The 448283-nt window shown below is 66.2% G+C and carries 416 protein-coding genes, 3 tRNA genes, 3 pseudogenes and 1 riboswitch (1 of these 423 running past the window's edge); of the genes and pseudogenes, 232 read left to right on the top strand and 190 right to left on the bottom strand.

Annotated features, from left to right (window positions below):
- Positions 1–363 (top strand): c-type cytochrome, encoded by a 363-nt coding sequence (locus FOC84_RS06955; RefSeq protein ID WP_042796602.1) that lies wholly within the window; start codon positions 1–3, stop codon positions 361–363.
- Between the two features lie 69 nt (positions 364–432).
- Here FOC84_RS06955 and FOC84_RS06950 read toward each other — a convergent pair whose 3' ends face one another.
- Entirely contained in the window at positions 433–858 is a 426-nt protein-coding gene (locus FOC84_RS06950) for a DUF1841 family protein (protein WP_173143783.1), read from the bottom strand.
- A gap of 202 nt (positions 859–1060) precedes the next feature.
- On the opposite strand from FOC84_RS06950, the gene icd reads away from it, so the two are divergent.
- From icd to FOC84_RS06935, 3 genes are all read left to right on the top strand, one after another.
- Positions 1061–2317 carry an NADP-dependent isocitrate dehydrogenase gene (gene icd, locus FOC84_RS06945; protein WP_173143782.1) on the top strand — a complete coding sequence of 419 codons (1257 nt, stop codon included), beginning with the start codon at positions 1061–1063 and terminating at the stop codon, positions 2315–2317.
- 131 nt (positions 2318–2448) lie between these two features.
- Positions 2449–3708, top strand: a complete 1260-nt coding sequence (locus FOC84_RS06940) for an O-antigen ligase family protein (protein WP_173143781.1) — start codon at positions 2449–2451, stop codon at positions 3706–3708.
- A 218-nt stretch (positions 3709–3926) separates the two neighbouring features.
- The gene (locus FOC84_RS06935; RefSeq protein ID WP_173143780.1) at positions 3927–5468 is read left to right on the top strand and encodes a methyl-accepting chemotaxis protein; all 1542 of its coding nucleotides are present in this window, start codon (positions 3927–3929) and stop codon (positions 5466–5468) included.
- On the opposite strand, the gene FOC84_RS06930 is transcribed toward FOC84_RS06935, so the two are convergent.
- From FOC84_RS06930 to kdpF, 9 genes are all read right to left on the bottom strand, one after another.
- Positions 5446–6345 (bottom strand): dihydrodipicolinate synthase family protein, encoded by a 900-nt coding sequence (locus FOC84_RS06930; protein ID WP_173143779.1) that lies wholly within the window; start codon positions 6343–6345, stop codon positions 5446–5448. The two genes, FOC84_RS06935 and FOC84_RS06930, sit on opposite strands and share 23 nt — an antisense overlap.
- Before the next feature lie 3 nt (positions 6346–6348).
- Positions 6349–6672 carry a hypothetical protein gene (locus FOC84_RS06925; protein WP_254241927.1) on the bottom strand — a complete coding sequence of 108 codons (324 nt, stop codon included), beginning with the start codon at positions 6670–6672 and terminating at the stop codon, positions 6349–6351.
- 144 nt (positions 6673–6816) lie between these two features.
- A complete protein-coding gene (locus FOC84_RS06920) occupies positions 6817–7593 on the bottom strand; it encodes a TorF family putative porin (protein ID WP_173143778.1) in 777 nt (258 codons plus the stop codon).
- 117 nt (positions 7594–7710) lie between these two features.
- Positions 7711–8403 carry a two-component system response regulator KdpE gene (gene kdpE, locus FOC84_RS06915; RefSeq protein WP_173143777.1) on the bottom strand — a complete coding sequence of 231 codons (693 nt, stop codon included), beginning with the start codon at positions 8401–8403 and terminating at the stop codon, positions 7711–7713.
- Between the two features lie 12 nt (positions 8404–8415).
- A complete protein-coding gene (locus tag FOC84_RS06910; RefSeq protein WP_173143776.1) occupies positions 8416–11202 on the bottom strand; it encodes a sensor histidine kinase in 2787 nt (928 codons plus the stop codon).
- A gap of 51 nt (positions 11203–11253) precedes the next feature.
- Positions 11254–11862: a potassium-transporting ATPase subunit KdpC gene (kdpC, locus tag FOC84_RS06905; protein ID WP_173143775.1), complete on the bottom strand. Its 609-nt coding sequence runs from the start codon at positions 11860–11862 to the stop codon at positions 11254–11256.
- Positions 11863–11887: 25 nt separating this feature from the next.
- Positions 11888–14047 (bottom strand): potassium-transporting ATPase subunit KdpB, encoded by a 2160-nt coding sequence (gene kdpB / locus FOC84_RS06900; protein WP_173143774.1) that lies wholly within the window; start codon positions 14045–14047, stop codon positions 11888–11890.
- 8 nt (positions 14048–14055) lie between these two features.
- The gene (gene kdpA / locus FOC84_RS06895; protein WP_173143773.1) at positions 14056–15858 is read right to left on the bottom strand and encodes a potassium-transporting ATPase subunit KdpA; all 1803 of its coding nucleotides are present in this window, start codon (positions 15856–15858) and stop codon (positions 14056–14058) included.
- Complete coding sequence (gene kdpF / locus FOC84_RS06890; RefSeq protein ID WP_013391886.1) at positions 15858–15947, bottom strand: K(+)-transporting ATPase subunit F; 90 nt, start codon at positions 15945–15947, stop codon at positions 15858–15860. Before kdpF ends, kdpA begins: the two co-directional genes overlap by 1 nt.
- A gap of 721 nt (positions 15948–16668) precedes the next feature.
- Between kdpF and FOC84_RS06885 the strand changes: the two genes are divergently transcribed.
- Together FOC84_RS06885 and FOC84_RS06880 are read left to right on the top strand one after the other, a co-directional pair.
- Positions 16669–16947 carry a DUF4212 domain-containing protein gene (locus tag FOC84_RS06885; protein ID WP_173143772.1) on the top strand — a complete coding sequence of 93 codons (279 nt, stop codon included), beginning with the start codon at positions 16669–16671 and terminating at the stop codon, positions 16945–16947.
- Complete coding sequence (locus tag FOC84_RS06880) at positions 16947–19037, top strand: sodium:solute symporter family protein (RefSeq protein ID WP_173143771.1); 2091 nt, start codon at positions 16947–16949, stop codon at positions 19035–19037. The genes FOC84_RS06885 and FOC84_RS06880 overlap by 1 nt, the downstream gene beginning before the upstream one ends.
- On the opposite strand, the gene FOC84_RS06875 is transcribed toward FOC84_RS06880, so the two are convergent.
- Genes FOC84_RS06875 through trxB form a run of 5 tightly spaced genes read right to left on the bottom strand, consistent with a single transcriptional unit; the run spans position 19034 to position 22747 of the window.
- Entirely contained in the window at positions 19034–20176 is a 1143-nt protein-coding gene (locus FOC84_RS06875; RefSeq protein WP_173143770.1) for a hypothetical protein, read from the bottom strand. The genes FOC84_RS06880 and FOC84_RS06875 overlap by 4 nt on opposite strands.
- Positions 20163–20810: a hypothetical protein gene (locus FOC84_RS06870; RefSeq protein ID WP_173143769.1), complete on the bottom strand. Its 648-nt coding sequence runs from the start codon at positions 20808–20810 to the stop codon at positions 20163–20165. Before FOC84_RS06870 ends, FOC84_RS06875 begins: the two co-directional genes overlap by 14 nt.
- Entirely contained in the window at positions 20807–21136 is a 330-nt protein-coding gene (locus FOC84_RS06865) for a DMT family transporter (protein ID WP_013391892.1), read from the bottom strand. The genes FOC84_RS06870 and FOC84_RS06865 overlap by 4 nt, the downstream gene beginning before the upstream one ends.
- The gene (locus FOC84_RS06860; protein WP_173143768.1) at positions 21133–21801 is read right to left on the bottom strand and encodes a Smr/MutS family protein; all 669 of its coding nucleotides are present in this window, start codon (positions 21799–21801) and stop codon (positions 21133–21135) included. The genes FOC84_RS06865 and FOC84_RS06860 overlap by 4 nt, the downstream gene beginning before the upstream one ends.
- On the bottom strand, positions 21788–22747 hold the full coding sequence (gene trxB / locus FOC84_RS06855; RefSeq protein WP_173143767.1) for a thioredoxin-disulfide reductase: 960 nt from the start codon (positions 22745–22747) through the stop codon (positions 21788–21790). The genes FOC84_RS06860 and trxB overlap by 14 nt, the downstream gene beginning before the upstream one ends.
- A gap of 42 nt (positions 22748–22789) precedes the next feature.
- On the opposite strand from trxB, the gene FOC84_RS06850 reads away from it, so the two are divergent.
- Positions 22790–25174, top strand: a complete 2385-nt coding sequence (locus FOC84_RS06850; protein ID WP_173143766.1) for a DNA translocase FtsK — start codon at positions 22790–22792, stop codon at positions 25172–25174.
- The gene (lolA, locus tag FOC84_RS06845; protein WP_173143765.1) at positions 25174–25797 is read left to right on the top strand and encodes an outer membrane lipoprotein chaperone LolA; all 624 of its coding nucleotides are present in this window, start codon (positions 25174–25176) and stop codon (positions 25795–25797) included. The genes FOC84_RS06850 and lolA overlap by 1 nt, the downstream gene beginning before the upstream one ends.
- A 106-nt stretch (positions 25798–25903) precedes the next feature.
- Here lolA and FOC84_RS06840 read toward each other — a convergent pair whose 3' ends face one another.
- From FOC84_RS06840 to FOC84_RS06800, 9 genes are all read right to left on the bottom strand, one after another.
- Entirely contained in the window at positions 25904–26341 is a 438-nt protein-coding gene (locus FOC84_RS06840; protein ID WP_173143764.1) for a RidA family protein, read from the bottom strand.
- Positions 26342–26382: 41 nt separating this feature from the next.
- Positions 26383–27837, bottom strand: a complete 1455-nt coding sequence (locus FOC84_RS06835; RefSeq protein WP_173143763.1) for an N-acyl-D-amino-acid deacylase family protein — start codon at positions 27835–27837, stop codon at positions 26383–26385.
- 13 nt (positions 27838–27850) lie between these two features.
- Positions 27851–28723: a MurR/RpiR family transcriptional regulator gene (locus FOC84_RS06830; protein ID WP_088138733.1), complete on the bottom strand. Its 873-nt coding sequence runs from the start codon at positions 28721–28723 to the stop codon at positions 27851–27853.
- Positions 28724–28759: 36 nt separating this feature from the next.
- Positions 28760–29761 (bottom strand): ABC transporter ATP-binding protein, encoded by a 1002-nt coding sequence (locus tag FOC84_RS06825; protein WP_173143762.1) that lies wholly within the window; start codon positions 29759–29761, stop codon positions 28760–28762.
- Positions 29758–30765 (bottom strand): ABC transporter ATP-binding protein, encoded by a 1008-nt coding sequence (locus FOC84_RS06820; RefSeq protein ID WP_173143761.1) that lies wholly within the window; start codon positions 30763–30765, stop codon positions 29758–29760. Before FOC84_RS06820 ends, FOC84_RS06825 begins: the two co-directional genes overlap by 4 nt.
- 2 nt (positions 30766–30767) lie before the next feature.
- Positions 30768–31643 (bottom strand): ABC transporter permease, encoded by an 876-nt coding sequence (locus tag FOC84_RS06815; protein ID WP_173143760.1) that lies wholly within the window; start codon positions 31641–31643, stop codon positions 30768–30770.
- Position 31644: 1 nt separating this feature from the next.
- Positions 31645–32586, bottom strand: a complete 942-nt coding sequence (locus tag FOC84_RS06810; protein WP_173143759.1) for an ABC transporter permease — start codon at positions 32584–32586, stop codon at positions 31645–31647.
- 143 nt (positions 32587–32729) lie between these two features.
- The gene (locus tag FOC84_RS06805; protein WP_173143758.1) at positions 32730–34286 is read right to left on the bottom strand and encodes an ABC transporter substrate-binding protein; all 1557 of its coding nucleotides are present in this window, start codon (positions 34284–34286) and stop codon (positions 32730–32732) included.
- A gap of 107 nt (positions 34287–34393) precedes the next feature.
- Positions 34394–35665 (bottom strand): amino acid deaminase, encoded by a 1272-nt coding sequence (locus tag FOC84_RS06800; RefSeq protein ID WP_173143757.1) that lies wholly within the window; start codon positions 35663–35665, stop codon positions 34394–34396.
- A gap of 153 nt (positions 35666–35818) precedes the next feature.
- Between FOC84_RS06800 and FOC84_RS06795 the strand changes: the two genes are divergently transcribed.
- The 4 genes from FOC84_RS06795 to FOC84_RS06780 all read left to right on the top strand — a co-directional run bounded on the left by FOC84_RS06795 (position 35819) and on the right by FOC84_RS06780 (position 39917).
- Entirely contained in the window at positions 35819–36610 is a 792-nt protein-coding gene (locus FOC84_RS06795) for a deaminated glutathione amidase (protein WP_173143756.1), read from the top strand.
- 82 nt (positions 36611–36692) lie between these two features.
- Positions 36693–38033 carry a replication-associated recombination protein A gene (locus tag FOC84_RS06790; RefSeq protein WP_173143755.1) on the top strand — a complete coding sequence of 447 codons (1341 nt, stop codon included), beginning with the start codon at positions 36693–36695 and terminating at the stop codon, positions 38031–38033.
- Between the two features lie 42 nt (positions 38034–38075).
- Positions 38076–39434 carry a serine--tRNA ligase gene (serS, locus tag FOC84_RS06785; protein WP_173143754.1) on the top strand — a complete coding sequence of 453 codons (1359 nt, stop codon included), beginning with the start codon at positions 38076–38078 and terminating at the stop codon, positions 39432–39434.
- A 234-nt stretch (positions 39435–39668) separates the two neighbouring features.
- Positions 39669–39917: a hypothetical protein gene (locus tag FOC84_RS06780; protein ID WP_088138742.1), complete on the top strand. Its 249-nt coding sequence runs from the start codon at positions 39669–39671 to the stop codon at positions 39915–39917.
- A gap of 259 nt (positions 39918–40176) precedes the next feature.
- Here the strand turns inward: FOC84_RS06780 and FOC84_RS06775 are convergent, their stop codons facing one another.
- Together FOC84_RS06775 and FOC84_RS06770 are read right to left on the bottom strand one after the other, a co-directional pair.
- Positions 40177–40509 (bottom strand): virulence factor, encoded by a 333-nt coding sequence (locus FOC84_RS06775; RefSeq protein ID WP_173143753.1) that lies wholly within the window; start codon positions 40507–40509, stop codon positions 40177–40179.
- Between the two features lie 319 nt (positions 40510–40828).
- Positions 40829–41341 (bottom strand): hypothetical protein, encoded by a 513-nt coding sequence (locus FOC84_RS06770; RefSeq protein WP_173143752.1) that lies wholly within the window; start codon positions 41339–41341, stop codon positions 40829–40831.
- Between the two features lie 191 nt (positions 41342–41532).
- On the opposite strand from FOC84_RS06770, the gene FOC84_RS06765 reads away from it, so the two are divergent.
- On the top strand, positions 41533–41730 hold the full coding sequence (locus FOC84_RS06765) for a hypothetical protein (protein ID WP_013391913.1): 198 nt from the start codon (positions 41533–41535) through the stop codon (positions 41728–41730).
- Between the two features lie 67 nt (positions 41731–41797).
- On the top strand, positions 41798–42994 hold the full coding sequence (locus tag FOC84_RS06760) for an amidohydrolase family protein (protein ID WP_173143751.1): 1197 nt from the start codon (positions 41798–41800) through the stop codon (positions 42992–42994).
- A 10-nt stretch (positions 42995–43004) separates the two neighbouring features.
- On the opposite strand, the gene FOC84_RS06755 is transcribed toward FOC84_RS06760, so the two are convergent.
- A complete protein-coding gene (locus FOC84_RS06755; protein WP_173143750.1) occupies positions 43005–43883 on the bottom strand; it encodes a LysR family transcriptional regulator in 879 nt (292 codons plus the stop codon).
- Positions 43884–44041: 158 nt separating this feature from the next.
- Here FOC84_RS06755 and FOC84_RS06750 point away from each other — a divergent pair, with 158 nt between their 5' ends.
- The 4 genes from FOC84_RS06750 (at position 44042) to FOC84_RS06735 (ending at position 49349) form a co-directional block, all read left to right on the top strand.
- Positions 44042–45169 carry a mandelate racemase/muconate lactonizing enzyme family protein gene (locus FOC84_RS06750; RefSeq protein ID WP_173143749.1) on the top strand — a complete coding sequence of 376 codons (1128 nt, stop codon included), beginning with the start codon at positions 44042–44044 and terminating at the stop codon, positions 45167–45169.
- Positions 45170–45286: 117 nt separating this feature from the next.
- A complete protein-coding gene (locus FOC84_RS06745; RefSeq protein WP_173143748.1) occupies positions 45287–46267 on the top strand; it encodes a Bug family tripartite tricarboxylate transporter substrate binding protein in 981 nt (326 codons plus the stop codon).
- A gap of 98 nt (positions 46268–46365) precedes the next feature.
- Positions 46366–47952, top strand: coding sequence for an EAL domain-containing protein (locus FOC84_RS06740; RefSeq protein WP_173143747.1), 1587 nt, complete (start codon positions 46366–46368; stop codon positions 47950–47952).
- Between the two features lie 230 nt (positions 47953–48182).
- Positions 48183–49349 (top strand): porin, encoded by a 1167-nt coding sequence (locus FOC84_RS06735; protein WP_173143746.1) that lies wholly within the window; start codon positions 48183–48185, stop codon positions 49347–49349.
- A 42-nt stretch (positions 49350–49391) separates the two neighbouring features.
- Here FOC84_RS06735 and FOC84_RS06730 read toward each other — a convergent pair whose 3' ends face one another.
- A complete protein-coding gene (locus FOC84_RS06730; RefSeq protein ID WP_254241926.1) occupies positions 49392–49805 on the bottom strand; it encodes an IclR family transcriptional regulator domain-containing protein in 414 nt (137 codons plus the stop codon).
- Between the two features lie 579 nt (positions 49806–50384).
- Between FOC84_RS06730 and FOC84_RS06725 the strand changes: the two genes are divergently transcribed.
- Entirely contained in the window at positions 50385–51404 is a 1020-nt protein-coding gene (locus FOC84_RS06725) for a porin (RefSeq protein WP_173143745.1), read from the top strand.
- Between the two features lie 42 nt (positions 51405–51446).
- On the opposite strand, the gene FOC84_RS06720 is transcribed toward FOC84_RS06725, so the two are convergent.
- Positions 51447–52286, bottom strand: a complete 840-nt coding sequence (locus tag FOC84_RS06720) for an IclR family transcriptional regulator (protein ID WP_173143744.1) — start codon at positions 52284–52286, stop codon at positions 51447–51449.
- A 172-nt stretch (positions 52287–52458) separates the two neighbouring features.
- Here FOC84_RS06720 and FOC84_RS06715 point away from each other — a divergent pair, with 172 nt between their 5' ends.
- Genes FOC84_RS06715 through FOC84_RS06705 form a run of 3 tightly spaced genes read left to right on the top strand, consistent with a single transcriptional unit; the run spans position 52459 to position 55698 of the window.
- Positions 52459–54111: an MFS transporter gene (locus tag FOC84_RS06715; protein WP_173143743.1), complete on the top strand. Its 1653-nt coding sequence runs from the start codon at positions 52459–52461 to the stop codon at positions 54109–54111.
- 15 nt (positions 54112–54126) lie between these two features.
- Complete coding sequence (locus tag FOC84_RS06710) at positions 54127–55077, top strand: carbon-nitrogen hydrolase family protein (protein WP_088138752.1); 951 nt, start codon at positions 54127–54129, stop codon at positions 55075–55077.
- Positions 55078–55080: 3 nt separating this feature from the next.
- Complete coding sequence (locus tag FOC84_RS06705) at positions 55081–55698, top strand: flavin reductase family protein (protein ID WP_173143742.1); 618 nt, start codon at positions 55081–55083, stop codon at positions 55696–55698.
- A gap of 80 nt (positions 55699–55778) precedes the next feature.
- Here the strand turns inward: FOC84_RS06705 and FOC84_RS06700 are convergent, their stop codons facing one another.
- A complete protein-coding gene (locus FOC84_RS06700; RefSeq protein ID WP_173143741.1) occupies positions 55779–56555 on the bottom strand; it encodes a putative bifunctional diguanylate cyclase/phosphodiesterase in 777 nt (258 codons plus the stop codon).
- Positions 56556–56855: 300 nt separating this feature from the next.
- On the opposite strand from FOC84_RS06700, the gene FOC84_RS06695 reads away from it, so the two are divergent.
- The 7 genes from FOC84_RS06695 (at position 56856) to FOC84_RS06665 (ending at position 63352) form a co-directional block, all read left to right on the top strand.
- Positions 56856–57377: a YSC84-related protein gene (locus FOC84_RS06695; protein WP_254241925.1), complete on the top strand. Its 522-nt coding sequence runs from the start codon at positions 56856–56858 to the stop codon at positions 57375–57377.
- Positions 57378–57592: 215 nt separating this feature from the next.
- Entirely contained in the window at positions 57593–58603 is a 1011-nt protein-coding gene (locus FOC84_RS06690) for an AraC family transcriptional regulator (RefSeq protein WP_173143739.1), read from the top strand.
- Between the two features lie 66 nt (positions 58604–58669).
- On the top strand, positions 58670–59332 hold the full coding sequence (locus tag FOC84_RS06685; protein WP_254241924.1) for a paraquat-inducible protein A: 663 nt from the start codon (positions 58670–58672) through the stop codon (positions 59330–59332).
- Entirely contained in the window at positions 59329–59958 is a 630-nt protein-coding gene (locus tag FOC84_RS06680; protein WP_173143738.1) for a paraquat-inducible protein A, read from the top strand. Before FOC84_RS06685 ends, FOC84_RS06680 begins: the two co-directional genes overlap by 4 nt.
- Positions 59955–61619, top strand: coding sequence for an intermembrane transport protein PqiB (locus FOC84_RS06675; RefSeq protein WP_173143737.1), 1665 nt, complete (start codon positions 59955–59957; stop codon positions 61617–61619). The genes FOC84_RS06680 and FOC84_RS06675 overlap by 4 nt, the downstream gene beginning before the upstream one ends.
- Positions 61616–62242, top strand: coding sequence for a PqiC family protein (locus tag FOC84_RS06670; protein ID WP_173143736.1), 627 nt, complete (start codon positions 61616–61618; stop codon positions 62240–62242). Before FOC84_RS06675 ends, FOC84_RS06670 begins: the two co-directional genes overlap by 4 nt.
- An 81-nt stretch (positions 62243–62323) precedes the next feature.
- Positions 62324–63352, top strand: coding sequence for a helix-turn-helix domain-containing protein (locus FOC84_RS06665; protein WP_173143735.1), 1029 nt, complete (start codon positions 62324–62326; stop codon positions 63350–63352).
- On the opposite strand, the gene FOC84_RS06660 is transcribed toward FOC84_RS06665, so the two are convergent.
- The 4 genes from FOC84_RS06660 to FOC84_RS06645 form a co-directional block, all read right to left on the bottom strand.
- On the bottom strand, positions 63336–64232 hold the full coding sequence (locus FOC84_RS06660; RefSeq protein ID WP_173143734.1) for a hypothetical protein: 897 nt from the start codon (positions 64230–64232) through the stop codon (positions 63336–63338). The genes FOC84_RS06665 and FOC84_RS06660 overlap by 17 nt on opposite strands.
- On the bottom strand, positions 64229–65062 hold the full coding sequence (locus FOC84_RS06655) for an acid phosphatase (RefSeq protein ID WP_254241923.1): 834 nt from the start codon (positions 65060–65062) through the stop codon (positions 64229–64231). Before FOC84_RS06655 ends, FOC84_RS06660 begins: the two co-directional genes overlap by 4 nt.
- A 15-nt stretch (positions 65063–65077) precedes the next feature.
- A complete protein-coding gene (locus tag FOC84_RS06650) occupies positions 65078–66058 on the bottom strand; it encodes a DUF1214 domain-containing protein (protein ID WP_254241922.1) in 981 nt (326 codons plus the stop codon).
- A 542-nt stretch (positions 66059–66600) separates the two neighbouring features.
- Positions 66601–66852: an acyl-homoserine-lactone synthase gene (locus tag FOC84_RS06645; RefSeq protein ID WP_173143733.1), complete on the bottom strand. Its 252-nt coding sequence runs from the start codon at positions 66850–66852 to the stop codon at positions 66601–66603.
- Between the two features lie 364 nt (positions 66853–67216).
- On the opposite strand from FOC84_RS06645, the gene FOC84_RS33540 reads away from it, so the two are divergent.
- The 3 genes and pseudogenes from FOC84_RS33540 to FOC84_RS06630 form a co-directional block, all read left to right on the top strand.
- Positions 67217–67462 (top strand): hypothetical protein, encoded by a 246-nt coding sequence (locus FOC84_RS33540; RefSeq protein WP_173143732.1) that lies wholly within the window; start codon positions 67217–67219, stop codon positions 67460–67462.
- A 70-nt stretch (positions 67463–67532) separates the two neighbouring features.
- The gene (locus FOC84_RS06635; protein ID WP_173143731.1) at positions 67533–67712 is read left to right on the top strand and encodes a hypothetical protein; all 180 of its coding nucleotides are present in this window, start codon (positions 67533–67535) and stop codon (positions 67710–67712) included.
- Between the two features lie 63 nt (positions 67713–67775).
- Positions 67776–67991 (top strand): annotated as a pseudogene (locus FOC84_RS06630) (transposase); the annotation flags it as partial.
- Positions 67992–68451: 460 nt separating this feature from the next.
- Here the strand turns inward: FOC84_RS06630 and FOC84_RS06625 are convergent.
- Positions 68452–68542: transfer RNA gene (locus FOC84_RS06625), tRNA-Ser, on the bottom strand.
- Between the two features lie 286 nt (positions 68543–68828).
- On the opposite strand from FOC84_RS06625, the gene FOC84_RS06620 reads away from it, so the two are divergent.
- The 3 genes from FOC84_RS06620 (at position 68829) to yaaA (ending at position 71716) form a co-directional block, all read left to right on the top strand.
- Positions 68829–70046 carry a cation:proton antiporter domain-containing protein gene (locus FOC84_RS06620; RefSeq protein WP_173143729.1) on the top strand — a complete coding sequence of 406 codons (1218 nt, stop codon included), beginning with the start codon at positions 68829–68831 and terminating at the stop codon, positions 70044–70046.
- A gap of 102 nt (positions 70047–70148) precedes the next feature.
- Complete coding sequence (locus tag FOC84_RS06615) at positions 70149–70931, top strand: 3-hydroxybutyrate dehydrogenase (RefSeq protein ID WP_173143728.1); 783 nt, start codon at positions 70149–70151, stop codon at positions 70929–70931.
- Between the two features lie 14 nt (positions 70932–70945).
- Complete coding sequence (gene yaaA, locus FOC84_RS06610) at positions 70946–71716, top strand: peroxide stress protein YaaA (RefSeq protein ID WP_173143727.1); 771 nt, start codon at positions 70946–70948, stop codon at positions 71714–71716.
- A gap of 58 nt (positions 71717–71774) precedes the next feature.
- Here the strand turns inward: yaaA and FOC84_RS06605 are convergent, their stop codons facing one another.
- Complete coding sequence (locus tag FOC84_RS06605) at positions 71775–73997, bottom strand: FUSC family protein (protein WP_173143726.1); 2223 nt, start codon at positions 73995–73997, stop codon at positions 71775–71777.
- 473 nt (positions 73998–74470) lie between these two features.
- Here FOC84_RS06605 and FOC84_RS06600 point away from each other — a divergent pair, with 473 nt between their 5' ends.
- The 4 genes from FOC84_RS06600 (at position 74471) to pssA (ending at position 78734) form a co-directional block, all read left to right on the top strand.
- A complete protein-coding gene (locus tag FOC84_RS06600) occupies positions 74471–76186 on the top strand; it encodes an acetolactate synthase 3 catalytic subunit (protein WP_173143725.1) in 1716 nt (571 codons plus the stop codon).
- 11 nt (positions 76187–76197) lie between these two features.
- Positions 76198–76689, top strand: a complete 492-nt coding sequence (gene ilvN, locus FOC84_RS06595) for an acetolactate synthase small subunit (RefSeq protein ID WP_054450173.1) — start codon at positions 76198–76200, stop codon at positions 76687–76689.
- Positions 76690–76765: 76 nt separating this feature from the next.
- A complete protein-coding gene (ilvC, locus tag FOC84_RS06590; protein WP_173143724.1) occupies positions 76766–77782 on the top strand; it encodes a ketol-acid reductoisomerase in 1017 nt (338 codons plus the stop codon).
- 178 nt (positions 77783–77960) lie between these two features.
- A complete protein-coding gene (gene pssA / locus FOC84_RS06585; protein WP_173143723.1) occupies positions 77961–78734 on the top strand; it encodes a CDP-diacylglycerol--serine O-phosphatidyltransferase in 774 nt (257 codons plus the stop codon).
- A 68-nt stretch (positions 78735–78802) separates the two neighbouring features.
- On the opposite strand, the gene FOC84_RS06580 is transcribed toward pssA, so the two are convergent.
- Entirely contained in the window at positions 78803–79321 is a 519-nt protein-coding gene (locus tag FOC84_RS06580) for a hypothetical protein (RefSeq protein ID WP_173143722.1), read from the bottom strand.
- A 312-nt stretch (positions 79322–79633) separates the two neighbouring features.
- On the opposite strand from FOC84_RS06580, the gene rpsO reads away from it, so the two are divergent.
- From rpsO to FOC84_RS06560, 4 genes are all read left to right on the top strand, one after another.
- Positions 79634–79903, top strand: a complete 270-nt coding sequence (rpsO, locus tag FOC84_RS06575; RefSeq protein WP_006223612.1) for a 30S ribosomal protein S15 — start codon at positions 79634–79636, stop codon at positions 79901–79903.
- 93 nt (positions 79904–79996) lie between these two features.
- Positions 79997–82156, top strand: a complete 2160-nt coding sequence (pnp, locus tag FOC84_RS06570) for a polyribonucleotide nucleotidyltransferase (RefSeq protein ID WP_173143721.1) — start codon at positions 79997–79999, stop codon at positions 82154–82156.
- A gap of 220 nt (positions 82157–82376) precedes the next feature.
- Positions 82377–83102 (top strand): hypothetical protein, encoded by a 726-nt coding sequence (locus FOC84_RS06565; protein WP_173149988.1) that lies wholly within the window; start codon positions 82377–82379, stop codon positions 83100–83102.
- 13 nt (positions 83103–83115) lie between these two features.
- Positions 83116–84333: a threonine ammonia-lyase gene (locus FOC84_RS06560; RefSeq protein WP_173143720.1), complete on the top strand. Its 1218-nt coding sequence runs from the start codon at positions 83116–83118 to the stop codon at positions 84331–84333.
- Between the two features lie 15 nt (positions 84334–84348).
- Here FOC84_RS06560 and FOC84_RS06555 read toward each other — a convergent pair whose 3' ends face one another.
- From FOC84_RS06555 to FOC84_RS06520, 8 genes are all read right to left on the bottom strand, one after another.
- The gene (locus FOC84_RS06555; RefSeq protein WP_254242000.1) at positions 84349–84912 is read right to left on the bottom strand and encodes a PIN domain-containing protein; all 564 of its coding nucleotides are present in this window, start codon (positions 84910–84912) and stop codon (positions 84349–84351) included.
- Positions 84913–85083: 171 nt separating this feature from the next.
- The gene (locus FOC84_RS06550) at positions 85084–85773 is read right to left on the bottom strand and encodes a glutathione S-transferase family protein (protein ID WP_173143718.1); all 690 of its coding nucleotides are present in this window, start codon (positions 85771–85773) and stop codon (positions 85084–85086) included.
- 156 nt (positions 85774–85929) lie between these two features.
- On the bottom strand, positions 85930–86163 hold the full coding sequence (locus FOC84_RS06545) for a helix-turn-helix transcriptional regulator (protein ID WP_054440402.1): 234 nt from the start codon (positions 86161–86163) through the stop codon (positions 85930–85932).
- A gap of 173 nt (positions 86164–86336) precedes the next feature.
- On the bottom strand, positions 86337–86789 hold the full coding sequence (locus tag FOC84_RS06540) for a hypothetical protein (RefSeq protein ID WP_173143717.1): 453 nt from the start codon (positions 86787–86789) through the stop codon (positions 86337–86339).
- Positions 86786–87190: a hypothetical protein gene (locus tag FOC84_RS06535; protein WP_173143716.1), complete on the bottom strand. Its 405-nt coding sequence runs from the start codon at positions 87188–87190 to the stop codon at positions 86786–86788. Before FOC84_RS06535 ends, FOC84_RS06540 begins: the two co-directional genes overlap by 4 nt.
- Positions 87180–88142 (bottom strand): hypothetical protein, encoded by a 963-nt coding sequence (locus FOC84_RS06530; protein WP_173143715.1) that lies wholly within the window; start codon positions 88140–88142, stop codon positions 87180–87182. The genes FOC84_RS06535 and FOC84_RS06530 overlap by 11 nt, the downstream gene beginning before the upstream one ends.
- Positions 88132–88461: a hypothetical protein gene (locus FOC84_RS06525; RefSeq protein ID WP_173143714.1), complete on the bottom strand. Its 330-nt coding sequence runs from the start codon at positions 88459–88461 to the stop codon at positions 88132–88134. Before FOC84_RS06525 ends, FOC84_RS06530 begins: the two co-directional genes overlap by 11 nt.
- A complete protein-coding gene (locus tag FOC84_RS06520; protein WP_438800878.1) occupies positions 88458–89150 on the bottom strand; it encodes a hypothetical protein in 693 nt (230 codons plus the stop codon). The genes FOC84_RS06525 and FOC84_RS06520 overlap by 4 nt, the downstream gene beginning before the upstream one ends.
- Between FOC84_RS06520 and FOC84_RS06515 the strand changes: the two genes are divergently transcribed.
- The 6 genes from FOC84_RS06515 to FOC84_RS06490 all read left to right on the top strand — a co-directional run bounded on the left by FOC84_RS06515 (position 89037) and on the right by FOC84_RS06490 (position 96367).
- On the top strand, positions 89037–91925 hold the full coding sequence (locus FOC84_RS06515) for a host specificity factor TipJ family phage tail protein (protein WP_173143712.1): 2889 nt from the start codon (positions 89037–89039) through the stop codon (positions 91923–91925). The two genes, FOC84_RS06520 and FOC84_RS06515, sit on opposite strands and share 114 nt — an antisense overlap.
- A gap of 56 nt (positions 91926–91981) precedes the next feature.
- Positions 91982–94264, top strand: a complete 2283-nt coding sequence (locus tag FOC84_RS06510; RefSeq protein ID WP_173143711.1) for a hypothetical protein — start codon at positions 91982–91984, stop codon at positions 94262–94264.
- A gap of 1 nt (position 94265) precedes the next feature.
- Positions 94266–94556: a holin gene (locus FOC84_RS06505; RefSeq protein ID WP_173143710.1), complete on the top strand. Its 291-nt coding sequence runs from the start codon at positions 94266–94268 to the stop codon at positions 94554–94556.
- Entirely contained in the window at positions 94553–94960 is a 408-nt protein-coding gene (locus FOC84_RS06500) for a M15 family metallopeptidase (protein ID WP_173143709.1), read from the top strand. The genes FOC84_RS06505 and FOC84_RS06500 overlap by 4 nt, the downstream gene beginning before the upstream one ends.
- Positions 94957–95421, top strand: coding sequence for a hypothetical protein (locus tag FOC84_RS06495; protein ID WP_173143708.1), 465 nt, complete (start codon positions 94957–94959; stop codon positions 95419–95421). The genes FOC84_RS06500 and FOC84_RS06495 overlap by 4 nt, the downstream gene beginning before the upstream one ends.
- Before the next feature lie 112 nt (positions 95422–95533).
- Positions 95534–96367 (top strand): DUF3800 domain-containing protein, encoded by an 834-nt coding sequence (locus FOC84_RS06490; protein WP_173149986.1) that lies wholly within the window; start codon positions 95534–95536, stop codon positions 96365–96367.
- A 146-nt stretch (positions 96368–96513) separates the two neighbouring features.
- Here the strand turns inward: FOC84_RS06490 and FOC84_RS06485 are convergent, their stop codons facing one another.
- Positions 96514–97497 carry a tyrosine-type recombinase/integrase gene (locus FOC84_RS06485; protein ID WP_173143707.1) on the bottom strand — a complete coding sequence of 328 codons (984 nt, stop codon included), beginning with the start codon at positions 97495–97497 and terminating at the stop codon, positions 96514–96516.
- A gap of 557 nt (positions 97498–98054) precedes the next feature.
- The gene (locus FOC84_RS06480; RefSeq protein ID WP_173143706.1) at positions 98055–98978 is read right to left on the bottom strand and encodes a carbon-nitrogen hydrolase family protein; all 924 of its coding nucleotides are present in this window, start codon (positions 98976–98978) and stop codon (positions 98055–98057) included.
- An 82-nt stretch (positions 98979–99060) separates the two neighbouring features.
- On the opposite strand from FOC84_RS06480, the gene FOC84_RS06475 reads away from it, so the two are divergent.
- Positions 99061–99993, top strand: coding sequence for a LysR substrate-binding domain-containing protein (locus FOC84_RS06475; protein WP_173143705.1), 933 nt, complete (start codon positions 99061–99063; stop codon positions 99991–99993).
- Positions 99994–100002: 9 nt separating this feature from the next.
- On the opposite strand, the gene FOC84_RS06470 is transcribed toward FOC84_RS06475, so the two are convergent.
- Both FOC84_RS06470 and FOC84_RS06465 read right to left on the bottom strand, forming a co-directional pair.
- Positions 100003–101538: a tetratricopeptide repeat protein gene (locus FOC84_RS06470; protein WP_173143704.1), complete on the bottom strand. Its 1536-nt coding sequence runs from the start codon at positions 101536–101538 to the stop codon at positions 100003–100005.
- A gap of 21 nt (positions 101539–101559) precedes the next feature.
- Entirely contained in the window at positions 101560–102648 is a 1089-nt protein-coding gene (locus FOC84_RS06465; protein ID WP_173143703.1) for an RDD family protein, read from the bottom strand.
- A gap of 106 nt (positions 102649–102754) precedes the next feature.
- Here FOC84_RS06465 and FOC84_RS06460 point away from each other — a divergent pair, with 106 nt between their 5' ends.
- The 4 genes from FOC84_RS06460 (at position 102755) to FOC84_RS06445 (ending at position 107043) form a co-directional block, all read left to right on the top strand.
- Entirely contained in the window at positions 102755–103675 is a 921-nt protein-coding gene (locus tag FOC84_RS06460; protein ID WP_173143702.1) for a LysR family transcriptional regulator, read from the top strand.
- Between the two features lie 180 nt (positions 103676–103855).
- A complete protein-coding gene (locus FOC84_RS06455) occupies positions 103856–105064 on the top strand; it encodes a CaiB/BaiF CoA transferase family protein (RefSeq protein ID WP_173143701.1) in 1209 nt (402 codons plus the stop codon).
- Positions 105065–105134: 70 nt separating this feature from the next.
- On the top strand, positions 105135–106094 hold the full coding sequence (locus FOC84_RS06450) for a Bug family tripartite tricarboxylate transporter substrate binding protein (protein ID WP_173143700.1): 960 nt from the start codon (positions 105135–105137) through the stop codon (positions 106092–106094).
- Positions 106095–106116: 22 nt separating this feature from the next.
- Positions 106117–107043: a hydroxymethylglutaryl-CoA lyase gene (locus FOC84_RS06445; protein WP_173143699.1), complete on the top strand. Its 927-nt coding sequence runs from the start codon at positions 106117–106119 to the stop codon at positions 107041–107043.
- Between the two features lie 25 nt (positions 107044–107068).
- Here FOC84_RS06445 and FOC84_RS06440 read toward each other — a convergent pair whose 3' ends face one another.
- Positions 107069–107506 (bottom strand): universal stress protein, encoded by a 438-nt coding sequence (locus FOC84_RS06440; RefSeq protein WP_173143698.1) that lies wholly within the window; start codon positions 107504–107506, stop codon positions 107069–107071.
- 239 nt (positions 107507–107745) lie between these two features.
- Between FOC84_RS06440 and cobA the strand changes: the two genes are divergently transcribed.
- The 7 genes from cobA to nirJ are packed head-to-tail and all read left to right on the top strand — an operon-like array spanning position 107746 to position 113821.
- The gene (cobA, locus tag FOC84_RS06435) at positions 107746–108537 is read left to right on the top strand and encodes a uroporphyrinogen-III C-methyltransferase (protein ID WP_173143697.1); all 792 of its coding nucleotides are present in this window, start codon (positions 107746–107748) and stop codon (positions 108535–108537) included.
- Positions 108538–108545: 8 nt separating this feature from the next.
- A complete protein-coding gene (locus FOC84_RS06430; protein WP_302053190.1) occupies positions 108546–108863 on the top strand; it encodes a c-type cytochrome in 318 nt (105 codons plus the stop codon).
- Between the two features lie 7 nt (positions 108864–108870).
- A complete protein-coding gene (locus FOC84_RS06425) occupies positions 108871–110040 on the top strand; it encodes a cytochrome D1 domain-containing protein (RefSeq protein WP_173143695.1) in 1170 nt (389 codons plus the stop codon).
- Entirely contained in the window at positions 110030–111028 is a 999-nt protein-coding gene (gene ahbB, locus FOC84_RS06420; protein ID WP_217278789.1) for a siroheme decarboxylase subunit beta, read from the top strand. The genes FOC84_RS06425 and ahbB (FOC84_RS06420) overlap by 11 nt, the downstream gene beginning before the upstream one ends.
- Positions 111021–111500, top strand: coding sequence for an Lrp/AsnC family transcriptional regulator (locus tag FOC84_RS06415; protein WP_173143693.1), 480 nt, complete (start codon positions 111021–111023; stop codon positions 111498–111500). The genes ahbB (FOC84_RS06420) and FOC84_RS06415 overlap by 8 nt, the downstream gene beginning before the upstream one ends.
- 1 nt (position 111501) lies before the next feature.
- Positions 111502–112020, top strand: coding sequence for a siroheme decarboxylase subunit beta (ahbB, locus tag FOC84_RS06410; protein WP_173143692.1), 519 nt, complete (start codon positions 111502–111504; stop codon positions 112018–112020).
- Between the two features lie 13 nt (positions 112021–112033).
- A complete protein-coding gene (nirJ, locus tag FOC84_RS33585; RefSeq protein ID WP_438800863.1) occupies positions 112034–113821 on the top strand; it encodes a heme d1 biosynthesis radical SAM protein NirJ in 1788 nt (595 codons plus the stop codon).
- Between the two features lie 27 nt (positions 113822–113848).
- Here nirJ and FOC84_RS06395 read toward each other — a convergent pair whose 3' ends face one another.
- The 3 genes from FOC84_RS06395 to FOC84_RS06385 are packed head-to-tail and all read right to left on the bottom strand — an operon-like array spanning position 113849 to position 116777.
- Complete coding sequence (locus FOC84_RS06395; protein ID WP_217278788.1) at positions 113849–114841, bottom strand: siroheme synthase; 993 nt, start codon at positions 114839–114841, stop codon at positions 113849–113851.
- A gap of 12 nt (positions 114842–114853) precedes the next feature.
- On the bottom strand, positions 114854–115201 hold the full coding sequence (locus FOC84_RS06390) for a c-type cytochrome (protein ID WP_173143691.1): 348 nt from the start codon (positions 115199–115201) through the stop codon (positions 114854–114856).
- Positions 115202–115217: 16 nt separating this feature from the next.
- Positions 115218–116777, bottom strand: coding sequence for a cytochrome D1 domain-containing protein (locus FOC84_RS06385; protein WP_173143690.1), 1560 nt, complete (start codon positions 116775–116777; stop codon positions 115218–115220).
- A gap of 234 nt (positions 116778–117011) precedes the next feature.
- On the opposite strand from FOC84_RS06385, the gene FOC84_RS06380 reads away from it, so the two are divergent.
- Both FOC84_RS06380 and ccsB read left to right on the top strand, forming a co-directional pair.
- Positions 117012–118538: a PLP-dependent aminotransferase family protein gene (locus tag FOC84_RS06380; protein WP_173143689.1), complete on the top strand. Its 1527-nt coding sequence runs from the start codon at positions 117012–117014 to the stop codon at positions 118536–118538.
- Positions 118539–118707: 169 nt separating this feature from the next.
- Entirely contained in the window at positions 118708–120069 is a 1362-nt protein-coding gene (gene ccsB, locus FOC84_RS06375) for a c-type cytochrome biogenesis protein CcsB (RefSeq protein WP_173143688.1), read from the top strand.
- Positions 120070–120117: 48 nt separating this feature from the next.
- Here the strand turns inward: ccsB and FOC84_RS06370 are convergent.
- Positions 120118–120205: transfer RNA gene (locus FOC84_RS06370), tRNA-Ser, on the bottom strand.
- Between the two features lie 115 nt (positions 120206–120320).
- Between FOC84_RS06370 and FOC84_RS06365 the strand changes: the two genes are divergently transcribed.
- From FOC84_RS06365 to FOC84_RS06350, 4 genes are all read left to right on the top strand, one after another.
- Positions 120321–121298, top strand: a complete 978-nt coding sequence (locus FOC84_RS06365) for an NAD(P)H-quinone oxidoreductase (protein ID WP_173143687.1) — start codon at positions 120321–120323, stop codon at positions 121296–121298.
- A 140-nt stretch (positions 121299–121438) separates the two neighbouring features.
- Positions 121439–122185 carry a triose-phosphate isomerase gene (gene tpiA, locus FOC84_RS06360; protein WP_173143686.1) on the top strand — a complete coding sequence of 249 codons (747 nt, stop codon included), beginning with the start codon at positions 121439–121441 and terminating at the stop codon, positions 122183–122185.
- 21 nt (positions 122186–122206) lie between these two features.
- Positions 122207–122686 carry a preprotein translocase subunit SecG gene (gene secG / locus FOC84_RS06355; RefSeq protein WP_173143685.1) on the top strand — a complete coding sequence of 160 codons (480 nt, stop codon included), beginning with the start codon at positions 122207–122209 and terminating at the stop codon, positions 122684–122686.
- A 165-nt stretch (positions 122687–122851) separates the two neighbouring features.
- Positions 122852–123754, top strand: a complete 903-nt coding sequence (locus FOC84_RS06350; RefSeq protein WP_254241921.1) for a MurR/RpiR family transcriptional regulator — start codon at positions 122852–122854, stop codon at positions 123752–123754.
- On the opposite strand, the gene FOC84_RS06345 is transcribed toward FOC84_RS06350, so the two are convergent.
- Positions 123748–124587, bottom strand: coding sequence for an HAD-IIA family hydrolase (locus tag FOC84_RS06345; protein ID WP_173143684.1), 840 nt, complete (start codon positions 124585–124587; stop codon positions 123748–123750). The genes FOC84_RS06350 and FOC84_RS06345 overlap by 7 nt on opposite strands.
- 231 nt (positions 124588–124818) lie before the next feature.
- On the opposite strand from FOC84_RS06345, the gene FOC84_RS06340 reads away from it, so the two are divergent.
- The 11 genes from FOC84_RS06340 (at position 124819) to FOC84_RS06290 (ending at position 136693) form a co-directional block, all read left to right on the top strand.
- On the top strand, positions 124819–125754 hold the full coding sequence (locus FOC84_RS06340; protein ID WP_173143683.1) for a phosphate/phosphite/phosphonate ABC transporter substrate-binding protein: 936 nt from the start codon (positions 124819–124821) through the stop codon (positions 125752–125754).
- Positions 125751–126617 (top strand): phosphonate ABC transporter ATP-binding protein, encoded by an 867-nt coding sequence (locus tag FOC84_RS06335; protein WP_367949484.1) that lies wholly within the window; start codon positions 125751–125753, stop codon positions 126615–126617. The genes FOC84_RS06340 and FOC84_RS06335 overlap by 4 nt, the downstream gene beginning before the upstream one ends.
- Entirely contained in the window at positions 126614–127633 is a 1020-nt protein-coding gene (phnE, locus tag FOC84_RS06330; RefSeq protein ID WP_173143682.1) for a phosphonate ABC transporter, permease protein PhnE, read from the top strand. The genes FOC84_RS06335 and phnE overlap by 4 nt, the downstream gene beginning before the upstream one ends.
- A gap of 86 nt (positions 127634–127719) precedes the next feature.
- Positions 127720–127890 (top strand): hypothetical protein, encoded by a 171-nt coding sequence (locus FOC84_RS06325; protein ID WP_173143681.1) that lies wholly within the window; start codon positions 127720–127722, stop codon positions 127888–127890.
- Positions 127891–127927: 37 nt separating this feature from the next.
- A complete protein-coding gene (locus FOC84_RS06320) occupies positions 127928–130183 on the top strand; it encodes a phosphocholine-specific phospholipase C (RefSeq protein WP_173143680.1) in 2256 nt (751 codons plus the stop codon).
- Positions 130184–130262: 79 nt separating this feature from the next.
- Positions 130263–131684: a YadA family autotransporter adhesin gene (locus tag FOC84_RS06315; protein ID WP_173143679.1), complete on the top strand. Its 1422-nt coding sequence runs from the start codon at positions 130263–130265 to the stop codon at positions 131682–131684.
- Positions 131685–131770: 86 nt separating this feature from the next.
- Positions 131771–132712, top strand: a complete 942-nt coding sequence (locus tag FOC84_RS06310; RefSeq protein WP_173143678.1) for a LysR substrate-binding domain-containing protein — start codon at positions 131771–131773, stop codon at positions 132710–132712.
- Positions 132713–132793: 81 nt separating this feature from the next.
- A complete protein-coding gene (gene hglS, locus FOC84_RS06305) occupies positions 132794–134191 on the top strand; it encodes a 2-oxoadipate dioxygenase/decarboxylase HglS (protein WP_173143677.1) in 1398 nt (465 codons plus the stop codon).
- Complete coding sequence (locus FOC84_RS06300) at positions 134188–135363, top strand: alpha-hydroxy acid oxidase (RefSeq protein WP_173143676.1); 1176 nt, start codon at positions 134188–134190, stop codon at positions 135361–135363. Before hglS ends, FOC84_RS06300 begins: the two co-directional genes overlap by 4 nt.
- A 98-nt stretch (positions 135364–135461) precedes the next feature.
- Positions 135462–136451, top strand: coding sequence for a Bug family tripartite tricarboxylate transporter substrate binding protein (locus tag FOC84_RS06295; RefSeq protein ID WP_173143675.1), 990 nt, complete (start codon positions 135462–135464; stop codon positions 136449–136451).
- Between the two features lie 157 nt (positions 136452–136608).
- A tRNA-Leu gene (locus FOC84_RS06290) sits at positions 136609–136693 on the top strand.
- Positions 136694–136784: 91 nt separating this feature from the next.
- On the opposite strand, the gene FOC84_RS06285 is transcribed toward FOC84_RS06290, so the two are convergent.
- Positions 136785–137762: a Bug family tripartite tricarboxylate transporter substrate binding protein gene (locus tag FOC84_RS06285; RefSeq protein WP_173143674.1), complete on the bottom strand. Its 978-nt coding sequence runs from the start codon at positions 137760–137762 to the stop codon at positions 136785–136787.
- 38 nt (positions 137763–137800) lie between these two features.
- Positions 137801–138286 (bottom strand): MaoC family dehydratase, encoded by a 486-nt coding sequence (locus tag FOC84_RS06280; protein WP_088138800.1) that lies wholly within the window; start codon positions 138284–138286, stop codon positions 137801–137803.
- A gap of 243 nt (positions 138287–138529) precedes the next feature.
- Between FOC84_RS06280 and fabG the strand changes: the two genes are divergently transcribed.
- Genes fabG through FOC84_RS06250 form a run of 6 tightly spaced genes read left to right on the top strand, consistent with a single transcriptional unit; the run spans position 138530 to position 144769 of the window.
- Positions 138530–139276 carry a 3-oxoacyl-ACP reductase FabG gene (fabG, locus tag FOC84_RS06275; protein WP_173143673.1) on the top strand — a complete coding sequence of 249 codons (747 nt, stop codon included), beginning with the start codon at positions 138530–138532 and terminating at the stop codon, positions 139274–139276.
- A gap of 22 nt (positions 139277–139298) precedes the next feature.
- Complete coding sequence (locus FOC84_RS06270; protein WP_173143672.1) at positions 139299–140495, top strand: CaiB/BaiF CoA transferase family protein; 1197 nt, start codon at positions 139299–139301, stop codon at positions 140493–140495.
- 27 nt (positions 140496–140522) lie between these two features.
- Complete coding sequence (locus FOC84_RS06265; protein ID WP_173143671.1) at positions 140523–141776, top strand: thiolase family protein; 1254 nt, start codon at positions 140523–140525, stop codon at positions 141774–141776.
- A 24-nt stretch (positions 141777–141800) separates the two neighbouring features.
- The gene (locus tag FOC84_RS06260) at positions 141801–142661 is read left to right on the top strand and encodes a MaoC/PaaZ C-terminal domain-containing protein (RefSeq protein ID WP_173143670.1); all 861 of its coding nucleotides are present in this window, start codon (positions 141801–141803) and stop codon (positions 142659–142661) included.
- A gap of 25 nt (positions 142662–142686) precedes the next feature.
- Positions 142687–143838, top strand: coding sequence for a CaiB/BaiF CoA transferase family protein (locus tag FOC84_RS06255; RefSeq protein WP_173143669.1), 1152 nt, complete (start codon positions 142687–142689; stop codon positions 143836–143838).
- Between the two features lie 55 nt (positions 143839–143893).
- Positions 143894–144769 (top strand): IclR family transcriptional regulator, encoded by an 876-nt coding sequence (locus FOC84_RS06250; RefSeq protein WP_173143668.1) that lies wholly within the window; start codon positions 143894–143896, stop codon positions 144767–144769.
- Between the two features lie 70 nt (positions 144770–144839).
- Here FOC84_RS06250 and FOC84_RS06245 read toward each other — a convergent pair whose 3' ends face one another.
- Positions 144840–145091 (bottom strand): hypothetical protein, encoded by a 252-nt coding sequence (locus FOC84_RS06245; protein WP_173143667.1) that lies wholly within the window; start codon positions 145089–145091, stop codon positions 144840–144842.
- A 249-nt stretch (positions 145092–145340) separates the two neighbouring features.
- On the opposite strand from FOC84_RS06245, the gene FOC84_RS06240 reads away from it, so the two are divergent.
- Entirely contained in the window at positions 145341–145610 is a 270-nt protein-coding gene (locus FOC84_RS06240) for a hypothetical protein (RefSeq protein ID WP_173143666.1), read from the top strand.
- Between the two features lie 41 nt (positions 145611–145651).
- Positions 145652–146218: a GrpB family protein gene (locus FOC84_RS06235; RefSeq protein WP_173143665.1), complete on the top strand. Its 567-nt coding sequence runs from the start codon at positions 145652–145654 to the stop codon at positions 146216–146218.
- A gap of 33 nt (positions 146219–146251) precedes the next feature.
- Here the strand turns inward: FOC84_RS06235 and FOC84_RS06230 are convergent, their stop codons facing one another.
- The 12 genes from FOC84_RS06230 to FOC84_RS06175 all read right to left on the bottom strand — a co-directional run bounded on the left by FOC84_RS06230 (position 146252) and on the right by FOC84_RS06175 (position 158912).
- The gene (locus FOC84_RS06230) at positions 146252–147460 is read right to left on the bottom strand and encodes an NAD(P)/FAD-dependent oxidoreductase (protein WP_173143664.1); all 1209 of its coding nucleotides are present in this window, start codon (positions 147458–147460) and stop codon (positions 146252–146254) included.
- Positions 147461–147600: 140 nt separating this feature from the next.
- The gene (locus tag FOC84_RS06225; protein ID WP_088138810.1) at positions 147601–147780 is read right to left on the bottom strand and encodes a hypothetical protein; all 180 of its coding nucleotides are present in this window, start codon (positions 147778–147780) and stop codon (positions 147601–147603) included.
- A 257-nt stretch (positions 147781–148037) separates the two neighbouring features.
- Complete coding sequence (locus FOC84_RS06220; protein ID WP_173143663.1) at positions 148038–148670, bottom strand: helix-turn-helix domain-containing protein; 633 nt, start codon at positions 148668–148670, stop codon at positions 148038–148040.
- An 83-nt stretch (positions 148671–148753) separates the two neighbouring features.
- Positions 148754–150208, bottom strand: a complete 1455-nt coding sequence (locus FOC84_RS06215) for an N-acyl-D-amino-acid deacylase family protein (protein ID WP_173143662.1) — start codon at positions 150206–150208, stop codon at positions 148754–148756.
- 12 nt (positions 150209–150220) lie between these two features.
- Positions 150221–151231 carry an ABC transporter ATP-binding protein gene (locus FOC84_RS06210; RefSeq protein WP_173143661.1) on the bottom strand — a complete coding sequence of 337 codons (1011 nt, stop codon included), beginning with the start codon at positions 151229–151231 and terminating at the stop codon, positions 150221–150223.
- An 8-nt stretch (positions 151232–151239) separates the two neighbouring features.
- Positions 151240–152247, bottom strand: a complete 1008-nt coding sequence (locus FOC84_RS06205) for an ABC transporter ATP-binding protein (RefSeq protein ID WP_173143660.1) — start codon at positions 152245–152247, stop codon at positions 151240–151242.
- 8 nt (positions 152248–152255) lie between these two features.
- Positions 152256–153131, bottom strand: a complete 876-nt coding sequence (locus FOC84_RS06200) for an ABC transporter permease (protein WP_173143659.1) — start codon at positions 153129–153131, stop codon at positions 152256–152258.
- Positions 153132–153144: 13 nt separating this feature from the next.
- Positions 153145–154080, bottom strand: a complete 936-nt coding sequence (locus tag FOC84_RS06195; RefSeq protein ID WP_173143658.1) for an ABC transporter permease — start codon at positions 154078–154080, stop codon at positions 153145–153147.
- Positions 154081–154132: 52 nt separating this feature from the next.
- Positions 154133–155704, bottom strand: a complete 1572-nt coding sequence (locus tag FOC84_RS06190; RefSeq protein WP_173143657.1) for an ABC transporter substrate-binding protein — start codon at positions 155702–155704, stop codon at positions 154133–154135.
- A 53-nt stretch (positions 155705–155757) separates the two neighbouring features.
- Complete coding sequence (locus FOC84_RS06185) at positions 155758–157203, bottom strand: M81 family metallopeptidase (protein WP_173143656.1); 1446 nt, start codon at positions 157201–157203, stop codon at positions 155758–155760.
- Positions 157204–157329: 126 nt separating this feature from the next.
- Positions 157330–157746 (bottom strand): RidA family protein, encoded by a 417-nt coding sequence (locus FOC84_RS06180; protein WP_173143655.1) that lies wholly within the window; start codon positions 157744–157746, stop codon positions 157330–157332.
- A gap of 29 nt (positions 157747–157775) precedes the next feature.
- Positions 157776–158912, bottom strand: coding sequence for an NAD(P)/FAD-dependent oxidoreductase (locus tag FOC84_RS06175; RefSeq protein WP_173143654.1), 1137 nt, complete (start codon positions 158910–158912; stop codon positions 157776–157778).
- A 291-nt stretch (positions 158913–159203) separates the two neighbouring features.
- On the opposite strand from FOC84_RS06175, the gene FOC84_RS06170 reads away from it, so the two are divergent.
- Entirely contained in the window at positions 159204–159803 is a 600-nt protein-coding gene (locus tag FOC84_RS06170; protein WP_173143653.1) for a nitroreductase family protein, read from the top strand.
- Between the two features lie 35 nt (positions 159804–159838).
- Here the strand turns inward: FOC84_RS06170 and FOC84_RS06165 are convergent, their stop codons facing one another.
- From FOC84_RS06165 to FOC84_RS06120, 10 genes are all read right to left on the bottom strand, one after another.
- Positions 159839–161179 (bottom strand): MmgE/PrpD family protein, encoded by a 1341-nt coding sequence (locus FOC84_RS06165; protein WP_173143652.1) that lies wholly within the window; start codon positions 161177–161179, stop codon positions 159839–159841.
- Positions 161176–162054 (bottom strand): alpha/beta fold hydrolase, encoded by an 879-nt coding sequence (locus tag FOC84_RS06160; RefSeq protein ID WP_173143651.1) that lies wholly within the window; start codon positions 162052–162054, stop codon positions 161176–161178. Before FOC84_RS06160 ends, FOC84_RS06165 begins: the two co-directional genes overlap by 4 nt.
- A gap of 5 nt (positions 162055–162059) precedes the next feature.
- A complete protein-coding gene (locus FOC84_RS06155) occupies positions 162060–162944 on the bottom strand; it encodes a polysaccharide deacetylase family protein (RefSeq protein WP_173143650.1) in 885 nt (294 codons plus the stop codon).
- 15 nt (positions 162945–162959) lie between these two features.
- Positions 162960–163709 (bottom strand): ABC transporter ATP-binding protein, encoded by a 750-nt coding sequence (locus FOC84_RS06150; protein ID WP_173143649.1) that lies wholly within the window; start codon positions 163707–163709, stop codon positions 162960–162962.
- A 7-nt stretch (positions 163710–163716) separates the two neighbouring features.
- Positions 163717–164634, bottom strand: coding sequence for an ABC transporter permease (locus tag FOC84_RS06145; RefSeq protein WP_173143648.1), 918 nt, complete (start codon positions 164632–164634; stop codon positions 163717–163719).
- Entirely contained in the window at positions 164606–165583 is a 978-nt protein-coding gene (locus tag FOC84_RS06140; RefSeq protein ID WP_173143647.1) for an ABC transporter substrate-binding protein, read from the bottom strand. Before FOC84_RS06140 ends, FOC84_RS06145 begins: the two co-directional genes overlap by 29 nt.
- Before the next feature lie 80 nt (positions 165584–165663).
- Positions 165664–166470 (bottom strand): enoyl-CoA hydratase, encoded by an 807-nt coding sequence (locus FOC84_RS06135; RefSeq protein ID WP_173143646.1) that lies wholly within the window; start codon positions 166468–166470, stop codon positions 165664–165666.
- A 19-nt stretch (positions 166471–166489) separates the two neighbouring features.
- On the bottom strand, positions 166490–167686 hold the full coding sequence (locus FOC84_RS06130; RefSeq protein WP_173143645.1) for a CaiB/BaiF CoA transferase family protein: 1197 nt from the start codon (positions 167684–167686) through the stop codon (positions 166490–166492).
- Positions 167687–167696: 10 nt separating this feature from the next.
- Complete coding sequence (locus tag FOC84_RS06125; protein WP_173143644.1) at positions 167697–169070, bottom strand: amidase; 1374 nt, start codon at positions 169068–169070, stop codon at positions 167697–167699.
- Positions 169067–169366 (bottom strand): hypothetical protein, encoded by a 300-nt coding sequence (locus FOC84_RS06120; protein ID WP_173143643.1) that lies wholly within the window; start codon positions 169364–169366, stop codon positions 169067–169069. The genes FOC84_RS06125 and FOC84_RS06120 overlap by 4 nt, the downstream gene beginning before the upstream one ends.
- Between FOC84_RS06120 and FOC84_RS06115 the strand changes: the two genes are divergently transcribed.
- Positions 169347–170009, top strand: coding sequence for a GntR family transcriptional regulator (locus FOC84_RS06115; RefSeq protein ID WP_173143642.1), 663 nt, complete (start codon positions 169347–169349; stop codon positions 170007–170009). The two genes, FOC84_RS06120 and FOC84_RS06115, sit on opposite strands and share 20 nt — an antisense overlap.
- A 27-nt stretch (positions 170010–170036) precedes the next feature.
- On the opposite strand, the gene FOC84_RS06110 is transcribed toward FOC84_RS06115, so the two are convergent.
- Positions 170037–170804, bottom strand: coding sequence for a substrate-binding domain-containing protein (locus FOC84_RS06110; RefSeq protein ID WP_173143641.1), 768 nt, complete (start codon positions 170802–170804; stop codon positions 170037–170039).
- 285 nt (positions 170805–171089) lie between these two features.
- Between FOC84_RS06110 and FOC84_RS06105 the strand changes: the two genes are divergently transcribed.
- The 6 genes from FOC84_RS06105 to FOC84_RS06080 all read left to right on the top strand — a co-directional run bounded on the left by FOC84_RS06105 (position 171090) and on the right by FOC84_RS06080 (position 177762).
- Positions 171090–171914, top strand: coding sequence for a lysozyme inhibitor LprI family protein (locus tag FOC84_RS06105; RefSeq protein ID WP_173143640.1), 825 nt, complete (start codon positions 171090–171092; stop codon positions 171912–171914).
- 336 nt (positions 171915–172250) lie between these two features.
- Complete coding sequence (locus tag FOC84_RS06100; RefSeq protein WP_173143639.1) at positions 172251–173063, top strand: META and DUF4377 domain-containing protein; 813 nt, start codon at positions 172251–172253, stop codon at positions 173061–173063.
- Positions 173064–173195: 132 nt separating this feature from the next.
- On the top strand, positions 173196–173702 hold the full coding sequence (locus FOC84_RS06095) for a sigma-70 family RNA polymerase sigma factor (RefSeq protein ID WP_173143638.1): 507 nt from the start codon (positions 173196–173198) through the stop codon (positions 173700–173702).
- Positions 173699–174682: a FecR domain-containing protein gene (locus tag FOC84_RS06090; protein ID WP_173143637.1), complete on the top strand. Its 984-nt coding sequence runs from the start codon at positions 173699–173701 to the stop codon at positions 174680–174682. Before FOC84_RS06095 ends, FOC84_RS06090 begins: the two co-directional genes overlap by 4 nt.
- Before the next feature lie 66 nt (positions 174683–174748).
- The gene (locus tag FOC84_RS06085) at positions 174749–177187 is read left to right on the top strand and encodes a TonB-dependent siderophore receptor (RefSeq protein WP_173143636.1); all 2439 of its coding nucleotides are present in this window, start codon (positions 174749–174751) and stop codon (positions 177185–177187) included.
- 131 nt (positions 177188–177318) lie between these two features.
- Positions 177319–177762, top strand: a complete 444-nt coding sequence (locus tag FOC84_RS06080; RefSeq protein ID WP_173143635.1) for a CopD family copper resistance protein — start codon at positions 177319–177321, stop codon at positions 177760–177762.
- Between the two features lie 36 nt (positions 177763–177798).
- On the opposite strand, the gene FOC84_RS06075 is transcribed toward FOC84_RS06080, so the two are convergent.
- Both FOC84_RS06075 and FOC84_RS06070 read right to left on the bottom strand, forming a co-directional pair.
- On the bottom strand, positions 177799–178242 hold the full coding sequence (locus tag FOC84_RS06075; RefSeq protein WP_173143634.1) for a DUF6389 family protein: 444 nt from the start codon (positions 178240–178242) through the stop codon (positions 177799–177801).
- Between the two features lie 95 nt (positions 178243–178337).
- The gene (locus FOC84_RS06070; protein ID WP_173143633.1) at positions 178338–179243 is read right to left on the bottom strand and encodes a LysR family transcriptional regulator; all 906 of its coding nucleotides are present in this window, start codon (positions 179241–179243) and stop codon (positions 178338–178340) included.
- Positions 179244–179376: 133 nt separating this feature from the next.
- On the opposite strand from FOC84_RS06070, the gene FOC84_RS06065 reads away from it, so the two are divergent.
- The 3 genes from FOC84_RS06065 to mntP all read left to right on the top strand — a co-directional run bounded on the left by FOC84_RS06065 (position 179377) and on the right by mntP (position 182770).
- Entirely contained in the window at positions 179377–180960 is a 1584-nt protein-coding gene (locus FOC84_RS06065) for a sulfatase family protein (protein ID WP_173143632.1), read from the top strand.
- 49 nt (positions 180961–181009) lie between these two features.
- Positions 181010–181978 carry a Bug family tripartite tricarboxylate transporter substrate binding protein gene (locus FOC84_RS06060; RefSeq protein WP_173143631.1) on the top strand — a complete coding sequence of 323 codons (969 nt, stop codon included), beginning with the start codon at positions 181010–181012 and terminating at the stop codon, positions 181976–181978.
- A gap of 33 nt (positions 181979–182011) precedes the next feature.
- Positions 182012–182191: riboswitch (yybP-ykoY riboswitch) on the top strand.
- A 6-nt stretch (positions 182192–182197) separates the two neighbouring features.
- Positions 182198–182770, top strand: coding sequence for a manganese efflux pump MntP (gene mntP, locus FOC84_RS06055; protein WP_173143630.1), 573 nt, complete (start codon positions 182198–182200; stop codon positions 182768–182770).
- 58 nt (positions 182771–182828) lie between these two features.
- Here mntP and FOC84_RS06050 read toward each other — a convergent pair whose 3' ends face one another.
- Together FOC84_RS06050 and FOC84_RS06045 are read right to left on the bottom strand one after the other, a co-directional pair.
- On the bottom strand, positions 182829–183539 hold the full coding sequence (locus FOC84_RS06050) for a DUF1971 domain-containing protein (RefSeq protein ID WP_173143629.1): 711 nt from the start codon (positions 183537–183539) through the stop codon (positions 182829–182831).
- Positions 183540–183665: 126 nt separating this feature from the next.
- Positions 183666–184385, bottom strand: coding sequence for a Crp/Fnr family transcriptional regulator (locus FOC84_RS06045; protein WP_173143628.1), 720 nt, complete (start codon positions 184383–184385; stop codon positions 183666–183668).
- A 61-nt stretch (positions 184386–184446) separates the two neighbouring features.
- Between FOC84_RS06045 and FOC84_RS06040 the strand changes: the two genes are divergently transcribed.
- The 5 genes from FOC84_RS06040 (at position 184447) to FOC84_RS06020 (ending at position 189683) form a co-directional block, all read left to right on the top strand.
- A complete protein-coding gene (locus tag FOC84_RS06040) occupies positions 184447–185451 on the top strand; it encodes an ABC transporter substrate-binding protein (protein WP_254241919.1) in 1005 nt (334 codons plus the stop codon).
- Between the two features lie 11 nt (positions 185452–185462).
- Positions 185463–186257, top strand: coding sequence for an ABC transporter permease (locus FOC84_RS06035; RefSeq protein ID WP_173143627.1), 795 nt, complete (start codon positions 185463–185465; stop codon positions 186255–186257).
- Entirely contained in the window at positions 186250–186969 is a 720-nt protein-coding gene (locus FOC84_RS06030) for an ATP-binding cassette domain-containing protein (protein ID WP_173143626.1), read from the top strand. The genes FOC84_RS06035 and FOC84_RS06030 overlap by 8 nt, the downstream gene beginning before the upstream one ends.
- A gap of 97 nt (positions 186970–187066) precedes the next feature.
- Positions 187067–187510, top strand: a complete 444-nt coding sequence (locus FOC84_RS06025) for a CopD family copper resistance protein (protein WP_173143625.1) — start codon at positions 187067–187069, stop codon at positions 187508–187510.
- A 34-nt stretch (positions 187511–187544) separates the two neighbouring features.
- Entirely contained in the window at positions 187545–189683 is a 2139-nt protein-coding gene (locus tag FOC84_RS06020; RefSeq protein ID WP_173143624.1) for a TonB-dependent receptor family protein, read from the top strand.
- Positions 189684–189691: 8 nt separating this feature from the next.
- Here FOC84_RS06020 and FOC84_RS06015 read toward each other — a convergent pair whose 3' ends face one another.
- The gene (locus FOC84_RS06015; protein ID WP_173143623.1) at positions 189692–190642 is read right to left on the bottom strand and encodes a LysR substrate-binding domain-containing protein; all 951 of its coding nucleotides are present in this window, start codon (positions 190640–190642) and stop codon (positions 189692–189694) included.
- Positions 190643–190733: 91 nt separating this feature from the next.
- Here FOC84_RS06015 and FOC84_RS06010 point away from each other — a divergent pair, with 91 nt between their 5' ends.
- The 3 genes from FOC84_RS06010 to FOC84_RS06000 are packed head-to-tail and all read left to right on the top strand — an operon-like array spanning position 190734 to position 194948.
- Entirely contained in the window at positions 190734–192050 is a 1317-nt protein-coding gene (locus FOC84_RS06010) for a D-serine ammonia-lyase (RefSeq protein ID WP_173143622.1), read from the top strand.
- 38 nt (positions 192051–192088) lie between these two features.
- Positions 192089–193408 (top strand): MFS transporter, encoded by a 1320-nt coding sequence (locus FOC84_RS06005; protein ID WP_217278787.1) that lies wholly within the window; start codon positions 192089–192091, stop codon positions 193406–193408.
- 16 nt (positions 193409–193424) lie between these two features.
- Complete coding sequence (locus FOC84_RS06000; RefSeq protein WP_173143621.1) at positions 193425–194948, top strand: M81 family metallopeptidase; 1524 nt, start codon at positions 193425–193427, stop codon at positions 194946–194948.
- On the opposite strand, the gene FOC84_RS05995 is transcribed toward FOC84_RS06000, so the two are convergent.
- The 4 genes from FOC84_RS05995 to FOC84_RS05980 all read right to left on the bottom strand — a co-directional run bounded on the left by FOC84_RS05995 (position 194924) and on the right by FOC84_RS05980 (position 198352).
- Positions 194924–195475, bottom strand: coding sequence for a dihydrofolate reductase family protein (locus FOC84_RS05995; protein WP_173143620.1), 552 nt, complete (start codon positions 195473–195475; stop codon positions 194924–194926). The genes FOC84_RS06000 and FOC84_RS05995 overlap by 25 nt on opposite strands.
- A gap of 216 nt (positions 195476–195691) precedes the next feature.
- Positions 195692–196912, bottom strand: a complete 1221-nt coding sequence (locus tag FOC84_RS05990; protein ID WP_173143619.1) for a hypothetical protein — start codon at positions 196910–196912, stop codon at positions 195692–195694.
- A 71-nt stretch (positions 196913–196983) separates the two neighbouring features.
- The gene (locus FOC84_RS05985; protein ID WP_254241918.1) at positions 196984–197331 is read right to left on the bottom strand and encodes a hypothetical protein; all 348 of its coding nucleotides are present in this window, start codon (positions 197329–197331) and stop codon (positions 196984–196986) included.
- A gap of 145 nt (positions 197332–197476) precedes the next feature.
- Entirely contained in the window at positions 197477–198352 is an 876-nt protein-coding gene (locus tag FOC84_RS05980) for a leucine-rich repeat domain-containing protein (protein WP_173143618.1), read from the bottom strand.
- A gap of 143 nt (positions 198353–198495) precedes the next feature.
- On the opposite strand from FOC84_RS05980, the gene FOC84_RS05975 reads away from it, so the two are divergent.
- The 3 genes from FOC84_RS05975 to FOC84_RS05965 all read left to right on the top strand — a co-directional run bounded on the left by FOC84_RS05975 (position 198496) and on the right by FOC84_RS05965 (position 201215).
- Positions 198496–199074 carry a CGNR zinc finger domain-containing protein gene (locus tag FOC84_RS05975; RefSeq protein ID WP_173143617.1) on the top strand — a complete coding sequence of 193 codons (579 nt, stop codon included), beginning with the start codon at positions 198496–198498 and terminating at the stop codon, positions 199072–199074.
- A gap of 190 nt (positions 199075–199264) precedes the next feature.
- Positions 199265–200137: an alpha/beta fold hydrolase gene (locus FOC84_RS05970; protein ID WP_173143616.1), complete on the top strand. Its 873-nt coding sequence runs from the start codon at positions 199265–199267 to the stop codon at positions 200135–200137.
- A 130-nt stretch (positions 200138–200267) separates the two neighbouring features.
- Positions 200268–201215 (top strand): sensor domain-containing diguanylate cyclase, encoded by a 948-nt coding sequence (locus tag FOC84_RS05965; protein ID WP_173143615.1) that lies wholly within the window; start codon positions 200268–200270, stop codon positions 201213–201215.
- 86 nt (positions 201216–201301) lie between these two features.
- Here the strand turns inward: FOC84_RS05965 and FOC84_RS05960 are convergent, their stop codons facing one another.
- From FOC84_RS05960 to FOC84_RS05950, 3 genes are all read right to left on the bottom strand, one after another.
- Entirely contained in the window at positions 201302–201739 is a 438-nt protein-coding gene (locus FOC84_RS05960; protein ID WP_173143614.1) for a GNAT family N-acetyltransferase, read from the bottom strand.
- Between the two features lie 148 nt (positions 201740–201887).
- Entirely contained in the window at positions 201888–202271 is a 384-nt protein-coding gene (locus FOC84_RS05955) for a c-type cytochrome (RefSeq protein ID WP_173143613.1), read from the bottom strand.
- A 28-nt stretch (positions 202272–202299) separates the two neighbouring features.
- A complete protein-coding gene (locus FOC84_RS05950) occupies positions 202300–203355 on the bottom strand; it encodes an RNA methyltransferase (RefSeq protein ID WP_173143612.1) in 1056 nt (351 codons plus the stop codon).
- 192 nt (positions 203356–203547) lie between these two features.
- Here FOC84_RS05950 and FOC84_RS05945 point away from each other — a divergent pair, with 192 nt between their 5' ends.
- Positions 203548–203976 carry an SRPBCC family protein gene (locus FOC84_RS05945; RefSeq protein WP_173143611.1) on the top strand — a complete coding sequence of 143 codons (429 nt, stop codon included), beginning with the start codon at positions 203548–203550 and terminating at the stop codon, positions 203974–203976.
- A 340-nt stretch (positions 203977–204316) separates the two neighbouring features.
- Here the strand turns inward: FOC84_RS05945 and FOC84_RS05940 are convergent, their stop codons facing one another.
- Positions 204317–204982, bottom strand: coding sequence for a hypothetical protein (locus tag FOC84_RS05940; RefSeq protein ID WP_173143610.1), 666 nt, complete (start codon positions 204980–204982; stop codon positions 204317–204319).
- Positions 204983–205095: 113 nt separating this feature from the next.
- On the opposite strand from FOC84_RS05940, the gene FOC84_RS05935 reads away from it, so the two are divergent.
- The gene (locus FOC84_RS05935) at positions 205096–206289 is read left to right on the top strand and encodes a hypothetical protein (protein WP_173143609.1); all 1194 of its coding nucleotides are present in this window, start codon (positions 205096–205098) and stop codon (positions 206287–206289) included.
- A 141-nt stretch (positions 206290–206430) separates the two neighbouring features.
- Here FOC84_RS05935 and FOC84_RS05930 read toward each other — a convergent pair whose 3' ends face one another.
- Positions 206431–206742 carry a hypothetical protein gene (locus FOC84_RS05930; protein WP_173143608.1) on the bottom strand — a complete coding sequence of 104 codons (312 nt, stop codon included), beginning with the start codon at positions 206740–206742 and terminating at the stop codon, positions 206431–206433.
- 94 nt (positions 206743–206836) lie between these two features.
- Complete coding sequence (locus tag FOC84_RS05925; RefSeq protein ID WP_173143607.1) at positions 206837–207697, bottom strand: DMT family transporter; 861 nt, start codon at positions 207695–207697, stop codon at positions 206837–206839.
- A gap of 118 nt (positions 207698–207815) precedes the next feature.
- Between FOC84_RS05925 and FOC84_RS05920 the strand changes: the two genes are divergently transcribed.
- Positions 207816–209201, top strand: a complete 1386-nt coding sequence (locus FOC84_RS05920) for a PLP-dependent aminotransferase family protein (RefSeq protein WP_173143606.1) — start codon at positions 207816–207818, stop codon at positions 209199–209201.
- A gap of 129 nt (positions 209202–209330) precedes the next feature.
- A complete protein-coding gene (locus FOC84_RS05915) occupies positions 209331–211742 on the top strand; it encodes a TonB-dependent siderophore receptor (protein ID WP_173143605.1) in 2412 nt (803 codons plus the stop codon).
- 36 nt (positions 211743–211778) lie between these two features.
- Here the strand turns inward: FOC84_RS05915 and FOC84_RS05910 are convergent, their stop codons facing one another.
- The 5 genes from FOC84_RS05910 to FOC84_RS05890 form a co-directional block, all read right to left on the bottom strand.
- Complete coding sequence (locus FOC84_RS05910; RefSeq protein WP_173143604.1) at positions 211779–212708, bottom strand: FecR domain-containing protein; 930 nt, start codon at positions 212706–212708, stop codon at positions 211779–211781.
- 7 nt (positions 212709–212715) lie between these two features.
- Positions 212716–213222, bottom strand: coding sequence for a sigma-70 family RNA polymerase sigma factor (locus FOC84_RS05905; RefSeq protein ID WP_173143603.1), 507 nt, complete (start codon positions 213220–213222; stop codon positions 212716–212718).
- A 125-nt stretch (positions 213223–213347) separates the two neighbouring features.
- Positions 213348–213674 carry a type 1 fimbrial protein gene (locus tag FOC84_RS05900; RefSeq protein ID WP_173143602.1) on the bottom strand — a complete coding sequence of 109 codons (327 nt, stop codon included), beginning with the start codon at positions 213672–213674 and terminating at the stop codon, positions 213348–213350.
- Between the two features lie 502 nt (positions 213675–214176).
- Positions 214177–215148 (bottom strand): FecR domain-containing protein, encoded by a 972-nt coding sequence (locus FOC84_RS05895; RefSeq protein WP_173143601.1) that lies wholly within the window; start codon positions 215146–215148, stop codon positions 214177–214179.
- Complete coding sequence (locus FOC84_RS05890; protein ID WP_173143600.1) at positions 215141–215680, bottom strand: sigma-70 family RNA polymerase sigma factor; 540 nt, start codon at positions 215678–215680, stop codon at positions 215141–215143. Before FOC84_RS05890 ends, FOC84_RS05895 begins: the two co-directional genes overlap by 8 nt.
- A gap of 302 nt (positions 215681–215982) precedes the next feature.
- Here FOC84_RS05890 and FOC84_RS05885 point away from each other — a divergent pair, with 302 nt between their 5' ends.
- From FOC84_RS05885 to FOC84_RS05875, 3 genes are all read left to right on the top strand, one after another.
- On the top strand, positions 215983–218916 hold the full coding sequence (locus FOC84_RS05885; protein WP_254241917.1) for a TonB-dependent receptor: 2934 nt from the start codon (positions 215983–215985) through the stop codon (positions 218914–218916).
- A 15-nt stretch (positions 218917–218931) separates the two neighbouring features.
- A complete protein-coding gene (locus FOC84_RS05880; protein ID WP_173143599.1) occupies positions 218932–219519 on the top strand; it encodes a biliverdin-producing heme oxygenase in 588 nt (195 codons plus the stop codon).
- 167 nt (positions 219520–219686) lie between these two features.
- A complete protein-coding gene (locus FOC84_RS05875) occupies positions 219687–220742 on the top strand; it encodes a hypothetical protein (RefSeq protein ID WP_173143598.1) in 1056 nt (351 codons plus the stop codon).
- A 22-nt stretch (positions 220743–220764) separates the two neighbouring features.
- Here FOC84_RS05875 and FOC84_RS05870 read toward each other — a convergent pair whose 3' ends face one another.
- The 9 genes from FOC84_RS05870 to FOC84_RS05830 all read right to left on the bottom strand — a co-directional run bounded on the left by FOC84_RS05870 (position 220765) and on the right by FOC84_RS05830 (position 230025).
- Positions 220765–221469, bottom strand: coding sequence for an ABC transporter ATP-binding protein (locus FOC84_RS05870; protein WP_088138874.1), 705 nt, complete (start codon positions 221467–221469; stop codon positions 220765–220767).
- Entirely contained in the window at positions 221469–222185 is a 717-nt protein-coding gene (locus FOC84_RS05865; RefSeq protein WP_173143597.1) for an ABC transporter ATP-binding protein, read from the bottom strand. Before FOC84_RS05865 ends, FOC84_RS05870 begins: the two co-directional genes overlap by 1 nt.
- A complete protein-coding gene (locus tag FOC84_RS05860; protein ID WP_173143596.1) occupies positions 222182–223195 on the bottom strand; it encodes a branched-chain amino acid ABC transporter permease in 1014 nt (337 codons plus the stop codon). The genes FOC84_RS05865 and FOC84_RS05860 overlap by 4 nt, the downstream gene beginning before the upstream one ends.
- Complete coding sequence (locus FOC84_RS05855) at positions 223195–224076, bottom strand: branched-chain amino acid ABC transporter permease (protein ID WP_173143595.1); 882 nt, start codon at positions 224074–224076, stop codon at positions 223195–223197. Before FOC84_RS05855 ends, FOC84_RS05860 begins: the two co-directional genes overlap by 1 nt.
- A 69-nt stretch (positions 224077–224145) precedes the next feature.
- Entirely contained in the window at positions 224146–225405 is a 1260-nt protein-coding gene (locus FOC84_RS05850; protein WP_173143594.1) for an ABC transporter substrate-binding protein, read from the bottom strand.
- A gap of 49 nt (positions 225406–225454) precedes the next feature.
- Positions 225455–226681 carry a serine hydrolase domain-containing protein gene (locus tag FOC84_RS05845; protein WP_173143593.1) on the bottom strand — a complete coding sequence of 409 codons (1227 nt, stop codon included), beginning with the start codon at positions 226679–226681 and terminating at the stop codon, positions 225455–225457.
- Between the two features lie 2 nt (positions 226682–226683).
- On the bottom strand, positions 226684–227613 hold the full coding sequence (locus tag FOC84_RS05840; protein ID WP_173143592.1) for a phytanoyl-CoA dioxygenase family protein: 930 nt from the start codon (positions 227611–227613) through the stop codon (positions 226684–226686).
- Positions 227614–227635: 22 nt separating this feature from the next.
- The gene (locus FOC84_RS05835; RefSeq protein WP_173143591.1) at positions 227636–229180 is read right to left on the bottom strand and encodes a class I adenylate-forming enzyme family protein; all 1545 of its coding nucleotides are present in this window, start codon (positions 229178–229180) and stop codon (positions 227636–227638) included.
- Complete coding sequence (locus FOC84_RS05830) at positions 229177–230025, bottom strand: phytanoyl-CoA dioxygenase family protein (protein WP_173143590.1); 849 nt, start codon at positions 230023–230025, stop codon at positions 229177–229179. Before FOC84_RS05830 ends, FOC84_RS05835 begins: the two co-directional genes overlap by 4 nt.
- 167 nt (positions 230026–230192) lie before the next feature.
- Between FOC84_RS05830 and FOC84_RS05825 the strand changes: the two genes are divergently transcribed.
- Positions 230193–231158, top strand: coding sequence for a helix-turn-helix domain-containing protein (locus FOC84_RS05825; RefSeq protein ID WP_173143589.1), 966 nt, complete (start codon positions 230193–230195; stop codon positions 231156–231158).
- Between the two features lie 7 nt (positions 231159–231165).
- Here FOC84_RS05825 and FOC84_RS05820 read toward each other — a convergent pair whose 3' ends face one another.
- The 5 genes from FOC84_RS05820 to FOC84_RS05800 form a co-directional block, all read right to left on the bottom strand.
- On the bottom strand, positions 231166–231486 hold the full coding sequence (locus tag FOC84_RS05820; RefSeq protein ID WP_173143588.1) for a DUF4148 domain-containing protein: 321 nt from the start codon (positions 231484–231486) through the stop codon (positions 231166–231168).
- A 332-nt stretch (positions 231487–231818) separates the two neighbouring features.
- Positions 231819–232904 (bottom strand): helix-turn-helix transcriptional regulator, encoded by a 1086-nt coding sequence (locus FOC84_RS05815; protein ID WP_173143587.1) that lies wholly within the window; start codon positions 232902–232904, stop codon positions 231819–231821.
- 296 nt (positions 232905–233200) lie between these two features.
- A complete protein-coding gene (locus FOC84_RS05810; RefSeq protein WP_173143586.1) occupies positions 233201–234286 on the bottom strand; it encodes an ABC transporter substrate-binding protein in 1086 nt (361 codons plus the stop codon).
- Entirely contained in the window at positions 234276–235745 is a 1470-nt protein-coding gene (locus FOC84_RS05805; RefSeq protein WP_254241916.1) for a sensor histidine kinase, read from the bottom strand. Before FOC84_RS05805 ends, FOC84_RS05810 begins: the two co-directional genes overlap by 11 nt.
- Entirely contained in the window at positions 235702–236409 is a 708-nt protein-coding gene (locus tag FOC84_RS05800) for a response regulator transcription factor (RefSeq protein ID WP_173143585.1), read from the bottom strand. Before FOC84_RS05800 ends, FOC84_RS05805 begins: the two co-directional genes overlap by 44 nt.
- 235 nt (positions 236410–236644) lie before the next feature.
- Between FOC84_RS05800 and FOC84_RS05795 the strand changes: the two genes are divergently transcribed.
- Both FOC84_RS05795 and FOC84_RS05790 read left to right on the top strand, forming a co-directional pair.
- The gene (locus tag FOC84_RS05795; protein WP_173143584.1) at positions 236645–237985 is read left to right on the top strand and encodes a CitMHS family transporter; all 1341 of its coding nucleotides are present in this window, start codon (positions 236645–236647) and stop codon (positions 237983–237985) included.
- Positions 237986–238023: 38 nt separating this feature from the next.
- Complete coding sequence (locus FOC84_RS05790) at positions 238024–238764, top strand: SDR family oxidoreductase (protein ID WP_173143583.1); 741 nt, start codon at positions 238024–238026, stop codon at positions 238762–238764.
- Between the two features lie 292 nt (positions 238765–239056).
- Here FOC84_RS05790 and FOC84_RS05785 read toward each other — a convergent pair whose 3' ends face one another.
- On the bottom strand, positions 239057–240022 hold the full coding sequence (locus FOC84_RS05785; RefSeq protein ID WP_173143582.1) for a tripartite tricarboxylate transporter substrate-binding protein: 966 nt from the start codon (positions 240020–240022) through the stop codon (positions 239057–239059).
- Between the two features lie 38 nt (positions 240023–240060).
- Positions 240061–241392 (bottom strand): arylsulfatase, encoded by a 1332-nt coding sequence (locus FOC84_RS05780; protein WP_173143581.1) that lies wholly within the window; start codon positions 241390–241392, stop codon positions 240061–240063.
- Between the two features lie 94 nt (positions 241393–241486).
- Between FOC84_RS05780 and FOC84_RS05775 the strand changes: the two genes are divergently transcribed.
- A complete protein-coding gene (locus tag FOC84_RS05775) occupies positions 241487–242380 on the top strand; it encodes a LysR family transcriptional regulator (protein ID WP_254241915.1) in 894 nt (297 codons plus the stop codon).
- Here the strand turns inward: FOC84_RS05775 and FOC84_RS05770 are convergent.
- The 8 genes from FOC84_RS05770 to FOC84_RS05735 form a co-directional block, all read right to left on the bottom strand.
- Positions 242377–243087, bottom strand: a complete 711-nt coding sequence (locus tag FOC84_RS05770) for an SDR family NAD(P)-dependent oxidoreductase (protein WP_173143580.1) — start codon at positions 243085–243087, stop codon at positions 242377–242379. The two genes, FOC84_RS05775 and FOC84_RS05770, sit on opposite strands and share 4 nt — an antisense overlap.
- A gap of 30 nt (positions 243088–243117) precedes the next feature.
- Entirely contained in the window at positions 243118–244158 is a 1041-nt protein-coding gene (locus tag FOC84_RS05765; protein ID WP_173143579.1) for a histone deacetylase family protein, read from the bottom strand.
- Between the two features lie 61 nt (positions 244159–244219).
- Entirely contained in the window at positions 244220–245818 is a 1599-nt protein-coding gene (locus FOC84_RS05760) for a dipeptide ABC transporter ATP-binding protein (protein WP_173143578.1), read from the bottom strand.
- Positions 245819–245820: 2 nt separating this feature from the next.
- Positions 245821–246660, bottom strand: coding sequence for an ABC transporter permease (locus FOC84_RS05755; protein ID WP_173143577.1), 840 nt, complete (start codon positions 246658–246660; stop codon positions 245821–245823).
- Entirely contained in the window at positions 246657–247634 is a 978-nt protein-coding gene (locus tag FOC84_RS05750) for an ABC transporter permease (protein ID WP_088155783.1), read from the bottom strand. The genes FOC84_RS05755 and FOC84_RS05750 overlap by 4 nt, the downstream gene beginning before the upstream one ends.
- A gap of 13 nt (positions 247635–247647) precedes the next feature.
- The gene (locus FOC84_RS05745) at positions 247648–249222 is read right to left on the bottom strand and encodes an ABC transporter substrate-binding protein (RefSeq protein WP_217278803.1); all 1575 of its coding nucleotides are present in this window, start codon (positions 249220–249222) and stop codon (positions 247648–247650) included.
- A 74-nt stretch (positions 249223–249296) separates the two neighbouring features.
- Positions 249297–250589, bottom strand: coding sequence for an aspartate aminotransferase family protein (locus tag FOC84_RS05740; RefSeq protein WP_173143575.1), 1293 nt, complete (start codon positions 250587–250589; stop codon positions 249297–249299).
- A 16-nt stretch (positions 250590–250605) separates the two neighbouring features.
- Positions 250606–251721 (bottom strand): phosphotransferase, encoded by a 1116-nt coding sequence (locus FOC84_RS05735; protein WP_173143574.1) that lies wholly within the window; start codon positions 251719–251721, stop codon positions 250606–250608.
- A 315-nt stretch (positions 251722–252036) separates the two neighbouring features.
- On the opposite strand from FOC84_RS05735, the gene FOC84_RS05730 reads away from it, so the two are divergent.
- Positions 252037–252732 carry a GntR family transcriptional regulator gene (locus FOC84_RS05730; RefSeq protein WP_173143573.1) on the top strand — a complete coding sequence of 232 codons (696 nt, stop codon included), beginning with the start codon at positions 252037–252039 and terminating at the stop codon, positions 252730–252732.
- 19 nt (positions 252733–252751) lie between these two features.
- On the opposite strand, the gene FOC84_RS05725 is transcribed toward FOC84_RS05730, so the two are convergent.
- The 6 genes from FOC84_RS05725 to FOC84_RS05700 form a co-directional block, all read right to left on the bottom strand.
- Positions 252752–253195: a LysE family transporter gene (locus tag FOC84_RS05725; RefSeq protein ID WP_254241914.1), complete on the bottom strand. Its 444-nt coding sequence runs from the start codon at positions 253193–253195 to the stop codon at positions 252752–252754.
- A gap of 88 nt (positions 253196–253283) precedes the next feature.
- Complete coding sequence (locus tag FOC84_RS05720; protein ID WP_173143572.1) at positions 253284–254078, bottom strand: SDR family NAD(P)-dependent oxidoreductase; 795 nt, start codon at positions 254076–254078, stop codon at positions 253284–253286.
- Entirely contained in the window at positions 254078–254872 is a 795-nt protein-coding gene (locus tag FOC84_RS05715) for an ABC transporter permease (RefSeq protein ID WP_173143571.1), read from the bottom strand. The genes FOC84_RS05720 and FOC84_RS05715 overlap by 1 nt, the downstream gene beginning before the upstream one ends.
- Positions 254860–255669, bottom strand: coding sequence for an ABC transporter permease (locus FOC84_RS05710; RefSeq protein ID WP_173143570.1), 810 nt, complete (start codon positions 255667–255669; stop codon positions 254860–254862). Before FOC84_RS05710 ends, FOC84_RS05715 begins: the two co-directional genes overlap by 13 nt.
- Positions 255662–256585, bottom strand: coding sequence for an NAD(P)-dependent oxidoreductase (locus tag FOC84_RS05705; RefSeq protein ID WP_173143569.1), 924 nt, complete (start codon positions 256583–256585; stop codon positions 255662–255664). The genes FOC84_RS05710 and FOC84_RS05705 overlap by 8 nt, the downstream gene beginning before the upstream one ends.
- A gap of 19 nt (positions 256586–256604) precedes the next feature.
- Positions 256605–257657: a LacI family DNA-binding transcriptional regulator gene (locus tag FOC84_RS05700; RefSeq protein WP_173143568.1), complete on the bottom strand. Its 1053-nt coding sequence runs from the start codon at positions 257655–257657 to the stop codon at positions 256605–256607.
- A 222-nt stretch (positions 257658–257879) separates the two neighbouring features.
- On the opposite strand from FOC84_RS05700, the gene FOC84_RS05695 reads away from it, so the two are divergent.
- The 11 genes from FOC84_RS05695 to FOC84_RS05645 all read left to right on the top strand — a co-directional run bounded on the left by FOC84_RS05695 (position 257880) and on the right by FOC84_RS05645 (position 269915).
- The gene (locus tag FOC84_RS05695) at positions 257880–258932 is read left to right on the top strand and encodes an ABC transporter substrate-binding protein (RefSeq protein ID WP_173143567.1); all 1053 of its coding nucleotides are present in this window, start codon (positions 257880–257882) and stop codon (positions 258930–258932) included.
- Between the two features lie 30 nt (positions 258933–258962).
- Positions 258963–260276 (top strand): histidinol dehydrogenase, encoded by a 1314-nt coding sequence (hisD, locus tag FOC84_RS05690; protein WP_173143566.1) that lies wholly within the window; start codon positions 258963–258965, stop codon positions 260274–260276.
- 7 nt (positions 260277–260283) lie between these two features.
- Entirely contained in the window at positions 260284–261057 is a 774-nt protein-coding gene (locus FOC84_RS05685) for an SDR family NAD(P)-dependent oxidoreductase (protein ID WP_173143565.1), read from the top strand.
- A gap of 24 nt (positions 261058–261081) precedes the next feature.
- Positions 261082–262071 carry an alcohol dehydrogenase catalytic domain-containing protein gene (locus tag FOC84_RS05680; protein ID WP_173143564.1) on the top strand — a complete coding sequence of 330 codons (990 nt, stop codon included), beginning with the start codon at positions 261082–261084 and terminating at the stop codon, positions 262069–262071.
- A 1-nt stretch (position 262072) separates the two neighbouring features.
- The gene (locus FOC84_RS05675; protein WP_254241913.1) at positions 262073–262963 is read left to right on the top strand and encodes an ABC transporter permease; all 891 of its coding nucleotides are present in this window, start codon (positions 262073–262075) and stop codon (positions 262961–262963) included.
- Complete coding sequence (locus FOC84_RS05670; protein WP_173143563.1) at positions 262951–263769, top strand: ABC transporter permease; 819 nt, start codon at positions 262951–262953, stop codon at positions 263767–263769. The genes FOC84_RS05675 and FOC84_RS05670 overlap by 13 nt, the downstream gene beginning before the upstream one ends.
- Before the next feature lie 68 nt (positions 263770–263837).
- On the top strand, positions 263838–264920 hold the full coding sequence (locus FOC84_RS05665) for an ABC transporter substrate-binding protein (protein ID WP_173143562.1): 1083 nt from the start codon (positions 263838–263840) through the stop codon (positions 264918–264920).
- A gap of 36 nt (positions 264921–264956) precedes the next feature.
- Positions 264957–265775, top strand: coding sequence for an ABC transporter ATP-binding protein (locus tag FOC84_RS05660; RefSeq protein ID WP_173143561.1), 819 nt, complete (start codon positions 264957–264959; stop codon positions 265773–265775).
- A gap of 12 nt (positions 265776–265787) precedes the next feature.
- Positions 265788–268016, top strand: coding sequence for an alpha-ketoacid dehydrogenase subunit alpha/beta (locus tag FOC84_RS05655; RefSeq protein ID WP_173143560.1), 2229 nt, complete (start codon positions 265788–265790; stop codon positions 268014–268016).
- Positions 268017–268039: 23 nt separating this feature from the next.
- On the top strand, positions 268040–268492 hold the full coding sequence (locus FOC84_RS05650; protein ID WP_173143559.1) for a VOC family protein: 453 nt from the start codon (positions 268040–268042) through the stop codon (positions 268490–268492).
- Positions 268493–268550: 58 nt separating this feature from the next.
- The gene (locus tag FOC84_RS05645; protein ID WP_173143558.1) at positions 268551–269915 is read left to right on the top strand and encodes an alpha/beta fold hydrolase; all 1365 of its coding nucleotides are present in this window, start codon (positions 268551–268553) and stop codon (positions 269913–269915) included.
- On the opposite strand, the gene gcvA is transcribed toward FOC84_RS05645, so the two are convergent.
- Positions 269878–270789, bottom strand: coding sequence for a transcriptional regulator GcvA (gene gcvA, locus FOC84_RS05640; RefSeq protein ID WP_173143557.1), 912 nt, complete (start codon positions 270787–270789; stop codon positions 269878–269880). The genes FOC84_RS05645 and gcvA overlap by 38 nt on opposite strands.
- A 156-nt stretch (positions 270790–270945) precedes the next feature.
- Here gcvA and FOC84_RS05635 point away from each other — a divergent pair, with 156 nt between their 5' ends.
- The 4 genes and pseudogenes from FOC84_RS05635 (at position 270946) to FOC84_RS05625 (ending at position 275377) form a co-directional block, all read left to right on the top strand.
- Positions 270946–272157: a CaiB/BaiF CoA transferase family protein gene (locus tag FOC84_RS05635; protein ID WP_173143556.1), complete on the top strand. Its 1212-nt coding sequence runs from the start codon at positions 270946–270948 to the stop codon at positions 272155–272157.
- Positions 272154–273248, top strand: a pseudogene (locus FOC84_RS33355) (acyl-CoA dehydrogenase family protein); the annotation flags it as partial. The gene FOC84_RS05635 and the pseudogene FOC84_RS33355, both read left to right, overlap by 4 nt.
- A 108-nt stretch (positions 273249–273356) precedes the next feature.
- A complete protein-coding gene (gene acuI / locus FOC84_RS33350; protein ID WP_302053200.1) occupies positions 273357–274364 on the top strand; it encodes an acrylyl-CoA reductase (NADPH) in 1008 nt (335 codons plus the stop codon).
- A 44-nt stretch (positions 274365–274408) separates the two neighbouring features.
- Entirely contained in the window at positions 274409–275377 is a 969-nt protein-coding gene (locus FOC84_RS05625) for a tripartite tricarboxylate transporter substrate binding protein (protein ID WP_173143554.1), read from the top strand.
- 51 nt (positions 275378–275428) lie between these two features.
- On the opposite strand, the gene norR is transcribed toward FOC84_RS05625, so the two are convergent.
- Positions 275429–276958, bottom strand: a complete 1530-nt coding sequence (gene norR / locus FOC84_RS05620; RefSeq protein WP_173143553.1) for a nitric oxide reductase transcriptional regulator NorR — start codon at positions 276956–276958, stop codon at positions 275429–275431.
- 152 nt (positions 276959–277110) lie between these two features.
- Between norR and ytfE the strand changes: the two genes are divergently transcribed.
- Complete coding sequence (gene ytfE, locus FOC84_RS05615; RefSeq protein WP_173143552.1) at positions 277111–277791, top strand: iron-sulfur cluster repair protein YtfE; 681 nt, start codon at positions 277111–277113, stop codon at positions 277789–277791.
- A gap of 25 nt (positions 277792–277816) precedes the next feature.
- Here the strand turns inward: ytfE and FOC84_RS05610 are convergent, their stop codons facing one another.
- Positions 277817–278125, bottom strand: a complete 309-nt coding sequence (locus FOC84_RS05610; RefSeq protein ID WP_173143551.1) for a DUF1272 domain-containing protein — start codon at positions 278123–278125, stop codon at positions 277817–277819.
- A gap of 171 nt (positions 278126–278296) precedes the next feature.
- On the opposite strand from FOC84_RS05610, the gene FOC84_RS05605 reads away from it, so the two are divergent.
- The 7 genes from FOC84_RS05605 to FOC84_RS05575 all read left to right on the top strand — a co-directional run bounded on the left by FOC84_RS05605 (position 278297) and on the right by FOC84_RS05575 (position 286226).
- Complete coding sequence (locus FOC84_RS05605) at positions 278297–279214, top strand: DUF808 domain-containing protein (RefSeq protein WP_173143550.1); 918 nt, start codon at positions 278297–278299, stop codon at positions 279212–279214.
- Positions 279215–279423: 209 nt separating this feature from the next.
- Positions 279424–280293, top strand: coding sequence for an alpha/beta hydrolase (locus tag FOC84_RS05600; protein WP_173143549.1), 870 nt, complete (start codon positions 279424–279426; stop codon positions 280291–280293).
- A 61-nt stretch (positions 280294–280354) separates the two neighbouring features.
- Positions 280355–281299: an ABC transporter permease gene (locus FOC84_RS05595; protein ID WP_173143548.1), complete on the top strand. Its 945-nt coding sequence runs from the start codon at positions 280355–280357 to the stop codon at positions 281297–281299.
- Complete coding sequence (locus tag FOC84_RS05590; protein ID WP_173143547.1) at positions 281296–282114, top strand: ABC transporter permease; 819 nt, start codon at positions 281296–281298, stop codon at positions 282112–282114. The genes FOC84_RS05595 and FOC84_RS05590 overlap by 4 nt, the downstream gene beginning before the upstream one ends.
- Positions 282114–283769: an ABC transporter ATP-binding protein gene (locus tag FOC84_RS05585; protein WP_173143546.1), complete on the top strand. Its 1656-nt coding sequence runs from the start codon at positions 282114–282116 to the stop codon at positions 283767–283769. Before FOC84_RS05590 ends, FOC84_RS05585 begins: the two co-directional genes overlap by 1 nt.
- 90 nt (positions 283770–283859) lie before the next feature.
- Positions 283860–284480: a GntR family transcriptional regulator gene (locus FOC84_RS05580; RefSeq protein ID WP_173143545.1), complete on the top strand. Its 621-nt coding sequence runs from the start codon at positions 283860–283862 to the stop codon at positions 284478–284480.
- 186 nt (positions 284481–284666) lie between these two features.
- Positions 284667–286226: an ABC transporter substrate-binding protein gene (locus tag FOC84_RS05575; protein WP_173143544.1), complete on the top strand. Its 1560-nt coding sequence runs from the start codon at positions 284667–284669 to the stop codon at positions 286224–286226.
- A 48-nt stretch (positions 286227–286274) separates the two neighbouring features.
- On the opposite strand, the gene FOC84_RS05570 is transcribed toward FOC84_RS05575, so the two are convergent.
- The 9 genes from FOC84_RS05570 to FOC84_RS05530 all read right to left on the bottom strand — a co-directional run bounded on the left by FOC84_RS05570 (position 286275) and on the right by FOC84_RS05530 (position 295512).
- Entirely contained in the window at positions 286275–287270 is a 996-nt protein-coding gene (locus tag FOC84_RS05570) for a Bug family tripartite tricarboxylate transporter substrate binding protein (RefSeq protein WP_173143543.1), read from the bottom strand.
- Between the two features lie 43 nt (positions 287271–287313).
- On the bottom strand, positions 287314–288240 hold the full coding sequence (locus FOC84_RS05565) for an allantoinase PuuE (protein ID WP_173143542.1): 927 nt from the start codon (positions 288238–288240) through the stop codon (positions 287314–287316).
- Between the two features lie 25 nt (positions 288241–288265).
- Positions 288266–288763 carry an ureidoglycolate lyase gene (locus tag FOC84_RS05560; RefSeq protein WP_254241912.1) on the bottom strand — a complete coding sequence of 166 codons (498 nt, stop codon included), beginning with the start codon at positions 288761–288763 and terminating at the stop codon, positions 288266–288268.
- Position 288764: 1 nt separating this feature from the next.
- On the bottom strand, positions 288765–289403 hold the full coding sequence (locus FOC84_RS05555; RefSeq protein WP_173143541.1) for a GntR family transcriptional regulator: 639 nt from the start codon (positions 289401–289403) through the stop codon (positions 288765–288767).
- A gap of 586 nt (positions 289404–289989) precedes the next feature.
- On the bottom strand, positions 289990–291552 hold the full coding sequence (locus FOC84_RS05550) for an ABC transporter substrate-binding protein (RefSeq protein WP_173143540.1): 1563 nt from the start codon (positions 291550–291552) through the stop codon (positions 289990–289992).
- Between the two features lie 36 nt (positions 291553–291588).
- Positions 291589–292725 (bottom strand): C45 family autoproteolytic acyltransferase/hydolase, encoded by a 1137-nt coding sequence (locus FOC84_RS05545; RefSeq protein ID WP_173143539.1) that lies wholly within the window; start codon positions 292723–292725, stop codon positions 291589–291591.
- Positions 292726–292850: 125 nt separating this feature from the next.
- A complete protein-coding gene (locus tag FOC84_RS05540) occupies positions 292851–293618 on the bottom strand; it encodes a polysaccharide deacetylase family protein (RefSeq protein WP_173143538.1) in 768 nt (255 codons plus the stop codon).
- Positions 293615–294499, bottom strand: coding sequence for a polysaccharide deacetylase family protein (locus tag FOC84_RS05535; protein ID WP_173143537.1), 885 nt, complete (start codon positions 294497–294499; stop codon positions 293615–293617). Before FOC84_RS05535 ends, FOC84_RS05540 begins: the two co-directional genes overlap by 4 nt.
- Positions 294499–295512 carry a Bug family tripartite tricarboxylate transporter substrate binding protein gene (locus FOC84_RS05530; protein WP_173143536.1) on the bottom strand — a complete coding sequence of 338 codons (1014 nt, stop codon included), beginning with the start codon at positions 295510–295512 and terminating at the stop codon, positions 294499–294501. Before FOC84_RS05530 ends, FOC84_RS05535 begins: the two co-directional genes overlap by 1 nt.
- A 259-nt stretch (positions 295513–295771) precedes the next feature.
- Between FOC84_RS05530 and FOC84_RS05525 the strand changes: the two genes are divergently transcribed.
- Positions 295772–296542, top strand: coding sequence for an IclR family transcriptional regulator (locus FOC84_RS05525; protein ID WP_173143535.1), 771 nt, complete (start codon positions 295772–295774; stop codon positions 296540–296542).
- A 54-nt stretch (positions 296543–296596) separates the two neighbouring features.
- On the opposite strand, the gene FOC84_RS05520 is transcribed toward FOC84_RS05525, so the two are convergent.
- Genes FOC84_RS05520 through FOC84_RS05510 form a run of 3 tightly spaced genes read right to left on the bottom strand, consistent with a single transcriptional unit; the run spans position 296597 to position 302306 of the window.
- Positions 296597–298042 (bottom strand): efflux transporter outer membrane subunit, encoded by a 1446-nt coding sequence (locus FOC84_RS05520; protein ID WP_173143534.1) that lies wholly within the window; start codon positions 298040–298042, stop codon positions 296597–296599.
- Between the two features lie 2 nt (positions 298043–298044).
- Positions 298045–301218, bottom strand: coding sequence for an efflux RND transporter permease subunit (locus FOC84_RS05515; RefSeq protein WP_173143533.1), 3174 nt, complete (start codon positions 301216–301218; stop codon positions 298045–298047).
- Positions 301215–302306 (bottom strand): efflux RND transporter periplasmic adaptor subunit, encoded by a 1092-nt coding sequence (locus tag FOC84_RS05510; protein WP_173143532.1) that lies wholly within the window; start codon positions 302304–302306, stop codon positions 301215–301217. The genes FOC84_RS05515 and FOC84_RS05510 overlap by 4 nt, the downstream gene beginning before the upstream one ends.
- Before the next feature lie 223 nt (positions 302307–302529).
- Between FOC84_RS05510 and FOC84_RS05505 the strand changes: the two genes are divergently transcribed.
- Positions 302530–303153: a TetR/AcrR family transcriptional regulator gene (locus FOC84_RS05505; RefSeq protein ID WP_173143531.1), complete on the top strand. Its 624-nt coding sequence runs from the start codon at positions 302530–302532 to the stop codon at positions 303151–303153.
- A gap of 18 nt (positions 303154–303171) precedes the next feature.
- On the opposite strand, the gene FOC84_RS05500 is transcribed toward FOC84_RS05505, so the two are convergent.
- The gene (locus FOC84_RS05500) at positions 303172–303552 is read right to left on the bottom strand and encodes a VOC family protein (RefSeq protein WP_088138946.1); all 381 of its coding nucleotides are present in this window, start codon (positions 303550–303552) and stop codon (positions 303172–303174) included.
- 146 nt (positions 303553–303698) lie between these two features.
- Between FOC84_RS05500 and FOC84_RS05495 the strand changes: the two genes are divergently transcribed.
- The 5 genes from FOC84_RS05495 (at position 303699) to FOC84_RS05475 (ending at position 312272) form a co-directional block, all read left to right on the top strand.
- Positions 303699–305669, top strand: coding sequence for a BCCT family transporter (locus FOC84_RS05495; protein ID WP_173143530.1), 1971 nt, complete (start codon positions 303699–303701; stop codon positions 305667–305669).
- 177 nt (positions 305670–305846) lie between these two features.
- Positions 305847–306980, top strand: coding sequence for an efflux RND transporter periplasmic adaptor subunit (locus FOC84_RS05490; protein WP_173143529.1), 1134 nt, complete (start codon positions 305847–305849; stop codon positions 306978–306980).
- A 16-nt stretch (positions 306981–306996) separates the two neighbouring features.
- Entirely contained in the window at positions 306997–310101 is a 3105-nt protein-coding gene (locus FOC84_RS05485; RefSeq protein WP_173143528.1) for a MexW/MexI family multidrug efflux RND transporter permease subunit, read from the top strand.
- Between the two features lie 15 nt (positions 310102–310116).
- Complete coding sequence (locus FOC84_RS05480; protein ID WP_173143527.1) at positions 310117–311562, top strand: efflux transporter outer membrane subunit; 1446 nt, start codon at positions 310117–310119, stop codon at positions 311560–311562.
- A gap of 53 nt (positions 311563–311615) precedes the next feature.
- Positions 311616–312272, top strand: coding sequence for a helix-turn-helix transcriptional regulator (locus FOC84_RS05475; RefSeq protein WP_173143526.1), 657 nt, complete (start codon positions 311616–311618; stop codon positions 312270–312272).
- 4 nt (positions 312273–312276) lie between these two features.
- Here the strand turns inward: FOC84_RS05475 and oprZ are convergent, their stop codons facing one another.
- From oprZ to FOC84_RS05460, 3 genes are read right to left on the bottom strand one after another with little or no spacing between them, the layout of a single operon-like run.
- Complete coding sequence (oprZ, locus tag FOC84_RS05470; protein ID WP_173143525.1) at positions 312277–313659, bottom strand: multidrug efflux RND transporter outer membrane subunit OprZ; 1383 nt, start codon at positions 313657–313659, stop codon at positions 312277–312279.
- Positions 313656–316793: a multidrug efflux RND transporter permease subunit gene (locus FOC84_RS05465; protein ID WP_173143524.1), complete on the bottom strand. Its 3138-nt coding sequence runs from the start codon at positions 316791–316793 to the stop codon at positions 313656–313658. The genes oprZ and FOC84_RS05465 overlap by 4 nt, the downstream gene beginning before the upstream one ends.
- 6 nt (positions 316794–316799) lie before the next feature.
- A complete protein-coding gene (locus tag FOC84_RS05460; RefSeq protein ID WP_173143523.1) occupies positions 316800–318011 on the bottom strand; it encodes a MexX/AxyX family multidrug efflux RND transporter periplasmic adaptor subunit in 1212 nt (403 codons plus the stop codon).
- A 225-nt stretch (positions 318012–318236) separates the two neighbouring features.
- Between FOC84_RS05460 and axyZ the strand changes: the two genes are divergently transcribed.
- The 7 genes from axyZ to FOC84_RS05425 all read left to right on the top strand — a co-directional run bounded on the left by axyZ (position 318237) and on the right by FOC84_RS05425 (position 326130).
- Positions 318237–318875 (top strand): multidrug efflux transcriptional repressor AxyZ, encoded by a 639-nt coding sequence (gene axyZ / locus FOC84_RS05455; RefSeq protein WP_173143522.1) that lies wholly within the window; start codon positions 318237–318239, stop codon positions 318873–318875.
- A gap of 72 nt (positions 318876–318947) precedes the next feature.
- Positions 318948–319844 (top strand): LysR family transcriptional regulator, encoded by an 897-nt coding sequence (locus tag FOC84_RS05450; protein ID WP_173143521.1) that lies wholly within the window; start codon positions 318948–318950, stop codon positions 319842–319844.
- Positions 319845–320054: 210 nt separating this feature from the next.
- The gene (locus FOC84_RS05445) at positions 320055–321557 is read left to right on the top strand and encodes an ABC transporter substrate-binding protein (RefSeq protein WP_173143520.1); all 1503 of its coding nucleotides are present in this window, start codon (positions 320055–320057) and stop codon (positions 321555–321557) included.
- A gap of 127 nt (positions 321558–321684) precedes the next feature.
- Positions 321685–323484: a gamma-glutamyltransferase family protein gene (locus tag FOC84_RS05440; protein ID WP_173143519.1), complete on the top strand. Its 1800-nt coding sequence runs from the start codon at positions 321685–321687 to the stop codon at positions 323482–323484.
- Between the two features lie 84 nt (positions 323485–323568).
- Positions 323569–324543, top strand: coding sequence for a diacylglycerol/lipid kinase family protein (locus tag FOC84_RS05435; RefSeq protein WP_173143518.1), 975 nt, complete (start codon positions 323569–323571; stop codon positions 324541–324543).
- Positions 324540–325325 carry a metallophosphoesterase family protein gene (locus FOC84_RS05430; protein ID WP_173143517.1) on the top strand — a complete coding sequence of 262 codons (786 nt, stop codon included), beginning with the start codon at positions 324540–324542 and terminating at the stop codon, positions 325323–325325. The genes FOC84_RS05435 and FOC84_RS05430 overlap by 4 nt, the downstream gene beginning before the upstream one ends.
- Before the next feature lie 37 nt (positions 325326–325362).
- Positions 325363–326130 (top strand): phosphatase PAP2 family protein, encoded by a 768-nt coding sequence (locus FOC84_RS05425; RefSeq protein WP_173143516.1) that lies wholly within the window; start codon positions 325363–325365, stop codon positions 326128–326130.
- On the opposite strand, the gene FOC84_RS05420 is transcribed toward FOC84_RS05425, so the two are convergent.
- The 3 genes from FOC84_RS05420 to FOC84_RS05410 are packed head-to-tail and all read right to left on the bottom strand — an operon-like array spanning position 326101 to position 327589.
- A complete protein-coding gene (locus FOC84_RS05420) occupies positions 326101–326538 on the bottom strand; it encodes an NAD(P)-binding domain-containing protein (RefSeq protein WP_173143515.1) in 438 nt (145 codons plus the stop codon). The two genes, FOC84_RS05425 and FOC84_RS05420, sit on opposite strands and share 30 nt — an antisense overlap.
- The gene (locus tag FOC84_RS05415) at positions 326535–326978 is read right to left on the bottom strand and encodes a PaaI family thioesterase (protein ID WP_173143514.1); all 444 of its coding nucleotides are present in this window, start codon (positions 326976–326978) and stop codon (positions 326535–326537) included. The genes FOC84_RS05420 and FOC84_RS05415 overlap by 4 nt, the downstream gene beginning before the upstream one ends.
- Positions 326975–327589: a TetR/AcrR family transcriptional regulator gene (locus tag FOC84_RS05410; RefSeq protein WP_088139187.1), complete on the bottom strand. Its 615-nt coding sequence runs from the start codon at positions 327587–327589 to the stop codon at positions 326975–326977. The genes FOC84_RS05415 and FOC84_RS05410 overlap by 4 nt, the downstream gene beginning before the upstream one ends.
- A 479-nt stretch (positions 327590–328068) precedes the next feature.
- On the opposite strand from FOC84_RS05410, the gene FOC84_RS05405 reads away from it, so the two are divergent.
- From FOC84_RS05405 to FOC84_RS05325, 17 genes are all read left to right on the top strand, one after another.
- Positions 328069–329178 (top strand): porin, encoded by a 1110-nt coding sequence (locus FOC84_RS05405; protein ID WP_173143513.1) that lies wholly within the window; start codon positions 328069–328071, stop codon positions 329176–329178.
- A gap of 290 nt (positions 329179–329468) precedes the next feature.
- Positions 329469–329828, top strand: a complete 360-nt coding sequence (locus FOC84_RS05400; protein WP_006217959.1) for an NADH-quinone oxidoreductase subunit A — start codon at positions 329469–329471, stop codon at positions 329826–329828.
- A gap of 39 nt (positions 329829–329867) precedes the next feature.
- Positions 329868–330344, top strand: coding sequence for a NuoB/complex I 20 kDa subunit family protein (locus FOC84_RS05395; protein ID WP_006217960.1), 477 nt, complete (start codon positions 329868–329870; stop codon positions 330342–330344).
- Between the two features lie 75 nt (positions 330345–330419).
- Positions 330420–331046, top strand: coding sequence for an NADH-quinone oxidoreductase subunit C (locus FOC84_RS05390; RefSeq protein WP_173143512.1), 627 nt, complete (start codon positions 330420–330422; stop codon positions 331044–331046).
- A 3-nt stretch (positions 331047–331049) separates the two neighbouring features.
- Positions 331050–332306, top strand: a complete 1257-nt coding sequence (locus tag FOC84_RS05385; protein WP_088138981.1) for an NADH-quinone oxidoreductase subunit D — start codon at positions 331050–331052, stop codon at positions 332304–332306.
- Positions 332307–332353: 47 nt separating this feature from the next.
- The gene (nuoE, locus tag FOC84_RS05380; RefSeq protein ID WP_013392145.1) at positions 332354–332848 is read left to right on the top strand and encodes an NADH-quinone oxidoreductase subunit NuoE; all 495 of its coding nucleotides are present in this window, start codon (positions 332354–332356) and stop codon (positions 332846–332848) included.
- Entirely contained in the window at positions 332845–334212 is a 1368-nt protein-coding gene (nuoF, locus tag FOC84_RS05375; protein WP_173143511.1) for an NADH-quinone oxidoreductase subunit NuoF, read from the top strand. Before nuoE ends, nuoF begins: the two co-directional genes overlap by 4 nt.
- 15 nt (positions 334213–334227) lie before the next feature.
- Positions 334228–336555, top strand: a complete 2328-nt coding sequence (nuoG, locus tag FOC84_RS05370) for an NADH-quinone oxidoreductase subunit NuoG (protein ID WP_173143510.1) — start codon at positions 334228–334230, stop codon at positions 336553–336555.
- Positions 336555–337628, top strand: a complete 1074-nt coding sequence (gene nuoH, locus FOC84_RS05365; RefSeq protein ID WP_173143509.1) for an NADH-quinone oxidoreductase subunit NuoH — start codon at positions 336555–336557, stop codon at positions 337626–337628. The genes nuoG and nuoH overlap by 1 nt, the downstream gene beginning before the upstream one ends.
- A gap of 21 nt (positions 337629–337649) precedes the next feature.
- Positions 337650–338138 (top strand): NADH-quinone oxidoreductase subunit NuoI, encoded by a 489-nt coding sequence (gene nuoI / locus FOC84_RS05360; RefSeq protein ID WP_008161196.1) that lies wholly within the window; start codon positions 337650–337652, stop codon positions 338136–338138.
- 17 nt (positions 338139–338155) lie between these two features.
- On the top strand, positions 338156–338806 hold the full coding sequence (locus FOC84_RS05355; RefSeq protein WP_173143508.1) for an NADH-quinone oxidoreductase subunit J: 651 nt from the start codon (positions 338156–338158) through the stop codon (positions 338804–338806).
- Positions 338803–339111 (top strand): NADH-quinone oxidoreductase subunit NuoK, encoded by a 309-nt coding sequence (gene nuoK, locus FOC84_RS05350; protein ID WP_006217969.1) that lies wholly within the window; start codon positions 338803–338805, stop codon positions 339109–339111. The genes FOC84_RS05355 and nuoK overlap by 4 nt, the downstream gene beginning before the upstream one ends.
- 18 nt (positions 339112–339129) lie before the next feature.
- Positions 339130–341166 (top strand): NADH-quinone oxidoreductase subunit L, encoded by a 2037-nt coding sequence (gene nuoL / locus FOC84_RS05345; protein ID WP_173143507.1) that lies wholly within the window; start codon positions 339130–339132, stop codon positions 341164–341166.
- Positions 341163–342665 carry an NADH-quinone oxidoreductase subunit M gene (locus FOC84_RS05340; RefSeq protein ID WP_173143506.1) on the top strand — a complete coding sequence of 501 codons (1503 nt, stop codon included), beginning with the start codon at positions 341163–341165 and terminating at the stop codon, positions 342663–342665. The genes nuoL and FOC84_RS05340 overlap by 4 nt, the downstream gene beginning before the upstream one ends.
- Positions 342666–342674: 9 nt before the next feature.
- Positions 342675–344159: an NADH-quinone oxidoreductase subunit NuoN gene (gene nuoN, locus FOC84_RS05335; RefSeq protein ID WP_173143505.1), complete on the top strand. Its 1485-nt coding sequence runs from the start codon at positions 342675–342677 to the stop codon at positions 344157–344159.
- A gap of 15 nt (positions 344160–344174) precedes the next feature.
- Positions 344175–344504 (top strand): DUF2818 family protein, encoded by a 330-nt coding sequence (locus FOC84_RS05330; RefSeq protein WP_173143504.1) that lies wholly within the window; start codon positions 344175–344177, stop codon positions 344502–344504.
- A gap of 332 nt (positions 344505–344836) precedes the next feature.
- On the top strand, positions 344837–347113 hold the full coding sequence (locus tag FOC84_RS05325; protein ID WP_173143503.1) for a TonB-dependent receptor: 2277 nt from the start codon (positions 344837–344839) through the stop codon (positions 347111–347113).
- An 89-nt stretch (positions 347114–347202) separates the two neighbouring features.
- On the opposite strand, the gene serB is transcribed toward FOC84_RS05325, so the two are convergent.
- A complete protein-coding gene (gene serB, locus FOC84_RS05320) occupies positions 347203–348060 on the bottom strand; it encodes a phosphoserine phosphatase SerB (RefSeq protein WP_173143502.1) in 858 nt (285 codons plus the stop codon).
- A gap of 22 nt (positions 348061–348082) precedes the next feature.
- Positions 348083–351565, bottom strand: a complete 3483-nt coding sequence (mfd, locus tag FOC84_RS05315; protein WP_173143501.1) for a transcription-repair coupling factor — start codon at positions 351563–351565, stop codon at positions 348083–348085.
- 29 nt (positions 351566–351594) lie between these two features.
- Between mfd and ispD the strand changes: the two genes are divergently transcribed.
- The 3 genes from ispD to FOC84_RS05300 all read left to right on the top strand — a co-directional run bounded on the left by ispD (position 351595) and on the right by FOC84_RS05300 (position 354984).
- The gene (ispD, locus tag FOC84_RS05310) at positions 351595–352278 is read left to right on the top strand and encodes a 2-C-methyl-D-erythritol 4-phosphate cytidylyltransferase (RefSeq protein WP_173143500.1); all 684 of its coding nucleotides are present in this window, start codon (positions 351595–351597) and stop codon (positions 352276–352278) included.
- The gene (gene ispF / locus FOC84_RS05305; protein WP_173143499.1) at positions 352275–352766 is read left to right on the top strand and encodes a 2-C-methyl-D-erythritol 2,4-cyclodiphosphate synthase; all 492 of its coding nucleotides are present in this window, start codon (positions 352275–352277) and stop codon (positions 352764–352766) included. Before ispD ends, ispF begins: the two co-directional genes overlap by 4 nt.
- Before the next feature lie 145 nt (positions 352767–352911).
- Positions 352912–354984, top strand: coding sequence for a DUF4344 domain-containing metallopeptidase (locus FOC84_RS05300; RefSeq protein ID WP_173143498.1), 2073 nt, complete (start codon positions 352912–352914; stop codon positions 354982–354984).
- A gap of 75 nt (positions 354985–355059) precedes the next feature.
- Here the strand turns inward: FOC84_RS05300 and FOC84_RS05295 are convergent, their stop codons facing one another.
- From FOC84_RS05295 to risA, 4 genes are all read right to left on the bottom strand, one after another.
- Complete coding sequence (locus tag FOC84_RS05295; protein ID WP_042796792.1) at positions 355060–355578, bottom strand: carboxymuconolactone decarboxylase family protein; 519 nt, start codon at positions 355576–355578, stop codon at positions 355060–355062.
- Between the two features lie 74 nt (positions 355579–355652).
- Positions 355653–356201, bottom strand: coding sequence for a peroxiredoxin (locus FOC84_RS05290; protein ID WP_006389231.1), 549 nt, complete (start codon positions 356199–356201; stop codon positions 355653–355655).
- Between the two features lie 55 nt (positions 356202–356256).
- Positions 356257–357651 carry a sensor histidine kinase RisS gene (risS, locus tag FOC84_RS05285; protein WP_173143497.1) on the bottom strand — a complete coding sequence of 465 codons (1395 nt, stop codon included), beginning with the start codon at positions 357649–357651 and terminating at the stop codon, positions 356257–356259.
- Positions 357652–357685: 34 nt separating this feature from the next.
- The gene (gene risA / locus FOC84_RS05280; RefSeq protein WP_013392162.1) at positions 357686–358420 is read right to left on the bottom strand and encodes a response regulator transcription factor RisA; all 735 of its coding nucleotides are present in this window, start codon (positions 358418–358420) and stop codon (positions 357686–357688) included.
- Positions 358421–358562: 142 nt separating this feature from the next.
- On the opposite strand from risA, the gene tsaB reads away from it, so the two are divergent.
- Both tsaB and FOC84_RS05270 read left to right on the top strand, forming a co-directional pair.
- Positions 358563–359810, top strand: a complete 1248-nt coding sequence (gene tsaB, locus FOC84_RS05275; RefSeq protein ID WP_173143496.1) for a tRNA (adenosine(37)-N6)-threonylcarbamoyltransferase complex dimerization subunit type 1 TsaB — start codon at positions 358563–358565, stop codon at positions 359808–359810.
- Positions 359807–360802 (top strand): uracil-DNA glycosylase, encoded by a 996-nt coding sequence (locus FOC84_RS05270; protein ID WP_173143495.1) that lies wholly within the window; start codon positions 359807–359809, stop codon positions 360800–360802. The genes tsaB and FOC84_RS05270 overlap by 4 nt, the downstream gene beginning before the upstream one ends.
- 77 nt (positions 360803–360879) lie before the next feature.
- On the opposite strand, the gene lplT is transcribed toward FOC84_RS05270, so the two are convergent.
- Positions 360880–362193 (bottom strand): lysophospholipid transporter LplT, encoded by a 1314-nt coding sequence (lplT, locus tag FOC84_RS05265; RefSeq protein WP_173143494.1) that lies wholly within the window; start codon positions 362191–362193, stop codon positions 360880–360882.
- Positions 362194–362491: 298 nt separating this feature from the next.
- On the opposite strand from lplT, the gene smc reads away from it, so the two are divergent.
- The 3 genes from smc to ligA are packed head-to-tail and all read left to right on the top strand — an operon-like array spanning position 362492 to position 369260.
- On the top strand, positions 362492–366025 hold the full coding sequence (smc, locus tag FOC84_RS05260; RefSeq protein WP_173143493.1) for a chromosome segregation protein SMC: 3534 nt from the start codon (positions 362492–362494) through the stop codon (positions 366023–366025).
- Between the two features lie 46 nt (positions 366026–366071).
- The gene (locus tag FOC84_RS05255) at positions 366072–367151 is read left to right on the top strand and encodes a cell division protein ZipA C-terminal FtsZ-binding domain-containing protein (RefSeq protein WP_173143492.1); all 1080 of its coding nucleotides are present in this window, start codon (positions 366072–366074) and stop codon (positions 367149–367151) included.
- A complete protein-coding gene (ligA, locus tag FOC84_RS05250) occupies positions 367152–369260 on the top strand; it encodes an NAD-dependent DNA ligase LigA (protein ID WP_173143491.1) in 2109 nt (702 codons plus the stop codon).
- Positions 369261–369283: 23 nt separating this feature from the next.
- On the opposite strand, the gene FOC84_RS05245 is transcribed toward ligA, so the two are convergent.
- Positions 369284–370078 carry an IclR family transcriptional regulator domain-containing protein gene (locus FOC84_RS05245; protein ID WP_173143490.1) on the bottom strand — a complete coding sequence of 265 codons (795 nt, stop codon included), beginning with the start codon at positions 370076–370078 and terminating at the stop codon, positions 369284–369286.
- A gap of 149 nt (positions 370079–370227) precedes the next feature.
- Between FOC84_RS05245 and FOC84_RS05240 the strand changes: the two genes are divergently transcribed.
- The 4 genes from FOC84_RS05240 to FOC84_RS05225 are packed head-to-tail and all read left to right on the top strand — an operon-like array spanning position 370228 to position 374240.
- Positions 370228–371208, top strand: a complete 981-nt coding sequence (locus FOC84_RS05240) for a tripartite tricarboxylate transporter substrate binding protein (RefSeq protein ID WP_173143489.1) — start codon at positions 370228–370230, stop codon at positions 371206–371208.
- 21 nt (positions 371209–371229) lie between these two features.
- Entirely contained in the window at positions 371230–372378 is a 1149-nt protein-coding gene (locus tag FOC84_RS05235; protein WP_173143488.1) for a M24 family metallopeptidase, read from the top strand.
- A 17-nt stretch (positions 372379–372395) separates the two neighbouring features.
- Positions 372396–373241 carry a TauD/TfdA dioxygenase family protein gene (locus FOC84_RS05230; protein ID WP_173143487.1) on the top strand — a complete coding sequence of 282 codons (846 nt, stop codon included), beginning with the start codon at positions 372396–372398 and terminating at the stop codon, positions 373239–373241.
- Positions 373242–373250: 9 nt separating this feature from the next.
- On the top strand, positions 373251–374240 hold the full coding sequence (locus tag FOC84_RS05225) for an alpha/beta fold hydrolase (protein WP_173143486.1): 990 nt from the start codon (positions 373251–373253) through the stop codon (positions 374238–374240).
- A 79-nt stretch (positions 374241–374319) separates the two neighbouring features.
- Here FOC84_RS05225 and FOC84_RS05220 read toward each other — a convergent pair whose 3' ends face one another.
- The 4 genes from FOC84_RS05220 to msrB are packed head-to-tail and all read right to left on the bottom strand — an operon-like array spanning position 374320 to position 376415.
- Positions 374320–375096, bottom strand: a complete 777-nt coding sequence (locus tag FOC84_RS05220) for a peptidylprolyl isomerase (protein WP_173143485.1) — start codon at positions 375094–375096, stop codon at positions 374320–374322.
- Between the two features lie 17 nt (positions 375097–375113).
- Entirely contained in the window at positions 375114–375383 is a 270-nt protein-coding gene (locus FOC84_RS05215) for a BolA family protein (protein WP_173143484.1), read from the bottom strand.
- 54 nt (positions 375384–375437) lie between these two features.
- Complete coding sequence (locus FOC84_RS05210) at positions 375438–376016, bottom strand: septation protein A (protein ID WP_173143483.1); 579 nt, start codon at positions 376014–376016, stop codon at positions 375438–375440.
- Positions 376017–376415 carry a peptide-methionine (R)-S-oxide reductase MsrB gene (gene msrB / locus FOC84_RS05205; protein ID WP_173143482.1) on the bottom strand — a complete coding sequence of 133 codons (399 nt, stop codon included), beginning with the start codon at positions 376413–376415 and terminating at the stop codon, positions 376017–376019.
- A 52-nt stretch (positions 376416–376467) separates the two neighbouring features.
- Here msrB and FOC84_RS05200 point away from each other — a divergent pair, with 52 nt between their 5' ends.
- From FOC84_RS05200 to FOC84_RS05170, 7 genes are all read left to right on the top strand, one after another.
- A complete protein-coding gene (locus FOC84_RS05200) occupies positions 376468–377145 on the top strand; it encodes an energy-coupling factor ABC transporter ATP-binding protein (protein WP_173143481.1) in 678 nt (225 codons plus the stop codon).
- Complete coding sequence (locus FOC84_RS05195; RefSeq protein WP_173143480.1) at positions 377142–377738, top strand: energy-coupling factor transporter transmembrane component T family protein; 597 nt, start codon at positions 377142–377144, stop codon at positions 377736–377738. The genes FOC84_RS05200 and FOC84_RS05195 overlap by 4 nt, the downstream gene beginning before the upstream one ends.
- A gap of 39 nt (positions 377739–377777) precedes the next feature.
- On the top strand, positions 377778–378335 hold the full coding sequence (locus FOC84_RS05190; protein ID WP_173143479.1) for a biotin transporter BioY: 558 nt from the start codon (positions 377778–377780) through the stop codon (positions 378333–378335).
- 242 nt (positions 378336–378577) lie between these two features.
- A complete protein-coding gene (locus FOC84_RS05185; protein ID WP_173143478.1) occupies positions 378578–379741 on the top strand; it encodes an ABC transporter substrate-binding protein in 1164 nt (387 codons plus the stop codon).
- A gap of 162 nt (positions 379742–379903) precedes the next feature.
- Positions 379904–380941, top strand: a complete 1038-nt coding sequence (locus FOC84_RS05180; RefSeq protein WP_173143477.1) for a branched-chain amino acid ABC transporter permease — start codon at positions 379904–379906, stop codon at positions 380939–380941.
- A 5-nt stretch (positions 380942–380946) separates the two neighbouring features.
- Positions 380947–382782: a branched-chain amino acid ABC transporter ATP-binding protein/permease gene (locus FOC84_RS05175; RefSeq protein WP_173143476.1), complete on the top strand. Its 1836-nt coding sequence runs from the start codon at positions 380947–380949 to the stop codon at positions 382780–382782.
- A complete protein-coding gene (locus FOC84_RS05170; RefSeq protein WP_173143475.1) occupies positions 382782–383534 on the top strand; it encodes an ABC transporter ATP-binding protein in 753 nt (250 codons plus the stop codon). Before FOC84_RS05175 ends, FOC84_RS05170 begins: the two co-directional genes overlap by 1 nt.
- Before the next feature lie 49 nt (positions 383535–383583).
- Here FOC84_RS05170 and FOC84_RS05165 read toward each other — a convergent pair whose 3' ends face one another.
- From FOC84_RS05165 to FOC84_RS05145, 5 genes are all read right to left on the bottom strand, one after another.
- The gene (locus tag FOC84_RS05165) at positions 383584–383982 is read right to left on the bottom strand and encodes an ASCH domain-containing protein (protein WP_254241911.1); all 399 of its coding nucleotides are present in this window, start codon (positions 383980–383982) and stop codon (positions 383584–383586) included.
- A complete protein-coding gene (locus FOC84_RS05160) occupies positions 383979–386123 on the bottom strand; it encodes a phosphocholine-specific phospholipase C (RefSeq protein WP_173143473.1) in 2145 nt (714 codons plus the stop codon). The genes FOC84_RS05165 and FOC84_RS05160 overlap by 4 nt, the downstream gene beginning before the upstream one ends.
- Positions 386124–386166: 43 nt before the next feature.
- Positions 386167–386883: an IclR family transcriptional regulator gene (locus FOC84_RS05155; RefSeq protein ID WP_173143472.1), complete on the bottom strand. Its 717-nt coding sequence runs from the start codon at positions 386881–386883 to the stop codon at positions 386167–386169.
- Positions 386884–386901: 18 nt separating this feature from the next.
- Entirely contained in the window at positions 386902–387798 is an 897-nt protein-coding gene (locus FOC84_RS05150) for an NAD(P)-dependent oxidoreductase (RefSeq protein ID WP_173143471.1), read from the bottom strand.
- A 76-nt stretch (positions 387799–387874) separates the two neighbouring features.
- Positions 387875–389329 carry an aldehyde dehydrogenase gene (locus FOC84_RS05145; protein WP_173143470.1) on the bottom strand — a complete coding sequence of 485 codons (1455 nt, stop codon included), beginning with the start codon at positions 389327–389329 and terminating at the stop codon, positions 387875–387877.
- Between the two features lie 172 nt (positions 389330–389501).
- Between FOC84_RS05145 and FOC84_RS05140 the strand changes: the two genes are divergently transcribed.
- The 19 genes and pseudogenes from FOC84_RS05140 to FOC84_RS05055 all read left to right on the top strand — a co-directional run bounded on the left by FOC84_RS05140 (position 389502) and on the right by FOC84_RS05055 (position 406550).
- A complete protein-coding gene (locus tag FOC84_RS05140) occupies positions 389502–390470 on the top strand; it encodes a tripartite tricarboxylate transporter substrate binding protein (protein ID WP_173143469.1) in 969 nt (322 codons plus the stop codon).
- A 74-nt stretch (positions 390471–390544) separates the two neighbouring features.
- Positions 390545–391525, top strand: coding sequence for a Bug family tripartite tricarboxylate transporter substrate binding protein (locus tag FOC84_RS05135; RefSeq protein ID WP_173143468.1), 981 nt, complete (start codon positions 390545–390547; stop codon positions 391523–391525).
- Between the two features lie 47 nt (positions 391526–391572).
- Positions 391573–393120, top strand: a complete 1548-nt coding sequence (locus FOC84_RS05130) for an acyl-CoA carboxylase subunit beta (RefSeq protein ID WP_173143467.1) — start codon at positions 391573–391575, stop codon at positions 393118–393120.
- Positions 393121–393140: 20 nt separating this feature from the next.
- A complete protein-coding gene (locus tag FOC84_RS05125) occupies positions 393141–394505 on the top strand; it encodes an acetyl-CoA carboxylase biotin carboxylase subunit (protein WP_173143466.1) in 1365 nt (454 codons plus the stop codon).
- Positions 394506–394520: 15 nt separating this feature from the next.
- A complete protein-coding gene (locus FOC84_RS05120) occupies positions 394521–394733 on the top strand; it encodes an acetyl-CoA carboxylase biotin carboxyl carrier protein subunit (RefSeq protein WP_173143465.1) in 213 nt (70 codons plus the stop codon).
- A gap of 7 nt (positions 394734–394740) precedes the next feature.
- On the top strand, positions 394741–396828 hold the full coding sequence (locus tag FOC84_RS05115; protein ID WP_173143464.1) for a 3-hydroxyacyl-CoA dehydrogenase NAD-binding domain-containing protein: 2088 nt from the start codon (positions 394741–394743) through the stop codon (positions 396826–396828).
- Between the two features lie 44 nt (positions 396829–396872).
- On the top strand, positions 396873–397277 hold the full coding sequence (locus tag FOC84_RS05110; RefSeq protein ID WP_173143463.1) for a Zn-ribbon domain-containing OB-fold protein: 405 nt from the start codon (positions 396873–396875) through the stop codon (positions 397275–397277).
- Positions 397277–398449, top strand: coding sequence for a thiolase (locus FOC84_RS05105; protein ID WP_173149962.1), 1173 nt, complete (start codon positions 397277–397279; stop codon positions 398447–398449). Before FOC84_RS05110 ends, FOC84_RS05105 begins: the two co-directional genes overlap by 1 nt.
- Before the next feature lie 37 nt (positions 398450–398486).
- Entirely contained in the window at positions 398487–399179 is a 693-nt protein-coding gene (locus FOC84_RS05100) for a 3-oxoacid CoA-transferase subunit A (RefSeq protein WP_173143462.1), read from the top strand.
- Entirely contained in the window at positions 399169–399840 is a 672-nt protein-coding gene (locus tag FOC84_RS05095; RefSeq protein WP_173143461.1) for a 3-oxoacid CoA-transferase subunit B, read from the top strand. The genes FOC84_RS05100 and FOC84_RS05095 overlap by 11 nt, the downstream gene beginning before the upstream one ends.
- 112 nt (positions 399841–399952) lie before the next feature.
- Positions 399953–400339 (top strand): hypothetical protein, encoded by a 387-nt coding sequence (locus FOC84_RS05090; protein WP_173143460.1) that lies wholly within the window; start codon positions 399953–399955, stop codon positions 400337–400339.
- Entirely contained in the window at positions 400336–401184 is an 849-nt protein-coding gene (locus FOC84_RS05085; protein WP_173143459.1) for an alpha/beta fold hydrolase, read from the top strand. Before FOC84_RS05090 ends, FOC84_RS05085 begins: the two co-directional genes overlap by 4 nt.
- A 51-nt stretch (positions 401185–401235) precedes the next feature.
- Positions 401236–402399, top strand: a complete 1164-nt coding sequence (locus FOC84_RS05080) for an ABC transporter substrate-binding protein (protein WP_173143458.1) — start codon at positions 401236–401238, stop codon at positions 402397–402399.
- A 21-nt stretch (positions 402400–402420) separates the two neighbouring features.
- Positions 402421–403290 carry a branched-chain amino acid ABC transporter permease gene (locus tag FOC84_RS05075; protein WP_173143457.1) on the top strand — a complete coding sequence of 290 codons (870 nt, stop codon included), beginning with the start codon at positions 402421–402423 and terminating at the stop codon, positions 403288–403290.
- A 3-nt stretch (positions 403291–403293) separates the two neighbouring features.
- On the top strand, positions 403294–404268 hold the full coding sequence (locus FOC84_RS05070) for a branched-chain amino acid ABC transporter permease (protein ID WP_173143456.1): 975 nt from the start codon (positions 403294–403296) through the stop codon (positions 404266–404268).
- A pseudogene (locus FOC84_RS33535) lies at positions 404265–404747 on the top strand (ABC transporter ATP-binding protein); the annotation flags it as partial. The gene FOC84_RS05070 and the pseudogene FOC84_RS33535, both read left to right, overlap by 4 nt.
- A gap of 226 nt (positions 404748–404973) precedes the next feature.
- Positions 404974–405036: a hypothetical protein gene (locus FOC84_RS33530; protein WP_367949497.1), complete on the top strand. Its 63-nt coding sequence runs from the start codon at positions 404974–404976 to the stop codon at positions 405034–405036.
- Positions 405023–405736, top strand: a complete 714-nt coding sequence (locus FOC84_RS05060) for an ABC transporter ATP-binding protein (protein ID WP_173143455.1) — start codon at positions 405023–405025, stop codon at positions 405734–405736. Before FOC84_RS33530 ends, FOC84_RS05060 begins: the two co-directional genes overlap by 14 nt.
- Before the next feature lies 1 nt (position 405737).
- Positions 405738–406550 carry an N-acyl homoserine lactonase family protein gene (locus FOC84_RS05055; RefSeq protein ID WP_173143454.1) on the top strand — a complete coding sequence of 271 codons (813 nt, stop codon included), beginning with the start codon at positions 405738–405740 and terminating at the stop codon, positions 406548–406550.
- Between the two features lie 39 nt (positions 406551–406589).
- Here the strand turns inward: FOC84_RS05055 and FOC84_RS05050 are convergent, their stop codons facing one another.
- The 12 genes from FOC84_RS05050 to fdxA all read right to left on the bottom strand — a co-directional run bounded on the left by FOC84_RS05050 (position 406590) and on the right by fdxA (position 417805).
- Positions 406590–407435: a branched-chain amino acid aminotransferase gene (locus tag FOC84_RS05050; RefSeq protein ID WP_173143453.1), complete on the bottom strand. Its 846-nt coding sequence runs from the start codon at positions 407433–407435 to the stop codon at positions 406590–406592.
- A gap of 86 nt (positions 407436–407521) precedes the next feature.
- The gene (locus FOC84_RS05045) at positions 407522–408547 is read right to left on the bottom strand and encodes an ABC transporter substrate-binding protein (RefSeq protein ID WP_173143452.1); all 1026 of its coding nucleotides are present in this window, start codon (positions 408545–408547) and stop codon (positions 407522–407524) included.
- A gap of 113 nt (positions 408548–408660) precedes the next feature.
- Complete coding sequence (locus FOC84_RS05040) at positions 408661–409644, bottom strand: branched-chain amino acid ABC transporter permease (protein WP_173143451.1); 984 nt, start codon at positions 409642–409644, stop codon at positions 408661–408663.
- On the bottom strand, positions 409641–410528 hold the full coding sequence (locus FOC84_RS05035) for a branched-chain amino acid ABC transporter permease (RefSeq protein ID WP_173143450.1): 888 nt from the start codon (positions 410526–410528) through the stop codon (positions 409641–409643). The genes FOC84_RS05040 and FOC84_RS05035 overlap by 4 nt, the downstream gene beginning before the upstream one ends.
- Before the next feature lie 97 nt (positions 410529–410625).
- The gene (locus FOC84_RS05030; RefSeq protein WP_173143449.1) at positions 410626–411840 is read right to left on the bottom strand and encodes an ABC transporter substrate-binding protein; all 1215 of its coding nucleotides are present in this window, start codon (positions 411838–411840) and stop codon (positions 410626–410628) included.
- Positions 411841–411902: 62 nt separating this feature from the next.
- Positions 411903–412613, bottom strand: coding sequence for an ABC transporter ATP-binding protein (locus FOC84_RS05025; RefSeq protein ID WP_013392192.1), 711 nt, complete (start codon positions 412611–412613; stop codon positions 411903–411905).
- Positions 412610–413383, bottom strand: a complete 774-nt coding sequence (locus FOC84_RS05020; RefSeq protein WP_173143448.1) for an ABC transporter ATP-binding protein — start codon at positions 413381–413383, stop codon at positions 412610–412612. Before FOC84_RS05020 ends, FOC84_RS05025 begins: the two co-directional genes overlap by 4 nt.
- A 356-nt stretch (positions 413384–413739) precedes the next feature.
- Positions 413740–414375 (bottom strand): endonuclease III, encoded by a 636-nt coding sequence (nth, locus tag FOC84_RS05015; protein ID WP_054450563.1) that lies wholly within the window; start codon positions 414373–414375, stop codon positions 413740–413742.
- A complete protein-coding gene (gene rsxB / locus FOC84_RS05010) occupies positions 414372–415016 on the bottom strand; it encodes an electron transport complex subunit RsxB (RefSeq protein ID WP_173143447.1) in 645 nt (214 codons plus the stop codon). The genes nth and rsxB overlap by 4 nt, the downstream gene beginning before the upstream one ends.
- 176 nt (positions 415017–415192) lie before the next feature.
- Entirely contained in the window at positions 415193–416419 is a 1227-nt protein-coding gene (locus FOC84_RS05005; protein WP_173143446.1) for a polyhydroxyalkanoate depolymerase, read from the bottom strand.
- A gap of 212 nt (positions 416420–416631) precedes the next feature.
- Entirely contained in the window at positions 416632–417432 is an 801-nt protein-coding gene (locus FOC84_RS05000; RefSeq protein WP_173143445.1) for a ferredoxin--NADP reductase, read from the bottom strand.
- A 49-nt stretch (positions 417433–417481) separates the two neighbouring features.
- A complete protein-coding gene (fdxA, locus tag FOC84_RS04995) occupies positions 417482–417805 on the bottom strand; it encodes a ferredoxin FdxA (protein WP_013392198.1) in 324 nt (107 codons plus the stop codon).
- 156 nt (positions 417806–417961) lie between these two features.
- Here fdxA and pncB point away from each other — a divergent pair, with 156 nt between their 5' ends.
- Both pncB and FOC84_RS04985 read left to right on the top strand, forming a co-directional pair.
- The gene (gene pncB, locus FOC84_RS04990) at positions 417962–419137 is read left to right on the top strand and encodes a nicotinate phosphoribosyltransferase (RefSeq protein WP_173143444.1); all 1176 of its coding nucleotides are present in this window, start codon (positions 417962–417964) and stop codon (positions 419135–419137) included.
- Between the two features lie 72 nt (positions 419138–419209).
- Complete coding sequence (locus FOC84_RS04985) at positions 419210–419560, top strand: RidA family protein (protein WP_173143443.1); 351 nt, start codon at positions 419210–419212, stop codon at positions 419558–419560.
- 95 nt (positions 419561–419655) lie between these two features.
- On the opposite strand, the gene FOC84_RS04980 is transcribed toward FOC84_RS04985, so the two are convergent.
- The gene (locus FOC84_RS04980) at positions 419656–420165 is read right to left on the bottom strand and encodes an NAD(P)H-dependent oxidoreductase (protein WP_173143442.1); all 510 of its coding nucleotides are present in this window, start codon (positions 420163–420165) and stop codon (positions 419656–419658) included.
- Entirely contained in the window at positions 420162–420995 is an 834-nt protein-coding gene (locus FOC84_RS04975) for a zinc-dependent peptidase (protein WP_173143441.1), read from the bottom strand. The genes FOC84_RS04980 and FOC84_RS04975 overlap by 4 nt, the downstream gene beginning before the upstream one ends.
- A 105-nt stretch (positions 420996–421100) precedes the next feature.
- Between FOC84_RS04975 and FOC84_RS04970 the strand changes: the two genes are divergently transcribed.
- Positions 421101–423368 carry a RelA/SpoT family protein gene (locus tag FOC84_RS04970; RefSeq protein ID WP_173143440.1) on the top strand — a complete coding sequence of 756 codons (2268 nt, stop codon included), beginning with the start codon at positions 421101–421103 and terminating at the stop codon, positions 423366–423368.
- 37 nt (positions 423369–423405) lie between these two features.
- Here FOC84_RS04970 and FOC84_RS04965 read toward each other — a convergent pair whose 3' ends face one another.
- Positions 423406–424719 (bottom strand): MFS transporter, encoded by a 1314-nt coding sequence (locus tag FOC84_RS04965; protein ID WP_173143439.1) that lies wholly within the window; start codon positions 424717–424719, stop codon positions 423406–423408.
- A gap of 120 nt (positions 424720–424839) precedes the next feature.
- On the opposite strand from FOC84_RS04965, the gene argE reads away from it, so the two are divergent.
- From argE to FOC84_RS04930, 7 genes are all read left to right on the top strand, one after another.
- A complete protein-coding gene (gene argE, locus FOC84_RS04960) occupies positions 424840–425991 on the top strand; it encodes an acetylornithine deacetylase (RefSeq protein WP_173143438.1) in 1152 nt (383 codons plus the stop codon).
- 131 nt (positions 425992–426122) lie between these two features.
- Positions 426123–427322 (top strand): tryptophan synthase subunit beta, encoded by a 1200-nt coding sequence (gene trpB / locus FOC84_RS04955; RefSeq protein ID WP_173143437.1) that lies wholly within the window; start codon positions 426123–426125, stop codon positions 427320–427322.
- A 10-nt stretch (positions 427323–427332) separates the two neighbouring features.
- Positions 427333–428196, top strand: a complete 864-nt coding sequence (trpA, locus tag FOC84_RS04950; RefSeq protein ID WP_173143436.1) for a tryptophan synthase subunit alpha — start codon at positions 427333–427335, stop codon at positions 428194–428196.
- A gap of 35 nt (positions 428197–428231) precedes the next feature.
- The gene (accD, locus tag FOC84_RS04945) at positions 428232–429107 is read left to right on the top strand and encodes an acetyl-CoA carboxylase, carboxyltransferase subunit beta (protein WP_173143435.1); all 876 of its coding nucleotides are present in this window, start codon (positions 428232–428234) and stop codon (positions 429105–429107) included.
- A gap of 233 nt (positions 429108–429340) precedes the next feature.
- A complete protein-coding gene (locus FOC84_RS04940; protein WP_173143434.1) occupies positions 429341–429889 on the top strand; it encodes an acyloxyacyl hydrolase in 549 nt (182 codons plus the stop codon).
- Between the two features lie 291 nt (positions 429890–430180).
- Positions 430181–431188: a Bug family tripartite tricarboxylate transporter substrate binding protein gene (locus tag FOC84_RS04935; protein ID WP_173143433.1), complete on the top strand. Its 1008-nt coding sequence runs from the start codon at positions 430181–430183 to the stop codon at positions 431186–431188.
- 60 nt (positions 431189–431248) lie between these two features.
- The gene (locus FOC84_RS04930; RefSeq protein WP_173143432.1) at positions 431249–432796 is read left to right on the top strand and encodes a UxaA family hydrolase; all 1548 of its coding nucleotides are present in this window, start codon (positions 431249–431251) and stop codon (positions 432794–432796) included.
- A 136-nt stretch (positions 432797–432932) separates the two neighbouring features.
- Here FOC84_RS04930 and FOC84_RS04925 read toward each other — a convergent pair whose 3' ends face one another.
- Positions 432933–433868, bottom strand: coding sequence for a dihydrodipicolinate synthase family protein (locus tag FOC84_RS04925; RefSeq protein ID WP_173143431.1), 936 nt, complete (start codon positions 433866–433868; stop codon positions 432933–432935).
- Between the two features lie 172 nt (positions 433869–434040).
- On the opposite strand from FOC84_RS04925, the gene FOC84_RS04920 reads away from it, so the two are divergent.
- Positions 434041–434937 carry a LysR family transcriptional regulator gene (locus tag FOC84_RS04920; protein ID WP_173143430.1) on the top strand — a complete coding sequence of 299 codons (897 nt, stop codon included), beginning with the start codon at positions 434041–434043 and terminating at the stop codon, positions 434935–434937.
- Positions 434938–435095: 158 nt separating this feature from the next.
- Here the strand turns inward: FOC84_RS04920 and FOC84_RS04915 are convergent, their stop codons facing one another.
- On the bottom strand, positions 435096–438152 hold the full coding sequence (locus FOC84_RS04915; protein ID WP_173143429.1) for a ribonuclease E/G: 3057 nt from the start codon (positions 438150–438152) through the stop codon (positions 435096–435098).
- Between the two features lie 521 nt (positions 438153–438673).
- Here FOC84_RS04915 and FOC84_RS04910 point away from each other — a divergent pair.
- The 4 genes from FOC84_RS04910 to msrQ all read left to right on the top strand — a co-directional run bounded on the left by FOC84_RS04910 (position 438674) and on the right by msrQ (position 442080).
- On the top strand, positions 438674–439636 hold the full coding sequence (locus FOC84_RS04910; RefSeq protein ID WP_173143428.1) for an RluA family pseudouridine synthase: 963 nt from the start codon (positions 438674–438676) through the stop codon (positions 439634–439636).
- A gap of 2 nt (positions 439637–439638) precedes the next feature.
- Positions 439639–440292, top strand: coding sequence for an HAD family hydrolase (locus tag FOC84_RS04905; protein WP_173143427.1), 654 nt, complete (start codon positions 439639–439641; stop codon positions 440290–440292).
- A 165-nt stretch (positions 440293–440457) separates the two neighbouring features.
- Positions 440458–441420, top strand: coding sequence for a protein-methionine-sulfoxide reductase catalytic subunit MsrP (msrP, locus tag FOC84_RS04900; protein ID WP_173149960.1), 963 nt, complete (start codon positions 440458–440460; stop codon positions 441418–441420).
- Between the two features lie 9 nt (positions 441421–441429).
- Positions 441430–442080, top strand: a complete 651-nt coding sequence (gene msrQ / locus FOC84_RS04895) for a protein-methionine-sulfoxide reductase heme-binding subunit MsrQ (protein WP_173143426.1) — start codon at positions 441430–441432, stop codon at positions 442078–442080.
- Between the two features lie 12 nt (positions 442081–442092).
- Here msrQ and FOC84_RS04890 read toward each other — a convergent pair whose 3' ends face one another.
- Genes FOC84_RS04890 through FOC84_RS04880 form a run of 3 tightly spaced genes read right to left on the bottom strand, consistent with a single transcriptional unit; the run spans position 442093 to position 444191 of the window.
- The gene (locus FOC84_RS04890; protein WP_173143425.1) at positions 442093–442878 is read right to left on the bottom strand and encodes an N-acetylmuramoyl-L-alanine amidase; all 786 of its coding nucleotides are present in this window, start codon (positions 442876–442878) and stop codon (positions 442093–442095) included.
- A 3-nt stretch (positions 442879–442881) separates the two neighbouring features.
- Entirely contained in the window at positions 442882–443592 is a 711-nt protein-coding gene (locus tag FOC84_RS04885) for an SAM-dependent methyltransferase (protein WP_173143424.1), read from the bottom strand.
- A complete protein-coding gene (locus tag FOC84_RS04880) occupies positions 443589–444191 on the bottom strand; it encodes a Maf-like protein (RefSeq protein ID WP_173143423.1) in 603 nt (200 codons plus the stop codon). Before FOC84_RS04880 ends, FOC84_RS04885 begins: the two co-directional genes overlap by 4 nt.
- A gap of 171 nt (positions 444192–444362) precedes the next feature.
- Here FOC84_RS04880 and FOC84_RS04875 point away from each other — a divergent pair, with 171 nt between their 5' ends.
- The 5 genes from FOC84_RS04875 to fabD all read left to right on the top strand — a co-directional run.
- Positions 444363–444911, top strand: coding sequence for a YceD family protein (locus tag FOC84_RS04875; RefSeq protein ID WP_217278801.1), 549 nt, complete (start codon positions 444363–444365; stop codon positions 444909–444911).
- A 52-nt stretch (positions 444912–444963) separates the two neighbouring features.
- Positions 444964–445146 carry a 50S ribosomal protein L32 gene (rpmF, locus tag FOC84_RS04870; RefSeq protein WP_013392223.1) on the top strand — a complete coding sequence of 61 codons (183 nt, stop codon included), beginning with the start codon at positions 444964–444966 and terminating at the stop codon, positions 445144–445146.
- A 59-nt stretch (positions 445147–445205) separates the two neighbouring features.
- Positions 445206–446273 carry a phosphate acyltransferase PlsX gene (gene plsX / locus FOC84_RS04865; RefSeq protein ID WP_173143422.1) on the top strand — a complete coding sequence of 356 codons (1068 nt, stop codon included), beginning with the start codon at positions 445206–445208 and terminating at the stop codon, positions 446271–446273.
- Positions 446273–447259, top strand: a complete 987-nt coding sequence (locus FOC84_RS04860; RefSeq protein ID WP_173143421.1) for a beta-ketoacyl-ACP synthase III — start codon at positions 446273–446275, stop codon at positions 447257–447259. The genes plsX and FOC84_RS04860 overlap by 1 nt, the downstream gene beginning before the upstream one ends.
- A gap of 97 nt (positions 447260–447356) precedes the next feature.
- A protein-coding gene (gene fabD / locus FOC84_RS04855; protein ID WP_173143420.1) for an ACP S-malonyltransferase crosses the window boundary here: on the top strand, positions 447357–448283 show its 5' portion. 9 nt of this gene lie beyond the right edge of the window; only the first 927 of its 936 coding nucleotides appear in the window; its start codon is at positions 447357–447359; the stop codon falls past the right edge of the window.

Below are 448283 nucleotides of genomic sequence, written 5' to 3'. Positions count from 1 at the left end.
ATGAATCGCTACATGCTTGCCCTTGCGGGCGCGACCCTGGCCATGACGGGCGTTGCCGCCCAGGCCCAGGACCTGGCGGCTGGCAAGGCCGTCTTCGACAAATTCAATTGCGCTTCCTGCCACGGCGCGGACGCCAAGACGGCCGTGGATCCGGCCTATCCGACCCTGGCCGGCCAGCACGCGGACTACCTGGTCCATGCGCTGAAGGCCTACAAGCGCGGCGCTTCCGGCAGCGCGGCCACGGCTAATGTGCGCAAGAACCCCATCATGGGCGCCTTCGCCACCCAGCTGTCCGACCAGGACATCTCCAACGTGGCGGCGTGGCTGGCGGCGCAGCCCAGCGACCTGGGCGTGCGCAAGTAAGCTATCCAGGCTGGGCCCGGAAACAAGAAAGCCCTCGATCGAGGGCTTTTCTTTGGGCGCGCGCGGCGTTCAGCGGCTGGCGCGCTGGCGGATCAGATCGATGTAGGTATCGCTGTCCAGCGGCGTGCCCAGGCGCTGCGCTTCCCAGACCACCTGGCCCAGACATTCCATGATTTCATGCGCCGCCTGGTGCGCGTCGCCGCGCGCCACCAGCTGCTGGTAGGCCTGCCGGATGCCGGGCGGATGGTCGATCGACAGCTGTTCCGCGATGGCCAGGTGCATGGACAGGTGCAGAAAGGGGTTGGTGCGGCCCTTTTCCACGGCGTATTCGGCCGTCATGGCCTCGGGGTTTTCCAGGTCGCCGTGGTACTCGGGATGTTCGATGATCCAGTCCAGCGCGATGGCCTCGAGCGGCGTCAACACGTCGGAAGCGCGGTGTTTGCGCCAGGTTTCGATAAAGAATTCGCGGACTTGGTCGCGGGAGGGATTGAACATCTGAGGGGGCGGAAAGCAGGCTGATGATGCATTATTTTACCGCCGTGCGCGGGCCGTCAGGCCCGCCGGCCCCTTTGCGATATAGAATTGGTTGCTATCGGCCATCCAGTGCGCGGTTCCCGTGGGCGATCTTCCCCGCCGGAACGGACACTTCCCGATGCCGGCGCGTGCAGAAAAACCACTCGGAGCAAATGGAGCATTCATGTCCTATCAACATATCAAGGTTCCCGCTGGCGGCCAGAAGATCACGGTCAATGCTGATTTCTCGCTGAATGTGCCCGATCAGCCCATCGTCCCCTACATCGAAGGCGACGGCACGGGCGCAGACATCACTCCGGTGATGATCAAGGTCGTCGACGCGGCGGTGCAGAAGGCCTATGGCGGCAAGCGCAAGATCCATTGGATGGAAGTCTATGCCGGCGAGAAGGCCACCAAGGTCTACGGCCCGGACGTGTGGCTGCCTGACGAAACCCTGGAAGTCGTCAAGGATTACGTGGTGTCCATCAAGGGCCCGCTGACCACCCCGGTGGGCGGCGGCATCCGTTCGTTGAACGTGGCCCTGCGCCAGCAGCTGGACCTGTACGTCTGCCTGCGCCCGGTGGCGTACTTCAAGGGCGTGCCCTCGCCGGTGCGCGAACCCGAAAAGACCAATATGGTGATCTTCCGCGAGAACTCGGAAGACATCTATGCCGGCATCGAATACATGGCCGAAAGCGAGCAGGCCAAGGAACTGATCCAGTTCCTGCAGACCAAGCTTGGCGTGAAGAAGATCCGCTTCCCGAACACCTCGTCCATCGGCATCAAGCCGGTCTCGCGCGAAGGCACCGAGCGCCTGGTGCGCAAGGCTGCGCAGTACGTCATCGACAATGACCGCACGTCGCTGACCCTGGTGCACAAGGGCAACATCATGAAGTTCACGGAAGGCGGCTTCCGCGACTGGGGCTACGCGCTGCTGCAGAAGGAATTCGGCGCGACGCTGATCGACGGCGGCCCGTGGTGCAAGTTCAAGAACCCGAGGACGGGCCGCGAGATCATCGTCAAAGACGTGATCGCCGACGCCTTCCTGCAGCAGATCCTGCTGCGTCCGGCCGAATACGACGTGATCGCCACCCTGAACCTGAACGGCGACTACATTTCGGACGCGCTGGCCGCGCAAGTGGGCGGCATCGGCATCGCCCCGGGCGCCAACCTGTCCGACTCGGTCGCCATGTTCGAAGCCACCCACGGCACCGCGCCGAAGTACGCCGGCAAGGACTACGTGAACCCCGGTTCCGAAATCCTCTCGGCTGAAATGATGCTGCGCCATATGGGCTGGACCGAAGCCGCCGACCTGATCATCTCCAGCATGGAAAAATCCATCCTGTCCAAGAAGGTCACGTATGACTTCGCCCGCCTGCTCGAAGGCGCGACCCAGGTGTCGTGCTCGGGCTTTGGCCAGGTGATGATCGATAATATGTAGGCTGCGGCTTGCCGCCAGCAAGTCCCGTAAACCCGCCCGCCGTCACGGCGGGCGGGTTTTGTCTGATTAGCTGACTAATCAAACTGCATGGCGCGCGTCGCGCTTGTTTCGTTTTTACCAGGTTGAGTGTAGTGCCCCGACTGTACGTTTTCTTGGCCACGTCGCTGGTGGTGTTAGTTCCCGCGCTGGCGTTGACCAGCCCCGTGGGTGGACCGGCCATTGCCTATCTGACCGGTTTGATCGCATTGACGGCGCTTGCCGCCAACGCGATCAAACGCTACGAACCGATGGATTTCCGGGCCTTGTGGCCCATGGCGCTGGCGCTGCTGCTGCCGCTGTTGTGCATGTTCATCACAGCCGCCGTGCGAGGCGTATGGAGCGATTCCGAATTGGAGAAGCTGCTCCGGTTCGCGCTGGCGCTGCCGGTGCTCTGGCTGTTGCTGAGAGCGCCGCAAGATTGGCTCAAGCAGATCCAGTGGAGCATCTTGACCGGCGCGCTGGCGGGATCGGCGATGCTGATCGTCACCATGAAGTTGTGGGGCCGCGAGGCGGTAGTCGAGATCGGAGGGCGCTACAACGCCGTTGCCTTCGCGAACATGACTCTGCTGTTCGGCATGATGTCGCTGTTGTCGATCAGATGGGGGCCGAGCAAGCCCTGGCCGCATTTTGCAACCGGCCTCAAGGTGCTGGCTTTCGGGCTGAGCGTGTGGGCGACCTGGCTTTCCCAAACGCGCAGCAGCTGGATGTTGCTCCCCATCCTGGCGCTGGTGTTCCTGCTGGGGCTGCGCGGCTGGAGCCGTCGGCACAAGGCGTACTGTGCGCTGGCGGTCAGCGTGGCCCTGGTCGTCAGTGCGGCCGGGCTATGGCATTTCAGCAGCCGTATGCAGGCGGTCAAGACGGATCTGCAGGATTTCGCCACATCAAGCGACCGGGACTCCTCGCTCGGCATCCGGTTGCAACTGTGGCGGGCATCCATCGAGATGTTCAAGAAGAGTCCTGTCGTGGGCGTGGGGCCGAGCAACTTCCGCAAGGAACTGGCCGAGCTCGAGAAGCGCGGGGTGGTGTCGCGCGAAGTCGTCGAAGGCTACGGCGAACCCCACAACGACCTGCTCGCCGCCCTGTCCGGATACGGGCTGCTGGGCCTGTTGAGCATGCTCGCGCTGTATTTGGTGCCGGCCTACATTTTCCTGCGCCGGCTGGCCAGCGATGATCGTGTCATACGTGTCGGCGCGCAATTGGGCTTGCTGTTCTGTCTGGGCTATTGCGCATTCAGCCTGACTGAAATGATGTTCCGCAATATGCGCAGCGTACCGACGTATTCCTTGATCGTGGTGGTCCTGATCGCGCTGACCACGCCGCGCTCAGCAGGCGCCACACGGGCGCCGGCCTAGCGAAGGGCTGCACGAAAAGCGGAAAGAACCGCTACTACGAAAAAACGCAAGACAAGTGCGCCTTGCGTTTTTTTTATGGGCCTTGCGCTAGATCAAGCGCCCCGCGCTGACTTGGTGAAAACCCTGGTGCCGTCCCTTATTCTGACGAAACAAATACATAAAACGTCACATTCTGCCTTGATTGGTTTCATGGCCGGATGAACAAGGATAAGAGGACTATGAAAAATTCCAGCTTGCGCAGGGAGCTGCTGTGGTTCGTGTTCGCGGTCGGCGCCGTCGTGCTGGCCTTGGGCGCCTGGGACGCCTGGGAGCGCCGCGCCGAAATGGTGGCCGAGCGCAAGACCGAACTGCGCCACGTCCTCGATCTGGCATCCAGCATCGTGCGCAACGGCAAGCAAAGCGTGCGCGAGGGCATGCCCGCGGAGGAGGCCAAGCGCAATGTGGCGCGCCGGCTGGCGCAACTGCGCTATGGCGAGGACGGTTACGTGGGCGCCTTCGGCGACGGCTACGACCTTCTGGTGCATCCCGATCCCAAGCTGGTCGGCACCAACGTCCGGTCCGTCAAGGACAGCGCAGGGCAGCCGATCTTCGAAAACCTCTACGCCCAGGGCAAGGCTGGCGGCGGCTATACGCGCTACCAATTCCCGCGGCCGGGAACGGAACAGGCGCTGCCCAAGATCAGTTACGCCGCCTACGACGCCGACTGGGGCTGGCTGTTGTTCACGGGCCTGTATGTGGACGACGTCGACCAGGCCTTCTATGGCACTTTATGGCGGCAGGGCGGCGTGACGCTCGGCCTTCTGGTTCTGCTGTTGGTGGCGGCGCTGCGCTTTTTTCGCAGCCACATCCTCGGCCCGCTGGATCAGGCGGTGGCGGTATGCGAACGCGTGGCCAATGGCGATCTGTCCGGCAGCGTGCCGCGCAACCAGCGCGGCGAGATTGGTCGCCTATTCGACGGACTGGCGCGGATGCAGGAGCGCCTGGACGGGGCGGTGCGCAGCATCGTGCATTCCACCACCTCGATCGCCGCGGCCTCGCGGCAGATCGCGGCGGGCAGCATGGACCTGTCGGACCGCACCGAAAAGCAGGCCGCCGCGCTGGAGCAGACGGCCGCCAGCGTGGAGCAAATCACCGCGACCGCGCAGCAGAGCGCGCAACACGTGCGCGAGGTCAGCGCGCTGGCCGGCCAGGCGGCGCAACTGGCCCGGCAGGGCAGCGATGAAACCCAGCATGCCATCGACGCCATGCGCGAGATTTCACATAGCTCGCAGCGCATCGACGAGATCATCCGGTTGATCGATGAGATCGCGTTCCAGACCAACATCCTGGCGCTGAATGCCGCGGTGGAAGCGGCGCGGGCCGGAGAGCAGGGCCGGGGCTTCGCGGTGGTGGCGGGCGAGGTGCGCGCGTTGGCTCAGCGCTCGGCCACCGCCGCCAAGGAAATCAAGACGCTGATCGAAGCGTCGGCGGATTCGGTGGCGCGTGGCAGCCAGCGCGTCGAGCAGGCCAGCGCGACGATGGGCAACGTGTTGGAGTCGGCCGCCACCAGCGCGCCGCTGATGGGCGAGATCGCCACGGCCTCGGCCGAGCAGAGCGTGGGTATCGAGCAGATCAACCAGGCCGTGACGCATCTGGACGGCGTGACGCAGCAGAACGCCGCGCTGGTGGAAGAGTTCGCCGCGTCCGCTGCCGCCTTGCGCGATCAGGCGGGCGAACTGGCGAACGCGGTGTCCGTCTTCAGGCTGTCTGCAGCCGGCTAGGCGAGCCTTGCACCACGCTCATGGCCCGTTGCAGGCGCTGTCCAAGCTCGCGGCTGGCGCTGGTCATGGGCATGCGCAGCTCGTCGGCGACGAGCCCTTGCATGGCAAGGGCGCGCTTGATGGGCGCGGGATTGGGTTCGGCAAACAGCAGGCGGATCAGGCCGCGCAGCGGCTCGAACAACTCGCGCGCGGCCTCCGCGTGGCCTTCGCGGGCCAGCTGCATGACCTCGACATAGCGCTCGGGAAAGATATGCGCGGCGGCCGGGATGGCGCCGCCGCCGCCGGCCAGGAAGTGGTCCAGCAGGGCCAGGTCCTCGCCGCATAGCGGGGTCAGCGTGCCGCGCCGGTTCAACGCCGCCAGTACTGATGGGTTGCATTCCTTCACGGCGCTGAAGTTGGGCAGCGCGGCCAGCGCCTCCATGGTTTCGACCGTCATCGTCACGCCGGTGCGCTTGGGGATGTTGTACAGGATGATGGGCCGCTCCGTGGCCCAGGCGATCTGCCGGTAATGCCAAAGAATGCCGGCCTGCGACGGTCCCAGGTAGTAGGGCGGCGGCACCAGGTAGCCGGCCGGCTGGTATTTGTCCAGGCGCCGGATCGCGGTCGCGACGCCGCGCGTGTCCACGCCTCCCGCGCCGAATACCAGCGGCAGCGCGTGCGGATCACTCGATATGGCTTCTATCATGTCGACCTTCTCCGGCACGCTGAGCAGATTGCCTTCGCCGGTGGAGCCGAACAGCACCAGGCCGGCGATGCCTGCGTTGCGGTAGTAGCGGGCCAGCGCCTGCGCGGCGTCCAGGTCTACATAGCCGCCGCGCAGCGGCGTGATCATGGGCAGCCAGAGGCCCTCGAATGCGGTCTTGCGTGGCATGTCCATGGCTTACTGCACCGTCATCGCGTGCGCGGGACGCACCGGGCCGAACTCGGCGCGGGGCAGGCCGGACATCACCGCGTGCATCAGCGCATCCAGTTGGCCGCGTTCGCATTGCAGCTGCAGCACGCTTTGCGCATGCGCGTGATCCACCGACAGCACGTAGACGCCAATGCGCTCGCCCAGCGCGCGGTGCAGCGCCAGCCGCACGTTCAGCGCGTCCAGCGTATCTATCCTGATGGTCAGCGCGACCAGTTCGGCACGGGCTTGGGTGCGCTGTGCGGGCAGGATATCGGGCATGGGCGAGTGGCGGGCTTGCAGTCGGGGGATCATGGCGGGTAGCGGGATCGGAGGCGCCGCTGGCGGCGTTCCGGGGATCCGGTTGGTTGATGACGGTTCCACTATAGGAAGCGCGCCGTAAATCCTGCCGATAAAAGCGGACGCGGCGCGTAAAAAACGCGTCAACGTCCGGGGCCTTCAGAACGTCTTGGTCAGCGACAGCAAGCCCGTTGCGCGGCCCATGTCGCGGCCGCGCGTATTGGTGTAGACGGCGCGGTCGGCGTTGGTGTCCAGGTAGGCCAGCGATACCGACAGGCCCTGGCCGAAGTCCTTCGTCAGGCCCAGCTTCCAGTCCGTGTAGTTGGCGTGGTCGACGTTGCGCACCAATTGCCGGCCCACGTGCGCGTTGACGGTCAGGCCCCAGACGCCCGTGTCGAAGTTGCCGGACAGATCGAAGTACTGGCTGTGCTTGCTGTCCGCGAAACCGAACAGGTTGGTCAGGGATAGGGAGTACTTGAACATCAGCGGCCCGTAGCCGATGCCGGCGTACAGTTCGGTGGTGTCGGGGCTGGTGTAGCCGGACGGATAGTCGCCGGGGTAGTAGTACTGCAGGATGCCCAGGTCCACGGGCACGTCTTGCGCGAGATTGCCCTTGTAGCCGCCGTAGAAGTCCATTTCCACGGGGGCGGATACCGCGCTGTTGCTGTCGTTGAGCCAGCTGATGCTGGAGTTCCAGTTGCCCAGGTAAAAGCCGCTGGAGTGGGCCAGGTCGAATCCGCCCTGGATGGCCGGCTTGTTATTGCTTTGCATCAGGCCGCGATAGCGGTATTGGCTGGCCAGGGTGACGTTGGCCGTCAATGTGAGGTCGGAAGCGGCCGGCGCTGCGTCGGCGGGCGCGTCGGCGGCCAGGGTGTTGCCGGCTTGCGTGGCGGCCAGGGTCAGCAGCGCGAACGCGGCCAGGATGTGGCGGGGCATGGGGTGGTTCCTAGAGTGGGATCGGACCGCAACAATAGGAGGAACGGCATAAAGGCCGAGACAAGACTTGCGGGCTGCGCGTAAACGCGGCGTCAACGCGCGCCCGCGGCGCCGGCCTCAGCCCGCGAAGCGGTAGCCCACGCCGATCTCGGTCAGCAGGTAAACGGGCTGGGCGGGATCGGCTTCCAGCTTTTGGCGCAGATGGCCCATGTAGATGCGCAGGTAGTGGTTGCTCTCCACGTGCGAAGGCCCCCACACTTCGCGCAGCAGTTCGCGGTGCGTCATGACCTTGCCACGATGCGCCAGCAGCGCCGCCAGCAGCCGGTACTCCATCGCGGTCAGGTGCAGGTGCTGGCCGCCGCGTTCGACCACGCGCTTGGCGAAGTCCACGCGCACGTCGCCGAAGCTGATCTCGGACGCATTGCCAGCGCCGCCCCGGGCATGCCGCCGCAGCAGCACGCGCAGGCGCGCCAGCAGTTCGCTGACGCCGAAGGGCTTGGTCAGGTAGTCATCGGCCCCGGCGTCCAGCGCGGCGACCTTGTCGGCCTCGGCGCTGCGGGCGGACAGCACCAGCACCGGCACTTCGGTCCAGCCGCGCAGCTCGCGGATCAAGGTCATGCCGTCTTCGTCGGGCAGGCCCAGGTCCAGCACCACCGCGTCGGGTTGCCGGGTGCCGGCCTCGATCAGGCCGCGCTTGACGGTTTCGGCTTCGTAGACGGCGCAGCCCTCGCTTTCCAGGGCCTGGCGCACGAAGCGCCGGATGTTGGCGTCGTCTTCAATGATGAGGACGGTAGGCTGGTAGTCGAACATGCGTGGCGGCGTTCAAGGGGTTTCGGATTGGATCGGGGGCGGCGTGCCCAGGGGCAGGGTGAAGACGAACTGCGCGCCGGACTCCTGGCCGGGCGCGTGTTCGACCCAGATTTTCCCATGGTGGGCGGCGATGATGGCTTCGCAGACCGCCAGGCCCAGGCCGACGCCCGGCGTGGCGGACTCGCGGTCGCCGCGCGTGAATTTCTCGAAGATGCGGCGCTCCGTGCCCGGCGGCACGCCCGGGCCGTTATCGCTGACCGCCACGCGCAACTGGCCTTCGTGGACGTCGGCATGCACGCGCAGGGCGCTGCCGGCGGGCGTGTACTTGGCCGCGTTTTCCAGCAGATTGCACAGCACGCGCTCTATCAGCACGCCGTCGCATTCCACCAGCGGCAACCGCGACAGGCTGTCCACGGCGACGCGGTGGCCGGCCAGCGGTTCGCGCATGGCGGCAAGCGAGGCGCCAACCAGTTCTTCGATGGATTGCCATTCCAGACGCAGCGGCGTGTCGCGGCTCTGCAACCGCGCCATGTCCAGCAGGTTGACGACCAGCGCGTGCATGCGTTGCGCCTGGTCGCGCATGGCGCGGACAGTGTCGTGGATGCCGGGCGGCAGCGTCGCCTGTTGGCGCATCAGCGTGTCCGTCATGCCGACCAGGCTGGTCAGCGGCGTGCGCAGGTCGTGCGACACGGCCGCCAGCAGCGAGTTGCGCAGCTTCTCGGATTCCATGCTGACCAGCGCCTGCTGTGCCACTTCCACGTAGTGCAGGCGCTCCAGCGCGATGGCGATCAAGGTGGCGTAGGCCTCGATCTGGCGGCGCGAGTCGGGATTCAGGAATAGGCTGCGGCGCGGGGCCGCCAGCGCCAGCACGCCACGCGTGCGCATGGGCGCCTTCAGCGGCAGATACAGCAGTTCGCTGTTGGACAGGGTGGCGGTGCCTGCGCCGGCGGGCTGCCCGTGGTCGTAGACCCACTGGGCCAGCGCCGATTCCAGCGGCGGCATGTCGTCCGCGGCCGCGGACGCCAGTTTCAGCCTGTCGTCCATGCCCAGTATGTACAGCGCGCAGCGCGAGCCGAAGGTGGCATGCACGAAGGCGCCGGCCAGGGTGACGATCTGCTCGGGCAGCAGGGCGGATGACAGCTCGCGCGCGAACTCGTAGAGGCTGCGCGCATCGGCCTCCCGCTTGACCGAGGCTTGCGCCTGCAGGCGCAGGCCCGCCGTCAGTTGGCCGATGAGCAGGCCCACCGAGAGCAGCACGCCAAAGGTCAGGAGGTATTGCACGTCCGACACGGCGAAGGATGCCAGCGGCTGCACGAAGAAGAAGTCGAACAGCCCGACGCTGACGACCGAGGCCAGCGCCGCCGGCCCGCGGCCATGGCGCAGCGCCACGGCCACCACCGCCAGCAGGAACAGCATGACGATATTGGTCTGGTGCAGGGCGGGAAAGGCCAGCATGGACAGCGCCGTGGCCGCGGCGCAATAGCACAGCGCCCAGGCATAGCCCGCCAGCGGCCGCGGATTGCGTTCGTCGGCGGCCAGGCGCGCCCGCTGGCCCAGCGTGAGCGGATCGCGTCCGGGCGCCGCGGCGGCGGGCAGCGGCGGCGCGCCCAGGCGGATGATATCGATCTCGGGGCAGCCCGCGGCCAGCATGTCGGCGAAGCTGTGGCGCCGCCACAGCCAGCCCGGCGAGATGGCAGCGGTCAGCAGCGCGGACAGCGACAGGCGCAGGCGTTGCAGGCCGCTGGCGCGGGTGCGGCCGATGATGGCCTTGGTGATGTTGTGGCGGCGCACGTAGCGCACCACGGCGTCGACCATGTCGCCGCCGGCCAGGGTTTCGCTGCGCGCGCCCAGCGAATCCGCCAGGGCCAGGCTGCGCTGGATGCGCTCCTGTTCGGCCTGGGGCGGCGGAGCGGCGCGCGGCGTGTCGATGGTGACCACGTGCAGATCGCATTCCAGTTGCTGGCTCAGGCGGTGCGCACTGCGGATGACGTACTCGGCGTCCACGTCCGGACCGATGCAGGCAACCACGGCTTCGCGCGTGCGCCACACGGGTTCGATGGCGCGGTCGCGGCGATAGGCCTGGACGTCGTCGTCGACGTGGTCGGCGGTGCGGCGCAGCGCCAGCTCGCGCAGCGCGATCAGGTTGCCCTTGCGGAAGAAATTGCGGGTGGCGTGGCGGGCCTGCTCGGGCAGGTAGACCTTGCCTTCCTTCAGGCGGCGCAGCAGCTCGTCGGCCGACAGGTCCACCAGGATGACTTCGTCGGCCGCATCGAAGACCTCGTCGGGCACGGTCTCCCAGACGCGCACGCCGGTGATGCTGCCGACCGCTTCGTTCAGGCTGTCCAGGTGCTGCACGTTCAGCGTGGTCCAGACGTCGATGCCTGCGGTCAGCAATTCATGGATGTCCTGCCAGCGCTTGGCATGGCGCGAGCCGGGCGCGTTCGAATGTGCCAGCTCGTCCACCAGCACCAGGTCCGGGCGCCGCGCCAGCGCGCCGTCCAGGTCGAACTCCTTCAGCACATGGCCGCGGTACGGCACGTCCTTGAGCGGCAGGACGGGCAGGCCTTCCAGCAGCGTGGCGGTTTCGCGCCGGCCGTGGGTTTCGACGATGCCGGCGAGCACGTCGGCGCCCTGGGCGGCTTGGGCGCGCGCCGCCACCAGCATGGCATAGGTCTTGCCCACGCCGGCCGACGACCCGAAGTAGACGCGCAGCTTGCCGCGCACCGCCTGGCGCGCGGCGTCGTCCAGGGTCTTCAAGAGCGCGTCGGGATCGGGACGCTCGCCAGCGATATCAGCCATGAACGCGCAAGAGGAGTGAGGGAACGGCTGGCAATACTATACGCCGCGGCATCAGCGCGCCGGACGCAATTGGTCCAGCGCCAGGTTCAGCGTCAGCACGTTGACGGCGGGGTCGCCCAGCACGCCCAGCCAGGGCTTCTCGGTATGGGCCTGGATCAGGGCGTCGATCTGCGCGCGCGGCAGGTCGCGGGCGCGCGCCACGCGCGCCGCCTGGTAGGCCGCGGCGGCCGGGCTGATGTGCGGATCCAGGCCGCTGCCGGACGCGGTGACCAGGTCCACCGGCACGGGCACAGGGTTGTCGGGATCGGCCGCCTTCAACGCGGCGATGCGGGCCTGGATGGCGTCGGCCAGCGCCGGGTTGCGCGGACCCAGGTTCGAACCGCTGGAGCCGGCGCCGTTGTACGGCATGGGCGCGGTGGCCGACGGCCGGCCCCAGAAGTAGCCGGGCGAGGTGAACGACTGGCCGATCAGCTCCGAGCCCACGACGCGGTCGCCTTGCTTGATCAGCGAGCCGGCGGCTTCGTGCGGGAACACGGCGGCGGCGATGCCCGTGGTCAGGAAGGGGTAGGCCAGGCCGGTGACCAGTGACAGTGCGGCGAAGACGACCAGCGCGGGGCGCAGGATGCCGCCTTGGCGCGGCAGGGGGGTGGAATGTTTCATGATGGGTTCCTTGCGGTTTCGGGGCTCAGGCCCAGCCCAGGGCGGCCAGTACCATGTCGACCAGCTTGATGCCGGCAAACGGCACCAGCAGGCCGCCCAGGCCATAGATGAGCAGATTGCGGCGCAATAGCACGGCCGCGCCCAGCGCCCGGTAGCGCACGCCTTTGAGCGCCAGCGGGATCAGCACCACGATGATCAGCGCGTTGAAGATCACGGCCGACAGGATGGCCGAGGCCGGCGTGGCCAGGCCCATGATGTTCAGCACGTTCAACTGCGGATAGACGGTGGCGAAGGCGGCCGGAATGATGGCGAAGTACTTGGCCACGTCGTTGGCCACGCTGAAGGTCGTGAGCGCGCCGCGGGTCATCAGCATCTGCTTGCCGATCTCGACGATCTCGATGAGCTTGGTGGGGTTGGAATCCAGGTCCACCATATTGCCCGCCTCCTTGGCGGCCTGGGTGCCCGAATTCATCGCCACCGCCACGTCGGCCTGCGCCAGCGCGGGCGCATCGTTGGTGCCGTCGCCGGTCATCGCCACCAGCCGGCCTTCCGCCTGGTAGGCGCGGATCAGCTTGAGCTTGGCCTCGGGCGTGGCTTCGGCCAGGAAGTCGTCCACGCCGGCCTCGGCGGCGATGGACGCGGCCGTGAGCTTGTTGTCGCCCGTGATCATCACGGTCTTGATGCCCATGCGGCGCAGCTCCGCGAAGCGCGACTGGATGTCCGGCTTGACGATGTCCTTCAGCTCGACCACGCCCAACGCGCGGTTGCCGTCGCTGACCATCAGCGGCGTGCTGCCGCGTCGCGCGACGTCTTCGGCCAGGCGCAGGGCCTGTTCCGGCACGGTCGAGTCCTGCGCGGCCAGCCAGGCCTGCACGGCGTCGACCGCGCCTTTGCGGATCATGCGGCCGTTCAGGTTCACGCCGCTCATGCGCGATTGCGCGGTGAAGGGCACGAACTCGGCGTGCGCCATGGGCGCGGCCGGCGCATGGATGGACTTGTCGGCCAGCGCGACGATGCTGCGGCCTTCCGGCGTTTCATCGGCCAGCGAGGCCAGGCGCGCGGCCTCGGCCAGTTCACGCGCCGACACGCCGGGCGCGGGCAGGAAGGTCGAGGCCTGGCGGTTGCCGAAGGTGATGGTGCCGGTCTTGTCCAGCAGCAGCACGTCCACGTCGCCCGCGGCTTCGACCGCGCGGCCCGAGGTGGCGATGACGTTGGCGCCCATCATGCGGCTCATGCCCGCCACGCCGATGGCCGACAGCAGGCCGCCGATGGTGGTGGGGATCAGGCAGACCAGCAGCGCGACCAGCACCGTCACCGTGACGACGGACCCGCCGCCGGCGGCGTTGACCGCGTAGATCGAGAACGGCATCAGGGTCACGACCACCAGCAGGAACACCACGGTCAAGCCCACCAGCAGAATGGTGAGGGCCAGCTCGTTGGGCGTCTTCTGGCGCTTGGCGCCTTCGACCATGGCGATCATGCGGTCCAGGAAACTCTCGCCCGGATCGGCGGCGATGCGCACGAAGATCCAGTCCGACAGCACGCGCGTGCCGCCGGTCACCGACGAGAAGTCGCCGCCGGATTCGCGGATGACGGGAGCGGATTCGCCGGTGATGGCGCTTTCATCGACCGACGCCACGCCGGCGATGACCTGGCCGTCGCCGGGGATGGTTTCGCCCGCTTCGACCAGTACCACGTCGCCCCGGCGCAGCAGGCCCGAAGGCTGCTTGGCGGCCCGGCTGCGCCAGTCGCCCGGCTGCGCCGTGCTGGCGTCGACGTCGCGAAAGCCCTTGAGCAGGCGTGCGTCGATGGTGGTGCGCAGGCCGCGCAGGGTGGCCGCCTGCTGTTTGCCGCGGCCTTCGGCCAGGGCTTCGGCGAAGTTCGCGAACAGCACGGTGAACCACAGCCATACGCTGATCGCCAGGATGAATCCGGCAGGCGCTTCAGCCTGGCCGCGCAAGGCCATGACCCACAGCACCGTGGTCAGGATGCTGCCCACGTAGACCACGAACATCACGGGGTTCTTCAGCTGCGCGGCGGGGGAGAGCTTGCGCAGGCTGTCCAGCACCGCGGGGCCGACCAGGGCGGGCGACCACATGCCGAACTGGCGTTCATGCACGCCGCTCGATGCGGCGCGGGTGGCGCCGCCTCCGGCGCCGGTAGTAGAGGTTTCAATCTTGGCCATTTTCATTCCTAGCCTTTTGTTTGCAGGTGTTCCGCGACCGGGCCGAGGGCCAGCGCAGGCACGTATGTCAGAGCGCCCACCAGCAGTACCGCGCCGATCAGCAGCACCACGAAGAGCGGGCCGGTGGTGGGCATGCTGCCGGGCCCGGCGGGAAGCCGGCGCTTGGCGGCCAGCGAGCCGGCCATCGCCAGGATGGCGATGATGATGGCGAAGCGGCCGAACCACATGGCGATGCCCAGCAGCACGTTGTAGAAGGGCGTGTTGGCGGACAACCCGGCGAAGGCGCTGCCGTTGTTGTTGGCGGCCGACGTCAGGGCATAGAGGATTTCGGAGAAACCGTGGATGCCCGGGTTCAGCACGCCGGCCTGGCCGGCCGATACCGAGACCGCCAGCGCCGTGCCGCAAAGCACCAGCAGCGGAGTCGCCAGGATGACGATGGAGACCATCTTCATGTCATAGGCTTCGATCTTTTTGCCCAGGTATTCCGGGGTGCGGCCTATCATCAGCCCGGCGATGAAGACGCCCAGGATGGCGAAGGCCAGCATGCCGTACAGGCCCGAGCCCACGCCGCCAAAGACCACCTCGCCCAGCTGCATCAACAGCATCGGCGTCAGCCCGCCCATGGCGTTGAGCGAATCGTGCATGCCGTTGACGGCGCCGCAGGACGCCGCCGTGGTGACGGTGGCGAACAGCGAGGTGGCGGCGATGCCGAAGCGGGTTTCCTTGCCTTCCATGTTGCCGCCCGGCGAGAACGCGCTGAGCGCGCTGTCGGCGCCGGCCTGGGCCGCCATCGGATTGGGCTGCTGCTCGAAGTAGGCGGCGGACAACGCGAATACCGCGAACAGCACGGTCATGGCCGCCAGGATCGCGATGCCCTGGCGCCGGCTGCCCACCATTTCGCCAAACGAGAAGCACAGCGCGGCGGGAATCGCCAGGATGGCCAGCATCTCCAGGAAGTTCGCCAGCGGCGTGGGGTTCTCAAAGGGATGCGCGGAGTTGGCGTTGAAGAAGCCGCCGCCGTTGGTCCCCAGCAGCTTGATCGATTCCTGCGAAGCGACCGGGCCCATGGCCAGGGTCTGGGTCTTGCTGACGGCGGGATCCGTCACGGCCTGTCCCTGGGCGTCCAGCACGGGTTGGCCCTGGGCATCCACGCGGGGTTGCTCATAGTGCACGGCCTCGACGGTCTGGACTTCCTGGTAGGGGTTGAAATTCTGGATCACGCCCTGGCTGACCAACGCCAGCGCCAGCACCAGGGACAGCGGCAGCAGCACATACAGCGTGCTGCGCACCATGTCGGTCCAGAAGTTGCCCACCGTGGCCGAGCAATGGCGCGACAGGCCGCGGATCAGCGCGAACAGCACGGCGATGCCGGTGGCGGCCGAGACGAAGTTCTGCACCGTCAACGCCAGCATCTGCGTCAGGTAGCTCATGGTCGATTCGCCGCCGTAGCCCTGCCAGTTGGTATTGGCCACGAAGCTGATGGCGGTGTTCAGGGCGGAATCCGGCGATACCGCCCCCAGGCCGGCGGGATTGAGCGGCAGCGCGCCCTGCAGACGCTGCAAGGCGTAGACGGCCGCGATGCCGATGATGTTGAAGGCCAGCACCGCCACGGCGTAGCGCTTCCAGCCCATCTCGGCCTGCGGGTCTATGCCCGCCAGGCGGTAGATGCCGCGCTCGATGGGGCGGCCCCAGGCGGTCAGCCGGGACTGCCCGTTTTCCATGGCGATGCGGATGTAGCGCCCGAGCAGGGGCGCGATCGCAAGCAGGACTGCCAGGTACACGACCAGCAATCCGACGAATTCGGCGGTCATCAGAATTTCTCCGGTTTGAACAGCGCGACCAGCAGGTACACGAACAACAGGGCGGCCGTCAGGCCGCTCAGCCAATAGAGCCAGTTCATGGTTGCTCTCCAGCAGACAAGGTTTCGCAGAACCGCAGCAGGGCGAAAGTCAGCCCAGCCATGACGGCAAAGATGGCGATATAGATGGCATCCACGTATTTCCTCCCGGGAGCGGCGCTCCCTTCGAACGACGGGCCTGCGCGGCGAATAGGGATGCGCGCCGGGCAGGCGTAGTGACCAATCAGGACACCGGCAGGTTACGGAGCGGGGGGTAAAAACGGGGTATACGTTTGGGAGGGGGGTATAAATGAAACGTAAACGTGGCCCGCTGCCCGAATACGGGCATGGCACGCACGCGGCTCCGGCCCATCTTGGGGCGGCCCGGCGGTGAGGAATGCAAGGCGGGAGTGCGGAAGCTGGAATGGCCGCTGGCTATCCAGAAAAATCCCAATATTTAGAACGCGAAACTCAAATTGCACCAGTGTGGTGCATGGAATATGTAAATGAATGCTCCTTCTTAGGGCATTCCCCTAGTGTGACAATCCCGCATCTGGTGCAGAATCTCATCCCATGCAGGTGAGGAGACAAAGCCCTGCATGGGCAAATACCGGCGGCACCGGTACATAAAAAAAGTAAAGCAGTACCCAAAAAAAGCAAAACGCACAACGGCTGGCACCAGGTAGTGCCAGCCGTTGTCGCATAAAAAGCCAGTATTTCAAGTACAAAGGCTTTTGAAGCGCCGCGTTTCGCGATAATCAGACAGGGTCCGCTCATCCCAGCTATGCCGGAATCGCGCCTTTCATCTTCGAAGCCAGCCACGACTCCCTATTGGCGCCGCAACCTGCGGCTGATCCTGGTGTTGCTCGTCGTCTGGGCCGCGCTGACTTTCATTCCCGCCTTTTTCGCCCGCAGCCTGAACTTCGACTTCATTGGCTGGCCGTTCGCGTTCTGGATGGCGGCCTATGGCGCGCCGCTGGCCTACCTGATCATCATCGGCATCTATGCCCGGGTCATGAACCGCGCCGATGAGCGCTCCGAAGACACCGGAGGGCGCCGCTGATGCCGTTTTTCAGCGGAGACACGCCCCAGCAATTCAGACTCAGGCTGCGCCGCATCTATGTGCTGTACACGGCAGGCTTTGCGCTGATGATCCTGTTGATGGCGCTGGCCGAGATCCTGGGCATGCCGCGCAACTGGATCGGCTATGTGTTCCTGCTGGTCACGGTCAGCCTGTACGCCGGCATCGGCATCGTCTGCCGGACCTCGGATCAGGTCGAGTACTACGTGGCCGGCCGGCGGGTGCCGGCGATCTACAACGGCATGGCCACGGCTGCCGACTGGATGTCGGTAGCCTCCTTCATCGGGGTGGCGGGCACGCTCTACCTGACGGGCTATGGCGGGTTGGCCTACATCATGGGCTGGACCGGCGGCTACGTGCTGGTGGCGATGCTGCTGGCGCCTTACCTGCGGCGCTTCGGCCAATACACCATTCCGGACTTCATGGGCGCGCGCTATGGCGGCAACATGCCGCGCATGGCGGGCGTGGCCTGCGCGATTCTCTGTTCCTTCACCTACCTGGTGGCGCAGATCTATGGCGTGGGCATCATCACCACGCGCATGACCGGCATTTCCTTCGAACTCGGTATTTTCGTGGCGCTCGGGGGCATGCTGGTCTGTTCGTTCCTGGGCGGCATGCGCGCGGTCACCTGGACGCAGGTGGGGCAGTACATCATCCTGGTCATCGCCTATCTGGTGCCGGTGGTCTGGCTGTCCGTCAAGCACACCAACATGCCTGTGCCGCAGCTGTCGGCCGGCGTGGTGCTGCAGCAGGTCACCGAAAAAGAGGTCTACCTGCAGAACGACCCGTCCGAAATCGAGGTGCGCCGGCTTTGGCAGGAGCGCGCCAACGAGATGGGCCGACGGATGGCGGCATTGCCCGAATCCTGGACGCTGGAAAAAGACAAGCTGCGCAGCCGGCTGGCGCAGTTGAACGCCAACGATGCCCCCATGGTCGAGATCCGCTCGGCCGAGCGCGAACTGGCCGGCTACCCCGGCAGCGTGGAAGAGGCGCGCATCGCATGGGCGCAGGCCAAGGCCACCTTCGAGGCGCGGGCCGCGCCGGCCACGCCGCATGCGGAACCGTTCCCGTCCAAGGATCCGGAAGAGCAGCGCAACATGCGCATCAACTTCCTGGCGCTGGTGCTCTGCTTGATGCTGGGCACCGCCGGCATGCCGCACATCCTGATGCGTTCATACACCACGCCCTCGGTCATCGAGGCGCGCAAATCGGTGTGCTGGTCGCTGCTGTTCATCCTGCTGCTGTATTTCATGGCGCCGGCGCTGGCGCTGCTGGTGAAGTACGAGGTCTATACCCAGGTGGTGGGATCCAGCTTTCTCAGCCTGCCCAACTGGGTGCATGCCTGGAGCGCCGTCGACAGCAATCTGCTGGACGTGACCGACGTCAACCGCGACGGCATCGTGCAATTGAGCGAGATCAGCATGGGCGCCGACGTGGTGGTGCTGGCGATGCCGGAAATCGGCGGCTTGCCCTACGTGATTTCGGCCCTGGTGGCGGCGGGCGGCCTGGCCGCGGCGCTGTCCACCGCCGACGGCCTGTTGCTGACCCTGTCCAACTCCCTGTCGCACGACATGTGGTATCGCATGGTGTCGCCGCGCATGTCGGCCGCGCGCCGCGTGATGGTGTCCAAGATCCTGCTGCTGCTGGTGGCCTTCGGCGCCGCCTGGGTGGCGGCGCGCAAGCCCGCGGACATCCTGTTCATGGTGTCGGCCGCGTTCTCGTTCGCCGCCTCGTCATTCTTCCCCGCGCTGGTCATGGGCGTGTTCTGGCGCCGCGCCAACAAGTGGGGCGCGACCTTGGGCATGGCGGCGGGGCTGGCGGTGACGTTCGCCTATATGACGCACACGCATCCGTGGCTGCGCGAATGGGTGTTGGGCATTTCGCGCACGCAGCCGGTGGATCTGTGGTGGGGCATCCAGCCGATCGCGGCGGGTGTGTTCGGCGCGCCGGTGGCTTTCCTGACGATCATCGTGGTGTCCTTGCTGACGCCGCCGCCCGACCGTGCCACGCTGGCGCTGGTGGACTACTTGCGCCATCCGGGCGCGCCCAAACCGCAGGGCGAGCGCGCCTAAGGCGTTCCGCAGGCGTCGGCGTTCCGGTTTTCCGGGTTGATACAGGAAGCCCATGCCGCTGCGGGCATGGCTTGCAGCAAGGTATAGGTCTGGCCGGGCGCCCATAGCCATTGCACGCCGCCCGGCGTCTGGCCGGCGGCCTCCCAGATTCGCTTGCGTTGCGCGGCAGTCATGATGAATTGTCGCTGGTCGCCACTGTTGCCTTGCGCCAATATCTGCGAGGGATCGCGCTTGGCGGCATAGATGCTGGCAAGCCCCTCGGCCGTCTTCTTGGGTTGCACGATGGCCCAGTCGTAGTTGTACGAGTCCAGCGCGGGCGGTTCCCAAGCGGGGCCGGGCAGCACCAGAGTGGCGTAGGGGTCCGGGCTTGCGCGGTAGGGCGGTCCCAGCACGGGAGGCTCGTCTGCCCATGCGTGCCGTTGGCGCAAGTAGCGTTGCGCCTTGCGGCCCTGGGCGTCACGCGTCACGACTTCAAACGCGTTGCCGGACTTGTCTTGATAGGAAATGGTGCGCAGCAGCCGGCCCGCGGCGTCATGCACGTAGCGGGCCATGGGCCGGGAGGCCACGGCGCAATCGTTGGCGCCAAGCTCGGCGAGCCAGCCGTGGGTGTCGTAGCGCAGACAGTAGCGTGTTGGCCGGTTGGGCCGACCGTCCCATGCGCGCGAGCGTTCCTCGTAGCCAGTCAAGCGGCCGCTGGCGTCATAGTAGAAGCGCGTTTCAGCGTCTGGCGGGGGCAGCGCGGCCTTGCCTGATTCGCGGACCTCGTGGACGGTGCTGGCACTGTAGCGGGCGATGCCGCACAAATGCTGGCGGCCGCCGGGAGCGCTTTCCCAGCGCAGCATGGTGACGCCGATGCGGGCGTCCGGCGCGGCGGCGTAGACGGACCAGTCCACCTGTTCGGCCCAGATGGTGGCGGAGGCACGCCCGCCCGTGTCGATGGCGACGCCAGGCAGCCATGACCGGATACGCGAGCCGTCCAGCGCCAGCAAGGTATTGGTGTCGTCCAGGGAGATGTCCATCACCCCGGTGTGGCGCTGCGCGGACGCGGCTAGCGGTTCGCAGACGGCGCTGGCCAGCCCCGGCGCCGTGGATAGCACCGCCAGGGCAAGCAGGCGCCGCGCGGATTCAAAGCGCGGCATTGTGCAGGTAGGCGATCAGCCCCCAGAGCTCGCTGCCGACGCCACCCAGGCGCAAGGCGCTGTTGCGGGTGTCCATCAGCAGGAAGGGATAGGCGTTGCGCTCCAGTTTGCCGGGAGGCGGCAGCCTGTAGGGCGTGAAGTGCTCGCCCGACAGCAGGTAGGTATTGGTCATGTCGCCCACATCCACATGCAGGTACCAGACGGTCAGGTCGGCGACGTTCAGGGCCGCGTCCGTTTCCGGATACAGGCCGCCCTGGCCGGCGGGGATGGCGCTGTCCAGCACGGCCATGAACACGGCGCGTGGGCCGGGTTTGGGAAAGTAGGTCTCTTCACCGCCGCGCTGCGTGAACGCTTGGCGGATGAATCCTGCACCGCGCGTGCCGGGCACCACCGTGCGGGCGAACATCGCGTCCAGCTGGGCCTCCGACAAGGGGCCGGGCGTAGCGGACAACTGGTCCAGGTCCTGCTTGAAAGCGCTCAGCCAGGTCCGGTAACGCGCGAGCTCAGCCGCGCGGTTGAACTCCTGGGCCAGGGCATTGCCGGCCAGCAGGAGGCCCAGACAGCCCAGGCACAGCCAGGCCGCCAGCCAGCGGCGGATCCAGGAACTCGCTGTCGACCCGCCGCGGGGCGTCAATGGGAAACGGACTTCGAGAAGACGTTCATCACCACCACGCCGGCGATGATGAGGCCGATGCCGATGAGAGCGGGCGTGTCCAGGTGCTGCTTGAACAGCACCGCGCCCACGATGGAGATCAGCACGATGCCCACGCCGGACCAGATGGCGTAGGCGATGCCCACGGGGATCTCGCGCAGCGTCAGCGACAGGAAGTAGAACGAGATCAGGTAGCCGACCACCGTGATGATGGATGGCGTCAGGCGGGTGAAGCCTTCGGATCCCTTGAGCGCGCTGGTCGCGAAGATCTCGGCGATGATGGCCACGCCCAGGTAGAGCCACTTCATTTGCGCGTTCCTTCGGATTGTCGCAGCAGTACCAGCAGGGCGCCGGCGCCGCCTTCGCGCTCGGGCGCCTCGGAAAACGCCAGCACGTCGTTCTTCTGCACCAGCCAGGTGCGGGCCTTGTCCTTGAGCACCGGTTCCAGCCCCTGCGAGCCATAGCCCTTGCCGTGCACGATGCGCACGCAGCGGATGCCGTGCTCCTGGCATTCGTCCAGGAACGACAGCAGGGCATGGCGGGCCTGTTCCACGCGCAGTCCGTGCAGATCGAGTTCGGCGCCGGCGCGCCACTGGCCGCGGCGCAGGTTGCGCGCGGTGTCGGGCGCGGCGTCGCTGCGCACGAAGGCCGTGCCAGCTTCGGACAGCAGATGCGTGATTTCGCCGCCGTCGGACACGCCGGTATCGGCGCGCGTGGGCGCTTCGCCCAGCGCGTTGGCCCGGCGCAGTGCGGGCGCGGGTTCCGCCACGGGCTTGTGTTCCACCCGCGCGGCCTGCTTGATCGGCGTGACCGACTGCATCGTGCGCTTGAACGCCGCCATGTCGTCCACGGGGGCGGTTTCGGGCTTTTTCAGCACCGCCACCCGCTGGGCGAGGGCGGCGCGTTCGCGTTCGGCCTGCAGGTCTTTCTTCAGGCGTTTCAGGTCGGCCAGGCCGACCTTACTGCCCCGCATTCTCCAGCCACCGTTGTGCGTCCAGCGCGGCCATGCAGCCGGTGCCGGCGCTGGTGATGGCCTGGCGGTAGACGTGGTCCTGCACGTCGCCGGCGGCGAACACGCCAGGGACCGACGTCATCGTGGCCATGCCGGACAGGCCGCTCTTGGTGACGATGTAGCCGTCCTTCATTTCCAGCTGGCCCTGGAAGATCTCGGTGTTGGGCTGGTGGCCGATGGCGATGAAGGCGCCGGTGACCGCCATGTCTTCGGTGGCGCCGGTGTCCACGTGGCGTACGCGCACGCCGGTAACACCGCTGTCGTCGCCCAGCACTTCTTCCAGGGTATGGAACAGTTTCAGTTCCATATTGCCGGTCTCGACCTTGCTCATGAGCTTGTCGACCAGGATGGGCTCGGCGCGGAACTTGTCGCGGCGATGGATCAGGGTGACCTTGCGGCAGATGTTCGACAGGTACAGCGCTTCTTCCACGGCGGTATTGCCGCCGCCGACCACGACCACGTCCTGGTTGCGGTAGAAGAAGCCGTCGCAGGTGGCGCAGCCGGACACGCCGCGGCCCATGAAGGCCTCTTCCGAGGGCAGGCCGATGTACTTGGCCGAGGCGCCGGTGGCGATGATGAGGGCGTCGCAGGTGTAGATCTTGCCGGTGTCGCCCGTGAGGGTGAAGGGGCGCTTGGACACGTCGACCTTGGCAATGTGGTCGAAGATCATTTCGGTGTTGAAACGTTCGGCGTGCTTCTGGAAGCGCTGCATCAGGTCCGGACCCTGCACGCCATCGGCGTCGGCCGGCCAATTGTCGACGTCCGTGGTGGTCATGAGCTGGCCGCCTTGGGCCAGACCTGTAACAAGAACAGGGCTCAAATTGGCGCGTGCCGCATAGACGGCCGCCGTGTAACCGGCAGGGCCGGAACCGAGTATCAAAACTTTAGCGTGCGTAGGCGTGGACATGGGCGGGTATCTTTAGGTTAACGCCCAATTATAATGAGCCGCATGCCGCGTATCTCGACTGCTTCTCCGCGCGCCTCGCGCAACACCCGTAACGGGCCTTCCCCCCTGCAGACGCGCCTTTCCGCGCTGCTGCGTGAAGCCCGTTGGATCCTCTTCGCCGCCCTGGCGGCCTGGCTGACGCTGGTGCTGGCCACCTGGAACGCCGCCGACCCGGGCTGGTCGCATTCCGTCCCCGCCGGCGCCATCCACAACAAGGGCGGGACCCTGGGCGCCTATCTGGCGGATATCCTGCTCTATCTGTTCGGTTTTTCCGCCTGGTGGTGGGTGATCCTGCTGCTGCACCGGGTGCGCGCGGGTTACCGCCGCCTGGCCAGCCATCTTCGCGTTACCAATAGTAAGCAGCCGGAAGTGTTGCCCCGCGTCCACTGGGAAGAGGGCATCGGTTTCTTCCTGTTGCTGGTCGGCTCGCTGGGCATGGAAGCGCTGCGCCTGGCCAGCCGCGGCACGCATTTGCCCGGCGCCTCGGAGAACACCAGCGGCGCCGGCGGCGTGATCGGCCAGACGCTGGCCGACCTGATCGGCCGCAGCATCGGCTTCACCGGCAGCACGCTGGCCTTCCTGGTCATGCTGGCCATCGGCCTGAGCCTGTTCTTCTCGTTCTCGTGGCTGGCCATCGCCGAACGCGTAGGCTCCTGGCTGGAAGGCCTGGTGCGCCGTGTGCGCGATTCCTATGCCGCCCGCGAAGACCGCAAGGTCGGCGAGGTCGCCAAGGCCGTGCGCACCGAACAGGTCGTGGCCAAGCAGGAAAAGCTGGTCCACGAGCAACCGGTGCGGATCGAACCCGCGATCACCGTGGTGCCCAAGTCCGAACGGGTCGAAAAGGAAAAGCAGCAATCGCTGTTCTTCGCGCCCTCGGGCGGCGCCGAAGGCGATCTGCCGGCGCTCAGCCTGCTGGATCCGCCCCTGGCCAACCAGGAAACGGTGTCGGCCGAAACCATTGAATTCACCTCGCGCCTGATCGAAAAGAAGCTGGCCGACTTCGGCGTGTCGGTCACCGTGGTGGCGGCGCAGGCCGGCCCGGTCATCACGCGCTACGAAATCGAGCCCGCCACGGGCGTGAAGGGCAGCCAGATCGTCAACCTGGCCAAGGACCTGGCGCGCGCGCTGAGCCTGGTCAGCATCCGGGTGGTGGAAACCATTCCGGGCAAGAACCTGATGGGCCTGGAACTGCCCAACCCGCGCCGCCAGATGGTGCGTCTGTCCGAGATCCTGGGTTCGCAGACCTATCACGCCAGCCATTCCGTCGTCACCATGGCGCTGGGCAAGGACATCGCCGGCAATCCAGTGGTGGCCGACCTGGCCAAGATGCCTCACCTGCTGGTGGCGGGCACGACCGGTTCGGGCAAGTCGGTAGGGATCAACGCCATGATCCTGTCGCTGCTGTACAAGGCGGACGCGTCCCACACCCGGCTGATCCTGATCGACCCGAAGATGCTCGAAATGAGCGTCTACGAAGGCATCCCGCACCTGCTGGCGCCGGTGGTCACCGACATGCGCCACGCCTCCAACGCGCTGAACTGGTGCGTGGGCGAAATGGAAAAGCGCTACCGCCTGATGAGCAAGATGGGCGTGCGCAACCTGGCGGGCTACAACACCAAGATCCGCGACGCGATCAAGCGCGAGGAACCCATCCCGAATCCGTTCTCGCTGACCCCGGACGCGCCGGAACCCCTGTCGCCGCTGCCCACCATCGTGGTGGTCATCGACGAGCTGGCCGACCTGATGATGGTGGTGGGCAAGAAGATCGAAGAGCTGATCGCCCGCCTGGCGCAGAAGGCGCGCGCCGCCGGCATCCACCTGATTCTGGCCACGCAGCGTCCCAGCGTGGACGTGATCACGGGCCTGATCAAGGCCAACATCCCGACGCGCATCGCGTTCCAGGTGTCGTCCAAGATCGACTCCCGCACCATTCTTGACCAGATGGGCGCCGAAACCCTGCTGGGCCAGGGCGACATGCTCTACATGCCGCCGGGCACCGGCTTGCCGGTGCGTGTGCACGGGGCGTTCTGCAGCGATGACGAAGTGCACCGCGTGGTGGAAAGCCTCAAGGCGCAGGGCGAACCGAATTACATCGAAGGCCTGCTGGAAGGCGGCCTGGACGGCGACGCGGGCGAAGGCGCCAGCAGCGTCACGGGCATCGGCGGCGACGCCGAATCGGATCCGATGTACGACCAGGCTTGCGAAGTGGTGCTCAAGCACCGCCGCGCGTCCATTTCGCTGGTGCAGCGCCACCTGCGCATTGGTTACAACCGTGCTGCCCGGTTACTGGAGCAGATGGAGCAATCGGGTATGGTGTCGGCGATGCAATCCAATGGCAACCGCGAGATCCTCGTTCCCGCAGCCGCCGCCGCCCGAGAGGAAGCTTGATGAAGATGTTCCGTTGCCTGGCCGCCGTCGCGGCCCTGAGCCTGGCGCCCGCCATGGCGTTCGCCGCCAGCGCGCAGGAGCAACTGCGCGCCTTCGTGGCCACGGTGACCTCGGCCACCGGCTCGTTCTCGCAGTACACGGTCAACAACCAGGGCCGCACGCAGCCCGCCCAGACTGGCGTGTTTTCGTTCCAGCGCCCCGGCAAGTTCAAGTGGGCAGTGCAGAAGCCCTATGAGCAACTGGTGATCTCGGACGGCCGCCAGGTATTCCAGTTCGATCCGGACCTGGCCCAGGTGACCGAACGCAAGGTCGATGCCGCCATCGGAACCTCGCCGGCGGCCATCCTGTTCGGCTCGGGTTCGCTGGAGCAGTCGTTCGATGTTTCGGCCTTGCCGGCCAAGGACGGGATCGACTGGCTGCGCGCCAAGCCGCGCACCGCCGATGCGGGCTTTTCGCGCGTTGACATCGGCATGAAGGACAACCTGCCGGTGCGCGTGGAGTTGCTGGATTCGTTCGGCCAGACCACCAGGGTGGACCTGTCTGGCATCGCCGCCAACCCGCAGCTGCCGGCCAAGGAATTTCAGTTCGTCGCGCCCAAGGGCGTGGATGTAGTGAAGATGTGATGAAAAAAGCCCGGCAACGCCGGGCTTTTTTTGGGGGGCAGCTCTGCATCGGGAGGCCTTTCCCCGCCGGGCCGCCCCAAGGGGAAAGCGCCCCCTCGGGGGGCAGCTAGCCCGCCTTAGCGGGCGCGGCGTGGGGGCGTTTATACGCGATGCAGTCGACCTCGACTTTTGCATCCACCACCAGCGACGACTGCACGCAGGCCCGGGCCGGCGGATTCTCGCCGAAGTATTCCTTGAACACCTTGTTGAACGACGCGAAGTCACGCGCGTCGTCCAGCCATACGCCGCAGCGCACGACGTGCTCGGGGCCGTAGCCGGCTTCCTTCAGGATGGCCAGCACCTGCTGGATGGCCTTGTGCGACTGGGTCACGATGCCGCCTTCGACGACTTCGCCGTTTTCCATCGGCACCTGGCCGGACACGTGCAGCCAGCCGTCGGCCGCGACCGCGCGCGAGAAGGGCATGTGCGAGCCGCCCTGGCCGGTGCCGCCGGCGACGCCGTAGCGGGTGATGCCGTTGTTGTCGGCGGTGGGGGCAGTGCTCATGGTTCTCTCCTTGAAATGAGGGTCTGTCTGGCGTCGGGCGCCTATTGGAAGTTCTTGCGCAGGTCGCCGCTGCGCGGCAGCCAGCGGCCGGCGCGGTCGCCGGTGGCCTCGCCCTGGCGGTAGGACAGGGCGCCATTGACCCAGACCGCCTCGATGCCGGCCGCGGTCTGCACCGGCTCGGCGAAGGTGGCGCGGTCGATGACCGTGGCGGGGTCGAACAGCACCAGGTCCGCGTGGTAGCCCTCGCGCACCAGGCCGCGCTCGGCCAGGCCGAAGCGGGCGGCGGACAGGCCCGTCATCTTGTGCACGGCCTCGGCCAGCGGGAACAGCCCCACGTCGCGGCTGTAGTGCCCCAGCACGCGCGGGAACGCGCCCCAGAGCCGCGGGTGCGGCATGGGATCGTTGGGCAGGCCGTCGGAGCCCACCATGGTGAGCCGGTGCGACAGCACGCGGCGCACGTCGTCTTCGTGCATGTTGTGGTAGACGGCGCCGGCCGGCTGCAGGCGCGCGGCCGTTTCCAGCAAGCTCAGGCCCCAGTCGGCGGCGATGTCGGCCAGCTTGCGGCGGGCCTGCTCCGGATGCGGCACGGACCAGGTGATGTCGATGTCGAATTCGTCCGTGACCTGCTTCAGGTCCAGCGTCGACGAGCTGGCCGAATAGGGATAGCAGTCGCAGCCCACGTGCTGCAGGCGGCCGGCGGTTTCCAGCGTGGCCAGGACTTCCTTCGTGCGGCCCCAGTTGCCGGCGCCGGCGCACTTCAGGTGCGACACCACCACCGGCACGCGGGCGTGCCGGGCGATGTCGAAGGCTTCCTGCATGGCGTCCAGGATGGCGGCGAATTCCGAGCGCAGATGGGTGGTGTAGAGCGCGCCGAACTCGTCCAGGGCCTCGGCCAACAGCTTGACCTCTTCGGTGTCGGCGTCGAAGGCGGAGGCATAGGCCAGCCCGGTGCTCAGGCCGACGGCGCCATGGGCCAGCGCGTCGCGCAGCTGCTCGCGCATCGCCAGGACCTCGTCGCGCGTGGCGGCGCGGTCCAGCCGGTCCATGTGGTTGCTGCGCAAGGCGGTATGGCCGACCAGCGCGGCCACGTTCACGGCAGGCCGCGCGGCCTCGATGGCGCGGGTGTAGTCGGCGAAGGTGGGATAGCTGAAGTCGGCGCGGGCGCCCAGCAGGTTCATCGGGTCCGGCGGTTCGCCGCGCAGGGCCACGGGCGAGGCGCTGATGCCGCAATTGCCCACCACCACGGTAGTCACGCCTTGGGACAGCTTGGGCAGCATGTCCGGCGTGCGGATGACATTGGTGTCGTCATGGGTGTGCACGTCGATGAAACCGGGGGCCAGCGCCAGGCGGGTGCCATCGATGATCTGGCGCGCCGCCGCGCCGGGCAGGTCGCCGATGGCGGCGATGCGGCCGTCGGCCAGCGCCACGCTGGCGCGGTAGGCGGGTTCGCCGGTGCCGTCCAGGACCAGCACATTGCCTATGAGGGTGTCGTACATCTTGTGTTCCAGTTCAATCGCCCAGCGGCAGGCGGTTCGGGCCGCCGCGGTGTTCGTCCAGCGCCAGCTTGATGCGGCGCAGGCGCTCCCGGTTTTCTTCCTGGTTCAACATGGCCAGTTCGGTCGAGAGCAGGTCTATGGCCAGCATCATTGCGTAGCGCGATGCCGATGGCTTGTAGATGAAGTCGGTTTCGTCGGTGCGGATGGGCAGCACCACGTCGGCCAGTTCGGCCAGGGCGGAGGTCGCGTCGGTGATGGCGACGATGCGCGCCTGGTATTGCTTGACGATGCGGGCCGCGCCCACGATTTCAGGCGTGAGGCCCGAGGCCGACAGGATCAGCACCGCATCGCGCTCGTCCAGCGTGGCCGCGACCATGCGCAGCAGCACCGCGTCGCTGTAAACGGCGATGGGATAGCCCAGGCGCACCAGGCGCGACTGCACTTCCTGTGCCAGCACGGCGGACGCTCCGCCCATGCCGAACACGTAGATCATGCGCGCGCCGTCGACGATGCCGGCGGCGGCTTCGAACAGCTGCTCGGTGAAGTTGGGCAGATGCGCGCGCAGCGTGCTTTCGATGTCGGCGTAGATGCGGGCGTAGAAGGTGCTTTCCTCGGGCGGCGCGCTGGGGTCCAGGAAGCGGCTGCCCACGGTGCTGGCCTGGGCCAGCTTCAGCTTCAGATCGCGGGTGTCGTCGCAGCCGACCGTGCGCGCGAAGCGCGAGATGGTGGCGATGCTGACGCCGGCCTTGGCCGCCAACTGGTCGACGGTGGCGCTGGCGCCCCAGATGATGTCGTCCAGGATGGCGTCGGCGACCTTGCGCTCGGTCACGCTCAGCGAGTCCCGCCGACTGCGTATCTGGAAGACGATGTCGCGGATGATGTTCATGTGGGCTTCCTGGGTCTGGTCTGGACAGGGCGGCGTTCAGGCCGCCAGCTCGGCGTCGCCGATGCGCGAACACGCCACATAGTGGCCGGGGCCGACGTTGGCGGCCTGCGCCTCGGTGGTCGCGCAGCTGTCGATGGCGTACGGGCAGCGGGTGCGGAACACGCAGCCGGAGGGCGGATTGACCGGGCTGGGGATATCGCCCTTCAACAGGATACGCGAGCGCGGCGCGCGCGGGTCCGGCACCGGCGCGGCGGACAGCAGCGCGCGGGTATAGGGATGGCGGGGGCGCGCGTAGACCTCGCTGGTCGGGCCGCGTTCCATGACGCGGCCCAGGTACATCACCACGACCTCGTCGCACAGGTAGTCCACCACCGCGAGGTCGTGGGCCACGAACAGCATGGTCAGGCCCAGGTCGCGCTGCAGGTCCTGCAGCAGGTTCAGCACCTGCGCCTGCACCGATACGTCCAACGCGGACACCGGCTCGTCGGCCACGATGAAGTCGGGTTCGACCGCCAGCGCGCGGGCGATGCCGATGCGCTGGCGCTGGCCGCCGGAGAACTCGTGCGGATAGCGGCGGCTGTGCTCGGCGTTCAGGCCCACGCGTTCCAGCAGTTCGCCGATGCGGGCCATGCGGCGGTTCTGGGCCAGCCGGTGGGTATCCAGGGCCTCGCCCAGGATTTCGGCCACCGTCATGCGGGGGTTGAGGCTGGCGTAGGGATCCTGGAACACGATCTGCATGCGGCGGCGCCAGGGCAGCATCTGCTTTTCGGACAGCTTGGTGATGTCCTGGCCGTCGAACAGGATGCGGCCGGCGGTGGGCGCGAACAGGCGCAGCAGCGCGCGGCCGGTGGTGGTCTTGCCGGAGCCGGATTCTCCGACCAGGCCGACGATGGTGTTGCGCGGCACGTCGAAGCTGACGCCGTCCACGGCCTTCACGACCGGCGCGTGGCGCGCCTGCGAGGTGGGGAAGTGGACTTTCAGGTCCTGGATCCGCACCAGCGGCTCTTCGGCGCGGATGGGAATGGGGCTACTCGTCATATCGGATTCACCTTGATGCAGCGCGCGCGGTGGTCGGTCTGCACCGGCAGGAGTTCGGGCACGGCGGCGCGGCAGTCGTCGGCGGCCAACGGGCAGCGCGGCGCGAAGGTACAGCCGGCCGGCAGCGACAGCACGCTGGGCACGTTGCCGGGAATCGCGCGCAGCCGTTCGCCCGAGGCCAGCAGGGCGGCGGTGGGGATGCAGGACAGCAGGCCGCGGGTGTAGGGGTGCGTGGGCTTCTCGAACAGGTCGTAGACGCCGGCGTCCTCGACCACGCGGCCGGCGTACATGACCGCCACGCGGTGCGCGATCTCGGCCACCACGCCCAGGTTGTGCGTGATGAACAGGATGCTCATGTTCATCTCGGCCTGCAGCCGGCGCAGCAGGTCCAGGATCTGCGCCTGCACGGTCACGTCCAGCGCGGTGGTGGGCTCGTCGGCAATCAGCACGGCGGGGTTGCAGGCCAGGGCCAGCGCGATCATCACGCGCTGGCGCATGCCGCCCGACATCTGGTGCGGGTATTCGTTGACGCGCCGGTCGGCCGCCGGGATCTCCACGCGTTCCAGCATCTCGCGGGCGCGCCGCAAGGCCGACTCGTAGGATCCGCCTTCGTGCTGCTGCACGGCCTCGGCGATCTGGTCGCCCACCGTGTACAGCGGGTTCAGGCTGGTCATGGGCTCCTGGAAGATCATGGCGATTTCGGCGCCGCGGATCTTGCGCAGGGTGGCGGGCGTGGCCTGGGCCAGATCGTGCTGCGCGCCCTGGCGGTCGCGGAACAGGATCTTGCCGGCCTCGATGCGGCCCGCCGGCTTGGGCAGCAGGCCCATGATGGACAGGCTGGTCACGGATTTGCCGGAGCCGGACTCGCCGACGATGGCCAGCGTTTCGCCGCGGGCCAGGTCGAAGGTCACGCCGTCCACGGACTTGGCGATGCCGTCGCGGCTGTGGAACCAGGTCTTGAGCCCTTCCACGGAAAGCACGACGTCTCGGGTGCTTGCGGTCATGATTACAGCTCCTTGCGCAGGCGCGGGTCGAGGACGTCGCGCAGGCCGTCGCCGACCAGTTGCAGCGACAGCACGGACAACACGATGGCGATGCCGGGGAAGATCATGATCCAGTCGGCCGAGCCCATGTATTGCTGGCCGGCGTTGATCATGGTGCCCCAGGTGGGGATGTCGGGCGACACGCCCACGCCCAGGAACGACAGGCCGGCTTCGGCCAGGATCGCGTAGGCGAAGATGAACGTGCCTTGCACCAGGATGGGCGACACCAGGTTGCGCAGCACGTGCACGGTGACGATGCGCCAGGTGGGCACGCCCAGCGCCCGCGCCGCTTCGACGAATGGCAGTTCGCGGATCACCAGGGTCGAGGCGCGCACGATGCGCGCCAGGCGCGGCGTGTAGACGATGCCCAGCGCGATCACCACGTTGACCAGCGAGGGGCCCAGCGCGGCCACCAGCGAGATCGCCAACAGAATGTCGGGGAAGGCCATCATGGCGTCGATCAGGCGCGACACGAACTTGTCCGCCGTGCGGAAGAAGCCCGCGATCAGGCCCAGTGCGATGCCCAGGATGCTGGACACGATCACGACGGAAAAGCCCACCATCAGCGACAGGCGGCCGCCGTGGATGACGCGGCTGAACACGTCGCGGCCGAAGTCGTCGGTGCCGAACCAGTGCGCGGCGCCTGGCGCCTTCAGCCGGTTCATGATGGACAGTTTGAACGGATCGTAGGGGCTGATCCAGGGCGCCAGCAGCGCGGCCAGGACCAGCACGACGATCACGATCAGGCTGATCAGCACGGTCTTGCGCGAGACCAGCAGGCGCAGCACCTGCCAGCGGTCGGCGCCGGCGGCGGAATTTGCGGAAGTTGCGATAGCCATATCAGTAGCGCACTCGTGGGTCGACCAGCAGGTACAGCAGATCGATGATGAGATTGATCAGGACGTAAATGGCCGCGATGATCAGCAGTGCGCCCTGGATGACGGGGTAGTCGCGGCGCAGCACCGCCGACACCACCAGGCTGCCGACGCCGGGCAGGCCGAACACGGTTTCGGTCACGACCGCGCCGCTGATCAACAGCGCAGTGGTGAGGCCCAGCACCGTCAGGATCGGGATCAGCGCATTGCGTACGGCGTGCTTCAGGATTACCTTGCTTTCGGGCAGGCCCTTGGCGCGCGCGGTGCGCACGTAGTCGTCGCGCAGTACGTCCAGCATGCTGGCGCGGATGAAGCGGGTGATCAGCGCCGAGTTCACCAGGCCCAGCACCACGGCCGGCAGGATCAGGTGCGACAGCCGGGTCATGAGCGAGGCGTCGGGCCCGCCGTAGCCGGCCACGGGCAGCCATCCCAGCTTGACCGAGAACACCTGCATCAGCAGCAGACCCAGCCAGAAGCTGGGCACGCTGGAGGTGAACATCGAGAACGACAGTACCGACTGGTCCAGCGTGGTGCCGCGCTTGACCGCGGACAGTATCCCCACCGGCAGGGCGATGGCGCTGGCGATCAGCAGAGCCATGAGCGTCAGCAGGATGGTGGGTTCGGCGCGGTCGGCCAGCGCCGACAGCACCGGCTTGTTCATGAAGATGGATTGGCCCAGGTCGCCTTGGGCCAGCTTGCCCAGCCACGACAGGTATTGAACGGCCATCGGCTGGTCCAGTCCGAGCTGGGTGCGCAGCGCGGCGATGTCCTGCTGGCTGGCCTGCGGACCCAGCATCACGGCGGCGGGGTCGCCCGGCGTGACGCGGATGATCACGAACACGATGGTCGCGACGATGAACATCACAACCACCAGCCCGACCAGCCGGTTTAAGAGATAACGCAACACGATGGATGTCCTAAAAAAGCGTCGTATCGTGGGGAGAGGGTGGCGCGCTTGTGGGGATGGCGCGCTCCATGCGGGGCATGCGTGATGGGCTGCGCGCGGCAGGCAGGCTCATTAATGCCTTGTCCCTGCCGCGCGGATCCCGCTTACTTGGACTTCCAGGCGTTCCAGAAGTAGGGCCACGGCACGGCCTTGGTGCCTTGCAGCGACGGCGAGCGGGCCGCCTGGGCGTTGAAGTCACCGACCTTGATGAAGGGCACTTCGTCGTACACGGCCTGCTGCACGTCAGCCCAGCGCTTGATGCGTTCTTCCTGGTTGCCGGCCTGGTTGAAGGCGTCCAGCGCCTGGTTGCGGCGCGGCGTGTCCCACCAGCCCGGCGCGTCCTTGGACGGGAAGTCGATCAGGGCGGGCTCGGGCAGGAAGGGGCTGTGCGTGATGAAAATATCCCATACGGCCGGATCCTGGCGGCGCTGCGTCAGCGTGGCCCAGTCCACCACCTGCATGTCCACGGTGAAGCCGGCGGCCTTCAGGTATTCGGCGGCCACCAGGGCCATCTTGTAGTGGAACTCGTACTGCTGGCTGGTCAGGATGCGGACCTTGCGGTCCTGCACGTTGGCGCCGTCCACCAGTTTCTTCGCCGCTGCGGCGTCGGCCTTGTTGTAGACCTTGCCGCCCAGCGACGTGGCCCAGGGGTAGCCCTCGGGATACAGGTCGCCGTTGAGCTTGTAGAAGTTCTTGTCGCCGAAGGCGGCGTACAGCATGTCTTCTTCGTTGAGCGCCAACTGCACGGCCTGGCGGACCGCCTGGTTCGACATGATGCCTTGCTTGGTGTTGAGCACCAGGCGCGGCCAGCCGAAGGGCTTGAGCATGACAGGATCGGAGCGGCCGTTCTTGAGCTTGGGCAGCGACTCCACCGGCAGCGAGTCGACGTAGTCGAACTGTCCAGCGACCGCGCTTTCGACGCGGGTGTTGGCATTGCTGACCGGCACGAAGCGGATCTCGTCCAGGTACTGCTTGCGTGCGCCGCCAAAGCCGTCGGGCTCGCCTTCGCGCTGCTTGTAGCCTTCGAAGCGCACCAGCTGGATGTACTGGTCGGGCACGCGCGCCTTCAATTGGTACGGGCCGGTGCCGACGAATTCGGTCAGGGCCGGCGCGATCTTGCCCTTGGGCATGACGACGGCGGCGCTGTTGTTCATGGCCAGCAGCGCCGTCAGCGGCGCATAGGGCTGCTTGAGCGTGATGCGGATGGTGTTGGCGTCCGGCGCTTCGATGCCGGTGATGATCTTGGCGGCCATCTTGCCGCGCGTGGCGGTCTCGGTCCAGCGCTTGAGCGAAGCCAGCACGTCGGACGAATCCATCTTGGAGCCGTCATGGAAGGTGATGCCCTGGCGCAGCGGGATCGTGTAGGTCAGTCCGTCGGCCGAGACTTCCGGCAGCTTGTCGGCCAGCAGCGGGGTCAGGTTCCACTTGCCGTCGAAGGTGTACAGCGTTTCGAAGAAGTGCTGGGTCAGGATGCCCACCAGGTCGGCCGTGCTGGTCATCGGATCCAGCGTGGGCGGCTCGCCTATGGTGGCGACCGAGATCGTGCCTCCCTTGATCGGCGTGGCACAGAGGGCGGGGGTCGACAATGCGGTCAAGCCAATTGCGCCGGCCAGCAGCAGGCTATTGAGCCCACCGCCTCGACGGGAGGTACGGAAGTTCATGATTCTCTCTCCAGAGGGTCAAAAACGGGTTTTGCTTGTAGTTAGATGAGTGCGCCGGGGTTCCGCGATGCTTCCTGCCCCCGTTCCGGCGCGGCGGGCAGGGACGTTCAGAAGAAGGTTTCGGCCACGTCGGTGACGCGGTATTGCTCGTCCACCAGCAGCACCTGGCGCCACTTGTCGAAGGTCAGGCAGGGGTGGGAGATGTCGAAGGCGATCATGTCGCCGACCTGGATGTCGTCGCCTGCGCCGATCTGCATGAAGGCGTGCTGGTCCATCATCGCGCTCAGCTTCCAGTGCGCGGGAGCCTGGCCGGGCGCGGTGTCGCGCCCTGGGCGGTACAGCGCGGCGGGCGTGGGCAGGCCAGCGTCGAAGGCAGCGTCGCGCTTGCCCATGGCGATGATGGCGCGGCCCGCTTCGGGCAGCGACTGCACATAGGCCCAGACCTGCAGGGCGGGCTGCAGGCCGGGTTCCATCTTTTGGGCGACGGGGTTGTGGGCGTTGATGCGCTCGGCGGCCGAGCGGTAGATGCCGACGTCGTGCGACAGGTAGCAGCCGGGGCGCAGCACGATTTCCAGCGGCGCGCCGATGTCCAGCTGCGAGAACTCCTCGGCCACCACGTCGAACCAGGCGGAGCCGGCGCCAGAGATCAGCGCCGGGCCATTCTTGCGCAGGCGGCCGGCGGCGGCCAGGCCGCGCAGGGCGTCGGCCGCGCGGCGCAGGAAGGCGCGGATGGCGTCTTCTTCCTGCAGCACGCCCTCGTAGACTTCGATGCCGGCCAGGGCCAGGCCGGGCCATTTGCCGATCTCGTCGACCAGGGCCTGCAATTGAGCGTCGTCGCGCACGCCTGTGCGGCCGCCTTGCGGACCCAGCTCGATCAGCACCGGCAGGGTCAGGCCCTGTTCGCCGAAGTAGGCGCCCAGTTGCGCCGCGTTGGCGGGAGAGTCCACGATGCAGAAAAAGGTGAAGGCCGGGTCGCGCAGCAGGCGCGCGATGATGGCCATGTTGGCGCGGCCCACCAGCTGGTTGGCCATCAGTATCCGGCGCACGCCGTGTTGGTAGGCCGCCTGGACCTGCGGCGCGGTCGCCAGCGTGATGCCCCAGGCGCCGCCTGCGATCTGGCGCTGGAACAGCGCCGGGCTCATGGTGGTCTTGCCGTGCGGCGCCAGCTTGACCTTGTACGCTTCCATGAAGCGCTGCATCCATTGCAGGTTGTGGCGCACGCGGGCTTCGTACAGCACCGCCACGGGCAGGCTCACGTCCTCATCGAGCAGGTTCCAGTTCAGCGCGGCCACGCCGGCGGTGGTACAGGACGCCGGAAAGGCGCCCAGGCCTTTGCCGTTCACGTCCAAGGGGGCAGCGGGGAAGGAGGAATTCGTCATGGGGGCGCCTGCTATGGAAAATATTTACGTCAAATCTGATTTTTTTCATTATCGTGAAAAGAATTTACAAGCGGGAGTTAGGAGTTTCCCGTAGTCGGCGCTGGCCGGCGGTTGGCGCGACAATAGGAAAAACCTCCGACACAAGGAAGCGTCATGCTGAAAGTTGCTTTGGGCCAGTTCGCCGTCAGCCGCGTCTGGGAAGAAAACGCCCAGGTCTGCATAGACCTGATGGAACGCGCCCGCGCCGGCGGCGCCGGCCTGCTGGTCTTGCCTGAAGGCATCCTGGCCCGCGACATCACCGATCCGCAGATCGTCCTGAAAGCCGCCCAGCCCCTGGACGGCCCCTTCATGAGCCGCCTGCTGGAAGCCAGCCGCGGCTCGCAACTGGCGACGATGATGTGCGTGCACGTGCCTACCGGGGAAGGGCGGGTCTGGAACACGCTGGTGACGCTGCGCGACGGCCAGATCCTGTCGCAATACCGCAAGCTGCACCTGTACGACGCCTTCAACATGAAGGAATCCACCAACGTCACCCCCGGCGTCGACATTCCGCCCCTGCTGGACATCGGCGGCCTGCGCGTCGGCCTGATGACCTGTTACGACGTACGCTTCCCCGAACTGGCGCGGCGTCTGGCGCTGGATGGCGCGGACCTGCTGGTACTGCCGGCAGCCTGGGTCCGCGGTCCGTTGAAGGAAATGCACTGGGAAGTGCTGGTCACGGCGCGTGCGCTGGAAAACACCTGCTACGTGGCAGCGGCGGGCGAATGCGGCGAACGCAACATCGGCTGCAGCATGGTGGTGGATCCGCTGGGCGTGGTGACGGCGCGCGCGGGCGAGGCCCCGGCGCTGGTGTTCGCCGATATCGACCCCGAACGCCTGGCCCATGCCCGCAAGGTGCTGCCGGTACTCGCGAACCGGCGCTTCGGGCCGCCGGGTCTGGCCTAGCGGTGCGCCGGGCGGGGGAAGGCTTGTGGCCATGGTGTAATGCTGACTTGAATTACTTGCTGTCTTCCCTCATCTCCTGCCAATGAGCAACGATCTCTTCGCGGCCGATCCTGCGCATCGGCCATACGTGCCCCTGGCCGAGCGGCTGCGCCCGCGCACCCTGTCCGACGTGGTCGGCCAGTCGCATCTGCTGGGGCCGGACAAGCCCTTGCGCGTCGCGTTTGAATCGGGCCGTCCGCACTCCATGATCTTCTGGGGGCCGCCCGGCGTGGGCAAGACCACGCTGGCGCGCCTGATGGCCGATGGCTTCGACGCGCAGTTCATCGCCATCTCGGCGGTGCTGGGCGGGGTCAAGGACATCCGCGACGCGGTCACCGTGGCCCAGATTGCGCAAGGCCAGGGACGCCGCACCATCCTTTTCGTCGACGAGGTGCACCGCTTCAACAAGGCGCAGCAGGACGCGTTCCTGCCCTATGTGGAAAGCGGGCTGTTCACCTTCATCGGCGCCACCACCGAGAATCCCTCGTTCGAGGTCAATTCGGCGCTGTTGTCGCGGGCGCGGGTGTATGTGCTGCAATCGCTCACGGCCGAGGAACTCCAGCAGTTGGTCGATCGCGCCGTGCAGGCCCTGAACGACGGACTGGACGAAGGCGAGCGCATCCATGTCGATGCAGACGCGCGTGAACAGCTGGCGGCCTGGGCCGACGGCGATGCGCGCCGCCTGATCAGCGCGGTCGAGGTGGTGGCCGAATCGGCGCAGGCCGCTGGCCGGGACACGGTGGACGCGGCTTGGCTGGAGATCTCGCTGTCGCAGAACCTGCGCCGCTTCGACAAGGGCGGCGACGCGTTCTACGACCAGATCAGCGCGCTACACAAGTCGGTGCGCGGCTCCAACCCCGACGCCGCACTGTACTGGTTCTGCCGCATGGTCGACGGCGGCGCCGATCCCAAGTACCTGTCGCGCCGCCTGGTGCGCATGGCCGTGGAGGACATCGGCCTGGCCGATCCCCGCGCCACGGACCTGGCCGTGAACGGCGCCGACATCTACGAGCGCCTGGGCTCGCCGGAAGGCGAGCTGGCGCTGGCGCAGGCCGTGGTCTACATGGCCTGCGCGGCCAAGTCCAATGCCGTCTACAACGCCTACAACCAGGCGCGCAAGTTCGCGGCCGAGCACGGCAGCGCGCCGGTGCCGATCCACCTGCGCAACGCACCGACCAAACTGATGAAACAGCTGGGCCACGGCCAGGCCTACCGCTACGCGCATGACGAGCCCCATGGCTACGCCGCCGCCGAGCAATATTTCCCCGATGGACTCAATCCCTCCTTCTATCGGCCGACCGATCGCGGCCTGGAGGCTAAAATCCAGCAAAAGCTGGCATTCCTGCGCGAGCTGGACGCCCAGGAACGTGCCAAGAAACGGTAACGGGCTGCGCCCGTTGCTTCACGCAACCTCACTGACATCACCATGCTAGACCCGATACTGCTGCGCAAAGACCTGCAAACCGTCGTCGACCGCCTCAAGAGCCGTGGCGTGTCCTTCGACACGGAACGGTTCAATGAGCTGGAATCCCGCCGCAAGGCCGTCCAGACCGAAACCGAGTCCCTGCAAGCCCGCCGCAACGCGCTGGCCAAGCAGATCGGCCAGCTCAAGGCCAAGGGCGAGGACGCCAGCGCCGTCATGGCCGAATCCCAGGCCGTGCCCGTGCGCCTGAAGCAGCTGGAAGAAGAGCTGGCCGCCTTGCAGCAGCCGCTCAACGAATTGCTGATGTCGGTGCCCAACCTGCCGCACGCCAGCGTGCCGCTGGGCGAATCCGCCGACGACAACGTCGAAGTGCGCCGTTGGCTGCCCGGGTCGGCTGGCGCCGACGGCAATCCGCCGGCCCTGGCGTTCGAGGCCCGCGACCACGTTGCCATCGGCGAACCGCTGGGACTGGACTTCGACATGGCCGCCAAACTGTCCGGCGCCCGCTTCTCGTTCATGCGCGGCCCGATCGCGCGCTTGCACCGCGCGCTGTCGCAGTTCATGCTGGATCTGCAGACCGGCACGCACGGCTATACCGAGTGCTACACCCCCTACATCGTCAACGCCTCGACGCTGTACGGCACGGGTCAGCTGCCCAAGTTCAAGGACGATATGTTCGCCGTGTCCAAGGGCGGCGGCGACGACGATCCCAAGGTCGACGACCAGGGCAAGCCGTACGTGCGTGAAGACCAGTACCTGATCTCCACCTCGGAAATCACCCTGACCAGCGTGGCGCGCGATACCATCCAGGCCGCCGCCGACTTGCCGCTCAAGCTCACCGCGCATACCCCGTGCTTCCGTTCGGAAGCCGGCAGCGGCGGCCGAGACACCCGCGGCATGATCCGCCAACACCAGTTCGACAAGGTCGAAATGGTCCAGATCACGCAGCCCGAACAGTCCTACGAGGCGCTGGAGGACATGGTCGGCCACGCCGAGCGCGTGTTGCAGCTGCTGGGCCTGCCGTACCGCGTGGTGCTGCTGTGCACGGGCGACATGGGCTTCGGTTCCACCAAGACCTATGACCTGGAAGTGTGGCTGCCGGCGCAGAACACCTGGCGCGAGATCTCGTCGGTGTCGAACTGCGAAACCTTCCAGGCCCGCCGCATGCAGGCGCGTTTCCGCAATGCCCAGGGCAAGCCGGAATACGTGCACACGCTCAACGGTTCCGGTTTGGCCGTGGGCCGCGCACTGGTCGCCGTGCTGGAAAATCACCAGCAAGCCGACGGCAGCGTGCTGATTCCGCAAGCGCTGCAGCCTTATATGGGCGGCCTGACGGTGCTGAATCCGGCGTCGAAAGCCTGACGTTTTCCAGCTGTCCATCCGTCATTTGGCGGAATAGAAGACGGAGCCTCCGGGCTCCGTTTTTTTTTATTATCTGTACATATTCCTGTCGCCTCGGGCCATTAACCTGCCGGCAAGAGAGTGTTTGATTATGATGTGAGCAATTGTGTATTCCAATAAAAGGGCCGGATAGTTACGGCACAATATGCCCCGTGTGCTACACGCTTCATTCACTTAAATAACAAGGAGTTGCCCATGACTTCAAGAATGATTGGAGATTTTCGTGTGAGATGCTCCGTGGCTCAGGAAGACGAGCAGGGTTACCGCGTGCAGATATGGACCCGCCGGGTCGGCGGCACTGCGCCGGAAAAATGCTGGACCGTGCCTGGGCAGGCGCCGTTTTCGAGCCTGGACGAAGCCGAGCAGGAAAGCCGGCAGCTGTTCCAGGGCATTAACGGTGTGCGTTTCAACGGTGAACCGGAGTTTGCTCATGCGTCCGCATAATGGTTGGTGGCGGTCGTCGAGCGAGCCTCGCCGTTGGATCGATCTCGTTCAGGAAACGCCGCGGTGGACGGATGGCAAGGCCAGCAAAACCCCGCAGCAACCGGCCGTGCTGGCCGGCAAACCCGTGCAGGCCCCGGCGGCCTGAGATGCTTTCCGCGCGGCACCGGACATTGCCCCGCAGAAAAAAAAGGCCACTCGCAAGAGTGGCCTTTGTCATTTCCCAGGTCAGCGGGCCTGCGCTTGAAGCGCGGCCTGCCGCTCAATCATCGCGGTCGTGTCCGCGGCCGCGGCCACGGTGATGATCATGCCCGCGTCCGCGGCCATAGTAGTAACCACGGTCATAGTAGCGGCCGCCGCCGCGGTAATAGACCGGCGCCGGGTAGACCACCGGAGGCGCGACATACACCGGGGCGGGGCGGTAATAGACGGGTGGCGGAGGCGCCACGTACACCGGCTGCGGCGCGACGTAGACCGGCGCGGGATACACAACGCCGGGTATGCCAATTGAGATACCGACGTCCACCCGAGCCAGGGCGACGCTGGAGATCAGCAGACCAGCGGCACCAGCACCAGCGATAAGCCATTTTTTCATGTTGCACCTGCCCGCCGCATGACGCAGCAAAGTTGAGTATTCGTTGATGCCATTTTCGGGCTTTTTGGTCAGGCAGAAGTAAGCGCGACGGCGTCAATCGCGACAATCCGCAACCGTCCCCGCAGATGTGGCATGCGGCTTGCTGCCCCGCAGCACCGCGGGTCCGCTCTGGCGCGGCCGCGATTGAAATGGATTGAAATCGCCTGGAATCAGGTGAAGCCGGACCGCCAGGTTACAGGCGGTCACCATCCGCCCCTGTTTCCAGGTAACGGCGTTGCGCGGGCGCACCAGTCTTGCGCGCTGGCGAGGGTGAGGGGCCCTAGGCGTCGTGCCCGTCACCGGCCTGCTGGCGACGGAATTCAACGACCCATACCCAGGGGTTCGCGGCCCAGGCATGCGAGCCGTAACGCTCGCACCAGGTCAAGGCGAAGGCGGTCTGTAGCGGCACGCCCGGCAACAGGGCGGAACTTTGATACAGGGCTTGCGTGCCTTCGGCGCGGGCATCGGCCTCGGACAGCGTCTGCAGGCGTTGGACGCGCACCCCCACGATCACGGCGGTGGCGAAGGTATTGCCGGCTTCGTCGGTCAATTCGATGCTATCGCCCGATTTTCCATAAGGGCATCGGACCCAGCTGGAGGTCTTGCGCAGTTCGGACGGATTATCCAGCGATGGGCCCATGGCCACCCATCTGCCGGAATCCGCTGCGTCCGCGTACCAGACCGTGGTGAGTTTGGTCGGTTGCGGTTTCAGGATGCGCCGGCTCTGTATCTTGTGACCGTCCAAGACAGCTTGTTTAAGCGGTTCGCCGAATTGAAGAGACTGCCTTTTCATACGCTCGCGGTTCCTCTCACGATCAAAGCATATGCGCCAATGCGGCGACAGCCTGGTCGACGCATGCCTACTGTGCGGGCGGTTTGGGCCTGGAATCGAGAAGTATGCCGTCTCAAGCCGATCATGTCAGGCATGGCCTGGATTTCTGTGTCTTTTTGAATACGGCGCGGGGATGTTTGTATACTCGAAACATGACTACGAACCTGCATGATCTCAAGCCGGGTTACTACTGGTACACCATGGCAAACGACCCGCTCGCCATCATTCATATCCATGAGGATGGCGGCGCCACGCTGATGGGCACGGATTACCGCATCGGCGCCGAAGGCGTGGCCGACATGGTCCGCCAGGGCGAACGTTTTTTCTGGATAGAACCGCCTCAAGCCTGAGCTTGACGGCGCGTGCCGCCTGGTCTGCGCAAGGCCGGCCGCCACGCGCGGCGCCTGGACTCCTGCCATGACCAATCTGTTGTTGAAGAATGTCCGCGCGCCGCAAGGCGCCGCGGTGGACCTGCTGGTGCGCGACGGGCGCATCCAGAGCATCGGCCCCGGACTGGTCGCCGAGCCCGGCGTGCCTGTCGAGGACGGCGCGGGCGCCTTGCTGCTGCCCGGCCTGGTCGAAGGCCACACGCACCTGGACAAGACCACCTGGGATTCGCCCTGGTACGTGAATGAAGTGGGGCCGGCCCTGACCGACCGCATCGAGAACGAACGCGCCTGGCGCGCGCGCAGCGGCCATGACGCAGCCAGCCATTCGCGCGCCCTGGCGCTGGCCTTCCTGCGCGAAGGCACGACCCGCATCCGCACCCACGTAGACATCGATACCGACGCCGGGCTGCGCCACCTGGAAGGCGTGCATGCCACGCGCCAGGAGCTGGCCGGACGCGTCGAAATCCAGACCGTCGCCTTTCCCCAGTCGGGCCTGTTGATCCGGCCCGGCACCGCCGAGCTGCTGGACCAGGCCCTGGCGCAGGGGGCGGACGTGCTGGGCGGACTGGATCCCTCGGCCATAGACCGCGATCCGGCGCGGTCGCTCGACGTGTTGTTCGGCATCGCCAGCAAGCACGGCAAGCCCATCGATATCCATCTGCACGAGCCGGGCGAACTGGGCGCCTTCACGCTGGACCTGATCCTGGACCGCGTCCAGGCGCTGGGGATGCAGGGCAAGGCCGTCATCAGCCACGCCTTCTGCCTGGGCGGTGTGGACGCCAAGCGGCTGGACGGCTTGCTGCGGCGGTTGGCCGCGCTGGATGTGGCCTTGCTGACCACCGCGCCGCCGTCGCGGCCGGTGCCGGCCGTGCGCGCCTGCCGCGAGGCGGGAGTGACGATCTTCGGCGGCAATGACGGCATCCGCGACACCTGGACTCCCTACGGCAGCCCCGACATGCTGGCGCGCGCCATGCTGATCGGCCTGCGCAACGACCTGCGGCGCGACGATGAGGTCGAGTGGGCGTTTGACTGCGTGAGCGCGGCCGCGGCCCGCGCCTGTGGTTTCGAGGGCTATGGTTTGGCGCCGGGCGCGCGCGCCGACCTGGTGCTGGTCGACGCCAGCTGCATCGCGCAGGCCGTCGCGACGCGGGCGCCGCGCCGCCTGGTCGTTTCCGGTGGGGTGGTCGTGGCCCGAAATGGCCGCGACGCGAGCCCGCAGGGCTGATTCTCGGGGCTCAGTCCAGGCCGAGCTGGGTCTCGGCCATTTCCACGAACGCCTGCATCAGCGCCGCGCGCACGCCGGAGCGCAGCCAGACCGCGCCCACGGTGCGCACCGGGCAGGGCGGCGGCAGGGGCCAGCGCCTGACGCGGGCGGACGGCTCGCCCGTGGTCGCCCAATCGGGCAGCAGCGCCACGCCCAATCCTTCAGAGACCAGCTTGGCGATGGAATCGATTCCATCGAGCTCGAAGCGCACATGCGGCCGCAAGCTGCGCGCGCGCAGATAGTCGTCGGCCATCTTGCCGCCCACCACGCTGCGGTCATAGCAGATGTAGGGTTCGCGCGCGATGACCTCCAGCGGATCGCGCACCTTCATGCCGGCCGGCGTGACCAGCACCAGGGGCTCTTGCCGCAGGTCGCGCCAGGCGCAGGTCTTGGGAATGGCGAACAGCGGATGCACCAGCAGCGCGCCGTCCAGCTCGCCGGACAGCACCTTGCCGTAGAGCAGGGTGGTGGGCGCGGGTTCTATGTAGATCTCGATGTGCGGATGGCACGCAGTCCAGGTGCGCAGCACGGGCGGCATGATGCCGGTCAGCGCGGTGGGGGTGGCGCCCAGGCGCAGCGGTCCGGCAGGCAATTCGGTGTCGGACGCGGCGGAACGCAGATCGCGCACGTCGCGCAGGATGGCGCGGGCGCGCTCGAGGATCCGCATGCCGGCCTGCGTGGGTTTCACGGTGCGGCCGGAACGCGCGATCAGGGCGCTGCCCACGTCTGCTTCCAGCGCGCGCAGGCGCTGCTGCACCGTGGCGGGCGTCAGCCCCTGATGGCGCGCGGCCTGGGCGATGGAGCCCAGTTCCACCACGTGCACATAGGTTTGCAGAAAGCGCGAGTCCACGGGCCGGGTTCTCCTGAAAAGATGTTTTTTCCATATTCTAAAGATGGATGAAGATAATTGTTGTTTTCTTTGGCCACGGCAAGAATACGGTCAGCGCGTTGAGGCCGCGCACGCTGCGCCGGCCCCGCCCGACCATTCCGATTACCAAGGAGCCAGTTGTGCCCATCATTGAATCCATAGACGTGTGCGCCGCCGCGGTGCCCCTGGACAAGGTCACCTCGTTTTCGAACCGCAGCGTGTCCACGCGCCACTACGGACTGGTGAAAGTCCGTTCGACCGATGGCGTGGAAGGCATCGGCTTCTGCTACGTGGGCAGCGCTGGAGGCTCTATTTTCGAGGCCGCGGTGCAGAACCTGTTGGGCCCCGTGCTGCTGGGCAAGGATTCCCATGCCGTCGAAGGCCTGTGGCAGGCCATGTATCAGGAAGCCCTGCTGCAGGGCCGGCAAGGCACGGTGATGCGGGCGCTGAGCGCCCTGGATATCGCGCTGTGGGACCTGAACGCCAAGACCGTCGGCCTGCCGCTGCACAAGTACCTGGGCGCGGTCGAACTCGAAACCGTGCCGGCCTACGCCAGCGGCGGCTACTACCTGGACGGCAAGACGCCCCAGCACCTGGGCGAGGAAATGGCGAGCTACGTGGACAAGGGCTTCCGCGCCGTGAAAATGAAGACCGGCCGCCTGTCCCCGGCCCAGGAAGAGGCGCGCCTGAAGGCGGCGCGCGAAGCCATCGGTCCCGACGTCGAGCTGATGATGGACTGCAACAACGCCTGGCAGGACGTGACCCAGGCCATGCAGTACATCCGCCGCTTCGAACAGTACGATCCGTATTTCATCGAAGAACCCTTCGGCCCCGACGACATCGACAGCCACGCCAAGCTGGCGCGCCTGACGCGCCTGCCCATCGCCACCGCCGAGATCGGCTATGGCCGCTGGTATCACAAGGAGGTGCTGGACAAGGGCGCGGCCGGCATCCTGCAGACCGACGCCGCCGTCTGCGGCGGCATCACCGAATGGAAGCGCATCGCCGCCACCGCCGCCAGCTATGGCGTCGTGGTCTGCCCGCACTGGTTCCACGACGTGCACGCGCCGCTGGTGGCCGCGACACCCAATGCGCGCTATGTCGAATTCTTCTGGGACGACCAGGTCCTGAACTTCCGCAGGCTGGTTGACCGTCAGCTCACGCACAAGCAGGGGCGCGTGGTCCTGCACCAGGAGCCCGGCCTGGGCTTCGGCTTCGACGAGCGCATGGTCGAACGCTACGGCAAGTGGAGCCGCGTGGCTGGCTGAGGGCGACAGCACGGGAGCATCGCAGCCAGGCCGCGTCAGACGGCCGGTCGCGGTGCACGGTGACAGTGTTTGGATAATCAGTCGCCGGCCATCGGACCGGCGCGCGAGGAGACGGCAATGCAACGTAGGCAATTCATGACCGGCGCCGCGGCGTTGGGGGCCGCGCTGGTCCTGCCGGCGGCGGCGCGGGCGCAAGACCTGCCGCAGGGACCGGTGAAGATCGTGGTGGGCTTTCCCGCCGGCGGCGGCACCGATGTGCTGGCGCGCCTGCTGGGGCAGAAGCTGGGCGTGATGTGGAACATTCCCGTCATCGTCGAAAACCGCGCGGGCGCGGCCGGCATCATCGCCGCCGAACAGGTGGCGCGCCAGCCCAACGACGGCAACACGCTGTTGATGGCGCACGTCAACAGCCACGGCATCGCGCCGGGCCTGCAGCCCAAGCTGGCCTATTCGGTGGAGCGCGACTTCACGCCCATCGCCCTGGTTGGCAAGACGCCCACCATCCTGATCGGCGGCGCCTCGCAGCCTGCCAAGACGCTGCCCGACCTGGTCGCGCTCTGCAAGGCGCAGCCCGGCAAGATCGTGTTCGGGTCGGCCGGCAGCGGCTCGGCGCAGCATCTGGCGCTGGAGATCTTCAAGGCCCGCGCCGGCATCGACGTGCTGCACGTGCCCTACAAGGGCTCGGCGCCCCTGATGAACGACCTGCTGGGCGGCCATGTGCAGTACTGCTTCGAAGGCATGACCACCGCCACGCCGCTGGTCCAGTCCGGCAAGGTGATTGCGCTGGCGCAGACCCTGCAGCAGCGCTCCAAGAGCCATCCCAATGTGCCCACCGTGGCCGAGCAGGGCTATCCCGGCTTCGAGGCCAGCATCTGGTTCGGCATGGTCGGTCCGGGCAAGATGCCGGCCGCCATGGTCCAGCGCATGAACCAGGACATCGACCGCGTGCTGGCGATGGCGGACGTGCAGGAAAAGCTGGCGCAGGTGGGGGCGGAGGACGGCGGCGGCAGCGTCCAGCGCTTTGCGGACTTCATGAAGCAGGAGCAGCAGAAGTACGCCCAGACCATCCGCGACGCCAAGATCGTCGCTGAAGGCTGAGGCGCCGCTGGCGAGCGGAAATTGATGGAGACACTGGCCCCCCAAAAAGTGTAAAAAGATATAACCTCGCCAGCCGGCGATCCCTGGGGACGGCCTCGATGCCGCGCAAGTTTGTAATCGGCATCGCCATCGCACTCGCTGCCGCCGCGGCGCTGCTGCCCATCGGTTTCGCGCTGCACATGTCCTGGTCCCGCGCCGTCGCGGGCGAACAGCGCTACCTGGACGACCAGGCCCAGCGCATCCTCACGGAAACCCAGGATCTGCTGGACCAGACCGTGGCCACGCTGCGCGACCTGGACCGCCTCGCGTTCGATCCCTGTTCGCCGCAGCACATCCGCCATATGCGGGCCCTGGCCCTGCGGGACCGGGCCGTGGATGACCTGGCCTATGTGGCGGGCGGAGTCGTCCAGTGCACCACCTGGGGCGTGCCCAGCTACGAGGAGCCGTTGGTTCCGGCCCAGGTCGAGCTGGCCAACGGCGCGCGCCTGTTGCTGGACGCGGTGCCTGTCTTGAGCCCCGGCATCAGGATGGTCGCCGTGCGGCACGGCGATTACAGCGCCTTGTTCGAACCGGGCCGGTTCACGGAAAAAGCGCTCACGGACGGCGCGCAGCTCGCCGTGGTGCTGCCGGGCGTGGGCATGCTGGGCACCCGCAACGACCCTGATCTCGTGCTGGTGTCGCAGGCGCTCAATGGCGGCAAGCTGGACATCAACGAAGCCTACCTCAGCGCCGTCGCCCGCAACGCGGACCTGGCCGTCGTCCTGCTGGAGCCGCAAACTGAAGCGTTGGACATGCTGCCGCGGGAACGCCTGTTCTGGCTGCCCATGGGCACGCTGGTCGCGGCCGCCATGATTGCGCTGGTCGTCTGGCTGTCGCGCCGGCGCCTGTCCATCGCGGGCGAACTGGCTGCCGGCATCAGGCGGCGGGAGTTCGTCGTCCACTATCAGCCCATCATCGACCTGCGCACCGGCCGCTGCATTGGCGCGGAGGCGCTGGTCCGTTGGATCCGGCGTTGCGGCAACACGCTGCGGCCCGATCTGTTCATTTCCATCGCCGAGGACAACGGCCTGATGACCCGCATCACCGAAGAGGTGTTCCGATTGGTGATACGGGACATGGAAGACCTGCTGGGCGAGGACCGGGGGGCGCACATCTCGGTCAACCTGAGCGCCAGCGACCTCAAGGACGGCCGGGCGCTGCGCGTGCTGCAGCGCAAGCTGGAAGGCACGGCCATCGATCCCCGGCAGATCTGGCTGGAAGCCACCGAGCGCGGCTTCATGGACGTGGACAAGGCCTGCAGCGTCATCGAGCAGGCCCGTGCGCAAGGCCACGCCGTGGCCATCGACGACTTCGGCACCGGCTACTCCAGTCTGTCGTACCTGCAGCGCCTGCCGCTGGACTCGCTGAAGATCGACAAGTCCTTCGTTGATACCATAGGCACCGATTCCGCCACCCACAAGGTGACGGACCACATCATCGACATGGCGAAGTCGCTGAACCTGCTGACCGTGGCCGAAGGCATCGAACGCCAGGAGCAGGAAGACCACCTGAAATCGCGCCAAGTGGATTTCGGCCAGGGCTGGCTGTACGGCAAGCCCATGCCGGCGCCGGATTTCATTGCCTACTACAAGAAAAACGTGGCCAGCACGCCGCCGCCCAGCAGGCTGCCCGACGCGCGGGCGTAAAGCGAGCGGGGCGGTGATTCCGTCCTGGAGTGCAGCCAGATCCCATGCCGCGCTGCCCCCTGACTACGGGAAACCTCGCATTGTTCCCGATCGAGGCATCTCTGAATAATAGAATCAGAATTCAAATTCTAAAAAATAGAGCCACGGCAGCTTGATGGGCGGCGAGGTGGAGGAGGGCCGTTGCAGGCGTTGTCGACATGGCTGGCCACAATAAACCTCAGGAGACACTTGTGGACCAAGAAGTCGCTATTCATCATTGCCAGCCAGCGCGCCGGCCAAGTTCATCAATGCAGCGGGCTTCGCGCCGGCTGTTGCGCTTGAGTACGTGCGCAATCGCGCTGCCGTTGCTGTGTTCGGCCTGGGGGGAGTCCTCGGCGGCTACCGTGCAACTCTATGGCCTCATCGATACCTTCACGATGTACGCCCGCAACGGTGGCAAGTCTTCCGTCAGGATGGGTAGCGACAACGGCAAATATCCGTCCAGCTACTCCGCGTCGGATTCGTACTGGGGCCTACAGGGGGTCGAAGACCTGGGGCAGGGGGTGAGCGTCCAGTTCCGTCTGGAAGGCGGCATGCGCATGAATAACGGCACGTACCGCTATCCCGACACGCTTTTTGACCGTGATGCAAACATTGCCGTCAGTTCGGCCTTCTGGGGCACGCTCAAGTTGGGCAGGCAGTTTCCGGCGGTGGTGTCCCATACCGCGGATCCGTTCTTCTTCTCCGAAGTGTTCTCGCCCGCGGCATCCGCTGCGCTGCTGGTGGATGATCTTGGGCCGGGCGCCGCTGCCATACAGACGCGCGTCAGCGACGCCATTTCATATCAGACGCCGTCGATGAACGGGCTGGTCGTCCACGGGCTATATGCCCGACGGAATCGTCGGGCGCTGATCTCGATGAATAGCAGCGATGGCGGCGGGCCTACCGAGGGCGATAGCGGCGTCCTGGCGACCTACACGAGCGGGCCATGGGTGGTGGGCGGATCCTACAACGCGCTGCGACCGGCACAGGCGGGATCGTTCCGTACCGACCTGTACGTCGCCAGCGCGGCCTATGTGGCAGACGGAATGCAAACGTCCATCGTGTACAGCCTGATGCGGCCCAAGGCGCCGGGCACCATTTCCGCGCAGATCCTGTCCTTGGGGTCCCTATGGCAGTCCGGTTCGCATATGTTTCGCGGCTCGCTGCTTTACCGGGCGCTCAACGGCCGGTCGGATCACACGATCGGCGGGCTGCTTGGCTATGACTACCAGTTGTCCAAGCGATCCAGCGTCTATACGCGGGTGGGCGGATTCAAGAATAGCGCCAAGGCCTACTTCGGTGTCGGCGCCAGCATTCCAACGGAGACGGGCGCCAGTTCCACGGTCCTCGCGCTTGGCGTCATGCACCGGTTCTGACACCGGCTGGCAAGACCATCCGCAGCTTCTGCGCCGCAGCGCCTAGCGCGCCTGCGGCTCAACCCAGCCCGCCGTGGCCGAAATCGAGCGGGCTTTTTCACTGAGCAGCCGCGCGATGCTGGATTGCAGGTCGTCGTCGATGGCGCCCACCGGTCCCATCAGGGTGATGGCCGCCTTCATCTCGCCCAGCATGTCGAAAATGGGCGCCGACAGCGACGTGAAATGCGGCAGCAGCGCGTCGCGGCAGCGGCTCAGGTGGTGTTCGAGCACTTCCTCGCGGATGGCCTGCACGTCCTTCTGCGTATAGGACTTGCCGCCGTATCCGTCGGAACCGGCCGAGGCCATTTCCTGTTCCAGCAGTTCGCGCGTGCTGGCTTCCGGCAGGTGGGCCAGGAAGTTGCGGCCCAGCGCCGAGGAGAGCAGCGGCAGCACGCTGCCCACGCGCAGCTCCAGCAAGGGCCGGCTGCGGGCGCCTTCGACGCGGTAGACAGGCGAGCGGGGCGGTAATTCCGTCCTGGAGTGCAGCCAGATCCCATGCCGCGCTGCCCCTGACTACGGGAAACCTCGCATTGTTCTCGATCCCGGCATCTCTGAATAATAGAATCAGAATTCATATTCTTAAATGGCGGGGCCATGGCAGCTTGATGGGCGGCGAAGGTGGAGGAGGGCCGTTGCAGGCGTAGTCGACATGGCTGGCCACAACAATCCTCAAAGGAAACAACCGTGTGCCAAGAAATAGCTATTCATCAGAGCCAGCCGCCGCGTCGGCCATGTCCGTCAACGCAGCGGGTTTCAGGCGGTCATGCTCCGCCGGTGCGCGACGCCTCTGAATCTCCGTTCCCTGCCGCGACCGGCCTGGCCCGCGCGGTCCTGGCCGTGATGGCCGCTCTTGCCGCGCTGGTGATGGCACCTGTCGCTGCGCTGGTCCGCAGATTTCGTTGCGCCCCGTCGGGCTTCGTCAAGACTCCGCGCCTGCGCTTACGATGGGGCGCGTGCGCACTCGCCCTCCTGTCGTGCGCGACGTGGGAGGACTCCATGGCGGCCACGGTGCAACTCTATGGTCTTCTCGATACCTTCACGATGTACGCCCGCAACGGCGGCCAGCCTATCGCCAGGATGGGCAGCGACAGCGGCAAATTTTCCAACATCCACGCCGCTTCCGATTCGTACTGGGGCCTTCGGGGGGGCGAAGACCTGGGGGACGGGGTAAGCGTCCAATTCCGTTTGGAAAACGCCATGCGCATGAGCAACGGCACAATGCGGCATCCCGGCGCGCTCTTTGACCGCGAGGCAAGCATTGCCGTCAGTTCGGCATCCTGGGGCACGGTCAAGTTGGGCAAGCAGTTTGCCGCGGTGGTGTCCCATACCGCGGATCCGTTCTTCTTCTCCGAAGTGTTCTCGCCTGCGGCCTCCGCTGGTCAATTGGCGGTGGATCAGGGGCCGGGCGCCGCCGTGATACAGACGCGGGTCAGTGATGCCATTTCATGGCAGACACCATCGATGAACGGGTTGGTCGTTCAAGCGCTGTATGCCCGGCGGAATCGCCGGGAGCTGATTTCGATGAATAGCGGCGGCGGGCCTGCCAATGGCGATACTGGCATCCTGGCGACCTATACGAGCGGTCCATGGGTGGTGGCCGGATCCTACAATGCGCTGCGGCCGGCGGCGCCGGGATCGTTCCGTACCGACCTGTACGTCGCCAGCGCGGCCTATGTGGCAGGCGGGCAGCAAACATCCATCTTGTACAGCTTGATGCGGCCCACGGCGCCGGGCACCATTTCCGCCCAGATCCTGTCCTTGGGCTCCCTATGGCAGCAGGGTTCGCACATGTTCCGCGGCTCGCTACTCTACCGGGCGCTCAACGGCATATCGGATCACACGATCGGCGGGATGCTTGGCTATGACTACCAGTTGTCGAAGCGGTCCAGTGTCTATACGCGGGCGGGGGGATTCAAGAACACTCCCAAGGCCTTCTTTGGTATCGGCGCCAGCGTTCCAACGGAGATGGGCGCCAGTTCCACGGTCCTCGCGTTTGGCATGACGCACCGGTTCTGACGCTGGCTGGCAAGACCTGCCGAAGCCTCTGCGCCGCAGCGCCTAGCGCGCCTGCGGTTCCACCCAGCCCGCCGTGGCCGAAATCGAGCGGGCTTTTTCACTGAGCAGCCGCGCGGTGTCGGATTGCAGGTCGTCGTCGATGGCGCCCACCGGTCCCATCAGGGTGATGGCCGCCTTCATCTCGCCCAGCATGTCGAATATGGGCGCCGACAGCGACGTGAAGTGCGGCAGCAACGCGTCGCGGCAGCGGCTCAGGTGGTGTTCGAGCACTTCCTCGCGGATGGCCTGCACGTCTTTTTGCGTGTAGGACTTGCCGCCGTATCCATCGGCACCGGCCGAGGCCATTTCCTGTTCCAGCAGTTCGCGCGTGCTGGCTTCCGGCAGATGGGCCAGGAAGTTGCGGCCCAGCGCCGAGGACAGCAGCGGCAGCACGCTGCCCACGCGCAGCTCCAGCAAGGGCCGGCTGCGGGCGCCTTCGACACGGTAGACGATGGTCGGCCCCTTGTTGCCCCACACGCCCAGGAACACGGTGTGGCCGGTGACCGCGGCCACTTCGGCCATGATGGGCCGGGCGGTGGTGAACACGTCGAACTGCTCCAGGGCCGCCAGCCCCAGCCGCAGAGCGTAGGGACCCAGGCCGTAGTGGCCGGTATCCGCGTGCTGCTGCACCACGCCCACCTTCTGGAAGCTGACCAGGTAGTAATGGACGTTGGGCACCGTCAATTCGCAGGCGTCGGCGATTTCCTTCAGGGGCAGGGGACGGCCGGCCTTGCGGATGACGTCCAGGATCCGGAACCCCACTTCGATCGACTGGATGCCCCTGCGCGCGGCGGTGGGCGCTTGTTCCGCGTTCTTTTCCATCTTGCCGGCGGGCCTTGCCATTGCTGCCTCCACTGATTTTCTGGCGCGAGTGTAGCAGCGGGCACAGGCCGTTTCCGCACGGGCGCGCGGACCTGTTCGCCGGGTTTCCCCTAGTTTTTCATATCCATCGTTAAGTTTGATAATAGTTAATGGATACAGCATTATCAATCTAAAGCGATTGGGGAAAGCAGGCATGGAAGCGAATGTGGCAATGCAGCGGATCGACACGGGTCCGACGCTCAGCAGGAAAGAGGAGCGCCAGGTGGTGGTGGCCTCGACCCTGGGCACCTTGTTCGAGTGGTACGACTTTTTCATCTACGGGACCCTGGCCGTCTTCATGAGCCAGGTGCTGTTCCCGCAGGACAACCCCACGGTCGCGCTGCTGGCCGCGCTGGGCGCGCTGGCGGTGGGCTTCATCATCCGGCCGCTGGGCGCGGTGATGTTCGGCTACCTGGGCGACAAGCTCGGCCGCAAGTACACCTTCCTGATCACCGTGGTGATGATGGGCGGGGCAACCGTCCTGATCGGCTGCCTGCCCACCTATGAATCGGCCGGCCACCTGTCGTGGATCCTGCTGCTGACCCTGCGCGTGGTGCAGGGCCTGGCGGTGGGCGGGGAATACGGCGGCGCGGTCATCTACGTGGCCGAACACTGCGAGCCCAAGCGCCGCGGGCTGCTGACGGGCTGGATCCAGATCACCTCGTCGGCGGGCCTGATCCTGTCCCTGATCGTGATCCTGTGCACCCAGGCGTCCATGAGCGCGGAGGACTTCCGCCAGTGGGGCTGGCGCCTGCCGTTCATTCTGTCGATCGTGATGCTGGCGATTTCGATCTACGTGCGCGCCAAGCTGCACGAGTCGCCCGTGTTCACGCGCATGAAGCAGCAGAACCGCCTGTCCAAGAACCCGGTCAAGGAGACCTTCGGCCAATGGTCCAGCCTGCGGCTGGTGCTGCTGGCGCTGATCGGCGTCACGGCCGGCCAGGGCGCCACCTATTTCACCGGCCAGTTCTACGTCATGATCTTTCTGCAGCAGGCCGTGCAGCTGGACCAGACCAGCGTCTACACGCTGATCCTGATCGGCTTCATCATCGGCGCGCCGACCTTCGTGCTGTTCGGCTGGCTGTCGGACCACATCGGCCGCAAGTGGATCATGATGGTCGGCCTGTTCGTCGCCGCCATCGGCTACCACTCCATGTTCGACGTGCTGCTCAAGGCGGGCAACCCGGTCTTGGCGCAAGCCATGCAGACCACCCCGGTGCGCGTGCATGCCGACACCAGCGGCGGCGCCTGCGACTTCGGGCTGCAGGCGGCCATGATAGGCAATCACGCCGACCACAAGAAGGTTTGCGTGCAGGCCAAGAAATTCCTGGTGGGCAAGGGCATCAACTTTGAATACGCCGCGCCGCTGCCCGGCCAAAGCATCGCCATGAGCGTGGGCGGCACGACTGTCAACGGCTTTGACCGCGCCGCCTACACCAGCGCGCTGACGGCCGCCGGTTATCCGGAGCGCGCCGATCCCGCGCGCGTCGACCGCACGACCATCATCCTGATCCTGGTGCTGATGACGGCCGTCGTCGCCATGGTCTACGGCCCGGTGGCGTCCTATCTGGTCGAACTGTTTCCGGCCCGCATCCGCTATACGGCGCTATCCTTCCCGTACCACATCGGCGCCGGCATCTTCGGCGGCATCGTGCCCTTTACCGCCACCTACCTGGCCCAGGCCAGCGGCAATATCTTTGGCGGCCTGATGTATCCGGTCGTCGTGACCGCGGTGGTCGGCGTCATCGGCAGCCTGTTCCTGCCGAACACCCGCGCCCGCGCCATCGACGAAGACGCAGCACACTGAGAAAAAAGGAGAGACATGTCCACGCAACAGAGCTTCAAGGCTGCCGTCATCCAGGCGGCGTCCATTCCCACCGACAGCGTCGCCTGCGCCGAGAAGGCGGCCTCCCTGATCCGCCAGGCGGCCGAGCAGGGCGCCCGGGTGCTGGTGTTCCCCGAGGCCTTCCTGGGCGGCTATCCCAAGGGCAACTCCTTCGGCGCGCCCATCGGCATGCGCAAGCCCGAAGGCCGCGACGCCTTTGCCAGCTATCACCGCCAGGCCATCCGCCTGGACGGTGAGGAAGTCGCGCTGGTGGCCCAGGCCGCGGCCGACACCGACAGCTTCGTGGTCATGGGCTGCATCGAGGCCGACGGCGGCACGCTGTACTGCACCGTGCTGTACTTCAACGGCCGCGAAGGGCTGGCGGGCAAGCACCGCAAGCTCATGCCCACCGCCGGCGAACGCCTGATCTGGGGCTTCGGCGACGGTTCCACCATGCCCGTCTTCGACACGCCCTACGGCAAGATCGGCGCCGTCATCTGCTGGGAAAACTACATGCCCATGCTGCGCATGTACATGTACAGCCAGGGCGTGGCGCTGTATTGCGCGCCGACCGCGGACGACCGCGACTCCTGGATACCCAGCATGCGCCACATCGCGCTGGAAGGCCGCTGCTATGTCCTCACGGCCTGCCAGCACCTGCGCCGCGACGCTTATCCCGACGACTTCGAATGCGCGCTGGGCGATGCGCCCGACACCGTGCTGATGCGCGGCGGCAGCGCCATCATCGATCCGCTGGGCGAAGTGCTGGCCGGGCCGGATTTTTCAGCCGAGACCATCCTGTACGCCGAGATCAATCCCAACCAGATCCTGCGCGGCAAGTACGACTTCGACGTCTCCGGCCATTACGCCCGGCCCGACGTGTTCCAGCTGCAGGTCGACACCCGTGAAAAGCGCGCCGTCTCGGCGCTGAACGCCGGGGAGGCTTGAACCATGCATTTTGATTTCAGCGCCTTGCCGACGCAGACGGTCTACAACGTGCTGACCTCGACCGTCACCCCGCGCCCGATCGCGTGGCTCACCACCATTTCCAGCAAGGGCGTTGTCAACGCGGCTCCTTTCAGCTTCTTCAACGTCATGGGGCCTCAGCCGCCGACGGTCGCCATCGGCCTGATGCGCCATGCCAGCGGCGAACTGAAGGATTCCGGCGCCAACATCATCGAGAACGGCGAGTTCGTGGTGAACCTGGTGCCGGAGTCGCTGGTCGCGCAGATGAACCAGACCTGCGCCGATTACCCGGCGGACGTGGACGAATTGGCGGCGGCCGGCCTGACCGCGCTGCCGGCGTCCCACGTGCGTCCCCCGCTCATCAAAGGCAGCCCGGTGTCGCTGGAATGCGTCAGCCAGGCGACCATCGTGACCGGCCCGCGCCAGCTCGTGGTGATCGGCCGGGTGCTGGGCGCGCACGTCGACGATGCCTACGTGCAGGACGCCGAGCGCGGCTACATGGACACGCCGGCCATGGGGCTGATCGCACGCATGCACGGCGGCGGCTGGTACGCGCGCAGCACGGACCTGTTCCAGTTGGCGCGGCCGACGGCGCCGTTGTGACAGTCAGGCGGGGGTGGCCCCGCTTTCGCTTTCTGCAATGGATGCCGAGAGCGTTGTGGCCGGCGGGGCGACGGGAGCGCTCATAGGAAGTCTGAAACCTCGCTCGGCCTGCCAAACAGAAAGCCTTGAAAGGCTGAGCAGCCTATATTCCGTAGGTATGCCCATTGCTCGGCCGTTTCCACTCCCTCGGCGACCACATCCACCTCCAGGGCCTGGGCCAGCATGACGATGGCCCCGACTATGCCCTGATCCTTCTTGCTCACGACAATTTCGTCGATAAAGATCTTGTCGATTTTTATTCGGGAGATCGACAGGTATTTCAGGTAGCCGATCGATGAGAATCCCGTGCCGAAGTCGTCTACGGCAATGCCCACGCCGGCATCGCGAATGCGCTGGAATCCACCCTGTTGCCCGCTTCCTTTCGGGTTCAGGAATACGCTTTCGGTAACTTCAAGAATGAGCCTGTCCGGTGCGATCCGATAGCGCTTCAGCAAGTTGAGGACATCGCCGGCGAAATCCGGCTGGTTGAACTGATGCGCGCTGACATTGACGCTCAGCGTCCATTCGGAGGCCATCGGGTTTGTGGTCCATTGCTCCAGCTGCTGGCAGCCTGCTTCCAGGGCCCAGGCGCCCATGCCCATGATGGCGCCGGTTCGCTCCGCCAGCGGCACGAATTCCGAGGGCGGAATCTGGCCGTATTCCGCCGAGTTCCAGCGCATCAAGGCCTCCATGCCTATGCTCTTCCGTGATCGATCCACAATGGGTTGATATTGCAGAGACAACTCATCGTGCACCAGCGCATTGCTCAACGCATCCTGCAGCGCTTGGAATGCATCAATGGCAGCGTGTTGATTCATGAGCCCTCTCTAGCTGTTGGAGGGATTGCGGGCGCCGAAAGGACAGGGCGTCAGCCTAGATTAGGAGAATGCCGCAGCAGGGTCTTGCCATTCGATGCCAAGTACGAAGCAGCCGTTCTCGCCGGTCTTGAAAACGCATGGGAGACGCCGATCATCCCGTCTTGACAGGTATTGCCTCGCTCTGAATACTCCTGGCGCGCCGATGGGGCGTGCAACCAAATCAGGGCACTCATCTTCATGGCAAGTCACAAATATTCCAAGTATGTCCCACGCCAATTGGCTCATTGCCTGCAGTCGGTCTTGCTGGCGCTTGTCTGCGCGCTGGGTCCGGCGGGCGCAGCCATCGCCGACACCGCGCTCGCGATCCGCAATGATTCCGCACATGCGCTGCAGCATCTTTACGCCGTGGAACCGAGTACCAAGGAGCTAGGCGAGAAGGCGGTGGCAGTGCTTGTTTTCCCCAAGATATACAAGGCGGGCTTTGTCGTTGGCGGAGAGCATGGGCAGGGCACGTTGTTCAAGGGAAAGCAGCCTGCTGGCTACTATGAAATTGCCGCCATGTCGGTGGGGCTGCAGGCTGGAGCCCAGACCTTCGGCTACGCACTTTTCTTCATGAACCAAAAGTCGCTGAGTTATCTCGAGAAGAGCGATGGCTGGGCCCTGGGCAGCGGCCCCAGCCTGGTCGTCTGGGATAAGTCCGCTGCGTCCAGCGTGTCCTCCACCACCTTGTCGCAGGATGTCTTTGCCGTGCCCTTCGGTGCCCAGGGCTTGATGGCGGGCATGGGTCTTGAAGGCTCCAAGATCAGCAACATCACCCCCTGAGGTATTTCCGGAGAATCCCGGCGGCGCGTCAGTTCCCCCTGGCCCGCCGTCTCCTTTTTCAGGGTGTTTTGTCTCACGTGGATGATTTTTCCATTCCTCCCTCATGGGGGGCGTGTAAATTCGTCCACGATTGCCGACGCAAGCATGGCTTGGGTCGGCGCAGTCCTTGAGGGGTGGCGCGTTCGGCGATCTGGCTGACGGTAAAACCTGAATCCATGCCGAACGCCACACCGTCCATAAAGCTCCGAAGCTTCCTGCATATCGGCCCCTACCTGGCCAGCCGGGGCGTATCGCCGCTTGAATTCTTCAAGCGCGTGGGGGTCTGCCCCAATATTTTCCAAACGCCCGATATCTGGCTTCCGCGGGCCCAGTGCTTTCACGTCGCCAACGAGATGGCGGCGATCGCGCAAGATCCTTTTGGCGGCGCCCATGTGGGCCGTCTGATGGAATTGCGTTCGCTCGGCGCATGGGGAGATCTGGTTCTCGGCTCGGAGAACGTGGCGCAGGCGTGTGCGATGGCTGCAGCCCATGCGGCAATGCTGCATCAGGGCGGAGAGGTCCGTATCGTCACGGAAGGCCGAACCACCAAGCTGATTCATCGTTTTACGGGCCGGCTCGAAGCGGACCCACGGCAGTTCATTTTTGGAAGCCTTGCCGTACTGCGAAAGGTGCCCCTCATGGCCGGAGCGCCATCGGCCATACGCGTGCATTTGCAGGCTACAAGAGCGCGGGGCGACGACGCGCTCGAGGAGTGCCTGGGCCCCCATATCGAAACAGGGGCCGAATACAACATGGTCGAGTTCGATCGCGAGTTGCTTGAGGCTCCTCTTCAAGGACTGGCGGACGATTCCCGCAAGATTACGCAGGCCCTGCAGTCAACGATCGATACCGCGGGACTGCTCATAGACCGGATTTCGGATCAAGAGGACATCAACCTCAAATCCGTTGCAAGAGAAATAGGCATGTCGCCCCGTACTCTTCAGCGGCGCCTGAAATGCAGCGGGGTCGATTTCGAAGACTTGAGGGACGAGACGCGGCGCAGCGAGGCGCTGCGGCTGATTCGGCTGGGCAGGTATTCGGCGACCGAGATTGCCTATATGGTCGGCTATAGCGATCCGGCGCATTTCACGCGCGCCTTCAAGCGGTGGACGGGGCGTACCCCATCGCATTTCCGCGCAAACCACTTTGGCACCGAATGGCAAGCCAGGGCGCGGCATGTTCTGTAGCCTCGCAAGGCTGCGCTAGGGCGCGCCTCGTCAGCGACGGCCGGCTTCCCTGTGCAGGCCTACGCAATGCAACAGCACGGTTATCCAGCCAAAGACATGAACGTTTATCCACACTTGGTGGCCTGTGAGCATTGCGACAGCGTGTACCAACGCTGTTCCTTGGCGCCAGGCGAGGTCGCGCGCTGCAGCCGGTGTGAGGCCGTGCTCCAACGCGCCAACCCGCTGGATGTGGACCGGTGGTTGGCATTGACCATCACGACAGCGGTCGTGTTTCTGATCGCGAACGTCTGTCCCGTGGTACGTATCAGCTTGAATGGAACGCGCCGCGATGCAACGCTGTGGGAATTCACATGGGCTCTTGCCCAGGGCGGCGTGGCGCCCCTTGCGATAGTTGCCGCGCTGGTGATCATCCTGGTGCCGTTTGCGCAGATCACCTTGCTTTCATGGGTGCTGATCCATGCGCGCGTCGGCCGCCGCGCGCCGGGCTTTTCCCGGGCATTGCGGACGCTGGCGCTCTTGCGCCCATGGAGCATGGTCGAGGTGGGCATACTCGGTATCCTGGTGGCGATCATCAAGCTGATCAGCCTGGTGGAAGTGAGTCTGGGTGCTGGCGTCTGGGCCACCGCCGCGCTGATGGTATTGCTCACCGTGATTTCCCACCGCGACCTCTCTTCACTGTGGGAGCAGACCGAAGGCGTTGCCGCATTGCGCAGAGGCAGCGCGGCATGAGCAGGCTGCCGTTTGCAAGCGATTTGTCGCTGGTGGGCTGCCATGCATGCGGCCTGGTATGCGAGGACACGCCCGGGCGATCCGTCCAGTGCCCCCGCTGCGGCTCGACGCTGCATCATCGGCGCCCGAACGGCATCGCCCGCGCCTGGGCGCTGCTCCTGACGGCTGTCATCTGCTACATCCCCGCCAATGTCTTGCCCGTCATGCATACCAGTCTGCTGGGCAAGGGCAGCAGCAGCACCATCATGGAGGGGGCGGTGGAGTTCTGGACGTCCGGCTCCTATGGAATTGCGCTGGTGATCTTCATCGCCAGCGTCGCGGTGCCTTGCGCGAAATTCCTGATTCTCGGGCTGTTGCTTGCCACCTCCCAACGGCGTAGCCGATGGGCCACGCGAGAGCGCGCCAAGCTGTATCGCATGGTGGAGTTTGTCGGCTACTGGTCGATGCTTGATGTGCTGGTGGTCGCGGTGGTGGCAGCCTTGGTGCAATTCCAGGGGCTCACCGACATATCGCCGCGCGTTGGCATCCTCTTCTTCGGCATGGTCGTGATTTTCACGATGCTCGCAGCCATGTCGTTCGACCCCAGGAACATTTGGGATGGGGAAATAAATGGGATTGATGAATGAATGATTCTTCCAGAGCGCTCCATGGACCTGGCGCGCCCACGGTGGTGGCACGCAAGAAGTGGCGCATCTCGCTCGTCTGGCTGGTGCCCCTTATTGCCGCCCTGGTCGGCCTTTCCATGCTGGTGCAGACCTGGATGACGCAAGGCCCGGTGATCAACATCACGTTTCGTACCGCCGCCGGCCTGGAAGAAGGCAAGACCCTGGTGAAGTACAAGGATGTGAACGTAGGCACGGTCACGGCTATCGGTCTAAGCGAGGATGGCTCCCACGTGGTGGCGACGGTGTCGCTGGACAAGGACGCGGGGAGTCTGGCGCGTCAGGACTCGCGGTTTTGGGTGGTGCGCCCGCGCATCGGCATCGATGGGGTTTCCGGAGTGGATACCCTGCTGTCGGGGGCATACATCGGCGTCGATCGAGGGCATTCGACGGAGCCCGCCAAGGAGTTCACGGGTTTGGAAAGTCCTCCCACCGTCATTGGCGACACGCCTGGCCGGTCTTTTGTCCTGCATACCGAAGATCTCGGTTCCCTGGACGTCGGGTCGCCCGTCTATTACCGACGCATTCAAGTCGGCCGTGTCGCGTCATACCAGTTGGGCGAGGATGGCAAGGCGGTCGCCTTGCGGCTCTTCGTCAATGCGCCCTACGACCGTTTTGTCACCACGGCGACGCGCTTCTGGAACGCCAGCGGTGTTGACGTTTCGCTCGGCGCGGATGGGTTCAAGCTGCAAACGCAATCGATTGCCACCATTCTGGCGGGTGGCGTTTCCTTTGGAACCGCTCCGGGCGTAGCCGGCGAGCCAGCGGCGGAAGATACCGCGTACGAGCTGGCCAAGGATCAGCAGGCTGCCCTGGCTCCGCCGGACGGGCCGTCGCAGACCGCCTATCTGGTGTTCGAGCAATCCTTGCGGGGCCTGGCCATCGGCGCGCCCGTGCAGTTCGATGGCATGGATCTGGGCAGGGTCATCTCCATCAAACCGGATTACGACCCTGTCCGGCGCCGCTTTCAATCGAAGGTCGGCATTGTGGTGTATCCGCAGCGGCTCGGCGAGATCATGGCGAAGATGCCCGCCTCCGAAGGGACCGAGGAAGACCGGCTGGTGCGCATGCTTCAAGAAATGGTGGCGCACGGTCTGAGGGCCCAGGCCAGGACGGGAAGCCTGCTGACGGGCCAGCTTTATATCGCCCTGGACTTCATACCGAATACACCCAAGGTCGCCTTTGATCCGCAACGGCGTCCGATAACGCTGCCCACCGTCAGCGGCAGCTTCGATCAATTGCAGGAGAGGTTCGCCAGCATCGTGGGCAAGATAGACAAGATGCCGTTGGACAGTATCGCGCGAAATCTGGATTCGTCCTTTGCCAACCTGAACAAGGCGCTGCTGCAGGTGAACGGCCAGGTTCTGCCGCAGGCCACGCAGACTTTGCGCCAGGCGCAACAAACCATCGGCGCCGCGCACGGGATGCTCGCCGAGGACGCGACCTTGCGACAGGACCTGGGCCAGGCGCTTCAGGAGGTCCAGCGCGCCGCGCGCTCGGTGCGCACGTTGACCGACCTCTTGAGCCGATATCCGGAGGCGGTGGTGCGAGGCCGCCCCAAGAACGCCACATTCGAGGCTTCCGCAGAGCCGCCAGCCAGCACCATGGAGACTCCCCAACGATGACCCGACCGATCCGCATCTGCTTGCTCGCCCTGACTCTCGGGCTGGCCGCTTGCAGCGCTTCCGCGCCTGTACGCCATTACACCTTGTTGAATCCCCAGGCGGACGTCCGGTCTCAGGGCGTTCCTGCGCGCTTCGTGGTCGAAGTGCTGCCTGTGGCTTTGCCGGAATATCTGAATCAACCCCAGCTGGTCGTGAGACTGGACGACAGTGGCATGCTCGCCGTCCTGGATGACGAGCGATGGCTGGGGCCGTTGGACGAGGAGATACGCAATGCGTTTTCGGCGCAGCTGGTCCAACGCCTGGGCACCCAGGACGTCACCGGCTTGTCCTGGCCAGGCGATTTGCAGGTGATCAAGGTGAAGTTGCAGATTCGCCGGCTTGACGCATGGCCGGGAAAGCGGGTGCAACTCGAGGCGGGTTGGACCCTGGGGGATGCACGCCAGCCTGGCGATGCCAGGCTGGTCTGCCACGGACGTTTTGAAGAACCCGCGAGCGCCGGTTATCCTGCGCTCGTGCAGGCGCAGCAGCGCCTGATCGCTGCGTTGGCCCAACAGGTCGGGCGGGATGCGACGGCGTGGTCGGCCTCGCGCCAGTCAAAATGCGAACCGCCCCAGGTATCCTAGCCGGATCTGCGTCACGTTCGTCCAAGGCCGATGCTTGAGCAACCGAAGCGCGTGCACCAAGCCGCCAGGGTAGGCGTCCATATGATTTCCTCGGAAACATTTATTTCCACCGACGCAATAGAGCATTCGCTGCGCGACGAGTACTGGCGCGATGTCACGCGTCCGTTCTGCGACACGACGCTGGCGTCGACGGACGGGAAGGCAACGTTGGAGGGAACCATGCGCCTGCGCCATGTAGGCGGATTGACGCTGGGGTCGACCACCTTCAACGCGCAGCGCTACAAGCGAGACCGGGCCACCATTGCGCGCAGCGGACTTGACCACTATCTGGTTCATGTTCTGGTTGCGGGCTCCATCCACGGTGATTTCGACAACCGTGACGTCGTGGCCGCCCCAGGGGGCATATGCATCATCGACCTGGCCCGGCCTTACGCATGCAGGGTGGATGCCGGCGAACGATTGGCCACGACCATTCCCCGCGCGGGCATCGACAAGTTGCTGGGCCCGCGCGATGTCCATGGATTCGTGCTGCAGGCCGGGCACCCAATGACTCGTCTGATCATGGACTACCTACGCGGTTTCCACGCCGTGTCTGGACAACTCTCCGCGAGCGAGGACGTCGCAGTGCAAGACGCCCTGACCACGCTGCTTTCCGCGGGCCTGTCCAACACGGCGCCCATCCAGGATGAGCCGAAATCCGTGCTCGCCCAGGCTTTGCGCGCGCGTGCGCTTGCCTATATCGATCGCCATCTTGCCGACCCCGAACTGGGCCCGGATCTGCTGGTGCAGCGATTCAGGGTCTCACGGGCTCACTTGTACCGCGTCTTTGCCGACCTCGGCGGAATCGCCCATGTGATCAGGAGCAAGCGCCTGGACGCGGCTTACGCCCGCCTGGTCGATCCACGGAGCGCGACGCGCCCGGTGAGCCAGGCCGCGGTGGATTGCGGCTTTCGGAACGCGGGACGATTCCGCCAGGCGTTCATGGCGCGCTTTGGCGTGGCGCCCGACGAAGCCGGCGAATGGGGCCGCAGCGCTTCGCCGCCGGCTGACCGCAGCAGTTTTCTATCGAGCCATTTTGCCGCGCACAGCCGTCTCAGAACCGGTAGGTAAATCCCATGATCGGTCCTTTCTGAATGACGTCGTACTCGAACCCATTCTTCCGATAGTCCACGCCCTGGATCCGGTAACCGGCCACCGCGGACAGCTTGGTGTTTATCTTGTAGCCGACGCCCGCAACCACGTCCCAGTCCAGATCGGCCTGGCCGGCGCCGATGTTTCCCCAACCGGTCAGGTACACGCTGTCGGTAAAGGAATACGTGCCGCGAAAGCCGGCAACCATGTCCACCCAGGTTGCGCTGTCGCGCTGTGTCACATGGTCGAGGATTCCCCCATGAAAACTCAACTTCGTGCTTACGCTCCAGACACGCAAGCCGGCAATCAAGTCCAGATGCGCGCGACCCGTACCGTGGATGGTGTATCCGCCTCCCAGCAGGCCCGAGAACGATTGCGAGGCCACGCCGATTTTTTCCGCCAGGATGCCCTTGGGCGTAGGGTCTTTGACAGAGGTCTTCGTGTACGCAATGTCGGCGAAGACACTGTAGCGGCCGCGACGGCCCTCCAGGATCCCCATGAATGCATAGTCCAGCTCATTGAAAATCTGTCCGAAGTCGGAGTCGAGCCTGGCCGGCGGAGAATCGAATTGCCGGACCGTGCCCTGGACTCCGGCCATCCATAGATAGGGGCTTACGCTGAACTGCCAATCGGACTTGCTTTCCCGTTCGGGCGCCGAGGGCGAATCCGCCATGCGGCCAGTGTCATCCGCTCGCGCGGCCTCTGGCAACGCTGACACGGCCACCAGCAACAGGGTGAACAGCAAGCCGACGCTTCTGCCTCGCTTCGACAGCGGCCAGACGCGAGGCGGAAACTGTCCCGTCTGCGTTTTTTTGCCAGCGCTTTCCTGCTCATCCGGCCCGTAGGGAACCGTGCTCATGAAGACGCAGCGGTCTCGGCGGCGCAGTCCCTGGGCGCATTGCCTCCCGCCGCCTTGATATTCTTCAGCTCCTGCTTGGCGGCGTCCAGGTCGGCGCGGAAGCCGGCGTCGCTTTGCAGCCTGCTGACCGTTGCCGCGCCCATGACGCGCCCGCCGTCCACATCGCTTTGCCAATGCGCATTGCAGATGACGCGGCTTTGCCCGAACGCCAGGCCGCGCGCCAGCAATTCATTCGCTCGTTGCGGGTTGATTTCGGCCAGGACGAGCGCCCAGGCCCATCCCACAGCGGTGTGGCCCGAAGGATAAGAACCGTCGTTGCGCAGGATTTCGTCATCCTGAGGCGTGCAAGTGCCTTCGTCGTGCAAGGCGAACGGCCGGGTCCGGTTGTACTTTTTCTTGACGCCATAGGTGGAAAGCCCTGCGTCCGTCAATACGCGGTGCATGAGCCGATAGGTTCGGGGCGTGTCTTGCTCGTCGATCCTGACGCCCATGGCGCAAGAGAAATTGTTGGCCGGCGCGGGAAACCTGAGATCGGCATCCCGCCTGGCCATCTCCCAGCGAGCGGTTTCGCGCTGCGCCAGGGCGGCTTTCCTGGCCTCTTCGTCGCGCGCGAACGCGGCGCTGTCTTTCGAGGGCGGAGCGCCCAGGAGTAGCAGGCTATTGGGCAGATCCGCCCGCTGCAGATAGCCGGGGGCCAATTCGAAGGGCGGATTGGTAACTTTTCCCGTTGCGGGGGAAGGCGGTTGCGCGCCGAGCCAGCCGGAAGCCGTCATGGACAGCAGGCCGCCAGCGGCCGCCAGTGCGCGGCCAAGGATGGAAATCTTGTGCATGCGAGGACTCCGGTTTCAGTGAACCACGGGTTGCGGCTGCGGGAAATGCCATTGGCCGCTCAATATCTGCTCATCCGGTTGATACAGCCTTACGGTGTAGTTCCAGTCCGGCATGATGGGCAGGCAATTCGCAATCTTTCCGTCGCAGCCGCCGAATTGGATGTCGATCGATCCGTCGGCGTTCTTCTTGGCGGTGAGATTGTTCAAGGAATAGGCGTCGTAGGGATTCTTCTGGAAGTAGCCCTCGGCGTTGTAGACGGCGATGGACCAGAAACCCTGGACGGGAACGGATCCGACACTGAGCCGGTACACCGTCTTTCCGTCGTTCTGCGGTATCACTCCCGTGAGGTAGGTGGCGTCCTTGCTGGGGTTTCCGCCCCATCCCGCCGCAGTCCCGATCAGATGATGGATGGGATCGACCTGGTCCTTGGAGCCAAACGCGCGGTTGTAGTTGGGTATGGCCGAGGCCAGCACCAGCAAGGCGTCACGCACCTTTTTCTGGCTTGCCTGATCCCATTTCGGAATGACAAAGGTACCGGCCTTGTCCTGGCTGACCCGCATCTCGTCCTGTAGCGCATGCACCTGTTCGAGATCCTTCTTGTCCGCCGGGTCCGCCAAGGTGCGGATGGCGACAAAGACATACCGAGTGCCGATTTGCTCTTTCGTCAGGAGATGGCGGCCCGCGCCATAGAAGACGGCGGGTACGTAGTGGTCTTCGTTGACCACGAGCATCGACATGAACCTTTCGCCCGCGTCGGGCAGCTCGATCGTGACGGGACCCGCATCAAGATCGAACACGCCGCTCGAGTAGAGCGTGTCGCGGTTCATCCGGATGACGTTCTGGGCATCGATGGCGACAGGCTCCCGGCTATGGACCAACTTGCCGAAACTGCCGTCCGACACCATCTTGGTCATGTAGAGATCGGACTCGGCACGGGCAAAATTGTCGATGCCCACGGGTATTGCCGTATCGGCGGCGGCGTGTGCATTTGCCATCCCCAAGGTTGCCAAGACCAGGGCGGCCGTGCGCACCGCATATGAATAAGACATTTGACTCTCTAGATCCGATGAAAACCCGCATCCGCCGGCCTCGCATTTGTCCAATGCGCGGTTGCGGTGCGCGGCACGTGCTGGCCGTGCCTTCTGCGGTCGGATTCTATGGAGGTCTTTCGCCTGCGGCTTGCCATATGGCGCCAAAGTGACATTGGTCCATATCTGGCGATGGCGCGCTGTCGGCCTCGCTGCGCACGCCAGCGCAGCTTCCGGGCGCCATGGGCCGATGCTGTGCCCGGCTTCAGGCCCAGGCCGCGGGCCGCTTGTGGCGTTGCTGTCGGTCTGCCGGGGCAGCCTTCCGTCGTTCTGTTTGCGTGGCGTCAAGGCCGCGAACAACGAAGGGTAATCCCCGCCAATTTTAGCGATTGCCAGAAGTAGGAACACTATGCGGCCATGGCTAGCCGCTTTCAGATGTTCCCAAGGTCGACAGCGTGGGAGCGCGGCAGCTCCCATACAAACGAGGATCTTGATGGGGCCGCCATTGATCATTTTGGGAATTCCCCAAGCAGATACTCTTTTGTGGTGGGTAGCAACCGAGCCGTGCCGATGACCGCCCAGCTCTGGTCCAGCGAGAAGATATGGCCTGTCTTGCCCGAGTCAAATTGATCGAACTCTGAATCGGGCGGACAAGGAAGTTTCCAACTCCGGAGTTTTTCGAACACGGCGTGGCGGTATTTTCCATGCTTGGCTAAAGGTCGTTTTCCTGCTCGTCCGTGTACAACTGTTTGAAGCACCATTGCGACCTCCAGTCCGGATCTATATATTGGACCGATAGACTGATCATTATGCAACTACCAATAATGATGGGCCGTAGTAGTCCGAAAAATTCAAGTTCCCCTTTGCATCCGTGCGCATTGTTGCTCAGTTTCCCTTGCGCTCCCTGACGCGTGAGCGTGGCTCACGCCTACTGTCGATCGAGTTGATCCTCGGTTTGAAAAGTCATGGAGCTCTCGTGGCGAAACCTGTGAGTGATGGCTCTAGCAATGGTCTTTTCTTTATCGAGCATCATGCCGGCCTTTTATCATTCATGTGCGGTCAGCGGATAGGCGATTATCTATTGGAGCCAGTTGCGATAGGGCGGGAGGCTACTGTTGGGGGGGGATGGAAAATAACGGAGAGGCCAAGGCGCTGCCCCCGGTTGAAATTCGAGTTCGGGAGAAGTGTATTTTCAATTACGATCAAAAATATATCGACCCAGGTGCTCAGGAACTGTGTCCGGCCGCTGTCCCGAGAAAAACTTCAGAGTTGCTCAAGAAATATGCGCTCGCTTCACATCGAATACTTGGCGTGCGTGGCTATTCAAGAAGTAATTTTATTGTTCGTTTCGATTGGGGAATAATTTTTTAAAATCAATACTCTTCCTTGCCTGACTGCAAGCTTTCTACTTCCGAAGGCTCTGAAAGCGGAAAATATTACAATGCAGCAGTTCCTGCTAGAGCAAGTTGCTATTGCAAAGTGGAGGTTCGAAGTAACCAAACTCTTTGAAAATGATCTTGGCGGTCACAATGCAGTGACCCGCGATTTGGAATCCCAAGTCGGAATTCAGGAAGGCGTTCGTAAGGCTCTCTTTCAGGGAGCGACTGACGTGCTCTCATAAGCTTCCCCTTCAGGTAGGCGCCGACCGGTGGAACTTCGGAATCTGCCTGAGTCGGAGATTTCCTTGAAGAAAAGTAGATTTACAGAGGGCCAGATCGTTGCCGTATTGAAGGGGGGGGGTGAAGCCGGCATGCCAGTCGCCGAGCTGTGTCGCAAACATGGCATCGGCGATGCCACGTCTTACCTTTGGAGGAGTGAGTACTCCGATGTTCAGAAGTCCGAGTTGCGGCGGCTGCGTGAACTGGAAGCTGAAAACGCCAAACTCAAGAGCATGTTTGCCGGCCGCGTCTTAAGTTGACTCGGCGCTACAAGAAGCGGCTGCCGGACCAATCTCTATAGGCATTTGGATCGGCCACAGAGCCCAATCGCCGTTGGGCGCTCTACATCATGCAGGACGCGCTCTGCGGCGGTCGACGGTTCCGAACGCTACGTGAGCGACGAGGCAAGCCGGGAGTGCTTGGCGATCGAGATAGGCATGCCCAACCCTTCGGCATGTCCGATTCGGGTCATGAGCTGTTTGATCGACTGCTGTGGGCCGCCTGACGCAATACGTCTGGATCAATGCCGCCCGCACGAGTCGATACGCGGCCTCCCGCCGGTGCAACTCATGCTTCGATTGACCCTCGCTCCGATCATCTATCAGCCAATGTCTGCTTGACAGGGATGCTTGCGCCCTCGACAGCCTAAAAGCAAAAGGCCCCTTTCGGGGCCTCTGCAAAGCACGTAAGTGCTTGGAATACTGGCGGAGAGGGTGGGATTCGAACCCACGGTACGGGGATACCGTACGCCTGATTTCGAGTCAGGTACATTCGACCACTCTGCCACCTCTCCTTGCTGGGTTTCGTAACGGCGGTGTTCCTGGCTGGCCTGGGTTACCCCAAGGGCCGGGTCTTCCACTAAAGATCCCTGGTCGGAAGGATCTTCGTTGTCGAAGCAGCGAAGCCCGCAATTCTACAGGATTTTTTTTGTTTGTGTAAAGGGGGTAGTTGAAAGTCCCCCACAGCGGGTTTCAACTGGCTTTCAGTGGCGGCGTTCTTTGCGCAGAATTCCGACATGCCGGGCGCTCCCGCCCAGGCAATGCGCCTGTCTAGGCGTTCATCCCGGAACCGCTAGTCCCATGGATCTGATCCTCATCCTCCTGCTTGCGGCCGTGCTGTGCGTGCCCCTGACCCAGTTGCTGGGCCTGGGCGCGATCCCGGGATACCTGCTTGCCGGCGTGTTGGTGGGGCCGTCCTGTCTCAGGCTCGTCACCAATGTGGACACCATGATCGGCGTGTCCCAGTGGGGCGTGGTGATGATGCTGTTCATCATCGGGCTGGAGCTTTCCCCCAAGCGCCTGTGGGCCATGCGCAACGAAGTCTTCGTGCTGGGTTCCTTGCAGATGCTGGCTTGCGGGCTGCTGCTGGCGGTGGTGTTCGGCGCGGCGCTGCGGCACTTGGCCGGCATGGAGTGGCAGGCGGCGATCCTTTGCGGCCTGTCGCTGGCCCTGTCGTCCACGGCGGTGGCCTTGCGGCTGCTGGACGAGCGCATGCTGACGCGCACGCCGCTGGGCAGGTCGGCGCTGGGGATACTGCTGTTCCAGGACATGGCGGCGATCCCGATGCTGGTGGCGGCGGGCCTGTTGGGTTCCGACGGAGCCTCGGCGCCTTCCTTCAAGGAGGCGCTGATCGCCGTGGTGGTGGTCGCCGCGGCGTACCGGCTGCGGCTGCTGGGCTGGGCCGCCCGGGCGCAACTGAACGAATTGTTCACGGCTGCCGCCCTGCTGATGGTGGTGGGCGCCGCCCAACTGTTCGACTACGCCGGCCTATCGGCGGGCCTAGGCGGGTTCCTGGTGGGCGTGTTGATGGCCGAGTCCCGCTACCGGGACGATCTGGAAAAGGCGATCGATCCGTTCAAGGGCCTGTTGCTGGGCCTGTTCTTCGTGGCCATCGGCATGTCGGTGAACTTGAAGGTGGTGGCCAACCATTGGCCTTTCATTCTAGTGGGCGTGTTCGCGCTGCTGCTGGTCAAGGCCTTGATTCTGTACGGCTTTTCGCGCTTCCTGGGCCTGCCGCGCTATCACCGCCTGCTGTTCGCCCTGGCGCTGGCGCAGGGCGGCGAGTTCAGCTTCGCCATCTTCAATGAAGCCTGGGACAACCATCTGATGAATCTGGAACAGCGCGATCTGCTGTCCGTCATCGTGGCGATTTCGATGGGCGTGGTGCCGATGCTGATCAAGCTGCTGGAACGCATACCCGAGAACCGGGGCGGCATGGCCGATCTGCCGGCGGCGGAACCGGCCCAGGACGAGACGCCGAAACCTCCCGCGCCACGCGACTCTCCTCCCGCTGCTTGACCCTGCGGGCCGTACGGACATGGCATGATTGCCGTCATGCCGGGCAGCTACACTTGACCCTTGCTTTGCCCGCCCAACGCGCCCGACCACAGGAGAATGCTCATGCTTAAAGGAAAAGTCGCCCTTGTCACCGGTTCCACCAGCGGCATCGGCCTGGGTATCGCCACTGCCTTTGCCCAGCAAGGCGCCGATATCGTCTTGAACGGCTTCGGCGATGCCGCCGAAATCGAAAAGCTCCGCGCCAGCCTGGCCGACAAGCACGGCGTGAAGGTCATCTACGACGGCGCCGACTTGTCCAAGGGCGCGGCCGTGCGCGAGCTGGTCGAGAACGCCGTGCGCCAGTTGGGCCGCATCGACATCCTGGTCAACAACGCCGGCATCCAGCACACCGCCTTGATCGAGGATTTCCCCACCGAAAAATGGGACGCGATCCTGGCGCTGAACCTGTCGGCCGTGTTCCATGGCACCGCCGCCGCCTTGCCGCACATGAAGAAGCAGGGATTCGGCCGCATCATCAACATCGCGTCGGCCCACGGCCTGGTGGCCTCGGCCAACAAGTCGGCCTACGTGGCGGCCAAGCATGGCGTGGTCGGTTTCACCAAGGTCACCGCGCTGGAGACGGCGGGGCAGGGCATCACCGCCAACTCCATCTGCCCGGGCTGGGTCCGCACCCCGCTGGTTGAAAAGCAGATCACCGCGATGGCGGAAAAGAACGGCGTCGATCAGGAAACCGCCGCGCGCGAACTGCTGAGCGAGAAGCAACCGTCGCTGCAGTTCGTGACGCCGGAGCAGTTGGGGGGCACCGCGGTGTTCCTGGCTTCGGACGCTGCCGCGCAAATCACAGGTACGTCCGTCTCGGTCGATGGCGGCTGGACGGCACGCTAAAAAGGAATTCCCGAATGCTGTTTCTGCTTTCTCCCGCCAAGAAGCTGGATTACGACTCGCCGCTGCACATCGAGACGCATACCCAGCCGCTGTTCGTGGACCAGGCCGCCGCCCTCATCAAAGTGCTGAAGACCAAGTCGGCCGAGGACATCTCCGAACTCATGAGCCTGAGCCCGGCGCTGTCCGAGCTGAACGTGCAGCGCTATGCCCACTGGAAGCGCAGCTTCACGCAGACCAATTCGCGCCAGGCGGTGCTGGCTTTCAACGGCGACGTCTACGAAGGGCTGGAGGCCGCCACCCTGTCGGCCAAGCAGCTGGATTGGGCGCAAGAGCACGTGGCCATCCTGAGCGGCCTGTATGGCGTGCTGCGCCCGCTGGACCTGATGCAGCCGTACCGCCTGGAAATGGGCACGCGCCTGGCCACGCCCAAGGGCAAGAACCTGTACGAGTACTGGGGGCCGGCCATCGCCGATTACCTGAACGAACGGCAGGCCGGCCAGAAGACGCCCGTCATCGTCAACCTGGCGTCCGAGGAATACTTCAAGTCGGTCGACCTGAAGACGCTGAAGGCGCGGGTGGTGCAGTGCGTGTTCCAGGACTGGAAGAACGGCGCCTGGAAGATCATCAGCTTCCACGCCAAGCGCGCGCGCGGCCTGATGGCGCGCTACGCGATCCTGCACAAGGTGTCCAAGCCCGAAGGCCTGCAGGGCTTCGACCTGGAAGGCTACAAGTTCGACGCCTCCGCCTCGTCGCAAGACAAGCTGGTGTTCCGCCGCAAGGTCTGATCCGGTCCCGGGCCTCGCGCCCGGGATTCCCCGATTCCGCCAGCTCAACCCAAGGCGGTCACGCTGCCGCCGCCACCCGCGGCGCGTGCGTGGGATCGGCCAGCGCGTGCAATTCCTGGCGGATCATGTGCGCCGCCTTCAGCATCTGCTTGATCGGATAAACCAGCGCCGCCAGTTCGCCTTCGGTGTCGAACTGGGTCGGCAGGCCGGTCGGCGCTTGCGCCCGATTCTCGTCCAGCAGGTCCACCATGCCGGTCAGCGCCCGCTGCACGGCCTCGGGCGTGGCCGGCAGGGCGGCCAGGATGGGAATGACCGCCGTGATCTGCGAAGCCAGGATGTGGTTCTGGATCAGCAGGTTGTTCAGCTCGGGCACGCTCACCTGGTGCGACGTGGGCTCGCTCATCATGCGGTAGAACGCTTCGGCGAAATTGCTGAAGGCGATGTGCACGTTCTTGCGCGCCAGCCGCCACGCCAGGTCGGCGTCCGTCACCGCCGGGGTTTCGCCGGCGGCGGCGCCCACCGGCGCGCCGTGGGCCTGCATGGCCTCGACATAGCGCAGGCCCGCGATCAGGTATTCGCGGTTGGCGCGCGTGGCCGCGGCCGCCAGAGGTTTCAGGTAGCGGGCCTCCCACCAGGGCAGGATGTAGCTGCAGATCAGCGCCAGCGCGCAGCCGATCAGCGTGTCGATGGCGCGTTCGCCGATCACCGCCATGGAGACGGTGCCCGGCGACACGAAGTGGAACACCAGCACCACGAACAGCGTGTTGAAGGTGGCGCTGGCCATGTAGTTCAGCTGCACCAGGCTGTTGCCCATGATGCAGGCGCCCAGCAGCGCCGCGAACAGGAGTTCCGGCCGATCGGTCAGGTTGAACAGCAGCAAGGCCAGAATGCAGCCGATCAGCGTGCCCATCAGGCGCCAGCTGTTGCGCTGGCGCGTCAGCGCGAAACCGGGCTTCATGATGATGACGATCGTCAGCATGATCCAGTAGTTATGCGCGGAAAATGCCGGCGACAGCCACTGGCTGGCCAGGGTCATGGCGATGGCCGCGGCGGCCGTTACGCGCAGCGCGTAGCGGAAGTGCGGCGAATCCAGGCGCAGGTTGCTGGTCAAGAGCCCCACGCGGAATTCCTGGCGCGAAATGAAGCGCGTCAGCGACTTGTTGATGCGCAGCACGTCGGTCGGCTTGGCGTCGGGCGAGGCGGCGGTATGGTCGGCCAGGCGGTTGACGATGCGCGCCGAATTGCGCAGCCGGCGCAGCACCTGGACGATCAGCGCCAGCATCTCCGGCTCCCGCTCGCCCAGGCCCTGCTGCTTGAGCTGTTCGATCTCGTACTCGATGGCGCGCAGCTCGGCCTTGGCGCTGCTGCGGTACTGCACCTTGCGTCCGCGCGACACGTCCAGCGCGATGCGGTTGAGCTCCAGCGACATCTTCACCAGCGCGTCGCGCATGAACATCAGGCAATCGCTGCCAGCCAGCGCGCGGCGCAGCGCGGGGTAGTCGGTGTGCGTGGCCACCAGCGTGTCCAGCAGCTGCAGCATGTCCACGAACATGTTCCAGATCATCACGCGCTGACGGTCGCCCAGGCCCTTGCCGCGGGGCAGGGCGCGCAGCACCATGTCGCGCGCCGCCTGGTGCTTTTCAGTCATGACGGATTGGCGCTGCATGACCTCGCGATAGGCGTCGTCGAGGTCGGCCGTTTCGTCGTAGAAGGCCGCGCGCGCCGCCACATAGTCGGCGGTGGCGAACAGCGCCACCGACATGGCTTGCTGCTCTTCACGCAGCCAGAACAGGCGCGAGAATCCCAGGCTGAACGCCACGTAGAACAGCGCCCCGCCCAGCGTGGCCGCGGCGTGCGCCAGCACCTCGTGCGGCGCCAGCGGCGAATGCATGGTCAGGGTCATCAGCAGCAGCCCGGCAAAGCCGATCAGCCCGCCGCGCTTGCCGAACACCGTGAACATCGAATAGACGAAACACTGCGCGATGACCGCCAGCCAGATCAGCACGGGGTGCGAGGACGCGAAGCCGGTGATGATGACGGTCAGCGTACCCAGCGCGGCGCCGCCCAGCATCTCGTTGGTGCGGTGGCGCTGCGGCCCGCCCGGCTGGTCGATGATGGCGAGGCACTGCGCGCCGAAGGTCGCGACCAGCCCGGTGGTGTAGTTGCCGAAGAGGCCGCCCAGCACCAGCACGGGCAACAGCATTCCCACCCCCTGGCGCACCCCTCCGAAGAAGTAGTGGCTGTAGAGGAAGCGGCGGATGCTGGCAATGCGCAAATCCATGGGCGGCGGGTTCGATTTTGGGAGACGAAACAAGTATAGAGAGACTGCCCAGATTTTTGGGGTCGGATGGTTACCGAACCTTCCACGCAACGCTGGTGCAAAAGCCGATTTGCCACCTTTGACGCAACGCGGTAAATTGCTCCACTTGCACCGGTCTGCCTATCCGAAACCGGTGCGTTGAGGCGGATTGCCTGGATCACCCCCCAGCCATCCCGCAGCAGTTACACCTGCCGTTGGCCGCGCCACAAGCGTGTGTTGCCAAGGCTTCCATTTCGACCTCCAGCGTCCCCCAGGGGCGTTTGCACTGCGTTCTTGTCGAGCGTGTGCCGGGTCGGCAAGGTGTCCGGGTGGCGTGGCTCCGTGAGCCGCAAAGCGCCGGATCATGTTGTCGGAACCGGTATGGGTTCAGTTGCCGCCGTATCCGGGCGAGCAGCAGTCAGGGTTGCAGGGCCGGTACTGAAAGGAATGACAACATGGAACTGAATGGCGCCGACATCGTCGTGCGCTGCCTGGCCGATGAAGGCGTGGAACACGTTTTCGGCTACCCTGGCGGCGCGGTGCTTTACATCTACGACGCGATTTTCAAGCAAGACAAATTCCAGCATATCCTGGTTCGTCACGAGCAGGCCGCCGTGCACGCCGCCGATGCCTATTCGCGCTCGTCGCAAAAGGTCGGCGTCTGCCTCGTGACCAGCGGACCGGGCGTGACCAATGCCGTCACCGGCATCGCCACCGCCTACATGGATTCCATCCCCATGGTCATCATCAGCGGGCAGGTGCCCACTGCGGCCATTGGCGAGGACGCCTTCCAGGAATGCGACACCGTCGGCATCACGCGTCCCTGCGTCAAGCACAACTTCCTCGTGCGCGACGTCAAGGACCTGGCCGAAACCATGCGCCGCGCGTTCTACATCGCGCGCACCGGCCGTCCCGGCCCGGTGCTGGTGGATATCCCCAAGGACATCACCATCGCGCAGTGCAAGTACACGCCGCCCAAGGGCGAGATCTCGATGCGCTCCTACGCGCCCGTCAACAAGGGCCACCAGGGGCAGATCAAGAAAGCCGTGCAGATGCTGCTGGCCGCCGAGCGGCCGATGATCTACACGGGCGGCGGGGTGATCCTGTCGAACGCCGCGCCCGAACTGAACAAGCTCGTGTCGCAACTGGGCGCGCCCTGCACCAGCACCCTGATGGGCCTGGGCGGCTACCCGGCCAGCAGCGGCCAGTTCGTGGGCATGCCCGGCATGCACGGCACCTACGAGGCCAATATGGCGATGCAGCACTGCGACGTGCTGCTGGCCATTGGCGCCCGTTTCGACGACCGCGTGATCGGCAACCCCAAGCACTTCGCCCAGAACGCCCGCAAGATCATCCATATCGATATCGATCCCTCGTCGATCTCCAAGCGCGTGCGCGTGGACGTCCCGATCGTCGGTAACGTCAAGGACGTCCTGGCGGACCTCAGCGCGCAGTACGACATCGCCGCGGCCGAGCACAAGCCCGCCCCGATCACCAAGTGGTGGGAGCAGGTCGAGTCCTGGCGCGGCAAGGAATGCCTGAAGTTCGCCAACTCGGACGAGGTCATCAAGCCGCAATACGTGGTGGAAAAGCTCTGGGAAGTGACCGGCGGCGACGCCTTCGTGACTTCCGACGTGGGCCAGCACCAGATGTGGGCCGCGCAGTACTACAAGTTCGACAAGCCGCGCCGCTGGATCAACTCCGGCGGCCTGGGCACCATGGGCGTGGGCCTGCCGTACGCCATGGGCGTGCAGATGGCCAATCCTGGACACGACGTCGCCGTCATCACTGGCGAAGGGTCCATCCAGATGAACATCCAGGAACTGTCGACCTGCCACCAGTACCGCCTGACGCCGAAGATCATCTGCCTGAACAACCGCTTCCTGGGCATGGTCCGGCAGTGGCAGCAGATCGACTACGGTTCGCGCTATTCCGAGTCCTACATGGATTCGCTGCCCGATTTCGTCAAGGTGGCCGAGGCCTATGGCCACGTGGGTCTGCGCATCGAGCGCCCGGCGGACGTCGAGCCGGCGCTGCGCGAAGCGTTCAAGAAGCACAAGGATCGCCTGGTGTTCCTGGACTTCATCACCGACCGCACCGAAAACGTGTGGCCGATGGTCAAGGCCGGCCGCGGGCTGACCGAAATGCTGCTCGGCTCTGAAGACCTGTAAGGAGGCCACCCATGAAGCACGTGATTTCCGTCCTCCTCGAAAACGAACCCGGCGCGCTGTCGCGCGTGGTGGGCCTGTTTTCCGCGCGGGGCTACAACATCGAGACCCTGACCGTGGCGCCCACCGAGGACTCCACGCTGTCGCGCATGACCATCGTGACCACCGGTTCCGATGAAATCATCGAGCAGATCACCAAACACCTGAACCGCCTGGTGGATGTGGTCAAGGTCGTCGACCTGACCGAAGGCGCTCACATCGAGCGCGAGCTGATGCTCGTGAAGGTGCGCGCGGTCGGCAAGGAGCGCGAGGAAATGAAGCGCATGGCGGATATCTTCCGCGGCCGCATCATCGACGTGACCGACAAGTCCTACACCATCGAATTGACGGGGGTGCAGGAAAAAGTACAGGCCTTCCTGGAGGCCCTGGACCGCAGTGCAATCCTTGAAACCGTGCGCACCGGCGTGTCCGGCATCGGACGCGGTGAACGGATTTTGAAGATTTGACCGGCCTTCCAGGCTACGCAGCACCCTACATCTGAATTAAACAAATATCCAAAATACTGGAATCTGGAGCACAACCATGAAAGTTTTCTACGACAAAGACTGCGATCTCTCCCTGGTCAAGGGCAAGACTGTTGCCATCATCGGCTACGGCTCGCAAGGCCACGCGCACGCGCAGAACCTGCATGAGTCCGGCGTGAAGGTCGTGGTCGGCCTGCGCAAGGGCGGCGCCTCGTGGAACAAGGCCGCCAACGCCGGTCTGGAAGTCAAGGAAGTCGCCGACGCCGTCAAGTCCGCCGACATCGTCATGATGTTGCTGCCCGACGAGAACATCGCTTCGGTCTACAACAAGGAAGTGCACGCCAACATCAAGCCCGGCGCCGCCCTGGCGTTCGCCCACGGCTTCAATGTGCACTACGGCCAGGTCGTGCCGCGCGAAGACATCGACGTCATCATGATCGCCCCGAAGGCCCCGGGCCACACGGTGCGCAACACGTACAAGCAAGGTGGCGGCGTGCCCCACCTGGTGGCCGTGTACCAGGACAAGTCGGGCGCCGCGCGTGACGTGGCCCTGTCGTACGCCAGCGCCAACGGCGGCGGCCGTGCCGGCATCATCGAAACCAACTTCCGCGAAGAAACCGAAACCGACCTGTTCGGCGAACAGGCCGTGCTGTGCGGCGGTACCGTCGAACTGATCAAGGCCGGTTTCGACACGCTGACGGAAGCCGGCTACGCGCCCGAAATGGCGTACTTCGAGTGCCTGCACGAACTGAAGCTGATCGTCGATCTGATCTATGAAGGCGGCATCGCCAACATGAACTACTCGATCTCGAACAACGCCGAGTTCGGCGAGTACGAAACGGGTCCGAAGATCGTCACCGACGAAACCCGCAAGGCCATGCGCCAGTGCCTGACGGACATCCAGACCGGCGAATACGCCAAGAAGTTCATCCTGGAAAACACCGCCGGCGCCCCGACGCTGACCTCGCGCCGCCGCATCAACGCGGAATCGCAGATCGAGCAAGTGGGCGGCAAGCTGCGCGCCATGATGCCCTGGATCGCCGCCAACAAGCTGGTGGACAAGTCCAAGAACTGATCCATGCCACTGCGCGGGGGTGACCCCGCGCAATCAGGGTCATAGCGGCATGCCTGCGAGGGCATGCCGCTTTTTTTTTGGCGTCCCCGTCGATTTGCCCAGGTACGCGGCTTGCTCCGCCCCGCAAGCGGGGCCAGATGGGTTAACCTTTCAATGTTCGTTGTAAGTTATTGAGACCATGCCCAATTTTTCCATGCGCGATTCCGAGAACCGCCACCGAAGCATCTACCTGCTGCCCAACGCGTTCACCACCGCGGCGCTGTTCGCGGGGTTCTACGCCGTCGTGCAGGCCATGAACGATCGCTTCGAAATCGCCGCCATCGCCATTTTCGCGGCCATGGTGCTGGACGGCATGGATGGCCGGGTCGCCCGCCTGACCAACACGCAGTCCGCCTTCGGCGAGCAGTACGATTCGCTGTCCGACATGACCTCCTTTGGCGTCGCGCCGGCGCTGGTCATGTACGAATGGATCCTGAACGACCTGGGCCGCTGGGGCTGGTTGGCCGCCTTCGTCTACGTGGCCGGCGCCGCGCTGCGCCTGGCCCGCTTCAACACCAATATCGCCGTGGTGGACAAGCGCTTCTTCCAAGGCTTGCCCAGCCCGGCCGCGGGTGCGCTGGTGGCGGGCTTTGTCTGGCTGGCGGTGGACAACAAGCTGCCCATCCATGACAGCTTGATGGCGTGGGCAGCGTTCACGCTGACCATGTACGCGGGCATTTCGATGGTGTCGAATGCACCGTTCTTCAGCGGCAAGAGCTTCGCGCTGGGCCGCAGCGTGCCGTTCTGGGGCATCCTGCTGGTGGTGGCCGTGTTCGTGTTCGTGTCCAGCGATCCCCCGGTCGTGCTGTTCGGCCTGTTCGTGCTGTACGGCCTGTCGGGCTGGATCATGTGGGCCTGGCGCTGGAACCGCGCGCGCCGCCTGACGCAGGAACGCCGCAACCAGTCCTCCTGATCGCGGCCGCATCGCCGCCCAAACAAAACCCGCCGGATGGCGGGTTTTGCATTTTTACGTCCCGGAGCTCAGTGCCACATGAGCCTGTCGTCGTCATACATGGGGTCGGGGCCGGGGTGGAAGTGCGTAAACTTGCTGCCGTCGCGGCTCATGTACACGTACATCAGGGAGTTCCAGACGCCGTTTTCCTTGTAGCGGTAAGACCAGATGACCTCGCGCTTTTCGCCCAGGCCGGCTTCGTCGATGCGCGCGGGCGGGCCGAATTCGCACCGCACGCGGTCGGGGCCCCATTCGCCTTCGCTGAGGACCTTGAAGTGCGCGTCGGTCAGCAGCGGAACGACGGGGCCCACGCGGCCGTCGGCGCCGACATTGGTGCCCCAGGCGTACTGGCCCATGGGTTGCTGCGTCCAGATGACGCGGCGCCCGCCATTGGCTTGCGGGCATTCGAAGTTGGGCCGGCCGAACTGGGCCTGCACGTCGGCGTAGGGCGTGCCGGGCGGAATCTGGGCCATGTTGGCGCATGCCGCCAGACCCGCCAGTGCGGCGGCGGCGAGCGCGAGGCGGGCGCTTCTGTAATATTTAGACATGGTTTTCTCCTGACATCGGATTGGGGCCCGCAGCGGGGCGGGCACCCGTCACTGGGGTAATTCTATCGAATCGGCTATAATCATCGAGCTTTATCAAGTGTATTGATTTTGCAACATCCTTTGCGTAGTCCGCAGAGCTGGTCCAGGTGCCAGGCCCCGGTGTCGAAACACCGCGTCCACAGCCGCGTTCCAGGCTTCTGTTTGAGTCATCAATGGCAGCAGTGAGAAAGCGAATTCCGCCAGGTCCGCGCAAAAATTTTCCAAACCACGTCAGGGCGCCTCGGCCCTGTCGCATGTCCGAAGAGGTCATAAATGTCTGTAGCTGACATCAAGAAATCCGATATCGTCGCGCAATTCCAACGCGCTCAAGGCGATACCGGCTCCCCCGAAGTTCAGGTGGCTCTGCTCACCGCCCGCATCAACGAACTGACCGGTCACTTCAAAGAACACATGAAGGACCATCACTCGCGCCGCGGTCTGCTGCGCATGGTCAGCCGTCGCCGCAAGTTGCTCGACTATCTCAAGGGCCGCAATCCCGATTCGTACCGCGCACTGATCGAAAAACTCGGTCTGCGTAAGTGATCGACGGGGCTGGCTCCCCATGACGCAATAACCGTGGTCGGTGCGACGCATGTCGCGACGGCCACGGTTTTTCATTTGTAAGGAATAATCGTCATGTTCAACAAAGTGACAAAATCGTTCCAGTACGGCCAGCACACGGTCGTCCTGGAAACTGGCGAAATCGCTCGCCAGGCCTCCGGCGCCGTTGTGGTGTCGATCGAGGACACCGTCGTCCTCGCCACTGTCGTGGCTTCCAAGAAGGCCAAGCCCGGTCAGACGTTTTTCCCGCTGACCGTTGACTACATCGAAAAGACCTACGCCGCCGGCCGTATCCCGGGTGGCTTCTTCAAGCGCGAAGGCAAGCCTTCTGAGAAGGAAACGCTGACCTCGCGCCTGATCGACCGTCCCCTGCGTCCGCTGTTCCCCGAAGACTTCTACAACGAAGTCCAGGTGGTCATCCACACGCTGTCGGTCAATCCTGAAATCGATCCCGACATCGCCGCCATGATCGGCGCCTCGGCCGCTCTGGCCATCTCGGGCATCCCGTTCACGGGCCCGATCGGCGCCGCTCGCGTGGGTTACATCGATGGCCAATACGCCATCAACCCGACCGCATCGGACCTGAAGTCGTCGAAGCTGAACCTGGTTGTCGCCGGTACGGAAAACGCCGTGCTGATGGTGGAATCGGAAGCCCAAGAGCTGTCCGAGGAAGTCATGTTGGGCGGCGTGGTCTACGGCCACCAGCAAATGCAGACCGTCATCAACGCCATTCACGAACTCGTGAAGGACGCTGGCAAGCCCGATTGGGATTGGCAAGCGCCGGCCAAGGACCAAGCCCTGATCGCCGCCGTGACTTCGGCTGCCCAGGAAGGCCTGAACGCCGCCTACCAAATCCGCGAAAAGCAAGCCCGTACCGCCAAGCTGCGTGAAGTGTCGGCCGACGTGTCGGCCAAGCTGGCCGCCGCCGCCGCCGAAAAGGGCGAGTCGCTGCCGGACGCCGTGACCGTCGACAACATCATGTTCTCGCTGGAATCGGCCATCGTCCGCGGCCAGATCCTGAACGGCGAGCCGCGCATCGACGGCCGCGACACCCGCACCGTGCGCCCCATCAGCGTGCGTCTGGGCGTGCTGCCCCGCGCACACGGCAGCGCGCTGTTCACCCGTGGTGAAACGCAAGCGCTGGTCGTGGCCACGCTGGGCACCAAGCAAGACGAACAGATCATCGACGCGCTCATGGGCGAGTACCGCGACCGCTTCATGATGCACTACAACATGCCTCCGTTCGCCACCGGCGAAACGGGCCGCATCGGTGTGCCCAAGCGCCGCGAAATCGGCCACGGCCGCCTCGCCAAGCGTTCGCTGATCCCGCTGCTGCCGGCGCCTGAAGACTTCCAGTACACGATCCGCATCGTGTCGGAAATCACCGAGTCCAACGGCTCGTCGTCGATGGCTTCGGTCTGCGGCGGCTCGCTGGCCATGATGGACGCCGGCGTGCCGGTCAAGGATCACGTGGCTGGCGTGGCCATGGGCCTGATCCTGGACGGCGGCAAGTTCGCCGTGCTGACGGACATCCTGGGCGACGAAGATCACCTGGGCGACATGGACTTCAAGGTCGCGGGCACCGAAAACGGCGTTACCGCACTGCAGATGGACATCAAGATCCAGGGCATCACCAAGGAAATCATGCAAGTGGCGCTGGCTCAAGCCCGCGAAGGCCGCCTGCACATCCTGGGCAAGATGAAGGAAGCGCTGGACGGTTCGCGCGGCGAGCTGTCGGCTTTCGCCCCGCGCATGCTGACCATCAAGATCAACCCCGAGAAGATCCGCGACGTGATCGGCAAGGGCGGCGCCACCATCCGCGCGCTGACCGAAGAAACCGGCACGCAGATCGACATCTCCGACGACGGCACGATCGTGATCGCCAGCGTCGACGAAGCGCAGGCCAAGGAAGCCCAGCGCCGCATCGTCGAACTGACCGCCGACGTCGAAGTGGGCCAGATCTATGAAGGCGCCGTGCTGCGCCTGCTGGACTTCGGCGCCATCGTGCAAGTGCTGCCGGGCCGCGACGGCCTGCTGCACATCTCGGAAATCGCCAACTACCGCATCGCCAACATCAACGATGTGCTGAAGGTCGGCCAGCAAGTCCGCGTCAAGGTCATCGAGGCCGACGACAAGGGCCGCCTGCGCCTGTCCATCAAGGCCATCGGCGGCATCGAGCAGCAGCAACCTGCTGCGGCCGAAGCTGCCCCGCAATCGGAACCGCAAGCTGAATAAGCCTGCTTGACCGGTAGCACGAGACGGCGCCTTCGGGCGCCGTTTTTCATGGGCCGCGCGCGCCTGGGTCCGGCCTGATTCATCTTCTTGCTTCTTCAGGCCCCGGACATCTCCCAACTGCGCCTACCTTCCTGTAAAGTCTGGCGCGTGAGCGTAGCCCCCCGACCTCGGAGGATGGCATATGCGACGTGGCGAAAAGGGGGAAACGGATGGGCAAGGCATGACGGCGTGGGCCGGACCCGCCAGTGCCGCGGTGCTGCTAGCGGCGCTGCTGAGCGGCTGCATGAGTAGCCCTGCGCCGGGCAAGGGCAGCCCCAAGGGCGAGGACATGTCCGTCGACCAGTTCGGCCAGACGGACTTCAACCGCACCGTCACGCTGGAGGTGCGCGACAACCTCGCCAGCCTGTATGTCCTGCTGGACAAGCTCTACCGCCGCAATCCGCGCGAATGGCGCAAGTCGGGCGCGCCCGATCTGGCCAAGGCGGTGTTGCTGGTCAAGCATTCCATCGAGGTCCGCATCCCGCCCAAGGACCTGACGGGCCTGCGCGACATCCAGATCCTGGCCGTGTCGCTGGACCCCAACTATTCCGGCGACCGGGTCGGCGCCTTCATCTACGGCTTGGCCGACACCATCATCGCGGCCCATAACGGCAAGACCCGCCTGTACGCCACCGACGCCCTGGACGGGCAGCGGGTCTACAATGCCGCACGGAACGTCGAGGCAGCCGCCTGGCTGCTGGCGTCGCGCCGCAATGCCCAGGGCGAACCCTTGCTGCTGGCCAACGAAATGTCCCAGAACGCCACTAACCTCAGCTTTGAACGCGAATTCGGCGCCATCATCGGCCGCCTGGACCTGATCGCCAATCTGCTCGGCGAGAACACGCGGCGTATCGGGATCAACTACGCGCAGGGCCTGCTGCTGTTCAATTTCCTGCCAGTGCGCTAACAGGATTTCCATCGTGATCGATATCGCCTCCATTCAGACCGCCCGCGAAAACCTGCGCGGCCAGGTGCTGAAGACCCCGTTTACCCTGTCCCGCACGCTGTCCGACATCTTCGGCGCCGAGATCTGGCTGAAGTTCGAGAACCTGCAGTTCACGGCTTCGTTCAAGGAGCGCGGCGCGCTCAACCGCATGCTGACGCTGTCGGAAGACGAACGCGCCAAGGGCGTGATCGCGGTGTCTGCCGGCAACCACGCGCAGGGCGTGGCTTACCATGCCCAGCGCATGGGCGTGCCCGCCGTGATCGTGATGCCGCGCTTCACGCCCACCGTCAAGGTCGCCAACACGCGCCGCTTCGGCGCCGAGGTGGTGCTGGCCGGCGATACCTTCGACGACGCCAAGGCGCGCGGCTACGAGCTGGCGCAGGAGCGCGGCCTGATCATGATCCACCCCTATGACGACGAGGCGGTCATATCAGGGCAGGGCACGGTGGCGCTGGAGATGCTGGAAGACCAGCCGCAGCTGGACACCCTGGTCATCGCCATCGGCGGCGGCGGCCTGATCTCCGGCATCGCCACCGCGGCCAAGGCGCTCAAGCCGGGCATCGAGATCGTCGGCGTGCAGACCGAGCGTTTCCCGTCCATGTACGCCGCCGTCAAGGGCGTGTCCATGCCGCAGGGCGCATACACCATTGCCGAGGGCATTGCGGTGAAGTCGCCGGGCGCGCTGACCCAGCCCATCGTGACCCAGCTGGTCGATCGCCTGGAGCTGGTCAGCGAAAGCGATATCGAGCACGCCATCGTGGTGCTGCTGGAGATCGAGAAATCGGTGGTCGAAGGCGCGGGCGCCGCCGGCCTGGCCGCGCTGCTGCGCGCCAAGGAAGAAGGCAGCGACCGCTACAAGGGCAAGCGCATCGGCCTGGTGCTGACGGGCGGCAACATCGATCCCCTGATGCTGGGCGAACTGATCGAGCGCGGCATGGTGCGCGCCGGGCGGCTGGCCCGCATCCGCGTGGACCTGCGCGACCTGCCGGGCGCGCTGGCCCATGCCACCAAGCTCATCGCCGACGCGCAGGCCAACATCACCGAAGTGCACCACCAGCGCGCTTTCACTTCATTGCCGGTGCGCAACGTCGAGGTGGATTTCGTGCTGCAGACGCGTGGCCACGAGCACATCCAGGAAGTGATCGACGTGCTCAACGCGGCGGGCTTCGCCGCCAGCAACCACGATCACTGAGCACGCCAGCCTGGTTCAGGCGGCGCCGTTCTGCGCGGCGTCGCGCGCCAGCAGGTTCTTCAGGCCGTACAGGCGTTCGCGGTGCAGCGTCGTGGACAGCGACTCGGGTTCGCGCCCCAGCGCCACATAGTCCGCGGGCACCTGCGCCGCCGCCGCGCGGATGGCGTCGGGAGCGGCTTGCCACCACTGCGTCAGCATGCGATCGGGGTTGTAGACGTCCAGCCCTTGGCGCCGCAGCTCCGAACGGTTGAAGTCCTTCAGGTTCCAGGTCAGCACCTGCACCACCGGCGGCTGCTGCAGGCCGCAGCGCGCGCGCCGCGCCAGGCCGGCCGCGATCACGTGGAAGTCCTTGGGGTCGCTGTAGCGCAAGGAAGCCTCGTAGACCTGGGTGTCCGTCTCGCGGGCGCCGGGAAAGCGCGCGTTCATGTCGTCCCACATCTCCATCATCACTTCCGGCGGGATTTCCCAGATGCGCGAGGCATTGCGGCGCCATTCCTCGCCGATGCGGTCGGTCCAGACTGGCGTGTACACGCCGGCCTCGGCCAGCCTGAGCAGCAGGCGGCGCAGGATGCCGGACATGAGGACGCAGGCGTCGAGGACGATGAAGGGCGGGGAGGTGGAAGCGGTGGTCAAGTGAGGTCTGGAGCCCTGCCGGCGCAGGGCGGAAACATGGAAAACGAGGCGCAAGAATAACGTTTTTTTGGAAGCCGCCCCGGGGCCGGAGGCCATGAGCAGGAGGGGCGGCAGGCCCTAACCCAATTCGGCGCGCACGGCGTTGCAGTGGCTTACCAGATTGCGCCGCGCCACCAGGCCTTGCTTGAGCGGCGTGTCGATGGCGTAGAAATAGATATTGGCGAGGAAGCCGTAGATCCCCGCGTCCACGCTGCCCGGATTGGGGCCGAACATGAAGCCGTCCTCGCCCAGCAGGCTGGAGATCGCCTCCAGGTCGGCGATTCCGCGCGCATAGGCGTCCTCGGGCGCATAGCGGCCTATGCCTTGGTAGTGGTAGCGCTGGAAGTTGTATTGGCGGGCGGCTTCCAGCTGCTCGGGCGTGACGTCGGGGTGGGCGTCCAGCAGTGCCCGGCGGAAGGTCGGCCAATAGCGGTCATCGCGCCAGCGCGAATAGGACATGACCCAGTACAGGTCGTCCAGCGCGCGGCGCACCAGCAGGTCCTGCCGCTGCTGCTCGGGCGTGAGGGAATCGTCGACGGTCAGTTCGTACTGGCGCTTCAGGTAGGCGATGATGGCGTCGCTGTCGCCGATGCGCAGATCGCCGTCGGCGATGTAGGGCAGTTGGCCGCGCGGGGCGGACTGCACGTCGAGCGTATGCCGGTGGTCGAAGGGCAGCCGGCACAGCTTCAGGAAGGCGTAGATCTTCAGGCCGTAGGGGTTGTTGTCTTCCAGCCCATAGAGTCCGGGGTACGAGTAGAGGGTGATCATGGCGCGCTCCCTGGTTACCGGACTAGATTAGAACGGCGGGGGGAATTTTGCGCGCCTCAGTTTGACGAGGCAGGCGGTTCGCCGGTTTGCGACGAAGGAGGGACGCCTGGCCCGTGGCGGGGTGGTGCCCGAGACCGGACACCCGATCCCCAGGTTTCATGCGGGTTGTGACGGGGTTTGGCGTAAAGGTGGCGTGCGCCGACCGTCTGGTGCCTGCTGGTGTCCGTCGATCCAGTCCAAAACTTCCTCGCGATCATACAGCTTGCGCCGGCCGATTTTGAAGGCGCGGGGGAAGTCGGCCCGCTTGGATGTGCGATCGCGGACGTGCTTGCGGTTCAGGCCCAGCATGTCGGCAATCTTGTCGATGTCGATCAGGTCGCGTTCGGTCATGACTCCCCCTTCGGCGCCGCGGCCGGTGCTTGGTGTTGGGCTGCATGTGCCATTTATTGCTCCTCCTCATCGTCTAAAGTCTTAGGCCCGAAAAGTGCGTCCAGGAATTTCCATGCGATTGCGCCAGCGGTCGCAATGCCAACGCACGTAACGATTGCATCAGGCCATCCCATTTACTGCTCCTTGTTGTCGGTGGTGGCGCGGGCGGCGCGCCGGCGCACCTCCCATTCCTTACTGGTCATGCCCACGCCGTTCACGACGTCCTCGGGCATGATCGCCTTCGTGCAGTGCGGGCAGAGTGGGGCCATGGTCTTGCTGCGCCAGGCTGCATCCATGCGCTTTGCCGCGCGGCTGATGACGGTATGCGCGGCGTCCTCGCGCAGCCGCTCGGCCTTGGCGTCTAGGTGGTGGTGGCGCTCCACCAGCTGCAAGAATGCGTCGAACGGCTCCACATCCTGCTCGCAGTCCTGGCAGTAGACGCGGCGCTCGTCTGTATCGAAGGCCAGGCGGACGTGCTTGCAGGTGGATGGGGCGCGCTGCGATTTGCCGCGCGCCACTCGCAGATCGCCGATGTTGACCACCTTCATGCCGTACACGTAGTCCATCGGGACGATTGGCTCACTCATTCCGCGCCTCCGTCGTTGTGCTGCTTGGGGTGGGCACCGATTTCAGCGGCCGTGTTCACGATCGCGCGGCGCATCGCGGCTTCTCTCTCATGGTCGACATGCTCGTTAAACGCGAAGTCGCGCCATATCAAGTATTCGCCGCTCCACACGTAGATGTGACCATCAGGCCGGGCCTCTACCCGAAGCGATAGCTTCACCGCCAGCCGCAGCGCATCGCCGTCGTCGGTGAGCGGGTTCCACACGAACTCGCGATCGCGTCCGTTGTGATCCTGGTTGTCAGCGTGCAGGTACAGGATGCCGTCGTTTATCTCGCAGTACCGCAAAGAGATCTCATCGTCAGCCACCTCCTGCGCCCAATTCGCTCGCGCCGCCAGCTCCAGCAATTCGCGGTCAGTTCGCATCGCTCTGCTCCTTCTGCGCTCCCGGTTGCGCGGACAGGGCGGCGCGGGCCTTGATGTACGCCGGGACCGCTGACGGATCGCTCATGGCTTCCTGCCAAAGAAAATCAAGCTTTGAGCCTACGATGTCCGGGATGGGGAACGCATCGCGGCACTGGCCCAAGGCGTCTATCAAAGCATCCGCCTCGCTGGCCCGCCCCTCAAGCGCATCAGCCATGTCCGGCGCGCCAAAGCTGCGGGCCATAGCCGCGGCCTCCTTGAGTTCCGCCTCGCTGGCCTGGGGCGCGGCATAGAAGATGCGGGTTTCAAACAGACGTGGCTTGGCGCTTAGTTCGTCGAATCGCTCGCGGGTACAAGTCACAAAATCGTCCAGGCCCTTTCGGCGATACGCATACACTGGTTCTTCGGAAACAGGTGTGCGTTGCTGTGGCGAGGCATCCGCGAAGACCAACGGGCGGTTCCGTCCACTGTCGGCTGGCGACTCTGCAATGTAATGGCCCAGCTCGGGCTCTTCAGGCCAGTCTATGAACCACGCCACTGGCTTCGCCTCCCCGGCTACAGGGGCGCTTGCCCGATAACAGGGCGCGCGAGCCGCGTTCGTCATGGTTACGGTTCTGCCGTCGTCGCCGTAAGCGTATTCGGGTGCGGGGTCGGCTACAGGGGCGCTTGCCCACTCTGCCAGGTACTCGAAGCAGCGGCGAAACTCCACCCAATCCGAGCACAAGCGCAGATTACCCCCCTCGCTTTCAAATGGGTATGCCTCCAAGCGCTCGGCCAGCGTGCGGCCATTGATAATCGCGCCTAGGGGCCTTTCATCTGCTACAGGGGCGCTTGCCAGGGCGGCGAAAGTCGACACCACTTGGGCGCGGGCGTGGGTGGATAGGTCTTGTCCGAAGCGTTCGCAACGGAACCCGTACACGTCCAGCAGCCTTTCAAATTCTGCTTTATCCGTCATTTCGATCCCCTTGGGAGGCCCGCAGCGCCTTCATGGCTTCGTACAGCAACTGCGTGGCCGAATTCATCCGGCCATCCTGGGCGAGATACTGCTCAATGCGTTGAGCCACATCCGCCGGGGCGCCATACTCAAACGCCGCCCGCTCATCGGCTACAGGGGCGCGCAGCTTGGACAGCAGGGCGCGGGCCACGTTCATCAAATCGGCCGCATTTACTTCTTGAGTCTCGCCCGGGTCGAAGGCGAACCCAATTGTGTTATGGATCTCTACACGAATTTCGTCATCCGTCAGCCCAGGCTGGGCGGCGTTGTTCTCAGTCATGTCGTGGCTCCAACAAATTTGATCCGGAAAGGCCCGCTCTTGGAGCGGTGTTTCTTTTCGCAGTAGCGGCGCATGGCGGCTTCGTGCAGCTCGCCCGGTTCCATTTCGATGCTGTGACCGGTGGTGCCGCCTTTCCATGAGCCTTTTTCAGGCCCCAGCTCTGCGCCGAAGCTCAAGTCAAGCGAGCGGTGAATCGTGGGCCGGTAGAGCAGGGAAAGCCACTTGAACCAACCGGTTCCGCGCTTCCACTCTCGTTCCTGAATCTTGGTAGTGACGATGATCCGCTCGCCGTCGTAATCCTCGATCTCGAAATCGACAGAGGGGCATGCCTCTTGAGCCTTTCGCTGTTCGTCCCAGCTTCGATTGCCGGTGAACGTGGCGAAAGGCTCCCCTTCCAAGTCGTATAGCGCGAAACGAACGAATCGATGGGCAAGCCATGGCAGCTCCTTGCACCACGACCGCGACGTGTTGGATGCCCACGTCTGCGCGCCGTAATAGACGTGCACGTAATTTTCGGAATAGGACAGGCCAAATTTGCGCTGGTGATATTCCTCGTAACTACCGTGGCTCGATTTATGGGCTTCGCGGTAGGGACGAAGAAGCCACGACGGCAACCAAATCAGGAAGTGATGGCGGCAAGCGTCAAGGGCGACGTATGCGCTGGGGTACTCCCTGTCTCCGCTGCACAGATTACCGACATGGCGACAGGGACCAATGTCGCGCCTAAATCTCAAGAGGATGTACTCGCGCTTCGGGCTCTTCCAGGCCCGTTTGTGGTCGAAGTCAGTCCGGGTGAGGTTGGGTTCTGGACCGCGCTGGCAGTGGCGCTTGCGACGTCGACTGCGTCGATGATTCTGACATCGATCTTCGCCAAAGAACCGCCGAATGCGACAGCTCGGAATGTGCAGCAAGAATCACCGAACAATGGCCTCTCCGAGCGCGTCAATAGCGTCCGAGTGAATGGCAGGGTGCCCGACATATATGGGCAAGTTCGCTCGACGCCCGATCTCCTTTCGCCTCCCTACAAAATATTTGAGAACCATGTGGAGAAAGAGGTCGCGTTCATGTGCATCGGGCGCGGCGCATACGACGTTCATGATGTCCGCGATGACACGACGATGGTGTCTGAGATAGCCGGAGCATCCGTCGAAGTGTATGCTCCGTTTACATCGCCCAACAGCGGAGATGCACCGCAACTACGCATTGGGAACGTCATAGGCTTGCCTGTCATCACGGCGAAGCGCGTCAACAGCGTGAACGGGCAAGTGCTGCAACCTCAAGACTTTGGAAGCGTAGTTCGGCGAGGAATGATCTTCAAGTCGCCGAATCAGGTTATCTCCCAAGATCCGGACATTGACTTTGCCGATCTGTTCATCCCAGGTGATAACGTTCAGATCCAGAATGCCGTTCAAACGCAGGGTACATACTCTTTCACTCCCGCAGGGGGCGCGACGTTTCGTTCGGAGAATTCCGCGGCGCCAACTTGGGGAGAGATCGACTTTTCTGGGGATCACACGGCCAATTGGTCGGCAGGTCAAATTGTCACCGTATCAAACGGATATGTGACTTGGACCGATCACACAGGCGGTGATGCTGATGAACCCTACACAGCAAGCAGTAACGTTACCGCGATCTATGGCGTAGTCAGTGTTAACTACGTACCTGTGCCAGGCGTCACTCGTCTGCGCTTAGATGTCTCGCTGAATTCATCCGCGTGGGGGGCGTTCAAGATTGCTCCGAATCCTGTGACGGGTAGCCCGACACTGACTAGGCCGTCAGATACGGTTCAATTCGATCTGTCTGGGCAGTATGTGGTGACAACGGTCACTTCCAGTTTGTTGACCCTGAACAATCCGGCCTTGGTCAACCCCGACTGGACTGTGATGGAGACAAGTTTTGGGGGGCAATCGTCAGTCTTGACGCCAACACTGACCACGACAGGGGAACGATGGTCCGGTTGGTTCGCGGTTGAAGCCATCCAGCCAATCACCAGGATCATCGCTAACGTTGTCGCGCTAAACGGTCTGTACAAGGATAACGGACGCCAGCAATACCGGCGTGATGTTGTCTATCGTTTCGAAGGTCAGCGCCTTGACGAGAGCGGCGATCCCACGGGACCAGTATTGGACTTTGAGCGCACGATCGTTGGTTCCGCAGTGTCACGCTCGACTCGCGCAGATACGCTTGACGTCGGCCTGGCTGGAGATTTGAGTACGCGATGGCGCTTCCGTGCACGTCGCATCACAGACTCGGATACAGATTTCGAAGGGTCTGTGGTCGACGAGATCAAGTGGCGTGATTTGTATGCATGCAGCTCCGTCGCTCAGGAAGATTTTGGTGACGTGACGACTGTGCATGCGGTTATGTTCGCCACTGATGGGGCGCTGGCGATCAAAGAAAGGAAGCTTAATGCTCTTGTGACGCGCAGGCTTCCACGACGAATTCAAGGATCAACATTTACAACAGATCTCTTCGCCACCCGGAGCGTCGCCGATATTCTTTCGGCTGTTTGTCTAGACCCGCAAATAGGTAACCGCCCCAAGAGAGAGATTGATTTTGACAATTTCTACCAGGTAGAGGCAGATATAGTTGCCTACTTCGGCGTAGATGTTGCGCAGTTCAACTACACCATAGATAGCGATAATTTGTCGTTTGAAGAGACTGTTTCTATGATCGCCGAGGCGGTCTTTTGCCGCGCATACCGGCGTGGTAGCGTGATCCGGCTTTTCTTCGAACGCGAGAATGAGAATTCGGCGATTCTCTTCAACCATCGAAACAAGCTGCCTGGCTCTGAACAACGCACCGAGGGGAGCCCAGTCGAGAACGATGGGATTGAGTACCAATGGATCAACCCGGCGAACGATGCCGCTGAGACTATCTATCTCCCGCCGGACAGATCGGCGGTGAACCCGAAGAGGATTGAGTCGGTTGGAGTCCGGATTGAAGCGCAGGCAAAGATCCACGCATACCGGGAGTGGAATAAACTGCAGTACCAGGACGTCCTGACCGAGTTTGATGCGCTTCCAGAGGCCAACCTTCTCACGATTAGTGAGCGAATTTTGTGCGCCGACAACACCAGGGCTGGCAGCCAAGACGGAGACATTGTCTCCGTCGACACCAGCAATCCGTTGCTGGTCGAGTTGTCGCAGCCGGTCGACTGGAATGGGCCTGGTCCGTTCCGGATCTTTCTACAGAACACAGACGGCCAGGTTGAATCTATCGCGGTGCAGAGTGGTGGGAGCGCCAGACTTGCTCTATTGGCGCATGCGCCACGGACCCCAATTGTCCTTCGAGGTGTCGGATACAACCCCACGGCCTACATTCTTGGCAAAGGCGATAGCCCGCGGCAAGCCCAGCCGTTTCTCATAACAGAGAAAGGTGTGCCGAATGATGATGGAACGATTCCATTGACAGCCATTAACTATGACGCGCGGTATTACCAGAACGATCTGGATTTCGCGTAACAGAACTTCTATGCAACTAAACCCCGCTTCGGCGGGGTTTTTTTATGGGCGCTCCCATGGCAATCGAACCTATCTCGCTGCAGCAACTTCGTAACGCGTCTGAGGATGCGCAAGATCTTGAGCGATATATCAATGATGACATTCCGTCGTTGATTCAGACTCGTATCGGCGGACAAAAGCCCAACTGGGCCAAGGTTATCAGTGACATTCAAGCGGAGTTTCAGCAGTTTCTTCTGGACTCCGGATATGTTCTTCTTGGTGACTACGCGGCCGGTTTGACCATCACCGCACTCAACCAGATTTTCGCCAAAGATGGAGAACTCTACCGGGCAAGCGCTGGCCTAACGCTTCCATACACGACAACGGGTGTTTGGGCTGACGAGGCGGACAAGTTTGTTAGCGTCGGGGATGCGGTCCTGCGGCAGGACATCGCCAACGCGGTCGACACCGACCTTGGAACCGCCCTCGTTGGCGGCGCAAACCGCGTCGTGGACACTGTCGCCGACGTTCGAAAACAGCGCGGCACGAAGAACCCGTATGTTGTTGCGGCCGGCTACTATGCCCGCCGGGACAAGGGGCCAGCCTTCTATGTCTACGATCCTGACGACAGCACGAGCGCGGACAATGGTGGGGCGGTCCTTGTTAGCGAGTTCGGACACCGCTACAAGTTGAATCATCCCGGCTGGGTGTCGATCGATGATTTCGGCGCGCGCGGCAATGGCGTGGCCGATGATTCCGCGCGGGTTCAGGCTGCCTACGAGTGGTCCAGCGCAACCCGCATCCCACTGGTGGCGTCCGCGAGGACCTACGGTTTCGCGCTGACGCAGCGCATTGACCTGGAGGCGCAAGCACAGACATATTGCGCCCTGATCTACAAGACCGGCGTGAAGATCCGCGGCCAGGGCGCCGGCGCGACGGTTTTCAAGCTGCTGGACAACCAGAGCACCGACGCCAGCCCGAAGTTTTTCAACCTGATGGCGTCGAACCAGGTCCTCGATCACATCGAGATCCAGGGCATCACGTTCGACCTCAATGGGCAAAACAACAAGATCAGCCCGGACCGCGGCTCCGGGGTCTATGCCGCGTTCAATACCGCGCCGCTGATGGTATCGGGCAGCGTGACGACCACGGGTACGGACGCGCGCGTCAATAACTCCCGAATCATGTTTAACGAGTTCATCAACATCCCTGGTGTGACCGGTCTAGCTTTGGGTCAGCGCTACGGCCATCCGGGTGTGAAGGGTTCGAACAACGAAATCGCGTTCAACCGCTTCTACAACAACGGCATCGACTCGTCCGACCACTCATCGATCTATGGGTTCAGCAACGACTCCAGGGTCCATCACAATTTCTTCGACCACCCGACGCCGTCTACGGGTCGCGGCGGGCCGGTTGCCTGCGTGGAGTGCTTCGGATCCAACATCAGCGTGCACGACAACTTCGCACGCAACTATCTGCAGTTCGCCTGGGTTGGCGCGGGAGAAGAGGGCGAGCACCGTGGAATCTCCATCTACAACAATCGCGGGCTCATCTCGCTTCGGGCAGTCGGAACCTGGAGCACGGCCGTACAGAACGATGGGATCGCGGATCTGGCGATCTACGACAACGACTTTGAGATGCTGGCGGCACCCATCGCCATATCTGGGATTCCACGTGTCGCGTTCGACCTTGTCATGCATGACTGCAACCTGACCGGCGTGTCTGTGTACGGAAACAGAGTGATCTGCCGGGATCGCACCGATAACACGGGCATGGTGTTGCTTGCCACGACTGGGCGGTCAATCGGTCCCGTGCATGTCTGGGGCAACGAATTCCGTGGGTTTAGTCGCGGGATCGGTGTTGGCGTCGAGGGCTCCGGGTCCATTCTTGGCCTCAGCGCGTGGAACAACGCCTTTTTGGATATGGAGCCGACCACGGCGCGGCCCACCGACACCATTTGCATAGAAATCAGTGGTCTCATCTATGAGCTGTTCCTGACGGACAACAACGGCCTGGGCAGCGACCTGTATCCGGGAAGCACGCCCAAGTACGGCATCACGCTCGCCGGGAATATCGGCCGGCTGCATATGGAAGGGAACGGTCTACGCGCTTCTCAGACCGACATCCTGATGAATGCCATCGTGTCGGGCCGCCGTACTGGGCGCCAGGCGCTGACGTTCGCTGCTATGCCTTTGGAGTCGACCTGGAAGATTGGGGACACAACTTACCTTCATCCGGCGCCGATTCTGGGAACGACGCCCAATCGCTACATCATGGATGGCTGGCAGCGCATGACGGATGGGACGGCCAACGTGCTGGGCGTCGATTGGCAAGAACGTCGAATGCTCACTGGGACTTGATATGAATGATTGGGAAAAGAACCTTGCATGGCTGGCCGGCATTGGCGCACTCATCGCGGTGGGGCGAGCATTGACCAGCACCGAGCGCCTATCGTGGCGCGTCGTGATTGGGCGCACGATCTTGGGCAGTGCGGTGGCCACCGTGGCGGCTCTGATCTATATCCCGTTCCCGGATGCTCCGATGCCGGTGGTGGTAGGCGCTGGCGCGGCGCTGGGAATCCTGGGTGAACAGGTCCTGGAGCTGGCGGCGCGCAGGCTGATTTCCTTCAAGTTCGGAGGTGATCCGAAATGAGCGGATTTCAACTATCCCAGCGCAGCCTGACGCGGTTGGCGGGCGTCCATCCTGACCTGGTCGAGATCGTGAAGCTGGCCATCCAGCGCACGGCGGTGGACTTCACGGTGGTGGAGGGTGTCCGCACGGTCGAGCAACAGCGCGAGTACGTCGCGCGGGGTGCCAGCAAGACCATGGCCAGCTACCACTTGCCGCAAGCGGACGGGCTCGGCCACGCCGTCGACCTGGCGCCCCTGATCGACAAGGCCATTCCCTGGAAAAACTGGCAGGCGTTCGCTGATCTGGCCGCGGTGGTCAGGGAATGCGCCGCGGAGCTGGGCGTGCCGGTGGAGTGGGGCGGGGACTGGAAGATGCGCGACGGCCCGCATTTCCAGATTCCGCGCGACTGGAAGGGGCGGGCATGAACCCGCTGCTGCGCGCCGCGTTGCCGTACCTGATCGGGGCCGCGGTGCTGGCTGTCGCGATCGCCGGCGTGCGCTGGTACGGCGCCAGCCAGTTCCGCGCCGGCGGGGATGCTCGGCAGGCAGAAATCGAGAAGCGCCAGGCCGCCGTCGAGCGGGCATGGCAGGAGGAAAGGGATCGTGCTGATGCCAAACACCGCGGCGCCGTCCTGGCGCGCGAGGCTGCTGAAAAGACTGTTGCCGCTCAGCGTGGCCGCATTAACGGGCTGCTGCGCCAGCTTGCCCAGCGGCGCGCCCAAACTCCCAGCGCCGGCGGCGGACCTGATGCAGCCGGCCCCGACTGGATCGGAATTATTGGATCGTGTGTCGGACGATATGAGCAGCTGGGAAAGGATGCTGCTCGATGGGCTGACCAGGTGAATGGCCTGCAGGGCTACATCCGCGGCCTGGGCGTCGCGCCCTAGGCCCGTTCCGCCCGCTTGCACAGCCAGAACCAGTGGCTGAATTTGGGCTCATGCCAGGAATTGTACGCAATGGGTAGAATGGCTGCTCCAATGACGGCCTAGAACAAACAATATATCCCGTGAGCTGGTTCTTTACTGTGATGAATCCGATATCTCAGGCAAGCATTTCGCAAATTTCTATGGAGGCGCGCTAGTTGAATCCACCCATCTTCAGGAGGTGGTTTCAACTTTGCAGGCGGCTAAGGATCGGCTGAATCTTGGTGCAGAGGTCAAATGGCAGAGAATCACCGAGAACTATGCGGGCAAATACATCCAGTTGATGGATGAGACCTTTGCGTTGATGCGGGAGGGCAAGCTCAAGATGCGGGTGATGTTCACCCAGAATTACTTCGGCGCAAAGCAACTGACGCCCGCCCAAAGAGAGAACGGATTCTTCCTGCTCTACTACCAGTTCGTCAAACACGCCTTTGGGTTTAGGTACTGTGGCGGCGATCTGGGCGCCGCTAAAGCACGCATCTATTTCGACAAGCTCCCAGATACCGATGAAAAGTGCCAGGCCTTCAAGGGGTTCGTGTCAGGGCTAAATAGGAGCCGTGAGTTCCGCGGCGCCGGCCTTTCAATCGCTGAGGATCAGATCGCCGAAGTGGATTCCAAAGAGCATGTCTTACTGCAATGCCTCGATGTAGTCCTTGGCGCGATGCAATTTCGTCTCAACGAAAAACACAAGGAAAAGCCGGAGGGAGCGCGGATACGCGGAAAGCGGACCAGGGCAAAAGAGGTCGTCTATAGGCATATTAATGGCCTGATCAGAGAGATCTACCCTAATTTCAATATTGGGATCAGTACCGGTGGAGAGCCTGAGATGCGTTGGCATCATCCCTATCGCCATTGGCTTTTCAAGCCGGCCGACTTTGAGATTCGACCTCAATATGCAAAGCGGAAATAGAAAAGCCCCGCGCCAGCTACATAAGTGTCCCAAGTGGAACTTGGGCGTTCGCTGAACGAAGGGCTAGCAGCACTGTAACCCAGAGGGCCAAAGTTCGCAACGCAAGGATAAGATCGATTCTTATCCTTTATTGATAAAAACCCGGGTCAGTCCAGCTTTGCTGCGATCTCGGTGGCGCTCTCGCGGTAGTAGACCATGAGGCTGCGCGGGTCGCGGTGACCCACCATGCGCGCCAGCTCCAGCAATTCCAGTTTCTTGGCGAGGCGTGTGATAGCCGTAGCGCGCGCGTCGTGGAATGTGGGCCCGTCGACGGCTGCAAGGGTTTTGCCCTGCCGAAAGTAGGCATCCCGCAGGCCGGCATTCACGGTAAACACCAGTTCCTGGTGGATCCCCTTCATCGACTCCAGCAGTTCGACGGCGCGGCGTGAAAGCGGAACGTCGCGCGCATCTCCATTCTTGGACTTGGGCAGATGCAGCATGCGGCGCTCCAGGTGCACGTGTTTCCATTCCAGGGTCAGGATTTCCCCCGATCGCATGGCCGTCTCCAGGGCCAGCAGGAAAGCTACCGCCGTCTGCTCGCGCTTGTCCTTGGGCGTGCCTCCGGCATAGCCCAGCGCGGACACGACTGCCTCGGCTTGCTTGTCGGTGAAGATCACCTTGCGCGCCGGGTTGTCCCGCGGCTTGATTACGTCGGGCCATGGGTCATGATCCACATACCGCCATTCCCCGAGCTTGGCCCGGGTCCAGATGGCGCGCAGCAGGCCTATCTCGCGTAGGACCGTAGCACCCTGCACCTCTGCCAACCGCCGATCACGCCAGTCCGCCAACTCGGCCGGTCCTATGTCCTGCATCACCAGCTTGGCCACCCTGTCCTTCTTGATGGCGGCAATCCTGGCCTTTTCCCACCTGGCGCCAGCCTTTTCCGGGCTGACCTCGTCGGCATACCGCTGCATGACGTCCGCCAGGGTCCAGCGCGTCACCTTGCCGGCGCGGGCGTTCGCCAGTTCCAGCTCGCGGCGGTTGGCCCAGTCCATGGCCTCGCGCTTGGTGGCGAAGGTGGCGCTTTCACGGTGTCCATTGCGGGCGACTTCGGCCCGCCAGGACGTGCCGCGCTTTCTGAATGTGGGCATGGCGTAATCTCGGGCGTAGGAATGGCGTACGAGATTAGCAAAAATTGTGGTTTAGTGTGGTTTGGTGTGGCGTAACGAGTTCTGGTCGGCACCCAGAATCGTCTATGAAGGTGGCGTTGCGTGGCGTAATGCGGCGCGGTGTGGTGGGATGGGGTGGTGCCCGAGACCGGAATCGAACCGGTACGGCCGCGAGGCCGAGGGATTTTCTTACCACTTCGGCTTTCGCCGCCAGCGCGGATGCGCTGTTCGTGGTCTGGAGCACGCCTTCACCATAGCCTTGCGGCCTTAGGTGCCCGCCGTCTGCTCTCTACACCTTCCCCGGTCATGCGACCTGGGCTTGGCTCGGCGTTGGCTCGGAACGGGTCCAGGGCATTCGCCGAGTTTGACGGGCTACACCTTTGGAGTTTCCCCCAAAGGGCTCAAATTAGTTCAAGTCCCTTGTGTCTACCAATTTCACCACTCGGGCGTTGCGCGGTCCTGGAAGGGCCGGCAGCGGGCGAGACTATACCATCCCGGCGCCAGGGGCCCGGATTGCGGGCTCCCGGCAGGCGGGGCATTCAGGAGACGAAGCGCACGGCGGGGCGCGGGCGTTCGTCCACGGTCAAGGAAAAGACGTCGGGGCGCGAGTAGTGGCCCACCACGTCGAAGTCGTAGCGGGCGCGCACCAGTTCCGCCGTGTCGACCTGGGCGGTCAGCAGGCCGGCCTTGCCGCGCAGAGGCCCCGCCAGCACGTCGCCAAGCGGGCCGACGATGACCGAGCCGCCGTTGATCAGCGGACGGTTGGCATCCCAGCCTGGCACGTCCTGGCCCAGTTCGGCGGGCGAGGGCTGCACCTGGCAGGCGCTGACCACGAAGCAGCGGCCTTCGTGGGCGATGTGGCGCATCGAACACTGCCAGATGTCGCGCTCGTCCACGGTAGGCGCGCACCAGATTTCCACGCCCTTGGCGTACATGGCGGTACGCAGCAGCGGCATGTGGTTTTCCCAGCAGATGGCGCCGCCGATGCGGCCGGCCTCGGTGTCGACGACCGGCAGGGTCGAGCCGTCGCCCTGGCCCCAGATCAGGCGCTCGGTGCCGGTGGGCATGAGCTTGCGGTGCTTGGCGGCCAGGCCGGTCGCGGGTTCGAAGAACAGGGCGGTGCAATACAGCGTGTTGCCGCCGCGTTCGATCACGCCCACCACCAGGCTGGCCCCGGTGCGCTGCGACAGGGCGGCCAGCGCCTCGGTTTCGGGGCCGGGCACGTCGATGGCGTTTTCGTAGTAGCGGGCAAAGGCCTCGCGGCCTTCGGGCAGGCGGTAGCCCAGGCGGGTGCCGAAGATCTCGCCCTTGGGATAGCCGCCCAGCAGCGCTTCGGGCATGACCACGAGCGAGGCGCCGGACGCGGCGATCTCGCTTTCGTAGGCGAGGATGTCTTCCAGGGTGCGGGCTTTGCCTTCGGGGGAGGAGCCGATCTGCAGGGCGGCGATGGTTTTCGTGGTCATGGCGGGGGTCTCGGAGCGTGGCATCGGGCTTCAGTGTCCGGCCGGCCCTAAAATCAATCAATCCTGGTCAGAGATAAATGATATGAACCAGATTGATATCGAGTCGGCCGACCTGAACCTGCTCAAGGTGTTCGAGGCCATCTACGACGAGGGCGGAGCGGGGCGTGCGGCGTTGCGCCTGGGCGTGACGCAGTCGGCCGTCAGCGCGGCGCTGGGCCGGCTGCGCGCGCTGTATGGCGATCCCCTGTTCACGCGCACGGGCAGGGGGCTGTCGCCCAGCCTGCGGGCGCGCGAGCTGCGGCCCGTCATCGGCGAAGCCCTGGACAAGTGCCGCCAGAGCCTGTCGCTGGCGCGGCCGGGCGCGGCGGGCTTCGCCGGCCGCTCGGTCACGCTGGGCCTGTCGGACGATTTCGAGATCGCGCTGGGGCGGGACGCGATCCGCGCGCTGGCGGAAAGCGCGCCGGGGCTGCGCATCATTTTCCGGCAGACCCACAGCCGCCTGGCCGCCGACATGCTGATGGCGCGCGAGGCGGATCTGGTGATCGCCTCGGGCGGATTAACCACGCAGGCCTTGCAGCGCGTGACGGTCGGGCAGGGCGGCTATGCCTGCCTGCTGGATCCCGCCAGTCTAGAACCGGGCCAGATCTCGCTGTCGCTGGAGGAATTCATCCGCCGCCAGCACATCCTGGTGTCGTCCGGCGGCTTCATTGGCGTGGTGGATGAAGTGCTGCACGGGCTGGGACTGACGCGTCGAGTGCAAGCCTCGACCACGCATTTTTCGGCGCTGGCCTTCCTGCTGCCGGGCAGCGATGCCCTGTCGACCTTGCCCGCGCACGCGGCGCGCGGCCTGGCCGCGGCGTCCGGCCTGCGCATGCTGCCGTGCCCGGTCGCCATGCCGGGATACGCCATCGAAATGGGCTGGCGCGCCGACGCCTTGCGGGATGAGGCGGTGGCCGTGGTCAGGCGCGGCTTGCTGGCCTTGCTGAATGGCTATGAATGGGAGCGCGCCGCCTAGGCGCGCGGCCTACTTGCGCCGGAACAGCCGACCCAGCAGGCCACGCGGCGCGGCGGCGGCCTGTTCCGCGGCCAGGGCATTATTCAAGGACAGTTCCTGGTACTGGGGCTTGCCGTTCTGTTGATAAGAGGCGGCAGCCTGGCGATAAGCCATGGCGGATTCCGCGTGACGCTTCATTTCGCCGTAGGCCTGGCCGCGTGAAAACAGCGCCCAGCTGCGGTAGTCAGGATCGATCGCGATCAGGCGGTCGCAGGCGGCCAGCGCCTCTTCGTGGCGCTTGGCGGCGATCAGCGCGTTGATGCGTTCGGCGTGCAGGGCGCCGTCATCGGGCCAGCGCGCCATGGCGCGATCGGCGTCGGCCACGGCCTCGTCCGCGCGGCCCAGATGGGTCAGCGCCTCGATGCGGGCGCGGCGCCACTTCAGCCAGTCCGGATCCAGCGAGATCGCCACTTCGGACAGCGGCAGGGCTTCGTCATGGCGCTCCAGCCGGTTCAGCATGTCAGCCGCGTTGCCGGGCAGGAAGTCGTTGTCGGGCGCCAGCTCGTAGCCCTGCAGGTAGTACGCCAGCGCCTCGTCCCAGTTGCGCTGGTCGCGTTGCGCGTTGCCGGCCACGAACAGCAGTTGGACGTCGCCGCTAGTCATGGGGTCCAGCTCCCGGAGCGCCTGCTCGGCCAGCTCCGGATCGCCGCTGCGTACGTATTCGCGGGCCTGTTCCCTGCGGCCTTCCCAGCCGCTGTCCGATAGCGCGTCCAGATGGCGCCATAGCGGCGCGGCTTCGTCCGCGCGGCCCAGGCGGTGCAGCGACCGCGCCTTGCCTTCAAGGGGCCAGTCCCAGTCGGGCTCGCGGCGCAGCAGGCTGGTCCATTCATCGACGGCGTCCGCGTGGCGTTCCAGCGCTTGCAGGCATGAGGCGCGGTTGTGCTGGATGGCGTTCTGTTCGCCCAGGATGGCGCGGGCGCGGTCGAACATCGCGATGGCGTTGCGCAGATCGCTCAGGCTGCGGTAAGTGTTGCCGGCGTCGTACAGGAACATGCCATTGCCCGGCGCCAGCGAGGTCGCGCGCCGGAAATGGGGCTCGGCCTCGGCGTGGCGCCCGGCGTTGGCCAGGTTGGATGCGATGTAGCAATGCGGCGCGCCGGCGGATGGGCGCAGTTGCGCGGCGCGGGTCCAGCACTGGATGGCCTCGTCCAGCTGGCGGTCGTTGATCAGCAGATAGGCGTGCGCCATCAGCAGCCCGAAGTGCGAAGGCGTGCGTTGCAGGGCATCGCGCAGGACGCGCCAGGCCTGCTGCCGTTCGCCCGCGTTGTAGAGCGCGGTGGCCTGGACGCGGATGGCGTCGGCGCAATGCGGGTCCAGGGCCAGCGCCCGGTCCAGGTCGGCCTGGCGCGCCGCATGGGCGCCGCGCTTGTCGTGATAGCGGGCGCGCAGCGCCCACATCAGGGCCGAGGCGGGTTGCTCGCGCAGCCCCTGTTCGCACAGCGCCAGCATTTGCGCGTGCTCGTCGCCGTCGTCGGCGCGATGGATGGATTCGATCAGGGCGGACATGCGCGGGATTCCGTGTCGGGGCTAGGGCGCCGAGGCGCCGGCTTCGTGGCGGCAGCTGTAGGGGCGGTCGGCGCGCGGGATGTCGTCGCTGCCGCACTGCCAGCGGCGCACGCCGCCGCCTTTCTTTTCCGAGCGCAGTTCGGGCAGGTAAACGAGATGCTTGCCGCCGAGCGCGGGTGCGTCCGTGGTGCCGGCGTCGCCAGCGATGGTGAAGCGCAGCACACCGTTGACCGGGTTCATGGTCAGCGCGCTGAAACCGCTGCTGTTCAACGATTCCGGGGTGACGCCGAGCGCCGCCATGTCCGGGGCGTAAGCCCCGGTGCGGCGGTAATGGTTTTCGGCCAGCATGCGCACGGGTTGCGACACCAGGTCCAGGCGGATCACCTCGGCGCGCAGGGGATTGTCTTCCTGCTTGGGCTCCATGACGATGGCGCCGACGATCATGCCGCCCGCGACCAGCGCCAGCACGCCGAGCACGATGAAGATGAACTTGCCCGCGCCCGTGATGGAGCGGGTCTTGGCGATGGCGGGCCGGATGGCCCGCGGGTCCGCCTGGCTGGACACCACGTAGGTGCCGGAGATCCAGTTATGCATGGCGCGTTCGCCGAATATGGTCCGCTGGATGCGGTAGAAGATGCCGGGCAGCGCGATGTTCAGCACGTACTTCATCAGGTGCCGCCAGCTGGCGCGCAGGACGCCGGGATGGTCGCCATTGCGGTTCACGACGCGCAGCTTCAGCATCCGCTTGCCTGGGGATCCGCCGCCCCATGCGTCCATCAGGGCCGGCAGCATCAGGCCGATGAAACCGGCGGCCAAGGCCAGCAGGACAGGGCGCGGATCGCCGGCCAGTGATTCGTAGGTCAGATTGGCGGCCGTGCTGAATCCGATCATCGCCGCCACCATGATGGCGGCGTCGATCGCGGTGGCGCCAAGCCGCGGCCAGATGCCGGGGAAGACCGGAGCGTTGCCGGCCCGGGCCGGGGCGGCTTTGGCGGTTTTCCCAGCCTTCGCGGCAGGAGCGGCTGCCGTGGGGGCGGCCAGCGGCGCATTGCAGCTAAAACACAGGGTGTTGGAGGCCGGATTCTGCCAGTTGCAGCGGGGGCATTGCATGGGCGGCGGTGGCGGCATGGAAATGCCGCAAGAGCGTGGGGAGTGCGGATGTTACCGGGAAAACCCCGATCCCAGGACGCTGCCACTAGGCACGACACTTCCCGCCATGAAGCCAGTCCAGCCCCCTCTGCCGCATCCCCGCGATATCGATCCCGTCTCCCTGCGCCTGTTCCTCGCGGCGCTGGAGGAGGGCAGCCTGGCGCGCGCCGCCGCCCGCGAGAACATCGTCCCTTCCGCCGTCAGCAAACGCATGTCGGAAATGGAGGACGCCTTCGGGGTGCCGCTGCTGGAACGCGGGGTCAAGGGCGTGCAGCCCACGCCGGCGGGCAATGCCCTGGCCACGCACGTGCGCATGGTGCTGCAAAGCATGGACCGCATGCGCCGCGAAATGGCGGGCTTTGCGACCGGCGTGCGCGGCAGCATCCGGCTCGCGGTCAGCGTGGCGGCGCTGTCCGGCGAACTGCCGGCGCAGATCCAGTCCTTTCGCCGCGCTTATCCCCAGATCGATATCTCCCTGGAAGAGGGCACGACCCAGGAGGTGTTCCGCGCGGTGCTGGACGGCCAGGCCGACGTGGCCGTGGGGTCCGATTTCGGCCATGACGGCTTGCAGGTCTTTCCCTGCGGCCGCTGCGATCTGGCGGCGGTGGTGCCGGGCCAGCATTTGCTGGCCGACCGCGACACGCTGGATTACGCGCAATTGCTGCCTTTCGAGCAGATCGAACTGAACCGCGACAACGGCATCAGCGCGGTGTTCGAGCAGGCGGCGCAGGACGCGGGCGTGGCGCGGCGTATCAGCGCGCGGGTCAGCTCGCACGAAACCATCTGCATGCTGGTGGCGCGCGGCATGGGGGTGGCGGTGGTGCCCATGTACCTGAAGGCGCGCCATGCCAATCTGGATATCCGTTTCATTCCGCTCTCTGGAGCCTGGTCCAGCACCTCGCTGTGCATCGCCGTGCTGGGGCTGGACGCCTTGCCGCCCGCCGCCCGAGTGCTGTTGGCGCACCTGGGCGTGGCGGACGCAGCCTGAAATCAGGGGGCTCAGGGCTTTCCCGGAGGTTCCCAAACGAGAATGCCCCCGTGCTGAAAGACCGCTACCCGTCAGTCCCGCTTGCCGTCGATGATGTAAGCACGGGGCGGCGGCATGGCCAGCATGCATCGGCTTTGCCTGCGCCCGTTTTTTCATCGCGTCAGGCCCGAGGATATGCAGATGGCAGCAACACCCGCTTCACCCTTCATGGACAGCACCGAATTGCCGCTGCGCGGCATCAAGGTGTTGGAGCTGTCCCACATGATCATGGGGCCGGCGGCCGGCCTGGCGCTGGCCGACCTGGGCGCCGAAGTCATCAAGGTGGAACCCATCGAAGGCGACCGCACCCGCCGTCTGAAGGGCTCGGGCAGCGGCTATTTCCCGGTCTTCAACCGCAACAAGCAAAGCCTGGCGATCGACCTGAAGGCGGGCGCAGGGCAGGCCGTGGTGCGCCAGCTGGCCTTGCAGGCGGATATGGTGGTGGAGAACTTCCGCGACGGCAGCCTGGCCCAGTACGGGCTGGACTATGAGTCGCTGTCGGCCGAGAACCCCGGGCTCATCTACGTGTCGCTCAAGGGCTTTCTATCCGGCCCCTACAAGCAGCGCACCGCGCTCGACGAAGTGGTGCAGATGATGGGCGGGCTGGCCTACATCAATGGCGGCGCGGATGCCCCGCAGCGGGTCGCGGCCTCGGTCAACGACATCCTGGGCGGCACCTTCGGCGTGGTGGGCGCGCTGGCGGCGCTGCACGACCGCCACGCCACCGGGCGGGGCAGGCATGTGCGCTCCGGCCTGTTCGAGAACAATCTGCTGCTGGTCGCGCAGTTCATCGCGCAGTACCAGCTGACGGGTGCGGCGCCCAAGCCCATGGGCGCGGAACGGCGGCCGCCCTGGGGCGTGTACGACGTGTTCGAGACCGCGGACGGCAGAGTGTTCGTTGCCGTGGTGGGCGATGCGCAATGGCGCAACTTCGCCCAGAAATTCCTGCCGCCCGAGTGGGCCGCCGATCCGCGCCTGGCCACCGCCGTCGACCGCGAGGCCGCGCGTCCTTGGCTGGTGCCGGGCGTGGGAGAGATCCTGAAGCATTGGAAAACCGACGAACTGTGCACGGCATTGGAAGCGGCGGGCCTGTCGTATGGCCCGATACGCCAGCCGCACGACTTGCTGGACGACGCGCACCTGAACGCCGGCGGCGCGCTGCTGAAGACCCGGCTGCCGGATGGCGGGGAAATATCCGCCGCCGCGCTGCCGATCGAGTTCGACGGACTGAAGGCCGGCAAGCGTTCCGATCCGCCGCGGCAGGGCGGTGACACGCAGGCCATCCTGCAGGGTTTGGGTTGGGATGCCGCGCGCATCGAGGCCCTGCGCACCGCAGGCGTCATTGCATGAGCGGGCGGTAGCGCCCGATATCGGTCGAGGCGGCGCAGACCGCCAAGACATCCATCAAAGAGGAGACAAGATGATCCGCAAACTGTTCGCGGTGGCCGCGCTGGCCGCCGCCTGTGCCGCACACGCCCAGGACTATCCCAGCAAGCCCATCCGCATCATCATCCCGTCCACGCCGGGCGGAGGCACCGACTATATCGGCCGCCTGATGAGCACCAAGCTGCATGAACTCAACGGCTGGTCCGTCATCCCCGAGAACAAGCCGGGCGCGGGTACGGCGCTGGGCCTGGCCGAAGCGGCGCGCGCGCCCGCGCAGGGTTACGACCTGGTGATCGGCCAGTCCGACAACGTCACCCTGATCCCCTTGCTGATGAAGGTGTCGTACGACCCGGTCAAGGACCTGGCGCCGGTGGCGCTAGTGGCCACCACGCCCATGGTGCTGCTGGTGTCGGAGAGCTCGCCGTACAAGACGCTGCCCGAAGTGATAGCCGCCGCCAAGGCAGATCCCAACAAGATCTCCTATGGCACCTCGGGCACGGGCGGCGGCGTGCACATCGCCATCGAAATGCTGCAGCACGCGGCTGGCTTCAAGATGCAGCATGTGCCCTACAAAGGCTCGGCGCCGGCGCTGGCGGACCTGATGGGCGGGCACCTGCAGTTCGCGGGTTCATCGATCTCGTCGGCGGCCACGCTGATCAAGTCCGGCAAGGTGCGTGCGTTGGCAGTCACTTCGCCCAAGCGCAATCCGGCGCTGCCGGAAGTGCCCACGGTCGCGGAGCTGGGCTACAAGGATTTCAGCGTGGTGACCTATTACGGCGTGCTGGCTCCGGCCAAGACGCCGCAAACCGTCGTGTCGCGCCTGAACAGCGACTTCAACAAGCTGCTGGCGCGCAAGGACGTGCAGGAGGCGCTGGCGGCGCAGGGGCTGGAAACCGATCCCGTATCCACCGAGCAGTTTGCCGCGCTGATCCAGTCGGACATAGGCAAGGCGCGCCAGACCATCGAGAGCGCGGGCATCGTGGTGCAGCAGTAGGCCAGCCGGCAAAGGACTACACATGAATCAGGAAGTCAGGCTTTGCGAAGTGGGCCCGCGCGACGGGTTGCAGATGGCCAAGGGCATGATGTCCGTGGCCGACAAGCTGCGCTGGATCCGGCAGCTGGCCGACGCCGGCCTGCGCGAGATCGAGGCGGGCAGCTTCGTGTCGCCGCGGCTGGTGCCGCAGATGGCGGATACGGGCGCCATCCTGCCCGACGTCCTGAAGATAGACGGGCTGACCGTCGTCGCGCTGGTCTGCAACCTCAAGGGCGCCATTGCCGCCTATGAGGCCGGCGCGCATGCGCTGTCGTTTCCCGTTTCGGTCAGCGACACGCATAGCCGCGCCAACGTAGGCAAGGGCACCGACGCGCAGGTGGAGGTGCTGGCCGCCATTGTCGATTGGGCGCGGGCGCAGCCGCGGCCGATGCGGATCGACGCGGCGGTCGCTACCGCCTTCGGCTGTTCGCTGGAAGGCGCGGTGCCCGTGCGCCGTGTGGCGCAAGTCGCCGCCGCCGCCGCGCTGGCGGGCGCCGACGAGATCGCGCTGGCCGATACCGTGGGCTACGCCCATCCGGCGCTGGTGCGCGACGCCGTGCGCGCCGCGCAGGACGCCGTGGGCGCGCGGCTGGTCAAACTGCACCTGCACGACACGATGGGGCTGGGCCTGGCCAATGCGCTGGCGGGTCTGGACGAAGGCATCCGCGCCTTCGATGCCTGCCTGGGCGGCCTGGGAGGTTGCCCCTTCGCGCCCGGCGCGTCAGGCAACATCGTCACCGAAGATCTGGTCTTCATGCTGGAAAGCATGGGCTACCGCACGGGCGTGGACCTGTCGCGGCTGTTGCAGGCGCGCCCTTTGCTGGCCCAGGCGCTGCCGCAGGAAAGCCTGCGCAGCGGCGTGGCCGCCGCCGGCATACCCAAGACCTACGGGGCGCGGGCAGGGGCCTAACGCGCATACGCGCAAGACGACCGCCTCAGCGGTAGACGATCACCGGCAGCGACGACTGCGCCATCACTTTCTGCGTCTGGCTGCCCAGCAGCACGGCCGCCAGCCCGCCGTGGCCGCGCGAGGCCATGGCGATCAGGTCGCAGCCTTGCGTCATGGCGATATCGATGATGGTCTGCGCCGGGTTGTTGCTTTCGCGCATTTCGGTGGCGCAGGGCACGCCTGCGGCGCTGGCCTGCGCGGCCGCTTGCGACAGGTACGACTTGGCGAGTTCCCGGGCCTCGCGCTCATATTCCGCATGCACGCCTTCCAGGTGCACCGTTTCCATGGAAGTCGGGCGGTAGGCGCTATACACCGTCAGCACAGTGACGCTTGCGCCCAGGGCGCTGGCCAGGCCCAGTCCTTGCGCCAGGCCGGCATATGAGCGCTCGGATCCGTCGATGGGAATGAGTATGTGCTTGTACATGACTACCTCCTGAGGGTGGAGAGGGCGGCGCGAGTGCGGGCGGCCCTAGGAGCGTGAACAGCGGTTGTTCCCATACTACGCCTTGTGGAGACGTTCGGCGAACCGCGGGGAAAATGCGCTGGCCGCGGCCGGCGCACCCATGGCAGCCGCACGGACCGTACCTATTGCGTCGGCATCCCTCTACCTACACTTCCTCCTGAAGCCATATTTTGCGCAGCGCGGCTGCAAGGGAGAGCGTAGTGAGCGGAACGGTTTACCTGGTGGGCGCCGGCCCGGGCGATCCGGAGCTGCTTACGGTGCGCGCCTTGCGGCTGTTGCAGCAGGCCGATGCCGTGGTCTGCGACAGGCTGGTGGGCGCCGGCATCCTGCCCTACATCAATCCCGCCGCGCAGTTCCATGACGTGGGCAAGATGGCGGGCGACTGCCGGCACCGGCAGGAAGACATCCATCAGCTGTTGCTGTCGCTGGCGGGAACCTGTGCCCGCGTGGTGCGCTTGAAGGGGGGCGACCCATTCATTTTCGGGCGGGGCGGCGAAGAACTGCTGTTCCTGTCGGGGCATGGCGTGCCGGTCGAGGTCGTGCCCGGCATCAGCGCCGCCAACGGCTGCGCGGCAGCGCTGGGCATACCCCTGACGCATCGGGGCGTGGCGGCCAGCGTGCGTTTCATCACGGGCCATCTGCGCGACGATGCCGGTCTCGAGCTGGACTGGAGTTCGCTGGCCGACCCCACCTGTACCCTGGTGTTCTACATGGCGGTGGCCAACGCCGCCGAGATCGTCGCCGCCTTGCAGCGGCATGGGCGCGGCGGCGACACGCCGGCCGCGCTGATCCATGCCGGCACCACTGAAGGCCAGGACTGGACGGTTGCCTCCCTGCGCCAGATTCCCCAGCTGGTGTCCGGCTTCAAGCCGCCCACGCTGCTGGTGGTGGGCGACGTGGTGCGCTTGGCGCAGCGCGCCTGGTCCGTCGCCGGCGCCGGACAGCGGCTTTTCCGTGACGCGGCCGAGCCATGCGCCCCGGTCGCGGCCTGATATGCCTGATGTTGGCGTGTTGTACAGGGTGGGGTGCGGCGGCCGGCCAAGCGCAGGCGCCGCCGGATATCGGCTCCGTCGACCCGCCGCGGCTCATCCATCTGGTGCGCCAGGATTGCGGCTCCTGCCATGGGCTGCGCCTGACTGGAGGACTGGGGCCGGCGCTGACGCCGCAAGCGCTTGCCGGCAAGCCGCCGGCCTATCTCGAACAGGTGATTCTGCGCGGCCTGCCCGCGACCGCCATGCCTGGGTGGCAGGGCATGCTTGCGCCCGACGAGGCCGCCTGGATCGCGGCGCGCCTGCTCGAGGGCTTTCCAGAGGAATAGAAGGCTCATGAAACTGCGTTTCCTGCTCGTCCTGGCCGCCATCGCGCTGGCCGGTTGTGCCGCGGCCACCGACCCGCGCGGCACCAACGACCTTGGCATGGTGATCGAGCGCGCCGACGGCGCCGTCTCCATCGTCGAAACCAGCGGACAGACCCGCCTGGCGCGGGTCGAAGGACTGGGCGACCTTTCCCATGCGCACATCGCCTATTCCCGCGACGGCCGCCATGGCTACGTCTTCGGCCGCGACGGCGGGCTGACCAAGGTCGATCTGCTGCGGGGGCGCGTGGACCGCCGCATCATCCAGTCCGGCAATGCGATCGGCGGCGCCATCTCGCAGGACGGGCGGCTGATCGTGGTGCAGAACTACGCGCCTGGCGGGATCAAGGTCTTCGACGCCGCGACCTTGCGCCAGATCAGCGAAGTGCCCGCCGAGTATGCGCCCGGCAAGCGTTCCAAGGTGGTCGGCCTGGCGGACCTGCCCGGACAGAAGTTCGCCTACGCGCTGTTCGACGCGGGCGAGATCTGGATCACGGATCTGTCGGACCCCGCCCGGCCGGTCACGCAGCGTTATGACGCCGGCCGCCAGCCCTACGACGCGCTGGTCACGCCGGATGGCCGCTACTACATCGCCGGACTGTTCGGCGAGGATGCGCTGGCCATGATGGACCTGTGGCATCCGGAGGCGGGCGTGCGCAAGATCCTGCAGGGCTATGGGCGCGGCGAACAAGCGCTGCCGGTCTACAAGATGCCTCATCTGCGAGGCTGGAGCGCGGCGGGCGGACGCCTGTTCCTGCCGGCCATCGGCAGGCATGAGGTGCTGGTGGTGGACACCTCCACGTGGCAGGAAACCGGCCGCATCGCCACGCTGGGCCAACCGGTGTTCGTCATGGCACAGCCCGATGGCCGCCGCGTCTGGGTCAACTTCGCGGTGCCCGACAACGGCCAGGTACAGGTCATCGACACCGAAACCCTGGCCGTGGTCCGGACGCTGGCGCCCGGCCGCGGCGTGCTGCACATGGAGTTCACGCCGCGCGGCGAGGCGGTGTGGCTGTCTGCGCGCGACGATGACCGGGTGCTGGTGTACGACACCCGGACACTGCAACGCGGCGCCACGCTGGACATCTCCCAGCCCAGCGGCATTTTCTTCACGAACAGGAGCGGCCGGATTGGCTTTTGAACTGTCCGATTCCGATTTGCTTCTGCTCGACGGCTGGCAGCGGAGTTTTCCGCTGGTGCCGCGGCCCTACGCCTTGGTGGGCGAGCGCGCCGGCCTGGACGAAGGCGCGGTGATGGCGCGCTTTCGCCGTTGGCAGCGCGAGGGCGTGGTGAGCCGGATCGGCCCGGTGCTGCATCAGTCGTGCTTCGCCAGCGCGCTGGTGGGCATGCATGTGCCGGCCGTCCGTCTGGAGCAGGTCGCCGCCCACGTCAGCGGTCTGGCGCAAGTCAATCACAACTACGAGCGCGAGCATGCGCTGAACCTGTGGTTCGTGGCCGCCTGCCGCACGCCCGGCGCGCTCGCGCGCTTGCTGGCGCGGATCGGGCAGGATACCGGCTGCGAGCCGCTGGCCTTGCCCATGCAGGCCGAGTACCACATCGATCTGGGATTCAGCCTGAGCTCGCCGCAACGCCGCGCGCCGCCGCAGCCCCGCGGCAAGCCGGCGGCGCTGCCGCCCGCCGGCAGCGCGCAAGAAGCCTTGCTCCACGCCGTGCAGGACGGGCTGGACCTCTGCGCGCAACCTTATCGCCGGCTGGGGCTTCTTGCCGGGCTGGATGAGGACCAGGCGCTGTGCTTGCTGGAGCGATGGCTGCAGGCAGGCCTGTTCCGCCGCTTCGGCGTGGTGCTGAGGCACCGCCAGCTTGGTTATCGCGCCAATGCGATGTGCGTCTGGAACGTGGATGACGCGCGGGTGGATGCGCTGGGGGAGCAACTGGGGGCCGAGCCCGGCGTCACGCTCTGCTACCGGCGCGCGCGCAGCCTGCCGCAGTGGCCCTACAACCTCTTCTGCATGATCCACGGCAAAGAGCGGGAAGCGGTGCGGGCGCAGCGCGATGCCATCGCCGGCCGGCTCGGGCTGGATGCCTGGCCGCATGCGGTGCTGTTTTCGACCAGGTGCTTCAAGCAGCGCGGCGCGAGGCTCATGCCCGAAGAGGTGGCGCATGGATAGGCCCAAGGACCCTGCCGCGGGCGCGCCGCTGGACGCTGCCGACCGCGCGCTGATCAATCGCCTGCAGGGCGGCTTTCCCATCAGCCCGCGTCCGTTCGCGGACGTCGCGCAGGCGCTGGGGCTGGACGAAGACGCCGTGATCGCGCGCGTGGCCCGCTTGCGCCAATGCGGCGCGCTGAGCCGTTTCGGCCCGCTGTTCCAGATCGAGCGCGCTGGCGGAGCGTACTGCCTGGCGGCGATGGCCGTGCCGCGGACGCAATGGGAGCGGGTGGTGGCACTGGTCAACCGCCGGATCGAGGTGGCGCACAACTACCGCCGCGAGCACGCCCTGAACATGTGGTTCGTGCTGGCGGCGGCCGACCCCGCCGACATCGTCGCCTGCCTGCGGGCCATCGAACAGGAGACGGGCTTGCCGGTGCTGGCGTTTCCGAAAGAGCGCGAGTACTTCCTTGAAATGAAGCTGGAGGTCTGAGATGGATGCCGTCGGCCTGACTCCGTTCGAGCTGTCACTGGTGCGCGCCACGCAGGACGGGCTGCCGATCCGGCGGGACCCATACCGGGCCGTGGCCGAGCGGCTGGGCGTCGCCGAAGCCGAGGTGATGGCGCATTTGCGCGACATGCTTGCGCGCGGCGTCATCCGGCGCATCGGCGCGGTGCCCAACCACTATGCGCTGGGATTCGTGGCCAACGGCATGACGGTCTGGGACGTGGACGATGGACAGGCCGATGCCGTGGGCGCCTGGCTGGGCCAGCTCGCGGACGTGAGCCATTGCTATCGGCGTCCCCGGCGCCCGCCACAGTGGCGCTACAACCTCTTCGCCATGCTGCACGGCACTGACCGCGCGGCGTTGCTGGCGCGCATCGCCGAAGTCGCCGAGGCCTTGGCGGCTCGTTTTCCGGGCGCCCTGCGGGCGCAGGAGGCGCTGTTTTCCTCGGCCATCCTGAAAAAGACCGGCTTGCGCCTGAGAGATGGCCAGGGTCCGGCCGCATAGCGAGGAAACCCGAATGTTCCGCATTTCCGCCTTCGTCTCCGAATTGCTGCGGCCCACGCCGCTGGCGCCCCGCCGGAGGCCGGCCGGGCCTGTGGTGATCTGGAACCTGATCCGGCGCTGCAACCTGCATTGCCGTCATTGCTATTCGGCCTCGGTCGACAAGGACTTTGCCGGCGAATTGGACTACGCCGAAGTCTGCGCAGCCATGGACGATCTGCATGCCCATGGCGTGAGGGCATTGATCCTGTCTGGCGGCGAACCGCTGCTGCGGCCCGACATTTTCGAAATTGCGCGCAGGGCCAAGGCCATGGGCTTTTACGTCGGCCTGTCGTCCAACGGCACCCTGATAGACCGGCGCAACATCGAATCCATCGCCGGCTGCGGCTTCGACTACGTGGGCATTTCGCTGGACGGCCTGGGCGCGACGCACGACCGCTTCCGCGGCGAGGCGGGGGCATTCGATGCCTCGCTGGAAGGCATCCGGCTGTGCCGGGACCGCGGCCTGAAGGTCGGCATCCGCTACACCATGACCCAGGGCAATGCCGGCGACCTGCCCGGGCTGCTCGCGCTGCTGGACACCGAGAGCGTCGACCGTTTTTACTTTTCGCATCTGAACTACGCGGGCCGCGGCGGCCGCAACCGGGGCGAGGACAGCCATCACCGCATGACGCGGGCGGCGATGGAGCGGATCTTCGAGACCTGCCTGGAACAGGCCGCGGCCGGCAGGCCACGGGAGTTCACCTCCGGCAACAACGATGCCGATGGCGTGTTCTTCCTGCATTGGGTGCGCCGCCGTTTCCCGGACCGCGCGCCGCATATCGAGGCCAGGCTGCGGCAGTGGGGCGGCAACGCCAGCGGCATGAACGTTGCCAACATCGACAACCGGGGCAATGTCCACGCCGACACCATGTGGTGGCACTACACTCTGGGAAACGTGCGCCTGCGGCCCTTCTCGGAAATCTGGTCGGATCCCGCCGAGCCCTTGCTCAAGCTGTTGCGGCTGCGGCCGCGGCCCGTCAAGGGACGTTGCGCCAGCTGCGCTTACCTGGACATCTGCAACGGCAACACCCGCATCCGCGCGCAGAAGCAGTCGGGCGACCTTTGGGCCGAAGATCCCGGCTGTTATCTGAACGAAGACGAGACAGGAGCTCGAATGGAATTCCCGCCCATACCGGCCAATGGAGAGGACGCGCCGCTGCAGCGCGCCTTGCAGCTGTTCGATGACTACAACCGGCGCGATCCCAATCTGGTCGCCTGGAATGGCGCCATGCAGCCGCGCGAATGGCTGTACGCCCAATTCCTCCACGACTGGGTGGCGAAGCTGGCCCCGCAGGCCGGCCCCGCCTTGCGCCTGGCCGCAAGCTGCCAGCACATCGGCCGCTGGGAGGTTCCGCGCGAGGCCTGTGCGGCGGGCAGGGCAGGCTATCTGCAATGGCGCAATACGCTCAAGGAACACCACGCGGACATCGCCGCAAGGCTGCTCGCCAGCGCAGGCCAGGACGAGGAAACCATACAGGCGGTACTGAAGATCGTGCGCAAGCAGGGTATCAAGCGCGATGCCGACGTGCAATGCATGGAGAACGCACTGTGCCTGGTGTTCCTGGAGCACCAGTACGAGGAATTCTGCGACCGTTATCCGGACAAGGTCGTCGCGGTGCTGCAGAAGACCTGGCACAAGATGGACGAGGCCGGCAGGCAGGCGGCGGCGTCGCTATCTTTCAGCGAGCGGGGCCGGACTTATCTGGCGGCGGCGCTGGCGGGTGCCAATGCCGGCGAGGCGGCCAAGGACGGACGTTCCTGATCGAAGCGCGGGCCTGGCGGCAAGGCATCACAGCACGCTGCACGCCACGCCGCAAGCCGCCATGCGCCGCGCCAGCAGCTTCGGATCGTGCGCGGCTCCCAACAGCAGGACGGCGCGCTGGCCCGCCCGTACCTGCCGGGCCAGCCATTCCAGCCCCGCGCCCGCGGCAACGGCCGGCTCGGGCTGCATACCGGGGCCTTTCAGCTCGACCCTCGCCGCGTCCCGTCTCGCCTTGTCCAGGATGGCCGGATTGACGGCTGGCACATGCGCGACCAGGTCGGCCTGGTTCAGCATGCGCAAGGCGCGCAGGGTCAACAGATCGGCGGGACCGTCGGCGGCCGCCAGTATCGTCGCGCTGCCCATGCGGGGCGGGGCGTCGGCCTGCATCGCGGCTTCGAGCGCCAGACCGGCCTGCCGGCCGTCTCCCGCCGCCAGCAAAGAGGGCAGCGGGCCGTCCAGCATCCAGTCGTAGAAGTCGCGGCGCTCGTCCAGGTCGCGAAAGCGCGAGACGATGCGGCTGCGGTAGCGCGCCGCGAGCCTTGCCAGATCTCCCGTGCTCTCGTCGAGCAACGCCTCGAGCCGTTCGCGGATGCGTCGCGCCAGCACGGGCGCGCAGCCGCCTGAAGACACCGCCACCACCAGCGGGGAACGGTCCAGGATGGCCGGCACTTGTATCGTCGAAAGTACGGGATCGTCGACCACGTTGCAGGGAATGCGGCGCGCCAGCGCCGCCGCGGCGACCGCCTGGTTCGTGTCGCCGTGATCGGTCGCGGCCACCGCCAGCCAGGCGCCGTCCAGGCAGGCCGGCGAGAACGCGGCGGGCAGATGTTGGATCTTGCCCTGGTCCGCGGCCGCCCGCAGCCAGGACGTCAGGGCCGGCGCCGCCACGGCAATGGCGGCGCCGGCCGCAAGCAGCAGCCTGATCTTGCGCTCGGCCACGGCCCCGCCGCCCACCACGACCACCTGCCGGCCGGCCAGGTTGAAGAACACCGGGAACAGCATCGCGGATGGCGCGTCCATGGCGGGTTCCTCCTACTTGCGGCTGGAGAAGTACTGGGCCAGCTCCTGGATGGCTTCGGGGCTCAAGGGCTCGGCCATGGAACTCATGACCGGGTCGTTGCGTTCCCGGGTTTTGAAGGCATTGAGCTGTTTCACCAGGTATTCAGCTTTCTGCCCTGCAAGATTGGGATATAGGCCGACGGCGCTGATCCCGTCCGCGCCATGGCAGGACGCGCATAGCGGCAGCATGGCGGAAACGTGGGGCGAGAGCGTGTCGGGATTGCCGCCGGCGATGAGCGCGGCTTGGCCATCGGCGGCCAGCGCGTGCGCGGCGGCCTGGGACAGCAGCAGCGCAGCGAGTATGCGGAATAGCGGTTTCATGTCTGGGTTCCTCGGCTCAGAATTTGCGCGTTTCGGACAGGCCGATGGTCAGCCAGCGGGTGCGGGCGCGGGAGAAGATGCCCGAGGGGCTTTCCATCTTGTGTTCCGCCACCAGCTCCAGGGTCTTGCTGTCGTAGATCTTGATGCGGTCGCCCCAGTAGCCCGAGCTGACATACAGGTAGTTGCCGGTGCGGTTGTAGTCGGGGAAGAAGGCATGCCCGCCCACGTCCAGCGTCTTGGCCACTTCCAGCGTGTTCTTGTCGATCAGCTGGATCCAGGCTGCGCGCTTGTCCTTGTCGACGATGTCCACCGCCACATACGGCGCGTTCGGATGGGCGGCGGGCGATTCAGTGGCTCCCGCCACGGGGATCTGCTTGACCACGGAAAAGTCCTTGGTGTCCCACACCGTGACCACGGAGCCCTTGTCGCAGGTGCCGATATTGGTGCCGAACGCCAGGAAGCGGCCGTTGACCTCGGTCACCGCGCCCGAGCCGACGTGGGGCTGGCAGCCGGCGGGGATGTCGCGCACCACCTTGTCCTCCTTGAAGTCGATCGCGACGATCTTGTTGTCGTCGTAGGACGCCACCATGGAGTAGCGCCCGTCGGGCGTGAGGAAGGTGTCATGCAGCATGCGGCCGACCTTGGCCAGCTTGGTCACGGGCATGTCGGGCTTGTCGGGGTCAATGATCCAGATCTGGCCCGCCTGGCGCAGCGTCAGGGCGAACTTGTTGTTGATCCGGCTGCCGATCACCGGGCCGCCGGCCGACTTGACGAACTTGCCGTCCGGGTCCTCGCCCTCCAGGTCCATGTACTTGACTGGTTCCAGCGTGTCCGCCTTCAGGATGGCAACGCTTTTGGGCACGAACGAGCTGATCGCCAGCCACTTGCCGTCGTTGGACAGGGCGATGCCGGGGCCCGTCAGGCCGACCTTGGCCTGGCGCACAATCTGCAACGAATACAGGTCGATCTTGTAGACCATGCCGTCGTCGCTCTTGAGCCAGGCCCAGCGCTCCGCCACGGGGCTGAAATCCATGATGTGCGGCGCCACCGGCGTGGCGATCTCGCCGACCACTTTGTTGGTCTTGCCGTCCAGGAACACGGTGCGCGCATTGTTGCCCGCGTCGCCGCGCCCGTAGCGCCCGCGCGCCATGACCACCATCAGGTCGTACACGGTGTCGATGGCATAGGTCGGCTTGGCGGGCAGGGTGGCTTCGTCGACCACCACCTGCACGCTGGCGCGGATCTGGTCCAGGCCCCATTTCGGATCGTCCGCCGCCTGGGTCTTGATCAGACGGGCGAGCGAGCGGATCTCCTCGTCGGACAAGCGGCCCACGAAAGGCGGCATCAGCGTGTCGGGGATGCCGGTCATGATGGTGCCGCGCAGCGCCGCCTCGCTCTGGACCAGGCGGTCGCTGGTCAGGCCCGGCGCGATGTAGCCGCCGCGGTCGGCGCCATGACAGACGGCGCAGTTCTGCTGGAACAACTGATTCGCCTTGAGGTACTCCTCGGCCGGCGCACTCCAGGCGGCGCCGGCCGAGACGAGCAGCCAGGCCGCGCTCAATAGCTTGGTGTGCATGTCGATCTCTCCCGTAAGGTTCTTGCCGAAACTGCGGCACATGCACTGTGTCACCGCGGCCCTGGGCCGATAAGGCACGGGTCCCGCGCGTGCCATGGTTACGGTCCAATCGATTTTTTGACATAGGACAAAACAATGCCAAGGCCGGAGGACTACCGTGATAGCAAACGGAGCGCGGCCGGCCCGCGCCGCTTCGAAAGGCCGGCGCCATCTTTTGTCCTGTGGTTGTCCGCCATGTTTTCACTACCGCTCACCCTCTCCCGCCTGGATGCAAAACCCTACAAGCAGCAGATCGCTGACCAGATCGAGGCGCTGATACGCGCCGGACGGCTGCAGGAAGGGGACCGGCTGCCGGCGATCAACCGCATGTCATCGCTGCTGCAGGTATCGAAGAACACCGTGCTGGGCGCGTATGAGCTGTTGATCGATTCCAGCCTGATCCAGAGCAAGCCCAGCCGCGGCTACTTCGTGACGCTGAACCGCAGCCTGATCATCAATCCGCGTTGTCCCGATTTTGTCCAGGACCGTTCGCCGGTCTACGCCGATGCCGTCAGCCAGGCCCTGTCCAGCGGCGTCTGCGGCCAGCCGGCGCCCATGCCCCTGCGCTATGACTTCAAGGTCGGCCGTCCCTCGGTCCACGCCTTTCCCCTGCGCCAGTTCATCACGCTGTCCAACCAGCTGCTGCGGCACGCGGGCCGCGCCATGGCCGAATACGCGCCGCCGGCCGGCCTGTGGGGTTTGCGCGTGCAGGTAGCGGATTACCTGTCGGCGGCCAAGGCGCTGAAGGTCGAGCCGGAACAGGTGCTGATCACCGCCGGCAGCCAGGAAGCCTTGAGCCTGATCGCCTCGCATTTCCTGGACCGCCACGGCCGGGCGGTGTTCGAGTCCCCCTGTTATGCGGGCTTCAGGAATCTGGTGCGGCGGCATGGCGCGCAGGAAGCGCCGGTCCCGGTCGACGGAGAGGGGCTGCGCACCGACCTGCTGCCGGAAGGGCCGGCCAGGCTGGCCTATGTGACGCCGTCGCACCAGTACCCCCTGGGCCACGCCATGTCCCTGTCCAGGCGGCGGCAACTGCTCGAATGGGCGGGCCGCAGCGGCGCGCTGATCATCGAGGACGACTACGACGGCGACTTTTGCTACGAATCCGTGCTGCCCATGCCGCTGGCGGCGATGAGCCCGCGGCAGGTCGCGTACCTGGGCACGTTCTCCAAGACGCTGGGACCTGGCCTGAGGCTGGGATACATGGTCTGCCCGCCTGCGCTGGTCGACGATTTCACCGAGCGCAAGGCGTTGCTCAACAACGGCAGTCCATGGCTGACGCAGGCCGTGCTGGCCCGCTACTTCGACGAGAACTGTTTCGCGCGCCACCTGCAAACCCTGCGGCGGCGCTATCAGGCGCAGCGTGACGAGCTGCTGCGCGGCATCCGCAAGGTCTGGGGCGGACGCGGCCGGGTCAGCGGACAGAATTCGGGGATGCATCTGGCCTTCGAACTGCCGGCGGACAGTCCGGACGCCGATGTGGTCGCCGCCGCCGCGCTGGCGCAGGGCGTGAGGCTGTACCCGCTGGCCCAGGCCGCCGCCAGCGCGGCCGACGGCGCCGAGCCCCGGCATCTGCTGTTCGGCTATGCCGGCCTGGAAACCGGCGAAATCGCCCAGGCCATGGCGCGGGTGCTTGCGGCCTGCACGCAGCTGCAGGAAAGCTGTCCTGGGCGGGCAGCGTCCCGCCTGTCCCTGGAGGAAGCGCGCTGCGGGGGCATTTAGCACGGTTGCGGCGTTTCCGGTAGGGATGGCGGCGCGGCGCGAGGGCCGGCGGCGTGGCTATGCAGCGTTACTGGGTCGTACTTAGAATGAATTTGTCCTATGACAAATATGTGATTGGACTCTCCTGCGGCCAGGCTGCGGGCGGGCCGTCACGCATGGAGATGCTGCGATGCCGCTTACCGCCGCCGGGCCCGCCCCGCTGACTTCCCGCCAGTCCGTGCCGGATGTTGCGAATGCCGCAGCCCGGACCGGCAGGCGTTTGAACCGGACCGATGCCGGGTTCCTGCTGATCTGCCTTGCCGGCTGCGCCTATGCGCTGGCGGATTTTGGTCAATTCCTGAACGGCTACGAGAAAGCGATGCTGGTCGGCGCCGTGCCGGCGTTGGCGTGGCTGGGGTGGCTGTGGCGTCCCTTGCGGTCTCTGGTCCTGGCCAGCGGCGCCAGTGCGCTGCTGGCGGTGTGGCTGTATGCGGGCGGGGCAGGGCTGCTCCAGGGCGATCTGGGGCGCGCCGAGAGCGTCTTCCTGCTCAAGTACCTGCTGTCGTCGCAGTCGGCCATACTCTGGATGAGCTGCCTGTTCGTCCTGGGCACGCTCTGCTACTGGGCGGGCCTGGCCAGGCCCGCGATCGCCTGGCTGGGCACGGTCCTGACCTGGGGCGGGGTATGGGCGGGCCTGACCGGTCTTCTGGTGCGCTGGCGCGAAGGGCATTTGCTGGGACCGGATGTAGGACACATTCCGGTCAGCAACCTGTACGAGGTGTTCGTTTTCTTCGCGCTGGTCACGGCGCTGTTCTACCTCTATTACGAGGCCCGCTACGCCACGCGGGCGCTGGGCGGCTTCGTCATGCTGGTGGTCGCCTCGATGGTCGTGTTCCTGTCCTGGTACTCGCTCACGCGCGGCGCCCATCAGATCCAGCCGCTGGTTCCCGCGCTGCAAAGCTGGTGGATGAAGCTGCACGTGCCGGCCAATTTCGTCGGCTACGGCACGTTCTCGCTGGCGGGCGCGGTGGGCTTCGCGTACCTGGTCAAGCTGCACGGGCAGAGCGCCGCGGGCAAGCGCCTGATTCCGGTGTTCCTGCTGGGCGCGCTGCTATGCGCCGAGCCGATGATCTTCGGCTCAGGGCGGTTTTCTCGCGTGTGGATGTTGTATTTCGGCGTGGGCGCCATGGCGGTCGGCGCGGTATTGGCGCTGCGTCGGCCCATCGCCCGCCGGCTGCCGTCCCTGGAGGTGCTGGAGGACATCATGTACCGGGCCATTGCGCTGGGCTTCGCCTTCTTCACCGTGGCCACGGTATTGGGCGCGCTGTGGGCGGCCGACGCCTGGGGCGCATACTGGCAATGGGATCCCAAGGAAACCTGGGCGCTGATCGTGTGGCTGAACTATGCCGCCTGGCTGCACATGCGGCTGCTCAAGGGCTTGCGGGGAGAGGTGGCGGCCTACTGGGCGCTCGCCGGACTGGTCGTGACGAGCTTCGCCTTCCTGGGGGTCAACATGTTCCTGTCGGGGCTGCATTCGTACGGCAGCCTATAGGCCTCTGCCGCCTTGGGGGGCGGTGATGCGCGCTGGCATCGGGTGTTCTGGCGGAAGCGGTGAGATTCGAACTCACGAACGGTTGCCCGTTGCCGGTTTTCAAGACCGGTGCAATCGACCACTCTGCCACGCTTCCTGGTATTGCGTATATTCCGGCGATCCGGCCATCAGGCAAACAATCTGCCTGGGTGGGGACACGATACGCCGTAAAGGGCGCAATAATAATCCATTTGCTGCAAAGGAGGCACGCGATGCACGCCGTAGAAATCTCTCGCCCTGGTGGCCCCGAGGTCCTGGTCCCCGTCGAACGGCCCACGCCGGAAACCGGCGCGGGTGAAGTCTTGATCAAAGTGAGCGCCGCGGGCGTCAATCGTCCCGACGTGTTCCAGCGCAAGGGCAACTACGCGCCGCCGCGCGGCGCCTCGGATCTGCCGGGCCTGGAAGTGGCCGGCGAGATCGTCGGCGGCGACCTGGCCGGCAGCGGTTTCGCCCTGGGTGACAAGGTCTGCGCCCTGGTGGCGGGCGGCGGCTACGCCGAGTATTGCGTCGCGCCCGCGGCCCAATGCCTGCCCATCCCCAAGGGCCTGTCCGACATCGAGGCGGCCGGCCTGCCGGAAACCTATTTCACCGTCTGGAGCAACGTGTTCGACCGCGGCCGCCTGTCCGAAGGCGAAGCGCTGCTGGTGCACGGCGGCGCCAGCGGCATCGGTACCACGGCCATCCAGCTGGCCCGCGCCATGGGCCACAAGGTCTATGCCACCGTCGGCAGCGATGACCGGGCCCGCGCCGTGGAAGCGCTGGGCGCCGAGCGCGGCATCAACTACAAGACCCAGGATTTCGTGAAGGAAGTCCTGGACGCCACCGGCGGACGCGGCGTGGACGTGATCCTGGACATGGTGGCCGGCGATTACATCGGCCGCGACATGCAGTGCCTGGCCGACGACGGCCGCATCGTCATCATCGCCCAGCTGGGCGGCTCCCACGCCAACGTGGATACGGCCCAGGTCATGCGCCGCCGCCTGACCATCACCGGCTCGACCTTGCGTCCCCGTCCGGTCGCCTTCAAGGGCGCCATCGCCCGCGCCCTGCGCGAACAGGCCTGGCCCCTGCTGGAAAAAGGGGCCATCAAGCCCATCGTGCACGCCACCTTCCCGCTGGCCGAGGCTTCGCGCGCCCATGCCATGATGGAAAGCGGTGAAAATATTGGCAAAATCATCCTGACCATGTAAGAAATGGGGGGCGCTCGGCGTAGCGTCCCGCAACAGGATACAATCACGGGTTTCGCCTGGAATTTTTTCCAGGCAGGCCCGTGGGCGGTTGCTATGCAGCCCTTGGCTCGCCCCAGTCCAACCGATACAGATACCTCGCCATGACTTCAGTCGAAAACCGCGCCCGCCTCGTGCTGGGCAACTGGAAGATGCACGGCAACCTGGCCGAGAACGCCGCGTTGCTGACCGAGCTGCGCGCCGCGGATGCTGCGAGCCACTGCGAAATCGGCATCTGTGTGCCGTTCCCCTACCTCGCGCAAGCGGCGTCGGCCCTGACCGGCAGCAGCGTGTCCTGGGGCGCGCAAGACGTCAGCGCCCATGAAAAGGGCGCCTACACCGGCGAAGTCTCCGGCGCCATGCTGAAGGAATTCGGCTGCCGCTGGGCGCTGGCCGGCCACTCCGAGCGCCGCGTGCTGCACGGCGAGACCGACGCAGCCGTGGCCGCCAAGGCCCAGGCCGCGCTGGCCGCCGGCCTGACCCCGGTCGTGTGCGTGGGCGAATCCCTGGCCGACCGCGAAGCCGGCAATACGCTGGCCGTGATCGAACGCCAGTTGAAGCCTGTGCTGGCGCTGGGCGCCGACGCGGTTTCGCGCATGGTCCTGGCCTACGAACCCGTCTGGGCCATCGGCACCGGCCGCACTGCCAGCCCCGAGCAGGCGCAGGAAGTCCATGGCGCCATCCGCGCCGCCCTGCGCGCGCTGGGCGCGGCGCAGGTGCAAGTGTTGTACGGCGGCAGCGTCAAAGCTGCCAACGCCGCCAGTTTGTTCGCCATGACTGATATCGACGGGGCCCTGGTCGGCGGCGCGTCGCTCGTGGCCGAAGAATTTTTGCGAATCGCCGCTATCTAAGTTTCCGTTCCGGAGTCTGTAATGCCCTTGATGCTCAAAATCCTGCTGGCCGTCCAAGTGATCTCGGCGCTGGCTATCATCGTCCTGGTTCTGCTTCAGCAGGGCAAAGGCGCCGACATGGGGTCCGCTTTCGGTAGCGGCTCGTCCGGCAGCCTGTTCGGCGCCACCGGCGCGGCGAACTTCCTGTCGCGCGCGACCAAGTGGGCCGCCGTGGTCTTCTTCGCGTCCACCGCCGGCCTGGCTTATGTCAGCCACAAGGGCACCAGCGGCCCGGCCGTCGATTCCGGCGTGATGCAAAGCTTCCCGGCGGACCGTTCGGTGCCGCAAGTGCCGGGCGCTGCGCCTGCCGCTCCCGCTGGCGCGTCGTCGGTCCCGGGCGCCAGCTCGGTGCCCGCCGCTCCGGCCAAGCCCGACGCCTCGGTGCCGGCGGCGCCCGCCACCCCGGCCGTTCCGGCCGCTGGCGACAAGCCCGCCGAAGCGCCCGCAGCGCCGGCGAAGTAAGCCACAGCAAACGGAAAGGCCGGCACATGCCGGCCTTTTTCATGGGCGGCTTGCGGCTGCCCGGATATCCTGTCATCAGCGGCCGGTAGCATGCGCCGTCGCCGCGCCGGCAAGGTGTAGGGTATCGTTGCCTGCGCATCCGGTTTCCGTTCCTCGATCTCCGCCATGGCCACATCCAAACGCTCTCCCCGCACGCAACCCGCCGCCGATCCGCAGCGGGGCTCGCCGCAGGCCATGCTGGCGCGCATCCAGAGCCTGTTGCCGTCGATGGGGGCGGCCTCGCAGCGCATCGGCGAGTTCGTCATACGCAACCCGGCCGAGGTGGTGCACATGTCGGTCAGCGAAGTGGCGGAGCGCACCCAGTGCAGCGAAGGCAGCGTGGTGGGCTTTTGCAAGCTGCTGGGCGCCACGGGATTTCAGCAGCTGAAGATCGCGCTGGCCCAGCAGATCGTGCAGCCGGTGCAGTACATCCACGAAGACCTGGCCGCCCAGGACACGCCCGAGCAGGTCGTCAGCAAGATCTTCCACAGCAATATCCAGACGCTGCAGGACACCGAATCGGTGCTGGATGTCGCCGCGCTGTCGGCCGCGGTGGAGCTGATCCGCGGCGCCCGCCGCGTGGAAATCTATGGCATCGGCAGCTCGGCCGTCATCGCGCACGACGCGCACTACCGCATGCTGCGCATCGGGCTGCATGCCACGGCAGTGACCGATTCCCACGTGCAGGCCATCAGCGCGTCGCTGACCGGGCCGGACGTCGCCGTGCTGACCATTTCGCACTCGGGCAGCACGCACGAAACCGTGCTGGCCACGCGGCTGGCCAAGGAAGCCGGCGCGCGCACGATCTGCATCACCAATTTCGGCAAATCGCCGATCCAGGAACACGCGGACGTGGTGCTGCACACCATGTCGCGCGAGACCCGTTTCCGCACCGAGGCCATGACCAGCCGGCTGGCCCAGCTCGCCATCATCGACACCCTCATCGCCTGCCTGGCCTTGTCCGACTATGACAAGGCCGTCTCCACGCTGCGCAGCACCTTCGACGTGCTGTCGAACAAGCGCTACTGACCACCTTCAATGCCCGCCGGCAGCGCGTGCCGGCGTGGGCATGCGCTATCCAGCAGGCCCGCCACGTCTGGCGCATCCGCATAGGGCGCATTGCCGACCAGCAGATAACCGATGCCCAGTCGCACTGCGCCCAGCGCATCGGTGCGCACGTTGTCGCCGATGACCGTGGCGTCCGCCGGCGCCAGGCCCAGCCGGCGCAATCCTTCCTTCAGCAGCATGGCGCCTGGCTTGCCGAGTATGCGCGGCCGTGCGCCGGGCGCGCAGGCCAGCACTGATTGCAGCAGCGCGCCCGTCTCGGGAACGATGGCGCCTTGCGGGCCGGGATGGGTGAGATCGCCATTGCTGACCATCAATGCCGCGCCTCGCGCCAACTCCCTTGCCAGGGTCTGCAGCGTGCCGTAGCCGAAACCGAGATCGCGCGCCAACAGCACGATGTCCGCGTCGCGGGCCACCAGCGCCAGCCCCAGTCCGGCGGCGCAGGTCCGTAGCGCTTCCGAGGCGCAGAGCAGCACCCTGGCGCGCGGGTGCTGCCGGGCGATATGGCGCACGGCCTGCTCGCCGGCCAGGACCAGCGTCTCGGCCTCCACCGGCAGGCCCATCGCCCGCAGGCGCGGCGCCAGGCCCGCCGCCGTGTCGGTGGAGTTGTTGGACACGATGACGCAGCGTCCCGCCCAGCGGGTCAGCAGCTCGCTGGCGCCCGGTATCACTTCATGTCCGCGTATCAAGGTCCCGTCCAGGTCCAGGATCAGGCCGCGCGAGCGGACGGTCCAGGGCGGTTCCGCCGCCGGGGCTTGGGGAGAGGAGGAGAGGGGAGTGCAGGCAATGCGGGTCATGGATCGGCGTGGTGGCGTCGAAACGCGTGCAGGGTTGCAGGAGTGGGCGCCCGCTACGGTTGGGGCATGCCCGGCGGCTGTGATTCTATCTGAACAAAATTCAAAAATTCATTTTTTTGATTTGAGAAATTTTCATTTTCCTGTCATGTGCGGTGACTAATCTGCGTTCCGGAATCAGGGCCGGGCACGCTGCGCCCCGATGGCAACCTCAACAAGACCAGGAACAGACAAATGAAAATCCGCACCTGCGCGCCCGCTCTGGCGCTCGTTTCCCTGCTGGCCGCCGCGCCTCTGGCGCAAGCCCAATCGCTGGCCGACGGCTCGCAGCAGCGTCCGCTGCGCGTGCTGCTCATTCCCGCCGACGGCGGCACCGAGTCGGGCACCAAGGCCGACTACGCACCGATCTTCAACGCGATCACGCGCAGCACCGGCCTGCATTTCCAGCTGACGGTGGGCCAGTCCTACGGCGCCGTGGTCGAAGGCATGTGCAATCAGCTGGCCGAGGTTGCGTTCCTGGGTCCGGTTTCCTACGTGCAGGCGCATGAGCGCCAATGCGCGCAATTGCTGGCCGTGGGCGTGCAGAAGGGCGAGTCCGCCTACTACGCCGCGATGTTCGCCCGGGCTGATTCGCCCATCAATACGCTGGCCGACCTGAAGGGCAAGCGCGCCGCGTTCGGCGACGTGAATTCGGCCTCCAGCTTCACCTTCCAGGTGGCGTCCATGATCAAGGACGGCATGGACCCGGCCAAGGACCTGGCGGCGCTGCAACTGACCGGCAGCCACGCCAGCAGCCTGGCCGCGCTGGTGCAGGGCCAGGTCGACGCGGCCGCGCTGTCGTTCGATTCCTTCGACAAGGCGGTGCGCCAAGGCGCGGTGGACCCGAAGTCGGTGAAGGTGATCTTCAAGAGCGAACCCATTCCGTATCCGCCGCTGGCCATGAACACCAAGCTGCCCGAGCCGCTGAAGGCGACGCTCAAGCAAGCCTTTGCCACGGTGCACCAGGCGCCCGGCGTGACGCCGGACATGGTGCGAGGCTACGGCGGCGCCAAGCTCGACCGCTTCGATACCGAGTTTTCCGAGGCGCAGTTCGCGGGCCCGGCTTCGAAGATGGCCCTGCTGACCGACGAGATCAAGGGCGAGATCCTGCAGAAGGCGGCACAGCGGTGAGCGCCGGCGCAAGCGAAATGGACATGCTGCGCTACGACGCCGTAGGCATGCGCTACGCCGACGGGACCACGGCCCTGAATTCGGTGTCGCTGCAGGTGCCGCGCGGCCAGTTCTGCGTGATCCTGGGCGCCTCGGGCGCGGGCAAGTCGACCTTGCTGCGCATGGCCAACGGACTGACCGCGCCGACCCAGGGCGCGGTGTGGGTCGATGGCACGCAGGTGCAGCCCTCGACGCTGGCTGCCGTGCGGCCGCGCATCGGCATGGTGCATCAGCACTTCAACCTGGTGTCGCGCGCCACGGTGGCGACCAACGTGCTGTCGGGCGCGCTGCCCGGCCTGCCGGCATGGCGCGCGTATCTGATGCGTTTCCCGGTGGAGTTGCGTGAGCGCGCCTGCCGGCTGGTGCGCGAAGTCGGCCTGCAGCCCGAACATCTGCAACGCCGCGTGAGCGAATTGTCCGGCGGCCAGCAGCAGCGCGTGGGCATCGCCCGCGCCTTCATGCTGGCCCCCGCCTTGCTGCTGGCCGATGAACCGGTGGCCAGCCTGGATCCGCGCATCAGCCGCGACATCCTGGAACTGTTGCGCAATCAGGCGCGGGAACGCGGCGCCACCGTGCTGTGCAGCCTGCACCAGGTCGACCTGGCCCGGGAGTTCGCCGACCGCATCGTGGCCTTGCGTCATGGCGTCATGGTGTTCGACGGACCGGCGGGCGCATTCGATGAGGCCACTGCCCGTGCGCTCTATCAGGCCCCGCTGCCAGAGAGCGGCATGGCTGCCGCCGATCTCGCGGGCCGCGGCCATGCCGAGCCGCGCGCCGCCAGGCCGATGCGGCCGGCGGTGTTGTCGGCGGGAGGCGCGCAATGAACACGCATGCATTGAAAACGCCGGCCGGCAACGCGGCCTGGCGCCTGGATCCGCCCTACGGCGCCCGCGCGCTGCTGATCGTGATCGCCGCGTTGATGCTGTTCCTCTACACCGGCCAACGGGTCGAGATGGGCCGCATGGCGGCGCTGACCCTGGACGGCGCGCTGGCCGCGGTCGGCCTGAAAGAGCAGTCCCAGGTTACGTCGGGCCTGGGCGCCCTGGCCGACAACCTGTTCCCGCTGCAGGTTTCGTACCGCACCGAGACCTCGCGCATAGAGGGCTTCGATCCGGACAAGCTGCCGTGGCTGGCGCATGTGGAAACGCTGCAGGTGACCGAGAGCCGGCTGAATCCGCACACCTTGAAGATGGAAGACGAGGTCTCCACGCAGACCTATCTGGTCGAGCCCCTGGGCTATCTGTGGCGGGTGGCGGTCAAGATGGTCGAGACCTTCGAGATCGCGATCTGGGCGACCTTGCTGGCGGTGTTGGGCAGTGTGCCGCTGGCCTATTGCAGCGCCCGCAATTACGCGCCCAACCGGCTGCTGTACGTGGCGGCGCGAGCCACGGTCAGCATGTTCCGCGCCATGCCCGAACTGATCTGCGCGCTGTTCCTGGTGCTGGCCTACGGCTTCGGCCCGATTGCCGGGGTGCTGGCGCTGGCCATCCATTCGATGGGATTCCTGGGCAAGTTCTACGCCGAGGACATCGAAACGGCTGACACCAAGCCGCAAGAGGCGCTGGCCGCGATCGGCGCCAGCAAGCCGCGCGTGCTGGCCTACGCCGTGCTGCCGCAGGTCATGCCCAAGTTCACCGGCTACACCCTGTACATCCTGGACCGCAACGTGCGCATGGCCACGGTCGTGGGCCTGGTGGGCGCGGGCGGCATCGGCCAGGAACTGAAGGGCCGCTACGACATGTACCAGTACGCGCACGTCGGGACCATTCTCGTCGTGATCTTCATCACCGTGTTCTTGCTGGACCAGGTTGCCGCCCGCTTGCGGCGCCGCTTGAGCTGAGCCGGCGCGGCGGCCAGCCAGGCCGCCGCGCCCCGATAGGTTTTCTGCCGGACGGACCCGGCAACGTTCCCTGACCAGGAGTTTTCATGACCCCGTACTTTGCACTGGGCCGCGCCCTTGTTGCGGCCATCGCCCTGAGCCTGACCCTTGCCGCCTGCGGCGGCGACGACGACTCGGATGACGGCGCGACTTCGCCGCCCGAGACCGGACAGCCCGAGACGCCGCCGCCCGCGCCGCAACTGCGCTGCGCGCCTTGAACGCCCGATCCGTCCAACCCCACGCAAGAGTAGCCCCATGACCAAGACCTACACCTCGCAGTCCGCCATCGCGTCCCCGGCCTTGCCGGGACGGCGGCAGTTCTTCCGCGCCTCGGCCCAGGCCGCCGGCGCCCTGTCGGCGATGGCCTTGCTGCCCGCCTCGATCCAGCGCGCGCTGGCGGTTCCCGCGGCGGTTGAAAGCGGCACCATCAAGGACATCAAGCACATCGTGATCCTGATGCAGGAGAACCGCTCGTTCGACCACTATTTCGGCACCATGCGCGGCGTGCGCGGCTTCGGCGACCGCTTCCCGATTCCGCTGGCCAGCGGCAAATCGGTGTTCTTCCAGCCCAACCCCAAGGGCGGCCAGGATATCCAGCCCTTCCGCCGCGATTCCAGGACCAGCAACGCGCTGATCGGATCGGGCACGCCGCACAATTTTCCCGACCAGCAGGCGGCCTGGAACCAGGGCAAGATGGACCAGTGGATCCAGTTCAAGAACCAGGCCACCATGGGCTTCTTCATGCGCGAGGACATTCCGTACCAGTTCGCGCTGGCCGACGCCTTCACGGTCTGCGACGGCTACCACTGTTCCATCCTGACCGGCACCGATCCGAACCGCATCGTGTTCTGGTCGGGCGCCAACGCCAATCCCGAACTGCGCAAGCTGGGCGTCAATAGTACGGACACCGATTCCGAACCCGTCAACTCGCGCTGCTGGCCCAGCCCATCCAACTGGGCCGCGGGCCGCGCGCAGCTGGCCGATGGCTCGGGCCAGGTCGACCCCGTGACCGGCGCCTACAACTACAAGTACAAGAACAGCGCCTTCAAGTGGGATACCTTGCCCGACCTGTTGCAGCGCGCCGGGGTCAGCTGGCACATCTACCAGAACATGAACAACAACTGGACGGGCGCCATGCACGGCTGCCTGGCCTTCAAGAGCTTCCGCACCGCGCAGCCGGGTTCGCCGATCTATGAGCATGGCCTGACGGGCGGTCCCGAGAAGAACGACGGCGCCGTCAATTTCCTTGCCCAGCTCAAGCAGGACGTGGCCAATGGCACCTTGCCGCAGGTGTCGTGGGTGCTGCCCACGCAGGCCCTGGCCGAGCATCCGGGCAGCAGCGAAGGCGTGGCCGGCGCGGCCGATTTCATCTCCGACGTGCTGGACGCGTTGACCTCCAATCCCGAAGTCTGGAGCAAGACCGCGCTGTTCGTGACGTTCGACGAGAACGACGGTTTCTTCGACCATGCCGCCATGCCCGCGGTGCCGTCCTATGACGCCAACGGCGTGCTGATGGGCAAGTCCACGGTGCCGCTGGAGGGCGAGTACTTCGATGCCTCGGTGGGCAACTACCTGAAGGCCGAGGACAAGATCACCGGCAACATCCGGCCGTGGGGCCTGAGTTCACGCGTGCCGATGTACGTGGTGTCGCCGTGGAGCAAGGGCGGCTGGGTCAACTCGCAGGTGTTCGATCACACCTCGGTGGGCCGGTTCCTGGAGCAGCGCTTCGACATCAAGGTCGATGCCATCAGTCCGTGGAGCCGCGCGGTCTGCGGCGACCTGACCACCTGCTTCGATTTCGTCAGCCCCAACGATCCCCGCGTGCCCACGCTGCCCGACACCAGCAACTTTCCCGCGGTCAATGCGGCACAAAAGCTCCTGCCCACGACCGCGGTGACCCAGGCGCCCGCCATCCCGCAGCCGCTGTTCCAGGAGACCGGCACGCGGCTGTCGCGCGCGCTGCCCTACGAACTGCACACCAGCGCCCGGCTCGGCGCGGACGGCGCAGTCGAACTGCTGTTCAGCAACACGGGTGTAGCCGGCGCCGTGTTCCATGTATACGACAAGCGCAACCTGGACCTGATCCCGCGGCGTTACACCGTCGAAGCCGGCAAGACGCTGTCCGACACCTGGACCGGCGGCGACTATGACCTGTGGGTCTACAGCAGCAACGGCTTCGTGCGGACCTTCGCCGGCAACACGCAGCGCGGCGCGGCCCTGGAAGTGCAGGTCTGCTACGAGCCCGCGGGCGGCGCCCTGTACGTGAAGGTCTCCAACCGCGGCACGGCCCGCCTGCAGGCGAACCTGCAATCCAACGCCTACCGCAAGGACGGTCCCTGGGCTCTGGCGGTCGAGCCGGGCGCGGTGGCCGAACACCACTGGTCCATCAAGGAAAGCGGCAATTGGTACGACTTCACCGTCACCGCCGAGGGCTTTGAGCGCCGCTTCGCCGGGCGCATGGAGAACGGCCGCGCGAGCGTCAGCGATCCCGCCATGGCGCTGCATCTGTGATGGTCCAGGCCTGAACGGGCCGGGCGCGCATCGGGGTGCGCGTCCGGCCGGTCCGCAACAACAAACTACCAACATACTCATGAAGCACACATACGCAATTCTGGCCGCCAACGGCTTGTCGGTGGCGGTTCTGGTGGGCGCGCTGGCCGGGGGATCGGCCGCGCAGGCGCAGACCGCGCCGCCCGTGAAATGGGACGGCAGCAACCTCGGCTACGGGCCGGGCGCCGGCCAGGGCGTCACGGGCAAGGGTAACCACGCGATAGGCAAGAACGCCGGCGCCAACGTGGCCGGCAGCAACAACATCGGCCTGGGCAATGGCGCGGGCCAGGACGTCAGCACCAACTGGAACCTCGCGATCGGCGAGGGCGCGGGCTCCAAAGTCGGCGGCAAGAACGCCAACCAGGCCATCGGCTACTACGCCGGCACCAACGTGCAGGGCGGCTGGAACCAGTCGTTCGGCCGCAGCGCCGGCCAGAACGTCGCGGGCGACTACAACGATGCCTTTGGCTTCTGGGCCGGCACGGACACGGTGGGCAACAACAATGCCGCCTATGGCACCAACGCCGGACGCAACGTCGCCGGCAATGGCAACTCGGCCTTCGGCCAGGAAGCGGGCCGCAATGTCGTCGGCGACGGCAACTTGGCGCTGGGCCAGAACGCGGGCCAGAACGTGGAGGGCGAGGGCAATCTGGCGCAGGGCAAGAACGCCGGGCAGAACGTGACCGGCGCCAACAACCTGGCTGCCGGCGCCTACGCCGGCTATGGCGTGCAGGGCGATGGCAACACGGCAAGCGGCCTGGCCGCCGGCCGCGACGTGGTCGGCCACCACAACGTGGCGCAGGGCACGGCCGCGGGTTCCGGCGTGCGCGGCAGCGACAACGTGTCCATGGGATCGAATGCCGGGCGCGGTTCCGTTGCCGACCGCAGCGTGTCGGTGGGCGCGGACTCGTCCGCGGCCACGCAGAGCGTCGCGGTCGGCGCGGGCGCGGTGGCCAGCGCGGGCAACAGCGTTGCGCTGGGGGCGGGGTCCACGGCGGCGCGCGGCGCACAGGAAAACTACCAGGCTCACGGCATGGCACAGCCCCAGAATTCCACGGGCGAGGTGAACGTGGGCGGGCGCCAGATCACGGGCGTGGCGGCAGGCAGCGAAGACACCGATGCCGTCAACCTGGGGCAGTTGCGCGCCGCCAGCAGCGCCGGCGAGGCGCGGGTGGGCGCCGTCGAACGTTCCCTGCAGGACCTGCGTGGCGACCTGGATTCCCAGGAACGCATGCTGAGCGCCGGCGTGGCCGCCGCCATGGCGACGGCCTCGCTGCCTCAAGCCTACCTGCCGGGACGCAACATGCTGTCCATGGCGGGCGGCACCTGGAACGGCGAATCGGGTTACGCCATGGGGCTGTCGCGCGTTTCCAGCGGCGGGCGCTGGGTCTACAAGGTGTCGGCCAACGGCACCTCGCGCGGCGACTTCGGCGGCGCGGCGGGGGTCGGATATCAATGGTGAGGCCGGGCCTGCGATAATGCCGCAAGCGCGGCGGCCGGCGATGGAACGCCGGCCGCCGCCAGCACAGGCATACCCGGATCGGCCCCATGGAAAAGCGTTTGATGCCATCGATGATGGCGCTGCAATGTTTCGAGGCGGTGGCGCGGCACATGAGCTTCACGCGCGCCGCCGAGGAACTGCACATGACCCAGAGCGCGATCAGCAAGCAGATCGCGCAGCTGGAGGCGCTGCTGCGCAATCCGCTGTTCCTGCGCGTGCGGCGGCGCCTGCAGCTCACGCCCGCGGGCGCCCTGTACCAGTCCGAGGTCAAGGCCATCCTGAACCAGGTGGACATGTCCTCGCGCTACATCCTGACCTACGGCAGCGAGACCCAGGTGCTCACCATCGGCACCCAGCCCACCTTCGGCGCGCGCTGGCTGATCCCGCGGCTGCAAGGCTTCATGGCCGCGCATCCGGACATCCAGGTCAAGGTGCGCAGCGAAACCCGGCCCTTCGACCTGATGCAGGCCAAGATCGACATCTCCTTCTTCTTCGGCCACGGCACCCTGCCGGGAGCCCAGTGCCGGGAGTTGTTCGAGGCCGAGGTGGTGCCGGTCTGCGCGCCCGGCTTCCTTCCGGGGGACAGGGTCGACAGCCTGGAGGCGCTGAGCGCGCAGGCGCTGATCCAGTGCGCCTCGCGCCCGGAAGCCTGGCATGACTACTTTTCGCGCCAGCGCTTCCAGTCCGACCGCAGCTACCACGGTCCGCGCTTCGATACCTTCCACATGTGCGTGCGCGCGGCCGAAGGAGGCTGCGGCGTGGCGTTGACGCCGCGCCTGCTGGCCGAAGAGGAGCTGCAGGCCGGCAAGCTGGTGATTCCCTGGGACTACGTGCAGCCCAGCGACGGCGCGTACTTCGTCGCCTACTCCGAGCACTCGGCCGAAGTGCCCAAGATCAAGCAGTTCGTCGCCTGGGTGGAGGGCGAGGCCGCACGCAAGCGCGAGAGCGCCCCCCAGCGTGCGCGATCCATGAAAAAACGGACTGATTAAGCCGATTTTTTTCATTTGATTGCGCGCGCGGCGCATGATGTCATGCGGGCCATCCTTGTTTACCGATGTGCCGAGCCCGCAATGAGTCAGAATTTCGTCAATCCGGATCAGATCCGCGCCTGGTTCTCCCGCGCCATGTCCGACATGTACAAGTCGGAAGTGCCGCTGTACGACACGCTGCTGGACCTGGTCGCCCAGGTCAACGCCAAGACGCTGGCCGAACAGCCCGAGCTGGCCGCGCAGCTGGCCCGCACGGGCGAGATCGAGCGCCTGGACATCGAGCGCCACGGCGCAATCCGCGTCGGCACCGCGCAGGAACTGGCCAATATGCGGCGCGTGTTCGCCGTGATGGGCATGCAGCCGGTGGGATACTACGATCTGTCGCCGGCCGGCGTGCCGGTGCATTCCACCGCCTTTCGCGCCACCCACGAAGCCTCGCTGCAGGCCAGCCCGTTCCGCGTCTTCACCTCGCTGCTGCGGCTGGAGCTGATCGCCGACGAAGCGCTGCGCGAGAAGGCCGCCCGCATCCTGGCCGCGCGCCAGATCTTCACCGCGCGCACGCTGGAACTCGCGGCCCGCTTTGAGGCGCAGGGCGGGCTGATGGATGCCGACGCCCGCGAATTCGTGGCCGAGGCCCTGCACACCTTCCGCTGGCACAGCGAGGCGACCGTCAGCCTGGAAGACTACGAGGAACTGCACGGCCAGCACCGCCTGATCGCCGATGTGGTGGCCTTCAAGGGGCCGCACATCAACCACCTGACTCCGCGCACGCTGGACATCGACGAGGCCCAGGCCGAGATGCCGCGCCGCGGCGTGTCCGCCAAGGCCGTGATCGAAGGCCCGCCGCCGCGCAAGTGCCCGATCCTGCTGCGCCAGACCAGCTTCAAAGCGCTGGAGGAAGCGGTCCTGTTCGCCGGCGCCGACGGCCAGGCCGCGGCCGGCAGCCATACGGCGCGCTTCGGCGAGATCGAGCAGCGCGGCGTCGCGCTGACCCGCAAGGGCCGGGCGCTCTACGACCACTTGCTGGACCTGGCCCGCAGCCGCATCAGCGGCGCGCCCAACGAAGGCAATGCCGCCGCCTACATGCAGAACCTGCAGGACTGCTTTGCCGCATTCCCCGACGACCATGCCGAACTGCATGCGCAAGGGCTGGCCTATTTCCGCTACTTCCTGACCGGCAAGCAGGGCGGGGATCCCGAGGCCGGCCTGCAAGACCTGATCGCCCAGGGCTACCTCCGCTTCGAGCCGCTGGTGTACGAGGACTTCCTGCCCGTCAGCGCTGCCGGCATCTTCCAGTCGAACCTGGGCGACAAGGCGCAGGCCGAATACGCGCAGAACGCCAGCCAGGCCGCCTTCGAGCAGGCCCTGGGCGCCAAGGTGCAGGACGAGCTGACGCTTTACCAGGACACGCAGGACCGTTCGCTGGCCGCGTGCATGCAGGCGCTGGGCGCGCAGGCCGGCTCGCCGGTGGCTGCATGAGCCGTCTGGACCGCTGCCTGTCCGTGCGCGACTTCGAACGCGAGGCGCGGCGCATCATGCCGCGCTGCGTCGAAGGCTACGTCTGCGGCGGCACCGAGGACGGCGCCTCGCTCTCCGAGAGCGTGCGCGCGCTGGGCGACGTCGGCTTGCGGCCGCGCGGCCTGCGCGTGGTGGACCAGCGCAGCAGCGGGGTCGAACTCTACGGCCAGCGTTACGCCATGCCGGTGGGGTTCGCGCCTACCGGGTTCGCCGCCATCGTCATGCATGAGTGCGACCTGGCGCTGGCGCAGGCCGCCCAGCAGGCCGAGATTCCGTTCATCATCAGCGGCGCTTCCAGCGTGCCGCTGGAACGCTTGCAGCAAGCCACGGGCAAGCGCTGCTGGTATCAGGCCTATCTGCCCGGCAATACCGAGCGCATCGCCAAGCTGCTGGCGCGGCTGCGACAGGCCGAGATCCCGGTGCTGGTGGTGACCATAGACACCTGCGTCGGCGCCAACCGCGAGAACTTGCAGAAGCTCTCGTTCACCGTGCCCTTCAAGCTCAGTCCCAGCGTCATGCTGGATGGCATGCGCCACCCGCGCTGGAGCTTCAATGTCTTCCTGCGCACGCTGCTGGGCAGCGGCGTGCCCCGGTTCTCGAACCTGTACGAGGACATCGGCCCCCCCATCACCCAGGACCCGCCCAACGGCTTTCGCGGCGAACGCGACAAGCTGTCGTGGGAGCACATCCGCTGGATCCGCGAGAACTGGCCGGGCAAACTGGTGCTCAAGGGTGTGATGCATCCCGACGACGCGCGCCTGGCCTGCGCGGCAGGGGCCGACGGCGTGATCGTGTCCAACCACGGCGGACGCCAGCTCGACGGCTGCATTTCGCCGCTACAGGCGCTGCCCGACGTGGTGGCCGCGGTGCCGCCCGCTTTCCCGGTCATGGTCGATGGCGGCTTTCGCCGCGGCTCCGATGTGCTCAAGGCCGTGGCCCTGGGCGCGCGCATGGTCTTCACCGGCCGGCCCCAATTGTTTGGCGCGGCCGTGGCCGGCAGCGCCGGCATCCGCAAAGTGGCGGACATATTCCGCAGCGAAATCTCGACCAACATGGCGCTGCTCGGCTGCGCGACGCTGGCCGACCTCACGCCGGACCTGATCGCGCCCTTGCGTCCGGCGCGCGCCGCCTGACACGGGCGGCGCCGCCGCCCCGGGCAGGACTGCCCACACAACAACAAAAAGCGGCGCGCATCCCCCTGCGCGCCCATCCGTTTTCGACAGGAGGAAACATGAAGAAGATCTATACCAAACTGGCCGGCGTGGCGGCGGTGCTGGCGTGCATCGCCAGCGGACCGGCGCAGGCCCAGGCCGGGGCCTATCCTGCCAAGCCGGTGCGGCTGGTCGTGGGCTATGCCCCGGGCGGCACCACCGACATCAGCGCCCGCATGATCGCCGACGTGCTGGGCAAGGAATTCGGCCAGACCTTCGTGGTGGAGAACAAGCCCGGCGCCAACAGCAACATCGGCGCCGAGTCGGTCGCCCGTTCGGCGCCCGACGGCTATACCTTGTTCGTGGGATCGATTTCCACCGCGATCAACCAGTCGCTCTACTCCAAGATGTCCTATGACGCGCTCAAGGACCTGGACACGGTCGCCCTGTTGAATGTGGTGCCCAACATCCTGGCCGTCAACGCCAGCGTGCCAGTCAAGTCGGTGCAGGAATACATCGCCTACGCCAAGAAGAATCCCGGCAAGCTGACCTGCGCCTCGCCCGGCAACGGCTCGTCCGCGCATCTGGGCTGCGAACTCTTCAAGATGAAGACCGGCATCGATATCCTGCACGTCCCGTACCGCGGCAGCGGCCCGGCCGTGGCCGACCTGCTGGGCGGCCAGGTGGACTCGATCTTCGACAACCTGCCGCCGCTGCTGCCCCACGTGCGCGCCGGCAAGCTGACCGGCCTGGCCGTTACCACCGGCAGCCGCGTGCCGTTCGCCCCGGAAATCCCCACCATCGCCGAATCCGGCGTGGAAGGCTTCGACGTGGCCGCCTGGTTCGGCCTGTTCGCGCCCGCCGGCACCCCGCCGGAAGTCGTGCAGAAGGTCAACGCCGCCATCAACAAGGCCCTGACCTCCGACGCCGCCCTGGCCGCCAGCTACCAGACCAACGGCTTCCTGATGCCTCCGCCGCCCAACACGCCGCAGGCGTTCAAGGCCTTCATGGAAAGCGAAACCCGCAAGTGGGGTGAAGTCGTCAAGGCGACCAACCTGCAGATCAACTAATAGACCGGGGGAGGGGCCGTCCATGGCCCCTCTGGCGAGCTCTTGGGGACGGGTTGGTGGCGTTCCAGCGACACAGCGGCACGGAAGCACCCGGTTCCCGATTTGCGTGATAGAATATTCGACTTTCCAGGAAAGCACGCTTTTCTGGCTGAAGTTAGCCGACGTGGTGAAATTGGTAGACACGCTATCTTGAGGGGGTAGTGGCGAAAGCTGTGCGAGTTCGAGTCTCGCCGTCGGCACCAAGAATTTTTTCCAGGCCATCCCTGGAAATGCACAAAACCCGCATTTCTCGTCAGAGAGTGCGGGTTTTTTGTTGCGGTCGGTCTGAGGCGTCTATTGTGGTTCCAGGCCCGCCTGCTTGACGATGCCGCCCCAGCGCGGCAACTCCTGGCGCAGCATGGCCTCGAAGCCTTCTGGGGTGGTCGTGTGCGCCACGACTCCCAGCCCCTCCAGTTTCTCGATGACCTCTTTGTCCTGAAGCACGGCATTGAATACGCTGTTCAGCTTCTGAACCACCGCGGGCGATGCTCCCTTGGGTAGCAGGAAACCGATCCAGACGTGGGCCGGCACGGTGCCAAAGCCGCTTTCCTTCATGGTCGGCACTTGCGGAAACAGCTTGAGACGCTGTTCCGAACCGATCGCCAGCGCCTTCAATTTTCCGGAACTGACAAACGCCTGCACCGCCGGCACGGTATCGAAGGCGATGTCGACCTGTCCTGCCAGCAGGTCGGTCATGGCGCGCGCGCTACCCGGGTACGGGATGTGTTCAATGCGCAGTCCGTTCTGGAACTTCAGCGTTTCCATCGCCAGGTTGGATGAGGTGCCTGTGCCCGGGCTGGCGTAGTTCAGCTTGCCGGGGTTCTGCTTGGCATAGGCAACCAGGCCGGCTATGTCGTTGAACGGCATGCCCGGGCGGGCCACCAGCACCAGAGGCAGATCCGCCACCTGGCCGACCGGGGTGAAGTCGTCCGGGGTTTTGTAGTTCACCGTCTTGTACAGGAAGTGATTCGTGACCGCGGCCCCGGTTGCGGCAATCGTCAGCGTATAGCCGTCCGGCGGCTGGCGCACGAATGACGAAAGCAGCACGCTGCCGCCCTGGCCGGGCTTGTTTTCGACGATCACGGGCTGGCCTAGTCGGGGTGCGGCGCGCTCGGCCAGCATGCGGGCCACGGTGTCGGTGGCCTGGCCCGGCGGGAAGCCGAGCTGCAGCGTGATTGGCTTTTGCGGATAGTCATCCTGGGCCGCATGCGCGGCCAGCGGCGCCGCGGCGATGCTCGCGGCCATGATGAGGCGGGCTGCCGATTGCTTCATGTTGTCTCTCTCCTGTGCGCTGGCTTGAGCGCTTTTCGTTATTCGGTCGGACGTTTCTTCAGCAAATAGGTCTGGGTTCCATCCATCACGGTTTCGCCGCGCTGGTTCACCACGCGGGTCGCCATGCGGACAGTGCCGGTGCTGCGGCCGGGCTTGAGTTCCACGATTTCCAGCGAGCTGTACAGGGTGTCGCCCACATAGACGGGGCCGAGGAAGCGCGAGCTTTGCTCAATAAAGCCCTTCATCGACGCTTCGGTCATGTGCGGAAACAGCCCAGCGCCCGCAGCTGTCTGGATCGCCACCTGGAAGCCGTGGGCCAGCATGTGCGGCATGCCGTTGGCGCGGCAGTACTCGATGTCGTAGTGAATGGGGTGGTTGTCGCCGCTGGCCAGCTGGAACGCGGCGAACAGGGCGTCGGTCATCGTGCGCGAGGGCAGGACAAAGCGTTCGCCAATCTTGAAATCGTCGAAATAGCGTTGCTCGCACATCTGGTGCGAAGTGGGGTCGAAGCCTGTGTTCGGCATTACTTGTGTCTCCTGTTCTTGAGGCTGAAAGCGAGGCCAATGTACATTACGAAAATTATTTCCGCAATTGTCCGATTGGATTTGTATAGGGGAAATTGGCCAGAATTTTTATCACATTGCAGCGGGAATGAACTTTGGGATATATTGCGGAAATCATTTCTGCATTTCAATTCAAGCTGCGGACACGCTGTTGTGGACAGCAGTGCAGCGGCATCGAACAACAACACAAGACTGGAGACCTGGATGGATTTGGGATTGGATGGGAAAGTGGCCGTCGTCACGGGCGGCGGGAGCGGCATCGGCGCCGCGATATGCGCGCAGCTGGCCCGTGAAGGCGCCGCGGTCGTCGTGGCCGACATCAACGGCCAGGCCGCCCAGGCTCACGCGGACGATCTGGTTCGCGCGGGCGGGCGGGCCCATGCCTGCCAAGTGGATGTCACTGACGAGGCTTCCGTGCTCAAGCTCTTCGAGCGCGCTGGCGCCGAGTACGGAGGCGTGGACATTCTGGTGAACAACGCCGGTTTCACGCGCGATATGCGTATCACCAAGATGGGCCTCGATGACTGGGACAGCGTGGTCGACGTCATTCTCAAGGGCGCCTTCCTGTGCACCCGCGAAGCGGCGCGGCATTTCGCCCAGAAGAACTGGGGGCGTGTCATCAACATCTCGTCGCGCGCCCACCTGGGGAATCCCGGGCAAGCCAATTATTCGGCCGCGAAGGCCGGCCTTATCGGCTTTACGCGAGCCATGGCGCTGGAGCACGGCCGCCACAACGTAACGGTCAATGCCGTGGCGCCGGGCATCATCGACACCGAGGCGGTGCGGCGGCTGCCGCACTACGAAAAAATCCGAGAGGCGGCTCAGACGACGACGCCCATCCCCCGCATCGGTCATGTGAATGACGTGGCCAGCGTCGTCACGTTCCTGGCCTCGGAGCCCGCGGGCTACCTGACCGGGGATGTCATCCATGTCACTGGCGGCCGCTACTGAACGGCCCGGGAGGAAACACACCATGTCCATCAAACCTCTCGCGGGCATACGCATCCTGGATTTCAGCAAGGTGCTGGCGGGCCCCATCTGCACCCAGGCGTTGCAAGACCTGGGCGCCGAAGTCATCAAGGTGGAAGCGCGGGATGTCGGCGACGACACCCGCGGCTGGCCTCCCTTCCGCAATGGCGAAGGCGCGGTCTTCCACTATGCCAACCGGGGCAAGCGCAGCATCGCGCTGGACCTGAGATCCGCCGAGGGCCTGGCGGTGGTGCGCAAACTGGTTGAAAGCGCCGACGTGATCGTCGAGAGCTTCGGCCCGGGCGTGGCCGAGCGGCTGAAGATCGACTTCGAGACCTTGTCCGCCATCAATCCGCGGCTGGTGTATTGCAGTATTTCTGGCTACGGACGCAGCGGTCCGCTGGCGCACGGCAAGGGCTATGACATGATTCTGCAAGCCTTCGTCGGCATGTGCTCGATCATGGGCGAGCAGGGCAGCGGTCCGGTGCGCGCACCCTTTTCGCCGGTGGATCAGGGCACCGGCATGCAGGCCACCAGCGCCATCCTGGCCGCATTGATGCAGCGCGGCCAGACTGGCGAAGGATGCCGCATCGAGGCCTCCCTGTTCGAAACCGGCATGGCCTTTCTGGGCTACATGTTCCAAAGTTTCTGGGAGCGGGGCACCGAACCGCAGCGCTTCGGCTGCGCCCACGAATCCCTCTGCCCCTACGAGGCCTACCAGGCGCGTGACAAGAAAATCCTGATCGGCGTGGCCAGCGAAGCCTTGTGGCGGCGTTTGTGCGACGTGCTGGGCCTGGAGGGCATGCGGGACGATCCGCGCTTCGAGAACAATGCCATGCGCGTGCAGAACCGCAGCCTGGTCGCGCAATGCCTGAACGAGGTGCTGGCGAGGGAGGATGCGGCCCATTGGCAGGATTTGCTGATGGAAAACGGCATCCCGGGCGCGCAGATCAATACATTCGCCGATGCGTTGAATCACCCTCACACCCTGGCCAGCGGCATTCTGGTCGACGTGGACAGCGAGCGCTACGGTCCCATGCGCACGGTCGGACAGCCGGTCAAGTTCAATGGCCAGCGCAGTATCGCCAACGCGCCGGCGCCTGCCCATGGCGAGCATACGCGCGCCATCCTGGATGAGCTGGGATACGCCGACGAACAGATTGAAGCCCTGCGCCAGCGCGGCGTGGTCAAGCTGGCCTGACCGGCCAATAGAAAAATAGAGAGAGACATGAGCGAGACGTACATTGTTGGCATAGGCATGACGCCGCTGGGCAAGCACCTGGACCTGAGCGTGAAACAGTTGTCGGCCATGGCCGTGGACCAGGCGCTGCGGGACGCGGGGCTGGAACGCGAGGCCATCGAGGCCGCCTGGTTTTGCAATACGCGCCAGGGCGCGCTGGAGGGCCAGCACGGCGTGCGCGGGCAATGTTCGCTGCGCGCCTATGGCTTCCAAGGCATTGCCATCTTCAATACCGACAACGCCTGCGCCAGTTCGAGTTCGGGCTTGATGCAGGCCCACGCCGCGGTCAAGGCAGGGCTGTACGACGTCGCCCTGGTCGTGGGCGCGGAAAAAATGAACTACCCCGAAAAGCGCCAACAGATGTTCGAGGCTTTCAAGGGCAGCTGGGACCGTGACCTGGCCGAGCAACACATGGAGGCCTTGCTGGCCATGGGCGAAGGCATGGCGCTGCCGCCCGAAGCGCTGGCCGATGTGGGCGAACGCTCGGTCTTCATGGACATCTATGCCGCGCAGGCACGGTTTCACATGAAGACCTTCGGCACCACGCAACGCCAGATTGCGGCCGTGGCCGCCAAGAACCACTGGCATTCGCAGTTCAACCCGTTGGCTCAATACCGCACACCCATGACCGTGGAGGAAGTGCTGGCCGACAAGCTGATCGCCTGGCCCATGACGCGCTCGATGTGCGCACCCATGAGCGACGGAGCCGCTGCCCTGGTCGTCGTGTCCGAGAAAGCGCTCAAGCGCCTGGACGCCCGCCGGGCGGTGAGAATCCGCGGCATCGCGGTGAGCAGCGGTTCGCAGCGTACTGCCGAGCAGGTCGATCGCCATTTGACCCGGGTTGCCGCCTGGCGCGCCTACGAGGCCGCTGGCGTGGGCCCGCAGGACATCTCACTGGCCGAACTTCATGACGCATCGGCCATCGCCGAGATCCTGCACAGCGAGAATTGCGGCTTTTGCGACTATGGCGACGGCGGCGCGCTGGTCGAAAGCGGTGCGACACGCCTGGGCGGGCGCTTGCCGCTGAACGTATCCGGCGGCCTGCTTTCCAAGGGGCATCCCATCGGCGCCACGGGCGCCATACAGGTGCACGAGATCGTGACGCAGCTGCGCGGCGAGGCGGGCCAGCGCCAGGTGGCAGGCAATCCGCGCCTGGGCATGACCGAGAACGGCGGCGGCTTCTATGGGCTTGAAGAAGCCGCTTGCGTGGTCGGCATCTTCGAAGCACCGTCGCGCCAGTAAGGCGCTGCCCACAGGAGCAAGGCGATGCCCATCGACCGCGAACTGCTATTGAACTGGACCATCCCCGACGTCCGCCATGCCTATACTGAGCGCGACACCATGCTGTACGCGCTGGGCCTGGGGGTAGGGGACAATCCGCAATCCTCCCAGGCCATGCGCTTCGCCTTCGAGCGCGATCTGCTTGCGCTGCCCACCATGGCGGTGGTGCTGGGCTACCCAGGGCTATGGATGCGCGATCCGGGGCTCGGCCTGCAATGGCACAAGATGCTGCACAGCGAACAGGGCATGGCGCTATACCGGCCGCTGCCCACGGCGGGTACGGTGATCGGCCGTACCCGTGTCACCGATGTGTACGATCGCGGGCCGGAGAAGGGCGCGGTCGTGCATACCCGGCGCGACGTCGTCGACGCGGCGACGGACGAACTGCTGTGCAGCTTGTTCGTCACGTCCGTGCTGCGCGCCGACGGCGGCTTTGGCGGGCCGCCACCACCGGCGCGTCACAGCGCGGCCATGCCTGAGCGCGCTCCCGACTATGTGCGGGATCAGGCCATCCTGCCGCAGGCCGCCTTCATCTATCGTTTATCGGGCGACTACAACCCCTTGCACGTGGATCCGCAACTGGCGGCGGACGCAGGTTTCAAGGCACCCATACTGCATGGCCTGTGCACTTTCGGCATGGCCGGCCGCGCCTTGCTCGACGCAGCCTGCGGCAATGAGCCGCAACGCTTGCAGTCCATGGATGTGCGCTTCTCCGCGCCGGTATACCCAGGGGAAACCTTGCGCACGGAAATCTGGATCGACCATGGCTCGGCGCTGTTCCGCAGCAGTGCGCTGGAGCGCGGCACCGTCGTGCTGAACAACGGCCGGGCCGGGTTGGGGGCTTGAAATGACATTGAACAAGGAGAAAGCAATGGGTCCCTTGGCAGGACTGAAAGTGGTGGAGTTCCCGGCCATCGGCCCGGTTCCGATGTGCGGAATGCTGCTCGCCGATCTCGGGGCTACCGTCATACGGCTGGAGCGGCAGCAACCGGCGGCTGATCTGGGTGTGGAACGTCCGCTCAAGTACAACTTGCTGCTGCGCAACCGGCCCAGCATCAGCGTGGACCTGAAGACGCCCGACGGTGCGCGCTTCGCCATGGAACTGCTCGACTCCGCCGACGCGCTGCTCGAAGGCTTCCGGCCCGGCACTATGGAGCGCATGGGATTCGGACCGGAACCCTGCCTGGCCCGCAATCCGCGTCTGGTGTACGGCCGCATGACCGGATGGGGGCAGACCGGCCCCTATGCCGCCATGGCTGGCCATGACCTCAACTACATCGCCCTGACGGGCGCGCTTGACGCCATCGGCCGCAAAGGGCAGCCGCCCACGCCGCCCTTGAACCTGGTCGGTGATTTTGGCGGCGGCGCCCTGTACCTGGCCCTGGGGGTCATGGCAGCGGTCTACACGGTACGCAGCGGCGGCGCGGGGCAGGTGGTCGACGCGGCCATGGTGGATGGGGCCGCCTCGCTCATGACTCCGTTCTTCGGCATGGCGGCGGCCGGACTGCTCAATCCCGAGCGCGGCACCAATGTCCTGGACTCCGGTGCGCCGTACTACGACGTCTATCGCTGCGCCGACGGCAAGTACCTGTCCGTTGCACCCATTGAAACCCGTTTCCGGAAGACCTTCTTCGACAAGCTCGGGCTGGACAGCGATATCCAGGCCGGCGATCCGCGCGCCGGCTGGGAAGCCTTGCGCGAGCGGATTGCGGCGCGCATCGCATCCCGCACACAGGAGCAATGGTGCGCAATTTTCGACGGCACCGACGCCTGCGTCGCTCCAGTCTTGTCCATTGCCGAGGCTCCCCTGCACCCTCACACCCGGACCCGTGCCACATTCATCGACGTGGACGGCGTTTCACAGCCCGCGCCGGCTCCGCGCTTCAGTGGCACTCCTAGCGCCACGCCCCGTCCGCCCGAACCCGTCAACAGCAGCTACGAGCAATGCTTGCGCGCGTGGGGCTGGCCGGATACGGCGATTGCTCACTGGCGCGGGAACCCTGCAGTCGGCCCCGCTGCGTAGGTTCGGCCGTCCAACCCGTCTGCTAGACTCATATGCCTGAATCCGGAATTTCCCCATGAGCAAGACTGACCGCATCCCCGCGCCCGCGAATGGCCGGCGCCGCAAGGCGATGGGCGCCAGCCCCGCTGACAATACGGTCGCCCGTGACGATTTGAAAGACAGCTCCGACAGGCAATTCGTCGTGGCACTGGCGCGCGGCCTGGACATACTCAAGGCATTCCGGTTGCGCGAGGGTCCGCTGGGCAACCGTGAATTGTCAGAGCGCACCGGCATGCCCGCCGCAACGGTATCGCGGCTGACCTATACCCTGTGCCGTCTCGGTTATCTGGAATTCAATGCGCGCCAGGAAAACTACGAACTGGGCAGCAGCACCGTAGCGCTGGGGCAGGTCGCCTTGGCCCGGCGCAATATCCGCCAGGTCGCCGCGCCCCTCATGCAGGAGCTTGCCGACCGTAGCAACGGTAACGTCGGCCTGGGCATCCTGCACAAGCGCATGATGCTTTACATCGAGACCTGCGAAGGCTCGGGTCTGCTCGGCCTGCGCCTGTTCAATGGCTCGCGTATTCCCGTCATCACCAGCGCCATGGGGCGGGCCTATCTGGCCCGCATGGAAGAAACCGAGCGCGAAAATCTGCTGGAAGTCCTGCGGCCCCAGTTCGGCGCCGATTGGGCTACCGCCCTGGTTGGTCTGCAGAAAGCCATGCGCGATATGGACCGCCACGGATTTTGTACTTCGCTGGGCGAATGGCAGAGCTATATCCACGGCGTAGGCACCGCCATACGCCTTTCCGACGGCAGCCTGTACGGCTTGAATCTGGGCGGTGCGGCCTATCTGCTGCCCGAACGCGAACTGGTCGAAGTCTACGGCCCGCAACTCGTGGAAGTCGCCGAGAAAATCCGCAGGGCGATGAGCGTGCCGGACGAGGCGTGACACGTCGCTCGCGGCTTCCCGCCGCGGGCCCGGTATCGAGGGTGCGTGCAGCGAATCGGCGCGCCGGCCGTTATCTGGATCGCAACGCCAGCCACGCCAGTCCGCCAAACACCAGAAGAAAAACACCTCCAAGCAGCGGGCCATCCGCCCCGGCGTTTCCTGCGTAGATATTCTGCGCCGTGACCAGCGGCACCAAGGGGAAAGTAAGAAACACCACCGAAGTCGGCAGATGCGCATGCGGAGGATTCAGGACGACGGACAGCACCGTCATCACAAGGCTTGCCGCCAGATAGGCGGCGATGAGCTTGAGCGCAATTTTCATGAGGATGGCGCATCCACGGCAGTGTTCGGGAACGAGGTTAGCCGTTGCAATGAGCTTGCAGCGGCATAATTGGTTTGCCGGCGTGGGTTGGCCGGCTGCGGCAGTCTAGCCGGCAATCCAGGGCGCCGCCAAAGGTTGCCAACACTCTCTTGCTCTCTGACCGGCAACGTTTCGAAGCAATTCCCCGTGGATCGGCGATTTGAAGAGCCTGCTATAAAGTCGGCTACAGCTTTTCTGTAGGGCCAGGAAATGTCCATTCAAACGTTGAGCCGCTGTGGTGTGGCGATTTTTGCGGCTGCGCTGATGGCCGGCTGCTCCTCCAGCGGTTCCAAGACTTCGGAGCAGGGTGCCGCCAAGTCTTATTCCTCCACCGCCCGCGCCGGCGGAGAGTGCGCGAGCCGCGGCAAGTGCATCTACAAGGGTGCGTACGAATCAGGGGAACGGAACTACGCCGAAGCGGAAGCGAAGCGCCTGAACATGGCCGAACTGGAGCGCCTGCGCCGCGCTTTCGGCAATTGACCCAGGCAGGAAACCGGCGCGCGCCCACGCCTGAAGAAATCATGCGGCATTACGATGCGGACCCGGACGAGGACCCTTGGGTCCGTGGCAAGCCGGCGCCGGAGCGGGTCGCGGTTGTGCCCTATGACCCCGCTTGGCCGGCCCGTTATGGCCAGCTGGAGGCGCAGGTGCGCGAGGCATTGGGACCGGCCGCGCTAGCGGTCGAGCATATGGGTTCGACGGCGGTCCCGGGCCTGCCGGCCAAGCCGGTGATAGACATCGACCTGACGGTGGCCGACCCCGCGCGGGAGGACGCTTATGTCCCCGCCCTGGAAGCCGCCGGTTATCTGCTGATCTTGCGGGAACCGTCCTGGCACCAGCACCGCCTTTTGCAGCTGGCCGCTCCGCGCGTGAACCTGCACGTGTTCGGCCCGGACTGTCCCGAGAACATCCGGCACCGGATGTTCCGCGACTGGCTGCGCCAGCATGACGCCGACCGCGATCGGTATGCCCAGGCCAAGCGCGATGCGGCGGCTGGCGTGATGCAGGTCATGGAGTACAACAAGCGCAAGGAAGATGTCCTGCGCCAGATCTACGAGCGCATGTTCCGCGCCGCCGGCTTTATCTGAGGCGCGCCGGCGCGGGCATATCCGCTATCTGCTTCAGTAGTGGCTCTTGAGCGGCACGGCCGGGTCAGCCAGGACTTCGCGAGGCGGGTTCAGTCCCAATTCCAACAGCTTGCGCGCCGCCAGGTGGTCCATCGGGGCGTTGATCGACTCGACGCAGACCAGATGGCCGTCGGCGAAGTGCAGGATCGAGAAGCTGCCGGGCTTGGCGCCCGGGCGCAGGACGCGCTCGGTATCCGGAGGCGCCAGGCCGGCGATCTGCAGGCGCAGGGCGCCCTGGTCGGACCAGAACCAGGGCAGGGCGTGATACGGCGTCTTCGTGCCAAGCAGCACGCCGGCCAGGGTGCGGGCCTGGTCGTTGGCGTTCTGCACCGATTCCAGGCGCAGGGTCTTGCCCCAGCGCGCATACGGAAACGAGGTGCAGTCGCCGATGGCGTAGATGCCCGGCGCCGAGGTCTGCATCAGCGCGTCCACCACGATGCCGTTCAGGCAGTCCAGGCCGGCGGCCTGCGCCAGCGTGATCTCGGGCACGGCGCCGATGCCGGCGACCAGCAGGTCCACCGGATGTTCCACTTCGTTGACCACGACGCTGCGCACGCGGCCGTTCTCCGTCCGGATATGTTGCAGGTCGGAGGACAGGCGCAGGTCGACGCCGGACTCGTGCAATACGCGGGCGACGTGGTCCGAGGCCTCGGGCGACACGGAACGCGCCAGCAGGCGCGGCGCGGATTCGAAGACGGTGACCGGCTTGCCCAGGGCGCCCGCCGTGGCGGCGATTTCCAGGCCGATGAAGCCGCCGCCCACGACGGTGACCGAAGGCGCGTCGGCGATCGCGGCGCGCAGGCGCGCGGCGTCGTCGGCGTTGCGCAGGTAGATCAGGTTCTGCAGTTCATCCGGGACGTCGGGCAGGCGCCGTGCGCGCGTGCCGGTGGCCAGCACCAGCGCGTCGTAATCCAGCTGTTTGCCCGAAGCCAGCGTCAAGCGGCGCGCGTCGCGGTCTATGCCGACGGCGGGATCGGCCAGCAGGACCTGCACGCCGGCGTCGGCGTAGACCGCTTCGGGGCGCAGCAGCTGGATCGGAGCTTCCGGATCCTTGATGTAGGTCTTGGAGAGCGGCGGGCGGTGGTAGGGCAGCGAGGCCTCTTCGCACACCAGCGTCAGGCTGCCGGGAAAGCCGCCTTCTATCAGGCTGGCGCACAATTGCGCCGCCGCGTGGCCGCCGCCGACGATTACCACCTTCTGCATGCATGACTCCTGTTCTGCCTGGCCCGGTTTCGGGCCGAATCGGCAATGCTACCGCAGGTGGCGGCTGGAGGAACTGCATGCAGGAGGCGAAGGGCGCTGCGCGCTCGGATGAGGTCAGGCCGCGGCGTTGGGGGACAGGTTCAGGCGCCCGGCAGCATGTAGCGGGCGGAAACGGCCAGGATGCGCTGGGCGGATTCGCGCAGCTTGCGGGCTTCGCGGTGGGCGTTGAGGGAAATCACGGCGTCGTAGCGGCGCGCGCTGAGCGGACCGGCCAGCAGCACCGGGCGGCGGGTAAGAATCGGGGATATCAAGCGTTGCATATGGAGCATTCCTGCGGGCGTCAGGCCCAGTCGATGCCAGGTATCGTAAGGCGGCCAGGGGCGGCGGCCAACGAATTACCTTTTATATGAATATCCGGCGCGCGCCCGGGATTCGGGGGCTGGCGGATATCCGAACGCCAGTATCGCCTGCGAGTATGACAGTCATATGCCAGCGCCGCGCGCGGCCGCTCGGCCGGGGACGGCCTGGCGTGCGCACTGGCCTTCCGGGCAAGGACGCTCGTGGCGCGGCTGTCGGCTCAGGGCGCCTTCAGCCGCGACGGTACTTCGCCCACGTCGCTGCACACCGCCAGCACTTCGGCGGGCTTCCGGCTCATGGACAGGTAGACGTGGCCGATGCTGCTGTCGAAATAGGCGGTTTCCAGCTTGCCCAGCACGACGCTGTCGCCGTTTTCGAACTGGATGCGGACCTTGCCCGACAGCACCACCGCGAATTCCTGGCCAGGGTGCCGGATGTAGTCCTCGAACTCGACCACCTTGCGCGAGTCGATGAGCGCCAGCATGGGCGTCATCTTCTTGCCGGGGTACTCGCCCATGAGCAAGCGGTAGTGGTAGTTTTCCGTGACGTAGTCGCGGGCGTCGCTGAGCTTGTTCTTGACGAAGGTCGGGGCGACGGCGGCTTGCGAGGCGTCGGGCAGCATGAACATGCGGGTCATGTCTATGCCCAGCGCGCCCGCCAGCGCGGCGAACTTCTCGTAGCTCAGGGCGATCTGTCCCAGCTCCGCTTTCGACAGCGTCGAGACCGCGATGCCGCTGGCGGCGGACAGCGCCTGCAGGGTCATCTTGCGCGCCTTGCGCTCGGCCCGCAGGCGAGCGCCCATTTCTTCCTTGCCCACGATCTCGGGGGGGGATGTAGTGCCGGGTAGGGCCATGTAGCGATCTGGCAGGTAGGGGGTGGTGGGGGCAGGGCCCGCAAGCCCCGCCGCGTATGCCGGATTGTAAGGGCTGGCGGCGCTCAGGCTCCGGCGCGGTTGAGGACGCGGCCCGCGTGCTGGCCGGTGAAGGCCTGGCCTTCCCAGACGGGCGCGCCGTTGACGTAGACCGAGTGGATGCCCGCGGCGCGCTCGGTGGGGCGTTCGAAGGTGGCCGAGTCGGCCACGGTGGCGGGGTCGAAGACCACCAGGTCGGCGTAGTAGCCGGGCTGCACCTGGCCGCGTTCGGCCAGGCCGAATTTGGCGGCGGTCAGGCCGGTCATCTTCCAGACCGCGGTCTCCAGCGGGAACAGGCCCAGGTCGCGCGAGTAATGGCCCAGCACGCGCGGGAAGGTGCCCCACAGGCGCGGGTGCGGACGTTCGTCGTGGGGCAGGCCGTCGGAGCCGATCATGGTGGGCCCAAACGCCAGGATGCGCTGCACGTCGGGCTCGTCCATCATGAAGTAGATGGCGCCGGCGGGCTGCAGTTCCGGCACCACGTCGTACTTGGACTTGCCGCGTTCGGCGGCGATTTCCTCCAGGTCGCGCCCGCTCAGTTCGGGAAAGGGCTTGCACCAGGTGATGAGCGTGCGGCCCGCCAGCAGCACGCGGTCCTGCTTGAGCATGGTGGAGCCGGCCACGTAGGGATAGGCGTCCAGCGACACGTCCTGGCTGGCCATGGCGGCCTCGATCAGCGCCAGCGTTTCCTTGGAGCGGCCGAAGTTGGGCTTGCCCATGACCTTGTGGTGCGAGATCACCACCGGCACGTCCAACTCGCGGCCGATGCGGAAGGTCTCTTCCAGCGCCGCCACGATGTGTTCGCCTTCGTCGCGCATATGGGTGGCGTAGACGCCGCCATGCGTGCCCAGCGGGCGGCAGACTTCGATGATTTCCTCGGTGCTGGCATGGGCCGCGGGCGGGTAGAACGCGCCGGTGGAGATGCCGATGGCGCCGCTGGCGAGCGCGTCGTCGGCCAGCGCCTGCATGGCCTGGATTTCCTCGGCCGTGGCCTCGCGCCGCAGGTCGGGCATGACGGCGGCGCGCAGGGTGGAATGGCCCACCATGCAGGCGGCGTTGACGGCGGGCGGGGCCGCGCGCAAGGCTTCCAGGTAGTCGGAGAAGCGTTCGAAGCGGAACGAGCCGCCTTCGTCCAGCAGGTCCAGCGGCGCGGGCGGGTTGGCGTGCGCCAGCGGCGCCAGGCTGATGCCGCAGTTGCCGGTGACCACGGTGGTGACGCCCTGCGAGATCTTGGGCGTCATGTCGCGGTGCTTGAGCAGGTAGTTGTCGTCGTGCGTGTGCGAGTCGATGAAACCCGGCGACACCACTTTGCCGGCCACGTCGATGCGCCGGCGGGCGCTGCTGGCGCTAAGGTCGCCGACGGCGGCGATCCGGTCGCCGCGCACGCCGACGTCGGCAAGCCGGCCCGGCGAGTTGGTGCCGTCGATGACGGTGCCGCCGGCAAGGATGTAGTCGAACGGGGTGGCGTCAGTCTGGGACATGGGTATCTCCGGCTAAATGGTGGCGAAATGGCAGGCGACCTGCTGTTCGGGGGCGATCAGGCGGGGCTGCGGCGCTTCCTCGGCGCAGCGCGGCTGCGCCACCGGGCAACGGGTACGGAAGGCGCAGCCCGAGGGCGGCGACAGCGGGCTGGGAATCTCGCCCTTCAGCACTTCCACGGGCTTGCGTTCGCCCTGGCGGGCGGAAGGCACGGCGGCCAGCAGGGCGCGGGTATAGGGATGGGCGGGGCGTTCGAAGATGGCCTCGCGGGTGCCGGTCTCGACGATCTTGCCCAGGTACATCACGGCGACGCGGTGGCTGATGTGGCGCACCACGCTCAGATCGTGTGAGATGAACACATAGGTCAGGCCCAGATCGCGCTGCAGATCCATCAGCAGGTTGATGACCTGCGCCTGCACCGAGACGTCCAGCGCCGATACCGGTTCGTCGCAGACGATCAGGCCAGGGTCCAAAGCCAGGGCGCGGGCGATCACGATGCGCTGGCGCTGCCCGCCGGAGAACTCGTGGGGATAGCGGTCGGCGGCGTCCGGACGCAGGCTGACGCGGGCCAGCAGCTGCGCGACGCGGTCGCGGATGGCGGCGCGGCCGTGGCCGAAGGCGCGCAGCGGCTCGCCGATGATGTCGCGCACCCGCATGCGCGGGTTCATCGACGAGAACGGATCCTGGAAGATGAACTGCATGCGCTGGCGCATGGCGCGCAGCTCGCGGCTGTTCATGGCGGCCAGGTCGCGGCCTTCCAGCAGGATGCGGCCCTCGGTGGGGTCGGTCAGGCGGATCAGGCATTTGCCGGTGGTGGACTTGCCGCAGCCGGATTCGCCCACCAGGCTCAGCGTCTGGCCGCGCGGCACCGACAGGGACACGCCGTCGACCGCGCGCAGCACCTTGGCGCCGCTGCCGCTGTCCACGGGATAGTGCTTCTTCAGGCCGATGACCTCCAGCATGGGCGGGGCGTCGGCGGCGGGCGCGGACATGGCGCTCGCAAGGGGGATGTCGTGCAGGTTCATGGCGGGCCTCAGGCGGTCAGGGCGGCGGGGGCAGGTTCGGCCGCGCGGGCCCAGCACCAGACGCGGTGACGGTTGCCCGCATCGGCGGCAGGCGGCGCTTGCTCGGTGCAGCGCGGTTGCGCTTCCGGGCAGCGCGCCGCGAAGGCGCAGCCGCGCGACTCGGGCGTCATCACCGGCACGATACCGGGCAGCTCGGCCAGCCGCGCCGTATGGTCCTGGCCCTCGGCGAAGTCGGGCAGGGAGCGGATCAGCGCCTGGGTGTAGGGATGTTGGGCGCGGTCCAGGATGTCGTCGACGCTGCCTTCCTCGACCTTGCGCCCCGCATACATCACGATGACGCGCTGGCACATCTGTGCGACCACGCCCAGGTCATGGGTGATCAGCACGATGGAGGTGCCCAGCCGCTGCTGGATTTCCCGCAACAGGTGCAGGATCTGCGCCTGGATGGTGACGTCCAGCGCGGTGGTCGGCTCGTCGGCGATCAGGACCTTGGGCTGGCAGGCCAGCGCCATGGCGATCATGGCGCGCTGGCGCATGCCGCCCGACAACTGGTAGGGATATTCGCGCACGCGGCGCGCCGGGTCGGATATCTGCACCAGCTCCAGCAGCGATTCGGCCTGCGCCATGGCCTCGCGGCGCGACAGGCCTTGGTGCAGCATGAGCGATTCGCTGATTTGCTTGCCCACCGTGAACACCGGGTTCAGCGAGGTCATGGGCTCCTGGAAGATCATCGAGATCTGGTTGCCGCGGATGGCGCGCATGGCCTTTTCAGGCAGCGCCAGCAGATCCTGGCCGTCGAACTCGATGCTGCCGCCGGCCACGCGCCCGGGAGCGCGCAAGAGCCGCATGATGGACAGGGACGTGACGCTCTTGCCGCAGCCGGATTCGCCGACCAAGCCCAGGGTTTCGCCGGGCATCAGGTCGAAGGACAGGCGGTCCACGGCAAGCACCGTGGTTTCGTCGCCGTCGAAACAGGTGGTGAGGTCGCGCACGCGCAAGACGGGTTGGGTTTGCATGGGCGCTCCTACAGCTTTTTCGCCAGGCGGGGATCGAGCATGTCGCGTAGCCCGTCGCCCACCAGATTGACGGCCAGGACGGCCACGCCCAGGAACAGGCCTGGATACAGGATGATGTGGAAGGCCACGGCGACGAAGTTGCGGCCTTCGGCCATGATGTTGCCCCAACTGGGGATGTGGGGCGGAATGCCCACGCCCAGGAAGCTCAGCACCGCCTCGGTCAGGATGGCGGATGCCGCGATGAAGGTGGCCTGCACCATCAGCGGAGCGAACAGATTGGGCAGGATGTGGCGCAGCAGGATCGCGGGCACGCGCGTGCCCGACGAAATGGCGGCCTCGATATAGGGCTGCTCGCGTATCGTCAGCACCAGCGCGCGCACCAGCCGCACCACGCGCGGCACCTCGGGAATGACGATGGCAATGATCACGGTGCCCAGGCCGCCCTTCAGGGTGGCCATCAGGGCGATGGCCAGCAGCACGCCGGGAATCGCCATCAAGCCGTCCATGATGCGCATGATGAAGGCGTCGATGCGGCGGAAGTAGCCTGCCGCCATGCCCAGGGCCACGCCAGCGACTGTGGAAACCACCGCCACCACGATGCCGACCACCAGCGAGACGCGGGCGCCCCAGACGGTGCGCGAATAGACGTCGCGGCCCAGCGCGTCGGTGCCGAAGAAGTGTTCGGACGAAGGCGGCTTCATGCGCGCCAGCGGGTTGATGTCCTGCGGGTCGACGGTGGCCAGCCAGGGCGCGGCGAGCGCAATCGCGGCCAGCGCCAGCAGGATGGCGCCGCCTATGTACAGCATGGGATGGCGACGCAGCGAGCGCAGCACACGGCGGTGGCGCGGGCGCCGCGCGGGCAGGGACAGGGTAGTGGTGGTCATGCGTTGCCCCCGTTCAATAGCGGATGCGCGGATCGAAGAGCCGATAGCTCAGGTCGACCAGCAGGTTGATCAGGACATAGATGCCGGAGGCCACCAGCAGCACGCCCTGGATGACCGGATAGTCGTGGCGCAGCACGGCGTCGATGGTCAGCCGGCCCAGGCCGGGAATCGCGAACACGGTTTCCGTGACCACCACGCCGCCGATCAGCAGGGCCACGCCCACGCCTATGGTGGTGACGATGGGATTGGCCGCGTTTTTCAGCGCGTGCCACACGATGGGGCCGGCCGCCAGGCCCTTGGCGCGGGCAGTGCGGATGTAGTCCTCGGACAGGGCCTCCAGCATGGTGGCGCGCGTCATGCGGGTCAGCAGCGCCATGTACACCAGACCCAGGGACAGGCAGGGCAGCACCAAGTGGCGCAGGTAGGGCACCAGGCCGTCGGCCATGGGCTTGTAGCCTTGCACCGGCAGCCAGCCCAGCTTGATCGAAAAACCGTAGACCAGGCTGTAGCCGATCAGGAACACCGGCACCGAGAACGCGCAGACCGCGCCTATCATGACCAGCCGGTCCAGCCAGCGTCCCGCGTGCCAGGCCGCCAGCACGCCCAGCGGAATCGCCACGATCACCGCGAACAGCATGGTGAAGACGGCGATGGACAGCGTCGGTCCCATGCGCTGGCCGATCAGTTGCGAAACCGGCATCTGCGTCGACATCGAGGTGCCCAGGTCGCCGGTGGCGATATGGCTGACCCAGATGCCGAATTGCTGCAGCAGCGGCTTGTCCAGGCCCAGGTTCTGGCGGATCTTTTCCACGTCGTCGGCGGTGGCGTTGTCGCCCGCGATCACCGCCGCGGGATCGCCCGGCGACAGATGGATCAGCAGGAACACCACGACCGCGACCACGGCCATGACAGGAATGACTGCCGCGATGCGGCGCAGTATGTATTTCACGCTGGTTTCCCCCAGGCTTGTGGCCGGGCGCGCGCGGCGCCCGGCGTCTGCCTTACGGCTTCTCGATGTTCCACATCACCGGGATGCCGGTCTTCAGCAGTTCGGTGTGCTGCAAGCCGCGGAACGCGGACACGGGCTTGAACTCGCCCCACATGACGTAGGGCACGCTCTGGTAGGCGCGCGCCTGCATCTGTGCGGCCAGGTCCTTGCGCTTGGCCGGGTCCGTTTCGCGGATCCAGCTGGTGCGCAGCGCGTCGAGTTCCTTGTCGCAGGGCCAGCCCGGCAGGCTGTTGCCGCAGGCCGCGGACATCCAGGGGTTGGTCACCGGCGTGCTGGCGTCGTAGTAGCCGCCCCAGGTCAGGAAGACGTTCCAGCCGCCTTGCGCGGGCGGATCCTTCTTCAGGCGGCGTCCGGCCAGCGAGGCCCAGTCCATGGATTGCAGGTCGACGTTGATGCCGGCCTTCTTCATGTTCTGCGTCAGCACCATGACCGCGGGCGCGCTCAGATGGTCCGTGGGGTACAGGACCACGACCTTCTCGCCCTTGTAGCCGGCTTCCTGCAGCAGTTGTTTGGCGCGCGCCGGATCGGTCTTGGCGTAGGGCGCCGCGCCCGCGTCGCTGGCCAGGGGCGAGCCGCAAATAAAGAGGCTGGGGCAATAGTCGACGCGGTATTTCTCCGGGTAGCCCATGGCCGACAGCATTTCCTTCTGGTTCACCAGGTGGTAGAGCGCCTGGCGTGCAAGCTGATTGTCGAAGGGCGGATGCAGCGAATTGAGGATGACCATGCCCTGCGTCGCGACGGACGTGTTCAGGGTGATGTCCTTGTTGGTCTCCAGCACGGGCAGGAAGTCGGGCGTGGTCTGTTCGATCATGTCGACCTCGCCGTTCATCAGGGCGGCGGTGGCCGTGTTGCCGTCGGGGATGTAGACCCATTCGACGCGGTCCACCTTGACGTTCTTGCCGCCCGCCAGGCCGTCGGCAGGCTCTGCGCGCGGCACGTAGGCCGGGTTCTTCACGTACACGACCTTGTTGCCCGGCACCCATTCATCGCGCTTGAAGAGAAAGGGGCCCGAGCCGACCATTTCCGTGACCTGGGTGTTCGGGTCCGTCATGGCCAGGCGCTTGGGCATGATGAAGGGCGGCATGCCGGAGGGCTTGGACAAGGCGTCCAGCACCAGGCCGAAGGGCTCCTTGAGCGTCAGCGTGAAGCTGTTGTCGCCCGTGGCCGCGAGTTCGGCGCCGGCGGCCATCATGGCCTGGCCCAGCGTGTCCTTCTTGGCCCAGCGCTGGATCGACGCGACGCAGTCCTCGGCCTTGACCGGCGTGCCGTCGTTGAACTTCAGGCCGGGGCGCAAGGTGAAGGTCCAGGTCTTGCCGTCATCGGACGAGGTCCAGCTGTCCACCATCTGCGGCTTGACCTGGCCGCGGCTGTCCTGCGAGAACAAGGTGTCGAACACCATGTAGCCGTGGTTGCGCGTGATGTAGGCCGTGTTGAACAGCGGGTCCAGCGTCTTGAGGTCCGCGTGCGGCACCAGGCGCAGGGTCTTGGTCTGCGCCAGTGCGCCGGTGGCGGCCCCCATGGCCAGCAGGGCGGCTGCACCCAGCAAACTGAAACGTCTGATCATTGTTATCCCCTTGATTGTTCCTGCGCCCATGCCGGGCGGTGATGGGTGGCGCCTCAGGCCGTGAACGGCCACTTCGGCAATTTGCGCTTGGTGTAAGGCAGCGCGTTGTAGTCGGTCGTGATGGCGCCCGGCGTCTCCACGTAGATGACGTGGCGGCCGACCTGCGAGTACGAGGCGTAGAAGTGCTGCGACGATTTCACGATGATGAGTTTCATGGCCTGCAGGTCCACCCCGAACTGCGTGAACAGGTCGGTGCCCATGGCCTGGGTGCGGTTGGTGGTCAGGGCGATGGTCACGCCCTGGCTGCGCACGACGGCCACGTCGCCCAGCAGCGCGGGCGTGCCGGCCAGCCCGGTCATGATGGCGTCGCGCTTGAGCGCCACGATTTCGCAGTCCAGGTCCAGCGGCTGGCCCGATACGGGCGCGACCTTGCCGCCGATGCGCAGCTGGATGCGCGCGCCTTCGCCCGCCTCGAAACAGAGCTGTACCGCCACCGGATCCCAGAACGGGCCGGTCGCGACATCGGTGATGCCGCGCGCCAGCACGCGCTCCAGGATGAAGGTGGCGTCGCTGGGCGCGCCGCCGCCGGCGTTATCGGCGGAATCCGCCAGCACGATGGGGAAGTCGTTCAAAGCCAGCGCCTGGTCCAGCGCTTCATCGGCGCCGGGGTAGGGCGGCGCCAACTGGTCGCGAAAGCCGATGATCTCTTCGCCCAGCGCGCGCGCCAGGGCCTCGGCCTGGGCCTGGTCGCCATCGGTGTAGACCAGCACTTTGGAGCCCATGTCGGGCGTGTCGCCCCAGGGGAATCCATGCGCGATGGACACGGACAGCACGCCTTCCTTGCCTTCCATGGCGAGCAGGCGGTCCACGAAGCCGCGCATGGGTTCGCGGCTGGTGTGCATGATGGAGATCATCGCGCAGTCGTACACGGCGCGCGTCGGCTTGATGCGGCCTTCGGCGCGCGCCACGCACAGGTCCACCAGGTCGTAGGCGCGCTCCAGGATGTCGGTGTGCGGATATTCCTTGAAGCAGACCAGGAAGTCGGCGCTTTCCACCATGTCGGCCGTCATGTGGCAATGCGGGTCCAGTTCGGCGCCGATCACCGTGTCGGGGCCGACGATCGCGCGCGCCCGGCGCAGCAGGTCGCCTTCGCAATCGTCATAGCCGTCGGCCACCATGGCGCCGTGCAAGCCGAACAGGGCGATGTCGACGCGGCCGGCGCGCTTCAGATCGTCCAGCAGTTCGTCGCGCAGGGTTTCATAGGCGTGGCGGGTGGTGATGCCGGCCGGCGTGGCGCCCGCGGTCAGGCCTTCTACCAGGGTCCAGTCCTTGTCCTGTGCGCGTTGGCGCGCCGCCCACAGCGGCCCGGAGAACATCTGCATGCGGTCCGGATGCTGGCCCGCAGGATAGTAGCCGCGCGCCCGGTAGGCGGACAGCCCGGTCGGGATGGGAGAGAAGGTGTTCGTCTCGGTCGCCAGGGACCCGGAAAAGATTTTCATGCTGCGGCTCCGCGTAAAGAGGTGCACAAGGGGGCGCAGGCGTCGCCGCGAGCGCGAGGGAAAGGCCGCACCGCCTGGCGCCGGGCCAGGCAGTGTCAAACCATCGGACAGGCCCGCAGAGCGGGATCAGGCTTCGGACACGGGGCCCGGCGTGTAGCCGCCGCGGCCCGCCGCCGCGCCCAGCCAGGCCTGCACCTCGATTTCCACGTCCACGCCCATGGCCAGCTTGGCCTCGACCGTCGAACGCGAGGGGAAGTCAGAAGAAAAATGGCTGCGGTAGGCGTCGTTGAACTGCGCGAAGAGTTCCAGGTCCGACAGCCACACCGTCACGCGCACCACGTCCTTGAGCGTGGCGCCGGCCAGGGCCAGCGTTTCCTTGATGCGTTCGATGGCGGCATGGGTCTGGACGGTGATGTCGCCGCGCACGACCTGGCCGTTGGCGTCCATCGGGATCTGGCCCGACAGGAACAGGAAGCCGCCGGCCTGAGTGGCGCGGGAAAACGGCAGGGGCAGGGAGCTGGGGTAGCGGGCAATGGTGGTCATGGTGGGCTCTCGCAGGCTAGGGGTATGGTTCAGCGCAATCGCGCGGGACGCACGGCTTCGGCGTCCACGCCGTGCGCATGCAGATGGGCGGGCAGCGGCTGGCGCATGAGCAGCGCGGCGGCCAGTTCGGAGGTCGCCGCGGCCGTCTGGATACCATAGCCGCCTTGCGCCGCCAGCCAGAAGAAGGACGGCGCGTCGGCATCCCAGCCGACCACGAAATCGCCGTCGCGCACGAAGGAGCGCAGGCCGGCCCAGGTGTGCTTGGGGCGGCGGATGGTAAGCGAGGTCGCGGATTCGATGCGGTAGATGCCGGTGGCCACGTCCAGTTCTTCCGGCACCACGTCGTGGGCCGCGACCGGATCGGCGTTGGCTGGCGATCCCAGCAGTTGGCCGGCATCGGGCTTGAAGTAATAGCTTTCGTCGACCCCGACCACGGCCGGCCAATGGGAAAAGTCCAGGTCCTGCGGACCGGAGAACGTGAAGGCGGTGCGCCGGCAGGGTTGCAGGCCGACGGGCGCTGCGCCGCACAGGGCCGCGGCGTGGTCCGCCCAGGCGCCGGCGGCGTTGACCAGCGCCCGCGCCCGCAGACTGCGGCCGTCGGCAAGCGTCAGCGTCCAGACGCCGTCCGCATGCGCGGCCGACATCACTTCGGCATTGTTGTGTAGCACCGCGCCCTGGCGCGCCATGCCGCGCAGAAAGCCCTGGTGCAGCGCGTGCACGTCGATGTCGCGGGCGTCCGGCTCTTCGATGGCGCCGCAGATCTGGTCGCCGCGCAGGCAGGGCACGCGCTCGACGGCCGCTTCGGCGTCGATCAGCGCCACATTGGGCGATTGGCTGCGGAAATCGTCGTAGACCTCGCGCAGCAGGTCCTGTTGTTCGGCCGTGGCGATGTACAGCACGCCGCGCGGGCTGAGCAAGGGATGTTCGCTGAAGCCTTGCGGCGGATTCTCATAGAACGCGCGGCTGGCGCGCGTCAGCGCCTTGATCTGCGCCGTGCCGTAGGTTTCCATGAACATGGCCGCGGAACGGCCAGTGGAGTGATAGCCCGGCTGGGCCTCGCGTTCCAATACGGCGACCGAGGCCGTGGCGCTCAGGCGGTAGGCCACGGAAGCGCCGGCGATGCCGGCGCCGATCACGGCGTAATCGAATAGGGTTTCTGCTGTCATTTTGTCGGAAGCGAGAATTCTCTTATTTGATAATTCTCGAATACGATAGTTTTTTGGCGACAGACAGGTAATAGGGGAAAGCCCTCAATGGAGAATTTCAGGAGGGGCAGTGCAGTCGGGTGCCGTTGGTCACCTGGTCGTCCGAAACGGCGCGATTCACTTCATGAGCAGAACAGTTTGTTCCGTTTGAGAGGGTGTTTTTTTGGCTCTGGCACGTATTCGGAACAATCGCCGGTCGTTAGAATTCCTCATGCATTTTCCCCTATCTACTCGTCGGAAGGCCATATCGCCATGAGCAACGCTTACCTGGACGCCCTCAAGCAGCGTCGTACGCAGTATTCGCTGGGCCGCAACCTGTCGATCTCCAAGGAGGAATTGGCCTCCCTGATCCAGGACGCGATCAAGCACAGCCCCTCGTCGTTCAATTCGCAAAGCTCGCGCGCCGTGATCCTGTTCGGCGCCGAGAGCGAAAAGCTCTGGAACATCGCCATCGAAGAAGTGCGCAAGGTCGCGCCGGCCGAGAGCTTTGCCCAGACCGAAGGCAAGCTCAAGAGCTTCGCCGCGGGCGTGGGCACCGTGCTGTTCTACGAAGACCAGGGCGTGGTGCAGGGCCTGCAGGAAAAATTCGCGCTGTACGCGGACAACTTCCCGGTCTGGTCCGAGCATTCGACGGGCATGGCCCAGCTGTCGGTCTGGAGCACCCTGGCCAGCGCCGGCGTGGGCGCCAGCCTGCAGCACTACAACCCGCTGATCGACGCCGCCGTTGCCCGCGAATGGAACATTCCGGCGTACTGGAAGCTGCGCGCGCAGATGCCGTTCGGCTCCAATGAAAACGGCTTCGGCGAAAAGGCGTTCATGGACGATGCCGAGCGCTTCCGCGTGATCGGCTGAGGCAACGGGGCGCCCAGGGGCGCCGCCAAGCCAACTCAAAAGCCCGCGTTCCGCAGCAGGAGCGCGGGCTTTTGTACGTCCAGCGCCATGATCTCCGCCAGCCGCTGGCTGGCTTCGCCAGGTTCCCATCCTGCTGCCGTCATCAGGCGCAGCGCAAGCTCGAGCACCTGGGACGGCGTCAAGGGGCGCTCCGGGTCGCCGAGCGCGTCCTGCACGGCGTGCCGCAAGGTCCGGCCGTTCTTGAGCATCACCGTAACTTCGGCGCCGAAATGGCTTGGATACCTAGCCGAGTAGGCGTTGGACGGGTGCGCGCGGGTGAGCGCGCGCAAGCGCAGGCAGGCGGGATTCGTGACGGTCCCGGAGCAGAAGTCGTCGACGCTGGGAGCGCCTTTGGACAGCGTCACGGCTACGGCGTGATGCAGGCTGAAGCGGGCTTCCAGATCGGTGGCAGGGTCGGCGCGATCGCAGAAGGCGATGGCGTCGGCATAGGTTTCCAGTCGGATCGCAAGAATGTCGTCCAGGGGAGGCTGTCGCCACCCATCTTGCGCTTGCCAGCCCTCGCGCAGCGTCAGGGCCGCGTCGATGACCGGATGGGTATGGCGGCAGGACGCCCAGGGCTTGAAGGTGGTCTGGTGGATTTTCCAAGGCCCGTCGGCGCGGGCGCGTATCCGGTCGGGTAGCGGATCGGAGCACATCGCGGCATAGAACCCCTTTTCTCCTTCCAGCACGTGTGCCGGGCCGCGGATTCCCGCGCAGGCCAGCAGCGCCGCCTGCACGCCTGTTTGTGCGGCCCTGGCGGCGTGCCACGGTTTGGCGTCGCATGGGTCCAGTCGGACCTGCCACAGGCCGGACGACTGCGTGAGCGCCAGCGCCAGCGCGTCGGCGGTCTGCGCGGTATCCAGTTCCAGCAGGCTGGCGGCAGCCGCCGCCGCGCCGGCCGTGCCGCAGGTCGAGGTGTTGTGCCAATGCTCGTAATGGCCCGCGCCGACGGATTCGCCGATCCGGATCATCGCCTCATAACCCCGCAGGATGGCAAGCAGGATGTCGGCGCCGCTGGCACCGACGTGTTCCGCGGTATGCAGGGCCGCGGGAATGACGATCGGACCGGGATGCACCAGCGCGCCGCGGTGGAAGTCGTCCAGCTCATGCATGCAGCCCAGCGACGCGTCATGCAGCAGCCGGCTCCAGCCATTTTCCGGCCCCGGCGCCGCCGCGCCCGGCGCGGTGTAGCCTCGTCGCAGCCTGGCGGCCAGGGGGGTGTTGGCGGCAAGCGCCGCGGCGCCGGTCCAGGCTGCGACGTGCAGGGCGGCGCGTGCCAGATCCGCCGGCGTCGCGGGCCGCGCGCAGATCCGGGCGAGTTCGAGAACGAGGCTCATGAGAGCTTCATGACCTCGCCGGAGGCGCGTGGATCGCGCGCCGTCCAGCGGCCCGCCTCGACCATGGCGATGAAATCCAGCACGGCGCGGTTGAAGGCTTCCGGTTCTTCCAGATTCAAGGTGTGGCCGGTCTTGGACAACACCAGCAAGCCGCTGCACGGCAGTGTGCGCTTGAGGAACAGCGCTGGTTCCAAGGCATGGTCGTCCTCGTCGCCGGCGATGATGAGCGTGGGCACGTGCAGTCCGCGCAGCGGACCGGCCAGCGTATCGAGCGCGGGACGGCCTGCCTGGACGCCGCGCAGCGTCAGCGCGGCGCCTGCGGCGTCGTGACGGCTCAACGCGTCGGCGAACGCCTGCCAGCCGCGCGGGTCCTTGTTCTGGTACTGGACGCGGGCCGCGCCGGCGGCATAGGTAGGACCATAGCCTGCGCTGCCCAGCGCTTCGAAGCGTTCGGCCGCCAGCAGCGAGGCCTGGCGGAAGGCGGCGTGGTCCGGCGTGAGCGCGCCGTATCCGGCGCCTGCAATCGTGAGCGAGCGGGCGCGCTCAGGATGCGCCAGGCCGAAGTGCAGCGCGGCAAAGCCGCCCATGGACAACCCGACGATGTGAGCCTGATCGACGCCGGCGGCCGTCAGCACCGAGGCGATATCGCAGACCGCGTTTTCTTGAGAGTAGGCGGCCGGGTCGGACGGCACATCGGACGGCGGATAGCCGCGGGCGGCGTAGGCGATGCAGCGATGGCGGCGGGCGAAGGCCTGCAGCTGCGGTTCCCAGCTGAGGTGATTGCCGGCGAACTCGTGGACGAAGACCACCGGGGAACCCTGCCCAGCTTCTTCCATATGCAGGCGATAACCGTCATGGGTGAGGGCGCAAGGCATGGCATTCACGGGGCGGAAGGGGGAAGGGGGCGGCGCAGCTTGAACCAGTCGGCGATCTGGCCGCCGGTCATGAAGTCCACCTTGGGATGCCGGATCAGCAGGTCCAGCATTTCCTCGAAGTAACCGTAGCGGTGCGGCACACCCATCAGATGCGGATGCAGGCCCAGCGCCAGCACGCGAGGCTGCGCCTCGCATTCGTGTTCGAACAAGGCCAGGGTCCGCGTCAGCCGTAGCAGGAACTCCGGCGAGGAGTGTTTTTCGATGGCGTAGATGATCGAGTCGTTGAGCTCCAGGTTGTAGGGCATCTGGATCAGCGAGCCGCGCTTGACGTGCATCCAGTTGGGCACATCGTCCAACACCCAGTCGCATACGTATTCCACGCCGGCCTCGGCCAGCAGGTCGGGCGTGTCGGGGGTTTCGCGCAAGCCGGGGCTGAGCCAGCCGCGCGGACGGCTGCCGGTGAAGGCGCGCAGCTTCTCGAGGCATGCTTCGATGAGCGCGCCTTCGGCTTCGGCCTGGTTGAGGGACTTCTGGTGCATGCCGTGTCCGATGAACTCCCAACCTGCGGCCAGCATCGCCTCGGCCGCGCGGGGATAGGCGTCGATCACGCTGGCGTTGCAGCTGGTGGAGGCGGGCAGGCCGCGCGCCTGGATGGCATTGAGCATGCGCGGCAGCCCGGCGCGCATGCCGTACTCTGCCCAGCTGAAGTTGGGCACGTCGGGCACGGTTTCCCGCCCGTGCGGCGGGGTGATGATGGTGCGCGGCATGGGCTGATCGAATGGCCAGTGTTCGACGTTGATGACCAGGTGCACCATGATCCTGCCTTGCCCCGTGTCGGCGAGGGTGGGGAGATCGGCGGAAAAGGCATGGGGAATACGGGGTGTCGACATGATGGGTCCGCTGGGTCAGTGCCGCATTTTTCCGAGGATTTCGCGCTTGAGGCTGTTGAACGCTTCGCCCGTGATCAGGTCGAGCGAGCGCGGGCGGTCGATGGGCACGGTGATGCGCGTGGCGATGCGCCCGGGCCGGGCCGACATGACGTAGATGGTGTCGGCCAGCAGGATGGCTTCGTCGATGTCGTGCGTCACGAACACCACCGTGGTCCGCAGCTTTTGCCAGACGGACAGCAGCAGTTCCTGCATGGTGAGGCGCGTCTGCGCGTCCAGCGCGCCGAAGGGCTCGTCCATCAGCAGCACCTTGGATCCGAGCGTAAGCACGCGGGCGATGCCGACGCGTTGGCGCATGCCGCCCGAGAGCTGAATGGGCAGGTGGCGGGTGAATGCCGACAGGCCGGTGATGCGCAGCATTTCTTCCGCGCGCTCGGCATACTCGGCCTTGGGCTGGCCTGCAATTTTTGGGCCGAAGACCACGTTTTCCCACACGTTCAACCAGGGGAACAGCGCTGCTTCCTGAAACACCACGCCGCGTTCCGGACCGGGGCGCGACACCGGCTTGTTGTCAACCGCGAGCACGCCGGAGGAGGGCGATTCGAAGCCGGCAATGAGGTTCAGCAAGGTGGACTTGCCGCAACCCGAGGGTCCGAGCAGGGCCACGAATTCGCCTGCGGGGACATGCAGGTCAATGTGGTCCAGCGCAAGCACGGGGGTCGCTCCCGGATAGGTCTTGCTCAAATTCGAGACTGAGATATCAGACATGGCACCCTCAATGATTCTGCAGCATGCGCCAGACCAGGACGCGGCGCTCGATGATGACGATCAGGCGGTCGCTGAGAAAGCCCATCAGGCCGATGGACACCATGTCCGCCAGCACGATGTCCATGCGGCCGACGTAGTAGGCGTCCCAGAGCACGTAGCCCAGGCCCGACTTCACGGCCACCATTTCAGAGACGATCACCGCCGTCCAGGAGATGCCCAGGCCGATGCGCAGCCCGGTGAAAATGGCCGGCATGGCGGCGGGCAGCACGACCCGGCGCAACAACTGTCCCGAAGACGCGCCCATCATGCTGGCTGCGCGTACCAGGTTGCGGTCGACGTCGCGGGCGCCCTGCGTGGTGTTGACGACGATGGCGTAGAAGCCGCCCAGGAAGATCAGGAAGATCGAACCCATGTCGCGTATGCCGAACAGCGCGATGGAGAAGGGCAGCCATGCCGTGATGGGAATCGGCCGCAGTCCCTGGACCAGCGGGTCCAGCATCTGCGAGGCCAGGCGGCTCCAGCCTATGGTCAGGCCCAGCGGAATGCCCAGCAGCATCGCCAGGGCGAAGCCCTGGAGCACGCGCATGGCCGAGTACTGCACGTTGCCCACCCAGGTTCCCTGATAGGGGTTAAGGCCCATGCCGGGAGAGCCGAAGATCCAGGCATACCAGGCGCGGGCGACCTGGACCGGCGTGGGCACCACGCCTGCCATGTCCGGAGACTGCCCCACCAACTGCCAGACGATCAGGATAAGGACGGGCACGGCCAAGGCCAGCCCGGCCTGGCCGATCGCGCGGCGGGAGCGGCGGATCGGCGTTGCGTATTTCAATGTTGAAGCGTTCACCTGTATCTCCCTGGCTGGCGGCCGGCGTCCAAGCCTGCCGCCAGCGGCGCAATCACATGATTTCCTTGAGCAAAGCGGCATCCCATACCGTATCGATCTGCCCGCTCACGTCCTTGGGAATGACGCCCAGTTCATTGAAGGTCTTGGCCTGGCGCCGCATCTGCTCCAGGTCCAGCACGCCGCCGAGCTTGATCAGCTTGGCCGATTCACGTGTGACGTTCAAGGGCAACCCGGTGTATTTGGAATAGGCTGCCGCGAACGCCTCCGGATCCTTGGCCAGCTTTTCCTCCGCGTTCTTGTAGGCCCACAGGAAGCACTTGACCGCTTCGCGCTTGTCGCGCAACGCGTCGCGCGTGGCGGCAAGCAGTCCCAACTCCGCGCCGACCGCCTTGCTCTGGCTGTATTCGAGATTCTTGGCGAAGAAGGCCGTGCCATCCGCGACCAGCTGCGACTCGAAGGGCTCCCACAAGGCGACGGCGTCGACGTCGCCGCGCTGCAGCGACTGGACGAAGGCCGTGCCGCCGCCCTGGATGTTGACGGCGGTGAAAGTGTTGTACGGCACGCCCTTTTCGGCCAGCATGGCGGCCCATTGGAACCAGACGGCGGATCCCGGCGCGATGCCGATGCGCTTGCCGGCCAGATCTTTCCAATCGTCCATCTTGACGCCTTTGCGCGTCACCAGATATTTGGGCGAGGACGCGACTCCCGACAGGCCAATCAGTTTCTGGCTGCCCTGGGCGAGTGCGATGGCCAGGTCCGCGGGGCCGATGCCGGAGACATCCACCGATCCGGAAAGCAGGGCGGTGCGTGCGTCGGCGTAGCGGACGAATTCGACGGGCTTGACCTCCACGTTGCAGGCCTTCAGTTCGTCGGCGACGAAGATGATGGGCGAAAGATGGCCGACCTTGACGTAGCCCACCGTCAGGGTCTGCTTCTGCGGAGCGGGCGCCGGCCGCGGGCCGACGGCGTGGCTGGCCGCGGCATAGGCGCAAAGAGCGCCGGCCAGGGTCATCCTATGGAGCGTTTTCATGCATTTTCCCCTTGTTGCTTGATAAACACTGCGAGCGGCGCGGCGGCGCCGCGCCAGGAAGAAGCCGGGCGCGCCTGCGCTCAGCCTCCGGTAAAGACTGGCGGTCTTTTTTCGCGGAAGGCGAGCTGCCCTTCCTGGTAATCCTGGCTGAGAAAGCAGGCGCCCACGGCTTGGTCCACCGCTTGCGCGGTTGGCGCCGAGGGCTCGCCGGCAAGGTGGCGCAAGGCCATCTTGGCGGCGCGCAAGGTAAGCGGCGCGTTGCCCGCCACGTCGCTGATACGCTGCGCGACGGCCTGCTCGAACACGTCCTCGGCATAGACTTCCTGCACCAGACCGATGCGGGCAGCCTCCAGGCCGTCCACGGTACGCGCGGTCAGGAACAGGTCGGCGGTACGCGCCGTGCCCAACATGTCGCGCATGCGCTGCAGGCCCTCCGTCGCGTAGCCCAGGCCCAGCCGGCCCGCCGGCATCCGGAAGCGCGAGGCTGGCGTGCAGTAGCGCAGGTCGCAGGCCAGCGCCAGGGCCATGCCGCCGCCCATGCAGATGCCGCGTATCGCTGCAATCACCGGCAGCGGGCATGCGCTCAAGGCGCGCAGGGCTGCGGCCACTGCCGCGTCGTAGCGGGCGACCTGCGCGGGATCCTTGCGCTGCGAGGCGAATTCGGAGATGTCGGCGCCGGACACGAAGGCGCGTTGGCCCGCGCCCATCAGGACGACGGCGCGCGCGCCCGCCATGTTTTCGGTATCGCGCAGCACGCGCGCCAGGTCTTCCCACATGGCCAGGGACATGGCGTTGTAGCGCGCGGGATTGACGATGCGCACGCGCACGACGTTGCCCTCGGACTCAATGTCCAGGCGGCCGGCGGTGGGGGCAGAGGTTTGGGTCATGGAGGATTTCGCTTGGACCTCAGATGGCGCGGGCTGCGCGCAGGCGCTCGATGTCGGCATCGGCGTAGCCGGCTTCGAGCAGGATTTCCTCGGTATGTTCGCCCCAGCCCGGCGCGGTGCGGGCGATGTCCGCGGGCGTCCTGGCCAAGGTGACCGGTTGAGTGATCAGTGTGCGTTCGCCGCCTTGCCAGGCCGGGCACGCGCGCGCGGTCTCCAGGTGTTTCACCTGGGGATCCTCGAACATTTGCGGCACGGAATAGACCGGACCGGCGGGCACGCCTGCCTCGTTCAGCAGCGTGACCCAGTGGTTCACGTCCGCGTTCAGGAAAACCGCCTGGATCTCGCGGTTCAAACGCTGGCGATTGGCCACGCGCAGCTTTTCCGTGGCGAATTCGGGATCGGTTTCCCAATCCTGGCGTTCCAGCGCCCTGCAGAAGCGCTTCCAATTGCCTTCGCCAGCGGCGCCCAGATTGAACATGCCGTCGTTCGCGTGGAACAGGCCCATCGGACTGCTGGTCGGATGGTCGTTGCCTTCCTGGCGGGGGACGTCGCCGTCGTTCAGGTAGCGCGCCGCCTGGAAGTCCATCATGGCGATCTGGGCATGGAGCAGGGAGGCGTGGACCCACTGGCCCTGGCCGGACTGTTCGCGTTCCAGCAAGGCCGTCAGGATGCCCAGCGCGGCGTACAGGCCCGTGCTCGAATCCGCCACCGCGAGGCCCGCGCGCACGGGGCCCTGGCCCGGCAGCCCGGTGACCGACATCAGTCCGCCCATGCCCTGGATGATCTGGTCGAAGCCCGGCCGCCCTGCATAGGGGCCGGTCTGGCCAAATCCGGAAATGCTGGCGAGTATCAGGCGGGGATTGAGCTGGCGCAACGATTCATAGTCGAGCCCAAGCCGCTGTTTGACGTCCGGGCGCCAGTTCTCCACCACCACGTCCGCCTCGGCGGCCAGGCGCTTGAACACCGCCAGGCCTTCGGGTTTCTTCAGGTTGAGCGTCAACGACCGCTTGTTGCGGTTGAGGTTCTGGAAGTCCCCGCTCCAGCGGTCGGCCGCGAACATGGCCTCGTTGGGATCGACGCCGGGCGGCGGTTCGATGCGGATCACGTCCGCGCCAAAATCCGCGAGCATGCGCACGCAAGTGGGGCCGGCCCGCACACGGGAGAGGTCTAGCACGCGAAAGCGCCGCAAGGCAGGCGAGGCGGAGAGTTGTGGCATGGTCTCGGCGTCAAGGAGTGGATGGAAGAAGAGGAGCCGCGCCGGGGCGCGCTTGCTCCACGTGGCGGGCGAACGCCAGCAGCCGGGCTTCTTGTCCGGGCCGGGCGATCGCCTGGATGCTGATAGGGCGCTGGCGGCGGTCCAGTCCGATGGGAACGACGATCGCGGGCAGGCCCAGGTAGTTGACGAACGACATCCAGGAGAACAGGTCCAGCAGCCGGCGCGGTTCGAATTCGCTGGATTCGGTCAGCACTTGCCGCCAGTCGGGCACGCCGCGCGGCAGTGCTGGCGTCAGCAGCAGGTCGGCATGGCGCAGCGCGGTCGCGATGAATCGGCGGGCATGGGCGCCGCGCTGGCGCAGTGCGTCGATGTACCAGGGGGAGGGCAGCGCCGCGCCAGCGAGCGCGATGGTGCGCGTGAGCGGCGCCAGCGGCGGGGCCTGTCCGCGCAGCGCGGCCTGGTGCACGGTGGCGGCTTCGGCATGCAGCAAGGTTTCCGCCAGCCGGCTCCACGTCGGCAGGTCCGCGAGCTTGACCGGGGAGGCTGCCATGCCTCGCGGTAGCGCGTCCACCAGGCCTTGCAGAACCTGGCCGACCTCATCATCCAAAGTCACGGCCGGATTCGGATGCTCCCAACACGTGGCGACACGCCAGTCCGCTGTTGCGCCCGTCTGGGCCAGCGCGCCTGCGCCCAAGGGAAAGAGACGCCTTGCCTGTGCCGCAGCGACCAGGTTTTCCAGCAGGAGCGCTGCGTCGGCGGCGCTACGCGCAAGTATTCCCGCGGTGTCCAGGCTGGAAGCCAGCGGTGCGATGCCGCGGGTGGGCAGCAGGCCTCGGGTGGGTTTGAGTCCCAGGATGCCGCAAGTCGCGGCCGGGATGCGCACCGATCCGGCGGTGTCGGTGCCCAGCGACCCGTAGCACAGGCCGGCGGCGACCGCGACTGCGGATCCGCTCGACGATCCGCCCACCGCGGCTTGCGCATCGAGCGGGTTTCGGGGCAGCGGGTAATGCGGGTTTTCGCCGGTGGCGCCGCAAGCATGTTCCGCCATGACCAGGGCTGCCAGGGGCTGGCTGCCCGCCTGGTCCAGGCGGCGGATCAATGTCGCGGCCGCGGCGCGCGCTGCGGGCCGGGCCGGCTTGGCGCCGCAGCCCGGCGCGCGGCCGTCGAGGGTGTAGATGTCCTTGTGCGCCAGGCCCACGCCGGCCAGCGGCAGGGACGGATCCGGCAACCGCTGGGGCGTCTCGAACACGGTGGCGCAGCTATGCCGCGTATCGGCGGCGAAGGCCGCCTGTTGTCTCGACAGGGCTTCTTGCAGGCCGACCTCGCCCCGCTGCAGGGCGGCACGCAATTCCGCGATGCTGGCGGGCAGCCCGGCCGGCGTCATCGCAAGGGCTCCTGCGGGCGCGCCGGCGGCGCGAGGCGCATCAGCGTCTTGGCGACGCCGCGGGCCTGTGCCTCGCTGGCCTCCATGCCTTGCAGCGCCAGGAGTTCGCGCAAGCCCTGGGCCAATGATGCCGCGCCGGAATTGCCGGGCGGCGAACCTTTGGCCAGATCTGGAACAGTCATATTCTTCCCTTGCAATGTATTTTTTGAATCTTTATAAATATATTTATAGAACAAGGGATAATTTACAGCAACAGAATTTTTATATGTGAGAAGAATGAAAGTCAGCGAACGCATCCGTTTGGCCGTCGAGGAGGACATCCGCGCCGGCGTCCTGCTGCCTGGCGACCCGATAGATGAGCAGGAGCTTGCTGCGCGCTTCGGCGTGTCGCGCACGCCTGTGCGCGAGGCGCTGATTCAGCTGAAAGTGCAGGGCATGCTGGCGAGCCAGCCCCGCAACGGCATGGAAGTGGCGAGGCTGGACGTGCAGGAGCTATTGGCCATCTGGGAGCTGATGGCGGAGATGGAGGGGGTTTGCACGCGCATGGCCTGTCAGCGCATGTCGTCCGAAGAGCGCCAGGAACTGGCGCGGATCCATCGCGAGGCGGCCGCGCTGGCGCAAGCCGACGACGCCCAGGGGTGGCGCGAGGCCAACCACGCGTTTCACGAGGTTCTGTACCGCGGTTGCCGCAATCCCTATCTGCGGCAGGAACTGCTGAGCCTGCGCGCCCGCACTGGCGCATACCTGCGCCATGCGTTCAGCGCGGTGGGCCGCGTGCGCGCCTCGTACGAGCAACACGGCGAATTGCTGGAGGCAATCCTGGCCAACGATCCAGATCGGGCGCACCAGATGATGATGCGCCACATTTCGCTGGCCCAGGGCGCCAAGGGGCTGGCGGATTTCCTGATCAACCTGCCCCGTTCCATGGTCAAGACCTGACCCGGCGCGCCAGGCGGCTGACGGACTTCAATCCGTCTTCCAGCCCCACTTCTTGAAGATCGCCCGGCCTTCGGGCGCCGTCAGGAAGTCGACAAAGGCCTGCGCTTGCGCATTGCCCTTGCCTTTCTTGGTGATGACGGCGCCCGCGTCGCGATAGATGCGGTACGGCTCTTCCACCTCGACCACGCCGGCCAGCTCGGGGTTCGACACCTGCCAGATGTTCCAGATCAGCCAGGCGTCTATGGACTTGTCCTCGGTCCATTGGGCACGCGCCTGCGCGCTGTTGCCGGCTTCCGGCAGCACCAGATTGGCGCGGAAGGCGCGCACGGTCTCGATGTCGCCGAGTCGGCCCGCCACGTCTTCCCACAATCCGGTCTGTCCCGCGCCTGACACGGCCATGACCTTGATGCCCGGCTTGAGCAGGTCCTTGAAACCGTTGATGGCCTTGGGGTTGCCCGGGCGCACCAGGATGGCGGAGGGCCGCAGGTACAGCGTGCGGGCCTCGCGCAGTTCGAACACGCCCGGAAGCGCCGTGGCAAAGCCGCTCATCATGTTCTCGGCGCCGCTGTAAATCACGTCGGCGTCCTGTTTGGCCTTGTCGGCCCAGGCCGGCGTCGGCCCCGCGATGACGGCAACCTCGATGCCGTGCAGCTTGCCGAACGCCGCGGCCGCTTCCTTCATCGCGGGTGCGGGTCCGCCCGGTCCGTACACGTTCAGGCTGGGAGCGGCCCAGGCGCTGGCGGCCGTCGTGCACGCCAGGGCAATGCCGCAGGCAAGGGATCTGATCGACTTCATATCAAGTACTTCCGTTCTGCGCCGTGAGGCCGGTTGCGATAACCGGCGTGATCGGCTGGTTGATCCATAGAGCGCCGCGAGGTCTTCAATGCGGCTCGCCACCCGGTAGACGCGCAAGGGAAGGGGAATATTCCGGCGAGGACGTTGCAGAGCGTAGAACTCTGTTTCCAGTCTGTTAAAAAGTCCCGTGCAAAATTGCAGCCTTGCCGCCGCCTCGCGATGGGCGACAACACGGTCTTCAGGCATCGAGACCCTGCAAGGCGCATCCTCAACGAGAAACTTCACATGAAATCTGGAATCACCGCAGGCCGCTTGTTGTGCGTGGCGGGTCTGTTGGCGCTCGCCGCGCCTGCCTACGCGATCGATTGCGCCAAAGCCGCCAGCGCCGTGGAAAAACTGATCTGCTCGGACCGCAAGACGGTGTCCGCGGATGCCGAACTGAACCGGGCTTATGCCGCGATACTGAAGCAGGCGCCTGATGGCGACATCCGCGCCATGCTGGCGCACAACCAGAAGCGCTGGATCGCCGCGCGCGACGAGGCGCTCGCGAACCTGATCGAGGATCCGGGCTCGGTTCCCGCCGGCAAGACGGCCGGCGCAGCCGCCCGCGAACTGATCCGCGACCGCGCGGCTGAACTCAAGGCCACGCGCAAGGGCGCTGAATTGCCGGAGCTCATCAGCCGCGCGCTCAGTCAGAAGCAGTTCCAGGCGCAATTCACCGGCGGCGCTTACGCCGGCTACTCGACTTCATGCGACATCTTTCCGGGCGAACATGCCTACTACGGCTGCTTCGCGACGCGGCATTACCAGAACAAGGATCGCATCTGCTCCGTCGACGAATACTGGGCCTCGGGCAGCGTCTATACCAAGCGTTATGTCGCCAACGTGGTGGATGGCAAGCCCCAGCTGGCGGCGTCGTGCTCCTTCAGCAACTCGGACGAGGCATGCTCCGATACAGCGGGCGAGACGAAATGGAACATGAAGCCGCAACAGCCGGACTTCTTGTATCCCGCCAAGCCGCTGCCCAAGATCGACGGAGAGATCGTGAGCGACGACGACTATGACTGGGCCCGGGCCTGCCTGACGGGCGCGACCTACCCCGCCAATTGACGCCGGTGAGCCGATCGCGCCCGCGATCGGCCTTGTACCGCGGCGGTTTTTGCGTATTGCGTGCCGTTAGTGCCGTATTGGCAATACTTGCAGTATTTTGCGGGTAATGTGTTGAGTTGTAAGTTGTCGAGGGCTTCGCAGACACACGTGTACGGGCAAGGGTGATATCTGTTTCCTAGGGAAAACCCGTATTTCGAGCGCTTCGGCGGGTGTTCTTCAGGCCCGATCTGCGGCAAGATTTTGAAACCGACTGGATGGCCGTGCGTCCAAAACGTCCATCCCGCGAACGTAGAATCCCGCTTTTCATCAGTGCCATCCGGCTGAAAGGAACGAACCATGAAGAAAACCATCCTCCTTGCGTCCGTATGCGCCGCGCTGCTGCAAGCTTGCGCTCCGACTTCCTCTCCCCGCGAAGGATCGTCCTCCATGCCCACTACCGCCACCTCGCCCGCCAATCCCGCCGTGAGCCTGCCTGCCTATTACTGGCGCCTGGCCTCCGCCACCGACGCGGCAGGCAAGCCCATCGCCGCGCTTCAGGCCGGCGTCGAGCACCAACTGCGCCTGTCGTTCACGCAGGACGCCTTGAACATCCGCGGCGGCTGCAATGCGCAGTTCGGCGGCTACACCTACAAGAACGGCGTGCTGCATATAGCGAATCTCGCGTCCACCATGAAGGCCTGCGACCAGAGCCTGATGCGCCTGGACGCCGAGATCGGCCAGCGCATGAAGGGCGACCTGCGCGCCACGCTCAGTGGCGAAGCGGCTGAACCCGGGCTGGAACTGGTCGCGCAGGATGGCAGCGTCTTGAAGTTCGTCGGCGAACCCACGCCTGAAACCCTCTACGGCAGCGCCGGCGAAATCATGTTCCTGGAAGTCGCCGCGAAGAAGACCGAATGCAGCCATCCGCTGATCCGCAACTACCAGTGCCTGATGGTGCGCGAACGCCGCTACAACGAGGCCGGCGTGCAACAGCCGACGCAGGACAAGTGGCATCCGCTGTATCAGTCCATCGAGGGTTATGAGCATCAGGACGGCGTGCGCACCGTGCTGCGGGTGAAGCGCTACGACTGGAAGAACCCGCCCGCCGATGCGCCCTCGAAGGTGTATGTGCTGGACATGGTGGTGGAGCAGGACGCGTCGAAGAAGTAAGACGCCAGCATTCCACCTGGATCGTTATCCTGCGCCCGGCCCCTGGATTCAGCGGCCGGGCGCAGTCATTTCACCCGGCGCAGGCACAATATTGTAAATTATAGTTATTCTCATTTATGACCGTGCGTCTTCATGGCCGCCTCCGACCCCTCTCCGCGGCATCCCCTGCACACGCTGTACCAGGAACACCAAGGCTGGCTGCAGGGCTGGCTGCGTAAAAAGCTGGGATGCGCCTTCGACGCCGCCGACCTGGTGCACGACACCTACCTGCGCGTGCTGGCCCGCCGCGAACCGGGCGACATCCGCGAGCCGCGTTCCTATCTGGCGACCATCGCGCACGGCCTCATGGTCAACCACCTGCGGCGCAGGGATCTCGAACGCGCCTATCTGGAAACGTTGGCGCAGTTGCCCCAGGCGCAGTCGCCATCGCCCGAGGAGCGCGCCCTGGCGCTGGAAGCGCTGTGCGAAATCGACGCCATGCTGGACGGCTTGCCCGTTCCGGTGCGGCGCGCCTTCCTGCTTTGCCAGCTTGAAGGCCTGACGCACGCGGATATCGCCAAAGTGCTGGGCGTGTCGGTCGGCTCGGTACGGCTGTACATTGCGCGCGCCTTGCGCCAGTGCCTGGAGTTCGCGCCGTGAGCGCCAGCGACGCAGGGCGCATCGACCCGCGTGCGCTGGACGGGGCAGTGGACTGGTTTCTGCGCTTGACCTCGGGCGTCGTCAGCCAGGCGGACCGGGAGGCATGGCAGGCCTGGCGTCAGGCCGATCCCGAACACGAACGCGCCTGGCAGCGCACCGAAGCCCTGACGCGCCGTTTCGAGGCGGTGCCCAAGGGCATGCTGCCCGCGCTGGGCCGGCCGCGCTCGCCCGCCCGCCGCGCCGCGCTGGGCAAGTTGCTGGTGCTGATCGGCGCCGGGGGCGCCATCGGCTACGCGCAGGTCGACGAAGCCTGGCGTGGCTGGGTTGCCCAGTACCGCACGCCAGTTGGCGCGCGGCGCGAGGTGATGCTGGCGGACCATAGCCGCGTCGTGCTCAACGCCGCCACGGCCATGGACGTCCTGTTCGACGCCCAGCAACGGCTGATTGCGCTGCATGGCGGCGAAATCCTGATCGAAACCGCGCCGGACCCGCAACAGCTTGCGCGGCCCTTCATCGTGCGTACCCGCGAAGGCAGCATCACCGCGCTGGGCACGCGCTTCGTGGTCAGGCGCGACGATGGCGTATCGGCGGTACAGGTGCTGGAAGGCGCCGTGCGCGTGGCGCTGCCGGGCGCGCCCGCGGATGCGGCGCGCATCGTGCCGGCAGGCATGGGCTTGCGCTTCACCAGCGGGCATATCGACGCTGCCGAAGGGCTGACTGGCGATCCCTCCGCCTGGCAGCGCGGCATGCTGCAGGTCGACAGCATGCCCTTGAGCGAATTCCTGCGTGAACTCCAGCGCTACCGCAAGGGCTGGATCGATTGCGCGCCCGAAGTGGCGCACCTGCCTATTTCCGGCGCCTTCCCGCTGGCCGAGCCCGACCGGGTGCTGGCCACGGTAGCGGACACCCTGCAACTCGGCCTGCGCCATCGCACCCGCTACTGGGTGTCGCTGGTGCCGCGCGGCGAGACTATTTTGTAACGGCGACTAGCACTTTCTGCGTCTTATCTGGCTACGAGGGTAAGACCAATATCTGGAGTGCATGTCATGCCCCCTCAGTTCCCCCTGCTGCGCGCAAGCGTCTCCCTTCCTGCCTTGCTCGCGGCTGGCGCCTTCGCGCTGCCGCTGGCCGGGGTGACGACGCCCGCTAACGCGCAGACTCCGGCCGGGCAGGTGAGCGTGGCCATCGAACCCGGACCGCTGAGCGCGGCGCTATCGGCCTACGCCGCCCAGGCCGGCGTCCTGCTGTCGTTCGATCCCGCTCTGACGCGCGACCTGCAATCGCCCGGATTGCGCGGCAGCTATGGCTTCGAGGACGGCCTGCGCCAGTTGCTGGCCGGCAGCGGCCTGGAACCGGCGAGGCGCGCCGACGGCGGCTACACCCTGCGCAAATTGCCGCAGAGCGAGGTCACGGCCTTGCCCGCCGTGACCGTCACCGGTGCTGGCGACGAAGGTCCCTCCGAAGGGACGGGCTCCTATACCGTGCCGGCAACCAGCGCCGCCACTCGCATGCCGCTGTCGCTGCGCGAAACCCCGCAATCCATCAGCGTCGTCACGCGGCAGCAGATGGACGACCAGAACCTCAACACGCTGGACGAGGTGATGCGCCAGACGCCCGGCATCGCCGTCGACCGGCTGGATGAGCGCGTGCAATTCACCTCGCGCGGCTTTGCGCTGAACACCATGCTCGATGGCGTTCCCACGCTGTCGTTCAAAACGCCGTCCGCCGAAGTAGGGATGATCAACACCGCCATCTACGACCGGGTGGAAGTCGTGCGCGGCGCCGCAGGCCTGCTCAACGGCGTGGGCGAACCCGGCGGATCGGTGAACCTGGTGCGCAAGCGTCCCGGCTCGGAGTTCGCCGGGCATGTCACCGCCGGCGTTGGCCGCTGGAACAGCTACAACGCCGAAGCCGACCTGGGCGGCCCGCTGAACAGCGCCGGCACGCTGCGCGGCAGGGTCGTCGCCGCCCGCACCGCGGGCGACAGCTTCATCGATTACAAGAAGCGGTCCGACGATGTCTTCTACGGCATTCTGGAGGCCGACATCCTGCCGAGCACCACGGTCAGCCTGGGCTACGAGCACCAGAAGACCGCCATCGACGGCGCCAACTTCGGCCAGGCGCCGCTGTTCTACAGCGACGGCACGCGCACGAACCTGCCCAGGTCCTTCAATCCCGTGACGCCGTGGAGCCAATGGGACATGTACACGGACCGCATATTCGCCACGCTGGACCATCGCTTCGACAGCGGCTGGCATATCAAGATGGACGCCAGCCGCCTGAAGAATGAACGCAAGGCGGCTTGGGGCTACCTGCTCGCGTACCGGCCCATAGATCCGTCCGGCGCCTCCACCATCGAGCTGCGCGACAACCCGGCAAACTCGACCAACAAATCCTTCGACGTCTACGCCGAAGGGCCGTTTCAGGCATTCGGCAGGGAACACCGCGCCGTCTTGGGGGTGAGCTACAACCGCTACACCAGCGAACTCAATCTGAACTCGGCGAACCCGGCCGGCTGGGATCGCCGTCCGGTGAATTTCTATGAGTTGCGGGATGTCCAGCGGCCATCCATGCCCTACACCTTCTTCAACACCTTCCTGGACGCGAAGGAAACCGCCATCTACGGTTCGGCGCGCCTGAAGGTGGCAGATCCGGTGTCGGTGATACTCGGCGCGCGGACCACCTGGTACGAAGAGAACTCCTCGTCCTACAACGGTCCCGCCAACCTCTGGACCCACAATCCCACCGCCAAGGAAAACGGCGTCTTCACGCCCTATGCCGGCGTGGTCGTGGACCTGAGCAAGGACTATTCGGCCTACGCCAGCTACACCCGGATCTTCATTCCCACCACCTCGCGCGACGCCGGCAATGTCGTACTGCCGCCGCAGACCGGCCAGAACTATGAGCTCGGCCTCAAGGGCGAACACCTGGACGGCAAGCTGAACACAAGCTTCGCAGTATTCCGGACGCAGGAGGAAAACGTTGCGGTCGAAGACCCGTCTAGCCCGCCGCTGCCGGACGGAAGCACTCCCTATCGTGCGGTCAAAGGCGCTCGCAGCAAGGGTTTCGAGTTAACCGTAGCCGGCGAAGTGGCGCCCGGCCTGCAGCTGATGGGCGGCTACACCTACTTCGCCAAGCGCGACGCCGAAGGCGCCTTGCTGCTGCCGAGCACGCCCCAGCGGCTGTTCCGCCTCGCCGCCAGCTACAGGCTGCCCGGCGAGTGGAACAAGCTCACGATCGGCGGCAACGTCAGCTATCAGAGCAGCATCTACTACGACGAAGCCAGCGGCCTGGGGCGCGCCAGCCAGGGCGGCGTCACCTTGTTCGGCCTGATGGCGCGCTATGACTTCAACAGGCATGTGTCGGCTTCGATCAATGTGGAAAACCTGACCGACAAGTATTACTACAGTGGCCTGGGGGGCTACAACGGCTACAACTACGGCACGCCCAGGAACGTCTGGATGAAGGTCAGCTACAAGTTCTGACGACCGGGCAGGCAGGGCGGCGAGCGAGGGGCTGGCGGCTTACGCGCGCGGCGCGGGTTTGATGTTTGTCATGTCCGTGCCATCCTTGCGGATGGGACAATCCTGATTGATGGTCACTCCCGTACGCAGCCATGAATACCTACCCCTTGCTGCTCATCCTGCACCTGCTCGCCGCCTTCCTCTTCGTCGGCACGGTCACCTTCGAGGTGCTGTTCCTGGAGCCCGTGCACAAGCGCCTGCCGCCCGACGTGCGCCGCGCGCTGGGCAGTCAGCTGGCGCCGCGCGTGCGATCCGTGCTGCCGTGGTCGGTCGTCGTGCTGTACCTGGCCGGCCTGGGCCTGGCCTGGCAATACCGCAGCGCGCTCGCCGATCCGTTCGCCTCGTCCTTCGGCATCCTGTTGTCATTGAAGATCGCGCTGGCCTTGAGCGTGCTGGTCCATGTCGCCACCGCCCTGACGCTGGCGCGGCGCCAGCGCCTGACCGGGGCCTTGAGCCGGCGCATGCATGTCAGCGTGTTCTGCCACATGGTGCTGATCGTGGTGCTGGCCAAGGCAATGTTCCATGTGGCCTGGTGAGGGCGTTGGCCGTGGCGGCATAGGCTCGCCGCGGCGCTATGCGGGCAATGCGAGCGGCTCGCGCGTCCCGTAGCCTTCTTCTCCGTATACCAATCCAGGCAGCGGCGAGCTGCCGCTGGCCTGCCATAGTTCCGCCACCCACTGTATCGCCGTGTCGACGATGACGTCCTGCACGTTGAATCCGGCTTCATCGGACGCGAACAGCGGCACCTCGGGCTTGACGCCGTCTTCCGTGTGGCGCACGTCGAACAGGTAGCGGTGGCCTTCGATGGCCTTGTTGAGCACGAACAGGTCTGGGCCTTCCAGGCTGGCCACCACGGAGAACGTGCCTTCACCGTCCTGGTCGGGGAACACTACGAAATGGATCTCGCGCGCCTTGGGGGGCAAGGCGGCGATCAAGGCCGTCAACGTAGCGCTGGCCGCGGCGCCGTGGGCGCGTAGGATGCGCAGCAGTTCGGTTTCGTATTCGGATCGGGTCATGGATATTCCGTTCAGGACTGGTTGGCGCATTTGCGCGCCGGCCTCTGGACTGGCGGCAGGGAGTGCCGTGGATTATCTGCCATTTCTTATTGCCGTCATCGTGCCAGCCGCAGGCACTCCATGAAGTACGCCGCATGCTCTGAAGCCAGTGCGGCGTCGCGCCAGACCATGCCTGTCATCCCGCGGCTGCGCATCGCCAGCGGCAATACCTTGATCATGTGCTGCTTCGCGAAATGCAGCGCCAGACGTTCCGAGATCGGCAGCACCAGATCCGAGCCGTCCAGCAGCGCCAGGTTGACCAGCACCGACGACGATTCCACCTGATGCCAGGGCGCGGGCTGGCCGGCCAGCGCCAGTTCGTAATCGATGCGTATCCGCATCGGTGTTGACGGGCCAGGCGCGATCCAGGGGTACTGCTGCACGTCCTGCCATGTCACCTTGCGCTTGTTCGCCAGCGGATGGGCCGTGCCCACGGCCAGGCAGATAGGCTCTCCGTACAACTCTTCGTAGTGCAGGTTGCGCGGCAGCGAGTGCTGTTCCAGGCGTCCCACCAGCACGTCGAACGTGCCTTCCTGCATCAGCGGCAGCAGGTAGTCCAGCGTGTTCTCGGCCAGCCGCAGCAGCACGCGTGGATAGTGTTCGCGAAAGCGCCGGATGCTGGGCGGCAGCAGCACCGGCGCGATATTGGGCGTGACGCCCACCGCCAGCGTGCCGGTGGCGCCGCGGGCCAGTTGCGCCATGGTGTCCTGGGCGCGGCCCAGCTTGCCCAGGATCTCGCGCGCATGCGTGCGCAGTTCCAGTCCGTAAAGCGTGGGCTCGATGCCGCGCGCATGGCGGTCAAACAGCGTCAGGCCGATGTCCGCTTCCAGGTCCTTCAGCCACTTCGACAGCGCCGGCTGCGTGATGTTGAGTTCCGACGCGACCTGGCTCAGGTTGCGGGTTTCGCACAGGCGCACCAGGATGGCCAGGTGGCGCAGGCGGATGCGGTGGGTCCAGTCCATGCGGGCGTCCTCGAGGCATAAATACAGGGTTATGGCTCAGTAATATTAATTCATTATCAATTTATGCCTCCTCTACACATAATGGCCTGACAACAGAGCCAGGCCGGCGCAAAGCCGGCGGCGAGGAGACACGATGCAGCCGAATTTCCTGCTATTCATCACGGATCAGCAGCGCGCGGATCATCTAGGCAGCTACGGCAACGCCATGCTGCGCACGCCGGAGCTGGACGCGCTGGCGCGGCAGGGGTGGTCGGCGGACCGCTTTTATGTGGCGTCGCCCATCTGCATGCCCAACCGCGCCACTTTGATGACCGGCCGCATGCCCTCGGTGCACGGCGTGCGCCACAACGGGATTCCGCTGTCGCAGCGCGCCACCACCTTCGTCGACCGCTTGCGCGGCGCGGGCTACGCCACCGCATTGATCGGCAAATCGCACTTGCAGAACATGACCGGCAAGCCAGCCGTCTGGCCGCCGGCTGGCGACGGCGCGCAGGGCGAGGCCTGGACCGCCGAGCCCGGCAACTACGACCAGGAATGGGGCCCGCTGTGGCGCACGGATCCTGGACATGATCTGGATACGCCGTTCTACGGCTTCGAGCGCGTGGCGCTGGCGGTGGATCACGGCGACCAGGTCTGGGGCCATTACGAGCGCTGGCTGGCCCGCGAACATCCAGAGGCGCGACACCTGTGGGGGCCCGAGCATGCCTTGCCGGCGCCGGGCTATGTACTGACAGAGCACCATCAAGCCTGGCGCACCCGCGTGCCGGAAGAATGCTCCACCACCGCCTACATTGGCGACCAGACCATCGCGCAGTTGCGCGACAACGCGGCCAGCGGCAAGCCGTTCTTCATCCAGTGCTCGTTCCCCGATCCGCACCATCCTTTCACGCCCCACGGCAAGTACTGGGACATGTACCGCCCCGAAGACGTGGCCCTGCCGGAGTCGTTCCACGCCAGCGCCGAGCCGGGCCATCAGCCGCCGCCCCATGTAGCCTGGATGCACCAGCAGCGCGACCAGGGCAAGGCCGTCAAGCACACGCCCGCCATCTTTGCCTGCACCGAGCGCGAGGCGCGCGAGGCCATCGCGCTGAACTACGGCTCCATCAGCCACATCGACGCCACCATCGGGCGCGTGATGCAGGCGCTGCGCGAGATGGGGCTGGACGACAACACCGTCGTCATCTTCACCAGCGACCACGGCGACTACTTCGGCGATCACCAACTGCTGCTCAAGGGGCCGATCCATTACCAGAGCCTGATCCGCACGCCCTTCATCTGGCGCGATCCGCAGGCAGCGCCCGCCGCTGCGCGCAGCCAGGCGCTGTGTTCCACCGCCGACATCGCCGCCACCGTGCTGGCGCGCGCCGGCCTGCCGGCCTACAACGGCATGCAGGGCGCCTCGCTGCTGCCCCTCATGTCGGGCGGGGCCGAGCGCGTGCGCGACGCGGTGCTGATCGAGGAAGAGGGCCAGCGCACCATGTTCGGTTTTCCCGGCCGCACCCGCATGCGCACCTTGCAGACGCCGCGCCACCGGCTCAGTGTCTATGCCGATGCCGCTTGGGGCGAACTCTACGATCTGCATGAAGATCCCCACGAGCTGCGCAACCTGTGGGACGACCCCGCCGCTAGCGCGCTGCGCGCCGACTTGCTGCTGGAGTTGTCGCGCAACATGATCCGCCACGCCGAAACCAGTCCGCATCCTTCCGCCATCGCCTGACAACCCGCAGAGGCGCCGGCCAGCAGGCCGGCCCATCCAGGAGCCAAGCATGATCAAGTCCTTGCTGTTCTGTACGGCGCTGCTCGCGGCCGGAACCTCGGTTGCCATGGCGTCCGACTACCCCTCGCGTCCCGTCCGCCTCATCGTCAACTTTCCGCCGGCGGGTCCCCTGGACCTCGAAGCCCGCGCCATCGCGCAGCATGCCGGCAAGATCCTGGGCCAGACCATCGTCGTCGAGAACCGCTCCGGCGCGTCCGGCAACATCGGCGCCCAGTCCGTGGCGCAGGCGGCGCCGGATGGCTATACGCTGCTGATGACGCTAGACACGCTCATGACCGTCAATCCATACATCTTCAGGGGGCTGGACAAGGACGTCACCCAGCGACTGGAACCGCTGAGCTTGGCCGGATCCTTCGGGTTGGCGCTAGCGGTGCGTCCGGAGCTTGGCATCAACACGCTGAACGAATTCCTGCGCTACGCCAAGGCCAACCGCATCACTTATGCCTCCGCCGGCTACGGCAGCCCCGGCAACCTGGCCTTCGAGAAGCTCCGTCTCGCGGCCGGCTTGGAAGTCGCGCATGTGCCGTACCGCGGCAACGCGCCCGCCGTCAACGCGCTGTTGGGCGATCAGATACAGGCTGCCTTTCTTGCCACGCCCGGCGTCCTGCCGCATGTACGGGCGGGCAAGCTGAAGGCCTTGGCGGTGTCGGGCAAGGAACGCGACGCCGACCTGCCTGAAGTCCCCACCGCGGCGCAATCGGGCGTGGCTGGCTTGAAAAACTACGACGTGTCGTTCGCATTCCTGGTGATGGCGCCCAAGGGCACGCCTAAAGAAATCGCGCAGGTATGGGAAGACACGCTGGCCAAGGTCTACGCCATGCCGGAGTTCCAGCAAAGCATGGCCGTGCTGGGCATGCGCGGGCCGTTCGCGGGCAAGGCGCAGGCACAGGAATGGGTGGACAGGGAGGCCAAGGGCTGGAAGGAGGTGATCGAGAAGGCGGGAATACGCGGGGAGTAGCGCTGTAACACACTGGTCAGCAGGCTCTGCTAGACTGGTTTCACTCTTTGGGGAGTAGCCTCCCTGCGGCCAGTTCCGCAGGGGCTTGCGTCAACATTCTTGGCTGGCTCAGCCATGGCGCAGGCGGCATCCATGCTTGGCGAGACCACGGATTTTTCGCGCGACGCCGGGCGGCGCGGAAGATCCGTGCCGTTTCCGCCCAGCAGGATCCTTCCTCATATGAATGCCGTCGCCATCATCGTTCTCGCGTTCGCCATGTCCACGGACGCCTTCGCCGCCGCCATCAGCAAAGGCGCCGCGCTCTACAAGCCCCGATTCCCGGAAGCCCTGCGCACAGGGCTGATCTTCGGCGTGATCGAAGCCATCACCCCAGTGATAGGCTGGGGACTGGGTTCCGTCGCCGCCCGGTACGTGGTCGCCTGGGACCATTGGATCGCCTTCGCAATGCTCTGTACCCTGGGCTTGCTCATGGTACGCAACGGCCTCAAGGAGGAAGACGAAGATACCGCGCCCGTCACCCGCCATTCCTTCTGGCTTCTGGCCGCAACGGGCTTGGCCACCAGCATCGATGCCATGGCGGTCGGCGTGGGTCTGGCATTCGTGGACGTGAACATCGTGGTGGCGGCCATCGCCATCGGCCTGGCGACCACCTTGATGGTGACTCTGGGCGTGATGCTCGGGCGGGTGCTGGGCAGCGTTGCCGGCAAGCGGGCCGAGATCCTGGGCGGGATCGCGCTGATGGGGATAGGCGCGGCGATTCTTTATGAGCATCTCAGCGCCGCGGCCGGCTGAAGCAAAGGCGGCTCGCCGCTAGCGGGCGACGATTGCGGCGCAGTCCAGGCGAAGTCGGTCAGGTTCCGTCTTGCGGACCGTCGGCGCGGCAGAACGTAATCTGAAAGCTGCCCGGGAGTTCGAACGCCACATGGTGCCGCACCTGCGGTTCTATCAGCACTTGCTGTCCGGCCGTCAGCACCACTTCGGCGTGCGGCGGATCATCCAGCGTGTAGCGCAGCACGCCGGCGTGCACCTTCAACAAGCCCCAGGTGCCTGCCTTGGTCGTATGCGCCGCAAGCAAACCGGCCGGCAGGTTGTCGGGCGTGAACACGGGGCTGTCGCGGTAGGGCCGCACGCCTTCAGGCAGCGAGTCGGGCAGGCGCGGCAGACTTTGGCGCTGCTGCCACACGCTCCACAGCTTGGCCGCGATGCGTTCGGCCATGGCGTCGGCCTGGGCCTGCAAGGCCGGCTGGCCGAGCCCGGCGGTGACGCCATGGAACAGGGCCAGCCAGCGCTGGAACAGCGGCCAGGAAAGATCCGGGATGCGCGCATGGGCGGGAATCGGTGCGCCCTTGAAGCGGCGCGTGCCCAACAGCAGCGCCGACCAGAAATCGCACAGCAGGTCCAGGTGGTGGTCCCAGTCCGACACGCGGGAATCGAATATCGGACCGAGGGTTTCATCCTGGCGCACTTGCGCATAGAAGCGGTGCACCAGTTGCCGGATGTCTGCTTCCGTGATCGGGGGAGCCGCCGGGACAGGCGCAAGGGGAGAGGCGGATTCGGACATGGGAGCGGGGGAGAGGATCTGCCTGCATTGTCCGACGCTCACCGGCGTTGCTCCGATGACAAAAGTCATTGGCGCCCAGAGTGGGATCATTCCTGGCCAGCGTGTGGCGTGGGCACGGCCTCGCTGTCAGAACGGCCGCTTCGCCATCGTCGCGAGCCTGGCCAGATGCGCTGGATCGTGCACCGCCCATTGGCAACGCTTGCCGCTGATGTAGCCCTGCGTCTGCCAGTCGTTGAGCAGGCGGCTCAAGGTTTCGGCGCGGATGCCCAGGTGAGCGGCAAGCTGGCGCTGGTTCAGCGGCAGCGTCAGCGCCGCGCCCTGGCGTTCGTGCAGGCCCATGAGGTAATTCGCCAGCCGCTCGGGCGCTGAACTGGAAGTCATCCAGTCCACTTTGTTGACCTGGTCGTACAGGCTCTTGCTGAGCGCGGCCAGCAGCTTGAGCGCCAGCTCCGGGCAGCGGCGGCAAGCATCGTGCAACTGGCGGCGGCACAGGCGCCAGCCCTGCAGCGCGCTGCGGGCGCGAGCCTGCATGGGGTAGCGGCCGTGAGGCATGAACATGGCCGCCTCCGCCATCAACTGGCCCGGCTCGAACACACGGAACACGCGTTCATCGCCGTTGTAGCTGTAGCGCATGACCTCGGCCTGGCCGCTTTCTATCAGCACGTAGCTGGAGGCCTCGTCGCCTTCGCTGAACAGGATCTGCCCCGCCTCGGCCCGTAGCGGGCTGGCGCCGCGCAGCAGGTCGACCGCGACTTCCTGGGCCACGCCCGGCGGCAAGCCTTGCAGCAGCGGATGCCTTGCCAGCAGGGCGGCCACCGCCGCGCCGGCCAGATTGATATTTGTCATTCTGGGTCTTTCAGTGTGAATGGGAGAATCTTAAACGATAACAATTCTTATTTGAAACTCAATGAACGACTTGCACATGCGCCGCCGCTTCTGCGCGGCGGCCCTGGGAGCGGCCCTGCTGCCCGCGGCGGGGGCCCTGCGCGCGGCGCCGCCGGAGCGCCGCGCCGTCTTGACACTGGCAGGCCCCGGCGCCGTGGTCAGCTATCCCCTGATGCACATGGCGGCCACCGGCGCGCTGGCGGAACACGCCGGGCAGTTGCGCTTCCGCCTGTGGCAGACGCCGGACCAGTTGCGCACGCTGCTGGTGAGCGGGGATCTGGATTTCAGCGCCGCTCCCTGCACGCTGCCGGCCTTGCTGCACAACCGCGGCATGCCTGTGCGCCTGTTGAACATCTCCGTATGGGGCATCCTGTGGCTGGTCAGCCGCGATCCGGCGGTTCGGACCTTCGACGATCTGGCTGGCCGCGAACTGGTGGTGCCATTTCAGCGCGATCTGCCCGCCGTGCTGCTGGATACCTTGCTGGAGGCGCATGCCGCGCGGGGCCTGGCTCCTGTTGCCTTGCGCCGTACCCGCGACGGACAGGATGCCATCGCGCTGATGCTCAATGGCCAGGCAGGGCAGGCGCTGCTGGTCGAGCCCATGGCTTCGCTGCTGTTGTGGCGAGCTGAACAGACCGCCGGGGCGCCGGCGCTGCATCGCGGCCAAAGCCTGGAACAGGCCTGGAGCGCCGCCTTTCCCGCGCAACCCACGCTGCCGCAGGCCGGCGTTATGGCCGCGGCGGGCGTGGCGGGCGACGCGGCACTGTGCCGCGCGGTGGACCAGGCCTACGCCGCCTCCGCGCGCTGGTGTGCCGAGCATCCTGCCGACTGCGCCGCGCTGGTGCGCGAGCACCTGCCGCATCTGCCCCTGGCGGCCATCGAGACCGCCATTCGCGGCACGCGCCTGCAAAGCCGCAGCGCCCGCGACGCGCGTCCCGAGATCGAGGCGCTGTATCGCTTGCTGGCTGGCCGTTTCCCGCAAGCCATCGGGGGCGCCTTGCCGCCCGCCGGCTTCTACGGACCATGAGGGCCGGCCTGATGAGCAAGCACTCCAAAGGTCCTTTCGTGGGAGCCTCGGCGAGGACCTCGCGCGCCTGGAGCGCAGCCGGCGTGCTGCTGCTTTTGCTGGCCTGGCATGTGGCTGCGCGCCAGCTCGGTCCGCTGCTCATGGCCACGCCTTGGGAAGCGCTGCGCGCGATCGGTCCGCTGGTGCGCAGCCCGCAATTCTTCGCCAACGCGGGCGTCAGTCTGATGCGTATTGGCGCAGGGGTGCTGGCAGGCGCTTCCATCGGCTTCGCGCTGGGCGTGCTGGCCGGACATAGCGCGCGCCTGCGCGGCTTGATCGAACCGCTGCGCTGGCTGCTGATGGCCATGCCGCCGGTGGTCGTCGTGGTGCTGGCCATGCTGTGGTTCGGCTTGGGCTCACCCATGGTGATCTTCATTACGACGCTGATGATGGCGCCCGGCATGTACGTCAACACGGTCAAGGGCATGCTGCACGTGGACCGCAAACTGATCGAGATGACCCACGTCTACCGCTACGGCCCCTGGCTGCGCCTGCGCCATCTGTATCTGCCGGCGCTCAGCGCGCCGCTGCTGGCGGCGCTGCTGATCGCCGCCTGCGGTGGCGTGCGGCTGGTGGTGATGGCTGAAGTGCTGGGCGCGGAGAATGGCGTGGGCTACGCGCTGGCCAACGCCCGCAGCACGTTCGACACCGCCGAACTGTTCGCCTGGGTCCTGCTGATCCTGGGCCTGGTGGCCTTGCTGGAGTTCGCCTTCCTGCAACCCTTGCAGCGCCGGCTGGGCCGCTGGATGGAGCCCAGCCATGCTTGAGATGCAATCCCTGTCGCTGCGCTACGGCGCGCAGACCGTGTTGCAGGACGTGAACCTGCGGCTGCGCCCGGGCGAACGGCTGGGGCTGATCGGCCCCAGCGGCGCGGGCAAGAGCAGTCTGTTGCGCCTGGCCGCCGGCTTGGCCCGCCCCAGCGGCGGCGCGCTGCGCAACGGCTTCCGGCATCCCGTGCTGATGTTCCAAGAGCCTCGGCTGCTGCCATGGCGCCACGCGCTGGACAACGTCGCCTTGCCGCTGCGCGCGGCCGGAAATACGCCTGCCCAGGCTCGCGCCCTGGCCGCGCAATGGCTGGGCCGCGTGGGGCTGGACGCCGCCATGCAGTCCTGGCCCGGCGAGCTGTCCGGCGGCATGGCACAGCGCGTCGCGTTGGCCCGCGCCCTGGCGCTGGCGCCTGACCTGTTGATGCTGGACGAGCCCTTCAGCGCGCTGGACCCGGCCTTGCGCGGCCAGCTCGCTGCCTGCTGCGGCGAGGAACTGGCCCGCAGCGGCGCGGCCTTGCTGTGCATCAGCCACGACCCCGCGGAACTGCTGGGGCTGGTCGACCGTTGCGTCATGGTGCATCGGGGGCGCGTCACGCCCATCGCATTGGAGGGGCCGGCGGAGTGTTCCGGCAACGGCCCGCCGGGCGGCACGCCCAAAACCGATGCGGAACGCCTGCGCGAACTACTGCTGGCCGCCGGCGGGCAGCCCTGATGCATGCGAGCCACTCGAACATGCGAGCCACTCGAACATGCGAGCCACTCGTACATGCGAGCCACTCGATTTCCTGTTTTCCGATAGCGGACTTTCCATGAATACCTATCCCTTTCTGCTCGTTCTGCACCTGTTCGCTGCCTTCGTCTTCGTCGGCACCGTGACCTTCGAGGTGCTGTTCCTGGAGCCCGTGCAAAAGCGCCTGCCCGCGGACGTGCGCCGCGCACTGGGCGGCCAGCTCGGCCCGCGCGTGCGCGCCGTGGTGCCTTGGGCGGTGGCGGTGTTGTACCTGGCTGGCCTGAGCATGGCCTGGCAGTACCGCGGCGCGCTTGCCAGCCCCGGCAGTTCGTCCTTCGGCCTGCTGCTGTCGATCAAGATCGCGCTCGCCGCCAGCGTGCTGGTCCACGTGATCACGGCCATGACGCTGGCGCGGCGCCAGCGTTTGCACAGCGCGCTGCGCAGGCGCGTGCACATCAGCGTCTTCTGTCACATGGTCGGCATCGTCTTGCTGGCCAAAGCCATGTTCCATCTGTCCTGGTAACCCAGCCCATTCAGCTCTACGCGGAAGCATCCCCATGACGTCCCCCGTCCTGCGCCAACTGGCGTCCAGCCTCACTCTCAGCGCCCTCGGCCTGTCCACGGCCCTAGCCCAGGAAGCCGGCCAGCTGCGCGTGGCCCCGGCCAGCCAGGCCGTGCCCTCGCTGGCGCCCGTGGTCGTGTCCGGCCAATCCCTGACCCGCGCCCTCGATCCCGGCCCGCAGCAGGCCCAGACCGAATTGCAGACCGTGCCCGGCGGTACCAATCTGGCCCAGCCGCAGCAGGAAGTGCGCCTGATCACGCTGCGCGACGCGCTGGACTACCAGCCCGGCGTCATCGTGCAGGAATTCTTCGGCGGACTGGATCAGCCGCGTCTGAACATCCGCGGTTCGGGCATCCAGAGCAACCCCTTGAGCCGCGGCATCCTGCTGATGCAGGACAGTCTGCCGCTCAATGACGCCGACGGCTCCTTCATCATCAGCCTGCTGGAACCGCGCAACGCCGGCCTGGTCACCGTGCGGCGCGGCGCCAACGCGCTGTCGCCCGGCGCGACCACGCTGGGCGGGGAGGTCGACTTCCAGTCCCTGACCGGAACCCAGAGCGATGTCATCCGCCTGGGCAGCGGCAGCTTCGGCACCCGCAATCTCACGCTATCCAAGGGCTTCGAGGACGAGCGCCTGGACGGCCGCTTCAGCTTCGGCTATGACAAGTCCGACGGCTACCGCCACCATTCCTCGTCCGAACGCTCGAGCTTCCAGGGCAACCTGGGCTTTCGCCGCGGCACCTTCGAGAACCGTACTTACTTGTCCTACACGGACCTCAAGTTCGACATCCCCCAACCCGTGCCCAAGGCCCGCATGTACCAGGACCCGCGCAGCGTGCTGGGCGATGGCAATACGCCGCAAGACCTGGCCAACAACGTCTACAAGCGCGATCCGCATCGCGACACCAGCCAGTTCCGCATCGCCAACCGGAGCTACTGGGGCACGGACGCGCTCAACCAGACCGCAGGCATCTATTGGCAGCGCACCAACGATGACTTTACCAATCCGCAGGTCGCCAACGTGACGGATGGCGATACCTACGGCCTGGTTTGGCAATTGGCTGGCAAGGCTGGCAGCGTGGACTATCGCGTCGCGCTCGACTGGCAGCGCAGCGACATGGACCGCGATCTCTACGCCATACGCCCCGCCGATGGCCGCCGCCTGCAACGGTTCGGCGCCTATGACCTCAAGGCCGAGAACCGCAGCGCGCTGGTCGGCCTGGATTGGCATGTGACCGAGCAACTGAGCCTGGTCGGCGACCTGAAGTACACCCAGGCCGTGCGCGACGCCCGCGAACGCAATAGCGGCAAGACCCTGGACCAGGACTGGAACTACGCCACGCCGCGCCTGGGCATTATCTGGCAGCCTGCCGCCACCCAGCGTTGGTACGCCAACGTCAGCCGCAGCAACGAAGCCCCCACGTTTTGGGAAATCGTCAATGGCGAAGTGCCCGCGCCCATGAACCCCGCCACCGCGGTTACCTCCATGAGCAAGCTCGACCTGCAGCGCGCGCTGACCTATGAAGTCGGCGGAGACGGCACGTTCAATGTCGCCGGCCGGGATCTGAACTGGACCGTGTCCCTGTACCGCAGCAACGTCGAAGACGAACTGATGTCCGTCACCAACGCCAACGGTACGCCGGCAGGCACCTACAACTACGCCGGACGCACCCGCCACCAGGGTATCGAAGCCGGCATCAACGGCAGTCTGCCCTCGCCCGGCGAGGGGGTGTTCGATTACCGCATCGCCTATACCCTCAGTGATTTCCGCTTCCGCAGCGGCGAATACCAGGGCAACCGTATCGCCGGCGTGCCGCGCCACTTGCTCAGCGCGGAGGTGATGTACCGCCTGGGCGGCTGGCGTTTCGGCCCCAATCTGCGCTGGCTGATGAGCGACACCGAGACCAACCACGCCAATGCGCCGGGCACGCAACAGAACGCCTATGCCTTGCTGGGTTTCAAGGTCGCATACGAGCACGACGCGCATTGGAGCGGATACGTGCAGGCCGACAACCTGACGGACAAGACCTATGCCAGCAGCTATGCCATCCGCAATACGGCCACGCCCGCCATGCCGATCTTCCTGCCTGGCAACGGCAGGTCATTCAGCGCAGGCGTAGCGTATAGGTTCTGAGCGCAACGCTACCCGCCCGCGCATCCGATCAACGCGGAACGCGCGCTGTCGAAGTTGCGGCACTCGGACTTCAGCCATTCGGAAAAGATCCGGGTGCGGCGCTCTTCAGGCCGGCGCGACAGCAGCACATAGCGCGCCGGCGCGGGCGCGTGCTTGCCGAACACGTCGACCAGCCGCCCGCTGCGGATCTCGTCGTGGACCATGGCGCTGCGCCCGATCGCCACGCCTTGGTGATTCAGCGCGGCGCCGATGGCCAGGCTGGCCAGATTGAACTGCGGCCCCTCCAGATGACGGATCCAGCCCGGCCGGTGCGCTTGCATCCAGGTGCGCCATTCGATGAACTCCGCGGCCCCGACCCAGGGCGATGCATCGTGCAGGAACTCGACGCCATCGAGCGACTTGCCCGCGCGAAACGCCGGGTGCGCGGCCAGGTATTCGGGCGTCGCGACCACCAGCAGATACTCGTCCAGCAAGGCGTCCGCCTGCAAATGGCTGTAGTGAGCCGGGTCGTAACGGATGGCGATGTCTATGTCTTCTTCCTCCATCAGCTTGCGGTCCAGCAGCTGGAACTCCGCCTTCAGCCGCACCGACACGTCCGGCTGCAAACGATGGAATTCCGTCAGGCGCGGCATCAGCCACTGCAGCGCGAACGAGGGCAGGCAATTGACCTGCAGCGCTGACGCCGGCAAGCCCAGCCGCTCGATTTCCTGCTGGATGTCGCCCAGCGCGCGGCTGACCGTCGTGTACAGCGACTCGCCCTTGGGCGTGAACTTCAGCCCGCGTTGCTGGCGCACAAACAGCAGATAGCCCAGGCGGTCTTCCAGCTGGCGGATCTGCTGGCTCACCGCGCTTTGCGTGAGGTTCATGGCCGCCGCCGCCCGGGTGAAGCTGAGATGGCGGCCGGCCATGTCAAAACAGCGCAGGGCGCCCAGGAGCGTCGAGTCGAAATGGGCTGGCATAAGTCTAGCTAATGGCTGAGTTAGAAATGATCGCTATTCTTGCATGCCCACGGAATCTACGATTTGCGCCGAACCATCAACCCGCAAGTCCATGATGACCGAAAATTTCGATCCCCAGCTATTAGAAAATCTTCAATCAAGAAAGCCTTTGCTATGGCTCAACCCCGCTAGGGGCGGGCCGTTGCCCGGATCCGCGCCGTCCCTGACCCTGATCGACGAAGCGCAAAACCGCCTGGTGCGTTGTGCGCCGCTGTTGGCCGCGCTGTTTCCCGAGCTTGCCACGTCGGGCGGACATATCGAGTCCCGGCTGATGCCCGCCAGGCCGCTGCAGCAGGCGCTGGGAGCTGGTGCCGCGTCCGGCAACTGGTATCTCAAGCGTGATGACGAACTGCCCGTGGCCGGGTCCATCAAGGCGCGTGGCGGCTTTCATGAGGTGCTGGCCATTGCGGAATCGATCGCGCTTGAGCACGGCCTGCTGACGGACGCGGCGACAGACAGGCGCATCCTGGCGACGCCGCAGGCCCGCGCGCTATTCAGCCAGTATGCCGTGACCGTGGGTAGCACCGGCAACCTGGGCATGAGCATCGGCGTCATGGCGGCCGCGCTGGGATTCGATGCCGTCGTCCACATGTCCGCCGATGCGAAGGAATGGAAGAAGGACCGGCTGCGCAAGCGCGGCGTGCGCGTGGTGGAACATGCCGGCGACTACGCCGAGGCCGTCGCGGCCGGGCGGGCGCAGGCGCTGGCCGCGCCCCGCAGCCACTTCGTCGACGACGAGCAGTCCGAGCTGCTGTTCTTCGGCTATGCCGCCGCGGCCCGCGGACTGGCACGGCAATTGGCCGAGGCGGGGCGCGTGGTCGACGCGGCACACCCTCTGTTCGTGTACATCCCCTGCGGCGTCGGCGGCGCGCCCGGCGGCATCAGCCATGGCTTGAAGGCCCTGTTCGGCCCCCATGTGCATTGCTTCTTCGCCGAGCCCGTCGCGTCGCCGTGCTTTCTGGTGCAGCTGGCATCGGGAGCGGACACGCCCGTGTCGGTGTACGACGTGGGCCTGGACAACCGCACCGAAGCCGACGGCCTGGCCGTCGGGCAGGCATCCGAACTGGTGGCATCGCTGATGAGGCCGCAGCTTGGGGGCATCTTCACCGTGTCGGATGACGAGCTCTACCTGAACCTGCTCGCGCTGAAAGAGACCTTGGGTGTCGAGGTCGAACCGTCGGCCGCCGCCGCTGTCTCGGGGCCGGGCTGGCTGGACGGTTCAGCCGCGGGACGCGCGTATGCGCAGGGCATCGACATGACCGCGGCGACGCACGTCATCTGGGCCACCGGCGGATCGCTGGTGCCCCCCGAAGCGCTGCGCGGCTTCCAGGACCACGCCAGGCAACTCAGCCAGCGTCGCGCGGCATAAGCCGCGCCACTAAAAACTAAATACCAAGGAGAAAACCCGTGAGCGGAAGTGCAACCATCCCCGCCGGGCGCGCAGCGCGCCCGGACCAGCAAGTCTTTGAAGACGCGACCTACAGAAAGGTCGCGCTGCGGTTCATTCCCTTTCTGATGCTCTGCTATGTGGTCGCGTACCTGGACCGCATCAACATCGGCATCGCCAAGCTGAACATGCTGACCGACCTGCAGTTCAGCGAGGCCGCCTATGGCCTGGGCGCGGGATTGTTCTTCATCGGCTACATGTTGTTCGAGGTGCCCAGCAACCTGATCATGCACCGCGTCGGCGCGCGCCTGTGGATCGCGCGGATCATGATTTCCTGGGGCATCCTGTCGGGCATCATGGCCTTCGTCACCGCGCCCTGGCAGTTCTACACGGTGCGCTTTCTGCTGGGCGTGGCCGAGGCCGGGTTCTACCCGGGCGTGATCCTCTATCTGACCTACTGGTTTCCCAACCGCCGCCGCGCCAAAATGACGGCCATCTTCCAGGCCGGCATCCCGGTGGCGGGCCTGATCGGCAACCCGCTGTCGGGTTGGATCATGGAGCGATTCCATCTGGTCGGCGGACACCCCGGCTGGCAATGGCTGTTCGTGCTGGAAGCGCTGCCCACCATTCCGTTGGCCGTCGGGGTGCTGCTGATCCTGACCAACCGCGTCCAGGATGCCGCCTGGCTCACGCAGGAACAGCGCAAGCTGATCGAGCGCGACATCGCCGCGGACAACGCGGGCCGCGAGCACATGCCTCTGCTGCAGGCGCTGCGCGACGCGCGCATCTGGAAGATCGTCGCCATGACCTTTCCGGCGATGATGGCGCTGTACACGCTGGGCTTCTATCTGCCCACGCTGATCAAGGACGCGGGCGCCGAGGGCGGCTTGCGCATCGGTCTGTTGAGCGCCATTCCCTATCTGGTCGCGATGGTGGCCATGATTCTGGTCGGGCGCAGCTCGGACCTGCGTCGGGAACGCCGCTGGCATCTGGTCTTCATCCTGGTGCTGGGCGCGGCGGGACTGGTCGCAAGCGTGTCCGCGGGCACCAACCTGACGCTGGCCGTCATCTCATTGTCGGTGGCCGCCGCCGGCATCATCAGCTTCTCTCCCATCATGTGGACGCTGCCCACCGCCTTCCTGGGCGGGGCCACCGCAGCTGCGTCGATCGGCATCATCAACAGCCTGGCCAATCTGGGCGGCTTCGTCAGCCCCTACCTGATCGGCTGGATCCGCGACATCTATCACAGCACCGCGCCTGCCATCTACATCATCGCGGCTTCGCTCCTGGTCAGCGCCATGATTGCGCTGAGCTTCGACCCCAAGAAAGTCAATCGCTGAAGGCAAGGGACACGCCATGGCAAACATCAAAGCCACTGCGCCGCGACTCGCCGTCGCCGGCCTGATCCATGAAACCAATACCTATGCCGCCGAGGTCGCCGGCCAGACGCCGTTGCGCGCATTTGAGCAATACGGCAAGGACGAGATACTGCAAGCCTTCGACAAGTCGAATCACCAGGTCGGCGGCTTCATCGAAGGCGCCAGGCAGACGGGCGCCGAACTGATCTACACCTTCGTCGGCCAGGCCACGCCCTCGGGCACGATCGAGGCCCAGGCCTATGCCGACATGAAGCGCAGAATCCTGGACGGCATCCACGCAGCCTTGCCGGTCGACGGAGTGCTGCTGGCGCTGCACGGCGCTGGCGTCGCCGACGGCATCGAGGACATCGAAGGGGATCTGTGCCTGGCGGTCCGCCGGCTGGTTGGCGCCGATGTTCCCATCGCCGCCGTCTATGACCTGCATGGCAACATGACCGAGGCCATGCGGCGGGCGTGCGATCTGACCTTGCCTTGCAAGCTGTATCCGCATACCGACTTTCACGACCGCGCAGTCGAGGCGGTGGCGCTGTTGCTCGAGATTATCGGCGGCCAGCTCAAGCCGGTAACCGTCATGCGCAGCCTACCCATGCTGCCTTACATCGTCACGACGCAGGAAGGCTTTATTCCCGCCGAGGTCAATGCCGTATGCGCCAAGCTGGCGGCGCTGCCGGGTGTCATCGACTGTTCTTGGTTCCACGGCTTTCCCTACGCGGATATCGCGGCGCCATGTCCGGCCGTGGTCTGCACTACCGCGGGCGACCAGGCGCTGGCCGAGCGCTGCGCGGACGAAGTCGCGCAATGGATCTGGGCGCACCGGGATGCGTTCCGGCCGTCGTTGCCGAGTCCGGACCAGGGCGTCGCCACGGCGTTGTCCGCCGCGCGCGGGCCGATCGTCGTCAACGAGTATGCTGACAACCCCGGCGGCGGTACGCCCGGCGACGGCACCTACCTGTTGCGCGCCGTTCTGGACGCCAAACCCGCACCCGGAACCTGCTGCTTCGCTTCCATCAACGATGCGTCTGTCGTCGAGCAGGCCCGCCAGGCTGGCGTCGGTGCGACCATCAGCGTGTCGCTGGGCGCCAAGCAGGGCCGCTTCCAGGGTCAGCCGCTGCGGGTACAGGCCTATGTAAAAGCCATCACCGACGGCCGCTTCGTCAATCGCGCGGGCTCGATGTTCGAAGGCGTGCGCTTCGACCTCGGCGCCATGTGCCGCCTGGTCATCCAGGGCGTGGACGTGATCGTCGCCTCGCGCGCCGAACAGATCTACGACGAGGAGCCATTCTTCCTGCACGGCATCGACGTGACCGCGTACAAGCTGATCGCCATCAAGGGCGCCAACCATTTCCGCGCGGGCTATCGCCGGCTTGCGGCGCAGATCATCTCTGTCGATAGCGTGGGCTTGAGCACTGCCGACATCACCTCGTTCCCGCGGGAACGGCTGGTAGGCGAATACTGGCCGCTGGCGGACATCGCCGACTACGCGCCGTATACCAGCGCGTAGCGGCTTTGAACGAAGCCGAAAGGATAGGCCACGGTCGCTGCGTGCCGCAGGGCGACGTCCGCCGCCAATTCGCCGAACAGGCGGCGCCCGCCGCCGATCAGCGCGGGGATCACCGTGATGGTGATGTCGCTCAGCAAGCCAGCCTGGATAAAGGACTGCACCGTCTTGCCGCCGTCGATGTACAGGCTCTTGCAGCCGTCCGCGCCGGCGCGTTCCAGCAATTCCCCCAGCGAGCCGCCGTGCAGCCGTACCGAAGCGGGCGCGCTCGCTGGCAGGCTGGCCATGCTGCGGCTCAGCACGTAGACCGGCATGCTGCCGTAGGGCCATTCCGGAAACGAGGCGACCTTCTCGAACGTGGCGCGGCCCATCACCAACGCATCCACGGTCTTCATGTACGCGCCATAGCCGCAGTCCTCGCCGGCGGGCACGGTCTGGTTGGCGCTGTCCAGCCAGTCCAGGCTGCCATCCTCGCGGGAGATGTAGCCGTCCAGGCTGGTCGCGATGAATGATGAGCAGTGCAGTGCCATGGCGCGGAATCCTATCGGTTGCGTGAAGGCGAAGATGGTAGCGCGTTGCCCGTTCGTTGCCGTGGGCTAGGACGCAGGCTGGATTGCCTTTCCGTCGTCCGCGTGCCTATGATTCGGACGGTGTCCGCGCGGTTCACTTCCGGTCCCGCGGCTCAAGTAGGGAGGTCAAGCCCTGTTTGATCCGAGGCTGTGCAAGCGTACGAGCCTCCGTCCCGCTCAGTCGGAAGCCAGATACGCCTGTCCGCCCGGTTTCAGATAGGGCGCCAAGGTCTTGAACGGCACGCTGGCATGCGTGCCCAGGCAAACGCCCGCCGAGTGTCCGACTCCGGACACGGACAGGCTTAGCGCGCCGGGCGCCTGGACGCCCAGCGCCAGATAGTCGGGCCAGAGGTCCGCGCAGTCTTCCAGATTGGGGCGGTCCTCGGACTGCTGGGCTGCCGCTCCCGCCTTGACGGCCTGTTGCACCAGCCCGAGCAGGGCAGCACTCTTTTCCCCGCCAAAGCTGCGCTTGCCCGGCGCATACGCGTCGAACACGCGATTCCAGTCCAGGTACTCGCCGCGCAGCAGATCGTAGGTGTAGGGCTCGAAATGGTTGTAGGGATGGGCCCCGCCGCAGTCCAGGCTGCCCGATTCGGTCACCGTCATCAACGCGCGCGACAGCCAGGTGACTTTTACGTCCTCTTCATCGAACCCGCCCAGCGTGCCGGCGCCGGGATTGCTGCTGGTGTAGGCCGACGCCATGCAATCAAGCGCGCCCAGGCTCTTCTGCCAATGGCGCTGTTCCAGCAGATGGTTCGTGTGCTGCAGGACCTGCGCATCAGGATGCCGGCTCAGCCGCGGGTAAACGAACTTGGTGCGCGGGTCTTGCCACATGCGGTAGGCCACAGCGCTGTCGCCGATCTCCTTGCCCACGGGCCGGGCGTGTCCGGCCAGCTTCAACGTCTCGTAGGGCGCGCGGGCAGCGTCGATGCCCGCCTGGGCGTCGATATCGCCGAGATTGACTTGGTTGGCGCGAGCCTGCTTGCGGTCATTTTCCAGCTGCGCCGTGTCGTACTGGGCAACCTGTTTCAGATCGAAGCGGCGCTGCTTGCCAGTGCCCGTGTCGGTCCAGAGACCACGGTAGCCGTTGGCGTCGCGCGTGCCCTGCCAGGTCGCGGCTTGAACCGCTGGTTTGGACGCCGACGCGCCCTCCACGTAGGGTTTCGGTTCGAAGAGTTCCTTGGCCGTGCCTTGCAGGGGGATGTCCACGCCGTGCCTGGCGTAGAAGTAGCGGCCGGTCAATGCGCCGTCGGCCGCTGCTTCGGTGTCCAGTTCCAGCACGATGTCGCCGGCGCCTTGCAGGGTTCCGGTGTAGACGGTGCGGGGCGTGGCGCAGACCGGGGCGGCCGACAGGGACAGGACGGCCAGCGTAAGCGCGGTGCGGACGTTGCAATGCATACGGAACGGTGAGCGAAGCATCAGAGGGCCTGGGTTCCAAGGGGTGGAGTCGGCTGAATATACCGGAACTGTCAGCCCAGCAGCGCAGCCGCCTGGCCGTCCGCCAGCATCTGCTCGAACAGGTCATCGAGGCCGCTCGCCACCTCGCTGACCACCTCGAAATCCGGTTCGACGCCATGCACGACCTGACCGGATCTCCTGTCGATGGCGAGAAATTCGTAGTCTCCGTCCACGCTCATGAAGATCGGTACGTGGCGCGCCCAGAAGGCCTCGACCTCCTGCCGGTCGGCATCGCTCACGGCGGCTTCCAGGCTCATGCCGCGAAAGGCATCCCATCCAAAGGCGCTGCGGGTGGTTCCCGCATAGTCGGCCGCGCAGAGGAACCAGGCGTGTCGTCCCCGCTGCCCAATTGCGTGCACAAGGACAGGAACGCCGCGTGTTCAGTGCTGCCAGCCGGCGCAGCCATGGGCGCGGCGCCGGGCTCCGTGCGCAGTACCGTCCAGCCGCGCGCGCCAAGAAAGTCCAGGAAACGTTCGTGCAGGATGCTCATCAGGCCCGCCATGGCTATCGCGTTGCCGCGATGTTCACGCGCCGCAAGCGCGCATTCAAGGTTTGCGCCAACTCGCCCAATCCCACATCGCCGCAGCCGACCAGCGTCAGCTCCTGCAATCGGGGCAGTTGGTTCAGCACGCCGATGTCCGCAATCCGCTTGCAGTACTGAATATCCAGCCGCTCCAGGCCCTCAAGTGTGGCGACAGGACCTATCGCCTCCAGCGCAGTCTGGTTCTTCAGCCGCAAGGAGCGCAATCCGGCCAGTTGTTCGATACCGGACAGTGTCTTCAAGCCGCGTCCCGCCAGCAGGCCCAGCGACAGCAGCGGTAGTCCCGCGATGCGATCGAATATCGACGAATCGAACGGCACGTTCCAAAGGTTCAGCTCCTTGAGCGGAAGGCTCAAGGCGCGGTCCAGCAGCGTGCCGCGCCGGTCTGGAACCATCGACAGCGATATCAATGCCGGGAAGTCTTCCGGATCGAACCGCAACGTCGCTTCTATTGTCAGCGCTTCCAGCCTGGGCAGCGGGCCGGCCTGCCAGGTGTGGGTGCCGGGTTCGGGATGGAGGGAGAGATGGCGCAGGCTGGCCGGGAGCATGTCTGCGCGCAATCCTGTCAGGACGCTGCTTGAGACGGCGCCGGGACCGACGGACAGATGCACCAGCGATGGCAACCGGGCGATGAGTTCGGGCAGCTCGCGCAGCGGGTCGCCATGAGGCGTCCATAGATGCGCGGCTTCGATCGAGGCCAGGATGGTCTCATCCGGCGGGGCGTCGTGGAACACGATGCGTTCATCCGGGCCTGGGAATTGCGAGCGCTGGCGACTGTGCATGACGCGCCAGGTCTGCGCGGGGGCAGGGCGAGGGATCGAAAACGGGATGAAGGACATGCGGCTTTCCAACGGATCCTTGGCATGTCAGTTTACGGTGTGGATCTTGCGGGGAGCGGGTGTCGCGCGAGGGCTGGCATGGTGCAGCCTTTCGTAACTTGATAGCCAATAACTTAGTGGTTACATTGAGGGCGGAGATAACCATGACCACCACCCCAACGTCCGAATTCCGCCTGCTGGGCGACCACGCCGCCCTGGATCTGATCAACACCATCGAACAATCCGACGACGGTCCTCGCGACCGTCTGCAATCGGACGACGACGTGCGGGCCTGGCTGCAAGCTTCGGGCTTTGCGCCCGCCCAGCGCAAGGCGCCCAGGGGCCTGCTCGAATCCGCGCGAGCCTTGCGCGAGACCGTGCGCGCGTTGGTCGCGCAAAGAAAGGGGGGATTGCCGCTCAAGCTCAATGCGCTCAACCAGGCGCTCGCAGCCGGCGGCAGCCACCTCGAGGTGGCCATTGTGGCGGGTGCGCCCGGCCTGGCGCGCCGCTATGAGGCGGCTACGCCTGATCAATGGCTGCTTCCCGCCGCGGAGGCGGCCGCCGATTTGCTCGTGCATGGGGATTTCGACCTGGTGCGCAAATGCGAGAGCCCGATCTGTTCCCTCTGGTTCTATGACCGCACGCGATCCCATCGCCGGAGGTGGTGCAGCATGGCGCTGTGCGGCAACCGCCACAAAGTGGCGGCCTTTCGCCAGAGAGAAGCCCAGGACGCGGCCTCCTGAGTTCTGCTTCGCCCATCCGTCCGGCCGCTCTGGCCGGATTTTTTTGGATGCACCTCTCCCGGTCATAGCTTTCATCTATTTTGGTAACCAGTAAAAAGTAAATTGACAGGTTACTTAAAACGAAGAAGAATGGCTTCCACAGCCAGTAGGAATTTGGCCATTGATCCAGTCCTTGAACCCGGAGATCGTCATGTCCAGCATCCCTGAAAACCAGATCCAAACGCGTCGCTTGCAAGCCGACGGTCTGGATTTTTTCTATCGCGTGGCGGGCGATCCCGACGCGCCCGTGCTGCTGCTTCTGCACGGTTTTCCCAGTTCCTCGCATCAATTCCGCAACCTGATCCCGATTCTGGCGACGCGCTTTCACGTGATTGCCCCGGACCTGCCCGGCTTCGGCTTCACCGAAGTGCCCGAGGGGCGCCGTTACCGGTACACGTTTGACGACCTGGCCGTGTCGCTCGGCGCGTTCGTCGATGCGCTGGGTCTCGAACGCTATGCGCTGTACGTTTTCGACTACGGGGCACCCACCGGGCTGCGCCTGGCGCTGGCCCACCCTGAGCGGGTGACCGGCCTGGTCTCGCAGAATGGCAACGCGTATCTCGAGGGTCTGGGGGATGCCTGGGCGCCAGTCCGCGCCTACTGGGCAGAGCCGACTGCCGCCAACCGGCAGGTCATCGCGGATGCCGTGCTGAATCTGGAGGGAACGAAGTGGCAGTACGTGCATGGCGTCGCCAATCCGGACGACGTGGCTCCGGAAAGCTACACGCTCGATGCCGCGCTGCTTGAACGGCCGGGCAACAAGGAAATCCAACTCGATCTGTTTCTGGACTACGCCAACAACCTGAAGCGGTATCCGGAATTCCAGGCGTTTTTCCGCGCGGCGAAAGTGCCGACGCTCGCCATCTGGGGGCGCCACGATCCGTTCTTCATTCCGCCCGGCGCCGAGGCGTTCAAGCGGGACAATCCGGACGCGCAGGTTGAGTTGTTGGATACCGGGCACTTTGCGCTCGAGACGCATGCGGGATACATCGGTCGCCGGATTATCGAGGTGTTGGCGCCTTGAACGATTCATGAAAGGCCGCCAAGTGTGGCCTTTCATGACGCGTCCCTCTTGGCGCCCGCCGCGCAAACCACCGCAGCCGACGGATTCAGGCTAAAGTGGCCCGTTCATTTGGCTCGAGGATGGTTTGGGCATGTCCGGCGAAAGCACGCTTCTTGATGACAGCGCGGTGTACAGAACCCTGCTGGAGTCGACCAAGGCGATTCCTTGGAAGATCGATTGGGCCACGATGAAGTTCGCCTATATCGGCCCCCAGATCGAGGCGTTGCTGGGCTGGAACGCTGAAAGCTGGGTGAGCGTGGAGGACTGGGCCATGCGCATGCATCCAGAGGATCGTGAGTATGTGGTGAATTTCTGCGTCAGCCAGTCCCAGGCTGGCGTCGACCACGAGGCTGACTACCGGGCGCTGACCAAGGACAATGGTTACGTATGGATTCGCGACGTTGTACACGTCGTGCGCAATGACAGTGGCGAAGTTCAAGCGCTGATCGGCTTCATGTTCGACATCACCGAACGCAAGAAGACCGAGGAAAAGCTGTTGAGCCTGCAAAAGGAATTGGAGGTCCTATCCTTCAAGGATGGCTTGACCAATATTGCCAACCGACGCCGCTTCGATACTGGCTTTGAATTGGAGTGGGAGCGCGCGCGCAGCGAACGCCAACCCCTGTCCGTATTGTTGTTCGACGTCGATTTTTTCAAGCAGTACAACGATTTATATGGTCACACCCAGGGCGACCTGTGCCTGGTGGATATTGCCCAGACCTTGAGTCTGGCGCTGGACGGCCCACGCGATCTGGTTGCGCGATATGGGGGGGAAGAGTTTGTTGTGCTGCTGCCCGAAGCCGATGCCGAAGTCGCGCGAAAGGTCGCTGAACGCTGCCAGCGATTACTCCAGAAGAAGGCTATCGTGCATGCGTTGTCACCGCACGGCAGGCGCGTCACTGTCAGCATCGGAGCAGGCACGATGATGCCTGGCGGGCAGGCGGACCGTGCCGGTTTCATAAGAGCCGTGGACCAGCAGCTATATGCGGCCAAGAACAACGGGCGGGACCGCATTGAGCATGTGCAGTTGGAGGCCTGAGCGCGCTGAGGCGGCCTATCCCTCTGGAAATTCATGGTCGACGGCGTAGGCGATCCACGTTGACCTCGGTGTCGACGGGCTTGCCGTCAGGGCGCCAGAACCTTTTTCATTGATGGCGCGGGATGCAGCAGGTATTTCTCTCGCTCATAGAACGGTATGGCATCAGGGCGCGCATCAAGAAACACCGCGGTCATGCCGCGGGCACGGGCATCTCTCTCGGCATATTCCATCAAGGCGCGGCCTGCGCCGCTTCCGCGCACCGCCCCATCCACAACGAGGTCATCGACATGCAGGTGCGCCCCACGCGCCAGCGTACGGACGGGTCTCATGCCTATCACGCCAATGATCTTCCCGTCACGGAAGGCGGCCGCCAGCTCGTAGCCCGAAAATGATTGCCGACGGGCCCGCTCGAGGAACTCTGCCTCGTCAAGAGAGCGGAGTTGCGCGATGACAGGGTATGCGTGGCTCCATTCAGCCGGGGTCAGTCGCCTGATTTCCAGGCCAGTGTGGGGGACTGCGGTCATTGCTTTAGAGATCCTGGTGCGAAACACTGAGATTGTGCATGAGGAGCATTGTGGCGGGTTCAACGAATTGAATGTTCGATTGCTCGCCTCGGAGCACGGCAATAGATTGTTTTTTCAGTCGACAGGCAAAAAGGTTCTTGCCTAAAAATCATCGACTTTTTGAAATTGCATCACTCATGTATTTATTCAGATCGCGAAAATCCTGCACCGTCCAAGCGTGCGACGCCAGCTTCACGCCATTCTGCCGCAAAGTTCTTGGAATCAAGTCTCCATTTGGACGAAGTATTACCGACGAAACAATAACGCCCGGGTAATCATTGAGTCGCTTTTTGAAGGCGGCGGTGGTCAGATCAGGTGTGGGGGGATTGCTTTTCTTGGCCAAAGGTCCCGTCGCTTTGAGATCTGCTCCGTGGCACATGGCACATCGCTGTGTAAAGAGATTCTTCCCGTTGATATTTTGCGCAAAGGATGGCGATGTTTGGGCTAGCGCCACCACCACTAGCGAAGCGCTGCATAATGCTCTTACGTTCATTTGGTCTTATTGCGTAAATAGTCGTGGCCTAGGCGGCTTCCTGCTTTGCAATGCGCGTGCGCCGCAGTTCGACCACCTGCTCCGCGCCAACGGCGCGAGCGCGCAACTGGCCGCAGCCGCCGTCCACGTCCTGCCCGGCGCTATTCCTCACCTTGGTCAGCACGCCACGGCTTTGCAGGGAGCCGACGATCTCGCGGATGCGCTCGGTATCGGGGCGCTGGTAGTCGTCACCTTCGAGGCTATTGAAGGGAATGACGTTGAGCACGCCGTACTTGCCCTTGAGCAGACGCACGACGGCATCGAGTTCGTCGTCGCCGTCGTTGATGCCCTTGAGCAGCGTCCATTGATACTGGATCGGGTAGTCGGTGTCGCGAGCGTATCTCTCGCCCAGTTCGATCAGTTCTTCCGGCGTGATTTTCGGCGCGCGTGGCAGCAGGTGGGCGCGCAATTCGGCCTTGGTCGTGTGCAGCGACAGCGCCAGCGCGGGCTTGACGCGCTGTTGCGGCAGGGCTTCGAACACGCGCGGGTCGCCCACGGTGGAGAACACGAGATTCTTGTGGCCGATATTGCCTTCGGTGCCGAGCAGGTCGATGGCTTCGAGCACGTTGTCGAGGTTGTGCGCCGGTTCGCCCATGCCCATGAAGACCACTTTCTTCACCGCGCGCAGACGCCGCGCCAGCACGACTTGGGCTAGGATTTCCATGCTCGTGACCTGGCGGATCAGGCCGCTCTTGCCGGTCATGCAGAAGCGGCAGCCGACCGCGCAGCCGACTTGGGTCGAGACGCAAAGTCCATCGCGCGGCAACAGCACGCTTTCCACCATCTGCCCGTCGGCGAGTTCGACCAGCAAGCGCGAGCCGTCGTTGCCGGCGTGTTCGGAGCAGACGCGGGCGAGGGCGTCCAGCTCTGCGGTCAAGGCGGGCACGGCATCGCGCAGCGCGAGAGGCAGAAAGTGCTCGGCGCTCCGCCGTCGCGTGCCGGTGTCGAGCGCTTGCCCTTGCAGCCAGACGCGCATGACCCGGCCACGATGGACGGGCAGGGCGCCGAGAGCGGCGAGGCGTTGGTCGAAGTCGGAGTAGCGCATGGGGGGCGAATTTTACCCTGCCCCTGGAACGGGCTGTCGGAGCGTAGAGGGTCTCGTTGGCGACTACGGCCGGGATTTCTAAGGTCGATACCTGCCGCATGGTGTCTTATCGGCCAATACGCGCATTTATTCTTGGCAGACTGGCAGCATATGATTGCTGCCACATAAATATCGTCAGGAGTAAGCCCGTTCATGCATATCGAAGAACGCATCCACATCGCAGTGCCTCCCGGGGTCATCGACCACATTTGGAGCGAAGTCGACCGATGGCACCTTTGGGACCCGGACACTAAGCAAGCCCAATTGAACGGGCCATTCGTAGTTGGAACAAGGGGCCGGATAGTTCCCCGCAAGGGTATGGGCGTGCCCATGGTCGTCACAGAGCGCTCCGAGGGCCGATCGTTCACCGTAGAGGGCTACATCCCACTGTTCCGCATGCACTTCGAGCACACGGTTTCGCCGGTGGCTGGCGGCTCGGAAGTCGCTCATCGCGTGTGGTTCTCTGGCGCCCTTGCGGTTCTCTTCGGGCCACGCGTTGCCAAGCAGATTCGGGAGGGGCTTCCTCAAACCATGCAATCACTTAAAGCATATGCCGAGCGACGCCAAGCGCCTCGTCAATAGTCATGGGATGGAAAGCGAGCATTTCGTATGACCGCTACTGTTGCGACGCAGTCGTAAACCTTTGTCGGGTGCGAGTCCGCTAGGGGCCGAAAACCGTCATCACTTACGTGAATGCCACTCGTAGTTCCATCCTGAATTCTGGCGGGCGTTTTTGATTGGAGGTTGTCCTCCCGTATGCTCCCTCCACTAAGGGCGGCCCAAGAAAAATGGACTGGCCGCCCTGATAGGGCGGCCAGTTTGGTTTGGCGGGCTGGCGTTAAACCAGCCCGGGATATGGCGTCAGCTTCACGCTTCTTAGCCCGCCATCACCCTGGAGCCGTATATGGAAGCGTCTCGACGCCTACAATCCTAGTTGCCGCTTTTCGGCCTCGCTAAGTGCCGTGCAATAGGGGCCGTCCGCAACGCCGCCGGCAACGTAGGACCGACTTACACCAGCTGCGGGTTCGCCGGCTGCCGTCTCGAACGTGAAACCACATTTCGACAATCCTGACGTTGTTCTAAATGCGACCTGATATTCCGGTTCTTTTGGAACGAAGGTTACCTGCACCCTGCAATTTACTAGTTCTATCGAACTGACCGTCATGGCCCAACCAAAGACAGTGAGGGGTTTTCCTCGTTCCACCGTAAATGTGCTCAGGTCTCCCGGTTGCAGTCCAATGTATCGTTCACGCCGCCCGCGGTTTTCGATGGCAATGCCAATACTGGCGGCCGGCGCGTTGGCGCCTTGCAAGAACTGAGTCCCATCGCAGGTGAGTGATTCGACAAACTTGCCCGCTGCTACTCCATGTGCCGACAGATTTGAAAACCGAATGGTAGAAACTGCATCGGATGGGCCAGAATAATCACTCACGATCTTCACGGACGAACATCCCGACAACAGACCTCCAACAAGAAAAAGCAGCAACAACTTCGAGTTGGCCATTGGAATATGAACAAGTTGACTTAGGTGCCGCGAATTTTGGAGGTGGGCAATAAATGTGTCAATGCCATCAATCACTGATTGCACACGGAAAGCGCCTTCCGACAAAGGGCTGGCTCCCGAGCTATATTTACGCCCGCAGTCGTTCCCTTCCAAAATTGGCGAACCTCCGCTTCGAAATCACCCTACTGAGTAAATCCATGCGTTTCTTGCGTGCACCGTTGGCTTGCCTTGTTTCAATCGCCGCCGGCCTTACGCCGCTGCAGGCGCAGCATGCACCCGGCACGCCTGCCCCGCATTTGGCCAAGGCAGATGAATCCGTCCAGATCGCCCAAGGTCGTGTCACGCTGACGCAACCGGCGGGGTGGCAGAGCATTTCGGCAGGCGAGGCGGCGCCGGGACTCTGGGTTTCGCTGTTCTTCGCGCCTCGCTTGCCCAATGGCGCCGTGGCGCAATGCACCATTCTTGTCGATACGCGGCCATGGACAAAGGGCAGCAACGTCGTGCCACCGGAGATGCGGCAAAAGGCGCAATGGTCCACCGAGGATTGGAAGCGCCATTTTCACGGCCCTTTTGAATCGGTGGATATTTTGCAGACCAAGGCATGGTCGGCTTCCGGCATGCGAGTGCAGCAAGTGTCGATGACCGCGAGCGCGCGCAAATGGAACGACAATACGCCGCGACACGTAAAGATAGAAGAGCGAAGCTATTTGTCCGCCGACGGCGCCGTGCAAGTGAACTGCGCAGCGCGAACCCCGGATCCGGCCGCCGTCTCCTCCGTTTACCGCAGCAGCCGGGCTGATTTCACCAAGGTTTTTGATAGTGTGCACGTCCAGTTGGGTTTGTCCGCAAGCAGCGGGTCCGCCGCGGCCGGAAAGGAACGCGAGGGCCATACCCTATATATATTCCCAAGCGGAGCGCAGGGCGTGTGGATTCCAACCGGTTGGCGGGTGAGCGAAGCGCCGGCCCAGCCTTCGACGATGTCGCTCAGGCTTCTCGCGCCGAGCAACGAGCAAGGCGAACCCGTCAATTGCCTGATCAATCTAATCGACGCCGCCGGTCGCTTGGTATTGAATGCCGGAGAACACGCGCCGCTCTGGGCGGAAGCCACTTGGCGCGACTGGTTGAAGTCCTCCAGCGAAGCCCTTGAATTCCTGGAGCGCAGTGGCGTCAACATCGCCAACCAAGCCGCGCAACGCGCCGTCTACAAATTCGATGGGACCCATGCCGTATTCAAGTACAACGTGGCGCAGACCCGAATGCACCTAACACCGTCGCACGTTTGGATGCTGACTTGCGTCGCGAGCGGCCAAACCGCCGAGCAAGCGGCGGCCCTGTATAAACGGTCTTTGCCCGCCATGGACGGAATCATGGGAAGTTTCTACGCGGACTAGGCGAGCCAGATACTTGCGGCCTCCGGCGCCGCAGCCCTTCCATCACCCGCAGGGGATAGCCCATGGCAAGAAATGGGCCGGTAGCGGGCCTCCAGATGAGTCCGCTACCGGCCAGAAGCGGTCAAGCGAGAGCGGCCAGGGTCAGTAGCCCGGCAGCCATTGCTCCCTCTGAATCTCCTCGATATTTCCTTGAGCGAGATGGCGCCATAATTCGAGAATCTTCTTCGCGGGAACACCATCCATGTGTCGTTCTCCTCCTGTTTCGAGATTCTCGAATATGACATAGCCACCTCGCAAAACAGACAGACACCACTCTGACTCATGAGTGACAGCGACGGAGCTATGCTCAGTGTCTTCTGGTCGAGTTTCCAGTTCGCGGAGCAATGCGAGGAAATCTGAGTCGGCTTCGCCGGGCTCCATGCCGCCGTATCGGTGGGTCAGATGAAATGCCATGGTCACAATATTGGGAATTTGATTTGCTTTGGCGGACTGGCTTTAAACCCGCTTGGGATATGGCGTCAGTTTCACGCCACCAATCCTGTCAACCCTACGCATACCGCTTTGCACCCGCCACGCAAACCACCGCTGCCAGCGTCACGATCAGCATCGTCCAGCTGACATTTTCATGCAGCAGCAGCGCCGCCAACCCCAGCCCCATGAACGGCTGGAACAGCTGCAACTGCCCCACAGCGGCAATCCCGCCCTGCGCCAGCCCGCGATACCAGAACACGAATCCGATAAGCATGCTGAACAGCGACACGTAGGCCAGGCCTATCCAGGCTGAGGTGGAGACGTTGTCGAACGTGGCGGGCATGGTCAGCAGCGCAATGGGCAGCATGACGGGCAAGGACAGCACCAGCGCCCAACTGATGACTTGCCAGCCGCCCAGCTTGCGGGAGAGCTTGGCGCCTTCGGCGTAGCCCAGGCCGCAGACGATGATGGAGGCGAGCATGAGCAGGTCGCCGGTGGGCGAGGCTTCCAGGCCACCCCAGGCGGCGTAGCCCGCAACGCAGGCGGCGCCGACGATGGAGAACATCCAGAACGGCGGGCGCGGGCGTTCGCCGCCGCGTATCACGGCGAAGATGGCGGTGCTGAGCGGGAGCAGGCCGAGGAAGACGATGGAGTGGGCCGAGGTCACATGCTGCAAGGCCAGCGCCGTCAGCAGGGGAAAGCCGACGACCACGCCCAGTGCAGTCAGCGCCAGAGAGGGGGTGTCGGACAGGGAAGGCCGACGTTGGCGCAGCAGCATCAGCAGGGCCAGGCCCAGCAGGCCTGCGATGGCGGCTCGCGCGCAGGTCAGGAAGATGGGATCGAGGTCCGCCACGGCGACTCTGGTGGCGGGCAGGGATCCCGCAAAGATCACGACACCGATAAAACCGTTGACCCAGCCGCTAGTGGCCTTTTGCATCTGAAGCTCCTTGATACCGAGCTTCAGTACAGCACGGCGGCTGTGCGTGGTCCATGCACAATCCAGTACAATTTTACGGAACTGTTATGTATTAAAAGCCAGTACAGCGGAGGATTCCATGGCGCGTGACGGCACCCTCATCAAGAAGGTCATGAGCGAGATCCAGGCGCGGATCGCGGCGCGCGCGGCCTTGCCCGGCGCCCGGCTGCCGTCGGTGAGAGTGCAGGCCAAGGCGCTGGACGTGTCGGTGTCCACGGTGGTGGAGGCCTACGAACGGCTGGCGGCCGAGGGCGTGCTGGTGTCGCGTCCCGGTTCGGGGTTTTACGTGGCGGGGCAGGTGGCGCCGTTGGCGCTGACCGAGATTGGGCCGAAGCTGGACCGCGAAGTCGATCCGCTGTGGGTATCGCGCCAGTCGCTGGCGGCCGACGCGGATAGCTTGCGGCCGGGTTGCGGCTGGCTGCCGGTCAGCTGGATGTATGAGGACGGGCTGCGGCGCGCCATGCGCGGCATGGCGCGGGCCGAGACCGCGGAACTGACCGAGTATGGAACGCCCTTGGGCCACGCGCCCTTGAGGCAGCTGCTGGCGCGGCGGATGGCGGGGATGGGGATAGAGGCCGGGCCCGAGCAGATCATGCTGACCGATTCGGGGACTCAGTCCATCGACCTGATCCTGCGCTTTCTGCTGGAACCGGGGGACACGGTGCTGGTGGACGATCCCTGTTACTTCAATTTCCATGCGCTGTTGAAGGCGCATCGCGTCAAGGCGGTGGGAGTGCCGTATACGCCGAACGGTCCGGATGTGCGGGCGTTCGAGGTGGCGTTGCGCGAGCACTCTCCGCGGCTCTACATCACGAATTCGGGCATCCACAATCCTACGGGCGCCACCCTGTCGCCCTTGGTCGCGCACCGCCTGCTGAAGCTGGCGGACGATTCCGAGCTGGTGATCGTCGAGGACGACATCTTCGCGGACTTCGAGAACACGCCCGCGCCGCGCCTGGCCGCGTTCGACGGGCTGTCGCGGGTCATACACATCGGCAGCTTCTCGAAGACGGTGTCGGCGTCGGTGCGCTGCGGCTATATCGCGGTGCGGTCCGACTGGGTGGAAAGCCTGACCGACCTGAAGGTCGCCACGACTTTTGGCAGCAGCCGCCTGGCGGCCGACATCATCTTCAGGACGCTGACGGGGAGCGGCTACCGCAGGCACATGGAATCAACCCGACTGCGTTTGGCGCAGCAAATGGACAAGACGGCCGCGAAGCTGCAGAAACTGGGCATCAAGCCCTGGCTGACGCCGCGGGCGGGGATGTTCCTGTGGTGCCGTCTGCCCGAGGGCAAGGATGCCGCCGTCGTCGCGCGGCTGTGCCTCAAGGAAGGCGTGTTGGTGGCTCCTGGCAATGCGTTCAGCCAGTCGCTGGCCGCGGGCGACTTTCTGCGGTTCAACGTCGCCCAGTCCACGGACGAGCGGGTATTCACGGTACTGGCCAAGGCGCTGAACGCGGCTTGATGCGCACCATGATGCTGGTTGCCTGAGCCGTCGCCAGCCGCATTCCAAAAATATTTTCCTATCCCCTGATACCTTTTGCTTTCTCAACTGGCATAGCAAGTATCCACCCCAGTTCGAGAGGCTTTCTCCATGCGTTTCCCCTCCACCAGGCGCCGCCGCGCGATCTCCATGGCTTTGTTGGCCGGCACCCTGGCCGCAGGCGCGGCCCAAGGCCAGGGCGTCGCGGCGCCCGCCACCGTCCAGGCCCGCCAGGTCTATGACATTCCGCCCGGTCCGCTGGGCAAGACCATGGCGAGCTTTGCGCTGGCGTCGGGGATTTCGCTGGCCTTCGAGCCGTCCTGGACCGACGGCCTGCAAAGCCCGGGCGTGTCGGGCGAGTGGAGCCGGGCCGAGGCGGCGCGGCGCCTACTGGCAGGCAGCGGGCTGGAGATGGTGGCGCGGGCCGACGGCAGCTACACCCTGCGCAAGGCGGTGTCGGACGCGGCGACCCTGCCGACGATCACGGTGACGGGCGCGGCGGGCTATTCGGGCGCGAATCCCTATCTGGTCGGCAACGCCACTTCCGCTACCAAGACGGCGACGCCCTTGATGGAGACGACGCAGTCGATTTCCGTGGTGACGCAGGAGCGCATGACGGTGCAGGGCGTGCAGACCGTCAGCGACGCGCTGAGCTACACGGCGGGCGTCTACGCCAACGTGGCGGGGGACAACCCCACCGACAATACGCTGATGGTGCGCGGCTTCCAGCAGATTTCGACCAACGCCTATACGGATGGCCTGCGCAACAGCAACACCGGCTACTTCGCGCCGGAACCTTATGGCATGGACCGCATCGAGGTGCTGAAGGGGCCGTCGTCGGTGATGTACGGTCAAGGTTCGCCGGGCGGCATCATCAATTTCGTGTCCAAGCGTCCCTTGTTCGAGTCGCATCGCGAGGTCGGGCTGTCCACGGGCAGCAATGACCGGATCCAGGGTTCGATGGACATCGGCGATGTGATCGATGAGCCAGGCACGCTGGCTTACCGCTTGGTGGCCCTGGGCCGCAACGCGGACAGCAACATCGACGGCGTGCCGGATGATCGCGTGTATGTGGCCCCCAGCCTGACCTGGGCGCCAAGCGCGCGCACCTCGGTGACGCTGCTGGCCTCGTACCAGCGCAACCGCAACCTGTTCACCAGCAACCTGCCGTATTCGGTGCTGGACGGTTCCAACCCCAATGGCCGCGTGCCGCGGCATCGCTCGCTGAACCAGCCGGGCTTCGACAAGGAGCAGGGCGAGCTCACCAATATCGGCTATGAGCTGAGCCATGCGTTCTCGGACGCGTGGACGTTCCAGCAGAATTTCCGCTATGGGCATTTCAAGGGCTACGAGGATCAGCTGTTCCGCAACAGCGGCGTGATCAATGGCACGGACATCGCGCGCTATTACCAGCTGCGCGATTACGACAGCGATACGTACTCTGTGGATAACCGGCTGGTGGGCAAGTTCGCCACCGGCGCGCTGGACCATACCTTGCTGGTGGGGCTGGACTATCAGTACAGCAAACGTACTGCCGATACGCAGACGGGCAATGCGCCGCCGATCAACATCTACCATCCGGTGCGGGTCAGCATCGATACGTCGCGCTATACCTCGTTGCTGAGCACCGATGAAAGCAGCCGCCAATTGGGCGTGTATCTGCAGGACCAGGTCAAACTGAACCAGTGGGTCGCGACGCTGGCCGGGCGCTATGACTGGGTCAACCAGCGCACCACCAATGTGTTGCGGGATGTGCGCACGGACACGGCAGCGGAGGACTTCACGGGCCGCGCCGGGCTGGGCTATGCCTTCGAGAGCGGGTTTTTCCCCTACGTGAGCTACAGCGAGTCGTTCTCGCCGCTGACGGGAACGGACATCAACGGCGCGCAGTTCAAGCCCGAGAAGGCCAAGCAGTACGAAGTGGGCGTGAAGTACCAGGCGCCGGGTTCGGACAGCTATGTGACGCTGGCGGCGTTCGACCTGCGGCGCCAGAACGTGCTGACCACCAATCCGCAGAACACGTCCTTCAGTGTGCAGGAAGGGGAGGTGAGGTCGCGCGGCCTCGAGCTGGAGGGCGTGCTGCGTCCGGTACGCGGGCTGAATGTGATTGCCTCTTACACCTACAACGACGTGGAAGTGACCAAGGACAATCCCAATTTCGCGGGCCTGAGCAACAAGGGCAAGGCGCCGGTGCGCGTGCCCAGGCATCTCTTGTCCCTGTGGACCGACTACACCTTGTCCAGCGGCACGCTGGAAGGCCTGACGCTGGGCGCGGGGGTGCGCTACACGGGTTCCACCTTTGGCGATGCGCAGAATACGTTCAAGGTGCCGGCCTACACGCTGGTGGACGCCATGGTGGGCTATGACTTTGGCCGCGCCAATCCGTCCTTGAGGGGGTTGAGCGCGTCGGTCAATGTGCGCAACCTGACGGACAAGTATTACGTCGCGGGCTGCTTCCTGAACAATGCCTGCCTGCTGGGCGCGGGCCGCAGCGTGATCGCCAATGTGTCGTACAAGTGGTGATGGGCTCAGCGGGGCGCGGTCTGCGTCCCGCTGGCTTCAGGCCGGGCCTACCGTGATCCAGTAGCCGCCCACGCGCGAGGCGACCGTCACCGGATAGGTGGCGGCCAGCATCGCCAGCGAGCGGTCGGTGTCTGAAAGCGGGAAGGCGCCGGACACGCGCAGCGCGGCAACGGCGGGATCGCAGCGCGTGACGCCCTTGCGGTAGCGTGCCAGCTCGGCCACCAATGCGCCCAGCGGCATGCCGTCGGCCAACAGCATGCCGCGCGTCCAGGCGAGGGTGGCCGGATCCAATGCGGCGGCGGCATCGATGCCGCGCGCAGAGAAGGCGGTCTGCTGGCCGGCGTTCAGGACCAGGGTGTCGTGTTCCGTGGCGACGCGCACCGCGCCTTCCTGCACCGCGAGGCGGGTTTCGCCATCCTGCAAGCGCACCGAGAAACGGGTGCCCAATGCCCGCAGCCTGCCGTCGCGCGTGTGCACCTCGAAGGGACGCGGGTCGCCGGCAGTCTCGATGTAGATTTCTCCGGCGCGCAGCAGGACAATGCGTTGGCCGGCGTCATAGCGCACGTCGATGGCGGAGGCCGTGTCCAGCGTCAGGCGCGTGCCGTCGTCCAGGCGGATCTTGCGGCGTTCGCCGGTGGCGCTGCGGATATCGGCGGTCCAGCCCTCGGTCTCGGACCAACGCCACGCGCTCCAGGCGGCGGGCGCCACCGCCAGCAGCGCGGCCAGCTTGGCCAGGGCCGCGCGGCGTGAGCGCGGCCGATCCAGCGCGGGCATGGCCAGCGCGGCGGGCATGCCGCCCAGCGTGCCCAGCAGCCGTTCGGCGCGCAGCCAAGCCTGTTCATGGGCGGCGCTGCGCGAGCGCCAGTCCATCCAGGCGCGGCGGTCCTCGGCGGATACTGCGCCGGCGTGCATGACGACCAGCCATTCGGCGGCTTCGTCGAGGATGGGGTTTTCCACGGCGCTCATTGGCGATTCACTCCATGCAGGCCAGGCATTGCCGGAAGGCGCGTGCCATGTAGCGCTTCACCGTGATGAGCGACACGCCGATCTTGCAGGCGATCGCTTCATACGTCAGGCCTTCGATCTGCGACAGCAGGAATGCGCGCCGCACGGGCGCCGGCAAGGCGTCCAGCATGGCGTCGATCTCGTGCAGGGTTTGCAGAACGATCAATTGGCGCTCGGGCGAGGGCGCCTGATCTTCGGGTAGTTGAGCCAATGCTTCCAGATAGGCCTGCTCAAGTGCGCGGCGCTGGTACCAGTTGACCAGGATGCCGCGCGCCACCGTGGTCAGATAGGCGCGAGGTTCATGCAGGACGGCGGGCAGGCGCGCATCGAGGATGCGGGCAAAGGTGTCGTGCGCCAGATCGGCGGCGTCGCCTATATTGCCCAGCCGCCGGCGCAGCCAGAGCTGCAGCCAGGCGTGGTGGTCGCGGTACAGCGCGCCGACGCGCTGGCGCGGATCGCAGTTGTCAGCCTCCATGGGCCTCTCCCCTGGGCTGACGATTGCAGCCTAAATGCAAATAAGATTGCTTCGCATTTTAGGGCAAGGGTGAGGCGCAGGCAATCCGGCGCTGCGGTTGGCCGCCGGATTGCGGGTGCTGACGACTACAGATAGGCGAGGGTGACGATGTAGCCCTGGGCGTCCTTCTGCCCAGCCTGCCGCGCCTTGAGGGAAACCGGTTGCACGTCGACCTTCACGCGGCTGGCGCCAAGACGGTAGCGGTCCGCCGGCTTGCCGGCGGCGCGGGCGCGTTCGGCATCGCATTCCAGGCGGACGACGGCTTTGCGGGATTGAATCTGCGGCGTGCATGACGCCGCCTCGACGATGGCTCCCTGGAAGTAGATGGTTCCATCCGCGGCGTGGGCTGCGGGAAGGATGCTGCTGGAGACACCCAGCAAAAACAGGGACAGGCGATAGTGGAGCTTGGACATGACAGCAACTCCTTGCGACTGGGAACGGAGGGGGATAGCTATGTCTGTCTTCACTTCATTAACGGCGTCCGCTGGCGGAAATTAACCGCAACCCGTCGGCGCGCCGTGTTCGTGTACGCGAGCCTGTGCCTGGCTTGCTGCAGCAACGCGGGCGCGTCAGTCCGCACAGCGGTCTGCCGCCGCGAGGGATCGTTAGCGTGTGTACTGTATCGAGAAGGGAGGCGGCTCGCTACGCGAACTGGGAGAGGAGTATGGGCGGCATCGTGGGCTCCTTGAATCGCGCGGCAGAGGGCGCGCGGTGGCGGTCGGGGACCAGGAACGGACTGTCGGCCAACATGAAATGCTTGATTTCATTGTGGCAGGTCGCGACGAAAAATCAATAAGCAAAAGCACGGCGTTGGAGAACCGCCGGAAAGCGGCCTGCGCGTGCAAGGGGGATGCGGGCGGGCGAGCTGTGCGCATCCCCGGCCGATGGCAGGACGACCCAGGAACGAGATTCCGATCAGCGCCCCTGGCGGCCGATGCGTATGCGTGATCCGTCGCGTCGCATGCGCAGGCCGTAAGTCTGGGCCAGCATGCCGACGGCAAGCGGCAAGTCGTCGAGGGGGAAGGCGCCAGATACCCGCAGCGGCCGCAGCGACGCTTCGCACTCAATGACGTCCTGGCCATGGCGCATCAGTTCGTTCGCCCATTGCAGCACGGGCATGTCGTCCGCCACCAGCAGTCCCTTGCGCCAAGCCAGTGCGTTGATGTCCGCGGCGTCGATGGGACCCAGGCCGTCGCGGTCGAACCGGACCTGATGGCCGGCTTCGATGATGTTGGAGCCGGGGTTGACGCTGGCGCCGTCCGGGTGGATCTGTACGGCTCCTTCGTATACGGCCAATAGCGTGTAATTCGCTAGTTGGCGCACGGTGAAGCGCGTTCCCAGCGCCAGCATCAGGCCGTGATCGCTCTGCACCAGGAAAGGGCGCGGCGGACGCTGTACGTCCGTTGCGGTCGCGATATGGATTTCGCCATGACGCAGGCGCAGCAGCCGCTGCCGTTCGTCGTAGCGCACATCCAGCGCCGTGTCGGTGTTCAGCGCGACTTGCGCGCCGTCCTCCAGCTTGATGTCCAGGCGTTCGCCCACGGCGGTGACGTAATCGGCCGCCAACCAGCTGCGCCAGGCCTGATGCCGCCATGCCAGCCAGCCCAGGGGCGCCGCCGCCAGCAGGACCGCCAGGCTGCGCAGCATGGCGCGTCGGCCGGCGTGCGCGGGGCGTTGCAGCGTGGGCTTGGCCAGGGCGGGGGGGAGGGCGCCCATGCGGGCGAGCAGCCGTTCGGCGCGCTTCCAGGCGCGTTGATGATCGTTGCTGCGGGCGCGCCAGCGTGCGAACTCCGCTTGCTGCTCGGGCGCGAGCGGCGCGTCCTGCATCAGCAACAGCCAGCTGGCCGCCTCTTCCAGGATATGCGGGGCGAGGGCGGCGTCACTCATCGGGCATCAGGCTCAGGCACGCCAGATAGGCTTTGTGGATGTAGCTCTTGACGGTGGGCACGGCCACCTTCAGGACTTGCGCGATCTCCTGTTGCTTCATGCCGTCCAGCGTCGCCATCAGGAACGCTTGTTTGATGCGCGGCTTCAGCGTGTCGAGCATGGCGTCGATCTCGTGCAGGGTCTCCAGGATGATGGTCTGCTGTTCGGGCGAGGGGTGCCGCGGCTCGGGCAGGGCGGCCAGCGCGTCCAGCCAGGCGCGTTCCAGCGTCTGACGGCGCATCCAGCTGAACAGCACGCCCTTCGCCACGGTGGTGAGGTAGGCGCGCGGCTGCTGGATAGCCGCGCGCCGCGTGTCGCTGCGGCCGGCCAGGATGCGCACAAAGGTGTCGTGAGCAAGATCGTCCGCCATGCTCGCGCCCCATGAATGCAGCCGGTAGGCCAGCCAGTTGCGCAGCCAGGCGTGGTTTTCGATGTATAGGGCCGCGATGCTGTCGCGCTCTGCGGTGGGAAACGTGGGACTAGGGGCTGTCATCGCGGAGCGGACGATTCAAGGGCTGGCGGGGAAAACGCCAAGTTCCTTTTCAAATAAAAACAATTATCATTCACAAATTGACGGTTCGCAATATCGGGAGGGGCAAAGTGAAGCCAGCATGCAACAGCCCAAGCTCCTCCGTCACGACAGAGCAAAACGGTTTTGACAGTGCAAAGGCCCCGGCCCCGCAGCGCATGAAAAATAATTGTGCAAAAAACATATCCCTTTTCCGACCTCGTGCGGCAAAGGGTCTGAGAACCCGCGCCCGGCGCGGGAACCAGACCCAACGAGTTAGGAAAAGCATGCTCCGAGTCCGCCGTCTTTCCCTTGGCCCGCAATCCTCATGGCGCTTGCGCCCGGTTGCGTTCGCGCTGCGTTGCGCCTTGATCGGCCTGCCTGCATCCACCGTGGCGGCCTCCGCGCTGCCGGCGCCGGCAGCCGTCCCCGCAGCGCCGGCAGCGGCTTCCAGAACGCTGGACGATCCCGCACCGCGCAATTACGACATTGCCGCCGGGCCATTGGGCGCGGCGCTGGGCAGTTTCGCCAGCCAGTCGGGGCTGCTGCTGTCGTTCGATCCGGCCTTGACCCGCGGATTGGCGGCTCCGGCGCTGGTGGGACGCTACACCGTGCGAGGCGCCTTGCAATTGTTGCTGGCGGATACGCAGCTGCAGCTGGTGCCGCGTCAGGACGGCAGCTTTGCGCTGGCGCCGGCGCAGGGGGCTGCTGGGGCGTTCGCTTTGCCGTCGGTGCTGGTCACGGCCGAAACGCCGCCGGAAAAAGAGGTCTACGTCGCACCCCGCTCGTCCGTGTACTTGTCGAGCGAGGACATCGACCGCTTTGGCCGTGTTTCGGCGGGCGACCTGTTGAGGGGAGTGCCCGGCGTGCAGGTGGGCGATAGCCGCAACGGCGGCGGGCTGGACGTGAACATCCGGGGCATCCAGGGGCAAAGCCGGGTGTCGGTGAGGGTGGACGGCTCGGAACAGGCATTGGACGTGTACCGGGGCTATGCGGGCACGCAGCAACGCAGCTACATCGACGCCGACCTGATCAGCAGCGTGACGATCCACAAGGGGCCGTCGGTCAAGTCGGGCGCCATTGGCGGTTCGGTGGAGATGCAGACCATCGGGATCCAGGACATCCTGGTGGACGGCAACGCCTTCGGCGTGCGCTTGACGGGTGACGTGTGGAACAACGGCGTGGCGCCCGCCGATCGCGATCCCAATGACCGCAAGGGCAGTCTGGCATCCTTGCCGCACGATAGCCGCGGCAGCCTGTTCGGTTCCCAAGCGCAGTCCGGCAGCATTGCGCTGGGATACACGAATGAAAAATTGGACCTTGTTGCCGCCTATGCGCGCCGCACTCAGGGCAATTACTTCAGCGGCAAGAAGGGGCAGGATCGCTATCGCATCTACAACAAGTACGGCAAGGAGCAGGGAAGCGTCGCCACCGTGTACAACGCGGGAGAGGAGGTGTTGAATTCCTCCGCCAACACCGAGTCGATCCTGCTGAAGGCGACGATACGCCCGGCGGACGGCCATACGCTTGACTTGGGCTACCGCAGCTTCGACGGGCGCATGGGCGAGATCATGCCGTCGGACATTTTTCGCATGGGGACCGCTGGCATCTACCAGTACCCCTTGAGCGAGACCAAGATCGACACCTACACGGCGCGCTACAACTACCAGCCTGCGGGCAATCCGCTGGTGGATCTGACGGCGAATCTGTGGTTGACGGATGCCAAGACCAGCCTGCTGACTTCGGTGCTTGCGCCTGCTTCGCAGGCGTACCGATCAGACCGCAACTGGACCCGGCAGGCCGACCGCCGCATAGGCGGAGACCTGAGCAACACCTCGTGGTTTCAGACCGGCGCTGGCGCTTTCAAGCTGGATCTGGGCGGATCGTTCCAGATCGAGGACATCCGTCCGCGGAAGGGCGTGGTCACCACGCAGCACGACATCAACGCCAACCGCATGCTGCGCGATGCTTCCAGGCAAGAGTTCAGCTTCAGCGGGCAGCTGGACTACAAGCCGACCGACAAGCTGACCCTGTGGGGCGGCGGCCGCTACAGCCACTACACCAACAAGGACAACGGCATCTACGCCACCGCGCGGCGCGAGGAACGCGAGCTGCGCTACGTGACGGCGTCCAAGCCGGGAGGCTGGGGCAACATGATGTGGTTCCCGGACCAGAACGGGCAGTACACCGACGCCACGGATCCACGGCTGAACAACGGCATCGTGTTTGACAACACCAACAATCCCTATGAGGGGGTGCCATTCAACGATTTCGGCGCGACCAGTACCCGGGTCTACCCTGCGCGGACATTGAGGGTGGTCACCGGCTACGACTACTCCGGAAAACAGCGTAGCAGCGGCGGCGGTTTTGCGCCGTCGGCGGGCTTGAACTTCGAACTCGTGCCCGATACTTTCGTCTATGCCTCCTACACGCAAGGCCTGCGCTTGCCGTCGTTGTTCGAGACGAGCCGTGGCGTCCTGCAGACCGATCCCGGCAAGGGCCTGAAGCCCGAACGTTCGAACAGCTGGGAGATCGGCGCCAGCACGTTGCGTGGCAATGTGCTGAAGGATGGCGATTCGGCAGCCGTCAAAGTGGCGTACTTCAACAACAACATCAAGAACTACATCACCCGTTATTACGACCCCACACCGGGCATGAACGGCCTGATGCGGTTCAGCAATGCCGACAGCTACAAGACCAGCGGCCTGGAGCTGCAATCCCACTACGACGCGGGGCGTGTGTTCGCGGATCTGTCGGCGACCTACTACCTGAAGACCGAGACCTGCGATGCGGCGTTCGCGGCGCGCTTGCGGGCCGGCGCGGATGAATACCAGGAAACCGGAAACACGCCGAATTGCACGCCTGGCAGCTTCATGGGGTCGTACACGAACACGCAGAATCCGCCGAGGCTGGCGGTGAACCTGACGACAGGCCTGCGTTTCTTCAACGACACGCTGACCGTGGGCGGCCGCATGACCTACACGTCAGGTCCCACGGCCAAGGCCGACCAGCCGTGGCAGACCGGCGCGACCACGCCGCAGCTGGTCTATCACCAGGTCACGCTGTTCGACCTGTTCCTGAACTACAAGCTGCGCGAGCACACCGTCGTGAATGTCTCGCTGCAGAACTTGACCGACCGCTACTACCTGGACCCCCTGGCCCAGAGCTTCATGCCCGCGCCCGGCCGCACGCTGCGGGTGGGGCTGCAGACCAGGTTCTAACCCGAGGCAACCGCCATGACCCAAGCATCCCACACTCTCGCCGACCGGGCCAAGCGCCTGAAGACGCTCACCACGTCCACGCACGATACGCTGGACCGCCGCATCATGGACGCCGGCATATTCGACAGCCGCGAGCGGTATGCAGGCTTTCTGCGCGTGCAGTACCGGTTCATGCGCGATGTCGACGCGCTTTATGCGCGGGTCGACCTTGCGGCGCTGTTGCCGGACCTGAGCGAGCGGCGCCGCCTGGATCTGGTCGCGCAGGATCTGGCGGACCTCGGTGACGCCCTGCCGAGCGCAGCATCGGCCATTGATGCCGAAACCTCTCTGCCGCATGCGCTTGGATGGCTGTACGTGTCCGAAGGCTCGACGTTGGGCGCGGCCGTTCTCTACAAACTGGCCGGCAGCCGGCTAGGCCTGGACCGGGATTTCGGCGCGCGGCATCTGAACGGACATGCGGAGGGTGTGGCGCGGCATTGGCGCGGGTTCGCGGCGGCGCTGGACGCGGTACCGCTGACAGCCGAAGAGGAACAGCTCGTTGTGACAGGCGCCCAGGCCGCATTCGGGACGGTGCGCGGCTACGTCGAGCAGGAGCTTGCTTGAACCATTGTCGGGCGCCTGGAGTGCGCATCCCGCCTGGTGGGCGGCGCTGGGGTAGGGCTGGGCATGCTGGCGTGCGCGGGCTGGGTGCTGTCGCGTCCGGCGCCGCTTCAGTAAACTCCGGGCTTGCCTGGCGGCGGTCGCCGCCCCTTTCATGCACGCCCATCTCCATGCCCGTTTCCGACATGACACTCGCCGCCGCGCTTCGCACTCCGGTCACCACTGCCGGCGATCTGGACCCGCTGGAGCCGTTTTTCCAGCGCCCCGAGGTCAGCGCTTTTCTCGCCCGGGCCCGCGAGCCGGGACAGGCCGATGCCAGCCTGCGGATCTGCGCCGATCTACTGCCGTCGCTGCACCCTGGCCGCGCCGCCGCCGTGGCCTTGATGTGCGGTTCGCTGGTGGAAGACGGCGCCGATCCGGCCATACTCTTTTCTGTCCTGCAAGGCTTGCTGCGGCATTGGCTGCAAACCCTGAGCCCGTACTGCGCGCAGGAGGTCGAAGATGACGACGATGAGGTGGAGGAGGCCGACCGCCAGGCCTGGCTGGATGCCGGGTCACGGATGGCCGATGTGCCCGAAGATCGGCGCTGGGAGGTGGAAGCCTTGCATCAGGCGGCCGACCTGCTGGTGCTGCCGATGATGACCATGGTCCTGCGCGACCGCGGCAATCATGCCGCCTTGATATCCGACGCGGAGTTGATGACGCTGCTGCATTCCATGGCCACCAGCAACGACAGCCTGCCGTTCGAGCATCTGCATTATCTGTGGCTGGCCTCGCAGCTAGGCTACGAGGACGAGCTGGTGGTGGTGCTGCCCGCCAGCATGACGGGTTTTGTGGCGCGGGCGCATGCCGTCAACAACAATTTTCATGCTTTCACGCTGCTGCAGATCATCATCGGCGATCACGCCGAGACGCTGGGCGTGAAGCGCGAGATCGCGGCGCGCGAGCCGGACCAGGACAGCGATACCGCGGATTTTCAATGGTTGCAGGCCGATGCCTACGCCGGCGGCGAACTGGTCGACGCCGTGCGCTACGCCTGGGGCGAGGCGGCGTTGCGGCACAACGTGTCCCGCCATGGCAAGCGGGTGCTGATCGCGCTGGAAACCGTAGAGGGCATGAAGCGCAACTGGTCTGGTTTCAACGGCGCCATGCACGAGGCGCAGGAGCCCTCGATGACGTTTGCGCGCTATCTCACGCGTGACGAGGTTGCGTCGTATCTGGCCTGACCCGCGGGGTGCCGTTCTTGCGTCAAACCCCCAGATAGGCCCGGCGCAGCCCTTCATCGGCCAGGAGTTCGGCGCCCGGCCCGGACATGACGATCTCGCCGTGCTCCAGCACATATCCGCGCGCGGCCATGCTGAGTGAACGGTGCACGTCCTGCTCCACCAGCAGGATGGTGATGCCGCGCGCGTTGATGAGCGGCAGCTTGTCGAAGATGTCCTTGACCATGATGGGCGCCAGTCCGATGGACGGCTCGTCCAGCAGCAGGAGCTTGGGCGAGGTCATCAGCGCGCGACCGATGGCCAGCATCTGCTGCTCGCCGCCGCTGAAGGAGCGCGCCAGCTGACGGCGCCGTTCCCGCAGGCGCGGGAACAGCTGGTAGACCCAGTCCAGGTTGTCGCGGCTGCGGCGCTTGTCGCGCAGCACGTCGGCGCCGACCAGCAGGTTGTCCTCGACGTCCATGTGGCCGAACAGGCGGCGGCCTTCCATGACCTGGGCCATGCCCAGGCGCGCCACCAAGTGCGCGGGCAGGCCGCTGATGCGCTCGCCCAGGAAGCGGACTTCGCCTGCCAGCGCGGGCAGGGAACCCATGACGGTGCGGATCAGCGTGCTCTTGCCCGCGCCGTTGGCGCCGACCAGGCTGACGATCTCGCCTTCGCCCACATGCATGTCCACGCCGCGCAGCACCTGCACATCGCCGTAGCCGGCGTCCAGTTGACGGATTTCCAGCATCAGGCGGCCTCCCCAAGATAGGCGCGCACCACCAGCGGGTCGCGCGCGACCTGCTGCGGCAGGCCGTCGGCGATCTTGCGCCCCTGCTGGATGACGACGATGCGGTCGGAGAGCTGCATGATGGCCTTCATATTGTGTTCGATCACCAGGACGCTGATGCCGTCGCCGCGCAGCGACAGGATCAGCGCCACCATTTCCTCGGTCTCCACCGGCGTCAGGCCCGCCATCACCTCGTCCAGCAGCAGCAGCCGGGGTTGAGTGGCCAGGGCTTTGGCGACTTCGAGCCGCTTGCGGCCCGACAGGGTGAGGGTGCGCGCGACCTGATGCTCGCGCCCGGCCAGGCCGACGCGGGCCAGCACGCCCTGCGCGATTTCCTCGGCCTGGGCTGGGGACCGATGGCGCAGGAAGGCGCCGATCATGGCGTTCTCCAACACGGTCATGTCGCCGAAGGGCTTGACGATCTGGAAGGTACGCGCGAGGCCTGCGGCGCAGATGCGCGCCGGATCCTGGCCGTTGATGCGGGCGCCGTTGAAGCGGATTTCGCCGCTGCTGGGCGGCACAAAGCCGGAGGCTATGGCGAACAGCGTGGTCTTGCCGGCGCCGTTGGGACCGATCAGGCCGACGATTTCGTCGGCGCCGACGGCGAAGCTGACCTCGTCCGAGGCGCGCACGCCGCCGAAGTTGCGGCTGACGCTGTGGAATTCAAGCAGGTTCATCGCGTGCCTCCCAGGGCGGGGCCGGCGCTCTTGGCTGGCGCACCGGCTGCGCGCGCAGACGCGTTCGCGCGGCGCGCCACGATCGCCATCAATCCGCGCGGCTCCCAGCGGATGATGATCATCAGCAAGAGTCCATACAACATCATGTCGGCGCCCACCATGCCGCCCGTCAGGGAGCGCGCCAGCTCCTCGCCCGGCAGCAGCAGCAACGCGCCCAGCACCGGACCCCACAGCGTGCCGCGTCCGCCGATGATGCAGACCACGGCGATGATGACGCTGAGGTTGGCGCCGAAAACCTTGTCCGGGCTGATGTAGAGCACGAACTGGGCATAGAAGGTGCCGCCCAGCGCGGTCATGGCCGCGCTCAGCATGGCGGCCGTCAGCTTGTAGCGCCGTACCGGCACGCCCAGCGCCATCGCCGCGTCCTGGTCGTTGCGCACGGCTGTCAGGCAGTAGCCGAAGCGGCTGCGCAGCACGTGGCGGTTGACCAGCAGCGCGGCGATGGTGAACGCCAGCGCAACGAGATAATAGAAGGCCTTGCCGGTGTGCTGGAAGTACAACGGCGCGTCGCGCAGCAGCGTGACCTCCATGCCGCGCGGCCCGCCCAGCAGGGTGTCGGCGTTTTCCACCAGGGTCTTGAGCACCATGCATGAGGCGATCGTGGCCAGCGCGAAGTAAGCCCCGCGCAGTTGCAGGCAGGACAGGCCCACGATCAGGGCGGCGCCCATCGCCACGACGGCGCCGGCCCACATGCCCAGCCAGGGGCTGAGGCCCAGGTTCACGAACAGCCAGGTGGAGGTATAGGCGCCCAGCCCGAAGTAGGCGGCATGGCCCAGCGAGAGCTGGCCGGCGATGCCGCCCAGGATGTTCCATGACAGCGCCAGATAGGCGTACAGCAGCGTCATGGCGCCAACGGACAGCAGGTACTGGTTGCCGCTGGCCAGCGGTAGCAGCGCCAGCACGCCCAGCGCGGCGATGCCGGCGGCCGCAGTCATTTTTTTCTTGGCCATTATTCGTTCTCCACGCCGAACAGCCCGCTGGGCCGGAAATACATGGTGGCGAGAAACAGCAGGAAGATGAGCGCCTCGGCATAGGTGATGGGAATCAGCTGGCTGCCGACCGATTCGAGCACGCCGACCAGGATGCCGCCCCAGAATGCGCCCGCCACCGAGCCTATGCCGCCCAGCACGACGATGACGAAGGCGCGCAGGCCGAAGATGTCGCCGACAAAGGGGTTGACCGGATAGAGCGGCAATAGCAGCGCGCCGGCCGCGCCCAGCACCAGGAGACCGATGGCGAACGACAGCCGATAGACGCGGGTGCTGTCGATGCCCAGCACGCTGGCGGCTTCGCGGTCCTGGCCGGTGGCGCGGATGGCGCGGCCGATGCGCGTGTGGCGCAGGAACAGCACCAGAGCCGCCGTGATCAGGCAGGCGAAGAACAGGCCGGCGATCTGCGGATAGGTGAAGATTAGGTCGCCCGGCATCCAGACCTCGTTGGCCCAGGGCGCATCGATGGTGCGGCTGTCGGGGCCGGCCAGCGCCAGGAAGGCATTGTCAAGGAAGATCCACAGGCCGGTGGTGAAGATCAGCACACCGATAGGCTCGCGCGAGGTTTCCTTGCGGTAGATGCCATCGATCAGCCAGCGTTGGCAGGCGTAGCCGACCACGAACAGCGCCGCCGCCGTCAGCGGCATGGCGGCCAGCGGGTGCAGGCCGAAGTGGCTGGTGAGCGCAAAGCAGACGTACATGGACATCATCAGGAAGGCGCCGTGGGCGAAATTGATGATCTTCATGACGCCGAACTGCAGGCTCAGGCCGAGCGCGATCAGGCCGTAGACGGCGCCGCTGGCGATACCGCCCAGCAACGCCTGGAGTAGGGTAGTGGTCAAGGGAAAGCTCCTAGCGGTAACGGGGCGCCGCCGCCACGCTGCGGGCGTGGCGCGGCGGCGCCGGGTCGGTCAGGGCTGGGCGGCGGGCCAGACCATCTTGTAGGACTTGGAAGCCAGGTTCTCCGGCCACACGGTGCGGTACTGGCCGTCGGGCGTGATCTGCTGCATGACGTAGCGCTTCTCGGGGTTCTGGCCCTTGGCGTCGATCACGATGTCATAGCCCACCAGCTTGTTCAGGTCGGTGCCTTGCAGCTTGGTCTGGGCCAGGGCGTCGCGGATGGCTTCGGGATCGGCTTTTCCAGCGCGCTCCAACGCGTCCTTGATGACCCAGACCGCGGCGTAGGCGCTGACCGACAGTTCGTTGGGATCGACCTTGTAGGCTGCGACGAAATCGTCCCAGAACTTCTTGGCGAACGGCGTGGTGATGGACGACTCATAGCCGGCCCAGCCATTGGTGGTGTAGACATTGCCGGCGATGTCCTTGCCGACCAGCGGTATGAAGGTGCTGTCGATCTGGCCGGCCGCGCTGCCGACATAGGTCGAGCCGACCCGCATCTGCGCCAGCAGCTTATGCAGCTGCACCGCGTCGGCGCCGTAGGAGGTCACGGTGACGACGTCGGGCTTCTTGCCCTTGATCTTGAGCACCAGCGGGCGCAGGTCCGGCGAATTGGGCGGGTAGCCTTCGTCCAGCACCAGGTCTATGCCCGCTGCCTTGAACTTGGCGCGCAGCGTGTTGGCCATATCCTGGCCCCAATCGGTGTTTTCGTAGACCATGGCGACGGTCTTGGCAGGTTTGCCGGTGGTCTTGCCCGCGTATTGAATGAATTCGGCCATGCTCTCGGCATTGCCCGAAGCCGGGATCTGCGTGGGACGAAACACGTACTTGAAGCCGCGCTCGGTGATGTCGGCCTTGGCGGCCAGGTCCACCACCCATGGCACGCGGTTCTTTTCCGCGACGGCGGTGGCGGGGAAGGTTACGCCGCTCTGGAACGCGCCCAGCAGCACCGGCGTCTTCTCGCGGGTGATCAGGCGTTCGACCTCGGTCATGGCGACCTTGGCGTCGCCGCGGGTGTCCACTTCGATCAGCTGCAATTGCGCGCCGCCCAGCGCCTTAATGCCGCCCGCGTCGTTGATGTGCTTGACGGCCAGGTGCGTGGCGCGCGACATGTCCTTGCCGATGGAGGCGGTGGCGCTGCCCGATAGCGGGATCAGATAGCCGATCTTGACCGGTTCGGCGGCCATGGCAGCGCCGTGGACCAGCAGGCTGGCGCCGGCGGCGGCGAAGAGGTGCCGCAGGGCGGCAGGGCGATAGGGAAAGCTCGTGCTCATGAGGATTTGTCTCCAGTGTTTTTTGTGGTTTGTGTGTGCCGCGCTGGCGTCAACCAGGCGGCGCGCCGATCGCGGCATGCGTCGCGCGTACCAGGCGGTGCGCGCGCTCGTCGAGCAGCACGGTGCGGCCCATGCGGTTCATGGTGTAGGCAAAGGAAAGCCGGCGCTGCGGCCAGGCGAAAGCCAGCGAACCGCCGGCGCCCGTGTGGCCATAGGCTTGGTCGCCGAAGCAAGCGCTGTCCAGGCCCAGTGCGCGGTTGTCCATCTGGCGCATGAAGCCGCTGGCGTAGCGCGCAGGCACGCGCAGGCAGGCGTCGTCGTCCGTGCTAGCCGACAGGGCGGTGGCCGCGGCCAGCGTGTCTTCGCGCAGCAGGCGCACGCCGTCGCGCGCGCCACCCAGCGCCAGCGTGCCGTACAAGCGCGCCAGGCTGCGCGCATTGCCGATGCCGCCCGCCGCGCACAGTCCGGCCGCGTGGCCGGCGCGGCTGTTGAAGCCCGACGGGCGCCAGCCGCCTGTGTTCTTGGCGTACAGCGCCGTGGGACTGTCGGGCTCGTCCTTCAGCGATTGCTCGAAGGGGCTGTACGGCGCTTGCGGCGCAGGCGGCGGCACGATGGGCGCGACGCGCGCTTCCTCGGCTTGTGGCAAGCCTATCCAGAAGTCCAGGCCCAGCGGTTGCGCGATGTGGCGGCGGAAGAACTCGCCGGGCATGCAGCCGCCCAGCCTGCGCACCAGCTCGCCGACCAGCCAGCCGTAGGTCAGGCCGTGGTAGGCCACGCGTTCGCCCGGGGGCCAGAAGGGCGCGGCGGCGGCCAGCCGGCCGGTCATGCCTTCCCAATCGAAGGCGGCGTCCGCCGGCAAGGGCTCGCGCAGCGCGGGCAGGCCCGCGCTGTGGTTGAGCAGCATGCGCGGGGTGGTGCCCGCCTTGCCCGCCGCGGCGTATCCAGGCCAGTAGCGGGCGACGGGCGCGTCCAGGTCCAGTTCGCCGGCTTCGGCCAGCATGTGGGCGCAGAGCGCCGTGGCTGGCTTGGTGTTGGAGAACACGATACAGACGGTGTCGCGTTCCCATGGCCGGCTGCGCTCCGTGTCGGCCCAGCCGGCCCACAGGTCGACCACCGGATAGCCGTCGACCTCGATGGCGACGGCTGCGCCCAGTTCGCCATGGTCCTGGAAGTTGCGCGCGAACGCCGCGCGCACCGGTTCGAACGCGGGATCGCAGTGGCCGTGGATCGCCGGGGCTTCGGCTGCACGCGCCTGGGGCGAGGTTGCGGCGGCCATGGTCAGCGCGTCAACGGCGCGCGCGCGCCGTAGCCCAGCAGGTAGCGCGCCTCGTTGGACAGCGTGGCCGCGACGCCTGCGGGCAGCGTGCTGGTGAAATCCGCGAAGCCGCGCAGCCAGGACACGTTGTAGTTGCAGAGTATGGCGCGGCGCTCGCGGCCGGTATGGTTCGGGCCGGAGCGGTGCCAGGTATTGGACAGCCAGATGGCGACCGAGCCGGCGGGCGCGGTCAGCGTGACCTCGCCGTCCAGCGGGCCGCTGCCCCAGGGCGGCGATTTGCGCAGCTTGTGGCTGCGCGGCATGACGCGGGTGGCGCCGTTGTCGGCGGTGAAGTCGTCCAGCATCCAGACGTTCTGCAGCGTGAGCGGAAACTCCGGCAGCGGCTCGGCGATCTGGCCCAGTGGCGCGTCCACGTGCCAGGCGCCGCCGCCCGTGCCGGGGCCGATGCTGGTGGCCTGGAAGTCGTGCAGGTTGCAGTCCTGGCCCATCACGCTGCGCACCATGGGCAGCACCACCGGGTGCTCGATCAGCGGGATCATGTCGGGCGCCTTGTTCAGCAGGTTCCAGACGCGTTGCGACTTGTCGTCGTCGAACAGGGTGGGCAAGTGCAGGAAGTTCTTCGACACTTTGTTGATGGGAACCGGCCAGCGCGTGTTTTCGTTGTCGCGGCGGTACTGGTGCACGCGCGCCACCATGCGCCGCGCTTCCATGTCGCTCACCGTGTAGTGGCGCTTATAGTAGGCCAGGATGTCGTCGTCGTCTTCGTGCCGTTCGTCGTCCAGCGGGAACGGATCGGCGCGTTCGGCGGCCATCAGGTTGGCTACGCGTTCGCGCGCCTGTTCCAGTTGTGCGGCGTTCAGCACGTTTTCAATGACGGCGTAGCCTTCTTCGGCGAGCTGGTGTTGCAGCGCCTGCAGATCGATTTGCTTCATGTTCCTCCCCTTGTGTTGAATGTCACTGCGAAATAGGACCGGGCTCGGCCACGGGGGCCAGCGTGCCGCGTGCGAGCTTGCCTATGCTGGTGCGCGGCAGGGCTTGCGCCGCGCCGATGCGGCGCGGCACCTTGTAGCCGGCCAGGTGGGCGGCGCAGTGGGCCCGCAGGGCGGCCGTGTCCAGGCTCTGGCCCGGCGCGGGCGTGACCCAGGCGTGGACCACCTGTCCCAGCCGCTCGTCGGCCACGCCGAAGGCGGCGGCTTCGCCGACCTCGGGGCGCGACAACAGCACCTGCTCCACTTCCAGCGGATAGACCTTGAAGCCGCCCACATTGATGCAGTCGTGCCGCCTGCCTTGCAGGTGGAGATAGCCTTCGTCATCCAGGAACGCGACATCGCCGGTATGGAACCAGCCCTGGCTCAGGGGCTGTGCGGCATCCGCGGCGGGCTGGCGGTAGCCTGCCATCACGTGCGGACCGCGCACGCGGATCTCGCCGGGCTGGCCGGGCGGCAGGGGCCGCGCGCCGTGATCGAGGTCCACCACCTGCAACTCGCCGCCCGGCACGGGCAGGCCAACCGAACCGGGTTTGCGCGGGCGGTGCATGGGGTTGAACGCCAGGCAAGGCCCGGCTTCGCTCATGCCATAGCCTTCGTAGATGGGGCAGCCGGCGCGCTGTTCGAAGCGCGCCAGGGTTTCGCGCGGCAGCGGCGCCGCGCCGGAGAAACAGGCGCGCAGGCTGGACAGGTGTTCCAGGCTCAGGGCCGGGCTCAGCAGCAGGTCGTGGAAGACCGCCGGCGCGCCCGGCAGCAGCGTGACGCGATGGGCGGCGATGGCCTCTATCGTGCGCGTGGCGTCGAAACGCCGCATCACCACCAGTTCGCCCCGGGCGTGCAGGCTCAGGTAGAGCGACATCGAGACGGCCGATACATGGAACAGCGGCATCACGCAGAGCACCACTTCGGCCTCGCGCCGGGTCGGCAGCCAGGCTTCGCGCTGTGCGATGTTGTAGGCGATCTGCCGGTGCAGGATGTTCACGCCCTTGGGGCGTCCGGTAGTGCCGCCGGTGTATTGCAGTGTGGCCAGGTCCTCGTGCCGGGGCAGGTCTTCCGGCAGGGCGCAGGCCTGCGGCAGCATCTCCAGCAGGCCGGCGCCGTCGCCGGTGCTGAGTATGGCGCCGGCGTCCAGGCCGGGGCACAGGGCGGCCAGGTCCAGCGTCACGCTGTCGTCATGCAGCAGCATGCGGGGCGCGGCGTCTTCCAGCATGTAGGCCAGCTCGCGTTCGCGGTAGCCGGGGTTGAGCGGCACGGCCTGCGCGCGCAACGCGTGCACCGCAAAGGTGGCGACGGCCAGGTCCAGCGAGTTCTGCATCAGCAGGGCCACCCGGTCGCCGGGCCGGACGCGCTCGCCCAGGCGGCGCGCCAAAGCCCCGGCCAGGCCGGCGTATTGCGCATAGTTCAGCCGCGCGCCCTCGAAGGACAGGGCGGGAAGATCGGGCGTCTCGCGGGCGGCGTCGCGCAGCAGGTGGATCACCGAGTCCGGGACCGCGGGCAGGGCGGGGGCGTTCATGCCTTGCGCTCGGCGGCCTTGCGGGCGGCCTTGGCGTCGCTGGCCTGCCATACCGTGGGCCGGCCTGCGCCGCCCAGCAAGGTGATGGGGTCGGCGTTGTCGATATGGCCGTACTGCCCCTTGTAGATGCTGTAGCCGCACAACTCCTGCAGGCGGCGCGGAAAGCGCCGCGCCACGTCGGCCGGAATGCCGAGCTGCAGGTTTTCCTGTTGGCGCATCCAGCCGGCGCAGTAGTAGCACGACAGCGCGTAGCGGCGGGCATTGCTGTTGTTGGCGCCGCCCTTGTGCCATAGCGCGCTGTCGAACAGCATGACGCTGCCGGCCTTCATGGTGGTCTGCACGGTTTCGATGTCCTGGGCGCCGTAGGACGGCGAGGAATCGTAGCGGTGGCTGCCGGGCACGATATGGGTGGCGCCGTTCTCAGTAGTGAAATCGCTCAGCGCCCAGATGGCGTTGACCGCCAGCGGCGGGCGCGGCCGCGGCAGGGCCAACTGTTGAGTGTCTTCGTGCAGGGGCTGGGCGCCTTGCCCCGGCGCCAGCGTCAGCGAGCACAGCGAGGACAGCAGCAGCTCGCGGTCCAGCAGGCGTTCGGCCAGGGCCAGCACCTCGGCTTGCAGCGGCACGTCCCAGAAGCGCGGATCGTAGACCAGCAGGTTGTTGATGCGCACCGTTTTACGGCCTTCGAACGAGGTCTGGGCGTAGCCGAGGTTGTGTTCGGCCTCGATCCGGATCAGCGCTTCCTGCAGCTGGCTGACCTGCTCGGGCGGGATGATGCCGGGCAGCACCACGAAGCCGTCGCGTTCAAAGGCTGCGATCCGCTCGTCGAGCGGTTCGGGCGTGGACATCTTTTGTCTCCTGATGGGGGGCCTGGATCAGCGTCCGGCGCTATAGGTCTGTGCGTATAATCGGCCGGTAGTCTTCGCCCTGCCAGCGCGTAGCGTCCACGGCAGTGGCGCAAAGCGTCCATCCCCTAGAAGATGGCGGCCCCCGTCGGCATGATCCGGTACTCAAGATGAGCGCGCAGGCCTACCACCACACCACCGATGTCATAGCGCCACAGGACCAGTTCGCGTATTGGCGCGATGCGATCTGCGATGCCTATGTGCCGCTCGAACCCGAGCGCGATGCCGCGCGCAGTTTCCGCGGCCAGATCGACGGCCTGCTGCTGCCGGACCTGCACGGTTCCACCATCACGGCGCAGTCGCACGTGGTCAGGTTGTCCGAAGCCGGTCTCTCGGCCCGTACGCAATCCCCTTTTTTCGCCAACCTGTTGTGTACTGGCGAGGCCCTGGTCTCGCAGGGCGCAAGCGCCATGCGCGCGCGCGCCGGCGACGTCTATGTGGTGGATTGCGCCTCGCCCTGGGAAGTCGACTTTCGCACCGATTTCCGCATGTTCTGCATAGAAATCCCGGAAGGGCTGCTGCGGCCGCAATTGGGCCGGCGCGGGCGGCTGGCCACGCCGGTGCTGGACGGCGGTTCAGGGGCGGGGCGGGTGCTGGCCAGCTATATGCGCCTGGTCAGCGAATTGCCGGCGCACGAATTGCAGCAGGTGCAGGCGCTGATGGTCAGGCATTGCAGTGAACTGCTTTCGCGTACCCAGCTCGAAGGGGCGGACGCCGAAGCGCAGGTGGCGCAGCGGCTGCGGCACGAGGTCCTGGACCGCATTCTGGCGCTGGTGCAGCGCCGTCTGGCGGACCGCGGCCTGACGCCGGCCTCGGCCAGCGACGAACTCGGCATTTCGCGCAGCTATTTGTTCAAGATACTCGCCGAGCATGGTTTGAGTTTCAGCGCGCACGTGCGGCAGCGCCGGTTGGAAAAGTGCCGCCAGGCCATCGAAACCCAGCCTGGCCGCTCCATCGCGGACATCGCCGCCAGCTGGGGATTCGAGGAAGTCTCTACGTTCAATCGGGCGTACCGCGCGCACTATGGCCGCTCGCCCGGCAGCGAGCGCGGCGGTGCGCCCTCGAGGGCAACATAGCAGCGCATCACCACTTGCTCTGGCCCTGCGACTGCTGCATCTGCGGCGCGTTGGCCGGCCTTACCGTGTCCACGTACTTCCTGTAGGCGGCGACATACTCGGGACTGTTGATGTCCGGGGTGTTGTCGCTGTCCCAGTTCCTTTCAACGCCGGATTGTTTCCAGGCGGCCAGGTCGCGTTCGACCTGGTCGCGGCTGAGCTGGACGTCGGACGGGGGAGCCGCGGTGGTCGGGGCGGCGGACATTTGCGCGGCGGCCGGGCCGGCCAGCAGCGCGGCGGCGGCGATGGCGGCGGGGAGGGCGGCGCGGAGTAAAAGGGCTGTCTTCATGAGGTGCTCCTTGATACGTGTGTGATCGCAGCATTGGGGGCCGGTGTCCTTGGAGCGTGGCGCAATGGCGCCTGGGGCAAGGACAGCTGCGGAACCGGAATGGCGCATTCGTGTTTTTTTTGGACAGGCCAGCCTTGCTTGGAGCGATGCGCGCCGCGGCCGCAAGCGGGGCCTGGCGCGTCGGGCTTACGACCCGGGTGTAATGCTCTGTCGGGATCTCATGCCTTCGCGCCCATCGTAGGACGCCCGGGGTAGGCACCACATACTCAAAATTGAGTACGCCGAATCGGCGTTGAAGGATGGGTGCGATCGATGGGCGAGCAGGGGGGCGGTTACAACAATGAGGCTAGTCTGACCAGTTCGGATTGGCGGCTGCATTCCATTTTGTTGAGCAGGGACGCGACCTGCTTGCGTACGGTCAGCACCGAGGATTTTCGCAAGGTGGAGATTTCTTCCACGCTATGGCCCGTGGCCAGTCCGGCCAGGACCGCGGCCTCTGCATGGGTGATGGCGAAGACGGCGGCAAGCCTGTCGATGTCGGGCTGGGCGAAGGCGCTCTTGCGCCGCATGCGCACCAGCAGCATGGGGCTGCCTATCAGGTTCAGCGCCTGGGGGGCCGCGCCGATATCGATCCAGTACAGTTCGCCCCAGCCCGCGGCCGCGGCCAGGGAGCGCAGTTTTCCGTCGCGCGCGACTGCCTGGCAATAGGAGTCGAACAGCGCCTGTATCTTGCTGTCGGGATGACGCAGCCGGCCGCAGCGCACGCTCCATCCGTGGCCGTCGTTCAAGTAGCGCATGGCGAGTGCGGATATCTTGTCGATGCTCCCGTCCTTGCTGACCAGCAGGACGGCTTCGCCGACATCGGAAAGCGCGCTCTCGATGGTTGTCCATCCGATGGCGAGCGCCTTCTCGCGTTGCGCCAGCTGGCTTTGAAGCAGTCGGAAGTACTGGGCGAAGTCGCCCGATTTCAGGCGGTCGCTGGCCTTGCTGTCCACGGTCGAACGCTGAAAGCCGATGGCGGCGTGCAGCGCCGCGCTCGATTCGATGACCAGCGACAGGATCTGCGCCATGCGGTGCTTGAGCATGAAGTCCGCATAGAACTCGTTGCGCTGCAACTGTGAACTGTCATACATGCGGGCGGTGTCCAGCCAGGTGCCGGCAGGCGCCTGGCGCGAGTCGCGTTCCAGGATGTCGCAGCTGTAGTAATGGTCCTGGTACTCCGCGGCGCAGGCTTCGGAAAAGCCGATGGAAAACAGGTTCAGCAGCTTGTGCCGGGCGTCGAAGACGATGAGCGCGCCGCTGTCGGCGCCCACCATGTCGCGCGCGGTCCGCAGGATGTCATGCCAGGGAGGATCGGGGTCCGTCAGGTGGTTCAGGGCTTCGACCGCGCGCCGGACGGCAATCTGGTGTTGGGCCATTTTCTTGTGCCTCCAACTCTGGTTCAAACGCAAGCGCTGCTACGTGTCACAGATTGTTGTAGGTGGCTCCCTTCTTGGCGGGGGAGCGGCGCGCGGCTGCGGAGTGTCGGCGCGGCCGGGGCGGCGTGGCCCGCGCGCAAGCCTGTCGGCTGCCGGGGACTCAATCGGAAATTATCCTCGCAAATCTGCCGGAAAGATGAAAATCCTGAGGGCGGATCGGTAGCGGGCCGAGTCGTGATCTTGATCTGGTGCATAGGCACCGGTGTATTTCCACCAGCACGCGCGCAAGCGTGGGGTCAGGGAGCGGCGGCGCCCGGCGGATGAACGGCCGCGCGCCACAGATCCAGGAAATGCCGCTTCTTGAGCGGATCCAGATAAACCAGCAACCCCACGCCCAGTCCCACCGGCCGGACACCGGCTTCCGGGTTGACCGAGGCGCTTATCGGCCGCATGCCGGACTGCCGCGCGACCATTTCCTGACCCCGCGCAGACAGCAAGTAGTCCAGGAACATCGCGCCCAGATCCCCGCGCGGCGCCAGCCTGGGGATGATGGCGGAGCGCGACAGCATCAGCGTGTAGTCCTGCGGATACACGATGGCCAGCGGCGCGCCCTGGTCGATGCGGTGGCGGGTATAGGACTCCAGCAGGTTGTAGGCCAGCGTGATCTCGCCACGTTCGAGCTTGTCCAACGCGTCTTCCGTGGACGCGTGGACGGCGACGCGGTTGCGGCCCAGCTCGGCCAGCAGTGCGCCGGCCATGCTGTCCAGGCGCGTGTCCTGCGTGGCTGCCAGGTAGCCGATACCGCTGCCCTCGACGTCGTAGGTGGAGATGGCGCCAGCCAGGGGTTGGTCCGGCGCCTGCAGCAAGGACAGCAGCTCGCGCCGGGTGCGCGGCGCCCGCGCGGGGGCGAGCTTGCTGGTGTTGTAGACCATGACGATGGGATCGGTGCCGATGCTGAAGACCTCGTCGCGCCAGTTGGCCCAGGCTGGCAGGGCGCGGGTCTCGGGTGAAACGTGAGGCTGCGCGTAGCCGTCGTTGACCAGCTTGGTCTGCAGGTCCATGGCGCTGCTGATGACGATGTCGGGGCCCGATCTGGAGGCCGGCGCCTGCGCGGCGCGGGAGACGGTTTCGGCATACAGCTCCTGCGTGGAGAGTTCGGTGTACTCCAGGCGCAGGCCGGGATTCAGGCTGCTGAAGTCTTCCAGCACGCCGCGGAACACCTGCACGCTGTTGGAGGCGTGCACGACCAGCACGTTCCTGCTGTCGGCCGGACCCAGCGCCAGGCCTGCGGCGCTGGTTTCCGCGGCATGGCCAGCAGCCAGTGGCAGCAGGACGGCCAGCGCCGCCAGCAGGCGCAGGGGGTTCAGGAAATCAAGCTTCATGGGGGCGGGCCGGCAGCGTGACCACGGCGTCCAGGCCGCCGCCCACGCGGTTGCTCAGGACCAGGCGGCCCTGATGGATGTCGACCACGCGCTTGATGATGGACAGGCCGAGGCCGGCGCCGGGCGCGCGCGGGTTCGGACCGCGCACGAAGCGCTCGAAGGCGGCGTTGGCCAGCGCCGGGGGGATGCCCGGGCCCTGGTCGGAGACGGAGATGCGCCAGCCTTCGTCCTGCGGCTCCAGCCGCACGTCGATGTGGCCGTCTTCCGTGGCGCCGTGGCGCAGCGCGTTGTCGATGAGGTTCTTGAAGGCTTCGCGCAGCATCAGGCTGTCGCCCAGCACCATGGGAGGGTTGCCCGGTGTATGGGCGGGCAGGTGCAGGCGCACGTCGGGCTGGGGATCGGCTTGCGGGACCGTGTCGTACACCGCCTGGCGCAACAGCTCGGCCAGGTCCACCGGCTGGAACTGGCGCACGTTGCTGCGGTGGATGACGCTGGCATCGCTCAGCAGCTGGTTGACCAGGCGCGAGAGTTTCTCGGCGTTGCGCAGCACGGCCAGCAGGCTGCGGCGCTGTTCGGCGGGGTCTTCTTCGTCCAGCGCCACTTCCATCTGCGCATGCAGCGCGGCCAGCGGCGTGCGCAGCTGGTGTGCGGCTTCGGCGATGAACAGGCGCAGGGTGTCCAGGTTTTCCGACAGCCGCGCCATGAAGCCGTCCAGCGAATGCACCAAGGTGTCGAGCTCCTCGGGCACGGGGGCGGTGATCGGGTGCAGGTCCGACGCGCTGCGGGCTGCCAGCTCGCGTTCGATGCGCCGGATGGGCGACAGCGACCGCAGCAGGCCCCAGTAGGCCAGCGCCAAGGCCGCGGCGGTGAAGCCGATCAGCGCCAGCGTGCCCTGCCAGAGAATGCTATCGGCCAGGGCATTGCGGGCTTCGCGGGTCTGGGCGACCTGGATGAGTGCGGTCTCGGCGTTGCGGGGGCCGGCGATCCTGCGTTCCATCCAGGCGATGCGCACCGGCTCGCCCTGATAGTTGGCGTCGTACAGGCGGGGCGAGTACGCGGGGCTGTCTTCGCCGCGGGCGGGAGGGGCGGGCAGGCTGGCGTAGCCGGAGATCAGCGCGCCGCCTGTGTCGCCGACGCGATAGAACACGCGGTCGCGCGGCGCCTGCTCCAACAGCGCCAGCGAGGCATAGGGCATGTCCATGCGCCATTCGCCCTGCACCAGTTGCAGGCTGTCGGCGATGGACAGCACCGAGGAACGCAGCAACTGGTCGTAGGTGGTATCGGCGGTGTGATTGGCGTAGCCGCGCACCAGCAGATACAGCGTGGCCAGCGCCGCGACGAACAGCGCCAGCAGCATGGCCAGCAGGCGGCGCTTGATCGAGATGCGGCCCTGCGCGGCGGCGGGCCTGGCCGGTTCACCCACGGCCGGGGCCGGACGCGGCGGGGCTGTCGTGGTCATCGGTGGCGGTCAGGAGGTAGCCGGTGCCGCGCTGCGTTTCGATGCGCAGTGGCGAGCCTTCGAGCTTGCGGCGCAGCCGGGCGATGTAGACCTCGATGGCGTTGGGCGCGGCGTCGTCGTCGAAGGCGAACAGCTTGTTGGCGATTTCGGTCTTGCTGACGGCGCGGTTCATGCCGGCCAGCAGGATTTCCAGCAGGCTGTATTCGCGCTTGGGCAGTTCGATGCGCTGGCCGGCCAGAGTGACCTGGCGCGCGGCGCTGTCGATGACCAGTTCGCCAAAGCGCAGCACGCCGGCGGCCTGCGCGCTGGGGCGGCGCAGCAGGGCGCGGCAGCGGGCTTCCAGCTCGCGGAAATCGAAGGGCTTGGCCAGGTAGTCGTCGGCGCCGGTATCCAGGGCGTGGACGCGGTCTTCGATGTCGATGCGGGCGGTCAGCGCCAGCACGGGAGTCTTGCTGCCGCGGTCGCGCAGGCGGTGCAGGATGTCGAAGCCCGACATGCGGGGCAGGCCGATGTCCAGGATGACGAGGTCGAAGGTTTCGTACTGCAGGACGCCATCGGCGCTCAGGCCGTCGTTCTGGCAGTCGACCGCATGGCCGAGACGGCGCAGCCGGCGCACGAGTGCGTCGGCCAAGTCTGCGTCGTCTTCGATCACCAGTATGCGCATGGGGCGATTGTCGCATGAGAGAACGGCCCCCACGCCGCACTCGCTGCGCTCGCTTGCTGCCCCCGAGGGGGCGCCTTCCGCCTTGGGGCGGCCCGGCGGCGGAAGGTGAGCTCGCCGTCGCACGCGTTCAAAAACGACAGGTTGTAGACAGCTTTTATTTCTAGTCTTGCGGTCGCGCTTCCCCCCGCCGGAGGCGCGAACCACGCATAACAACGACTAGTCGGAGATAACCCTCATGCTTCTGACCCTGCTTGGCTTCGGCATGGTGATCACGTTCATGACGCTGATCATGACCAAGCGCCTGTCGCCGCTGGTGGCGCTGATCCTTGTCCCCATTATTTTCGCCCTGCTGGGCGGATTCGGTTCGGGCATCGACAAGATGATGCTGGACGGCATCCGCAAGATTGCGCCCACCGGCGTGATGCTGATGTTCGCCATCCTGTATTTCGGGGTCATGATCGACGCCGGCCTGTTCGACCCCATCGTGGGCCGCATCCTGCGCGCGGTAAAGGGCGATCCGCTGAAGATTGTGGTGGGCACGACCGTGCTGGCGCTGGTGATCTCGCTGGACGGCGACGGCTCGACCACCTACATGATCGTGGTGGCGTCGATGCTGCCGCTGTACCGCCGCCTGAAGATGAACGCACTGTCCATGACCTGTCTGGCGATGCTGGCCAGCGGCGTCATGAACCTGACGCCCTGGGGCGGCCCGACGGCGCGCGCCGCAAGCGCCTTGCACGTGGACGCGGGCGATATCTTCGTGCCGCTGGTGCCGGTGATGGGCGTGGCCATTGTCGCCATCCTGGTCCTCGCGTTCTGCCTGGGCCTGCGCGAACGCCGCCGCCTGGGCGTGCTGTCGCTGCCGGACGGCGCCTCTCTGCACGCGGGCTACGACGAGGACGGCCCCAAGAACCTGCCCGATGTCGAAGTCGACCAGGATCTGCGCCGCCCCAAGCTGCTGTGGGTGAACGCCGGGCTGACGCTGGCGTTGATGGTGAGCCTGGTGCTGGGTGTGCTGCCGCTGCCCGTGCTGTTCATGATCGCCTTCGCCATTGCGCTGGTCATCAACTATCCGGACCTGGCCGAACAGCGCCGCCGCGTCACGCAGCACGCCGGCAATGTGCTGTCGGTGGTGTCGCTGATTTTCGCGGCCGGGATCTTCACCGGCATCCTGTCGGGCACCGGCATGGTCGAGGCCATGTCGCGCAGCCTGCTGGCGGTGATTCCTGACGCCATGGGCCCGTATCTGGCCGGCATTACCGCGCTGGTGAGCCTGCCCTTCACTTTCTTCATGTCCAATGACGCCTTCTACTTCGGCGTGCTGCCTATCCTGAGCGAGGCGGCCCAGGGCTACGGCATTTCGCCGGTCGAAATGGCGCGCGCATCGCTGATCGGCCAGCCCGTGCATCTGCTGAGCCCGCTGGTGCCGTCCACCTATCTGCTGGTCGGCCTGGCCGGCGTGGACTTCGGCGACCACCAGCGCTACGCGCTGAAGTGGGCCACGATGGTCTGCCTGGTGATGCTGGCCGCGGCGCTGGCGTTCGGCCTGTTTCCGCTGGTCGGCCAGATGGCCTGATCCGCGGCGCGATACCGTCTTTTCAAAAGGGGAAGTACATGGCTTTGCGCATTGCTTACGTCACCAGCGGTATGGGCCACACGGGCACCGCGATCTGCCAGGCGCTGCACAACGCGGGACACCGCGTGGTGGCGGGCTGCGGGCCGCGCTCCTCGCGCAAGGACCACTGGCTGAAGGAACAGAAGTCCCTGGGCTACGACTTCGTCGCTTCCGAGGGCGACGCCACGGATTGGGCTTCGACCGAGGCGGCCTTCGCCAAGGTGCGGCGCGAAGTCGGCGAGATCGACGTGCTGGTGAACAATGCCGGCGCCATGCTGGACATGCGCTTTCGCCAGATGAGCCAGGCGGATTGGTCTGCGGTGCTGCGCAGCAATCTGGACACGCTGTTCAACACCACCAAGCAGGTGGTCGACAGCATGGCCGACCGCGGCTGGGGCCGCATCATCAATATCGGCTCGGTGGCCGCGGAGAAAGGCCAGATCGGGCAGATCAACTACGCCACCGCCAAGGGCGCCGTGATCGGCTTCACCCGCTCGCTGGCGCAGGAAGTCGCGGCGCGCGGCGTGACCGTCAACCTGGCGTCGCCGGGCTTCATCGCCGACGACACCGTGAAGGCTTTCCCGCCGGCGCTGTTGGACCGCATCATCGAAAGCGTGCCGGTGGGCCGGTTGGGCACGGCCAAGGATCTGGCGGGGCTGTGCGCCTGGCTGGCGTCGGACGAGGCGGCGTTCGTGACGGGAGCGAACTACGCGATCAATGGCGGCGTGTATATGAGTTGAGGGCAGCGCCGCAGGGCGCCTTGCGCTTACACGTCGATCTGCTCCAGCCGTTGCTGGTCATCAGCGTGACGACTTCATGTGGGATCGTACCGTCTGCGGGAATGCGCGGCGGCCGCCGGGCAATGGCTGCCGGTGCTCCGGTCAAGGCTAGATACTCCGAATCGCTTTTAAGTCTTCTCATTGCTTCTCAAGAAAGCACGAGTAGGAACCCTCCATCTTCTAAGGTGTTTCAGGAGGGCCGGACAAGCCTTCTGCCGCCATTCCAGGACGAACGCCCGATTTGTCTTGGTGCTCAATTCGCCAGCTTCACCGCCCCGCTATCGATCAGTTTCTGCCACTTGGCGCTGTCCGCCTGGATGAATGACTGCAATTCCTCCCGCGAGCCGCCGCCGGCGATCATGCCGGCGTTGTCCAGGGCGGCCTTGAATTCCGGCGTGGCGACGGCGGCGCGCAGCGCCGCGTTGACTTGATCGAGCTGTGCCGCCGGGATGTCCTTGCTGGCCGCGACCGAGAACCATTGGGTGGCGGCGTAGCCCTTGAAGCCGGACTCTTCCACCGTGGGCACATTGGGCAGGCTATCCAGGCGGTAGGGCGTGGTGACGGCGTAGGCTTTCAGCGTGCCGGCCTTGATCTGCGGCATGACCGGAGCCGAGCCCAGGATGGCCAGGGGGATCTGGCCGCCAGCCACGTCGGCCACCGCCTGGCCGCCGCCCTTGTAGGGCACGTGCACGATGCGGGTGCCGGCGTATTGGTTGAGCAGTTCGCCCGCCAGGTTCTGCGAGGTGCCGTTGCCCGAGCTGCCGTAGCTCCAGGCTTCGGGCCGCTGTCGGGCGTCCGCCAGCACGTCCTGCAAGGATGCCTTGGCGTCCTTGGCGGGGCCGACGATGACCATGGGGCCCTGGGCCATCAGGATCACGGGCGCCAGTTCGCGGCCGATTTCAGGCTGGGGCGTGGGGTAGATCAGCGGACCGGGCACGGTCAGCAGATAGCCGTCGCTGGCCTTGCTGCGCGCCACCAGTTGCAGGGCGATGGCGCCGGCCGCGCCGGGGCGGTTTTCGACGATGACGTTCAGGCCGCTGCGCCGGGCCAGTTCCTGCGCGGCGATGCGGGTCAGCACGTCGGCGGTGCCGCCCGGCACGAAACCGATCACCCAGGTGATCTGCTTGCCGGGCCAGTCCAGCTTGTTGTCCGCCGCGCTGGCGGCGGCGGTCAGCGCGGCGCCCAGCAGCAGCGCGCAGCAACGGATAGCGAATTTCATGTTTTCCCCTTGTTTTTTTGGTCAGGCTGGCGCGAGCCTCAGCTCGGGTCCGGCTTGCCTGGCGGCGTATTCGGATGCGCGGCGCAGGACTGGTTGAAGGACTGCACCATTTTCAGGATGGGCCCCAGCACCCAGGTGTTGAAGATGAGGATGTCGCTTTCTTCCTTGGGGTCCTGCTTCAGGTTGAACAGGTACGGCGACTCCAGTTTGCCCTTGCCTTCGTTGACCTCGGGCTCCCAGTAGAAGTGCAGCTTCCAGTCCCGCCATTTGACCGCGCGCAGGTCGTTCTTGATGTAGAACAGAAAGCCTTCCCGCAGCGACGCCGGGCTGGCGCCGGTGAAGAAGTCGGTCTGGTCGATGCCGTCGATGGGGCGGTCCTGCGGAATGTCCGCGCCGCCGATGCGTGACAGCGTGGTGTACAGGTCGGTGACGTGCACGATCTCGTTGGAGACCTGGCCGGGCTGCACCTTGCCGGGCCAGCGGATCATGAAGGGTACGCGCAGGCTGCCTTCCATGGCGGTGTGGTAGGTGCCGGTCCAGGGGCCGGCGGTGCCGCGGTAGGGCTTGCGGAATTCCGGGCCGTTGTCGCTGCAGAAGATGAACACGGTGTCGTCGCGCAGATTCAGCTCGTCCACCGCCTGCACGATCTGGCCGACGCGATGGTCCATTTCCACCATGGAATCGGCGAAGTCGCCGGCGCCGGTACGCCCGGCGAAGTCCGGATGCGGCAGGGTGGGAAAGTGCAGGTGCACCAGCGGCAGGTACAGGAAGAAGGGGCGGCTGGCCTCGGCCTGCTTGCGCATGAAGCCGATGGACCGGTCGACCAGTTCGGCGTCGATGCCGCGGCGAGTCTCCAGGTCGTAGACCTTGACGTTTTCCGACGGTGCGCCGGCCTGGCCCTGCATGATGTGCGGAATATCGGCGACCGAGGGGTCGAAGCCGATGGACGAGGTGAACTGGCTTTCGTCGGTGGTGCGGGGAATGCCGTACCACTCGTCGAAGCCGCGGTCGGACGGATAGCGGCCGGGGATGTCGCCCAAGTGCCATTTACCGTAATGCGCCGTGGCGTAGCCCTGGCCCGACAACTGCTGGGCCAGGGTGATCTCGTCCCGCGCCAGCCCTTGCGGCAGGCCGGGAGGGACGGATTGCAGGCAGCCGGTGCGGATAGGGTGGCGGCCGCTCATCAGCGCCGAGCGCGTGGGCACGCAGTCGCTTTCCACGTTGAAGTTCTGCAGCAGCAGCCCTTCGGAGGCCAGCCGGTCGATGTGGGGGGTGGGCGCGCCGCGCAGGGCGCCGCCGCCGTAGCAGCCCAGCTCCCCCCATCCCAGGTTGTCGGCCACGATCAATACGATGTTGGGCTTCTTGTCCACGCGCTGCGTCTCCTGTCGATCCTCGGGTTTATCCAGGGATTCTAGGAGCGTGGGCTCGGCTTAATATTCCTGAAGCTGAGTCTATGCATAACCAATGATTATGAATCTGTCGCTGCGTGACATCGAGTACTTCCTGGCCGTGGTGGAGCACGGCAACCTGGACCGCGCGGCCGCCGCCTGCGGTGTCAGCCAGCCGGCGCTGTCGAAGTCATTGCAACGGCTGGAAGCCGACACCGGGCTGGCCTTGCTTGATCGTGGCGGGCGCGGGTTGCGCCTGACTTCGGCGGGCCTGGCGTTCCGTGAGCATGCGCAGCGGCTGTGGGCGGAATACCGCGACGCCGTGCGCAACGCGATGGAGCTGCGCCTGGGCGAGGCCGGGCTGCTGCGCATCGGCGCCACTGGCGCCACGGTCGACAGCGTGGTGATGCCGGCGCTGCGCCGCTTGCTGCCGCGCCGGCCCGCGCTGCGGGTGCAACTGACGCAAGGCCAGTCGGACGATCTCAACGAGCAGGTCGCGGGCGGCAAGCTGGACTTGGCAGTGACGCCGATCTATGCCGACGTACCGGGTTCGCTGCACCAGGAATCGATCCGCGAGGACGGCCTGTGCGTGGCCGCCAGCCGCAAGCATCCGCTGGCCTCGCGGCGCAAGCTGGCGTTGCGCGATCTGGCCGGCCAGCGCTGGATCCTGCCCATGCAGGGGTCGGTGGCGCGCCAGGCGCTGGAGGCCCGCTATGCCGAGGCGGGCCTGGCGCTGCCGTCGGCGGCGCTGGAGGTGCAGCATTTTTCAGGGGGCGCGCTGGCATTGCTGGCGGGTTCGGACCTGCTGGCGCTCATGCCGCAGAGCGCGCTGGACGGGAACATCGTGGAGCTGCCGGTGACGCTGGGCCGGCCTCTGCGGCGCAGCATGGCGCTGGTCACGCGCCACGGCGCCACCTGGTCGCCGCTGATGCAGGAGTTCCGCGCAGCGGTGCTGGAGGCCGTGGGCTAGTACTCCGATTCCACCTGCCAACTGATGGGAATCTCGGCCACGCTGGCGCTGGGCGGCAGTTCCAGCACCAGCCGGGCCATGCGGGCGATGTCCTCGGGCTGGGTCAGGCGGGTCTTGATTTCCGCGGGCACGCCGTCGGCCATGTCGGTGGCCACGAAGCCTGGGCAGATGGCGGTGCAGCGTATCTGGTGGGGATCGCCGCAGTGGCGGATGCCGTGGGCCAGCGCCAGCGCGGCGAACTTGCTCATGGCGTAAAGCGTGCCTTCCGGCGCCCGCACGCGCTTGCCGGCCAGCGAGGCCATGACCAGCACCTTGCCGGCGCCTGACGCGATCAGGTGCGGCCAGGCCTTGCGCGTCAGGCGCATGGGCGATTTGACGTTGACGGCGAACAGCCGGTCGAACTCGTCGTCCGTGGCCTCGACGACCGAACTCTTGCTGAGAATGCCGGCGTTGTGGATCAGCGCGTCGATGCGGCCGTAGCGCGTCATGGCGGATTCGATCCAGGCGTCCTCGCTGGCCGCGTCCTCGGCGTCGAAGCGGGCGCGGTGCACCTGCGCGGGCGGAAAGCCGTCGAAGGCGTCAGTGGCGCTGCGGGTGCCGGCGCTGATGCTCCAGCCGTTGGCCAGCAGTTCGCGGGCGATGGCCAGGCCTATGCCGCGGCTGGCGCCGCTGATCAGCGCGACGCGGGGAAGGGTTGACGGTTGCATCGCGTTCCTGGTCTGTGGGGATCGTTGGGCTTAACGGCGGGCATGGCCGAGGTAGCCTTCCAGCATCGAGCGGGTGTTGGCGCGCAGGGCGTCGATGGCGTAGCCGCCTTCCTGCACGAACAGGGTAGGCAGGCCCAACTGCGCGATGCGCCTGCCCAGCAGGGCATAGTCGGGCGTATCCAGGCTGAGATTGCCGAAGGCATCCCCGCGGAAAGTGTCGTAGCCGGTGGCCACTACCAGCGCGCGCGGCTTGAACTGTTCGATGCGTTCCAGCGCCGGCTCGAAGGCCTTGAGGTAGCCGGCGATTTCGGTGCCCGCGGCCAGCGGCAGGTTCAGGTTGTAGCCCTCGCCCGCGTCCTTGCCGGTTTCCTCGCCATAGCCGCTGGAGAAGGGATAGATGCTGGCGGGGTCGCCGTGGATCGAGATGGTCAGCACGTCGTCGCGGCCATAGAAGATCTGCTGCGTGCCGTTGCCATGATGCACGTCGATGTCCAGGATCGCGACCCGGCCCCATTGCCCGGCCAGCCGTTGCGCGGCCAGCGCGGTGTTGGCCAGCAGGCAGCCTCCCATGCCCATGTCGCTCATGGCGTGGTGGCCGCTGGGCCGCACCAGCGCGTACACGCTGGACGAGCCGTCCAGTACCGCTTGCGCCGCGGCGACCGCGGTTTCAGCGCTGGCGTAGACGTTGCGCCAGGTGTCCTCGACGATGGGGGTGGCGCCGTCGGCCAGGTAGCGGCCCGCCATGGCCACGGGAGTGGATGCGCGCATATCGGGGTAATGGCGGTTGGGCCAGATGTTGGGGCGCACCTCGAACGAGGCATCGGGCGCCTTGCGCCATTCGGTCCAGGCGCTTTGCAGGTAGGCCAGGTAGCCGGGCGTATGGATCTGGGTCAGCTCGGGCACGCCTTGGGCCAGCGGCCCGACGGTCTGGCAGTCCAGCCCGGCGTCGCGCAGCGCCGCCTCGATCTCGCGGCCGCGGCCGCGCGCGTCGTGGTGCGGTTTGAGGATGCCGCGGACCAGGGCGTTGCCGGTCCAGTCGGCGTCGTGCAGGGGGGAAAGCAGGGCCTTCATCGTTGGGATTCCTGGATAGCTGGGGGCGCGAATGAGTAGAGAGCAGCCATGGGTATCGGGCCTATTTCCATTGGCGGCCCGGTACCGCGTCGATGAGCTGCCGGGTGTAGGGGTGCGTCGGCGCCTGCAGCACCTGGGCGGCGGGGCCTTGCTCGACGATGGCGCCTTGCTGCAGCACGACGATGCGGTCGCACAGCTGGGCCGCCACGCGCAGGTCGTGGGTGATGAACAGCATCGACAGATGCAGCTTGTCCTTCAACTCCTTCAGCAGCGTCAGCACTTGGTCCTGCACCGACACGTCCAGCGCCGATACGGGTTCATCGGCGATGATGAGCTCGGGCTGGGCCGCAATGGCGCGGGCCAGGCCCAGGCGCTGGCGCTGTCCGCCCGAGAATTCGTGCGGATAGCGCTCCAGCGCCGAGGCGTCCAGCCGCACCAGTTCCATCAGTTCGCGCGCGCGGCGCAAGGCCTGCTCCCTCGGCACGCCCTGCGCGACCAGTCCGCTGGTCAGGATGGTCGCTACGCGGTGCCGGGGATTGAGCGAGCCGTAGGGATCTTGGAACACCATCTGCACCGAACGGCGCACCGCCGTGTCGCGGAAGGCGCCTCGCGCGGTCAGGTCGGCGTCCTTCAGGCGCACCGCGCCGCCGTCGGCGGCGATGAGGCCGGCGATGATGCGGCCGATGGTCGACTTGCCCGAGCCCGATTCGCCGACCAGGCCCACGGTTTCGCCGCGCGCGATCTCGAAGCTGACGTCGCGCACCGCGGGAAACTGGCGTGCCGGCTTGAACAGGCCGCTCTTGCGCACGTACGTCTTGCGCAGCCCGCTCACCGACAGCAGCGCCTGGGCCGCGACCGGGGTCGGGGGCGGAGGCACGGACGACGGCACCGCGGCCAGCAGGCGGCGGGTGTAGTCGGCCTGGGGATGGTTGAGTACCTGCGCGGCCGCGCCGGTCTCGACCACGCGGCCGTCCTTCATGACCACGATACGGTCGGCGATTTCCGAGACGACGCCGAAGTCATGGGTGATGAACAGCACGCCCAGGTGCTTGCGCTTCTGGATGTCCAGCAGCACTTCCAGGATCTGGGCCTGGGTGGTCACGTCCAGCGCCGTGGTCGGCTCGTCGGCGATGAGGATCTCGGGTTCCAGCGCCAGCGCCATGGCGATCATGACGCGCTGGCGCTGGCCGCCGGACAGCTGGAAGGGATAGGAATCCGCGATGCGGCGATGGTCGTCCAGCCCCACCGACACCAGCAGCGCGGCCAGGCGTTCGGCGTTTTGCGTGGTGTCGGTTGCGCCGTGCTCGCGCAGCATTTCGACGATCTGGTCGCCGCAGCGGATCAGCGGGTTGAGTGCGCTGAGCGGCTCCTGGAACACCATGGCGATGCGCTTGCCGCGGATCTTGCGCAGCGCGCTCAGGCTCAGGCCGGTCAGCGCCTGGCCATCCAGCCGTATCGCGCCGCCGCTGACGTTCACGCCGCGCGGCAGCAGGCTCAGCACGGCATGGGCCAGCGTGGATTTGCCGGAGCCGGATTCGCCCACCACGCAGACGATTTCGCCTGGCGCGATGTCCAGGCTGACGCCTTCGACCGCGTAGGGCCGGTCGGCGCCGGCGGGCAGCTTGATGGACAGGTCTTCGATCTGGAGCAAGCCGTTCACGGTTATTGTCCCTTGCGGTGCAGACGCGGGTTAAGCGCGTCGTTCAGGCCTTCGCCCACCAGGTTGATCGCCAGCACGGTCAGGAAGATGGCAAGCCCGGGGAACAGGCACATCCACCATGCCAGGCGCAGCAGCGAGCGCGACGCGCCCACCATGTAGCCCCAGCTCATCAGGTTGGGATCGCCCAGGCCCAGGAAGCTGATGGCGCTTTCCAGCAGGATGGCGTTGGCCACCATCAGCGAGGCCATCACGATCAGCGGCGACAGGCAGTTGGGCAGGATTTCGGCGATGACGATGCGCAGATTGGACAGGCCCTGCACCCGCGCGGCCTCGACGAATTCGCTGGACTTCACGCGCATGAATTCCGCCCGCACCAGCCGCGCCACCGGCGGCCAGCTCACCAGCCCCACCGCGGCAATCACCGAGGCGAAGGAGGGCTGGAAGATGGCCACCAGCACGATGGCGAAGAAGAAGCTGGGGATGGTCTGGAAGATCTCGGTCAGGCGCATCAGGATCTCGTCGCTGCGCCCGCCCAGGAAACCGGCGGGGATGCCCACCGCCAGTCCGATCACCAGCGCCACGGCGGTGGCCACGCAGCCCACCAGCAGCGAGGCGCGCGCGCCGTGCACGATGCCGGAGGCGATGTCGCGTCCCAGCGAGTCCGAGCCCAGCCACACGCCGGCCTCCTGCAGCGGCTTGAGAAAGGGCGCGACCGACGGGTCCCAGGGATTTTCCGGATAGAGGCCGTTGGCGCCCAGCGCCATCAGCACGATCAGGCACAGCACCAGCAGGCCCGCGACGGCGCCGATGTTCTTGGCATAGCGTTTGGACAGGCCTTTCATGCAGCACTCCGCATACGGGGATCGATCAGCAGGTACATCAGGTCGGTGATGAGGTTGAACGCCACCACCATCAGCGAGGTGCAGAAGAACACGCCCAGCAGCACCTGGTAGTCGCGCTGCATCAGCGCATCAAAAGCCAGGCGGCCGATGCCGGGCCAGGCGAACACTGTCTCCACCAGCACCGAGCCGCCGATCAGCTGCCCCGCCTGGATGCCCGCCAGGGTGATGACCGGGAGCACCGCGTTGCGCAGCTGGTGCACCCAGACCACGCGGGCGGGCGACAGGCCCTTGGCCCAGGCGGTCTTGACGAAGTCGGCGGTCTGCACCTCGTTCATCGAGGCCCGCGTCATGCGGGCATACAGCGCCAGGTTGAACGCCGCCAGCGTCAGCACCGGCAGCACGGCGTGGTGGGCGATGTCCAGCGCGCGCGCCAGGCCGCTCTTGCCGGAGCCCATGGCCTCCAGCCCGAAGGGCGGAAACCAGCCCAGTTGCACCGAGAACAGCAGCACCAGCATCAGCCCCACCCAGAAAATGGGCGTGGCGTAGAAGGCCAGGGACCCGGCGGTGATGGCGGAATCCTTCCAGGTGCCGCGGTACTTGCTGGCCAGCACGCCCAGCAGGACCCCGCCTAGAAGCGACAGCAGGAAAGCGGGTATGGCCAGCACCAGCGTGGCGGGTAGACGGTCCGCGATCAGGTCCCACACCGGTTGTTGCTGGCGGTAGCTGAAGCCCAGGTTCAGGGTCGCCATGGAGCCCAGGTAGCCGGCCAGTTGCACGGGCAGCGGCTTGTCCAGGTTGAACTCCTTGCGCAGCTGGTCGATGTACTGCTGGTCGGAGGCGCCCGCCTCGCCGGCGAGGACGCTGACGGGATCGCCCGGCGCCATCCGCACCAGCATGAAGTTGATGACCGCCACGGCCAGCAGCACCGTGATGGACTTGATCAGGACGGACGCGACCGCCAGCAGGGGCTTCATGGCCTGCCTCTCCTTACTTCTGGATATAGGTCGTGGCGAAGGTCTCCGCCACGCCGATGGCCGAAGTCGTCACGTTCTTGACGGACTTGCTGGTGATGGTCGGGAACGACAGCTCCACCAGCCAGGCCGAGGGCGCGTCTTCGGCCAGCGTGGTGGCCGCCTGCGTGTACAGCTGCTGGCGCTTCTGCTTGTCGGTTTCCAGCGAGGCGCTGGTGAATACCTGGTCCAACGCGGGGTTGTTGTAGCCGGAGATGTTGGTGCCGTAGACGCCCTGGCGGATATTGTCCGAGCGGTAGCTGCGGTCCACGCCCAGCGCGGGGTCCGAGTATTGGTACAGGTAGGTGACCGTCATGTCGAAGTCCCAGTTGGCATAGCGGCGCGCCCAGTTGCCGGCGTCCGTGCTTTCCAACACCACGTCGATGCCGACTTTGCCCAGCGAGTTCTTCACGGACTCGGACACCTTGTTCCAGGTGTCGCCGTAGGGCAGGCCGAGCAGGCGCAGCGATACGCGCTTGCCGTTGGCGTCGGGCTTGAGGCCCATTTCGTCGAGTAGGGCGATGGCCTTCTTCGGGTCGTACTTGTATTGCGGAATGTTGGGGTCGTAGAAGCTCGTCACCGACGAGATCGGGCCGGTGGCGGGCCGCGCGGCGCCGAAGAAGATGCGCTTGGCGATGAAGTCGCGGTCGATGGCGTATTGGATCGCCTGGCGGAAGCGCTTGTCGTCCAGCGGCTTGACGCGGTGGTTCAATTCGATCCACGACAGCGGGCCGGCGAACTCATAGCCCTTGGTGGTGACTTCCAGCGCGGGGTTGGCCTTGATCTGCGGCAGGAAGGCGAAGTCGATGTCGCCGAAGCTGGCGACCTGCACCGAGCCGTTCTCCAGCGCCAGCAGGCGCGATGCGGAGTCGGGGATGACCTGGAAGTAGACGTTGTCCAGATAGGGCAGGCCGGCCTGCCAGTAGGCCTCGTTGCGCACCAGCTGCACGTACTGGCCGCGCTTCCATTCCTTGAACTTGAAGGGGCCCGTGCCGATCGGCGTCTGGTTGGCGGGGTTGTTGCGGAAGTCCGTACCCTTGTACAGATGGGCGGGCATGATGGGCGCGCTCGACACTTCGAAGGCGTTGAGGAAGGGCGCGTAAGGCTGCTTGAGCGTGATCTTTACCGTATTGGCGTCGGGCGTCTCGATGCTGGCCACGTGCGACAGGTTGCCGCGTGCGCGCGGGTGGGTCTGCGGCAGGTAGTCCTGCAGCGAGAAGCGCACGTCTTCGGCGGTGAAGGGTTTGCCGTCATGCCAGGTCACGCCCTGCTGCAGATGGAAGGTGTAGACCAGGCCATCGGGCGAGATTTCCCACGATTTTGCCAGCGACGGCTTGGCGGTCAGGTCGAAGTCATAGGTCAGCAGGCCTTCGTAGATCTTGCCCGCCGCGATCTGCGTGGGCGTCTGCTGGTTCAGGCCGTAGATCAGCGTGGGCGGTTCGGGATTCAGAATCACGTTCAAGGTGCCGCCGCGCGTCTGCGCATGGGCGCCGGACGCTGCCGAGGCCAGGAGCGCGGCGCCCAGGGCGAGTTGGCCGAGCATCGATTTCATCTTGGGTGGAAGCTGCTTCATTTTCTTTTTTTCCTTTCTGTAGCGTGGAGACTGCGAGTGGACGGCCCGATGTGTCAGGGCCGCGCGGCGGCGCATTGCTGTTCCAGGGCCTGCAACAGCAGGTCCGCGTGGGCCTTCTGGAAAGTGAGGGGCGGGCGGATCTTCAGTACGTTGGCCTGCGGACCGCTGGCGCCTATCAGCACGCCGGCATGGCGCAGCCCGTTGACCAGGGCCGCCGCGACGGCGGGCGCGGGCTCGGCGGGGCGGCGCGCGTTCACCAGTTCCACGCCCCAGTACAGGCCGCGGCCGCGCACGTCGCCGATGATGGGATGGGCCGCGGCCAGGCGGCGCAGGCCGGCCTCCAGGTAGGCGCCGACCTCGGCCACTCGGTTGGGCGCGTCCATGGCTTGCAGCGCGTCCAGCACCGCCAGCCCGACCGCGGCCGACACCGTGTTGCCGCCGAAGGTATTGAAGTAACGGCACTTGCGGCCGAATTCCTCGACCAGGTCCGAGCGCAGCACCAGTGCGCCGATTGGATGGCCGTTGCCCATGGGCTTGCCCAGCGACACCATGTCAGGCAGCACGCCGTCGCGCTGGAAGGCCCACCAAGTCCGGCCGGTGCGGGCCAGGCCGCCCTGGACTTCATCGGCGATGAACAGCCCGCCGCGTTGCCGGATGGCGGCCGCGGCCAGCGCCAGCGCCTGGTTCGACTCGGTGTGGATGCCGTCGCTGGCGAAGACGGTGTCGACCATCAGCGCGGCCGCGGGGGTGCCGGCCTGGGCCAGTTCGTCGGCGGCGGCTTGCACCGCCTCGGCGAAACGCGAGGCGGCCAGGGCCGGATCGCCCCGGTAGCTGTCGGGCGGCGGCACCGTGCGCACATGGCTGGCCACGGGGCGCAGCGAAGGCGACATGTCCGCCAGCGACCGCGTCACGCCGTGATAGGCATTGCGGGTGACGATGAAGCCCGTGCGGCCGGTAGCCTCGATCGCCACGCGCAGCGCCAGGTCGTTGGCCTCGCTGCCGGTGCAGGTGAACATGGCGTTGTCCAGGCCGGCCGGGAACAGCGCCAGCAGCCGCTCCGCGTATTCGACCACGCCTTCGTGCAGATAGCGGGTGTGGGTGTTCAACACCGCCGCCTGGCGGGCCAGCGCCTCCACCACTGCGGGATGGGCATGGCCGACCACGGGCACGTTGTTGTAGGCGTCCAGATAGCGCTTGCCCTGCGCGTCTTCCAGCCAGACGTCCTCGCCGCGCACGGGATGCACGGGCTCGTCGTAGAACAGCCGGTAGGCCGCGCCCAGCGCGCGGCGGCGGCGCGCCAGCAGGTCGCCGGATGCAGGGGGGGAAGCGGGAAGATCCTGGGACATGGCGGTATCCGTGAGGTCAATGGGATGCGGAAGCGGCGGCGCGCGGATCGCAGCCGTCCTTCCAGGGGCCGATCAGGGCGTGGAACAGGCGGGTGGCGGCGGCGTGGCTACGCAGGATGTAGTCGCGGTTGCCGGGGAACTGACGCGCGCGCCAGGCGGTGATGACCATGCGCTGCGCCAGCCGCGCCAGTACCAGATCCAGCGTCAGCGCGCGCTCCTGGGGGCTCAGCGCCAGCACCGAGGCGTAGCCGTCGAGCATGCAGTCCAGCACGCGCATCGGCGCGTCGGTCTGGGTCATCTGGTAGGAGGCCGCGATGGCGATTTCGGCGATGCGGGGCGCCTGCACCATGTCGCCGAAATCGAGCACGCCGGCTACCGCCAGGCCGCTGGCGTCGGTCAGCAGGTTGCTGGCCGACAGGTCGTTGTGGATGATCTGCCGCGGCAGCCCTTGCAGTTGCGGCGCGGTATGGCTGGCGTACAGATCCAGGAAGCCTGCGAGCAGGCGGCGGTGCTCGGCGTCCTCGACCGCTTTGAGCAGCGGGCGCATCGAAGGCGCTTCACAGACGTTCCAGAGAAACCGGCGCCCCGCGGCCGGATGCGAGAAATCCGCCAGCGCCGCGTCGAGTTCGCCGGCCGCGCGACCCAGGGCGGTCCAGGCCGCGGGTTCCGCGCGCAGCGCCGAACCGGGCTCGCCTTCCAGGAAGCTATAGGCGCGCACCCGGACTGCCGCCGCGTTTGCGCTGGGCGGTTGGTGCGAGAGCCAGTCGGCCCCGTCCTGGCCCTGCGGCGCGTGGTGGGCCGGCACCGGCACGGCGCAGCGGCCGGCCAGATGGCGCAGCACGGCGATCTGCATCTCCGTCTCCGCAACGCTCTCGGCGGCATTGATGAACTTCAGCGTCAGCGGCGAACCATCGTCGCGGCGCACGCGGAAATTGCGGTCGCGCTCGCCGGCCAGCGGCTGGCAATCGGCGGCGCCATACCAGGCCCGGGCCACGGCGGCCGCGTCTTCCAGGGTCACGGCGGGCGGGGAGGTGGTCAGCAGGGCTTCGGTGAGCGCGGCGGATTCGACGGTACGCAGAGGGTGGGCCGACACGTTGTTGGGCGGAATCTGTAGTTCAAGATGATGCATCATGCATCAAGCGCGGAAAGCGCCGAATCAGTGATTACCCGAGTAAGCTTGTCGCCCGTCATTGCCCCTGGTTTTTATGTAATCATTAATAATCAATAGGTTGATTCTATTTTCTGTGGTTGATTCGTGCCAAAAAAAGAAGAAAAGGCTACTGGAACAAGACATCTTGATGGTTTAACTAGGCTCCAAGAAGGGTTTTTCCTTGGTTATGATGCATCATATTGAAATTACCCTGAAACCGCAGGTGCGTCCTCAAGCGGCCTGCGGGCCTTTGTCGTATCGTCTTCATCCCTGCCACGCGCCCTTCCTCCAACAACAATGACGCAGACCCCCGACACGCAGACCGCCGCCGCCTTCTCCCAGCTGGAACACGGAAACCTGGGGGCGCTCGTCTACGAGCGGCTGGCGCAGGCGTTGATGGAGGGGAGGCTGCGGCCGGGCGACCGGCTGCGTATCCGGGAATTGGCGGAAAGCATGGGCGTTAGCGTCACGCCGGTGCGCGACGCGATCCTGCGCCTGGTGCAGGACGGCGCGCTGGTCATGCGCAGCGCGCGCGACATCCGGGTCTACGAGGTCAGCACGGCCGAGTACCTGGAGATCCGCGACATCCGGCTGGAGCTGGAAGGCATGGCGGCGGCCAGGGCCGCGCAGAACGCCACGCCCGAGGACATCGCGCGGCTGGAAGCCATGGTGCAGGCCAACGAGGACGCGCTCAAGGCCCAGGACATCCGCACGGCGGTAGGCCTGAACCAGCGCTTCCATTTCGAGTACTGCAAGATCGCCCGCATGCCGACCATGCTGGAGATCCTGCAGCGCCTGTGGCTGAAGATGGGGCCGCTGATCGCGCAGATCTACGCGGAAGGCGGGCGCGACATGATCGACGGCCACTACCCGTTGATGGCGGCGATCCGCAACAAGGACCCGCAGGCCGCCCGCATCGCCATGCAGACCGACATTCTGTCGGGCGGCCAGCCCATCCTGGACTACAAGCTGCGGCAGGCGGAAACGCGCTAGGAAGGGGAGGGGCGCGGATCTAGCGGAACGCCGTCCAGGCCAGGGTCAGCGAGAATAGACCCAATATGACGGCAGCGCCGCGCTGTGCCTGCGCCGGATCGATCCAGCGCGTCTTCGGACCGCCCAGCGAGGCGCCGAACGTCACCCAGGCCAGGCCTATGGGCACCAGCAGGGCGGCGAACAGCGTCATCGCCGCAAGGTAGGCGGGCACGCTCCAGAACGCCGCGGGCGGGAAAATCGCGCTGGCAAAGAGTATGCCCTTGGGATTGAGCAGCGTGGCCGTGAACAGTGTGCGCATGCCAATGGCCGCCCGCGCCACCGCAGGCACGGCGCGGGCGGCGCGCCACATGCGCACGGCCAGGCAGGCGATGTAGACGCTGCTGGCGATGCGCACGCCGGCCGGCAGCCAGGGCAGGGATTTCGCGGCCTGCTCAAGAAAACGTCCCCAGAGCGAGATCGACACGATGTAGCCCGCCAGCTCGGCCGCCGTCAGCCGCGCCGCGCGCCATGCTAACGGAAAACGGCGGGCAAGCCTGGGCCGCGCCCAATGCTCAGGCAGTTTGCGGAAAGCCCCCGTAAGGCGCCCATCCTGATCCGGCGATGACGCCGCCGTCGCAAGGGATGGTGGCGCCGGTGATAACCGCAGCCGCGGGCGAGAGCAGGAAGAACACGACTTCCGCGATCTCGCGCGGCTGCATCAGGCGGCCCAGCGGCGTGGCGTTCAGGATCGGCGTCATGTCCCGCTCCCCCTGCCGCTCCTTGGGCCTGAGAAAGGGCGTGTCGGTCCAGCCGGGCGCGATGGCGTTGACGCGCAAGCCGCGGCGCGCCCAGTGCACCGCGAGGGCTTCGGTCAGGTTCACCACGGCGGCCTTGGCCGGACCGTAGGCCAGCACCGGGCCGGGACGGAACGACAGCACGGACGCTACATTGACGACCGCCCCGCGTCCGCGTTCGGCCATCGCGCTGCCGAACACGCGGCAGGCGGTGTAGGTGCCTTTCAGATGGGAATCCACCACCCGAGCCCAGGCCTCCACCGGATAGTCTTCGATGGCGGTGGGAACCTGGGCGATGCCGGCGCAGTTCACCAGTCCGGTGGCCGCGGGCAAGAGGGCGGCAAGCCGTTCCTGCGTGGCCCGCAGTCCGGCCTCGTCCAGCACATCGCCCGGGGCGGCCACGGCGCGCGGACCCAGTTCCCGCGCCAGCGTGTGCGCGGCTTCCTGGTTGAGGTCCAGGATCGCGGCGTAGCCGCCTGCCTCGATCACCCGCCGGCATACCGCCGCGCCGATGCCGCTGGCGCCGCCCGTGACGATGACCGACAGGGTTGAGTCCGGTGTTGCGTGGTTCATCAGCGTCCCCAGCGCGCCTTCAGGCGCTGTTCAAACACGCGCAGCGCAACGTCGATGCAGATGCCGACGATGCCGATGGCGATCATGCCGGCCATGACGATATTGGTGGCGACGTTGAGCTGCCCCTGCACCATCATGTAGCCGATGCCGTTGCCCACCACGATCAGCTCCGCGCCCACCAGCGATTGCCAGCCGATGCCGGCGCTGACGCGCAGGCCGGCCAGGATGGACGGCAGCGAGGCCGGCAGCAGCACTTCGGCCACGATGCGCGGCCCGCTGGCGCCCAGCGTGCGCGAGGCTTCCAAGAGCCGCGTGTCGACGAACTTGGCGCCGCGGTAGGCGCTGATCAGGCAGGGCGGAAAGGCGCCGGCGAAAATGATCAGGGTGGGCCCGCCGATGCCGGTGCCGAACCACAGGCCGGCGAACGGCACCCAGGCGATGGGCGCCACGAAGCGCAGCGCATCGAAGAACGGACTGACCACGTCGTCCAGCCAGCGGTACCAGCCCATCAGCAGGCCCAGCGGTATGCCTACCGCCGCGGCCAGCAGGAAGCCGCAGGCGAAGCGGTAGAGGCTGGCGCCCAGGTGCGTCCAGAGCGTGGCGCCGGAATAGGGTTCGCTGCTGTACTGCGCGATGGTTTGCAGCACGGTCAGCGGGCCGGGCAGGTAGTTGGGCGGGAAGACTCCTGCCACGCTCAGCAGATGCCAGGCCAGGAAGAAGCCGGCCAGCCCCAGGCAGGACAAGCCGAAGGTGAAGGCGGGCGGGTCGCCCGAGGCGCGTGTCAGCGTAGCCATGGCAAGGCCCTCTTTTCGATCCATTCCAGTCCGCGCGTCATCACCGCGCCCAGCAGGCCCACCCAGACCATGGCGTACAGGATCATGCCGGGCCGGATGTCCAGCGCCGCGGTGTCCAGCACCTTGCCCAGGCCGATGAAGGCGCCGATGAGTTCCGCCGCCACCAGCGTCATCCACGCGGTCTGCAGCGACAGCCGCAGGCCGGTGAAGATCATGGGCATGGAGCCGGGTATCAGGACCTCGCGCAGCATGCGGACCGGATGGCCCGCGCCGTGCACGCGCGCGGCCTCGATCAGCGTGGGGTCGATGTTGCGCACGCCTGCGTAGGTGTTGATGACGGCGGGCGTGAACGACGATACCCAGATCAGGAAGATCTTCGCCGGGTCCCCCAGGCCCAGCCACAGGATGGCCAGCGGAATCCAGGCCAGCGGCGGGATCGGGCGCAACAGCGAGAATACGGGCCCGACCAGGGCGTCGATGCGCTTGCTGAATCCCATCAGCAGGCCCAGCGGCACGCCGGTGCCGATGGCGACCAGAAATCCCAGGAATACCAGGCGCAGGCTGTGGCCGATGTGTTGGAACAGCGTGCCGCCGGCATAGCCGGAATCGCGCGAGAGCTGCACCGCGGCCTGCCAGGTGGTGAGCGGGGTGGGAAAGCGCGCGCCATTGACCAGGCCCAGCGCCGACACGATCCACCAGGCGGCGAAAGCGATGGCGACGGCGGCCACGCCCACGGTGATGCGGCGGCGCGATGCGCGCGGCCGCCGCGCGGGCAGGGTTGCGATGTGCTCACTCATGGCCGGACCCCGCGGCCTGGCGATCCAGGTGGGCCACGTCCTCGAGCAGCAGCAGCATGGCCGTGCAGTCCTGCTCCTGCCGTCCCCAGGACTTGGCCAGCGCGAACATCTCGCGGGCGTAGCCGCCCAGGCCCAGCGGCGCGCCCACCGAGGCGGCCAGGTTCATGGCCAGGTTGATGTCCTTGTAGCCCATGCGCATGGGGAAGTCGGGGCTGATGTCGCCCGCCAGCACCTTGCCGGGGAAATTGGTCAGGAGCTGCCCGCGCCCCGCGGTGGTGTTGGACAGTACCTTGACGACGGTGGCGCGGTCCAACCCGAGCTTGGCGGCGAACATCAGCGCTTCGCCCGTCAGCACCATGCCGACCATGGACATGTAGTTGTTGACCAACTTGAGCCGGATGCCCGAACCGAAAGGGCCCACATGCACGATCTCGTTGGCCATGGCGGCGAAGATGGGGGCGGCCTGGTCGAAGTCGGCCTGCGCGCCGCCGGCCATGATCAAGGCCTTGCCCTGCGCCGCCTCGCGCGGCGTGCGCCCCACGGGGGCGTCCATGCAACGCAGGCCCAGGGCCGCGAGATCGGCGGCGATGCGGTCCGTCTCGACCGCGTCGCCCGTGCTCATTTCGATGACCAGGGCGCCCGGATTCAAGCCTGCCGCCGCGCCATCGGCGCCGAACAGGGCGTCGCGGACGTGGGCGGAGGTGGGCAGCATGGTGATCGCCACGTCGCAGCCGCGGGCAGCTTCCAGCGGCGTGGCGGCCCGCCGGAAGCCGGTGTCGGCCAAGCGCTCCATGGCCGCGGGAACGACGTCGTAACCTGATACTGCGTACCCCTGCGCGGCCAGGTTGCGCAGCATCGCGCTCCCCATGACGCCCAGGCCCAGGAATGCGATGCGAGGTGATTCGATGTGTTCCATGGAGCTTGCTCCGGTGTGGTCAGCTGGCTAGCCGCGCACTGGTGCTGCTGCGCGGCGGCGCGGTGGTGTCGCGGACGATCAATTCCAGTTCGATGCAGACGTTCTCGGGCGGCGTGTCGGCGTCGGCGGCCAGCAGAATGTGGGCCGCGCGCTGGCCCAGCTCGAAGGCCGGCACGTTCAGGGTGGTGATGCCGGGCCGGCAATGGGCGGCCATTTCGATGTTGTCGAAGCCTGTGATCGAAATCTGCTCGGGCACGCGCAGGTTCTGCCATAGGCATTCCTGCAGCGCGCCATAGGCCAGGATGTCGTTGCCGCACATGACCGCGGTAGGCGGTTCGGGCAGACGCAGCAGGGTGGCCATGGCGCGGCGGGCTTCGGGCACGGTGTAGGGTTTTTCGATGACGTACTGCGGCGGCAGTTCGATGCCGCGGCGCGTCAGGGCGCGCGTGAAGCCGGCCACGCGGTCGGCGGCGCGGTCGTTGTCCTTGGAGATGCCAGCGATCACGCCCAGGCGGCGGTGGCCGATGTCCAGCAGGTAGTCGGCGATGCGCTGCGCGGCCGCGGCGTTGTCCCAGCCCACCATGGGCCAGGGATCGGCGGCGTCGTAATGGCAGGTGGTGACGAAAGGGATGCCCTTGGAGTGCAGCAGTTCGTAGAGCTCCGGGTCGCGGCTGCGGCCGACCAGCATCATGGCGTCCACGCCGCGTTCGATCAGCGCGCGCACTTCGCCCGCTTCGCGCGCAGGGCTGTAGTTGGTGCTGGCCAGCAGCAGCTGATAACCGTGTTCGTGGATCGCCTGCTGCATGCCGTCGACCAGCTTGGCGAACAACGCGCTGTCCACCGTGGGGATGATGGCGCCCATGGTCCGGGTCTTGCGGGAAGCGAGCGAACGGGCTGCGCCGTGCGGCACGTAGCCTGCCTCGGCCAGCAGGGCCATGGCGCGCGCGCGCAGGTCGGGCCGTACTTTTTCAGGGTGGTTCAACACCCGGGACAAGGTTGCCGACGAGATGCCGCCGGCGGCGGCGATGGACTTCAGAGTGTCCCCGGACAGGGCTGTGGACTGTCGCTTCATTTTTTGAAAGCGCTTTCAGAAATTCGATGATGTGAATATACAGTTATTGAAACGCCGTGGTCTATCTCTAGGGTTTTCTCGGGGTTGAATGGGATTCTTGCGCGCTTATTCTTTGTATGCGCTTTCAAAAAACCGAGCCCAGACGCAGATCCGGGCCTGCTATCCGGGGAATGTCGCGGCAGCTCGCGCATGCAGACCGGAATCCACTATCGGAGACTAAGCATGTCGAGAATCCCCCGCATCCTGGGTCTGTGCCTGGCGCCGCTGGGCGCCTTGCTGTTGAGCCCGTCCGTGTCGGCCCAGGCGCCGACTCCCATCAAGGTCAGCTACCAGATCGCCTATTGGGCGCTGCCGATCTACATCGCCACGGAAAAGAACTGGTGGGCGGAAGCCGGCCTGAAACCGGAGTTCGTGGTGTATCCGGCGGGCGCGCAGCAGATCGCCGGCGCCGCGTCCAAGTCCTGGGACGTGGGCGGCACGGGTTCGCCGCCTGCGGTCCTGGGCGCGCAGCGCTACGGCATCCTGACGCTCGGCGTCACCAATGACGAATCGACCGCCAACGGCGTGATGGCGCGCAAGGAAAACGCAGCGGCCGTGCGCAGCAATGCGGCCAAGGAAGTGAAGGGCAAGCAGATCCTTCTCAGTCCGAACTCGACGGGCGAATACGCCACCATGGCCTGCCTGAAGAAATGGGGCATGCAGCGCAGCGATGTCAGCGTGGTGACGCTGGCCCCCGCGCAGCTGGTGTCCGCCTTCACCGGCGGCAACGGCATGCTGGCTGGCACCTGGGCGCCCAATTTCTACACGCTCAACGAGCAGATCGGCGCGGAAGTCGTGTGCAGCGGCAAGGACGCGGGCGTGATGATTCCCGGCGCGCTGGTGGCGCGCGGCGAATTCGCCCAGCAGAATCCGGATGCGGTCGCCAAGTTCCTGGCGGTGTACCTGCGGGCCATCAGCTTCGAGAAGAACAACAAGGCGGAAGCCATGGGCTACCTGCGCAAGCTGTTCCAGGCCAACGGCATCAAGCTCAACGACGGCTACCTGGGACAGGAGCTGGAACGGCCGATCTTCACGCTCGACGAACAGCTCAAACTGATGTCGCGCACCGGCGGCAAGTCCACGCTGGACAACGCCTACGAGGCCCTGTCCGGCTACCTGAAGAGCGTGGGCACGCTTACCGAGGTGCCGGACCCCAAGGCCTACATCACGGACGACTACATGAAGCGCGTCGACCAGACCCCGGCGCTCAAGACCTTCGCCAACAAGGCCAACTGAGCTTCATCCATTCTTCCGCGAGGCCACACCATGGCAGTAAGCAAGCTCAAATCCGCGTCCAGGCAGCCCCAGGGCAACGAGGCCGCCGCCCGCGAGGTCGCCGCCGAGATGCTGGCGAACATCAAGTCCGGCGGCGAGGCCGCGGTGCGCGACTACGCCCGGCGGCTGGACAAATGGGAGGGAGACATCCTGGTCGGCGCCGCCGAGATGGAACGGCGCACCGCATCCATTCCCGGCGGCATCAAGCGCGACATCGAGTTCGCCGCCGGCCAGGTGCGCAAGTTCGCGCAGGCGCAGATGGCCTCGGTGCGCGAGTTCGAACTGGAGCTCGCGCCCGGACTGGTTGCAGGCCAACGCCTGATACCCGTCAACGTGGCGGGCTGCTATGTGCCCACCGGGCGCTACGCGCACATCGCCTCGGCCTACATGAGCATTGCCACCGCCAAGGCGGCCGGCGTGCCGATGGTCATCGCCTGCTCCACGCCCTACCGCGGCGAGGGCATACATCCGCAGGTGCTGTACGCCATGCAGGTCGCAGGCGTGGACGCCGTGATGACGCTGGGGGGCGTGCAGGCGATCGCCGCCATGGCCTACGGCCTGTTCACCGGCAAGCCGGCCGACATCATCGTCGGACCGGGCAACAAGTTCGTGGCCGAGGCCAAGCGCATGCTGTTCGGCAGCGTGGGCATCGACGTGTTCGCCGGGCCTTCGGAGGTCTGCATCATCGCCGACGCGTCGGCGGACCCGGCCATCGTCGCCTCGGACCTGGTCGGGCAGGCCGAGCACGGCCACGAGTCGCCGGCCTGGCTGATCGCCACCGACCGCAAGCTGGCCGAAGCCGTGCTCAAGCGGGTGCCCGAGCTGATCGCGTCCTTGCCGCCCACCGCAAGGGACGCGGCCGGCGCCGCCTGGCGCGACTACGGCGAGGTGGTGCTGTGCGATACGCGCGAAGAGGCGGTGGAGGTCTCGGACCGTTACGCCAGCGAACACCTGGAGGTCCATTGCGCAGACCTGGACTGGTGGTTCCGGCACCTGACCTGCTATGGCTCGCTGTTCCTGGGCGAGGAAACCACGGTGGCGTTTGGCGACAAGGCCAGCGGCACCAACCACATCCTGCCGACCAAGGGCGCGGCGCGCTATTCGGGCGGCCTGTCCGTGCACAAGTTCATCAAGACCGTCACCTGGCAGCGCATGACGCGCCAGGCCAGCCGCGATACCGCCCAGGTGACGGCGCGGATCTCGCGCCTGGAAGGCATGGAGGCGCATGCGCGCACGGCGGACGACCGCCTGGCCAAATACTTTCCCAAGGAATCCTTCGAACTGGGCGAACCCGTGCGGGAGTGAAGCCATCATGCAGAACGACATGTCCCGCCTGTTCGACCTCGACGGCCGCGTCGCGCTGGTAAGCGGCGGCAGTTCCGGCATCGGCAAAGCCATCGGCCTGGCGCTGGCGCGGGCCGGCGCCAGCGTGGTGCTGGTGGCGCGGCGCGAGCAAGAGCTGGCTTGCGCCGCAGGCGAATTCGAAGCGCAAGGCCTGCGCGCGCGCGCCTTACCGTGCGATCTGGCTGACCGCGATGCGTTGCGCGGCTTTGCCGCCCGCGCGGCCCAACCTTTCGGCGCACCCGACATTCTGGTCAACGCCTCGGGCATCAACGTGCGCAAGCCCTTCGAGGACACGGCGGACGAGGACTGGGACCGCTCGCTGGCGATCAACCTGACCGCGCCGTTCCTGCTGACCCGCGCGCTGGCGCCGGCCATGCGCGAACGCGGCTGGGGCCGCATCATCAACATCACCTCGTTGCAGTGCGTGCGCGCCTTTCCTGACAGCGCACCCTATGGCGCGTCCAAGGGCGGCCTGATGCAGCTGACCCGCGCCATCGCCGAGTACTGGTCGCGTCACGGGATTACCTGCAACGCGATCGCGCCGGGCTTCTTCGAGACGCCGCTGACCGCGCCCGTGATGAGCGATCCGGTCCGCGTGCAGGCCTTGGCGGCCAGCACCATGATCGGCCGCAACGGCCGGCTGGAGGACCTGCATGGCGCGGCCGTGTTCCTGGCGAGCGAGGCATCGGCCTACATCACTGGGCAGACCCTGTTCATAGACGGCGGCTTTTCGGCCCGCTGACCGGCATCTCCGTGGAGTCCCGCCATGAAAGCCCTTGTCTACACCGCGCCTAGCCAGCTGACGTACCGCGATGAACCCGATCCCGCGCCGGCGGACGGCGATGCGCTGCTGCGCATCGAGGCCGTGGGCATCTGCGGCTCGGACATGCACGCCTATCATGGGCATGATCCGCGCCGCCATCCGCCGCTGATCCTGGGCCATGAGTTCGTCGGCACGCTGGTGGGCGGCAGCCGCGCGGGCCAGCGGGTCACCGGTAATCCGCTGATCCACTGCGGCCAGTGCGATTTCTGCGTGCAGGGCCGCAACAACCTTTGCCGCAACCGCGGCATGGTGGGCATGACGCGTCCTGGCGCGTTCGCCGAGTTCATGGCCATACCCGAGCGCTGCCTGATTCCCGTGCCGCAAGACATGCCCGCCGCCGCGGCCGCGCTGACCGAGCCCGCGGCCACGGCCTTGCACGGCGTGGCGCTGGCGCAGCGGGCACTGTTCCGGCCGCTGGCCGAAGCCCGCGCGCTGGTCGTGGGCGGCGGCGCCATCGGCCTCTTGACGGCGCTGCTGCTGCGCAGCCAGGGTTGCCGGGTCAGCCTGGCCGAGACCAATCCGCTGCGGCGCGCCTCGGCGCAGCGGCATGCGGGCTGCATGGCCTTCGATCCGCGCGAGGCGGCGCCCGCAGCGGGCGCGTACGAACTGGTGGTGGACGCGGTGGGCGGCAAGCTCACGCGCGCCGCGGCGCTGGCCGCCGTGCAGCCGGGCGGCGTCATGCTGCACATCGGCCTGCAGGACTGGGCCAGCGAGATCGACATGCGGCGGCTGACACTGGACGAGATCACCCTGATCGGGGCTTATACCTACACCAGCGCCGACCTGCGCGCGACGGTGGACGCGCTGCATCGCGGCGTCTTCGGCGACCTGTCCTGGATCGAGGAGCGTGAGCTGGGTGCCGGCGCGCAGGCATTCTCCGACCTCGATGGCGGACGCGCGGCGTCGGCAAAGATCGTGCTGAGGACACATTGACATGGCCCGTCATCCTCTTTCCCCGCCCGCCGTTGGCGGCGCCCCGGCCGCACTGGCCCTGCTCGACCGGAGCGCCGCCATGACCGTCGCCAGGCCACCCGCCCCTCCGCCCGCGCCGGTGCGCCGGCGCCTGTCCCTGCGCTGGCTGGTCAGCGGCGCGTCGGTCGCGGCGCTGCTCCTGGCCTGGTACTTGGCCACGGGCCCATTGGAGTTGCTGAGCCCGGTGCAGCTGCCGTCGCCCGCCGATGCCTGGGACGCCCTGCTGGAGATCGCTGGCGAAGGCTATGCCGACGGCACGCTGTTGCAGCACATCGCGGCCAGCACCGGACTGGTGTTGTACGGGTTCGCGGCGGCGGCGCTGACGGGCGTGCCGCTGGGCATCCTGATGGGGCAGAACCGGCTGGTCGAGGCCTACGTCAATCCGGTGTTCCAGATCGTCCGTCCCATCGCGCCCATCGCCTGGATTCCGCTGACCATCCTGTGGTTCGGGCTGGGCACCAGCGCCAAGGTCTTCGTCATCTGGCTGGCGGCCTTCGCACCCACCGTGATCAATACCTATACCGGCGTGCGCAACATCGACGACACGCTGCTCCAGGCGGCGCGCGTCAACGGCGCGGCGGGCCGAAAAATGCTGCTGGACGTCATCGTTCCAGGCGCGCTGCCTGCCATCTTCACGGGCCTGCGGACCTCGTTGCAGGCCTGCTGGATGGTGCTGGTGGCGGCCGAGCTGGTCGGCTCCTTCGTCGGCCTGGGCCATGTGCTGATCATCGCCACCCGCGACCTGAACTCGGGAATGATCGTGGTGGCCATGGCCGCCGTGGCCGGCATGGGCATGCTGATGTCGGCCCTGCTGGCGCAGGTCGAACGCAAGGTGATGCCATGGAAAGCCTGAATCGCACAGGCCCGGTCCGCGCGCGCTCCCTTGTGTCGCGCCGCGTGCTGGAACGCTGGCTGATGCCGGCGCTGGGCATCGCCACCCTGTTCGGCGGTTGGGCGCTGCTGTCCGGGCTGGGCCTGGTGTCGCCGGCCTTTCTGCCGGGACCGCTGACGGTGCTGCGCAGCATGGCCGAGCACACGCGCGAACCCTATGCGGGCTCGGTGCTGCAGATGCATCTGCTGGCCAGCCTGGAGAAATTCCTGATCAGCTTCTCCATCGCGGTCCTGCTGGGCGTGCCGCTGGGCTTGTTCATGGGGCGCTTCAAGGCGCTGGATTGGGCGGTGTCGCCGGTGTTCGAGGCCTTCCGCTTCATTCCGCCCATCGCCTGGGTGCCGTTCGCGATCTTCTGGTTCGGCACCGGCTTCCTGTCGCCCACGCTGGTGATATTCGCGGGCGCCTTCGCGCCCTGCGTGCTGAACGCCTACCGCGGCGCCAGGCAGATCGACCGCGCCCTGATCGAGGCGGGCCAGATGCTGGGGGCGGGGCGCTGGGCGACGCTGACGGAAATCTTGCTGCCGGCCGCATTGGCGCACATCGTCGCCGGTATCCGGGTCGGCGCGGGGTTCGGCTGGCAGTCGCTGATCGGCGCGGAGCTGATCGTGGGCTCGACCGGGCTGGGCTACATGATCGTGCAGGGCGGCAGCAATCTGGAACCCGCCATCGTGATCAGCGGAATGATCACCATCGGATTGATAGGCGCGGGCATCGATTACGGCATGCGCGCCTTGCAGCGACGGGTGCAGCGCGACTGGTCGCGCTGATCCAGGAAAAAAGGAGGGAGTACAGGCAGGCAGTGCAGGCAGCGGCATTCCATATTGGAGAGAGACAGATGAAACATTACAAAGGCCTCAAGGCTTTGGCAGCGCTCGTGATCGGGTGCTGGCTGGGGGGACCCGGACAGGCGGCGGCCCAGGCCGCGCCGGCGGGCGAGGAACTGTTCACCATCCGCATCGGGCAGCAGCCGCAGCGGTGGGCGCTGGAGTGGTACATCGCCAGCGAGAAGGGCTGGTGGAAGGAGGTGGGCCTGAAGCCGGAGATCTCGACCTTCGCTTCCGGGGCGGTCGAAATCGCGGCGGGCGCGTCCGGGTCATGGGACGTGGGCGGGGCGGGCAACATTCCCTCGCTGCTGGGCGCGTCGAAGTACGGCCTGCAAACCATAGGCATCGCCGACGGCGAGGCCGCCATCATCACGCTGATGGCCACCAAGGACCGGGCGGACGAGTATCTCAAGAACCCGGCGTTGCTCAAGGGCAAGACCATTCCCGTCACCAGCAACTCCACGGGCCAGTGGGGCGCCGCGGAATGCCTGTCGAAGAAGTTCGGCCTCAAGCCCGAGGACTACCGCTTCGTGAACCTGTCTCCGCCCGACATCAATGCCGCGGTGATGAGCGGCAAGTACGACATTTCCTCCGTGTGGGCGCCCAACACCTACATCCTGGAAGAGGCCATGGGCGCAAAGGTGATCTGCACCGGCGCCGAGCTGAAGATGCCTATCCACAGCTACCTGTTCACGACGCCGGCCTTCGCCAAGAAGCATCCCGACAAGGTTGCCCGCTTCCTGGCGGTCTATCTGCGCGCGGTGGCCTGGCAGCGCGCGCATCCCGAAGAGGCCAAGGCGTATCTGAAAGCCTTCTTCGGCAGCGTGGGCGTGAAGTTCCCCGACAAGTACCTGGCGCAGGAGCTGCGCGACCGCCCGGCCTTTGACCTGGCGGAACAGACCAAGCTGTTCGCGCCGGGCCCGGGCGGCACCTCGGAGATCGTGGGCTGGTGGAACAGCGTGGGGGAATTCATGGTGTCCGTGGGCGTGGTCAAGAAGATTCCCGATCCCAAGACCATGGTCACGGGCAAGTATCTGCAGATGATCCAGGACGATCCCAAGCTCAGGGCCTTCGTCGCCGATGTCGCCAAGTAAGCCGGCGGCCGCGGCTCTCAACAAAGGAACGCAAGCATGAGTCAGATTACTTTCGAGCGGGTGCAACGCACGTTCAGCCGGGGCGGGGAAAGCTTCCTGGCCCTGGACGACGTGAGTTTCGAGGTGGGCGAGAGGGAATTCGTTTCCATCGTCGGGCCGTCCGGCTGCGGCAAGACCACGCTGATGCGCATGGCGGCCGGCCTGGAATTCCCCTCGGCCGGCAGTGTGCGGGTGGGCGGCAAGGAAGTCGAGGAACCGGGACCGGACCGCGCCGTCGTGTTTCAGCAGTTTGCGCTGTTCCCCTGGAAGACCGTGACCGAGAACATCGGCTTCGGCCTGAAGTGCAAGGGCGTCTCGCGCGAGGCGCGAGCGCGGACGGTGGCGCGCTACATCGAGCTGATGGGCCTGTCGGGCTATGAGCAGGCCTATCCGCACCAGCTGTCCGGCGGCATGCAGCAGCGGGTGGCCATCGCCCGCAGCTACGCGCTGGATCCCGATGTGCTGCTGATGGACGAGCCCTTCGGCGCGCTGGACGCCCAGACCCGCGTGGTCATGCAGGAAGAACTGGTCAAGCTGTCCCGCCTCAATCCGCGCACCGTGCTGTTCATCACCCACAGCGTGGAAGAAGCGGTGTACCTGTCGGACCGCGTGGTGGTGCTGACCGGCCGCCCGGGGCAGATCAAGGAAATCATCAACGTGGCCGACGTGCGCAAGCGCGAAGAGTGGGACAGCATGGAGCGGATCGAGGACGTGATGGACATGGAGGCATTCGTGCACCTGCGCACGCACATCTGGAAGCTGCTGCGCGCGCAGGAAACAGAACCGCTGGACGCCGCCCTGGCCGCGGCTCACTGAAGGAAAGCGTAGATGAAGCACATCAATGAAGGCGCGGCGCCTGCCGCGAAACCCTCGCGGCTCGCCGCCCTGCATACCGACACGCCTTGGTGGCGGCTTACCGCCACCGCCGCGGATGCGGGCGCCATCGCGCCGCGCGAGATGGTCCGCATGCTGGAGCAGTTGATACTGATCCGGCGCTTCGAGGAGAAGCTGCTGAAGCTGAGCGTGGCGGGCATCCTGCATGGTCCGGCGCATTCCAGCATCGGCCAGGACGGCGCCGCCGTGGGCGCCATGTCGGCGCTGGAGTCGGCCGACAAGATCAACGGCACCCACCGCATGCACCACCAGTTTCTTGCCAAGGCGCTGAACCACGCCACGCCGGCGGACTATTCGCCGTTGGACTCGGAAACGCTGGACTCGCACCGCGACGTGGTCTACCGGACTTATGCCGAGATCCTGGGCCTGACGCCGGGCTATTGCGGTGGCCGCGGCGGTTCCATGCATCTGCGCTATCCCGAGGCCGGCATCTACGGCTCCAACGCCATCGTGGGCGGCAACCCGTCGCATGCGGTGGGTTACGCCTTCGCCGACAAGCTGCGCGGGCGCGACCACGTGTCGGTGGCTTTCTTCGGCGACGGCGCCATGCAGAGCGGGGCGGCCTACGAGGCCATGAACCTGGCGGCGCTCTACAACACGCCCACCATATTCTTCGTGGAAAACAACCTGTACGCGGTGTCCACCCATGTGTCGGAGCAGACCCGCGAAACCCGCTTGTCGGCACGCGGCCTGTCCCTGGGCGTGCCGGCCATCGAGTTCGACGGCATGGACGTGGTGGCGGCGCGCCTGGCCATGCAGGAGGCCCGCGCCATCATCCGCCGTGAAGGCGGACCGGTGCTGCTGGAAGCGCAGACGTACCGCTACCTGCATCAATCGGGCGCCCTGAAGGGCAGCGCCTTCCGCTACCGTGACAAGGACGAGGAAGAAGCCTGGGGCGCGCGCGATCCCATGTCGACGTTTCCCGCGCAGCTGAAATCGCTGGGCCTGATCGACGATGCCGGCATTGCCCTCCTGGAGCGCCGCGCCGATGAACTGATAGACGGCGCGCTGGACCGGCTGCTGGAGCACTACGGCGACGAGGCGGCGCAGCGCATCCGGCCCGATCTGTGGCCGGACCCGGCCAGCGTGGACAGCGGGATACGCGGCAACCTGGGCGAACTGGCCGGCCAGCGTGCCATCGAGCTCGAGGAGCAGAAACCAGCGAGCCTGGCGGACGCCAAGTTCCAGGACGTGATCTCGCGCGCCATGCTGCTGAACATGCAGCGCGACGACGGCATCTTCATCCTGGGCGAGGACGTGCATCGCCTGAAGGGCGGCACGGCCGGCGCCACCAAGGACATAGGCGACCATTTTCCGGAACGCCTCATCGGCACGCCCATCTGCGAGAACGGCTTCACCGGCCTGGCGCTGGGCGCGGCGTTGAACGGCATGCGGCCCGTGGTGGAAATCATGTACCCCGACTTCGCGCTGGTGGCGGCGGATCAGCTGTTCAACCAGATCGCCAAGGTACGCCACATGTTCGGCGGCAAATTCGCGGTGCCGGTGCTGGTGCGCAGCCGGGTCACGGCGGGAACCGGCTATGGCTCGCAGCATTCCATGGACGCCAGCGGCCTGTTTGCCCAGTATCCCGGGTGGCGCATCCTGGCGCCATCGCGTCCCTACGACTACATCGGCCTGCTCAACGCCGCGCTGCGCTGCGACGATCCGGTCCTGATGGTGGAATACAACGACCTGTTCAAGAAGGTGGACAAGGTGCCGGCCGAGGACTGGGATTACATCGTGCCCATCGGCCGGGCCCGGGTGGCGCGCGAGGGTGCGCGCTGCACCATCCTGACCTACGGCGTCATGGTCGAGGTCTGCTGCCAGGCGGCGGAGCGCACGGGCATCGATGCCCAGGTGATAGACCTGCGCACGCTGGATCCGCTGGGCATCGATTGGGACACCATCGCGGCCGGCGTCAAGCGCACGCAGGCGCTGATGATCGTGGAGCAGACCACGCGCGGCACCTCGATCGGCGCGCGGGTGGCAAGCGAGGCGCAGTCGCGGCTGTTCGACTGGCTGGACCACGAGATCGTGCACGTCACGGGCGCCAATTCCTCGCCCGTGGTCTCCAAGGTGCTGGAGCGCGCCGCGCTGGCGGACGCGCAGGCCGTGGAGACGGCCCTGAAATCCATGGACAGCCGCCGCGGCGGCGCGCGCTGAACCGGACGCCATTGGAGAGAAAAATGCTCAAAGACAAACTTCTGGCCACGCATCACACGGCCGTCTGCGTCAACGATTTCGAACGCGCGCGGAACTTCTACACCGGCTTTCTCGGCTTCGAGCTGGAAGGCGAGATGGATCATCGCAGCGAGCCTGCGCTGGGCGAAGTGGTCGGCCTGCCGGGCGCGACCATACGCTGGGCCATGTTGCGCCATGGCGGGCACCGGGTGGAATTGTTCAAGTACTACACGCCGGACGGCGACAGGCAGCCGCGCCGCCAATGCGATTTCGGATACAGCCACATGGCCTTCGAGGTGGAGGACGTCGATGCCGTGTACGAGCAGGCCTCGCGCGCCGGCTACGAAAGCGTGTCCTCGCCGCGGGTCATGCGGCAAGGGCGCACCAAGGTGTTCTATCTGATGGAGCCTGAAGGCGCCATCACGGAGTTCATCCAGTTCATGAATCCGGCGGCCTGACGCCGCGCTGGCGCAACTCCGCTGGCCGGGGCGCGCATCGATCTTCGAAGGAACAAGCATGACGAGAACGCTGGATATGGTCGTCCCGCCGACAGGCGAGGCCCTGGACGCTGCCCGCCTGGTCGCCTGGATCGTGGCGCCTGGCCAGGCCTTCAAGACGGGCGACGTGCTGGTCGAGATTGAAACGGACAAGTCCATCATCGAGGTGCCCGCGCACGACGACGGGATCATGGTGGAACATCTGGTCGCCGTGGACGGCATCGTGAACGCGGATACGGTGATCGCACGAGTGCGGATGGAAGGCGAGGTCGCACCGGCGGCGAGTGCGGCCGGCGGGGCGGCGCAGCCCGCTGCAGCAACGCCTGCCGCCGCCGCGCCGGCTGCCGCGCGGACGCCGGCGGCGTCGCCGTCGTTGGCGCATCCTCTGGTGCAGCCTTCAGCAGAGCGCAAGTTCGCCACCCCCGCCGCCCGCCGCGTCGCGGCCGAGCGCGGCATCGCGCTGGATGTCGTTGCGGGGACCGGGCCCAACGGCCGCGTGACCGTGGCGGATGTCGGCCAGGGAAGCGCCAGCGGACGGGACAACATGCAGGCCCGCGGCGCGCCAGGAGAAAAGCGCGAGGCCTGGGCGATTACCCGCCACGGCGAGGTTCGGTTCACGGTGTGGGAAGGGAGCCGTCCGGACAGCCAGACGGCGGTGCTCATCCACGGCATGTTCGGCGACCGCGACGCCTGGGCCAGCCTGGCGCATGCGCTCAGCCGCGCCGGACTGCGTGTGCTGGCGATGGATCTGCCTTGCCATGGCGCCACGCGTTCGCAGGCCACGCGCTTCGAGCATATCGTCGATGCCGTGGCCGACACGGTGGCGTCCCAGTGCCTCGGCCCCGTGAACCTGATCGGCCATTCTTTTGGCGCGGCGGTGGCGGCCCGGGTGGCGTCCCGCCCCGGCATGGCCGTGGACAGCCTGATCCTGATCGCGCCGGTCGGGCTGGGCACCGAAATCGACCAGGGCTTTCTGACGGGCATGACGCATGCCGGCACCAATGAAGCGGCGCAGCGCGAGCTGCAGAAACTCACGGTCTCCGGCATGACGCCGTCGGGAAACTTCATCGACGCCCTGCGCCAGGCCACGCAGGCGCGGCGCGAGCCCCTGATCGAACTCTGCCGGGAGGTGGGCTGGAACGGCGTGCAGCAACTGAGCATCGCGGCGGACCTGGCCAGCCTGCAATGCCGCTGCACGCTGATCCATGGCCGGCGCGACGCCGTCATCCCATGGCGCCACGCATTGAACGCGCCGGCCAGGACCGCGCTGCACCTGTTGCCGGATGCCGGCCACATGCCGCAATGGGAGGCCGGCAAGCTGGTGGCGGATATCGTGCTGGAGGCTTTCAGCCGCCCGGCACCAGCGTCTCCATATGCTTGTTGAAGCGCTCGCCTTCCCCCATCAGCCAGTCGCAGAAGGTCTTCAGCAAGCGGTCGTGGCGGCGCTCTTCGCGGATGATGAGGAAATAGCCCGGCGACTGCACCGTCAGCGGTCCGAACGGCGCCAGCAGCCGGCCGTCCTCGATGTCGCTGGCCACCAGCGATGAATAGCCTATGGTCATGCCCAGGCCGTCGAGCGCGGCCTGCAAGGCGAAGTACAGGTGTTCGAGCTCCAGCGATTCGGCCGGCACGACCCGGCTGTGCTGCACGCTGGCCAGCCAGTCGTTCCAGGCGCTGCGCCGCGCGCGGCAGTGCAGGAAGGTGTGGCGTGACAGGTCGGTGATGCGTTCCAGTGGCAGCCGCTGCAGCAGGCCGGGCGCACATACGGGAAAGAAGCTCTCGTTCAGCACGCGGCGCTTGTAGAGGCCAGGCGTGGGCTCGGCCTCGCGCCGGATCACCACGTCCAGATTCGCGGGCAGGCGGCTGAAGGGCTCCAGTCCGGTGGAGATCTCCACTTCCACCTCGGGGTACTGCTCGCGGAACCGCGCCAGCCGGGGAAACAGCCAGCGCATGGTGAAGGTGGGCAGGGCATTGACCCGCAGCACCTCGCGCGAGCGCAGGCTGCGCGAGGCCGAGGCGATGGCGTCCAGCGCCGGGCTGATGGTGTCCAGATAGAGCCGGCCCTGGTCCGTCAATTCGATTTTCTTGCCCAGGCGGCGGAACAGCTTCACGCCCAACCAGTCTTCCAGCGCCTTGATCTGATGGCTGACGGCGCCATGCGTGACGGACAGCTCGTCCGCGGCCTGGGTGAAGCTCAGCTGACGGCCCGCCGCTTCGAAGGCGCGAATGGACGTCAGCGGCGGTAGTCTGGGTTTCATTGTGAAATTACCTCACAACAGTCGCTAGAAATGATGCCTGGTCCCGGCGTCCGCCCCGTGCTGGAATACGTCGCAGGGTTGCATACCGGGAAATCGGGGCGGCGGATGCCGTGCCGGAACACGCTGTGAATTTAACTCACCGGAAAGGGAGCAGGCATGCTGCAGGGCAAGGTCATTCTGGATCTCACGTGGGTGCTGGGCGGGCCGTTCGCCGGCCAACTGCTGGCGCAGTTGGGCGCCGAGGTCATCAAGGTGGAGCCAGTGGGCGGCGACTACGCGCGTTCGGTGCCTCCCGTGTCCGAGGTGCAGGATTCGCCGTTCTTCCTGTCGGTGAACCGGGGCAAGCGCAGCGTGGCGCTGGACCTGAAGCATCCATTGGGCCGCCAGGCGTTCCAGGATCTGGTGCGCGAGGCGGACGCGGTGATCTATGGCTTTGCCTCGGACGTGCCGGCGCGGCTGGGGCTGGATCACGACACGCTGGCCGCCATCAATCCGCGCATCGTGGTCGGCCAACTGATCGGGCTGGACGACCGCGGCCCCTATGCGGGCGCGCCGGCGTTCGACCTGATGCTGCAGGCCATGTCCGGCTTGATGAGCATCACGGGGGAGGCCGGCGGCAAGCCGGTGCGCGTGGGCTACCAGGTGGCGGATCTGGCGGGCGGGCTGTACCTTGCGCTGGGGGTCGCCGCCGCGCTGGTGCAGGCGCAGGCCAGCGGCGTGGGGGAACAAGTGCAGGTGTCGCTGTTCGATGCGCAGATGGCCATGCTGACCTGGCAGGCCCAGGGTTATCTGCAGGGCGGCCCCGTGCCGCGCGCCAGCGGGGCGCGCCACGGGATGATCGCGCCCAGTGACATCTACCGCACGTCGGATGGGCGCTGGGTCGCGTTGGCGCCCACTGGCGATGCGTTCTGGCAGGCCTTGTGCGCCGCGATCGGGCAGCCGGAGCTGGCCACGGATGCCCGCTACGCCACGCCCGCGGCGCGCGTGGCGAATGTCGATGCGCTGACCGCGGCCTTGTCTGGCGCCATCGGCGCGCGCAGCGCGCAGGAATGGCTGGAGATCTTCGAGGCGCGGCGCGTGCCCGCCGCGCTGGTCCTGGGCGTGGACGAGGCGCTGGCGCATCCGCTGGCGGCATCGCGCGGCATGGTGGAAGAGGTGGCCAGACCGCAAGGCGGCGAGCCTGTGCGCATGCTGGGCAACCCCTTCAAGTTCGCGGGCCAGCCGCGGCTGGATTATCCGCCGGCATTGGGGCAGGACACGGAGGCGCTGTTGCGCGCCATGGCGGGCTATGACGACGCCAGCCTGGCCGCCTTGCAGGCGGCGGGCGTGATCCGTACTGGCGCCGCGACGGCGGGAGTATTGCAATGAGCGCCGCACCGGACGATCGCGACGCGGACCTGAGCGACAACGAGCGCGCGCTGTTGCGCGGCCTGGCGTCGTTCGCGCAGGAGGCGGTGGCGCCGCTGGCCGCGGCCGGCAGCGGCGCGCAGGATTGGGCCGGCGCCCAGATCCGCGATGCATGCCGGCGGGGATATGGCGGCATCGAGATCCCGGCGCGCGACGGCGGGCTGGGGCTGTCCTTCCGCATGCGGGCCCGGGCGGCGGAGACGCTGGCGGCGACGGATTTCGCCTACGCCTTCGCGTTCATCAATCAGCACAACGTGGCCTTGCGCATTGCCGAACATGGCAGCGCCACGGCCCGCCAGCGCTACCTGCCAGGACTGCTGGCGGGCGATCTGATCGGCGGCACCGCCATGTCGGAGCCGCGCGCGGGCAGCGATTTCGCCGCCATCGTCACGCGGGCGCGGCGGCAGGATGGCGGGGCGTGGATCCTGGACGGTGAAAAGGCCTGGGTGGCCAATGCCGCGGGCGGCGAACTGGCGCTGGTGTTCGCGCAGACCGATCCGGCGCGCGGGCCGGCCGGCATCGCCTGTTTCATCGTCGACCTGCGCGCGCCGCAATGCCTGCGTCTGACGGGCGCGGCGCTGGAAGGGCTGGGCGCGGCCGGTATCGCCGGCATCCGCCTGGAGGGCTATCGGGCCGAGGACAGCGACATGCTGTATGCGCCGGGCCAGGGCTTCCAAATGGCGCTGGCCGGCGTGAACAAGGCGCGCACGCACATCGCGGCGATGGCGGCGGGCCTGCTGGACAGCGCGCTGAGGCTGGCGGTGCGCCACGCGTCGACGCGCCAGGCTTTCGGCCGTCCCATCATGGAACAGCAGGGTTTGCGCTGGTCGCTGGCGGACGTGTCGATGCGGCTGCAGATCCTGCGCATGTTGACGGACCGCGCCGCGGGCCTGATCGATGCCGGCTCGGACGAGGCGGTGCCGGCCGCGGCCATGGCCAAGAAGTACGCCGGAGAGGAATGCCTGGACGCCGTCTCTGCCTGCATCCAGGCCCTGGGCGCGGGAGGATTGCTGCCGGCGCAAGGCATGGGGCGGCGGCTGCTGGCGGCCAAGGCCTTGTGCTTTGCGGATGGCACCACCGAAATGATGAATGAGCGTATCGCGGCCGGCCTGGCCTTGCGGTTCGCGGGGGCGGCGCCAGCCACGGCCGCCGGCACAACGATGCACAGGGAGGAAGCAATGCCGTATCAGGCCTTGAAGCTGACGCGAGGCGAGGACGGCGGCACGCAGGCGCGCCTGGCGCAGGTCGCGAAAGACGAGCTGCCCGAGGGCGAGGTGCTGGTGGAGGTGGCGTATTCGTCGCTGAACTACAAGGACGCCCTGGCGATCACCGGCAAGTCGCCGGTGGTGCGCAGTTTTCCCATGGTGCCGGGCATCGATTTTGCCGGCACCGTGCGCCGCAGCGCCGATCCGCGCTTCAAGCCGGGTGACGCGGTGCTGCTCAATGGTTGGGGCCTGGGCGAGACGCGTTGGGGCGGATTGGCGCAAGCCGCGCGCGTGCCTGCCGACTGGCTGCTGCCCTTGCCGGCGGGCCTGGACGCCCGTCAGGCCATGGCCATCGGCACGGCCGGCTACACGGCCATGTTGTGCGTGATGGCGCTGGAACGCCACCACGCCACGCCCGAGGGCGGGCCGGTGCTGGTGACTGGCGCCAATGGCGGCGTCGGCACGGTCGCCATCGCGCTGTTGGCGGGCAAGGGATACACCGTCACGGCGAGCACCGGACGTCCGCAGGAAGCGGACTACCTGCGGGGCTTGGGCGCCAGCGGCATCCTGGACCGCGCCGCGTTGTCGGCGCCGGGCAAGCCGCTGCAGAAAGAGGCTTGGGCCGCGGCGGTCGATTGCGTCGGCAGCCACACGCTGGCCAACGTGCTGGCCGGCATGCGGTACGGCGCGCCCGTGGCGGCTTGCGGACTCGCCCAGGGCATGGATCTGCCGGCCACGGTGGCCCCGTTCATCCTGCGCGGCGTGACGCTGATCGGCGTGGACAGCGTGTATGCGCCCATGGCGCTGCGCGCGGAGGCTTGGCGCAGGTTGGCCGATGAATTGCCGCGCGGCATGCTGGAGGCCAACACGCAGGAGCTGGGCCTGTCCGAAATCGCGGCCGCCGCCGCGCCGTTGCTGGAGGGCAGGATACGCGGCCGCATCGTCGTCGATGTGAATCGATAAGGGCCGCAGCATAGCGGCCCGCACACCACCAAAGGAGACTGGGCATGATGAAGCAACGATGGCGTTCCGTCATCGCTGCGGCGGCGCTTTGCGCCGCCGCCGGCGCGGCATGGGGGCAGGGATATCCGGACAGGCCGGTGCGGCTGATCGTGCCGTTCCCGCCTGGCGGTTCGGTGGACTACGTGGCGCGCAATATCGCGCCAGTGTTGTCGCAGAAGCTGGGCCAGACCGTGGTGGTGGACAACAAGGGCGGCGCGTCCGGCACCATCGGCACCGCCGAACTGGCGCGCGCGCCAGCCGATGGCTACACGCTGATGCTGGCTTTCGACTCGCACGCGGTCAACGGCTCGCTGTACAAGAACCTGTCGTACGACACGATCAAGTCCTTCGACTACATCAGCCTGATCGGCACCATGCCCGCCGTGCTGTTGACGGCCAAGAAGACCGGCATCACCACCTTGCAGCAGTTCCTGGACTATGCGCGCGCGCATCCGGGACAGGTGAACTACGGCTCATCTGGCGTGGGCGGCTCCAATCACCTGAACCTGGCCGCCCTGGCGGCGCGCACGGACATCAAGGTGACGCACGTGCCTTACCGCGGGGGCGGGCCGATGTTCAACGCAGTCCTGGGCGGCGAAGTGGACGTGGTGATCGCCAGCCTGCCGACCATCGTCGGTTTCGTGCAGGGCGGGCGCCTGAACGCGCTGGCCATCGGCTCGGCGCAGCCCGCGCCCGCGCTGCCGGATGTGCCGCCCATCGCCACGCAGGTGCCCGGTTTCGAGGCCTATTCCTGGGTCGGCATGCTGGCGCCGGCGGGCTTGCCGCCGGAGGTGCGCAAGCGTGTGCAGCAGGCGCTGCGCGATACGCTGGCGACCCCGCAGGTCAAAGACAGCATGGAGCAGGGCGGCTTCAACATCGTGTCCAGCACGCCGGAGGAGTTTCAACAGCGCGTGCAGGCCGAATCGCAGCGTTGGGGCAAGCTGATACAGGACACCGGCATCAAGATCGAATAGCGGCCTGGCATGGGCGGGACCGCGGGGGCTGCCGACCGCCCGCGCGGCGCCTCAGCTCTTGAGCCCGATGCGTCGCGCCAGCTTGTGCAGATTGCTGGCGTCCACGCCCAGCGCGCGCGCGGCATGGGCCCAGTTGCCTTGATGCGTTTGCAGCGCCCGGCGGATGGCCTGGCGCTGGCAGGCGTCCACCGCTACGCGCAGCGTCTGGTCCGGGCCGGCGGCCGCGGGCTCGTCGGTGTCGTCCTGCGGGGAGGCCACGGGCATGTCGCCGTCGGACAGGTCCAGCAGCTTGGCGCCGAGCGTCACGATTTCGTTGCGCGTGGCGCCGTGGCTGACGGCCTTGATCGCGGCGCGGCTGATGACGTGCTCCAGTTCGCGCACATTGCCGGGCCAGCGGTAGCGGCGCAGCATGTCCTCGGCCTCGGGCGACAGCCGGAGGCTGCGCAGGCCCAGCCGCGCGCGGTTCAGTTCCAGGTAGCGGCCGGCCAGTAGCAGCACGTCGTTGCCGCGGTCGCGCAGCGGCGGAATGGGGATGGGGTAGACCGACAGGCGGTGATAGAGGTCGGCGCGGAAATCGCCCGCGCGCACCAGATCGCGCAGGCTGCGGTTGGTGGCGGCCAGGATGCGCACGTCGACGCGGCGCGGGCGGTCGTCGCCCAGGCGCTGGATTTCGCCGTTCTGCAGGGTGCGCAGCAGCTTGGCCTGCACCAGCAGCGGCAGTTCGCCCACCTCGTCCAGGAACAGCGTGCCGCCGTTGGCGGCCTCGAAGCGGCCGGGGCGGTCGGCCACGGCGCCCGAGAAGGCGCCCTTGGCGTGGCCGAACAATTCGCTTTCGGCCAGCGATTCGGGCAGGGCGGCGCAGTTTACGTGCACCAGCGGCTTGTCGCGGCGGCGCGAGAGCCGGTGCACCCGATGCGCGAACAGTTCCTTGCCCACGCCGGTTTCGCCCAGCAGCAGGATGGGCAGCTCCGAGTCCGCCACCACCTGGATCTCGTGCAGCAGGCGGCCGATGGCTTCGCTTTGTCCCAGGATTTCGTTGTTGTCGGCGACGGCGCTGTCGGCCGGTTCGGCGCCGCGCGCCACGCGCAGCGCGCGGATTTCCGCTTCCAGGCGCGTGGTGCGCAAGGCGGCTTCCAGCAGCACGATGTAGTCGCGCAGGTCGGACTGGGCCTCGGCGTCGAAAGTGCCGACTTCCAGCGCGTCCAGCGTCAGCACGCCCCAGGGGCGGCCCTCGATGTGCAGGCTGGTGCCCATGCAGTCGTGCACTGGCAGCGGTTCCCCGGCCATGCCGTTGATCAGGCCGTCATAGGGATCGGGCAGGGTGCTGTCGTGGTGAAAACAGGTGACGCCGCGCCGCGCCAGGATGGCCGCCAGCCGCGGATGCTGCTGCACGGCGAAGCGGCGGCCGAGGGCGTCCTGGGTCAGGCCGTCCACCGCGATGGGGCGCAGATGGTCTTCCTCCAGTTGCAGCAGCGCCACCGCGCCGCAGCGGAAGTGCGTGCGCAGGCTGGACACCAGCCGCTGCAGGCGGACGGCGGGGGGCAGATCGGCGACCAGATCGGCGAGCAGGAGGTTTTGCATGGGGTGAATTTTACCGTCCAGGGTGGATAGAACCGCGATCGGCTAGGGTGATATTCACCCTTTAATTTGCAATTCATTGATAAATAGCAAGTTTTTCCTGGCACGGATTTCGCATTGCTTTCTGTACCCGTCACGAACTATGGAGAGACGCGATGAGCATGGTTGAGCAATCCCTGGGGCAATTGGCCCGCAGCATCCCTGGCGCCACGCAGGTGTTTCATGAGTACCAATTGGATTTTTGCTGTGGCGGCAAGAAGAGCCTGGCCGAGGCGGCGGCCCAGCGCTCGCTGGACGCGGCGCAGATCGAGGCGCGCCTGATCGAACTGGCGCGCAGCCCGTCCCAGGAAACGGATTGGGGGCTGGCCTCGCCGGCCGAACTGGTCGACCACATCCTGGCGCGCTACCACGAGGTGCATCGCCAGCAATTGCCCGAGCTGATCCGCCTGGCGCTGAAGGTGGAACAGGTGCACGCCGACAGCCCGGACTGCCCGACCGGCCTGGCCGATCACCTGCGCGTGATGCAGCAGGAACTGGAAAGTCATATGCAGAAGGAGGAACAGGTGCTGTTCCCGATGTTGGCCCGCGGCCATGGCGCCATGGCCGGCATGCCCATCATGGTCATGCGCGCCGAGCACGACGACCACGGCGTGGCGCTGGAACGACTGCTGGCGCTGACCCACGACATCACGCTACCGCGCGCCGCCTGCAACACGTGGCGGGCGCTGTACCTGGGGCTGCGCACCTTCAAGGAAGACCTGATGGCGCACATCCACCTGGAAAACAACATCCTGTTCGAGAACGCGGCCAGCCCCGCCGCGCACGCGCGCAGCTAGTGCCCGCGTTCGGGCGCCGCGGCAGCTAGCGGCGTTCCGGCGGAATGCCGTCCAGGCTGCGCCGCAGGGCCTCATGCGCGGCCAGGTCGGCCGGACGGTGCTTGCGCTCGGTGCTGGCCGGGTACTTGCCCAGGAAATTCCCGCCCTTGCGGTCGCTGGCCGGGCGCACGGGGCGGGGCGCGAAGCCGCCGCCGCAATTGGGGCAGACATTGCCCAGCAGCCCCTCGGCGCAAGCGGCGCAGAAGGTGCATTCAAAGCTGCATATCCGGGCGGCGGTGGAGTCTGGCGGCAGCGCCGCATCGCAGTGTTCGCAGCTGGGTCGCAAGGCAAGCATGTGGCCTCCTGGGTCTGAAGACGGGTCCAGGCGCCAGGGTAGGCCGGGATGCCCGGCCGCGCCATCGGGGTTACGGACAGAAAAGAAGTGAAAACGGCCAGGCGCACAGTGCTTGGCCGGCGGTGGCCGCCTGTACACTCGAAAATCCTTTCGAGGCACAGGGGATTCTTGATGGCTGGCAGCAGCTTCTTCGCACTGTTCGACGATATCGCGACCATATTGGACGACGTGTCCGTGATGACCAAGGTCGCGGCCAAGAAAACGGCCGGGGTGCTGGGCGACGACCTGGCGTTGAACGCCCAGCAGGTCTCAGGCGTACCGGTAAACCGGGAACTGCCGGTCGTCTGGGCGGTGGCCAAGGGCTCCTTCATCAACAAGCTGCTCCTGGTGCCGGCGGCGCTGCTGATCAGCGTGTTCGCGCCCTGGGCCGTGACGCCCCTGCTGATGGTGGGCGGGGCCTTTCTCTGCTACGAAGGGGTCGAGAAACTGGCGCACAAATTCCTGCCGCATGGCGATTCGGACGAAGGCAACCACGCCGCGCGCGCCCAGGCCCTGCAGGACGGCTCGGTGGACATGGTGGCCTTCGAGCGCGACAAGATCAAAGGCGCGGTGCGCACGGACTTCATCCTGTCGGCGGAAATCATCGTCATCAGCCTGGAGGCGGTGGCGGGCGCGGATTTCACCCGTCAGGTGCTGGTGCTGTCGGCCATCGCCATCGCGATGACGGTGGGCGTCTACGGCCTGGTGGCCGGCATCGTCAAACTGGATGACTTGGGCCTTTACCTGAGCCAGAAGTCGTCTCAGGCGATGTCCTGGCTGGGCCGGCGCATCGTGGGCGCCGCGCCCTATCTGATGAAGACGCTATCGGTGGTCGGCACCGCCGCCATGTTCATGGTGGGCGGCGCCATCCTGACTCACGGTATCCCGCGCGTGCAGGCCGCGGTCGAGCAGGCCGCGGCCGCGGTGGGCGGGGGCGGGGTGGTGCAGGCGCTGACGGCCACGCTGCTCAACGCCCTGTTCGGTATTGTTGCCGGGGCCGTGGTGCTGGGGGCGGTCAGCCTCATCAAGCGACTGTTCAAGAAAAGCTGAAGCCGGCACGCGCGCCGCCCTCGCTGCGCGGGGCGCGCCCGCGCCATTCTGGGGGGAGCGCCGCGGCGCTCCTTTTTTACGTCCCTAGGGAATCCCCTGCCTTGTTGCGCCGGAATACGTGCGCCTAAAATTGGCGCCAATTTATGTGATCATTATTTCGACCACCGGCACAGACCATCGGCCCCCGTGGCCATGGAAACGAGGAAATCATGCAGTCCAACGCAGCACCCGCCATCCAGCCCGACGCCGCCCGCGCGCGGGCCATGTACGACCTGGGCCACAGTACCGTCTTCGCCGCCCGTTCCGACCCGCGCTTTTCCTATTGCACCTTTGTGCCGCCGCACATCGACAGCGCCAGGCATCCGATGCAGTTGGTGGTGATCATGCACGGCACCGGCCGCGCCTTTGTGGAATACCGCGACGCCTTCGCGGAGTTCGCCCGCTGGAACGATTGCATCGTGCTGTGCCCGCTGTTCCCCGTCAGCCCGCTGGGCGACGGCAACCGCGACGGCTTCAAGCAATTGCGCGAAGGCGACATCCGCTATGACGAGATCCTGCTGGACATGGTGGCGGAGGTGGGCGAGAAGTTCGGCTGCGATTTTTCGCGCTTCGGATTGTTCGGCTACTCCGGCGGCGGCCAGTTCGTGAATCGATTCGCCTACCTGCATCCGGAAAGCCTGTGGGCCGTGTCGATCGGCGCGCCGGGCTCGGTCACGCTGCTGGATCCCAGCCAGGATTGGTGGGTGGGCGTGCGCGACGCGCAGGCCCGTTTCGGCAAACCCATCGACATTGAAGCGCTCAAGCAGGTGGCGGTGCACATGATCGTGGGCAAGGCCGACCTGGAGACCTGGGAAATCACCCACCGCGAAGGCGGCAAGTTCTTCATGCCCGGCGCCAACTCCGCCGGCAACACGCGCCCCGAGCGCCTGGAGTCGTTGCGCCGCTCGTTCGAAGCCCAGGGCGTGAACGCGGTGCTGGATGTGGTGGAAAACGTGCCGCATGACGGTTTGAAGTGCGTGGGCCAGGTGCAGGACTTCCTGGCCGCCGCCCTGCGCAAGCTGCGGCATGAAGACAACTGAGACCAGCGGACGCGGCGCTTGCGGGCATCCGCGGGGCCGCGACTAGGAATAGGAGAGGGGCATGCTGCGTTTTGCGCTATCCCGTATCGTCATGGCCATACCGACGCTGCTGATCGTGGCGGTGGCGGTGTTCGTGATGATCCGGCTCATCCCGGGCGACCCCGCCCAACTGCTGCTGGGCGACTTGGCGACGCCGGCCGCGCTGGCCGACCTGCGGGCGCGGCTGGGGCTGGACCAGACCTGGCTCACCCAGTTCGGCATCTGGTTCGGCAACATGCTGCACGGGGATCTGGGTTCGTCCATCAATACCGGCCAGCCGGTGCTGCCGCTGGTGTGGGACCGCTTTCTGATCAGCGGCCGCGTGGTGCTGGTGGCGGTGCTGTTCGCCGCGTTGGTGGCGGTGCCGGCCGGGATGATCGCCGCCTGGAAGCAGAACAAGGCGCCCGACCTGCTGCTGGTCGGCACGGCCACGCTGCTGGTGTCGATCCCCACCTTCTGGCTGGGCCTGCTGCTGCTGATCTTCTTCGGCCTCAAGCTGCAATGGCTGCCGGTGGTGGGCTATGTCTCCATCGGCGAAGACTGGAAGGCCGGCCTGCTGTACCTGGCCATGCCCATCCTGACGCTGTTCCTGCATGAGATCGGCGTGCTGATGCGCATGGCGCGGGCCAGCACGCTGGAAGTGCTGCGGCTGGACTACATCACCCATGCGCGCGCCAAGGGCCTGTCGGAATCCGCGGTGCTGATGCGCCATGCGTTCCGCAACGCCTTCGGCCCCACCTGGACGCTGATCGGCCTGGTGCTGGGCAACCTGCTGGGCGGCATCGCGGTGGTGGAGACCGTGTTCACCATTCCCGGGCTGGGACGCCTGCTGGTGGACTCCATCTTCGCCCGCGATTACCCGGTGATCCAGGGCTGCCTGCTGTTCGTGGGCGTGGTCTACGTGATCGTGAACCTGTTCATCGACCTTTGCTATCCCCTCTTCGACCCGAGAGTGACCGCCGAATGAAAAAGCGAATTGCAGCCAACGCGCTACTGGGCGGCGCCATCGTGGCGCTGATGCTGGTGGCGGCCGTCATGGGCGCCTTCTGGACGCCGCATGACCCGCTCAAGATCAACTTCGTGGCGCGCCTGAAGCCGCCCGGCGGCGAGTTCCTGCTGGGCACGGACGAATTCGGCCGCGACGAGCTGTCGCGCCTGCTGGCCGGCGCCTCCAGCAGCGTCTGGATCAGCCTGCTGACGGTGAGCTTCGCCATCGTCGCGGGCACGATCGTCGGCACGCTCACGGGTTTCGTGCGAGGCTGGACCGACCGCATCATCATGGCCTTCAACAACGCCCTGCTGGCCTTTCCCGGCCTGCTGCTGGCGCTGGGCCTGCTGGCAGTAGTGGGCGCCAACAAGTACGGCATCATCCTGGCGCTGGGCCTGGCCTACACGCCGTCGGTGACGCGCATCGTGCGCGGCACGGTGCTGTCGCTGCGCGAGAAGGAGTTCATCGAATCCTCGCGCGTGCTGGGCAACTCCGAGCTCTACACCATGTTCCGCCACGTGCTGCCCAATTGCGTGGCGCCGCTGACGGTCCTGGCGACCTCCATGTTCGGCTGGGTGATCCTGGCGGAAAGCGCGCTGTCCTTCCTGGGCCTGGGCGTGCCGCCTCCCGCGCCCACCTGGGGCAACATGCTGGCCGCCGCCCGGCCGTTCATGGCGCAGGCTTCCTATCTATCCATACTTCCCGGCCTGGCCATCGCGCTCGCGCTGCTGGGGATCAATCTGCTGGGCGACGCGGTGCGTGACCGTTTCGATCCCCGCATGAGGGGCGTGTAATGAGCGCATTGGTATCGGTATCGAATCTGTCGCTGAGCGTCGGCCCAGGCGGGCGCGGCATCGTCAGCGGGGTGTCCTTCGAGGTGGCGCCCGGCGAGATGGTCGGCATCGTCGGCGAATCCGGCAGCGGCAAGACGCAGGCCGCGCGCGCCATCATGGGCCTGACGCCGTCGCCGCTGGTGGTGGCCGGCGGCTCCATCAAGTTCGAAGGCGTGGAGGTGACGCAGGCGTCGCCCGCCGCGCTGCGCAAGCTGCGCGGAGCGCGCATCGGCATGGTGTTCCAGGAGCCGATGACCTCGCTGAATCCTTCCATGCCCATCGGCCGCCAGCTGGAGGAGGGCCTGCGGCTGCACCGCAAGGACCTTTCCACCGCTGCGCGCCGCGAACGCATCCTGGATATGCTGCGCCGGGTCGGCATCCGCGACCCCAAAGGGGCCATGGAGGCCTGGCCGCACGAGTTCTCCGGCGGCATGCGCCAGCGCATGATGCTGGCGTCCGTGATGCTGCTGGAACCCGCGCTGCTGATCGCCGACGAACCCACCACGGCGCTGGACGCGGTGGTGCAGCGCGACGTGCTGGAACTGATGGTGGACCTCACGCGCGAACACCACACGGCGGTGCTGATGATCAGCCACGACCTGCCGATGGTGGCGCGCTACACCGAACGCATGGTGGTGATGCAGCACGGCAAGGTGCTGGAGACCGGCGCCACCGCCAGCATTCTGGAGCGGCCGCAGCATCCCTACACGCGCAAGCTGCTGGACGCCATGCCGCGCCGGCTGCCGGCGCGCCAGTTGGGCAAGGAGGCGCCCATCGTCGAGGTCAAGAACCTGGTGGTCGACTATGCCGGCCATCAACGGCTGTTCTCGCGCACCGGCGCCAAGCGCGCGCTCAACGGCATAGACCTGCACGTCAAGCCGCGCGAGGTGGTGGCGGTGGTGGGCGGCTCGGGGTCGGGCAAGACCACGCTGGGCCGGGCCATTGCCGGACTGCTGGCGCCGACCTCCGGCCAGATTCTGTTCCGCGGCCAGCCCGTGAGCCGCCGGTCGGCCTCCTGGCGCGACTACCGGCTGAATTGCCAGATGGTGTTCCAGGATCCGTATTCCTCGCTGGACCCGCGCATGACCATCGGCCAACTGGTGGGCGAGGGCCTGCGCATGCTGGACGGCATGCCCGCGGCGGAAAAGCGCCGCCGGGTGGACGAAGTGCTGGCCGAAGTGGGGCTGGGTTCCGAATACGCCAAACGCTATCCGCACGAGATGTCGGGCGGGCAGCGCCAGCGCGTGGCGATCGCCCGCGCCATCGTGCGCCGTCCGGCCTTCGTCATCGCCGACGAGCCGGTGTCCGCGCTGGACGTGACCGTGCGCGCGCAGGTGTTGGACCTGTTCGCCGACCTGCAGGAACGCCATGGCTTTTCCTGCCTGTTCATCAGCCACGATCTGGGCGTGGTGGAGCAGGTGGCCGACCGCGTGGTGGTGATGCGCGACGGCGGCATCGTCGAACAGGGCTCGCGCGACACCGTCTTCGATCAACCGCAAGAGGAGTACACCCGCAGCCTGCTGTCGGCAATTCCGGCGCTGGAGTCCACCGATACCGGCGGCGTGCGCCTGCGCTGGCGGCTGGACCGGCAGCAGCCGTTGCGGGCCAGCGCCTGAGGGGCGGGTATCCCTGGGGGCGCCGGCACCATCCCCCGGGATACTTACGCATAAAATACGCGCTTCGGATTTGATAGACGGGAGTGGTCCATGCCGAAAGCGGCAACGGCGCAGCCCGGCCTGGTTGATCGCATCGCCCATGATATTCAGGCGGGCGTGTACGGTCCCGGCGCCTGGCTGAAACAGATCGACCTGCAGGAACGCTACGACGCCAAGCGTCTGGACGTTCGGCGGGCGTTAGACCAATTGGCCGCCAAGCGGCTGATCGCGCACATTCCGAACCGGGGCTATCACGTCTACGCCATGGACCCGGACCAGCATCTGCAGATCCGCGACATCCGCATCCTGCTGGAAACGGGCGCGGCGGCGGACCTGATGCCCAACGTCACCGTGGCCAAGGTCCGTGCGCTGCGCACCCTGGCCGAACGCTTCGCCAAGCTGCTGCAGGATGGCACGCTGCTGGAACAGTACGAGGTCAACCTGGCTTTCCATGCGGGCATGTACGACATGTGCCGCAACCGCGAACTGACCGCGCTGATCCAGGAAACCCGGGCCCGCGGCCCGGCGGCGCCGGCCAAGGAATGGGTGACGCGATCGCGCATCGAGATCTCCGCGCGCGAGCATTTCGACATGGTCGACGCGCTGGAAGCGCGCGACGTCAAGCGCCTGCAGAAAATCATCGCCCAGCACGTGGGGCAGGACATTTCCTGACGCGCCTGGCGCGATCCGCGCTGCACGCATGCGGCGGCCTTCGGAAAGAGGGCCGCCGTTTTTCATTGCGGCAACGTCTTCAGGGATACCCCCGATAGCGGAGCGGCGCATTCCGCCCATAATGGGCAGCTAATTTTGGCGCCAATATATGCGTGAATTTTGCGCCGCACGCCGGGGAGTCTTTGCATGCACCACGTTTTCGTACCCAGAGCGCTTGCGCTCAGCCTGGCGCTGGCCGCCGCCGGTTCGGCCCAGGCCGCGCTGCTCACCATCGCCCAGCCGGCCGACATCCGCTCGACCAACCCCGGCGTCAACCGCGACAACACCACCGACGGCGTGGTGCTCAACATCGTCGAGGGCCTGGTGGGCTACCGCGAGAACGGCACCGTGGGCCCCTTGCTGGCGAAGTCCGTGGACCTGTCGGAAGACGGCCTGAGTTATACCTTCAAGCTGCGCGATGGCGTCAAGTTCCACAACGGCGCCACGCTGACCTCGGCCGACGTGATCTGGAACTGGCAGCGCTACATGGATCCCAAGACGGATTGGCGCTGCCGCAGCGACTTCGACGGCCGCAACGGCCTGAAGGTGACGGACGTGTCCGCGCCCGACGCGCAGACCGTGGTGATGAAGGTGGACCGCAAGTCCGCGGTGTTCCTGGATTCGCTAGCCCGCACCGATTGCGGCATGACGGCCATCATCTCCAAGGATTCGGTCGCGGCCGACGGTTCCTGGATCAAGCCGGTCGGCACCGGCCCCTACATGTTCAAGGACTGGAAGCGCGGCGAATACACCTTGTTGACGGCCTACAAGGACTACGTCTCGCCCGCCGGCGACAAGCCGGACGGCTACGTGGGCTCCAAGCGACCGCTGGCCGAAGAGGTCAAGTTCCTGGTGGTGCCGGATCCTTCCACCTCGAAGGCGGGCCTGCTGTCGGGCGCGATCGACGCCGCGCAGATCACCAACACCGACGTGGGCGAGCTGAAGAGCGCCAAGAACCTGACGGTGTTCAGCCCGCACGATGCCGTCAAGCACGTGCTGCTGTTCCAGACCGAGGATCCGGTCCTGAAGAATGTGAAGATCCGCCAGGCCATCGCCGCGTCGCTGGATATTCCGCAGGTCGTGGCCGCGGCCTCCGAAGGCCTGGGCCAGCTGAACAACTCCGCCGTCTACGCGGGTTCAGCCTATTACAAGGACGCCGAGAAGCGTGGCTACAAGTACGATCCGGCCCGGGCCCAGCAACTGCTGAAGGAAGCCGGCTACAAGGGCGAGCCCGTGGTGATCTACGCCAACAAGCGCGCCCACGTGCCCAGCTATCAGGTGGCGGTGATCGCGCAGGCCATGATGCAGGCGGTGGGCATCAACGCCAAGATCGAGGTGCTGGAATGGGCCACGCAGCTGGACCGCTACAACACCGGCAAGTATCAGATCAGCTCGTTCTCGTTTTCGTCGCGCCTGGATCCTTCGCTGAGCTTCGAGCAGTTTTCGGGCGACAAGGCCAAGCAGCCGCGCAAGGTCTGGGACGACCCGGCGGCGCAGAAGCTGATCGATGAAAGCTTCCTGGAATCCGATCCGGCCAAGCGCCAGGCGCTGTTCGACCAGCTGCACGCACTGATGCTGGAACAGACGCCGATGCTGATGCTGTACAACGGCGCGGACGCTTGGGCGTCCAGCAAGCGCGTGGAAGGATTCTCGGTCTGGGAAGGCAAGCCGCGGGCCTGGGAAACCAAGGTCCGCGACGGCAAGTAAGACCGTTGCCGGATCCGGGCCGCGAGCGCGGCCCGGATCTGCTTATTGTCAGTCGAGCTTGACGCCGGCCTGTTTGATCACCGCGGCCCAGTCACGCACTTCATTGCCCAGGAACGCGCTCAGTTCTGCCTGCGTGGACGGCGCCAGGATCAAGCCTTCGTCGGCAAAGCGCTTGCGCAGCTCGGCGTTGTTCAGCACCTTCTCCAGCGCCGGATGCAGGCGCTGCACCACTTCCGCGGGCACGCCGGCCGGCGCCATCAGGCTGTACCAGGTGGTGGCTTCCAGTCCCTTCACTCCCTGCGATGCCGCGGTCGTCACCTCGGGCAGGGCAGGCGACTTCTCGATGCCCGTCACCGCCGCGGCGCCGACCCGGCCGCCCTTGTACTGCGGCAGCATTTCCACGACCTGGGTCACGCCCATGCTCAACTCGCCCGAGGCCACCGCCAGCAGCACCGGCGCGCTGCCCTTGTAGGGCACGTGCACCAGCTTGCCGCCCGTGGCCAGGTTCAGCACTTCGCCGGTCAGGTGGGTGATGCTGCCCGCGCCGGAAGAGCCGAAGGTCAGCTTGCCCGGATCCTTGTTCGCCAGGGCGATCAGCTCAGGCAGGTTCTTCGCCTGCAGGCCCGGATTGACCGCGAACACCAGCGGGCTCTTGCCCACCAGCGTGATGGGCGTGAAGTCCTTGACCGGGTCGTAGTTCAGGTTCGGATACAGGCTGGGCGCGATGGCCAGCGTGGACACGTTGCCCAGCAGCAGCGTGTAGCCGTCCGGCTCCGCGCGCGCCACCGCATTGGTGCCGATGGTGCCGCCCGCGCCGGCCCGGTTTTCCACGATGACCTGCTTGCCCAGCGTGTCGTTCAACTGCTGCGACAGCGCGCGCGCCAGCGTGTCGGCCGCGCCGCCGGGCGGGAAGGGCACGACGATGCGGATGGGCTTGCTGGGATAGGCCTCGGCCTGCGCCGCCGGGCTCAGGCCCAGCGCCAGCAACCCGGCCAGGGCCGTGGCCAGCAGGCCGCGGCGATTGATTTTCTGGTACTTCGACATGCTGCTCTCCTGATGAGAAAACGTGGGCGATGCAGAAAACGAATCAGCGCGCGGCGCCCTGGGCGGCCGGATGGTGCGCATGCCAGTGGCGCGCGATGTCGGCGCGGCGGCAGACCCAGACGTCGCCGCGCGCCGCCACATGGTCCAGGAAGCGCGCCAGGCCCGCTGCGCGCCCGGGCTGGCCGACCAGCCGCAGATGCAGTCCCACGGACATCATCTTGGGAGCCGTGGCGCCTTCCTCGTACAGCATGTCGAAAGCGTCGCGCAGGTACTCGAACAGGTCCTGCCCCGTGGCCATGCCGCCGCGGATGAACTTGGCGTCGTTGTTGGCCAGGCCGTAGGGCACCAGCAGGTGGGGCTTGCCAGCGACCTCGGTCCAGTAGGGCAGCTCATCGTTGTAGGTGTCGGAGTCGTAGAGGAAGCCGCCTTCCTCGGCCAGCAGCGCGCGGGTGTTCAGGCTGGGGCCGTAGCGGCAATACCAGCCCAGCGGACGCGAGCCCACCGTGCGGGTGATCGATTCCACCGTGCGGCGGATACGCTCGCGCTCCTCTTCCAGCGTCAGGTTCTGGTGCCGTTCCCAGCGCCAGCCGTGCGCGCACACGTCATAGCCCGCCGCCTTGATGGCCTCACAGACTTCAGGATTGCGTTCCAGCGCCAGGCCGCAGCCCAGTATCGTGGCTGCCATGCCGCGTTCCTGCAGCAGCCGGTGCACGCGCCAGAAGCCGATCCGGCTGCCGTACTCGAACATCGATTCGGCCGCCAGGTCGCGCCCGGCGAAGCCGCCCGCGCCGCCCTCGGTCAGCCCGGTCTCGGATTCAGCGTCGCCGTCCGGCACGGAAGGCTCGCCGCCTTCCTCGTAGTTGATGCAGAGGTTCAGCGCCAGGCGCGCGCCGTCCGGCCATTTGGGATCGGGCGGGTTGGCGCCGTAGCCGACGAAATCGCGGCGCAAGTGCGGATGATCGGTAGTCATAGCGGGGCTGGCCATCGGGGTAGGGTCAATCGGAAATCGAAACCAGGGCGTGCGGCGCCGGCGCCTGCCAGAACTCGTCGTCATCGCCGCGGCCGGTCTGGCCCATCAGGACCAGGAACTCCGCCGGCCCCCGCAACACGGTCAGGCCGTGATGCCAGGCGCCCACGCGGTAGCACACGCCCTGGCTGCCGGTCGCGAGAAACGCTTCCAGCCGCGCCATGTCGGGCAGGTCGTCGGCCCCGGTCGGCGCCACCACCACCAGATAGGGCGAGTCCGTCAACGGCACGAAACTCTGCGCCGCATAGCGATGGCGTTCCATCAGCCGGATCTCGACTGGCCCCGGCGCCGCCGCCTGCACCCGGCTAACCCAGCCGGCCTGCCGGATCACTTCGGGCCCATGCCGCATGGGCTCGGTCAGATAGTGGCGGCGCTCCGCGCCCTGGTGCGCGATCACCTCGCCATATGGCGCGAAGGCCTCGGGCGTGAGCGGCTGCGGGCGGATCATGCGCAGGGAGCCGTTCATGTCACGCGCCATGGCTCAGATATCCCAGCGAATTCACATAACTGCGCCGCACGTTCTCCAGATGCGCCGCCATCGCCTGCCGCGCGCGAGCCGAATCGCCCGACAACAGCGCTTCGACGATCGCCAGATGCTCTTCCCGCGCCTGCACCTGCCGCTGCGGCAAGCGCTCCACGTCGCACATCCGCACCTGCCGCCGCGCCGCCGTGATCATGGTTGCCAGATTCCGGTTGCCGCAATACGCCGCCACCAGGTCATGCAGTGCGTTGTCGACTTCCCAGTCCAACTTCTCGTCCGGCGTCTTCGCATCCAGCAGCGCCTGCAACCGGGTCCGCAGCCCCTCCAGCGGCTCAGCCGGAATCCGGCTGGTCGCCATTGCCGCCGCCTCGCTCTCCAGCAGACTGCGGATCTGCAGCAACTCCAGCAGATCCGTCACGCCGAAGGAACGCACCACAATGGACCCGTTCGACAGCCGCTCCAGCATCCCTTCGCCCAACAGCCGGTTCATGGCCGCGCGCAAAGGCGTGCGCGACACCTCCAGCTCATCCGCCAGGCGGCGTTCCTCCAGCACTTCCCCCGCCGGAATCCGGCGCGTAACGATCTGGTCCAGCAGGGTTTGATAGGTGCGTTGCGTAGCGTTCATGTGTATTGCGGCGTAAGAAAAAGGCGCGGACGACAGAGACTCCCAGTTGCCGTCTCGTGCAATGGATGAGAAGGTACCCCACTGGTATCCCAAAGAGATACCAGTAGTATCCCTAATAGGCCTGACCTGGTGCCGCCAGGCAATCAGAGAGGCGCGTGTAGAGGAGAAGATGGGAAAACGAAGGGAAAACTGCGGCGAGAGGAAACGGCGGGGAGAGGAAAAGCGAGGACCACGCCAGCGCGCAAGCGCACACCGCCTCGACGCCCCACCACCGCGTAAGCTGCTTGCGGCCGCCTGCGCGGCCGCAAGCAGCGGGCCCCGCAAACCTCTCCACCACCCACGGGTCTGACGGCGCGACTAGCCAAGATGAAAGCAGCCCGGCGGCGCGGGTGCCTGGGCGGCGAGCAACCTCGATGCGCCCGAGGGAATCGGAAGGAGCCGCCGCAGGCGGTGACGACGATGACGACGGGGCAGTCCGGAGCGAAGGCTCCGGACCGCAATCGTGGGCGCTCGCCGCCCAGGCACCCGCGCCGCCGGGCGACCTACGAAGACAACAACGGCACCGACAAAAACAACAAAGACAACATCAAGGCGCCACCCGCTCCACCTCCCATGCCCGCGGCTTCTTAACCGCCCAAGGCTGATACCCCCTGATATCCGCCCGATAAGCCCCAATATCCAAGCCGTTATACAAAGGAATACTAGGCACATCCGCCAGGAACAATCGATGCAGCTGATCGAACGAAGCCTGCCGCTTCGCGTGATCCGTATCCGACGACGCCGCCTCGATCAGCTTCAGCGCCTGCGGGTTGTCCCAGACCTTGCGCGGTTGCTTCGCCTTGTCGCCCGTCACCATCTCGTAGTTCATTGCCGCATCCAGCCGCGCCGAATACGGGAACGTCATCATCTGGTAAGTGCCCGCGTTATAGCGGTCCAGCTGCGTCGCCCATTCCACCACCGACAACTGTGCCTTGATCCCCACCGCCTGCAGCATCGCCTGGATGATGACCGCCGAGTTGTACGACTGCGGATAGCGCTTGGTCGTCAGGATGACCAGATCCTGCCCCTTGTAGCCGGCTTCGCCCAGCAGCTTCCGCGCCAGCGCCGGATCATAGTTCCAGCCCTGCTTCTGCGCCGCGTCGTAGTAGGGCGACACCAGCGGCACGATCGAATTGTTGGGCTGCGCCAGGCCTTCCGTCACCGCCGCCGCCAGTTGCTGGTAATCGATCGCGTGCGCCAGCGCCTGCCGCATCTTCGGGCTCGACAGCACTGGATCCTTGGTCTGCATCAGCAGCGCCGTCATGCTCATCACCGGCGCATGCGCCACCTTGACGTTCGGCGTGCCTTGCAGCACCGGCACGTCGCTATTGGACACGTCCTCGATGATGTCGATGTTGCCGCGCTGCAAGGCCGCCTTGGCGGTGGAATCGTCCGGCACGATCAGGAAGCGCACCTCGTCCACCAGCGGCCGCTTCGATCCCGTGTAGCCGTCGCGCTTGCCGTCCAGGTTCGAATAGCCCGCGAACTTGGTCAGGCGCACGTACTCGCCGCGCTTCCATTCCGCCAGCTCGAACGGCCCGGTGCCTATGGGCTTGTCCCAGGAACCGTCCGCGCGCACCGAATCCTTGGACAGGATGCCGGTGCCGCCGCAGTCGGCGCGCGCCAGCGTCGCCAGGAACAGGCTGCTGGGCTTTTCGATGTGATAGACCACCGTCTGCGCGTCCGGCGTTTCCACGCCCGTCACCTTGACCGTGCCGCGCCCGTCGAATTCGCTGGCGCAGCGCCAGCCCGAATTGGCCGCGGTGTAGTGCTGCCAGGTCCACAGCACGTCGGCCGAGGTCATGGGCTTGCCGTTGTGGAACTTGATGCCGTCGCGCAGCTTGAAGGTATAGGTCTTGCCGTCCGGGCTGATGTCCACCGACTTGGCCAGCAGCGGCCGCACCTCGGCGTCCTCGCCGTAGGCCACCAGGCCCTCGACGATGTGCAGCACCACGGCGTCGCTATTGCTGTCGCGGTTGACGCCGGGTTCGGTGGAGCGGATATCGGCCGTGAGCGAAATGCGCAGCGGCGGGGCGGATTGCGCCCAGGCCGTGCCGGCCATGGCGCCCAGCGCCAGCGCAACCGCGGCGCTCAACAGATGGTTTTTCATCGATACGTCTTCCTGGGGTTGCGCGGGCGCGCCGCTTCAGGCGGCGGCCAGCAGTTCGGGTTCGGCGGTCAGGCTGTAGCGGGTGAAACTGCGGTTCAATGCCGGCAGCGGCGCGACTTCCATCAGCCCGGCTTCCGGCTCCATGATCACCATCGCCACCGTGGCCGACAGGTTGTCATGGCTGCCCGGACGCGGCGGACGGCACACGGAATAGGGCGAGCCGAAGTCGTCGAACAAGGCGCGCTTGAGGTCTTCGCGCGTCAGCTTGGACTGCTCGTTCAGCAGCCGGCGCACGCGCCAGTCGCGGTAGGCGCTTTCCGGCGTGCTGGCGCGGCCCGTGTCGCGCAGCTTGGTCAGGGCCACTTCGCTGACCCAGTGGTTGGCGTGGACGATGAGGTCGTCGCTGCCCGGGTAGATGGGGAAGGCTTCATCGGTGGTGCATTCGTAATCGACCCCGAAGCCCGCCGCCATGCCGATCATGATGTTGTTCGAGCAGGACTTCGGCGTGGTCGCCACGGCCTTGATCGCCAGCGCGAAGTGTTCCTGTTCCAGCACCTTGCGGCGGATCAGCGACAGCGGCACGCCCAGCTGGCGGAAGTCGCGGTCGGATTCCAGGTAGTTGGCGGTGATCGAGACGCCGGCGCTGTTCAGGCCGCTGCGTGCCAGGCCGCCCGCTTCGACGAAGGTCAGCATGTCGGGGCCGTTGTCGTTGCGCACGCGCAGCACGATGGCGGTCTCGGCGCATTCCGCGCGCCAGTCCCAGTTTTGGCCATGGATCAGCCGGCCATTGGCCGAGCGCGTCGGCAGGATCAGCGCGCCGGTGCAGCCGTCGCCCGGCTCCAGTTCGGCCGCCTTCTTCTTTTCGGCGCGGGCCTTGGCGATGACTTCGGTGCGGGCGTTCACCATCACGATGTCTTCGAATGGCACGTCGGCGCCTGCGGCGATGCCGCGCATTTCTTCCAGGTAGTGCGGCGCGAAGTTCTCGATCTCGCGGGCGAAGCCGTTGATCAGCTGGGTGCGCGCCATGGCGTCATAGCCCAGCTCGACCAGGGTCTGGCCGTACATCTTGGCGCTCTTGCGCACGCGGTCGGTGGCTTGCTGGCCATAGGAGCGGCCGCGGGCCTCGGGCGAGCCCGAAACCGATACGAAGGGAAATTGGGTGATCTGGGTCATGGACTTGGGGCGGCGCGCCGCGCCGCAATCTGGGTGGGAATCGGATGGCGAAAAAATGTTAGCTTATTTTGGCGCCAATATTGCTCAGGGTTTACCAGTGCAAGGACGCTGGAAGCGTCCCGCCTTCAGCGCGCTTGCGGGTAGGCGGCAGCCTGTTCCGCGCAGGTCTTGGAGGCCGCGCCTGCCGCGCGGAAGCGCTCCAACAGTTGCTCTACCTTGTGCAATCTGGCCGCGCGGCCGACGCCGTTGTCCGCGCGCGGGTGCAGGGTCAGGCAGGCATAGCCTTCGGCCGCAAGCAGCGCGTCGCCCTGTTCGACCCAGTGCGCGTAGGCGCGGTCCTGCGTCACGCGGCGGCTGAAGTGGGTGGCGTCGCACAGGCCTTCGCTCCAGGGCAGCTCCACCATGCCGGCGCCGCCGTCGGCGTCCAGCGCGTAGGGGGCGTCGTCGTCGATTGCGCTGCTGTCGTAGCGGTAGCCGAGCTGGTGCAGCAGCGGCACGGTGTTGGCGGTAAACGCGCCGGCATAGCGGAAGCCCTGCGGGGCGGAGCCGGTGAGTTCGGCCAGCCGGTCGCGGGCGCGTTCCAGCACTTCGCCCTCGCGCTCGCCCAATGCGGGCAGGTCTTCGCAGGCGTTGCCCTGCGAGGCCGCCTCGTGGCCGTCGCGCAGGCTTTGCTCCAGCAGGCCGCGACAGCGTTCGGCTTCGAACACTGGCCAGAACAAGGTGGCGCGGATGCCCTGGCGGCGCAGCATGTCCAGCACGCGGGCCAGGCCCCCGCCGTAGGTGTAGCGGCCATGCGCATCGCGCCCATGCAGCGAGGCTTCGGGCTGGGTCGCGGCTTCGGGGCCGATGCCCTGCACATTGATGGTGACCAATACGGTCTTGTCGGTGTTCATGCGCTTCTCCAGGCGTCGGGACGGGCCAGGCAATGACGCGCCAACGCTTCCAGCGTCATGACGTGCACATCGGGTTGGACGGCCAGATAGGCCAGGAAACGGTCCAGTGCCGCGGCGCGGGCCGGCGTGCCGGAACCGCCGGCGGCCTTGGGGTGCACGGTCAGGTGCACATAGCCTTCGGCGACGCGCAGCGCCTCGAATTCCTGCACCCAGTTGTCATAGGCTTCCGCCGCGAGGCAGTGGCCCGAGAAATAAAAGGGGTAGTCGTCCAGCGAGACCGTGTTGTTCGGCAGCATGATGAAGTCCGCCGTGTCCGCCGGCAGGTAGGGCCGGTCCTGGTCTTTTTCGCTGGCGTCGTAGCAGTAGCCGAGGCGCCGCAGCGCGGGCAGGGTGCGATGGCTCTTGCGGCCCGACGGCGAACACCAGCCCACCGGCGTCACGCCCAGCTCGCGCTGGATGATGCGATGGGTTTTCTCCAAGAGCGCGGGCTCGTCCTCGCCCAGATCCCAGGCTTCGTGCAAATAGCCGTGGGCGGCGATCTCGTGGCCTGCGTCCACAATGTCGTGGAAGGTGGCCGGGTAGTGTTCGACGTCATAGCCGCAGGCAAAGAACGTGGCCGCCATGCCGTGGCGCGCCAGGATTTCCAGGTGCCGTGGCACGCCGCGGCGGATGGCGTAGCGGCCTGCGGTATGGGGACCGGCGGGGAACTGCTTGCGGCCGACCTCGACGGCGGGGCCGTCCACATGGACCGTCACGCAGACGACCGCGCGCACCGGCGCGGCGCCCGTGGCGCGCAGGCCTTGGGCGCGCAGCTCGCGGTCCAGCGGCAGCCAGGGATTGGAGCGGGCGTCCAAGGGGACGCCGTAGGGTATGCGTTGCATCAGGTGGCCTTGATGTTGGCGCTCTTGATCAGCGTGCGCCACTTCTCGCTTTCGGCGGCGACGAAACGGCTCAGTTCCTGCGGGGTGCTGCCGTGCAGCTCCAGTCCGTTCTGCGTCAGTTGATCCATGGCGGGCTGCTTGAGCGCGCTTTGCACGGCGCCGTTGAGCGTCTGGACGATGGCGGCGGGCGTGCCGGCGGGCGCGAATATGCCGTTCCAGCCTATGGCTTGATAGCCGGGAAAGCCCGATTCCGCCACGGTCGGCACGTCGGGCAGCGCGTGCGCGCGTTGCGCCGAGGTCACGGCCAGCGGGCGCGATTTGCCGCCGCGGATGAATTGCTGCTGGTTGATCACCACGTCCATCAGGATGGGGAACTGCCCGCCCAGGAAGTCGTTGACGGCCGCGGCCGCACCCTTGTACGGCACGCCGGGCAGGTCCAGGCCGGCCGTGGCCTTGAGCAGTTCCATGGCCAGGTGCGCGGAGCTGCCGTTCTGCGTGATGCCATAGAAATACTTGCCCGGGTTGGCCTTGATGATGGCGACCAGCTCCTGCAGCGTGCGCGCCGGGAACGATGGATGCACCACCAGCACGTTGTTGTAGTAGCAGACCATGGACACCGGCTCGAAGTCCTTGACGGGGTCGTAGCCGATGTTCTCGTACAGGCTCTGGTTCACCGTGTGCGTGCCGGTGGAGCCCAGCGCGATGGTGTAGCCGTCCGGCGCCGAACGCGCGGCCTGCTGGGTGCCGATATTGCCGGCGGCGCCGCCCTTGTTGATCACGACCACGCTTTGCTTGAGCGCCTCGCCGATGCCCTGAGCCAGCGGACGCGCCACCAGGTCGGTGCCGCCGCCGGCCGGGAAGGGCACGATGAACTGGATGGCGCGTTCGGCCGGATAGCCGGCCGCCCAGGCGCGGCCCGGCCGAGCCAGCGCCGCGCTGGCCAATGTGGCGGCCGAAGCCCCCAGGAAATGCCGGCGGCTGATGCCGCCCTTGGTGCCGCAAGACTGCTTCATGGATGTTCCCCTTGTGTTTTCCGCAGGCGCGGGGGGCGTGTTTATCGCCTTTCCACGCTTTGCTTGAATATCATTATTCGATAAAAAATAATTCAATCCAATTAGTTTTTATCTATAAATGATAAAAAATGGAAAAATGATAGCCATGACTTTGTCTCTCTGGAGATGTCGATAGTCATCCTCAATGAGGCAGGCGCGAGCCGCGCACCCCTGTGCTACGCTGCGCCCGATCCCGTGTTGTTCACTGCCCACGACCGCCATGTCCACCCTGAAGCGAGCCCTAGCGATACTTGACCTCTTCAGCCTCGACACCCCGGTGCTGTCGGCGGAGGAGATCATTTCGCGCCTGTCCTATTCGGCGCCCACGGGCTACCGCTACATCCGCGATCTGACGGACCTGGGCTATCTGCTGCGGGTGACGGGCGAGGGCTACAAGCTGGGGCCGCGCATCATCGAACTGGACCACCTCATCATCGATGGCGATCCGGTGCTGGGCGTGGCGCGGCCCATCATGCGCGAGGTGGTGGACCAGGTGGGCGGCGACGTGCTGCTCAGCGTGATCCATGGCCTGCGCATCCTGAACATCCATCACGAGCGCGGACCCGATGATCTGGGCATTCCGCACGGCCGCGGCCGCGCCCATCCTCTGTTCCGCGGCGCCACGGCCAAGACCATCGTGGCGTTCCTGCCGCGCAAGGACCAGCGCCGCCTGTACGAGGCCCATGCCGACGAGATCCGTGACCTGGGCCTGGGCGCGACGCAGGCCGAGTTCACCGGCAAGCTGGACCAGATCCGGGTGCAGGGTTTTTATCTGGGGGTGGGCGAGATCTCGCCAGAACGGGCGGGCATCGCGGTGCCTGTGTTCCAGGAAGACCGCCGCGTGTTCGGCGCACTGACCGTCACCTTTCTTGCGGCCCGGCTCAACACCATCGCGCAGGACAAGACCACGGCCCTGTTGCAGTCGGCCGCCCGCCGCATCGAATCGCTGGCGCTGGCGACGCGCATGAAGGAACAAGCCCCCGCGCCGTGAGCGCGAGGGCTTGCGTGCCGGTCCGCCGCGGCCATGGCCGCATGCCGGATGGGCCTACTGCTGCGCGGCGCGCGTCGGCGACCCCATGGCCTGGAACAGCGCCGCCGTTTCGGTCAGGCGCGCATTGGCGTACTCGATTTCGCGCAGGCGGGCCGCCACGTAATGCTGTTCAGCGGCGTATTCGGTATAAGGCGCCAGCGCGCCCAGCCGCACGCGGCTGGCGGTGTTGCGGTAGGACTGTTCGGCCGAGCGGCGCGAGGCTTCGGCCGAGGCCAGCGCCTGCCCGTCGGCATCCAGCCGCGACAGCGTGTCGGCGACGTCGCGGAAGGCCGTCAGCACGGTCTGCTTGTATTGCAGCAGCGCGGCCTCATAGCGTTCCTTGGCCGCGTTGCGTTCGGCCAGCAGCGCGCCGCCATGGAAGATGGGTTGCGTGAGCGAAGCGCCGATCGCCCAGACGGCGCCGGCGCCCGACATCGCCGCGGGCCAGTTGAAGCCGCTCTTGCCCATGGATGCGGACAAGGACAGGCTGGGGAACAGCTGCGCGGTGGCCACGCCCACGTCAGCCGCGGCGGCCTGCACCACCGCATCGGCGAACAGGATGTCCGGGCGCGCGGCCAGCAGCTCGGACGGCACCACCACCGGCACCTGTTGCGGCACGGCCAACATGCTGAAAGCCAGATCGGGCGGGGCCTGGTCGGGGTTGCGGCCCAGCAGCACCGCCAGCGCATGGCGCGTGGCATGCCAGCGCGCGCGCAGGCCGGGCAGCGACGCTTCCAGCGTGGCGGCGTCCTGGTCCGCGTCCAGCGCGTCGTTCTGCGAGGCGGAGCCCAGTTCGTAGCGGCGCTGCGTGTCTCGCGCCACCTGCCGCGCCAGCACCACCTGCTTTTCCGTCAACGCCACGCGTTCGGCCAGCGCGGCGGCGGTGATGGCGCCGGTGACGATGTTGCTGGCGAGCGAGCGGCGCGCGGATTCCAGCTGGAAGGCCTGCTGCTCGACTTGCGCCGCCAGAGAGGCGTTGGCAAAGCGCGCCGCGCCGAACAGGTCCAGGTCGTACTTGGCGTGGATCTGGCCGGTGAAGACGTTGTATTGCGCGGTCGGTTCGGGCAGGTTCGGCATGGTCAGCGCGCGCCGGCGGGAGACGTCGGCGCCCGCGTCCACCGAGGGCAGCAGGGACGAATTCACCTGGCCGCGCAGCTGTTCGCGCGCGCCGGCCAGGTTGCGTTCGGCGGCGGCGAGGTCCGGGCTGTGGGCTAGGCCCTCGGCCACCAGCGCGTTCAGCGCCTCTGACTCATAGCGCTTCCACCATTCGGGCACGGGCCGCGCGCCTTGCTCGAAGCGTTGCGCCACGCCCTGGGCGGCGGCGCTGGCGGCGGGCGTGGCTTCGACGCCGTACTGTGCCGGTTGCGCGACGGCGGGCGGTTGGCTGCTGGGCGCGAAGGCGCAGGCGCCCAGCGCCAGCGTCAGGGGCAGGGCGGCCAGGCGCAAGGAAAGTCGGTTCATCGTCATGCTCCCCGTTCCACCGTGTCGCCGGCGTTGGCGCCAGGCGGCACGCCTTCGGGCTCGTCGCGCTCGTCGTGGCGCACGCGGAACCACGCGGCGTACAAGGCCGGCAGGAAGAACAGCGTCAGCACGGTGGCGATGGTGATGCCGCCCATCAGGGCGGTGGCCATGGGGCCGAAGAAGTTGCTGCGCAACAGCGGGATCAGGGCCAGTACCGCAGCCGCTGCCGTCAGGGTGATCGGCCGGAAGCGCCGCACGGTGGCGCCGACGATAGCGTCCACGCGCTTGTGGCCGGCGCCGATGTCCTGCTCGATCTGGTCCACCAGGATGACCGAGTTGCGCATGATGATGCCGAACATCGCGATCACGCCCAGCATGGCGACGAAGCCGAAGGGCTTGCCGAACAGCAGCAGCGCTGCGACCACGCCTATCAGTCCCAGCGGCGCGGTCAGCACCACCATCAACACGCGGGCGAAGCTCTGCAGCTGCAGCATCAGCAGGGTCAGCACGGCCACGGCCATCAGCGGCATCTGGGCGTTGATCGAGGACTGTCCCTTGGCGCTTTCCTCCACCGGGCCGCCCACCTCGATGCGGTAGCCGACAGGTAGTCCGGCGCGCAGGGCGTTGAGCTTGGCGTCGATGGCGCGGGTGACGTCTATGCCTTGCGCGCCGGCGGCGACGTCGGCCTGCACCGTGATGGTGGGCTGGCGGTCACGCTCCCAGATCACGCCGTATTCCAGGTCGTAGCGCACGTGGCCCAGGCTGCCCAGCGGTACTGCGCCGTTGGGCGTGGGCATGGCCAGGGTGGCCAGGCGCGCGGGATCGATCCGTTCCTCTTGCGGGGCGCGCAGGCTTACGGTGATCAGCTTGTCGCGTTCGCGGTACTGCGTGACCGCGTAGCCGGACAGGGTCATCGCCAGGAAGTCCGAGATGTCGCTGGAGCTGATGCCCAGCTTGCGCGCCTTCTGCTGGTCGATCTCGAAGCGCACCGAACGTTCGGACGGCTCGTCCCAGTCGAACTGCACATTGGTCGAGCGCGGGTCGGCGCGGACCTCGGCAGCCACTTGCTCGGCCACCGCGCGCACCTCGGCGATCTTGTCGCCGCTGACGCGGAACTGCACCTGGAAGCCCACGGGCGGGCCGTTCTCCAGGCGCGACAGGCGGCTGCGGATGGCAGGGAACTGTTCGCGCAGCACCGGCTGCAGCCATTGGGCGAGCTTCTCGCGGTCCTCGACGGAATGCGTGGTGATGACCAGTTGCGCGAAGTTCGGAGTGGCAAGCTGCTGATCCAGCGGCAGGTAGAAGCGCGGCGCGCCGGTGCCGACGAAGCTGACCGAGTGGTCGATTTCGGGCCGGCCTTCCAGCGCCTTTTCCAGGCGCTCGACCTGGCGCAGCGTGGCCGCGAACGACGCGCCTTCCTGCAGGCGTACGTCCACCAGCAGTTCGCTGCGGTCGGAACTGGGGAAGAACTGCTGGGGCACGAAGCGGAAGCAGGCCATGGCCACCACGAATACCAGCACGGTCGCGCCCAGCACCAGGTAGCGGCGGTCCACGCACCAGCCCACCCAGCCGCGCAGGCGCTGGTAGAAGCGGGTGTTGTAGATGTCGTGTTCGTGGTCGTCGGGCAGATGGGCTTCGCGCTTGCGTTCCGGCAGCATGCGGTAGCCCAGCAGCGGAATCAGCACCACGGCGGCGAACCAGGAGGTGATCAGCGCGATGGCGGATACCTGGAAGATGGAGCGCGTGTATTCGCCCGTGCTGGACTTGGCCAGCGCGATCGGCAGAAAGCCCGCCACGGTGACCAGGGTGCCGGTCAGCATGGGAAAGGCGGTGCTGGTGTAGGCGAATGCGGCTGCGCGCGCCCGGCTCCAGCCCTGCTCCAGCTTCACGGCCATCATTTCGACCGCGATGATGGCGTCGTCCACCAGCAGCCCCAGCGCCAGCACCAGCGTGCCCAGCGAGACCTTGTGCAGGCCGATGCCGAACATGTCCATGAACAACGCCGTGACGGCCAGCACCACCGGGATCGAGATGACCACCACCATGCCGGTGCGAAAACCCAGCGATACCAGGCTCACGGCCAGCACGATGGCGACCGCTTCCGCCACGGAGCGCAGGAAGTCATCGACCGAATGCGATACCGCGCGGGGCATGCTGGAGACCTCCTTCAGCGTCAGGCCGGCCGGCAGTTGGGCCTGGAGTTCGTCGAACTTGGCGCTCAAGGCGCGGCCCAGATGCACCACGTCGCGCCCCGGCTGCATGGTGATGCCTATGCCCAGCACGGCGCTGCCGCCCAGCCGCATTTGCTCTATGGACGGGTCTTGGTAGCCGCGGCGGAGGGTGGCGATATCGCCCAGCCGGATCGATTTGCCGTTGATCCGGATCAGCGTGTCGGCCAGGGCTCGGCTGCTGGCGTATTGGCCGGTGGGCCGCACGAAGATGCGGTCGTCGGCGGTGGTCAAGGTGCCTGCGCCGGTCACGGCGTTCTGGCTGTTGATGGCCTGGGCGATCTGCTGCGGCGACACGCCCAGCCGCGTCAGCTGGGTGTTGGAGATTTCGATGTAGATGTGCTCGGGCTGGTCGCCGAAGTAGTCCACCTTGGCCACGCCTGGCACGCGCAGCAGCACGGTGCGCAGCCGGTCGGCGTAGTCGTGCAGCTGGGCGGGCGAAAAGCCGTCGCCCTGCAGCGTGTAGATGTTGGTGTAGACGTCGCCGAACTCGTCGTTGAAGAAGGGGCCTTGCACGCCCGGGGGCAGCGTGGCCGAGATGTCGCCGACCTTCTTGCGCACCTGGTACCACTGCTCGGCCACGGTGCTGGCGGGCGCGGAGTCCTTCATGGTGTAGAAGATCAGCGATTCGCCCGGCCGCGAATAGCTGCGCATGAAGTCCGTGTTGGGGGCTTCCTGCAGCTTCTTGGCGATGCGGTCGGTGACCTGTTCCTGCACCTGTTGCGCGGTGGCGCCGGGCCACAGCGTCTTGATGACCATGACGCGGAAGGTGAAGGGCGGATCTTCCGATTGCGCCAGCTTCGAATACGACAGCACGCCGAACAGCGTGATCAGCGTGATGATGAAGATGACCAGGGGCTGGTGCCGCAGCGCCCAGGCCGACAGGTTGAAGCGGCCTTCCTCGTGGCGCTGCGCCTGGGTTGCGGCGTCCTGCTGCGGGCCGCTCATGAGGCGAAATCCTCGGGGTGCAGCGGCGGCACGGCGCGGACTTTTTCGCCGGCGGCCACCGTGTGCACGCCTTGCCAGACCACGCGTTCGCCGGCCTGCAAGCCCTTGGACAGGGTCACGGTGCGGGCGTCGTAGCGCAGCACTTCGACGCGGCGCAGCTCCAGCGTGTCGGCGTCCGGCTTGACGATCCACACGGCGGGCGAGGGGCCGTCATGGAACAGCGCGGTGGCCGGCACGGTGTAGGTCGTCAGGCTTTCGCCAGAGCGGTTGTCGAAGCTGATGTTGGCCGTCATGCCCAGGCGCACCTCCGGGGGCGGGGATTCCAGCGTGAGCTTGGTGCGATAGGTGCGGCTTTGCGGATCCGCGGCCGGCGCGATCTCGCGCAGCACGGCGGAAAACGTCTGGCCGGGCAGGGGGCCAAGCGTGACGCTGGCGCGCTGGCCGATGGCCAGGCCCGCCAGCACGCTTTCCGGCACGTCGCAGATGGCGTCGATGTCGCCGGACCATGCCAGGTTGTAGACCGCGTCGCCCGCCGCCACGTTCTGCCCGGTGTCCGCCTGTTCCGCGGTGATGACGCCGGCGTGGTCGGCCTGCAGCGTGGTGTATTTGAGCTGGTCGGCTGCCAGCGCCGCCTGCTGTTGCGCCTGGTCGCGTTGCGCCAGCGCCGCGGCGTAGGCGTTGCGCGTCTGTTCCAGCTGGGTCGCGGCGATCAGGTTTTCGCGGGCCTGGGCACGGTCGCGGTCCAGCTGCTGGCGCGCATAGTCCAGTTGATGCTGGGCCGCCGACAGCTGCGCGCGGGCGCTGGCCGCATTCTTGGCGGCGTCGGCTGGATCCAGTTTGGCGACGGTCTGCCCAGGCGCGACGGTATCGCCCAGGCGGACCTGGCGTTCGATGATCTTGCCGCCCACGCGGAACGACAGCGGCGTGCTGTAGCGGGCCTGCACTTCGCCCGGCAAGGTCCAGGCCGGCAGGCGTTCGTCAGCTTGGGCGGGCATGGCGACCACCGGACGCGGCGCGGGCGGGGGCGTCTCGTTGCGGCCGCAAGCGGCGAGCAGCAACGCGACGGCTGCGGCGGCAGGCAGCGACAACAGGCGCGGCCAAGGGCGGGAACGGAAGGAGGGCGAAAGCGGCGCCGCAGGGGCGGCCGCCGCAGCGCGCGCGGCAGGGCCAGGGAAATTCACGTAACACCTCGCGGCGCTGAAAGTGGCTGAGACAGGCCGGATCCGGCCCCATTGGGCCTGTATTTTAATACAGGTATGAATCTGGATTCAATATTGAATCTGAAATACTCGCGAATGCTAAACTCGCGCCATGTCAAAAGTCCGCCTTACGCGAGAGCAAAGCCGTGACCAGACGCGCCAGCGTCTGCTCGACGCTGCGCAATCGATTTTTCTTGCCAAGGGATTCGTGGCCACCAGCGTGGAGGACATCGCCGAGCAGGCGGGCTACACGCGCGGGGCCTTTTATTCCAACTTCACCAGCAAGTCCGAACTGTTCCTGCAGTTGCTCAGGCGCGATCACGAAAGCGTGATGAGCGATATGCGCGCCATCTTCGAAGAAGGCGAGTCGCGCCCGCAGATGGAGGCCCGCGTGCTGGAGTACTACTCCACGCATTACCGCGAGAACGACTGTTTCCTGCTGTGGATGGAAGGCAAGCTGCAGGCGGCCCGCGATCCGGATTTCCGGGCGGGCTTCGTGGCTTGCATGCGGGAATTGCGCGAAGCCACCACGGAATACATCCGCCAGTTTTCCGCGCGGGTAGGCACGCCGCTGCGCATGCCGCCGGAACAGATGGCGCTGGGCCTGCTGGCCTTGTCGGACGGCATGCAGTTCAGCTATGCCTTTGACCCGCAGGCCGTCACGCCGGAAATGACCGAGGCCGTGCTGGCCGGGTTCTTCCGCAGCGTGGTCTTTGGCGAATCCAGCCCGCAGTAGCGCGGCCGGAAGGCGGCCTCAGGCCAGCAGTTCCGAGATTTCGATGAGATTCAGGTCCGGGTCGCGCAGGTAGACCGAACGGATCTTGCCGGTGGCGCCGGTGCGCGGCACCGGGCCTTCGATGATCCGGGCGCCTTCACGGTTCAGATGCGCGATCACTGCTTCCAGCGGGCGGTCGGCGATGAAGCACAGGTCCAGCGCGCCCGGGACGGGCAGGTGGGCCTTGGGTTCGAATTCATGGCCGCGCACGTGCAGATTGATCTTCTGGTTGCCGAAGCGCAGCGCCTGGCGGCCCTCCCCAAAGGTCTCCAGTCGCATGCCGAGGATCCGGGTGTAGAAGTCCACCGTGGCGTCGGGGTCGGTGCAGGTCAGGACCAGATGGTCCAGATGATCGATCATGGGATATCTCTCCTGAGGCCGGCCCGGCTTGAGCTTTCAGATTGTCAGACGGCCTTTGGCCGTGATAGTAATACTTGCGGCGCGCGGCCGGACTGAGGGGGGACGCGCGCTGGAATTTCCAACCCTCGGGCGAAAGGAGCGGCAGCATGACTTCAGAAACCCGACCATCCACCATCAATCGCCCCGTATTCTTTCCAGCGGCCGTGTTCACGCTGCTGCTGGTCGGATTCGCGATCCTGGCGCCCAAGGTCGCGCAACGTCTGTTCGAATCCGTGCAGGGCTGGATATTGGGCAACGTCAGCTGGTTCTACATTCTGGTCGTGGCCATCATCCTGATTGCGGTGGTGTTCCTGGCGGTCAGCCGGTATGGCGACATCAAGCTTGGGCCCGACCATAGCGAGCCCGACTACCGCAACTTCACCTGGTTCGCGATGCTGTTTTCCGCCGGCATGGGGATCGGCCTGATGTTCTTCGGCGTGGCCGAGCCCGTGATGCACTTCATCGCGCCGCCGGTGGGGGAAGGCGGTACCGCCATCGCCGCCCGTGAAGCCATGAAGATCACGTTCTTCCACTGGGGCCTGCATGCCTGGGCCATTTACGCGGTGGTGGCGTTGATCCTGGCCTTTTTCAGCTACCGGCACGGCCTGCCGCTGACGCTGCGCTCGGCCTTGTATCCCTTGATCGGCAACCGTATCCATGGCCCCATCGGGCATGCTGTCGACATCTTTGCCATCATCGGCACCGTGCTGGGCGTGGCCACTTCGCTGGGCCTGGGCGTGGCGCAGATCAACAGCGGCCTCAACCACCTGTTCGGCATTCCAGTGGGCGTGACCACGCAGATCATCCTGGTCATCGTCACCTGCGGCCTGGCGACGCTATCGGTGGCCAGCGGCCTGGACAAGGGCATCCGCATCCTGTCCGAGACCAATCTGGTGCTGGCGGCGGTGCTGCTGATGTTCGTGCTGGTGGTCGGCCCCACGGTGTTCCTGTTCCAGACCTTCGTGCAGAACACCGGCGCCTACCTGTCGGACATCGTCAACAAGACCTTCAACCTCTATGCCTATGAACCCACCGACTGGATCGGCGGCTGGACGTTGTTCTACTGGGGCTGGTGGATCGCCTGGTCGCCCTTCGTGGGCCTGTTCATCGCGCGCATCTCGCGCGGCCGCACCATCCGCGAATTCGTCACTGGGGTGTTGCTGGTGCCGGCCGGTTTTACGCTGTTCTGGATGACGGTGTTTGGCGATACCGCCATCCATATGATCCTGGTCGACAAGGTGCAGGGGCTGGCGGAAGTGGTGCAGGCCGATTCCTCCTTGGCGCTGTTCGCCTTTCTCGAACGGTTGCCCTGGAGCGGGGTGCTGTCCATTGTCGCAATTTTGATGGTGGCCGTGTTCTTCGTCACCTCGGCCGACTCGGGCGCGCTGGTGGTGGACCTGCTGGCCTCCGGCGGCTCGGACCGCACGCCTGTATGGCAGCGCATCTTCTGGTCGGTGCTGATGGGCGCGGTGGCGATCGCGCTGCTGCTGGCCGATGGCCTGACGGCCCTGCAGACGGCCACAATCGCCAGCGCGCTGCCGTTCTCCATCATCCTGCTGCTGTCGCTGTGGGGGCTGTTCAAGGCGTTGAGGCTGGACGCGACCAAGCGTGGCATCCGCTACCAGTCGCTGACCCTGTCGCGCCCCGCGCGCGGCGGACAGTCCTGGGAGCGGCGCTTGCGCAACATGGTCATGATGCCGCGCCGCGCCCATGTGCAGCGCTTCATCGGCGACGTGGTGCGCCCCGCGCTGGAAGACGTGGCGGACGAGCTGCGCAAGCAGGGCTATCAAGTGGACGTGCGCGAACACGGCAACGACGAGGGCGTGATCATGGAAGTCTCCCATGGCGAGCACCTGGATTTTTCCTATGCCGTGCAGCCGGAAGCCTTCGTGCGTCCCAGCCTCACGCCCGAGGAAGCGGCCGACGAGGAAGAGCGCAAGTACTTCCGCGCCGAGGTCCATCTGCGCGAAGGCGGGCAGGACTACGACATCATGGGCTGGAGCCGCGATGCGGTGATCGGCGACATCCTGGACCAGTACGAGCGCCACCGCCACTACCTGCACATGGTGCGGACCTGACCGCGCCGCAGCCAACGAAACCGCCAGCTTGCTGGCGGTTTTTTTATGCCCACACGCTTCGCAGGGGCTTGCGGGCAATAGCCCGCCGCTATGCCAGGGATTGGATTAACCCTTTTGACGAAATGCCCGATATCGTGGATTATCCAAGAACATTCTTTGATAAATAGCGAGTCAATCATGAAGGCGAATTCAGGAGCGTGGGCCGTCGGGGCCGTGGCGCTGGCGGTGGTGCTGGCGGGAGGCGGGCTGTACTGGAAGTTCGGCGGCGCGCAGCAAAAGGGCGGTTGGGCCATGGCGCCGGCCAAGGTCGCGGTGGCCGCCGCGCGGCAGGCGGACTTCCCCGTGACCCTGAGCGGCATCGGTTCGTTGGAAGCCGCGCGCCAGGTACAGGTGGCGGCCGAAGTGGACGGCCGGGTCGACCGAATCCTGTTCGCGTCGGGCGCCCGGGTCCAGGCCGGCCAGTTGCTGGTGCAGTTGAACGACGCGCCCGAGCAAGGCGAGCTGGCCAGGTTGCAGGCCCAGGCGCGCAATGCGCGCGCCTTGCTGGAGCGCACCCGCCGCCTGCTGCCGCAGCAGGCCGCCACGCGCGAACAGCTGGACCAGGCGCAGGCCGACTACGACCAGGCGGCGGGCGACATCAAGCGGGTGCAGGCGCTGATCGAGCAGAAGCGCGTCAAGGCGCCGTTTGACGGCGTGCTGGGCGTGCGGCGGGTGAACCTGGGTCAGTTCGCCCGCGCTGGAGATGCCCTGGTGTCGCTGACCGACGCTTCCGCCATGTATGCCAACATCACCCTGCCCGAGCAGGCCATGGGCGCATTGCGCGCGGGCCAGCCGGTGGCGGTGACCGTGGATGCCCATGCGGGACGGGTCTTCGAAGGCCAGATCACCACCGTGGAGCCGCAGGTGGATGCAGGATCGCGCACCGTGCGCGTGCAGGCGACCCTGCCCAACGCCGACGGCGCGCTGGCGGCCGGCATGTACGCCCAGGGGCAGATCGGCTTGCCTGCGCGTCCCGGCGTGATCACCGTGCCGGAAACTGCCGTCAGCTATAGCGCCTATGGCGATTCCGTCTACGTGCTGAACCCGCCGAAGGCGGGCGAGGCGTCCGCCGGCACGACGGTGCGCCAGGCCTACGTGAAGACGGCCGAGCGCGTGCGCGGCCGCGTGGTCGTGACCGAAGGCTTGCAGGCGGGCGAGCAGGTCGTGACCTCGGGCCAGCTGCGCCTGCACAACGGCGCGGCGGTCGAGGTCGGCGCCGAGGACACCGTGGCGCTGGAAGCCGCGCAGCAGACCGTGGCGCAAGTCCGGTGAGGGCGCGGAGAAGAACATGAAATTCACCGATCTTTTCGTGCGCCGGCCTGTGCTGGCGCTGGTGGTCAGCACGCTGATCCTGCTGCTGGGCATCAAGGCCCTGAGCGGCCTGCCGGTGCGGCAGTATCCGCTGACCGAAAGCACCACCATCACCATCACCACCCAGTATCCGGGCGCTTCGCCCGACCTGATGCAGGGCTTCGTCACCCAGCCCATTGCGCAGTCCGTGGCCACGGTGGAAGGCATCGACTACCTGTCGTCTTCCTCCACGCAAGGCCGCAGCGTGATCACGGTGCGGATGAAGCTGAACGCCGATTCCAACAAGGCCATGACCGAGGTGATGGCCAAGGTCAACGAGGTCAAGTACCGCCTGCCGCAGGACGTCTACGATCCCGTGCTGGTCAAGTCCGCCGGCGAGGCGACCGCCGTGGCCTATGTGGGCTTTTCCAGCAGCACTTTGTCGCTGGCGTCCCTGACCGACTATCTGTCGCGCGTGGTGCAGCCGCAGCTCTCGTCCATCGACGGCGTGGCCAGCGTGGAACTCTACGGCGGGCAGAAACTGGCCATGCGGGTGTGGCTGGACCCGAACCGGATGGCGGCGCGCGGCATTTCCGCGGGCGAGCTGGCCGACGCGCTGCGCGACAACAACGTGCAGGCGGCGCCGGGACAGGCCAAGGGCTTGTATGTCGTGTCCAACATCCAGGTCAACACGGACCTGGTCAACGTCGCGGAATTCCGCGACATGGTGGTCAAGCGCGAGGGCGACGCGATCGTGCGCCTGGGCGACGTGGCCACGGTGGAACTGGGCGCCGCATCCACCGATTCCAGCGGCCTGATGGACGGCGAGCCGGCGGTGTACTTCGGCTTGAACGCCACGCCGGTGGGCAATCCGCTGGTGATCGTCAAGCGCCTGAACGAGCTGCTGCCCAACATCAAGCAGAACCTGCCGCCCGGCACCAGTGTGCAGGTGCCGTTCGAGCTGGCCCGCTTCATCAGCGCGTCCATCGACGGCGTGGTGCGCACGCTGATCGAGGCCGTCGCCATCGTGGTGGCGGTGATCTTCCTGTGCCTGGGGTCCTTGCGCGCCGTGCTGATTCCGGTGCTGACCATTCCGCTGTCCATGCTGGGCGGGGCGGCCATCATGGCGCTGTTCGGCTTCAGCGTGAACCTGCTGACCTTGCTGGCCATGGTGCTGGCCATCGGCCTGGTGGTGGACGATGCCATCGTGGTGGTGGAAAACGTGCACCGCCACATCGAGGAGGGCAAGTCGCCCGTGCGCGCGGCCCTCATCGGCGCGCGCGAAGTGGCGGGGCCGGTTATCGCCATGACCATCACGCTGGCGGCGGTCTACGCGCCCATCGGCCTGATGGGCGGGCTTACCGGTTCGCTCTTCAAGGAATTCGCCTTCACCCTGGCCGGGTCCGTGGTCGTGTCGGGCGTCATCGCGCTGACCTTGTCGCCGGTGATGAGTTCGTTCCTGCTGGACAGCCGCGTTTCCGAAGGTTGGATGGCGCGCCGCGCCGAGCACTTCTTCGGACGCCTGGGCGATGCCTATGGCCGCGTGCTGGACATCTCGCTGCATCACCGCTGGGTGACCGGACTGATCGCCGTGGCGGTGCTGGCGAGCCTGCCGTTCCTTTACAACGCCGCGCAGCGCGAGCTGGCGCCGGTCGAGGACCAGTCCACCGTGCTGACCGCGATCAAGTCGCCGCAGCACGCCAACATCGACTATGTGGAGAAGTTCGGCCGCAAGTGGGACGACGTGATGAAGACCCTGCCCGAACAGCAGGGGCGCTGGCTGATCAATGGCTCCGACGGCGTGTCCAACAGCATCGGCGGCGTGGACTTCGTGTCCTGGGAGAAGCGCCACCGCTCGGCCGACCAGATCCAGGCCGATATGCAGGCCATGGTGAACCAGGTCGAAGGCAGCAACATCTTCGCCTTCCAGTTGCCGTCGCTGCCGGGTTCCACCGGCGGGTTGCCGGTGCAGATGGTCATCATGAGCGCATCCGACTATCCGGTGGTCTACGAGGCCATGGAGAATTTGAAAAAGGCGGCGCGTGAAAGCGGTTTGTTCATGGTGGTCGACAGCGACCTGGACTACAACAACCCGGTGGTGCAGCTGAAGGTGGACCGCGCCAAGGCCAACAGCCTGGGCGTCACCATGAAGGCCATCGGCGACACGCTGGCCGTGCTGGTGGGCGAGAACTACGTGAACCGCTTCGGCATGGACGGCCGTTCCTACGACGTCATTCCCCAGAGTCTGCGCGAGCAGCGCATCTCGCCGGAGTCGCTGGCGCGCTACTACGTCAAGAGCGCCAGCGGCGCGCAGGTGCCGCTGTCCAACCTCGTGACCGTGTCCATGGGCGTGGAGCCCAACAAGCTGACCCAGTTCAACCAGCTCAACGCGGCCACCTTCCAGGCCATCCCCATGCCGGGCGTCACCATGGGCGACGCGGTGCAGTTCCTGACCGGCCAAGCCCAGTTCCTGCCCGCGGGCTTCAGCTACGACTGGCAGTCGGACGCGCGCCAGTACAGCCAGGAAGGCTCGGCGCTGATGATTACCTTCATCTTCGCCATCATCGTGATCTACCTGGTGCTGGCGGCGCAATACGAGAGCCTGCGCGATCCCTTCATCATCCTGGTGAGCGTGCCCATGTCGATCTGCGGCGCGTTGATACCGCTGGCGCTGGGCATGGCCACCATCAACATCTATACGCAGATCGGGCTGGTGACGCTGATCGGCCTGATCAGCAAGCACGGCATTCTGATGGTGGAGTTCGCCAATGAAATGCAGGTCAGCCACGGGCTGGACCGGCGTACCGCAATGGAGCAGGCCGCTCGCATCCGGCTGCGCCCCATCCTGATGACGACCGCGGCCATGGTCATGGGCCTGATTCCGTTGCTGTTCGCCAGCGGCGCGGGCGCGCACAGCCGCTACAGCCTGGGCCTGGTCATCGTGGTGGGCCTGCTGGTGGGCACGCTGTTCACGCTGTTCGTGCTGCCCACCGTCTACACCGTACTCGCCCGCGACCACCGCGCAGCGCACGATACGCCGCGCGCCCGGGAACTGGCGCTGGCCCAGGCGGAGGACGCCGCAGCGCCTGGCGCCACCGCCTAGCCCAAGGAAATCATCATGAAGCATCCACAACTCTCCCTACGCTTGCGCCGCGGCGCGGCCGTGCTGCTGGCCGCGCTGGCCACTGCCGGTTGCGCCGTCGGCCCCGATTACCAGAAACCCCAGGCCGCGCCCGTGGCGCTGGCCAGCCCCGAGCAGGCCCTGTTCTCCACCGACCAGCTGCAGCGCGACTGGTGGAAGCAATTGCAGGACCCCCAGCTGGACCGGCTGATCGATCTGGCGCTGTCCCGCAATCTCGACATCCGCATGGCCCAGGCGCGCCTGGCCGAATCGCGCGCGGCGCTGGACGAGAAGGAACTGGACCAGCTGCCGGCGGTCACGCTGGGCGGGGGCTATGAACGCAGCCTGTCCCAGGCCAATGCAGGAGCCACCGGCCAGCGCAACCTGGCCGAGAGCTACCGGGCGGGCTTCGACGCCACCTGGGAGCTGGACCTGTTCGGCCGGCTGCGCCGGGCCACCGAGGGCGCCGCCGCGCGCAGCGAGGCGCAGGCCGCGGACCTGGCCCAGACCCGCATCGTGGTGGCCGCGGAAGTGGCGCGCAACTATTTCGAGCTGCGCGGCGCGGAACAGCGCCTGGCCGTGGCGCGCGCCAACCTGCAGAGCCAGCGCGACAGCCTGCGCGTGATCCAGGCCATGGTGGCGGCCGGCCGTGGCGACGAAGGCGACCTGGCCAGCGCGCGCGCCGAACTGGAGACCGTGCAGGCCAGCGTGCCGGTGCAGGTCGCGGCCCGGCGACTGGCGCAGTACCGGATCGCGGTGCTGGCGGGCCTGCGGCCGGTGGAGCTGGGCGAACTGGACGCGGGCAAGGCGTTGGCGCCGCTGGATACCCGCCTGCCGATCGGCGACGTGAGCGCCTTGCTGTCGCGCCGGCCGGACGTGCTGGCGGCCGAACGCGGCATGGCTGCCGCCAACGCCGACGTGGGCGTGGCGACCGCCGAACTGTATCCGCGCATCGACCTGGGCGGATTCCTGGGCTTCGTCGCCTTGCGCGGCGCGGACTTCGGTTCATCGGCCAGCCGCGCGTTCAGCGTGGCGGCCACTGCCAACTGGCCCGCCTTCCACCTGCCCACGGCGCTGGCGCGCAAGCGCGGCGCGGTGGCGCGCGCTGACGGCGCCGTCGCCAGCTATGAGCTGACCGTGCTGCGGGCGGTCGAGGAACTGGAATCGGCCCTGACGGAATACGGTCAGACCCAGCAGCGTCTGGGCAGCCTGGCGCAGGCTGCCGCGTACAGCGGCAGGGCGGCGGAACTGGCGCAGTTGCGCTATCGCGAAGGCAGCACCCCTTATTTGACGGTGCTGGACGCGCAGCGTACGCTTTTGCGCGCCCAGGACGCCGTGGCCGTGGCCGAAACCGAGTCCTATACCCGCCTGATCGCGCTGTACAAGGCGCTGGGGGGCGGATGGGAAGCGCCCTCGCTGGACCAACAGGCCGCCTCCGGCTGACCGGCGGGCGCGGTTCGTGGCACCATAGGCACATATCCGGAGTATCCACATCCATGTCTGACAGTCCGTCCCATCCCGTGGTCTGGGAGCATCAGCCCGCCGACCGCGTGCTCATGATCCTGAAGACGCGCGGTCCGCAATCCGTCGCGGTCATCGCCAAGGCCATGGACGTGACGGCCGAGGCCGTGCGTCAGCAGATGACGCGCTTGCATGCGGAAGGACTGGTGGATTCCGAAAGCCACAGCGCGGGCCGGGGCCGGCCCACGCAGATATGGTTCCTGACCGATGCCGGGCATGGCCGTTTTCCGGACACGCATGCCGAAATGACGGTGCAGATGCTGGGCGCGGTGCGCCAGGTGTTCGGCGAAGAGGGCATCGAAAAGCTGATCCAGGCGCGCGAAGCCGCCATGCTCAGCGGCTATCGCCAGGCCATGCAGGGCGCCCGCAGCCTGAAGGAGCGGCTGGAGCGGCTGGTGGAAGTCCGCAGCGCCGAAGGCTACATGGCCGAGCTGCGCAAGGACGGCCCGGACTTCCTCTTCATCGAGAACCATTGCCCGATCTGTTCCGCGGCCAAAGCCTGTATGGGCTTTTGCCGCAGCGAGCTGGAACTCTTCCACAAGGTGCTCGGAGAAGAAGTCCGGGTGCGCCGCGAAGAACATATCCTCGCGGGCGCGCGCCGTTGCGCCTACCGCATCGACAAGGCCGGCTGATCCGTCATGATCCGGGCTGCTCCCAGCCGCCCAGCGCCTTGTACAGTTCCACCGCATTGACCAGCCGGCGCTGCTGCAGCCGGATGAACTCCTGTTCGGACTCGAACAGGCTGCGCTGCGCCTCCAGCATTTCCAGGTAGCTGGCCACGCCGCGTTCGTAGCGCCTTTCGGTCAGGCGCTGGCGGTCGCGGTCCGCGTCGCGCACCTTGCGCTGGGCGTCGATCTGGGCGCGCAGCGTATCGCGCGCGGACAGCGCGTCTGCCACTTCGCGGAAGGCCTGCTGGATGCTGCCTTCGTACTGGGCCACCGCGATGTCCTTGCGCGTTTCCGCCAGCGACAGATTGGCGCTGTTGCGCCCGGCATTGAAGATGGGCAGCGTGAGCTTGGGCGCGAAGGTCCAGGTGCCCGTGCCCGAACCGAACAGGTCCGAGAAGCTGCCGGCCGTGGTGCCGATGTCGGTGGTCAGCTGCACCGACGGGAAAAACGCCGCGCGCGCCGCGCCGATGTCGGCGTTGGCGGCGCGCAGCGTGTCCTCGGCCTGGCGCAAGTCCGGGCGCCGGATCAGCAGGGCGGAGGGCAGGCCCGCGGCCAGCGGTGTCAGGCTCTGGCTTTCCAGCGTGACGGCCTCGGTGTCGGGCGGCAGGGAGAAGTCTCCCGCCAGCATTCCCAGCGTATGCACGGCCTGGCGGTATTCCCGGCTCAGTTCGGCATGCGTGGCGCGCGAGGATTCCACCAGCATCTGCGCGGTGCGCAGCCCCACGGCCGTTTCCAGCCCCGCGTCGTAGCGGCGCTGGGTGAGCTTGAGCGAGGCTTCGCGCAGCGCCAGCGTGCTCTCGGTCAGGCGCAGTTGCTCCGCCAGCGAGCGCTGGTTGAAGTAAGCCGCGGCCGTCTCCGACACCAGCGACAGCGTGGCGGCGCGATGCGCTTCCTCGCTGGCCAGATAGCGCGACAGCGCGGCGTCACTCAGGCTCTTCACGCGGCCGAAGAAATCCAGTTCGAACGCGGCGATGCCGATGGCGGCGCGGTAGCGGTCGGCCACCGGCATGCGCGGCTGGCCGGGCTCCGCGCCGCGGCCGCGGCTGAACTCGCCCGTGCCGTCGATGGACGGCAGGCGGTCGGCCTGCTGCACGCCATACAGCGCCCGGGCTTCCTGGATGCGCAACGCCGCCACCCGCAGGTTGCGGTTGTTCTCGAGCGCGGCGGCGATCCAGGCCTGCAGCGCCGGGTCGTTGAAGTAATCGCGCCAATCCTGCGGCATGGCCGCCTGCCCGTTCGCGGCGGGCGTGTCATAGGCCTGCGGGACCGGCGCCGCCGGACGTTCGTACTTGGGGGCCAGCGAGCAGCCGGCCAGGGCCAGCGCAAGCAGGGTCATTGCCATAGCCTTCATGGCGAGGTCTCCAGCGTTTCACGGCCTTGTGGACGCGAGGGGCGCACGCGCATGCCTAGCACGCGGCCCACGATAAGAAAGAAGAGCGGCACCAGGAAGATGGCCAGCACCGTCGCGGTGACGATGCCGCCCAGCACGCCCGTGCCGATCGCGGCCTGGGCGCCCGAAGCCGCCCCGGTGGCCAGCGCCAGGGGCAATACGCCCACGCCGAAGGCCAGCGAGGTCATCACGATGGGCCGCAGCCGCAGTCTTGCCGCCTCCAAGGTGGCGGACACGATGCCCTGGCCGTCGCGCACCAGGTCCTTGGCCACTTCCACGATCAGGATCGCGTTCTTGGCCGATAGCCCGATGGTGGCGATGAGGCCGACCTTGAAGTAGATGTCGTTGGGCATGCCGCGCAGCGTCACGCCCAGCACCGCGCCGATCACGCCCAGCGGCACCACCAGGATCACCGCCAGCGGGATGGACCAGCTTTCGTACAGCGCGGCCAGGGCCAGGAACACGACCAGCACCGACAGCGCGAACAGCACCGGCGCCTGGTTGCCGGACAGGCGTTCCTCATAGGACTGGCCCGACCAGTCGAAGCCAATGCCGCGCGGCAGCTCCGCAGCCAGCGCCTCGATGGCGCGCATGGCCTCGCCGCTGCTGTGTCCGGGGGCGGCCGAGCCGTTGATGGTGAACGAGGGGAAGCCGTTGTAGCGGTTGAGCTGCGGCGGTCCCATCGACCATTTCAGGGTGGCGAAGGCCGACAGCGGCACCATCTGCCCCTGCAGGTTGCGCACGTGCAGGCGCGAGACGTCCTCCATGTCGACGCGGCTCTTGCCGTCTGCCTGCACGGTCACGCGCCGCACCTGGCCATTGAGCATGAAATCGCCGATGTAGTCCGAGCCGTACATCACCGCCAGGGCGGTGTTGATCTCGTCCAAGGGCACGCCCATGGCCTGGGCCTTGTCGCGGTCGACGCGCAGCTCCAGCTGCGGCGCTTCTTCCTGGCCGGCGAAAACGACCTCCGCCAGCGCGGGATGCTTGGCCGCCGCCGCCAGCAATTGCTGGCGCGCCTGGGTCAGGGCCTCGTAGCCCAGCCCGGCGCGGTCCTGCAGGCGGAAGTCGAAGCCCGAGGTGGATCCCAGGTCCGGCAACGGCGGGGAATTCAGCGCATGCACCATGACGTTCTTGTGGTCGGCGAAGGCGGCGTTGATGCGCTCCACCACCGCGTTCACATGCAGGTCGGCGCCGCCGCGCTGCTTCCAGTCCTTCAGCGTGACGAAGAACATGGCCGAGTTGGGGCCGCTGCCGTAGTTGCTGAAGCCGTTGACCGAATATACGTACTCGACGGGCTCGTGCTCCATCATGTAGCGCTCGACCTCCTTCACCATCGCCATGGTCTCGGCTTGCGGCGAGCCCTGGGGCAGGATGACCATGGCCATGAAGCTGCCCTGGTCTTCGTCCGGCAGGAAGGAGGAGGGCAGGCGCGCGAACAGCAGCGCCACCGCGGCGATCACCGCCAGATAGGCCAGGCCGAAGCGCGCCGGACGGGCCAGCACGCCCGACACCCGCGCCGTGTAGCGCGTGGTCAGGCGCGCGAAGGCCCGGTTGAACCAGCCGAAGAAGCCGCGCTTCTCGTGGTGGCCCGCAGCGATCGGCTTGAGCATGCTGGCGCACAACGCCGGCGTCAGCGACAGAGCCAGGAAAGCCGAGAAGGCGATCGACACGGCCAGCGTCACGGCGAACTGTCGATAGATGTTGCCCACCGCGCCGTCGAAGAACGCCATGGGGACGAACACCGACACCAGCACCACCGTGATGCCCACGATGGCGCCGCTGATCTGGCCCATGGCCTTGACCGTGGCCTCGCGCGGCGGCAGGCCTTCCTCGGCCATGATCCGTTCGACGTTTTCCACCACCACGATGGCGTCGTCCACCAGGATGCCGATGGCCAGCACCATGCCAAACATCGTCAGCACGTTGATGGAATAGCCCAGCCCCAGCATCACGCCCAGCGTGCCCAGCAGGGCCACCGGCACTACCAGCGTCGGAATCAGCGTGGCGCGGAAGTTCTGCATGAACAGGTACATCACGCAGAACACCAGGGCCACGGCTTCCAGCAGCGTCATCAGCACCTTCTTGATGGAGATCTCCACGAAGGTTGAGGTCTCGTACGGGATGTCCCAGGTCACGCCCGGCGGGAAGTACTGGGCCAGCTCCTGCATGGTCGCGCGGATGCGCTTGGTGGTTTCCACCGCGTTCGAGCCTGGCGCCAGCTTGATGCCCAGACCCGTGCCGGTCATGCCGTTCACGCGCGACAGGTACATGTAGTCGGTGCCGCCCAGCTCGACCCGGGCCACGTCCTTCAGGCGCAGGGTGGCGCCGTCCGGCTGCGCGCGCAGCGGGATATTGCCGAACTGCTCGGGCGTGCGCAGCGATTCGCCGGCCACGATGCTGGCGTTCAGCGGCGCGTCCTTGGGCACGGCCTGGTTGCCCAGTTCGCCGATGGTGACGCGCGCGTTGTGGCTGCGCAGGGCCGAGACGATGTCGCCCGGGGTCAGGGACATGGCCGTCAGTTTGGCCGGATCCGGCCAGATGCGCATGGCGGCTTCCGCGCCGAACGACTGCACCTTGCCCACGCCTTCCACGCGGCGCAGCGCCTGCAGCACGTTGGACGCGGCCAGTTCGCCCAGCTGGATGTCATCCAGCCCGCCGTCCGACTTCAGCGATACCACCAGCTGGATGTTGTCGGCCGCCTTCTCCACGCGCACGCCGTCGCGGCGCACCGATTCCGGCAGGCGCGGCTCCACCGCCTTGAGGCGGTTCTGCACTTCCACGGCCGCCAGGTCCGGGTTGGTGCCTTGCTTGAAGGTCAGGTTGATGCTGGCCCAGCCTGTCGAGTCGCTGCTGGACGAGGTGTACATCAACCCCGGGGCGCCGTTCATCTCGCGTTCGATGATGGCGGTGACGGCTTCTTCGACCACCTTGGCCGAGGCGCCCGGGTAGCTGGCGCCGACGTTGACCACCGGCGGTGCGATGTCCGGATACTGCGCCACGGGCAGCGCACGGATCGACAGGATGCCGATCAGCACGATCAGCAGCGAGATCACCCAAGCGAAGACTGGGCGATCGATAAAAAAACGCGCCATTGCGGTTTATCCTTTTTGGCCCGCGGCGGGCGTCCTTGCCTGGACGCCGGCCTCCGGGTTGCCGGCGGCTGGGGCTTGTGCACTGGGCGCGGCCCGCTCCACCGGTTTGATTTTCTGTCCCGCCGCCAAGTGCGCGGCGTTTTCGACGACGATGCGTTCGCCGCCCGCCAATCCCTGCGTGACGATCCAGTTGGGACCCTGCAGCCGCTGCGCGGTGACGGCAATCTTCTTCAGCTCTCCGTCGGGGCCGGCGGCCAGCACATGCGCGCCTTCGGCGCTGCGCAGCAGGGCATTGCGCGGCACCAGGTAGGTGTCGCGGTTGATCGCCTGCTCCAGCCGCACCCGCACGTACATGCCCGGCAGCAGGTCGCGGCCGGGGTTCTCGAACAGCGCCCGCATCGTGACGTTGTCCGTGCCCGGATCCACCGCCAGGTCGGCGAACGACAGCGTGCCGCCGCGCCCGTACTCGGAGCCGTCGGGCAGCACGAGGCGCACCCGCACCTGGTCCGGCGCCACGCCTTCCAGCGCGCCTGCGCGGATCTGCTTCTGCAGCTGCATCACTTCGGCGGCGGGTTGGGCGAAGTTCACGTAGATGGGATCGATCTGCTGCACCACCGTCAGCGGCGTGGCCTGGCCTTCGCCCACCAGCGCGCCTTCGGTCACCAGCGCGCGCCGCGCCCGGCCGTCGATGGGCGAGGTGACGCGTGCGTAATCCAGCTTCAGCTTGGCGCTTTGCAGGTTGGCGCGGGCCAGGGCGACTTCGGCCCGCGCCTGGCGTTCCTGCGCCACGCTTTCGGCGTGATCGCGTTCGCTGATGGCGCGGTCCGACACCAGGTCGGCGTAGCGGCGCAGCTTGTCTGCGGCGGCGGACAGGTTCGCCTGCGCGCGCGCCAGGTTCGCGGCTTCGGAATCGTAGGCGGCCTGCAGCGGCGCGGGGTCGATCTGGAACAGGGCGGCGCCGCGCGCCACGTCCTGGCCTTCCTCGTACAGGCGCGCGGTGACGATGCCGGCCACGCGTGCGCGTACCTCGGCCTCGCGGTAGGGCTCCAGCCGGCCCGGCAAATCGGTGGCGACGCTGGTGGGCGTGGCCGCGGCGACGATGACGCCGACTTCGGCGGGTGCCTCGGCGGCTGCTTGGGTTTCCGGTTTCGAGCAACCGGTAATAAGAATTAATACGGAAGAAAGGGCGAGCGTGCGTAGAGAGACTCTTTGCTTCATTTTTAAAATTATCTGATGGGCCCGGGGAGGGCTGAGGTGGGGAAAGGCGCCGACTTTCCCGCGTGGGGAAGCGAGTCTATCATTTAATCCGTCACGCTTGATTAATTATTTTGTTCGGAAGTATGCTCCCGCTTCACACTTATTCACAGTGACGAAAAAGGCGGCTTCTTGTTTTGAAGTCGCCGTTTTTTTGCAGCCGATTTTTTTTAAGAAGGAGGTCCCCGCATGGCCCGCAAGACGAAAGAAGAGTCCCAACGCACCCGCGACCGCATCCTGGATGCGGCGGAGCACGTGTTCCTGTCGAAAGGGGTGGCTGGCACCACCATGAGCGACATTGCCGACTATGCGGGCGTATCCAGGGGCGCCGTCTACGGCCATTACAAGAACAAGATCGACGTCTGCATCGCCATGTGCGACCGCGCGCTGGGCGAGGCGGCGTCGCTGACCCAGGTGTCGACGGAGGGCGAGGCGCTGGAATCGCTCTATACCTCCATGCGCCAGTACATCCAGATCTACGCGGAGGAAGGATCGGTGCAGCGCGTGCTGGAAATCCTTTACCTGAAGTGCGAACACAGTGACGAGAATGCGCCGCTGCTGCGTCGCCGCGACCTGTGGGAGCGGCATGCCCTGCGTACCTCGGAGAAATTGCTGCGCGCCGCGGTCAGGCGCGACGACCTGCCGCGCGCGCTGGACGTGCGTCTGTCCAATATCTACCTGCACTCCTTGATCGATGGAGTGTTCGGCAGCATCTGCTGGTCCGATCGCCTGAAGGGCGATATATGGCCGCGCGTCGAGCGCATGCTCCGCGCCGCCATCGACACTCTGCGGCTTTCCGCGCACCTGTTGACGCCGCAAGCCGCCTGATTGCGGGAGGGCATCGTGCTTCGGCGTCCCTGAGCCGGGCGCCCCTAAGCCGGGCGCCCCTACAATCCCGGCATGACCCTCAAGCAACTCGAAGCCTTCTACTGGGCTGCCACCTGCGCAAGTTTCGCCGTGGCGGCCGAGCGTCTGCACCTGTCGGTGTCGTCGCTGTCCAAGCGCATCACCGAACTCGAGGAAGGGCTGGGCCTGGCTTTGTTCGACCGCAGCGGCCACAAGGCGGTGCTGACTGACGCCGGCCAGCGCCTGCTGCCGCAGGCGCGCGACCTGCTGGCCTCGGCCGAACAGATCCGGGCGTCGCTGGCGCAAAGCGCGGGGCTCAGTGGCCGCTGCCGCTTCGGCGTGGGCGAACTGACCGCGCTGACCTGGCTGCCGCGGCTGATCCGGGGCGTGCGCGCCGCCTATCCGGACCTGGTGCTGGAACCCTATGTGGACATCGGCCAGGTGCTGGAGCAGCGCGTGGCCGACGGCGAGCTGGATTTCGCCGTGATCGCTGGCCGTTCCTCGCGGCCCAATATCGCTTCCACGGCCATCGGCCAGGCCGACTTCTCCTGGGTCGCCGCGCCGGCGCTCCTGGACGGGGCCACGCGCATGACGCCCGCGCTGCTGGAACGCCTGCCGCTGGTCACGCTGCCGGCGGGGGCCGGCACCACGCGCATCATCGACGACTGGCTGGCGGGCCGCGACGCCGGCGGCGAACGCCTCTGCTGCAACAACTGGGGCGCGGTGGTCGGCCTCCTGATAGAAGGGACCGGCGTCGGCCTGCTGCCCAGCCATTGGGCCCGCGCGCTGCAGGCCGAGGGCAGCCTGTGCGTGCTGGAAGGGGACACGCCCCTGGCGGCCTTGCCTTATGCATTCCAATACCGCCGCGACGACGCCCGTCCGCTGGTCGCCAAGCTGCGCGCCGAGGTCCAGGCCGCCGTGGACTTCGCCGCGCCTTGCCGCATTCCCTGAAAGCGCGTCCGCAAGGCGGCCGCGCGGCGCGCATTTAGGCTTACGACAGCCGCCGCTCTATACAATCGCCGCGCGCCTGGCGCAGAATCCAACAAGAACGTGCGCAGCGGGGGATGGACCCGGATGCGGCACGGCTCGGGTCTGTTCCCTCATGCCGGGCGGCGCGCCCGCGCGGGGAACCAGGCCGACCTGAACCGACGGAGATCTTTCATGCGTAAACTTTGCCTCGCCATGGCCATGGCGGGAATGCTGGCCAGCGGACTGGCGCAAGCCCAATCCACCCTGCGTATCGGCCTGCAGGACGACCCCGACGTGCTGGACCCGGTGCGCGCGCGCACCTTCGTGGGCCGCATCGTCTTCGCTTCCCTGTGCGACAAGCTGGTCGAGATCACGCCGGACCTGAAGATCGTGCCGCAGCTGGCGCAATCCTGGACCGTCAGCCCGGACCACAAGGTGTTGACCTTCAAGCTGCGCACGGATGCCGTGTTCCATGACGGCACGCCGGTGGACGCCGCGGCCGTCAAGGCCAACCTGGACCGCGCCCGCACCTTGCCCGACAGCAACCGCAAGAGCGAGCTGGCCACGGTCGCCAGCGTCGAAGCCCCGGACGCCAGCACCGTGGTGCTGACCCTGTCCGAACCCGACGCCTCGCTGCTGTCGCAGCTGTCCGACCGCGCCGGCATGATGATGTCGCCCGCCAGCTTCGACAAGGATCCCGGCGGCAAGCCGGTGTGCTCGGGTCCCTACCAGTTCAAGGAGCGCGTGCAGAACGACCGCATCGTGCTCGAGAAATTTCCCAAGTACTGGGATGCGGCCAACTATCACTTCGACCGCCTGGTCTACACCCCGATTCCCGACAACACCGTGCGCCTGAACAACCTGCGCGCGGGTGACCTGGACATCATCGAGCGCGTCGCGCCCAGCGATGCCAAGGCAGTGAAGGACGACAAGAACCTGACCCTGGCGCCGGTGACCGGCCTGGGCTTCCAGGCCATTTCGGTGAACCTGGCCAACGGCGCGCGCGCCAACAACCCGCTGGCCAAGGACAAGCGCGTGCGCCAGGCGCTGGACCTCGCCATTGACCGCGACGTGCTCAACCAGGTGATCGGCGAAGGCATGTTCCAGCCCGCCTATCAGCCGTTCCCGCCGGCCAGCTTCGCCTACAACACCGCCTTCGAGCACAAGGGCCGCGACCCCAAGAAGGCCCAGGCCCTGCTGAAGGAAGCGGGCTATGACCGCGTCAAGTTCGAGATCACCTTCGGCAACAACACCACCATGCAGCAGGTGTTCGAGCTGGTGCAGGCCATGGGCGCCGAAGCGGGCTTCGACATCACGCTGCGTCCGGTGGAGTTCGCCTCGCTGCAGTCCTCGCTCGCGCGCGGCGACTTCGAAGTGGGGCAGAGCGGCTGGTCCGGCCGCGTCGATCCCAGCGGCAACATCCACCAGTACCTGAGCTGCAAGGGCAACCTGAACGACGGCAAGTTCTGCGACGCTGGCGTGGACAAGCTGCTCAACGACGCCCGCGCCGAGTCCGACAACGCCAAGCGCCGCGCCATGTATGACCAGGTGCTGGCGACCATGCAGGACCAGCGTCCCATCGTCTACCTGTTCTACCTGCCGTGGACCTTCGGCGTGCAGAAGAAGGTGGAAGGCTTCGTGCCGTATCCCGATGGCTTGATTCGCCTGAAGGGTGTCACTGTCGCTAAAAAGTAGGGCTCGCCCTCTACCGGCCGGTCGGAAGCGCCCGTCGAGGGGGGCTTCTGACCGGCGGCATCGGCGGACCGGCGAAACCGGATCCGCGGCCCCTGGATAGGCTGCCTTAGCCCCCATAGGAATCATCATGTTTACCACTCGCCCGGAAATCCTCGGCACCTTCGGTGTCGTGACCTCCACCCATTGGCTGGCCAGCGCGGCCGGCATGTCGCTGCTGGAGCGCGGCGGCAACGCCTTCGACGCCTGCGTCGCCTCCGCTTTCGTGCTGCAGGTGGTCGAACCCCATCTGGTGGGCCCGGCCGGCGAAGTGCCCGCCGTGTTCTACTCCGCGCGCACCGGCCGCGTCGAGGTACTGTGCGGCCAGGGCACCACGCCCGCCGCCGCCACGCTCGAACGCTATCGGGCCGAAGGCCTCAAGCTCATCCCCGGCAACGGCCTGCTGGCCACCGTCATTCCCGGCGCCTTCGACGCCTGGATGCTGCTCCTGCGCGACCACGGCAGCATGCGCGTACGCGACGTGCTGGAGCCCGCCATCTATTACGCGGAACACGGCCACGCGCTGATGCCGCGCATCTCCAACACCATCGCCGGGCTGAAGGATTTCTTCCAGACCCATTGGCCGACCACTGCCGAGGTCTACGTGCCGGGCGGCAAGGTGCCCGAGGCCCGCAAGCTGTTCCGCAATCCGGCGCTGGCGCGCACCTGGACCCGCGTGCTGCAGCAGGCCGAAAGCGCGGGCGCGGACCGCGAGCGCCAGATCGAGGCGGCGCGCGATGCGTTCTACCGTGGCTTCATTGCCGAGGAAATCGACAAGTTTGCGCGCAATACCGACGTCATGGACGAGAGCGGATCCACGCACCGCGGCGTCATCACCGCGGACGACCTGGCGGGCTGGTCGGCCAGCTACGACAAGCCGGTGACCTACGACTATCACGGCTACACCGTGGCGAAGGCCGGCTCCTGGAGCCAAGGCCCGGTCTTCCTGCAGACCCTGGCGCTGCTCAAGGAGATGGACCTGGCCGGCGTGAGCCCGACCAGCGCCGAGTTCGTGCACCGCGTGACCGAGGCCATGAAGCTGGCCTTCGCCGACCGCGAGGCCTATTACGGCGATCCGGCCTTCGTCGACGTGCCGCTGGATCATCTGCTGTCCGACGCCTACAACGCCGAACGCCGCGCGCTCATCGGCGAGTCGGCCTCGCAGGATCTGCAGCCCGGCCAGGTGCCGGGTTTCGAGGCGCAAGTCCAGCGCGTCATGGACACCCTGGAGCGCCTGTCCAAGGTCTCCGCGCCCGGCAGCGCCACCAATGAACCCACGCTGGCCGACATGCGCGCTTCCGCCAAACGCGGTGACACCACGCACGTGGACGTCATCGACCGCTGGGGCAACATGATTTCGGCCACGCCGTCGGGCGGATGGTTCCAGTCCTCGCCGGTGATCCCGGAGCTGGGCTTCGGCCTGAATACCCGCGCGCAGATGTTCTGGCTGGAAGAGGGGCTGCCCGGCACGCTGGCGCCCGGCAAGCGTCCGCGCACCACGCTCACGCCCTCGCTGGCGCTGCGCGACGGCAAGCCCTACCTGGCCTTCGGCACGCCGGGCGGCGATCAGCAGGAGCAATGGCAGCTGCTGTTCTTCCTGCGCCATGTGCATCACGGCCTGAACTTGCAGGAAGCGATCGACCTGCCCATGTCCCACACCATGCATTTCCCTACGTCCTTCTATCCGCGCGACCGCAAGCCGGGGCATCTGGCGGTGGAGGCCAGCTTCGGCGCCGAGGTCATCGCGGCGCTGCGCCAGCGCGGGCACCAGATCGAGGAAGTGCCTGAATGGTCGGTGGGCAGGTTGACCGCGGCCTCGCGCGATGCCGACGGCCTGCTGCACGCGGCGGCCACGCCGCGCCTGATGCAGGCTTACGCCATCGGCCGCTGAACGGCCACGGCGGCGGGGTGCGCCTGGCCCCGCCCGCCGCCGGCCTTGTTGCGGCGTTTTGCCGGCATGGGGTATGTTTGTCGCATGACGCCACCCCAGCAGAAACCGGCAACAGCGGCCCATTCCCTGACGGGACAAGAACCCCTCTTCATCGTCCTCAATACCGGATCGGGGCGCGGCGACGCGCAGACCCTGCAGGACACCATACGCCGCATACTCGACGAGGCCGCACGCCGCTACGAACTGATGCCGGTGCAGGATCCGTCGCGCCTGACCGCCACGGCCGAGGACGCGGTCAGGCGCGCGCAGGCGCAGCAGGGGGTGGTCATCGCGGCCGGAGGCGACGGCACGCTCAACGCGGTCGCCAGCGTCGTGCTTGGCAAGGGGGTGCCGTTCGGCATCCTGCCGCAAGGCACGTTCAATTACTTCGGGCGCAGCTATGGCATCTCGCAAGACACGGAGGTGGCCCTGCGCGGTTTCCTGCAAGGCCAGCCCAGGCCGGTGCAGGTCGGCATGCTCAACGGCCGGCCGTTCCTGGTCAATGCCAGCCTGGGCCTGTACCCGCAACTGCTCGAGGACCGCGAAGCCTACAAGCAGAAGTACGGCCGCAGCCGGCTGGTGGCGCTGTGGTCCGGCCTGGTCACGCTGCTGCGCGCGCCGCGCCAATTGAGCCTGCTGCTGGATCACGGCGGGCAGGCCCGCAACCTGCGCTCGCCCACGCTGGTGGTGGGCAACAACAAACTCCAGCTGGAGCACATCGGCATCGATTCCACGGAACTGGGCCAGAACCGGCTGATCGCCATGGCGGCGCGGCCGGTCGGCACCCTGGCGCTCTATGGCCTGCTGCTGCGCGGCCTGTTCAGCCGCCTGGGCGAAGCCGAGCACGTGGTCAGTTTCGCCTTCGACCGCCTGACGGTGGCGGTGCGCGGACGCCGTCGTGTCAAGGTGGCGATGGACGGCGAAATCTCCTGGATGGATACGCCGCTGGAATTCAACGTGGCCGCCGAACGGCTGCCGCTGGTGGTGCCGGCGGATTCGCAATACCTGGACCGTTCATGACCCGCATCCTGCATTTTTCCGATACCCACTTCGGCACGGAACGCAAACCCGTGGTCGAAGCCGCGCTGGACCTGGCCTGCAATCTCGCGCCCGATCTGGTGGTGCTCAGCGGCGACATCACGCAACGCGCGCGGCGCGGCCAGTTCGCCGCCGCCCGCAAGTTCATCGAACGCCTGTCGCTGCCGGTGCTGACGGTGCCGGGCAATCACGATATTCCGCTGTTCAACGTGTTCGCGCGCGCGCTCAACCCCTACGGCAACTACAAGCGGGCCTTGGGCCCCGTGCTGGAACCCGTGTTCGAGAACGCCGGCCTGCTCGCCATCGGCGTCAATACGACGCGGCCTCGCCGCCGCAAGGATGGCGAGATATCCGGCGCGCAGATCGCCCGGGTCGCCGAGCGGCTGCGCCAGGCCAAGCCGGGACAGCTGCGTATCGTGGTCGCGCACCACCCCGTGCGCGCCAAGGTCGAGTCGGACCTGTCCAACCTGTTGAACGGGCGCGAGCGCGCGCTTGAGGCCTGGATGCAGGCAGGCGTCCACCTGGTGCTTGGCGGACACATCCATCTGCCCTATGTGCTGCCGCTGAATCCCGCGGCGCCTGCCAGCGGCTGGGTCGTCCAGGCCGGAACCACCTGCTCGCGCCGCGTGCGCGGCAACGTGCCCAATTCGGTCAATGTGATTACCCGCGAGGGGCAGGGCGACTGCCATATCGAGCGTTGGGATTACGCCGCCGGGGCGCATGCGTTTGCACCGGTGGACAAGACCCTGGTCGCGTTGTATTGAGAGAGAGCGGGAATTTCTTCGTGACGGGCTCTTACTTATGACGGATGCGTATGCGGCATGGGCGGCGGCTCATGCCTTGCAGCTATTCATCGCGCTGCCACTGCTGGCCGCGGCGGCTGCGCTGGCCTTGGCGTGCTGCTGGCCGCGCCTGCCCGGCGGCGGCCGCGTTGCGTTGTTCGCTCTGGGGACGTCCGCGGCGCTCGCGCTGTTCCTGATCCTGGCCTATGCCATCGAGCGCCAGGGCGCGGTGGTCGCCTTCGACCGGGCGCTGGCCGGCGCCCTGGGCATGTCCATGTCGACGCCGCTGCTGTGGCTGCTGTCCTGGTTCACGTATCTGGGCGACCGGAATTTCCTGACCGGGGTCAGCGTGCTGATGACATTGTTCCTGCTGTTCCGCAGGCAATGGGGGCTGGCCGTCGTCTGCGCCGTCGCCACCGGCGTGGGCGGGGCGCTGAATTGGCTGCTCAAGCATGCTTTCGAGCGCGTCCGGCCGGAGCATGAACATGGCTATGCCAGCGCGGCGGGGTGGAGCTTCCCCAGTGGCCATTCCTCGGCCGCGATGGCTGTGTACGGCATGGCCTGCTATCTGCTTTGGCGTCTGGCGCCTCCTGCGTGGCGCCTGCCGGGAACCGCGCTGTTGGCGGCCCTCATCATGGCGATCGGACTCAGCCGCATCCTGCTGCAGGTCCATTTCGTCAGCGACGTGCTGGCGGGTTTCGCGGTCAGCCTCGCCTGGCTGGCGCTGTGCGTGGCGGCGGCGCAGCGTCTGCGGCCGTCATGCCCCCAGGGCCAGGGCGTTCAATAGGCGTGCCTCGGTGCCCGGGGCGTCCGCCGCCGCGTCCAGGGGCGCGCAGGTGTAGCGGCCGCCCGCCGCGACGATGGCCTGGTCCAGGCTGCGCGCGCGCTCGGCGCAGGGCGGCTCCAGGTCCACGATGAGTTTGCCCGCTACCGGCGCGGTCACGTTGCCGTCGCTGAAGCGCTCCAGCGTGCGGTCGATCTCGCGCTCGCGCGGCAGGGCCAGCACGATGGTGTCCGATTCTTCCAGCGCTTCGCGGGCGGACGTCGCCAGCGTGGCGCTGCCGCGGAAGTCCTCGCAGCGCGCAGGCTCGATGTCGTAGAGGGTCAGCGCGATGTCCGGCTCGGCCGCCAGGAGGCGCTGGGCGGCTCGCGTGCCGGTCTTGCCCATGCCGACGATGCTCACGCGCATGTTCATGGCTTGGGCACGGACCACGTGCTCACGATATGGGCGAGGGGCTCGTCCGACCCTTCGCCGGTCAGAATGACTTCCCCGGCGGACAGCCGGCCTACTTTCAGCAGCCGGGCGTCGGCATGGATGGCGCCGGCCGGACTCTTGCGCAGGAAATTGATCGTCAGGCTGGCCGTCACCGCGTGCGCCTGTCCGGTGGCGCCCACCACCGCCGCGTACATGGCCAGGTCGGCCAGGCCCATCAGCATCGGACCGGCGACGATGCCGCCCAGCCGCTGGTGGGCGTCGCGCGCGGGCAGCACCGCGCGCGCCGTGCCGCGGCCGATGCGCAGTACATCTATGCCCAGCAGCAGCGAAAAGGGATGCTGGTCCGCCAGCAGGATATGGAAATCGGCCAGGCTGATCAGCGGGGCGTCGGCCGGGGTGTCCAGGTCGGTTGCGGTCATCGTTGCTCCAGGGCGAGGCAGTAGTTGTCCAGCAGCGCTTGCGCATGCTGGCCCAGGGATTTCAGGCGGCGGGTGTGCAGCAGCAGCAACAGCCCCATCAGATAGGTGAAGAGATTCATCTGCTCGACCGCGACTGCCGCGGCCTCCCAGGATTTGGTCCGGGCCAGCGCCACGCCCAGCAGGTCGATGCACTGGCGCAGGCGGGCGTTGAGCCGTTCGTCCATTTCCCGGCCCAGGCCGCGCGGCCCCAGGCCCTGGAACAGGTACATGCCCAGCGAAAAGTCGGTCCGCCGTTCGGCGTAGTAGCCGAAGAACGCATGGATCGCGGTGCGCGCCGCGGCCGGGGCCGGGCCGCTAGAGGCCGCCTCGGCCAGATGCGCATGCAGGCGTTCCAGCGATTCCTCCAGCAGCGCGCCATAAATGGTTTCCTTGCCGGCGAACCAGGGGTAGATGGCGCCGGTGGTGCAGCCGGCCTCCTTGGCGATCGCGCGGATCGTGGTCTTCTCCAGGCCGTCGCGCTCGAACACGCGCTGGGCGGCGTCCAGAACCAGCTGGCGGCGCAGCGCATTCAATCGTTCGGAACGGTCGGCGCGGGAGGAGGGCGTAGGCATGGGGTTCAAGAGGGGAATCGACGATTCGATCATATCGGCGATTTTTATAAATAACAACGTTATTGATAGTGGACGAAAGGCGCCATTCCTGCTGCGCGGTCCTTATGGCGAAAATGGGATCCCGGCGGCGCGTCGAAGGTTGGCGCCAGGCTCAGACGGCGCCGGAAGGCGCCTTCCATTGGGTGTCGGGGATGGTATCCAGATCGTCCGGCTAATTAGGGGCAGGGCTGAAAGTCGCATGGATAGGTGCTTGGCCCAAAAACCAAGGGTAAGCCCTAGTGTGGTCGCCCAGGCTGCGCTGCGATGTTGCAATATCCCAACAAGGCTGTCGTAAACCTGCACTTTTCTGGCGCCGACCATAGCCAGCCCCCCTGATTTTTGATGCAATAGCGTCAACTTCCCTTCGCGGAGTTAGGGGGGCGGCAGGCTGGTTTGCTGGATTGCTGCTCTTGTCACTCAAATCAACGGAGATTTCTTAAATGAAAAAGACTCTGCTCGCTGCCGCCCTGCTCGCCGGTTTTGCCGGTGTCGCCCAGGCAGAAACGTCTGTCACCCTGTACGGTATCATCGACACGGGTATCGGCTACAACAAGATCAGCGGTGGTCCTGATGCCATCAACGGCAGCCGTTTCGGCATGATCAACGGCGTCCAGAACGGTTCGCGCTGGGGTCTGCGTGGTTCGGAAGACCTGGGTGACGGCCTGCGCGCTGTTTTCCAACTGGAATCGGGCTTTGATTCGGGCAATGGCAAGTCGGCTCAAAACGGCCGCCTGTTCGGTCGTCAAGCCACCATCGGTCTGGCCAGCGACAGCTGGGGCCAACTGGACTTCGGTCGCCAAACCAACATCGCGTCGAAGTACTTCGGCTCGATCGATCCGTTCGGCGCTGGCTTCGGTCAAGCCAACATCGGCGTTTCGATGAGCGCTGCCAACACGCAACGCTACGACAACATGGTCATGTATCAGACCCCGTCGTTCAGCGGCTTCCAGTTCGGCATTGGCTACTCGTTCAACGCTGACGACCAGAACACGACGCAATCGGGCTTCCGCACCGCCGACAACACCCGCGCCATCACGACCGGTCTGCGCTACGTCAACGGCCCGCTGAACGTCGCTCTGACGTATGACCAGCTGAATGCTTCGAACAAGCTGCCGACCGCTCTGACCGACGCGACCCCGCGTATGTACGCCATCGGCGGTTCGTACGACTTCGAAGTCGTGAAGCTGGCCTTGGCCTACGCTCGCACGACCGACGGCTGGTTCGCTGGCCAAGGCGTGAACACCGGCTCGGGCTCCCTGAGCATCGGCACCAACATCTTTGCTGACGGCTTCAAGGCCAACTCGTACATGGTCGGCCTGTCCGCCCCGATCGGCGGCGCAAGCAAGCTGTTCGGTTCGTGGCAAATGGTTGACCCCAGCAACGACCGTATCAACGGTGCTGAGACGATGAACGTCTTCTCGCTGGGCTACACCTACGACCTGTCCAAGCGCACCAACCTGTACGCTTACGGTTCGTACGCCAAGAACTACGCCTTCGTGGAAGACGTCAAGTCGACCGCCGTCGGCGTCGGCATCCGTCACCGCTTCTAATCCAAAGCAGGGCGCAAGTCCTGCCTGGATTTAAAGTGCGCGAACGGGCTTCGGCCCGTTCGTATGAAACCACCCTTCGGGGTGGTTTTTTTGTTTACGCGCCTGTGTTTTTGCGTGGGTTTGTGCGTGCTTCGGCAGGCTGCTGTATGCTTGCGCACCGGTGCTGAAAACAGCCATTGTTCCATTTGAGGAATGCTGTCTTTCACCTGCTGTTCGAGCTACAGAGTTCAGCCAGAAGTAACCGCGCGAATGCTACAATCCTAAGGTTTGCGCATTTGACGGACGCCTGAATGAACCTGCAACAGTATTTTCCCGTCCTGCTGTTTATCGTAGTGGCCACCCTTATCGGGTTCGCGCTTCTAACGGCCGGCTCCCTCCTTGGTCCGCGGCGTCCTTACGCCGAGAAGCTCTCGCCGTACGAATGCGGTTTCGAGGCCTTCGAAGACGCCCGCATGAAGTTTGACGTGCGCTACTACCTTGTGGCGATCCTGTTCATTCTTTTCGACCTGGAAATCGCGTTCCTGTTCCCGTGGGCCATCGCCCAGGGCACTGTCGGTCTCGTCGGTTTCTGGACGGTCATGGTATTCCTGGCCGTGCTGACGGTCGGCTTCATCTACGAATGGAAAAAGGGCGCGCTGGACTGGGAATAACCCGCCGGGTTTTTCCACAGCACGCTATCAGAGACGAATATGGCTATAGACGGCATTCTCAAGCAAGGGTTCATCACAACCAGCGCCGACAAGTTCCTTAATTGGGCGAAAACCGGTTCCATGTGGCCCATGACCTTCGGTCTGGCCTGTTGCGCGGTTGAAATGATGCACGCGGGCGCGGCCCGCTACGACCTGGACCAATTCGGCATCATCTTCCGGCCCAGCCCGCGTCAGTCCGATCTGATGATCGTGGCCGGCACGCTGTGCAACAAGATGGCGCCGGCGCTGCGCAAGGTCTATGACCAGATGCCCGAGCCGCGTTGGGTGGTTTCCATGGGCTCCTGTGCCAACGGTGGCGGTTACTACCACTACTCGTATTCGGTGGTCCGTGGCTGCGATCGCATCGTACCGGTAGACGTTTACGTGCCGGGCTGCCCGCCCACGGCCGAGGCGCTGGTCTACGGCTTGCTGCAAATGCAGAACAAGATCCGTCTGACCAACACGATTGCGCGCTGAGCTTCGCCGCGCCGGGCGGCAATTCCTGCCGCCGGCCCCGCGAAACCAGCGTATCGGTTCACCTAAGCGTACAAGATGATGACCAGGCTCGAAACCCTGAAAAACAATTTGCAGACCACCCTCGGCGCGGATATCGCGCTGACCGAGGCGTTGGGCGAGCTGACGCTCGAAGTGCCCGCGCAGCAGTGGTTCTCCGTCTGCAACAAGCTGCGCACCGAAGCCGGCCTGCGCTTTGAAACCTGTATCGACCTCTGCGGCGTCGACTACCTGACCTGGGGCAACGGCACGCGCCAACTGCCCGAGGAAACGACCGCCAGGATCCACCGCGCGCGTTTCGCCGTGGTCGTGCACCTGCTCTCGATCGAGAACAACTGGCGCCTGCGCGTGCGCACCTGGGCCGAGGACGACGAGTTCCCCATCGTCGCGTCGCTGATGGAATGCTGGCCGGCAGTGGGCTGGTTCGAACGCGAAGCCTTCGACCTGTACGGCATCGTCTTCGAAGGCCATCCGGACCTGCGCCGCATTCTCACCGACTATGGCTTCATCGGCCATCCCTTCCGCAAGGACTTCCCGCTGTCCGGCACTGTCGAAATGCGCTACGACCCGGAACAGCGGCGCGTCATTTACCAGCCGGTCACGATTGATCCGCGCGAGATCACCCCGCGCGTGGTCCGCGAAGACTCCTACGGCTTGGGGCGTTAAATCATGGCAGAAATCAAGAACTACACGCTCAACTTCGGCCCCCAGCACCCGGCCGCGCACGGCGTGCTGCGCCTGGTGCTCGAGCTCGACGGCGAAGTGATCCAGCGCGCCGACCCGCACATCGGCCTGCTGCACCGCGCCACTGAAAAACTGGCCGAACACAAGACCTACATCCAGGCGCTGCCCTACATGGACCGCCTGGACTACGTGTCCATGATGTGCAACGAGCACGCCTACGTCATGGCCATCGAGAAGCTGCTGGGCGTCGAAGCCCCGCTGCGCGCGCAGTACATCCGCGTGATGTTCGACGAGATCACCCGTCTGCTGAACCACCTGATGTCGCTGGGTTCGCACGCGCTGGACGTGGGCGCCATGGCGGTGTTCCTGTACGCCTTCCGTGAACGCGAAGACCTGATGGACTGCTACGAAGCGGTCTCGGGCGCGCGCATGCATGCGGCCTACTATCGTCCGGGCGGCGTCTACCGCGACCTGCCGGACTCGATGCCGCAATACGGCGACACCAGCAAGTACCGCGGCGACAAGGAAATGCGCGTCATGAACGACGCGCGTTCGGGCTCGCTGCTGGATTTCATCGAAGACTTCACCAACCGCTTCCCGGCTTGCGTCGACGAGTACGAAACTCTGCTGACCGACAACCGCATCTGGAAGCAGCGTCTGGTGGGCATCGGCGTGGTCGACCCTGACCGCGCCAAGGCGCTGGGCTTCACCGGCCCGATGTTGCGTGGTTCGGGCGTGGCCTGGGACCTGCGCAAGATGCAGCCCTACGAAGTCTACGATCTGCTCGATTTCGACATCCCCGTGGGTGTCAACGGCGACTGCTATGACCGCTACCTGGTCCGTATCGCCGAAATGCGTGAAAGCAACCGCATCATCCGCCAGTGCGTGGAATGGCTGCGCAACAACCCGGGCCCGGTCATGATCGAGAACCACAAGATCGCCCCGCCCAAGCGCACCGCCATGAAGACCAACATGGAAGAGCTGATCCATCACTTCAAGCTCTTCACTGAAGGTTTCCACGTGCCTCCCGGTGAAGCTTACGCCTCGGTGGAACACCCCAAGGGCGAATTCGGCATCTATATGGTGTCCGATGGCGCCAACAAGCCTTACCGCCTGAAGATTCGGGCCCCCGGCTTTGTCCACCTGCAATCGCTGGATGAAATGTCGCGCGGTCACATGATCGCCGACGCCGTCACCATCATTGGCACGCAGGACATCGTTTTCGGCGAAATCGATCGCTGATCCGCCCAGACAGTCACGAGCACGCCCGCATAACCCGGATTCAAACTATGCTGCTTTCCGAACAGGCCTACCAGAAAATCGACCGAGAACTCGCGAAGTTCCCGGCCGACCAGCGGCAGTCCGCCATCATGGCCTCGCTTGCCATCGCGCAAGAAGAGAAGGGCTGGTTGGCTACCGAAATCATTGAAGATGTGGCCAACTACATTGGCGTTCCGCCCATCGCGGTCCAGGAAGTCGCCACCTTCTACAACATGTTCGACGTCAAGCCCGTCGGCAAGAACAAGATCGCCGTCTGCACGAACCTGCCCTGTGCCTTGCGCGATGGCGAACGCGCTGGCGACTACCTCAAGCGCAAGCTGGGCGTCGATTACCGCGGCACCACTCCCGACGGCCAGTTCACCCTGGTGGAAGGCGAGTGCATGGGCGCTTGCGGTGACTCGCCCGTGCTGATCGTGAACAACAAGCATATGTGCGTGCGCATGACCGAAGAGAAGCTGGACGCGCTGGTCGCGGCCCTCAAGGTGCAAGGAGAGTCGGCATGAACGCGCCCGACCTGTACAAACAGTTCGCGCAGGGGCTGGACCCCAACCCGCTGAACGACGTTTCCAATTCGATGTGCCTGCACGGCCGGCACATCCAGCCGCAGATCATGGCCGACGTCGACGGCGCCAACTGGCGCCTGGCCGAATACGTCAAGCGCGGCGGCTACGAAGCCCTGAAGAAGATCCTGACCACCGGCATGAAGCCGGAAGACGTGATCGCCGAGGTCAAGGCCTCCGGCCTGCGCGGCCGCGGCGGCGCGGGCTTCCCGACCGGCCTGAAGTGGAGCTTCATGCCGCGCGCCTTCCCGGGCCAGAAGTACCTGGTCTGCAACTCCGACGAAGGCGAGCCCGGCACGTTCAAGGACCGCGACATCCTGCGCTTCAATCCGCACATCGTGATTGAAGGCATGGCCATCGCGGCCTACGCCATGGGCATCAGCGTCGGCTACAACTACATCCACGGCGAAATCTTCGAAGTCTACGAGCGCTTCGAGGAAGCGCTGGAAGAGGCGCGCGCCGCCGGCTTCCTGGGCGACAAGATCCTGGGTTCGGACTACAGCTTCCAGCTGCACGCGTTCCACGGCTATGGCGCCTATATCTGCGGCGAAGAAACCGCGCTGCTGGAATCGCTGGAAGGCAAGAAGGGGCAACCGCGCTTCAAGCCGCCGTTCCCGGCCAGCTTCGGCCTGTACGGCAAGCCCACCACGATCAACAACACCGAAACGTTCGCGGCGGTGCCCTGGATCATCCGCAACAGCGGCCAGGCCTACCTGGAAGTCGGCAAGCCGAACAACGGCGGCACCAAGCTGTTCTCGATCACCGGCGACGTCGAACGCCCCGGCAACTACGAGATCCCGATGGGCACCCCGTTCTCGACCCTGCTGGAGCTGGCGGGCGGCATGCGCGGTGGCAGGAAGCTCAAGGCCGTGATCCCCGGCGGCTCGAGCGCCCCGGTGCTGCCGGCCGACATCATCATGGAATGCACGATGGACTATGACTCCATCGCCAAGGCCGGCTCGATGCTGGGCTCGGGCGCCGTGATCGTCATGGACGAAACGCGCTGCATGGTGAAGTCGCTCTTGCGCCTGTCGTACTTCTATTTCGAGGAAAGCTGCGGCCAGTGCACGCCGTGCCGCGAAGGCACCGGCTGGCTCTACCGCATGGTGCACCGCATCGAAAACGGTCACGGCCGTCCGGAAGATCTGGACTTGCTGGACAACGTGGCGGGCAACATCATGGGTCGCACCATCTGCGCCCTGGGTGACGCCGCCGCCATGCCCGTCCGTGGCTTCCTCAAGCATTTTCGCGACGAATTCGCGCACCACATCGAGCATAAGTCTTGTGTGGTCCCGCAATATCTGTAGGTCTCAGGAACAGCAATGGTTGAACTAACCGTCGACGGCAACAAGGTCGAAGTGCCCGAAGGCAGCATGGTCATGCATGCCGCCCAGAAAGTCGGGCTTTACGTGCCGCATTTCTGCTACCACAAGAAACTGTCCATCGCGGCCAACTGCCGCATGTGCCTGGTTGAAGTGGAAAAAGCGCCCAAGGCACTGCCCGCCTGCGCCACGCCCGTGACCAACGGCATGGTCGTCCACACCTGCTCCGAGAAGGCTATCGCCGCTCAGAAGTCGGTGATGGAATTCTTGCTCATCAATCACCCGCTCGACTGCCCGATCTGCGATCAGGGCGGCGAATGCCAGCTGCAGGACCTGGCCGTGGGCTACGGCGGCTCTTCCTCGCGTTACCAGGAAGAAAAGCGCGTGGTGTTCCACAAGGACCTGGGTCCGCTGGTTTCCGCCGAGGAAATGAGCCGCTGCATCCACTGCACCCGCTGCGTGCGCTTCGGCCAGGAAATCGCCGGCGTCATGGAACTGGGCATGCTGGGCCGTGGCGAACACTCCGAGATCACGACCTTCGTCGGCCGTTCGATCGAGTCCGAACTGTCGGGCAACATGATCGACATCTGTCCGGTGGGCGCGCTGACCTCCAAGCCCTTCCGCTACAGCGCACGCACCTGGGAACTGGCTCGCCGCCGTTCGGTCAGCCCGCACGACAGCCTGGGCGCCAACCTGGTGGTCCAGGTCAAGGGCGACCGCGTCATGCGCGTGGTGCCGTTCGAAGACGAAGCCGTCAACGAATGCTGGATCAGCGACCGCGACCGTTTCTCGTACGAAGGCCTGAACAGCGAAGACCGCCTGTCGGCTCCGATGATCAAGGGCACCGACGGCAAGTGGCAGGAAGCTTCCTGGAGCGACGCGCTTGCCGCCGTGGCCCAGGGCTTGTCCCGCGTGCGCGACAGCTTCGGCGCCGGCCAGATCGGCGCCCTGGCGTCCGAGTACGCCACCACCGAGGAATACGCGCTGCTGGGCCGCCTGGTCCGCGCGCTGGGTTCCGAGAACATCGATTTCCGCCTGCGCCAGACGGATGCCGCCTTTGACGCCGCGCTGACCGGCGCGCCGTGGCTGGGCATGCCCATCGCCGAGCTCGACAACCTGGACCGCGTCCTGGTGGTCGGTTCGTTCCTGCGCAAGGATCATCCGCTGATGGCGCAGCGCCTGCGCCAGGCCGCCAAGCGCGGCACGCAGATCCTGATGGTCGACAGCGCTGCCGACGAGCCCCTGATGCCCGTGGCTGCCCGTATCACCGTGGCGCCGTCCGAGCTGGCGCGCGCGCTGGCCGAAGTGGCCGTCGCCCTGGCCCAGGCCAAGGAACAGGCCGTGCCGGCCGAGTTCGCCTCGGTCGTCCCCGGCGAAAACGCCAAGCTCATCGCCGCCAGCCTGGCTTCCGGCGCCAACACCGCCGTGCTGATGGGCAACCTGGCCGTGGCCAGCGCCCAGGCTTCGACGCTGGCCGCCAACGGCCGCGCCGTGGCTGAACTGGCCGGCGGCAAGTTCGGTTTCCTGACCTCCGGCGGCAACACCGTCGGCGGTTACCTGGCTGGCGCCATCCCGGGCAAGGGCGGCAAGAACGCCGCCGCCATGCTGGCCGAGCCGCTGAAGGCCTACGTGGTCCTGCACGCCGAGCCGCTGCTGGATGCCGACAACGGCCAGCAGGCCATCGCCGCACTGCGCGGCGCGCAGTTCGCCGTGGCCCTGACGCCTTACCGTTCGGCCGCGGCCGAGTGGGCCGACGTCATGCTGCCGGTGTCGCCGTTCACCGAAACCTCGGGCACCTACGTCAACGCGCAAGGCCTGGCCCAGAGCTTCAAGGGCACGGTCACGCCGTTCGGCCAGACCCGTCCGGGCTGGAAGGTCCTGCGCGTGTTGGGCAACGTCCTGCACCTTGCCGGCTTCGACGACGAGACCTCCGAGTCCGTGCGCGACGCCGCGCTGGCTGGCGGCATCGAAGGCCGCCTGTCCAACGAGATCAAGGCTCCGCTGGGCCTGGGCCAGGCCGCCAACGGCCTGGAGCGTGTCGCCGACGTGCCGATCTACCGCACCGACGCCATGGTCCGCCGTTCGGAACCGCTGCAAGCGGCTCCGGCCTCCAAGAAGCCGGCTGCCGCCATGAACGGCCGCACGCTCACCAGCCTGGGCCTGACGGCCGGCGTCAAGGTGCGCGTGTCGAGCGGGCAGGGCGCCGTCGAACTCGAAACCGTGCAGGACGATGCCGTGGCCGACCGCGCCGTGCGCATCTCCGCAGCCTTTGAAAACACCGCGGCCCTGGGTGGCGCATTCGGTCAAATCAGCGTGGAGCGTGCCTGATGGAATGGCTTAATGTTCTTGAGAGCCAGGGTACGGCACTGCTGGGCCCGACGGTCTGGATGGTCCTCTGGACCCTCATCAAGATTGTGGTCATCGCCGTGCCCATCATTCTGTGCGTGGCTTACCTGACGTACTGGGAACGCAAGATGATCGGCGCCATGCACGTGCGCCTGGGTCCGAACCGCGTCGGTTTCAGGGGGCTGCTGCAGCCGTTCGCCGACGTGTTCAAGCTGCTGACCAAGGAAGTGGTGGTTCCGTCGCAGGCCAACAAGGTGCTGTTCATCGTGGCCCCCGTGGTCACGCTGATGCCCGCCCTGGCCGCCTGGGCGGTGGTGCCGTTCGGTCCCGACGTGGTCCTGGCCAACGTCAACGCCGGCCTGCTGTACATCATGGCGATCACGTCGGTCGGCGTGTACGGCGTGATCGTGGCGGGCTGGGCCTCCAACTCCAAGTACGCCTTTCTGGGCGCGCTGCGCGCGTCCGCGCAGATGCTGTCGTATGAGCTGGCCATCGGCTTCGTGCTGGTGACGGTGCTGCTGGTGTCCGGCAGCCTGAACATGTCCGAGATCGTGCATGTGCAGAACCGCGGCTGGTTCGCCGACAAGGGCCTGACGTTCATGTCCTGGAACTGGCTGCCGCTGTTGCCGCTGTTCGTCATCTACGTGATCTCGGCCGTGGCCGAAACCAACCGCCACCCGTTCGACGTGGTCGAAGGCGAATCGGAAATCGTGGCCGGCCACATGGTCGAATACTCGGGCATGGCGTTCGCGCTGTTCTTCCTGGGCGAATACGCCAACATGATCCTGCTGTCCTGCATGGCCTCGATCATGTTCCTGGGCGGCTGGGCTTCTCCGATCGACATCGCGCCGCTGACCTGGATCCCCGGTTGGATCTGGCTGGGTCTCAAGACGTTTTTCGTGGTCTCGTTGTTCGTGTGGTTCCGCGCGTCGTTCCCGCGTTACCGCTATGACCAGATCATGCGCTTGGGTTGGAAAATCTTCATCCCGCTGACCGGCGTTTGGCTGGTCGTGGTGGCGATCTGGATGCAGACGCCCTGGAACATTTGGCGCTAAGCCGCCAGGCAGAGGCAGGATATGGAAGCGATCAAGGATTTCTTCGGCAGTCTGATGCTGACCGAATTGCTCAAGGGCATGCGCCTGACGGGCAAGTATTTCTTCAAGCGCAAGGTGACCTTGCGCTACCCCCAGGAAAAGACGCCTGCGTCGCCGCGTTTCCGCGGCCTGCACGCGCTGCGCCGCTACCCCAACGGGGAAGAGCGCTGCATCGCGTGCAAGCTGTGCGAAGCCGTGTGCCCCGCGCTGGCGATCACGATCGAGTCGGACCAGCGCGACGACGGCACCCGCCGCACCACGCGCTACGACATCGACCTGACCAAGTGCATTTTCTGCGGCTTCTGTGAGGAAAGCTGCCCCGTGGACTCCATCGTGGAAACGCATATCCACGAATACCACGGCGAAAAGCGCGGCGACCTGTATTTCACCAAAGACATGCTGCTCGCCGTGGGCGACCGCTACGAAGCCGACATCGCCCGCCGCCGGGCCGAAGACGCTCCCTATCGTTGAAGCCCAGGACCTGATCCATGACTTTTACCACTGTCCTGTTTTACATACTGGCCGCCGTGCTGGTGATCGCGGCGTTCCGCGTGATCACCGCACGCAGCCCGGTCACCGCCGTCTTGCACCTGATCCTGGCGTTCGTCAACGCGGCCATGCTGTGGATGTTGCTGGGCGCCGAGTTCCTCGCGCTGCTGCTGGTGCTGGTGTACGTGGGCGCCGTGATGGTGCTCTTCCTCTTCGTCGTGATGATGCTGGACATCCGCATGGATGCCTTGCGCCAAGGCATGAAGACCTACCTGCCGCTGGGCCTGGTCATCGGCCTGGTGATGGTGCTGGAAATGGCCTTCGTGCTGGGTTCGACCTGGTACGGCGCGGGCCCGCAAGCCCCGGTCGCCGGCGACTACAACAACGCCCGCGCGCTGGGCGAAGCGATGTACACCCAGTACATCTACGCGATTGAAGTGGGCGCCGCGCTGCTGCTGGTGGGCATGGTTGCCGCCATCGCGCTGACCCTGCGCCGCCGCCGCGACGTGAAGTACAACGACCCGGTGGCTGCCGTTCGCGTGCGTGCGAAGGACCGTTTCCGTCTGGTGAGCATGCCCGCGCAGAGCGAGCGCGCCCAGGCGCACAACGGCACCCCGACCGCCGCCGCGCCCCAAGGAGAACAAAAATGACGCTGACGCTGGCCCACTATCTGATCCTCGGGGCGATCCTGTTCGCCATCGGGATCTTCGGCATCTTCCTGAACCGCCGCAACCTGATCATTCTCCTGATGTCCATCGAGCTGGTGCTCCTGGCCGTCAACATGAACTTCGTGGCGTTCTCCAGCTGGTTCGGCGATACCGCCGGCCAGGTGTTCGTGTTCTTCATCCTGACCGTGGCCGCTGCTGAAGCGGCGATCGGCCTGGCCATCCTGGTGCTGCTGTTCCGCAACCTGAACACGATCAACGTTGACGAACTCGATCGCCTGAAGGGCTGAACGGGGTATTGGAAGAAAATGTCTAGCTCACCCAATCTCTACTTGCTCATCGCGCTGGCTCCGCTGGCCGGGGCGATTCTCGCGGGCCTTTTCGGCACCGGGTTCCTGGGCCGTCCCATCGGCCGCCGTGCTTCGCACATGATCACCATCCTGGGCGTGCTCATCTCCACCATCGGTTCGGTGGTGGTGCTGAACGACGTGCTCAACGGCCTGCGCTTCGACGGCGCGGTCTACACCTGGAGCCTGATCGGCCAGACCAAGCTGGAAATCGGCTTCCTGATCGATCCCCTCTCGGCCATGATGATGGTCGTGGTGACTTCGGTGTCGCTGATGGTGCACATCTACACCATCGGCTACATGGCGGATGATCCCGGCTACCAGCGCTTCTTCTCGTACATCTCGCTGTTCACGTTCTCCATGCTGATGCTGGTGATGTCGAACAACATGGTGCAGCTGTTCTTCGGCTGGGAAGCGGTGGGCCTGGTGTCGTACCTGCTGATCGGCTTCTGGTACACCCGCCCCACGGCGATCTTCGCCAACATGAAGGCGTTCCTGATCAACCGCGTCGGCGACTTCGGCTTCGTGCTGGGCATCGGCCTGCTGTTCGCTTACGCCGGCACCATGCACTACGGCGAAGTCTTCGCCCAGGCCGACAAGCTGGCCACCCTGACGCTGCCCGGTTCCGACTGGATGCTGCTGACGGTCGCCTGCATCTGCCTGTTCATCGGCGCCATGGGCAAATCGGCCCAGGTGCCGCTGCACGCCTGGCTGCCCGACTCGATGGAAGGCCCGACCCCGATCTCCGCGCTGATCCACGCCGCCACCATGGTGACGGCCGGCATCTTCATGGTCGCGCGCTTCTCGCCGCTGTTCGAACTGTCCGACGTGGCGCTGTCCTTCATCATCGTGATCGGCGCCATCGGCGCGCTGTTCCTGGGCATCCTGGGCATCATCCAGAACGACATCAAGCGCGTGGTCGCGTACTCCACGCTGTCGCAGCTGGGCTACATGACGGTCGCGCTGGGCGCTTCGGCCTACTCGGTCGCGATCTTCCACCTGATGACGCACGCGTTCTTCAAGGCGCTGCTGTTCCTGGGTGCGGGCTCGGTCATCATCGGCATGCACCATGACCAGGACATCCGCAACATGGGCGGCCTGCGCAAGTACATGCCCATCACCTGGATCACCTTCCTGCTGGGCACGCTGGCCCTGGTCGGCACGCCGTTCTTCTCGGGCTTCTACTCGAAGGAACACATCATCGAGGCCGCCGGCGCCGCGAACGTCTGGGGCGCGAACTTCGCGTACTACTCGACCCTGATCGGCGTGTTCGTGACCTCGCTGTACTCGTTCCGCGTCTACTTCCTGGTCTTCCACGGCAAGGAACGCTTCGACACCACCGGTCACGGCCATGGCCATGACGAACATCACCACGCGGCCGACGTCGACCATGAGCCGGACGGCCATGGCCATCACGGCACGCCGCACGAGTCGCCCTGGGTGGTCACGCTGCCGCTGGTGCTGCTGGCGATCCCGTCGGTCATCATCGGCGCCCTGGTGGTCGACCCGATGCTGTTCGGCAAGTTCTTCGAAGGCGCCATCAAGGTCCTGCCGCAACATCCCGCGATGCACGAGCTGGGCGAGGAATGGCACGGCTGGGTGGCCTTCGGCCTGCACGCCTTCCAGACGGTTCCGTTCTGGCTGGTCGTGGCTGGCGCCGTCACCGCCTGGTACTGCTACCTGATCAACCCCAAGGTTCCGGCCAAGATTCAATCCAGCCTGTCCGGCATCAACAAGGTGCTTGAGAACAAGTACTACGTGGATTGGGTCAACGAGCAGATCATCGCCCGCGGCCTGCGCTGCCTGGGCCGTGGCCTGTGGCAGACCGGCGATCGCGGCATCATCGATGGCCTGCTGATCAACGGCAGCGCCCGCGTGGTGGGCTGGGTGGCAGCGGTCAGCCGTCACCTGCAGTCCGGCTTCATCTATCACTACGCGTTCGCGATGATCATCGGCATCATGGCGCTGGTGACTTTCTTTGTGCTGATTCCCCAATGATGGCAAGCGAGATGGCATCCAACACTTTCCCCTGGCTCACGCTTGCGATCTTTGTCCCGATCGTATTCGGCCTGCTGGTGCTGGCGGTGGGCCGTGACGACCGTCCCGGCCTGACGCGCGGCCTGTCGCTCGTCGGCGCAATCGCCGGTTTCCTCGTCACGATCCCGCTGTACACCGGTTTCGACTCTTCCACGGCTGCCATGCAGTTCGTGGAGAAGACCTCCTGGATCGAGGCCTTCAACGTCAACTACCACCTGGGCATCGACGGCATCTCGATGTGGTTCGTGCTCCTGACCGCCTTCATCACCATCATCGTGGTGCTGGCCGGCTGGGAAGTGATCACCAGCCGCGTGGCCCAGTACATGGCCGCCTTCCTGATCCTGTCGGGTCTGATGGTGGGCGTGTTCTGCGCGCTGGACGGCATGCTGTTCTACGTGTTCTTCGAAGCCACGCTGATCCCGATGTACATCATCATCGGTGTCTGGGGCGGTCCGAACCGCGTGTATGCAGCGTTCAAGTTCTTCCTGTACACGCTGATGGGCTCGCTGCTGACGCTGGTCGCCTTCGTGTACCTGTGGAACGTGTCGGGCGGTTCGTTCGACATCCTGACCTGGCAGCAGACCAAGCTGGGCTACACCCCGCAGATCCTGATCTTCGTGGCCTTGCTGGCGGCTTTCGCCGTCAAGGTGCCGATGTGGCCGGTGCACACGTGGTTGCCCGACGCCCACGTCGAAGCCCCCACGGGCGGCTCCATCGTGCTGGCCGCGATCATGCTGAAGCTGGGCGCCTACGGTTTCCTGCGCTTCTCGCTGCCGATCGCTCCCGATGCCTCGCACAGCCTGGCCGGCATGATGATCACGCTGTCGCTGATCGCCGTGATCTACATCGGCCTGGTCGCGATCGTCCAGGACGACATGAAGAAGCTGGTGGCTTATTCGTCGGTTGCCCACATGGGCTTCGTGACGCTGGGCTTCTTCATCTTCAACACGGCCGGCGTCGAAGGCGCCATCGTGCAGATGATCTCCCACGGCTTCGTGTCCGGCGCCATGTTCATGTGTATCGGCGTGCTCTATGACCGCATGCACTCGCGCCGCATCGCCGACTACGGCGGCGTGGTCAACGTCATGCCGCGGTTCGCGACCTTCTTCATCCTGTTCTCGATGGCCAACAGCGGCCTGCCGGCCACCAGCGGTTTCGTCGGCGAGTTCATGGTGATCATGGGCGCGGTCGAGCACAACTTCTGGATCGGTCTGCTGGCGGCTACCGCCCTGATCCTGGGCGCTTCGTACTCGCTGTGGATGGTCAAGCGCGTGGTCCTGGGCGACGTCGCCAATGATCACGTGCGCGAGCTGACCGATATCAACCGCCGCGAGTTTGTGATTCTTGGCGTGATGGCGATCGCCGTGTTGTACATGGGGATCTATCCCAAGCCCTTCACCGACGTGATGCACGTTTCGGTGGAGGCCCTGCTGCAACACGTTGCCGTCTCGAAACTGTAAGACAAGACAATGATGCAATCCCAAATCGATTTCGCCCTGGCGACACCGGAAATCCTTCTGCTGGTTTTCGGCCTGGCTATCCTGCTCGTCGACGCGGTCAGCAATCACCCCGAGCGCAAGCCGACGTTTCTGCTGACCATGCTTGCATTGGGCGTGCTGACCGTGGTGTCGGCCCTGCAATGGAAGAACGGCGTCGCCGGCTCGACCTTCAACGGCCTGTACGTCACCGACGAACTGTCGCATCTGCTCAAGATCGCGTCCTACATCGCGGTCGCCGCGACCCTGGTGTACGGCCGCGTCTACGCGCAAGTGCGCGACATGATGCGTGGCGGCGAGCTCTACGTCCTGACGCTGTTCGCATTGCTGGGCCAGATGGTCATGATCTCCTCCGGGAACCTGATCTCGATCTACCTGGGCCTGGAGCTGATGTCGCTGGCGCTGTACGCCTTGATCGCGCTGCGCCGCGACAACGTCGTGGCCACCGAAGCCGCCATGAAGTACTTCGTGCTGGGCGCGCTGGCCTCGGGCTTCCTGCTGTATGGCATGTCCATGATCTACGGCGCCACCGGGCACCTGGATCTGGCTGAGGTATCCAAGGTCATCGCCGCGGGCAAGGCCGAGAAGCTGGCCCTGGTGTTCGGCATCGTGTTCCTGGTGTCGGGCCTGGCGTTCAAGCTTGGCGCCGTGCCGTTCCACATGTGGGTTCCCGACGTCTATCAGGGGGCGCCCACGGCCGTGACCCTGATCCTGGGCGCCGCGCCCAAGCTGGCCGCCTTCGCCATCACGCTGCGCTTGCTGGTCGATGGCCTGCATGGCCTGGCCGCCGACTGGCAGCCGATGCTGATGATCCTGGCGGTGCTGTCGCTGGCCATCGGCAACCTGACCGCCATTGCGCAGACCAACTTCAAGCGCATGCTGGCCTACTCGACCATCTCGCACATGGGCTTCGTGCTGCTGGGCCTGATGTCGGGCTCGGTTGCGGGCAAGCCGGAACTGTCGTCGGCCGCCTACGGCGCCTCGCTGTTCTACATGCTGACCTACGTGCTGACCACGCTGGCCAGCTTCGGCATCGTGCTGCTGCTGTCGCGCCAAGGCTTCGAGTGCGAGCACATCGACGACCTGAAGGGCCTGAACCGCCGCAGCCCGTGGCATGCCGCCATCGTGCTGCTGCTGATGTTCTCGCTGGCGGGCATCCCGCCGCTGGTGGGCTTCTACGCCAAGCTGGCCGTGCTGCAGGCGCTGATCAGCGCCGGCCACGTGACCCTGGCCGTGATCGCGGTGATGTTCTCGCTGATCGGCGCGTTCTACTACCTGCGCGTGGTCAAGGTCGTGTACTTCGACGAACCGGCCGCCGATGCCGCGCCGATGGTTGCCACCTGCGGCCAGCGCGGCGTGCTGTCGGTCAACGGCGCGCTGATCCTGATCCTGGGCATCTTGCCGGGTGGCCTGATGGCGCTGTGCGTGCAGGCCATCCGCAGCTCGCTCAGCCTGTAAGCGGAAAACGGGGCCATGAACCAGACTCTGGCGGTATGGCTGCTGATCGCGCTGGCCCTGGTCAGCGCGAATCTCCCGTTTCTGACGGAACGGGTGTTCGCCGTCATGCCCTGGAAGCAGGGCGGGGTGGCGGCAGTCAAGCCGTTCTGGATGCGCCTGATCGAAGTGCTGGTGTTCTACGGCATCGTCGGTGCGCTCGGTTTCGCGTTCGAATCCACGCTGGGCAACCGCTTTTCCCAGACTTGGGAGTTCTACGCGATCACCCTGAGCCTGTACCTGGTGCTGGCTTATCCGGGGTTCGTGTACCGGTATCTGTTCAAGCGGCACCCCCGGCTGCGTGCCTGAAGGCAGCCCGGTTCATCCATGAAAAACGCCCTGTGGGGCGTTTTTTTTTGCCGACATGGGAATGCTTTCCCCCATGCGATCCAGCGTCCCAGGCGGCCTTGCCGGCGTCTCCGGGGGCATTCCGGGGCGTGGCGGTCGGTGCGGAAGTGCACCCTGGAGCGGCTTGCCGCGCCGCGCGGAAGTTCGGTATGTCCCTATAAGTATTGAGTGTTGTTTTTTTTCCCTTTATGTGAGTGAAAAGCCATTTTTCAGGTTCCGTTCAGCCCTCGAGTTCACAATCGCAACCGGTAGAAAAACAAGAATCGTTGCTATTCACATTCGGAGAAGCTGGTTTGAAGCCCCAAGATACGTATTCGCTGAATACGCTCACGACCTCCCTGGCCGCCGCGATCGCGGCCCCCGCGCTGTTCATCAGCCCGTACGCCGCCGCCCAATCCGCGGATTCGGGCGTGACGCAACTTGCGCCCGTGCGCGTGGAGGGTGAGGGGTCGTCGTACCAGACCTCTACGGCGCAGTCGCCCAAGTTCACGGCGCCCCTGCTGGACACCCCGCGCACGGTGCAAGTCGTGCCGAAGCAGGTGATCCAGGATCAGGCCGCGTCGACGCTGCAGGATGTGCTGCGCAACTCGCCCGGCATCACGTTCGGCGCGGGCGAAGGCGGCCGCCCGGGCGGCGACTTGCCCATCATCCGCGGCCAGAACTCGGCCGGCAGCATTTTCCTGGACGGCATACGCGATTCCAGCACGCAGGTGCGCGATACCTTCAACCTGGAACAGGTCGAAGTCATCAAGGGCCCCGACTCGGTCTATTCGGGCCGCGGCGGCGCGGGCGGCAGTATCAACATGGTCAGCAAGACGCCCAAGGCCACCGACTTCACCGAAGCCACGGCGCAGATCGGCACGGACAGCAACTACCGCGCGACGATCGACAGCAACTGGCGCCTGGCCGACAAGGCCGCGTTCCGCCTGAACGTCATGGGCAACAAGGGCGACGCGCCCGGCCGCGACGACGCGGTGGACTTCGAGCGCTGGGGCGTGGCGCCCTCGCTGACCTTGGGCGTGGGCACGCCGACGCGCATCACGCTGAGCTACTACCACTACCAAGACGACAGCATGCCGGATTACTCCATCCCGTATGACCCGAAGACGGGCCAGCCGGTGACGGAGACCATGGGCGTGAGCCGCAAGAGCTTCTATGGCTTGAAGGGCCGCGATTTCATGAAGACCCGCGACGATGTCGCGACCGTGGACTTCCAGCACGATTTCTCGGACAAGCTGCAGCTGCGCAACGTGACGCGCTATGGCCGCGGAACGACCGATTTCGCTGCGACCAATCCTGACGACAGCAAGGGCAATATCCCGAATGGCCTGGTGTACCGCGCGCTCAAGTCGGGCTACTACGTCACCAAGAGCTTCGCGAACCAGACCAACCTGACGGGCGAATTCGATACCGGCAGCCTGAAGCACTCGTTCGACCTGGGCTTCGAGTACAGCAACATCAAGCAGGACAAGGACAGCTACACCGAGTCGGGCGTTCCCGCCGGCACCAGCGGCTGCGTGACCGGCACGGCCAACGGCAAGAACACCTACGCCAATCCGGCCCTTTGCGCATCGCTGTGGGATCCGGATCCGGGCACCTACTATCCTGGCCATCTGCAGCGCAACAACAATCCGGCGCGCTACAACACGGATACGGTCGCGCTCTACGGCTTCGACACGATCAAGTTCAACGAGCAATGGCAAGCCAGCCTGGGCCTGCGCTGGGACAACTACCGCACCAGCGGCAGCAACATCGCCAAGGGCCGCAACGACCCGGCCAGCACCCCGGCGTTCTACAGCACCAGCCGCGAGGACAATCTCTTCAACTACCAGGTCGGCGTGGCCTACAAGCCGGCGCCGAACGGCACCATTTACGCCACCTACGGCACCTCTTCCACGCCGTCGGCCATCGCCTCCAGCGCGATCAGCGACGCCGTGTCGGTCACGAGCCAGTCGCTCGAGCCGGAAAAGAGCCGCACGGTGGAACTGGGCACGAAGTGGCAGGTGTTCGATGACCGCCTGACGCTGTCGGCGGCCGCCTTCCAGGACATCCGCAAGAACACCAGCGTCGCCGTTTCGGCCACCGAGACCGCGCAAGTCGGCGAAGCCAAGGTGCGCGGCATCGAACTGGGCTTCTCGGGCAGCATCACGCCCAAGTGGAACGTGTTCGGCGGCTACACCTTCATGGACAGCGAAATGACCAAGGGCGCCTACAACAGCGGCGCCGTGGGCCAGGACCTGCCCAACACCCCGCGCAACGCCTTCAGCCTGTGGACCACCTACAAGGTGCTGCCCAAGCTGACGGTCGGCGGCGGCGCCTACTACGTGGACAAGGTGTACGGCAATTCGGACGCGACCAAGAACGCCGACGGCACGCCCAAGGCGCGCTGGGTGCCTTCCTACTGGCGCTTCGACGCCATGGCCGCCTACGAATTCAACGACCACATGTCGGCTCAGTTGAACGTGCTGAACATTTTCGACGAAACGTACTACACCAAGGCCTATGCGGCGCACTACGCGGCGCTGGGCACGGGCCGGGCGGCGCTGCTCTCGCTGCGCGTGCGGTACTGATATTCTGATGCAATGAAGAAAGCCACCGCGAGGTGGCTTTTTTCATGCCCGGGAGCCGGGCTCTGGCACAGGCGCCGGCTGTGGCGCGATCAGCTTTCGAACCAGTTCAACACCCCGTCCAGCCCCGACACGTTGAGCGCGTAGCGCGTCTGCTGACGCACCAGCGGCTTGGCGTGGTAGGCGACCGGGAAGCCGGCGATGCCCAGCATCTTCAGGTCGTTGGCGCCGTCGCCCATGGCGATGATCTGCTCCTGGGCGGCGCCGTGCTGGCGGGCGAACTCGCGCAGGTGGGCTTCCTTGGCGTCGGCGTCGAGGATGTCACCGATGACCTTGCCGGTCAGCACGCCGTTGGCGATTTCCAGGGTGTTGGCATGCGCGCTGTCCAGGTTCAGGCGCTGGCGCAGGCGTTCCGTGAAGAAGGTGAAGCCGCCGGAGACCAGCAGCACCTTGATGCCGGCGGCCTGGGCCGTGGAGATCAGGCGTTCGGCGCCGGGATTCAGGCGCAGCTTGTCCGTGTAGACCTGTTCCAGCGCGTCGGCGGGCACGCCTTCGAGCAGGGCGACGCGGCGCCGCAGGCTTTCGGAGAAATCCTTGATTTCGCCGCGCATGGCGGCCTCGGTGATTTCGGAGACCTTGTCCTTCAGGCCCGCCACGCCAGCGATCTCGTCGATGCATTCGATGTTGATCAGCGTGGAATCCATGTCCATCGCCAGCACCTTGCACTCCGACAGCTTCAGGCCGGCGGGCAGGAAGGCGGTGTCGACGCCATGGCGCTCGGCCCAGCCCACGACTTCGGCGCGGGTGGCGGCGTCGTGCTGCACGTCGAGCAGGCGGGCGGCGGTGGCGCTGATGCGCGCCACGCCTTGCGCCTGGGCCAGGGCTGCCAGCTGTTCCGCGTGTTCCACGGTCAGGCCGGGGGATTGGATGACAAGGTGATGGGTAGTCATAAAAATCAGTGTGGTTTGACGGTTACTTCAGAGCGCGCAGCACGGCGCGCACGGCGTCGGCGCGGGCCGGGATCTGCGCGGCCTTGATCTCAACCCGCAATTTATCCTGTCCCGCCAGTTTGATGTGGCGCTGGCGCTGCACCAGTTCGATGATCTTGGCCGGGTCGACCGAGGTCTTGGGGCCGAATTGCAGCAGCGCCTGGGTTTCGCTGGCGTCGATCTTGACGATGCCCAGGGGCTGGGCGGCCAGGCGCAGGCGATGCGTGGCGAGCAGCGTCTGGGCGGCCTCCGGCAGCTTGCCGAAGCGGTCGATCAGTTCTTCCTGGATGTGGATCAGGTCGTCTTCGTCCGCGGCGTGCGCCAGGCGCTTGTAGATGCCCAGGCGGGCGTGGACGTCGGCGCAATAGTCGGACGGCAGCAGCGCCGGGGCGTGCAGGTTGACTTCACAGGCCAGGTTGAAGGGGGCGTCCAGGTCGGGCTCTTCGCCGGCGCGCAGCGCGCGCACCGCCTCGTTGAGCATCTCGTTGTACATCGAGAAGCCCACCTCCTGAATATTGCCGGACTGCGAATCGCCCAGCACCTCGCCGGTACCCCGGATCTCCAGGTCGTGCATGGCCAGGTAGAAGCCGGAGCCGAGCTCTTCCATGGCCTGGATGGCTTCCAGGCGCTTCTTGGCGTTGTTGGTGATGGCGTCTTCGCCGGGCGTCAGCAGGTAGGCGTAGGCCTGGTGGTGCGAGCGCCCGACCCGGCCGCGCAGCTGGTGCAACTGGGCCAGCCCGAAGCGGTCGGCCCGGTGGATCACGATGGTGTTGGCGCTGGGTACGTCGATGCCCGTCTCGATGATGGTGGTGCACAACAGCACGTTGTAGCGCTGCTGGTAGAAGCCCTTCATGACCTGTTCCAGCTCGCGCTCGGGCATCTGGCCGTGGGCCACGGCGATGCGGGCCTCGGGCACCAGCTCTTCCAGGCGGGCGCGGCGGTTGTGGATGGTCTCGACCTCGTTGTGCAGGAAATAGCACTGGCCGCCGCGCTTGAGTTCGCGCAAGAGCGCTTCGCGCAGAGTGCTGCCATCCTCGCGCCGCACGAAGGTCTTGATGGCCAGGCGCTTCTGCGGCGCGGTGGCGATGACGGAGAAGTCGCGTATGCCTTCCAGCGACATGCCCAGCGTGCGCGGGATCGGCGTGGCCGTCAGCGTCAGCACGTCGACCTCGGCGCGCAGCGCCTTCAGCGTTTCCTTCTGGCGCACGCCGAAGCGGTGTTCCTCGTCGATGATGACCAGGCCCAGCCGCTTGAACTGCACGTCCTTGGACAGGATCTTGTGGGTGCCGATGACGATGTCGACGCGGCCGTCGTTGATGCCTTCGACGGCGGCGGCGACTTCCTTGGCAGAGCGGAAACGGGACAGTTCCACCACTTTCACGGGCCAATCGGCGAAGCGGTCGGAGAAGGTCTGCGCGTGCTGCTCGGCCAGCAGCGTGGTGGGGCAGAGCAGGGCGACCTGCTTGCCGTTGGCCACGGCCAGGAAGGCGGCGCGCAGGGCGACCTCGGTCTTGCCGAAGCCCACGTCGCCGCAGACCAGGCGGTCCATGGGCCGGCCGGAGGTCATGTCGGCGATGACGGCCTCGATGGCGGCTGCCTGGTCGACCGTTTCCTCGAAGCCGAAGCCTTCGGCGAAGGCCTGGTAGTCGTTGAGCGGCAGGTTGAAGGCGAAACCCTCGCGCGCCGCGCGCTGGGCATACAGGGCCAACAGCTCGGCGGCGGTATCTCGGACCTGGCGGGCGGCCTTGCGGCGCGCCTTGTCCCATTGTCCGGAACCCAGCTGATGCAGGGGGGCGGCCTCCGGATCGGCGCCGCTGTAGCGGGCGATCACATGCAGCTGCGACACCGGCACGTACAGCGTGCTGCCGTTGGCGTATTCGAGATGGAGGAATTCCATCCCGCCTTCGCCCATGTCCATGTTGACCAGGCCGTGGTAGCGGCCGATGCCGTGCTGCGCATGCACGACGGGGTCGCCGGCGCGCAGCTCGGACAGGTCGCGCACCATGGCTTCGACGTTGCTGGCGCGTTCCTGGTCGCGCTTGCCGCGGCGGCCGGTGGTGGCCAGCCCGGGGTACAGGTCGTTTTCGGTGAGGAAGGCCAGATTGGCCTGGGGCAGCCCGAAACCGGTGGAAAGCGGCGCCGCGACGATGCCGAAATGGGCCTCCGACGCCAGGAAAGCCTCGATGGTGTCGGGCTGCGCGTCCGGCGTGACGCCGAATTCATTCAGCATCTGCACCAGGGTCTCGCGCCGGCCGGCGGAGTCGGCGCACAGCAGCACGCGGGTCTGGCCTGCCTGCACCAGCGCGCGCAGCTTGGCGATGGGATCCTCGGCGCGCCGGGCCACGCTTACGTCGGGAGCTGCGCGGAAGTCGGGATGCGGCTGGCCGGCGGTGAGCGACAGCCGGCGGAAGTCCTTCAACCGGGCGTAGAGCGTCTCGTTGTCCAGGAACAGTTCCGACGGAGGCAGCACCGGCCGTTCACGGTCGCTCTTCAGGAAGCCGTAGCGGCTGGACGTGTCCTGGTTGAAGCGCTGGATGGCGTCGTCGATGTCGCCCACCGTGACGGTGACCGTGCCTTGCGTCAGGTAGTCGAACAGCGTCGCCGTTTCCTCGAAGAAGAGCGGCAGGTAGTATTCGACGCCGGCAAACGGAATGCCGTTGCCGATGTCCTTGTAGGGCAGCGCGCGGGAAGGGTCGCCTTCGAAGACTTCACGGAAGCGCGCCCGGAAGCGGTTGCGCGCGTCTTCGTCCATCGGGAATTCGCGGCCGGGCAGCAGCTGCACTTCGCGCACCGGGTACAGGCTGCGCTGCGTGTCCACGTCGAAGCTGCGGATGGTCTCGATTTCGTCGTCGAACAGGTCCAGGCGGTAGGGCACCACCGAACCCATGGGGAACAGGTCGATCAGGCCGCCGCGCAGGCAGAACTCGCCCGGCGCCGTCACCTGGGTGACGTGGTTGTAGTTGGCCAGGGTCAGCTGGGCGCGCAGCGCGGCTTCGTTGAGCTTGTCCTTCTGCTTGAAGGAAAAGGTGTAGGCCGCCAGGAACGAGGGCGGCGCCAGCCGGTACAGCGCGGTGGTGACCGGCACCGTCAGCACGTCCACTGACTTGGTCATCAGCGAATGCAGCGTGTGCAGGCGTTCCGAAATCAGGTCCTGATGCGGCGAGAAGGCGTCGTAGGGCAGCGTTTCCCAGTCGGGCAGCTGGCGCACCCGCAGGTCCGGGGCGAACAGCTGGATCTCCTCGGCCAGACGCTGAGCCTCGACGGGCTCGGCCGTCAGGATGACCAGCGGCGCAGAAGCCTGCCGCGCCAGATCCGCCAGCAACCAGGCGTCGCCGGACCCCGGCGGACGCGGTTGGGCATAGCGCGCGCCGGCCTTCAGCGCGGACAGGGTGGGGGCCGTGGCGGGCACGGGAGGCGCGAATGTGGCGGGGGCGGAGGGGGCTGGCATCAGACTGGGAGCAGGCATCAAGCGGAAGATTATAAAATCACCGCACCATGTCTGCCTCCCTCATTGCAATCGTGCCCGCTGCGGGCGTAGGCGCCCGCGCCAGCCGGCCCGGGCATGAAACCGTGCCCAAGCAATATCGTCCACTCTCCGGACAGCCCATGCTGCGCCACGCGGTATGCGCGCTGCTGGCCGACGAGCGCATCTCGCAGGTGCGCGTGGCCGTGACCCCGGGCGACGGCTGGGTGGACGCCGCGCTGGCCGGCCTGCCGCGCACCGTGTGGCGCGCCTGCGGCGGCGCGACGCGTGCGGATACCGTGGCCGGCGCGCTGGCCGACAGCGGCGTGGCCGACGACACCTGGGTGCTGGTGCACGACGCCGCGCGTCCCGGGCTGCCGGCGGCGGCGCTGGGCCGGTTGATCGACGCCTGCCTGGCGGATCCCGTGGGCGGCCTGTTGGCGCTGCCCGTGGCGGACACTGTCAAGGGCGGCCATGAGCGCGTGGAGCGCACGCTGAACCGCAACGGCCTGTGGCTGGCGCAGACCCCGCAGATGTTCCGGGCCGGCGTGCTGCGCGACGCGCTGACGGCGGCCTCCGTGAACGGCGCGGCCGTCACCGACGAGGCTTCGGCCATCGAGGCGGCCGGCTATGCGCCGCTGCTGGTGCCCGGCGCCATGCGCAATTTCAAGGTGACATGGCCGGATGATTTTGAACTGATGGAAAAATGGCTATGAGTATTCCTTTCCGCGTCGGCCAAGGTTTCGACGTGCATGCGCTGGTCGAGGGCCGCCCGCTGATCATCGGCGGCGTCACGATCCCCCACACTCATGGCCTGCTGGGGCATTCGGACGCGGACGTGCTGCTGCACGCGATTACCGACGCACTGCTGGGCGCCGCCGGCCTGGGCGACATCGGCCGGCACTTTCCGGATACCGACCCGGCCTTCAAGGGCGCCGACAGCCGCGTGCTGCTGCGCGCGGCCATGGCACGGGTGCGCGCCGCCGGTTGGGCGCCGGTGAACATCGATGCCACGCTGCACGCGCAGGCGCCCAAGATCGGCCCGCATGCGCCGGCCATGGTGAAGAACATCGCCGCCGATACCGGGCTGGCCGAGACCGAGGTCAACATCAAGGCCAAGACCAACGAAGGCCTGGGCTACCTGGGCCGCAAGGAAGGCATTGCGGCGACGGTGGTGGCCTTGTTGGCGCGCGCGCCTTCGTAGGTCGCGGGAGGGCTCGGCGGCCTCACGACCGGATGCGTTTTTCCGCTGTTCATTTAGTTTGGATACATCTTTAACAAATGAATAAGCGGGTCGAATTGATCTGGCATATTCTGCGCTACTTCATTTCGACTACTGAGACATTCGGATGCATTTACGTGGCATCGCCCTGGTTTTTGTCCTCGGCGCGGTGAGTCTGCCCGCGCACGCGCAGTACGAGCAGCAGCTCGGTCCGCTGGCCGGCGCAGTCAAGCAGCAGATGCTGGAGGGCTGGACGGCAGGCGTGCAGGATGGATGGTTCACCCTGCACAACGCCGCGAAGGCTGATAGCGAACAGACTCTGTACATGAACGTGGGCCCGGCGCCGGACTCGGGCCGCGTGACCGACGTCAATGTGGTCGTCAAATCTCCGAATCCGAAGGCCTCCATCGGTGTTTCCCTGAGCAATCGGGCGAACAATAGTCTGTGCCTGCTTGAACTCACGGCAGACAAGAACACGCTGCTGTTCTGTCTTGAAGGCAAGAACCGCCGCGACATCGCTACGCTTCCCAACGTGGCGAAGCTGGACGGTTCGGACCGTATCAGGGTGGTCGAGTTGCCTGGCGCAGCTCGCTTCATCGTGAACGGCCAGCAGATCGGCGACGTCAGCAACGAGCCCGCCACGGGCGCCGAGCTTGGCATCATGGCCTACGGCGTAGGCACGTTCGGCATCGCCGACTTCAAGATCACGATGACTGGCCCATCCGGCGCCGCGCCGGCGCCCAGCGGGCTGCCCGCGCGCGGCGGCGGGGGCGCGGCACAGAAGCCTCAAGCGCAGGCGCCGGCAGCGGGGCAGGCTGCCGGTAGCGGCGGCCCGGCCTTGCCGGGAGAAGGTCCGTATCCGCGCTTCGGCGGCGACACCATGCGCATCGTGTCGGTGTACATCGGCATCATGCGCAGCATTTTCATGCACGAGTTCGGGCACGCCCTGATCGGTGAACTGGAGCTGCCGTCGACGGGAGCGGAAGAGGATGCGGTCGACATCTACGCGGCGCTGCAGATCGTCGAGCCGACCATGTATCCGTCGGACAACAAGGACGTGAACATCATGGCGCAGGACGCGGCCAAGTACGCCGCCCTGCAGTGGTATTACAGCGGCAAGCTGGCCGAGCGCAGGGGGGCAGAGGCCTCTTCGGCCTGGCAGGATGAACACACTGGCGACCTGAAGCGGTTTCGCAACATGCTGTGCATCATGTACGGCGGCAATCCCGCCGTGTTCGAGTCCATCGCCAAGCATGTCGGGCTCGAAGACAGGACCCGGGCGCGGTGCGCGGATGAATTCAATAAGCAGAACCGCGCCTGGCGCAAGATCCTGGGGCCTCACACCCGCGTGGGCACCTGGACGCCCGAGGGTTTGCAGCCGGCGAATGCGCCTGGCGCATCGGTGAACGTGGTCTTCCAGCCGTCCAAGCGCAAGATTGGCAACCTGTTTGCGAACAATCTTTCCGAAGCGATCACGAACAACATCAAGCTGTTGGGGCAAACCTACGTGTTGCCTCGTCCGGTGAACGTGGTGTTCAAGGACTGCGGCCAACTGAACGCCTGGTACAGCCCGCGCGAAGGTTCGATCACCATGTGCTACGAGCTGATCGAGAACATCGCGGTGATGGTTTCCGACATCGAGATGGGAACCGTCGGCGGCGAGGTCGCCGCGCAGGGAGGCGCGGCGCCGGGCTCGACCGCGCCGCGGCAGCAACCGGCTCCCGGGCAGGGCATGCCCGCCAGCGCCATCGACGAGCTGAAGGACTTTGGCGTGCCGGCCACGACCATGCTGTTCACCGCGCCGTACAAGGGGCCGACACCCAACAAGATCTACCGCGCCCAGGTTATCACGACCGCCGATCTGGTCGGGATGATCAAGAAAGACAAGAATCTCCTGATCGTCGACACCAGCGGGCTGCGCGACACGGTGCCCATCGGCTATCCGCTGGCGGATGCGGGTTCGGACGGCAGCGTCACGGATCACCTGCAACAAGGCTTCGACGCCTGGCTGTTGAAGAACAACGGCGGCGATCGCAAGGCGCCCGTCGTGATCCTGGGCGCTGGCATGAACGATCGTTCTGCCTACAACGCGGCGCTGCGCGCCGGCACGCTGGGCTGGACCGTGTACTGGTACCGCGGCGGCGTCGAGGCCTGGGCCGCGAACGGCCTGCCCACCACGTCGAGCATGCCGAAGAAATAAGCGATCGACGGCCCTGCATGAAAAAACCCGCCTGCGGCATGCACCGCAGGCGGGCTTTTTATTGCGCGGGGCTGTTTACTTGCCCTGGGCGGCCAGCGCCAGCGCAGCGGCGTTGACCACGGCGGCGATGCGGCCGGCGTCGCGCAGCTGTTCGGTCGACAGGCCGTCGTTTTTCAGGTTCTCGTAGTGCGAAGCCACGCAGAAATGGCACTTGCCGATGATGGATGCCACCAGCGCGAACAACTCGAAGCGCTTCTTTTCCACGCCGCCGTGGGTGGCGTAGGCGTTCATGCGCAACTGGGCCGGCAGGCTCTTCAATTGGGCGTCGCCGGTCATTTCGACGTACGGATACCAGGTGTTGTTCATGCCCATGAGGGCCGAGGCCGTCAGCGCGGCGTTGGCGTCGCCTTCGGACAGGCCGCTCTTGAAGGCTTCGACCAGCACCGGGCTGCGCGCGGCGTAGGCGGCGGACAGGGCGGCGCCGACGGCATCTTCAGGAGCCAGGGTCGAGCGGGCGATCACGGCGTCCAGATTCAGGCGGATATCCTTGGCCCAATCCGGCAGCTGTTCCTTAATGGTCGTAAGAAATTCCATAGCTTTTACCTATAATCTAGAGCAGTTAAAGCCCAGCGCAGGACCCGCCAGCGGGTCCCGGGCCGGGCTGGAAATTACAGCGTGGCGCCGCCAACCGTACGGTTGCACGGGCACAGCTCGTCGGTTTGCAGGCCGTCGAGCAGACGCAGAACTTCTTCCGGGTTACGGCCGACGTTCAGGTTGTTCACCGAAACGTGCTGGATCGTGTTGTCCGGATCAACGATGAAGGTGGCGCGCAGGGCAACGCCAGCACCCTTTTCACGCACGCCCAACTGGTCGATCAGGGCGCCGGTGGTGTCGCCGAATTGGTAGTGACCCAGCTTGTTCAGGTCCGGGTGCTCACGGCGCCAGGCCAGCTTGACGAATTCATTGTCGCTCGAACCGCCCAGCAGGACGGCGTCGCGGTCTTCGAAATCCTTGGCCAGCTTGTTGAAGCCGACGATTTCGGTCGGGCAAACAAACGTGAAGTCTTTCGGGTAGAAGTAGATGACCTTCCACTTGCCGGGGAACGAGCTTTCGGTGATGTCTTCAAACGCCGACACGCCGTTTTCTTCGTGCTGGTTGAAGCCGGGCTTGACGCCGGTGACCTTGAAGGGCTCGAGTTTGTCGCCAACAGTTTTCATGTTTACTCCCAGTTGTTGGTGGAATTAAGGCTGTGCCTCAAACCTTAATTCTACGCTATGGATTTTCGTTGTCTAATTGATAATTCCTAAACTTTGCTTTGGGCAACTCTATCCTTGCGGTCAGGCCGCCGCCCTCGCGAGGCAGCATGCGCAGCGAGCCGCCGACGTGCTTGAGCAGGCGTTCGACGATGGCCAAGCCCAGCCCCGCGCCGCTCACGCCAGTGCGCGCCGCCTCGCCGCGCGAGAACGGCCGCAGCAGGCGGTCTACGTCTTCGGGGGCGATGCCGGGACCGCGGTCGGACACCTCGATCGCGATCATGGAGCCTTCAGCTTGCAGTGTCATGACGAGATGCGCCATGCCGTCGGCGGAACGGCCGTAGCGCCGGGCGTTCTCGATCAGATTGCTGACGATGCGCTTGAGGTCCAGCGCCGTGATGCGGGCGCGCAGGCCCGGTTCCAGGGTGGCGTCCAGCTCTCCGCCCAGGGACGCGGTATGGCTGCGTTCGCGTTCGTAGAGTTCGGCCAGCACCGCGGAAATGTCGGTGGCCAATTGCGGCAACGTGCCGGCGGGGCGCGCGTACTCCATCAATTGGCCGATGCTGTGATCGATCTGGCCCAGGTCTTCGTCGATGGCCTGGCGGGCATCCTCGGACACCCCACTGAGTTCGATTTCCAACCGCATGCGTGCAAGCGGCGTACGCAGGTCGTGCGAGATCCCCGCCAGCATCAGCTCGCGGTCGGCCTCGGCCTGCCTGAGATCCTTGGCCATGCGGTTGAACGAGGCGTTCAGGTCGCGGATTTCCAGCGGCCCCTGTTCGGGCAGGGCAGCGGGGGTTTCGCCCCGCGACAGCACCTGGGCCGCCCTGGCCAGCCGCGATAGCGGCCGGTTGACGAAGCCCACGCTGACCGCGGCGCCCACCAGGGATAGCAGCAACGCCGTGGCGCCCCAGCCCAGCCATTCGATCCCGCCGGTCAGGCCGATCTGCTCGCGTTCGAACACCAGCCAGTAAAGGTCTTTTTCGATCTGGAAACTGACCCAGAAGCCGGGCACCTGGTTCACGCCCCAGGCAATCTGCGTTTCCGGGCCGAAGCGCGTGCGGATGTGCTGGGCAACGCGTTGCCAGTAGTCGTCGTCGGGGAGGGCTTCGGCGAAGTCGGTGACTTCGCGCGGATAGACCTGGATGCCTTCGTTGGTGGCCAGGTCCAGCAGCAGCTTGCTGCGTTCGTCGTTATGCGAATAGATCAGCGCGGTGCGCGTGATATTGACGGCCGTGATCACCCGCTGCGCCATCTGATTGGCGCGCGGTCCCAGCTCCATGCTGAAGAATACTTGTAGCCACGCGCCCAGGGAGACGAGCATCAGCGCGGCGAGCAACAGGAACGTGCGGCCGAACAAGCCGAGCCGCAAACGTGATGTCAGGTTCCTGAAGGTTCTGCGCAAGCGGGGCACGAGGCTGCGCTCCTGCCCGGGGCGGGCGAGTCGGTCAGCTACCACCGTCCGGCACAAACACGTATCCGAGACCCCAGACGGTCTGGATGAATACGGGCTTGGACGGATTCGGTTCGATCAGCTTGCGCAGGCGCGAGATCTGCACGTCCAGGCTGCGATCGAAGGCTTCGTATTCGCGGCCGCGCGCCAGTTCCATGAGCTTGTCGCGCGACAGCGGGATCTTGGGGTGGCGGGCGAACACCTTCAGCACCGAGAATTCGCCGGTGGTGATGGGCACCTGTTCGCCGTTGCGCGTGAGCGTACGGGTGGACAGGTTCAGCGTGTAGGGGCCGAAGGCGATGGATTCGTTTTCCTGGCTGGGGGCGCCGGGATGTTCCTCGGTGCCGCGGCGGCGCAGGATCGCGTTGATCCGCGCCAGCAGTTCCCGGGGATTGAACGGCTTGGACAGGTAATCGTCCGCGCCCATCTCCAGGCCGACGATGCGGTCGATTTCTTCCGCCTTGGCCGTCAGCATGATGATGGGGGTGTTGTCGTGACCACCGCGCAGCCGGCGACAGATGGACAGGCCATCTTCGCCAGGCAGCATCAGATCCAGCACGAGCAGGTCGAAATGCTCGCGTTGCCAGAGTTTGCCCATCTCTTTGGCGTCTTCGGCAACGAAAACGTTGAATCCCTGTTCGGATAAATACCGACGCAGCAAATCGCGCAAGCGCGGATCATCGTCGACGACGAGGATTTTTCGGGTGGGGGTGGTGTTTTGCGTATTCATGGCCGGAAATGTAACAGTGGCAAGAACCAGCGGCTAGTGGGCGTTCACAAGATATTACACATTGCGATCCATGGTTGAAATCCCCCTGGCATCCCCCTGATAACCGGGGGCGGAGTCGGAGTATTTCGTACAATCTGCACCTATGGAACTAAACCTGCTGGCTTTGGAAACCTCTTCGTCCCGTTGCGGCGTGGCCCTGTTGCGGGCGGTCGATGGCCGCCTGGAGGTCAGCTTCAGGGAACATGAAGGCTCCCAGGAGCACGCGGAACGGCTCTTGCCCATGGCCAACGAGCTGCTGGCGGCGTCCGGACTGGCGCCAGCCGCCTTGCACGCGGTGGCTTTTGGCCAGGGTCCGGGCGGATTCACCGGCCTGCGGGTGGCCTGCGGAGTGGCCCAAGGCATGGGCCTGGGCCTGGGCATCCCGGTACTTCCCATTGTCTCTCATCAGGCGGTCGCCGCACAGGTGGAAGCCACGCCGGCCGACGCGATCGTGGTCGCGCTGGATGCCCGCATGAGCGAGGTCTATCTGGCCGTCTATCGCCAGGCATCCGTTTCGGATGGCGAAATTACCTGGGAAGTCCTGCAGGCGCCGCTGCTGATCGCGGCGGCCGAGGTCGTGCCCTGGACCGCCCATCACCTGCCGGCCTGGTCGGCGCGCGCGGGCCGGCCGTTGGCGCCGGTGCTGGCCGGCGATGCGTGGGGGGCCTACGCGTCCGAGATGCAATTCCCCGGAGAGTGGCGCCGCGCCGACGCGCAGCGGCCGGAAGCGGCCAGCGTCGCCCGTCTGGGGCGGCAGGGCTGGATGCGGGGCGAGGCCGTGGCGCCTGAACTGGCCGCGCCGCTCTATGTGCGCGACAAGGTGGCGTTCACCACCGCCGAGCGCATGCGGGGCGAGGGCGGCAATCCGAAAGCCCAGTCGCTGGTCGCTTCGGCGCCCCAACCCATGGCCGACGCCGATCTGGACGAGGTCGTGGCGCTGGAGGCCCATGTGCAGGCCTTTCCCTGGACGCGCGGTAATTTCGTGGACGCCCTGGCGGCCGGCTATGGCGCCTGGGTGCTGCGGCGCGAAGGCAAGCTGGCGGGGTTCTGCGTGCTCATGTTCGCGCCCGATGTGGCGCACCTGCTGGTGATCGCGGTGGCCAAGCCGCTGCACCGCCAGGGCCTGGGCGGCGTGCTGCTGGATTGGTGCGAGCAGCAGGCGCGCGAACGCGGCGTGGAGGGCGTGCTGCTGGAAGTGCGCCCGTCCAACGAGTCGGCCGTCGGTTTCTACAAGCGGCACGGCTATCTGCAGATCGGCGTGCGCCGGGGCTATTACCCGGCGGAAAAGGGCGGCAGGGAAGATGCCCTGGTCATGCAGAAGCGCTTCGCGGCGGATGGAGCGGCGGTATGAACCAAGCTACCGTAGCGCCGCCGCCGGCCGCGCCCCGCGTCAATCCGCTGCAGCGCATCTGGCTGCGCGAACTCGGCATGGAGCGCTTGTGGCTGCGTCCGGCCCCCGCGCCAAGCAGGCCCGCAGTCGAGGCGCAAGTTCTTGTTTCTAAGGCAGTTTTTTCGGATCCGGTACGGGCGCCGGCGGCCGAGGCGCCGCTCGCGCCGCTGCCTGCCGAGGCCGCCGCGCCGGTTGCCGCGGTACCGGCAAGCGAGACACCGGCCGCCGCGCCGGCCGCCGCGGCACCGGCTCCCGCCGAGCCGGCTTCCGGCCGCCCGGGCATACCGGCTTCGATCCTGAATCGTACCGGCCCGCCGCCGCGTCCGGTCCCCAAGGCGGAGGCCGAGGCTGCGCCGCCGCCGCCGGTGCCGGTGGCCGAAGCGATCCGCAATTCCACGCTGGAAGAAATGCACGGCCAGGTCGTTGCCTGCGCTGCCTGCGGCCTGTGCAAGGGCCGCCGCAACGCGGTATTCGGCCATGGCGGCCAGCCCACGCGCTGGCTGGTGGTGGGCGAGGCGCCGGGCGAGCAAGAGGACCGGCAAGGGCAGCCCTTCGTGGGCCGCTCCGGGCAGTTGCTGGACGCCATGCTGTCGTCGGTGTCCATGAGCCGCGAGCGCGACGTGTTCATCACCAACGTCATCAAGTGCCGCCCGCCCGGCAACCGCAATCCCAAGCCCGAGGAAATCGCGGCCTGCAGTCCCTACCTGATGCGCCAGATCGCGCTGCTCAAGCCTGAGCGGATCCTGGTGCTGGGCCGTTTCGCCGCCCAGACGCTGCTGGGCACGGACGCGACGATAGGCAGCCTGCGCGGCCGCATCCACCCGTTGAAGACGGACGAAGGACGGGAGATCCCGGTGGTCGTCAGCTACCACCCCGCCTACCTGCTGCGCAGCCCCAGCGAGAAGGCGCGCGCCTGGCAGGACCTGCGGCTGGCGGTGGCGCAACTGGCCTGAGGCCTGGCTCCGCAAAGTCTAGTGGCAAAGAAAAACCGGGCGTGAGCCCGGTTTTGCATTGCACTGGAATCGCGAGCCTAGTGCGTGGAATCCAGCGCGCGTCCATGGCCTTCCTGGCCGATCTGGTCGTGCAGTTCGGGGTTGGCCAGCAGGTTGCGCTTGCTCCAGCGCATGAAGACCACCATCAGCACGGCGACCACGGTGCCGAAGATCACGATGATGATGTTGATGGGCAGTTGCAGCCACAGCAGCAGCGTGTACATGGCCACCATCAGCAGGATGTTGAGCTGTTCGTTGAAGTTCTGCACGGCGATGGAATGGCCGGCCGACAGCAGCACGTGGCCGCGGTGTTGCAGCAACGCGTTCATCGGCACCACGAAAAAGCCGGCCAGGCCGCCCGTGATCAGCAGCAGCAGGTAGACGCTCCAGGGCGAGTAGACCAGCGGCATCAGCAGCACGACCAGGCCCATGGCGGCGCCGACCGGCAGCACGGCCAGCGCGCGGCGCAGCGGAATGCGGCCCGCCAGGATGGAGCCGACCACCGTGCCCAGCGCGGCCACGCCCATCAGCATCGAGGCCTTGTCCAGCTGATAGCCCAGGTGGCTGCGGCCCCATTCGATGACGATCAGTTGCAGCGTGGCGCCGGCGCCCCAGAACAGGGTGGTGACGGCCAGGGAGATCTGGCCCAGTTTGTCCTTCCACAGCACACAGACATAGCCCCAGAACGTGCGGATCAGCCGCACCGGGTTCTTTTGCTGCGGCGGGTAGCGCACGTGGGTGTGCGGAATCAGCAGGTTGCACAGCGCCGCCAGCAGGTACACGAAGGCGATGACCAGGATCGCGGCTTCGGCCGGGGTGCGGACCAGCGTGCTGATGAACGAGTGGCTGAGCAGGGCGGTGGAAACGGAGGACGAAATCAGCAGGCCGCCCAGCACGGTGCCCAGGATGATGGAGAAGACCGTCAGGCCCTCGATCCAGCTATTGCCCTTGACCAGCATGGACGGGGGCAGCATTTCCGTGACGATGCCGTATTTGGCGGGAGAGTAGGCCGCGGCGCCGATGCCGACGATGGCGTAGGCCGCGCACACCAGGTAGGTCTGGTATTCGGGGGCGACGCCGATGCTGGCATACGAGAACATCAGCAGGCAGCCGGTCACCTTCAGGGCGTTGGTGGAGAACATCACCCGTCCCTTGGGGAACGAGTCCGCCAGCGCGCCGACAAAGGCGGCCAGGACGACATAAGCCAGCGCGAACGACCACTTCATCATGGGCGCCATCCAGTCCGGCCCATGCAGTTCCTGTATCAAGGCGATGGCTGCGATGAACAGCGCGTTGTCGGCCAATGACGAGAAGGCCTGCGCGGCCATGACCAGATAGAAACCACGTTTCAAGAATGTCCCCGTTCTCAGGCCTGGCCCCGGCCAGTCCGCGTGAAAATTTATGTGTCGTGCAAAAAAGTGTCAGGGAGTATAGCCGGACCCCAGGCGGCGGCCATTGAGCGTTTGCCCGCGGATTGACCGCCGGCAAGGCTCAGGGACAACACGTCTTGACCCTTGCTGACGTTTGGGGACAGACTGCCTGCGGTATCATACGACCCATGTGTATGCCGGCCCTTCAGGGGCCGGTTTGCAATCTGTGCGGCAGGTCCGTTAACGCCTTTCGTTCAACCCAACCCGTCGTCATCGTATTGTGCGTCTTACTCAGCTAAAACTCGCCGGCTTCAAGTCCTTCGTCGATCCCACCGTGATTCCCGTGCCCAGCCAACTGGTGGGCGTGGTGGGTCCCAATGGCTGCGGGAAATCGAACATTATCGACGCCGTGCGCTGGGTGCTGGGCGAGGCCAAGGCCTCGGAGCTGCGTGGCGAGTCCATGCAGGACGTCATTTTCAACGGCTCCGGCAACCGCAAGCCCGCGGCGCGGGCCTCCGTTGAAATGGTGTTCGACAACAGCGAGGGGCGCGCCGCCGGCCAGTGGAGCACCTACGCGGAAATCGCGGTGCGCCGGGTGCTGACCCGCGACGGCACCAGCAGCTACTTCGTCAATAACCAGCAGGTCCGCCGCCGCGACATCCACGACATCTTCCTGGGCACCGGCCTGGGCGCCCGCGGCTACGCCATCATCGGCCAGGGCATGATCAACCGGCTGATCGAGGCGCGCCCCGAAGAACTGCGGGTGTTCCTGGAAGAGGCGGCCGGGGTGTCGCGCTACAAGGAACGGCGCCGCGAGACCGAGAACCGCCTGTCCGACACGCGCGAGAACCTGACCCGCGTCGAAGACATCCTGCGCGAACTCACCAGCCAGCTGGAAAAACTGGAAGCCCAGGCCGAAGTGGCCACGCGCTACCGCGAACTCCAGGCCGATGGCGAAAAGAAACAGCACGCGCTGTGGTTCCTGAAGGAAACCGGGGCGCGCGAGGAACGGGCCAAGAAAGCCCAGGAGATGGCGCAGGCCCAGAACGAGCTGGAAGCCGCCATCGCCGGCCTGCGGGCGGGCGAGGCCGCGCTGGAATCCCGGCGCCAGGCCCACTACGCCGCGAGCGATGCGGTGCATACCGCCCAGGGCGGGCTGTACGAGGCCAACGCCCAGGTCAGCCGCCTGGAAGCCGAAATCCGCCACGTGGTCGATTCCCGCAACCGCCTGCAGGCGCGCCGCGATCAGCTGCAGCAGCAGATCGGCGAGTGGACCGCCCAGCGCGAACACTGCACCGAACAGATCGCCCAGGCCGAGGAAGACCTGGCCGCCGGCGCCGCCCGCACCGAAGAGGCGCGCGCCAAGGCCGAGGACGCCCAGGCCGCGCTGCCGGCCGTGGAGCAGCGCGTGCGCGAAGCCGCCTCGGGGCGCGACGAGATGCGTGCCGCGCTGGCCCGCGTCGAACAGAATCTGGCTCTGGTGGCCCAGTCGCAGCGCGACGCGGACCGCCAGATGCAGGCGCTGGACCAGCGCCGCGAACGCCTGCAGCAGGAACTGCGCGAACTACACAGCCCCGATCCCGTGCGCCTGGAGCAACTGGCTGGCGACCGCGTCGCCGGCGAGGACCAGCTCGAGGAAGCCCAGGAGGCACTGGCCACCCTGGAAGGCCGCGTGCCGGAAGCGGATGCCGAGCGCAGCCGCGCCCAGGCCGCCGCCCAGACCGACGTGCAGAACCTGGCGCGCCTGGAGGCCCGCCTGTCGGCCCTGGTGAAGCTGCAGGAAGACGTGCAGAAGCAGGGCGCGCTGGAACCCTGGCTGGCCAAGCATGAACTCGCCGGGTTGTCGCGCCTGTGGCAGAAGCTGCACATCGAACCCGGCTGGGAAACCGCCCTGGAAGCCGCCCTGCGCGAGCGCATGGCCTCCATGGAAGTGCGCAACCTGGATTGGGCCCGTGCCTTCGCCGAGGATGCGCCGCCCGCCCGGCTGGCCTTCTACCAATTGCCGGTCGCCGCGCCGGCTCCCGCCGCGCCCGCCGGCCTGACGCCGCTGGCCAGCCTGCTGCGCATCACCGATCCGGATCTGCGCACCCTGCTGAATGAGTGGCTGGGCGGCATCTACACGGCCACCGACGTGACCCAGGCGCTGGCCATGCGCGCCAGCCTGCCGGCCGGTGGCGCCTGCGTGGTCAAGGCCGGCCATCTGGTCGACGCCCACAGCGTGCGCTTCTACGCGCCGGATTCCGAGCAGGCCGGCCTGCTGGCGCGCCAGCAGGAAATCGAGAACCTGCAACGCGAGATCAAGGCGCAACAGCTCATCGCCGACCAGGCGCGCGCTGCGGTCGCCCGCGCCGAGGTCGCCTGGCAGCAGGTGTCCCAGGCCATCGCCCCGGCGCGCCAGCGCGTGGCGGAGGTCACCCGCCGGGTGCACGACATCCAGCTGGAACACTCGCGCTTGCAGCAGCAGGCCGAACAGTCCGGCGAACGCGCCTCGCGCCTGCGCCAGGACCTCGAAGAGATCAAGGTCCAGGAAGAAGACCTGCGCGCCGCCCGCGAAGAGGCCGAGGCCCGCTTCGAGGCGCTGGACGAAGAGCTGGCCGAACACCAATCCCGTTTCGCCGACGCCGAGATCGACGGCGAAACCCTGGCGGCCCAGGCCGAAGCGGCCCGCGCCGGCCTGCGCGAATTGGAGCGCGCCGCCCAGGAAGCCGAATTCGCCGAACGCGGCATCCAGGTCCGTATCACCGACCTGCAGCGCAATCAGCAGTTGGCCGCCGACCAGAGCCAGCGCGGCAGCGTCGAGCTGGAACAGCTGCTGGTGGACTTGGCCGAGCTGGACGCCTCGGCGTCCCAGGCCGGCCTGCAGGACGCCCTGGAAGCGCGCGCCGAGCGCGAGGAAGCGCTGTCGCGCGCGCGCCAGGAACTCGAAAACCTGGCGGCGCTGCTGCGCGGCGCGGACGAAGACCGCCTGCAGCAGGAGCAGACGCTGGAGCCGCGGCGCGCCCGCATCATGGAACTGCAGTTGCAGGAACAGGCCGCCCGCCTGGCCGAAGAGCAGTTCACCGAACAATTGAACGCGCGCGAGGTCGACCGCGAGGCGCTGGCCCAGGATCTGGCCAACCAGTCCGACGAATGGCGCCGCGCCAGCTGGCTGCAGTCCGAAGTCGGCCGTATTTCGCGCCAGATCGAATCGCTGGGTTCGGTCAACCTGGCCGCGCTGGACGAACTGAACACCTCGCGCGAGCGCAAGGGCTTCCTCGATTCGCAAAACCAGGACCTGATGAGCGCCATCGAGACTCTCGAGGACGCCATCCGCAAGATCGACCGCGAGACGCGCGAACTGTTGCAAGAAACCTTCAACGTCGTCAACGGCCACTTCGGCGAGCTGTTCCCGAAGCTGTTCGGCGGCGGCGAGGCCAAGCTGAGCATGACGGGCGAGGAAATCCTCGACGCCGGCGTGCAGGTCATGGCGCAGCCTCCGGGCAAGCGCAACAGCACCATCCACCTGCTGTCCGGCGGCGAAAAGGCCCTGACCGCGACCGCCCTGGTGTTCGCGCTGTTCAAGCTCAACCCCGCGCCGTTCTGCCTGCTGGACGAGGTGGACGCGCCGCTGGACGACGCCAACACCGAACGCTACGCGAACCTGGTCGCCAACATGAGCGAGCAGACCCAGTTCCTCTTCATCTCGCACAACAAGATCGCGATGCAGATGGCCAAGCAACTGATCGGCGTAACCATGCAAGAGCAAGGGGTTTCGCGTATCGTTGCGGTAGACATAGACTCGGCCGTCCAGATGATGGCCTCCGAAGCGGCATAAACCCAATATTCAGAAGGGCGTCGGGGTTTCGGCGCGGGATTTATACATGAGTGATTTGCAGATCGGGCTGATAGCCCTGGGCGTATTGCTGATACTGCTGGTGCTGGGATTCAACTGGTGGCAGGACCGGCGTGTCCGGCGCAAGATGCAGACCCACTTCCCATCGACCGAGCAGGATCCGCTGTTGGGCGCGGGGGCCGCCACCGGCGCCGCGTCGGCAGCGGGCGCCGCGGCGCCGCGCCGCGAGCCTGGCATGGGCGGCGAGGCGCCTCGCGCCCAGCCTGGCCAGCCGGCCCCGGTCGATCCCGGCAGCGATGCCGACGATACCGAAGAGCCCGATCCCGCCTGCGAAGTGGTCATCGAGATCAACTTCGCCGAAGCCGTGCGCGGCGCCGACCTGCTGCCCTACATGCAAAGCTTGCGCCACGTGGGCCGCAAGCCCATGCGCGTGTTCGCCGAAACCGACCAGCGCCGCCACCGCGCGCGCGTCCATGCCGGCGAGTCCTACGCATCCATGCAGCTGGCCGTGCTGCTGGCCAACCGCAGCGGTCCGCTGACGGCCATCGAATGGTCCCAGGCCTGGGCTCGCGCCCAGGACATGGCCGAGCGTTTCGACGCCACCATCGAAGGCCCGGACCAGCAGGCCGTGCTTGAGCAAGGCGCCCGCCTGGACGACACCTGCGCCGCCCTGGACACCCAGGTCGGCCTGACCCTGTTGCTGGGCGCGGCCCAGCCCGCCGCCGAGGTGCTGTCGGTGGCGCGGGATCTCGGTTTCGTCTCCGACGGCAGCCGCCTGGCCTGGCCGGCGGACAATGGCGTGGCCCGCTTCACGCTGGCGCGCGGCGACGGCGCGGCGTTCGATGCCGGCATGGGCGGAATCGAACGTCTGTACCTGCTGCTGGACGTGCCCTGCAGCCCGGCGGACGAGCGCGCTTTCGGCCGCATGGTCGATGTGGGCCGCGACCTGGCCGCCCGCCTGCGTGCGGACCTGGTCGACGACCAGGGCAAGCCGCTGGCCGATGGTTCGGAAACGGTCATCGACGAGCGTCTCCAGGTGCTGTTCGGCCAGCTTGAACAAGCGGGCCTGCCCGCCGGCAGCGAGCGTGCCCTAAGGGTGTTTGCCTAAATGAACGGCGCGTCTGGCGGTGAAAACGCGGCGCAAGCCGCGGCGCGCTTGCGCGCCGAAATCGAACAGCACAACGTCCGCTACTACGTCTACGACGACCCGTCGGTCTCGGACGCCGAGTACGACGGGCTGATGCGCGAACTGCAGGCCCTGGAGGCCGAGCACCCGGAACTCGTGACGCCGGAGTCGCCCACGCAGCGCGTGGGCGCGGCGCCCGTGTCCGCCTTCGGCAGCGTGCGCCACGTGGTGCCCATGCTGTCGCTGGGCAATGCCTTCGACGAAGAGGACGTGGCGGCCTTCGACCGTCGCGTCACCGACACGCTGCGCGGCGCGGGCCTGCTGGGGCTGGCGCAGGAAGCCGATTACTTCTGCGAGCTGAAGCTGGACGGGCTGGCGATCAGCCTGCGCTACGAGGACGGCCGCCTGGTGCAGGCCGCCACCCGTGGCGACGGCCAGACGGGCGAAGACGTCACCTCCAACATCCGCACCATCAAGGCGATTCCGCTGCAGCTCAAGGGCGCGTTTCCCAAGGTGCTGGAAGTCCGCGGCGAAGTCCTGATGAACCGCGCCGACTTCGAGAAACTGAACCAGGCCCAGGCCAAGCGCGACGAAAAAGTCTTCGTCAATCCGCGCAATGCGGCCGCGGGCAGCCTGCGCCAGCTGGATCCGCGCATTACCGCCAAGCGGCCGTTGCGTTTCTTCGCCTATGGCTGGGGCGAGGTCCAGGGCCTGGCCGGTTCGCAGGGCGGTTTGTTCGCCGAAGCGTCGGCCGGCGCGGCCGAGGCCTCGCAGCTGCCCGAGAAATCCCACGGCGCCATGCTGGACTGGCTGGCCTCGCTGGGCCTGCCCGTCAACGTCAAGCACAACCACCGCGCGCGCGGCGCCGAGGGGCTGATGGCGTTCTACGCCCAGGTCGGGGCGATGCGCGCCGACTTGCCCTACGACATCGACGGCGTGGTCTACAAGGTGGATTCGCTGCCGGCCCAGAAGGTGCTGGGCTTCGTGGCGCGCGCGCCGCGTTTCGCGCTGGCGCACAAGTTCGCCGCCGAGGAAGCCACCACCACCTTGCTCGACATCGAGGTGCAGGTGGGCCGCACCGGCGCCATCACGCCGGTCGCGCGCCTGAAGCCGGTATTCGTGGGCGGCGTCACCGTCACCAACGCCACGCTGCACAACGAAGACGAGATCCGGCGCAAGGACGTGCGCATCGGCGATACGGTCATCGTGCGCCGCGCGGGCGATGTGATTCCCGAAGTGCTGGGCCCGGTGCTGGATAAGCGGCCGGACGACGCCCGTGAATTCATCATGCCCACGGCCTGTCCGGTCTGCGGCTCCGCCATCGAACGCCTGGAAGACGAGACCATCGCGCGCTGCACCGGCGGCCTGTTCTGCGGCGCGCAGCGCAAGCAGACGTTGTGGCACGCCGCCAGCCGCAAGGCGCTGGACATCGAAGGCTTGGGCGAAAAGCTGGTGGATCAACTGGTCGACAGCGGCCGGGTCAAGACCTTGGCCGATCTGTACAGCCTGCGTCCGCTGGAGCTGGTGGGTCTGGACCGCATGGGCCAGAAGTCCGCCGACAACCTGGTGGCCGCCATCGACAAGGCACGTGCGCCGGGGTTGAACCGCTTGCTGTACGCGCTGGGCATCCGCCATGTGGGCGAGACCACGGCGCGCGACGTGGCGCGCCATTTCGGCAGCATCGACGCCATCATGGACGCCGACGAGGAAGCCCTGTCCTCCGTGCCCGACGTGGGGCCGGTGGTGGCGGCATCGATCCGCCGCTTCTTCGCCGAGCAGCACAACCGCGACGTCATCGAGCAACTGAAGTCGCAGGGCGTGAACCCCGTGGCCGAGGCGGCGCCGCAAGCCACCACGCTGGCCGGCAAGACCTTCGTGCTGACCGGCACGCTGCCCAACTGGACGCGCGAAGAAGCCTCGATGCGCATCCAGGCGGCGGGCGGCAAGGTCAGCGGCTCGGTGTCCAAGAAGACGGCCTATCTGGTGGCCGGCGAGGATTCCGGCAGCAAGCTTGCCAAGGCCCAGGAGCTGGGCGTGGCGGTGCTGGACGAGGACGGGCTGAAGGCCTTGCTGGGCGAGCAGGGCGGCTGAGGCCGCCCCGCCGCCAGATGCCTTCAAATAGTGCTGCGCGGCATCATGTCGCGGATGGCGGCAGCCGCGCGCTGCAAGGCCGGCAGATGCTGCCGCTTCAATTCGTCGGGCTCGCGGGATCCGAGCACCATGCTGACGCTCAGGCCTGCCACCGCGCGGCCTTCGTGGTTGTACAGCGGCACGGCCACGCCCGCGAAACCATCCACCAATTCGCTGACCGAAATGCAGTAGCCGTCCTGGCGCACCTGCCGGATCAGCTTGCGCAGGGCGCTGCGCGACACCGTCGTGTAGGGCGTCAGGCGCTTTAGGTCGGCGCTTTCCAGATAGGCGTCGAGCGCCTCGTCATCCAGCGTCGATAGCAGCGTGCGGCCCAGGGAATGGGCATAGGCGGGCAGGCGGCTGCCCACCGACAGGTCCAGCTTGAGCAGCTTGGGGCCTTCCTCGCGCGCCAGGAACACGACATGCTGCCGGTCCAGCACGCCCAATGAGCAGGTTTCGCCCACGGTTTGCGCGACTTCGCGCATGGTCGCTCGGGTCAGCTTGGGCAAGCTGAGCGAAGCGAAATAGGCGTATCCGAGGTCCATGACCTTGGGCGTGGGCGAGAAATCCCTGCCGTCCTGCCGTACATAGCCCAGTTTTTCGAGAGTCAGCAGGATGCGCCGCGAGGCCGCGCGCGTCACGTCCAATTGCTCCGCGGCTTCCTGCACGGTCACGCTGGCCACGCCGGTGGCGTAGATCTGCAGCAATTGCAGGCCGTTGGCCAGGCTGTCGAGAAACTCCTCTTTCCTTTCTTTCGGTTCCGGCAATGTCGTGTCCATGTATCGGCGGTCTTGTCGTTGAAGGCTCGATTGTAGTTTGACATCCGTGGCAATCTCCATAAAATGCTAATTAGCGAACAATTGTTCGTTAATTAGATGGGTCGGCCAGGGCACCCGCCTGGTACGCCCCGCAACAACGGAGACATGCCATGTGCAGGAGACTATTGCGCGCCTTGGGCGCAAGCGCCCTGGCGGCGGGGATGGCGGCCAGTTCCGCCGCCAGCGCGGCCGACGCCTATCCCAGCAAACCCATCCGCTTCGTCGTGCCCGCCGCGGCCGGCGGCCCCACTGAAATCGTCACGCGGCTGCTGGCCGAACGCATGACGCAGAGCATGGGCGTGTCGGTCATCGTCGAGGCCAAGCCCGGGGCGGGCGGCAACATCGGCGCGGACGCCGTGGCCAAGGCGGCCCCGGATGGCTACACGATCCTGATGGGCACGATAGGCACCAACGCCATCAACCAGACGCTGTACAAGTCCATGCCGTTCCAGCCCTTGAAGGACTTCACGGCGGTGACGCAGGTCGTGTCGTATCCGCTGGTGGTGGTGGTCAACCCCAAGCTGCCAATCCACTCGGTGGCGGACCTGATCGCCTATGCCAAGGCTAATCCGGGCAAGCTCAACCGCGCCTCCGGCGGCAGCGGCACTTCCATGCACATGTCCGGCGAGCTGTTCAACGAGATGGCCGGCGTGCAGATGCAGCACATTCCCTACAAGGGCAGCCTGCCCGCGCTCACGGACGTGATCGGCGGACAGGCCGACCTGGCCTTCGACAGCCTGGTCATCGCCCAGCCCCTGATCAAGGCCGGCAAGCTGCGCGCCATCGCCGTGACCGGACCTGAGCGTTCCCCGGCCGCGCCCGACATCCCGACCGTGGCGGAAACCCTGCCGGGCTATGCCATGACGTCCTGGATCGGCGTGTTCGCGCCTGCCGGCACGCCGCGTCCCATCGTCGAGCGCCTGCAGCAGGAAATCGCCCGGGCGCTGGCCGATCCCCGCGTGCGCGAGCAATTGGTGTCGCAGGCCGCCGATCCTGTGGCCAGCAAGCCGGACGACTTTGCCCGCTTCACCGCCGACGAAACCGAGAAGTGGGCGCCCGTCGTCAAGGCTTCCGGCGCCTCGGTTTCCTGAATCCCCAAAGAGGAGTGACACATGCAGTCCATCGATTTTCAGGCCCGCCGCAAGCGCGTCGCCCAGCACGCGCGCGAACTCGGCTTTGACGCCTACCTGGGCACCCGCCAGGGCGCGCTGCACTACCTGAGCGGCGCATTCATGCCGTGGCGCGGCGCCGTGCTGGTCACGGCGGACGGGCACTGCGAATTCATCTACTGGGCCATGGATGCCTCCCGGGTGCGCGCGGAAGGCCATGAAATGGAAATGTACGAGTTCGAGTTTTCGGACTTTCCACAACTGATACGCCAGCGCCTGGAGCACCACGGGCTGACGCGCGGCAAGGTCGCGCTGGACCTGTCGCACCCCGGGGCGGCACAGGTGGCGCCGGGCATGCTGACCGCAGCCGAGTATTTCGACCTGACCAGCCATCTGCCCGACATCCGCTTCGCGAACGGCGTGGACGTGATCGACGACGTCATGCTGATCAAGGACGCGGCCGAGATCGAGCGCCTGCGCCACGCGGCGGAAGTCTCGGACTACGGCTTCGAGCAGGGCATGAACGCGGTGCGGGCGGGGGCGACCGAGAACGAGATCGCCGGCGAAATCGAGCGCGCGATCCGGCAACGGGGCAGCACCTGGTCCTGGGCCGTGACGGGCGGCACCGAGGTCGGCGCGGGCGAGCGCACCGGATTCCTGGGGGGCGTCACCCAGCAGGCGACGGATCGCGCCATCCGCCAGAACGAATTCGTGATTCTGGACCTGCACCCCTTGCTGGATCTCTACATGGCGGACACCGCCTTGCCCGTGTTTCTGGGCAAGCCGGACCCGGCCCAAAGCAAGCTGATCGACTGCTGGGAAGAAACCGTGCAGACCATGCTCGCTTCCCTGACGCCCGGCCGGCCGATAGCGGAGTGCGCCAGCCGCGGCGTCGCCGTATTCGAAAAGCACGGACTGAGCGAGTTCGGCCTGCCGCTGTTCGGCCATGGCCTGGGCACCTGCGCGCGCACCCGGCCCTTCATCAATCTGCGCAGCCGCGACGTGGTGACGCCCGGCATGGTGGTGGCGTTGGGCACGCACCTGTACCGGCCGGGCGTGGGCGGCATGCGGCTGGAGTATCCGGTGCTGATCGGAGAGCACGGCGCCGAGCCGCTGGTGCGCACCGCGGCCCGCGTGCACCGTCTTCCCTGAACCTCTGCTGGAGCCTGATGATGAAAGCAATACCCCTGAGCCCGCTGATCGGCGCGGCCGTGCATGGCGTGGATCTGGAAACCCTGGACGACGCGGCCTTCGCGGACGTGAATGCGCTGTTCCTGCGCCACCAACTGCTGGTCTTCAAGAACCAGCGCCTGTCGCCCGAGGGCCAGCTGCGCTTCAGCCGCCGCCTGGGCGAGCTGGATATCCACGTGCTGGCCCAGTACAACCATCCCGAGTATCCCGAGATATTCGTGCTGTCCAACGAGGTCAAGAACGGCGTGCCGGCGGGCATTGCCGACGGCGGTTCGTACTGGCACTCGGACTTCGCCTTCCGTGAATGTCCGGCCAAGGCCACCATCCTGAATGCGCAGCTGATTCCGCCGGAAGGCGGCAACACCTTGTTCGTCAACATGTACCAGGCCTACGAGGAACTGGAAGGCGCCGTCCAATCCCAGCTGGCGGGCCTGCTGGCGGTGCACCGCTACCGGCGCAAGAACACCAGGGCCGACGAGGGCACCCAGGTGAAGATGGACGCCAGCCAGTTGGCCGGCACGCCGGACGTGGAACACCCCATCGTGCGCACCCATCCCGAGACGGGCCGCAAGGCGCTGTACGTGCATCCCGGCATGACGGCCGAGGTGTCCGGCTGGGGCGAGGCGGACAGCCAGGAATTGCTGGAGCGCCTGTTCGCGCATTGCACGCAGGAGCAGTACCAGTACGCATTGCAATGGGAGCCCGGTGACGTGGTCATGTGGGACAACCGCTGCGTGATGCACAAGGCCACCACCCGCGAACTGCCGGCCAGCATGCGGCGCACGATCTACCGCACCACGGTCATGGGCGAGCGTCCGGTCTAGGAGCCGCCGATGGCCGCCCATCAGCCCACGGATCGCGCCGCCGGCGTGACGCAGCTGGAAGCCTTGCCGCTGGAGGGCGGCGGCGTACTGGCGCCGGCCCGGCTGGCCTGGGCCCGCTACGGTCCGACGTCGGACCGCGCGCGCGCCGTGGTGTTGCTGCTGCACGGCATATCCGGCAGCCACCAGGCCTTGCGGTCGGCAGAGGGGGAGGCCCATCCCGATGCGGGCTGGGCCAGTCCCTGGCTGGGGCCGGGAGCGGCGCTGGACACGCGCGATACCTGCGTGCTGGCGCCCAACGCGCTGGGTTCCTGCTTCGGCAGCAGCGCGCCGGCCGGGGCCGCGGCCAGTGCGTTTCCCGATTTTTCGATCGCCGATGGCGTGCGCCTGCAGGGGGAATGGCTGCGCGCGATCGGGGTCGAACGTCTGGATGCGGTGGTGGGCTATTCCTACGGCGGCTACCAGGCCTTCCAGTGGGCGGCGGCTGCGCCGTTGCCCGTGGGGCGGGTGGTGGCGCTGGCCTCGGCGCCGCGCGGTGGCGGCAGCATGGCGGATGTGCAGCGCTTGCGCCGGATCGCTGCCGCTCTCGATGCGGGCGATGCGGATGCCTGGAGCGCATGGGTCGAACTGCGCTGCGCGACCTTGCGCCGCTATGGCTATGCCCAGTGGCTGGCCGACACCGGTGAATCCGCCGTGGAGCAGCGCTTGCGGGCCGAGGCCCAGACGTGGGCGGCGCGCTTTTCACCATGGTCCATGGCGGCGCTCAGGACGTCCGCCTGCCGCTACGACGCGCGCGGCGCGCTGTTGGAAACCGCCACGCCCGTGCGCTGGCTGCGTTGCGTATCGGATGAGCTCTTCGCGCCCGACGATCCGGGCGCGGCGGCGCGGATCCCGTATCCCGCCCACATCGTCCAGACCCGAGTGGCCGGGCGCTACGGCCATCTGTCGCCGCTGTTGGAAGGCCGTCTCTGGGACGCCTATCTGCGGCAGGCGCTGGCTTAGGGGCGCCAACCCGGCGCGGAAAAACGCAGGCGAAAAAAATGCCCGCTTTCGCGGGCATTTTTCATTTGTGCGGCAAGGCTTACTGGATCTTGGCCTTTTCGCGCAGTTCCTTCTGGTAGTCGGCCAGGGTTTGCTGGCGCAGCATTTCTTCCAGCTGCGGGCGCACCTGGTCGAGCGGCGGGAATTCCACCGGACGGGTGTCGTCGACCATGATGATGTGCCAGCCGAACTGGGTCTGCACCGGCTTGTCGACCAATTCGCCCTTCTTCAGCTGCGTCACGGCCTGCGCGAACGGCTGGACGTAGTTGGTCGGGGGAGCCCAACCCAGGTCGCCACCCTTTTCGGCGCTGCCGGGGTCCTTGGAGTTCTTCTTGGCCAGGTCGTTGAACTTGCTCTTGTTGCTCTTGATCTGGGCCAGCAGGTCGTTCGCCGTCTTTTCGTCTTCGACGAGGATGTGGCGGACCTTGTATTCCATCTTGCCGGCCTGTTCCTTCTTGATCTTCTCGTACTCGGCCGTGACCTTGGCGTCGGACACCGGGTGCTTGGCGAGGTAGTCGGCCATCAGGGCGCGGACCAGGATGCCTTGGCGGGCCAGCTCGACTTCGGTCTGGACGTCGGCCTGCTTGGCGATGCCGCTGGATTCGGCGGCTTGCACGAAGATCTGGCGGTTGATCATTTCCTGCTTGACCTGTTCGCGCAGTTGCGGCGAATCGGTGGCGCCCTGGCTGACCAGCAGCTTGACGAATTGATCCAGGCTCTTCTGCGGGATGGCCTTGCCGTTGACGGTAGCCACATTCTGCGCAAAAGCAGGCACGGCGATGACGCAGGCCGCAGCCAGCATGACGATGCGTTTCATGAATATCCTTTTACTTTCTATTTGGGAGCCTGGGCATCTAGCGCAAGCGCATGAATCGGATAAGGGATCAAATCTTGCAAATGATGATACACCAGCCTATGCCGCGCAACGGCGGAGAGCCCCGCAAAGCAAGGCGCTACGATGATCACGCGATAGTGGCCGGCGCCGTTTTTACTGCCTTCGTGGCCGGCATGCAAATGCGAGTCGTCCAGGATGTCCAGGCTGATGGGTTCCAGGACGGCTAGCCGCTCCCGGATCAGGGAAATGCGGTCGGTGGTGTCTGACATTGGGGGGAGAAGTTTGGTTCCGGCGCGGCGCGCCGGCCGTGGATTCGGAAGGGTTCAGGGCTGGCGGGGCGGGGTGTCGGAGGAAGGGCCCTGGTCTTCCGTCTGGATGTGCTTGCCCAGCCAGATCGACTGGCCGATCACGAAGACCACCATCAGGCCCATCAGGCCGAAGGCCTTGAAGCTGACCCACTGCGATTCGGTGAAGTGGCCGGAAAACGCCACGTACAGGTTGAGCGCGCCCGCGATCAGGAAGAAACCGGCCCAGACCAGGTTCAGCCGTTCCCAGGCGGCGTCGGGCAGCTGGATCTGTTTTTCCATCAGGCGGCGGATCAGGTTGCGGCCGAAGAACAGGCGCGCAAAGACCAGCGCGCCGCCGAACAGCCAGTACAGCACCGTGGGCTTCCACTTGATGAAGACGTCGCTGTGCAGCCAGATCGTGGCGCCGCCGAACACCAGGATGACGGTCAGGTTGATCCAGTGCATGGCTTCGGTGGCGCGGCCCGTGGCCTTCAGCCAGACGATCTGCAGCACGGCCGCCGCCATGGCGACGCCCGTGGCGATGAAAATATCCGTGTACCGATAGGCAATGAAGAAAAGGAACAGCGGAAACAGGTCGAACAGGAACTTCTTCATTCAGTCTTCTATGGGTTCAAACGTCATCGACAGGGAATTGATGCAGTAGCGCAGTCCGGTGGGCTCGGGGCCGTCGGGGAAGACGTGTCCCAGATGCGAGTCGCAGACGTTGCACAGCACTTCGGTGCGGACCATGCCGTGGGTGATGTCGCGTTCCTCGCGCACCAGTTCGGGATCCAGCGGCTGGAAGTAGCTGGGCCAGCCGCAGCCGGCGTCGAATTTGGTGTCGGAAGCGAACAGCGCCGTGCCACAGCCCACGCAGCGGTAGATGCCGTGCGAGAACGTATTCCAGTAACGCCCGGTGAACGCGCGTTCGGTACCCTTTTCACGGGTGACGACGTATTCTTCGGGGGAAAGCTGGGCACGCCATTCGGCGTCGGATTTTCGTACTTTGTCCATATGAGCTCTTGGAGTCCCGATGCCCGAAATGGTTCGGGCATAATCCCGCCCCATGTTAATCGAGTTTGACCAGGCGGTTGTTTCCACGCCCCAGGCGCAAGTGCTGAATGGGGTGAGCCTGACGCTGGCCGAACGCCGCATCGGCATCGTCGGCCCCAATGGCGCCGGCAAGAGCACGCTGGCGCGCCTGATCAACGGGCTGGTCCTGCCCTCGGCCGGCAGCGTGCGGGTAGGCGGGCTGGATACCCGGCGCGATCTGAAGGCCGTGCGCCGCCAGGTCGGTTTCGTATTCCAAAACCCTGAAAACCAGATCGTCTTCCCCATCGTCCGCGAGGACCTGGCGTTTGGCCTGAAGCATCTGGCCCCGGACCGCCAGCAGCGCGAAGCCCGTATCGACGCCCAACTGGGCCACCTGGGCGTTGGCCACCTGGCGGACCGGACCAGCCACACGCTGTCCGGCGGCGAACGCCAACTGGTGGCGCTGGCGGCGGTGCTGGTGATGGAGCCGGCGCTGATCGTGTTCGACGAACCCACCACCCAGCTGGACCTGCGCAATCGCAATCGCGTGCGCGACGCCATCGCGGGCCTGCCCCATGACGCCATCGTCGTCAGCCACGACCTGGAGCTGCTGGAGGATTTCGACCGGGTGGTGGTGGTGCGCGACGGCAATGTCGCGGCCGACGACCAGCCTGCCGCCGCGCTGCGCTGGTACCGGGAGCACTGCGCATGATGGAGCCGCTGTACGTCGCCGGCGACACCTGGCTGCACCGACTGCCCGCCTGGCTGAAGCTGCTGACGCTGATGGCGGCGGGCGCGGGCCTGTTCCTGCTGCGCGATCCGCGCTGGCTGGCCCCGGCCTTCCTGGCCGCCGCCGCCCTGGTCTGGTCCACGGGCGTGGCCGCGGCCACGGTCTGGCGCCAGGTAAAGGGACTGGTCTGGGTGCTGCTGGCCATCGGCCTGTTCACCGCCGGGTTCCAAGGCGGGATGGAGGCGCTGGCCGTGCTGCTGCGCGTGGGGGCGATGGTGGCGTTGGCCCTGGCCGTCACGCTGGCCACCCGCACGTCCGACCTGATAGCCGTCTGCGAAAAGGCGCTGATGCCGCTTGAACGCATGCGGCTGGTGGACGCCGGCAAGGTTGCGCTGGCTCTGGCGCTGGCCCTGCGTTTCGTGCCCGAAATCTGGCGCAACTTCCAGGAAATCCGCGAAGCGCAGGCGGCTCGCGGCTTGGGCGCCAATCCGGTCGCGTTGATCGTGCCCTTGATCGTGCTGACGCTGAAAAGAGCGCAGGAAGTATCCGAAGCGATAGACGCGCGCAGCCACTGAGGGCCGCGCGCCCAGTTCCATCTCCCAAAGGGGAAAACCGTGAAATCCAGTAATACCGTTCTGATTGCGCTGTTCGCGGCGCTGATCGTCGTCCTGAGCCTGATTCCGCCGATTCCGCTGCCCGCCATTCCGGTGCCGGTCACGCTGCAGACCCTGGGCGCCATGCTCGCGGGCGCGATGCTCGGACCCGTCCGCGGCGCGCTGGCCTGCCTGCTGTACCTGGCGCTGGCGGCGGTCGGGCTGCCCGTGCTGCCGGGCGGCCGGGGAGGGCTGGGCGCTTTCTTCGGACCGACCGGCGGCTTCCTCGTGGGCCTGGTGGTCGGCGCCTTGGTGACCGGCTGGCTGGCCCGCAGCCTTGCCGGCCGCGCCACGGGGGGCTGGGCGAAATTTGCCGGCTATCTGGCGGCATGCGTGGTCGGCGGCATCGCGGTGGTCTACGCCTGCGGCGTGCCCTGGCTGGCTGCGGTGACCAAGATGGGCCTGTCCAAGGCCGCGTTGGCGGTGGCGGTGTTCCTGCCGGGCGATCTGGCCAAGGCGGTCGTCGCCGCCTGGGTGGCGTCGCGGGTCGAGCGGGTCTGGCCGACGCTGGGACGCTGAGACCTGCGCGGCCGTCCAAGGGAATCCCCCAACTGACGGTCGCCAGGCTTTTCTAGTACAAGTTCGCCATTAACGAATGCGTTTGCTAAAACACGTTTTTCGTAGCACATCAGGGAATTACCGGAGTTGCGCATCGTCATCTGATACTGTTTTAACCCTATAATATTTTTTTCTGTATAACTTTAACTAGGCTCGCCTTGCCTCGACCGAGGCGCACAAGAGCCACCACAGGAGACAAAAATATGCGCAAGCACTTCGGCTTGTCCGCGGCGGCTGCCGCCATTGCCCTGGCCCTGCCGCTACTGGCGAACGCCCAGGTCAAGGTCGGCGTGACCGTGTCCAGCACCGGCCCCGCCGCGTCGCTGGGTATCCCCGAGCGCAACACCGTGGCTCTGCTGCCCAAGGAAGTGGCTGGCCAGAAGATCGAATGGATCGTCCTGGACGACGCCACCGACACCACGCAAGCCGTCAAGAACTCGCGCAAGCTGGCCACGGACGACAAGGTCGACGTGTTGATCGGCACCTCCGTCACGCCGGGCTCGCTGGCCATGGTCGACGTGGCCGCCGAAGCCAAGGTTCCCATGATCAGCGTGGCCGCCAGCGCCAAGATCGTCGAACCCGTGGACGACAAGCGCCGCTGGGTCTTCAAGACCCCGCAGAACGACGCCCTGATGGCCGGCGCCCTGGCTGACGCCATGGCCAAGTCCAAGGTCAAGACCCTGGGCTTCATCGGCTTTGCCGACGCCTACGGCGACGGCTGGCTGGACGTGATGCAGAAGGCCGCCAAGGCCAAGGGCATCGAGATCGTCGCCATCGAGAAGTACAGCCGCACCGACACCAGCGTGACGGGCCAGGTGCTCAAGCTGGTCGGCGCCAAGCCCGACGCCATTCTGATCGCCGGCGCCGGCACCCCCTCGGCCCTGCCGCAGAAGGAACTGAAGGCCCGCAACTACGGCGGCACCATCTATCAGACCCACGGCGCCGCCAACAACGACGTGCTGCGCGTTTGCGGCAAGGACTGCGACGGCATGTTGCTGCCGGCCGGCCCGCTGCTGGTCGCGGCTCAACTGCCGGACAGCAACCAGGTCAAGAAGTCGGCCCTAGCCTATGTCGAAGCCTACGAAAAGGCCAACGGCGCCGGTTCGACCAACACGTTCGGCGGCCACATGTGGGACGCCGGCCAACTGGTCGTGGCTGCGTTGCCCGTGGCGCTGAAGACGGGCGCCAAGCCCGGCACGCCGGAGTTCCGCGCCGCCATGCGCGACGCCCTGGAAGGCGTGAAGGACCTGGCTGCCTCCCAAGGCGTGTTCAACATGTCGCCCACGGACCACGCCGGCTTTGACGAGCGCTCGCGCGTGATGGTCAAGGTGGAAGGCGGCAAGTGGGTCTACCAGCCCGGCCTGTAATCCCCCAGGATCGCCCGATCCAAGGGTGCGCAATGCGCGGCGGCGCCGATCAGGCGCCCGCCGCGCGGCACCCCAGCAATGCTTCGCACCGGCCTCTCCGGCCGGTGTGTCGTATCAGTGTTCCGGGTGCGGCCGGGACACCAGAATAAATAAGGTTGTTAGATGGATTCCACAATTGCGCTGATCCTGCTGCAAGACGGTGTCGTCAACGGCGCCATCTATGCCCTCCTGGGCATGGCTCTGGTGCTGGTTTTCGCCGTTACGCGCGTCATTTTCATTCCCCAGGGCGAGTTCGTGGCGTTCGGCGCCCTGACCCTGGCCATGCTGGTGGACGGCAAGGTGCCGGGCACCGCCTATCTCCTGCCGCTGCTGGGCGTGGTCTGCCTGGCGCTTGAGCTGCTGCGCGCGCTGCGCACCCGCAGCGCCGCCGCGTTGCCCAAGGCCATCGTGACCTGTGTGGTTCTGCCGCTGGCGCTGCTCTGGCTGACCGTGACCTACACCGCGCCCGGCAATTCGCTGTGGCTGAACATGCTGCTGACGCTGCTGCTGGTGATCCCGATGGGTCCCATGGTCTACCGCATCGTCTACCAGCCGCTGGCCGAAGCCACCGTGCTGGTGCTGCTGATCGTTTCCGTGGCCGTGCACTTCGCGCTCACCGGCTTGGCGCTGGTGTTTTTCGGCGCCGAAGGCTGGCGCACCCCGGCCTTCGTCAGCGGGCAGGTCGACCTGGGCTTCATGACCTGGTCGGCGCAGAGCTTGTTCGTGGTGGCGACCTGCGCCATCCTGATCATCGCCCTGTGGCTGTTCTTCGGCAAGACGCTGTACGGCCGCGCGCTGCGCGCCACCGCCGTCAACCGCCGCGGCGCCCGCCTGGTCGGCATCAGCACCACCATGTCCGGCAGCCTGACCTTCACGCTGGCCGTCGCCATTGGCACCATGTCCGGCATGCTGATTGCGCCCATCACCACCGTGTACTACGACACCGGCTTCCTGATCGGCCTGAAGGGCTTCGTCGGCGCCATCATTGGCGGCCTGGCCAGCTATCCGATTGCGGCCGCCGGCTCGCTGCTGGTGGGCGTGCTGGAATCCTTCTCGTCCTTCTGGGCCAGCGCCTACAAGGAAGTGATTGTCTTCACCCTGATTATCCCGGTTCTGGTCTGGCGTTCGTTCAGCACCCATCACGTGGACGAAGAGGAGTAAACGTCATGAACCGCATTTTGCTCGTCCTCTTCCTCGTCGTCCTGGCGGGCCTGCCGATGGTGTCGGCCACGCCCGAATTCTGGGTGACGCAGCTCAATTACATCGGGCTGGCCAGCCTGGTGGTGCTGGGCCTGGTGCTGCTGACCGGCGTGGGCGGCCTGACCTCGTTCGGCCAGGCGGCGTTCGTGGGCCTGGGCGCCTACACCACCGCCTTCCTGACCACGCAATACGATGTCTCGCCCTGGCTGGCGCTGCCTGCCGGGCTGATCCTGACGGCCGTCGTGGCTTACCTGCTGGGCGCCATCACCCTGCGCCTGTCGGGCCACTATCTGCCGCTGGGCACCATCGCGTGGGGCCTGTCGCTGTACTTCCTGTTCGGCAACATCGATTGGCTGGGCAAGCACGACGGCATCGCCGGCATCGAGCCCATCAGCATCTTCGGCATGTCGCTGGCCAGCGGCCGCCACATCTACTACCTGATCTGGGTGTTCGTGCTGCTGGCGCTGTGGGCCACCCGCAACCTGCTGAACTCGCGTCCCGGCCGCGCCATCCGCGCGCTCAAGAGCGGCGCCGGCATGGCTGAGTCCATGGGCGTGAACACCGCTGCCTACAAGGTCGTGATCTTCGTCTGGGCGGCGCTGCTGGCTTGCGTCTCGGGTTGGCTCTACGCGCACATGCAGCGCGCCGTCAGCCCCAGTCCTTTCGGCATCAACTACGGCATCGAATACCTGTTCATGGCGGTGGTCGGCGGCGCGGGGTATGTCTGGGGCGCCTTGCTGGGCTCCGGCGTCATCCTGGTGCTGAAGGACCAGCTGCAGAATCTCTTGCCCAAGCTGCTGGACACCAACGCCAACTTCGAGATGATCGTCTTCGGCGTGCTGCTGATCCTGATGTTGCAATACGCCCGCAACGGCCTGTGGCCGATCCTGGCGGGCTGGTGGGACAGCATCACCGGCGCCGACGGTTCGCGCCGCAACATGGCGCCGCCCGCGCCGGCGCCGGCCCTGCCGACGCGCGCGCGTCCGCAAGCCGGCCAGGTGGTGCTCGAAGTCGACGCCATCCGCAAGGAGTTCGGCGGCCTGGTCGCCGTCAACGACATCTCCTTCAAGGTCGCCTCCGGCGAGATCATGGGCTTGATCGGCCCGAACGGCGCCGGCAAGAGCACGACCTTCAACCTGATCAGCGGCGTGCTGCCGGTGACGCGGGGCCAGGTCACCTTCATGGGCCAGCGCATCGACAGCCGTTCGGCGCGCGACATCGCCAAGCTGGGCGTGGGCCGCACCTTCCAGCACGTGCAGCTGCTGCCGGGCATGACGGTGCTGGAGAACGTGGCGCTGGGCGCGCACCTGCGCTCGGACGTCGGCGTGCTGGCGGGCGCCCTGCATTCGGACCGCGCCCGCGAGGCGCAGCTGCTGCACGAGGCCGCCGAACAGATCAAGCGCGTCGGCCTGGGCGAGTACCTGTACGAGCAGGCGGGCAACCTGGCGCTGGGCCAGCAACGCATCCTGGAAATCGCGCGCGCCCTGGCCGCCGACCCGGTGCTGCTGCTGCTGGACGAACCCGCCGCCGGCCTGCGCTACAAGGAAAAGCAGGACCTGGCGCGCGTGCTGGAACAATTGCGCGCCGAGGGCATGAGCATTCTGCTCGTCGAACACGATATGGATTTTGTGATGCGTCTGACCAACCACCTCGTGGTGATGGATTTCGGCACCAAGCTGGCGGAAGGCGTGCCGGCCGACGTGCAAAAGAACCCGGCGGTGCTGGAAGCCTACCTGGGCGGCATCGATGACGACCTGCCCGAAGCGGACCAGGCCAAGCCCGTGTCGGCAGGAGGCGTGTGATGAGCGCTCCCGTACTCGAAGTCAGCAACCTGTCCGCCCGCTACGGCAAGGTGGGCGCGCTGGTGGGCGCCTCGATCACCGTGCCCGCCGGCAGCATCGTCACGGTGATCGGCGCCAACGGCGCCGGCAAGTCCACCATGCTGAACGCCATGATGGGTTCGTTGCCGCAGACCGGTCACGCGGCCGGCACCGTGCAGTACGCCGGCACCGACGTGTCGGGCTGGCAGGTCGAACGCCGCGTCGCGGCCGGCATGTCGCTGGTGCCCGAGCGCCGCGAACTGTTCGGCACCATGTCGGTGGAAGACAACCTGCTGCTGGGCGGCTTTCGCCGCTATCGCGCCCGCGAAAGCGGCTGGCGCGACACGCTGAACGAAGTGTTCGACCTGTTTCCGCGGCTGCGCGAGCGCCGCGCCCAGCAGGCCGGTACGCTGTCGGGCGGCGAACGCCAGATGCTGGCCGTGGGCCGCGCGCTGATGGCCAAGCCCAACCTGCTGATGCTCGACGAGCCCAGCCTGGGCCTGGCGCCACGCATCGTGCGCGAGATCTTCCACATCATCGCTCGCCTGCGCGAGACCGGCGTGGCGATCCTGCTGGTCGAACAGAACGCGCGCGCGGCGCTGCAAGTGGCCGATTACGGCTACGTGCTGGAAACCGGCGAAGTCATCCTGCACGGCCCGGCGCGCGAGCTGGCCGGCGACCCCAAGGTCATCGAAAGCTATCTGGGCCTGGGCAAGGGCGGCGAGCAAAGCTGACCTACCCCGTGGGCACGAGGGCCGGACGCCGCAAGGCGTCCGGCCTTTTTTATCGCTCGAAGACTGCGACTACCCTGAAGCGTTCGCACGCCAGCATCATGTCCGGCGCATACCCGCCGTTGCGGTCGAAATAGGCGATGTGCGCATCGCGCCATGCTTCGTACGGGCCTTCGCCTTCGGCCAGCGCGAACGCTTCATCCACCTGGTCAAAGCGCTGAATCAGCACGCTGAGCGTCTCGATGACGCAGGCCGGGCGGCCCTGTCCGTCCAACACCACGTCGCGCCGGCCGGCCGCGGGCACGGGTTCCCGCGCATTGAAATCACGCAGCGCGCCGCAGGTGGCGGTTTTCGTGCCGGCCAGCACCAGCGCCAACAACTCATCGGCCAGTTCGGGCGAGTCGCCGAACTGGAAGGTCACGGCGTTTTGATAGGGGGCGGGCGGCTTCATGCCAGGGGTGTCCATTGCAGTATCAGCTCCTGTCCCATCGCGGGATCGGAAGTGGAGGAGGCGCCGGCTTCGATGCGTCCGGCCAGGCGGCGAGTGTAGGCTGGATCGCTGCTGTCGAGCACGGTCAGGTCATACCAGCCGGCGTTGCGGGCCATGTCCCAGGACAGGCTGACCGTCTCGCCGGGAGCGAGCGTGATGTCGGGCTCATGGGGATAGCCGTAGGCGTTGGCCTCGACCCGGAACGAGCGGGCCTGCGGGCCAGGGTTGTGTAACGTCAGTTGCAGCGAGGCGCCAGGCCCTTGATAGGCGGCCGTGACTTTCAGCGGCGTCAGGCCGGCGCGGCCCGTGCAATGGCGGTGGAAGCCGTTGGGGCCCAGCACCCACAGATCGTAGCGGCCATCGTCGGCGGGGGTCTGCCACGCGCCTTCCAGCTGCTTGCCGGCTTCCACGGTGTAGCGGCGCGGGCCGCGTTCCAGGTGCAGCCGGTCATAGACGTGCAGCACCGCGCCCGCCGCTCCGCTGTTCTCGAAACGCAGCGTGACGCTTTCAGCATCCGCGTGCGCGTGGACCTGCAGCGCATAGGGCAGGGGGCGCGATGGGCGCGTGCCGGCCTGCTGCCGCGCCAGTCCGGGCTGCAGCGGCGCGGACGGCGTGACCGTGCCCGGCAGCGCCGATGCCAGTCCGGCGCGCTCGGCCGTCGCCGGAAAGCCGCTGGGCAGGCCCGTGCCGTCCGGCGCGGCGAAATCGAAGATCGAGGTCAGGTCGCCACAGACGGCGCGGCGCCAGGGCGAGATATTGGGCTCGGCCACGCCGAAGCGCTGCTCGACGAAGCGCAGCACGGACGTGTGGTCGAACACTTGCGAGTTGACCCAGCCGCCCTTGGTCCAGGGCGACAGCACATACATGGGCACGCGCGGGCCCAGGCCGTAGATGCCGTGCAGGTGGGCCGCAGTGTCGTCTTTCTCCGCGCCGGCGACGATCTCGTGATACTCGCCGCGCGTATCCACGGTGGACGCCCCGGCCAGCGCACCCGAGGCATCGCGCGAGGGCGGCGCGGGCGGCGGCATGTGATCGAAGAAACCGTCGTTCTCGTCGAACATCAGCAGCAGGACGGTCTTGCTCCAGACCTCGGGGTTGGCCGTCAGCGCATCCAGCACCCGCGCGGTGTAGTCGGCGCCCTGGGCCGGGCTGGACGGGCTGGGATGCTCGGAGCCAGCCTTGGTGGCGCAGATCCACGAGACCTGCGGCAGCGTGCCGTCCAGCACGTCCTGGCGCAGCAGATCCAGGTCGCGGGTAGTCAGCGCCTTGTCCTTCAGCGCGGCTGCCGATCCTGGCACCCCAAGATAGGCGTCGCGATAGGCCTTGAACCCGGCGGTGGGATTCAGCGAATAGTTGTCCGCCATGTTCTGGTAGATGCGCCAGCTGACGCCGGCCGCTTCCAGGCGTTCCGGATAAGTCGTCCAGGTATACGCGCGAGCCGGATCGCCGCCCTTGAGCTTGTTGTAGGTATTGCCCAAGGCCGGGCCGTTGCCGCGGCCCAGGCCGTCGTTGGTGCCCGTCCACACGAACAGCCGGTTGGTGTTGGTGCCGCCGGTGAACGAGCAGTGATAGGCGTCGCAGACCGTGAAGGCGCGCGCCATGGCGTACTGGAAGGGCATGTCCTCGTCCGTGAAGTACGCCATCGAATGGTTCTTCTTGGCGGCCGGCCAGTTGCCCATGCGGCCGGCGTCCCAGGCGTCCTGAGCATTGGACCAGGTGTGCGGCGTGCTGGCCACGCGCATGGTCTCGAAGGCTTCGCGCGTATTCAGATGGAAGGGCAGCACCGTGCGGGGCGCGCCTTCATCGGGCTTGTCGTTGTATTGCGCCCAGACGCTGCGATGGCGCGCATCCGGGCTGTCCGGCACGGGTATCGGGAAGCGGTCGCCAAACCCGCGCACGCCGGCCAACGCGCCGAAGTAGTGGTCGAACGAGCGGTTCTCCTGCATGAAGATCACGATGTGCTCGACGTCACGGATCGTGCCCGTGCGCCGCGCCGCGGGAATCGCGAGCGCGCGGCGGATGGAGGCGGGCAACAAGGCCAGGGCGCTGGTGGCGCCGGCGAGTGTCGCGCCTGCGCGCAGAAAATCGCGTCTGTTGCGCATCGCTATTCCTTTTGTCCCGGAAGGCCGGGATGCATGCAGGCGGCTATCTGCCGGCCGGCCAGCGCCCGCCGAGGGATTGCGTGGCGGATGCCGCGGCTTCTTGCGCCAATTTGGACATTTTCTTGATGGTCGTGGGTGAGAAGCGCTCCTTCGGACCGGACAGCGATATGGCTCCGCAGATGTCGCCATCGGGGCCGAACACCGGACTGGCCACGGCCGCGCAATTGGGGTCGCGTTCTCCCATGGACGTCAGCACCAGGCCTGCCTGCGCGGGCGCCTGCTGGTCGACAAGATAGGCCGTGATCAGCCGGCCCGCGGCGCCTTTGCTCAGCGGCAGCAGGTCTCCCACGCGTATGCGGTCCAGCGTGGAGTGGTGCGAATCCACTCGCAACAGGCAGACGCGGGATTGCGCGTCGTGATAGGCGTGGAACGAGGCGCTCTCGGTGCCTTTGTCCACCAGCGCCTGCAGCAGCGGCAGGATGGTCTCGGTCAGGCGGTAGGTGGCCTCATAGGCGCGGCCGAGATGATGCGCGTACGGACCCAGGGCATAGCGGCCATCGGCGCGGCGCACGACCAGGGCCGCTTTTTCAAGCGAGGCAATGAGCCGCAAGAGCGTGCTCTTGTAGAAGCCCGTGGCTCGGGAAAGGTCGGCAAGCGTGATGGGATCGGTGCGTTGCGCGATGGCCCCGACGATGGTCAGGGCGCGTTCGACGGCGGCGACGCCGTCGGTGGAATTGTCCTGAGTAGGGGTACGACTCATTGGATGGCAGGGGAGTGATTAGGAGGTGGTTCCCGACTCCGCATCGATGACCTGGCTGATGATCGGAAAATAGCGGTTGCCGTGTCCCTGGGCGAGCGCGGCGTCGAACCAGAGGTCCACGTTGCGCGCGCCTAGCGCCCGTATGCCGGTTTGATCCGCCAGCGCCAGCGCATAGCGCAAGTCCTTGCGGGCATAGTCCACGGGAAAGGCTTTTTCGGGAAAGTCTGCGGGCAGAATAGCCTTTAAGCCGTGGTTGCGCAACGCGAAGCTATCGGCCGATCCACGCGTGAAAGTCTCCAGCAGGACCTGCGGATCGACGCCCGAACGGCGCGCGATGGCGCGGGCTTCGGACAGGGCCACCACGGTCTCGAACAGCACCATGTTGTTCAGGATCTTCACGACCTGGCCGCTGCCGACCGGGCCGCAGTGCGTGATTTCGTTGGCGAAGGTCGAGACCAGCGGCTTGATGCGGGCGAAGGCGGCGGCGTCGCCGCCGATCATGACCGAGAGCGTGCCGGCTTCCGCCGCCGCGCGCGTGCGGGCGACGGGGGCGTCGATGAAGGTCGCGCCCTTGGCCGCGAACTCCCGCGCCAGTTCGCGCGTCACGTCCACCGGCGAGGTGCTCAGATCGACGATGAACTGGCCGGCGCGCGCGCCGGCCAGCAGCCCACCTGCGGCACGTGCCAACTGCGCCACGACTTCGCCGGACGGTAGCGACAGAAACACCACGTCGCAATCCTGCATGATCTGCGCGGCGGTCGCCTCGGTCACGCCGTGGGAGGCCAGACGGCGCAGAGGGGCTGGATCGTTGTCGCAGCCCAGCACCGGCAGTCCGCCTTTGACGGCCAGGTTGCGGCAGATGGGTTCGCCCATGACGCCCAGGCCAATGAAGCCGGCGCGTTGAAATTCAGCCATTTGGAAAGTCTCCGATAGAAGAAGCAGGGGAGGCCGCTGGCGCGGCCGGGTTCGATGAGGAAAAGGGCGGCTGTGGCTACATGCCGAAGTAGATGCCTTTGGATTGCTGGTACAGCCGCAGGCCGCTCACGCCTTTTTCGCGGCCGATGCCGCTTTGCTTAAAGCCGCCGAAAGGCGTCGAGATCGAAAGCTGCTTGTAGGTGTTGATCCACACGCTGCCTGCTTCCAGGCGCTTGGCGATGCGCCAGGCGCGGCGGTAGTCCGCTGTCCAGATGCCGGAAGCCAGGCCGTAGGCGCTGTCGTTGGCTTGATCGACCAGATCGTCTTCGTCCTCGAATGTCAGCGCGCATAGCACCGGCCCGAAGATCTCCTCGCGCACCACATGCGCATCGCGCGCCAATCCCGCCAGCACGGTAGGCAGATAGAACGCGCCCGTCTGCAGCCCGGCGTCGTCGGGGCGTTGTCCGCCCAGCAGCACCTGGGCGCCTGCGCGGCGGGCTGTGTCCACCATGCTCTCGATCCTGCCGCGATGGCCGAACGATGCGATCGGTCCCATCTGCGCGCCTGCCGCGTCGGGCAGGTCAAGCTTCAGCGCGCTGGCGCGGGCCACCAGCTTCGCGATGAAGGACTCCGCGATGCTGCGCTGCACGTAGAGCCGCGAACCCGCCACGCAGGACTGCCCGCTGCCTTCGAAGATGCCGCCGATGACGCCGTCTATCGCCGCGTCCTGATCCGCGTCCGCGAACACGATGTGTGGCGATTTTCCGCCAAGTTCCAACGCCACCGGCATCAGCTTCTCGGCGGCGGCATGCGCGATGGCGCGGCCGCTGGCGGTGCCGCCGGTGAATGACACCATGCGCACGCCGGGGTGTTCGACCAGGCGGCGGCCCACGGTCGAACCCAGGCCCGTCAGTACGTTGAGGATGCCCGGCGGCAGGCCGGCCTCCAGTGCGATGCGGCCCAGTTCCAGGGCCGGCGACGAGGTGAGCTCGGACGGCTTGAGGATGACGGCGTTGCCGGCGGCCAGGGCGGGCGCGACCTTTTGCGCTTCCATCGTGAGCGGTGAATTCCACGGCGTGATCGCCACCACCACGCCATACGGATCGTATTGCGTCATCGACAGATAGTTGCCGCGCGGCGGCGTGACTTCGGCTCCCAGCGTTTCGCAGACGCCCGCGTAGTAGCGGAAGGTGGCCGCGGCGCTGGCGACCTGGGCTTTGCATTCCGCCCAGACCTTGCCGTTCTCGATCATCTGCAGGCGTGCCAGCAAGGGTGCGTTGGCGTCCATGCCGTCGGCGATGCGCCGCAGGATCGCCGCGCGCTGGTGGGGCAGCATGTCGCGCCAGGCCGGGCGCCGCTGGGCTTGCCAGGCCGCGTCCACAGCCTGGTCGACCTGCGCGTCGGATGCCGCGCTGATGAGGTAATTGCGTGTGCCGGTGGCAGGGTTGACGGACTCGAAAGCATGGTCGCTTTGCGTAGCCCACTCCCCGCCGATCAGCATGGATTTCAGGGTTTCCGGGGTATCGGACATGAAGTTCAGTTCCTCTCTTGATGGCGCGCCGCGAATGGGGTCGTGGCGTCGGACGAGCATTTATTCGTTGACATGCTCCGGCCGAAAAAATATAAAATAGAATAAGCGTTCTGTCTAGAGGAACGATAAAAATATACCCACCGTCAATCGAAAGACAAGAGGAGACATCACAATGCAATGCAATTGGCTGCGCGCCCTGGCTTGTGCCGCGGCGCTTTTTGCGGGCACGGCACAGGCCGCGTCCTATCCGACAAAACCCGTGACCATGGTCGTGCCGTATCCGGCAGGCGGCGCCACCGACGTGGTGGCGCGCGCGGTGGCGGAAAAGCTCACGCAGTCCTGGGGGCAGACCGTCATCGTCGAGAACCGTGCAGGCGCGGGCACGACGATCGGCGCCAGCGCGGTGGCACGCGCGCAGGGTGACGGCTACACACTGTTCATGACCACATCGGCGCACACGATCAGCGGCCATCTCTACACCAAGCTCAACTACGACCCGGTCAAGGACTTTGCGCCGATCACGCTGGTGACCAAGGTGCCGCTGGTGCTGGTGGTCAACCCGTCCATCCCCGCCAAGAATCTGCAGGAGTTTCTGGCCTATCTCAAGCAGGACGGCGCTTCGGTCAACTTCGCCTCGCCCGGCAACGGCACGGCCCAGCATCTGAGCGGCGAGCTGTTCAAGATCGCCACGCATTCCTCCATCACGCATGTGCCGTACCGGGGCGACGCGCCGGCCTTCACCGACCTGGCTGGCGGCCAGGTCCAGATGATGCTGGCCACCATCACCTCGGCCCTGCCGCTGATCCAATCCGGCAAGTTGCGCGCGCTGGCGGTGGCCAACGGCAAGCGGGTGCAGGCGCTGCGGGATGTGCCGACCTTCGCAGAGGCGGGCATGCCGGGCTTCGAGGCCGCCACCTGGTTCGGCCTGCTTGCGCCAGCGTCGCTGCCTGCCCCGCAAGCGCAGCGCATCTATCAGGACGTATCGAAGATCGTGGCGACGCCCGAGATGCAGGCGCGCATCGAAGGCCTGGGCGGAGAGGTGGTCAACAGCACGCCGCAGGCCTTCGCGGCCTTCATGGCGCAAGAGCAGGAGAAGTGGGGCCAGGCCGTCAAGGCTTCCGGCGCCGTCGCCGCGCAGTAATGGCGAGCAGGTCCGCAGCCGCACGTCCATGTAGCGCGCGGCGCGGAATCCGACAACAAAGGAGGAGACACATCATGCAGGTTTCGAAATGGCTCTCGGCAAGTTCGTTCGCCTTGCTGGCGCTTGCCCCCTTGACGGCAAGCGCCGCCGACTATCCCAATGCGCCGGTGAAATTCGTGGTGGGCTTTAGCCCCGGCAGCACCATCGACACCGTGGCGCGCATCATGGGCGAGGCACTTTCCGCCCGCATGGGGCAAACGTTCGTGGTGGAGAACAAGACCGGGGCCAATGGCATGATCGCCGCCCGCGCCGTGGCGCAGGCCAAGCCTGACGGCTACACCATCCTGGTCAGCAACTCCAGTTCCATTACGGTCAATCCCTTGCTCTACAAGGATATGCAGTACGACCCGTTGAAGGACTTCGCGCCGGTGACCACCGTGGTTTCGGTGCCCTTCATCCTGACGATCAATGTGGAAAATCCGCGCCTGGCCGGCGTGGTCGACGTCAAATCGCTGGTGGACCTGGCGCGCCGCAATCCCAACACCGTCAGCTACGGTTCGGCTGGCAACGGCAACCTGATGCACCTGGCTGGCGCGCAGCTGGCGACCATGTCAGACACGCAGATGCTGCATGTGCCGTACCGGGGCGCGGCGCCGATGGAGGCGGGGTTGATGTCCAAGGAGGTGGATTTCGGCTTCGACACCTTGTCCGGCGTGCCGCTGATCAAGGCGGGCAAGCTGAAGGCGCTTGCTGTGTCCACGGCGCAGCGCTGGCATGACCTGCCCGAGGTTCCCGCAGTGGCGGAACTGGGCTATCCGGGCTTCGACATTTCCTTCTGGGTTGGCATTTTTTCCCCGGCCGGCACCCCGCCCGAGGTGGTCGAACGGCTGAACAAGGAAATTGCCCTGGCAGTCCAGGACCCCGCCGTGCGTGCGCGCCTGGCGCCTCAGGGCAATCCCTTGACGCAATCGCCGCAAGCCTTCCGGCAGAAGATCGCCGATGAACTCAAGCAGAACGAAGCGCTCATCAAGCGCGCCAATATCAAGATCGATTGAGCCGGCGGCAATGGGCCGGTTCGGCAACAGGCAGGAGGGAGCATACGGTGTCCTGGGAAAAAGAACTGCGGGAATTGGCGCTGCGCAAGGAGTTGGCGGCGCGCATGGGCGGCGAGGCGAAAGTGCGCCGGCATCGGGAGGGCGGCAAGCTGCCGGTGCGTGAGCGTATCCAGAAGATGGTCGATGCCGAATCGTTTCGCGAGGTCGGCGCGCTGGCCGGCAGCGGGGAATATGACGATCAGGGTCAGTTGACGGACCTGACGCCGTCGAATCTTCTGATCGGCCGCGCCAAGGTGCAAGGACGGCCGGTCGTGGTGTGCGCCGATGATTTCACCGTGCGCGGTGGCGCCAATGACGGCGCGGTCGGCGACAAGCTGGTGGAGGCCGAGCGCATGGCGCAGGATCTGCGCCTGCCGTTGCTGCGGCTGGTGGATGGCACCGGCGGCGGCGGATCGGTGCGCAACATCGAGATCAAAGGCCACGCCTTGCTGCCCAAGCTGCGCATGTGGCCTCTGATGACTCAAAACCTGGCCACGGTTCCAGTCGTGTCGCTGGCGCTGGGCTCGGTGGCCGGTCTGGGCGCCGCGCGCGTAGCGGCAAGCCATTATTCCGTCATGGTGCGCGAGACCTCGCAGTTGTTCATCGCGGGGCCTCCCGTGGTGGCACGTATCGGTCAGACGCTGGACAAGAATGAACTGGGCGGCAGCGACATCCACACCCGCAATGGCGTGGTGGATGACGAGGCCGACTCGGAAGAAGCTGCTTTTGCGATGGCGCGGCGCTTCCTGTCCTACTTGCCCCGATCCGTGCATGAACTGCCGCCGCGCGCCGAGGGCGGGGGGCGCCCTCGCGGCGAGCAGGACTGGCTGCGCAGCGCCATTCCCGCCGACGCGCGCGCCGTGTACAAGATGCGGCCCATCGTGGATGCGCTGGTGGACGAAGGCTCATTCATGGAGATCGGCCGCCGCTGGGGGCGCGCGATGATCACGGGCCTGGCGCGCATCGACGGTTGGCCGGTGGCGGTCTTCGCCAGCGATCCCTACCACTATGGCGGGGGCTGGGACGGCCCTTCCGCCGAGAAATTCACCCGGCTGCTGGACCTGGCCGAGACCTTTCATCTGCCGGTCGTCAATCTCGTGGATGTGCCGGGCTTCCAGATCGGCCTGAACGCCGAGAAGGCCGGCGCCATGCGCTATGGCGTGCGCGCGCTGAGCGCGGTGGCGCAGTCCACCGTGCCATGGTGCTCGATCATCGTACGCAAGGCGTTCGGCGTGGCGGCTGGCGGCCACCAGAGCGCGGGACGATTCAATTTCCGCTATGCCTGGCCGTCCGCGCAATGGGGGTCGTTGCCGGTCGAAGGTGGATTGGAGGTCGCCTACAAGGCCGAGATCGAGGCCGCGGCGGACCCTGAGGCCAAGATGCGGGAGATCGAGGCGCGGGTACGCGGCCTGACCTCGCCGTTCCGCAGCGCCGAGGCTTTCGTGGTGGAGGACATCATCGACCCGGCCGCCACGCGCAACGCGCTGGAGGAGTTCGTGGAGTTGGTGGCGCCCTTGCGCGAAGCCGGCCCGCGCGCCTTCGGCTACCGGCCTTGATCCGCCACATGGAGCCTCTCATGAAGCGAGTGCTTGTTGCCAACCGGGGGGCTGTCGCCCGCCGCGTCATCCGGGCGCTGCGCGCGCTCGGCATCGAATCCGTGGCGGTCTATTCCGAGGCGGACCGGGATTTGCCTTACCTGAGCGAGGCCGATGTCGCGCTGCCCATCGGCCCGGCGCCGGCGGCGCAGAGCTACCTGAACCGCGACGCGCTGCTGCGGGTGGCGCGTGAGTCCGGCGCCGACGCCTTGCATCCCGGCTATGGCTTTCTTTCCGAGAACGCGGACTTCGCTGAAGCGGTGGAGCAGGCGGGCATGGTCTTTGTCGGTCCGTCCCCGCGCTGGATCCGCATGCTGGGGCACAAAACCCAGGCGCGCGACGCGATGCGGGCGCTGGGCATGCCCATGGCGCCCAGCAGCGCCGTGCTGGGATGCGATCTGGAGGCCGTGCGGCAGGCTGCCGGAACCCTGGGCTATCCGGTGCTGATCAAACCCGCAACGGGCGGGGGCGGCATCGGCATGATTCCCTTGGCCGGCCCGCAGGATGTGGACACCGAATGGGGCCGGGCGCGGCTGATCGCCGAGCGTAGCTTCGGCGGTTCGGACCTGTACCTGGAAAAGTTGCTGCGCGATCCGCGCCACGTCGAGTTCCAGTTCCTGGCCGACCGCCATGGACAACTGCGCTGCCTGTACGAACGCGATTGCTCGACCCAGCGCCGCCATCAGAAGGTGCTCGAAGAGGCGCCTGCTCCAGGCCTGGAACGCGCCGCGCTGCAAGACATGGCCGCACGGCTGGAGGCCATGTTGTCCGGCATGGGCTACGACGTGATCGGCACGGTCGAAATGCTGTACACGCCCGAAACCGGCTTCTCGTTCCTGGAGATCAATACCCGCCTGCAGGTGGAGCACGCGGTGACCGAGTCGGTGACGGGCGTGGATATCGTCGCGGCGCAGCTGCGTCTGGCCGCAGGCGAGCGCATGGCCGATGTGTTGCCGCTGGTGCCGCCCTTGAGCGGCCACGCCATCGAGGCGCGGGTCTATGCGGAGGATCCGGTGCGCTTCCTGCCGTCGCCGGGCGTGCTGCAGGAGTTTGCTCCGCCTGCCATGGCGGGGGTGCGCATCGAAACGGGCTACGCGGCCGGATGCCGCGTTTCCAGTCACTACGACCCCATGCTGGCCAAGGTCATCGCCAGCGCGCGGACCCGCGGGCAGGCGCTGGACCTGTTGAAGGCCGCCTTGGCTCAGTTCCGCGTGGCGGGCGTCAAGACCAACATTCCCTTCGTCCTGCGTCTGCTGGACGACCCTGAGTTCCGTGCGGGCCGCGTCTCCACCGGGATGGTGGCACGCATGCTCGAAGAAGCGCGCGCGACCGCGAACGCCGCATAAATCAAGGAGATGACGATGTTCAAAGTGGAAACCCCCGTAGTCGGCCGTGTGGTCGCCGTAACCGTTCGGCCGGGCCAGCGCGTCGAGGCCGGCGACAGCGTCGCCAAGGTGGAATCGATGAAGATGGAGATCCCCGTCGAGGCCGAGCGCGCGGGTACGGTTGCGCGGGTGCTGGTGGCGGAAGGCGACGAAGTGGAAGAAGGCCAGATCGTCGTGGAACTGGAATGAGATGGCCATGCTGATCCATACCGAACGGATGGAATCGGGGCGCGTGGCGGTGTTGCTGCTGCGCAATCCACCGGTCAACAGCCTGGGTGCGGAGCTGCGGACGCAATTGCATGCGGCGATCGAAGCCGCGCTGGCGGATGCCAGCGTGCGCGCGCTGGTGCTGGCGGGAGACGGTGGATTCTTCTGCTGCGGCGCCGAGATCCGCGAGTTCAATACGCCCATGTCCACGCGCGAACCGACGCTGCGCTCAGTCATCGCATTGCTGGAGGGCGCAACCAAGCCGGTCGTGGCGGCAATGCACGGCGCCGCCCTGGGAGGAGGGTTGGAACTGGCGCTGGGCTGCCACTATCGCGTGGCCCTGGAAGGGGCGTCGCTGGGTCTGCCTGAAGTGAAGCTGGGCGTGCTGCCCGGGGCGGGGGGCACGCAAAGGCTTCCGAGAATCGTTGGCGTCGAGCGGGCGTTGACCATGATCGCGCAGGGCGACCCGGTCGATGCGGCCACGGCAAGGGAATGGGGACTGGTCGACGAGATCTACGGAGACGCGCTGTTGCCACGCGCTGCCGCCTATGCGCTGGCGGTCGCCGACGCGCCGCTGGCTGATCGCAACGTTGGCGCACGCAGGGTGCAGGCGCCGTTGGACTCAGGGGTCTACGACCGCGCGCGCGCGCAGGCTGCCCGCCGTTACCGCGGCTGCGTGGCGCCGCTTGCTTGCGTGGCCTGCGTGGAATACGCGGAAGGCTCGCTGCTGTCAGACGGGCTGGCCTTCGAGCGCGATCGCTTCCTGGAACTGGTCAACGGCAGCCAGTCCAAGGCGCAGCGCCACCTGTTCTTCGCGGAAAGGGCCGCCCTCAGGCTGCCTGCGGACTGGCAGGCCGGCGGCGGCATCGCCACGGTGGGCGTGGTGGGTGCCGGCACGATGGGCGGCGGCATCGCGATGAGCCTGGCCAATGCCGCTGTGGACGTAGTGCTGGTCGAACGCGATGCGCAGGCGTTGGAGCGGGGGTGGTCGGCAATCGGGAAGCACTATGCGGCAACCGTGGCCAAGGGGACACTGTCGGGCGTGCAGGCGCAAGAGCGCCTGGCGCGCATACGCCCCAGCCTGGACATGGCGGCGCTGCGCGACGCCGACCTGGTGATCGAAGCCGCGTTCGAGGACATGAACGTCAAGCGCCAGATTTTCACCGTGCTGGATGGCGTCTGCAAGCCAGGCGCCATACTCGCGTCGAACACGTCGCGGCTGGATATCGACGAGATCGCCGGATACACCAGCCGTCCCGCGCAGGTGCTGGGAACCCATTTCTTCAGCCCCGCCCACGTCATGCGGTTGCTGGAGGTGGTGCAGGGGCGCGCGACCGATGGCGCGGTGGTCGCCACGGTGTTTCGCCTGGCGCGCAAGATGGGCAAGCTGCCCGTGCTGGTGGGTGTCTGCGATGGCTTCGTCGGCAACCGGATGGTCAGCCCCTATACGCGGGAGGCGCATTTCCTGTTGGAAGAAGGCGCGTCGCCATCGCAGGTTGACGGCGCCTTGCAGCGCTTCGGCCTGGCGATGGGGCCCTTGCGCATGGCGGACATGGCCGGCCTGGATATCAGTTGGGCGTTCCGCAAGCGCATGGCGCCCACGCGGCCCGCGCATCTGCGCTACTCGCGCGTGGCCGACCGCCTGTGCGAACAAGGGCGTTTTGGCCAGAAGACGGGTAGCGGGTTTTACCGCTATGAACCTGGCAGCCGGGAGCCGCTGGAGGATCCCGCCGTGCAGGCGCTCATCGAGGCTTGCGCGCGGCAGGACGGCATCAGCCGGCGGGAGGTCTCGGATGATGAGATCGTGCAGCGCACGGTGTACGCGCTCGTCAACGAGGCGGCGCGCATCCTGGACGAAGGCATCGCCGCAAGAGCGTCGGACATCGATGTGATTTACGTCCATGGCTATGGCTTCCCGGCGCACCGGGGCGGTCCCTTGTTCTATGCGGATCAGCAGGGTCTGCCCGCCGTGCTGGCCGCGATCCGACGCTTCCACGAGCAGCACGGCGAACTGTGGCGGCCGGCTCCGTTATTGGAGCGGTTGGCGGCCGAGGGGCGATCCTTCGCGGATTTGTGATGAAAGCGGCGCAGCGCCGCTAACAAAGAAGAATGGAGACACGCATGGTTAACGAACAGAACGACGGCGTCGCGGCTCGCGGCCCGCAAGAACAGTATCTTTCCAGCCTGGCGCAAGGCCGGTTCCAGATCCAGCACTGCGCTTCCTGCGGCGCGCACCAGTTTTTTCCCCGCGTCCTGTGCGTGCACTGCGGCGCGACCGAACTGGAGTGGACCTCGCCGGCCGGCACGGGCACGGTCTATTCCTACAGCGTCGTGCGCCGCAAGCCGGAGGCCGGCGGCGACTACAACGTGGCGCTGATCGATCTGGAGGAAGGCGTGCGCTTGATGAGCCGGGTCGACGATATCGCGCTGGACCGTCTGCGCATCGGCTTGCCGGTGCGTGCGCGGGTACGGCGCGACGACGGCCAGGCGGCGGTGCTGGTGTTCACGCCCGCGGAGGACGCATGATGACGCTGGAGTCGTTGCGCGGCCAGATCGCGATCGCCGGGGTGGGGCATGCTGGCCTGGGCGAAGCCCATGGCTACACCGAGATGGAGGTGCTGGCGCAGGCGGCGGCCCGGGCGGTGGCCGATGCGGGCCTGTCGATGCGGGATATCGACGGCCTGGCGACATGCAGTTCGTCGGCCACCATGTGGAGCATGCCCGTGGCGGAGTACCTGGGGCTGCGGCCGCGCTATATCGAAGCCACGATGCTGGGCGGTTCCAGTTTTGTGTCGCACTTGCTGCCGTCCGTGATGGCGCTGGCCTCGGGGCAGTGCGACGCGGTGCTGGTGTGCTATGGCAGTACCCAGAAGACGGCCGTTTTCGGCCGCAAGGAAGGCGTCAAGGCTCGGACCTTGCTGGATCCGCAGCCTTTCGAGTATCCGTATTCGCCGATGCAGCCGGTCACGTCCTACGCCTTGGCCGCCGCCCGCCATATGCATCAGTACGGCACCACGCGGGAACAACTGGCCGAGGTGGCCGTGGCCGCCAGGGCCTGGGCCAGGCTGAACCCCGAGGCCGCGATGCGTGAACCGCTGTCGATCGAGGACGTGCTGCGGTCGCGCCCGGTCTCGGACCCCTTGACGGTGCGCGACTGCTGCCTGGTAAGCGACGGGGGCGGCGCGTATGTGATGGTGCGCGCCGATCGCGCCCGTCATCTGAAGCAGGCGCCCGTCTACGTGCTGGGCAGCGCCACGGCTGTCTGGAACCGGCAGATCTCGTCCATGGAGGACCTGACCGTCACCGCCGCGGCGGAATCGGGCAAGCGGGCATTGGCCATGGCAGGCCTGGGCATCGCCGACGTGGACGTGGCCGAACTCTATGACGCCTTCACCATCAATACGCTGCTGTTCCTGGAAGACCTGGGCTTTTGCAAGAAAGGCGAGGCTGGCGCCTTCGTGCAGGGAGGCGGCATTGCCCCTGGCGGGCGGTTCCCCGTCAATACCAATGGCGGCGGGCTGTCCTGCGTGCATCCTGGCATGTACGGCATCTTCCTGGTGATCGAAGCCGTGCGCCAGCTGCGCGCCCAGGCGGGAGCGCGCCAGGTTCCCGGGGCCGATATTGCGCTGGTGCATGGCAACGGCGGCACGTTGTCCAGCCAATCGACCGCCATCCTGGGCGGCTCGGCCACGCGTTGAGCGGGCCGCCTTCATCATAGCCAGGGAGAAAGAGCCCATGCTGGACAAGACAGTCGATACGCTGGAGGCCGCGGTGGCGGGCGTGCCGGATGGCGCGGTGATCCTGATCGGCGGCTTCGGCGCCTCGGGCGTGCCGACGGAGCTGGTGTGCGCGCTGCTGGATCAGGGCGCGCGTGACCTCACCATCGTCAACAACAATGCCGGCAATGGCCCGCGGGGCCTGAGCCAGCTGGTGGAAGCGGGACGCGTGCGCAAGATGATCTGTTCCTTCGCGCGTTCGTCCGACCGCAAGAATCCGAATGCGGCGGCCTTCGCGGACGCCTACCGCGCCGGCAGGATCGAGCTGGAGTGCGTACCCCAGGGCACCATGGCCGAGCGCATGCGCGCCGCAGGCGCCGGGCTGGGACCGTTCTTCACGCCCACCGCCTACGGCACGCCACTGGCGGCCGGCAAGGAGACGCGCGTCATAGATGGCGTGGGCTATGTGCTGGAAGCGCCTTTGAAAGGGGACTACGCCTTCGTCAAGGCCCGCGTCGGGGACCGTTGGGGCAACCTGACGTACCGCTACGCGGGCCGCAATTTTTCCCCGGTCATGTGCATGGCCGCCACCACCACGGTGGCGCAGGTCGACGACATCGTGGACCTGGGCGGCATCGCGCCCGAGCACGTCATGACGCCGGGCATCTTCGTCAAGCGGGTGGTGCGGACAGGAGCAGGCCATGGCATTTGAAAAACTCACGCGGCAGCAGATCGCGGGGCTGGTCGCGGCCGATATCGAGGATGGCGCCTACGTCAATCTGGGCATCGGCATTCCCACGCTGGTGTCCGCGTTTCTGCCGCCCGGCCGCGACGTGATCCTGCATACCGAGAACGGCATCGTGGGCATGGGCCCGGGCGACGCGGAGGCGCCGCTGGACCTGGATCTGATCAACGCCAGCAAGGAGCCTGTCACCCTGCTGCCGGGAGCGTCCATCACCGATCACGTGGTGTCGTTCGCCATGATGCGTGGCGGCCATCTGGATTTGACGGTGCTGGGCGCATTCCAGGTGTCGGAACGGGGCGATCTGGCCAACTGGGACACCGGCGCGCCGGGCACGATACCCGCCGTGGGCGGCGCGATGGACCTGGTGGCAGGCGCCCGGCAGGTCTACATCACCATGGAGCACGTGACTAAGGAGGGCCATCCCAAGATAGTGCGCGAATGCTCCTATCCGTTGACGGGCGCGGGCGTCGTGGATCGCATCTATTCCGATCTGGCGATCATCGACGTTTCGCCTGCCGGGCTGTGGGTGAGGGCGATGGTGGCGGGCCTGGATTTCGAGATCTTGCAGGGGCTGACCGGATGCCCGCTGAGGCTGGCCGCCGATTGCCGGGCGCTGACGGTCAGATAGGCATTTCTTCGGATTCTCCCCGTGTTGACACGGGGACTTTTCAATATATAGAATGTTCTTTCAGAAAGAATAAATGTTCTGTCTGTAAGAACAAAAAGAAAGCGGAGAGACAATGGAACCCCTTGCCCAACCTGCCGATGGCGCGCAACTGGCGCAGTGCTTCAGTGCTCGCGCGCTGTCGTTTTCGCGCCAGCGCGAGGTCGATATGGATCTGCTGTTGCGTTTCGGGGCCAGCCCCGTGCTGGTGGGCGTGCGCGGCGGGCGGGTGGTGGCGGCCGCTGCGCCCGTCACAGCCATGCCGTCCTGCGATTTTTCCTTGAGCGCGTCCGCGGATGCCTGGTCGCGCTTCTGGCAGCCGGTGCCGCAGGCAGGCTGGCATGACATCTTCGCACTCAGCAAGCGGCGCGAGCTGGCCATCGAAGGCAATCTCCAGCCGCTGATGGCGCATCTGCAATTCATCAAGGACCTGCTGGCCACGGGCCGGGAGGCGCAAGCATGAGCGCCGCTCTGGAACCCATCGTCGGCCGCTATGTGTCGTTCAACATCGCCGGCAGGAGCAACCGTGTCTACTTCGAAGAGGCGGGCGACGGCATACCGCTGGTCTGTTTGCATACGGCGGGCGCGGACAGCCGGCAATACCGCCACATGATGTGCGATCCCGACATTACCTCGCGTTACCGGGTCATCGCGTTCGACCTGCCATGGCATGGCAAGTCTTATCCCCCCGAAGGTTGGCAGGACGAGGAATACCGGCTTTCCACTGAACTCTACGTGGCAACCATACTCGCCTTTTGCAACGCACTGGCGCTGGATCGGCCCGCCCTGATCGGCTGCTCGATAGGCGGGCGCATTGTGCTGCAGCTTGCCCACCAACATGCCGAGCGCTTTCGCGCGCTGATCGGCGTTGAAGCCGCGGACTTTCAGGAACCCTGGTACGACACCGCCTGGCTGCACCGTGGCGACGTGCATGGCGGCGAGGTTTGCGCCGCCCTGGCGTCCGGCCTGGTTGCACCGCAATCGCCGGCCGCGCATCGGCACGAAACGCTCTGGCAATACATGCAAGGCGGGCCGGGCGTATTCCGTGGGGACCTGTACTTCTATCGCGTCGACGCGGACCTGCGGGGAAAGCTCGAAGGCATCCGCACCGATCTGTGTCCGCTCTATCTGCTGACGGGGGAATACGACTTCTCCTGCACGCCCGAAGACACCTTGCGCACGGCCGCTGGCATCCCCGGCGCGCAGGTCACCGTGATGCGCGAATTGGGACATTTCCCGATGAGCGAAAACCCGCGGCAGTTCCGTCGCTACGTGCTGCCAGTGCTTGACGCCATCGCCCGCCTGTAGAGCGGGCGCAACAGACGGGCAGGCACTGCCCGCGTACTCACAGGAGACATCATGCGTTATCCGATCATTCTGGCTGGCCTCGTTGCTTTGGCATCCGCGTCCACGGCCCAGGCTCAGGAGACCCTGAAACTGGGCGCGCTGGTTACGCTGTCCGGCGCTGGGGCCGCTTGGGGGCAAGGCATGAAGAACGCCGCCGAGGTGGCGGCGGATCAAGTCAATGAAGCTGGCGGCCTGGACGTCGGCGGCAAGAAGTACCGGGTGCAGGTCGTGGCCTACGATGACAAGTATCAGGCCAACGAGGCCTTGACCGTCGCCAATCGCTTGGTGTTCGAGGACAAGGTCCGCTACATCGTCGGGCCGGTCGGATCCGCGCCCGTGCTTGCCATCCAGCCGATTACGGAGAAGAACAAGGTCATTCTGCTGACGCTGGGCTTCACCGCCAAGGCGCTGGCCGCGGACAAGCCCTACACCTTCCGTCCCAACGTGACCACCGCCGAGGTTTCGCAGCCGCAGATAGACTGGCTGGTCAAATCACAGGGGCTGAGCAAGGTAGGCGCTTTGTTCCCCAATGATGAAACCGGACAGCAGATTGCCCTCGATCTGGAGGCGGCATACAAGAAGGCCGGCGCGGCGCTGTCCGCCAAGGAATTCTTCGAGCGCGACCGCGTCGATTTCGTGCCGCTGCTGACCCGCATGATGGCGCGCGGCATCGACGCCATCGAGCTTGACGGCAATTCTCCCGCCACCGCAGGCCTTATCGTCAAGCAGGCGCGCGAACTAGGCTTCGAGGGGCGCATCGTCCGCACGGGCGGACCGGCTACGCAGGAAATCGTGAACGTGGCGGGCAAACAGGCGACCGAAGGCATGCTGGTGCATACGCCGATCGACCCGCAATTGCCCGCCACCAAGGCCTATGCGGACCGCTATGCGGCCAAGTACAAGCACCCGATGAACGGGTTCAGCCCGGCTTTCTACGATGGCACGCAGATGCTGTTCGAGGCCATGCGCCGGGCCGGCAGCGTGGAAGACACCGAGCGCGTCCGTGTCGAAATGGAAAAGCTCGATGGCTTCGAGGGTGCGCTGGGCAAGCTGAGCTGGACCGGGCGGGCCATGTATGGGATCGATCATCAACTTAACGCGCCGTTCTACGTTGCCGAGGTCAAGGACGGCCTCGAGGTGATCCGCGCGCGCTGCACCGTGGCGGAGTGCCGCTAGCGCGGCCCGGGGGAGCGCAACGTGGATTGGAGCATTTTGTTGGCGCAGGCCACGGTCAACGGCTTGATCGTGGGGCTGCTGTACCTGCTGATGGCCGTGGGTTTCACGCTGGTGTTCGGCGTGATGCGGATGGTGAACTTCGCCCATGGCGAGTTCTACATGCTGGGAGCCTTCGGCGCGTACTACCTGACGACCCAGGCGGGCTTCCCGTTCCTGCCGGCCGTGGCCCTGACGTTCGCGCTTGCGGTGGCCGGCGGCGCGGTACTGGAATGGGGCGTGCTGAAGCCATTTCGCCGCGATGAACTCAACGGCATGATCGCGACCATCGGGCTGGCAATGATCCTGCAGAACCTGGCGCTGATGTTCTTCGGTCCGGACCCGCTTTCGATGCCGGCCGTGGCCAGGGGCACCGTGCGCTTGGAAAAACTGGTCGTGCCGCTGTCCCGCGTCTACGTCGTCGTTTTCGCCTTGTTGGCGCTGGCGCTGCTGTATGGGTTCCTGCGCTATTCCCGGCCGGGACGGGCGCTGCGCGCGGTGGTGGAGGATTTCGAGATCGCGGCGATCCAGGGCATCCGCTCGCGCATCTATTACCCGCTGGGTTTCGGCCTGGGCGTGGGGCTGGCGGCGGTCGCGGGCGCGCTGATGGCACCCTTGTTTTCGGTCTCGCCGTTCGTGGGGGCGACGCCGCTGCTCAAGGCTTTCATCGTGGTGATCCTGGGCGGGCTGGGCAGTATTCCGGGCGCGGCGGTGGCGGGTCTGGCCCTGGGGTTGGCGGAAAGCTATGGCAGCCTGCTGTTTGAAAGCAGCACGGCGGACATGCTGATCTTCGCCGTGGTGATCGTGATGCTGGTCGTGCGGCCCAAGGGGCTGCTGGGCCGCGGGGAGGCATAGGCCATGACCGAACTATCGCTTGAATCCGGCTTGCCGCGGCCAGCGCCCCTGCGTTGGCTGTTGTGGGCCATGCTGGCCGCGGCGGCGGCAGCGCCCTGGTTCGCCGGGCCCTTCGTTCAGCATCTGGCGGTGCTGACCTGCCTGAACGTGCTCATCGTCAACGGTCTGGCGTTGATCGCGCGTTGCGGCCAACTGTCGCTGGGGCACGCCGCCTTTGTCGCCATCGGCGCCTATGGCTCGGTGCTGGCGGGACGCTACCTGGGCTGGAGCTTCCTGCCCGCCGCGCTCGCCGGAGTCGCCTTGACGGCGCTGGTTGCGCTGGCTCTCGGAGCGGTGATTCTGCGGCTCAAAGGCGTGTACTTCGTGCTGGTCACGTTCGCGTTCGGCGAGCTGCTGCGCCTGATCCTGCTCGACGGTTCATCGTGGTCGGGCGGCGCCAATGGCATCGCGGGGATAGAGCCTGCCGCGTTGGCGGGCCTGGTGTTCGATTCGCGCGGGCGCTTCTACGGATTGGCGCTGTGCGCTGCGCTGGGCTCGGTGGCGCTGCTAAGCGCCTTGGTGCGACGGCCATTCGGCCATGCCATCGACGCCGTGGCCGACAACCCGGCGCTGGCCGAATCCACCGGCCTGAGCGTGCGCCGCATCCAGCTGTGCGCATTCATTGCGGGCTGCGCACTGGCGGCGGCAGGAGGCGCGCTGCTGGCGCGCTATGTCGGCTACGTGTCGCCGGAATCCTTCAACGCCAGTATTTCCATTGGCTTCATCATCATGCTGGTCATCGGCGGGCGACGTTCGGTGTGGGGAGGCCTGATCGGCGCCATGGTGTTGACGCCGCTGCCTGAACTGTTCCGTGGGGCGGTGCAGACGCAGCATATTTTCTATGGCGCGGCGCTGATCCTCATCCTGCGCTTTCTGCCCGCGGGCCTGGCCAGTTTGCCGGGGCCTTGGCAGGCGCGCCGCCGCAAGGAGTCCCAATGAACCAAGCGCTGCTGCAAGTGCAGGGCCTGTCGCGCAGTTTCGGCGGCCTGGCCGCCCTGAGGGGGCTGAGCTTTTCCGTCGCACAGGGCGAGATCGTCGGCTTGATCGGCCCCAACGGGGCCGGAAAAACCACGGCGTTCAACGTCATCAGCGGCACCATGCCGCCGACCTCCGGCAGTGTGCGGTTCGATGGCCGAGACATTGCCGGCGGTCCACCCAGCCGCGTGGTCGTGCTGGGGCTGGCACGCACATTCCAGTCCACCTCGACCTATCCGGATGTCTCGGTGGCCGAGAACATTCGCCGCGGCATGCTGGCGCGCGCCCGCCATTCGTGGCTGCGCCGCCTGGCGGGGCGCAGCCACGACCTGCTTACCGACGCGCAGATCGCACAGGAAGTCAACCGGCTGTTGAGCCTGCTGGACCTGCAGGCCTGGCGCGATGCGCCGGCAGGGGCGCTGGCCTATGGCTTGCAGAAGAAGTTGGGGATCGCCGTGGCGCTGGCTTGCCGTCCGCGCATGCTGCTGCTGGATGAGCCGGCGGCCGGGCTGAATCATGAGGAATGCAACGAGTTGGGACGGCTGTTGCGCCGCCTGCAGTCGGAAGAGGGGCTGACCATGCTGCTGGTGGAACACCACATGGCGCTGGTCATGGAACTCTGCCACCGCATCGTGGTGCTGGTCCAGGGCGAGAAGATCGCCGAAGGCCATCCGAGAAAACCCCGCCGTCATCGAAGCCTATTTGGGAGCGCCCGATTATGCCCATGCTTGAAGTGCAGGATTTGAGCGTGCGCTACGGCCGGCTGGAGGCTGTGCGCGGTGTCAGCTTCTCGGTGGAGACGGGCCAGATCGTGGCGCTGGTCGGCTCCAACGGCGCGGGCAAGAGTTCGACCCTGAAGGCGCTCATCGGGTTGGCGCCGGTTGCTGGCGGCCGCATTCTCCTCGATGGCCAGGACGTGGCCCGGCAAGGCTCTGCCGCCCGTGTCGCCGCCGGCCTGTCGCTATCGCCAGAGGGGCGCCGCCTGTTCGGCCGCATGAGCGTGTTGGACAACCTGATGGCAGGCGCGCATGCGGTGCGTTCGCGCCCGGCAATACGTCGCCGGCTGGACGAAATCTATGCCCTGTTCCCCAGGGTGCGGGAGCGGCGCTCGCAACTGGCGGGATCGCTGTCGGGCGGAGAGCAGCAGATGGTCGCCATCGGGCGGGCGCTGATGGCGCAGCCGCGGCTGCTGATGCTGGATGAACCCTCGTTGGGCATCGCGCCCAAGATTGTGGCCGAGATCGCCGGCGCCATCGAGCGCATCAACCGGGAAAGCGGCATTGCCATCGTTCTGGTGGAGCAGAACGCCCGCCTGGCGCTGCGCCTGGCTCACCAGGCGCACGCGTTCGAACATGGCGTCGTGGTGCGCAGCGGCAAGGGTTCCGAACTGCTGGAGGATCCGTTCGTGCAGAAAGCCTACTTGGGAGTCTGACATGAACGATCCAAGGTCGGACGTGTTGCCGGAGTATGAGATATACGCCATCCGCTACGCGCGCATGCCGCGTCGGCGGCGCGACAATTTCCTGGGCGGCGATCCCCACGACGCCGACATGCCGATGGACTTCTTCGTCTGGCTGGTGCGTGGCGCCGGACAGGTCGTGCTGGTCGACACCGGGTTCAATGCCGAGACGGCGCGCAAGCGCCGCCGCGAGCTGATCCATTGTCCGATAGCGGCCTTGGCGCCGTTGGGCGTGCGGCCCGAGGACGTTCAGCACGTGGTGCTGACCCATCTGCATTACGATCACGCCGGTAATCTCGATCTTTTGCCGCGGGCGCGCTTCCATGTGCAGGATGACGAAATGGACTACGCGACCGGCCGCTGCATGTGCTTCGAGCCGTTGCGGCATGCCTATGCCGTCGAGGACGTGGTCAGCCTGGTCAGGCATGTCTATGAGGACCGGGTCGTGTTCCACGAGGGCGATTCAACGCTGTTGCCGGGTATCGGGCTGCTGAAGATCGGAGGCCATACCAAGGGCTTGCAGGCCGTGCGGGTATATACGGCGAGAGGCTGGGTGGTGCTGGCATCCGATGCCAGCCACTACTACGAGAACATGGACGCGGGCCGCCCCTTTCCCATCGTCTACAACACCGCGGAGATGTTGTCGGGATACGCCAGGCTGGTCGGTGCTGCACAGTCGGAGGAGCACGTCGTGCCCGGCCATGACCCTCAGGTACTGGAACGCTATCCTTCCTGGCAGGGTTCGCCGCATGTGGCGGCGCTACATCTACCGCCACGGGCGGACTGATTCCAGTCCTGATCTCGCCCGTGGCGCGGGCCGCAAGCCTCAATGGCGGCCGGTTTGCTCCGCGTAATCCATGTACAGCTTGTGCGCGCGGCGGGCCATCGGGCCGTATTCCAGCTGGCGGTCTTCCACGCGGTTCACGTGCACCACCTTGCCGTAGTTGCCGGACGAGAATACTTCGTCGGCTTGCTCGATGTCGGCGCGGGTCAGGCTGCGTTCCTGCACGTCGACGCCGTCAGCCTGCAGCAGGGCCAGCACGCGGCGGCGCGTGATGCCGTTCAGGAAGGTGCCGTTGTCGGCCGGCGTGGACACCACGCCGTTCTTGGCGATCCACAGGTTGCTGGTGGCGAATTCGGCGATGTTGCCCGCGCCGTCCAGCATGATGGCATTGTCGAAGCCCTTTTCAGCGGCTTCGCGGATGGCGCGCTGGCCGTTCGGGTACAGGCAGGACGCCTTGGCGTCGGTGGGCGCCATGTTGGGCCAGGAGCGCGCAAAGCTGGAGAAGCAGGCGGAGAAGCCCTGGTCGCCCGGCATCGGCACCTTGAACACGTGCAGCACGAACTGGGTCTTGTCGGCGTCCGGCAGCAGGAAGCCGTCGGCGCAATAGAACATGGGCTTGATGTAGAGCTCGGTGCCTTGCGGAAACTTGGCCACGGCCTGCAGGCAGAGCTTCTGGATTTCTTCCCAGCCGATCTGGGGCTTCATCAGCATTTTTTCGGCCGAGCGCACCACGCGCTGGCAGTGCAGGTCCAGGTCGGGGGTCAGGCCGCGGAAGGCGCGCGCGCCGTCGAACACCATGCTGGCCATCCAGAAGGCGTGGTCGGCCGGGCCGAGCAGTTTGGGGTTTTCAGTGGTCCAGTGACCGTTGTGCCAGAACAAGGCATCCATGGTTGTCTTCCTTCGCTTGAATTGGGTTGGCGCTATGGGCGCGCCGAAACGTCAGGATACATGAGGCGGCGGCCTGGTCCCGGCTGTCATTCGCGCGCCAGCGCCGCCTGCACGCGGTCGGCCGCCTGCGCCGGCATCCATTGCCGCCAGACGGGGCCGTACTGCTTGAGGAAATAGCGCGCGGCGTCCTCGGGTTCCTTGCCTTCGTTTTCCAGCCAGCCCAGAGTGGCGTCGATGGCGTCGCTGGGCACCGTCAGCTTGCCCAGGAACTCGGCGATCTGAGGCGCCTGTTTCGCGAACGCCGCGTTCATGCCCGTGACCACGGGGTTGGGCTTGAACTCGGTGGGCATGGGATCCGTGCATTTGGGATCGGTCATGCAGGTGTAGGCGGCCTGGTCGAAGGCGGGCAGTTCCAGCTTCACCAGGTCCAGCGCGCCGACCAGCGAGGTGGGCGTCCAGTAGTAGAAGACGATGTCGCGCTTGCGCTTGTAGGCGGACACGATGGCGGCCTTCTGCGCGGCGCCGGAGCCCGGGGCGAACACTGCGAAATCCTTATCGAGCTTGAGGGCGCGCAGCAGGTTTTCGTTCAGGGTGCCGCAGGCCCAGCCCGCCGGGCAGCCGTAGATGCGGCCGCGGCCGGGTTCCTCGGGGTCCGCGAACGCGTCCTTGAAGCGCGCCAGGTCGGCGGCGGACTTCAAGCCAGGATGGCGTTCGACGGTGTAGCGCGGTACGTACCAGCCTTCGCCGGCGTCGTACACGTGACCCACGCCCAGCACCTTGCCGCTGGCCAGGGCCTTCTTCCAGGCGCCTTCGATCTGGCCGGGCCACACTTCCGGGGTGACGTCGACGTCGCCGCGTTGCAGTGCCGCCAGCATGGGCAGGGTCTCGCCGATCTCGACGCTGGTCTTGCAGCCATAGCCGTGCTCCAGCACGTAGCGTTCGATGCCGGCCAGCACCAGGTTGGATTCCCAGTTCAGGCCGCTGAAGCGGACCGGCCGGTCGATTTCGCAGACAGGCGGGGCGGGATCGGCGGCTTGCGCAGCCGCGGGGATGAGAGCGGCGGCCAGCGCCAGGGCGCCAAGGACGGGGGCGAGCGGATGCGGGTTGCGCATGGTCAGGCACCTGTTTGGTTGGGTGCCGTTCATTGTACGGGCGGCTGCGGCCTCGCCCAATGAGAACGGGGCCGCATCATGCGGCCCCGTGTCGGCGACTAGCCGTGGACGCTTCAGGCGCGGGCGGCGCGCCGGCGATTGATGAAGGCGCCGACCTCGCCCACGATGCCGCGGCGGAAGGCCAGCACGCAGATCACGAAGATCAGGCCAATCACGATGGTGACCGATTCACCCAGGCGCAGGAACCAGTCCACGCCGGTCAGGTTGGCCATCATCTGGCCGAAGTCGCCCACCTTGTTTTCCAGCAGCACTACGATGAAGGCGCCAAGGATGGGACCGGTCAAGGTGCCCAGCCCGCCGATCAGCGTCATCAGGATAACCAGGCCGGACATCTGCCAGGTGGCATCGGACAAGGTGGCCGACACGAAGACCAGGGTCTTGGTGGCGCCCGCCAGGCCGGCCAGCGCGGCCGACAGCACGAAGGCTAGCAGCTTGAAGCGGTCGACGTCGTAACCCAGCGAAATGGCGCGCGGTTCGTTCTCGCGCAGCGCCTGCAGCACCTGCCCGAAGGGCGAGTTCACCGCGCGCCAGATGATGAAGTAGCCGATGACGAAGATGGCCATCACCACGTAGTACAGGTTCAGGTCCTTGGACAGGTCGATCAGCCCGAACAGCGTGCCGCGCGGCACGCTTTGCAGGCCGTCCTCGCCGCCGGTGAACTTCGCCTGGAGGAAGAAGAAGAACACCATCTGCGACAGCGCCAGGGTGATCATGGCGAAGTAGATGCCGCTGCGGCGGATGGCGATGGCGCCCATCGCCAGGCCCAGCAGCGCCGCCACGGCCACGCCGAACAGCAGGCCGATCTCGGTGGGAAAGCCCCAGACCTTGAGCGCGTGGCCGGTGGCGTAGGCCGCGCTACCCAGGAAGGCGGCGTGCCCGAACGACAGCAGCCCGGTGAAGCCCAGCAGCAGGTTGAATGCGCAGGCGAAGAGCGCGTAGCACATGATCTTCATGGCGAAGATCGGATAGACCCCGACAAAGGGAAGAATGGCCACCACGACGGCCAGTACCGCATAGCCCAGGAATTGACGATTCATTTTTCTTTTCCGAACAGCCCGGCCGGGCGGATCAACAGAACGATGGCCATGATGATGAACACGACCGTGCTGGAGGCCTCGGGCCAGAACACCTTGGTCAGTCCTTCGACCACACCCAGGCCCAGACCGGTCACGATGGCGCCCATGATGGACCCCATGCCACCGATCACGACCACGGCGAACACGACGATGATGAGGTTGGAACCCATCAGAGGGGAAATCTGCAGCACGGGCGCGGCCAGCACGCCGGCAAAGCCCGCCAGCGCCACGCCGAAGCCATAGGTCAGGGTGATCATGCGGGGCACGTTCACGCCGAAGGCTTCGACCAGGCGCGGGTTTTCGGTGCCGGCGCGCAGCAGGGCGCCCAGGCGGGTGCGTTCGATGACGAACCAGGTGGCCAGGCACACCACCAGGGAGGCCGCCACGACCCAGCCGCGGTAGTTCGGCAGGATCATGAAGCCCAGGTTGGTGGCGCCGCGCAGCGCGTCGGGCGTGGGGTAGGGCTGGCCCGATACGCCGTAGAAGCTGCGGAACAGGCCTTCGATGAGCAGCGTCAGGCCGAAGGTCAGCAGCAGCCCGTAGAGGTGGTCGAGCTTGTACAGGTGCCGCAGCAACAGCTTTTCTATGATGATGCCGAACAACCCGACGATCAGCGGCGCCAGGATCAGCATGACCCAGTAGTTCAACCCGAAGTACGACAGGCCCATCCAGGCGACGAACGCGCCCAGCATGTAGAGCGCGCCGTGCGCGAAGTTGATGACGTTCAGCAGCCCGAAGATGACGGCCAGCCCGAGCGACAGCATGGCGTAGAAGGAGCCGTTGACCAGGCCTAGCAATAGCTGGCCGAACAAGGCCTGTATGGGGATGCCGAAAATGTCAGTCATCTTATGAAAATCCTGCGCGTACGGATGGAAGCGAGCTAATCAAAACGCGGCCCGGCGGGTAGATTCGCCGGGTCGCGTCTGGGGCACGTGGGCTGGCTTATTTCTTGACCAGCTTGCAGGTGGACTCGGACAACTTGGTGTAGACCTCGTCGCCGGGCAGCGTCGCCACGACCTTGTAGTAGTCCCACGGAGCCTTGGATTCGGCCGGGGTCTTGACCTGCATCAGGTACATGTCGTGGATCATGCGGCCGTCTTCGCGCACATAACCGCCTTGCGCAAAGAAGTCGTTGACCTTGTTCGACTTCATCCACTTCATCACGGCATCGCCGTCGTCCGAGCCTGTGGCCTTGATGGCGTTCAGGTAGAAGGCCGTGGCGGAGTAGTCGCCCGCCTGCAGCATGGAGGGCTTGCGGCCGACCTTGGCTTCGAACTTCTTGGACCAGGCGCGCGAGGCGTCGGATTGGTCCCAGTACCAGCCGTCGGTCAGGTACATGCCTTGCGTGGCTTGCAGGCCCAGCGCGTGCACGTCGTTGATGAAGACCAGCAGGCCGGCCATCTTCATCGTCTTGGTCACGCCGAATTCATTGGCGGCCTTGATCGAGTTGATGGTGTCGCCGCCGGCGTTGGCCAGGCCCAGGATCTGCGCCTTGGAGGCTTGCGCCTGCAGCAGGAAGGACGAGAAGTCCGACGCGCCCAGCGGCGCCCGCACCTGGCCCTTGACTTCGCCGCCCGCGGCCTTGACCACGGCCACGGTGTCGCGCTCGAGCGCGTGGCCGAAGGCATAGTCGGCAGTCAGGAAGAACCAGCTCTTGCCGCCGTCCTTCACCACGGCCGAGCCGGTGCCGCGCGCCAGGGCCACGGTGTCGTAGGCGTAGTGCACGGTGTAGGGCGAGCATTGGGCGTTGGTCAGGTCCGACGCGCCCGCGCCGATGGCGATGAAGGGCTTCTTCTTCGCGGCGGCCACGCCGGCCATGGCCAGGCTGGTCGACGAGTTGGTGCCGGCGATGATGACGTCCACCTTCTGCTCGTCGAACCATTCGCGCACGCGCGCCGAGGCCACGTCGGCCTTGTTCTGGTGGTCGGCCGACACGACTTCGATCTTCTTGCCGTTGATCGAACCGCCGGCATCCTCGATTGCCATGCGCACGGCTTCCAGACCGGCCTTGCCGTCGATGTCGGAATACACGCCCGACATGTCAGTGATGAAGCCGATGCGGATGACATCGTCGGAGATACCTTGCGCGTGGGCGGTTGCCCCTGCAAATCCCAGGCCCGCCATGGCCAGTGCAGCAGTGATGGTGTGCAGCTTCATGGGATGACTCCTCTCTTCCCTACGGTGTAGTGTTGCCGGATTTCCGGCGGATGACACAGGTTCTAGACGCCCAGCAGTTCGTTGAGCGTGTCCTGTTTCTCTGAAAGTTCTGCGGCTTCGAAGTGCTCGACGATCTGGCCATGCTCCATGACATAGAAGCGGTCGGCCAAGGGCGCTGCGAAGCGGAAGTTCTGCTCCACCATGACGATGGTGTAGCCGCGCTGCTTCAGCGCCGTGATCATGCGCGCCAGCGCCTGCACGATGACAGGGGCGAGGCCTTCGGAGATTTCGTCGAGCAGCAGCAGGTTGGCGCCGGTGCGCAGGATGCGCGCCACGGCCAGCATCTGCTGTTCGCCGCCAGACAGGCGCGTGCCGGGAGAATTCCGGCGCTCCTGCAGATTGGGGAACATGTCGTAGATCTCGGCCAGCGACATGCCGCCGCCCAGCGAGCCCACGACCGGAGGCAGCAGCAGGTTCTCTTCGCAGGACAGGCTGGCGAAGATGCCGCGTTCCTCGGGGCAGTAGCCCACGCCCAGATGGGCGATCTTGTAGGTGGGCAGATCAATGGCTTCGGTGCCGTGGATGCGTACCGAGCCCTTGCGCGATCCCGTCAGGCCCAGGATGGCCCGCAGGGTGGTGGTGCGCCCGGCGCCGTTGCGTCCGAGCAGCGTGACCACTTCGCCTTGTCCAACGCGCATATCCACGCCGTGCAGGATATGCGATTCCCCGTACCAGGCCTGCAGGCCCGAAATTTCGAGTGCCGGGGTGCTCATGCGTGCGCTCCTTGAAGTTCGCCCTCGGTGGTGCCCATGTAAGCCTGCATCACGGCCGGATGGCGGGAGACTTCGGCGTACGATCCTTCGGCCAGCACGCTGCCGCGCGCCAGCACAGTAATGGTGTTGGCGATGGAGGACACGACATTCATGTTGTGTTCCACCATCAGGATGGTGCGCCCGGCGCTGACGCGCTTGATCAGTTGCGTGACGCGGTCCACGTCCTCGTGGCCCATGCCCTGCGTGGGTTCGTCCAGCAGCATCAGCTCGGGTTCCATCGCCAGCGTGGTGGCGATTTCCAGTGCGCGCTTGCGGCCGTAGGGCAGGTTGACGGTGGTTTCGTCGGCGAAGGAGCCCAGGTCCACCTGGTCCAGCAGGGCGCGCGCGGGCTCTTCAAGCGCAGCCAGCTGCTTGTCGCTTTTCCAGAAGTGGAAAGACAGGCCGGTCTTGCGCTGCAGGCCGATACGCACGTTCTCCAGCACGGTCAGGTGCGGGAACACCGCCGAGATCTGGAATGAACGGATCACGCCGCGCCGCGCGATCTGCGCGGGCCGCTCGCCGGTAATGTCGATACCGTTGAACTTGATGGTTCCCGACGTGGGAGAAAGAAACTTGGTAAGCAGGTTGAAGCAAGTGGTCTTGCCCGCGCCGTTAGGCCCGATCAAGGCATGAATCTCGCCCCGCTTGATACGCAAATCGACCCCATTGACCGCGACGAATCCGCGGAATTCCTTGGTGAGGCCTTTTGTCTCCAGGATCGTGTCGTCCATGTTCGCTGCACCGGCGTTGTATTTATTTCGGTCTCCACCTGCCGTCGTTGCGCCAGGTCCCCGCAGGGTCTGGAAAACTGTTGAGGAAATCGCAGTTTTCTTATGAGTTGCCGGCGAGTATGCGCACCTATTTATCAAAATTCCATGAGGGTTTGTCATAGGTTTTGCAGTGCGGCAAGGGCAATTGTCGGCAGGCCGACAATGCTTGCGCCACAAGGGAAGAGAGCCTTTCCATAATGGAAACGCAATGCAGCAAATACGCGTTGATCGTCATCAACGTGTCATGCATTTCAGAGCCAGGGAAAACCCGGTTTGCCGCGCGCCGATGCCGTGACGGCGCATAAGCTCATGCGCCGTCAGGCAGGCGTCTTCTGCTTGAATTCGCAGAGATCGGAAATGCCGCATTGAGGGCATTTGGGTTTGCGCGCCACGCAGACGTAGCGGCCCAGCAGGATCAGCCAGTGGTGCGCGTCCTGCATGTATTCGCGTGGCACGAACTTCTCGAGTTTCTGTTCGACTTCCAGCACGTTCTTGCCGGGCGCGATGCCGGTGCGGTTCGACACGCGGAAGATGTGCGTGTCCACCGCCATCGTGGGTTGCCCGAACGCGGTGTTGAGCACCACGTTGGCGGTCTTGCGTCCCACGCCGGGCAGGGCTTCGAGCGCCTCGCGCGTCTGCGGCACTTCGCCGCCGTGCTGCTCGATCAGGATCTTGCAGGTGGCGATGGTGTTCTTCGCCTTGGTGCGGTACAGGCCGATGGTCTTGATGTAATCCGCCAGGCCTTCTTCGCCCAACGCCAGCAGGGCCTGCGGCGTGCCGTAAGCGGGGAAGAATTTGCGCGTGGCGATGTTGACCGATTTGTCGGTCGCCTGCGCCGACAGCAGCACCGCGATCAGCAACTGGAACGGCGTGTCGTATTCGAGCTCGGTGGTCGGGTGCGGATTGGCGGCCTGCAGGCGGGCGAAGATCTCTCGGCGTTTGGCTGCGTTCATGATTGCGTGGGGTTGCGGCGGGCCCGTGCGCGGGCCAGCGCGGATTCAATGGCGGAGCGCTTGCGGTCCTCGTTGCGCGCTTCGTCGGCGGCGGGAGCGGGTGCGCTGGGCGCGGCGGTGGGCTCGGGCGCCATCAGGCGCACGTTGTCGGCGGCCAGGCGTTCCGTGCGCGCCAGATGGCTGCGGTGGCGCTGGCGGCTGATGGCGGCATCCTGCGATCCCCAGGCGCGGCCTGCCGGCACCATCTGGATGCAATCGACCGGACAGGGCGCCACGCACAGGTCGCAGCCGGTGCACCAGTCGGCCAGCACGGTATGCATATGTTTGTTGGCGCCCACGATGGCGTCCACGGGACAGGCCTGGATGCACAGCGTACAGCCGATGCAGTGCGCTTCGTCGATGCGCGCGACCAGCAGCGGACCGGGTTCGCCGCGGCTGGCGTCCAGCGGCAGGACGGGGGCGTCGAGCAGGGCCGCCAGCGCGGCGATGCCTTCATCGCCTCCCGGAGGGCAACGGTTGATCGGGGCGGAGCCGTCCGCGATGGCGTCGGCATAGGGCCGGCAGCCGTCGTATCCGCACTTGGTGCATTGCGTCTGGGGCAGCAAGGCATCGATGCGGTCGGCTAATGAGCGACAGGACATTAGGATGTGAAGAAGAAATCGTGGGACGGGGGCGCGAAAGACAGAAGCCAGGGACCCAAATGCAGATCGCGCGCAACCCATCAAACAGCAGTGATATTTCTAGCCACCGCTATTTGATGGGTTGCGCGCGTCGGAGGTCCGGGTCTTAGTCCGGCTTGACTCGCGCTACACCCATCCTACGCAGATTGCCGGATGAATTCGGCAATTTTAGGACAGATCATTTCGCGCCAGCGGCGGCCCGAGAAAATGCCGTAGTGGCCGCAGTTGGGCGCCGTGTAGTGCGTCTTGCGTTCGGCCGGGATGTTCTTGCACAGCTTGATGGCGGCGCGGGTCTGGCCCTGGCCCGAGATGTCGTCCAGTTCGCCTTCGATGGTCAGAAGGGCGACCTTCTTGATGTCCGCCGGGCGCACCAGCTTGCCGTCCACTTCCCAGGTGCCGTTGGGCAGCTGGAATTCCTGGAACACCATGCGGATCGTGTCCAGGTAGAACTCGGCCGGCATGTCCAGCACGGCGTTGTATTCGTCGTAGAAGCGGCGATGCATTTCGGCGTCGCTATCGTCGCCGCGCAGCAGGTCCAGGTAGAAGTCGTAGTGCGACTTCATGTGGCGGTCGGGATTCATGGCCATGAATCCCGCGTGCTGCAGAAATCCCGGGTAGACCTTGCGGCCGGCGCCCGGATAGCGCGGCGGCACCGGATGGATGACCTGGTTCTCGAACCAGCTGTAAGGCTTGGTCGTGGCCAGGCGGTTCACCTGCGTGGGCGACTGGCGCGGGTCGATGGGACCGCCCATCATCACCATGCTGCGCGGCTGGCAGGGATCGTTGGCGGAGGCCATCAACGAGACGGCGGCCAGCACCGGCACCGTGGGCTGGCACACGGAAATGACGTGCACGTCCGGGCCCAGGTGGCGGATGAAGTCCTGCACGTAGCGCACGTAGTCGTTCAGATGGAACGGACCGGCCGACAGCGGCACCATGCGGGCGTCGACCCAGTCGGTGACGTAGACGTCATGGGCGGGCAGCAGGGCGCGCACGGTGTCGCGCAGCAGGGTGGCGTGGTGGCCCGACAGCGGCGCGACCAGCAGGACCTTGGGGTCGTCCTGGCCCGCGTGGCGGACGTCGCGCTGGAAGTGCAGCAGGCGGCAGAAGGGCTTGTCCATGGCCACGCCTTCGATGACGCGGACGGACTTGCCCTGGATCTTGGTGGCGGGCAAATTCCAGGCAGGCTTCTGGTATTCCTTGCCGATGCGGGTCATCAGCTCATACCCGGCCGCCATCTGGCGGGAAATCGGGGTATAGGCGAGAGGGCTGTAGGGGCTGGAAAACAGCTGGGAACCGGCGTCCGTGAATGCAGCGAACGGAGTCAGGAAGGCGCGCTGCATTTCGTGCAATTGATACAGCATTTGAGAAAAGTCCTTCTGGGTCGTGCGTGTGTCCCGATTATTGCTCTGGGGACTAACGATATTTCCAAACAGCCTGAAGAAACGCCGACAAAAAAAGCAAATCTGTTGCTAAAAAGCGACCCAACTACCCATTGGGCACCAGTTTAGGGCGCTTTTTACACCCTGGAGCAATATCAAAGGGAGGATTTATGCACTAAGTCGGACGGAGAGAACTACCAGTAGTTTTCTACCGCCAGATTGCCGGGGATGCCACGGCGTCCGGGCTTGAAACCGCGTTCGCCCAGCAGCTTGCGGGCGTCGGCCAGCATGTCTGGATTGCCGCAAAGCATGATCTTGGCCTCTGCGGGATCCAGCGGCTGGCCGGCCAACTGTTCCAGGCGGCCGTCGGCGATCAGGGTGGTCAGGCGTTCCTGCGGCATGCCGGGCAGGGCCTCGCGGGTGGCGATGGGCAGGTACACGAGCTTCTGCGGATCCGCCGCGAAAAACTCGGCCAGGTCGGGCTGATTGCGCCAGGATTCGATTTCGCCGCGGTAGGCGAGCTCCGCGGCGGTGCGCACGCCGTGCACCAGGACGATGCGGCGGTAGGCGCGCCAGACGGCGGGGTCGCGCAGGATCGACAGGTAGGCCGACAGGCCGGTGCCCGAGGCCAGCAGCCAGAGATCGCCGCCCGGCGCGAAGCGTTCCAGGGTCAGGAAGCCGTAGGGAGCCTTTTCCACATACAGGGAATCGCCCGGCTGCAGCCGCGCCATGCGCGGGCTGAACAGGCCTTCGGGGACCACGATGGAGTAGAACTCCAGCCAGGGTTCGTGCGGCGCCGACACCATGGAATAGGCGCGCCACAGTGTGGGTGTGTCGTCGGGGGCGCCGGCCTCCGGCAGACCGACCCGGGCAAACTGGCCGGGCTGGAACGTATACGCGTCGTCGCGCGTCACGCGCACGGAGAACAGCTTGTCGGGCACCCAGGTCTGGACGTGGGTTACGGTCTGGCGCGTGTATTTGGAGTCGTCGGTCATCGGCACATCGCGCGAGGCCGGCCGCCAGGCTGGGGCCGGCGTTCGCGGATTATTTTTCCAGGTATTGCAGCTTGTCCTGCTTGCCGTTCCATTCGTCGGCGTCGGGCAGGGGCTTCTTGGCGCGGCTGATGCTGGCGAACTCGGGCGAGAGTTCGGCGTTCAGGGCGATGAAATTCATTTGGTCCTGCGGCACGTCCTCTTCGGCGTAGATGGCATTGGCCGGGCATTCCGGGATGCAGACGGCGCAGTCGATGCATTCGTCAGGGTCGATCACGAGGAAGTTCGGACCCTCACGAAAACAGTCCACCGGGCACACGTCTACGCAGTCGGTGTACTTGCACTTAATACAGTTTTCGGTGACAACGTGGGTCATTCAGGAACTCCGGGAGCGGCGGCTTTTGTGTCTTGTTGGGCGGATTTTACCCAATGCCGCGCCGATGTGCCGGCAATACCCGTATTGACATAGTGGCCCTTCGCCCTTAACGCGGGGGGCTCTATGCTATGGTGTCGCGAAACGAAACGCGCCATCATGATAATCACTTCGCTGCTCGACACCGATCTGTATAAATTCAGCATGATGCAGGTGGTTCTGCATCAGTTTCCCGCTGCCCAGGTCGAGTACCGTTACAAATGCCGCACGCCCGGGGTCGACCTGCGTCCCTACCTGGATGAAATCCGCGAAGAAGTACGCCTGCTGTGCCAGCTGCGCTTCACCGAGGACGAACTTAAATATCTGGGCGGCTTGCGCTTTATCAAAAGCGACTTCATCGATTTCCTGGAACTGTTCCACCTGCCGGAGCGCTGCATCCACATCGGCGTAGGCGAGGGCCCGGGCGAAATCAGCATCGAGGTCAAGGGGCCCTGGCTGCACACGATCCTGTTCGAGATCCCGGTGCTGGCCATCGTCAACGAGGTCTATTTCCGCAATACGCGCAAGAATCCCGACTGGGAAGAGGGCCGCAAGCGCCTGCAGTCCAAGATGCACCTGGTGCTGGACGATCCGGCGCTGGCCGATTTCCGCGTGGCCGAGTACGGTACCCGCCGCCGCTTCTCCAAGGTCTGGCACGAGGAGATCGTGTCGACCATGAAGGCGCAGATGGGCGAGCACTTCGCCGGCACCAGCAATGTGCTGCTGGCCAGGCAGCACGAGGTCCTGCCCCTGGGCACGATGGGCCACGAGTACCTGCAGGCCTGCCAGGCGCTGGGCCCGCGGCTGCGCGATTCGCAGGTGTACGCGTTGGAAGTGTGGGCCAAGGAGTACCGCGGCGACCTGGGTATCGCGCTGTCGGATGTCTACGGCATGGATGCCTTCCTGCGCGATTTCGACATGTATTTCTGCAAGCTGTTCGACGGCGCGCGGCATGACTCGGGCGATCCCTTCGTCTGGGGCGAGCGCCTGCTCGAGCACTACCGCAAGAACCGCGTGGATCCGCGCGCCAAGACGCTGGTGTTCTCGGATTCGCTGACCTTCCCGCGCGCCATCGAGCTGGCCCGCCAGTTCTCCGGGCGCTGCAAGGTGTCTTTCGGCATTGGCACCAATCTGACCAACGACCTGGGCCACGAACCCTTGCAGATCGTCATGAAGATGGTCCGCTGCAATGGCCAGCCGGTGGCCAAGGTGTCCGACGCCCCGGAAAAGACCATGTGCGACGATCCGGCCTATCTGGCCTATCTGCGCCAGGTATTCCAGCTGCCCCCCGCCTGAGGGCGGCTCGGGGTAAATTGCGGGTTCTTCAGTATCGTTCCACCCAACCCACTCGAATCTAGGGGACTATTCATGAGCAGCATCAAGCGCTTCCACGTGGCCAAGCGCCTGTCCGACATGGCCGTGTACAACGGCGTCGCGTACCTGGCCGGCCAGGTGCCGGACGATTCCACGCTGGACATCACCGGCCAGACCGAACAGGTGCTCGCCACGATCGACCGCCTGCTGGCCGAAGCCGGCAGCGACAAGACCAAGATCCTGATGGCCCAGATCTACGTGGCCAACATGAAGGAATTCGACGGCATGAACAAGGCCTGGGACGCTTGGGTCGCCGACGGCAATTCGCCTCCGCGCGCCACGGTCGAAGCCCGCCTGGCCAATCCGGATTACAAGGTCGAAATCGTCGTGACGGCTGCCGTCTAAGATGCTTGCCGCATCCGGCGCCGTGGGCGCCTGATGCGTGCACGGGGGCGGGCTGGCGCGTGCGCCACCCGTCTCTTCATTCCGCGTTGTGCCGGCTACTGCCCGAGCAACAGCGTCGCGGCCAGCAGGCCGCCCAATTCCTCGCATCTCGCAATATCCGCGCTGGCCACGGTCTTGGGCGCCAGGATCTGCTGCGCCGTCTGCGCACCCATGTTGACGATGAGCGGCGGCGCCAGGGGCTTGAGCCGCCAGCCGGTGCAGATGCGCTCCACCTGCCGCGCCGCACCCGCGCCGTCGCTGCCCGCGCTGATGGCGCAGGCATAGGGCAGCCCTTGTATCCGGTCCAGCACCGCGTAGTAGTTGCGGTCGAAGAATTCCTTCATCTCGCCGCTCAGCGAGGCCAGGTTCTCGGGGGCGCAGAACAGATAGGCCTGACTGGCGAGCAACGCGTCGGCCTGGGTGTCCGCGGCCCGTTGCAGAAGCACGTGCAGGTCGGGCGCCTGCTCCAATTGCGCGGCGGCCGCGCGCGCCCCGCGCGCCGTGGCCTCGGCCATCTGCCGTGCGGCGCCGGTGCGCGAATGCCACACGATCAGCAGCTGTTTCATGCGTAGCGTTCCAGGGGATCCTGCCGGTAGTAGGCCCGCAGCAGCCCATACCATTGCGGCAGCGCTTCGTGCATGGGGTAGGGGTCCACGAAGAAGTGCTCCGAGCTGACCGCGAAGAACTCCGCCTCGTCGGTGGCGGCGTACGGGTCCATGGGCAACTGGCCGTACCAGGCGTCCGCGGCCTCGCTTTCGGGATCGACGTCGTGCGGGATGGCGGCCTCGACCGCGTCCACGGCCGCGATGAAGCGGTCCAGGCTGTCGTCCAGGATGCGGCGCCAGGCCTGGGGCTTGAGTTCGGGGTGCGCGGCCAGCGAGGGCATGCCGTCGGCGTAGCCCGAACGCAGGTCCAGCTTGTGGGCGAATTCGTGGATGACCACATTGAAGCCGCCCTCGGAGAGCTGCGTGTCTTCCCAGGACAGCACCAGCGGCCCGCCTTCCCAGGCTTCGCCGGCCGCGTCTTCCATGTACTCGTGCACCACGCCGTCGTCGTCCTGGCTGGAGCGCGGGATGCGGAAGCTGGCCGGGTACACGATGATCTCGTCCCAGCCTTCGTATAGTTCGGGCGCGAGGTTGAGGATGGGCAGGCTGGCCTGGGCCGCGATGCTCAGGCGCATGAAATCCGAGACCTCCAGCCCCTGCGCGCCATTGATGTTCTTGCTGGCCAGCAGCCAGGCCGAACGCGCCTGCAGCTGGGCCGCTTCTTCGGCGTTCAATGCCGCCAGGAACGGGTGGGCATCCAGCACCTGCTGCCACAATTCCGGCGCGATGCGGGCCTGCATTTCGGCCACCGCAGAGGGGCGGGCGCCCCGGCCCTTCAGCCAGCGCAACATAAGCTTCGGTTCCTTCCATATGCCGTGGCTAGCGGCTTCTTTTAGCGATCACAAACCCTAGTGTAGAGTGTCGGGATATCAAACTACATCCGCCTGCCGTCCGTCATGTCCGCCCCGCCTGTTCCCGACGCGCCTACGCCTTTCGACGCTTCCTGGCGGCAGGAGGTAGGCGCCGGCCTGGATGCCGACGGCATGGCGCTGATCGACCAGGCGGTGGCCTGGGCCGAACCGCGTTTCGAAGGGCAGCAAGCGCTGACCGGCGAACCCCTGGCCGGGCACGGCGCGGGCGTGGTCCGCATCCTGGCGGCCTTGCATACCGATGCCGCCACCCGCGCCGCGGCGCTGCTGGCGGCCCTGCCGACCGACCTGATGGCGCCCGCGCCGTCCCTGCGCAACGATCCGGTCGCGACGGCCTTCGGCGCCGAGATCGCGCGGTTGCTGCAAGGCACGCGCGCGCTGCTGCGGCTGGGCGTGGTGGCGCGGCAGGCGAGCGACGCCGCGGCCGAAAGCGGTTCGCAAAAGGAAATGCAGCGCAAGATGCTGCTGGCCATGGCGGCCGACCTGCGCATCGTGCTGATGCGGCTGGCGTCGCGCTTGCGCACCTTGCGCTGGCATGCCGAAAGCAAGGCGCCGTGCTCCACCGATTTCGCCCGCGAAACGCTGGACCTGTATGCGCCGCTGGCGAACCGCCTGGGGATCTGGCAGATCAAGTGGGAAATGGAAGACCTGGCGTTCCGTTTCCTGGAGCCTGAAAAGTACAAGCAGATCGCCCGCCTGCTGGAAGAAAAGCGGGTGGAGCGCGAGGCCTTCATCGCCGGCGCGATCCAGCGCCTGCAGACCGGATTGGCCAAGGCAGGGGTCGAAGCCGAGGTCAGCGGCCGGCCCAAGCACATCTACAGCATCTGGAACAAGATGCGGGTGAAGCGGCTGGATTTCTCGCAGATGTACGACCTGCGCGCGCTGCGCATCATCGTGGACGACGTGCGCGGCTGCTATACGGCGCTGGGCATGGTGCATGAAATGTGGACGCCGATCTCCGAGGAGTTCGACGACTATATTTCGCGGCCCAAGCCCAACGGCTACCGGTCGCTGCACACGGTGGTTGCCGACGACGACGGCCGTCCGTTCGAAGTGCAGATCCGCACGCGCGACATGCACCAGTTCGCCGAGTACGGCATGGCCGCGCACTGGCGCTACAAGGAAGCGGGCGCCAAGGGCGGCCAGGTGGCGGCCTCCAGCGAATACGACAGGCAACTGGCGTGGATGCGCCAGCTGCTGGCCTGGAACAATGATGTCGAGGGTGGCGGCGAACCTGCCCAGTCCGCGCCCGCCAAGCCGGCATCGGGCAAGCAGCGCGGCCCGGCGACGGCGCCGCCCCATACCGATGAGCGCATCTATGTGCTGACGCCGCAGGCGCGCGTGATCGAATTGCCCGCCGGCGCCACGCCGGTGGACTTCGCCTATCACCTGCATACCGACCTGGGCCACCGCTGCCGCGGCGCGCGCGTCGACGGGCAGATGGTGCCGTTGCAGACCCGTCTGTCCACCGGCCAGACCGTGGAGATCATTTCCGCCAAGTCCGGCGGACCGTCGCGCGACTGGCTCAATCCGCAGCTGGGCTTTCTGGCCAGCCCGCGGGCCCGCGCCAAGGTGCGCATGTGGTTCAACGCCATCGAGCTGCAGCAGCGCATCACCCAGGGCCAGGCCCTGGTCGAAAAGGAATTGCAGCGCCTGGGCAAGACCGCCGTCAATCTGGAGCAGCTGGCGCAGAACCTCGGGTTCGCCCGCGCCGACGACCTGTACGTGGCGGCGGCCAAGGAAGAGTTCAGCCTGCGGCAGATCGATACCCTGTTCCAGCAGCCCGGGCCGGCCGTCGAGCCGCAGCCGGCCGCCTTGCGCCACGCCAGCGCCGGCAGCGCCGAGAAAAGCGGCAAGAGCGGCGTGCTGGTGGTGGGGGTGGGGTCGCTCTTGACGCAGTTGGCGCGCTGCTGCCGTCCGGCGCCGCCGGACCCCATCGCAGGCTTTGTCACGCGCGGGCGCGGCGTGTCCATCCACCGCAGCGACTGCCACAGCTATCTGGCGCTGGCGGCACGCGAGCCCGAGCGCGTCATCGAGGTTGCCTGGGGCGAAACCGCCGACACGTTCTATCCGGTGGACATCAGCGTGCGCGCGCACGACCGTTCCGGCCTGCTGCGGGACCTGTCCGAAGTTTTCGCGCGGTTGCGCCTGAACGTGGTGGGCGTGAACACGCAGAGCAAGCAGTCGCTGGCTCATATGGTGTTCACGGTGGAAGTGCGCGGGGGGGAATCCCTGTCCCGCGCCCTGGACGCCCTGGCTGAAGTGCAGGGCGTGTCGTCGGCGACGCGCCGCTAGAAACCCGGACCGCGTACGGTCCGGGCGGGAGCGGGACTCAGTCGTCCAATTGCTCGTGCGCGCGGTCGCGCATGTAGAACGCGGCGATCAGGCCTAGCGCCACGCCGAACATCACGTAGTAGGCCGGGGCCATCGGCGAACCGGTGGTCTTGATCAGCCAGGTCACGATGAACTGCGCGAAGCCGCCGAAAATCATCACGGCCACGTTATAGGCCAGGGACAGGCCCACCGAACGCACGCGCGCCGGGAACAGTTCCGCCATCACCGTGCTGAACACGCCGAAGAAAGCGGATACGAACAGGCAGACCACGACCTGCACGGTCAGCAGGCGGCCGATGGACGGCGCGTCCGACAGCCAGTAGTACAGCGGGTACAGCACGATCAGGTAGCCGATGAGCGAGCCGATCACGATGGGGCGGCGTCCGACGCGGTCCGACCAGGCGCCCATGAAGGGCGTCAGCAGCACCATCAGCGCCGCGCCCGCCATCTGCACCAGGAAGGTCTGGTTCAGCGGCAGCTTCAGGATCTGCGTGGAGTAGGTCACCAGATACGTGAAGGTGATGTAGATGGACACGGTCGCGGTCACGACCAGGCCCACGCCGATCAGCGTTTCGCGCGTATGCGTCTTCAGCATCTGGCCCAGGCTCAGGCGCTTCACCTCGCCACGCGCGGCCGCCTGGCGCTCATCTTCCTTCATTTGCTTGAAGGCGTCGGTTTCGTCGACGTTGCGGCGGATATAGATGGCGATGGGAACAATGACCAGGCCGAAGGCGAACGGCAGGCGCCATGCCCAATCGGCGATTTCCTGGGGCGTGAAGAACTCGGTGATGAGCGTGCCGCAGGCGGCGCCGATCAGCAGGGCCAGCATCTGGCCGGCCATCTGCCAGGAGCCGTAGAAGCCGCGCTTGCCGTTGGGCGCCATTTCGATCAGCAGCGCGGTCGAGGTGCCGAATTCGCCGCCGGCGGAGAAACCCTGCAGGAGGCGCGCGATCAGGATGAAGATCGGCGCCAGGATGCCGGCCGCGTGATAGGTGGGGGCGACGGTGATCAGCGCGATCGACACGGCCATCAGCGAGGTCACCATGACCATGGCCGCTTTGCGGCCCTTCTTGTCGCCGTACAGGCCGAGGATGATGCCGCCCACCGGACGCATGAAGAAGCCGACGCCGAAGATCGCCGTGGTCATCAGGATGGCGTTCAGCTCGCTGCCGGGAACGCTGGGGTCGGTGGGAAAGAACAGCTTCGCGATGATCGGCGTCATGAACGCGAACACCAGGAAGTCATACCATTCGAGGGCATTGCCTATGACTGCCGCCACGATGTTGCGTGTGGGAACTGCTTTGTGCTGCACGGTTTCTCCTTGGGGTTTGCCTAACCGGGCGACATTCTAGGCGCTTGCGCGGCGGGTCTCGTTCGAGACGCGGATGCGCGCTGGCCTTACACTCCTGTTTTTCCCCAAGAGAGTAGTGACATGAACGCGCGCACCTGGCTGGAAACGCTGGTTGGCTTTGACACCACCAGCCGCAATTCCAATCTTGCCCTGATCGAAACCGTCCGGGATTGGCTCAAGGGCCAGGGCGTCGACGCATGGCTGGCGCACAATCCGGAGCGCACCAAGGCCAACCTGTTCGCGACCTTGCCCGCCCAGGACGGCGGCATGCAAGGCGGCATCGTGCTGTCGGGCCACACCGACGTGGTGCCCGTGGACGGCCAGGACTGGAGCACGGATCCGTTCAAACTCGTCGAAAAGGACGGGCTGCTCTATGGGCGCGGCAGCTGCGACATGAAGGGCTTCATCGCCAGTTCGCTGGCGCTGGTGCCGGAATTCCTGGCCATGCCGCGCAAGAAGCCGATGCATCTGGCGTTTTCCTACGACGAGGAAGTCGGCTGCGCCGGCGCGCCCTACATGCTGGCCGATCTGCACGAGCGCGGCATCCGCCCCGAAGGCTGTGTGGTGGGCGAACCCACCGGCATGCAGGTGGTGGTGGCGCACAAGGGCATCAACCTGTTCCGCTGCAAGGTGCACGGCAAGGCGGCGCACTCGTCCTTGACTCCGCGCGGCTGCAACGCCATCGAATACGCCGCCCGCCTGATCTGCCGCATCCGCGACCTGGCCGACAGCTTCAAGGCCAACGGTCCGTACGACCAGTTCTACGACGTGCCGTTCTCCACGATGACCACCAACCAGATCCGGGGCGGCATCGCGGTCAACACCATCCCCGAACTGTGCGAATTCACCTACGAATTCCGCAACCTGCCCGGCATGCAGCCCGACGAGATCCAGGCAGAAGTCGAAAAATACGTGCGTGAAGAGCTCCTGCCGCGCATGAAGGCCGAGTTCGACGGCGCCAGCATCGAAATCGAGACCGGCGCCGCGGCTCCCGCCCTGGAGGCTTCCGAGGAGGCCGCCATCACTCAGCTGGTGCGCGCGCTGACCGAAGACCGTGCGACCCGCAAGGTCGCCTATGGCACCGAGGCCGGCCTGTTCCAAGGCATGGGCATCCCTACGGTCGTCTGCGGCCCCGGCCATATCGAACAGGCCCACAAGCCCGACGAGTATGTCGCGCTGGACCAGCTGGCCGCTTGCGACACCTTCCTGCGCCGCCTGGGGCAGTCGCTCTGACGGCACGCTGACGGTTCCCCGGGGTGGTCGCGGCGTTGCGCCCGGCCGTTGCCGGCGTCAGGTAAAATGACGGGTTGCAAACCGGATTTGCGGCAGGCAGTGGCCGCCGCGATACCCGGGGGAGATGCTTGGTGAAACCTTACGACTTTCCGGATGCCCAGGGCCATTTCGGCCCTTATGGCGGTGTTTTCGTGGCGGAAACGCTGATGCACGCGCTCGACGAGCTGCGCGCGGCCTATGACCATTACCGTGTCGACCCCGCCTTCCTGGAAGAGTTCAACTACGAACTCAAGCATTTCGTGGGCCGTCCCAGCCCGGTCTACCATGCCCGCCGCTGGTCGGAAATGGTGGGCGGCGCCCAGATCTGGTTCAAGCGCGAAGACCTGAATCACACGGGCGCCCACAAGGTCAACAACTGCATCGGCCAGGCATTGCTGGCCAAGCGCATGGGCAAGCCGCGAGTCATCGCCGAAACGGGCGCGGGCCAGCACGGCGTGGCCACCGCCACGGTGGCGGCCCGCTACGGCATGGAATGCGTGGTCTACATGGGCAGCGAGGACGTCCGCCGCCAGGCCTCGAACGTCTACCGCATGAAGCTGCTGGGCGCGACGGTGGTGCCGGTCACGTCCGGTTCGCGCACCCTGAAGGACGCGCTGAACGAAGCCATGCGCGACTGGGTCACCAATATCGAGAACACCTTCTACATCATCGGCACGGTGGCGGGTCCCGACCCCTATCCCCGCATGGTGCGAGATTTCCAGACCGTCATCGGCAACGAATGCCTGACGCAAATGCCTGAAGCCACCGGCCGCCAGCCCGACTACGTCGTTGCGGCGGTGGGCGGCGGCTCCAATGCCATGGGCATCTTCCATCCCTATATCCCCTACGAAAACGTGCGCCTGATCGGTGTCGAGGCGGCGGGCGAGGGCATGGACAGCGGCCGCCACGCGGCTTCCCTGGCCGCGGGCCAGGTGGGCGTGCTGCACGGCAACCGCACCTATGTCATGCAGGACGCCGACGGCCAGGTCCAGGAAACGCATTCGGTCTCCGCCGGCCTGGACTATCCCGGCGTGGGCCCGGAACACGCCTGGCTGAAGGACTCCGGCCGAGCCGAGTACGTCGGCATTACCGACGCGGAAGCCCTCAAGGCCTTCCACGATTGCTGCCGCATCGAAGGCATCATGCCCGCGCTGGAGTCGTCGCACGCCATCGCGCAAGCCGTGAAGATGGCCGCCACGCTGCCGCGGGACGCCGTCATCCTGGTCAATTTGTCTGGCCGTGGCGACAAAGACATGCATACCGTGGCCGAATATGCCGGCATCGAGCTCTGAGGCCCTGTCCATGACCACTCGCACCGACCGCATCGCCGCCGCGTTTGCGCGCACCGCCGAATCCGGCCGCGCCGCGGCGCTGATTCCCTACATTGCCGCGGGCGATCCTTCGCCTGCCGCCACCGTCCCCCTGATGCACGCGCTGGTCGAGGCCGGCGCCGATGTCATCGAGCTGGGCGTGCCGTTCTCCGATCCCATGGCCGATGGCCCGGTGATTCAGCGCGCCGCCGACCGCGCCATCGCGCAGGGCGTGGGCCTGGCCCGCGTGCTGGAGCTGGTGGCCGAGTTCCGCCAGCGCGACGCCGCCACCCCGGTGGTGCTGATGGGCTACGCCAACCCGATCGAACGCATGGGCCAGGCCGAGTTCGCGCGCCGCGCCGAGCAGGCCGGCGTGGACGGCGTGCTGGTGGTGGACTATCCGCCCGAAGAAGTGGTCGAGTTCGCCGCCACGCTGGGTGAACACGGCATTGCTCCGATCTTCCTCTTGGCGCCCACGTCCACGGAAGCGCGCATCAAGGCGGTCGCCGCAGTCGCCCGGGGCTACGTGTACTACGTGTCGCTCAAGGGCGTCACGGGTTCGGGCTCGCTCAACACCGACGACGTGGCCGAGCGCCTGGCCGTGATCCGGCGCCATGTGCGCGATATTCCGGTGGGCGTGGGCTTCGGCATCCGCGACGCCGAAAGCGCCCAGCGCGTGGCGCGCGCGGCGGATGCCGTCGTGATCGGCAGCAAACTGATAGAAACCATGGAGCAGGCGGCGGCGAATGCCCCCGCGGCCCAGAAAACCGACGCCGCAGTCACCGCCGCCAGCGGCTGGCTGCGCACCATCCGGCAAGCGCTGGATCAAGTAAAACGAGAAGACGCGTCGGCCTGAGCGGCGGGCGCGACCTCATACGGGATGAAAAATCAATGAGCTGGATCGAAAAACTCCTGCCTCCTCGCATCAATAAAAACAGCGAAAGCGGCCCCCGCCGCGTTCCCGAGGGCCTGTGGGTGAAATGCCCGTCGTGCGAATCGGTGCTGTACAGCGAAGACCTGGCGGCCAATCTGCACGTGTGCCCCAAGTGCGATCACCACATGCGTATCGGGGCCCGCGCCCGCATCGATTCGCTGCTCGACGTGGAAGGCCGGGTCGAAATCGGCCAGACCACGCGCTCGGTCGACACGCTGAAGTTCAAGGACACGCGCAAGTATCCCGAGCGCCTGCAGGAAGCGGTCAAGCAAACCGGCGAGACCGACGCCTTGGTGGTCATGAGCGGCTCGATCCGCGGCGTGTCCGCGACCCTGGCCTGCTTCGAGTTCGAATTCATGGGCGGTTCCATGGGTTCGGTGGTGGGCGAGCGCTTCGCGCGCGGCGCCCAGGCTGCGCTGGACAACAAGACGCCCTTCATCTGCGTCGCTGCCTCGGGCGGCGCGCGCATGCAGGAAAGCCTGCTGTCGCTGATGCAGATGGCCAAGACCAACGCCATGCTGACCCGCCTGTCGGCGGCCGGCCTGCCGTTCATCAGCGTGCTGACCGACCCCACCATGGGCGGCGTGTCGGCCAGCTTCGCCTTCATGGGCGACGTGGTCATCGCCGAGCCCAAGGCGCTGATCGGCTTTGCCGGTCCGCGCGTGATCGAACAGACCGTGCGTGAAAAGCTGCCGGAAGGCTTCCAGCGCGCCGAGTTCCTGCTGCAGAAGGGCGCCATCGACATGGTCGTGGACCGCCGTCAGCTGCGCGAGGAAATCGCCCGTTTGCTGGCTTTGCTGACCAATCAGCCGGCGGACGTGGTCACGGCTTGAGTTTGCTCCGGTCTGCGCCAGTGGGGCGGGCCGGGCGAGTATTGCCAAGATGCCGCTGCAAGCTTCGGGCTTTCGGCGGCATTGTCATATGTGGCCCAGCGGCCGCACATGGCGATTGTTTTGCGGAACAGTGTTTTCCATCCGCGATGTTGCCTGCGTGCGACAAAGCCTGAGCCTTCCGGCCCGGATTTTGCTATGTTGCGTACTAGGATTGAAATCTACGGAGTTTTCCAATGCAGTTGACCAAAAAGAAGATGCTCACCGGCCTTGTGGGGCTTGCCCTGGCTGCAACCGCGTCGCTGGCAAGCGCCCAATCGTCCACGGGTACTCAGGGCGGCGTCAGCGTCCATTACGGCATTGGAGACCACTATCAGCGCCTGACGATCAACTACGAAACGGCTTCGGTCTGGACCTACCAGTTCGGCGGCAACTGGGGCCGCCTGGACCTGACGCCCGAACTCGGCGCGTCGTACTGGAAGGCGAATGGCTCGCGCTCCCCGGGCCATGTCTGGCAGCTCAACGCCATCCCGATGTTCCGCTGGTGGACCGGCGAACGCTTCTACATTGAAGCGGGTATCGGCGCCACGCTCTTCTCCAGCACGCGTTTCGCCGACGAGAACATCAGCACGGCCTTCCAGTTCGGCGACCACATCGGCATGGGTTTTCTCGTGACGCCGAACAATCGCATCGGCCTGCGTTATTCCCATTTCTCGAATGCCAGCATCAAGCGCCCGAACCCGGGCCTGGACGTGGTGCAGCTGACCTATACCTACCAGTTCTGATTCCGCCTGCATGCGTGCGTGGCGCGGCCCCAAGGGCGCGCCACACAGACAGATCCACCCTCAGGGGTGGATTTTTTTTGGGCGGCCACGCTGTGTTGCGGCGGGCTCAATCCAACACCTCAAAAATATTATGTTCTGACGCTGCGTACACATACTTGTTGGTAGGGAGTGCAATCGCCAGAATGCTCTGGCACTGCACAACACACAACGAGCCGCCGCGCGGCTTCGATTCCCGGCACGCATGACCGAGCCCGGGGAGAGGGCGCGACGATGGCATACGGAGACCAACGCATGAACACCCCCTGTACGCCCGCGCGTCCCCTGACGCGCATGACCGCCGCCCTGGGCCTGGCCCTCGCATTTTCCTGCGGCTCCTCCGCCGTCATGGCCCAGGAGTTTCCGAACAAGCCGCTGCGCATGGTCGTGGGCTTTGCTCCCGGGGGCGGCGCGGATATCGTGGCGCGCCTGGTCGGCGCCAAGATGGCCGAAAGCCTGGGGCAGCAGGTGGTGGTCGAAAACCGGGCTGGCGCCACTGGCACCATCGCTGCCGACAACGTCGCCCGTTCGCCTGCCGACGGCTACTCGCTGTTCCTGGGATCGCAGTCCACCATGGTGGTGGCGCCTTCGCTGTTCCCGTCCTTGCCCTTCAAGCCGGAGAAGGACTTCGCGCCGGTATCGCAGGTGGTGACCATGCCGCTGATCCTGGTGGTCAATCCGGCCCTGGTGAACGCCAAGACCGTGCAGGAACTGACCGAACAGATCCGCAAGGCCGGCGACGGCGCGATGAGCTACGCCTCGTCAGGCCAGGGCGGCCCGCAGCACATAGCCGGCGAGCTGTATGCGCACATGGTGGGCACCAAGGTGACCCATGTGCCGTACAAGGGCGAATCGGCGGCCATGGCCGACGTGCTGGGCGGGCATGTGCCGTACATGTTCGCCAATCTTCCCGTGGCCTTGCCGCACATCACATCAGGCAAGGTCCGGCCGCTGGCCATCACCAGCCTGAAGCGCGACCCCAAGGCTCCGCAGATTCCAACCCTGGCCGAGTCCGGCTTCAAGGACTTCGAAGTGTCGACCTGGTATGGCGTGTTTGCGCCGGCCAATACGCCCAAGCCCGTGATCGGCAAGCTCTCCGATTCCATCCGCGCCGCCCTCCAGCAGAGCGACATGCAGGCCAAGCTCAGCGAGCAGGGCTTCACGGTGGTGGGCAGCGACGCCGATACCTTCGCGCGTTTCGTGGGCACGGAGTTGCCGCGCTGGTCCGTGCTGATCCGCGACATAGGCATCAAACCCGAATAAGCGGCCCGCCCGCGGGCGCGTCCACGGCCGGACGCGTCTCTATCCCTACGAGACCCAGACATGATCGATTTCACTGAAAAACGCGCGGCCGGACCCGTCATCCGGCTGCATTCCGCGGACAACGTCGTGGTGGCGCGCGTGCCTATCGGCATAGGCATGGCCGTGCCCTCGGAGGGCATCGTCAGCCGCAGCCAGATTCCGGCAGGCCACAAGATCGCGGCGCGCGATCTGCGCGCCGGCGAGCCCATCCTCAAGTACAACGTCTGCATCGGCTTTGCGGCGAGCGACATTCCGGCTGGCACCTATGTCCACTCGCACAACATGGACTTCCAGGAGTTCGACCGCGACTACGCGCACGCCCGCGACTACGTGGCGACGCCGGTCCTGCCCGAGTCCGAGCAGGCGCGCTTTCTCGGCATCGTGCGCGCCAACGGGCAGGTCGCCACGCGTAACTACATAGGTGTGATGGCGACGGTCAATTGCTCGGCGACGGTGGTGCACCGCATTGCCGAAGCCTTCACGCCGCAGCTGATGGCCGCCTATCCCAATGTGGATGGCGTGGTGGCGCTGAGCCATGGCATGGGCTGTGGCATGGAGATGTCCGGCGAACCCATGGACCTGTTGCGCCGGACGATGGGCGGCTACGCCTGTCACGCCAACTTCGCCGCCGTGCTGATCGTCGGGCTGGGCTGCGAGCGCAACCAGCTGGACGCCTTGCTCAAGGACCAGGGCCTGGAAGCGGGCGCGCGGCTGAAAACGTTCATCATGCAGGAGACCGGCGGCACGCGTAAGACCATCGAGGCGGGCGTCGCCGCGGTGCAGGCTCTGCTGCCCCAGGCCAATCAGGTCGAGCGCGTGCCGGTGCCGGCGAGTCGCCTGACGGTCGGGCTGCAATGCGGCGGCTCCGACGGCTTTTCCTCCATCACGGCCAATCCGGCGTTGGGGGCGGCCATGGATATCCTGGTGCGCCACGGCGGCACCGCCATCCTGTCCGAAACGCCGGAGATCTACGGCGTGGAGCACACGCTGACGTCGCGCGCCCGCAACCGCGAGGTCGGCGAGAAGCTGGTGCAGCGCATCCGTTGGTGGAAGGAAGAGTATTCGCCGGGGCGCGACGTGCAGATCAACGGCAAGGTCAGTCCGGGCAACCAGATGGGTGGGCTGGCCAACATCTTCGAGAAGTCGCTGGGCTCCTCGATGAAGGGCGGCACCACCGCGCTGATGGAGGTCTACCGCTACGCGGAGCCGGTGCGCCAGCCGGGCATGGTGTTCATGGATACGCCCGGCTTCGATCCGGTGTCCGCGACCGGACAGATCGCCGGCGGGGCCAACATGATCTGTTTCACCACCGGGCGCGGTTCGATGTTCGGCGCCAAGCCCGTGCCTTCGATCAAGCTGGCGACCAATACGCCGATGTATGAAAGGTTGACCGAAGACATGGACGTCAATTGCGGCGACATCCTGGACGGCACCGCGACGTTGCAGGAAGTGGCGCAGCGCATCTTCGAGGAAATCCTGCTGGTGGCTTCCGGCACCCGCAGCAAGAGTGAGCTCCTGGGGCTGGGCGATCACGAGTTTGTGCCCTGGAACATCGGCGTGGTGAGCTGAGGCACGCAGTCGCATCAGCAAGAAAATGCCCCGGCGCACGGTCCTGGATGGCCGTGCGCCGGGGCGTTTTCTTGCCGCGGATGTGCCGCTGCGTTGTGCGATCCCGCGGGCGGTGGCGCGCTCGCGGGACTTGTGATCAGTTGTCCGCCAGCGCTTGCGCGCCCGGCATGTCGAAGCCGTTGTCGTCCAGGGCGGCCTGCAAGGCGGTGCGCTGTTCGGCGTTCAGTTCCACCAGGGGCGGGCGCACCGTCGCCCAGGCGGAGTCGCCGGACTTCCAGGCGATGGCGGCCTTCATCGCGGGGATCATGGGGAATTTGCCGAACACGTTGCGGGTCGCGTTCAGTCCGGCCTGACGGGCGTCGGCGTCGGCTTCCTGCCAGCGCTGTTGCAGCGCGACGATGGGGCCCGGGTTGACGTTGCCGGTGGCGGTAATGCAGCCCACGCCGCCCGCGCGCAGCGTCTGCAGCAGGAAAGCCTCGCTGCCCGCATAGACCCGGAAGCCGCGCGGCGCAAAACGTTCGATCATGGCCGCCGTGTTGTTCCAGTCCCCGCCGCTGTCCTTCACGCCCGCGACCTGGCCGGGGTAGCGGTCCAGCAGGCGGTCGATCAGGTCCAGGCTCAGCGGCACTTGGCTCACGGGCGGGATGTGATACAGGTACATGCGCAGCCGGTCGTCGCCCACGCCCTCGATCAGTTCCGCGTAGTAGCGGAACAGGCCCTCGTCGCTCACGCCCTTGTAATAGAAGGGCGGCAGGACCAGCACGCCCATGCTGCCGCTGCGCACGGCGTGGCGGGTCAGCTCGATCGCATCGGGCAGGGCGCAGGCGCCCGTGCCGGGCATCAGCGCGGACGGCTCCACGCCGGCCTCCAGCAACGCGTCCAGCAGGCCGCGCTTCTCCGACAGGGAGAGCGAGTTGGCTTCCGAATTGGTGCCGAAAATGGCCAGGCCGACGGATTGTTCGCGCAGCCAGCGGCAGTGCTTCACATAGCGCCCCAGGGCCGGGCGATAGGCTGCGTCGAAAGGCGTGAGGACCGGAGAAAAAACGCCGGGAATGCTGGCTTGGGTGCTCATTGTCTCTACTCGTTTTCTGGTGAATGAAAAAGGTGCGCCGGAATGCGCGGCGGCAACGTCTGATTCTGGCACCGAAGCGGCCGATGAACATCTGCTGTTTAATTGCTTCAATCCATAAAATTGTTGTGGTTTGCCCTGGCGCAAACCGTGCATGCAGAAAAAGGGGGACGCCTTGGATACGCGATATGTGCAGAGCTTTGTGTCGGTGGTCGAATGCGGATCGCTGGCGGAAGCGGCGCGCCGGCTGGATCTGACTCCCGCCGCCATCGCGGCGCGGGTGCGCACCCTGGAGGAGGAGCTGGGCGCCATCCTCATCAAGCGCGTCGGCCGCAGCGTCAAGGCCACGGAGGCGGGCCTGAAGGTGTTGGAGCGGGCCCGCAGCGTGCTGCGCGAAGTGCGGGACCTGCGCGCCAGCGCCAGCGACGACGCGCCGCTGGGCGAATTGCGCCTGGGCGTGTCGGTATCGGCGCTGACGGGCATCATGCCCACCGTGCTGGCGCGCCTGTACCGGCGCCTGCCCAAGCTGGCCGTCTTCGTCGAGCCGGGCACGTCCAACCACCTGTATCACCGGGTGATCAACGGCGACCTGGACGCGGCCTTCATCGTCAAACCTCAGTTCAACCTGTCCAAGGGCTACGCCTGGAAATTGGTGGCCGAAGAGCCGCTGGTGGTGCTGGCGCCGCCCGATACCGCGAGCAATGACGCCCACGAGCTGATGAGCACGCAGCCTTTCATACGCTATGACCGCAACGTCTGGGGAGGCCGGCTGGCGGATCAGTATCTGCGGCAGCACGGCATCGTGCCGCGCGAACGTCTGGAGGTCGACGGCCTGATGGGCATCGCCTGCATGGTGTCGGAAGGGTTGGGCGTGTCGCTGGTGCCCGATTGGGCGCCGGATTGGCTGGACAGCCGGCGCGTCAAGCGAGTGCCGCTGCCGGGACGCGCGCCGCTGCGCTGCATGGGGATTATCTGGGCCCGGCACATGCCGCATTCGGCGCTGGCGGAAGCGTTTGTCGAAGAGGCCGGCCTGGCCTTGAACCTGCCCGCTGGGCCGATAGAGGACGAGTGAACGGCCGGAGCGCGGCCGCTGCGGATCGCGCCGGGCGTCGCTGCGCCGGGCGCCACCGCGCTGCGAACCCGCCATGAAAAACACCCCGGAAGCTGGATCGGTATCCAGCTTCCGGGGTGCGGTGTGCTGCCAGTCGCAAGCCCTTGCGGGCCTGCGGCTTAGTGGCGCGTTTCGACCTGAACCAGCGGTTCGTTGGACACCGACGCGACCGGCTTGCGCTCGCGGCCCAGGCGGACCGGCGTGTGCGCCGCGGCGATGCGCAGCTGGGTCTGGGCGTGGCGGTCCGGATCGGTTTCCACCCACTGCAGGCCAGCGGCATTCACCACATCGTGCAGGGCCTGGGCCTTGGCCGACGGGGCGGCAGCCGGCACCACGATGGGTTGGCTGGCTGCGGGCGCCGGGGCGGCCGCCACCTGCGCGGCGGGCGCAACCGGGGCGACAGGCGCGGGAGCGGGAGCAACCACGGGCTCGACGGCGGCGGCTTCCACCGGCGCCGGCTCGGACGCAGCGGGGGCGGAAACCTCGCTCGCGGCCTGCACGGAGACCGGCTGGGTCACTTCCGCGGCAGCCGTTTGCACGGACTGGGCCACGGGTTCGACGGCTTGCGGGGCTTCGGCTTGGACGGGTTCAGCCTGCTGGGCCTCGACCGGGGCGGCGGCGACCTTGGCGGGTTCAACCGGCGCGGCTTCGGCCTGCTGGCCTTGCGCCGGTGCGGCGTCGGCAGCGGCTTCGACCTGCTGGGCCTGGGCCACGGGTTCCACGGCTTGTGCGGCGGTCACGGCGGGCTGGACAGCGGTTTCTTCCGGTTGCTCGACGCCGTCATCGTCGGCGCCATCGTCCAGTTGCTCGTCGCTACCAGCCAGACCGGCTTCGTCCGGGCTGCGGCGGCCACGGCGGCTGCGGCGGCGGCGACGCTTGCGTTCCGGGTCGGCCGCGCCTTCGGCGCCTTCCATGGCAGGCACGCCATCGGCGGTCTGTTCGACAGCCTCGGCGGTCTCGGCCACTTCCAGAACGGCCTCAGGGGCGGATTTGGTCTCGGGCAGGGCGGTGGCGACAGTCTGAGCCAGCGCGGCGACCATGCTTTCCTGTTCGCTCATCGGAGCGTCGGACTGGCCTTCCTCGCGACGATTGCGGCCACGGCCGCGGCGGCGGTTGCGGCCGGCGCCGGTGTCCTCGCCGCCGGCTTCCACGGCTTGCTCGGGGCGGTTGGACGCCAAGGCCGCTTGCGTGGCCTGGGTGTCGCGTTCGCCGCGGGCGTCGCTGCGATTGTGGCGTTCGCCGCGTTCCTGGCGCTCGCCCTCGGGGCGGCGATTGCCGCGCACGTGGTGGCGGCCGCCTTCGCTGGCCTCGGCGCCTTCGCCGCGGCGGTTGCGGTTGCGGTCCGAACCATGGCGTTCGCCACGGCGTTCCTGGCCGTCATGGCCGCTGCGGCCCTTGCCGCGGCCGGAGCTGGCGCGCTTGGCGCTGTCTTCCTGGGCGGCGGCGGGCTTGGCCGCTTCAGAACCACCGCCGGTCAGCCAGCCGACCAGGCGCTTGAACAGGCCACCCAGGCCGCCGGCGGCTGCCGGGGCGGGAGCCGGCGCGGCGGGCGCCGGCGTGGACACCGGAGCGGGCTGCGACGGCGTGATGCCCTTGACCAGGGCTTCCGGACGCGACTTGATCTCGTGCTCGCGCGGCTGCCAAGGGGCGTCCGTGGCCGGGGCTTCGACCAGTTCGAAACTGGTCTTCAGCTCTTCCAGGCGCGGATCGTCGTGGCGCAGGCGCTCGATGTGGTGGTGCGGCGTTTCCAGATGCTTGTTGGGGATCAGCATCAGGTTGACCTTGAGGCGGGCTTCCATCTTGGTGATGTCGGCGCGCTTTTCGTTCAGCAGGTAGGTGGCAACGTCGACGGGCACTTGGGCGTGCACGGCGGCGGTGTTTTCCTTCATGGCCTCTTCCTGCAGCAGGCGCAGCACGTGCAGGGCGCTGGACTCGGCGTCGCGGATCACACCGGTGCCGTTGCAGCGCGGGCAGGTGATGTGCGAGCCTTCGTTCAGGGCCGGGCGCAGGCGCTGGCGCGACAGTTCCATCAGGCCGAAGCGCGAAATCTTGCCCATCTGGACGCGGGCGCGGTCGAAATGGAGGGCGTCACGCAGGCGCTGTTCAACGGCGCGCTGGTTCTTGCTGTCCTCCATGTCGATGAAGTCGATGACGATCAGGCCGCCCAGGTCGCGCAGGCGCAACTGGCGGGCCACTTCGTCGGCCGCTTCCGAGTTGGTGCGCAGCGCGGTTTCCTCGATGTCGGCGCCGCGCGTGGAGCGGGCCGAGTTGACGTCCACGGAAACCAGGGCTTCGGTGTGGTCGATGACGATGGCGCCGCCCGAGGGCAGCGTGACCGTGCGCGAGTACGCCGTTTCGATCTGGTGTTCGATCTGGAAACGGGAGAAGAGGGGGATATCGTCGCGGTAGCGTTTGACGCGCTGGACGTTGTCCGGCATCACCACGCTCATGAAGGCCGTGGCCTGGTCGGCGATCTCGTCGGTATCGATGAGGATCTCACCGATTTCCGGGGAGAAGTAATCGCGGATGGCCCGGATGACCAGGCTGGATTCCAGGTAGATCAGGATGGGCGCGGAGTTGTCGCGCGCGGCGCCGTCGATGGCCGTCCAGAGCTGCAACAGGTAGGACAAGTCCCACTGGAGTTCTTCGACGTTGCGGCCGATGCCGGCGGTGCGGGCGATGATGCTCATGCCCTGGGGCAGATCGAGCTGCTCCATGGTGTCGCGCAGTTCCTGGCGATCCTCGCCCTCGACACGGCGCGAAACGCCGCCGCCGCGGGGGTTGTTGGGCATCAGGACCAGGTAGCGGCCGGCCAGCGAGATGAACGTGGTCAGGGCCGCGCCCTTGTTGCCGCGCTCTTCCTTTTCGACCTGGACGATCAGTTCCTGGCCTTCGCGCAGGGCGTCCTGGATGCGGGCGCTACGGACGTCCACGCCTTCCTTGAAGAAGCTGCGGGCAACTTCCTTGAAGGGCAGGAACCCGTGGCGGTCTTCGCCGTAGTTGACGAAGCAGGCTTCGAGGCCGGGTTCGATCCGGGTGATGACACCTTTGTAGATGTTGCCTTTGCGTTGTTCGCGGCCGGCAGTCTCGATGTCGAGGTCGATGAGTTTTTGCCCATCGACGATAGCGACGCGTAATTCTTCCTGATGCGTCGCATTGAACAGCATGCGCTTCATGAGAGGGGTTCTCCGTTGTCATGACGCGCCGATATCGGCGCGTGACCTCGGGTCACTCGGGCTGCGGCTGAAGCGGGCAAGAAATGCGGACCGTACCTGGGCGGCGCCCAGGCGTATCCGCCGCGGGTCAGGCGGGCACGTCGAGCCGTGGGGCTCGGGGTTCTGTCAGCAGGAGGGTCAGCTTCACTGAATGTGGTTTGACGGAAAAGTGCTGTGAACGGCAGTTGCGGTCGGATTGGTTGCCCACACGCAGCTGGTGCTTTAAATATGCGACGATTCTTGCGGTGCTTCAGAGCCGCTTGCGGCATGCAACGGACCTGCTGGGACAGCGGGCAAAATGAATGCCACACCACTATCCGGCAGGGCGCGGTTGCGCCGGCGACCAAATGACCCCAGGGGTTGAATGAGCAGGCAGTACAATGGCGGCCCGCGCGCTCGACGGAGTTGCGTACGTTGCATCTCTACGTCAGGCGGCTAGTTCAGCCCCTTTAGGCTGTCCCGATTATATGTCGCTTTCCGCAATGCGCAAAGAAACTTCCTCCTCCATTCCCCTCTCTAAAGCTGCCCCCGCCGTCCGCATGGTGGAGGTCGATGCCGAACAGGCCGGCCAACGCCTGGACAACTTCCTGGCGAGGCTGTGCAAGGGCGTCCCCAAAACACACATCTACAAGGCCATCCGTGGCGGCGAGGTGCGGATAAACAAGGGACGCACTTCGGCCGACTACCGGGTCGCGGAAGGCGATGTCGTCCGCATTCCGCCATTGCGGCTGCCGGACCCAGGCAAGCCGCGTCCGGTTCCGGGCGCCGAATTCCCAGTGGTGTTCGAGGACGAAGCCCTGCTGGTGGTGGACAAGCCCGCCGGCGTGGCGGTCCATGGCGGCAGCGGCGTGTCCTTCGGCGTGATCGAGCAATTGCGGGCTGCCCGGCCCGGCGCCAAGTTCCTGGAACTGGTCCATCGCCTGGACCGGGAAACCTCGGGCCTCTTGATGGTGGCCAAGAAGCGCAGCGCTCTGCTGGCGCTGCACGCCATGCTGCGTGAAGGAAAAGGGGACAAGCACTACCTGGCCCTGGTCGAGGGCGATTGGGTCAATGATCGCCAGCACATCAAACTGGGCCTGTCCAAATGGACCACCCAGTCCGGCGAGCGCCGGGTCAAGGTGGATCCCGACGGTCAGACGGCGCACACCATCGTCACGCTCAAGCAGCGGTTTGGTGGCTATAGTCTGGTCGACGCCGAGTTGCGTACCGGGCGTACCCACCAGATCCGGGTGCACCTGGCGGCCAGCGGCTTTCCCATCGTGGGCGACGACAAGTATGGCCACGACGAGGTGCGCGCGCAGTTCTCGCGCATGGGCTTTGGCAGGATGTTCCTGCACGCCCACCAATTGACCCTGGCTCACCCGGTGACGGGCGAGCTCTTGACGCTTACCGCCGAGCTGCCCCCCGCCTGCCGGCAAATACTGAAAAAATTGGAGTTGGTCTGATCATGTCGTATTCGCTGGTCGTTTTTGACTGGGATGGCACCCTGATGGATTCCACGCACAGCATCGTGGCGGCCATCCAGGGCGCCTGCCGCGACCTGGAGCTGGCGGTGCCCTCGGCGTCCGATGCCAGTTGGGTGATAGGTCTGTCCCTGGAAAGCGCCCTGCGCCGCGCGGTGCCGGAACTGACGCAGGCGATGCTGCCGCGTTTCCTGGAGCGCTACCGCACCCACTACCTGCTGCGCGATCCGGAATTGCGCCTGTTCGAGGGCGTGCAGGAACTGCTGGGTGAATTGGCGGGGCAGAACGTGCGCCTGGCCGTCGCTACCGGCAAGAGCCGCGTGGGCCTGACCCGCGCGCTGGCCGCGACCGGGCTGGGGCCGCTGTTCGACGCCACCCGTACCGCCGACGAAACCTTCAGCAAGCCGCATCCGGCGATGCTGCACGAACTGATGCAGGAGCTGGATGTGGATCCGGAGCGTGTGGTGATGGTGGGCGACACCTCGCACGATCTGCAAATGGCGATCAATGCCGGCGTGCACGGCCTGGGCGTGACCTATGGCGCTCACACCCTGAAGGAACTGGAGGGATGCTCGCCCCAGGCGGTGCTCGACAGTGTGCCGGGATTGCGCGAGTGGCTGTTGCCGCGCGTGATGTAGCGGCCGGCCTCCGGGAGCGCGTGGGGCGGAACACCCGGCGCGCGCGCCGGTCTATAGGAAATACCCGCAAGCGCCGGCTGCCGCGGAATATCATGGGGCCGCGCGGCGTCCATGGCTTGCGCAGGGCGCGTCCATGATCCTGCGGGCGCCACACCGGAGACCATGATGTTGATACGCAAGCCCGACGATATTCTTCCGTCCGAGATCACCTCCGAGACCGTCTGGCGCTCGCGCCGCGAACTGATGCTGCGTGCCGGGATGGTCGCGGCGGCCGCGGGCCTGCCGGGGTGGGCCGCGCGCAGCGCACATGCCCAGGAGGCAGGCGCCCTGCCGGGCAAGGCCAACGCGGCTTTGAGCGTCATGGACAAGCAGACCTCGCTGGCTGATGTGACGTCGTACAACAATTACTACGAGTTCGGCGTCGATAAGGACGACCCCGCCGCCAACGCTGGCAAATTGCAGACACGTCCCTGGAGCGTGAGCGTCGAGGGCGAGGTCGGCCGGCCGCGCACGTTCTCCATCGAAGAGCTGCTCAAGCTGGCGCCGATGGAAGAGCGCGTCTACCGGCTACGCTGCGTCGAGGGCTGGTCCATGGTGATTCCCTGGGTGGGCTATTCACTGTCGGCGCTGCTCAAGCAGGTCGAGCCCACGGGCAACGCCAAGTACGTGGAATTCGTGACCGCCGTGCAGCGCGAGAATATGCCGGGCGTGCGCGCCGCGATCCTGGAGTGGCCCTATGTGGAAGGCCTGCGCATCGACGAGGCCATGAATCCCCTGGCCATGCTGGTGTTCGGCGTCTACGGCCGCGTGCTGCCGAACCAGAACGGCGCGCCGCTCAGACTGGCGGTGCCCTGGAAATACGGCTTCAAGTCTGCCAAGTCCCTGGTGAAGATCCGACTGGTGGAAAAGCCGCCCGTGTCGTCCTGGATCAAGGCTGCGCCGCAGGAGTATGGCCTTTACGCCAATGTGAATCCCGACGTGCCTCATCCGCGCTGGAGCCAGGCCACGGAGCGCCGCATCGGCGAGGACGGCCTGTTCTCGCCCAAGCGCAAGACCTTGATGTTCAACGGTTATGCCGAACAGGTGGCGTCGCTCTATCAGGGCATGGACCTGAAGGCGAACTATTGAGGCGGCTCCATGCCTGACGGCACTCCGCAGGCCGCTCCGGCTGCGCCGCCGCGCAAGGCCCCGCTTTCCGCCAAGGCGGTGGGGCGCTTCAAGCCGTTCCTGTTCCTGCTGGGGCTGGCGCCGTTCGCGCGCTGGATCTGGTTGGGCGTGAACAACGGACTGACGGCGAACCCCGTGGAGTTCCTGACCCGTTCATCGGGCACCTGGACCCTGGTCTGCCTGCTGGTGACGCTGGCCATCACGCCGCTGCGCCGGCTGACCGGTCAGCCGGCGTTGCTGCGGTTGCGCCGGATGTGCGGGCTGTTCGCGTTCTTCTATGGTTCCATGCACTTCATGGCCTGGGTCTGGTGGGACCGCGGTTTCGATCCGGCCGGAATGCTGCGCGATATTGGCGAACGTCCCTTCATCATGGTCGGATTCGCGGCGTTCGTGCTGATGACCGCGTTGGCGGCCACGTCCACACAATGGGCCATGCGCAAACTTGGCAAGCGCTGGCAGAGCCTGCATCGGGCTGTCTATGCCATAGGCTTGCTGGCGGTGCTGCATTATTGGTGGCATAAGGCCGGCAAGAACGATCTGGCGCAACCCGCGATGTACGCTGCCGTGCTGGCCCTGCTGCTGGGATGGCGGCTGGTCGCCTGGCTGCGCGGCCGGCGCTAGCGCTGTTCGCGCCTACGGCATCGCCAGCATGATGGCGGCGGTCTCTGCATCTGGCTGACCGTCGTGCAGCGCCGGCCGGTAGTGCATCTGGAAGGCCGCCAGCGCGCCGATCGTGGCCGGGTCCAGGGTTCCGTCCTGCGGGCAGGCGTAGCCCAGCCGCGTCAGCTGCTTCTGGAACCACGCCACGTCGGGGACGCCTTGGGCCTGCAGGCGTGCGAGGTGTGCGGCGGCGCCGGTTTCGTCGTACCAACGTCCAATCCCAGCCTCGGCCAGCATTTTCCAAGGAAAAAGAGGGCCAGGGTCCACCTTGCGCTGTGGCGCGATGTCGCTATGGCCCACGATGTTTTCGGGCGCGATGCCGTGCCGCTGCGCAATATCGCGCAGCAGTATGGTCAAGGCGCGCAATTGCTTGTCGTTATAGGGGTGCCAGACGGGCTTGCCGTCCGGACCCTCCGTCCAGCCCGGGTTGACGATTTCTATGCCGATGGACGTGCTGTTCATGGCGATGTTGCCATACCAGGAACTGGCGCCCGCATGCCAGGCGGCGCGGTTCTCGTCCACCAGCCGGTAGACGCGCCCGGAGTCGTTTACCAGGTAATGGGAGCTGACCTTGCCCTTGGAGAGCAATTCCATCGAGTGGGCGTCGTCGACGCTGGTGTAGTGCAGCACGATGCTGCGCACCCGGCTGGCCTGGCTGACGGCAGTGACGGAGGTGTCCAGGTCCAGGCCGGCGGGGCCGCGAGCGGCGCATCCCGCCAGGATGGCCGCGGCAAGCGGCGCAAGAAACAGGCGGTGCATGGGTCAGCGCGCCAGGAAGAGGAACAGCGTCGGCAGCTTGTCGAGCTGGGGCGCCGGCTGCTGCTTCCAGTCGGCCACGCTGCGGGTGACGATCCATTCGTCGGCGGTCGTGACCGAGCGGGCCACGCACAGCTTGGTGTCGCCTTTCAGGCTGGCCAGCAGCGTGGCGAACATGGCGGCGTTGCGGTAGGGGGTCTCGATCAGCAACTGGGTCTGGTTGTGCTTGGCCGAATGCTGCTCCCAGGCGCGCAGCTGCTTGGCGCGTTCCGCCGGGTCCACCGGCGCATAGCCGTGGAAGGCGAAGCGCTGGCCGTCCAGGCCGCTGGCCATCAGGCCCAGCAGGATGGAAGAGGGGCCGACCCAGGGCTTTACCGTGATGCCCAGGCGGTGGGCGGCGTCGGCGACCTTGGCCCCCGGATCCGCGACCGCGGGGCAGCCGGCCTCGGAAACCAGGCCGATTTCCGCGCCCTTGAGCGCCGGCTCCAGCCAGGCCTTGATCTGGGTGGCGTTGACCTTGTCGGTCAGGGTGTGGATGGTGATTTCCTGCAGCGGCCGGGTGGTGCCGATCAGCTTGAGGAAGGCGCGGGCGGTCTTGGCGTTTTCGGCGATATAGGTATCCAGCCGGCCCGCCAGGGCGCGGACTTCGGCGGGCAGCCAGCGCTCGGGCGGGGCTTCGCCCAGGCCGACCGGGATCAGGTGCAGCGCGCCGCTCATGCGGGCGCTCCGGGAGCGTCCAGCGGGTCCAGGCCGAAACCCGCCAGCATGCCAGTCAGCGCGATCAGCGGCAGGCCGATGATGGCGGTAGGGTCGTCGCTCTGGATGCTTTCCATCAGCGCGATGCCCAGGCTTTCCGCCTTGGCGCTGCCTGCGGTATCGTAGGGTTCCTCGGCGCGCAGATAGGCCTCGATGGCGCGGTCCGACAATTTGCGGAAACGGCAGCGCGTGACGATGTCGGCTTTCTCCACCCGCTGGCCGTCCGTGACCGCCAGGGCGCTGTGGAATTCCACGATTTGACCCGATAGGGCCTGCAATTGCGCCAGGGCGCGCGGGAAATCCCCTGGCTTGCCGATGGGTTGTCCATCCACGGTGGCCACCTGGTCCGAGCCGATCACGATGCTGCCGGGGTGGCTGGCCGCGACTGCCATGGCCTTGGCCACGGACAGGCGCAGCGCCAGGGCTGCCGGGGTTTCGCCGGACTGTGGCGTTTCGTCTACATCGGGGGAAATTGCCGTGAAGGGCAGGCGCAGGCGGGACAGCAGTTCTTTGCGGTAACGCGAGCTGGACGCGAGGATGAGGCTGGGCTTTGAAGGCATGCGATATTTGACGTTGATACGTAAGTCACAGTATTATCTAACGTTTTGCGGGATTTTTGCATGAACCAAGGCGCGTGTCTTGAAAGACGAGAGACGCAACCAGGCTCGTGCAGGCCCCGCGAATGCAAAGGACTGAACATCAAGCGCATCGATGCATACGCATTTGCCCAGATGGGCAAGGAAGCGCAAGGAACCATACCTCTTGTGCGGTTTACGCGCGCGGTTGAAGGGCTACCCGAACAACCGCAGGGCGATGCCGGGCTCGTGACGTGGTCCGTGCGCGGCGAAATGGGCAAATCCGGCCTCATGCTTGGCCGGCCGCTATTGCATGTCCACGTGCAGGCGAACCCTGTGCTGGTGTGCCAGCGGTGCAATGAGCCGTTCGTATATCCGATCGACAGCGAAGTCCTTTTGCAGCTGGTCAAGTCCGAAGCCGATCTCGACGATGGCGCTTCCTACGGGGAGTCGTCAGGCGAGGACGACGAGGACGAAGAAGGAAATGGTTTTGTGTCCAACCTGCCTGAAAAGGTGGTGGGTTCGCATCATTTTGATCTGCTGGCCCAGATCGAAGATGAGCTCATTCTGAGCGTTCCGTATGTGCCCAAGCATGATGTATGCCCGGGCGCGCTGGCCAAAGTCAGTGAAGCTCCTCCCGAGGAGCCCGCTGTCAAGCGTCCGTCGCCGTTTGCGGTGCTGGAACAACTGAAGCACAAAGATTGAGATCAACATCGGGCCGCATCGCGTACAATGCGCCCCGTTTCTAGGAGTCATCATGGCCGTTCAACAAAACAAGAAGTCCCCGTCCAAGCGCGGTATGCACCGCTCGCACGATTTTCTGGTGAACCCGCCGACCGCGATCGAACCCAACACGGGCGAAGCGCATCTGCGTCACCACATCAGCCCCAACGGCTTCTACCGCGGCCGCAAGGTCCTGAAGACCAAGGCCGACGAATAAGGCCCCCGGGCCGAACTCGTACTCGGACCATTTCGGCTGAGCGCTGATACCTGGCACCCGTGATACGCATCGCCATAGACTGTATGGGCGGAGACTTCGGTCTGCCCGTCACGATTCCGGCTGCGATCGAGTTCGCCCGGCAATTTCCGGATACCCGGCTATTGCTGGTCGGGCTTCCCGACGCTATCGAAGCGGCGCTCTCCGAGCACCGCGGCGTGGCGCGCGATCGCATTGAAATCGTGGCGGCTTCCGAAGTCGTCACCATGGACGACCCGGTCGAGGTCGCCCTGCGCCGCAAAAAAGACTCCTCCATGCGCCTGGCCGCCCAGTCCGTCAAGGACGGGCGCGCCGACGCCTGCGTTTCCGCGGGCAATACCGGCGCGTGGATGGCCATTTCACGCTATGTGCTCAAGACGCTGGACGGCATAGACCGGCCCGCGATCGCCACGTCCATCCCGAACCAGACGGGCCGTGCCACCACGGTGCTGGACCTGGGTGCGAATGTGGACTGCACGGCAGAGCACCTGCTCCAGTTCGCCATCATGGGCGCCGCGCTGTCGCAGGCGGTCGACCATCGCGAGCGCCCCTCCGTGGGCTTGCTCAACATCGGCGAAGAAGTCATCAAGGGCAACGAAGTCGTCAAGGAAGCCGCCGAGCTTCTGCGTGGCAGCCCGCTCAACTTCTACGGCAACGTGGAAGGCAATGACATATTCAAGGGCACTGTCGACGTCGTCGTCTGCGACGGTTTCGTCGGCAACGTCGTGCTCAAGTCCGTCGAAGGGCTGGCGAAGATGCTGTCCAGCGTCATTCGCGAAGAGTTCAAACGCAATCTGATCACGCTGCTGGCTGGCGCGGTGGCCAAGCCGGTGCTCAACCGCCTGCGCACCCGCGTCGACAACCGGCGCTATAACGGCGCCGCGTTGCTGGGCCTGCGCGGCGTGGTCATCAAGAGCCATGGCTCCGCGGACGTCTACGCCTATGGTTTTGCGTTGCAGCGCGCTCGCGAAGCCGTAGTGAGTAAACTGCTGGAGCGCACCGCTGAGACGGTCGCTCAGATTACCAAGCGCGTTCAATCTGGCGAGGGCCCCTCGGCGCCGTCGCCAAACGTGGCTGGGGACACCGCTTGATGGATACCGCAATGAAATATTCCGTGATCGCGGGCACCGGCAGCTTCCTGCCGGAACGCGTGGTTTCGAATGACGAGCTGGCGGCGGAGTTGGCGACGCGCGACATCGCCACTTCCGACGAGTGGATCGTCGAGCGCACCGGCATCCGCCAGCGCCATCTGGCCGAGCGCGGCGTCACGACCAGCCAGCTGGCCACCGAGGCCTCGCGCCGCGCGCTGGCCGACGCCGGCGTGGACGCTTCCGAGATCGACCTGATCGTCCTGGCCACGTCGACCCCCGACTTCGTGTTCCCGAGCACCGCCTGCATCGTGCAGGCCAATCTCGGCGCCAAGGGCTCGGCGGCATTCGACGTGCAGGCCGTGTGCAGCGGTTTCGTCTACGCGCTGACCACCGCCGACAGCTTCATCCGTGCCGGCCGCGCGCGTTGCGCGCTGGTCATCGGCGCCGAAGTGTTCTCGCGCATCCTGGACTGGAACGACCGCGGCACTTGCGTGCTGTTCGGCGACGGCGCCGGCGCCGTGGTGCTCAAGGCTTCCGACAAGCCGGGCATCCTGGCCGCGCAACTGCACGCCGACGGCAGCCAGGCCAAGATCCTGAACGCCGCGGGCAACGTCGCCTATGGCGACGTGACCGGCGATCCGTTCCTGCGCATGGACGGGCAGGCCGTGTTCAAGCAGGCCGTCACCGTGCTGGACCGTTCCGCGCGCGACACCTGCGCCGAAGCGGGCGTGGAGATCGCCGACGTCGATTGGCTGATCCCGCACCAGGCCAACGTGCGCATCCTGAATTTCCTGGCGCGCAAGCTTGCCGTGCCGGTCGAGAAGGTCGTCGTCACCGTCGACAGCCACGCCAACACGTCCGCGGCCAGCGTGCCGCTGGCCCTGGACGCCGCGCGTCGCGACGGCCGCGTCAAGCCGGGGCAGCTGATCCTGATGCAAGGCGTGGGCGGCGGATTCACCTGGGGCTCGGTACTGGCCCGCATGTAAAGGCGCGCTCCGGCGCGACGCGGCGCATGCGCCGCGGCCGCCGGAACGATGTGCCTGACATTCCACACAGACACTGAATCAATCCATACGGTCAATCATGAAAATCGCATTTGTCTTTCCTGGCCAAGGTTCCCAAGCTGTCGGCATGCTGGACGCCTGGTCGGGCGTCGCGGCCGTCACGGACACCGTGGCGCGGGCTTCGCAAGCGCTCGGGCAGGACCTGGGTGCGTTGATCGCGCAAGGCCCCGCGGAACAGCTCAACCTGACCACCAATACCCAGCCCGCCATGCTGACTGCCGGGGTCGCGATGTACGCGGCCTGGTGCGCTGCGGGTGGCCGCAAGCCCGATGTCGTGGCCGGCCACAGCCTGGGCGAGTATGCCGCCTTGACGGCTGCGGGCTCGCTCGCGCTTGAAGACGCCGTGCGCCTGGTGCGCGTGCGCGCCGACGCCATGCAGGCCGCCGTGCCGGTGGGTACCGGCGCCATGGCCGCCATCCTGGGCCTGGACGACGCCGCCGTGCGCGCTGCCTGCGAGGCCGCCGCCCAGGGCGAGGTCGTCGAGGCCGTGAATTTCAACGCGCCTGCGCAGGTCGTGATCGCTGGCCACAAGGCCGCGGTCGAGCGCGCTTGCGAACTGGCCAAGGCCGCGGGCGCCAAGCGGGCGCTGCTGCTGCCGGTGTCCGCACCGTTCCACTCCAGCCTGCTCAAGCCCGCCGCCGAAGTGCTGGCCGGCGCGCTGGCCAGCGTGACGGTGTCCGCGCCGCAGCTACAAGTGATCAACAACGTCGATGTGGCTACGCCCGTCGAACCCGGGGCAATCCGGGATGCGCTGGTGCGTCAGGCATGGCATCCTGTGCGGTGGGTTGAAACCCTGCGCGCGATGAAGGCGCAGGGCGTCACGCACGTCATCGAATGCGGTCCCGGCAAGGTGCTGGCCGGCTTGACCAAGCGCATCGATCCCGAACTCACGGGCATGGCCATTACCGATCCTGCTTCGCTAGAGGCAGCGTTGGCCGCCGTCAAC

Origin of the sequence: Achromobacter pestifer (assembly GCF_013267355.1) — a bacterium.
In the GTDB taxonomy this organism is placed as follows: Bacteria; Pseudomonadota; Gammaproteobacteria; order Burkholderiales; family Burkholderiaceae_B; genus Achromobacter; species Achromobacter pestifer_A.
This window is presented reverse-complemented; position numbering and strand designations above follow the sequence as displayed.

Excerpts from the sequence above, each read along its gene's own strand:
- FOC84_RS06955 (WP_042796602.1), top strand. The coding sequence starts at position 1 with ATGAATCGCTACATGCTTGCCCTTGCGGGCGCGACCCTGGCCATGACG.
- FOC84_RS06950 (WP_173143783.1), bottom strand. The coding sequence starts at position 858 with ATGTTCAATCCCTCCCGCGACCAAGTCCGCGAATTCTTTATCGAAACC.
- icd (WP_173143782.1), top strand. The coding sequence starts at position 1,061 with ATGTCCTATCAACATATCAAGGTTCCCGCTGGCGGCCAGAAGATCACG.
- FOC84_RS06935 (WP_173143780.1), top strand. The coding sequence starts at position 3,927 with ATGAAAAATTCCAGCTTGCGCAGGGAGCTGCTGTGGTTCGTGTTCGCG.
- FOC84_RS06930 (WP_173143779.1), bottom strand. The coding sequence starts at position 6,345 with ATGGACATGCCACGCAAGACCGCATTCGAGGGCCTCTGGCTGCCCATG.
- FOC84_RS06925 (WP_254241927.1), bottom strand. The coding sequence starts at position 6,672 with ATGATCCCCCGACTGCAAGCCCGCCACTCGCCCATGCCCGATATCCTG.
- FOC84_RS06920 (WP_173143778.1), bottom strand. The coding sequence starts at position 7,593 with ATGCCCCGCCACATCCTGGCCGCGTTCGCGCTGCTGACCCTGGCCGCC.
- kdpE (WP_173143777.1), bottom strand. The coding sequence starts at position 8,403 with ATGTTCGACTACCAGCCTACCGTCCTCATCATTGAAGACGACGCCAAC.
- FOC84_RS06910 (WP_173143776.1), bottom strand. The coding sequence starts at position 11,202 with ATGGCTGATATCGCTGGCGAGCGTCCCGATCCCGACGCGCTCTTGAAG.
- kdpC (WP_173143775.1), bottom strand. The coding sequence starts at position 11,862 with ATGAAACATTCCACCCCCCTGCCGCGCCAAGGCGGCATCCTGCGCCCC.
- kdpB (WP_173143774.1), bottom strand. The coding sequence starts at position 14,047 with ATGGCCAAGATTGAAACCTCTACTACCGGCGCCGGAGGCGGCGCCACC.
- kdpA (WP_173143773.1), bottom strand. The coding sequence starts at position 15,858 with ATGACCGCCGAATTCGTCGGATTGCTGGTCGTGTACCTGGCAGTCCTG.
- kdpF (WP_013391886.1), bottom strand. The coding sequence starts at position 15,947 with ATGAACTGGCTCTATTGGCTGAGCGGCCTGACGGCCGCCCTGTTGTTC.
- FOC84_RS06885 (WP_173143772.1), top strand. The coding sequence starts at position 16,669 with ATGCCGGAATCGCGCCTTTCATCTTCGAAGCCAGCCACGACTCCCTAT.
- FOC84_RS06880 (WP_173143771.1), top strand. The coding sequence starts at position 16,947 with ATGCCGTTTTTCAGCGGAGACACGCCCCAGCAATTCAGACTCAGGCTG.
- FOC84_RS06875 (WP_173143770.1), bottom strand. The coding sequence starts at position 20,176 with ATGCCGCGCTTTGAATCCGCGCGGCGCCTGCTTGCCCTGGCGGTGCTA.
- FOC84_RS06865 (WP_013391892.1), bottom strand. The coding sequence starts at position 21,136 with ATGAAGTGGCTCTACCTGGGCGTGGCCATCATCGCCGAGATCTTCGCG.
- FOC84_RS06860 (WP_173143768.1), bottom strand. The coding sequence starts at position 21,801 with ATGCGGGGCAGTAAGGTCGGCCTGGCCGACCTGAAACGCCTGAAGAAA.
- trxB (WP_173143767.1), bottom strand. The coding sequence starts at position 22,747 with ATGTCCACGCCTACGCACGCTAAAGTTTTGATACTCGGTTCCGGCCCT.
- FOC84_RS06850 (WP_173143766.1), top strand. The coding sequence starts at position 22,790 with ATGCCGCGTATCTCGACTGCTTCTCCGCGCGCCTCGCGCAACACCCGT.
- lolA (WP_173143765.1), top strand. The coding sequence starts at position 25,174 with ATGAAGATGTTCCGTTGCCTGGCCGCCGTCGCGGCCCTGAGCCTGGCG.
- FOC84_RS06840 (WP_173143764.1), bottom strand. The coding sequence starts at position 26,341 with ATGAGCACTGCCCCCACCGCCGACAACAACGGCATCACCCGCTACGGC.
- FOC84_RS06835 (WP_173143763.1), bottom strand. The coding sequence starts at position 27,837 with ATGTACGACACCCTCATAGGCAATGTGCTGGTCCTGGACGGCACCGGC.
- FOC84_RS06830 (WP_088138733.1), bottom strand. The coding sequence starts at position 28,723 with ATGAACATCATCCGCGACATCGTCTTCCAGATACGCAGTCGGCGGGAC.
- FOC84_RS06825 (WP_173143762.1), bottom strand. The coding sequence starts at position 29,761 with ATGACGAGTAGCCCCATTCCCATCCGCGCCGAAGAGCCGCTGGTGCGG.
- FOC84_RS06820 (WP_173143761.1), bottom strand. The coding sequence starts at position 30,765 with ATGACCGCAAGCACCCGAGACGTCGTGCTTTCCGTGGAAGGGCTCAAG.
- FOC84_RS06815 (WP_173143760.1), bottom strand. The coding sequence starts at position 31,643 with ATGGCTATCGCAACTTCCGCAAATTCCGCCGCCGGCGCCGACCGCTGG.
- FOC84_RS06805 (WP_173143758.1), bottom strand. The coding sequence starts at position 34,286 with ATGAACTTCCGTACCTCCCGTCGAGGCGGTGGGCTCAATAGCCTGCTG.
- FOC84_RS06800 (WP_173143757.1), bottom strand. The coding sequence starts at position 35,665 with ATGACGAATTCCTCCTTCCCCGCTGCCCCCTTGGACGTGAACGGCAAA.
- FOC84_RS06795 (WP_173143756.1), top strand. The coding sequence starts at position 35,819 with ATGCTGAAAGTTGCTTTGGGCCAGTTCGCCGTCAGCCGCGTCTGGGAA.
- FOC84_RS06790 (WP_173143755.1), top strand. The coding sequence starts at position 36,693 with ATGAGCAACGATCTCTTCGCGGCCGATCCTGCGCATCGGCCATACGTG.
- serS (WP_173143754.1), top strand. The coding sequence starts at position 38,076 with ATGCTAGACCCGATACTGCTGCGCAAAGACCTGCAAACCGTCGTCGAC.
- FOC84_RS06780 (WP_088138742.1), top strand. The coding sequence starts at position 39,669 with ATGACTTCAAGAATGATTGGAGATTTTCGTGTGAGATGCTCCGTGGCT.
- FOC84_RS06775 (WP_173143753.1), bottom strand. The coding sequence starts at position 40,509 with ATGAAAAAATGGCTTATCGCTGGTGCTGGTGCCGCTGGTCTGCTGATC.
- FOC84_RS06770 (WP_173143752.1), bottom strand. The coding sequence starts at position 41,341 with ATGAAAAGGCAGTCTCTTCAATTCGGCGAACCGCTTAAACAAGCTGTC.
- FOC84_RS06765 (WP_013391913.1), top strand. The coding sequence starts at position 41,533 with ATGACTACGAACCTGCATGATCTCAAGCCGGGTTACTACTGGTACACC.
- FOC84_RS06760 (WP_173143751.1), top strand. The coding sequence starts at position 41,798 with ATGACCAATCTGTTGTTGAAGAATGTCCGCGCGCCGCAAGGCGCCGCG.
- FOC84_RS06745 (WP_173143748.1), top strand. The coding sequence starts at position 45,287 with ATGCAACGTAGGCAATTCATGACCGGCGCCGCGGCGTTGGGGGCCGCG.
- FOC84_RS06740 (WP_173143747.1), top strand. The coding sequence starts at position 46,366 with ATGCCGCGCAAGTTTGTAATCGGCATCGCCATCGCACTCGCTGCCGCC.
- FOC84_RS06725 (WP_173143745.1), top strand. The coding sequence starts at position 50,385 with ATGGCGGCCACGGTGCAACTCTATGGTCTTCTCGATACCTTCACGATG.
- FOC84_RS06720 (WP_173143744.1), bottom strand. The coding sequence starts at position 52,286 with ATGGCAAGGCCCGCCGGCAAGATGGAAAAGAACGCGGAACAAGCGCCC.
- FOC84_RS06715 (WP_173143743.1), top strand. The coding sequence starts at position 52,459 with ATGGAAGCGAATGTGGCAATGCAGCGGATCGACACGGGTCCGACGCTC.
- FOC84_RS06710 (WP_088138752.1), top strand. The coding sequence starts at position 54,127 with ATGTCCACGCAACAGAGCTTCAAGGCTGCCGTCATCCAGGCGGCGTCC.
- FOC84_RS06705 (WP_173143742.1), top strand. The coding sequence starts at position 55,081 with ATGCATTTTGATTTCAGCGCCTTGCCGACGCAGACGGTCTACAACGTG.
- FOC84_RS06700 (WP_173143741.1), bottom strand. The coding sequence starts at position 56,555 with ATGAATCAACACGCTGCCATTGATGCATTCCAAGCGCTGCAGGATGCG.
- FOC84_RS06690 (WP_173143739.1), top strand. The coding sequence starts at position 57,593 with ATGCCGAACGCCACACCGTCCATAAAGCTCCGAAGCTTCCTGCATATC.
- FOC84_RS06685 (WP_254241924.1), top strand. The coding sequence starts at position 58,670 with ATGCAACAGCACGGTTATCCAGCCAAAGACATGAACGTTTATCCACAC.
- FOC84_RS06680 (WP_173143738.1), top strand. The coding sequence starts at position 59,329 with ATGAGCAGGCTGCCGTTTGCAAGCGATTTGTCGCTGGTGGGCTGCCAT.
- FOC84_RS06675 (WP_173143737.1), top strand. The coding sequence starts at position 59,955 with ATGAATGATTCTTCCAGAGCGCTCCATGGACCTGGCGCGCCCACGGTG.
- FOC84_RS06670 (WP_173143736.1), top strand. The coding sequence starts at position 61,616 with ATGACCCGACCGATCCGCATCTGCTTGCTCGCCCTGACTCTCGGGCTG.
- FOC84_RS06665 (WP_173143735.1), top strand. The coding sequence starts at position 62,324 with ATGATTTCCTCGGAAACATTTATTTCCACCGACGCAATAGAGCATTCG.
- FOC84_RS06660 (WP_173143734.1), bottom strand. The coding sequence starts at position 64,232 with ATGAGCACGGTTCCCTACGGGCCGGATGAGCAGGAAAGCGCTGGCAAA.
- FOC84_RS06655 (WP_254241923.1), bottom strand. The coding sequence starts at position 65,062 with ATGCACAAGATTTCCATCCTTGGCCGCGCACTGGCGGCCGCTGGCGGC.
- FOC84_RS06650 (WP_254241922.1), bottom strand. The coding sequence starts at position 66,058 with ATGGCAAATGCACACGCCGCCGCCGATACGGCAATACCCGTGGGCATC.
- FOC84_RS06645 (WP_173143733.1), bottom strand. The coding sequence starts at position 66,852 with ATGGTGCTTCAAACAGTTGTACACGGACGAGCAGGAAAACGACCTTTA.
- FOC84_RS33540 (WP_173143732.1), top strand. The coding sequence starts at position 67,217 with ATGGAAAATAACGGAGAGGCCAAGGCGCTGCCCCCGGTTGAAATTCGA.
- FOC84_RS06635 (WP_173143731.1), top strand. The coding sequence starts at position 67,533 with ATGCAGCAGTTCCTGCTAGAGCAAGTTGCTATTGCAAAGTGGAGGTTC.
- FOC84_RS06620 (WP_173143729.1), top strand. The coding sequence starts at position 68,829 with ATGGATCTGATCCTCATCCTCCTGCTTGCGGCCGTGCTGTGCGTGCCC.
- FOC84_RS06615 (WP_173143728.1), top strand. The coding sequence starts at position 70,149 with ATGCTTAAAGGAAAAGTCGCCCTTGTCACCGGTTCCACCAGCGGCATC.
- yaaA (WP_173143727.1), top strand. The coding sequence starts at position 70,946 with ATGCTGTTTCTGCTTTCTCCCGCCAAGAAGCTGGATTACGACTCGCCG.
- FOC84_RS06605 (WP_173143726.1), bottom strand. The coding sequence starts at position 73,997 with ATGGATTTGCGCATTGCCAGCATCCGCCGCTTCCTCTACAGCCACTAC.
- FOC84_RS06600 (WP_173143725.1), top strand. The coding sequence starts at position 74,471 with ATGGAACTGAATGGCGCCGACATCGTCGTGCGCTGCCTGGCCGATGAA.
- ilvN (WP_054450173.1), top strand. The coding sequence starts at position 76,198 with ATGAAGCACGTGATTTCCGTCCTCCTCGAAAACGAACCCGGCGCGCTG.
- ilvC (WP_173143724.1), top strand. The coding sequence starts at position 76,766 with ATGAAAGTTTTCTACGACAAAGACTGCGATCTCTCCCTGGTCAAGGGC.
- pssA (WP_173143723.1), top strand. The coding sequence starts at position 77,961 with ATGCCCAATTTTTCCATGCGCGATTCCGAGAACCGCCACCGAAGCATC.
- FOC84_RS06580 (WP_173143722.1), bottom strand. The coding sequence starts at position 79,321 with ATGTCTAAATATTACAGAAGCGCCCGCCTCGCGCTCGCCGCCGCCGCA.
- rpsO (WP_006223612.1), top strand. The coding sequence starts at position 79,634 with ATGTCTGTAGCTGACATCAAGAAATCCGATATCGTCGCGCAATTCCAA.
- pnp (WP_173143721.1), top strand. The coding sequence starts at position 79,997 with ATGTTCAACAAAGTGACAAAATCGTTCCAGTACGGCCAGCACACGGTC.
- FOC84_RS06565 (WP_173149988.1), top strand. The coding sequence starts at position 82,377 with ATGACGGCGTGGGCCGGACCCGCCAGTGCCGCGGTGCTGCTAGCGGCG.
- FOC84_RS06555 (WP_254242000.1), bottom strand. The coding sequence starts at position 84,912 with ATGTCCGGCATCCTGCGCCGCCTGCTGCTCAGGCTGGCCGAGGCCGGC.
- FOC84_RS06550 (WP_173143718.1), bottom strand. The coding sequence starts at position 85,773 with ATGATCACCCTCTACTCGTACCCCGGACTCTATGGGCTGGAAGACAAC.
- FOC84_RS06545 (WP_054440402.1), bottom strand. The coding sequence starts at position 86,163 with ATGACCGAACGCGACCTGATCGACATCGACAAGATTGCCGACATGCTG.
- FOC84_RS06540 (WP_173143717.1), bottom strand. The coding sequence starts at position 86,789 with ATGAGTGAGCCAATCGTCCCGATGGACTACGTGTACGGCATGAAGGTG.
- FOC84_RS06535 (WP_173143716.1), bottom strand. The coding sequence starts at position 87,190 with ATGCGAACTGACCGCGAATTGCTGGAGCTGGCGGCGCGAGCGAATTGG.
- FOC84_RS06530 (WP_173143715.1), bottom strand. The coding sequence starts at position 88,142 with ATGACGGATAAAGCAGAATTTGAAAGGCTGCTGGACGTGTACGGGTTC.
- FOC84_RS06525 (WP_173143714.1), bottom strand. The coding sequence starts at position 88,461 with ATGACTGAGAACAACGCCGCCCAGCCTGGGCTGACGGATGACGAAATT.
- FOC84_RS06515 (WP_173143712.1), top strand. The coding sequence starts at position 89,037 with ATGGGCTTCGCGGTAGGGACGAAGAAGCCACGACGGCAACCAAATCAG.
- FOC84_RS06510 (WP_173143711.1), top strand. The coding sequence starts at position 91,982 with ATGGCAATCGAACCTATCTCGCTGCAGCAACTTCGTAACGCGTCTGAG.
- FOC84_RS06505 (WP_173143710.1), top strand. The coding sequence starts at position 94,266 with ATGAATGATTGGGAAAAGAACCTTGCATGGCTGGCCGGCATTGGCGCA.
- FOC84_RS06500 (WP_173143709.1), top strand. The coding sequence starts at position 94,553 with ATGAGCGGATTTCAACTATCCCAGCGCAGCCTGACGCGGTTGGCGGGC.
- FOC84_RS06495 (WP_173143708.1), top strand. The coding sequence starts at position 94,957 with ATGAACCCGCTGCTGCGCGCCGCGTTGCCGTACCTGATCGGGGCCGCG.
- FOC84_RS06485 (WP_173143707.1), bottom strand. The coding sequence starts at position 97,497 with ATGCCCACATTCAGAAAGCGCGGCACGTCCTGGCGGGCCGAAGTCGCC.
- FOC84_RS06480 (WP_173143706.1), bottom strand. The coding sequence starts at position 98,978 with ATGACCACGAAAACCATCGCCGCCCTGCAGATCGGCTCCTCCCCCGAA.
- FOC84_RS06475 (WP_173143705.1), top strand. The coding sequence starts at position 99,061 with ATGAACCAGATTGATATCGAGTCGGCCGACCTGAACCTGCTCAAGGTG.
- FOC84_RS06470 (WP_173143704.1), bottom strand. The coding sequence starts at position 101,538 with ATGTCCGCCCTGATCGAATCCATCCATCGCGCCGACGACGGCGACGAG.
- FOC84_RS06465 (WP_173143703.1), bottom strand. The coding sequence starts at position 102,648 with ATGCAATGCCCCCGCTGCAACTGGCAGAATCCGGCCTCCAACACCCTG.
- FOC84_RS06460 (WP_173143702.1), top strand. The coding sequence starts at position 102,755 with ATGAAGCCAGTCCAGCCCCCTCTGCCGCATCCCCGCGATATCGATCCC.
- FOC84_RS06455 (WP_173143701.1), top strand. The coding sequence starts at position 103,856 with ATGGCAGCAACACCCGCTTCACCCTTCATGGACAGCACCGAATTGCCG.
- FOC84_RS06450 (WP_173143700.1), top strand. The coding sequence starts at position 105,135 with ATGATCCGCAAACTGTTCGCGGTGGCCGCGCTGGCCGCCGCCTGTGCC.
- FOC84_RS06445 (WP_173143699.1), top strand. The coding sequence starts at position 106,117 with ATGAATCAGGAAGTCAGGCTTTGCGAAGTGGGCCCGCGCGACGGGTTG.
- FOC84_RS06440 (WP_173143698.1), bottom strand. The coding sequence starts at position 107,506 with ATGTACAAGCACATACTCATTCCCATCGACGGATCCGAGCGCTCATAT.
- FOC84_RS06430 (WP_302053190.1), top strand. The coding sequence starts at position 108,546 with ATGTTGGCGTGTTGTACAGGGTGGGGTGCGGCGGCCGGCCAAGCGCAG.
- FOC84_RS06425 (WP_173143695.1), top strand. The coding sequence starts at position 108,871 with ATGAAACTGCGTTTCCTGCTCGTCCTGGCCGCCATCGCGCTGGCCGGT.
- FOC84_RS06415 (WP_173143693.1), top strand. The coding sequence starts at position 111,021 with ATGGATAGGCCCAAGGACCCTGCCGCGGGCGCGCCGCTGGACGCTGCC.
- ahbB (WP_173143692.1), top strand. The coding sequence starts at position 111,502 with ATGGATGCCGTCGGCCTGACTCCGTTCGAGCTGTCACTGGTGCGCGCC.
- nirJ (WP_438800863.1), top strand. The coding sequence starts at position 112,034 with ATGTTCCGCATTTCCGCCTTCGTCTCCGAATTGCTGCGGCCCACGCCG.
- FOC84_RS06395 (WP_217278788.1), bottom strand. The coding sequence starts at position 114,841 with ATGGACGCGCCATCCGCGATGCTGTTCCCGGTGTTCTTCAACCTGGCC.
- FOC84_RS06390 (WP_173143691.1), bottom strand. The coding sequence starts at position 115,201 with ATGAAACCGCTATTCCGCATACTCGCTGCGCTGCTGCTGTCCCAGGCC.
- FOC84_RS06385 (WP_173143690.1), bottom strand. The coding sequence starts at position 116,777 with ATGCACACCAAGCTATTGAGCGCGGCCTGGCTGCTCGTCTCGGCCGGC.
- FOC84_RS06380 (WP_173143689.1), top strand. The coding sequence starts at position 117,012 with ATGTTTTCACTACCGCTCACCCTCTCCCGCCTGGATGCAAAACCCTAC.
- ccsB (WP_173143688.1), top strand. The coding sequence starts at position 118,708 with ATGCCGCTTACCGCCGCCGGGCCCGCCCCGCTGACTTCCCGCCAGTCC.
- FOC84_RS06365 (WP_173143687.1), top strand. The coding sequence starts at position 120,321 with ATGCACGCCGTAGAAATCTCTCGCCCTGGTGGCCCCGAGGTCCTGGTC.
- tpiA (WP_173143686.1), top strand. The coding sequence starts at position 121,439 with ATGACTTCAGTCGAAAACCGCGCCCGCCTCGTGCTGGGCAACTGGAAG.
- secG (WP_173143685.1), top strand. The coding sequence starts at position 122,207 with ATGCCCTTGATGCTCAAAATCCTGCTGGCCGTCCAAGTGATCTCGGCG.
- FOC84_RS06350 (WP_254241921.1), top strand. The coding sequence starts at position 122,852 with ATGGCCACATCCAAACGCTCTCCCCGCACGCAACCCGCCGCCGATCCG.
- FOC84_RS06345 (WP_173143684.1), bottom strand. The coding sequence starts at position 124,587 with ATGACCCGCATTGCCTGCACTCCCCTCTCCTCCTCTCCCCAAGCCCCG.
- FOC84_RS06340 (WP_173143683.1), top strand. The coding sequence starts at position 124,819 with ATGAAAATCCGCACCTGCGCGCCCGCTCTGGCGCTCGTTTCCCTGCTG.
- phnE (WP_173143682.1), top strand. The coding sequence starts at position 126,614 with ATGAACACGCATGCATTGAAAACGCCGGCCGGCAACGCGGCCTGGCGC.
- FOC84_RS06325 (WP_173143681.1), top strand. The coding sequence starts at position 127,720 with ATGACCCCGTACTTTGCACTGGGCCGCGCCCTTGTTGCGGCCATCGCC.
- FOC84_RS06320 (WP_173143680.1), top strand. The coding sequence starts at position 127,928 with ATGACCAAGACCTACACCTCGCAGTCCGCCATCGCGTCCCCGGCCTTG.
- FOC84_RS06315 (WP_173143679.1), top strand. The coding sequence starts at position 130,263 with ATGAAGCACACATACGCAATTCTGGCCGCCAACGGCTTGTCGGTGGCG.
- FOC84_RS06310 (WP_173143678.1), top strand. The coding sequence starts at position 131,771 with ATGGAAAAGCGTTTGATGCCATCGATGATGGCGCTGCAATGTTTCGAG.
- hglS (WP_173143677.1), top strand. The coding sequence starts at position 132,794 with ATGAGTCAGAATTTCGTCAATCCGGATCAGATCCGCGCCTGGTTCTCC.
- FOC84_RS06300 (WP_173143676.1), top strand. The coding sequence starts at position 134,188 with ATGAGCCGTCTGGACCGCTGCCTGTCCGTGCGCGACTTCGAACGCGAG.
- FOC84_RS06295 (WP_173143675.1), top strand. The coding sequence starts at position 135,462 with ATGAAGAAGATCTATACCAAACTGGCCGGCGTGGCGGCGGTGCTGGCG.
- FOC84_RS06285 (WP_173143674.1), bottom strand. The coding sequence starts at position 137,762 with ATGAAGCAATCGGCAGCCCGCCTCATCATGGCCGCGAGCATCGCCGCG.
- FOC84_RS06280 (WP_088138800.1), bottom strand. The coding sequence starts at position 138,286 with ATGCCGAACACAGGCTTCGACCCCACTTCGCACCAGATGTGCGAGCAA.
- fabG (WP_173143673.1), top strand. The coding sequence starts at position 138,530 with ATGGATTTGGGATTGGATGGGAAAGTGGCCGTCGTCACGGGCGGCGGG.
- FOC84_RS06270 (WP_173143672.1), top strand. The coding sequence starts at position 139,299 with ATGTCCATCAAACCTCTCGCGGGCATACGCATCCTGGATTTCAGCAAG.
- FOC84_RS06265 (WP_173143671.1), top strand. The coding sequence starts at position 140,523 with ATGAGCGAGACGTACATTGTTGGCATAGGCATGACGCCGCTGGGCAAG.
- FOC84_RS06260 (WP_173143670.1), top strand. The coding sequence starts at position 141,801 with ATGCCCATCGACCGCGAACTGCTATTGAACTGGACCATCCCCGACGTC.
- FOC84_RS06255 (WP_173143669.1), top strand. The coding sequence starts at position 142,687 with ATGGGTCCCTTGGCAGGACTGAAAGTGGTGGAGTTCCCGGCCATCGGC.
- FOC84_RS06250 (WP_173143668.1), top strand. The coding sequence starts at position 143,894 with ATGAGCAAGACTGACCGCATCCCCGCGCCCGCGAATGGCCGGCGCCGC.
- FOC84_RS06245 (WP_173143667.1), bottom strand. The coding sequence starts at position 145,091 with ATGAAAATTGCGCTCAAGCTCATCGCCGCCTATCTGGCGGCAAGCCTT.
- FOC84_RS06240 (WP_173143666.1), top strand. The coding sequence starts at position 145,341 with ATGTCCATTCAAACGTTGAGCCGCTGTGGTGTGGCGATTTTTGCGGCT.
- FOC84_RS06235 (WP_173143665.1), top strand. The coding sequence starts at position 145,652 with ATGCGGCATTACGATGCGGACCCGGACGAGGACCCTTGGGTCCGTGGC.
- FOC84_RS06230 (WP_173143664.1), bottom strand. The coding sequence starts at position 147,460 with ATGCAGAAGGTGGTAATCGTCGGCGGCGGCCACGCGGCGGCGCAATTG.
- FOC84_RS06225 (WP_088138810.1), bottom strand. The coding sequence starts at position 147,780 with ATGCAACGCTTGATATCCCCGATTCTTACCCGCCGCCCGGTGCTGCTG.
- FOC84_RS06220 (WP_173143663.1), bottom strand. The coding sequence starts at position 148,670 with ATGGCCCTACCCGGCACTACATCCCCCCCCGAGATCGTGGGCAAGGAA.
- FOC84_RS06215 (WP_173143662.1), bottom strand. The coding sequence starts at position 150,208 with ATGTCCCAGACTGACGCCACCCCGTTCGACTACATCCTTGCCGGCGGC.
- FOC84_RS06210 (WP_173143661.1), bottom strand. The coding sequence starts at position 151,231 with ATGAACCTGCACGACATCCCCCTTGCGAGCGCCATGTCCGCGCCCGCC.
- FOC84_RS06205 (WP_173143660.1), bottom strand. The coding sequence starts at position 152,247 with ATGCAAACCCAACCCGTCTTGCGCGTGCGCGACCTCACCACCTGTTTC.
- FOC84_RS06200 (WP_173143659.1), bottom strand. The coding sequence starts at position 153,131 with ATGACCACCACTACCCTGTCCCTGCCCGCGCGGCGCCCGCGCCACCGC.
- FOC84_RS06190 (WP_173143657.1), bottom strand. The coding sequence starts at position 155,704 with ATGATCAGACGTTTCAGTTTGCTGGGTGCAGCCGCCCTGCTGGCCATG.
- FOC84_RS06185 (WP_173143656.1), bottom strand. The coding sequence starts at position 157,203 with ATGAAAATCTTTTCCGGGTCCCTGGCGACCGAGACGAACACCTTCTCT.
- FOC84_RS06180 (WP_173143655.1), bottom strand. The coding sequence starts at position 157,746 with ATGACCACCATTGCCCGCTACCCCAGCTCCCTGCCCCTGCCGTTTTCC.
- FOC84_RS06175 (WP_173143654.1), bottom strand. The coding sequence starts at position 158,912 with ATGACAGCAGAAACCCTATTCGATTACGCCGTGATCGGCGCCGGCATC.
- FOC84_RS06170 (WP_173143653.1), top strand. The coding sequence starts at position 159,204 with ATGAGCAACGCTTACCTGGACGCCCTCAAGCAGCGTCGTACGCAGTAT.
- FOC84_RS06165 (WP_173143652.1), bottom strand. The coding sequence starts at position 161,179 with ATGAGCCTCGTTCTCGAACTCGCCCGGATCTGCGCGCGGCCCGCGACG.
- FOC84_RS06160 (WP_173143651.1), bottom strand. The coding sequence starts at position 162,054 with ATGCCTTGCGCCCTCACCCATGACGGTTATCGCCTGCATATGGAAGAA.
- FOC84_RS06155 (WP_173143650.1), bottom strand. The coding sequence starts at position 162,944 with ATGTCGACACCCCGTATTCCCCATGCCTTTTCCGCCGATCTCCCCACC.
- FOC84_RS06150 (WP_173143649.1), bottom strand. The coding sequence starts at position 163,709 with ATGTCTGATATCTCAGTCTCGAATTTGAGCAAGACCTATCCGGGAGCG.
- FOC84_RS06145 (WP_173143648.1), bottom strand. The coding sequence starts at position 164,634 with ATGCCGCTTTGCTCAAGGAAATCATGTGATTGCGCCGCTGGCGGCAGG.
- FOC84_RS06140 (WP_173143647.1), bottom strand. The coding sequence starts at position 165,583 with ATGAAAACGCTCCATAGGATGACCCTGGCCGGCGCTCTTTGCGCCTAT.
- FOC84_RS06135 (WP_173143646.1), bottom strand. The coding sequence starts at position 166,470 with ATGACCCAAACCTCTGCCCCCACCGCCGGCCGCCTGGACATTGAGTCC.
- FOC84_RS06130 (WP_173143645.1), bottom strand. The coding sequence starts at position 167,686 with ATGCCACAACTCTCCGCCTCGCCTGCCTTGCGGCGCTTTCGCGTGCTA.
- FOC84_RS06125 (WP_173143644.1), bottom strand. The coding sequence starts at position 169,070 with ATGACGCCGGCCGGGCTGCCCGCCAGCATCGCGGAATTGCGTGCCGCC.
- FOC84_RS06115 (WP_173143642.1), top strand. The coding sequence starts at position 169,347 with ATGAAAGTCAGCGAACGCATCCGTTTGGCCGTCGAGGAGGACATCCGC.
- FOC84_RS06120 (WP_173143643.1), bottom strand. The coding sequence starts at position 169,366 with ATGCGTTCGCTGACTTTCATTCTTCTCACATATAAAAATTCTGTTGCT.
- FOC84_RS06110 (WP_173143641.1), bottom strand. The coding sequence starts at position 170,804 with ATGAAGTCGATCAGATCCCTTGCCTGCGGCATTGCCCTGGCGTGCACG.
- FOC84_RS06105 (WP_173143640.1), top strand. The coding sequence starts at position 171,090 with ATGAAATCTGGAATCACCGCAGGCCGCTTGTTGTGCGTGGCGGGTCTG.
- FOC84_RS06100 (WP_173143639.1), top strand. The coding sequence starts at position 172,251 with ATGAAGAAAACCATCCTCCTTGCGTCCGTATGCGCCGCGCTGCTGCAA.
- FOC84_RS06095 (WP_173143638.1), top strand. The coding sequence starts at position 173,196 with ATGGCCGCCTCCGACCCCTCTCCGCGGCATCCCCTGCACACGCTGTAC.
- FOC84_RS06085 (WP_173143636.1), top strand. The coding sequence starts at position 174,749 with ATGCCCCCTCAGTTCCCCCTGCTGCGCGCAAGCGTCTCCCTTCCTGCC.
- FOC84_RS06080 (WP_173143635.1), top strand. The coding sequence starts at position 177,319 with ATGAATACCTACCCCTTGCTGCTCATCCTGCACCTGCTCGCCGCCTTC.
- FOC84_RS06075 (WP_173143634.1), bottom strand. The coding sequence starts at position 178,242 with ATGACCCGATCCGAATACGAAACCGAACTGCTGCGCATCCTACGCGCC.
- FOC84_RS06070 (WP_173143633.1), bottom strand. The coding sequence starts at position 179,243 with ATGGACTGGACCCACCGCATCCGCCTGCGCCACCTGGCCATCCTGGTG.
- FOC84_RS06065 (WP_173143632.1), top strand. The coding sequence starts at position 179,377 with ATGCAGCCGAATTTCCTGCTATTCATCACGGATCAGCAGCGCGCGGAT.
- FOC84_RS06060 (WP_173143631.1), top strand. The coding sequence starts at position 181,010 with ATGATCAAGTCCTTGCTGTTCTGTACGGCGCTGCTCGCGGCCGGAACC.
- mntP (WP_173143630.1), top strand. The coding sequence starts at position 182,198 with ATGAATGCCGTCGCCATCATCGTTCTCGCGTTCGCCATGTCCACGGAC.
- FOC84_RS06050 (WP_173143629.1), bottom strand. The coding sequence starts at position 183,539 with ATGTCCGAATCCGCCTCTCCCCTTGCGCCTGTCCCGGCGGCTCCCCCG.
- FOC84_RS06045 (WP_173143628.1), bottom strand. The coding sequence starts at position 184,385 with ATGACAAATATCAATCTGGCCGGCGCGGCGGTGGCCGCCCTGCTGGCA.
- FOC84_RS06040 (WP_254241919.1), top strand. The coding sequence starts at position 184,447 with ATGAACGACTTGCACATGCGCCGCCGCTTCTGCGCGGCGGCCCTGGGA.
- FOC84_RS06035 (WP_173143627.1), top strand. The coding sequence starts at position 185,463 with ATGAGCAAGCACTCCAAAGGTCCTTTCGTGGGAGCCTCGGCGAGGACC.
- FOC84_RS06030 (WP_173143626.1), top strand. The coding sequence starts at position 186,250 with ATGCTTGAGATGCAATCCCTGTCGCTGCGCTACGGCGCGCAGACCGTG.
- FOC84_RS06025 (WP_173143625.1), top strand. The coding sequence starts at position 187,067 with ATGAATACCTATCCCTTTCTGCTCGTTCTGCACCTGTTCGCTGCCTTC.
- FOC84_RS06020 (WP_173143624.1), top strand. The coding sequence starts at position 187,545 with ATGACGTCCCCCGTCCTGCGCCAACTGGCGTCCAGCCTCACTCTCAGC.
- FOC84_RS06015 (WP_173143623.1), bottom strand. The coding sequence starts at position 190,642 with ATGCCAGCCCATTTCGACTCGACGCTCCTGGGCGCCCTGCGCTGTTTT.
- FOC84_RS06010 (WP_173143622.1), top strand. The coding sequence starts at position 190,734 with ATGATGACCGAAAATTTCGATCCCCAGCTATTAGAAAATCTTCAATCA.
- FOC84_RS06000 (WP_173143621.1), top strand. The coding sequence starts at position 193,425 with ATGGCAAACATCAAAGCCACTGCGCCGCGACTCGCCGTCGCCGGCCTG.
- FOC84_RS05995 (WP_173143620.1), bottom strand. The coding sequence starts at position 195,475 with ATGGCACTGCACTGCTCATCATTCATCGCGACCAGCCTGGACGGCTAC.
- FOC84_RS05990 (WP_173143619.1), bottom strand. The coding sequence starts at position 196,912 with ATGCATTGCAACGTCCGCACCGCGCTTACGCTGGCCGTCCTGTCCCTG.
- FOC84_RS05980 (WP_173143618.1), bottom strand. The coding sequence starts at position 198,352 with ATGTCCTTCATCCCGTTTTCGATCCCTCGCCCTGCCCCCGCGCAGACC.
- FOC84_RS05975 (WP_173143617.1), top strand. The coding sequence starts at position 198,496 with ATGACCACCACCCCAACGTCCGAATTCCGCCTGCTGGGCGACCACGCC.
- FOC84_RS05970 (WP_173143616.1), top strand. The coding sequence starts at position 199,265 with ATGTCCAGCATCCCTGAAAACCAGATCCAAACGCGTCGCTTGCAAGCC.
- FOC84_RS05965 (WP_173143615.1), top strand. The coding sequence starts at position 200,268 with ATGTCCGGCGAAAGCACGCTTCTTGATGACAGCGCGGTGTACAGAACC.
- FOC84_RS05960 (WP_173143614.1), bottom strand. The coding sequence starts at position 201,739 with ATGACCGCAGTCCCCCACACTGGCCTGGAAATCAGGCGACTGACCCCG.
- FOC84_RS05955 (WP_173143613.1), bottom strand. The coding sequence starts at position 202,271 with ATGAACGTAAGAGCATTATGCAGCGCTTCGCTAGTGGTGGTGGCGCTA.
- FOC84_RS05950 (WP_173143612.1), bottom strand. The coding sequence starts at position 203,355 with ATGCGCTACTCCGACTTCGACCAACGCCTCGCCGCTCTCGGCGCCCTG.
- FOC84_RS05945 (WP_173143611.1), top strand. The coding sequence starts at position 203,548 with ATGCATATCGAAGAACGCATCCACATCGCAGTGCCTCCCGGGGTCATC.
- FOC84_RS05935 (WP_173143609.1), top strand. The coding sequence starts at position 205,096 with ATGCGTTTCTTGCGTGCACCGTTGGCTTGCCTTGTTTCAATCGCCGCC.
- FOC84_RS05930 (WP_173143608.1), bottom strand. The coding sequence starts at position 206,742 with ATGGCATTTCATCTGACCCACCGATACGGCGGCATGGAGCCCGGCGAA.
- FOC84_RS05925 (WP_173143607.1), bottom strand. The coding sequence starts at position 207,697 with ATGCAAAAGGCCACTAGCGGCTGGGTCAACGGTTTTATCGGTGTCGTG.
- FOC84_RS05920 (WP_173143606.1), top strand. The coding sequence starts at position 207,816 with ATGGCGCGTGACGGCACCCTCATCAAGAAGGTCATGAGCGAGATCCAG.
- FOC84_RS05915 (WP_173143605.1), top strand. The coding sequence starts at position 209,331 with ATGCGTTTCCCCTCCACCAGGCGCCGCCGCGCGATCTCCATGGCTTTG.
- FOC84_RS05910 (WP_173143604.1), bottom strand. The coding sequence starts at position 212,708 with ATGAGCGCCGTGGAAAACCCCATCCTCGACGAAGCCGCCGAATGGCTG.
- FOC84_RS05905 (WP_173143603.1), bottom strand. The coding sequence starts at position 213,222 with ATGGAGGCTGACAACTGCGATCCGCGCCAGCGCGTCGGCGCGCTGTAC.
- FOC84_RS05900 (WP_173143602.1), bottom strand. The coding sequence starts at position 213,674 with ATGTCCAAGCTCCACTATCGCCTGTCCCTGTTTTTGCTGGGTGTCTCC.
- FOC84_RS05895 (WP_173143601.1), bottom strand. The coding sequence starts at position 215,148 with ATGAGTGACGCCGCCCTCGCCCCGCATATCCTGGAAGAGGCGGCCAGC.
- FOC84_RS05890 (WP_173143600.1), bottom strand. The coding sequence starts at position 215,680 with ATGACAGCCCCTAGTCCCACGTTTCCCACCGCAGAGCGCGACAGCATC.
- FOC84_RS05885 (WP_254241917.1), top strand. The coding sequence starts at position 215,983 with ATGCTCCGAGTCCGCCGTCTTTCCCTTGGCCCGCAATCCTCATGGCGC.
- FOC84_RS05880 (WP_173143599.1), top strand. The coding sequence starts at position 218,932 with ATGACCCAAGCATCCCACACTCTCGCCGACCGGGCCAAGCGCCTGAAG.
- FOC84_RS05875 (WP_173143598.1), top strand. The coding sequence starts at position 219,687 with ATGCCCGTTTCCGACATGACACTCGCCGCCGCGCTTCGCACTCCGGTC.
- FOC84_RS05870 (WP_088138874.1), bottom strand. The coding sequence starts at position 221,469 with ATGCTGGAAATCCGTCAACTGGACGCCGGCTACGGCGATGTGCAGGTG.
- FOC84_RS05865 (WP_173143597.1), bottom strand. The coding sequence starts at position 222,185 with ATGAACCTGCTTGAATTCCACAGCGTCAGCCGCAACTTCGGCGGCGTG.
- FOC84_RS05860 (WP_173143596.1), bottom strand. The coding sequence starts at position 223,195 with ATGGCCAAGAAAAAAATGACTGCGGCCGCCGGCATCGCCGCGCTGGGC.
- FOC84_RS05850 (WP_173143594.1), bottom strand. The coding sequence starts at position 225,405 with ATGAGCACGAGCTTTCCCTATCGCCCTGCCGCCCTGCGGCACCTCTTC.
- FOC84_RS05845 (WP_173143593.1), bottom strand. The coding sequence starts at position 226,681 with ATGGCCGCCGCAACCTCGCCCCAGGCGCGTGCAGCCGAAGCCCCGGCG.
- FOC84_RS05840 (WP_173143592.1), bottom strand. The coding sequence starts at position 227,613 with ATGAAGCAAATCGATCTGCAGGCGCTGCAACACCAGCTCGCCGAAGAA.
- FOC84_RS05835 (WP_173143591.1), bottom strand. The coding sequence starts at position 229,180 with ATGAACGCCCCCGCCCTGCCCGCGGTCCCGGACTCGGTGATCCACCTG.
- FOC84_RS05830 (WP_173143590.1), bottom strand. The coding sequence starts at position 230,025 with ATGTCCACGCCCGAACCGCTCGACGAGCGGATCGCAGCCTTTGAACGC.
- FOC84_RS05825 (WP_173143589.1), top strand. The coding sequence starts at position 230,193 with ATGAGCGCGCAGGCCTACCACCACACCACCGATGTCATAGCGCCACAG.
- FOC84_RS05820 (WP_173143588.1), bottom strand. The coding sequence starts at position 231,486 with ATGAAGACAGCCCTTTTACTCCGCGCCGCCCTCCCCGCCGCCATCGCC.
- FOC84_RS05815 (WP_173143587.1), bottom strand. The coding sequence starts at position 232,904 with ATGGCCCAACACCAGATTGCCGTCCGGCGCGCGGTCGAAGCCCTGAAC.
- FOC84_RS05810 (WP_173143586.1), bottom strand. The coding sequence starts at position 234,286 with ATGAAGCTTGATTTCCTGAACCCCCTGCGCCTGCTGGCGGCGCTGGCC.
- FOC84_RS05805 (WP_254241916.1), bottom strand. The coding sequence starts at position 235,745 with ATGACCACGACAGCCCCGCCGCGTCCGGCCCCGGCCGTGGGTGAACCG.
- FOC84_RS05800 (WP_173143585.1), bottom strand. The coding sequence starts at position 236,409 with ATGCGCATACTGGTGATCGAAGACGACGCAGACTTGGCCGACGCACTC.
- FOC84_RS05795 (WP_173143584.1), top strand. The coding sequence starts at position 236,645 with ATGCTTCTGACCCTGCTTGGCTTCGGCATGGTGATCACGTTCATGACG.
- FOC84_RS05790 (WP_173143583.1), top strand. The coding sequence starts at position 238,024 with ATGGCTTTGCGCATTGCTTACGTCACCAGCGGTATGGGCCACACGGGC.
- FOC84_RS05785 (WP_173143582.1), bottom strand. The coding sequence starts at position 240,022 with ATGAAATTCGCTATCCGTTGCTGCGCGCTGCTGCTGGGCGCCGCGCTG.
- FOC84_RS05775 (WP_254241915.1), top strand. The coding sequence starts at position 241,487 with ATGATTATGAATCTGTCGCTGCGTGACATCGAGTACTTCCTGGCCGTG.
- FOC84_RS05770 (WP_173143580.1), bottom strand. The coding sequence starts at position 243,087 with ATGCAACCGTCAACCCTTCCCCGCGTCGCGCTGATCAGCGGCGCCAGC.
- FOC84_RS05765 (WP_173143579.1), bottom strand. The coding sequence starts at position 244,158 with ATGAAGGCCCTGCTTTCCCCCCTGCACGACGCCGACTGGACCGGCAAC.
- FOC84_RS05755 (WP_173143577.1), bottom strand. The coding sequence starts at position 246,660 with ATGAAAGGCCTGTCCAAACGCTATGCCAAGAACATCGGCGCCGTCGCG.
- FOC84_RS05750 (WP_088155783.1), bottom strand. The coding sequence starts at position 247,634 with ATGAAGCCCCTGCTGGCGGTCGCGTCCGTCCTGATCAAGTCCATCACG.
- FOC84_RS05745 (WP_217278803.1), bottom strand. The coding sequence starts at position 249,222 with ATGAAATCGATGCTCGGCCAACTCGCCCTGGGCGCCGCGCTCCTGGCC.
- FOC84_RS05740 (WP_173143575.1), bottom strand. The coding sequence starts at position 250,589 with ATGTCCCAGGATCTTCCCGCTTCCCCCCCTGCATCCGGCGACCTGCTG.
- FOC84_RS05735 (WP_173143574.1), bottom strand. The coding sequence starts at position 251,721 with ATGATGCATCATCTTGAACTACAGATTCCGCCCAACAACGTGTCGGCC.
- FOC84_RS05730 (WP_173143573.1), top strand. The coding sequence starts at position 252,037 with ATGACGCAGACCCCCGACACGCAGACCGCCGCCGCCTTCTCCCAGCTG.
- FOC84_RS05720 (WP_173143572.1), bottom strand. The coding sequence starts at position 254,078 with ATGAACCACGCAACACCGGACTCAACCCTGTCGGTCATCGTCACGGGC.
- FOC84_RS05715 (WP_173143571.1), bottom strand. The coding sequence starts at position 254,872 with ATGGCTACGCTGACACGCGCCTCGGGCGACCCGCCCGCCTTCACCTTC.
- FOC84_RS05710 (WP_173143570.1), bottom strand. The coding sequence starts at position 255,669 with ATGAGTGAGCACATCGCAACCCTGCCCGCGCGGCGGCCGCGCGCATCG.
- FOC84_RS05705 (WP_173143569.1), bottom strand. The coding sequence starts at position 256,585 with ATGGAACACATCGAATCACCTCGCATCGCATTCCTGGGCCTGGGCGTC.
- FOC84_RS05700 (WP_173143568.1), bottom strand. The coding sequence starts at position 257,657 with ATGAAGCGACAGTCCACAGCCCTGTCCGGGGACACTCTGAAGTCCATC.
- FOC84_RS05695 (WP_173143567.1), top strand. The coding sequence starts at position 257,880 with ATGTCGAGAATCCCCCGCATCCTGGGTCTGTGCCTGGCGCCGCTGGGC.
- hisD (WP_173143566.1), top strand. The coding sequence starts at position 258,963 with ATGGCAGTAAGCAAGCTCAAATCCGCGTCCAGGCAGCCCCAGGGCAAC.
- FOC84_RS05685 (WP_173143565.1), top strand. The coding sequence starts at position 260,284 with ATGCAGAACGACATGTCCCGCCTGTTCGACCTCGACGGCCGCGTCGCG.
- FOC84_RS05680 (WP_173143564.1), top strand. The coding sequence starts at position 261,082 with ATGAAAGCCCTTGTCTACACCGCGCCTAGCCAGCTGACGTACCGCGAT.
- FOC84_RS05675 (WP_254241913.1), top strand. The coding sequence starts at position 262,073 with ATGGCCCGTCATCCTCTTTCCCCGCCCGCCGTTGGCGGCGCCCCGGCC.
- FOC84_RS05670 (WP_173143563.1), top strand. The coding sequence starts at position 262,951 with ATGGAAAGCCTGAATCGCACAGGCCCGGTCCGCGCGCGCTCCCTTGTG.
- FOC84_RS05665 (WP_173143562.1), top strand. The coding sequence starts at position 263,838 with ATGAAACATTACAAAGGCCTCAAGGCTTTGGCAGCGCTCGTGATCGGG.
- FOC84_RS05660 (WP_173143561.1), top strand. The coding sequence starts at position 264,957 with ATGAGTCAGATTACTTTCGAGCGGGTGCAACGCACGTTCAGCCGGGGC.
- FOC84_RS05655 (WP_173143560.1), top strand. The coding sequence starts at position 265,788 with ATGAAGCACATCAATGAAGGCGCGGCGCCTGCCGCGAAACCCTCGCGG.
- FOC84_RS05650 (WP_173143559.1), top strand. The coding sequence starts at position 268,040 with ATGCTCAAAGACAAACTTCTGGCCACGCATCACACGGCCGTCTGCGTC.
- FOC84_RS05645 (WP_173143558.1), top strand. The coding sequence starts at position 268,551 with ATGACGAGAACGCTGGATATGGTCGTCCCGCCGACAGGCGAGGCCCTG.
- gcvA (WP_173143557.1), bottom strand. The coding sequence starts at position 270,789 with ATGAAACCCAGACTACCGCCGCTGACGTCCATTCGCGCCTTCGAAGCG.
- FOC84_RS05635 (WP_173143556.1), top strand. The coding sequence starts at position 270,946 with ATGCTGCAGGGCAAGGTCATTCTGGATCTCACGTGGGTGCTGGGCGGG.
- acuI (WP_302053200.1), top strand. The coding sequence starts at position 273,357 with ATGCACAGGGAGGAAGCAATGCCGTATCAGGCCTTGAAGCTGACGCGA.
- FOC84_RS05625 (WP_173143554.1), top strand. The coding sequence starts at position 274,409 with ATGATGAAGCAACGATGGCGTTCCGTCATCGCTGCGGCGGCGCTTTGC.
- norR (WP_173143553.1), bottom strand. The coding sequence starts at position 276,958 with ATGCAAAACCTCCTGCTCGCCGATCTGGTCGCCGATCTGCCCCCCGCC.
- ytfE (WP_173143552.1), top strand. The coding sequence starts at position 277,111 with ATGAGCATGGTTGAGCAATCCCTGGGGCAATTGGCCCGCAGCATCCCT.
- FOC84_RS05610 (WP_173143551.1), bottom strand. The coding sequence starts at position 278,125 with ATGCTTGCCTTGCGACCCAGCTGCGAACACTGCGATGCGGCGCTGCCG.
- FOC84_RS05605 (WP_173143550.1), top strand. The coding sequence starts at position 278,297 with ATGGCTGGCAGCAGCTTCTTCGCACTGTTCGACGATATCGCGACCATA.
- FOC84_RS05600 (WP_173143549.1), top strand. The coding sequence starts at position 279,424 with ATGCAGTCCAACGCAGCACCCGCCATCCAGCCCGACGCCGCCCGCGCG.
- FOC84_RS05595 (WP_173143548.1), top strand. The coding sequence starts at position 280,355 with ATGCTGCGTTTTGCGCTATCCCGTATCGTCATGGCCATACCGACGCTG.
- FOC84_RS05590 (WP_173143547.1), top strand. The coding sequence starts at position 281,296 with ATGAAAAAGCGAATTGCAGCCAACGCGCTACTGGGCGGCGCCATCGTG.
- FOC84_RS05585 (WP_173143546.1), top strand. The coding sequence starts at position 282,114 with ATGAGCGCATTGGTATCGGTATCGAATCTGTCGCTGAGCGTCGGCCCA.
- FOC84_RS05580 (WP_173143545.1), top strand. The coding sequence starts at position 283,860 with ATGCCGAAAGCGGCAACGGCGCAGCCCGGCCTGGTTGATCGCATCGCC.
- FOC84_RS05575 (WP_173143544.1), top strand. The coding sequence starts at position 284,667 with ATGCACCACGTTTTCGTACCCAGAGCGCTTGCGCTCAGCCTGGCGCTG.
- FOC84_RS05570 (WP_173143543.1), bottom strand. The coding sequence starts at position 287,270 with ATGTCGAAGTACCAGAAAATCAATCGCCGCGGCCTGCTGGCCACGGCC.
- FOC84_RS05565 (WP_173143542.1), bottom strand. The coding sequence starts at position 288,240 with ATGACTACCGATCATCCGCACTTGCGCCGCGATTTCGTCGGCTACGGC.
- FOC84_RS05560 (WP_254241912.1), bottom strand. The coding sequence starts at position 288,763 with ATGAACGGCTCCCTGCGCATGATCCGCCCGCAGCCGCTCACGCCCGAG.
- FOC84_RS05555 (WP_173143541.1), bottom strand. The coding sequence starts at position 289,403 with ATGAACGCTACGCAACGCACCTATCAAACCCTGCTGGACCAGATCGTT.
- FOC84_RS05550 (WP_173143540.1), bottom strand. The coding sequence starts at position 291,552 with ATGAAAAACCATCTGTTGAGCGCCGCGGTTGCGCTGGCGCTGGGCGCC.
- FOC84_RS05545 (WP_173143539.1), bottom strand. The coding sequence starts at position 292,725 with ATGACCCAGATCACCCAATTTCCCTTCGTATCGGTTTCGGGCTCGCCC.
- FOC84_RS05540 (WP_173143538.1), bottom strand. The coding sequence starts at position 293,618 with ATGAACACCGACAAGACCGTATTGGTCACCATCAATGTGCAGGGCATC.
- FOC84_RS05535 (WP_173143537.1), bottom strand. The coding sequence starts at position 294,499 with ATGCAACGCATACCCTACGGCGTCCCCTTGGACGCCCGCTCCAATCCC.
- FOC84_RS05530 (WP_173143536.1), bottom strand. The coding sequence starts at position 295,512 with ATGAAGCAGTCTTGCGGCACCAAGGGCGGCATCAGCCGCCGGCATTTC.
- FOC84_RS05525 (WP_173143535.1), top strand. The coding sequence starts at position 295,772 with ATGTCCACCCTGAAGCGAGCCCTAGCGATACTTGACCTCTTCAGCCTC.
- FOC84_RS05520 (WP_173143534.1), bottom strand. The coding sequence starts at position 298,042 with ATGAACCGACTTTCCTTGCGCCTGGCCGCCCTGCCCCTGACGCTGGCG.
- FOC84_RS05515 (WP_173143533.1), bottom strand. The coding sequence starts at position 301,218 with ATGAGCGGCCCGCAGCAGGACGCCGCAACCCAGGCGCAGCGCCACGAG.
- FOC84_RS05505 (WP_173143531.1), top strand. The coding sequence starts at position 302,530 with ATGTCAAAAGTCCGCCTTACGCGAGAGCAAAGCCGTGACCAGACGCGC.
- FOC84_RS05500 (WP_088138946.1), bottom strand. The coding sequence starts at position 303,552 with ATGATCGATCATCTGGACCATCTGGTCCTGACCTGCACCGACCCCGAC.
- FOC84_RS05495 (WP_173143530.1), top strand. The coding sequence starts at position 303,699 with ATGACTTCAGAAACCCGACCATCCACCATCAATCGCCCCGTATTCTTT.
- FOC84_RS05490 (WP_173143529.1), top strand. The coding sequence starts at position 305,847 with ATGAAGGCGAATTCAGGAGCGTGGGCCGTCGGGGCCGTGGCGCTGGCG.
- FOC84_RS05485 (WP_173143528.1), top strand. The coding sequence starts at position 306,997 with ATGAAATTCACCGATCTTTTCGTGCGCCGGCCTGTGCTGGCGCTGGTG.
- FOC84_RS05480 (WP_173143527.1), top strand. The coding sequence starts at position 310,117 with ATGAAGCATCCACAACTCTCCCTACGCTTGCGCCGCGGCGCGGCCGTG.
- FOC84_RS05475 (WP_173143526.1), top strand. The coding sequence starts at position 311,616 with ATGTCTGACAGTCCGTCCCATCCCGTGGTCTGGGAGCATCAGCCCGCC.
- oprZ (WP_173143525.1), bottom strand. The coding sequence starts at position 313,659 with ATGAAGGCTATGGCAATGACCCTGCTTGCGCTGGCCCTGGCCGGCTGC.
- FOC84_RS05465 (WP_173143524.1), bottom strand. The coding sequence starts at position 316,793 with ATGGCGCGTTTTTTTATCGATCGCCCAGTCTTCGCTTGGGTGATCTCG.
- FOC84_RS05460 (WP_173143523.1), bottom strand. The coding sequence starts at position 318,011 with ATGAAGCAAAGAGTCTCTCTACGCACGCTCGCCCTTTCTTCCGTATTA.
- axyZ (WP_173143522.1), top strand. The coding sequence starts at position 318,237 with ATGGCCCGCAAGACGAAAGAAGAGTCCCAACGCACCCGCGACCGCATC.
- FOC84_RS05450 (WP_173143521.1), top strand. The coding sequence starts at position 318,948 with ATGACCCTCAAGCAACTCGAAGCCTTCTACTGGGCTGCCACCTGCGCA.
- FOC84_RS05445 (WP_173143520.1), top strand. The coding sequence starts at position 320,055 with ATGCGTAAACTTTGCCTCGCCATGGCCATGGCGGGAATGCTGGCCAGC.
- FOC84_RS05440 (WP_173143519.1), top strand. The coding sequence starts at position 321,685 with ATGTTTACCACTCGCCCGGAAATCCTCGGCACCTTCGGTGTCGTGACC.
- FOC84_RS05435 (WP_173143518.1), top strand. The coding sequence starts at position 323,569 with ATGACGCCACCCCAGCAGAAACCGGCAACAGCGGCCCATTCCCTGACG.
- FOC84_RS05430 (WP_173143517.1), top strand. The coding sequence starts at position 324,540 with ATGACCCGCATCCTGCATTTTTCCGATACCCACTTCGGCACGGAACGC.
- FOC84_RS05425 (WP_173143516.1), top strand. The coding sequence starts at position 325,363 with ATGACGGATGCGTATGCGGCATGGGCGGCGGCTCATGCCTTGCAGCTA.
- FOC84_RS05420 (WP_173143515.1), bottom strand. The coding sequence starts at position 326,538 with ATGAACATGCGCGTGAGCATCGTCGGCATGGGCAAGACCGGCACGCGA.
- FOC84_RS05415 (WP_173143514.1), bottom strand. The coding sequence starts at position 326,978 with ATGACCGCAACCGACCTGGACACCCCGGCCGACGCCCCGCTGATCAGC.
- FOC84_RS05410 (WP_088139187.1), bottom strand. The coding sequence starts at position 327,589 with ATGCCTACGCCCTCCTCCCGCGCCGACCGTTCCGAACGATTGAATGCG.
- FOC84_RS05405 (WP_173143513.1), top strand. The coding sequence starts at position 328,069 with ATGAAAAAGACTCTGCTCGCTGCCGCCCTGCTCGCCGGTTTTGCCGGT.
- FOC84_RS05400 (WP_006217959.1), top strand. The coding sequence starts at position 329,469 with ATGAACCTGCAACAGTATTTTCCCGTCCTGCTGTTTATCGTAGTGGCC.
- FOC84_RS05395 (WP_006217960.1), top strand. The coding sequence starts at position 329,868 with ATGGCTATAGACGGCATTCTCAAGCAAGGGTTCATCACAACCAGCGCC.
- FOC84_RS05390 (WP_173143512.1), top strand. The coding sequence starts at position 330,420 with ATGATGACCAGGCTCGAAACCCTGAAAAACAATTTGCAGACCACCCTC.
- FOC84_RS05385 (WP_088138981.1), top strand. The coding sequence starts at position 331,050 with ATGGCAGAAATCAAGAACTACACGCTCAACTTCGGCCCCCAGCACCCG.
- nuoE (WP_013392145.1), top strand. The coding sequence starts at position 332,354 with ATGCTGCTTTCCGAACAGGCCTACCAGAAAATCGACCGAGAACTCGCG.
- nuoF (WP_173143511.1), top strand. The coding sequence starts at position 332,845 with ATGAACGCGCCCGACCTGTACAAACAGTTCGCGCAGGGGCTGGACCCC.
- nuoG (WP_173143510.1), top strand. The coding sequence starts at position 334,228 with ATGGTTGAACTAACCGTCGACGGCAACAAGGTCGAAGTGCCCGAAGGC.
- nuoH (WP_173143509.1), top strand. The coding sequence starts at position 336,555 with ATGGAATGGCTTAATGTTCTTGAGAGCCAGGGTACGGCACTGCTGGGC.
- nuoI (WP_008161196.1), top strand. The coding sequence starts at position 337,650 with ATGGAAGCGATCAAGGATTTCTTCGGCAGTCTGATGCTGACCGAATTG.
- FOC84_RS05355 (WP_173143508.1), top strand. The coding sequence starts at position 338,156 with ATGACTTTTACCACTGTCCTGTTTTACATACTGGCCGCCGTGCTGGTG.
- nuoK (WP_006217969.1), top strand. The coding sequence starts at position 338,803 with ATGACGCTGACGCTGGCCCACTATCTGATCCTCGGGGCGATCCTGTTC.
- nuoL (WP_173143507.1), top strand. The coding sequence starts at position 339,130 with ATGTCTAGCTCACCCAATCTCTACTTGCTCATCGCGCTGGCTCCGCTG.
- FOC84_RS05340 (WP_173143506.1), top strand. The coding sequence starts at position 341,163 with ATGATGGCAAGCGAGATGGCATCCAACACTTTCCCCTGGCTCACGCTT.
- nuoN (WP_173143505.1), top strand. The coding sequence starts at position 342,675 with ATGATGCAATCCCAAATCGATTTCGCCCTGGCGACACCGGAAATCCTT.
- FOC84_RS05330 (WP_173143504.1), top strand. The coding sequence starts at position 344,175 with ATGAACCAGACTCTGGCGGTATGGCTGCTGATCGCGCTGGCCCTGGTC.
- serB (WP_173143502.1), bottom strand. The coding sequence starts at position 348,060 with ATGACTACCCATCACCTTGTCATCCAATCCCCCGGCCTGACCGTGGAA.
- mfd (WP_173143501.1), bottom strand. The coding sequence starts at position 351,565 with ATGCCTGCTCCCAGTCTGATGCCAGCCCCCTCCGCCCCCGCCACATTC.
- ispD (WP_173143500.1), top strand. The coding sequence starts at position 351,595 with ATGTCTGCCTCCCTCATTGCAATCGTGCCCGCTGCGGGCGTAGGCGCC.
- ispF (WP_173143499.1), top strand. The coding sequence starts at position 352,275 with ATGAGTATTCCTTTCCGCGTCGGCCAAGGTTTCGACGTGCATGCGCTG.
- FOC84_RS05300 (WP_173143498.1), top strand. The coding sequence starts at position 352,912 with ATGCATTTACGTGGCATCGCCCTGGTTTTTGTCCTCGGCGCGGTGAGT.
- FOC84_RS05295 (WP_042796792.1), bottom strand. The coding sequence starts at position 355,578 with ATGGAATTTCTTACGACCATTAAGGAACAGCTGCCGGATTGGGCCAAG.
- FOC84_RS05290 (WP_006389231.1), bottom strand. The coding sequence starts at position 356,201 with ATGAAAACTGTTGGCGACAAACTCGAGCCCTTCAAGGTCACCGGCGTC.
- risA (WP_013392162.1), bottom strand. The coding sequence starts at position 358,420 with ATGAATACGCAAAACACCACCCCCACCCGAAAAATCCTCGTCGTCGAC.
- tsaB (WP_173143496.1), top strand. The coding sequence starts at position 358,563 with ATGGAACTAAACCTGCTGGCTTTGGAAACCTCTTCGTCCCGTTGCGGC.
- FOC84_RS05270 (WP_173143495.1), top strand. The coding sequence starts at position 359,807 with ATGAACCAAGCTACCGTAGCGCCGCCGCCGGCCGCGCCCCGCGTCAAT.
- FOC84_RS05255 (WP_173143492.1), top strand. The coding sequence starts at position 366,072 with ATGAGTGATTTGCAGATCGGGCTGATAGCCCTGGGCGTATTGCTGATA.
- ligA (WP_173143491.1), top strand. The coding sequence starts at position 367,152 with ATGAACGGCGCGTCTGGCGGTGAAAACGCGGCGCAAGCCGCGGCGCGC.
- FOC84_RS05245 (WP_173143490.1), bottom strand. The coding sequence starts at position 370,078 with ATGGACACGACATTGCCGGAACCGAAAGAAAGGAAAGAGGAGTTTCTC.
- FOC84_RS05240 (WP_173143489.1), top strand. The coding sequence starts at position 370,228 with ATGTGCAGGAGACTATTGCGCGCCTTGGGCGCAAGCGCCCTGGCGGCG.
- FOC84_RS05235 (WP_173143488.1), top strand. The coding sequence starts at position 371,230 with ATGCAGTCCATCGATTTTCAGGCCCGCCGCAAGCGCGTCGCCCAGCAC.
- FOC84_RS05230 (WP_173143487.1), top strand. The coding sequence starts at position 372,396 with ATGATGAAAGCAATACCCCTGAGCCCGCTGATCGGCGCGGCCGTGCAT.
- FOC84_RS05225 (WP_173143486.1), top strand. The coding sequence starts at position 373,251 with ATGGCCGCCCATCAGCCCACGGATCGCGCCGCCGGCGTGACGCAGCTG.
- FOC84_RS05220 (WP_173143485.1), bottom strand. The coding sequence starts at position 375,096 with ATGAAACGCATCGTCATGCTGGCTGCGGCCTGCGTCATCGCCGTGCCT.
- FOC84_RS05215 (WP_173143484.1), bottom strand. The coding sequence starts at position 375,383 with ATGTCAGACACCACCGACCGCATTTCCCTGATCCGGGAGCGGCTAGCC.
- FOC84_RS05210 (WP_173143483.1), bottom strand. The coding sequence starts at position 376,016 with ATGAAGAAGTTCCTGTTCGACCTGTTTCCGCTGTTCCTTTTCTTCATT.
- msrB (WP_173143482.1), bottom strand. The coding sequence starts at position 376,415 with ATGGACAAAGTACGAAAATCCGACGCCGAATGGCGTGCCCAGCTTTCC.
- FOC84_RS05200 (WP_173143481.1), top strand. The coding sequence starts at position 376,468 with ATGTTAATCGAGTTTGACCAGGCGGTTGTTTCCACGCCCCAGGCGCAA.
- FOC84_RS05195 (WP_173143480.1), top strand. The coding sequence starts at position 377,142 with ATGATGGAGCCGCTGTACGTCGCCGGCGACACCTGGCTGCACCGACTG.
- FOC84_RS05185 (WP_173143478.1), top strand. The coding sequence starts at position 378,578 with ATGCGCAAGCACTTCGGCTTGTCCGCGGCGGCTGCCGCCATTGCCCTG.
- FOC84_RS05180 (WP_173143477.1), top strand. The coding sequence starts at position 379,904 with ATGGATTCCACAATTGCGCTGATCCTGCTGCAAGACGGTGTCGTCAAC.
- FOC84_RS05175 (WP_173143476.1), top strand. The coding sequence starts at position 380,947 with ATGAACCGCATTTTGCTCGTCCTCTTCCTCGTCGTCCTGGCGGGCCTG.
- FOC84_RS05170 (WP_173143475.1), top strand. The coding sequence starts at position 382,782 with ATGAGCGCTCCCGTACTCGAAGTCAGCAACCTGTCCGCCCGCTACGGC.
- FOC84_RS05165 (WP_254241911.1), bottom strand. The coding sequence starts at position 383,982 with ATGAAGCCGCCCGCCCCCTATCAAAACGCCGTGACCTTCCAGTTCGGC.
- FOC84_RS05160 (WP_173143473.1), bottom strand. The coding sequence starts at position 386,123 with ATGCGCAACAGACGCGATTTTCTGCGCGCAGGCGCGACACTCGCCGGC.
- FOC84_RS05155 (WP_173143472.1), bottom strand. The coding sequence starts at position 386,883 with ATGAGTCGTACCCCTACTCAGGACAATTCCACCGACGGCGTCGCCGCC.
- FOC84_RS05150 (WP_173143471.1), bottom strand. The coding sequence starts at position 387,798 with ATGGCTGAATTTCAACGCGCCGGCTTCATTGGCCTGGGCGTCATGGGC.
- FOC84_RS05145 (WP_173143470.1), bottom strand. The coding sequence starts at position 389,329 with ATGTCCGATACCCCGGAAACCCTGAAATCCATGCTGATCGGCGGGGAG.
- FOC84_RS05140 (WP_173143469.1), top strand. The coding sequence starts at position 389,502 with ATGCAATGCAATTGGCTGCGCGCCCTGGCTTGTGCCGCGGCGCTTTTT.
- FOC84_RS05135 (WP_173143468.1), top strand. The coding sequence starts at position 390,545 with ATGCAGGTTTCGAAATGGCTCTCGGCAAGTTCGTTCGCCTTGCTGGCG.
- FOC84_RS05125 (WP_173143466.1), top strand. The coding sequence starts at position 393,141 with ATGAAGCGAGTGCTTGTTGCCAACCGGGGGGCTGTCGCCCGCCGCGTC.
- FOC84_RS05120 (WP_173143465.1), top strand. The coding sequence starts at position 394,521 with ATGTTCAAAGTGGAAACCCCCGTAGTCGGCCGTGTGGTCGCCGTAACC.
- FOC84_RS05115 (WP_173143464.1), top strand. The coding sequence starts at position 394,741 with ATGCTGATCCATACCGAACGGATGGAATCGGGGCGCGTGGCGGTGTTG.
- FOC84_RS05110 (WP_173143463.1), top strand. The coding sequence starts at position 396,873 with ATGGTTAACGAACAGAACGACGGCGTCGCGGCTCGCGGCCCGCAAGAA.
- FOC84_RS05105 (WP_173149962.1), top strand. The coding sequence starts at position 397,277 with ATGACGCTGGAGTCGTTGCGCGGCCAGATCGCGATCGCCGGGGTGGGG.
- FOC84_RS05100 (WP_173143462.1), top strand. The coding sequence starts at position 398,487 with ATGCTGGACAAGACAGTCGATACGCTGGAGGCCGCGGTGGCGGGCGTG.
- FOC84_RS05095 (WP_173143461.1), top strand. The coding sequence starts at position 399,169 with ATGGCATTTGAAAAACTCACGCGGCAGCAGATCGCGGGGCTGGTCGCG.
- FOC84_RS05090 (WP_173143460.1), top strand. The coding sequence starts at position 399,953 with ATGGAACCCCTTGCCCAACCTGCCGATGGCGCGCAACTGGCGCAGTGC.
- FOC84_RS05085 (WP_173143459.1), top strand. The coding sequence starts at position 400,336 with ATGAGCGCCGCTCTGGAACCCATCGTCGGCCGCTATGTGTCGTTCAAC.
- FOC84_RS05080 (WP_173143458.1), top strand. The coding sequence starts at position 401,236 with ATGCGTTATCCGATCATTCTGGCTGGCCTCGTTGCTTTGGCATCCGCG.
- FOC84_RS05070 (WP_173143456.1), top strand. The coding sequence starts at position 403,294 with ATGACCGAACTATCGCTTGAATCCGGCTTGCCGCGGCCAGCGCCCCTG.
- FOC84_RS05060 (WP_173143455.1), top strand. The coding sequence starts at position 405,023 with ATGCCCATGCTTGAAGTGCAGGATTTGAGCGTGCGCTACGGCCGGCTG.
- FOC84_RS05055 (WP_173143454.1), top strand. The coding sequence starts at position 405,738 with ATGAACGATCCAAGGTCGGACGTGTTGCCGGAGTATGAGATATACGCC.
- FOC84_RS05050 (WP_173143453.1), bottom strand. The coding sequence starts at position 407,435 with ATGGATGCCTTGTTCTGGCACAACGGTCACTGGACCACTGAAAACCCC.
- FOC84_RS05045 (WP_173143452.1), bottom strand. The coding sequence starts at position 408,547 with ATGCGCAACCCGCATCCGCTCGCCCCCGTCCTTGGCGCCCTGGCGCTG.
- FOC84_RS05040 (WP_173143451.1), bottom strand. The coding sequence starts at position 409,644 with ATGAATCGTCAATTCCTGGGCTATGCGGTACTGGCCGTCGTGGTGGCC.
- FOC84_RS05035 (WP_173143450.1), bottom strand. The coding sequence starts at position 410,528 with ATGACTGACATTTTCGGCATCCCCATACAGGCCTTGTTCGGCCAGCTA.
- FOC84_RS05030 (WP_173143449.1), bottom strand. The coding sequence starts at position 411,840 with ATGAAGCTGCACACCATCACTGCTGCACTGGCCATGGCGGGCCTGGGA.
- FOC84_RS05025 (WP_013392192.1), bottom strand. The coding sequence starts at position 412,613 with ATGAGCACCCCGGCACTCGAAATTTCGGGCCTGCAGGCCTGGTACGGG.
- FOC84_RS05020 (WP_173143448.1), bottom strand. The coding sequence starts at position 413,383 with ATGGACGACACGATCCTGGAGACAAAAGGCCTCACCAAGGAATTCCGC.
- nth (WP_054450563.1), bottom strand. The coding sequence starts at position 414,375 with ATGAACGCAGCCAAACGCCGAGAGATCTTCGCCCGCCTGCAGGCCGCC.
- rsxB (WP_173143447.1), bottom strand. The coding sequence starts at position 415,016 with ATGTCCTGTCGCTCATTAGCCGACCGCATCGATGCCTTGCTGCCCCAG.
- FOC84_RS05005 (WP_173143446.1), bottom strand. The coding sequence starts at position 416,419 with ATGCTGTATCAATTGCACGAAATGCAGCGCGCCTTCCTGACTCCGTTC.
- FOC84_RS05000 (WP_173143445.1), bottom strand. The coding sequence starts at position 417,432 with ATGACCGACGACTCCAAATACACGCGCCAGACCGTAACCCACGTCCAG.
- fdxA (WP_013392198.1), bottom strand. The coding sequence starts at position 417,805 with ATGACCCACGTTGTCACCGAAAACTGTATTAAGTGCAAGTACACCGAC.
- pncB (WP_173143444.1), top strand. The coding sequence starts at position 417,962 with ATGATAATCACTTCGCTGCTCGACACCGATCTGTATAAATTCAGCATG.
- FOC84_RS04985 (WP_173143443.1), top strand. The coding sequence starts at position 419,210 with ATGAGCAGCATCAAGCGCTTCCACGTGGCCAAGCGCCTGTCCGACATG.
- FOC84_RS04980 (WP_173143442.1), bottom strand. The coding sequence starts at position 420,165 with ATGAAACAGCTGCTGATCGTGTGGCATTCGCGCACCGGCGCCGCACGG.
- FOC84_RS04975 (WP_173143441.1), bottom strand. The coding sequence starts at position 420,995 with ATGTTGCGCTGGCTGAAGGGCCGGGGCGCCCGCCCCTCTGCGGTGGCC.
- FOC84_RS04970 (WP_173143440.1), top strand. The coding sequence starts at position 421,101 with ATGTCCGCCCCGCCTGTTCCCGACGCGCCTACGCCTTTCGACGCTTCC.
- argE (WP_173143438.1), top strand. The coding sequence starts at position 424,840 with ATGAACGCGCGCACCTGGCTGGAAACGCTGGTTGGCTTTGACACCACC.
- trpA (WP_173143436.1), top strand. The coding sequence starts at position 427,333 with ATGACCACTCGCACCGACCGCATCGCCGCCGCGTTTGCGCGCACCGCC.
- accD (WP_173143435.1), top strand. The coding sequence starts at position 428,232 with ATGAGCTGGATCGAAAAACTCCTGCCTCCTCGCATCAATAAAAACAGC.
- FOC84_RS04940 (WP_173143434.1), top strand. The coding sequence starts at position 429,341 with ATGCAGTTGACCAAAAAGAAGATGCTCACCGGCCTTGTGGGGCTTGCC.
- FOC84_RS04935 (WP_173143433.1), top strand. The coding sequence starts at position 430,181 with ATGAACACCCCCTGTACGCCCGCGCGTCCCCTGACGCGCATGACCGCC.
- FOC84_RS04930 (WP_173143432.1), top strand. The coding sequence starts at position 431,249 with ATGATCGATTTCACTGAAAAACGCGCGGCCGGACCCGTCATCCGGCTG.
- FOC84_RS04925 (WP_173143431.1), bottom strand. The coding sequence starts at position 433,868 with ATGAGCACCCAAGCCAGCATTCCCGGCGTTTTTTCTCCGGTCCTCACG.
- FOC84_RS04915 (WP_173143429.1), bottom strand. The coding sequence starts at position 438,152 with ATGAAGCGCATGCTGTTCAATGCGACGCATCAGGAAGAATTACGCGTC.
- FOC84_RS04910 (WP_173143428.1), top strand. The coding sequence starts at position 438,674 with ATGCGCAAAGAAACTTCCTCCTCCATTCCCCTCTCTAAAGCTGCCCCC.
- FOC84_RS04905 (WP_173143427.1), top strand. The coding sequence starts at position 439,639 with ATGTCGTATTCGCTGGTCGTTTTTGACTGGGATGGCACCCTGATGGAT.
- msrP (WP_173149960.1), top strand. The coding sequence starts at position 440,458 with ATGTTGATACGCAAGCCCGACGATATTCTTCCGTCCGAGATCACCTCC.
- msrQ (WP_173143426.1), top strand. The coding sequence starts at position 441,430 with ATGCCTGACGGCACTCCGCAGGCCGCTCCGGCTGCGCCGCCGCGCAAG.
- FOC84_RS04890 (WP_173143425.1), bottom strand. The coding sequence starts at position 442,878 with ATGCACCGCCTGTTTCTTGCGCCGCTTGCCGCGGCCATCCTGGCGGGA.
- FOC84_RS04885 (WP_173143424.1), bottom strand. The coding sequence starts at position 443,592 with ATGAGCGGCGCGCTGCACCTGATCCCGGTCGGCCTGGGCGAAGCCCCG.
- FOC84_RS04880 (WP_173143423.1), bottom strand. The coding sequence starts at position 444,191 with ATGCCTTCAAAGCCCAGCCTCATCCTCGCGTCCAGCTCGCGTTACCGC.
- FOC84_RS04875 (WP_217278801.1), top strand. The coding sequence starts at position 444,363 with ATGGGCAAGGAAGCGCAAGGAACCATACCTCTTGTGCGGTTTACGCGC.
- rpmF (WP_013392223.1), top strand. The coding sequence starts at position 444,964 with ATGGCCGTTCAACAAAACAAGAAGTCCCCGTCCAAGCGCGGTATGCAC.
- FOC84_RS04860 (WP_173143421.1), top strand. The coding sequence starts at position 446,273 with ATGGATACCGCAATGAAATATTCCGTGATCGCGGGCACCGGCAGCTTC.